This is a genomic window from Paenibacillus pinistramenti (assembly GCF_005869875.1).
GTDB classification, from domain to species: Bacteria; Bacillota; Bacilli; order Paenibacillales; family Paenibacillaceae; genus Fontibacillus; species Fontibacillus pinistramenti.
In genome coordinates, this window is sequence record NZ_VAWG01000001.1 from 57,672 (window position 1) to 519,044 (window position 461,373).

426 protein-coding genes, 4 tRNA genes, 1 other RNA gene, 1 pseudogene, 1 riboswitch and 5 other annotated features (2 of these 438 running past the window's edge) are annotated in these 461,373 nt (G+C 52.2%); of the genes and pseudogenes, 56 read left to right on the plus strand and 376 right to left on the minus strand.

Going from position 1 to position 461,373, the window contains the following annotated elements; all coding sequences use genetic code 11:
* The 40 genes from hisC to FCN15_RS00460 all read right to left on the minus strand — a co-directional run.
* Window positions 1-358: the start of a histidinol-phosphate transaminase gene (gene hisC / locus FCN15_RS00270; protein WP_138492949.1), read on the minus strand. Its footprint begins 740 nt before the window's first position; 358 of the gene's 1,098 nt are visible here — the first part of the coding sequence; it begins with the start codon at window positions 356-358; its stop codon lies beyond the left edge, outside the window.
* 27 nt (window positions 359-385) lie between these two features.
* Window positions 386-1,204, minus strand: a complete 819-nt coding sequence (gene trpA, locus FCN15_RS00275) for a tryptophan synthase subunit alpha (protein ID WP_138492950.1) — start codon at window positions 1,202-1,204, stop codon at window positions 386-388.
* On the minus strand, window positions 1,201-2,430 hold the full coding sequence (gene trpB / locus FCN15_RS00280; protein WP_238996441.1) for a tryptophan synthase subunit beta: 1,230 nt from the start codon (window positions 2,428-2,430) through the stop codon (window positions 1,201-1,203). The genes trpA and trpB overlap by 4 nt, the downstream gene beginning before the upstream one ends.
* On the minus strand, window positions 2,414-3,217 hold the full coding sequence (locus FCN15_RS00285; protein WP_138492951.1) for a phosphoribosylanthranilate isomerase: 804 nt from the start codon (window positions 3,215-3,217) through the stop codon (window positions 2,414-2,416). Before FCN15_RS00285 ends, trpB begins: the two co-directional genes overlap by 17 nt.
* Window positions 3,217-4,029 (minus strand): indole-3-glycerol phosphate synthase TrpC, encoded by an 813-nt coding sequence (trpC, locus tag FCN15_RS00290; RefSeq protein ID WP_138492952.1) that lies wholly within the window; start codon window positions 4,027-4,029, stop codon window positions 3,217-3,219. The genes FCN15_RS00285 and trpC overlap by 1 nt, the downstream gene beginning before the upstream one ends.
* Window positions 4,019-5,059 carry an anthranilate phosphoribosyltransferase gene (gene trpD, locus FCN15_RS00295; protein ID WP_138492953.1) on the minus strand — a complete coding sequence of 347 codons (1,041 nt, stop codon included), beginning with the start codon at window positions 5,057-5,059 and terminating at the stop codon, window positions 4,019-4,021. Before trpD ends, trpC begins: the two co-directional genes overlap by 11 nt.
* A gap of 12 nt (window positions 5,060-5,071) precedes the next feature.
* On the minus strand, window positions 5,072-6,655 hold the full coding sequence (gene trpE / locus FCN15_RS00300) for an anthranilate synthase component I (protein ID WP_238996442.1): 1,584 nt from the start codon (window positions 6,653-6,655) through the stop codon (window positions 5,072-5,074).
* A gap of 417 nt (window positions 6,656-7,072) precedes the next feature.
* Window positions 7,073-7,438: a chorismate mutase gene (gene aroH, locus FCN15_RS00305; RefSeq protein ID WP_138492954.1), complete on the minus strand. Its 366-nt coding sequence runs from the start codon at window positions 7,436-7,438 to the stop codon at window positions 7,073-7,075.
* On the minus strand, window positions 7,431-8,534 hold the full coding sequence (aroB, locus tag FCN15_RS00310) for a 3-dehydroquinate synthase (RefSeq protein ID WP_138492955.1): 1,104 nt from the start codon (window positions 8,532-8,534) through the stop codon (window positions 7,431-7,433). Before aroB ends, aroH begins: the two co-directional genes overlap by 8 nt.
* Window positions 8,534-9,703, minus strand: coding sequence for a chorismate synthase (aroC, locus tag FCN15_RS00315; protein WP_138492956.1), 1,170 nt, complete (start codon window positions 9,701-9,703; stop codon window positions 8,534-8,536). The genes aroB and aroC overlap by 1 nt, the downstream gene beginning before the upstream one ends.
* A gap of 216 nt (window positions 9,704-9,919) precedes the next feature.
* Window positions 9,920-10,729 carry a CheR family methyltransferase gene (locus FCN15_RS00320; RefSeq protein ID WP_138492957.1) on the minus strand — a complete coding sequence of 270 codons (810 nt, stop codon included), beginning with the start codon at window positions 10,727-10,729 and terminating at the stop codon, window positions 9,920-9,922.
* 8 nt (window positions 10,730-10,737) lie between these two features.
* Complete coding sequence (gene ndk / locus FCN15_RS00325) at window positions 10,738-11,181, minus strand: nucleoside-diphosphate kinase (protein WP_138492958.1); 444 nt, start codon at window positions 11,179-11,181, stop codon at window positions 10,738-10,740.
* A gap of 99 nt (window positions 11,182-11,280) precedes the next feature.
* On the minus strand, window positions 11,281-12,255 hold the full coding sequence (locus FCN15_RS00330; RefSeq protein WP_138492959.1) for a polyprenyl synthetase family protein: 975 nt from the start codon (window positions 12,253-12,255) through the stop codon (window positions 11,281-11,283).
* Complete coding sequence (locus tag FCN15_RS00335) at window positions 12,252-13,118, minus strand: menaquinone biosynthetic enzyme MqnA/MqnD family protein (protein WP_138492960.1); 867 nt, start codon at window positions 13,116-13,118, stop codon at window positions 12,252-12,254. The genes FCN15_RS00330 and FCN15_RS00335 overlap by 4 nt, the downstream gene beginning before the upstream one ends.
* On the minus strand, window positions 13,099-13,722 hold the full coding sequence (locus tag FCN15_RS00340; protein ID WP_138492961.1) for a UbiX family flavin prenyltransferase: 624 nt from the start codon (window positions 13,720-13,722) through the stop codon (window positions 13,099-13,101). The genes FCN15_RS00335 and FCN15_RS00340 overlap by 20 nt, the downstream gene beginning before the upstream one ends.
* Complete coding sequence (locus tag FCN15_RS00345) at window positions 13,719-14,594, minus strand: UbiA-like polyprenyltransferase (RefSeq protein ID WP_138492962.1); 876 nt, start codon at window positions 14,592-14,594, stop codon at window positions 13,719-13,721. Before FCN15_RS00345 ends, FCN15_RS00340 begins: the two co-directional genes overlap by 4 nt.
* Window positions 14,587-15,309, minus strand: a complete 723-nt coding sequence (locus tag FCN15_RS00350; protein WP_138492963.1) for a demethylmenaquinone methyltransferase — start codon at window positions 15,307-15,309, stop codon at window positions 14,587-14,589. Before FCN15_RS00350 ends, FCN15_RS00345 begins: the two co-directional genes overlap by 8 nt.
* 10 nt (window positions 15,310-15,319) lie before the next feature.
* Window positions 15,320-16,195, minus strand: a complete 876-nt coding sequence (locus tag FCN15_RS00355; RefSeq protein ID WP_138492964.1) for a heptaprenyl diphosphate synthase component 1 — start codon at window positions 16,193-16,195, stop codon at window positions 15,320-15,322.
* 115 nt (window positions 16,196-16,310) lie between these two features.
* A complete protein-coding gene (locus FCN15_RS00360; RefSeq protein ID WP_138492965.1) occupies window positions 16,311-16,865 on the minus strand; it encodes a hypothetical protein in 555 nt (184 codons plus the stop codon).
* Between the two features lie 96 nt (window positions 16,866-16,961).
* A complete protein-coding gene (gene mtrB / locus FCN15_RS00365) occupies window positions 16,962-17,237 on the minus strand; it encodes a trp RNA-binding attenuation protein MtrB (protein WP_138492966.1) in 276 nt (91 codons plus the stop codon).
* Between the two features lie 124 nt (window positions 17,238-17,361).
* Complete coding sequence (locus tag FCN15_RS00370; protein WP_138492967.1) at window positions 17,362-17,634, minus strand: HU family DNA-binding protein; 273 nt, start codon at window positions 17,632-17,634, stop codon at window positions 17,362-17,364.
* 276 nt (window positions 17,635-17,910) lie between these two features.
* Window positions 17,911-19,389, minus strand: a complete 1,479-nt coding sequence (gene spoIVA, locus FCN15_RS00375) for a stage IV sporulation protein A (protein ID WP_138493401.1) — start codon at window positions 19,387-19,389, stop codon at window positions 17,911-17,913.
* 434 nt (window positions 19,390-19,823) lie between these two features.
* Window positions 19,824-20,174: a 2Fe-2S iron-sulfur cluster-binding protein gene (locus FCN15_RS00380; protein ID WP_138492968.1), complete on the minus strand. Its 351-nt coding sequence runs from the start codon at window positions 20,172-20,174 to the stop codon at window positions 19,824-19,826.
* 12 nt (window positions 20,175-20,186) lie between these two features.
* A complete protein-coding gene (locus FCN15_RS00385; RefSeq protein ID WP_138492969.1) occupies window positions 20,187-20,846 on the minus strand; it encodes a nucleotidyltransferase family protein in 660 nt (219 codons plus the stop codon).
* 148 nt (window positions 20,847-20,994) lie between these two features.
* Window positions 20,995-21,270 carry a stage VI sporulation protein F gene (locus FCN15_RS00390; protein WP_138492970.1) on the minus strand — a complete coding sequence of 92 codons (276 nt, stop codon included), beginning with the start codon at window positions 21,268-21,270 and terminating at the stop codon, window positions 20,995-20,997.
* A gap of 108 nt (window positions 21,271-21,378) precedes the next feature.
* Entirely contained in the window at window positions 21,379-22,416 is a 1,038-nt protein-coding gene (locus FCN15_RS00395; RefSeq protein WP_138492971.1) for an NAD(P)H-dependent glycerol-3-phosphate dehydrogenase, read from the minus strand.
* A 1-nt stretch (window position 22,417) separates the two neighbouring features.
* A complete protein-coding gene (plsY, locus tag FCN15_RS00400; RefSeq protein WP_138492972.1) occupies window positions 22,418-23,032 on the minus strand; it encodes a glycerol-3-phosphate 1-O-acyltransferase PlsY in 615 nt (204 codons plus the stop codon).
* 12 nt (window positions 23,033-23,044) lie between these two features.
* Window positions 23,045-24,370 carry a ribosome biogenesis GTPase Der gene (der, locus tag FCN15_RS00405; RefSeq protein ID WP_138492973.1) on the minus strand — a complete coding sequence of 442 codons (1,326 nt, stop codon included), beginning with the start codon at window positions 24,368-24,370 and terminating at the stop codon, window positions 23,045-23,047.
* 202 nt (window positions 24,371-24,572) lie between these two features.
* Entirely contained in the window at window positions 24,573-25,823 is a 1,251-nt protein-coding gene (gene rpsA / locus FCN15_RS00410; protein WP_138492974.1) for a 30S ribosomal protein S1, read from the minus strand.
* 152 nt (window positions 25,824-25,975) lie between these two features.
* Complete coding sequence (locus FCN15_RS00415; RefSeq protein ID WP_138492975.1) at window positions 25,976-26,557, minus strand: lysophospholipid acyltransferase family protein; 582 nt, start codon at window positions 26,555-26,557, stop codon at window positions 25,976-25,978.
* Window positions 26,554-27,264, minus strand: a complete 711-nt coding sequence (gene cmk, locus FCN15_RS00420; RefSeq protein ID WP_138492976.1) for a (d)CMP kinase — start codon at window positions 27,262-27,264, stop codon at window positions 26,554-26,556. The genes FCN15_RS00415 and cmk overlap by 4 nt, the downstream gene beginning before the upstream one ends.
* A gap of 95 nt (window positions 27,265-27,359) precedes the next feature.
* Window positions 27,360-27,590 carry a hypothetical protein gene (locus tag FCN15_RS00425; protein ID WP_238996443.1) on the minus strand — a complete coding sequence of 77 codons (231 nt, stop codon included), beginning with the start codon at window positions 27,588-27,590 and terminating at the stop codon, window positions 27,360-27,362.
* An 87-nt stretch (window positions 27,591-27,677) separates the two neighbouring features.
* Complete coding sequence (locus FCN15_RS00430; RefSeq protein ID WP_203232059.1) at window positions 27,678-28,331, minus strand: flagellar brake protein; 654 nt, start codon at window positions 28,329-28,331, stop codon at window positions 27,678-27,680.
* Window positions 28,332-28,488: 157 nt separating this feature from the next.
* Window positions 28,489-29,853 (minus strand): germination protein YpeB, encoded by a 1,365-nt coding sequence (gene ypeB / locus FCN15_RS00435; protein ID WP_138492979.1) that lies wholly within the window; start codon window positions 29,851-29,853, stop codon window positions 28,489-28,491.
* Window positions 29,854-29,937: 84 nt separating this feature from the next.
* Window positions 29,938-30,087, minus strand: a complete 150-nt coding sequence (locus FCN15_RS19260) for a hypothetical protein (RefSeq protein ID WP_203232060.1) — start codon at window positions 30,085-30,087, stop codon at window positions 29,938-29,940.
* Between the two features lie 74 nt (window positions 30,088-30,161).
* Entirely contained in the window at window positions 30,162-30,857 is a 696-nt protein-coding gene (prsW, locus tag FCN15_RS00440) for a glutamic-type intramembrane protease PrsW (protein ID WP_138492980.1), read from the minus strand.
* Between the two features lie 99 nt (window positions 30,858-30,956).
* A complete protein-coding gene (locus FCN15_RS00445; RefSeq protein WP_138492981.1) occupies window positions 30,957-31,574 on the minus strand; it encodes a genetic competence negative regulator in 618 nt (205 codons plus the stop codon).
* Between the two features lie 185 nt (window positions 31,575-31,759).
* Window positions 31,760-32,095 carry a hypothetical protein gene (locus FCN15_RS00450; RefSeq protein WP_138492982.1) on the minus strand — a complete coding sequence of 112 codons (336 nt, stop codon included), beginning with the start codon at window positions 32,093-32,095 and terminating at the stop codon, window positions 31,760-31,762.
* A gap of 120 nt (window positions 32,096-32,215) precedes the next feature.
* Window positions 32,216-32,665 (minus strand): hypothetical protein, encoded by a 450-nt coding sequence (locus tag FCN15_RS00455; RefSeq protein WP_138492983.1) that lies wholly within the window; start codon window positions 32,663-32,665, stop codon window positions 32,216-32,218.
* Entirely contained in the window at window positions 32,662-33,240 is a 579-nt protein-coding gene (locus FCN15_RS00460) for a CPBP family intramembrane glutamic endopeptidase (protein ID WP_420819529.1), read from the minus strand. The genes FCN15_RS00455 and FCN15_RS00460 overlap by 4 nt, the downstream gene beginning before the upstream one ends.
* Window positions 33,241-33,464: 224 nt before the next feature.
* Window positions 33,465-33,690, plus strand: a binding site (T-box leader).
* Window positions 33,691-33,974: 284 nt separating this feature from the next.
* Here FCN15_RS00460 and serA point away from each other — a divergent pair.
* The 3 genes from serA (at window position 33,975) to FCN15_RS00475 (ending at window position 38,590) form a co-directional block, all read left to right on the plus strand.
* The gene (gene serA, locus FCN15_RS00465; RefSeq protein ID WP_138492985.1) at window positions 33,975-35,564 is read left to right on the plus strand and encodes a phosphoglycerate dehydrogenase; all 1,590 of its coding nucleotides are present in this window, start codon (window positions 33,975-33,977) and stop codon (window positions 35,562-35,564) included.
* A 175-nt stretch (window positions 35,565-35,739) separates the two neighbouring features.
* A complete protein-coding gene (locus FCN15_RS00470; RefSeq protein ID WP_138492986.1) occupies window positions 35,740-36,036 on the plus strand; it encodes an ArsR/SmtB family transcription factor in 297 nt (98 codons plus the stop codon).
* The gene (locus FCN15_RS00475; RefSeq protein WP_138492987.1) at window positions 36,029-38,590 is read left to right on the plus strand and encodes a DsrE/DsrF/DrsH-like family protein; all 2,562 of its coding nucleotides are present in this window, start codon (window positions 36,029-36,031) and stop codon (window positions 38,588-38,590) included. Before FCN15_RS00470 ends, FCN15_RS00475 begins: the two co-directional genes overlap by 8 nt.
* Before the next feature lie 153 nt (window positions 38,591-38,743).
* On the opposite strand, the gene FCN15_RS00480 is transcribed toward FCN15_RS00475, so the two are convergent.
* The 31 genes from FCN15_RS00480 to FCN15_RS00630 form a co-directional block, all read right to left on the minus strand.
* The gene (locus FCN15_RS00480) at window positions 38,744-40,207 is read right to left on the minus strand and encodes a HAMP domain-containing sensor histidine kinase (protein WP_138492988.1); all 1,464 of its coding nucleotides are present in this window, start codon (window positions 40,205-40,207) and stop codon (window positions 38,744-38,746) included.
* On the minus strand, window positions 40,208-40,924 hold the full coding sequence (locus tag FCN15_RS00485) for a response regulator transcription factor (RefSeq protein WP_138492989.1): 717 nt from the start codon (window positions 40,922-40,924) through the stop codon (window positions 40,208-40,210).
* Between the two features lie 205 nt (window positions 40,925-41,129).
* The gene (locus tag FCN15_RS00490) at window positions 41,130-41,873 is read right to left on the minus strand and encodes a pseudouridine synthase (RefSeq protein WP_138492990.1); all 744 of its coding nucleotides are present in this window, start codon (window positions 41,871-41,873) and stop codon (window positions 41,130-41,132) included.
* A gap of 94 nt (window positions 41,874-41,967) precedes the next feature.
* Complete coding sequence (locus FCN15_RS00495; protein WP_138493402.1) at window positions 41,968-42,456, minus strand: spore maturation protein; 489 nt, start codon at window positions 42,454-42,456, stop codon at window positions 41,968-41,970.
* Window positions 42,457-42,494: 38 nt separating this feature from the next.
* Complete coding sequence (locus tag FCN15_RS00500; protein ID WP_138492991.1) at window positions 42,495-43,145, minus strand: nucleoside recognition domain-containing protein; 651 nt, start codon at window positions 43,143-43,145, stop codon at window positions 42,495-42,497.
* Window positions 43,146-43,198: 53 nt separating this feature from the next.
* The gene (locus FCN15_RS00505; RefSeq protein WP_138492992.1) at window positions 43,199-44,290 is read right to left on the minus strand and encodes a D-alanyl-D-alanine carboxypeptidase family protein; all 1,092 of its coding nucleotides are present in this window, start codon (window positions 44,288-44,290) and stop codon (window positions 43,199-43,201) included.
* 200 nt (window positions 44,291-44,490) lie between these two features.
* Complete coding sequence (ytfJ, locus tag FCN15_RS00510) at window positions 44,491-44,946, minus strand: GerW family sporulation protein (RefSeq protein ID WP_138492993.1); 456 nt, start codon at window positions 44,944-44,946, stop codon at window positions 44,491-44,493.
* A complete protein-coding gene (locus tag FCN15_RS00515) occupies window positions 44,919-45,611 on the minus strand; it encodes a DUF2953 domain-containing protein (protein ID WP_138492994.1) in 693 nt (230 codons plus the stop codon). The genes ytfJ and FCN15_RS00515 overlap by 28 nt, the downstream gene beginning before the upstream one ends.
* A gap of 139 nt (window positions 45,612-45,750) precedes the next feature.
* Window positions 45,751-46,356 carry an SMC-Scp complex subunit ScpB gene (scpB, locus tag FCN15_RS00520; RefSeq protein WP_138492995.1) on the minus strand — a complete coding sequence of 202 codons (606 nt, stop codon included), beginning with the start codon at window positions 46,354-46,356 and terminating at the stop codon, window positions 45,751-45,753.
* Complete coding sequence (locus FCN15_RS00525) at window positions 46,325-47,119, minus strand: segregation and condensation protein A (RefSeq protein WP_138492996.1); 795 nt, start codon at window positions 47,117-47,119, stop codon at window positions 46,325-46,327. The genes scpB and FCN15_RS00525 overlap by 32 nt, the downstream gene beginning before the upstream one ends.
* Window positions 47,120-47,190: 71 nt before the next feature.
* Window positions 47,191-47,658: a 6,7-dimethyl-8-ribityllumazine synthase gene (gene ribH / locus FCN15_RS00530; RefSeq protein WP_138492997.1), complete on the minus strand. Its 468-nt coding sequence runs from the start codon at window positions 47,656-47,658 to the stop codon at window positions 47,191-47,193.
* Between the two features lie 33 nt (window positions 47,659-47,691).
* Window positions 47,692-48,951 (minus strand): bifunctional 3,4-dihydroxy-2-butanone-4-phosphate synthase/GTP cyclohydrolase II, encoded by a 1,260-nt coding sequence (locus tag FCN15_RS00535; protein ID WP_138492998.1) that lies wholly within the window; start codon window positions 48,949-48,951, stop codon window positions 47,692-47,694.
* Window positions 48,952-48,974: 23 nt separating this feature from the next.
* Window positions 48,975-49,643, minus strand: a complete 669-nt coding sequence (ribE, locus tag FCN15_RS00540; protein WP_138492999.1) for a riboflavin synthase — start codon at window positions 49,641-49,643, stop codon at window positions 48,975-48,977.
* A gap of 2 nt (window positions 49,644-49,645) precedes the next feature.
* Complete coding sequence (ribD, locus tag FCN15_RS00545) at window positions 49,646-50,773, minus strand: bifunctional diaminohydroxyphosphoribosylaminopyrimidine deaminase/5-amino-6-(5-phosphoribosylamino)uracil reductase RibD (RefSeq protein ID WP_238996444.1); 1,128 nt, start codon at window positions 50,771-50,773, stop codon at window positions 49,646-49,648.
* Window positions 50,774-51,093: 320 nt separating this feature from the next.
* Window positions 51,094-51,272: riboswitch (FMN riboswitch) on the minus strand.
* Window positions 51,273-51,430: 158 nt separating this feature from the next.
* Entirely contained in the window at window positions 51,431-51,862 is a 432-nt protein-coding gene (locus FCN15_RS00550) for a peptidylprolyl isomerase (protein WP_138493000.1), read from the minus strand.
* 135 nt (window positions 51,863-51,997) lie between these two features.
* Window positions 51,998-53,332 (minus strand): diaminopimelate decarboxylase, encoded by a 1,335-nt coding sequence (gene lysA / locus FCN15_RS00555; protein WP_138493001.1) that lies wholly within the window; start codon window positions 53,330-53,332, stop codon window positions 51,998-52,000.
* 114 nt (window positions 53,333-53,446) lie between these two features.
* On the minus strand, window positions 53,447-55,114 hold the full coding sequence (locus FCN15_RS00560) for a spore germination protein (protein WP_138493002.1): 1,668 nt from the start codon (window positions 55,112-55,114) through the stop codon (window positions 53,447-53,449).
* A 95-nt stretch (window positions 55,115-55,209) separates the two neighbouring features.
* Window positions 55,210-55,641: a stage V sporulation protein AB gene (locus FCN15_RS00565; protein ID WP_138493003.1), complete on the minus strand. Its 432-nt coding sequence runs from the start codon at window positions 55,639-55,641 to the stop codon at window positions 55,210-55,212.
* Entirely contained in the window at window positions 55,641-56,291 is a 651-nt protein-coding gene (locus tag FCN15_RS00570) for a stage V sporulation protein AA (protein ID WP_138493404.1), read from the minus strand. Before FCN15_RS00570 ends, FCN15_RS00565 begins: the two co-directional genes overlap by 1 nt.
* Before the next feature lie 203 nt (window positions 56,292-56,494).
* Complete coding sequence (gene sigF, locus FCN15_RS00575) at window positions 56,495-57,250, minus strand: RNA polymerase sporulation sigma factor SigF (RefSeq protein ID WP_138493004.1); 756 nt, start codon at window positions 57,248-57,250, stop codon at window positions 56,495-56,497.
* Between the two features lie 9 nt (window positions 57,251-57,259).
* Entirely contained in the window at window positions 57,260-57,712 is a 453-nt protein-coding gene (gene spoIIAB, locus FCN15_RS00580; RefSeq protein ID WP_138493005.1) for an anti-sigma F factor, read from the minus strand.
* Window positions 57,709-58,062, minus strand: coding sequence for an anti-sigma F factor antagonist (gene spoIIAA, locus FCN15_RS00585; RefSeq protein ID WP_138493006.1), 354 nt, complete (start codon window positions 58,060-58,062; stop codon window positions 57,709-57,711). The genes spoIIAB and spoIIAA overlap by 4 nt, the downstream gene beginning before the upstream one ends.
* Before the next feature lie 91 nt (window positions 58,063-58,153).
* On the minus strand, window positions 58,154-59,341 hold the full coding sequence (locus tag FCN15_RS00590; protein WP_238996445.1) for a D-alanyl-D-alanine carboxypeptidase family protein: 1,188 nt from the start codon (window positions 59,339-59,341) through the stop codon (window positions 58,154-58,156).
* A gap of 176 nt (window positions 59,342-59,517) precedes the next feature.
* A complete protein-coding gene (locus FCN15_RS00595) occupies window positions 59,518-60,342 on the minus strand; it encodes a purine-nucleoside phosphorylase (RefSeq protein ID WP_138493007.1) in 825 nt (274 codons plus the stop codon).
* 30 nt (window positions 60,343-60,372) lie between these two features.
* Window positions 60,373-61,566 (minus strand): phosphopentomutase, encoded by a 1,194-nt coding sequence (gene deoB, locus FCN15_RS00600; RefSeq protein ID WP_138493008.1) that lies wholly within the window; start codon window positions 61,564-61,566, stop codon window positions 60,373-60,375.
* A 109-nt stretch (window positions 61,567-61,675) separates the two neighbouring features.
* Window positions 61,676-62,590 carry a site-specific tyrosine recombinase gene (locus FCN15_RS00605; RefSeq protein WP_138493009.1) on the minus strand — a complete coding sequence of 305 codons (915 nt, stop codon included), beginning with the start codon at window positions 62,588-62,590 and terminating at the stop codon, window positions 61,676-61,678.
* Window positions 62,591-62,620: 30 nt separating this feature from the next.
* Window positions 62,621-62,854: a DUF4227 family protein gene (locus FCN15_RS00610; RefSeq protein WP_138493010.1), complete on the minus strand. Its 234-nt coding sequence runs from the start codon at window positions 62,852-62,854 to the stop codon at window positions 62,621-62,623.
* Window positions 62,855-63,116: 262 nt separating this feature from the next.
* Window positions 63,117-63,593 (minus strand): ferric iron uptake transcriptional regulator, encoded by a 477-nt coding sequence (fur, locus tag FCN15_RS00615; RefSeq protein ID WP_138493011.1) that lies wholly within the window; start codon window positions 63,591-63,593, stop codon window positions 63,117-63,119.
* A 111-nt stretch (window positions 63,594-63,704) separates the two neighbouring features.
* Window positions 63,705-64,334, minus strand: coding sequence for a stage II sporulation protein M (gene spoIIM, locus FCN15_RS00620; RefSeq protein WP_138493012.1), 630 nt, complete (start codon window positions 64,332-64,334; stop codon window positions 63,705-63,707).
* A 77-nt stretch (window positions 64,335-64,411) separates the two neighbouring features.
* The gene (locus tag FCN15_RS00625; RefSeq protein ID WP_138493013.1) at window positions 64,412-65,602 is read right to left on the minus strand and encodes an endonuclease Q family protein; all 1,191 of its coding nucleotides are present in this window, start codon (window positions 65,600-65,602) and stop codon (window positions 64,412-64,414) included.
* Window positions 65,602-66,165, minus strand: coding sequence for an NUDIX hydrolase (locus FCN15_RS00630; RefSeq protein ID WP_138493014.1), 564 nt, complete (start codon window positions 66,163-66,165; stop codon window positions 65,602-65,604). Before FCN15_RS00630 ends, FCN15_RS00625 begins: the two co-directional genes overlap by 1 nt.
* Window positions 66,166-66,270: 105 nt before the next feature.
* Here FCN15_RS00630 and mciZ point away from each other — a divergent pair, with 105 nt between their 5' ends.
* Window positions 66,271-66,423 (plus strand): Z-ring formation inhibitor MciZ, encoded by a 153-nt coding sequence (gene mciZ, locus FCN15_RS00635; protein ID WP_138493406.1) that lies wholly within the window; start codon window positions 66,271-66,273, stop codon window positions 66,421-66,423.
* Between the two features lie 100 nt (window positions 66,424-66,523).
* On the opposite strand, the gene FCN15_RS00640 is transcribed toward mciZ, so the two are convergent.
* Complete coding sequence (locus FCN15_RS00640) at window positions 66,524-67,657, minus strand: M20/M25/M40 family metallo-hydrolase (protein ID WP_138493015.1); 1,134 nt, start codon at window positions 67,655-67,657, stop codon at window positions 66,524-66,526.
* Between the two features lie 96 nt (window positions 67,658-67,753).
* Between FCN15_RS00640 and prli42 the strand changes: the two genes are divergently transcribed.
* Window positions 67,754-67,852: a stressosome-associated protein Prli42 gene (prli42, locus tag FCN15_RS00645; protein ID WP_138493016.1), complete on the plus strand. Its 99-nt coding sequence runs from the start codon at window positions 67,754-67,756 to the stop codon at window positions 67,850-67,852.
* A 152-nt stretch (window positions 67,853-68,004) separates the two neighbouring features.
* Here prli42 and FCN15_RS00650 read toward each other — a convergent pair whose 3' ends face one another.
* The 5 genes from FCN15_RS00650 to FCN15_RS00670 all read right to left on the minus strand — a co-directional run bounded on the left by FCN15_RS00650 (window position 68,005) and on the right by FCN15_RS00670 (window position 73,398).
* Complete coding sequence (locus tag FCN15_RS00650) at window positions 68,005-69,426, minus strand: dihydrolipoamide acetyltransferase family protein (RefSeq protein WP_138493017.1); 1,422 nt, start codon at window positions 69,424-69,426, stop codon at window positions 68,005-68,007.
* Between the two features lie 163 nt (window positions 69,427-69,589).
* The gene (locus FCN15_RS00655) at window positions 69,590-70,576 is read right to left on the minus strand and encodes an alpha-ketoacid dehydrogenase subunit beta (RefSeq protein ID WP_138493018.1); all 987 of its coding nucleotides are present in this window, start codon (window positions 70,574-70,576) and stop codon (window positions 69,590-69,592) included.
* Window positions 70,577-70,579: 3 nt separating this feature from the next.
* Entirely contained in the window at window positions 70,580-71,602 is a 1,023-nt protein-coding gene (locus FCN15_RS00660) for a thiamine pyrophosphate-dependent dehydrogenase E1 component subunit alpha (RefSeq protein ID WP_138493019.1), read from the minus strand.
* 131 nt (window positions 71,603-71,733) lie between these two features.
* The gene (gene lpdA / locus FCN15_RS00665) at window positions 71,734-73,158 is read right to left on the minus strand and encodes a dihydrolipoyl dehydrogenase (RefSeq protein ID WP_138493020.1); all 1,425 of its coding nucleotides are present in this window, start codon (window positions 73,156-73,158) and stop codon (window positions 71,734-71,736) included.
* Window positions 73,159-73,179: 21 nt separating this feature from the next.
* Window positions 73,180-73,398 (minus strand): hypothetical protein, encoded by a 219-nt coding sequence (locus FCN15_RS00670; protein ID WP_162515254.1) that lies wholly within the window; start codon window positions 73,396-73,398, stop codon window positions 73,180-73,182.
* Between the two features lie 236 nt (window positions 73,399-73,634).
* On the opposite strand from FCN15_RS00670, the gene FCN15_RS19095 reads away from it, so the two are divergent.
* The gene (locus tag FCN15_RS19095; RefSeq protein WP_162515257.1) at window positions 73,635-73,790 is read left to right on the plus strand and encodes a hypothetical protein; all 156 of its coding nucleotides are present in this window, start codon (window positions 73,635-73,637) and stop codon (window positions 73,788-73,790) included.
* A 94-nt stretch (window positions 73,791-73,884) separates the two neighbouring features.
* Here FCN15_RS19095 and FCN15_RS00675 read toward each other — a convergent pair whose 3' ends face one another.
* The 32 genes from FCN15_RS00675 to FCN15_RS00830 form a co-directional block, all read right to left on the minus strand.
* Window positions 73,885-74,361, minus strand: coding sequence for a hypothetical protein (locus tag FCN15_RS00675; RefSeq protein ID WP_138493407.1), 477 nt, complete (start codon window positions 74,359-74,361; stop codon window positions 73,885-73,887).
* A gap of 260 nt (window positions 74,362-74,621) precedes the next feature.
* On the minus strand, window positions 74,622-75,434 hold the full coding sequence (gene spo0A / locus FCN15_RS00680) for a sporulation transcription factor Spo0A (protein WP_138493022.1): 813 nt from the start codon (window positions 75,432-75,434) through the stop codon (window positions 74,622-74,624).
* A gap of 206 nt (window positions 75,435-75,640) precedes the next feature.
* On the minus strand, window positions 75,641-76,966 hold the full coding sequence (gene spoIVB, locus FCN15_RS00685; protein ID WP_138493023.1) for a SpoIVB peptidase: 1,326 nt from the start codon (window positions 76,964-76,966) through the stop codon (window positions 75,641-75,643).
* Window positions 76,967-77,061: 95 nt separating this feature from the next.
* Window positions 77,062-78,804: a DNA repair protein RecN gene (recN, locus tag FCN15_RS00690; protein WP_138493024.1), complete on the minus strand. Its 1,743-nt coding sequence runs from the start codon at window positions 78,802-78,804 to the stop codon at window positions 77,062-77,064.
* Between the two features lie 28 nt (window positions 78,805-78,832).
* Complete coding sequence (ahrC, locus tag FCN15_RS00695) at window positions 78,833-79,282, minus strand: transcriptional regulator AhrC/ArgR (RefSeq protein ID WP_138493025.1); 450 nt, start codon at window positions 79,280-79,282, stop codon at window positions 78,833-78,835.
* A gap of 26 nt (window positions 79,283-79,308) precedes the next feature.
* Window positions 79,309-79,773, minus strand: coding sequence for a hypothetical protein (locus FCN15_RS00700; protein WP_138493026.1), 465 nt, complete (start codon window positions 79,771-79,773; stop codon window positions 79,309-79,311).
* 147 nt (window positions 79,774-79,920) lie between these two features.
* Window positions 79,921-80,775, minus strand: coding sequence for a TlyA family RNA methyltransferase (locus FCN15_RS00705; protein WP_138493027.1), 855 nt, complete (start codon window positions 80,773-80,775; stop codon window positions 79,921-79,923).
* Between the two features lie 46 nt (window positions 80,776-80,821).
* Window positions 80,822-82,729 (minus strand): 1-deoxy-D-xylulose-5-phosphate synthase, encoded by a 1,908-nt coding sequence (gene dxs / locus FCN15_RS00710; protein ID WP_138493028.1) that lies wholly within the window; start codon window positions 82,727-82,729, stop codon window positions 80,822-80,824.
* A gap of 175 nt (window positions 82,730-82,904) precedes the next feature.
* The gene (locus FCN15_RS00715) at window positions 82,905-83,780 is read right to left on the minus strand and encodes a polyprenyl synthetase family protein (protein WP_138493408.1); all 876 of its coding nucleotides are present in this window, start codon (window positions 83,778-83,780) and stop codon (window positions 82,905-82,907) included.
* 23 nt (window positions 83,781-83,803) lie between these two features.
* Window positions 83,804-84,064 carry an exodeoxyribonuclease VII small subunit gene (gene xseB, locus FCN15_RS00720; protein WP_138493029.1) on the minus strand — a complete coding sequence of 87 codons (261 nt, stop codon included), beginning with the start codon at window positions 84,062-84,064 and terminating at the stop codon, window positions 83,804-83,806.
* Window positions 84,030-85,367, minus strand: coding sequence for an exodeoxyribonuclease VII large subunit (gene xseA, locus FCN15_RS00725; RefSeq protein ID WP_420819534.1), 1,338 nt, complete (start codon window positions 85,365-85,367; stop codon window positions 84,030-84,032). The genes xseB and xseA overlap by 35 nt, the downstream gene beginning before the upstream one ends.
* A 95-nt stretch (window positions 85,368-85,462) precedes the next feature.
* Window positions 85,463-86,320: a bifunctional methylenetetrahydrofolate dehydrogenase/methenyltetrahydrofolate cyclohydrolase FolD gene (gene folD / locus FCN15_RS00730; RefSeq protein ID WP_138493031.1), complete on the minus strand. Its 858-nt coding sequence runs from the start codon at window positions 86,318-86,320 to the stop codon at window positions 85,463-85,465.
* An 88-nt stretch (window positions 86,321-86,408) separates the two neighbouring features.
* Window positions 86,409-86,855 carry a transcription antitermination factor NusB gene (nusB, locus tag FCN15_RS00735; RefSeq protein ID WP_138493032.1) on the minus strand — a complete coding sequence of 149 codons (447 nt, stop codon included), beginning with the start codon at window positions 86,853-86,855 and terminating at the stop codon, window positions 86,409-86,411.
* Window positions 86,856-86,992: 137 nt separating this feature from the next.
* Window positions 86,993-87,226: a DUF2273 domain-containing protein gene (locus tag FCN15_RS00740; RefSeq protein ID WP_138493033.1), complete on the minus strand. Its 234-nt coding sequence runs from the start codon at window positions 87,224-87,226 to the stop codon at window positions 86,993-86,995.
* A 15-nt stretch (window positions 87,227-87,241) separates the two neighbouring features.
* Entirely contained in the window at window positions 87,242-87,781 is a 540-nt protein-coding gene (gene amaP / locus FCN15_RS00745) for an alkaline shock response membrane anchor protein AmaP (RefSeq protein ID WP_138493034.1), read from the minus strand.
* Window positions 87,782-87,847: 66 nt separating this feature from the next.
* Window positions 87,848-88,258 (minus strand): Asp23/Gls24 family envelope stress response protein, encoded by a 411-nt coding sequence (locus FCN15_RS00750; protein ID WP_138493035.1) that lies wholly within the window; start codon window positions 88,256-88,258, stop codon window positions 87,848-87,850.
* A gap of 115 nt (window positions 88,259-88,373) precedes the next feature.
* Window positions 88,374-89,717 (minus strand): acetyl-CoA carboxylase biotin carboxylase subunit, encoded by a 1,344-nt coding sequence (gene accC, locus FCN15_RS00755; RefSeq protein WP_138493036.1) that lies wholly within the window; start codon window positions 89,715-89,717, stop codon window positions 88,374-88,376.
* A gap of 36 nt (window positions 89,718-89,753) precedes the next feature.
* The gene (gene accB, locus FCN15_RS00760; RefSeq protein ID WP_138493037.1) at window positions 89,754-90,230 is read right to left on the minus strand and encodes an acetyl-CoA carboxylase biotin carboxyl carrier protein; all 477 of its coding nucleotides are present in this window, start codon (window positions 90,228-90,230) and stop codon (window positions 89,754-89,756) included.
* 269 nt (window positions 90,231-90,499) lie between these two features.
* Complete coding sequence (locus FCN15_RS00765) at window positions 90,500-91,312, minus strand: SpoIIIAH-like family protein (protein WP_138493038.1); 813 nt, start codon at window positions 91,310-91,312, stop codon at window positions 90,500-90,502.
* Window positions 91,313-91,364: 52 nt separating this feature from the next.
* Window positions 91,365-92,003: a stage III sporulation protein AG gene (gene spoIIIAG / locus FCN15_RS00770; RefSeq protein ID WP_138493039.1), complete on the minus strand. Its 639-nt coding sequence runs from the start codon at window positions 92,001-92,003 to the stop codon at window positions 91,365-91,367.
* Between the two features lie 18 nt (window positions 92,004-92,021).
* A complete protein-coding gene (gene spoIIIAF, locus FCN15_RS00775) occupies window positions 92,022-92,897 on the minus strand; it encodes a stage III sporulation protein AF (RefSeq protein WP_138493040.1) in 876 nt (291 codons plus the stop codon).
* 22 nt (window positions 92,898-92,919) lie between these two features.
* Entirely contained in the window at window positions 92,920-94,122 is a 1,203-nt protein-coding gene (gene spoIIIAE, locus FCN15_RS00780; protein ID WP_238996446.1) for a stage III sporulation protein AE, read from the minus strand.
* A gap of 15 nt (window positions 94,123-94,137) precedes the next feature.
* Window positions 94,138-94,527: a stage III sporulation protein AD gene (spoIIIAD, locus tag FCN15_RS00785; protein WP_138493041.1), complete on the minus strand. Its 390-nt coding sequence runs from the start codon at window positions 94,525-94,527 to the stop codon at window positions 94,138-94,140.
* Between the two features lie 10 nt (window positions 94,528-94,537).
* On the minus strand, window positions 94,538-94,741 hold the full coding sequence (gene spoIIIAC, locus FCN15_RS00790; RefSeq protein WP_068696094.1) for a stage III sporulation protein AC: 204 nt from the start codon (window positions 94,739-94,741) through the stop codon (window positions 94,538-94,540).
* Between the two features lie 53 nt (window positions 94,742-94,794).
* A complete protein-coding gene (spoIIIAB, locus tag FCN15_RS00795) occupies window positions 94,795-95,313 on the minus strand; it encodes a stage III sporulation protein SpoIIIAB (RefSeq protein ID WP_138493042.1) in 519 nt (172 codons plus the stop codon).
* Window positions 95,314-95,363: 50 nt separating this feature from the next.
* Window positions 95,364-96,326: a stage III sporulation protein AA gene (gene spoIIIAA, locus FCN15_RS00800; RefSeq protein WP_138493043.1), complete on the minus strand. Its 963-nt coding sequence runs from the start codon at window positions 96,324-96,326 to the stop codon at window positions 95,364-95,366.
* Window positions 96,327-96,442: 116 nt separating this feature from the next.
* Complete coding sequence (locus tag FCN15_RS00805; protein ID WP_138493044.1) at window positions 96,443-96,709, minus strand: YqhV family protein; 267 nt, start codon at window positions 96,707-96,709, stop codon at window positions 96,443-96,445.
* A 236-nt stretch (window positions 96,710-96,945) separates the two neighbouring features.
* Window positions 96,946-98,199: an aspartate kinase gene (locus tag FCN15_RS00810; RefSeq protein WP_138493045.1), complete on the minus strand. Its 1,254-nt coding sequence runs from the start codon at window positions 98,197-98,199 to the stop codon at window positions 96,946-96,948.
* Between the two features lie 219 nt (window positions 98,200-98,418).
* Complete coding sequence (gene efp, locus FCN15_RS00815) at window positions 98,419-98,976, minus strand: elongation factor P (protein ID WP_138493046.1); 558 nt, start codon at window positions 98,974-98,976, stop codon at window positions 98,419-98,421.
* 84 nt (window positions 98,977-99,060) lie between these two features.
* Window positions 99,061-100,134: a M24 family metallopeptidase gene (locus FCN15_RS00820; protein ID WP_138493047.1), complete on the minus strand. Its 1,074-nt coding sequence runs from the start codon at window positions 100,132-100,134 to the stop codon at window positions 99,061-99,063.
* 2 nt (window positions 100,135-100,136) lie between these two features.
* On the minus strand, window positions 100,137-100,589 hold the full coding sequence (gene aroQ, locus FCN15_RS00825; protein ID WP_138493048.1) for a type II 3-dehydroquinate dehydratase: 453 nt from the start codon (window positions 100,587-100,589) through the stop codon (window positions 100,137-100,139).
* 82 nt (window positions 100,590-100,671) lie between these two features.
* A complete protein-coding gene (locus tag FCN15_RS00830) occupies window positions 100,672-101,187 on the minus strand; it encodes a YqhR family membrane protein (protein ID WP_138493049.1) in 516 nt (171 codons plus the stop codon).
* Window positions 101,188-101,403: 216 nt separating this feature from the next.
* Between FCN15_RS00830 and FCN15_RS00835 the strand changes: the two genes are divergently transcribed.
* Both FCN15_RS00835 and FCN15_RS00840 read left to right on the plus strand, forming a co-directional pair.
* Window positions 101,404-102,399 carry a DUF1385 domain-containing protein gene (locus FCN15_RS00835; RefSeq protein ID WP_138493050.1) on the plus strand — a complete coding sequence of 332 codons (996 nt, stop codon included), beginning with the start codon at window positions 101,404-101,406 and terminating at the stop codon, window positions 102,397-102,399.
* 5 nt (window positions 102,400-102,404) lie between these two features.
* Complete coding sequence (locus FCN15_RS00840) at window positions 102,405-102,734, plus strand: hypothetical protein (protein ID WP_138493051.1); 330 nt, start codon at window positions 102,405-102,407, stop codon at window positions 102,732-102,734.
* An 8-nt stretch (window positions 102,735-102,742) separates the two neighbouring features.
* Here the strand turns inward: FCN15_RS00840 and FCN15_RS00845 are convergent, their stop codons facing one another.
* From FCN15_RS00845 to mntR, 3 genes are all read right to left on the minus strand, one after another.
* Window positions 102,743-103,714, minus strand: a complete 972-nt coding sequence (locus FCN15_RS00845; protein ID WP_138493052.1) for a patatin-like phospholipase family protein — start codon at window positions 103,712-103,714, stop codon at window positions 102,743-102,745.
* A gap of 123 nt (window positions 103,715-103,837) precedes the next feature.
* Window positions 103,838-105,457: a family 10 glycosylhydrolase gene (locus FCN15_RS00850; RefSeq protein ID WP_138493053.1), complete on the minus strand. Its 1,620-nt coding sequence runs from the start codon at window positions 105,455-105,457 to the stop codon at window positions 103,838-103,840.
* Between the two features lie 124 nt (window positions 105,458-105,581).
* Complete coding sequence (gene mntR / locus FCN15_RS00855; protein ID WP_138493054.1) at window positions 105,582-106,007, minus strand: transcriptional regulator MntR; 426 nt, start codon at window positions 106,005-106,007, stop codon at window positions 105,582-105,584.
* 228 nt (window positions 106,008-106,235) lie between these two features.
* Between mntR and splB the strand changes: the two genes are divergently transcribed.
* Window positions 106,236-107,306: a spore photoproduct lyase gene (gene splB / locus FCN15_RS00860; RefSeq protein WP_138493055.1), complete on the plus strand. Its 1,071-nt coding sequence runs from the start codon at window positions 106,236-106,238 to the stop codon at window positions 107,304-107,306.
* 25 nt (window positions 107,307-107,331) lie between these two features.
* Here the strand turns inward: splB and FCN15_RS00865 are convergent, their stop codons facing one another.
* The 6 genes from FCN15_RS00865 to FCN15_RS00890 all read right to left on the minus strand — a co-directional run bounded on the left by FCN15_RS00865 (window position 107,332) and on the right by FCN15_RS00890 (window position 114,906).
* Entirely contained in the window at window positions 107,332-108,093 is a 762-nt protein-coding gene (locus FCN15_RS00865) for a cytochrome c biogenesis CcdA family protein (protein ID WP_138493056.1), read from the minus strand.
* 217 nt (window positions 108,094-108,310) lie between these two features.
* Window positions 108,311-109,381, minus strand: coding sequence for a copper amine oxidase N-terminal domain-containing protein (locus tag FCN15_RS00870; protein ID WP_138493057.1), 1,071 nt, complete (start codon window positions 109,379-109,381; stop codon window positions 108,311-108,313).
* Window positions 109,382-109,629: 248 nt separating this feature from the next.
* Complete coding sequence (gene metG, locus FCN15_RS00875) at window positions 109,630-111,657, minus strand: methionine--tRNA ligase (protein ID WP_138493058.1); 2,028 nt, start codon at window positions 111,655-111,657, stop codon at window positions 109,630-109,632.
* Between the two features lie 388 nt (window positions 111,658-112,045).
* Window positions 112,046-112,354 (minus strand): membrane protein insertion efficiency factor YidD, encoded by a 309-nt coding sequence (yidD, locus tag FCN15_RS00880; RefSeq protein ID WP_138493059.1) that lies wholly within the window; start codon window positions 112,352-112,354, stop codon window positions 112,046-112,048.
* Window positions 112,351-112,791: a Fur family transcriptional regulator gene (locus tag FCN15_RS00885; RefSeq protein ID WP_138493060.1), complete on the minus strand. Its 441-nt coding sequence runs from the start codon at window positions 112,789-112,791 to the stop codon at window positions 112,351-112,353. Before FCN15_RS00885 ends, yidD begins: the two co-directional genes overlap by 4 nt.
* Window positions 112,792-113,049: 258 nt before the next feature.
* Window positions 113,050-114,906: a stalk domain-containing protein gene (locus tag FCN15_RS00890; RefSeq protein ID WP_238996447.1), complete on the minus strand. Its 1,857-nt coding sequence runs from the start codon at window positions 114,904-114,906 to the stop codon at window positions 113,050-113,052.
* Between FCN15_RS00890 and FCN15_RS19370 the strand changes: the two genes are divergently transcribed.
* Entirely contained in the window at window positions 114,887-115,291 is a 405-nt protein-coding gene (locus FCN15_RS19370; RefSeq protein ID WP_238996448.1) for a hypothetical protein, read from the plus strand. The genes FCN15_RS00890 and FCN15_RS19370 overlap by 20 nt on opposite strands.
* A gap of 517 nt (window positions 115,292-115,808) precedes the next feature.
* On the opposite strand, the gene nagZ is transcribed toward FCN15_RS19370, so the two are convergent.
* The 9 genes from nagZ to adhE all read right to left on the minus strand — a co-directional run bounded on the left by nagZ (window position 115,809) and on the right by adhE (window position 130,445).
* The gene (gene nagZ, locus FCN15_RS00895; RefSeq protein ID WP_138493062.1) at window positions 115,809-117,473 is read right to left on the minus strand and encodes a beta-N-acetylhexosaminidase; all 1,665 of its coding nucleotides are present in this window, start codon (window positions 117,471-117,473) and stop codon (window positions 115,809-115,811) included.
* Between the two features lie 6 nt (window positions 117,474-117,479).
* Window positions 117,480-119,177, minus strand: a complete 1,698-nt coding sequence (locus FCN15_RS00900) for a response regulator (RefSeq protein WP_162515258.1) — start codon at window positions 119,175-119,177, stop codon at window positions 117,480-117,482.
* Window positions 119,149-120,981 carry a cache domain-containing sensor histidine kinase gene (locus FCN15_RS00905; RefSeq protein WP_138493064.1) on the minus strand — a complete coding sequence of 611 codons (1,833 nt, stop codon included), beginning with the start codon at window positions 120,979-120,981 and terminating at the stop codon, window positions 119,149-119,151. Before FCN15_RS00905 ends, FCN15_RS00900 begins: the two co-directional genes overlap by 29 nt.
* 25 nt (window positions 120,982-121,006) lie before the next feature.
* Complete coding sequence (locus FCN15_RS00910; protein ID WP_138493065.1) at window positions 121,007-121,837, minus strand: carbohydrate ABC transporter permease; 831 nt, start codon at window positions 121,835-121,837, stop codon at window positions 121,007-121,009.
* On the minus strand, window positions 121,837-122,721 hold the full coding sequence (locus tag FCN15_RS00915; protein ID WP_138493066.1) for a carbohydrate ABC transporter permease: 885 nt from the start codon (window positions 122,719-122,721) through the stop codon (window positions 121,837-121,839). The genes FCN15_RS00910 and FCN15_RS00915 overlap by 1 nt, the downstream gene beginning before the upstream one ends.
* A gap of 109 nt (window positions 122,722-122,830) precedes the next feature.
* Entirely contained in the window at window positions 122,831-124,237 is a 1,407-nt protein-coding gene (locus FCN15_RS00920; protein WP_138493067.1) for an extracellular solute-binding protein, read from the minus strand.
* A 189-nt stretch (window positions 124,238-124,426) separates the two neighbouring features.
* Window positions 124,427-125,188 carry a pyruvate formate-lyase-activating protein gene (pflA, locus tag FCN15_RS00925; protein WP_138493068.1) on the minus strand — a complete coding sequence of 254 codons (762 nt, stop codon included), beginning with the start codon at window positions 125,186-125,188 and terminating at the stop codon, window positions 124,427-124,429.
* A 73-nt stretch (window positions 125,189-125,261) separates the two neighbouring features.
* Window positions 125,262-127,523, minus strand: a complete 2,262-nt coding sequence (gene pflB / locus FCN15_RS00930; RefSeq protein ID WP_138493069.1) for a formate C-acetyltransferase — start codon at window positions 127,521-127,523, stop codon at window positions 125,262-125,264.
* A 306-nt stretch (window positions 127,524-127,829) separates the two neighbouring features.
* Window positions 127,830-130,445 carry a bifunctional acetaldehyde-CoA/alcohol dehydrogenase gene (adhE, locus tag FCN15_RS00935; protein ID WP_138493070.1) on the minus strand — a complete coding sequence of 872 codons (2,616 nt, stop codon included), beginning with the start codon at window positions 130,443-130,445 and terminating at the stop codon, window positions 127,830-127,832.
* Between the two features lie 501 nt (window positions 130,446-130,946).
* On the opposite strand from adhE, the gene FCN15_RS00940 reads away from it, so the two are divergent.
* A complete protein-coding gene (locus FCN15_RS00940) occupies window positions 130,947-131,663 on the plus strand; it encodes a Crp/Fnr family transcriptional regulator (RefSeq protein ID WP_138493071.1) in 717 nt (238 codons plus the stop codon).
* 110 nt (window positions 131,664-131,773) lie between these two features.
* Here FCN15_RS00940 and FCN15_RS00945 read toward each other — a convergent pair whose 3' ends face one another.
* Entirely contained in the window at window positions 131,774-134,263 is a 2,490-nt protein-coding gene (locus tag FCN15_RS00945; RefSeq protein WP_138493072.1) for a beta-mannosidase, read from the minus strand.
* Window positions 134,264-134,400: 137 nt separating this feature from the next.
* Here FCN15_RS00945 and FCN15_RS00950 point away from each other — a divergent pair, with 137 nt between their 5' ends.
* Window positions 134,401-135,279 carry a helix-turn-helix domain-containing protein gene (locus FCN15_RS00950; RefSeq protein WP_162515259.1) on the plus strand — a complete coding sequence of 293 codons (879 nt, stop codon included), beginning with the start codon at window positions 134,401-134,403 and terminating at the stop codon, window positions 135,277-135,279.
* Window positions 135,280-135,403: 124 nt separating this feature from the next.
* Here the strand turns inward: FCN15_RS00950 and FCN15_RS00955 are convergent, their stop codons facing one another.
* The 5 genes from FCN15_RS00955 to FCN15_RS00975 form a co-directional block, all read right to left on the minus strand.
* A complete protein-coding gene (locus tag FCN15_RS00955; protein WP_138493074.1) occupies window positions 135,404-135,721 on the minus strand; it encodes a winged helix-turn-helix transcriptional regulator in 318 nt (105 codons plus the stop codon).
* Between the two features lie 187 nt (window positions 135,722-135,908).
* The gene (locus FCN15_RS00960; RefSeq protein WP_138493075.1) at window positions 135,909-136,877 is read right to left on the minus strand and encodes a sugar phosphate isomerase/epimerase family protein; all 969 of its coding nucleotides are present in this window, start codon (window positions 136,875-136,877) and stop codon (window positions 135,909-135,911) included.
* A 48-nt stretch (window positions 136,878-136,925) separates the two neighbouring features.
* Complete coding sequence (locus FCN15_RS00965) at window positions 136,926-138,008, minus strand: Gfo/Idh/MocA family protein (protein WP_138493076.1); 1,083 nt, start codon at window positions 138,006-138,008, stop codon at window positions 136,926-136,928.
* The gene (locus FCN15_RS00970) at window positions 138,001-138,771 is read right to left on the minus strand and encodes a sugar phosphate isomerase/epimerase family protein (protein WP_138493077.1); all 771 of its coding nucleotides are present in this window, start codon (window positions 138,769-138,771) and stop codon (window positions 138,001-138,003) included. The genes FCN15_RS00965 and FCN15_RS00970 overlap by 8 nt, the downstream gene beginning before the upstream one ends.
* Window positions 138,772-138,789: 18 nt before the next feature.
* Complete coding sequence (locus FCN15_RS00975; RefSeq protein ID WP_138493078.1) at window positions 138,790-139,881, minus strand: Gfo/Idh/MocA family protein; 1,092 nt, start codon at window positions 139,879-139,881, stop codon at window positions 138,790-138,792.
* 181 nt (window positions 139,882-140,062) lie between these two features.
* On the opposite strand from FCN15_RS00975, the gene FCN15_RS00980 reads away from it, so the two are divergent.
* Window positions 140,063-140,881, plus strand: coding sequence for an AraC family transcriptional regulator (locus FCN15_RS00980; RefSeq protein WP_138493079.1), 819 nt, complete (start codon window positions 140,063-140,065; stop codon window positions 140,879-140,881).
* A gap of 86 nt (window positions 140,882-140,967) precedes the next feature.
* Here FCN15_RS00980 and FCN15_RS00985 read toward each other — a convergent pair whose 3' ends face one another.
* A complete protein-coding gene (locus FCN15_RS00985; RefSeq protein ID WP_138493080.1) occupies window positions 140,968-141,672 on the minus strand; it encodes a TerC family protein in 705 nt (234 codons plus the stop codon).
* Between the two features lie 457 nt (window positions 141,673-142,129).
* Here FCN15_RS00985 and FCN15_RS00990 point away from each other — a divergent pair, with 457 nt between their 5' ends.
* The 4 genes from FCN15_RS00990 to FCN15_RS01005 all read left to right on the plus strand — a co-directional run bounded on the left by FCN15_RS00990 (window position 142,130) and on the right by FCN15_RS01005 (window position 145,545).
* Complete coding sequence (locus FCN15_RS00990) at window positions 142,130-142,744, plus strand: TVP38/TMEM64 family protein (protein WP_162515260.1); 615 nt, start codon at window positions 142,130-142,132, stop codon at window positions 142,742-142,744.
* A 133-nt stretch (window positions 142,745-142,877) separates the two neighbouring features.
* Window positions 142,878-143,846, plus strand: a complete 969-nt coding sequence (msrA, locus tag FCN15_RS00995; protein ID WP_138493082.1) for a peptide-methionine (S)-S-oxide reductase MsrA — start codon at window positions 142,878-142,880, stop codon at window positions 143,844-143,846.
* Between the two features lie 133 nt (window positions 143,847-143,979).
* On the plus strand, window positions 143,980-144,162 hold the full coding sequence (locus tag FCN15_RS01000; protein ID WP_138493083.1) for a DUF2188 domain-containing protein: 183 nt from the start codon (window positions 143,980-143,982) through the stop codon (window positions 144,160-144,162).
* A 315-nt stretch (window positions 144,163-144,477) separates the two neighbouring features.
* Window positions 144,478-145,545 (plus strand): LacI family DNA-binding transcriptional regulator, encoded by a 1,068-nt coding sequence (locus FCN15_RS01005; protein ID WP_138493410.1) that lies wholly within the window; start codon window positions 144,478-144,480, stop codon window positions 145,543-145,545.
* A 128-nt stretch (window positions 145,546-145,673) separates the two neighbouring features.
* Here the strand turns inward: FCN15_RS01005 and FCN15_RS01010 are convergent, their stop codons facing one another.
* The 15 genes from FCN15_RS01010 to FCN15_RS01080 all read right to left on the minus strand — a co-directional run bounded on the left by FCN15_RS01010 (window position 145,674) and on the right by FCN15_RS01080 (window position 167,370).
* Complete coding sequence (locus FCN15_RS01010) at window positions 145,674-146,525, minus strand: MBL fold metallo-hydrolase (protein WP_138493084.1); 852 nt, start codon at window positions 146,523-146,525, stop codon at window positions 145,674-145,676.
* A 108-nt stretch (window positions 146,526-146,633) separates the two neighbouring features.
* The gene (locus FCN15_RS01015; RefSeq protein ID WP_138493085.1) at window positions 146,634-147,302 is read right to left on the minus strand and encodes a YitT family protein; all 669 of its coding nucleotides are present in this window, start codon (window positions 147,300-147,302) and stop codon (window positions 146,634-146,636) included.
* 364 nt (window positions 147,303-147,666) lie between these two features.
* Window positions 147,667-149,856 (minus strand): alpha-galactosidase, encoded by a 2,190-nt coding sequence (locus FCN15_RS01020; protein WP_138493086.1) that lies wholly within the window; start codon window positions 149,854-149,856, stop codon window positions 147,667-147,669.
* A 232-nt stretch (window positions 149,857-150,088) separates the two neighbouring features.
* Window positions 150,089-151,990, minus strand: a complete 1,902-nt coding sequence (locus FCN15_RS01025; protein WP_138493087.1) for a beta-L-arabinofuranosidase domain-containing protein — start codon at window positions 151,988-151,990, stop codon at window positions 150,089-150,091.
* 16 nt (window positions 151,991-152,006) lie between these two features.
* The gene (locus FCN15_RS01030) at window positions 152,007-153,650 is read right to left on the minus strand and encodes a hypothetical protein (RefSeq protein WP_138493088.1); all 1,644 of its coding nucleotides are present in this window, start codon (window positions 153,648-153,650) and stop codon (window positions 152,007-152,009) included.
* A 31-nt stretch (window positions 153,651-153,681) separates the two neighbouring features.
* A complete protein-coding gene (locus FCN15_RS01035; RefSeq protein WP_162515261.1) occupies window positions 153,682-155,805 on the minus strand; it encodes an ADP-ribosylglycohydrolase family protein in 2,124 nt (707 codons plus the stop codon).
* A gap of 31 nt (window positions 155,806-155,836) precedes the next feature.
* The gene (locus FCN15_RS01040) at window positions 155,837-156,664 is read right to left on the minus strand and encodes a carbohydrate ABC transporter permease (RefSeq protein ID WP_138493090.1); all 828 of its coding nucleotides are present in this window, start codon (window positions 156,662-156,664) and stop codon (window positions 155,837-155,839) included.
* Window positions 156,657-157,547, minus strand: a complete 891-nt coding sequence (locus FCN15_RS01045) for a carbohydrate ABC transporter permease (protein WP_138493091.1) — start codon at window positions 157,545-157,547, stop codon at window positions 156,657-156,659. Before FCN15_RS01045 ends, FCN15_RS01040 begins: the two co-directional genes overlap by 8 nt.
* Window positions 157,548-157,787: 240 nt before the next feature.
* Entirely contained in the window at window positions 157,788-159,596 is a 1,809-nt protein-coding gene (locus FCN15_RS01050; protein WP_138493092.1) for a cache domain-containing sensor histidine kinase, read from the minus strand.
* Between the two features lie 18 nt (window positions 159,597-159,614).
* A complete protein-coding gene (locus FCN15_RS01055; protein ID WP_138493093.1) occupies window positions 159,615-161,195 on the minus strand; it encodes a response regulator in 1,581 nt (526 codons plus the stop codon).
* A gap of 150 nt (window positions 161,196-161,345) precedes the next feature.
* Entirely contained in the window at window positions 161,346-162,761 is a 1,416-nt protein-coding gene (locus FCN15_RS01060) for an ABC transporter substrate-binding protein (RefSeq protein WP_138493094.1), read from the minus strand.
* 379 nt (window positions 162,762-163,140) lie between these two features.
* A complete protein-coding gene (locus FCN15_RS01065) occupies window positions 163,141-164,097 on the minus strand; it encodes an L-lactate dehydrogenase (protein ID WP_138493095.1) in 957 nt (318 codons plus the stop codon).
* A gap of 143 nt (window positions 164,098-164,240) precedes the next feature.
* Window positions 164,241-165,371, minus strand: coding sequence for an alanine dehydrogenase (ald, locus tag FCN15_RS01070; protein WP_138493096.1), 1,131 nt, complete (start codon window positions 165,369-165,371; stop codon window positions 164,241-164,243).
* Between the two features lie 269 nt (window positions 165,372-165,640).
* A complete protein-coding gene (locus FCN15_RS01075; RefSeq protein ID WP_138493097.1) occupies window positions 165,641-166,114 on the minus strand; it encodes a YhjD family protein in 474 nt (157 codons plus the stop codon).
* On the minus strand, window positions 166,111-167,370 hold the full coding sequence (locus tag FCN15_RS01080) for a DNA polymerase IV (protein WP_238996449.1): 1,260 nt from the start codon (window positions 167,368-167,370) through the stop codon (window positions 166,111-166,113). The genes FCN15_RS01075 and FCN15_RS01080 overlap by 4 nt, the downstream gene beginning before the upstream one ends.
* A gap of 219 nt (window positions 167,371-167,589) precedes the next feature.
* Here FCN15_RS01080 and FCN15_RS19265 point away from each other — a divergent pair, with 219 nt between their 5' ends.
* The gene (locus FCN15_RS19265) at window positions 167,590-167,706 is read left to right on the plus strand and encodes a sporulation protein YjcZ (RefSeq protein WP_203232062.1); all 117 of its coding nucleotides are present in this window, start codon (window positions 167,590-167,592) and stop codon (window positions 167,704-167,706) included.
* Window positions 167,707-167,793: 87 nt separating this feature from the next.
* The gene (locus tag FCN15_RS19375; RefSeq protein ID WP_238996450.1) at window positions 167,794-167,901 is read left to right on the plus strand and encodes a YjcZ family sporulation protein; all 108 of its coding nucleotides are present in this window, start codon (window positions 167,794-167,796) and stop codon (window positions 167,899-167,901) included.
* A 128-nt stretch (window positions 167,902-168,029) separates the two neighbouring features.
* On the opposite strand, the gene map is transcribed toward FCN15_RS19375, so the two are convergent.
* The 5 genes from map to FCN15_RS01105 all read right to left on the minus strand — a co-directional run bounded on the left by map (window position 168,030) and on the right by FCN15_RS01105 (window position 174,144).
* Window positions 168,030-168,776, minus strand: a complete 747-nt coding sequence (map, locus tag FCN15_RS01085; protein ID WP_138493099.1) for a type I methionyl aminopeptidase — start codon at window positions 168,774-168,776, stop codon at window positions 168,030-168,032.
* A gap of 197 nt (window positions 168,777-168,973) precedes the next feature.
* A complete protein-coding gene (locus FCN15_RS01090) occupies window positions 168,974-169,261 on the minus strand; it encodes a stage VI sporulation protein F (RefSeq protein WP_138493100.1) in 288 nt (95 codons plus the stop codon).
* A gap of 121 nt (window positions 169,262-169,382) precedes the next feature.
* Window positions 169,383-171,428 (minus strand): ATP-dependent DNA helicase RecG, encoded by a 2,046-nt coding sequence (gene recG / locus FCN15_RS01095; protein WP_138493101.1) that lies wholly within the window; start codon window positions 171,426-171,428, stop codon window positions 169,383-169,385.
* Window positions 171,429-171,431: 3 nt separating this feature from the next.
* Complete coding sequence (locus FCN15_RS01100) at window positions 171,432-172,307, minus strand: DegV family protein (protein WP_138493102.1); 876 nt, start codon at window positions 172,305-172,307, stop codon at window positions 171,432-171,434.
* A gap of 31 nt (window positions 172,308-172,338) precedes the next feature.
* A complete protein-coding gene (locus FCN15_RS01105; protein WP_138493103.1) occupies window positions 172,339-174,144 on the minus strand; it encodes a DAK2 domain-containing protein in 1,806 nt (601 codons plus the stop codon).
* A gap of 442 nt (window positions 174,145-174,586) precedes the next feature.
* On the opposite strand from FCN15_RS01105, the gene rpmB reads away from it, so the two are divergent.
* The gene (gene rpmB / locus FCN15_RS01110) at window positions 174,587-174,775 is read left to right on the plus strand and encodes a 50S ribosomal protein L28 (protein ID WP_068696193.1); all 189 of its coding nucleotides are present in this window, start codon (window positions 174,587-174,589) and stop codon (window positions 174,773-174,775) included.
* A gap of 113 nt (window positions 174,776-174,888) precedes the next feature.
* Here the strand turns inward: rpmB and spoVM are convergent, their stop codons facing one another.
* The 18 genes from spoVM to FCN15_RS01200 form a co-directional block, all read right to left on the minus strand.
* Window positions 174,889-174,969: a stage V sporulation protein SpoVM gene (gene spoVM / locus FCN15_RS01115; RefSeq protein WP_055107596.1), complete on the minus strand. Its 81-nt coding sequence runs from the start codon at window positions 174,967-174,969 to the stop codon at window positions 174,889-174,891.
* A gap of 197 nt (window positions 174,970-175,166) precedes the next feature.
* Complete coding sequence (gene rpe / locus FCN15_RS01120) at window positions 175,167-175,835, minus strand: ribulose-phosphate 3-epimerase (RefSeq protein ID WP_138493104.1); 669 nt, start codon at window positions 175,833-175,835, stop codon at window positions 175,167-175,169.
* 3 nt (window positions 175,836-175,838) lie between these two features.
* Window positions 175,839-176,735, minus strand: coding sequence for a ribosome small subunit-dependent GTPase A (rsgA, locus tag FCN15_RS01125; RefSeq protein ID WP_138493105.1), 897 nt, complete (start codon window positions 176,733-176,735; stop codon window positions 175,839-175,841).
* Window positions 176,736-176,780: 45 nt separating this feature from the next.
* Window positions 176,781-178,973, minus strand: a complete 2,193-nt coding sequence (gene pknB / locus FCN15_RS01130; RefSeq protein WP_138493106.1) for a Stk1 family PASTA domain-containing Ser/Thr kinase — start codon at window positions 178,971-178,973, stop codon at window positions 176,781-176,783.
* Complete coding sequence (locus FCN15_RS01135) at window positions 178,970-179,746, minus strand: Stp1/IreP family PP2C-type Ser/Thr phosphatase (RefSeq protein WP_138493107.1); 777 nt, start codon at window positions 179,744-179,746, stop codon at window positions 178,970-178,972. Before FCN15_RS01135 ends, pknB begins: the two co-directional genes overlap by 4 nt.
* Before the next feature lie 5 nt (window positions 179,747-179,751).
* Entirely contained in the window at window positions 179,752-180,798 is a 1,047-nt protein-coding gene (rlmN, locus tag FCN15_RS01140) for a dual-specificity RNA methyltransferase RlmN (protein ID WP_138493108.1), read from the minus strand.
* Between the two features lie 144 nt (window positions 180,799-180,942).
* Entirely contained in the window at window positions 180,943-182,418 is a 1,476-nt protein-coding gene (rsmB, locus tag FCN15_RS01145; protein ID WP_138493109.1) for a 16S rRNA (cytosine(967)-C(5))-methyltransferase RsmB, read from the minus strand.
* Window positions 182,415-183,347: a methionyl-tRNA formyltransferase gene (gene fmt, locus FCN15_RS01150; RefSeq protein WP_138493110.1), complete on the minus strand. Its 933-nt coding sequence runs from the start codon at window positions 183,345-183,347 to the stop codon at window positions 182,415-182,417. The genes rsmB and fmt overlap by 4 nt, the downstream gene beginning before the upstream one ends.
* A gap of 16 nt (window positions 183,348-183,363) precedes the next feature.
* On the minus strand, window positions 183,364-183,840 hold the full coding sequence (gene def, locus FCN15_RS01155; RefSeq protein ID WP_138493111.1) for a peptide deformylase: 477 nt from the start codon (window positions 183,838-183,840) through the stop codon (window positions 183,364-183,366).
* Between the two features lie 98 nt (window positions 183,841-183,938).
* Window positions 183,939-186,518 (minus strand): primosomal protein N', encoded by a 2,580-nt coding sequence (gene priA / locus FCN15_RS01160; RefSeq protein ID WP_138493112.1) that lies wholly within the window; start codon window positions 186,516-186,518, stop codon window positions 183,939-183,941.
* Window positions 186,518-187,750 (minus strand): bifunctional phosphopantothenoylcysteine decarboxylase/phosphopantothenate--cysteine ligase CoaBC, encoded by a 1,233-nt coding sequence (gene coaBC / locus FCN15_RS01165; protein ID WP_138493113.1) that lies wholly within the window; start codon window positions 187,748-187,750, stop codon window positions 186,518-186,520. Before coaBC ends, priA begins: the two co-directional genes overlap by 1 nt.
* 236 nt (window positions 187,751-187,986) lie before the next feature.
* Window positions 187,987-188,214: a DNA-directed RNA polymerase subunit omega gene (gene rpoZ, locus FCN15_RS01170; RefSeq protein WP_138493114.1), complete on the minus strand. Its 228-nt coding sequence runs from the start codon at window positions 188,212-188,214 to the stop codon at window positions 187,987-187,989.
* 38 nt (window positions 188,215-188,252) lie between these two features.
* Window positions 188,253-188,825 carry a guanylate kinase gene (gmk, locus tag FCN15_RS01175; protein WP_138493115.1) on the minus strand — a complete coding sequence of 191 codons (573 nt, stop codon included), beginning with the start codon at window positions 188,823-188,825 and terminating at the stop codon, window positions 188,253-188,255.
* A gap of 13 nt (window positions 188,826-188,838) precedes the next feature.
* A complete protein-coding gene (remA, locus tag FCN15_RS01180; RefSeq protein WP_005548256.1) occupies window positions 188,839-189,099 on the minus strand; it encodes an extracellular matrix/biofilm regulator RemA in 261 nt (86 codons plus the stop codon).
* A 41-nt stretch (window positions 189,100-189,140) separates the two neighbouring features.
* Window positions 189,141-190,034, minus strand: a complete 894-nt coding sequence (locus FCN15_RS01185; RefSeq protein WP_138493116.1) for a YicC/YloC family endoribonuclease — start codon at window positions 190,032-190,034, stop codon at window positions 189,141-189,143.
* 35 nt (window positions 190,035-190,069) lie between these two features.
* Window positions 190,070-191,965, minus strand: a complete 1,896-nt coding sequence (locus tag FCN15_RS01190) for a bifunctional homocysteine S-methyltransferase/methylenetetrahydrofolate reductase (protein WP_138493117.1) — start codon at window positions 191,963-191,965, stop codon at window positions 190,070-190,072.
* Between the two features lie 175 nt (window positions 191,966-192,140).
* Window positions 192,141-192,977 (minus strand): diaminopimelate epimerase, encoded by an 837-nt coding sequence (gene dapF / locus FCN15_RS01195; RefSeq protein ID WP_138493411.1) that lies wholly within the window; start codon window positions 192,975-192,977, stop codon window positions 192,141-192,143.
* Between the two features lie 112 nt (window positions 192,978-193,089).
* A complete protein-coding gene (locus FCN15_RS01200) occupies window positions 193,090-195,891 on the minus strand; it encodes a calcium-translocating P-type ATPase, SERCA-type (protein WP_138493118.1) in 2,802 nt (933 codons plus the stop codon).
* 174 nt (window positions 195,892-196,065) lie between these two features.
* On the opposite strand from FCN15_RS01200, the gene FCN15_RS01205 reads away from it, so the two are divergent.
* Entirely contained in the window at window positions 196,066-197,823 is a 1,758-nt protein-coding gene (locus tag FCN15_RS01205; RefSeq protein ID WP_138493119.1) for an Rqc2 family fibronectin-binding protein, read from the plus strand.
* 83 nt (window positions 197,824-197,906) lie between these two features.
* On the opposite strand, the gene FCN15_RS01210 is transcribed toward FCN15_RS01205, so the two are convergent.
* From FCN15_RS01210 to FCN15_RS01250, 9 genes are all read right to left on the minus strand, one after another.
* Entirely contained in the window at window positions 197,907-199,640 is a 1,734-nt protein-coding gene (locus FCN15_RS01210; RefSeq protein ID WP_238996451.1) for a bifunctional diguanylate cyclase/phosphodiesterase, read from the minus strand.
* Window positions 199,641-199,642: 2 nt separating this feature from the next.
* Window positions 199,643-200,488, minus strand: coding sequence for a PHP domain-containing protein (locus FCN15_RS01215; protein ID WP_138493120.1), 846 nt, complete (start codon window positions 200,486-200,488; stop codon window positions 199,643-199,645).
* On the minus strand, window positions 200,485-201,399 hold the full coding sequence (locus FCN15_RS01220; RefSeq protein WP_138493121.1) for a selenium metabolism-associated LysR family transcriptional regulator: 915 nt from the start codon (window positions 201,397-201,399) through the stop codon (window positions 200,485-200,487). Before FCN15_RS01220 ends, FCN15_RS01215 begins: the two co-directional genes overlap by 4 nt.
* Before the next feature lie 97 nt (window positions 201,400-201,496).
* Window positions 201,497-201,934, minus strand: coding sequence for a hypothetical protein (locus FCN15_RS01225; protein ID WP_138493413.1), 438 nt, complete (start codon window positions 201,932-201,934; stop codon window positions 201,497-201,499).
* A gap of 178 nt (window positions 201,935-202,112) precedes the next feature.
* Complete coding sequence (locus FCN15_RS01230; RefSeq protein WP_138493122.1) at window positions 202,113-202,376, minus strand: YlbG family protein; 264 nt, start codon at window positions 202,374-202,376, stop codon at window positions 202,113-202,115.
* 42 nt (window positions 202,377-202,418) lie between these two features.
* The gene (locus tag FCN15_RS01235) at window positions 202,419-202,856 is read right to left on the minus strand and encodes a YlbF/YmcA family competence regulator (protein WP_138493123.1); all 438 of its coding nucleotides are present in this window, start codon (window positions 202,854-202,856) and stop codon (window positions 202,419-202,421) included.
* A gap of 104 nt (window positions 202,857-202,960) precedes the next feature.
* Entirely contained in the window at window positions 202,961-205,195 is a 2,235-nt protein-coding gene (locus FCN15_RS01240) for a helicase-associated domain-containing protein (protein ID WP_138493124.1), read from the minus strand.
* A gap of 3 nt (window positions 205,196-205,198) precedes the next feature.
* Entirely contained in the window at window positions 205,199-206,965 is a 1,767-nt protein-coding gene (locus tag FCN15_RS01245; RefSeq protein WP_138493125.1) for a DNA repair helicase XPB, read from the minus strand.
* A 282-nt stretch (window positions 206,966-207,247) separates the two neighbouring features.
* Entirely contained in the window at window positions 207,248-208,435 is a 1,188-nt protein-coding gene (locus FCN15_RS01250; protein WP_138493126.1) for a M20 family metallopeptidase, read from the minus strand.
* A gap of 281 nt (window positions 208,436-208,716) precedes the next feature.
* Here FCN15_RS01250 and FCN15_RS01255 point away from each other — a divergent pair, with 281 nt between their 5' ends.
* Entirely contained in the window at window positions 208,717-208,935 is a 219-nt protein-coding gene (locus FCN15_RS01255) for a hypothetical protein (protein ID WP_138493127.1), read from the plus strand.
* The gene (gene ftsW / locus FCN15_RS01260) at window positions 208,932-210,218 is read left to right on the plus strand and encodes a putative lipid II flippase FtsW (protein ID WP_238996452.1); all 1,287 of its coding nucleotides are present in this window, start codon (window positions 208,932-208,934) and stop codon (window positions 210,216-210,218) included. The genes FCN15_RS01255 and ftsW overlap by 4 nt, the downstream gene beginning before the upstream one ends.
* A 114-nt stretch (window positions 210,219-210,332) precedes the next feature.
* Here the strand turns inward: ftsW and FCN15_RS01265 are convergent, their stop codons facing one another.
* Window positions 210,333-210,695, minus strand: coding sequence for an Asp23/Gls24 family envelope stress response protein (locus FCN15_RS01265; RefSeq protein ID WP_138493128.1), 363 nt, complete (start codon window positions 210,693-210,695; stop codon window positions 210,333-210,335).
* 223 nt (window positions 210,696-210,918) lie between these two features.
* Between FCN15_RS01265 and cax the strand changes: the two genes are divergently transcribed.
* Window positions 210,919-211,989: a calcium/proton exchanger gene (gene cax, locus FCN15_RS01270; RefSeq protein WP_138493129.1), complete on the plus strand. Its 1,071-nt coding sequence runs from the start codon at window positions 210,919-210,921 to the stop codon at window positions 211,987-211,989.
* A gap of 101 nt (window positions 211,990-212,090) precedes the next feature.
* Here the strand turns inward: cax and FCN15_RS01275 are convergent, their stop codons facing one another.
* The 5 genes from FCN15_RS01275 to FCN15_RS01295 all read right to left on the minus strand — a co-directional run bounded on the left by FCN15_RS01275 (window position 212,091) and on the right by FCN15_RS01295 (window position 217,134).
* The gene (locus FCN15_RS01275; RefSeq protein WP_138493130.1) at window positions 212,091-212,402 is read right to left on the minus strand and encodes an Fpa/YlaN family protein; all 312 of its coding nucleotides are present in this window, start codon (window positions 212,400-212,402) and stop codon (window positions 212,091-212,093) included.
* Window positions 212,403-212,588: 186 nt separating this feature from the next.
* Window positions 212,589-212,834, minus strand: coding sequence for an HPr family phosphocarrier protein (locus tag FCN15_RS01280; protein ID WP_138493131.1), 246 nt, complete (start codon window positions 212,832-212,834; stop codon window positions 212,589-212,591).
* A gap of 92 nt (window positions 212,835-212,926) precedes the next feature.
* A complete protein-coding gene (locus tag FCN15_RS01285) occupies window positions 212,927-214,042 on the minus strand; it encodes an aminopeptidase (protein ID WP_138493132.1) in 1,116 nt (371 codons plus the stop codon).
* Between the two features lie 142 nt (window positions 214,043-214,184).
* Window positions 214,185-215,021, minus strand: a complete 837-nt coding sequence (locus FCN15_RS01290; RefSeq protein ID WP_138493133.1) for a hypothetical protein — start codon at window positions 215,019-215,021, stop codon at window positions 214,185-214,187.
* A gap of 97 nt (window positions 215,022-215,118) precedes the next feature.
* Window positions 215,119-217,134 (minus strand): sensor domain-containing diguanylate cyclase, encoded by a 2,016-nt coding sequence (locus FCN15_RS01295; protein WP_138493134.1) that lies wholly within the window; start codon window positions 217,132-217,134, stop codon window positions 215,119-215,121.
* A gap of 444 nt (window positions 217,135-217,578) precedes the next feature.
* Here FCN15_RS01295 and rpsD point away from each other — a divergent pair, with 444 nt between their 5' ends.
* The gene (gene rpsD, locus FCN15_RS01300; RefSeq protein ID WP_138493135.1) at window positions 217,579-218,178 is read left to right on the plus strand and encodes a 30S ribosomal protein S4; all 600 of its coding nucleotides are present in this window, start codon (window positions 217,579-217,581) and stop codon (window positions 218,176-218,178) included.
* A 74-nt stretch (window positions 218,179-218,252) separates the two neighbouring features.
* Here rpsD and tyrS read toward each other — a convergent pair whose 3' ends face one another.
* Window positions 218,253-219,506: a tyrosine--tRNA ligase gene (gene tyrS / locus FCN15_RS01305; RefSeq protein WP_138493136.1), complete on the minus strand. Its 1,254-nt coding sequence runs from the start codon at window positions 219,504-219,506 to the stop codon at window positions 218,253-218,255.
* A 64-nt stretch (window positions 219,507-219,570) separates the two neighbouring features.
* Window positions 219,571-219,824 (minus strand) — a binding site (T-box leader).
* A 156-nt stretch (window positions 219,825-219,980) separates the two neighbouring features.
* Here tyrS and FCN15_RS01310 point away from each other — a divergent pair.
* A complete protein-coding gene (locus FCN15_RS01310; RefSeq protein WP_138493137.1) occupies window positions 219,981-223,082 on the plus strand; it encodes a transglycosylase domain-containing protein in 3,102 nt (1,033 codons plus the stop codon).
* Between the two features lie 102 nt (window positions 223,083-223,184).
* On the opposite strand, the gene acsA is transcribed toward FCN15_RS01310, so the two are convergent.
* On the minus strand, window positions 223,185-224,915 hold the full coding sequence (acsA, locus tag FCN15_RS01315; protein WP_420819530.1) for an acetate--CoA ligase: 1,731 nt from the start codon (window positions 224,913-224,915) through the stop codon (window positions 223,185-223,187).
* Window positions 224,916-225,180: 265 nt separating this feature from the next.
* Between acsA and FCN15_RS01320 the strand changes: the two genes are divergently transcribed.
* Entirely contained in the window at window positions 225,181-225,837 is a 657-nt protein-coding gene (locus FCN15_RS01320) for a GNAT family N-acetyltransferase (protein ID WP_138493138.1), read from the plus strand.
* A 68-nt stretch (window positions 225,838-225,905) separates the two neighbouring features.
* Here FCN15_RS01320 and FCN15_RS01325 read toward each other — a convergent pair whose 3' ends face one another.
* The 13 genes and pseudogenes from FCN15_RS01325 to FCN15_RS01380 form a co-directional block, all read right to left on the minus strand.
* Window positions 225,906-228,746, minus strand: a complete 2,841-nt coding sequence (locus FCN15_RS01325; RefSeq protein ID WP_138493416.1) for a DUF5704 domain-containing protein — start codon at window positions 228,744-228,746, stop codon at window positions 225,906-225,908.
* Between the two features lie 557 nt (window positions 228,747-229,303).
* Window positions 229,304-230,629 carry an S-layer homology domain-containing protein gene (locus tag FCN15_RS01330; RefSeq protein ID WP_138493139.1) on the minus strand — a complete coding sequence of 442 codons (1,326 nt, stop codon included), beginning with the start codon at window positions 230,627-230,629 and terminating at the stop codon, window positions 229,304-229,306.
* 274 nt (window positions 230,630-230,903) lie between these two features.
* Window positions 230,904-231,605, minus strand: a complete 702-nt coding sequence (locus FCN15_RS01335) for a 5'-methylthioadenosine/adenosylhomocysteine nucleosidase (protein WP_138493140.1) — start codon at window positions 231,603-231,605, stop codon at window positions 230,904-230,906.
* 105 nt (window positions 231,606-231,710) lie between these two features.
* Window positions 231,711-232,715 (minus strand): catabolite control protein A, encoded by a 1,005-nt coding sequence (gene ccpA, locus FCN15_RS01340; protein ID WP_138493141.1) that lies wholly within the window; start codon window positions 232,713-232,715, stop codon window positions 231,711-231,713.
* Between the two features lie 108 nt (window positions 232,716-232,823).
* A complete protein-coding gene (ytxJ, locus tag FCN15_RS01345) occupies window positions 232,824-233,168 on the minus strand; it encodes a bacillithiol system redox-active protein YtxJ (RefSeq protein ID WP_138493142.1) in 345 nt (114 codons plus the stop codon).
* A gap of 173 nt (window positions 233,169-233,341) precedes the next feature.
* Window positions 233,342-233,650: a hypothetical protein gene (locus FCN15_RS01350; protein ID WP_238996453.1), complete on the minus strand. Its 309-nt coding sequence runs from the start codon at window positions 233,648-233,650 to the stop codon at window positions 233,342-233,344.
* Window positions 233,651-233,659: 9 nt separating this feature from the next.
* Window positions 233,660-233,782: pseudogene (locus tag FCN15_RS19680) on the minus strand (YgiT-type zinc finger protein); the annotation flags it as partial.
* Window positions 233,783-234,099: 317 nt separating this feature from the next.
* The gene (gene ptsP, locus FCN15_RS01355) at window positions 234,100-235,824 is read right to left on the minus strand and encodes a phosphoenolpyruvate--protein phosphotransferase (RefSeq protein WP_138493418.1); all 1,725 of its coding nucleotides are present in this window, start codon (window positions 235,822-235,824) and stop codon (window positions 234,100-234,102) included.
* Between the two features lie 205 nt (window positions 235,825-236,029).
* On the minus strand, window positions 236,030-236,467 hold the full coding sequence (locus tag FCN15_RS01360) for a CoA-binding protein (protein WP_138493143.1): 438 nt from the start codon (window positions 236,465-236,467) through the stop codon (window positions 236,030-236,032).
* A gap of 59 nt (window positions 236,468-236,526) precedes the next feature.
* On the minus strand, window positions 236,527-237,825 hold the full coding sequence (gene aroA / locus FCN15_RS01365; protein WP_138493144.1) for a 3-phosphoshikimate 1-carboxyvinyltransferase: 1,299 nt from the start codon (window positions 237,823-237,825) through the stop codon (window positions 236,527-236,529).
* A 28-nt stretch (window positions 237,826-237,853) separates the two neighbouring features.
* Entirely contained in the window at window positions 237,854-238,366 is a 513-nt protein-coding gene (locus tag FCN15_RS01370) for a shikimate kinase (RefSeq protein ID WP_138493145.1), read from the minus strand.
* A gap of 141 nt (window positions 238,367-238,507) precedes the next feature.
* Entirely contained in the window at window positions 238,508-239,914 is a 1,407-nt protein-coding gene (gene gndA / locus FCN15_RS01375; protein ID WP_138493146.1) for an NADP-dependent phosphogluconate dehydrogenase, read from the minus strand.
* Between the two features lie 189 nt (window positions 239,915-240,103).
* Window positions 240,104-240,703 carry a hypothetical protein gene (locus FCN15_RS01380; protein WP_138493147.1) on the minus strand — a complete coding sequence of 200 codons (600 nt, stop codon included), beginning with the start codon at window positions 240,701-240,703 and terminating at the stop codon, window positions 240,104-240,106.
* A 276-nt stretch (window positions 240,704-240,979) separates the two neighbouring features.
* On the opposite strand from FCN15_RS01380, the gene FCN15_RS01385 reads away from it, so the two are divergent.
* The gene (locus tag FCN15_RS01385) at window positions 240,980-241,603 is read left to right on the plus strand and encodes a DUF1054 domain-containing protein (RefSeq protein ID WP_138493148.1); all 624 of its coding nucleotides are present in this window, start codon (window positions 240,980-240,982) and stop codon (window positions 241,601-241,603) included.
* A 145-nt stretch (window positions 241,604-241,748) separates the two neighbouring features.
* Here FCN15_RS01385 and FCN15_RS01390 read toward each other — a convergent pair whose 3' ends face one another.
* Window positions 241,749-243,092: an MFS transporter gene (locus FCN15_RS01390; RefSeq protein ID WP_138493149.1), complete on the minus strand. Its 1,344-nt coding sequence runs from the start codon at window positions 243,090-243,092 to the stop codon at window positions 241,749-241,751.
* Window positions 243,093-243,297: 205 nt separating this feature from the next.
* Here FCN15_RS01390 and FCN15_RS01395 point away from each other — a divergent pair, with 205 nt between their 5' ends.
* A complete protein-coding gene (locus tag FCN15_RS01395; protein ID WP_138493150.1) occupies window positions 243,298-244,773 on the plus strand; it encodes an aminotransferase class I/II-fold pyridoxal phosphate-dependent enzyme in 1,476 nt (491 codons plus the stop codon).
* Window positions 244,774-244,853: 80 nt separating this feature from the next.
* Here the strand turns inward: FCN15_RS01395 and FCN15_RS01400 are convergent, their stop codons facing one another.
* The 7 genes from FCN15_RS01400 to FCN15_RS19585 form a co-directional block, all read right to left on the minus strand.
* Entirely contained in the window at window positions 244,854-245,165 is a 312-nt protein-coding gene (locus tag FCN15_RS01400; RefSeq protein ID WP_138493151.1) for a DUF1292 domain-containing protein, read from the minus strand.
* Between the two features lie 111 nt (window positions 245,166-245,276).
* A complete protein-coding gene (locus FCN15_RS01405; protein WP_138493152.1) occupies window positions 245,277-245,834 on the minus strand; it encodes a copper amine oxidase in 558 nt (185 codons plus the stop codon).
* 116 nt (window positions 245,835-245,950) lie between these two features.
* On the minus strand, window positions 245,951-248,011 hold the full coding sequence (locus FCN15_RS01410; protein WP_238996454.1) for an arginine--tRNA ligase: 2,061 nt from the start codon (window positions 248,009-248,011) through the stop codon (window positions 245,951-245,953).
* A gap of 57 nt (window positions 248,012-248,068) precedes the next feature.
* Window positions 248,069-248,372, minus strand: a binding site (T-box leader).
* Window positions 248,373-248,481: 109 nt separating this feature from the next.
* Entirely contained in the window at window positions 248,482-248,718 is a 237-nt protein-coding gene (locus tag FCN15_RS01415) for a DUF3892 domain-containing protein (RefSeq protein ID WP_138493153.1), read from the minus strand.
* A gap of 79 nt (window positions 248,719-248,797) precedes the next feature.
* The gene (locus FCN15_RS01420) at window positions 248,798-249,241 is read right to left on the minus strand and encodes a GNAT family N-acetyltransferase (protein WP_138493154.1); all 444 of its coding nucleotides are present in this window, start codon (window positions 249,239-249,241) and stop codon (window positions 248,798-248,800) included.
* Window positions 249,242-249,331: 90 nt separating this feature from the next.
* Window positions 249,332-249,625, minus strand: a complete 294-nt coding sequence (locus tag FCN15_RS01425) for a hypothetical protein (protein ID WP_138493155.1) — start codon at window positions 249,623-249,625, stop codon at window positions 249,332-249,334.
* 258 nt (window positions 249,626-249,883) lie between these two features.
* Window positions 249,884-250,012 (minus strand): hypothetical protein, encoded by a 129-nt coding sequence (locus FCN15_RS19585; RefSeq protein ID WP_275259468.1) that lies wholly within the window; start codon window positions 250,010-250,012, stop codon window positions 249,884-249,886.
* 157 nt (window positions 250,013-250,169) lie between these two features.
* Between FCN15_RS19585 and FCN15_RS19380 the strand changes: the two genes are divergently transcribed.
* Both FCN15_RS19380 and FCN15_RS19385 read left to right on the plus strand, forming a co-directional pair.
* Window positions 250,170-250,355: an ATP-dependent DNA ligase gene (locus FCN15_RS19380; protein ID WP_238996477.1), complete on the plus strand. Its 186-nt coding sequence runs from the start codon at window positions 250,170-250,172 to the stop codon at window positions 250,353-250,355.
* 256 nt (window positions 250,356-250,611) lie between these two features.
* The gene (locus FCN15_RS19385) at window positions 250,612-250,947 is read left to right on the plus strand and encodes a tyrosine-type recombinase/integrase (RefSeq protein WP_420819535.1); all 336 of its coding nucleotides are present in this window, start codon (window positions 250,612-250,614) and stop codon (window positions 250,945-250,947) included.
* On the opposite strand, the gene FCN15_RS01435 is transcribed toward FCN15_RS19385, so the two are convergent.
* The 3 genes from FCN15_RS01435 to FCN15_RS01445 all read right to left on the minus strand — a co-directional run bounded on the left by FCN15_RS01435 (window position 250,901) and on the right by FCN15_RS01445 (window position 252,466).
* Window positions 250,901-250,972: transfer RNA gene (locus tag FCN15_RS01435), tRNA-Val, on the minus strand. The genes FCN15_RS19385 and FCN15_RS01435 overlap by 47 nt on opposite strands.
* 91 nt (window positions 250,973-251,063) lie before the next feature.
* Entirely contained in the window at window positions 251,064-251,735 is a 672-nt protein-coding gene (locus tag FCN15_RS01440; RefSeq protein WP_162515263.1) for a hypothetical protein, read from the minus strand.
* 302 nt (window positions 251,736-252,037) lie between these two features.
* Window positions 252,038-252,466 carry a CBS domain-containing protein gene (locus FCN15_RS01445; protein ID WP_138493157.1) on the minus strand — a complete coding sequence of 143 codons (429 nt, stop codon included), beginning with the start codon at window positions 252,464-252,466 and terminating at the stop codon, window positions 252,038-252,040.
* A 187-nt stretch (window positions 252,467-252,653) separates the two neighbouring features.
* On the opposite strand from FCN15_RS01445, the gene FCN15_RS01450 reads away from it, so the two are divergent.
* Both FCN15_RS01450 and FCN15_RS01455 read left to right on the plus strand, forming a co-directional pair.
* Window positions 252,654-252,923 carry a hypothetical protein gene (locus tag FCN15_RS01450; protein ID WP_138493158.1) on the plus strand — a complete coding sequence of 90 codons (270 nt, stop codon included), beginning with the start codon at window positions 252,654-252,656 and terminating at the stop codon, window positions 252,921-252,923.
* A gap of 92 nt (window positions 252,924-253,015) precedes the next feature.
* Window positions 253,016-253,363 (plus strand): hypothetical protein, encoded by a 348-nt coding sequence (locus FCN15_RS01455; RefSeq protein WP_138493159.1) that lies wholly within the window; start codon window positions 253,016-253,018, stop codon window positions 253,361-253,363.
* Window positions 253,364-253,390: 27 nt separating this feature from the next.
* On the opposite strand, the gene FCN15_RS01460 is transcribed toward FCN15_RS01455, so the two are convergent.
* On the minus strand, window positions 253,391-253,858 hold the full coding sequence (locus FCN15_RS01460; RefSeq protein ID WP_138493160.1) for a general stress protein: 468 nt from the start codon (window positions 253,856-253,858) through the stop codon (window positions 253,391-253,393).
* Window positions 253,859-254,219: 361 nt separating this feature from the next.
* Here FCN15_RS01460 and FCN15_RS01465 point away from each other — a divergent pair, with 361 nt between their 5' ends.
* Window positions 254,220-254,753, plus strand: coding sequence for a DoxX family protein (locus tag FCN15_RS01465; protein WP_138493161.1), 534 nt, complete (start codon window positions 254,220-254,222; stop codon window positions 254,751-254,753).
* Window positions 254,754-254,940: 187 nt separating this feature from the next.
* Here the strand turns inward: FCN15_RS01465 and FCN15_RS01470 are convergent, their stop codons facing one another.
* Together FCN15_RS01470 and FCN15_RS01475 are read right to left on the minus strand one after the other, a co-directional pair.
* A complete protein-coding gene (locus tag FCN15_RS01470) occupies window positions 254,941-255,519 on the minus strand; it encodes an LOG family protein (RefSeq protein WP_138493420.1) in 579 nt (192 codons plus the stop codon).
* Between the two features lie 82 nt (window positions 255,520-255,601).
* Entirely contained in the window at window positions 255,602-256,630 is a 1,029-nt protein-coding gene (locus FCN15_RS01475) for a LacI family DNA-binding transcriptional regulator (protein ID WP_138493162.1), read from the minus strand.
* A gap of 106 nt (window positions 256,631-256,736) precedes the next feature.
* On the opposite strand from FCN15_RS01475, the gene manA reads away from it, so the two are divergent.
* Window positions 256,737-257,681, plus strand: a complete 945-nt coding sequence (gene manA / locus FCN15_RS01480; protein WP_138493163.1) for a mannose-6-phosphate isomerase, class I — start codon at window positions 256,737-256,739, stop codon at window positions 257,679-257,681.
* A 226-nt stretch (window positions 257,682-257,907) separates the two neighbouring features.
* Here manA and FCN15_RS01485 read toward each other — a convergent pair whose 3' ends face one another.
* The 6 genes from FCN15_RS01485 to rnhA all read right to left on the minus strand — a co-directional run bounded on the left by FCN15_RS01485 (window position 257,908) and on the right by rnhA (window position 263,371).
* Complete coding sequence (locus FCN15_RS01485; protein WP_138493164.1) at window positions 257,908-258,123, minus strand: DUF3006 domain-containing protein; 216 nt, start codon at window positions 258,121-258,123, stop codon at window positions 257,908-257,910.
* A gap of 5 nt (window positions 258,124-258,128) precedes the next feature.
* On the minus strand, window positions 258,129-259,064 hold the full coding sequence (locus FCN15_RS01490) for a ComEC/Rec2 family competence protein (RefSeq protein WP_138493165.1): 936 nt from the start codon (window positions 259,062-259,064) through the stop codon (window positions 258,129-258,131).
* 171 nt (window positions 259,065-259,235) lie between these two features.
* On the minus strand, window positions 259,236-261,377 hold the full coding sequence (locus FCN15_RS01495) for an Ig-like domain-containing protein (protein ID WP_138493166.1): 2,142 nt from the start codon (window positions 261,375-261,377) through the stop codon (window positions 259,236-259,238).
* Between the two features lie 126 nt (window positions 261,378-261,503).
* Complete coding sequence (locus tag FCN15_RS01500) at window positions 261,504-261,932, minus strand: hypothetical protein (protein WP_138493167.1); 429 nt, start codon at window positions 261,930-261,932, stop codon at window positions 261,504-261,506.
* Between the two features lie 24 nt (window positions 261,933-261,956).
* Window positions 261,957-262,619 carry a uracil-DNA glycosylase gene (gene ung, locus FCN15_RS01505; protein WP_138493168.1) on the minus strand — a complete coding sequence of 221 codons (663 nt, stop codon included), beginning with the start codon at window positions 262,617-262,619 and terminating at the stop codon, window positions 261,957-261,959.
* 98 nt (window positions 262,620-262,717) lie between these two features.
* Window positions 262,718-263,371, minus strand: a complete 654-nt coding sequence (gene rnhA / locus FCN15_RS01510) for a ribonuclease H (RefSeq protein ID WP_138493169.1) — start codon at window positions 263,369-263,371, stop codon at window positions 262,718-262,720.
* Window positions 263,372-263,615: 244 nt separating this feature from the next.
* Between rnhA and FCN15_RS01515 the strand changes: the two genes are divergently transcribed.
* A complete protein-coding gene (locus FCN15_RS01515) occupies window positions 263,616-264,161 on the plus strand; it encodes a glutathione peroxidase (protein WP_138493170.1) in 546 nt (181 codons plus the stop codon).
* A 90-nt stretch (window positions 264,162-264,251) separates the two neighbouring features.
* Here FCN15_RS01515 and FCN15_RS01520 read toward each other — a convergent pair.
* Window positions 264,252-264,337: transfer RNA gene (locus tag FCN15_RS01520), tRNA-Leu, on the minus strand.
* 113 nt (window positions 264,338-264,450) lie between these two features.
* Window positions 264,451-264,873, minus strand: a complete 423-nt coding sequence (locus tag FCN15_RS01525; RefSeq protein ID WP_138493171.1) for a ferritin-like domain-containing protein — start codon at window positions 264,871-264,873, stop codon at window positions 264,451-264,453.
* 156 nt (window positions 264,874-265,029) lie between these two features.
* Between FCN15_RS01525 and FCN15_RS01530 the strand changes: the two genes are divergently transcribed.
* Window positions 265,030-265,827: a polysaccharide deacetylase family protein gene (locus tag FCN15_RS01530; RefSeq protein ID WP_203232063.1), complete on the plus strand. Its 798-nt coding sequence runs from the start codon at window positions 265,030-265,032 to the stop codon at window positions 265,825-265,827.
* A 149-nt stretch (window positions 265,828-265,976) separates the two neighbouring features.
* A complete protein-coding gene (locus tag FCN15_RS01535; RefSeq protein ID WP_138493173.1) occupies window positions 265,977-266,162 on the plus strand; it encodes a hypothetical protein in 186 nt (61 codons plus the stop codon).
* Window positions 266,163-266,317: 155 nt separating this feature from the next.
* Here the strand turns inward: FCN15_RS01535 and FCN15_RS01540 are convergent, their stop codons facing one another.
* Complete coding sequence (locus tag FCN15_RS01540) at window positions 266,318-268,135, minus strand: APC family permease (protein WP_138493174.1); 1,818 nt, start codon at window positions 268,133-268,135, stop codon at window positions 266,318-266,320.
* A 348-nt stretch (window positions 268,136-268,483) separates the two neighbouring features.
* Here FCN15_RS01540 and FCN15_RS01545 point away from each other — a divergent pair, with 348 nt between their 5' ends.
* On the plus strand, window positions 268,484-268,645 hold the full coding sequence (locus FCN15_RS01545; RefSeq protein ID WP_138493175.1) for an asparagine synthase: 162 nt from the start codon (window positions 268,484-268,486) through the stop codon (window positions 268,643-268,645).
* A gap of 113 nt (window positions 268,646-268,758) precedes the next feature.
* Here FCN15_RS01545 and msrA (FCN15_RS01550) read toward each other — a convergent pair whose 3' ends face one another.
* The gene (msrA, locus tag FCN15_RS01550; protein WP_138493176.1) at window positions 268,759-269,277 is read right to left on the minus strand and encodes a peptide-methionine (S)-S-oxide reductase MsrA; all 519 of its coding nucleotides are present in this window, start codon (window positions 269,275-269,277) and stop codon (window positions 268,759-268,761) included.
* A 159-nt stretch (window positions 269,278-269,436) separates the two neighbouring features.
* Here msrA (FCN15_RS01550) and FCN15_RS01555 point away from each other — a divergent pair, with 159 nt between their 5' ends.
* Window positions 269,437-269,775, plus strand: a complete 339-nt coding sequence (locus tag FCN15_RS01555) for a L,D-transpeptidase (RefSeq protein ID WP_138493177.1) — start codon at window positions 269,437-269,439, stop codon at window positions 269,773-269,775.
* Between the two features lie 159 nt (window positions 269,776-269,934).
* Here FCN15_RS01555 and FCN15_RS01560 read toward each other — a convergent pair whose 3' ends face one another.
* Both FCN15_RS01560 and FCN15_RS01565 read right to left on the minus strand, forming a co-directional pair.
* Complete coding sequence (locus tag FCN15_RS01560; protein ID WP_162515264.1) at window positions 269,935-271,341, minus strand: HAMP domain-containing sensor histidine kinase; 1,407 nt, start codon at window positions 271,339-271,341, stop codon at window positions 269,935-269,937.
* 158 nt (window positions 271,342-271,499) lie between these two features.
* On the minus strand, window positions 271,500-272,183 hold the full coding sequence (locus tag FCN15_RS01565; protein WP_138493179.1) for a response regulator transcription factor: 684 nt from the start codon (window positions 272,181-272,183) through the stop codon (window positions 271,500-271,502).
* 202 nt (window positions 272,184-272,385) lie between these two features.
* Here FCN15_RS01565 and FCN15_RS01570 point away from each other — a divergent pair, with 202 nt between their 5' ends.
* Window positions 272,386-273,102: a YceI family protein gene (locus tag FCN15_RS01570; RefSeq protein WP_138493180.1), complete on the plus strand. Its 717-nt coding sequence runs from the start codon at window positions 272,386-272,388 to the stop codon at window positions 273,100-273,102.
* Between the two features lie 158 nt (window positions 273,103-273,260).
* Here FCN15_RS01570 and FCN15_RS01575 read toward each other — a convergent pair whose 3' ends face one another.
* Genes FCN15_RS01575 through FCN15_RS01590 form a run of 4 tightly spaced genes read right to left on the minus strand, consistent with a single transcriptional unit; the run spans window position 273,261 to window position 278,171 of the window.
* Window positions 273,261-274,619 (minus strand): extracellular solute-binding protein, encoded by a 1,359-nt coding sequence (locus FCN15_RS01575; RefSeq protein ID WP_138493181.1) that lies wholly within the window; start codon window positions 274,617-274,619, stop codon window positions 273,261-273,263.
* A gap of 31 nt (window positions 274,620-274,650) precedes the next feature.
* On the minus strand, window positions 274,651-275,430 hold the full coding sequence (locus FCN15_RS01580) for a response regulator transcription factor (protein WP_138493182.1): 780 nt from the start codon (window positions 275,428-275,430) through the stop codon (window positions 274,651-274,653).
* Window positions 275,405-277,237, minus strand: a complete 1,833-nt coding sequence (locus FCN15_RS01585) for a cache domain-containing sensor histidine kinase (protein WP_238996455.1) — start codon at window positions 277,235-277,237, stop codon at window positions 275,405-275,407. Before FCN15_RS01585 ends, FCN15_RS01580 begins: the two co-directional genes overlap by 26 nt.
* Before the next feature lie 13 nt (window positions 277,238-277,250).
* A complete protein-coding gene (locus tag FCN15_RS01590) occupies window positions 277,251-278,171 on the minus strand; it encodes a helix-turn-helix domain-containing protein (RefSeq protein WP_238996456.1) in 921 nt (306 codons plus the stop codon).
* A gap of 135 nt (window positions 278,172-278,306) precedes the next feature.
* On the opposite strand from FCN15_RS01590, the gene FCN15_RS01595 reads away from it, so the two are divergent.
* Window positions 278,307-280,484, plus strand: a complete 2,178-nt coding sequence (locus tag FCN15_RS01595) for a glycoside hydrolase family 52 protein (protein WP_138493183.1) — start codon at window positions 278,307-278,309, stop codon at window positions 280,482-280,484.
* Window positions 280,485-280,630: 146 nt separating this feature from the next.
* On the opposite strand, the gene FCN15_RS01600 is transcribed toward FCN15_RS01595, so the two are convergent.
* Window positions 280,631-281,029, minus strand: coding sequence for a VOC family protein (locus FCN15_RS01600; protein ID WP_138493184.1), 399 nt, complete (start codon window positions 281,027-281,029; stop codon window positions 280,631-280,633).
* Window positions 281,030-281,232: 203 nt separating this feature from the next.
* On the opposite strand from FCN15_RS01600, the gene FCN15_RS01605 reads away from it, so the two are divergent.
* Window positions 281,233-282,507 carry an ATP-binding protein gene (locus FCN15_RS01605; RefSeq protein ID WP_138493185.1) on the plus strand — a complete coding sequence of 425 codons (1,275 nt, stop codon included), beginning with the start codon at window positions 281,233-281,235 and terminating at the stop codon, window positions 282,505-282,507.
* A 100-nt stretch (window positions 282,508-282,607) separates the two neighbouring features.
* Here FCN15_RS01605 and FCN15_RS01610 read toward each other — a convergent pair whose 3' ends face one another.
* The 11 genes from FCN15_RS01610 to FCN15_RS01660 form a co-directional block, all read right to left on the minus strand.
* Window positions 282,608-283,444 (minus strand): hypothetical protein, encoded by an 837-nt coding sequence (locus FCN15_RS01610; RefSeq protein ID WP_138493186.1) that lies wholly within the window; start codon window positions 283,442-283,444, stop codon window positions 282,608-282,610.
* A gap of 264 nt (window positions 283,445-283,708) precedes the next feature.
* Window positions 283,709-284,647 (minus strand): cation diffusion facilitator family transporter, encoded by a 939-nt coding sequence (locus tag FCN15_RS01615; protein ID WP_238996457.1) that lies wholly within the window; start codon window positions 284,645-284,647, stop codon window positions 283,709-283,711.
* A gap of 513 nt (window positions 284,648-285,160) precedes the next feature.
* Window positions 285,161-286,858: a methyl-accepting chemotaxis protein gene (locus FCN15_RS01620; protein ID WP_138493188.1), complete on the minus strand. Its 1,698-nt coding sequence runs from the start codon at window positions 286,856-286,858 to the stop codon at window positions 285,161-285,163.
* A gap of 70 nt (window positions 286,859-286,928) precedes the next feature.
* Window positions 286,929-287,513, minus strand: coding sequence for a TetR/AcrR family transcriptional regulator (locus tag FCN15_RS01625; protein ID WP_162515265.1), 585 nt, complete (start codon window positions 287,511-287,513; stop codon window positions 286,929-286,931).
* A gap of 268 nt (window positions 287,514-287,781) precedes the next feature.
* A tRNA-Ile gene (locus tag FCN15_RS01630) sits at window positions 287,782-287,855 on the minus strand.
* An 11-nt stretch (window positions 287,856-287,866) separates the two neighbouring features.
* Window positions 287,867-287,940, minus strand: a tRNA-Met gene (locus FCN15_RS01635).
* Between the two features lie 375 nt (window positions 287,941-288,315).
* Window positions 288,316-289,839, minus strand: coding sequence for an ABC transporter substrate-binding protein (locus FCN15_RS01640; protein ID WP_238996458.1), 1,524 nt, complete (start codon window positions 289,837-289,839; stop codon window positions 288,316-288,318).
* Window positions 289,836-290,729: an ABC transporter ATP-binding protein gene (locus FCN15_RS01645; protein WP_138493190.1), complete on the minus strand. Its 894-nt coding sequence runs from the start codon at window positions 290,727-290,729 to the stop codon at window positions 289,836-289,838. Before FCN15_RS01645 ends, FCN15_RS01640 begins: the two co-directional genes overlap by 4 nt.
* Window positions 290,730-290,732: 3 nt before the next feature.
* The gene (locus FCN15_RS01650; RefSeq protein ID WP_138493191.1) at window positions 290,733-293,672 is read right to left on the minus strand and encodes an ABC transporter permease; all 2,940 of its coding nucleotides are present in this window, start codon (window positions 293,670-293,672) and stop codon (window positions 290,733-290,735) included.
* Window positions 293,672-294,790: an efflux RND transporter periplasmic adaptor subunit gene (locus FCN15_RS01655; RefSeq protein ID WP_138493192.1), complete on the minus strand. Its 1,119-nt coding sequence runs from the start codon at window positions 294,788-294,790 to the stop codon at window positions 293,672-293,674. The genes FCN15_RS01650 and FCN15_RS01655 overlap by 1 nt, the downstream gene beginning before the upstream one ends.
* A complete protein-coding gene (locus FCN15_RS01660) occupies window positions 294,756-295,625 on the minus strand; it encodes an ABC transporter ATP-binding protein (protein WP_238996459.1) in 870 nt (289 codons plus the stop codon). The genes FCN15_RS01655 and FCN15_RS01660 overlap by 35 nt, the downstream gene beginning before the upstream one ends.
* A 296-nt stretch (window positions 295,626-295,921) precedes the next feature.
* Between FCN15_RS01660 and FCN15_RS01665 the strand changes: the two genes are divergently transcribed.
* Window positions 295,922-296,257, plus strand: coding sequence for a GNAT family N-acetyltransferase (locus FCN15_RS01665; protein WP_275259470.1), 336 nt, complete (start codon window positions 295,922-295,924; stop codon window positions 296,255-296,257).
* Between the two features lie 79 nt (window positions 296,258-296,336).
* Here the strand turns inward: FCN15_RS01665 and pyrE are convergent, their stop codons facing one another.
* From pyrE to lspA, 9 genes are all read right to left on the minus strand, one after another.
* Window positions 296,337-296,978, minus strand: a complete 642-nt coding sequence (gene pyrE / locus FCN15_RS01670) for an orotate phosphoribosyltransferase (RefSeq protein ID WP_138493194.1) — start codon at window positions 296,976-296,978, stop codon at window positions 296,337-296,339.
* Window positions 296,971-297,708 carry an orotidine-5'-phosphate decarboxylase gene (gene pyrF, locus FCN15_RS01675; RefSeq protein ID WP_138493195.1) on the minus strand — a complete coding sequence of 246 codons (738 nt, stop codon included), beginning with the start codon at window positions 297,706-297,708 and terminating at the stop codon, window positions 296,971-296,973. Before pyrF ends, pyrE begins: the two co-directional genes overlap by 8 nt.
* A gap of 140 nt (window positions 297,709-297,848) precedes the next feature.
* Window positions 297,849-301,076 (minus strand): carbamoyl-phosphate synthase large subunit, encoded by a 3,228-nt coding sequence (carB, locus tag FCN15_RS01680; RefSeq protein ID WP_138493196.1) that lies wholly within the window; start codon window positions 301,074-301,076, stop codon window positions 297,849-297,851.
* A gap of 4 nt (window positions 301,077-301,080) precedes the next feature.
* A complete protein-coding gene (locus FCN15_RS01685; protein WP_138493197.1) occupies window positions 301,081-302,217 on the minus strand; it encodes a carbamoyl phosphate synthase small subunit in 1,137 nt (378 codons plus the stop codon).
* A 46-nt stretch (window positions 302,218-302,263) separates the two neighbouring features.
* The gene (locus FCN15_RS01690; RefSeq protein WP_138493198.1) at window positions 302,264-303,559 is read right to left on the minus strand and encodes a dihydroorotase; all 1,296 of its coding nucleotides are present in this window, start codon (window positions 303,557-303,559) and stop codon (window positions 302,264-302,266) included.
* 105 nt (window positions 303,560-303,664) lie between these two features.
* Window positions 303,665-304,579, minus strand: a complete 915-nt coding sequence (locus FCN15_RS01695) for an aspartate carbamoyltransferase catalytic subunit (protein WP_138493199.1) — start codon at window positions 304,577-304,579, stop codon at window positions 303,665-303,667.
* Window positions 304,579-305,127, minus strand: a complete 549-nt coding sequence (gene pyrR / locus FCN15_RS01700) for a bifunctional pyr operon transcriptional regulator/uracil phosphoribosyltransferase PyrR (protein WP_138493200.1) — start codon at window positions 305,125-305,127, stop codon at window positions 304,579-304,581. The genes FCN15_RS01695 and pyrR overlap by 1 nt, the downstream gene beginning before the upstream one ends.
* A 533-nt stretch (window positions 305,128-305,660) precedes the next feature.
* A complete protein-coding gene (locus FCN15_RS01705) occupies window positions 305,661-306,644 on the minus strand; it encodes an RluA family pseudouridine synthase (protein ID WP_238996480.1) in 984 nt (327 codons plus the stop codon).
* A complete protein-coding gene (lspA, locus tag FCN15_RS01710; protein ID WP_138493202.1) occupies window positions 306,644-307,141 on the minus strand; it encodes a signal peptidase II in 498 nt (165 codons plus the stop codon). Before lspA ends, FCN15_RS01705 begins: the two co-directional genes overlap by 1 nt.
* A 204-nt stretch (window positions 307,142-307,345) precedes the next feature.
* Between lspA and FCN15_RS01715 the strand changes: the two genes are divergently transcribed.
* The gene (locus FCN15_RS01715) at window positions 307,346-308,083 is read left to right on the plus strand and encodes a TraR/DksA C4-type zinc finger protein (RefSeq protein ID WP_138493203.1); all 738 of its coding nucleotides are present in this window, start codon (window positions 307,346-307,348) and stop codon (window positions 308,081-308,083) included.
* Here the strand turns inward: FCN15_RS01715 and FCN15_RS01720 are convergent.
* The 37 genes from FCN15_RS01720 to FCN15_RS01900 all read right to left on the minus strand — a co-directional run bounded on the left by FCN15_RS01720 (window position 308,080) and on the right by FCN15_RS01900 (window position 350,202).
* Entirely contained in the window at window positions 308,080-308,379 is a 300-nt protein-coding gene (locus FCN15_RS01720; protein WP_138493425.1) for a DUF5665 domain-containing protein, read from the minus strand. The two genes, FCN15_RS01715 and FCN15_RS01720, sit on opposite strands and share 4 nt — an antisense overlap.
* Window positions 308,380-308,602: 223 nt before the next feature.
* Window positions 308,603-311,701, minus strand: coding sequence for an isoleucine--tRNA ligase (gene ileS, locus FCN15_RS01725; protein ID WP_138493426.1), 3,099 nt, complete (start codon window positions 311,699-311,701; stop codon window positions 308,603-308,605).
* 54 nt (window positions 311,702-311,755) lie between these two features.
* Window positions 311,756-312,055 (minus strand) — a binding site (T-box leader).
* Window positions 312,056-312,141: 86 nt separating this feature from the next.
* Window positions 312,142-312,657, minus strand: a complete 516-nt coding sequence (locus FCN15_RS01730; RefSeq protein ID WP_138493204.1) for a DivIVA domain-containing protein — start codon at window positions 312,655-312,657, stop codon at window positions 312,142-312,144.
* A 168-nt stretch (window positions 312,658-312,825) separates the two neighbouring features.
* On the minus strand, window positions 312,826-313,614 hold the full coding sequence (locus tag FCN15_RS01735) for a YlmH family RNA-binding protein (RefSeq protein ID WP_138493205.1): 789 nt from the start codon (window positions 313,612-313,614) through the stop codon (window positions 312,826-312,828).
* Window position 313,615: 1 nt separating this feature from the next.
* Window positions 313,616-313,885 (minus strand): YggT family protein, encoded by a 270-nt coding sequence (locus tag FCN15_RS01740; RefSeq protein WP_420819536.1) that lies wholly within the window; start codon window positions 313,883-313,885, stop codon window positions 313,616-313,618.
* Window positions 313,886-313,887: 2 nt separating this feature from the next.
* Window positions 313,888-314,337: a cell division protein SepF gene (locus FCN15_RS01745; protein WP_138493207.1), complete on the minus strand. Its 450-nt coding sequence runs from the start codon at window positions 314,335-314,337 to the stop codon at window positions 313,888-313,890.
* Complete coding sequence (locus FCN15_RS01750) at window positions 314,338-315,033, minus strand: YggS family pyridoxal phosphate-dependent enzyme (protein WP_138493208.1); 696 nt, start codon at window positions 315,031-315,033, stop codon at window positions 314,338-314,340.
* A gap of 6 nt (window positions 315,034-315,039) precedes the next feature.
* Window positions 315,040-315,891 carry a peptidoglycan editing factor PgeF gene (pgeF, locus tag FCN15_RS01755; protein WP_138493209.1) on the minus strand — a complete coding sequence of 284 codons (852 nt, stop codon included), beginning with the start codon at window positions 315,889-315,891 and terminating at the stop codon, window positions 315,040-315,042.
* Window positions 315,892-315,989: 98 nt separating this feature from the next.
* Entirely contained in the window at window positions 315,990-316,334 is a 345-nt protein-coding gene (locus FCN15_RS01760) for a YlmC/YmxH family sporulation protein (RefSeq protein ID WP_138493210.1), read from the minus strand.
* Between the two features lie 122 nt (window positions 316,335-316,456).
* Window positions 316,457-317,239, minus strand: a complete 783-nt coding sequence (gene sigG / locus FCN15_RS01765) for an RNA polymerase sporulation sigma factor SigG (RefSeq protein ID WP_068696416.1) — start codon at window positions 317,237-317,239, stop codon at window positions 316,457-316,459.
* A gap of 106 nt (window positions 317,240-317,345) precedes the next feature.
* Entirely contained in the window at window positions 317,346-318,068 is a 723-nt protein-coding gene (gene sigE / locus FCN15_RS01770) for an RNA polymerase sporulation sigma factor SigE (RefSeq protein WP_138493211.1), read from the minus strand.
* Window positions 318,069-318,149: 81 nt separating this feature from the next.
* Window positions 318,150-319,115: a sigma-E processing peptidase SpoIIGA gene (gene spoIIGA, locus FCN15_RS01775; protein WP_138493212.1), complete on the minus strand. Its 966-nt coding sequence runs from the start codon at window positions 319,113-319,115 to the stop codon at window positions 318,150-318,152.
* A gap of 347 nt (window positions 319,116-319,462) precedes the next feature.
* The gene (ftsZ, locus tag FCN15_RS01780) at window positions 319,463-320,572 is read right to left on the minus strand and encodes a cell division protein FtsZ (RefSeq protein ID WP_138493213.1); all 1,110 of its coding nucleotides are present in this window, start codon (window positions 320,570-320,572) and stop codon (window positions 319,463-319,465) included.
* Window positions 320,573-320,631: 59 nt separating this feature from the next.
* The gene (gene ftsA / locus FCN15_RS01785) at window positions 320,632-321,894 is read right to left on the minus strand and encodes a cell division protein FtsA (RefSeq protein ID WP_138493214.1); all 1,263 of its coding nucleotides are present in this window, start codon (window positions 321,892-321,894) and stop codon (window positions 320,632-320,634) included.
* A gap of 249 nt (window positions 321,895-322,143) precedes the next feature.
* The gene (locus FCN15_RS01790; RefSeq protein ID WP_138493215.1) at window positions 322,144-322,881 is read right to left on the minus strand and encodes a cell division protein FtsQ/DivIB; all 738 of its coding nucleotides are present in this window, start codon (window positions 322,879-322,881) and stop codon (window positions 322,144-322,146) included.
* A 62-nt stretch (window positions 322,882-322,943) separates the two neighbouring features.
* Window positions 322,944-324,221: a UDP-N-acetylglucosamine 1-carboxyvinyltransferase gene (gene murA, locus FCN15_RS01795; RefSeq protein ID WP_138493216.1), complete on the minus strand. Its 1,278-nt coding sequence runs from the start codon at window positions 324,219-324,221 to the stop codon at window positions 322,944-322,946.
* A 528-nt stretch (window positions 324,222-324,749) separates the two neighbouring features.
* On the minus strand, window positions 324,750-325,862 hold the full coding sequence (gene murG, locus FCN15_RS01800) for an undecaprenyldiphospho-muramoylpentapeptide beta-N-acetylglucosaminyltransferase (protein ID WP_138493217.1): 1,113 nt from the start codon (window positions 325,860-325,862) through the stop codon (window positions 324,750-324,752).
* Between the two features lie 4 nt (window positions 325,863-325,866).
* Window positions 325,867-326,964 (minus strand): stage V sporulation protein E, encoded by a 1,098-nt coding sequence (spoVE, locus tag FCN15_RS01805; protein WP_138493218.1) that lies wholly within the window; start codon window positions 326,962-326,964, stop codon window positions 325,867-325,869.
* Window positions 326,965-327,016: 52 nt separating this feature from the next.
* Window positions 327,017-328,441 carry a UDP-N-acetylmuramoyl-L-alanine--D-glutamate ligase gene (gene murD, locus FCN15_RS01810; protein ID WP_138493219.1) on the minus strand — a complete coding sequence of 475 codons (1,425 nt, stop codon included), beginning with the start codon at window positions 328,439-328,441 and terminating at the stop codon, window positions 327,017-327,019.
* A gap of 3 nt (window positions 328,442-328,444) precedes the next feature.
* Window positions 328,445-329,413 (minus strand): phospho-N-acetylmuramoyl-pentapeptide-transferase, encoded by a 969-nt coding sequence (gene mraY, locus FCN15_RS01815; RefSeq protein WP_138493220.1) that lies wholly within the window; start codon window positions 329,411-329,413, stop codon window positions 328,445-328,447.
* A 16-nt stretch (window positions 329,414-329,429) separates the two neighbouring features.
* Window positions 329,430-330,887, minus strand: a complete 1,458-nt coding sequence (locus FCN15_RS01820; RefSeq protein WP_138493427.1) for a UDP-N-acetylmuramoyl-tripeptide--D-alanyl-D-alanine ligase — start codon at window positions 330,885-330,887, stop codon at window positions 329,430-329,432.
* Window positions 330,887-332,377, minus strand: coding sequence for a UDP-N-acetylmuramoyl-L-alanyl-D-glutamate--2,6-diaminopimelate ligase (locus FCN15_RS01825; protein ID WP_138493221.1), 1,491 nt, complete (start codon window positions 332,375-332,377; stop codon window positions 330,887-330,889). Before FCN15_RS01825 ends, FCN15_RS01820 begins: the two co-directional genes overlap by 1 nt.
* 102 nt (window positions 332,378-332,479) lie before the next feature.
* Window positions 332,480-334,453 carry a stage V sporulation protein D gene (locus FCN15_RS01830; RefSeq protein WP_138493222.1) on the minus strand — a complete coding sequence of 658 codons (1,974 nt, stop codon included), beginning with the start codon at window positions 334,451-334,453 and terminating at the stop codon, window positions 332,480-332,482.
* A gap of 128 nt (window positions 334,454-334,581) precedes the next feature.
* Window positions 334,582-336,825, minus strand: a complete 2,244-nt coding sequence (locus FCN15_RS01835) for a penicillin-binding transpeptidase domain-containing protein (RefSeq protein ID WP_138493223.1) — start codon at window positions 336,823-336,825, stop codon at window positions 334,582-334,584.
* A 42-nt stretch (window positions 336,826-336,867) separates the two neighbouring features.
* Complete coding sequence (locus tag FCN15_RS01840; RefSeq protein WP_138493224.1) at window positions 336,868-337,296, minus strand: hypothetical protein; 429 nt, start codon at window positions 337,294-337,296, stop codon at window positions 336,868-336,870.
* 46 nt (window positions 337,297-337,342) lie between these two features.
* Window positions 337,343-338,305 (minus strand): 16S rRNA (cytosine(1402)-N(4))-methyltransferase RsmH, encoded by a 963-nt coding sequence (gene rsmH / locus FCN15_RS01845; RefSeq protein ID WP_138493225.1) that lies wholly within the window; start codon window positions 338,303-338,305, stop codon window positions 337,343-337,345.
* Between the two features lie 58 nt (window positions 338,306-338,363).
* A complete protein-coding gene (gene mraZ / locus FCN15_RS01850; protein WP_138493226.1) occupies window positions 338,364-338,801 on the minus strand; it encodes a division/cell wall cluster transcriptional repressor MraZ in 438 nt (145 codons plus the stop codon).
* Between the two features lie 233 nt (window positions 338,802-339,034).
* Window positions 339,035-340,300 carry an adenosylhomocysteinase gene (locus FCN15_RS01855; RefSeq protein WP_138493227.1) on the minus strand — a complete coding sequence of 422 codons (1,266 nt, stop codon included), beginning with the start codon at window positions 340,298-340,300 and terminating at the stop codon, window positions 339,035-339,037.
* A 21-nt stretch (window positions 340,301-340,321) separates the two neighbouring features.
* Window positions 340,322-341,947 carry a bacillithiol biosynthesis cysteine-adding enzyme BshC gene (bshC, locus tag FCN15_RS01860; RefSeq protein ID WP_138493228.1) on the minus strand — a complete coding sequence of 542 codons (1,626 nt, stop codon included), beginning with the start codon at window positions 341,945-341,947 and terminating at the stop codon, window positions 340,322-340,324.
* Between the two features lie 149 nt (window positions 341,948-342,096).
* Window positions 342,097-343,038: an ABC transporter ATP-binding protein gene (locus FCN15_RS01865; RefSeq protein ID WP_138493229.1), complete on the minus strand. Its 942-nt coding sequence runs from the start codon at window positions 343,036-343,038 to the stop codon at window positions 342,097-342,099.
* Window positions 343,029-344,024, minus strand: coding sequence for an ABC transporter ATP-binding protein (locus FCN15_RS01870; protein ID WP_138493230.1), 996 nt, complete (start codon window positions 344,022-344,024; stop codon window positions 343,029-343,031). Before FCN15_RS01870 ends, FCN15_RS01865 begins: the two co-directional genes overlap by 10 nt.
* Before the next feature lie 11 nt (window positions 344,025-344,035).
* Complete coding sequence (locus FCN15_RS01875) at window positions 344,036-344,986, minus strand: ABC transporter permease (RefSeq protein WP_138493231.1); 951 nt, start codon at window positions 344,984-344,986, stop codon at window positions 344,036-344,038.
* A 3-nt stretch (window positions 344,987-344,989) separates the two neighbouring features.
* Window positions 344,990-345,922, minus strand: coding sequence for an ABC transporter permease (locus tag FCN15_RS01880; RefSeq protein ID WP_138493232.1), 933 nt, complete (start codon window positions 345,920-345,922; stop codon window positions 344,990-344,992).
* 169 nt (window positions 345,923-346,091) lie between these two features.
* The gene (locus tag FCN15_RS01885; protein ID WP_138493233.1) at window positions 346,092-347,804 is read right to left on the minus strand and encodes a peptide ABC transporter substrate-binding protein; all 1,713 of its coding nucleotides are present in this window, start codon (window positions 347,802-347,804) and stop codon (window positions 346,092-346,094) included.
* Between the two features lie 247 nt (window positions 347,805-348,051).
* Complete coding sequence (locus tag FCN15_RS01890; protein ID WP_138493234.1) at window positions 348,052-348,435, minus strand: DUF3397 domain-containing protein; 384 nt, start codon at window positions 348,433-348,435, stop codon at window positions 348,052-348,054.
* Window positions 348,436-348,455: 20 nt separating this feature from the next.
* A complete protein-coding gene (locus tag FCN15_RS01895; RefSeq protein ID WP_238996460.1) occupies window positions 348,456-349,412 on the minus strand; it encodes a ketopantoate reductase family protein in 957 nt (318 codons plus the stop codon).
* Between the two features lie 139 nt (window positions 349,413-349,551).
* Window positions 349,552-350,202, minus strand: a complete 651-nt coding sequence (locus tag FCN15_RS01900) for an RsfA family transcriptional regulator (protein WP_138493236.1) — start codon at window positions 350,200-350,202, stop codon at window positions 349,552-349,554.
* Window positions 350,203-350,514: 312 nt separating this feature from the next.
* Here FCN15_RS01900 and FCN15_RS01905 point away from each other — a divergent pair, with 312 nt between their 5' ends.
* Entirely contained in the window at window positions 350,515-351,591 is a 1,077-nt protein-coding gene (locus tag FCN15_RS01905) for a murein hydrolase activator EnvC family protein (protein ID WP_138493237.1), read from the plus strand.
* A 68-nt stretch (window positions 351,592-351,659) separates the two neighbouring features.
* Here FCN15_RS01905 and FCN15_RS01910 read toward each other — a convergent pair whose 3' ends face one another.
* Together FCN15_RS01910 and FCN15_RS01915 are read right to left on the minus strand one after the other, a co-directional pair.
* Window positions 351,660-352,937 carry an ABC transporter substrate-binding protein gene (locus FCN15_RS01910; RefSeq protein ID WP_138493238.1) on the minus strand — a complete coding sequence of 426 codons (1,278 nt, stop codon included), beginning with the start codon at window positions 352,935-352,937 and terminating at the stop codon, window positions 351,660-351,662.
* Window positions 352,938-353,048: 111 nt separating this feature from the next.
* Entirely contained in the window at window positions 353,049-354,386 is a 1,338-nt protein-coding gene (locus FCN15_RS01915) for a PhoH family protein (RefSeq protein WP_138493239.1), read from the minus strand.
* A 126-nt stretch (window positions 354,387-354,512) separates the two neighbouring features.
* Between FCN15_RS01915 and FCN15_RS01920 the strand changes: the two genes are divergently transcribed.
* Window positions 354,513-355,172, plus strand: coding sequence for a YhcN/YlaJ family sporulation lipoprotein (locus FCN15_RS01920; protein WP_138493240.1), 660 nt, complete (start codon window positions 354,513-354,515; stop codon window positions 355,170-355,172).
* Between the two features lie 69 nt (window positions 355,173-355,241).
* Here the strand turns inward: FCN15_RS01920 and FCN15_RS01925 are convergent, their stop codons facing one another.
* Entirely contained in the window at window positions 355,242-356,213 is a 972-nt protein-coding gene (locus FCN15_RS01925) for an LCP family protein (RefSeq protein ID WP_338044354.1), read from the minus strand.
* A 1-nt stretch (window position 356,214) separates the two neighbouring features.
* Here FCN15_RS01925 and FCN15_RS19635 point away from each other — a divergent pair, with 1 nt between their 5' ends.
* Window positions 356,215-356,484, plus strand: coding sequence for a hypothetical protein (locus FCN15_RS19635; protein ID WP_338044355.1), 270 nt, complete (start codon window positions 356,215-356,217; stop codon window positions 356,482-356,484).
* Here the strand turns inward: FCN15_RS19635 and typA are convergent.
* The 3 genes from typA to FCN15_RS01940 all read right to left on the minus strand — a co-directional run bounded on the left by typA (window position 356,474) and on the right by FCN15_RS01940 (window position 359,883).
* Window positions 356,474-358,315, minus strand: a complete 1,842-nt coding sequence (gene typA / locus FCN15_RS01930; protein WP_138493242.1) for a translational GTPase TypA — start codon at window positions 358,313-358,315, stop codon at window positions 356,474-356,476. The genes FCN15_RS19635 and typA overlap by 11 nt on opposite strands.
* Before the next feature lie 128 nt (window positions 358,316-358,443).
* A complete protein-coding gene (locus tag FCN15_RS01935) occupies window positions 358,444-358,941 on the minus strand; it encodes a LiaF transmembrane domain-containing protein (RefSeq protein ID WP_138493243.1) in 498 nt (165 codons plus the stop codon).
* 276 nt (window positions 358,942-359,217) lie between these two features.
* The gene (locus FCN15_RS01940; protein ID WP_420819532.1) at window positions 359,218-359,883 is read right to left on the minus strand and encodes a TerC family protein; all 666 of its coding nucleotides are present in this window, start codon (window positions 359,881-359,883) and stop codon (window positions 359,218-359,220) included.
* A gap of 144 nt (window positions 359,884-360,027) precedes the next feature.
* On the opposite strand from FCN15_RS01940, the gene FCN15_RS01945 reads away from it, so the two are divergent.
* Window positions 360,028-360,735 carry a TerC family protein gene (locus tag FCN15_RS01945; RefSeq protein ID WP_138493245.1) on the plus strand — a complete coding sequence of 236 codons (708 nt, stop codon included), beginning with the start codon at window positions 360,028-360,030 and terminating at the stop codon, window positions 360,733-360,735.
* Between the two features lie 147 nt (window positions 360,736-360,882).
* On the opposite strand, the gene thiI is transcribed toward FCN15_RS01945, so the two are convergent.
* The 6 genes from thiI to FCN15_RS01975 form a co-directional block, all read right to left on the minus strand.
* Window positions 360,883-362,169, minus strand: a complete 1,287-nt coding sequence (gene thiI / locus FCN15_RS01950) for a tRNA uracil 4-sulfurtransferase ThiI (protein WP_138493246.1) — start codon at window positions 362,167-362,169, stop codon at window positions 360,883-360,885.
* 6 nt (window positions 362,170-362,175) lie between these two features.
* Window positions 362,176-363,324 carry a cysteine desulfurase family protein gene (locus FCN15_RS01955; RefSeq protein ID WP_138493247.1) on the minus strand — a complete coding sequence of 383 codons (1,149 nt, stop codon included), beginning with the start codon at window positions 363,322-363,324 and terminating at the stop codon, window positions 362,176-362,178.
* Between the two features lie 140 nt (window positions 363,325-363,464).
* The gene (locus tag FCN15_RS01960; RefSeq protein WP_138493248.1) at window positions 363,465-364,280 is read right to left on the minus strand and encodes a lytic transglycosylase domain-containing protein; all 816 of its coding nucleotides are present in this window, start codon (window positions 364,278-364,280) and stop codon (window positions 363,465-363,467) included.
* A gap of 183 nt (window positions 364,281-364,463) precedes the next feature.
* A complete protein-coding gene (locus FCN15_RS01965) occupies window positions 364,464-364,889 on the minus strand; it encodes a DUF5353 domain-containing protein (protein WP_238996461.1) in 426 nt (141 codons plus the stop codon).
* Between the two features lie 54 nt (window positions 364,890-364,943).
* The gene (locus FCN15_RS01970; RefSeq protein ID WP_138493249.1) at window positions 364,944-365,171 is read right to left on the minus strand and encodes a DUF1540 domain-containing protein; all 228 of its coding nucleotides are present in this window, start codon (window positions 365,169-365,171) and stop codon (window positions 364,944-364,946) included.
* 118 nt (window positions 365,172-365,289) lie between these two features.
* On the minus strand, window positions 365,290-365,790 hold the full coding sequence (locus FCN15_RS01975) for a DUF3907 family protein (RefSeq protein WP_138493250.1): 501 nt from the start codon (window positions 365,788-365,790) through the stop codon (window positions 365,290-365,292).
* A gap of 236 nt (window positions 365,791-366,026) precedes the next feature.
* Between FCN15_RS01975 and FCN15_RS01980 the strand changes: the two genes are divergently transcribed.
* Window positions 366,027-368,003, plus strand: a complete 1,977-nt coding sequence (locus FCN15_RS01980; RefSeq protein ID WP_138493251.1) for a S8 family peptidase — start codon at window positions 366,027-366,029, stop codon at window positions 368,001-368,003.
* A gap of 149 nt (window positions 368,004-368,152) precedes the next feature.
* Here the strand turns inward: FCN15_RS01980 and rnpB are convergent.
* The 27 genes from rnpB to FCN15_RS02115 form a co-directional block, all read right to left on the minus strand.
* Window positions 368,153-368,564: RNase P RNA component class A (rnpB, locus tag FCN15_RS01985), an RNA gene on the minus strand.
* A 74-nt stretch (window positions 368,565-368,638) separates the two neighbouring features.
* Window positions 368,639-369,754 carry a Nif3-like dinuclear metal center hexameric protein gene (locus tag FCN15_RS01990; RefSeq protein ID WP_138493252.1) on the minus strand — a complete coding sequence of 372 codons (1,116 nt, stop codon included), beginning with the start codon at window positions 369,752-369,754 and terminating at the stop codon, window positions 368,639-368,641.
* Window positions 369,730-370,488, minus strand: a complete 759-nt coding sequence (locus FCN15_RS01995) for a tRNA (adenine(22)-N(1))-methyltransferase (protein ID WP_138493253.1) — start codon at window positions 370,486-370,488, stop codon at window positions 369,730-369,732. Before FCN15_RS01995 ends, FCN15_RS01990 begins: the two co-directional genes overlap by 25 nt.
* A complete protein-coding gene (locus FCN15_RS02000) occupies window positions 370,485-371,309 on the minus strand; it encodes a hypothetical protein (protein WP_138493254.1) in 825 nt (274 codons plus the stop codon). The genes FCN15_RS01995 and FCN15_RS02000 overlap by 4 nt, the downstream gene beginning before the upstream one ends.
* Before the next feature lie 117 nt (window positions 371,310-371,426).
* Window positions 371,427-372,557 (minus strand): RNA polymerase sigma factor RpoD, encoded by a 1,131-nt coding sequence (gene rpoD, locus FCN15_RS02005; protein ID WP_138493255.1) that lies wholly within the window; start codon window positions 372,555-372,557, stop codon window positions 371,427-371,429.
* Between the two features lie 44 nt (window positions 372,558-372,601).
* On the minus strand, window positions 372,602-374,416 hold the full coding sequence (gene dnaG, locus FCN15_RS02010; RefSeq protein ID WP_138493256.1) for a DNA primase: 1,815 nt from the start codon (window positions 374,414-374,416) through the stop codon (window positions 372,602-372,604).
* Between the two features lie 40 nt (window positions 374,417-374,456).
* On the minus strand, window positions 374,457-374,912 hold the full coding sequence (locus FCN15_RS02015) for a YaiI/YqxD family protein (RefSeq protein WP_138493257.1): 456 nt from the start codon (window positions 374,910-374,912) through the stop codon (window positions 374,457-374,459).
* 33 nt (window positions 374,913-374,945) lie between these two features.
* Window positions 374,946-377,027: a glycine--tRNA ligase subunit beta gene (glyS, locus tag FCN15_RS02020; protein ID WP_138493258.1), complete on the minus strand. Its 2,082-nt coding sequence runs from the start codon at window positions 377,025-377,027 to the stop codon at window positions 374,946-374,948.
* On the minus strand, window positions 377,020-377,904 hold the full coding sequence (glyQ, locus tag FCN15_RS02025) for a glycine--tRNA ligase subunit alpha (RefSeq protein WP_138493259.1): 885 nt from the start codon (window positions 377,902-377,904) through the stop codon (window positions 377,020-377,022). The genes glyS and glyQ overlap by 8 nt, the downstream gene beginning before the upstream one ends.
* A gap of 333 nt (window positions 377,905-378,237) precedes the next feature.
* Window positions 378,238-378,984, minus strand: a complete 747-nt coding sequence (gene recO, locus FCN15_RS02030; RefSeq protein ID WP_138493260.1) for a DNA repair protein RecO — start codon at window positions 378,982-378,984, stop codon at window positions 378,238-378,240.
* Window positions 378,985-379,037: 53 nt separating this feature from the next.
* A complete protein-coding gene (locus FCN15_RS02035) occupies window positions 379,038-379,178 on the minus strand; it encodes a YqzL family protein (protein WP_138493261.1) in 141 nt (46 codons plus the stop codon).
* Window positions 379,179-379,274: 96 nt separating this feature from the next.
* Entirely contained in the window at window positions 379,275-380,174 is a 900-nt protein-coding gene (gene era / locus FCN15_RS02040) for a GTPase Era (protein WP_138493262.1), read from the minus strand.
* 31 nt (window positions 380,175-380,205) lie between these two features.
* Entirely contained in the window at window positions 380,206-380,625 is a 420-nt protein-coding gene (locus tag FCN15_RS02045) for a cytidine deaminase (RefSeq protein ID WP_476703845.1), read from the minus strand.
* Window positions 380,626-380,667: 42 nt separating this feature from the next.
* Window positions 380,668-381,042 carry a diacylglycerol kinase family protein gene (locus FCN15_RS02050; protein ID WP_138493264.1) on the minus strand — a complete coding sequence of 125 codons (375 nt, stop codon included), beginning with the start codon at window positions 381,040-381,042 and terminating at the stop codon, window positions 380,668-380,670.
* On the minus strand, window positions 381,042-381,539 hold the full coding sequence (gene ybeY / locus FCN15_RS02055; RefSeq protein ID WP_138493265.1) for an rRNA maturation RNase YbeY: 498 nt from the start codon (window positions 381,537-381,539) through the stop codon (window positions 381,042-381,044). Before ybeY ends, FCN15_RS02050 begins: the two co-directional genes overlap by 1 nt.
* Complete coding sequence (locus FCN15_RS02060; RefSeq protein ID WP_138493266.1) at window positions 381,511-383,796, minus strand: HD family phosphohydrolase; 2,286 nt, start codon at window positions 383,794-383,796, stop codon at window positions 381,511-381,513. The genes ybeY and FCN15_RS02060 overlap by 29 nt, the downstream gene beginning before the upstream one ends.
* A 206-nt stretch (window positions 383,797-384,002) precedes the next feature.
* Window positions 384,003-384,971: a PhoH family protein gene (locus FCN15_RS02065; RefSeq protein ID WP_138493267.1), complete on the minus strand. Its 969-nt coding sequence runs from the start codon at window positions 384,969-384,971 to the stop codon at window positions 384,003-384,005.
* A gap of 6 nt (window positions 384,972-384,977) precedes the next feature.
* Window positions 384,978-386,159, minus strand: coding sequence for a sporulation protein YqfD (yqfD, locus tag FCN15_RS02070; RefSeq protein WP_138493268.1), 1,182 nt, complete (start codon window positions 386,157-386,159; stop codon window positions 384,978-384,980).
* A complete protein-coding gene (gene yqfC, locus FCN15_RS02075) occupies window positions 386,156-386,449 on the minus strand; it encodes a sporulation protein YqfC (protein ID WP_138493269.1) in 294 nt (97 codons plus the stop codon). The genes yqfD and yqfC overlap by 4 nt, the downstream gene beginning before the upstream one ends.
* Window positions 386,450-386,677: 228 nt before the next feature.
* A complete protein-coding gene (locus FCN15_RS02080; RefSeq protein ID WP_138493270.1) occupies window positions 386,678-387,121 on the minus strand; it encodes a GatB/YqeY domain-containing protein in 444 nt (147 codons plus the stop codon).
* A gap of 15 nt (window positions 387,122-387,136) precedes the next feature.
* Complete coding sequence (gene rpsU, locus FCN15_RS02085) at window positions 387,137-387,310, minus strand: 30S ribosomal protein S21 (protein WP_005547957.1); 174 nt, start codon at window positions 387,308-387,310, stop codon at window positions 387,137-387,139.
* A 350-nt stretch (window positions 387,311-387,660) separates the two neighbouring features.
* Window positions 387,661-388,026 carry a histidine triad nucleotide-binding protein gene (locus FCN15_RS02090; protein WP_138493271.1) on the minus strand — a complete coding sequence of 122 codons (366 nt, stop codon included), beginning with the start codon at window positions 388,024-388,026 and terminating at the stop codon, window positions 387,661-387,663.
* A gap of 294 nt (window positions 388,027-388,320) precedes the next feature.
* Window positions 388,321-391,731, minus strand: a complete 3,411-nt coding sequence (locus FCN15_RS02095; protein ID WP_138493272.1) for an AAA family ATPase — start codon at window positions 391,729-391,731, stop codon at window positions 388,321-388,323.
* Complete coding sequence (locus FCN15_RS02100; RefSeq protein WP_138493273.1) at window positions 391,728-392,915, minus strand: exonuclease SbcCD subunit D; 1,188 nt, start codon at window positions 392,913-392,915, stop codon at window positions 391,728-391,730. The genes FCN15_RS02095 and FCN15_RS02100 overlap by 4 nt, the downstream gene beginning before the upstream one ends.
* A gap of 51 nt (window positions 392,916-392,966) precedes the next feature.
* Window positions 392,967-397,142 (minus strand): UvrD-helicase domain-containing protein, encoded by a 4,176-nt coding sequence (locus FCN15_RS02105; RefSeq protein WP_138493274.1) that lies wholly within the window; start codon window positions 397,140-397,142, stop codon window positions 392,967-392,969.
* On the minus strand, window positions 397,130-400,735 hold the full coding sequence (locus tag FCN15_RS02110) for a PD-(D/E)XK nuclease family protein (RefSeq protein WP_138493275.1): 3,606 nt from the start codon (window positions 400,733-400,735) through the stop codon (window positions 397,130-397,132). The genes FCN15_RS02105 and FCN15_RS02110 overlap by 13 nt, the downstream gene beginning before the upstream one ends.
* A gap of 214 nt (window positions 400,736-400,949) precedes the next feature.
* The gene (locus FCN15_RS02115; RefSeq protein ID WP_138493276.1) at window positions 400,950-402,311 is read right to left on the minus strand and encodes a class I SAM-dependent rRNA methyltransferase; all 1,362 of its coding nucleotides are present in this window, start codon (window positions 402,309-402,311) and stop codon (window positions 400,950-400,952) included.
* Between the two features lie 172 nt (window positions 402,312-402,483).
* Between FCN15_RS02115 and FCN15_RS02120 the strand changes: the two genes are divergently transcribed.
* A complete protein-coding gene (locus FCN15_RS02120; RefSeq protein WP_138493277.1) occupies window positions 402,484-403,461 on the plus strand; it encodes a Na/Pi cotransporter family protein in 978 nt (325 codons plus the stop codon).
* Between the two features lie 8 nt (window positions 403,462-403,469).
* On the opposite strand, the gene FCN15_RS02125 is transcribed toward FCN15_RS02120, so the two are convergent.
* The 7 genes from FCN15_RS02125 to FCN15_RS02155 form a co-directional block, all read right to left on the minus strand.
* A complete protein-coding gene (locus FCN15_RS02125) occupies window positions 403,470-403,901 on the minus strand; it encodes an NUDIX hydrolase (protein WP_138493278.1) in 432 nt (143 codons plus the stop codon).
* A 154-nt stretch (window positions 403,902-404,055) separates the two neighbouring features.
* Window positions 404,056-405,399: a tRNA (N(6)-L-threonylcarbamoyladenosine(37)-C(2))-methylthiotransferase MtaB gene (mtaB, locus tag FCN15_RS02130; protein WP_138493279.1), complete on the minus strand. Its 1,344-nt coding sequence runs from the start codon at window positions 405,397-405,399 to the stop codon at window positions 404,056-404,058.
* A gap of 3 nt (window positions 405,400-405,402) precedes the next feature.
* Window positions 405,403-406,167 (minus strand): RsmE family RNA methyltransferase, encoded by a 765-nt coding sequence (locus FCN15_RS02135; RefSeq protein WP_138493280.1) that lies wholly within the window; start codon window positions 406,165-406,167, stop codon window positions 405,403-405,405.
* A 118-nt stretch (window positions 406,168-406,285) separates the two neighbouring features.
* Window positions 406,286-406,972, minus strand: a complete 687-nt coding sequence (locus FCN15_RS02140; protein ID WP_138493281.1) for a site-2 protease family protein — start codon at window positions 406,970-406,972, stop codon at window positions 406,286-406,288.
* 2 nt (window positions 406,973-406,974) lie between these two features.
* Window positions 406,975-407,898 (minus strand): 50S ribosomal protein L11 methyltransferase, encoded by a 924-nt coding sequence (gene prmA / locus FCN15_RS02145; RefSeq protein ID WP_138493429.1) that lies wholly within the window; start codon window positions 407,896-407,898, stop codon window positions 406,975-406,977.
* A gap of 186 nt (window positions 407,899-408,084) precedes the next feature.
* Window positions 408,085-408,261, minus strand: coding sequence for a YfhD family protein (locus FCN15_RS02150; RefSeq protein ID WP_138493282.1), 177 nt, complete (start codon window positions 408,259-408,261; stop codon window positions 408,085-408,087).
* 56 nt (window positions 408,262-408,317) lie between these two features.
* Window positions 408,318-408,662 carry a hypothetical protein gene (locus tag FCN15_RS02155; RefSeq protein WP_138493283.1) on the minus strand — a complete coding sequence of 115 codons (345 nt, stop codon included), beginning with the start codon at window positions 408,660-408,662 and terminating at the stop codon, window positions 408,318-408,320.
* Window positions 408,663-408,952: 290 nt separating this feature from the next.
* On the opposite strand from FCN15_RS02155, the gene FCN15_RS02160 reads away from it, so the two are divergent.
* Both FCN15_RS02160 and FCN15_RS02165 read left to right on the plus strand, forming a co-directional pair.
* Window positions 408,953-409,390, plus strand: coding sequence for a hypothetical protein (locus FCN15_RS02160; protein ID WP_138493284.1), 438 nt, complete (start codon window positions 408,953-408,955; stop codon window positions 409,388-409,390).
* A 3-nt stretch (window positions 409,391-409,393) separates the two neighbouring features.
* Window positions 409,394-409,672 carry a YxcD family protein gene (locus tag FCN15_RS02165; RefSeq protein ID WP_138493285.1) on the plus strand — a complete coding sequence of 93 codons (279 nt, stop codon included), beginning with the start codon at window positions 409,394-409,396 and terminating at the stop codon, window positions 409,670-409,672.
* A 130-nt stretch (window positions 409,673-409,802) separates the two neighbouring features.
* Here the strand turns inward: FCN15_RS02165 and dnaJ are convergent, their stop codons facing one another.
* The 10 genes from dnaJ to gpr all read right to left on the minus strand — a co-directional run bounded on the left by dnaJ (window position 409,803) and on the right by gpr (window position 422,281).
* On the minus strand, window positions 409,803-410,927 hold the full coding sequence (gene dnaJ, locus FCN15_RS02170; protein WP_138493286.1) for a molecular chaperone DnaJ: 1,125 nt from the start codon (window positions 410,925-410,927) through the stop codon (window positions 409,803-409,805).
* A 134-nt stretch (window positions 410,928-411,061) separates the two neighbouring features.
* Window positions 411,062-412,900, minus strand: coding sequence for a molecular chaperone DnaK (dnaK, locus tag FCN15_RS02175; protein WP_138493287.1), 1,839 nt, complete (start codon window positions 412,898-412,900; stop codon window positions 411,062-411,064).
* Between the two features lie 389 nt (window positions 412,901-413,289).
* Entirely contained in the window at window positions 413,290-413,874 is a 585-nt protein-coding gene (gene grpE / locus FCN15_RS02180) for a nucleotide exchange factor GrpE (RefSeq protein ID WP_138493430.1), read from the minus strand.
* A 91-nt stretch (window positions 413,875-413,965) separates the two neighbouring features.
* On the minus strand, window positions 413,966-414,994 hold the full coding sequence (gene hrcA, locus FCN15_RS02185) for a heat-inducible transcriptional repressor HrcA (RefSeq protein WP_138493288.1): 1,029 nt from the start codon (window positions 414,992-414,994) through the stop codon (window positions 413,966-413,968).
* Window positions 414,995-415,099: 105 nt separating this feature from the next.
* On the minus strand, window positions 415,100-415,567 hold the full coding sequence (locus FCN15_RS02190) for an N-acetyltransferase (protein ID WP_138493289.1): 468 nt from the start codon (window positions 415,565-415,567) through the stop codon (window positions 415,100-415,102).
* 225 nt (window positions 415,568-415,792) lie between these two features.
* Window positions 415,793-417,031, minus strand: coding sequence for a radical SAM family heme chaperone HemW (hemW, locus tag FCN15_RS02195; protein ID WP_138493290.1), 1,239 nt, complete (start codon window positions 417,029-417,031; stop codon window positions 415,793-415,795).
* A gap of 117 nt (window positions 417,032-417,148) precedes the next feature.
* Window positions 417,149-418,966 (minus strand): translation elongation factor 4, encoded by a 1,818-nt coding sequence (gene lepA, locus FCN15_RS02200; protein WP_138493291.1) that lies wholly within the window; start codon window positions 418,964-418,966, stop codon window positions 417,149-417,151.
* 102 nt (window positions 418,967-419,068) lie between these two features.
* Window positions 419,069-419,653 (minus strand): hypothetical protein, encoded by a 585-nt coding sequence (locus FCN15_RS02205; RefSeq protein WP_138493292.1) that lies wholly within the window; start codon window positions 419,651-419,653, stop codon window positions 419,069-419,071.
* A 17-nt stretch (window positions 419,654-419,670) separates the two neighbouring features.
* Complete coding sequence (locus FCN15_RS02210) at window positions 419,671-421,056, minus strand: stage II sporulation protein P (RefSeq protein ID WP_138493293.1); 1,386 nt, start codon at window positions 421,054-421,056, stop codon at window positions 419,671-419,673.
* Window positions 421,057-421,276: 220 nt separating this feature from the next.
* Window positions 421,277-422,281 carry a GPR endopeptidase gene (gene gpr / locus FCN15_RS02215; RefSeq protein ID WP_138493294.1) on the minus strand — a complete coding sequence of 335 codons (1,005 nt, stop codon included), beginning with the start codon at window positions 422,279-422,281 and terminating at the stop codon, window positions 421,277-421,279.
* A 176-nt stretch (window positions 422,282-422,457) separates the two neighbouring features.
* Between gpr and rpsT the strand changes: the two genes are divergently transcribed.
* On the plus strand, window positions 422,458-422,730 hold the full coding sequence (rpsT, locus tag FCN15_RS02220; protein WP_138493295.1) for a 30S ribosomal protein S20: 273 nt from the start codon (window positions 422,458-422,460) through the stop codon (window positions 422,728-422,730).
* A gap of 155 nt (window positions 422,731-422,885) precedes the next feature.
* On the opposite strand, the gene holA is transcribed toward rpsT, so the two are convergent.
* From holA to spoVAC, 24 genes are all read right to left on the minus strand, one after another.
* Complete coding sequence (gene holA, locus FCN15_RS02225) at window positions 422,886-423,905, minus strand: DNA polymerase III subunit delta (protein ID WP_138493296.1); 1,020 nt, start codon at window positions 423,903-423,905, stop codon at window positions 422,886-422,888.
* Window positions 423,906-424,171: 266 nt separating this feature from the next.
* On the minus strand, window positions 424,172-425,470 hold the full coding sequence (locus tag FCN15_RS02230) for a zf-HC2 domain-containing protein (RefSeq protein WP_138493297.1): 1,299 nt from the start codon (window positions 425,468-425,470) through the stop codon (window positions 424,172-424,174).
* Window positions 425,467-426,015, minus strand: a complete 549-nt coding sequence (locus FCN15_RS02235; RefSeq protein ID WP_138493298.1) for an RNA polymerase sigma factor — start codon at window positions 426,013-426,015, stop codon at window positions 425,467-425,469. Before FCN15_RS02235 ends, FCN15_RS02230 begins: the two co-directional genes overlap by 4 nt.
* Window positions 426,016-426,189: 174 nt before the next feature.
* A complete protein-coding gene (locus FCN15_RS02240; protein WP_238996462.1) occupies window positions 426,190-428,904 on the minus strand; it encodes a ComEC/Rec2 family competence protein in 2,715 nt (904 codons plus the stop codon).
* A 240-nt stretch (window positions 428,905-429,144) separates the two neighbouring features.
* Entirely contained in the window at window positions 429,145-429,660 is a 516-nt protein-coding gene (locus tag FCN15_RS02245) for a deoxycytidylate deaminase (RefSeq protein ID WP_275259469.1), read from the minus strand.
* A gap of 20 nt (window positions 429,661-429,680) precedes the next feature.
* On the minus strand, window positions 429,681-430,331 hold the full coding sequence (locus tag FCN15_RS02250) for a ComEA family DNA-binding protein (protein WP_238996463.1): 651 nt from the start codon (window positions 430,329-430,331) through the stop codon (window positions 429,681-429,683).
* 250 nt (window positions 430,332-430,581) lie between these two features.
* Complete coding sequence (gene leuS / locus FCN15_RS02255) at window positions 430,582-433,026, minus strand: leucine--tRNA ligase (RefSeq protein WP_138493299.1); 2,445 nt, start codon at window positions 433,024-433,026, stop codon at window positions 430,582-430,584.
* A gap of 155 nt (window positions 433,027-433,181) precedes the next feature.
* Window positions 433,182-433,452, minus strand: a binding site (T-box leader).
* A 78-nt stretch (window positions 433,453-433,530) separates the two neighbouring features.
* On the minus strand, window positions 433,531-434,412 hold the full coding sequence (locus FCN15_RS02260) for an ROK family protein (RefSeq protein WP_138493300.1): 882 nt from the start codon (window positions 434,410-434,412) through the stop codon (window positions 433,531-433,533).
* 143 nt (window positions 434,413-434,555) lie between these two features.
* Entirely contained in the window at window positions 434,556-435,566 is a 1,011-nt protein-coding gene (gene namA / locus FCN15_RS02265; protein ID WP_138493301.1) for an NADPH dehydrogenase NamA, read from the minus strand.
* Between the two features lie 193 nt (window positions 435,567-435,759).
* A complete protein-coding gene (locus tag FCN15_RS02270; RefSeq protein WP_238996464.1) occupies window positions 435,760-436,584 on the minus strand; it encodes a class I SAM-dependent DNA methyltransferase in 825 nt (274 codons plus the stop codon).
* Window positions 436,585-436,697: 113 nt separating this feature from the next.
* A complete protein-coding gene (locus FCN15_RS02275; RefSeq protein ID WP_138493302.1) occupies window positions 436,698-437,594 on the minus strand; it encodes a CvfB family protein in 897 nt (298 codons plus the stop codon).
* Complete coding sequence (gene rsfS, locus FCN15_RS02280; RefSeq protein ID WP_138493303.1) at window positions 437,591-437,938, minus strand: ribosome silencing factor; 348 nt, start codon at window positions 437,936-437,938, stop codon at window positions 437,591-437,593. The genes FCN15_RS02275 and rsfS overlap by 4 nt, the downstream gene beginning before the upstream one ends.
* A gap of 26 nt (window positions 437,939-437,964) precedes the next feature.
* Window positions 437,965-438,576, minus strand: a complete 612-nt coding sequence (gene yqeK / locus FCN15_RS02285) for a bis(5'-nucleosyl)-tetraphosphatase (symmetrical) YqeK (RefSeq protein ID WP_138493304.1) — start codon at window positions 438,574-438,576, stop codon at window positions 437,965-437,967.
* Window positions 438,560-439,162 carry a nicotinate-nucleotide adenylyltransferase gene (locus FCN15_RS02290; RefSeq protein ID WP_138493305.1) on the minus strand — a complete coding sequence of 201 codons (603 nt, stop codon included), beginning with the start codon at window positions 439,160-439,162 and terminating at the stop codon, window positions 438,560-438,562. The genes yqeK and FCN15_RS02290 overlap by 17 nt, the downstream gene beginning before the upstream one ends.
* 20 nt (window positions 439,163-439,182) lie before the next feature.
* Window positions 439,183-439,476, minus strand: a complete 294-nt coding sequence (gene yhbY, locus FCN15_RS02295; RefSeq protein WP_138493435.1) for a ribosome assembly RNA-binding protein YhbY — start codon at window positions 439,474-439,476, stop codon at window positions 439,183-439,185.
* 41 nt (window positions 439,477-439,517) lie between these two features.
* Window positions 439,518-440,396 (minus strand): shikimate dehydrogenase, encoded by an 879-nt coding sequence (gene aroE / locus FCN15_RS02300; protein ID WP_138493306.1) that lies wholly within the window; start codon window positions 440,394-440,396, stop codon window positions 439,518-439,520.
* A gap of 29 nt (window positions 440,397-440,425) precedes the next feature.
* On the minus strand, window positions 440,426-441,562 hold the full coding sequence (yqeH, locus tag FCN15_RS02305) for a ribosome biogenesis GTPase YqeH (protein ID WP_138493307.1): 1,137 nt from the start codon (window positions 441,560-441,562) through the stop codon (window positions 440,426-440,428).
* Window positions 441,559-442,086, minus strand: coding sequence for a YqeG family HAD IIIA-type phosphatase (locus tag FCN15_RS02310; RefSeq protein WP_138493308.1), 528 nt, complete (start codon window positions 442,084-442,086; stop codon window positions 441,559-441,561). Before FCN15_RS02310 ends, yqeH begins: the two co-directional genes overlap by 4 nt.
* Window positions 442,087-442,392: 306 nt before the next feature.
* Window positions 442,393-444,747, minus strand: coding sequence for a transglutaminase TgpA family protein (locus FCN15_RS02315; protein ID WP_138493309.1), 2,355 nt, complete (start codon window positions 444,745-444,747; stop codon window positions 442,393-442,395).
* Window positions 444,744-446,177, minus strand: coding sequence for a DUF58 domain-containing protein (locus FCN15_RS02320; protein ID WP_162515267.1), 1,434 nt, complete (start codon window positions 446,175-446,177; stop codon window positions 444,744-444,746). The genes FCN15_RS02315 and FCN15_RS02320 overlap by 4 nt, the downstream gene beginning before the upstream one ends.
* Window positions 446,178-446,183: 6 nt before the next feature.
* The gene (locus FCN15_RS02325; protein WP_138493311.1) at window positions 446,184-447,140 is read right to left on the minus strand and encodes an AAA family ATPase; all 957 of its coding nucleotides are present in this window, start codon (window positions 447,138-447,140) and stop codon (window positions 446,184-446,186) included.
* Between the two features lie 287 nt (window positions 447,141-447,427).
* Window positions 447,428-447,778 (minus strand): stage V sporulation protein AE, encoded by a 351-nt coding sequence (gene spoVAE / locus FCN15_RS02330; RefSeq protein ID WP_138493312.1) that lies wholly within the window; start codon window positions 447,776-447,778, stop codon window positions 447,428-447,430.
* A 1-nt stretch (window position 447,779) separates the two neighbouring features.
* On the minus strand, window positions 447,780-448,799 hold the full coding sequence (gene spoVAD, locus FCN15_RS02335; RefSeq protein ID WP_138493313.1) for a stage V sporulation protein AD: 1,020 nt from the start codon (window positions 448,797-448,799) through the stop codon (window positions 447,780-447,782).
* A complete protein-coding gene (spoVAC, locus tag FCN15_RS02340) occupies window positions 448,799-449,272 on the minus strand; it encodes a stage V sporulation protein AC (protein ID WP_138493436.1) in 474 nt (157 codons plus the stop codon). The genes spoVAD and spoVAC overlap by 1 nt, the downstream gene beginning before the upstream one ends.
* A 457-nt stretch (window positions 449,273-449,729) precedes the next feature.
* Here spoVAC and FCN15_RS02345 point away from each other — a divergent pair, with 457 nt between their 5' ends.
* Complete coding sequence (locus FCN15_RS02345; RefSeq protein ID WP_138493314.1) at window positions 449,730-450,803, plus strand: M42 family metallopeptidase; 1,074 nt, start codon at window positions 449,730-449,732, stop codon at window positions 450,801-450,803.
* A gap of 121 nt (window positions 450,804-450,924) precedes the next feature.
* Here the strand turns inward: FCN15_RS02345 and FCN15_RS02350 are convergent, their stop codons facing one another.
* Window positions 450,925-452,958, minus strand: a complete 2,034-nt coding sequence (locus tag FCN15_RS02350; protein WP_138493315.1) for a beta-galactosidase — start codon at window positions 452,956-452,958, stop codon at window positions 450,925-450,927.
* 97 nt (window positions 452,959-453,055) lie between these two features.
* On the opposite strand from FCN15_RS02350, the gene FCN15_RS02355 reads away from it, so the two are divergent.
* Window positions 453,056-453,925 carry a helix-turn-helix transcriptional regulator gene (locus FCN15_RS02355; RefSeq protein ID WP_138493316.1) on the plus strand — a complete coding sequence of 290 codons (870 nt, stop codon included), beginning with the start codon at window positions 453,056-453,058 and terminating at the stop codon, window positions 453,923-453,925.
* 155 nt (window positions 453,926-454,080) lie between these two features.
* On the opposite strand, the gene FCN15_RS02360 is transcribed toward FCN15_RS02355, so the two are convergent.
* The 5 genes from FCN15_RS02360 to FCN15_RS02380 all read right to left on the minus strand — a co-directional run.
* Window positions 454,081-455,424, minus strand: coding sequence for a GH1 family beta-glucosidase (locus tag FCN15_RS02360; RefSeq protein ID WP_138493317.1), 1,344 nt, complete (start codon window positions 455,422-455,424; stop codon window positions 454,081-454,083).
* 98 nt (window positions 455,425-455,522) lie between these two features.
* Window positions 455,523-457,985: a glycoside hydrolase family 95 protein gene (locus FCN15_RS02365; protein WP_138493318.1), complete on the minus strand. Its 2,463-nt coding sequence runs from the start codon at window positions 457,983-457,985 to the stop codon at window positions 455,523-455,525.
* 101 nt (window positions 457,986-458,086) lie between these two features.
* Window positions 458,087-459,805, minus strand: coding sequence for an ABC transporter substrate-binding protein (locus tag FCN15_RS02370; RefSeq protein WP_138493319.1), 1,719 nt, complete (start codon window positions 459,803-459,805; stop codon window positions 458,087-458,089).
* Window positions 459,806-460,038: 233 nt separating this feature from the next.
* Window positions 460,039-460,941 (minus strand): carbohydrate ABC transporter permease, encoded by a 903-nt coding sequence (locus FCN15_RS02375; RefSeq protein ID WP_138493320.1) that lies wholly within the window; start codon window positions 460,939-460,941, stop codon window positions 460,039-460,041.
* A 12-nt stretch (window positions 460,942-460,953) separates the two neighbouring features.
* On the minus strand, window positions 460,954-461,373 hold the final stretch of the coding sequence (locus FCN15_RS02380; RefSeq protein WP_138493437.1) for an ABC transporter permease. The gene runs 624 nt beyond the window's last position; only the last 420 of its 1,044 coding nucleotides appear in the window; its start codon lies beyond the right edge, outside the window; the stop codon is at window positions 460,954-460,956.

Genomic DNA, 461,373 nt, shown 5'->3' on the forward strand with positions numbered 1-461,373 from the left:
TCTTATACACGGAGAACGTCTGATCCGCCATAATGTTCTCGTCTCCAGGCAGCAGAAACGCCCGGGCAATGAGGCAGATCACCTCATCGGAGCCGCAGCCGAATATGAATTGATCCTTGTTCAGACCGAAGTGAGCTGCCAAAGCCTGCGTCAATTCAGCAGCGCTGCCGTCAGGATACAGGCTGATATTGGCAAGCTCCTTCTGAATGGCGTCAAGCACCTTCGGCGAGCTTCCGAACGGGTTCTCGTTGGAGGCCAGCTTAATAACATCCTGCAGGCCTAATTCCTTCTTCACTTCCTCGATCGGTTTGCCTGGCTGATAAACCGGGAGGTTCACGATTTGCGGTTTGGGTTGCATACTGCGTTCCCTGCCTTTCTTAACCAATTAAGTGAGTTTATATCCTTTTAATTGTGACACAAAATTGCAAATTTGCAATAGAGCGTCCTGTTTAGCGGACTCGTTCAGCAGCCGGTCAGCCTGGGTCTCTACCTCGCGGACGATCGCACTGCCGATGACCACTCCATCGCATATTGCGGAGAATCGCTCCACCTGCTCATGGCTGGAAATGCCGAAGCCTACGGCAACAGGAAGCGGGGTCGCCTGTTTGACCGATTGGATAAAGGCTTCAATTCCTTCATGGAAGGAAGAGCGGACTCCCGTTACGCCTAGTGAAGACACGCAGTAGACAAAACCCCGGGCTTTTTCCAAAATTGCTTGAATGCGCCCTTCCGAAGTCGGGGCTACGAGCGGGATAAGGTGAATATTCGCTTTGTCCGCAAGCTCAAGCACTTCCGAGCATTCTTCATAAGGAAGGTCCGGGATAATAAGTCCGCTGATCCCATGTTCCGCTGCTGCAGCCATAAATTTCTCCAAGCCCACTTGCAGGACTGGATTATAGTATGTGAACAGCACAAACGGAATCTGTACACCGCGTCTGCGTGCTTCACCGGCCACCTGGAAGCAGCTCTCTATCGTTACATGATGCAGCAGTGCGCGCTCAGATGCGCGCTGGATGACCGGGCCGTCGGCAAGCGGATCAGAATAAGGAACCCCAAGCTCCAAAATATCCGCTCCCGCCTGCTCCAGTCCGGCGATCAGATCTACAGACGTATCCAAATCCGGGTCCCCTACGGTCAGAAAAGGAATAAAAGCGGCTCGTCCTTCCTGTTTGAGCCTGTTAAAAGCAGCGTCAATCAGATTCATTGCTTCTCGCCTCCTTCTTCATCCAGATATGCCATAATGGACTCGACATCCTTATCTCCGCGGCCGGACAAACAAATGACAATCATCTGATCTTCTGGCAGAGTCGGAGCCAGCTTCACTACGTGCGCAACCGCATGTGCGGATTCAAGCGCCGGGATGATCCCTTCCGTGCGGCTGAGCAGTTGAAGCGCGTCCACCGCTTCTTTGTCCGTAACCGGGACATAATTTGCCCGCTCCAGGTCCTTCAAATAAGCATGCTCAGGGCCAATTCCCGGATAATCCAGACCTGCGGAAATGGAATGCGCCGGCTGAACCTGCCCGTGCTCATCCTGAAGAAGATAACTGAGTGAGCCCTGGAATACGCCCTTGCTGCCAAGCGTCATAGTTGCTGCATGATAAGGGGTATCGGTTCCCTTGCCGGCAGCCTCAACACCAATCAAACCTACGGATTTATCGTTGATAAACGGATAAAACATACCGATTGCATTGCTGCCGCCGCCTACTGCCGCGATAATTTGATCAGGCAGCCGTCCTTCAGCTTCCAGAATCTGCTCCCTCGTCTCATCACCGATCACCCGCTGGAAGTTGCGCACCATCATCGGATAGGGATGAGGGCCGGTAGCCGAACCGAGGATATAGAACGTATCCTTTACATGGCTCACCCAGTAACGCAGGGTTTCGTTGCAGGCGTCCTTCAGTGTTCTTGTACCGGATAATACCGGCACTACTTCGGCTCCAAGCAGCTTCATACGGAAGACATTCAGCTGCTGGCGCTTCATGTCTTCCTCGCCCATGAACACCTTGCACTCCAGCCCCAGAAGAGCTGCCACGGTTGCACTTGCGACGCCGTGCTGGCCTGCGCCTGTTTCCGCGATGACTTTGGTTTTGCCCATCCGTTTGGCGAGCAGGCCTTGTCCAAGGGCGTTGTTAATTTTGTGGGCTCCGGTATGATTCAGATCCTCACGCTTCAAATAAATCTTTGCGCCGCCGAGCTCTTTCGTCAGCCGTTCTGCATAATAAAGCGGAGTCTTTCTGCCGGAATATTGGGTAAGCAAATAGGATAACTCTTCCTGGAAGGAAGGCTCCTCGGAATGTCTCTTATACGCCTCTTCCAGCTCGAGCAGCGCATTCATGAGTGTTTCCGGGACATAACGTCCGCCAAAACTGCCAAAGCGGCCTTTCTCATCGGGCATGTTCACCTGCTGCGTATCACTCTTTATCGTCATAATCCCGCACCCTCTCTACAAATGCTTTAATTAAAGCTGTATCTTTAACGCCATTGCGTTCTACTCCGCTTGATACATCCACACCGTCCGGAAGATAACCGGACACCAGCCGCCCAACATTCTCTTCATTAAGTCCGCCGGCAATCATTAACGGCAGCTGACGGGCCTGCGCCCAGTCCTGGTAAGGCCTAATCAGAGTCCAGTCAAATGCGACACCTGAACCCCCGCCGTAGATGGGGTCATAAGTGTCCAGAAGCACAGCATCCACAGCACCAAGATAGGGCTGGAGCAATTTTTCCGCTTGAGATGTTTGATGTGCCTGATTCGTTTGATGCGCTTGATCTGCCTGATGTGTTTGGTGTCCTTGAGTTGGTTCGCTCGAGTTGTCCGCCTGGTAACCGGATTCGGCAGGTTCGGTGTCATTCCCTTTTTTCATAGATAATACCTTGATGACTTCGACGGAAAATTGTTCCTTCACCCGCCGGCAAAAGTCCGGGGACTCCTGTCCATGCAGCTGCACCACATCCAATTCGGCCTCGCGAAGCACGCTGCCGAGCTCCTCAAGACTGGGGTTAACAAATACACCAACGGCTTTGGGCTGACGCAGCTCTTTATTGAGGGAACCCCACTCTTTCACTGCAGCCAGCATTTGCCGGACCGCTGATGGCTGCACCTGCCTGCGGCTTGCCGCAAATACAAACCCGATCATGTCCACTTGTAAAGGTAAAATAGATTTTATCACTTCAACGCTTTGCAGTCCACAAATTTTTATGGCTGTCTGCGGCATCAGCGCACACCGCCCGGCTTGGTAAGCTGAGCTCCCATCACATCAAGAACCGCCTGCTCGACCGAATCCCGGCGCATAAAAGTTTCACCGATCAGCACGCCTTTTGCTCCGCATTCCGCTAAATAAGCGATATCTTCCGCCCCGGTAATGCCGCTCTCACTAATAAGTGCTGCGCCAGGAGCGACTAGAGGAGCTAGCCTTTCCGTTGTTTGCAGGGTCGTTTCAAACGTTGTCAGGTCGCGGTTGTTCACGCCGATCAGCTTAACTCCTTCCAGCCGGTTGGCGCGTTCCAGCTCCTCCTGGTTATGAACCTCCACAAGCGCATCCAGGCCGAGAGAGCCCGCTAATTGAAAATATTCGCCAAGCTGGCGGTCATCCAGAATAGCTGCGATAAGCAGCACTGCATCCGCTCCCAGCAGCCGGGCTTCATAGATTTGCAGCTCATCAATAATAAAATCCTTGCGCAGCAGCGGGAGGCTCACAGCTTCCCGAATTTGCCGCAAATAGTCCGCACTCCCCTGAAAATACTGCTCATCCGTCAACACGGAGATACAATCCGCGCCCGCCTGCTCATAAGCACGGGCAATGGCGACCGGGTCAAAGTCCGGTCTGATCAGTCCTTTGGATGGAGAGGCCTTCTTCACCTCGGCGATCAGCCCCATATTGCGCTTCCTGCCTGAGATCAGTGCATCGGCAAATCCCCGGGTTTCGGGAAGCTCCGCGATGGCTTTCTCCGCTTCCGTAATTGTCAGGCGGCTCTTCAGCCGCTCAACCTCTTCCCGCTTGGTTACTACAATCCGGTCAAGATACATAACTTAACGCCCCCGTCGTTTCAATTAGCTTCTGCAGCTGATCCGCTGCTTTGCCGCTGTCTACAGCGTCCGCTGCGATAACTACGCCTTCCTTGATGCTGTCCGCAAGCCCGGACAAATAGATGCAGGCTCCTGCATTTGCCAGCACAATATCGCGTGCAGGCCCTTTGCGGCCCTGGAGAATCTCACGGATCATCTGCGCATTCTTAGCCGCATCCCCGCCAAAAATATCTTCAAGCGCGCACCGGCTTAAACCAAGATCCGCGGCTTCAATTTCATACGTTTTTACTTCTCCGTTTTTAAGCTCCGAGATACGGGTGGGCGCGGACAAGCTGATTTCATCCAGCCCCTCTCTGCTGCTCACCACCAGCGCGCGGGCCGAGCCCAGCTCTCTCAGCACCTTGGCGATGGTCTCTGTCATCTTCGTATCGTAGATGCCCAGCAGCTGCCGGTCCGCTCCGGCAGGATTGGTGAGCGGCCCGAGCAGGTTGAATACCGTCCTCATGCCCAATTCTTTGCGGGGAGCTGCGGCATGCTTCATCGAAGGATGATAGACCTGGGCAAACAGGAAGCAGAGGCCCAGCTCTTCAAGGCAGCGGTTCGCCTGCTCCCCCGTCAAATGAATATTGACGCCGAGCGCCTCCAGCACATCCGCGCTGCCTGCCCGGCTTGACGCAGAGCGGTTGCCGTGCTTCGCGATTCTGACCGAAGATGAGGAAGCAATAACAGCTGCCGCCGTTGAGATATTAAATTTCTGAATGCCGGAGCCGCCGGTTCCGCAGGTATCCAGCAGCTGTGAATTCCGGGCGCCGACTCCTGCGGCCTTGCTGCGCATCGCTTCCGCAAAACCGGTAATTTCCTCAACGGTCTCGCCTTTAAAACGCAAGGCCGCCAAGAGACCGCCTATTTGGGCTGAAGTAGCCTGCCCCTCCATGATCGCATTCATGATCTCATTGGCTTCTGTTCTGGTTAAATGCTCCGCTCCGACAACCTTGGACAATCCCGCCTGAATGCTGCTGTATTCATTCATTTTGCTTACCTCCTATCGGACCTGAACCGGATTTTGATATGGATACATATAATCCTGATTGATTTCTGAGTCGGATCTCTTCAGCTTCTCCTGCTCCGGAGGGAACATCAGCTCCGCCATCCGGATGGCTTTGAGCATAGCTTTCGCTTTATTGACCGTTTCTTCATATTCCATCTCCGGAACCGAATCCCATACAATGCCGGCGCCGGCCTGTACGTAGGCTTTGCCGCCTTTGAAGACGATCGTCCGGATCGTAATGCAGGAATCCATGTTGCCGGAGAATCCAAGGTAACCGATCGCTCCCGCATACGTGCCTCTCGCCTCCCGCTCCAGCTCGGCGATAATCTCCATTGCTCTCAGCTTCGGAGCTCCCGATACGGTGCCTGCAGGCAGACAGGACAGGAATGCATCAAAGAAATCTTTATCCTTCCGCATTTGCCCGGACACGTTAGAGACGATGTGCATGACGTGGGAATATTTTTCGATACTCATCAGGGTATCGCACTTCACGGTGCCAAACTCGGACACCCGGCCAAGATCGTTCCGTCCCAGATCCACCAGCATCAGATGCTCTGCCCGCTCCTTCTCATCCGCCAAGAGCTCCGCTTCCAGCTTATCGTCCTCCTCGGGCGTTGCCCCCCTTGGGCGGGTGCCGGCGATCGGACGTGTCTCTACCCGGCCTTCATCGACCTTGACAAGCGCTTCAGGCGAGGTGCCGACGATAATCTCATCATCCAGCTTCAAATAGTACATGTAAGGAGACGGGTTGGTCGTCCGAAGCAGGCGGTAGACATGCATCGGGGACACCTGTGTCTCGATCTCAAATCGCTGTGAAAGTACCACCTGAAAAATATCTCCGGCCCGGATATACTCCTTCGCCCGGTCAACGTTCGCCATATACTCCGCTTTGGTAAGATTGGATTTGATCTCTCCAAGCTCCACATGCTCCGGAACCGGCCGGCGGTTCAAGCCTTCGCCGCTGGCCGGCTTCTCCAGCATTTCCGCTGTTTCATCCAGCCTGCGGCAGGTTTCTTCATAAGCCGTCCGGATTTGCTCATCACTGGCTCCCGGCTCGATATGAACGTTGGCAACTAGCAAAATTCTCTGTTTGACATGATCGAATACAATAACCTGATCGCAAAACATAAACTGGATGTCCTGCATGCCCAAGTCGTCCACAGAATGCGCGGGAAGCTTCTCGTAATATTGAAGCAGATCATATCCGAAAAATCCGATCGCCCCGCCTGTAAACGGCGGCATTTCTTCCAGCCTTGGGCTGCGGTACTGCCGGAGCAGAGCCTTAAGCTCTTCCAGCGGCTTGCCGGAAAGATTCGTTTGGCTGCCGCTGCGCTCAAGCACCATCTGGCCCTTTTTCCCATAAATCATCAAGAAAGGGTCCGTACCGATAAATGAATATCTGGCCCATTTCACTCCGCCCTCAACGCTCTCCAGCAGGAAAGCGCGGTCCTTGGAAGCGAACCGTTGAAACAGGCGGATCGGTGTCTCCAAATCAGCAAGCAGAGGCCTCATAACCGGAATCAGGTTGTAGTCGCCCGCCAGGGTAAGCACCTGTTCTACATTTGGGGTTGTCGTCAAATCAATTCCTCCTTAATGGATGCGGCGGAGGATGAGCGGCAATAAAAAAAGCCTCTACAAAAGTAGAGGCTTGCCATTGATCGCAGATAACGAACGACAATACGACCGGTTATTGAAAGATGCAGCAAACAAACGTTACAGAATAAATACTTCATCACGCTTGTTGTCTCCAGCTTTCGTCCCTGCTCGGAATTATCGGCTATTCTCGGCTCTGCTCAGCTCATCTCAGCTCTACTCTTCTAACTGTTAAGTAAGGTTAAACTCCATTCATTTCCCGTCATACTGCCCCGGAATCGGCTCTCCAATTCCTCTAAGGCAATTCTATTCCCTAACACGTCAAGTCATGTGTTCTGTTTCCTACTGACACTATAACGGATGCACTGCCTTTTGGCAACTCTTTTCAAAAAGGACAATCCGCTACTTGGCCAGGTCAGGTCTCAAAATCCGTGCGTCACGCAAATAGACGTGGTGCATATCGCGCTGCGCTTTCTCCGTATTGACTTGAATCAAAAAACGGATGCAGCGCGGCAGACTGCCTTTGACAGGAATCTCAGTCGCACACATTAAAGGTACAAAATCCCATCCGCCTACTGCCCTTACCGCTCTTGCCGGAAAAGCCGCGTCCAAATCCGTAGTCATCGTAATCCAGACGCTGCCGACCAATTCCGGATCCAGCTGGTTCCGCTCGGTGATCTCCTTTAGCAGCTCCTCAGTTGCCTGCAAAATTTCTCTTTCGTCATTATTCTGAACCGTTGTGGCTCCGCGGATTCCTCTGCTATACATTCCGCTCCACCTCCTTAAGCTGCCCCAGCACATCCCTGACCTCGGCAACCGTCATATCTTTAACGATGCTGACATTGCCGATTGCTTCAGGCAGAATGAATACCATTTGATCTTCTCTGAATTTCTTATCGTGCATCATGGCGCTGATGATCGCCTCCTCGTCCCAGCCAGCCGGGACTGCAGTTGGAAGCTCAAACTTCTCAATCAGCGAACGCGTTCTAGGCAGAATGTCCTCCGGTTTCCCGCGTTTAACCGCCAGCATAGCCGAACCGATCATACCGATTGCTATCGCCTCGCCATGAAGCAGGGTTCCGTAGCCGCCCACCGCTTCCAGCGCATGGCCGATTGTATGACCGAGGTTCAAAATAGCTCTCTGTCCGTTCTCGCGTTCATCACCGGAAACCACCTTGGCTTTGATGGAACAGCCCATTTCCAGCGCATAGCCAAGGGCAGGAAGATCCAATCCCAAAAGTTCCTGTGCATGCTCGCCGCACCAGTCGGCAAATTTCTCGTCCCAGATTAAGCCGTGTTTGATAACTTCCGCCAAACCGGACCGCACATCGCGCGGTGGCAGTGTCAGCAGCGTGTTTAGATCGTATAGGACGAGCGCCGGCTGATGAAAGGCGCCGATCATATTTTTGGCAAGCGGGTGATTAACTGCCACTTTGCCGCCGACGCTGCTGTCATGGGCCAAAATCGTTGTCGGCACCTGCACAAAGGTAACACCGCGCATATAGGTTGCTGCTACAAATCCCGCCAGATCGCCCACTACGCCGCCGCCAAGCGCAACTACCGCAGAACTGCGGTCAAGGCCGGCACGGATTGCAGTTGTCATTACTTCCTCATATATCTGAAGTGATTTGGACTGCTCTCCGCTGCTGACAATATGGGACACCGTTTGATACCCGTTGTCCTGCAGCTGCTTCTCCAAAGAGGCCAAATAAAGAGGCGCAACCTGATCATCCGTCACAATAAGCAGCGGGCTTTTCTTAGAAACGCCGCGTGACGCAAAGAGCTCTCCTGCACGATCAAGCAGCCCCTCCCCGATATAAATCGGGTAAGAGCGGTCGCCTAATTCTACTTGTACCGTTCTCATTAGTAGCGCTCCAATTGCTGCTTGTAGGCTTCATAATTCCGCTCGATTTCGCCCAAGGAGTCGCCGCCGAATTTCTCCAGGAAGGCTTTCGCTACTTCCCAGGCTACGACATTCTCAAGCACAACGCTTGCCGCAGGCACCGCGCACGCATCAGAACGCTCGACCTGCGCTGCAAAAGCTTCTTTCGTGTCAATATCAACGCTCTGCAGCGGCTTGTACAGCGTCGGGATCGGCTTCATCACACCGCGGACCACGATCGGCATTCCGTTGGTCATACCGCCTTCAAAACCGCCAAGACGGTTGCTTGCCCGGTAGTATCCGTTCTCTTTGCTGTACAGGATTTCATCATGCACTTGGGAACCGCGCAGTTCACCCGCTTCAAATCCGATTCCGATTTCAACGCCTTTAAAGGCATTGATAGACATAACTGCCTGAGCAATCCGGCCGTCCAGCTTGCGGTCATATTGGACATGGCTGCCAAGGCCTATAGGCGCTCCTTCAATGATGCACTCTACAACTCCGCCGATCGAGTCGCCTTCCTGTTTGATCTGGTCGATGTAGGCTTCCATCTTCGCTTCCGTGTCCTTGTCGACTACACGTACTGAGGACTCCTCGGTCAGGCGGGCGAGCTCATCCAGCGGCAGATTATTCGGCGGTGCTACAATTTCGCCAATGCGGATAACCTGTCCGGCTACTTTTATGCCAAAATGCTCAAGCAGCTGCCGCGCAACCGCGCCGCAGGCTACACGGATCGCTGTTTCTCTGGCGCTGGAGCGCTCCAGCACGTTCCGCAGATCTTTAAGATCGTATTTCAAGCCCCCGTTCAGATCGGCATGTCCCGGACGCGGACGGTGCACCCGGCGCTTCTCTTCATCCGTGCCTTCAATCGGCTCGATGTTCATGATGTTCTGCCAATGCTTCCAGTCGTTGTTCTCTACAATCAAAGCAACCGGAGCACCTGTCGTATATCCGTGACGCACTCCGCCTGCAATTACAGCAGTATCCTTCTCGATCTGCATGCGGCGGCCGCGGCCGTAGCCTTTTTGCCGGCGGAGCAGCTGAAAGTTCAGAGCTTCAAAATCAAGCTTCAAGTTACTAGGTAATCCTTCAATAATAGCTGTAAGCTGAGGACCGTGCGTTTCCCCCGCTGTCAAATAACGCAAACTCATGGTGCGTTCCCCCTTTAAACTGTTAAACTGTAAAGAGCTAAAATGAATATTCTTGCCCCATTATAATATTTGAGTATACGTTCTGTCACGCAGGGATTCAAATTTGCTCGGAAATTCAGTCAGGCGGCAAGCTTCTAATAAAAGAAACCAGCGCAACACTGCGCTGGTTTCTTCAGCTGTTTATCCCTGACAAGTCTGGTTTGCATGAAACCATTCTTATAATTTGCGGTAGAAAAAGGTTTCCGCGGCTTCGAACCCGTACCGGGCCGGCGAGAAAATCTGCTCCGTGCTGCCAACAAACAGCATGCCGCCAGGCCGCAGCGCCTTCGAGAACTTAAGGTATAAATCGCTCTTGGCTTCTTCAGTGAAATAAATCATCACATTGCGGCAGACAATCAAATCGTGATTGGCCTCAAAGGAATCCAGCAGCAGATTTTGTTTCTTGAACTTGACTGCTTTCTTCAGCTGATCGCTCACCCGGAGCATCGGCGCTTCATTCGTAAAATATCTCGAAGCAACGTCAGGCGGAACGTCCTTGATCGAACGGTCCACATAGAGACCCTCCTGCGCTTTGAGCAGGGCCCCGTCATCAATATCGCTGGCCGTCAGGCTTGACGAAGCCAGAAGTCCCAAATCGGAGAGAATCATGGCAATCGTATAAGGCTCTTCTCCAGTCGAGCAGGCAGCGCTCCATATTTTCAGCCGGTTATTGGTCTTAAGAAGCTCCGGAATGACCGAATCCCGCAGCACTTCCCAGCGGTTCGGATTGCGCCAGAATTCGGAGACGTTAATCGTCATCCGGTCCAAAAATTCATAAAATAACTTCTTGTCCGCAGTCATTGCGGTGTAAAATGCCGAGAACGTCTCAAATCCATTCTTATTACGCAGTGTAGTTAAGCGTCTCTTCATTTGCGCTTCCTTATAAAGAGCCAGGTCGATGCCTGTGCTTTGCTTCACGCTGCGGATAAAGCCTAAATAATCGGGATCATTCTCCTGAACAGCTTCTGGGATGTAGTTATCTTGCATATTCAACCTCAAATCCATTTAGCAGTGGTTTTATCGTAGTTTAAAAGTTCTTGTTCATCAAAGAAATTGGCAATTTCACGAGCAGCGCTTTCAGGGCTGTCCGAGCCGTGAATCAGGTTAAACGGCGTATGTGCGGCAAAATCTCCCCGGATGGTTCCCGGCAGAGCTTCCGTCACCTTCGTCTTGCCCATCAGCATGCGCGAGAGTGTCACAATATCATCGCCTTCCCAAACCATGGCGAACACGGGACCAGAAGTGATAAACTCAACCAGCTCTCCAAAAAATGCTTTTCCTTCATGTTCGGCATAATGCCGTTTTGCCTGCTCCTCGGAAATTAGCATAAACTTTCCGGCAATCAATTTGAACCCTTTGTCTTCCAAGCGGCTGACGATTCGGCCGATTAGACCACGCTGTACTCCGTCAGGCTTGACCATCAAAAACGTCCGTTCCATAAGATTACCTCCCGCGTTGTGACCGCTCTGCGGATTGCAAAGCGCTGAATAATACGATTTCAATCGTATTTTAGCAGAAAAGGAGGAATAAATGAATGATTAATATGTTCTTCTATTCACAAAATGCGCAATATCCTGTAAATTCTTTTTCGCCTTGATTTCTGGAAGCCTTGAAAGTGCATCAAGCGCTTTATGAATAAATCTGTCCGCCAGCTCTTCGGCTGTTCTTACTCCCGAGCTTTGCCGGATCATTTGAATGGCCTCCGCAGCGTCCCTGCGTCCGTCCATTCTGTGGATTTCCCGGATTTCCTTCAGCAGCGGCTCCCTCAGATGCTCTTCCTGAAGCGCATACAGAACCGGCAAAGTGATATTGCCTTGACGCATATCGCTGCCCGGCGGCTTACCGATCTGTTTCTCCGTACCTAACAGGTCAAGCAGATCGTCCCGGATTTGAAAGGCCATACCAACATTATAGCCGTAGCGGTAAAGAAGACGGCTGACTGCGGGCGCAGCCCCAGCGGCTATGGCCCCCAGCTGGCAGCTGATCGCGATCAGCAGCGCTGTTTTGCGGCGGATTCGCAGCAGATAATTGCGGACGGTCTGCTCGGTGTTGAAGAAATCCCGGATCTGCTCCATCTCGCCAACGGACATCTGAACCATGGCTTTAGCTAAAATCCGGTGAATCTGCGGATCCTCCAGCCGCGTAGCCAGCGTTAAAGCTTTACCGTAAATGTAATCTCCTGTATACATCGCGATCCGGTTGTCCCACTGCGACTTAACCGTAGGTTTGCCGCGTCTCATGTCGGCATCGTCGATCACGTCATCATGCACCAGGGAAGCGGAATGAATCAGCTCCAGCGGAACAGCTACATACTGCAGACGCTCCAGGTTATATTCGCCGAATTTACCGCCGAGCAGCACAAATACGGGACGCAGACGCTTTCCCCCGGCCATAAGCAGATGGCTGGACGTTTCGCTCAGCAGCCCCTCTTCACCCTCAACGCTTTTGTATAGCTGCTTTTCGATGAAATCCATATCTTTTTTCATGGGGCCAAACAAATCCAACATTTTCATCGTTTCACCTGTGTCCCTGTAGTTTCATTCCAGAAAGACAGCTGTACCGGATGGTCCAATAGGTTCAGCTCATGGCAGTAGTCAAAATACAGCTGCAGCCCCCGCTGCCTTTCCTCTGTAAAATCATAAGTCAAGTTCTGGAAGTAATGATTCCAATAGGCCTCGGTTCCGCCCAGCTCCCGGCAGGCTTTCAGGACGAGCGGACTGAGATCAGCGGCACTCTGCTGCCGGCTCGCATGAAGGGCCTCTGCGATCTCTCCCAGCCACTTTGCATTGTCTTTGGCAAACGATTGCTGCACGGCCCAGACGGCAAAGGTCATGCCAAAGCCGGTCCAGTCTTTCCAGACTTTCCCCAAGTCCGTTACATAATAACCGTGATCTCTCCAGGACGCTTTAATGGCGTGATCTCCGATCAGCAGCGCAGCGTCGCTTGTGTCCATCATCTTGTCCAGATCAGGCTCACTGTCCCAATAGACAGGACGGCCGCCGTAATATTTTTCCATAATAATCTTCAGCAGGTTAACCGAAGTGGCCGAAGTATTCGTAAGCGCGATAGTGCCGCTTGCTGCAGACTGGAGAGGTTCCTTGGAAAATACCAAAATGGAATTTACAGGACCCTCGGAGCTGACCGACAATCCCGGCAGAAGGGCAAGCCGGCTGCAAGCCAGACCGTATGCAAAAGAAGAAACCGGGGAAAGATCGAGTACCCCTGCGATCAATGCCCGGTTTAGAACCGCCGGAACTTTAGTGACAATTTCAATCGGCCGGCTGAGTCTTTGTTTATCAAAATGGTATGTAACTGGCCAAACGTTAGTGTAATCAATTACACCCATGCGTGTAGGTCTATCTGGTGTCAGACTCATGTTGCTCCCCCCATCTCTTGAACAGCTGGTGTTCAATACGCAGACTGTCCAGCACTTTTCCAACCATAAAATCTACTAGATCATCCAGCGTTGCTGGGCCAAAGTAAAAGGCAGGCATTGCCGGAATCATTTTCACGCCCATACGGGCCAGCTTCAGCATGTTCTCCAGATGGATCGCATGCAGAGGAGTTTCTCTGGGAACCAGAATCAGCTCTCTGCCTTCTTTAAGCATAACGTCTGCAGTACGCGCCAGCAAATTGTCCGAAGAACCGTGAGCGATTGCCGACAGGGACCCCATCGAACACGGAATGACCACCATTCCCTCTGTCCGAAAGGACCCGCTTGCGATGGAGGCTCCGATGTCTCCTACTGCATGGTAGACCAGCCTGCCGGGTAAATGGCCAAAAGCAGCTTGAAGAGCTTTCTCGCGATCCGTCGTCTCCCAGCCAAGCTCCTCCTTGAGGACCCGCCAGCCAGCCTGCGTCACCACAAGGTGAACCTCAATATTCATTTCAAGCAGCACGGTGATGAGCCGCACGCCGTATACCGAACCGCTTGCCCCAGTAATGCCGACAACCAACGGCCGTTTCGATTGTGAACTCATCGGTATACATGCACCGCCAAATCAATAAGTGTAAAGCAGAATACAACAATACTGAGCGCGCCGTTCATTGTAAAAAAAGCGGTCTGCAGCCGGCTCAAATCCTTCGGCGTGACAATATGGTGCTCATAGAACAAAATAATCAGCGCGATCACGATACCGCCGGTGTACCACCATCCCAGATGAGACAAGAGCAGCATGGCAACGAAGCCAATGGCGGTTACAATATGGAACGATTTTGCAATGATCAAAGAGCGACTTACCCCAAAGCGGGAAGGAATAGAATAGAGACCTTCTTTCTTGTCAAACTCAACGTCCTGGCAGGCGTAGATGACGTCAAAGCCCGCTACCCAGAACGCAATGGTAATGAACAGCACCATGGCTGACCAGTCTACCTTACCTGTTACCGCCACCCAGCCGCCAAGAGGGGCCAGCGCGATCGTAAAACCAAGCACGACGTGACAGAGCCAGGTAAAACGTTTGGTGTATGAGTAAAGAACCAGCATGACTACGGCTATAGGAAGAAGCTTTAATGAGAGCGGATTAAGCTCGGAAGCGGCCCAGAAGAGCAGCGCAAAAGACACAACGATGAAGACAAGCACTTCCGAAATACGAAGCAGACCTGCCGGAATAGCTCTGACGGCTGTCCGGGGATTTTTACCGTCGCTCACACGGTCGATCAAGCGGTTAAGGCCCATCGCTGCGCTTCGGGCTCCAAACATGGCCATCAGCACCCAGCCGATCTGTGCCCAGGTCGGAAAGGAATCCTTCATCGCTACTGCGCCCAGCAGTGAGCCCATGAAGGCAAACGGAAGCGCAAATAAGGTATGCTCAAACTTGATCATTTGCAGAAAAATGCCAATCTTTCTAAACATCGAGTTTCTCCTTCACTCCAATATGCAAGGCGGCTATCCCGCCTGTCAGTGGATAGGCCTGAACTTCCTTCAGCCCGGTCTCCCGGAAAATTTCAGCAAGCTCATGCCTGCCGGGGAACTGCACCAGGGAATCAGGCAGCCATTTATACTGCTCATAACGTTTGGCAACAAGTTTGCCAAGGAAAGGAAGAATCTGTTTGAAATATAGATAATAGATCCCTTTAAACGGCTGCCAGGTCGGCTTGGACAGTTCCAGGCACACAACCATTCCGCCAGGCTTAACCACCCTCTTCATTTCACTCAGCACCCGCCGCAGATCCGGGACATTTCGCAGTCCGAATCCAATCGTTGCATAGTCGAAGCGGTTATCCTCAAAGGGAAGTTCCATGGCATTGCCTTGAATGAGGTTAATCTGCCGATCCAGATTCTTCTCTTTCACCTTATGACTGCCGACCGCAAGCATATTAGGGCTGAAATCAAGACCGGTAATGCTTCCTCCGCTTTGTTCAGCCATGCTGATCGTCCAGTCACACGTTCCGCAGCACAGGTCAATGGCTGAATCGCCAGGCTTCATGTCCATTTTGCGCATTGTCAACTTCCTCCACGCTTTGTGCCGGCGGAAGCTTAGAATATCGTTCATCAAATCATATTTGGGAGCAATGCTTTCAAATACGGAATGTACAAACTGCTCCTTGTCCTCGATCTTCTTGGCCATTGGCTACACCTTACCCTTCGTTCCATGCCGTGCGTGGCTTGCTCAGCAGCGCTTTGAAAGGCTCAGCGATCTCCGCCAGTTCTTTGCTGAACCGCTCCCCCGCCATATCCTGCAGCAGCAGCTGAATTTGTTCTACCGATTGGTGCAGCTTGTCCGCCAGCTGCTCGATTACTTTGTACTTCAGCAGCAGGGTGGACCACTCCCGCGCATTCAGCTTGGACCGGCCCAGCACCGCTTTGTCCTCATCGCTGCCGGATTCCAAAATACGCAGGTAGGCAAAGCCTTTATGGCTCATGGGTTCACGTGCCGTCAAAGACATTTCGGCGGCCAGCGCTTCGCACTTGCTGATCTCGGCCAGCAGTGGACGCCAAAAAGGCTGGGCCGACTTGTCCAGCAGCGGGGTAAAGAATGCGAACAGCTGCATTTTAACCAAAGCGGATTCTTTCACGTAATCTTCCGCGCTTAGCAGCAGATCCTTCATCTTCGTGTAAAAACGCGCCTTCAAACGGTTGACTTCGCAAACGGCAGAAGAAAGCAGCGAGATATGCTGGATTTGGCCCGATTTGGCCAGAAGCTGGTAGAACAGGCTGCTGAAATAGTCGCCGGCCAGTACCTTGAGCTGTCTGGAGCGCATGAGCTTCTCTTCTTTGCGGACGGGCTCAGGATCAATCAGATCGTGCGTATCAAGGCCGAGCTGAAGCAAATATACGGCCAGGGCGCATACCTCAAGCAGGCTTTCATTTTCATTATCCGGCTGCTGATGCTTAAGAAAAGTGTATAACAAACGGACGCGCGAATCCGGAAAATCCGCCAGCTCCGTATGAGTGGAGATCATGTCGTAATCGACATATTTTTTTGCCAAGTCAGGAACGCGATACAATTTCATGTTTTCCTCCGAGCCGAACTGTAATGACATTAACGGTTTGCCACAATGTTGAATATTATACCACATTTTAATACCTTGCGCACGATTTAAACCATTCGTTTTTGGGGCATAAGAACTAACTGCTGCCGGAAAAAGCTTTCTTCCACAAAGCCGTTTCTACGATATGAAGCTGCTCTTTAAGCGCTTCCTCCAGCGGGCTCTCACCCTGCGCATCCAGCTGCCCAAGCACCTGCTCCACTTGGCCGGACAGCTCATCCCGGTTCAGTTCGGCGGCCAGCAGCAGATGGCGGTCGCCTGTCCACGGATCCTCTGCCACAAATCTGAGCCTGAGCTGCTCCATATTGCCGCTTCTCAGCAGCGCAAGGCTTCCCAGCTTGGCCATATCCTCATACACCGGTGACACGCCGCCGGCGCTGGTTTGCATTTTCAAATCTACTGCCAGTGTAGTTCCGCTGATTTCGGCTCTGGCAATCCTTAAATTGAGCGGCAGCTCAGATAGCAGGTCAACCAGATTCGAATTTGTCAGCTGCAAAGCCGCTGCTTCCGTAATGCCTGATCCGGCCGCCGGTCGCAGACGAAGCGGCTCAGCAGCCGTGAGAACCTTGGCAGATAACAGGACGACCATCAGCATACTTAAACAAAGAAGAGCAGAAAGCTTCCATCTCAGCAAGAGGCATCCCTTCTTTCTTACCCGCAAAACGGGAGCATCAATAACAGGGTCTACCTCATTTTACAACGAAAAAAAGCAGGCTATGCCTGCAGTTTATTATTCTTCCGTTTCAATTACGCCAAGCTTGGTCATAATGACTGCTTTCCCGCGGACTTTGACTGCCGAGGTATGATCCGTAAACTGTGCAATCAGCACCTCGCCCTTATCCAGCTTCTCCGTATGATGAAAACGGGTATCCTTCCCCCGGGTAAGCCCAATTACCTGAACTCCTTGTTCCTTCGCCTTAACGACGAAATAATCGCCGACCGTGCTGTTTGGGGCGCTTGCGCCGCTTTGGCCGCTTTGGCCGCTGCCTCCAGCTTGCTGTTCCATCACGAGAGTCCTCCCTCCCGGCTGTATTGTTAAATTGCTTATATTCTATAATTATTTGTTGAAAAAAGAAAGGGCCGTGAACTTTAGCCCACGTCCCTTCTTACGGAAAAATATGTAGAATGCTTTATTTAATTCCGTCTTTAAGCGCTTTACCTGGTTTGAAAGCAGGGATTTTGCTAGCAGGGATTTCGATTTCTTCGCCTGTTTGCGGGTTGCGTCCTTTACGGGCGGAACGTTCACGAACCTCGAAGTTTCCGAATCCTACCAGTTGAACCTTATCTCCGTTTTGCAAGGCTTCGGAAATCGCTTCGAAAACAGCGTCAACGGCTTTCGTTACGTCCTTCTTGGAAAGTTCGGTGCTTTCAGCAACTTGGCTAATCAGTTCAGACTTATTCATTCAATTTCACCTCCCCAACAAGGATCATTATTATGCTATCATTTGTTTCCGTTTTGCTCGAAATTATACGCTAATTTTATGCATTGCGCAAATAACAGCTCTTGGATCCCTTGAAAAACGCGGATTTCTCAAGGCTTTTGAAGCCGAGAACAAACTTATAGTAATACAGTCAATCTCTAATTTCAAGTTAAAATTAATAGATTAACCAAACAAAAACCAGCCAAAAGCGTCCAAAACGCTTCCAGCTGGTTGCCTGTTCAGCAGTCGTGAAACTGCTTATAAAATGATCGCGATCAAGCCGCCTGAGCCTTCGTTGATGATCCGGCCGAGCGTTTCCTGAAGCTTATAGCGGGCGTTGTCCGGCATAAGGGCGATTTTTCCCTGGATGCCTTCACGTACAATCGAATGAAGAGACCGGCCGAAAATATCGGACTCCCAGATCTTGATCGGGTCGTTCTCGAAATCCTGCATCAGATAGCGGACAAGCTCCTCACTCTGCTTCTCCGTACCGATAATCGGGGCAAATTCGGATTCTACATCTACCCGGATCATATGGATGGAAGGTGCCGTCGCTTTCAGCCTTACGCCAAATTTGGAGCCTTGGCGGATCAGCTCCGGCTCGTCGAGCGCCATCTCGGCAAGGGTTGGAGCAGCAATCCCGTAGCCGGTTGTCTTCACCATTTCAAGCGCTTCGGCAAAACGGTCATATTCACGCTTGGCATGAGTGAATTCCTGCATCAGCTGCAGCAGATGGTCTTTGCCGCGGATCTCCACACCAACCACTTCTGTCAGGATCCGGTCATAGAGGTCATCAGGCGCGTACAAGTCGATTTCTGCTACGCCCTGACCCATATTCAGGCCGCTTAAGCCGGCACGGTCGATAAAATCATACTCCAGGAAGCTGCCTACCACACGGTCTACATCACGCAGCCTGCGGATATCTTTGACGCTTTCGCGGACAGAGTTCTCGTAGTTGCTGCGCAGCCAGTGGTTCTCATTCAGCACCATCACCCAGCTAGGAAGATTAACGTTCACTTCGTGAACCGGGAATTCATACAGCACTTCACGCAGAACGCCTGTGACGTCCTCCTCTGTCATCGTAGCCGCGCTGAGCGTCAGCACAGGAATATCATATTTGGCAGCAAGCTCGCTGCGCAGCTGCAAGGTCTCCTCACTGCGCGGCTTGGTGGAGTTGATCACAAGCACAAACGGCTTGCCTACTTCCTTCAATTCCTCTACGACGCGCTCTTCAGATTCAACGTAGGAGGAACGCGGGATGTCGGCAACAGTACCGTCCGTTGTAATGACAACCCCCAATGTGGAATGCTCCTGAATGACTTTGCGGGTTCCGATTTCAGCCGCTTCCTGGAACGGAATAGGTTCTTCGAACCAAGGAGTGGAGATCATTCTAGGGCCGTTCTCGTCTTCATAGCCTTTTGCCCCTTCAACAGCATAACCTACGCAATCCACGAGGCGTACATTAACCTCTAACCCTTCATCCACCTTGATCTGTACCGCGTTGTTCGGCACAAATTTCGGTTCAGTAGTCATAATGGTTTTGCCTGCAGCGCTTTGCGGGAGCTCATCTACAGCCCGAACCCGGTCAGCCTCGCTGGCGATATTAGGCAGAACTACCGTTTCCATAAAACGTTTAATAAAAGTTGATTTACCTGTACGGACCGCTCCGACAACCCCCAAGTAAATATCTCCTCCGGTACGTTCGGCAATGTCCTTAAAAATGTCAACTTTCTCCAATACCAATGATATCCCCTCCTCAAATTTCGCCGAAGGATAAATGCCCTGCGAGCCTCCGCCCATGCTGTAGGAACCACTTACCATTCAAGCTGTTGCAGGCGGCAGAGCAGCCTCCCTATTCCGTCGTCCACCGCCGAGCGATCCTAAGCAGCATCGATTACGTAAGCGGCGTGAACTCGTACATGCATTTGGACTAGTACCATCTTATGTACCGGATTTCAAATTATGTCTGAATTCATTTGAACTTTCGGGTACACAATTTAAGAGGACGGCCAGGTGCTCGCTGCGCGCAAAGGAACGGGCAATCCCGCACTGTAATGAATGTTTATGCGAATCTAGCAACCGATATGACAACATCAGCTAAAATTGCTTGAACGAAAAAAAACCGGGAAATTTCCCGGTCCCGGTCTGCTAGTCCTCTTAGTCTAGCTCTACTACCACAGCTTATCCTCTTGATTCTGCGCCTCCAGCTGCTTCCTGATCGCAGCCTTGAGCGGATCTTCAGGCACCGTGACGACGGCATGCCCTTTAATCTTGGCCTGGCAGGCCAGTCGCACCCCTTCCTGCAGCAGCGGCCCCAGCTTGCGTTCCTCTGCCGGCGTACAGGCAGTCAGGGCAGCCTGATGCTCAGGAGAAACTCTCACCTTGCACATGAGGCATCCGGCCATCCCTTTGCAGCGGGTCGGAATAGAAATCCGGTGCTGCAGGGCTGCCTGCAGGACTGTACTTCCGGGACGAGCCTTAAACGTCTTGCCCATCGGCTCAAATGTAATCGCTGTCTCCACCTTATCGTGCTCCTATCGCATGTTGTTCTGCCATCCCCATATAGGGGAAAGCTTATCCATTTCTGTCTGCTGATGCTTCGTCCAGCCGTTTCGCTCAGCCATCTCTTCGAGCAGCGGCAAGTGCAGTTCAGGCCTGCGGTTCATTTGCTCTGCAACAGCTTTATACCGGTCAGGCCGGCTGCGCAGCAGATTAAAAATATATTCATGCGCCAAAGGCATCACCTTCAGCCCAGGCATAATTTCTGCCGCATATAAATCAAGCAGATTCTCAATTTCCACTTTATAGTGTCCAAGGGACGCACGAACCTCAAATCCGCCGACAAGCTCAACGGTATAATCCTCAATCTTATAATGGCTCAGCAAAGAAACATAGATTCCGCTTCTGTCCCATTTTGGTGTATCCACGGCAAACGGCTTCAAGCATTCATGAAGATGAACCGCGGCCTCTTTCTCCGCATAGATGTCAATGTCTCTCGGCGGAGCTGCCAATTCCGCGCCCTGAAGCCATAAGCCTGCGCTTCCGCCTGCAAGCCACTTACAGCCTCCGGAGCTTTGTAGAAGCCCGGTCAGGGCTGCCAGAGCTCGCTCCAAGCCGGGATTGGATTCATAGTTTCTCTCTTCAAGATATTCCTTCAGTCTGTTCCGATTGTCCAGATATCCTAGTGTGTCCAATCTGCAAGATCCTTTCTAATCCCATATTGCCTCATCGTATCACATTTGCCCAATCCACAAAATCAAAAATCTGCCCGGAAACAAAAAAGAACCTGCGGCTGTACGCCGAGGTTCTCGAACCGCTTCCAGGATGCCCTGGAGGTTAAGCTTATTTCTTCATCATCATCTTCATCAAAGCTTCCATGTTATGCGGGTTCATGCCGCTCTTCTTCACGGCGCTGACAATTTCGTTAATGGTGGCTTCAGAAACCGGCACTTTAGCCATGGCCGACACCGACTTAATCAGCTGACGAAGCTGGGCTTCATTCTGCAGTGTCGAAGGTTTAACCGTGCTGGCCAGTTTCTTGACGGCACCTTCCGTAATATTTTTCCCCGCCTTCTTGTTAATCATGTCCAGGGCGTCTTTGGAAACATTTTTGCTCATGCTCATCCCTCCTCCGGCAGTGCTCCCTCCCACTATATGAGGAAGAGGGGGGAAGGGTGAGTCTATGAGCCGCCCGGTTTTGGCTGACAGCCCGGCGTTACACTGTTCTTATGTATGCCACTGCTCCCAGGTTTCCAGAGACATGACCTCCATCTCCGTCTTCTTGTCTCTGCCCATCAAGGCTTCGACCGCTGTGCGGGCATCCAGTCCCTCGAACAAGACTTGATACAGCTGTTTGGCAATCGGCATCTGAACTCCGTATTTCTCCGAGATTTCAGAAGCCGCCTTAGTTGTGCGTACACCTTCGACTACCATGTCCATTTGCTTCAGCACCTGCTCAAGCGACATGCCTTGGCCAAGCATAGAACCGGCACGCCAGTTCCGGCTGTGTTTGCTGGTGGCAGTTACGACCAGGTCGCCGATTCCGGCCAGTCCGGCAAAGGTCAGAGGGTTGGCACCCATTTGGGCGCCGATCCGGGTTATTTCCGCAAGACCGCGCGTCAGCAAAGCCGCTTTCGCATTGTCTCCGTACCCCAAGCCGTCCGACATTCCGGCACCCAAAGCTATGATATTCTTTAAGGCCCCGGCCAGCTCGACGCCAACCATATCCCGGTTTGTATATACACGGAAATAAGAGTTCATGAACAGATCCTGTGCCCGCTCTGCCTCCCCTTCTTCCAATGAAGCGACTACAACGGTGGTCGGGCACTGCTGTACCACTTCCTCCGCATGGCTCGGACCGGATAAGACGACGATGCGCCCTTCCTCACAGCCCAGCTCTTCAGAGATTACCGTCGAGACCCTTTTCAAAGTTTCCGTTTCAAATCCTTTGACGGCGTGAATAATCAGCTGACCCGGGTTCCAATGCTTCTTCAGCTCACTGGAAACCTGACGGACAGCCGAGGACGGCGAAACGATGACGACCGCTTCTGCATCCTTGACGGCTTCGCCCATATCGGTGGTTGCTTTAATAGAAGACGAAAGCGTTACCCCAGGTAAGTAATGATTATGATGATCCCGGTTAATTTCTTCAGCCTGTGATTCATTTCTTGTCCATAGTGACACCTGAATCCCTTTGTCGGCCAAAACGGAGGCCAATGCCGTTCCCCAGCTTCCTGCCACTAATACCGCCGCTTTTGCAAACAAATCAGAATCCCCCTTTAGAGCCCAGTTTGTTCTCTCTCCCCTGAGCAATTTTCACAATATTCGACCGGTGTCTCCAGAATGCAAATATACAGATGAGTACACTCGCCCAGAAGTTGGGCCAGAAATCTGCCCCGTTAGAGCTGAATATCAGCATAAATACAGGTGTGAGCAGGACGAGCAGCAAAGATCCCAAAGAGACGTATCTGGTGATTGCTACAACAATAATTAAGATAATTGCGGCACACAACACTGGAATAAAAGCAAGACAAGCCATAACCCCAACCGTGGTGGCAATACCTTTCCCGCCTTTAAAGCGGAAATAAACCGGCCAGTTATGTCCGATAATCGAAGCAAGTCCGCACAGTGCCGGAACCCACTCACTGCTGCCCCCAAGCCAGCGGCCAAGAAGCACAGCGACAACGCCCTTCAGAATATCGAGAACAAGGACAAGGATCCCCGGACCCTTGCCCAGCACACGAAGTGTATTCGTAGCTCCCGCGTTGCCGCTTCCATGATTCCGGATATCAATGCCCTTTAACCCTTTCGCCATTAGAACACTAAAACTCACAGAGCCCAGCAAATACGAAATGATCACAGCCAAAACAGAAAGAATCACAATAGCTCTCCCCTAATCTTCTTTATCTGATTTACGACGTGTAAAGATGCGGATCGGCGTGCCTTCAAAGTCAAACGCAGCCCGGATCTTATTCTCCAAATAACGTTCATAGGAGAAATGCATCAGTTCCGGATCATTGACAAATACCACCATGGTAGGAGGCTTCACCGCTACTTGAGTCACATAATTAATCCGCATCCTGCGGCCTTTATCGGTCGGAGGAGGATTAATTGCGATCGCATCGGAGACCACATCATTCAGAAGATGGGTGGCTACCCGTCTGGCATGCTGTTCCGCAGCCTGCTGGACGACCGGAAGCAGTTTATGCAGCCGCTGCTTTGTTAATGCAGACAAGAAGACAACTGGGGCATAGGTCATAAACAGAAAATGATCCCTGATCTTCTTCTCAAATTCATTCATGGTCTTGTCATTCTTCTCTACAGCGTCCCACTTGTTGACGACAAATACGGCTGCCTTACCGGCTTCATACGCATATCCGGCAACATGCTTGTCCTGTTCAATAATCCCTTCCTCGCCATTGATGACAACAAGTACAACGTCAGCCCGTTCAATGGCCTTCATAGCCCGCATAACGCTGTATTTTTCGGTGGATTCATAAACCTTGCCGCGTTTACGCATACCTGCCGTATCAATGAGCACATACCGCTGGCCATCTTTCTCAAAAGGGGTGTCGATTGCATCGCGTGTTGTTCCCGCCACATTGCTGACAATAACGCGCTCTTCCCCTAAAATGGCGTTCACCAATGAAGATTTCCCTACGTTCGGACGCCCGATCAGCGCTACCCGGATCACATCTTCGTCATACTCTTCCTCTTTGGGTTCAGGCAAATGATCCGTAATGGCATCCAGCAGATCGCCTATACCGGTGCCATGACTTCCCGATACGCCGATCGGATCACCAAAGCCTAAATTATAGAACTCATAAATATGATCCTGGCGCTCCAAATTATCGACTTTATTAATAGCGAGCAAGATCGGTTTGCCGGAACGGTACAGCAGCTGGCCGACTTCCTCGTCTGACTGCGTTATGCCCGACTTTGCATCACACATAAACACGATGACATCGGCTTCCTCAATCGCCAGTTCTGCCTGGGCACGGATTGACTTCATGATCATATCGTCCCCGTCTATCTCAATACCGCCTGTATCAATAATACTAAACGACTTGCCGTTCCATTCCGAGGTACCGTAAATCCGGTCTCTTGTAATTCCGGGTTTATCCTCTACGATAGCGAGCCTGTCGCCAATAATCCGGTTAAAAATCGTGGATTTCCCCACATTCGGCCGTCCGACGATGGCCACAACTGGTCTTGCCATTCACATTCCTCCTAAAAAAGCCTGTCCTCTGTCTTCTGTCTGGAGTTATCTTTCGTACAATTCTACCCCATCTATCCGTACATCATCATAGCAAAAAATAGAGCGATTGGCGAACAATTCAATCCGCTTCAGCCCATGACATAAAAAACGGCGAACCCTCTGCCGAGTTCGCCGTTCGCTGCCAACTTTCAATGGTCGTTTCTTATTTCAATTTGCTCAGCTTGTCGCCGAAACGCTCGCCAAGCGTAATGCTCAGACCTTGATTGCTGAGGGATACATTTGGATTATTGCCCAAATCTTCAGCCTTCACGCTGTCTCTTCTTTCACGGTTAGGGGAAGAAGTTCTTTCCGGCTTAGCGGATTCCGCTGGAGCCTCTTCCGTTTCTTTAATGCTCAGGCTGACGCGTTTCTCGGAAGGATTCACTTCAAGAATCTTGACTTGAACGTCTTGACCTTCTTTCAGTACTTCATGCGGAGTACCGATATGTTTATGTGAAATTTGAGAAATATGAACGAGACCTTCAACGCCTGGTGCGATTTCAACAAAAGCGCCGAATGGAGCAAGACGTTTTACTTGTCCGGATACGATATCGCCGGATTTAAACTGGTCAGCAGCCGTTTCCCATGGACCTGGAGCAGCAGCTTTGATGCTCAGGCTGATTTTGCCTTTCTCAGGATCGACTTTCAGAACTTTAACTTTCACCTGATCGCCTTCGGAGAGAACGTCAGCCGGTTTATTCACATGGTTCCATGCAATTTCGGAAACGTGAACCAGACCGTCTACACCGCCTACATCTACAAATGCGCCAAAGTCAGTCAGACGCTGAACCGTACCTTCAATAACGGATCCTTCTTGAAGCTCAGCCATCACCTTATGTTTGTTAGCTTCGAACTCTTCTTCAAGAACGTCTTTCTGGGACAGAATCACTTTATTGTTCTCGCGGTCAAGCTCTTTAACTTTAACACGCAGGGTACGCCCTTTGTAATCGCTGAAGTCTTCAACAAAATGACGCTCAACCATAGAAGCAGGAATGAATCCGCGAACGCCTACGTCAGCTACAATTCCGCCTTTGACAACGTCTGCAACGACTACTTCAAACGTCTCGCTGCTATCAAACTTGGCCTGCAGTTCATCCCAAGCATTCTCGCTGTCGATCGCACGTTTGGAGAGAACAAGGCTTTCTTTCTCGTCGTTAATGCTGACAACTTTAGCTTCTACTTCTTGACCGACCTGTACCACTTCGCCGGCGGAGTCCAGGTGTACCGAAGACAGCTCGCGAATAGGGATAATTCCGTCATATTTATATCCAAGACTTACATAAGCCTGATTGTCCTCAACCTTGACAATCGTTCCTTTGACGGTGTCCCCTTTTTTCAAGGATACGATTTGGTCCAGTTCGTCTTGATTTGCAGTTTCCACAACTTCTTGTTGATCTTTGATTTCTTCCGACATTTCAATAACCTCCTCAGTTCGATAAGCCCATTTATTTAAACTCGCTTGTAGGCGTAGTTCAAAACATGATAAATCTGTTATAGCTTGCCAAGTCTTTCATAACTTCATGCATAAGCATGATAGTCAGATTGGCGGTTAAGCCGTAAAGACTTTCAGGCACTGCCTTGTTTAAGCTGCCGGATCGACGACATGATCCTCTCTGTCGCAATGTCAACCGCATCACCAGTAGGATTCTCGCGGAACTCGTCCAAGTCCACCGGCGGCCCGTAAACCACTCTTACTTTTCTAAAAAGTTTATAATTGCCAAGTATCGCTACGGGAATCACCACTGCTCCGCTTCGAAGCGCGAAGTTTGCCGCGCCCTTCTTCACTGCGGCATCTGCCGCTGCATGGCGGGTGCCTTCAGGAAAAATCCCCATAACATGCCCCTCGCGCAGAAGCTTAAGGGATATTTTAATTGATTCCTTGCTTACGCCGCCTCTTTTCACCGGGAAAGCCCCGAGTGCCTTAATGAGCTTGCCGAGCAGTGGTACATTAAACAATTCGGCTTTGGCCATGAAGTGAACCTTGCGCTTCAGCAAAATCCCTACTGACGGGGGATCAAAATTGCTGATATGGTTTGAGCATAACAACACTCCGCCTTCTTGCGGTATGTGCTCCAAACCGACAGCTTCAATCCGGAACAGCAGCTTATAAATGACTTTCGCAATAAATCTGCACAAGCGGTAAATCATTCTACACTTCTCTCCATCCCATGAGCCTTACATAGTCTTACAATAGCCTCAGACACTTCAGTAATTGACATTCGCGTAGTGTCCAGCAGCACGGCATCTTCTGCCTGACGGAGGGGTGAAATTTCCCGTTCCGCATCCAGCCGGTCGCGTTCAGCAATGTCGCGTGTTAGCTTCTCAAGCGATGTGCTTTCTGGATTCTTAAGCTCCTGAAACCTGCGCCGCGCCCGTTCTTCCACTGCAGCTGTCATAAACACCTTCACTTCCGCATCAGGAAGAACTGTTGTGCCGATATCGCGTCCATCCATAACAACGCCTTTGCGCAAAGCCATTTGCCGCTGAAGAGAGACCATTAAGGCCCGCAGCCCCTCGATTTGCGCATATCGCGACACATTCGCATTAATGTCACTGGACCGGATCGACTCCGTGACATCAGCTCCATCAAGAAGCACCTTCTGCCCAAATTCGCCAGGCTGTAATTCAATAACCAGTTTCTGGGCAACTTGAAGCACTTTCTCTTCATCTTCCGGCGGAATGCCAAGCTGCAGCATACGTAATGTTACCGCACGGTACATCGCGCCGGTATCGACGTAGATATAACCCAGTGCACCGGCAACCATACGTGCTACTGTACTTTTGCCTGCCCCCGCGGGTCCGTCGATGGCGATGTTGATTTTGCAGTTGGTGTAACCCTTCGATTGACCTGACAAGGGATATCCTCCTCAAACGCTAAAACTCAAGAAAAAAGCAGGCTTTGCCTGCGACGTGAAAATTATACCACATATAAAATAAGGATGCAAAAAGCTCAGTTTCCGGCTTGATTGTCCTCAGGCAGCCAAAGGGGCTTCAGACGTTCCCCTTCCCACCTTTCAGCTGATGACCATACACTGCGGACAGCAGGTATTCTCAGCAGCCCCTGAGTGAGGCACAGACCCACCAGAAGCAGAATCAGCGCTGTTCGAAAACCTTTCTGCACCTGGTTGCTGAACTGGATAAACAATCGCGTATACTCCTCTTCCTTCGAATCCCGGTTCATCTGAATCCTTCCTTTACATTTAACCTAGGATTAGCATGCCCGGAGTTGCGGGGAATATGTATGCCGCTGGAGCAGATGGCAAAATAATCAGCGGTTTCTGAAATCGAATTGCCGCTCAAAGCAGTAGCGGATAATTTTCTGCCGCTCAAAATCGGTTATACCGATATATTTAAGCATAATCTGCTGCTTGCCTGATTCCATCTTTTTCTGCCGGACAACTTCCGCTTCAAAGTGCGCATGCTCGATCAGACCGTTCTTATACGGGATCAGCAGCCAGCAGTCCAGCTGTTCCTCCTCCGTGACCGGGTGGGATTGATCGGTATAATAAGACACGCCGCCCCCGCCTACATCATCCGTAATGACCAGAAGACGTTCGCCGTTCTTCATCCCTAATGCCAATTCAAGCTCGGCGGGCACTCTGAGAAAATTACGCCGCTGAATCTGTGTGATAGAGTCCGGATTCGGCTTCCGGATTCTTACCTGACGTACTACTTCGTTCGTAAATCCCAGGACATAAGTATTAAAATAGTTCTTCGTTCCCGATTCACTCATGAAATAAACGGAAAGCTCTTCACCAATAAAAAGCCTCTTCAAGCGGTTATGCCCGATCTCCATGGGCACTTCAATCAGAAAGGCATCCTCTTCAATGTCGGATATACGCGATTTGTATTCGGTTCTTCCTTCCTTTTCGTCGCTGGAAGCCACTTGAAGATAAACAAAATCATTAATTTTTGGATACAAATGTCTCACCGCCGCTACTTGTTTCTGAATTTCTACTGAAATTATAGCATGTCCTTCGTTTAAAATTGAGACTTATTTCATAAAAAAGACAACCTCCCTCTATTGAGGAAGGCTGCCGGAGCTGCAAAATACCAAGCTGCTGAATATGAAGCTGCTATTAGGAGAGGGAAGCGCTGGACGGACGGAACTCTTCTACCTTCTCTTCTTCACCTGTAATGCCGTTCAGATAGATCCGGTAAGCGGATCCGTTAATCCGTCCGCCGAACTCATATGCCGCCACACGCTCGCCGGCTTCATTCTCAATAACGGCCTTACGATGATAACTTTCCTTAAATTCAGGGTTCAGATGCTTTCGTGCTGCCGAGAGGGACAGCTTCGCTGCTGGAAGCTTGGCCGCTTTGTTTGTGCTCTTCTCATATACATAGTCGCTGCATTGAAGACCCGTTACCTCACCATTATCCAATGCAACGCGGACTACCGCTTTCTCAGGATAAATCAGGACTCCGTCCTTGGATTTGACAAATGTGAAGCTGCCGACATTGTCGTAAGCATCATAAGTAACCGGAGTCATGTCTTCGAACCCTTTGCTCTTCAGAAATTCACTTGCTTTTTGCCGAGCAACCGAGCTGGAAACGGCACGGGGGCCGACAGTCCGCGAATTGCTGTAAGCGATCATCTCGCCGCCCCTCCGGGTAAAGTCCAAGGATACGACATTCTTGGCATCCTGCCCCGGATTTGCTGCAAAGGCGGTATAAGAAGCCCATTCGGTGCCCGTCCCGTTCTCGGTAACTTTAACATTGGCTGCAGAGGTTCCTAGAAATTTGGCAGCCTTGCTGCGGATTTCGCTTTGGGACACTGTTTTGGCGTCGAGTTTCTTGACGCTTCTCTTGTTATAGACGCTGGCAACAGACGGTCCAAGATCCAGCTCCGGATATTGGGATACGCGTTTGTCCACCGTTTTGAAACCGTCGATAATCGTGTTGTCAGCTGCTGCTTTCTCAGTGGCCAGCGCGGATTCAACATCCATCCAGCGCAGTCGGTTGGTGATGACTTTGTTCTGGACCTGCTGAAGATTTTTCGAAATTTCACCCGTGCTTTTGTAAAGCTCTTTCAAGTTGCTTAATTCTTTGGTGCTCATCGGCTGCTTCGTCAAGTCCCGGGCGGCCACCTGATAAGAGAATTGAGACAAGCGGGACAGCAGCCCTTCCGTCTGGTTAAAAGGAAGCAGCGTCAGCGGGAGCTGATTAATCTCCCCCTGTGCTTCGCTGGTAATCCGCCAAACATTCATCAGCCCTTTACGGTGCATTTGCGTAGAATCCGCACTTACCGCAAGCGTGTTCCCTAGCTCACCATGCAGGCGGTCCACATGATAAGACAGATCATGAAACGCCCGCTGATACTGGTTCTCCGCTTTGAGCAGCACCGAATTTTTATCCCGGTTCTCCTGATATCCCCATACCAGAGCTCCGATCAGCAGTATAGTCATGACAGGAAACAATACGCCGCTTAACCGTCTGTACATAAACTATGCGCTCTCCTTTCTTCAATTACTGCCATTAGTTTGACATGAAGGAAGGAACTTTATGCATGTTTTTCTGCGCAGGGTTTAGACCGGAATTTCCTCGATTTCAAACATGCTGCTGTTGTCGCAAATGCACTGCTTAAACCCTGTTTCCAGCTTTCCTTGATCCTTTCTGGCTCTTAAAATGAAGCGTTCCCCGCATTTCTTGCACGTAATCGTCACTTTGACCCTCATAAAAAAAACACCCTTTCTCGAAAATACCGCTCAGGCGGAACAATCAAGATAAGGGTGCCCAAAAAAGGGATATTTTAGTCTCTGGAGCTGGCCTCCATGGCCCGGAAGGGGGAGCGGCTGTTGGCGCGTGTAATTTTTCCAAGACCCCCATACCACAGGAAAGCCATCAAAGGTACGATATACCAGAGCCAGTATTCCGTAATGTTGTTCAGAACCCAGTCGTAAACGCCATGCCAGAAGACCGGAATCATTAACGAATACAGCAAGTAGCGGCCGGTTCTGCTTCTGCTTCCTTTAGAAAATTTTGCACGTCCCAGGTAATAACCCATAATCACCCCGAACATCGCATGCCCGGAGACCGGGAGCAGTGCCCGGATCAGCAAAGCGCCTACCGAAGCCTGATGCGTTAAGCCGAACAGCACATTCTCAATCGTTGCAAAACCGAGCGATACTGCAGCGGCATATACAATCCCGTCATAAGGCTCATCAAACTCTGTATGGTTGTATATCATGTGATAAAGCACAAACCATTTCACGAGCTCTTCAATACCCGCCGAGATTAGAAAAGCATAAACAAAGGAATTATCTCCGAGCCACAGGGTAAGTCCTCTCTGCAAGATCATGATCGGAAAAACAATCAGAAATCCGAGCAGAAAAATTTTAATAACCATATGCAGAGGCTCAGTATCATATTTGTCCTTAAGATAAAAATAGGTCAGCAGCGCGATCCCGGGAGCAAGCGCAGCCGTACCAATTGAGAACCAAAGCAAAACGGCACACCCTCCTTCCGGTAATCGCCGCAGTGTATGAAATGACGAAAGGCCCGCATCGCCTTGACGAAAGACGCGGACCCTCTAAACCTGCCGATGTCAGGACTGGCGTTTGAAATGAGTTACAATTGTGCGGATTGCATGCTCTTCCATAACGACCTTGCCGTATTCCTCAAGAACAGCCGGAGTAACGGATGTCGCTTCTCCATATTCAGCCAATACCGCGATCAGCAGCTGCTGTTTAGCTTCCTCGACGTCTTCAGGCTCCAGATACAGAACCCATTTCCCTTTATAATTATACAGCCTTCCGGCTCCGGTTAGTGTTTGATTTAAGACGTGAGCAGCTTCGATAAGCACTTCAAAGTCACTGAAGGCATACACGATGGAATCGCTGAGTTCAAGCGTGACTTCCATCTCGTAAACATCGTCAGCCATCTCTTCTTCATTCAGGGAAGCAAGCGGATGACTGCGGTCATATTTACCTCGCGTCACAATGACGACCATCCCTTGCGCGGGGAGTGCGAATACTTCAACGGCAAGTGGACCCGTAGCGTCAAAGCCCAATTCATTATAAGCTTGATCCATCATTTCGGTAAACAGATCCTGGACTTTGGGAATCTCCTGCCACATATCCTCTTTCTGGATGCCGCGTTCGCTAAGGTCATCAAAAGTGAGGAAAATCCGTATCTTATCCTGGCTCAATCGTTCTATCTTCATACAGGATCCTCCTCTCCAATCCGTATTACAACAGATTATGAAGCACTCAGCAATATGTGCTGGAAATGGTTCTATGTAGTTATGTTATCATTTATTTTACTCAATTGCACGCAATAAAATAGCTAAAAAAAAGAATCATTCTTCCGGATGAAACCGGAAAAAATGATTCTAGTCCCTCTGCTTGCTTACAATCCAGGAATGATGGTGTTTGTCTCTTTCATGATCAAATCAACCTCGCGTTTGACATCCGGATTCCCTTTAATAAAGTCCTTGATCGTTCTGAGATTGGACTCCTTCATTTGTGCCCTCTGCTCCGCATTTAAAATACGGTTGTCGCTGCTGCTGTGATTCGTATCTGAGCCGCTGAAAGTTCCATTGCTCTTGTTCTTGGCCAGATTTGCGAAATTAATCATTGAACCTGCATTGGAGGCGGCAGACATCAAGCCTTTTCTTTTTCTGGACGCCCAAACAACACCCGCTGCCCCTAACGCCACACCCAGTAAGAATGATGAAGTTTTCATTGCTATGGCCTCCTTTAAAATTAGGATCAAAAGTATTGTTGCCGCAGGTATTGACTCTCATGCGGCATAAATACAGGAAATCCAATCCCGTTAAATTTGGTCCTTAGCGGCCGTTAAACTTCAGCCGAGCGGTGCTGTTCCCTGCTTCAAACTCCATGGAGACTCATGAAATCCCCACCACAGCAGCCAGATGGTGAGTCCAATAAAAATAACCAAAAGCACGTTAAAATACCATTTCGTCCACTTGATTCTGTGGGATGGGTAAAGCTCCGTCCGCGAAGGATAGACCGTTTCCTCAGCTGATGGCTGACTTTCTTCGGCGCCAGGGCTGCTTATTGCAGGCAGGTTTGGCTGTTTTCTGGCATCCCGTCCTTGTACATTGGGGAAATTATCCGTAAAATGACGCGCTGCTGCCGCTTGGTAAACGGCTGTATTTAACATGATCTCTTCTTCATGCTGCTTCTGAGCCTGTTCGTTAGCCTGACTAGCGCCGCTGCCAAGTTTATGCGGGTTAGCCTTATGCCGTCTTGATTGGCCAAGCCTATCCACTCTGCTTAATTTCTGTTTCATGTCTCCCTCCGAAACCGGATCACCAGACCGGAAATCAAATCAATCAAGAAGTGACAAAGAATCGGAGCCCAGATTGTTCCTGAGGCGATGTAAATATAGCCGAGTCCGTAGCTGCTGGCAAACACCCAGGCGGTTGGAAGCCAGTGCCTTAAATAACGAACATGGATGACGGCGAACAAAATACTGGTCCAATAAGGACCGAGCGAATGCTGTACTGCTCCGCGAAAGAGCATTTCCTCGCATACCGCCACCATGACCGAAATAAGGATAATGTGCCACACAGGCCGTCTGCGGAACAGCATTTCATTAATGCCGCCGTCATCCATCGCATTTTCAGAAATGATCTTGGACAGGACGAAGTCAACGGCAAAAGCCAGCCCCGCAAGACCAAGCCCCCACCAGACAAATTCAGGTTGTTCGGGCACCTTCAGCACCCTAAGCGGGTTCTGCCATTGGAATAACATAATGATCAGACTTAAAGCAAGCGTGAGCCCCTGGGTAAAATATAAATTAATCAATAACAGCCTGTCGTTAAGCTCCTCGGGCTTGATCCTCCGGATTTTAATTCTCTCCATCTTCTTCTTCATAGGTCCATAACCGCATTTCCTCTAAAATTGTCCAAAAATGATGACCTTTGTCTAAATCTTTCCTTCCCAAAAATCATACCCCATCCGCAGGCCGATATTCAAGGCGGCATTGGATGCATCTGCTTAAGACCTTTGTTCTTAAGCTGGAAACAAATACACATTAAGCGTATTGACAGTCTTAACTTACCGTGTTACATTATGAAAAATTAATCGAAAACACGTTGATGGAGAAAGGTCGATTGTAAGCTCCCAGAGAGCCGGTGGTCGCTGTGAACCGGCAGCTTGAAATCTAAACCTAGCCCTCCAGAGTGCTGCGCTGAACTTGCGAGTAGGCCGGCCGGTTGAAATCCGTTACCATTTCTGTCGCAAGACAATTGAGGCCGGATCTGTGAAGACTCGGCGAATAAGGGTGGCACCACGAACAGTCTCGTCCCTTACTGCGGAAGCAGTATGCGGATTGAGGCTTTTTTTAATGCTTTAAGCCTAATTATCGCAAAAAAATGAATCTCGCGCACCCATTTCCTTTGGCGCGGCAATTCAGCGCTTACCTAAAGCGCGCAGCTTAGGCTGTACAAAACTTAAGCAACGCTTCCGAAGCAAGTTTTGTCGACGTGTTTCAGGAAGCTTATGCTATACAAAACTTTAAGCAACGCTTCCGAAGCAAGTTTTGTCGACGTGTTTCAGGAAGCTTATGCTATACAAAACTTTTAGGAGGTCAAATCATGTTCAAAGTGTTAGTGTCGGATCCGATCAGCGATTTGGGAATTCAGCAGCTTGTGGATGCCGAGGATGTGACAGTTGACCGGGTAACCGGTCTGAGTGAAGCTGAGCTTATTGACATTATTCCGCAGTACGACGCCCTGCTGGTTCGCAGCCAGACCAAGGTAACACCCGCTATTATGAAAGCAGGACAGAGCCTTAAGGTGATTGGACGCGCCGGTGTCGGCGTTGACAACATTGACCTGGAGGCCGCAACCCAGTCCGGTATTATCGTCATTAATGCCCCGGACGGCAATACGATTACTACCTGTGAGCATGCTTTTGCAATGATGATGGCTTTGGCCCGGCACATTCCGCAGGCGTATGCCAAAACCGTCACCGGCCAATGGGACCGCAAATTCCTCGGCGTAGAGCTCCGCAACAAAAAACTCGGCGTTCTCGGCATGGGCCGGATCGGCAGCGAGGTAGCCAAACGTGCCAAGGCCTTCGGAATGGACGTGCTGGGTTATGACCCTTTCCTGACTGAAGACCGTGCGGAGAAAATGGGCATTCAGCTGGCTTCGGTAGATGATATCGTACGCAATGCTGATTTTATTACTGTCCATACCCCGCTCACTCCGGAAACGAAGCATATGATTGCTGCGCCTCAGTTCGAAGTGATGAAGAAAGGCATGCGCATCATCAACTGTGCCCGGGGAGGCATCATTGACGAGAAGGCGCTGATTGAAGCGGTTGATCAAGGCATCGTTGCAGGTGCTGCGTTTGACGTCTTTGAACAGGAGCCGCCGCAGCCGGATCATCCTTTCCTGAACAATCCGAAAATTATCGTCACTCCGCACCTTGGCGCATCCACTGTGGAAGCCCAGGAGAACGTGGCAATTGATGTTTCGGAACAAGTGCTGCATATTTTGCGGGATGAACCGTTCAAGAATGCGGTCAACATGCCGCCGGTTCCGGCCAGCGTAATGAACAAGCTTCAGCCTTATTTCGGATTAGGCGAGAAGATCGGCTCCATCGCTGCCCAGCTGAACAATGCTGCCATCCAGGGCATTCAAATCGACTATGCTGGTGATTTATCGGAAGTGGATACTCAGCCGCTTAACCGCTACATCCTGAAAGGCGTGCTGGGCCGTCACTTCGGAAGCGATGTGAACATTGTTAACTCGATGCATTTAGCTAAATCGCGGGACGTCAAAGTTACGGTTTCTTCCGTTTCTGCCCAAAAAGGCTTTATGAATCTGATCACCGTGACGATCCAGACTTCCAACGGAGTCAATACCCAGATCGCAGGCACTCTGCTTAACGGTTATGGGGAGAGAATCGTCCAAATCGACAAATTCCCGGTTGATATCGCTCCGGAAGGCCGCCTGATCGTAATTTCGCACACCGATAAACCGGGCATTATCGGAAATGTAGGCACCCTGCTGGGCCGCAACGATGTTAATATCGCTTCGATGCAGGTCGGACGCCAGGTTGTCGGCGGTGAAGCGATTATGGTGCTTACGGTTGATAAAGAAGTGCCTGAGCACGTGCTGAAGGAGCTTACAGAGCTGCCTGAGCTGAAAACAGCCAAAGAAATTGTACTTGCTTAACGAATGATTCATCAAAATGAATTCGGACTTATTCCTTATCTGTCCCCCACCCTGCTGCAGGGTGGGGCTTTTTTATTTTTTGGTGGACCGCCAATTCAAATGATTGCTTGCTCTTGCTTTCTATATCATTATATCGTAATATTACGTTATATTGATATTTGAGGTGAAGACGTGCATGGATAACAATGTGAAACGATTTGAAGACGAAGCAGAGAAACTGAAAGCTCTGGCGCACCCGGTCAGATTGTGTATCGTTAACGGCCTGCTGTCCAAAAAGCAGTGCAATGTTTCCTATATGCAGGAATGCCTGGGGTTGCCCCAGTCGACGGTTTCACAGCACCTGCAGAAGCTCCGGACTTTAGGAATTATTGAAGCAGAGCGCAGCGGACTGGAGATCAATTATTCGGTTAAAGACGAGAAAATAATCAAGCTGATGCAGCTCTTATTTGAGGAGGAACAAGCACATGAGTAAAAAAGTATTGATCGTCGGCGGCGTAGCCGGCGGTGCTTCTGCGGCTGCCCGGCTGCGGCGGCTGGACGAGGATGCCCATATTGTCATTTTTGAGAGGGAACCTCATATTTCCATCGCCAACTGCGGCCTTCCCTATTATATCGGCGGATCCATTCATGACCGTTCAAAGCTGCTTGTCCAGACTCCTGAAGCCATGCAGCAGCGCTTTAATCTCGATATCCGCACGGAGAGCGAGGTTATGTCTATTGATCCACTGACAAAGACCGTTCGTGTCAGCAGTCAAGAGCGCGGCATTTACGAGGAAAGCTATGATGCGCTTATCCTGTCGCCTGGCGCGAAGCCTGTCCGCCCTAATCTTCCCGGGATAGACAACCCCCTGATCTATTCGCTGCGCAATATCGCGGATACCGACCGGATCAAAGCAAAAGTTCAGCAGGACGGCACCCAATCGGCAGTTGTGATCGGCGGCGGATTTATCGGTGTGGAAATGGCCGAGAATCTGAGAGAGCTCGGGCTGTCTGTTACGCTGATTGAACGAAATCCGCAGATTATGACTCCATTTGATTATGAAATGGCAGCGCCGCTGGCCAAGGAGCTTGAACAGCAGGGCATCCGGCTGCTTCTTTCTGAAACCGTTCAAGCCTTCATAGAGTCCGGCGGGCAGATCGAAACGCTGCTGGAGAGCGGAACCGCGATCAAGAGTGAAATGGTCGTTCTGGCCATTGGCGTTACGCCGGATGTAGACTTTTTAAGAGGCAGCGGCCTTGCACTGGGAGAGCGGGGTCACATTCTGGTAAACAGCAAAATGGAGACTTCCCTGGAACAGGTATACGCCGTCGGCGATGCGGTGGAAGTAACGGATTTCGTAACCGGTGCTAAAGCAGCTTACCCTTTGGCGGGACCCGCCAATAAGCAGGGCAGAATTGCGGCGGACAATATTGCCGGCCTGAACACGGATTATAAAGGCACCCAGGGAACGTCCATCATCAAAGTATTCGGCTTGACTGGGGCTATGACCGGCAGCAGCGAGAAAACGCTCAACCGGCTCGGTTTGCCTTATCACGTATCTTATGTTCATCCAAGCTCGCACGCTTCCTATTACCCGGGCGCTAGCCCTCTTACAATCAAGCTGTTGTTTGACCGCGAGGGAGTTGTGCTTGGCGCCCAGGCCGTAGGTTATGACGGGGTGGATAAAAGGATTGACGATCTGGCCATCCTAATTCGTCTCAGAGGAACGGTAAGAGATCTGAGCGAGCTGGAGCTTGCCTACGCTCCTCCCTACTCGTCTGCCAAAGATCCGGTTAATATGGCGGGATATGCTGCTGAGAATATTTTAGCGGGAAGAACGGATGTATTCGTGCCTGCCGACCTTCATGCCCGCTCATTGGAGAATACCCTTCTCGTCGATGTACGGACGCCGATTGAGCACGGCAATGGACACATTCCGGGCTCTGTGAACATTCCGGTTGACGAGCTTCGGGACAGGCTGCACGAGCTTAACCCCGAGAAAGAAATCTGGGTCTACTGCCAGGTGGGTTTAAGGGGCTATACGGCTTCCAGGATATTGACTCAAAAAGGATTCCGCGTCCGCAATTTGACAGGCGGCTATAAAATTTATCAAATGGCCAATTACCGGCCGGCCGGCACGGAATGGCAGCTGGCTCAGGAGCATGCCGCAGCAGCGGCAACGGCAACAGCAGCGGCAGCACCGGTTCAGGAACAAACGCCTGCGCCTCAATCCGGTAATAGCCAAATTCATCATCTAAACCTCAGCCATAACCCTGAACCTTCCGGTGTTCTTTCGGCCGATATCGAGGTTGACGCCTGCGGGTTGTCCTGTCCGGGACCATTAATCAAGGTTAAGCAATCTATAGATCAGCTTGAGGAGCATCAGGTGATGCGGGTGAGCGCATCCGATCCAGGCTTCTATGAAGACATCCAGGCATGGGCCAATATGTCCGGCAACAGACTGCTTCAAATTCAAAAGAGCAATAAAGGCATTATCGAAGCCTATCTGGAAAAGACACCGGCACAGACACCGGCCTTAACTGCCGGCTCGGCGCCCTCTGCCCCGGTTCAAACTGCGGATGGGACAACGATGGTGGTGTTCAGCGGTGATCTGGACAAGGCCATTGCTTCTTTCATTATTGCCAATGGTGCTGCGGCAAGCGGCAAGAAAGTGACCTTGTTCTTCACCTTCTGGGGGCTTAATGTGCTGAGAAGACCGGATAAGACGAACGTCAGCAAAAATTTCGTCAGCCGGATGTTCGGCCTCATGATGCCGCGGGGCAGCAGCAGGCTGTCTCTATCCCGCATGAACATGTTGGGAATGGGCGCCAAAATGATCCGGAGCGTCATGAAGCACAGCAATATTGCTTCCCTGGAAGAATTAATGGAGACTGCCAAGCAGCAGGGTGTGGAATTGGTGGCCTGCCAGATGTCCATGGACGTCATGGGAATCAAGCAGGAGGAGCTGATACCAGGCGTTAAGATCGGCGGCGTCGGTTATTATCTCGGCAAAGCGGATCAATCCGGGATTAATCTCTTTATATAACTTCTTATAAGTCCAAAATAAAAAAAGTGCTGACCGCAATAGCTCAAGCTTGCTGCGGCCGGCACTTTTTGCTTTGTTCTTCTGTTCCACGTAGAACAAGATTTATCTTCTCTATTCAACAAAAAGCCTGTTAAAGGAGCAGGATGTCTGCTCCTAGCTTTGTTTTTCGACAGGCAGCTGGAGGCGGAAGACCGTTCCGCGGCCCACTTCGCTTTCAGCTGTGATGGTGCCGTGATGGGCAACAACGATATTTTTGACAATGGACAGTCCCAGGCCGGTTCCCGCCGATTCTCCGCGCACCCGCGCTTTGTCCGCTTTATAGAACCGCTCAAAGATATAAGGGAGATCGTCCGCAGCAATTCCGTGCCCTTCATCCGAAACCGTAATCTCGATCCAAGGCTCCTGTCCTTTGCCTTCGGCAGTTCTTTGGGCGGCCATCGACACCCTGCGGTTCTCCGGCGTATGACGGAACGCGTTGTCGAGCAAATTCGTCAGCACCTGTTCCAGCCGGTCTTCATTGGCTTCCCGAAGGATAAGCGGTTCCTGCGGGAGCGAGATCTGAAGTTGAATCGACCGCTCCTTGGCTCGCACTGCAAACTTCCGGTACATCCGCTCCATCAGCTCGTTAAGATCTGTTTCGTGCATTTCCATTTCGGTATGACCTGCTTCCATCCGGGCTAAATCCAGCAGATCGTGCACAAGCCGCCCCATCCGGATCGATTCGTCTTGGATCACCTGAATCAGCTCCCGTTCCTCTTCAGGCGTGGAAGCCATTCCGTCGAGCAGCGCTTCGCTGTATCCCTGCATCATGGACAGCGGGGTGCGGATTTCGTGCGATACATTTGCGACAAAATCCTTGCGCATCTTCTCAAGCTGCGCCTGTTCGGTCACATCCCTGAGCACGGCAACCGCTCCCTGGATATCCCCTTCCGACGTCAAGGGAGTCATATGCACAGACCATACGGTCTGTTTCACATGAATATCCTCCCGCTGATCCTCCTTCTCGCCAAACACTCTTCTAAACATCGGCACAAGCGGCTCCGGCACCGGACTGAGCGAGGCAGGAATCAGATCACCGGCTTCACGGCCCTCTTCCTCCTTGCCGCCATCCCTCTCAAGGCTTCCCCATTGATGAAGCAGCTCTTCTGCAGGCGGGTTCGTCAGAATGACAGCACCGTTGTGATCTATGGTGATCACAGCATCGTTCATGCTCCGCAGCACGCTGGCCAGATGCTCCTTCTCCAGATTCAGGCTGCGGATCGTATTCTCCAGCTCTTCGGCCATATGATTGAATGTGCTGGCCAAATCGCCGATTTCATCGCTTGTGCGCAGCGTCAGCCGGGTATCATAGTGACCCGTACGGATCTGATCGGCAGCCTGGATGAGCCGGCGCATCGGCTGGGTGATTTTTGTAAACAGGAACAGGGCAAAAAAGGTAGTCAGCGCAAACCCGGCGACAGACACCCAGATAAATAAGGTCTTAATCGCACCTGAGTTCGTAAAATTCGTATCAATATAAGGCAGCAAAAAAAGGCCCAGCGTCAGCAGAACGCAAGCTACTAATGCGCTGATCGTCAGCCAGAGCTTACCGACAAGCGACCTCCAGAAGCCGGCCACCTACTTGCCAACCTCCAGCTTGTAGCCGACTCCCCAAACGGTAGTTATCATAAGGGCAGCTTCCGGGGATACTTTATTCAGCTTCTCGCGCAGCCGCTTCACATGGGTATCTACTGTCCGCAAATCGCCAAAAAATTCATAATTCCAGACATCCTTCAGCAGCTCTTCCCGGGAAAATACCTTATCCGGAGACACGGCCAGATAATGCAGCAGCTCATATTCTTTAGGCGTCAGACTGACTTCCTCGCCGCCTGCCGTCACCCTGTGGGCATCATGCTCAATCGTGAGAGTCGGGAACACAATCGTGCTGTTGCTGCCGCTGTCTTGTGACAAATAAGCCGTAGCCGACGAGCGGCGCAAAATGGCTTTTACCCGGAAGATCACTTCGCGGGGGCTGAACGGCTTGACCACATAGTCATCAGCACCAACTTCAAAGCCCTGCACCCGGTTGATCTCCTCGCCTTTGGCTGTCAGCATCAGCACTGGAGTTGCTTTGCTTTGTCTGAGCCGGTTGCATACTTCAATCCCGTCTATGCCAGGCAGCATGACATCCAGAAGCACCAGATCATAATTCTCCTCGAGCGCTTTCTTAAGGGCGGTCTCCCCGTCTTCCGCCTCGTCGATTTCATAGCCTTCCTTCTCTAAATACATTTTCAGCAGACGACGGATTCGCTCCTCGTCATCTACAACTAAAATGCGGTTAACCTGTTCTGCCATCCTAACAGCTCCTTCACTCTGACTGCCCGCTACCAGCAGGCCGCACATTTATCCACTCTTAATGAAATTATTGTACATCCGGGCATCAGCGACAGCCCATTATGTAATTTGACCAGCATAAGCGGCCGCCGTCAGGGTTATGGCCGGGTCATGTCCCCGCGGCGCCGCAGTTCCACAGCTAGCCCCACTCCTATAAAGGTGAGGTTTACCGCTGATTTCTCCTGCTTTCGGTATGAGCGCTTTGACGCAGGCTTTCCACTTCATTCTTGGTGAGATGGCGGTACACGCCGCGCTTCATCGTTCCCAGGAAGAGGTTGCCGAACGAAATCCGCTTGAGACGTGTAACCGGATGTCCAATCGCTTCGAACATTCTGCGGACCTGCCGGTTTCTGCCTTCATGGATGGTAATGGAGATGGTAGCCTGCTTCTGATCCGGGTCTACGTCATGATATTCGACTTCTGCCGGCGCGGTCATCCCGTCCTCCAGCATGATGCCCTTCTTGAGCTTGTCCAGCTCGGTTCCGTGCGGCACCCCTTTCACCGTAGCCAAATAAGTCTTAGGCACATGGTGTTTCGGATGCGTCAGCAGATGGGCAAATTCTCCGTCGTTAGTAAGGAGCAGCAAACCTTCCGTATCATAATCCAGCCGTCCGACTGGATAGACTCTCTCTTTGATTCCTTTAAGGTAATCGGTGACAATCTTTCTCCCTTTCGGATCGCTGGCGCTTGTAATGACCCCTTTAGGTTTATTAAACAGAAGATAGAGCTTCTGCTCAGCCCCGATATTTTTGCCGTTCACTGTAATCGTATCTGTAGCGGGATCCGCTTTCGTGCCGAGCGTTGTAACGGTCTCTCCGTTCACCTGTACCTGCCCGGCCAAAATGAGCTCTTCGCATTTGCGCCGCGATGCCACGCCTGCCTGAGCCAAAATCTTCTGCAATCTTTCCATATTTTCTAGTCACCTCTCATTCATGATACCCAGTTGATAAACAAATCACAATAGAAAAGCCAAAAACGCCCTCACAAAGAGAGCGTCTCAGGGATCAGCCAAAGAGAACAAGACAAACGAAGATGGCTGCAGCAAATCCGACGATATCGGAGAAAAGTCCAACCTTAAGGGCGTAACGGCCGTTGCGGATGCCGACAGCGCCGAAATAAACGGTGAGTACATACAGTGTTGTATCCGTACTCCCTTGAATGGTGGACGCAATCCGGCCGATCATGGAATCGGGGCCGTAGGTTTTGATCAAATCGGTGGTAAAAGCCAGCGATCCCGTGCCGGTCAGCGGTCTCAGAATACCAAGCGGCAGCACCTCCGGCGGAATATGCAGCCACTGCACCAGTGGGGCAGCCAGACCGATCAGGAAATCCATGGCTCCCGATGCCCGAAACACACTGATTGCGACCATCATTCCGACCAGATGTGGAATAATTCCGATGGCTGTGGAGAACCCGTCCTTCGCTCCATCCACAAACGATTCATAAACCGGAATCTTCCGAAAGTAAGCGTAAAGCGGGATAAAAGCAACCATAACCGGAACCGCCCAGGCTGAAAGCTGCTGAATCCAGTTCAAGTTCCCTCACCCCGCCCGGAAGCTGCTGCATTCGTGATGCTTGAGGCTGAAGGAGGAAGTGCAGGCGGATATTTAGACCTTGCCCGGTACCACCGGTCCGCAAATACAGCTGCCAATGTAGCGATTGCGGTTGCCAGCAGCGTGCTGCCGACAATTTCCGCCGGGTTCGCAGAATGATAGGTGCTGCGGATAGCGATCAGCGTAGTGGGTATTAAAGTGATGCTTGCCGTGTTGAGTGCCAGCAATGTACACATGGCGGGGGAAGCGGTGGTCTTGTCCGGATTGAGCCGCTGCAGCTCCTGCATGGCCCGGATGCCCATCGGAGTCGCCGCATTTCCAAGGCCAAGCAGATTGGCGCTCATATTAGACAGGATGTACCCCATGGCCGGATCATTCTTCGGCACATCCGGGAACAAGAACCGGACGACAGGTCCGAGCAGCTTCGATATTTTGTCCACAAGTCCGGATTCCTCGGCCAGCCGCATAATCCCCATCCAGAATACCAGCACGCTGATGAGGCCGAAGCACACCGTCACCCCTGTTTCAGCGCCCTCGAAGGCAGCTTTGGTAACTAAATTGATATCCCCTTTGTAGGCTGCAAATCCAAATCCGATGAGCAGCATACCAAGCCATATTTTATTAACCATGTTTCCCCTCTCCCCTTTGCAGCTGGTACGGTCTGACGCTTCCCCTCTTGTGTCTATTTATTCTCTTGGCGGGCAGCATCCTTATTCATGTCTTGATAAAGCGGGACGGAACCGATGACCTGGTCACCCAGCTTGAGCACCAGCCTTCCCCTGAAGCCGAAAGGATCGGCAGCTTCGTTCAGCTTAACCTCCTGCTCGAGATGAGAAGCTTCAGCTGGATTAAGCGGATATTGGAAGGTAATCCCCGTAAGCAGATTTGCGTCACCGCTTTGAATAAGCTGCTTGCCGGTTACGAGTGTCTTCAGCGGATAGTTTTGAAAGCCGAAATCCAGCATCTTCGCATGATCATTCCAGTCGTCGCCGTCATTAAGCGTTACCGCGGCCAGCTGCTGGCCGTTCCGGGTCGCCGAGCTGACGAGACAGCGCCGGGCAATTTTGGTAAAGCCGGTTTTAACGCCGTCCGCCCCTTCATACATGCGGAGCATTTTATTTTTATTGAGCCAGATATAGTCCCAGGATTCCTCCGGGTTGGGCGCTCTCTTCTCCCTGGTTGCAACAATCTGCCTGAACACCGGATTATGCAGGGCATAAGCGGTCAGCTTGGCCAGGTCGTTGGCCGTTGAATAATGTTCTTTATGATCGAGCCCGTGAGGATTAGCAAAATGGGTGTGCGTCAAACCGATCATTTCCGCTTTCTGATTCATCAGGTACACAAATCCCTGCTCGGAGCCGCCGACATGCTCGGCGATCGCCGTGGCTGCGTCATTGCCTGAGCGGAGCATCAAGCCGTACAGCATATTTTCCAGCGTCATTTTCTCTCCAAGCTTCAAATAAATAGATGACCCTTCCTTGCCGAAGGCGTTTGGACTTACTTTGACCTGCTTGTCCAAACCTCCATTCTCAATGGCTACGATAGCTGTCATGATCTTGGTTAAGCTTGCAATCGGCAGGATTTGATCGCCCTGTTTGCTGTAGAGCAGCCGGCCGGACTCCACGTCGATCAGCGCAGCCGCCTGAGCATGCGTGCCGGGGTGCTGCAGGCGAACCGAACCTGGCTGGTTATCCGCGAATGCCGGATTCTGCAGCGCAAGACAGGCGAGCAGCGTCAAGCCTAAAGAAATTACCTTCCGTCTGATTGGTTTCATAGCGTACTCCTTAGCTGTTAGTCTTGTTGCGGGTTCTACTCCCAAATATATGCTTAATGGGGGGCCGGTTAGACCCGTTTGTCCATCTTTCCCTCGGTTTGCCCGGCTTCCCTCCGAAATGCTTATCTTTCTCTAATGAGAAGAAAAAAACCCTTCCACGATTCGGAAGGGAAATTCATGGCTGCTGCGGATTTGCCCGTTTACACGCGTGACGGGAATGTTGGTGTATCCGGTACGACCATCGGCGTGGAGCTCTGGCTGCTGCCTGAGAACAAGCCCTGCAGCTGGTTGATTACGCCTGGAACCGAATCAATAACCTTTTCGAGAATGTGGGTCTGATTATCAAGCGGCACCACATTTACGCCTTGAGGTCCGACAACCAGGAACGCAATCGGGTTGATCGAAACCCCGCCGCCGCTGCCGCCCCCAAACGGTCTTGATACATCAGCAAGGTCGTGTCCGGCATGGTGTAGCTCATCCGATAAGCGGAAATCGCTGCCCCCTGCCGCAAAACCGAAGCCGACACGGCTGATCGGCAAGATAACATTGCCGTCCTTGGTTTCAACCGGAGCTCCGACAATTGTGTTCACATCAACCATTGCCTTAATGTTCTCCATCGCGGTTCTCATCAGGCCTTGAATAGGATGTTCAGCCATTGTTTAGTTCCTCCTTTCACTTTTAGCACGCGGGTTATAAGAGTCAGTCCAGCATACATAGCATGTCCGAGCCGAATTTGAGCTATGCAGTCAAGTTGACTGGTAAAGTGCGGAGATGCCCCGAAGCTCGGTTTGACCTCCACGGAGGGGGGATTTTTCATTCTAACGCGGAAAGAAAGCCCCCCGACAACAAAGTTCTTGACGCTCCACAGCAGGCCGCTCGCCACCGCCGTGTGATCTGCTTCCTGCATGGAGAAATCCGTCAGCCACTCCAGCTTGATGACATTCAAGTGCTTAAGCGTTGCATCCATCCACTGCTTCAAGCCGTCCGTAGACTGCAGAAGCTGTTTGTAGATTTCGCTCCAGCGGTGTATTTTTTCCGTGCCGATATGCTGTTCATTAGGCGTCTGGCCGCTCATGCCGGGCACATTTGTCTCCCTCTCCGTCTGGACCTTGAAGCCCTTCTTCAAGCTGTCAAATTTGATCTTGGGCACCTCATAGTGAACCTTTACCAAACCAAACAATGCCCGCATGTCCGCATGAATCTGGTCGTCTTCATTTTGCTTCCGGACATGCACGCTGACCGTGATCTTCGAGCGCATTGCAGCAGCGATTAGAAGGATAAGCACTGCTGCCAGCAAACCAATCCATATCCATATCCACATCTTCGTTATTCAACCTCCGTTCCAGCAGATTCCTTATGTATTATGCCGAATTTGCCATTCTGCCATTCCAGACCTTGATTGGAAAAGCATTAAAAAAACTCCCCCGATGGCGGAGGAGTTTCATTCGTTTATTGTTTATTCAGGACTGGTTCATATCGTCAATCGTCAGCTGCTCATTTCGGATACGGTCAAATAAATCGTGGGTTTCGTCTTCCAGGGAATCCACATCCGCAAACTGCTCCGGATCCGGCAGGTCCTTCAGGCTAGCCAGGCCAAAGTAGTCCAGGAACGCTTTGGTGGTCCCGTATAAAATAGGCCGCCCGATGGCTTCGGCCCGTCCCACTTCCTCGATCAGATCTTTGTTCACCAGCGTATGAATGGCCCGTTCGGCCTTCACGCCGCGGATTTCCTCAATTTCAATCCGGGTAATCGGCTGCCGGTAGGCAATGATCGACAGCGTTTCGAGTGCCGCCTGGGACAAAGACGATCTTGACGGCGAATAGGCTAATTTTTCAAAATAAGGAGCATGTTCCTTCAAGGTTGCCATCTGAAAATGCCCGGCAATTTCAAGCAGCTGCAATCCCCGCCCTTCCCGGGACATGTCCATCTTCAGTTCGGCCAGCACTTCTTTAATCATATCGGGGCGCTGTTCCAGCACCTCGCACAGCTGTTTCACAGTCAGCCCTTCCTCACCGGCCAGGAAGAGCATCCCTTCAATAATCGACTTCAACTTCGGAAAATCCATTACCGGCTTGTTCCCCTTTCCATTCCATCACAATGTCATCAAATAAATGATTCTGGTAGCAAATAATCAGCTTCATCTTCATCAGTTCCAGGATAGCCAGAAATGTCACCACAATCTCATGACGGGACATGTCTTCATCCAGCAGCTTGGAAAATAAGACCCGTCCGCCTCTTCCTATCAGCTCCAGAACACTGATTACCTCTTTAATGCGGTCCTTAACGGAGATTTCATCCCGCTGAATCCGGGCCACCGTATTGCGCTTGACCGCTTTGCGGAGCGCCTTCTGAAAGACGCTGATCAGATCCGAGACATGAAGCCCCTGCACCGGGTTCTCGGCCGTCTCAGGCATAAATGGCGTCAAATCCTCCGGCTCCTTGGAGAAAATAAGGCTGCGTTCCCACTCCTTATCGTGGAGCAGCTCGGCAACACCTTTGAACTTGCGGTATTCGATCAGCTTGCGGATCAGCTCTTCTTCCGGGTCCTCTTCATTTGGATCATACAAATCATATTCGTCCTCCCACTCGATAACAGGAGGTTTAGGAAGCAGCTGCTTGCTCTTTATGGATAGCAGGGTTGCTGCCATAACCAGAAATTCGCTTGTAACCTCCAGCTCCAGCTCCTGCATGGAATGCAAGTAGTCCATGTATTGGTCCGTAATTTCACTAATAGAGATTTCGTGAATGTCAATCTCCGCTTTGTCAATCAAGTGAAGCAGCAGATCCAGCGGGCCCTCGAAGGTCTCCAGCTTGTAAAGTACCGTCACTAATGATCCACCACCCGTACAAAAAGAAAATGTAGCGCCCTTCCTGCGAAAGGCACTACATTAAATAAGCACTATTTTAGCTGATTCGTCAAGTTCGCCATTTCAATTGCTGCTACCGCTGCATCCCAGCCTTTGTTGCCGGCTTTCGTGCCGGCCCGCTCGACGGCCTGCTCAATATTTTCCGTAGTCAGCACGCCGAAAATAACGGGAAGGCCTGTTTTCAGACTGATGGCCGACACGCCTTTCGCCACTTCATTGCAGACATAGTCATAGTGGCTGGTGGAGCCGCGGATAACGGTGCCCAGGGTAATCACAGCGTTGTATTTGCCGCTTTCGGCAAGCTTCTGCGCGGCCAGCGGGATTTCGAACGCACCCGGCACCCAAGCCACATCCACCTCTTCATCCTTCACCCCGTGACGCTTCAAGGCATCGAGTGCGCCTCCCAGCAGCTTGCTTGTAATGAACTCATTAAACCGGCCTACAACGATGCCGTATTTCAGTCCGGAAGAGACGAGATTGCCTTCATAAATTTGTCCCATTTTATAAAAAACCTCCTTAAATTGGCAGCTGCTTCAACGCTCAGCGTTTTGATGCTCCTGTTCGTCCTGTTCCAGATCGTCAAGATCATCGAATCTGAGCATATGGCCCAGCTTGGATTGTTTCGTATGCAGGTAAGCGGAATTGTCTGCATTTTCCTTGATCTGGATTGGCACCCGTTCGACCACCTGCAGTCCGTAGCCTTCAAGGCCTTTGATCTTGCGGGGGTTGTTGGTCATCAGCCGGATCTCGGTGACGCCAAGGTCCTTGAGAATTTGGGCCCCGATGCCGTAATCCCGGAGATCCGCCTTGAAACCAAGCTTGAGATTGGCTTCAACCGTGTCCAGCCCTTCCTCCTGCAGCTTGTAAGCCTTCAGTTTATTAATAAGTCCAATTCCGCGCCCTTCCTGGCGCATATACAGCAGAATCCCGCGGCCTTCGGCTTCAATTTGCCGCAGAGCCGCCGCAAACTGCGGTCCGCAGTCGCATCTGTGGGAATGAAAGACATCCCCGGTCAGGCACTCGGAGTGAACCCGGACCAGTACCGGCTGGCCCGGCGTAATATCTCCCTTGACGAGCGCCAAGTGCTCTTTGTTGTCCACCGAGTTGGTGTACGCAATGGCCCGGAATTCACCAAAGTCCGTCGGCATCCGCACCTCAACTTCCTGGTTGACCAGCCTCTCCCGCTCATGCCGGTACGCAATCAGCTCCTGCACACTGATCAGCTTGAGATCATGCTGCAGCGCAAACTGCTTGAGTTCGGGCAGGCGAGCCATTTCGCCATTCTCCTTGATCACCTCGCAGATCACGCCTGCAGGGTATGACCCGCATAGCACTGCGAGGTCAACTGCCGCTTCGGTGTGGCCGGCCCGGCGGAGCACACCGCCTTTTTTGGCGATCAAAGGAAACATATGGCCCGGCTTGCGGAAATCCTCGGGTTTGGCATCCGGATTCATCAGGCCTTTAACGGTCTGCGAACGCTCGAATGCGGAAATGCCGGTTGTCGTATCGATATAATCGACGGACACGGTAAAGTTAGTGCCATGATAATCGGTGTTATGGGTAACCATTGGGCTGAGCTGCAGTTCATCCGCCCGCTCCTGCGTGATTGGCACACAGACAAGCCCTCTTGCCTGGGTAATCATAAAATTAATCACTTCAGGCGTCGCCATCTCGGCCAGGGCAATGAGATCCCCTTCATTTTCGCGGTCCTCATCATCCACCACGATTACCGGTTTGCCTTGCTTGAGATCTGCGAGCGCAGCTTCCACGGAATCCAGCTGAATTCGTTCCATGTCAGCGAGCCTCCTTTCTTTGATTAAACAAATCCGTTCTCTGCCAGCAGCTTCAGGTCTATGCCGCCGGAGCGGCGGCTTGCCGGGGAATTGGAGCCAGCCGGGAAGGAAAGCAGCCGCTCCACATATTTTCCGATAATGTCACATTCCAGATTCACCCTGTCGCCCGGGCGTTTGTTCTTCAGCGCCGTCTGCGCCAGAGTGTGGGGAATAATGGACACAGCAAAGCAATCCGCTTCGAGCTTAGCTGCCGTTAAGCTGATCCCGTCTACGGTGATCGAACCCTGCGCAACTATATATTTCATAAGATCAACCGGTTCCGGCCGTACCGTATAGACGACAGCATTCTGATCGGTTTCTATACTTAAAATAACCGCCGTACCGTCAACATGCCCCTGTACAATATGGCCTCCAAATCTTCCTCCGGCCGGCATGGCTCGCTCCAGATTAAGCGGCTGACCGACTGACAATCCGGAAAGGTTCGTATGCTTGTAAGTTTGAGGCATCACATCGACTGCGAACGAAGAGGAGTCCATGTGCGTCACTGTCAAACAGACCCCGTTCACGGCGATGCTGTCACCAAGCCTCATATCCTCCATCAGCTTTCGGCTCTCAATGCCGAGAACCATAGCCTGGCCGCTGCGGCTTACGGATTTCAGCCTGCCCACTTCCTCAACCAGTCCCGTAAACATTCTTATTCCTCCCAAACCGGCGAGCCAGTAACCAGGATGTCATTCCCGGCAGGCGTCACCTTCACTTTTGTCAGCTTAACTGCGTGCTGAATGCGCTCCGGCCCGGTGAAGCTAAAGCTTTCAAAGCCGCCGCTGCCGATCAGTTTAGGAGCCAGAAACAGCTGGATTTCGTCCGCAAGCCTCTCCGAAAGAAAGGAGCCGCTGACCTTCCCTCCGCCTTCAACCAACACGGAAGAAAGACCGGCTTCGGCTAATTTCTGCAGGCCGGTCCTCAGATCGACCCGCTCCCCGCTTCCGCATGGAATAACCCGAATCTGTTTGTCTTCAAGAGCGCGCAGTTTCGGCTCGTTGGCGTGGTTTTCCGTTGTTAATATCATCGTTTCGGCCCCGTCTGATTCAAGAACTTTGGCACCCAGCGGAATCCGCAGCTTTGAATCAACAATGACTCTGACTGGCGGCAGGCCGGGTACGGGCAGACGTGTGCTTAATGAAGGATTATCCGCAAGGACGGTTTCGATGCCTACCAGAATCGCCGCATGCTGATGCCGCATCGTATGTACCAGGCTGCGGGCTTCCTCCCCAGTGATCCACTTGCTGTCCCCGGTTCTGGAAGCGATTTTGCCATCCAGCGAGCTGGCGGTTTTCAGAGTGACGAAAGGCAGCCCTGTTGTAATAAATTTGATGAATTTCTTGTTCAGCTCACGCGCTTCTTCCTGCATAATCCCGACATCAACCTCAATCCCTGCATCCCTCAGCATCGCAATTCCCCGGCCCGAAACCTGCGGATTTGGATCTTCACAGGCGACAACCACGCGCGACACTCCCGCTTCAATCAGCCTCCTGCTGCATGGCGGCGTTGCCCCATAATGGCTGCAGGGTTCTAAAGTGACATACACCGTGCTGCCTGCGGCGCGGTCTCCGGCCATATTCAGCGCATGAACCTCGGCATGCCCTCCCCCCCGTTTCAGGTGTGCGCCCATCCCCGCAATCGCCCCGTCCCGGACAACAACGGCCCCGACAACCGGATTAATGCCGGTCTGCCCCTGGGTATGTCTGGCCATATCCAGCGCCAGCGCCATGTAAAATTCATCATTCATCGGCTGCAAATTAGACGGGCCGGATCCATTCATATGCCTTGCCTCCCTTCTGAACAATAATCTTCTGTCTTAACATGCGCAAAAAAACGCTAAAAACCCCGGCCAATGGCCGGGGCAGCAGGAGAATTAACAGCGATACCAAAGAAACAACACCAAGCCGAATGCACCGTACAGCAAAAAGTCCACCAGCAGAATCGCAGACTTTGATGCTGATGTAAGGCCGGAGTTTGCCTCTGTCTCTGCAATTAAGACATCAGCAAACAAACCGAACCCAGCACTGTCATCCAAGCTTATTGTTGATCATTTAAGAAGCTTGCAGGAGTAGCTCAAATAAAACGAGCTGCAAGCTTCCGTATCTCCTTCTCCCATCCAGACTATACTGTCGGTCCCGGAATTTCACCGGCTCAGCCGCAAATCTTCGTATGGATCATCCAACAACAGAAATGCGGGTCACGGACTAAGGCTCACCTGCTTGAAACACCAGGCTGCCATCACCGTCGGTCGGGATTTTCACCCTGCCCCGAAGGATTTCATATTCAGTTATGAAGAGCCGACGGCTGCACATCATTTCCAGCCGCTGACTTGTTTGCAATGGTAGCACTATTCACAGAGCAATGCAAGAGCCTGCAGCAAACAGACCTCGAGCATTAGCTCCAGGTCTGTTTGGATTTGGACGATGTCGCCCTGTAATTAAGCTTCGTACACTTCCACGGTTTCCATACGGTCACGGCCCTGGAACGCATCAACATGCTCCATTCCGCTTACAACCTTGCCGAATACCGTATGCTGGCCGTCCAGATGCGGCTGAGGGGCATAGCAGATGTAAAACTGGCTGCCGCCCGTATTCCGTCCCGCATGCGCCATCGCGAGGGAACCGCGCTCATGTTTGTTTGGATTGATTTCACAATTAATGGTATAGCCCGGTCCGCCGGTGCCTGTTCCGTTCGGGCAGCCGCCTTGAGCTACAAAGCCTGGAATAACGCGATGGAAGACAAGTCCGTTGTAAAAGCCGGAGTTTGCGAGCTTCTCAAAATTTGCTACCGTATTTGGAGCGTCTTGATCGAACAGGTCAAGAATGACTTCTCCGCCGTTCGCAAGTGTGATCTTTGCTTGTTTAGCCATTAGTGTTTCAAGCCCCTTCCAAATTATGTTTCAATGTGCAACATGTCCAGTTTACTATGAAAAGAAATAGAGTGCAAAAAAAAGACGGGGATCACCAGGCCCCCGTCTCTTCTGCAATACTTTATGTCCCGGAAATTATCCCTTCAGCGAATGCTGTTTGCCAACCCGCTGTGGAATGACGTCATTGGCAATGAGATCGTTCAGCGATTCCCGTTTGACTACCAGTGCACTTTCGCCTTCATTTACAAAGACGACCGCCGGACGCGGAATCCGGTTATAGTTGCTCGCCATGGAATAATTGTAGGCGCCAGTCGAAGCAACGGCCAGCAGATCCCCCGTTTTGGCCGGAGGAAGCTCCAGATCCCAGATCAGCATGTCTCCGCTTTCGCAGCATTTTCCGGCAATTGATACGGTTTCCGTCGCGGCTTCCCGCCCCCGGTTAGCCAGCATCGCCTCATATTTGGAGTCATACAAAGCCGGACGGGGATTATCCGTCATGCCGCCGTCTACGGAAATGTACTTGCGCACGCCCGGAATATCCTTGCTTGAGCCGACCGTGTACAGCGTTGTTCCGGCATCTCCGACAATGCTGCGGCCCGGTTCAATCCATACCTCCGGGAGCTGGTCATACACGCCGGAGAAATTCCGTTTCACCGCATCCGTAATCGCCTTAACATAAACCGACGCGTGAAGCGGCGTATCTTCCTTCGTATAGCGAATGCCGAACCCGCCGCCAAGGTTGATCACTTTAAAGACAAAGTCAAGCTCCCGTTTGACTTTGACAGCGAAGCCGGAGACGCGCTCTGCGGCTACCTGAAAGCCTTCAACTTCAAAGATCTGCGATCCGATGTGGGAATGCAGGCCAAGCAGCTGAAGGTGCGGCAGGGCGATTGACGTCTTGACGGCTTCATACGCCGTGCCATTGCCAATATCAAACCCGAACTTGGAATCCGTTTGACCGGTTGAAATATATTCATGCGTATGCGCCTCAACTCCCGGCGTCACGCGCAGCAGGATGTTGACCTTCACTCCGTTCTCGGCAGCAAGGGCATTGAGCAGGTGCAGTTCATCGAAATTGTCCGCTACAAAGCAGCCAATGCGGGCGCTGATGGCCATTTGAATTTCAGCGGGAGTCTTGTTATTGCCGTGAAAATGAATGCGTTCAGCAGGAAAACCGGCCTTCAGCGCCGTATAAAGCTCCCCTTCCGATACGACATCAAGGCTCATGCCTTCCTCTTCAACCAGGCGGCACATCGCCATCGTGCAGAAGGCCTTGCTCGCATACGCAACCTGATAAGACAATCCGGATTGCCGGAAAGCGTCCATATATTCCCGGGCCCGCTGCCGGATCAAAGCTTCGTCCATGATGTACAGCGGAGTCCCGTATTGTTCTTTAAGCTCGACTGTATCGCAGCCGCCGATCTCCAAATGACCTTTGGCATTTATTTTGCTGGTACCGTGTAAATACATCCAGGCTGCCTCCGATTTTTCGAATTTTGCTTAAGTATATCAGCTTTCCCGAATTTCGAAAAATGGATTTTTGTGCATTTCATTTACACTTTTAGGCCAGGCCTGGAGCTGTATTTATTCGCTTGAAATCCGGCTGCGGTCCCGCGGTTTGTTGAAGGACGGGCGGGATTTAGCATACATCACCGGCATACGCAGGATAACGGCAGCCATCGCCTTTGCATTAAATGGTATAAACGGCCACAGATATGACGAGTTAAAGGAGCGGCGCAGGGTCAGCAGCACAATAAATGCTGTTACCCCGACTACAAAGCCCGGAATGCCGAATATGGCTACTGCCGCCAGCAGCACAAGCCTTACCAGCCGGTTGGCAAGACCAAGCTCATAGCTTGGCGTTGCAAACATCCCGATCGTCGCAACGGCCATGTACAAGACCACTTCGTTGACGAACAATCCGGTCTTTACCGCAATATCCCCGACCATAATGGCAGCGATCAGACCCATTGCAGAGGCCAGCGGAGTCGGAGTATGAACCGCCGCCATGCGCATCAGATCCACACCGAATTCCACGATCAGAAACTGTGCGATGAGCGGAATCTTAGCCTGATCCTGCGGACCGATAAACGACAGCGCCGCCGGCTTAATCTCGGGGTGGATCACCACAAGCAGCCAGATCGGCAGCAAAAATAAGGAGGCAATAATCCCGAAAAAGCGGATCCACCTTAAATAGGTGCCCATAAAGGCGGTCTGGCGGTTCTCTTCCGCATGCTGGCATAGATCGAAGAAGGTCGTAGGCAGGATCATCACGCTGGGAGACGTGTCCACAAACAGAACGATTCTGCCCTCCAGCAGATGGGAAGCCACCGTATCCGGCCGCTCCGAGTAGCGGACCAGCGGGTAGGGGTTCCAGCCTTTGTGGAGGATCGCTTCTTCAAGCTGCTTGTCCGCCAAAGGAATGCCCTCGATGTCGATGCTGCTTATTTTCTCTTTAAGCTCCTCGATCTGGACTTTGTCCACGATGTCGTCAATATAAGCAATAGCCACATCCGTATCGGTCCGCCGGCCCACCTTCATCACCTCAAATTTCAGCCCCGGGTCTCTAAGCCGCCTGCGGACCAGACTGACATTAGTCAGAAGCGTCTCCGTGAAGCCGTCCCTCGCCCCTCTGACTACCCTTTCCAGCGAAGGCTCTTCAGGACTTCTTGCCGGATACGAACGCGTATCCATGAGCAGGGCGGTATCTTCCCCTTCGATAAACAGGACGCTCATGCCGGTCAAGGCTTTGTTGATGCAGACGCTCAGCTTGTCCGTCTTCTCCACCTGCAGATGCGGAATAAATTCTTCCATAAATGCTTTGACCGCATCACCGGTCATGGATTCAGGCGTTAAATACGTCAGCCTCTTCACGATCTCCAGCAGAATATTATCTTTGTAAAATGCAGTGACGATGAAGAATGAGACTCTCTTCCCGGCAAACGTCATATCACGGAAATCAATATCAAAGGAATCGCCGAGACCTACAACCTGCTCCAGCGTTTTCTTCGTTGTGTTGAGCTTCTTGCTGATATTATCGCTGTTCTGCCAGTAAATGACGGATTCCTTAATGGAATCGGAGGCCTCACTGTCTTTCTTTCTTTGCAGCGCCTCTTTGATCTGTTTGGATCTCCCTCCCTGTCGTCCATGATTGCCGTCTTCGTTCACTCCGGTGTCGAACTCCGGGGTAAATTCGATGGTTCCATAACCATTTTGACGCGAGGAGTCCGTCTCCGAGTAGCGGTCAGTCATTCTTCCCTACCTCCTGTAAAGTGCATAGCGGATACCGCCGCAGCTGATCTTTTTGGTTCTCTATTTGCTGAATTGCTGTTCTTCTTGCTCTCGTGTTATGGATGATAGATAAACCAGTCGTAAAAAGAGCCCGCTATTTTGCCGAACACCATGGCAAGCAGCAGCAGGAACAAATACTTCTGAAGCCCGACCCGTTTCGCCAGGATAGGCAGAACGTTAAGCACCTCGGTCAATGCCGCAGCCAGCATCCCGACAAAGATCCCGTTGAACAGGCCGACCAGCGCTGCCGCCGGCTTCCAGGCGATGTAAAATTTCCAGTTCCAGAAGTCCGCCACCGTACCGAACACAGACCCGGCTACCATGGCCCCTTCATACCAGTGCACCTTGGCATAGGTGCGGGTGAGCTGGCTGAGCCTCGGCACGATGTCAAGAACGACAAACAAGGCAACGACGCCGGCGCCTACGGCTGTTCCTCCCGCCAGCCCCAGGAAAGCCAGGCATACGGCCTGCACGGCCTGGAGGAGCATTATGAGCCATCTCCTTCCCTGGAATCCTTGGACTCTTTGCGGTGGATTTTCTTATACTCTTCCGTAATCACGTAGTGATCCAGATTTTCCTGGTACAGAAACATCTCCACCTCAAGGGGCGTTGGCTCTTCATTCCATTTCTTGCGGAACAGGTGGTTGAAGAACACGATCATCCCAAGCCCGATCCCCAGCGAATAGGTCGTCTGATACAGATAAGGATGGTCATCGTGCTGTCCGGTAATCATCTCCACGATATGTACAATGACCTCGGGCATACTGACATCTGCATGAAAATTCATAATGGTAAGCATGGAACCGAAGAACAGCAGCAGCCATACCAGAATAAAGAACAGGATGGGAGTTTTGCGCTGCTGTCCGATGATCTCCACCAGCGTATGCGGTTCACCGATATATTCGATGGCGAGCTGGGGAAAGGCCCCGCGGATGACCTTAATGATCTGCATCATGTCGATCACAATCCGGTTCCCATCCTGCTTCACAGGCTGCTTGACCATCAGGCTCTTTAACTCCTGCTCCCTTTCTGCCGGAGCAAGCACCTGGGCAATATCGCCCAGCGAGATTCCAGCCCCGTCTTTAAGCTTCACATGCTTCCGCAGCCGGATATAGACAACCTCTGCCCCGCCTTTCATCCCATCCATGCCCATCACCTCTTGCCTGCCTAATTGTCCCTAGTATGCCAAGCGCCGGCTTTCTTTACTCTTCCCCCGGAAAAATAAAGCAGCGCCGTCCAAGCCGGATAACCGGCACGAACGGCGCTTGTCTGATTCGATGTTAAACCTGCGTCCAGCAAGCTGAAGCAGTATTTACAGAGGTAATTCTTATAGGACAAAATTTATTGGGCAATCTGGTCCTTGATATTCTGAAGGATCTTCTTCTCGAGCCGGGATACCTGCACTTGAGATATGCCCAGCCTGCTGGCAACCTCAGACTGCGTCTGATCCCTGTAATATCTGAGATACACGATCAAACGCTCCCTCTCGGTAAGACCGCCCAGCGCTTCATGAAGCGCCAGCTTATCGAACCAGCGCTCCTGGGACTCATCCGCAATCTGGTCGATCAGCGTAATCGGATCGCCTTCATTCTCAAATACGGTCTCATGAATGGACGTCGGCGGCTTGTTCGCCTCCTGGGCAAACACCACGTCCTCCGGCGACACGCCCAGCTCCTGCGCAACCTCCTTAATGGTTGGCAGCCGGCCGAGCGTCTTCGACAGCTCGTCCTTCTTCTTCCGGACCTTGTTGGCCATTTCCTTGAGGGAGCGGCTCACCTTCAGCGTGCCGTCATCCCTCAGGAAGCGCTGGATCTCCCCGATAATCATCGGCACCGCATAGGTGGAGAATTTGACGTCATAGCTCAGGTCGAATTTATCCACGGATTTCAGCAATCCGATACAGCCGATCTGAAACAGGTCCTCCGGCTCGTAGCCGCGGTTCATAAACCGCTGCACGACCGACCAGACCAGGCGGATGTTACAGTTCACCAGCGTATCCCGCGCCAGAGAATCGCCCGACTGGCTGAGGGCGATAAGCCTTTTGACTTCCGAATCGTCCAAATATTCTCTTGGGGTTTGCTTCACATCAGCATCCATGGCATCACCCTAATTATACAAAGCTTTCTTAGATTCAATCCTCTTCTTCATGCGGATCATGGTCCCCTGCCCGATTTCGCTGGTCACGCCGAATTCATCCATAAAGTTCTCCATGATGGTGAACCCCATGCCCGACCGCTCCAGCTCCGGCTTCGAGGTATACAGAGGCTGCTGGGCCAGCTCCAGATCCTCAATGCCCCGCCCTTTATCCTCAATCGTCAGCAGAATGGTATCGTCCTGAATTTCCGCCGTAATCGTCACGATCCCTTCCGGATTGCTGTCATACCCGTGAATAATGCAGTTGGTAACCGCTTCGGAGACGACGGTCTTTAAATCGGTTATTTCGTCCATTGTTGGATCAAGCTGAGACACAAACGCTGCGACGGTCACGCGGGCAAACGATTCGTTCTCGGACTTGGCGGCAAACTGCAGCTTCATGAAATTGCGGCTGTTCTCGCTCATAATGCGACCTCCAGTTCCGTAAGAGCTTCATCTTCAGTGGCGTAGATCGGCATAATTTTAAATAAACCGGACATTTCAAACAGCCGGTAAACGGGCGCATTAACATGGCATACCGCCATTTGGCCGCCCCTTTGCTTAATCAGCTTGTAGCGGCCCAGTATAACGCCGAGACCCGAGCTGTCCATGAACTGAAGCGACTCCAGGCTGAGTACCATATGGCGGCAGCGCCCGCGGGCGATTTCCTCATCAAGCCGGAGACGGACGGAGTCGGCCGCATGGTGATCAAGCTCACCGGTCAGCCGGACGATCAGCGTATCCCTGCGTGTTTCCATTTCCATATTCACCTTCATGTCTGTTCACTCTCCTCCCTGTCATGAACACTCATTTCTACAAGGCGAAAGACCATTCCTGCCGGGCGACAAAACTAGAAGAAAACCCCGATCAATCTACAAAAAACAGTTTGGCCGTCGTCCGTTTAAACAGCTTCCACCAGCCCGCCTTCTCGATATCCGCAGGTGCCTTCAGCTCGAATTCCTTGAGCACCTTATCTCCCTGGTAGACGACCAGCTTGCCGACCGGCTGCCCCGCTCTGACCGGTGCTTTCACCGATTCCGGCACTACAACCTGATGCGTGATGCCTGCTGTGGAGGCTCCCTTTTTGACGAGGATATTGTAGGATTTATCCGCCTGAATCTCCAGCATGGACTGTTCGCCTTTCGTCACTTTAACCCGGCCGATAATCTCCCCGCTCTTGAACAGCGGCTGCATGGCGTACTGGGAGAAAGCATAGTCAAACATCGCTGACACTTCAGCATTCCGGGTCTTGGTGTTCGGCTCGCCCAATACGACTGCAATCAGGCGCAGCCCGTCCCGTTTGGCAGTTGCTGTCAGGCAGAATTTCGCCTCCGACGTATAGCCGGTCTTGAGCCCGTCAGCCCCGCTGTAGAACCGGACCAGCTTGTTGGTATTCACCAGCCAGAACGGCTTCTCGCTGTCCTTGCGGAGGTAATCCTGGTAAGCGCCTGTGTACTTCGTAATATAATCATGCTTGAGCAGCTCCCGGCTCATCACCGCAATGTCATGCGCGGAGGAGTAGTGGTCGGCCGTTGGCAGTCCATTTGGATTGGAAAAATGGGTGTCTGTCAGCCCCAGCTCCTGGGCCTTGTCATTCATCATTTTCACAAAACCGGCTTCCGTGCCCCCTATATGCTCCGCAATAGCCACCGAAGCGTCGTTGCCCGAGGCCATGGCGATGCCCTTCAGCAGCTCGTCAACCGTCATCTGCTCTCCGGGCTCCAGAAAGATCTGCGATCCGCCCATGGATGCCGCGTGTTCGCTGGTGGTCACTTTATCCGTCAGCTTCAGCGTGCCTTTATCCAGCGCTTCTGCCGTCAGCAGCATGGTCATAACTTTGGTGATGCTTGCCGGGGGAAGCTTCTTATGGCTGTCCTTCTCAAAAATAATAGTCCCTGTATCCGCGTCCATCAGAATGGCCGAAGCGGCATTTGAGCCAAGCCCTGCCGTCGCAGGGTCCTGTGACGGAGCTCCGGCCGGGGCGGCGCTGCCCGGTACCGCCAAACCGGCGAACAAGCAGAAGGCGAGCGTAGACATTAGCAACCTTTTCTTCAAGGGTACTCCTCCTTTAAATAGTGGCAACTCTCATTCTTCTAAGCTAGTATTCGCCAAAATGCTGGAAATTATTCGGATAACGGGCTTCGGCCAAGAAAAAAAGCCGCATCCGCTCTACACCTCAATAGCAAGGTGATGAACGGATGCGGCTTTGCTTGTTTGTAATAAATTCTGGCTTACATCTTGGGAATAACAGCAAGGACGAGTCCCAGGAACTTCTCCCGGACCATCTCTGTTGTCTCCATGACTTCGCCGTGTGACAGCGGCTGATCCAGAATACCCGCCGCCATATTGCTGATGCAGGAGATCCCCAGCACCTCAATGCCCGTGTGCCGGGCCACGATCACTTCGGATACTGTGGACATGCCTACTGCATCTACGCCAAGCGTCCGGAGCATCCGGATCTCGGCAGGCGTTTCATAGTTCGGTCCGAGCAGGCCGGCGTATACGCCTTCCTGAAGCGGGTAGCCCTTCTCCGCTGCAGCGCTCTTGGCCAGATCGCGGAGCCTGCGGCTGTACGCTTCGGACATGTCCGGGAACCGCGGCCCGAAGGCAGCCTCATTGCCGCCGATCAGCGGATTCCGGCCGGTCAGGTTCAGATGATCGGAGATCAGCATCAGGTCCCCAGGCTGGTAAGATGTGTTAACGCCCCCTGCTGCGTTGGTGACAAGCAGCTTGGATACGCCAAGCTCCTTCATGACGCGGACCGGGAAAGCCGTGATTTCAGGCGCGTAGCCTTCATACATGTGGAAACGCCCTTTCATCAGGATCACGTCCACCCCGCCGACGGTTCCGATCATCAGCTCGCCTGCATGTCCTTCGACAGTAGAACTGGGGAAGTGCGGAATATTTTCATACTGGATGGTTACTGCATCTTCAATATAATCGGCCAGAACGCCAAGTCCAGAGCCCAGTATGAGCCCAATCTGCGGAATCCGGTCCGTCTGTTTGCGGATAAAGGCGCAGGCTTCCTGCACCATCCCCTGGTTTAAGGTCAACATAATATTTAATCTCTCCTGTTCTCCAAGCAATTATTGCAGTTCTTTCAGGAAGCTTTCCCCAAGCCCGGTTCCCTGAATTCCGAAGTTATCCGCAATGGTCGCCGCCAAGTCCGCGTAGGTAGCGCGTACGCCGATGGTGCCCGATTGTTTCAGAGACGGCCCGTAGATCAATACCGGCACATATTCGCGGGTATGATCCGTTCCCGCATGGACAGGGTCGTTGCCATGGTCCGCCGTAATGACGAGCAGATCCTGCTCTCCCGTTGCGGCCATCAGCTCCGGTAAAGCACGGTCGAACACTTCAAGCGCTCCAGCATAGCCTTTTGGATCGCGGCGGTGGCCGTACAGGGAATCAAAGTCCACAAGATTTGTAAAAATCATCCCCGTAAACGGCTCCGGCAGCAGCTTCAGCGTCTCTTCGATTCCGTGTTCATTGCTCTTCGTCGGGTAGGAGCGGTTAATGCCTTCGCCGGAGAAGATGTCGTTGATCTTACCGACAGAAACCACTTCATAGCCGGCATTCTTGAGGCCGTTCAGAACCGTCGGCTCCGGCGGCTTGACCGCATAATCATGGCGGTTAGGCGTCCGCTTCCAATTGCCAGGCGTCCCCACAAACGGACGGGCAATCACGCGTCCTGCGGAGTGCTCCGGCTCTAAGGTTAAGCGGCGGGCAATCTCGCAGGCCCGGTACAGTTCGTCAAGCGGAATCACTTCCTCATGGGCCGCAATCTGGAACACGCTGTCTGCGGAGGTGTATACAATAAAGGCTCCTGTCTTCATGTGCTCTTCCCCAAGCTCGTCGAGGATTTCCGTGCCGGAGGCCGGCTTGTTCCCAATCGTCTTGCGGCCGGTCTCCTGCTCAAAGCGGGCCATCAGGTCGCGCGGGAAGCCGTCCGGATAAGTCTGGAACGGAGTCTCAATCTTCAGGCCCATCAGCTCCCAGTGTCCAGTCATTGTGTCTTTGCCTGCGGACACCTCGGCCATTTTGCCGTAATAGCCAAGCGGCTTGTCCACCGGCTCAACCGGAGGAATCGGCGCAATATTGCCAAGTCCGAGCTTGGCCAAATTCGGCAGCTGCGTCTCCGGATGGGTGCTCAAAATATGACCGAGCGTATGCGCTCCGGCATCACCGAATTCCGGTGCGTCAGGCAGCTCGCCGATCCCTACGCTGTCCATGACGATGACGCTTATTTTTCTAAAACGGGGTTGATGTTGTTGACTCATTAGGGTGTCACTCCTTCTGGTAGTTGCAAAAATTCATTACTCATAGTTATCTCTTTGTCAAATAGTTATCCCTTGTCAAATAGTAATCCCTTTCAAAGGGGCATAACATTCAGCCATCCGATTCCGACCGGGCGCCAGCTGACCGCGGATGGAACTTGTCATACACGGCTTTGATATTTGTGCCTGTACGGTTCAGATAAGCCTGTGTCGAAGAGATGTCCGCATGGCCCATCAGCTCCTGCACCGTTCTTAGATCCGCTCCGCCGCTCAGCAGGTGAGAAGCAAAGGAGGTTCTGAGCGTATGCGGCGTAATCTCGGCCTGAATGCCGGCCGCCTGACCATATTTCTTGATCGTCTTCCAGAACCCCTGACGGGTGATCCGCCCGCCGAGCCGGTTGGGAAACAGGACGGTTTCCTCCTGTCCCTGCAGCAGGGCAGGCCGGGCCTGTCCCAAATACTGCTCCAGCCACTCCCCTGTGCTCGCCGCAAAGGGAACGATGCGCTCATGGCTGGTCCCTCTTCCGCAGCGGACAAAACGCAGCCGCACGTCGACATCCTCCACATCAAGGCAGATCAGCTCTGATACGCGGATGCCCGTAGCATACAGCAGCTCCAGCATGGCCTTGTCACGCTGTCCAAGCAGCGTGGACGTGTCAGGCATGTCCAGCAAAGCCATGGTCTCGCTCAGCGACAAAGGTACCGGCGGCTTGCGCCTGGTTTTGGGCGACTCCAGATAGAGAAAGGGATCCTGGCGGATGACGGACTCCCGCTGCAGATGCTTAAAGAAGGCACGCAGCGATACGGAAGCACGGGTTACCGTTGAGGGAGCTTTGCCCTGCTCTTTAAGCATAGAGAAATAAAGCGACAAAACGGCTCTCGTCACCTGTTCGGGGTCAACAATTTGTTTCTCATCCAGATAGGCAGCAAACTGCTCCAGATCCCGCCTGTAAGAGGATAAGGTAGCTTCACTTAATCCCTTGCGTTCTTCCAGCTCCCGGATAAAGTCCCTGATCTGCTCCTCCATGTCCTTTCCGCTCCTCCCTGTAAAAGCTCCCTATTCACCAAGCCTGTAAAACAGCTTCAGCCGCTCCAGCATCTCCTCCTGCCCCTCCTGCTGAACCGCTGTGCTGCCAGCTTTGACCGCAGAGCCTTCCGGATACCGGTAAGGATCCGCCGGATATAACCAATGCTCCAATATGCCGAACCATTTGCTGAATACGTAGACCAGCATGACGAAGAGAATGAGAAACCGCAGTAAGCGAAACCATTTTCGAATGGAAATGACCATGACTCTCCCTCTTTCTTACCCTGTTTTGCACCTCTTTGAAAGAGAAGGCTATAGAAAGTATACAAGCGGGAAAGAAAGTTTATGTATGTTGACAGGCCGGCAGGATGACGGAGCGGCTGGTCTATTTTTGCAGTAAGTAATGATTTCGTAGTTAAAAAAGCTCTTGAGTCAAAAAAGCTTCTGATATAAAAAAGCTATTGAGTCAAAAAAGCTCTCCCGGTCTTAACCGTGAGAGCTTATTACCTCAGCTATCCATATAAGATTAAGAAGAAGTGCCTTCGTTGGTCTGATTATCCTGGTCTTTCTTCTTGCAGCGGTGGCAGATGCCGTGAAAATCTAGCCTGTGGTCAAGCACGGTGAAGTTGAATTCACGTTCAAGCTTCTCCTCCAGCGGCGTTAACCAGTCTTCACGAATTTCATCCATTGCTCCGCATTGCACGCATATTAGATGGTGATGGTGATGCTTCGACGTATCTGTGCGAAGATCATAACGGGCAACTCCGTCTCCGAAATTGATCTTCTCCACAACGTGAAGTTCGCTGAGCAGCTCAAGAGTACGGTAAACGGTAGCCAAACCGATTTCCGGCGCCTTGTCCTTAACGAGCATAAATACATCCTCGGCACTCAGATGGTCATCTTCATTCTCCAGCAAAACCCTTACCGTGGCTTCCCTCTGGGGCGTAAGCTTGTATCCGTGGGACTGCAGCTGCTGTTTAATTTTGTCGATCCGAGCTTCCATACTACCCCTCCCCCTCGGAAAAAGCCGAACCTCTGTGCATAATAATCGCTCTTATCATTATAGGGGGATATAAAGCGATAAGTCAAACATTTTGCAAGGGGGCATGGAGGTCTATGCCTGTCCCAGCATAGGGGAAACCCAGCTCATCATGACGGGTGAGACCCAGGTTTCAAAGCAGGCTACCGCGAGCAGAATCAGGGACATGGAGACGATCAGGCCCGTGTAGGACAGAAAGGGTTCGGTCAGCTTCCCCGGTCTGCTCAGCAGCACTCTGCTGCGGATAATGCCGATGGAGAACTTCACGGCCGCTGCGCTGCTGACCAGCAGCACCGGAATGACGATTAAATTATGGGGAGCAACCGAAACCAGGGCGAGCAGCAGGCCTTTCCAGCTGAATTGGCCGACCATGCAGCCTACGGTGAAGCCGATCAGCACTCCTTTTAGAAAATCCAGAATCAGGATGCCGGGCAGGCCAATTACGGATAAGCCAAACAGCCAGATCAGCCCCACCCACTTCAGCTGCAGCACCGCAATCGGCCAGAATGAAGCTTGCCCGTCCACAGCAGCGGGATCAAGACTGATAAAGAAATTGTTCAAGTATTTGGAGATATCCTCCTGCTGGTCAAGCGTCAGCGCATTTACCATGAGAGCGCCGAATACGACGCCCATTAACAGCAATACTGCAACGAAGGCGTACAGCGGCGTCTGGTCTTTTAGTGTTCGCTGGATCATTTGAAACATATGCCTTCTCCTCCCTTTGTACACAATCAGCTATTACAAGACTATGAAAAAGGAAGGCATGCTAGACCTCAGCCTGGTCAATCTGTCGTAATCACTTTCCCGTAAGTGCCGCCGCCCCCTGATTTGAGGCGGATGAGACCGGAGCGGGCTTCCGCGATCATCCGGGCAGGCGCGCTGCCAGCCACTTTCGCCAATTCCTCCTCCGGAACGCGGTGCAGGATATTCATTTCATGGCCAAAAGCAGCGATCAGCGCATCCAGCTTCCGCCGTCCGAGACCCGGAATGAACTCGAGCGGCACCTGGTAGTGGTATGGCGGGCGGTGTTCCGGTATATAAGGCTGCTCCCGGTCGGCAACAGAGCGGATGCGGTCCAGGACGCCGCGGACAATTTTGTGGCTGCCGCAGTAAGGACAGCGGGAGATCGTGTTCTCCGGCTCATCTACAATTTCGCCGCAATTTCCGCAGAACGTCCGGTGGTATTTGCCCAGCCTCGGATTGAGCCCGTAATTAGCCAGCACCTGGCGGCCGTCTTCCCGCCTGATCACCCTGCGAAACTCTTCAAAGGTCGGCTCGCGCATCAGCAGCTGATTATATTCCCGGCCGATCTTGCCCAGGGAATGCGCGTCCGAGTTCGTCAGGAAGGTCAGCCTGTCCAGCTCGCTGATCCACCCAGCCATCTCCGAATCGGCGCTGAGGCCAAGCTCCGCGGCATCAATAAGTGAAAGGTCCAGCACCTCGCTCATCCGGTCAGCCGCACTGCCGTAAATGCTTTTATGCGGTGTAAAGATATGAGCGGGGATGAGGAGTCCGCCTTGCCGGAGCACCTCCTCCTGCAGGGAGCGTGCCGGGGCATGAAGGCGCTGAGTGCTCAGGGTAATATTTTTCATGCGATGGGAGAGCCAAGCAGTAAAAGACTGCATCTCCTCCAGACTCGGCAGGAACACAAGCACATGGGCCGCGCCCTGTCCCGGCTCCCGGATTTCGATTTCACTGCCCAGCAGGATCGTTGTCTCTTTGTAGCGGATTCCGCCCCCTGCCAGCTCCTCCATTTCACCACTGGATAAAGCGGCTCTGATGTCCTCCTGGACACCTGGAACATGGCAGTCGATAATTCCGACCAGCTGGATTCCCTTCCGCTCAGCCGCTTCCCGCGCAATCCCGGCAAATGTCAAATCACGGCTGCCTGAAATCTTGACCGGCTGTCCGCCGCCCGTCCGGCCAATGTGAATATGCATATCCGCATAATAAGGAGTCAGGTTGTCTGTCATCAGCTTTGGTCAGCAGACGCTGCTCCAAACTGCCACAAATACACGGCCAGCAGCGTTTTGGCATCGGAGATCCGGCCTTCTGTGATATATTGGCGGGCTTCCTCCAGGGTCACTTTATAAATTTCAAGGAACTCGTCTTCATCCGGTGACACAGCCCCCTCCTTTAAATCCTCAGCGGCATACAAATGAATGATCTCGTCCGCGAAGCCGGGAGAGGTATAGAAGGAATGCAGCAGGCGGATGCTTCCGCACTTGAAGCCCGTTTCTTCCTCAAGCTCCCGTTTGGCAGCCTCCATCGGATCTTCGCCTTTCTCCAGCTTGCCTGCCGGAATTTCAAGCTCGCAGCGTCCCAGAGCCTGCCGGTACTGATCCACCAGCAGCAGCTTGCCCTCATGAACCGCCAGCACGGCTACAGCTCCCGGATGCTTAACGATTTCACGCTTACCGACAGATCCATCGGGGAGCTCAACGGTGTCCACCTGAACGTTAATGATCTTGCCCTGGAATACAGGCTCAGTAGACAGCCACTTTTCTTTCAAATGTTCGGATGAATTCGGATTCATAAGGTCATCTCCATTCGAGTTTAATTGCAAAGACAAGCACGCATATCCTATCCCTGTCTCTCATATCGTGTTAATACCACATTCAGCCAAGGGGGTATCATATTGATGAGAAGTTATTATGCCAAGGGACAGCTCCGCCTGACCGGAAAAGCGTGGCAGATACGCCATAAGCTCCGGCAGTGGCGCCGGGAAACGGATCAGGATATGCTGCTGGCGGACTGGATTGCCGTCCAGACTCTTGAGCGTCCAGGTTCCTGATCGATGATAAAAATCCTATAAAAGCCCGCTCCTGAACAGGGCGGGCCGCTGCCGCATTATGGACGAGCCATCGCGTCAGATTTAAAAGTTAACATCCTCATTAAGAGGATACTGCTGCAGTTTGTTTAATGATTTCAAGGACAAATAGGGCGGCTTTGCCGATATCCTCCGCTTTGATCTGCTCGGAGGTCGTATGGATGTGCTCGTAGCCGACAGCCAGATTGACGGTCGGAATCCCGTGTCCGTTAAACACGTTCGCGTCACTGCCGCCGCCGGACACAAAGGTACGGCCGGACAGCGAGACAGCCGCTGCCGCTTTCTTCGCCAACTGCACGACATCAGCGCTGTCCTCATGGCGGTAAGCCGGATAAACGATTTTACTTTCGACTTCCCCCCGGGCGCCATAATCACGGCATGCAGATTCTACTGCTTCTTTCATCTCTTCGACCTGCTTCTCGACTTTGGCTTGAACAACACTCCGGGCTTCCGCATAGAGCTTCACATAATCAGGAACGATGTTGGTAGCGCCGCCGCCTTCAAACTTCCCGATATTGGCAGTCGTTTCCTCGTCAATGCGTCCCAGATTCATACGGGAAATCGCCTTGCCTGCCACTTGAATGGCGCTGATCCCGTCCTCCGGATTAACGCCGGCATGAGCCGAGCGCCCGTAGATTTCAATTTCAAGCTTCGCCTGCGCCGGAGCAGCAATGCAGATGGCCCCAACCTCCCCGTTGGAATCCAGTGCGTAACCGAATTTGGCGTCCAGCAGTCCAGGATTCATTGCCCGGGAGCCGACCAGGCCGGACTCTTCGCCAACCGTAATCACAAACTGAACCTGACCGTGCGGGATATTATTCTCCTTAAGCACTTGAATCACTTCAAGAAGGGAGGCAAGCCCTGCCTTATCGTCTGAGCCCAGAATCGTTGTCCCGTCACTGCGAATCCAGCCGTCCTCAGTAATAACCGGTTTAATTCCCCTGCCCGGCATAACCGTATCCATATGGCATGTGAAGAATATCGGATCGGCAGCAGCCGCTCCATTAGCCGGAAGGGTTGCGATAAGATTACCGGCACCGTGGCCTGTTACCCCCTGCGTATCATCCTCTTCCACTTTCAGCCCTAAATCCTCAAACTTCTTCTTCAGCAAATCGGCAATTTGACGTTCCTGCCCTGTTTCGCTGTCCACCTGCACGAGTTCAAGAAACAGCTGAATCAGTCGCTCCTGCTTGATCACTTTACTTTCCCCGCTTTCTTGTTTACGATAAAATCAAGGACAAGTTATGTATTGCCCGAATTGTCTATTATTATAAAACATAAGGAGTACCGCTGCATGCCAAAAAAGACGATGAAAGTGTTTATCTACATCATGCTGATTGCGATCCTCGGTTCGGCGCTGATGGCATTTATCGAGCCGTTTATTTTTAATTAAGCCGTAAGCCGGTAAGCCGGCCCGTTCAAAATGACCGTTCGCCTGAACTTATTCTGAGCAAATTGCGTACAAAAGATAAAAGCGGAGCCTGATCCGTTTATCCGGACCACAGCTCCACTCTTCCTCCACATTTCCGCTGATGAACTCCACTTTTAATAAAGCTTTGTATTCTCAAGCGACATGCTTTCCAAATTGTCTTTCACCCGCTGCATAAAACGTCCGCAGATCACCCCGTCCAAAATACGGTGATCCAGCGACAGACACAGGTTCGCCATAGAGCGGACCGCGATCATGTCGTTAATGACAACCGGCTTCTTCACAATGGATTCAAAGGTCAGAATCGCCGCCTGCGGATAGTTGATAATCGGCTGAGACAAGATGGAACCGAATGAACCCGTATTGTTCACAGTAAAAGTCCCGCCCTGCATATCATCCAGCTTCAGCTTGCCTTCGCGTGTCTTGCGAGCCAGCTCCTCTACCTCGCGGGCAAGGCCGGCAATGTTCTTCTGGTCTGCCTTCTTGATTACCGGCGTCATGACGGAATCCTCTGTGCCTACAGCAAGCGAAATATTGATATCGCGCTTGACGATGATTTTGTCCACTGCCCAGACGGAATTCATGATCGGATAATCCTTGATCGCATTAACGACCGCTTTCAGCAGGAAAGCCAAATAGGTCAGATTGATGCCTTCCTTCCGGAAAAATTCATCCTTTAGCTTGTTGCGGAGCTGGACGAGATTCGTTACATCAACCTCGATCATCATCCAGCCGTGCGGAATTTCCGCCACGCTTTGGCGCATCCGGGTTGCAATGGTGTTACGGACCGGCGTCACGTCGATAAAATATTCGGACTGGCCGCCTTCCACTTCGATTGTTGGAATTTTCGGCGTCTCGGTTAAATGAAGTCCGGAATGCCGTACAGGCTCGGAGGCCGCCTGCTGCAACACACCTGAAGCCGGAATGAACGGCTGCGCCGGGGCAGCAGGCGTCATTGCGTTATTTGCGCCAGCCTGACCCGCAACCGAAGCTGAAGCCTGCACCTGCTGCGATGCACTTCCAGCATTGCCTGCAGCACCCGCGCCTCCGCGCTCAATAAATGCCAGCACATCTTTGCGGGTGATCCGGCCGCCCATTCCGGTTCCCTGAACCTGCCGCAGATCGATGCCGTGCTCTGCAGCAAGCGTCTGTACGGCCGGCGAATAGCGGGCACGCATACTTTGGTCTCCTTCTCCTGCTTGTCCAGCTGCATCTGCTGCGCCTGCTCCTTGGGAAGCTGCAGCAGCCGGGCTGCCCGCTGGTTCAGCTTCTGCCCCGCCAGAAGCGGCGGTTTCGATGACGCAGATCACCTCGCCAACGCTGATCGTTTCTCCTTCAGATGCGCGGAGCTCGCCCATAACTCCTTCAATCGTAGAAGGAATTTCGGCGTTTACTTTATCGGTGATGACTTCACAAATGGGTTCATAAGCCTCAACGGGATCGCCCGGCTTCTTGAGCCATTTGCCGATCGTGGCCGAAACAAGTGATTCAGCCAGCTGGGGCATGGTGACTTCGATAAGCTGTTTAGATGATGGCATGGGTTAACACTCCTGTCTGCAGAACCGGATCTGCCGCCTGGCAGTAATCCGGCCGCCTGCACTGGGTCTAGTTTGGAACTGTTCACTAACACTAACTGAAACTGGCTGTTACCTGACTAACAAATCACAGCCGCCAGAAGGCGGCTGTTACGGCTGTTACCGGTTAATACAAAGCAAGCTCCAGCATCGCTTCTTTCAGTTTGTCCTTGCTGAGCATAAAGAACTTCTCCATCGGCGGACTGATCGGCATTGCCGGAACATCCGGCCCGCACAGACGTTTGATCGGCGCATCAAGCTCAAACAGGCACTCTTCCGCAATCATGGCGGCAACCTCTCCGCCAACACCGCCGGTCTTATTGTCCTCATGTACGATCAGCACTTTGCCTGTCCGGCGAGCTGCCGCAATAATGGCTTCGCGGTCAAGCGGCTGAATGGTGCGCAGATCAAGAATGTGGGAGGTGATGCCTTGTTCAGCCTCGAGCTCCTCTGCGGCCTGCATCGCAAAATGAAGCGGCAGGCTGTACCCGATGACGGTAATGTCATCCCCTTCGCGCAGCAAATTGGCTTTGCCGATCGGCACGATATAATCGTCCTCCGGAACGTCTTCCTTGATCAGCTTGTAGCATTTCTTATTCTCGAAAAAGAGCACCGGATCCTCGTCGCGGATCGCGGCCTTCAGAAGTCCTTTGGCATCATATGCCGAGTACGGAGCCACAATCTTGAGTCCCGGCGTCCCAAAGAAGATGGATTCCGGGCACTGGGAATGGTACAGGCCGCCAAAGATCCCTCCGCCGATCGGGGCGCGGACAACGACCGGACAGCTCCAGTCATTATTGGAGCGATAGCGGATCTTGGCCGCTTCGCTGATAATCTGGTTCGTCGCCGGCAGCATAAAGTCCGAGTACTGCATTTCAGCGATCGGTCTCATGCCGTACATGGCCGCGCCAATGGCGACTCCGGCAATCGCGGATTCTGACAGCGGCGTGTCCATGACGCGGTCTTCGCCGAATTGCTCCTGCAGCCCTTTGGTCGTCGTAAACACGCCGCCCTTGAGACCCACATCCTCGCCGAGCACAAACACACGCTCGTCGCGTTCCATTTCTTCCTTCATCGCCAAACGAATGGCGTCGATATATTCCATTACCGGCATCTCTTATTCCTCCCTTTCATCGGCATACACATGCAGCAGCGTATCTTCCGGTTTCGGGAATGGAGCGCGGTCCGCATAATCAATCGCTTCTTTCAGCTGATCGGAAACTTCCTTCACATAAGCCTCTTCCTGCTCTTCCGACCACAGCCCGCAATCGATCAAATACTGCTTGAATTTTGGAATGCCGTCCTTCTTGCGGTATTCTTCGACCTCTTCCTTCGTGCGGTAAGCCAGATCGTTGTCCGATGTAGAATGCGGAGACAAACGGTACATCATGGCTTCAATGAGGGTCGGCCCCTCTCCGCGGACCGCACGTTCTCTTGCTTCCTTAACGGCGCGGTACACTTCGAGCGCATCGTTGCCGTCAACCCGGATACCGGGGAAGCCGTAGCCAAGGGCGCGGTCGCTCACTTTTCCGGCAAGCTGCTTGTGAATTGGAACAGAAATCGCATATTGATTATTCTCGCACATTATAATGACTGGTAGCTTATGCACCCCGGCAAAATTGGAGCCTTCATGGAAGTCGCCCTGGTTGCTGGAGCCTTCGCCAAATGTTACAAAGGACACGATATCCTTCTTCTGCATTTTGGCAGCAAGAGCGACGCCGACAGCATGCGGAACCTGTGTAGTTACAGGACTTGAGCCCGTCACGATCCGCAGCTTCTTGGAGCCGAAGTGGCCCGGCATCTGCCGCCCTCCGCTGTTCGGGTCCTCCGCTTTCGCGAAGGCGCACAGGAACAATTCTTTAAGCGTCATGCCTACCGACAATACAAATCCGTAATCCCGGTAATAAGGCAGGAAATAGTCCTGTTCACGGTCGAGCGCAAACGCGGAAGCGACCTGTGCAACCTCCTGGCCGATGCCAGAAACGTGGAAATTGATCTTACCTGCGCGCTGCAGCAGCAACATCCGTTCATCGTATTTGCGTGCGAGCAGCATATATTTATACATTTCGACGGCTTTCAGGTCTGAAAGCCCAAGCTGCTCATGTTTAGGTCTTTGCTCCAAAGCTGATTTAGCATTCATTAAGGGAGTTGCCTCCATTTCATTTTGGCTGTCCGATCTTAGCAACCAAGTTTTATAACCTGGTACTAAGACTTGGGTTAACCCTATTATAATCCCATTCTGTACAAAAAGAAAACATTACTTCTTTGTCATTACATTCCCAAGGAAAGCCCATCCACTGCAAGCGCTGCTTCGCCCATAATTTCCGCCAAAGTTGGATGCGCATGTACAGTGTGCGCAATCTCCCAAGGTGAAGCATCCAGCACCTGGGCCAGCGCCGCTTCGCCGATCAGGTCGGTCACATGCGGACCAATCATATGAACGCCAAGCAGATCCCCCGTGCTTTCGTCGGCAATAAGCTTAACAAACCCGTCTTTCTCGCCGTACACCAGAGCTTTGCCGATCGCGGAGAACGGGAATTTGCCTACTTTCAGCTTATAACCCTTGCCCGCGGCTTCCTGCTCGGTCATACCGACAGAAGCAACCTCCGGACGGGTATAGACACAGCGCGGCGTATGCAGGGGATTTGATTTCACCCCGGATGGGGCGCCTGCCAGATGCTCAGCGGCTGTGACTCCTTCGTGGCTGGCAGCATGTGCAAGCTGAAGTCCGCCGATGCAGTCACCAATCGCATAAATATGCGGTTCCGTGGTCTGCATGCTGTCGTTGACGCGGATGAAGCCGTCCTTGAGGGCGATATCTGTATTTTCCAGGCCGATACCCTCAACGTTTGCCTGCCGGCCAATGGAGAGAAGCAGCTTCTCGGCTGACAGCTCCGTTTCCTTGTCTCCGATTACCGCTTGAATCGTTATATTTCCCTCATTTTTATGAAGCGTCTCCGGCTTGATCCGGGCGTTAGTCAGCACTTTGATGCCTCTGCGCTCCAGCAGTCTGTTCAGCTCTTTAGCAATATCCTTGTCTTCATTGGGCAGCAGCTGCGGCGCCGCTTCCACTACAGTAACGCTGACGCCGAAATCATGCAGCATGGAAGCCCACTCCACGCCGATTACGCCGCCGCCGACGATCAGAATCGACGCAGGCAGATCCTTTAATTCAAGTGCTTCGTCGCTGCTTAAAATATGCGTCCCGTCCGGCTCAAGACCCGGAAGCAGCCGCGGACGTGAACCTGTAGCAATAATTAAATTGGCAGGTACAATGGTTTCCATCTCCCCGTCCGCCAGTTCAACAGCCAGCGCGCCGCTTTTAGGTGAAAAAATAGACGGACCGATGATGCGTCCACGGCCCTGAATGACTCTAATTTTGTGCTTCTTCATCAGATACTGAACACCTTTATGAAGCTGCTCTACAATGGCCGTTTTGCGCGCCTGCACTTTCGGAAAGGCTAACTGTACGCCCTCCGTCTCAATTCCGTAGCTTTCGCTTTCTTTCATTTGGGCGAACAGCTCTGCACTCCGCAGCAGGCTCTTGCTTGGAATGCACCCTTTATGGAGGCAGGTCCCCCCAAGCTTGTCCTGTTCAACTACAATAACCTCTTTGCCTAACTGGGCTGCCCGGATCGCTGCTATGTATCCTCCCGTTCCGCCTCCTAAAACTGCAACATCACAAGTAATTGACATGCTTGTCTCCTCCGTTATCTCTTATTCATATAATGCATCCCGCAGTTTGGTAGACATCTTTGGTCCTTTGGCCCGCTGGGCCAAAAGCGCCTTTCTAAGCCTCTGATTCTCAGCTGCCAGGGCCTGAACCTCCTGCTGCAGCTTCAGAATGAGCTGCTTGGCAGCTTCATCCCATTCAGGTTGAACCTCGTACAGCTCCTCACAGGACTTAGTGTTCTTCTCACGGGATGTTGTTGTCAACTCGTTCTCGGATGATTCCATGTGTTCCTGCACCTTCTCCGGTCAATTGATCAGCTTGGAATTTCCAAGCGATCTCACGCTATTTTTATGCCACAACCCTACTGTACAGGCTCTAAGCAACTCTTGCAAATCCCGGGAGATCTGCATTTGCTCTCTGTGCTTTGGAATTATATAATCTGTAAGTGTGTGTTATGAGAAACAGTTAAGCAATTATTTTCAGAGCAGGGAGTCAAACTATGAAATATGATATTATTCTCCGGTTTATCGCGGCCGTCGGCTTTTTTACCTTTGTACCTTTTAGCCAGGACTATCCTTGGGCGATGACCTTATTTACTGCAGCCGGCATCTTCTGCGCAGTTTCAGCAATGTCCAAGATTATTAAACCCCGCTGAAGCAGCCAAACTTTCTTTCATTCAATAAAAAAAACAAACAAAAACGCCTTCTCCGGCTGAACCGGACAAGGCGTTTTGCTGTACCATCAAACCATCAGCTAGTGATTTCTTTAGCACTGGAAGAATCCCGTTCAACAAAATACTTGTTGGTCATATAGTGCGCCTGGCCTTTCGGCGTTTCTATAAGACCTTTCTTCATATCCAGGAATACGATTTCATTGCATTCACTGCAGTACCATTTCGTTCTCTTGAGCGGCGAGTTTGTCAAATAGGAGGCCCCACATTTACATTCTACTTTTATCAATAACTCACTTTTCTTATAGGCACTGGAAAGCTGCTGGTTCAGATTGGAAGCTGACGGAGCCTGCACTGGCATCAGAGTCTCTTGATAGCTGGAATACTTGTTATGTACCTTAAAATCGGCGACCAAACCGGGGTTCAGACCAAAAAACTCCTGTCCGATTTCGGTGACGAATTTATTGTTGTTTTTATAGCACTCCATCCACGTCTTGATCTGCTCTGGCGACAAAGGAACGGTTCCTTTGATACCGCTGTTCAAGGTGTATGTCATGATGTAAAGCGTATCATTCTGCTTGTTCAATTGCTGCTAGCCTCCTTATATCTTAAGATACTGTAGATTATTATGAATTATTCAAAACAAATATACAAACCTTCCAGATCACTGTTTAAAAATAATTTCATATAATGCGTCACGAAAAGTTACAAAAATACCACTTTTTCACGATTTTGTATGGAACCATGAAAAAGTGGTACTAGGCCTCTATCTAATGTTAGCCAGTTTTAAATGCTCGCTCAATGCTCCTTACCCTTTCACGACACTTTATGCTCAATCCTCAGCTTGTCAGCCACCATGGCGATAAACTCAGAATTCGTCGGCTTCGACTTGCTGATGTTGATGGTATAGCCGAACAAATGGCTGATCGAATCGATGTTGCCGCGTGTCCATGCCACTTCTATCGCATGGCGAATGGCACGTTCGACCCGTGAAGGAGTGGTTTTGAATTTCTCGGCGATAGCAGGATACAGCGTTTTGGTAATCGCGCCGAGAATTTCAATATTGTTATAAACCATAGTAATGGCTTCACGCAGATATTGATAACCTTTGATGTGAGCAGGTACACCGATTTCATGAATAATTGAAGTAATGTTCGCATCCAAATTTTTGCCTTTGGCAATCGGCACAACATTGCTGGATTTCACGAACAACGACGATGCCGGCGCATTACCCGTAGTCAAAGACTGAACATTTACCAGCTGCCGGATGCGGCTTGCCAGCACGTCCATGTCAAACGGCTTCAAAATATAATACGAGGCGCCCAGCTGAACAGCGCGCTGTGTAATATTTTCCTGGCCGAAAGCAGTCAGCATAATGACCTTAGGCTGCGGGTTTAAATTCATTTCACGCAATCGTTCGAGTACACCAAGTCCGTCAAGATGAGGCATAATGATGTCCAGAATCAATACATCAGGCAATTTGCCGCCTTGCTCGATTGCCTGGAGAACTTCTTCACCATTGTAAGCAATCCCCGAAACGACCATATCGTCCTGTTCGGCAATGTATTCCGCTAATAAATTTGTGAACTCACGATTATCATCCGCCAACAATACCTCTATCTTCTGCAAGACTTTATTCCTCCTTAGGTTGTGTGAATAGTTCTGTATGTTTTTTCCTCTGGACATATAGTTTCGACACCGATGACGGAATCCCTTCTGTCGAAAATTATTTTTCTTTATTTTTTTTCAGGGCTAGGCTATAATAAATTATTTATTTACATAAATATTCTTTTTTCGTTTGGATTCGACATAAACAAAAAAACAATCTTAAGGGGTCAACCCGCCTTAAGATTGTTCTCTTTGTCCGAAGAGATTGAAATTCCTGCATCCTGCAGCATCCACTCAATAAAACATCCGTAGCCGGATTTAGGATCATTCACAAAGACATGCGTTACCGCACCGATCAATTTACCGTTCTGCATAATCGGGCTTCCGCTCATTCCTTGTACAATGCCGCCGGTCTTACTAATCAGGTTCGGGTCCGTAATGCGGATGACCATTCCCTTTGTTTCCGGAGTATGCTGTTTCGCGACATGAACGATTTCTACTTTAAAACGCTCCACCTGTTGACCATTCACCACGGTCAAAATTTCGGCAGGCCCTTCCTTCACTTCTTCGGCAAAAGCGACCGGAACCGGTTCTCCGTACAAGCTATGGTCTGGATTTTTATCCATTTTCCCGAAGATACCGAAACTGGTGTTTCGTTCGATTGTTCCGAGCTGTTTGCCTTCCTTCACAAAAATCGCCCGCTTCTCGCCCGGTTCGCCGTTCTCGCTTCTGGAAATGGAGGTCACGCTGGATTGGACAACCTGACCGCTGCCAACGACGATCGGAGTTTGGGTATTCATATCAGTAATGACATGGCCTAAAGCTCCATAAACACCCTGCTTGGGGGCATAAAACGTTAATGTTCCTACTCCTGCTGCTGAATCCCGGATATACAGACCTAAGCGCCATACACCGTCTTTGGCGTCATAACCGGGCTTGAGCCTGGTGGTCTTGACTTCGCTTCCCCTCTTAAAGGTAACTTCCAGAGGTTTGTTGCTGCTGCCCGCCTTCTCCACGATTTCAGAAACTTCTTTGGCGTCCTTCAGCTTAATTCCGTTCAAATGGGTAATCAAATCGCCGAGCTTCAAACCGGCTTGTTCGCCGGGCGAAACCTTACCGCTGCTTTCATTAATCTGATGATGGCCAACAACTAAGATCCCGTCTGATTTCACCTTCACACCAATCGTTTGTCCGCCGGGAATCACCTTCAGCTCAGGCACAACTTTCACTTTGACCGTCTTGTATGGCAGCTTCCCGAATAATTTGAGCTTCAGATCGGCTGCTCCGCTCGTTAACGAAACGACTTTAAGGGATTGCCCCGGTCCGATCTTCGTTTGGAGCGAAGAGGAACCATCCATGGCGACAATGCCCGGGCGGTCAACTGAAACTTGAGTCTGAACAGGAAGAACCCCGGAAACCTTGGCGGCTTGACCCTCAAACATACGCAGCTCGCTTGTCATTAAAGGATATTTTGCAGCTGCAGTACTGCCAATCAAACATAAAAAGAATGCAACAAAAAGACCGAGAATCCTTTGCTTTTGGTTACGGTTCAATGGCTGTCACGCTCCCTCTGCTTCTTTCGCCTGACGAAAAGGTGGTCGCCAATCGCGTAACTATAAGATACCCCCGGCCTGATGTTTTATTACTGTTAATCATTAACCTTAACTTTAAAAATACCCTTTTGAGCCTGCGCCAGATTTAGCATTTCTTGAGCATGATGAAGGGTTTTCTCCGTAATTTCAACCCCTCCCAGCATGCGGGCGAGCTCTTTGATGCGCCCTTCCTGATTCAATGGCTCCACTACCGTCATCGTCCGCCCGTCGATAACCGTCTTCTCAATCAGGAATTGGTTATCCGCCATGCAGGCAACCTGAGGCAGGTGCGTAATGGAGAACACTTGACAGGAGGACGACAGTTTATAAAGCTTCTCTGCAATAGACTGAGCCGCACGGCCGCTCACGCCTGTATCGACCTCGTCGAAGATCAGCACTGGAACCTGGTCATGACGGGCGAAAATGCTCTTGAGCGCAAGCATGATCCGCGACAATTCGCCGCCTGAAGCGATCTTGCCAAGAGGGCGAAGCGGTTCGCCCGGGTTAGGAGAAATGAGGAATTCCGCTGTATCCAGGCCATTCTTGCCTAGCCTGATCCGGCTTCCTTTGTATTCAACACCGGAAGCGTCCTCGGACATGCCGAATTCAACCTTTAACGAGGTACGCTGCATCTGCAGATCCTTCAGCTCCCCTTCGATCTGCTTCGCCAGATCGGCTGCACAGCCCTTGCGCGCTTCGCTTAGGGCTTCAGCTTTGGACAGCACCTGTTCGAGTAAGATTTGACGTTTGGCCTCCAGCTGCTCCAAAATTTCATCCTTATTCTCCAGCGTCTCCGTTTCCTTACGGATCTTATCGTAGTAATTTAACACGGCTTCAATGGAGTCACCATATTTGCGGCGCAAGCCGGAGATATCATCCAGCCGGTCTTCGACCTCCCGCAGCCGTTCCGGATTAAACTCCAGGTTGTCTCTGTAATCCCTCAGTCCGAACGCCGCATCCTCCAGCTGATAATATGCGTTACGGAGCTGCTCAACGATCGGGCTTATCGTCTTCGGATCGTACTCGGAAATATCCTCCATCCGAGACAGCGCAGCCGCAATTACGTCGAGCCCTTTGGTTCCGTACAGCTGCTCGTACGCTCCGGCAACAGCATCCATCATTTTCTCGCTATGGGATAGCTTGAGCTTTTCTTCTGTCAGTAATTCGTCCTCGCCGATTTGAAGCTTCGCGGCAGCAATTTCCTCCAGCTGAAAACGATACATGTCAAGCTGCTGGAGCATCTTCTGGCTGGTGCTGCGGAGCTCGTTCCATTCCCGGTTTGTCTTAACAAATTCACTGTAGGTCTCCTGGTAGCTGGACTTTAAAGAAACGATTAATGGGCCGCCGTAAGCATCTAGGAGATCCAAATGACGCTCTGGACGCAGCAAGGTCTGATGCTCATGCTGTCCATGTATATTAATGAGGCGTTCACCAATTTCGCGCAGCATGGTCAAATTCACCAGCTGGCCGTTTATACGTGACGTACTCTTGCCCTGCAGGCTGATGTCCCGCCGGATAATGAGAAGCTCCCCGGGATCTCCGTTCAGCCCAAATTCCTTCATCTTGCCCCATACTGGATGTTCTGCAGGAAGATCAAACGCTGCTTCCATCTCTGCCTTCTCGCAGCCGTACCGGATCAAATCTGCTGATCCCCTGGCACCGGCAATCAGACCTAAAGCATCAATAATAATCGATTTGCCGGCACCGGTCTCCCCTGTAAGCACAAGAAATCCACGGTCAAAGGTAATATCAACAGCTTCAACAACTGCCAAATTGCGGATAGACAAAGAAAAAAGCACGCCAAACCCTCCCAGGTTCCCTAATTTATCAGGAAATATAACTCATTATTTGGTCGACAACAGCAACGCTGTTCTCTTCGGTGCGGCAGATCATAAGAATAGTATCATCGCCGCAGATCGTTCCCATGATTTCGGTCCATTCCATGTTGTCGAGCAGGACACAAACCGAATTTGCCGTGCCGGGCAGGCACTTCATCACAACGAGATTGCCGGTATAGTCAATATGCACAAAGCTGTCGACCAAAGCGCGCTTTAATTTCTGAACCGGATTATAACGCTGGTCGGTTGGCATTGAATATTTATACCTGCCGTCGTCCGTCGGAACCTTGATAAGCAGCAGCTCTTTAATATCCCGGGACACGGTTGCCTGAGTCACCTGAAACCCTGCTTCTCTCAGGGCATCCACAAGCTCGTCCTGGGTTTCGATATCCTGCTGTGTAATAATTTCTCGAATCTTAATATGTCGAAGACCTTTCATCTAACTCCTCCAACTGCCTGAACAGGCTAATACTCTTCTTCGCTGACCAGACGAATTTTACGAATTTCACTCATTTCGCTGTCTATATATAACATTCCTTCACAGTCCGGATAAAGCAGCAAAAAGGGCAGAAAAGCATTCCGCACCCCGCTTCCCGTCCACTCAACAGCTTGTCTGCTGCGGGATTCCTTAACTAGGTAGTATTGCCCATCCCTACATGCCACATAATCAATATAAAGCCGGCTGTAGAGCAGCTCTTCGCTGCACTGAAAAGTCAAAGGAATCTTAAGTTTGCCACTAACCACTTCATATCCGCTCCGCTCGAGCAGCTCAACTGCTGCGGTTCGTTCAAACTGGTCATTGACTTCAAATCCGTGACCTGGTCTAAAAGGGGCGGGACGGCTCAGCCAAGAGGTGACAGACCGCCACAGCAAAATAACGACAAGCAAAGCGATAATCACCATCAGCCATTTGTCCGACCCGGCCCCCATTGTTAATCCCCCGTTCCTGATCGATTGATTCCATTATAAACAAACAAACGTTCGCAAATCAATCCCTTATCTCCCGCAAACAGGCTCAAATGGAACAAAAAGCTTCCGGGGTTCATACCACGGAAGCCTTCGTTCGTTACCTATTGTTTAACGGGCCGGCTCAGACCGAAACGTCTTGGAGGCCTGTTCAACGATTTGCTTCGCCAGAGTCTCCCAAGCTTGTTTGCTGCCGGTTTCTTCTCCTGCTTCTTCAGGTTCCAAGCCGAAATGGGCAAGAAACTCAATATTTCCTTCTCCGCCCGTAATGGGCGAATAAGTTAATCCTTTGACCGTATATCCCGTATCCTCGGCAAACGAAAGAATTTGCAGCACAACTTCTTCGTGTACCTTCGGATCCCGAATCACACCAGACTTTCCGACTTTCTCACGGCCTGCCTCAAACTGCGGTTTAATGAGCGCCACCACATCGGCCGGGCGCTTCAGCAGTGCTTTCAGCGGCGGCAAAATAATCCGCAAGGAAATAAACGATACATCAATGCTTGCAAAATCCGGGTCTGGCCCATTCAAATCCTCAGGGGTCATATACCGGAAATTCGTTCTTTCCTTGACGTTAACCCGTTCGTCGTTTCTAAGGCTCCAATCGAGCTGATTGTAACCGACGTCGATCGCATACACGTAAGAAGCCCCATGCTGAAGCGCACAGTCTGTGAAACCGCCGGTAGACGAGCCAATATCGAGCATCGTCCGGCCATTCAGCGGGATTTCGAATTGTTTGATCGCTTTCTCCAGCTTAAGGCCGCCCCGGCTTACGTAAGGATGTACGGCTCCTTTCACCTTGAGGGCAGCCGTGCGTGGCAGCTTCGTGCCGGCTTTCTCGACCCGCCCGTGCTCGTCATAGACAAGGCCGGCCATGATGGCCGCCTTCGCTTTTTCCCGGCTGTCAAAGAAACCCTGCTCGACGAGCAGCACATCCACACGTTCTTTTGTTCCTGAACCTGACATGTATTTCTCCTGTCTTTATGTTTATTCCTCTGAAGGGTCCAATCACCTAGGAAGGAAAAGTCTTCTTGCCGTATGAAAACGACTGCTCGGATTTGACCTGCTGAACTTTCTGCACAACCGCCTCAACGGTCAGTCCCACCTGTTCACGCTGCTCCTTAATACTGGCATGTTCAATAAACCGGTCCGGGATGCCCATCAGATGGATTTCACAGCCTCTAACCTCATGCTCGGCGTAAAATTCAAGTATGGCGCTGCCCAAGCTGCCAGCCTGGCTGGCTTCCTCAAGAACGATCATAGCACTGTGAGCATTAGCCAATTCAAGCAGCATGGTCTGATCAAGCGGTTTAAGGAAGCGGGCGTTAACGACCGTCACCTTGATCCCCGATGATCTCAGGATATCCGCTGTCTCCTCAGCAATCTGCACCATTGGACCAATAGCAGCAATTGCAATCCCTTCTCCTTCGCGCAGCTTCTCCCAGCTTCCAATCGGAATCGGGATCAGCTTCTCATCCAGCTTGACGCCGGTGCCGTTCACACGGGGATACCGGTAGGCAATCGGACCGTCATTATAATCGAGCGCTGTCTTCATCATATGCCGAAGCTCGTTCTCATCTTTAGGCATCATCAAAACAATATTTGGGATATGACGCATAAAAGCAATATCATATACCCCTTGATGGGTTTCCCCATCGGCGCCCACAAAGCCGGCGCGGTCAATTGCAAACATGACATTGGCATTATGGCGGCAAATATCGTGTACGATCTGGTCGTAAGCCCGCTGCATAAAGGTCGAATACACCGCATAGACGGGCTTCATCCCTTCAAGAGAAAGCGCGGCGCACATGGTGGCTGCATGCTGCTCGGCAATCCCCACATCAATCATCCGGTCAGGAAAACGCTTGGAAAAAGGAACCAAACCAGAACCGCCAGGCATTGCAGGCGTAACGGCAACGATCCGTTTGTCCTGTTCGGCCAGTTCAATCAGCGTCTCGCCAAACACTTCCGTATACATTGGGTTGCCGACAGCCTTCAATACTTGGCCGGACTCAATTTTGTATGGAGAAATCCCGTGCCATTTATGGGAGTCGGCTTCCGCCGGCTGGTAGCCCTTGCCTTTCGTGGTCAGGACATGCACAAAGACTGGACCTTCAACGTTGTCCGCCTGTTTAAACGTTTCCAGAAGCTTGCCGATATCATGGCCGTCTACTGGTCCAAGATAAGTGAAGCCAAGTTCCTCAAACAAAATGCCGGGAACCATCATATATTTAAGGCTGTCCTTTACCTTTTCCGCCGTCTTGGCAAGCTTGCCGCCAATGGCTGGAATTTTGCGCAGAAGGACCTCAATTTCATCTTTCGCTCTTAAGTAGGCGCGATCGGAACGAATCCGCGACAAATAATTGTGCATCGCACCTACATTCGGCGCAATGGACATTTCGTTGTCGTTCAGGATCACCATCAGCTTCTTCTTCTCATGACCGATATGGTTCAGCGCTTCAAAGGCCATTCCGCCGGTAAGTGCTCCATCTCCGATAATGGGGATTACTTTAAAGTGTTCGCCTTTAAGATCCCTGGCCAAAGCCATGCCCATTGCCGCTGATAAAGACGTACTGCTGTGGCCTGCCTCCCAAACGTCATGCTCGCTTTCGTTTCTCTTGACGAATCCGCAGAGACCGTTCAGCTTGCGCAAAGTGTCAAACTGGTCCATCCGGCCAGTCAATATTTTGTGAACATAAGCCTGATGGCCGACATCATAGATCAGCTTATCTTCAGGACTATTGTAGCGGTAGTGAAGCGCCAGCGTCAGCTCCACAATACCCAAATTGGAAGCCAAATGGCCACCCGTGGCCGAAAGCTTCTCAATGAGAAACTGACGGATCTCTTCCGCCAGCGGCGCAAGCGCATCCACGGACAAAGCCTTCAAATCCATTGGGCCGCTGATTTGCGAAAGCAGCATTTGCATTCCCCGCTTTCCATTGATTGAATTACATTCTGTAGTAGTGCTCCCAATTATATCATAAAACACATGACAGCAGAAATAACGGCAATTTTTGCGCCCGGCTCGTCTTAAAACGTTTAATTGCCGCACAATTTGCCGTTATTATTCTGCCAAACATTGCCCTTTGTTCAGGCTAGTGATCTCTCTTCAGCAAAAAATCCGATATTTCCAGCAGCCTGCCCGGATCCGGAATACCGGCATCCGCAATGACTGCTCTTGCTTCAGAAGTCAGCTTCGCCACCTCTTCCCGGGAAGCCTCAAGTCCTAAGAAATAAGGATATGTAACCTTTTGCATTTTCAGATCGCTCTGTGTGCTCTTTCCCAATTTGGATTCGTCCCCGGTCAAATCGAGAATGTCATCCTGAATTTGAAAAGCAAGGCCTACACTGCGGCCAAACCGCTCAAGCGCGAGCAGCTGCGAAGGTGAAGCGGAAGCGATGCGGGCCCCGGCTTTCAGCGCAAACACGATCAAATCGCCGGTCTTGTGCTCGTGAATATACCGGAGACCGTCCAGATCGGTTCTTCCCTGCTCGGCCTCCATATCCGCTGCTTGCCCGCCAACCATGCCGGCAGGTCCGGCATACCGGGCCAGCTCCTCAACGATGGCCAGCGTCTGCTCCGCGGGAACATGATACCGGCTAGACGCCTGCGCAATGCTGTAGAAAGCATGCGTCAGCAGTCCGTCCCCGGCCAGAATAGCGGCAGCTTCCCCGTACACTTTATGATTAGTCGGTTTGCCGCGTCTGAAATCGTCATTGTCCATAGCCGGAAGATCGTCATGAATCAGCGAGTAAGTATGAATCATCTCTACCGCGCAGGCAACCGGCATCGCCGCTTCCCTGCTGCCTCCCAGGCTCTCTGCAGCTGCGATGACAAGAAGCGGACGGAGTCTTTTTCCCCCGGCAGTCAAGGAGTACAGCATGGAATCCTTCAGGACGGCAGGAACCTGCCAATCCTCCGGAAGGAAGCGTTCAAGAGCGTCATTAACCTGCGAGCAGACTTCGTTCATGTAAGCTTCAAAACTCGGACGGGTCAAGCGAAATCACCGTTCCCTGTGCCGTTCTCGCTGTACGGCTTCTTCACCGCAGTCCCGTCAACCTCAACGATCATTTCAATTTTGCGTTCAACCTGCTCCAGCTTTTGTCCGCACAGCTGCGATAATTTCATTCCCTGCTGAAAAAGATCAATGGCTTTCTCAAGAGGTACATCGCCATGCTCAAGCTGAGAGACGATTGCTTCCAGTTCGCTCATGGCTGCTTCAAAGCTGAGTTCCTGATCCTGTTTCTGTTCCATGGTCTTCTCCTTTCGGCTTAAGGCCCCACACCTGACAATCCAGCTCTCCGTCAGTCACTTTGATCTTGATTTGATCGCCTGGCTGGACCTGATTAATCGATTTGACCAGCTGCTGGTCCTTCTCGTCATAGACGAGACTGTAGCCCCGGCTCATTACTTTGAGCGGGCTCAGCGCATCAAGCTGCCGGATCGCACCGCCAAGCGCAGCGGTGCGGTCTTTGAGCAGGGCGGCCATAGACGAATTGAGCCTCCGGCTCAATTCGTCTCCCCGGGCCGCCGCCTGGTTCAGCTGCGATTGCGGATGGAATCGCAGCAGCGTCTCGTGCAGCCGCCCGTAGCGGCCGGCTGCCAGCTGCATCCGGCTGTCCACCGTGCGGGACAGCCGGTGCTGCAGCATGTCCAAGCGCTGGACATGCTGCAGCAGCTGCCGGCGCGGCTGCGTCAGCGCCGGCGATCTTTGCAGGCGAGCGAGGCGTTCCCGCTCGCGCGAAGCCCTGTGCTGCAGGCCCTGCCGCAGCGAACGCTGGAGCTGGCGCAGCAGCTCCTTCAGGTCCGCGATATGCGGCACCGCAAGCTCGGCCGCTGCCGTAGGCGTGGCCGCCCGCAGATCGGCCGCAAAATCGGCGATCGTAAAGTCTGTTTCGTGCCCGACGGCCGAGATGACCGGGATCACCGATTCGAAGATCGCCCTAGCGACCATCTCTTCATTGAAGGCCCACAGCTCTTCCAGCGAACCGCCGCCGCGGCCGACGATAAGCACATCAGCTTCGTTCATCCGGTTCAGTTCGCGGATCGCTTTGACAATGGAAGGAGCGGCTCCCTTTCCCTGCACCAGCACCGGGTACAGGACGATGTTCGCCTGCGGGTATCTCCGCTGCAGGGTAATCATAATGTCCCGCACCGCAGCACCAGTTGGCGAGGTCACAACGCCGATGCTTCTCGGAAATTTGGGAATTTCCTTCTTGATAGACGGATCGAACAGCCCTTCCTGTTCAAGCTTCTTCTTCAGCTGCTCATAGGCCAAGTACAAACTGCCAATTCCGTCCGGCTGCATATGCGTAGCATAGAACTGGTACTGCCCGTCCCGCTCAAACACAGACACATTCCCCCGGGCAATGACCCGGGTGCCTTCCTTAGGGATAAAAGGCAGCCTTTGGTTGTGCGAAGCAAACATAATGCTCTTGATCCGGCTGTCCGCGTCCTTAAGCGTAAAATACATGTGTCCGCTCGAATGATGCGTGAAGTTGGAAATTTCCCCGCGGATCCACACCTCGGACAGCAGCGGGTCGCTTTCCATTTTCATACGGATATATTTGTTAAGTTCCTTGATCGTATAAATGCGCTGTTCCACAGCCAAGCCTCCTTATCCTCAGGCCGCCAGGATGCCGACGTCCGATTTTAGGACAACCCGTTTAGTCTCTTTGCGGCAATCAGCGTATTCTTCATCAGCATCGTAATCGTCATTGGGCCTACACCGCCTGGAACAGGGGTGATCGGTCCGGAAACCTCTTGAGCGCTTGAAAAATCGACGTCGCCGGCCAGCTTGCCGCTGTCCAGCCGGTTCATGCCCACATCAATAACAACTGCACCCGGCTTGATATAAGACGCATCAACGAAATTAGCGCGGCCGATGGCTACCACCAGGATATCCGCCTGTTTGGTCATTTCCTTCATGTTGGCTGTACGGGAATGACACATGGTTACCGTAGCATTTTCCCGCTGCAGCAGCAGAGAAACCGGCTTACCGACAATGTTGCTGCGGCCGATAACTACAGCGTGCTTGCCGCTCATTTCGATGCCTGTCCGTTTGATCAGCTCAATAACGCCGGCCGGTGTGCAAGGGAGCAGACTGTCATCACCGATGACCATGTTCCCTACATTAACCGGATGGAAGCCGTCCACGTCCTTCTCAACCGCAATAGCATCAATGACGGATTTCTCGTTAATATGGGAAGGAAGCGGAAGCTGAACCAAAATGCCGTGAATGGACGCTTGTCCGTTTAATTGGCCAATAAGGCCGAGCAGTTCCTCCTGAGTGGTGGAGGCAGGCAAACGATGAACCTCTGAGTAAAATCCAAGATCGATGCAGGCTTTCTCCTTGTTGCGGACATAAACCTGGGAAGCCGGATCTTCCCCTACAAGCACTACGGCCAGTCCAGGCTGGACTCCGCTTTGTTTAAGCTCTTCTACCTCAATGCGAATCTGGCTGCGAATTTCTTCTGAAACCTGTTTCCCGTTGATAATAGGTGCTGTCATCGTTTCCCCTTCTCCTTTAGCTCTCTGCGTTTTATAGTATTTAACTGGATCAGTACAGCATTAGCGATGCGTACTCCGCATTTAACGTTTAGTGCTTAAGCTGATCCAGATCGTGAATCATTTTCCCCAGCACGCCGTTTACAAACTTGCCCGATTCCTCGGTTCCAAAATGTTTGGACAGTTCAATCGCTTCATTGACGGCAACTTTGGCCGGTACATCTTCACGGAAAATCATCTCATAAGCGGCCAAACGAAGAATCTGACGGTCAACCCGGGATAACCGGCTGATCTGCCAGTTCTTCAGATATTGCTCCAGCATACCGTCGATAGCGGTTTTGTGCTGGGTGACGCCGGCAGCAAGCTCCGTGATCTGCTCTCTTGCCGAATCCGGGTTCTTGATATTGCCCACACCGCTCTCGTCATCCTCGCCGGCTTCCGTCAGCAGCATCATAACCGCTTCTTCTACACTCACTTCATTCATTTCCATTTGATACAAGCTCTGTACGGCAAGCTCTCTTATTAATCTCTTCTTCACTGATCTTCCTCCTGATTGATTCATAGCCAGCTTTGGAACTTTAATAAATGAAAAAACCTGCAGAATGCCTTTCTCCACCGCCGCAAGGGCATTATTCAGCTTCATCTGGTTTACAGGAGAAAAGCATATCGCAGGAATTAACGAAAAGGACGCCATTTATCGTTCAGCCAGTCCCTTATTTCTTTCCATGGTATCAAAGAGCCTTGATCCAGATCCTTGTATTTCCCGGCTGTGTAGCCGACAAACAGGATCAGAGCACAAAACATCATGTTCCAAAAACCGGAATTCAAATAAATGAGAATTAAAAATACAGCAGCTGCAACCCCCAGCAGGCGTCCCCTATAGCTGGTCCACAACTCTCTCCAAAACATCGGGACGTACTCCCCCTATTCCACCCGGCTCTTCATGACCGGGGACTGCACCAGGTTAGCAATGTATACGGAGACATAAGAAACCGGAATCCCGGTAATCTCCTCTACCTGATCATGTACCTGTTTCTGCACTTCTTCCGTCAGCGGAGGAATCGCCGTTTCCCCATCGACAAGCGCCCGCACATTAATTTCAAGCCCTGACTCCGACACCCGGATTCTGGTCTTCACATCACGCACGCCGCGGACACGCGAAGCCGCTTTGTAGGAAAGGTTCTCAATCGTCTCTACCGAAATTTGAATATCACCGAATTCGGTTCTTTGGTCAATAGACGGAAGAGAGGAACGATCCCGGCGGACCGAAACATAGAAGAAGCGGATGCTGAGCAGAAACAGCAGCACAGCTATGACCAGCACAGCCACTAACAGCTGAGCCTCTGTATTACTGTCAATGGAAACCGGAACAGCGTTGGTTATAAGGAGGATAGCAATTACACTGATAATGCCGATACTTAGACTGTAAATGAACAGCAAAATTCTGTCTAAAATCTTTGCCACGAATTGTGCAGCCTCCCTAAATTATAGTAAACCCCTGACATGAACGTCGGGGGTTTATTTGCTCTATTATTTCACCCTATTCGTTAAATCGGCAGGTTCTTCAGCTCTCTCAGCCGCTTTGAAAATGACGTCATGAATATGTACGTTCACTTCCACGACGGACAGGCCGGTCATCTGCTCGATCGAGCGTTTCACGTTGCGCTGTACTTCATTGGCTACTTCCGGAATGCGGTTGCCGTATTCCACAATGACAGATACATCGACAGCTGCTTCACGCTGACCAACTTGGACTTTAACGCCTTTGGACAAATTCTTGCGCCCGAGCAGTTCCGCAATGCCGCCGGCAAAACCGCCGCTCATTCCCGCAACGCCCTTCACTTCAACAGTTGCCAAACCGGCAATAACTTCAATGACTTCCGGTGCAATTTGAATTTCGCCAATATCCGTACGTTCAAATTCAGTCGGCAAAGTACTCATCTTCTTCTCCACCTCTCAATAAGTTTGCGGCAGACCCAGTGTCACAGAGGCAAGCGCACTTATTATACATACTATATCATTTTGCCTGTATTATGACAAACTTGGCCAAATCGTTTTAGACCTCATGTTCTTCCAGAAATTTAATATCAAAGTCACCGCGGACAAACACCGGATGATTCATAAGTTTCTGATGGAACGGGATGGTGGTGTGAATACCTTCAACCGCAAACTCAGCCAGTGCACGTTTCATCTTGGCAACGGCTTCCTCACGAGTAGGCGCCCAAACAATCAGCTTCGCAATCATGGAATCATAATGCGGCGAAATCGTATATCCCGGATAAGCGCCGCTGTCGACGCGTACTCCAGGACCGCCAGGCGGCAGATAGAACTGAATCTTGCCCGGAGACGGAAGGAAGTTACGGGCTGGATCCTCCGCATTGATCCGGCATTCGATCGACCAGCCGTTAAGCACCACATCTTCCTGCGAGAAGGACAATGGATTGCCTTCGGCAACGGAGACCATCTCTTTGATCAGGTCAACGCCGGTTACCATTTCTGTTACGGGATGTTCAACCTGAATACGGGTGTTCATCTCCATAAAGTAGAATTGGCCGTCAGGACTAAGCAGGAACTCCAGCGTCCCCGCCCCGCAGTAGTCTACAGCCAGGGCTGCCCGGACTGCTGCTTCGCCCATTTCGGCACGTTTCTCCGGAGTCAGAATCGGACAAGGCGCCTCTTCGACCAGCTTTTGGCGGCGGCGCTGGACAGAGCAGTCCCGCTCCCCGAGATAAACCGCGTTGCCGTGGCGGTCGGCCATAATCTGAATTTCGACGTGCTTCATGCCTGTCAAATATTTCTCCAAATAAACACCGGCATTGCCAAAGGCCTTTTGCGCCTCCTGCTGTGCGGTCGTAATCTGCTGGATCAAAGAAGCCTCATCTTCTGCCAAGCGGATGCCTTTGCCGCCCCCGCCGGCAGTCGCTTTAATAATAACAGGGTAACCAATTCCCCTCGCGATCATGACAGCCTCTTCAAGATCCTCGATGATGCCGTCAGAACCCGGGATTACCGGCACACCGGCATCCTTCATTGTTTGTTTGGCTACGGATTTATCGCCCATGCGGCTGATCGCATCAGCAGAAGGGCCGATAAAAGTAATATTGCAGGAATCGCAGATTTCTGCGAAGTCAGCATTTTCAGACAAGAAGCCGTAGCCGGGATGAATCGCATCGCATTCAGTCAGCGTTGCAACACTCATAATATTTGTAAAGTTCAAATAGCTGTCCTTGGAAAGAGTAGGACCGATGCAGTAAGCCTCATCTGCAAGACGTACGTGCAGCGAATCTTTATCCGCTTCGGAATAAACGGCTACCGTAGAAATGTTCATTTCCCGGCAGGCACGGATAATCCGCACTGCAATTTCGCCGCGGTTAGCGATTAATACTTTGTGAAATTTCATGGTTTATCCTCCTGGTACCATTTTCTTAAGTGCTGATTATTCCGGTTTCACCAAAAAGAGGGGCTGTCCATATTCCACAAGCTGGCCGTTTTCAACTAAAATATCGACGATTTCGCCTTTCACTTCTGCCTCAAGCTCGTTCATCAGCTTCATCGCTTCGATGATGCAGACCACCGTTTTCTCGGAAACCCGGTCGCCTTTGTTAACAAAGGACCCTGCTTCTGGGGAAGAAGCGCGGTAGAAGGTTCCAACCATCGGCGAAGTAATCGTATGTAAGTCAGCATCTGCCGGTTTACGCTCAGGCGCTTTCGTCTCCTGCACAGCAGTCTGAGGAACAGCCCCTGCTGCTGGAATGGAAGCCATTTGAACCGGAGCGGCTTGAACCTGAACAACTTCAGTCTTGCCCGGCTTGCGGATTGTAAGACGCGAACCTTCATTTTCAAGCTCTAATTCATGTATGGAGGTTTCATCCACCAGTTTGATCAATTCTTTGATTTCGTTTAATTTGAACATTAACAATTCACTCCTTCAGCTTTAATGAAGAACATCCTGTGCCGGCGAATACGGACGATGCCCGCGCACCGCGCGGCTGTCCCCCTGTGGTAAAGAAAGCACGGTCTGCAAGTCAATAATAAGGAACGTAGAACACTGGCTTCCTTTGAAACCGCAAAGCTTTGGTACTTGGTCATGACATAACTTTATGTATTATATCACAATGTGATGAAATAGAAAGAGTCCAAGCATGACACTGGACTCTTTCGGCAGCAGCTGGCTGGACCCGTTTATTTGGCTGTACTCACATACTGCACCTTCACTTGATCTTGAGAAACGCCGAGCTCGCTGATGACCAGATCCACGATAGAAGCCGCATCTTTCGCCTGCAGCTTGTCATTCATGACCACCACCATGTAGCTGTTATCTTCTTCTTTAACAACCGCTGTGCCGTATTTTTGGGAAACCTGTTCTTCAATATCGTTAATTTTGGATTCCTTGTCCTGCAGGGCGTTCAGCTCGTTAGCGGCTTCGGCATTCTCTTCCGGTGTCTTGGTGAGGTCGTTCATCACCTGATAAAGCTCGTCGGCTTTCTTGCCATTGGCTTCTACGCGGTCAAATTGGTACTGGCTGACAATATCGCTGCCTGCCGTTCCTTGAGCTTCGGCCGTTTCCAGCACCTCTTCATCTGTCTTGGCGGTTTGCTTGCCGGAATCTGCGGCTGCCGTGCTGTTGTCCGTTTTGCCCGCTGTGTCATTCGCAGCTTTATCCGTCTGAGTCTGATCGGCAGCAGCCGTTCCGCTTTCATCAGCTTGAGCGGCATCTTCACTGCTTTGGTTTGCGGACGCGGAGGTTTGGTCATCGCCTGCCGCTGCTGTACCGTCCTGCGCTGCGGATTCGTCTGTTACTTCGGATACGATTGTTCCGTCCGATGCGGCAGAAGCACCTTTGCCGCCTTGGGTATCGGTCGCTGTTACCTGCTGGCCTTCATTTGTGCTCGTTGCAGCCGGACCCGAGTCCTCGGTGAACAGATAATAAGCAGACAGGACGACCATCAAGCTGAGCATGGAGACGAGCCAAATTGTTTGTCTTTTCGTTTTCATTGAAATTCCTCCTAAAAGAATTAGTTAGATCATTTCCGGCTTCCATTCTGCCTTACTCAGAAGTTTTCCGCGGAGCAACCGAGATCCGGTAAGCAGGTACGTTCAGGCCTTTTTCCACAGCATCCACGATCATCTGCTTCACAATTTTGTTCTCTGCTCCTTTGGCTACCACCAGCACACCGCGGATCTGCGGCTTGACCTTCTTGGTGATAATCGGCTGCTGGTCGCCTGACATCTCATAGGTGACAATTTCGCCGTCGCGGGTGTATTCGGTAATATGCCGTTTGCCTCCGCTGGCATCCGTCTCATCCGTCGTCTGCTGGCTGTCTTTGACATTCCGCTGAAAAACCGTCTCCTCTGTCGAATCGACAGTGACCAGCACATCGACCGCGCCGACGCCGACAATTTTCTCCAAAATGTCTTTGGTCTTGTTCTCCATTTCTGCCTCGATGCCGTCAAAAGGGTTATCTCCTTGAGCGGAGGAAGAATCCGCGGAGGTACTGACGGTGTCTGCCGGTGGTTCCCGTCCTACGCTGCCTGTATCGATTTTCTTGACGTGGACGAACGAATTAAAAAGCATGATGGCAATGCCGATAAGTCCGATAATAATCAGCAGCCTGAAGGTATGTATTTTTTTGCTGCCGCCTTCGCCCCCTCCAAGCCATTGCTCAAGCTTCTTGAACCAATTCATATCCGGTCCTCACCTCCTTTACGGGCTGGCTTCATTCTGAAGCTGATAAATGCGGATTTTGTTATCCTCAATGTCCCAGCTGCTTTCAAGCAGCGATCTGATCTTCCTGGTCTCTTCAGATTCAGGCGCAGCCGCTGCCGATTCATCCTCTTCTGCCTTCGAGCCGTTAACGGTTCCGTCACTCGGATCATCCGCCGCAGAATTTTGAGTGACTTCAGGGGCTTCCGCTGCGACCGGAGCGGCCTCAATCTCTATCCGGCCAATCCCTACCTGCACCTGCTGTACCTTCGGAACGGTAATTGCTGACGCGGACTGATTCGCATCCGGCTCTTGCCCGGCCTTCTCTTCAGGACTCGCCATAACTGCCTCTGCTTCTGCCGGGTTCAGATACACCTTAACGCCGCTGATCACCGGCCTGTCGTACTGCTGAGTGTCCGCATCCTGCTGATCTGCATTAGTACCGGCTTTGGAACCGGAATTTGTACCGGCTTCAGCCTTTTCCAGTTTCAGCGTGACGGCTACCCGGTCCACATCAAGGCCTGTAGCGGCTTCGATCTGCGTCTTCATCTGCTGCGCGGCTTCATTACCGGTCCATTTGAGCGAATCCTCCAGGCTGGACTGCCTGAGGAGCTCTCCCTGTTTTAGAATTTGCTCCAGTCCGCTTCGGGTGGACCCTTTGGGATTCAGCTGCTCCTCTATGGCCTGCTGAAGCTTCTCTACCGGATTGCCGCTAAACAGCTTGAGGATGGGATTCAGCAGAGTCATCAGCACGAGCAGGCTGAGCACCATTTTCACATAGCGCTCCATTGAACGGTTCGGCAGCAGCATTTCGATAAAGCTGGACAGCAGCACTACAAAAATGATCTGCTTCAGCCACTCGCCTAGCCAAGTCATGTCTTCTTTCCCGCCTTTCAGGTCAGCGCATCATCAGGGTGACGTTCCCCGCCGTGAGCATGATGGTGATCGCCAGAAAGAACATCAGGCCGACCGCCGCCAATACGGCAAACACATACAGCATGCTTTTTCCAATCGTCTCCAGGCAGGCCACAATCGGCGTATCTCCAAGGGGCTGCATGACCGCCGCAGTGAAGTTATAGATCAGCGCAAGCGCAAGGATCTTGATCGCCGGAAAAGCGCACAGGAACAAGATAATGACGACGCCAACAATACCAACGGCATTCTTGACAAGAATGGAGGCAGACAAGACGGTATCGGTAGCCTCGGAAAATACCTTACCGACAACCGGGACAAAGCTGCCTGTCAAGTATTTCGCCGTTTTGAGCGTCACCCCGTCTGCCACGGAGCCCGCGATCCCTTTGACCGAAATTACGCCCAGGAAGACGGTAAGCAGGACGCCGAGCAGCCCCATCGCGACCGTTCTCAGCATATCGGCAAGCCGGGACAGCCTGTATTTCTCGTTCATCGAGCTGACGATATGCAGAACTGCAGAGAAGAAGATCAGCGGAAAGACGACCACATGGACAACCGTACCGACCGTATGAACCATAAAAACGACAAGCGGGTGGGTTACCGATACGGTGACCACATTGCCCAGGGAGGCAAGCAGGGTAAAGAGCAGCGGCACCATGGCCATCATGAAATCAATCATGCCTTCGATTGCTCTGGCCGCATAGTCGATTGCCACATGAAAGCTGTTGATGGCCAGAATGATGAGAACCATATAGCAGATGTAGAAGGCGACTTTGCCTACATTGCCTTTCTCAAAGGCGCTCTGGAGCGTCTCCAGCAGCATGCTGAACACGGTCAGCACGACGATCGTCACCAGAATTTTGGCATTGTAGAGGACCTCGTGCCACATGAAGCGGAACAGCCCGGAGAGCCCTGCAGACAGGCTGAATCCGTCTCCGCCCGGCATAATCATTTCTTTAAAAGAAGGAAGGCTCCCTTCCGGAAAAAATCCTCCATACTCCTTGAGCAGCTGCTGCCAGTACTGTTCAATCTCCTCCGTATCGACCTGGCCGCCTGCGGTAACCTGCTGCTGCCCGTCTGGTGAAGGGTCTTCTCCGGCAGCTGCCGCCGCTGCGGCGGGCGGGTACAGCAGAAGCAGCCACAGCAGGACCAGCAGTATGCCTGGAACCAACCTCATGCCGTATTTCATGATCATTCCCCGTTTCTAGGCTGGCAGCAGCTTAACCACAGTTTCGATAATAATGCCGATAATCGGTACTGCCAGAACGATAATCAGCACTTTTCCCGCCAGCTCGATCTTGGAGGCTATGGAATCTTGTCCGGCATCCCGGACGATTTGGGCACCGAACTCTGCAATGTAAGCAATACCGATAATTTTTAAAATCGTCTTCAGATAGACGTTCTGTACGCCTGATGCTGCCGCAAGCTCTTCCAGCGTCTCCAGCACCGTTCCGATTTTGCCGATGAGAAACAGAAAAATCGTTATGCCGGCGAAAGCCGCGATTAGAAAGGCGAAAATCGGTTTTTGCTCCTTCATCATCAAGGAGAGGATCGCAGCGATCAGGCCAAGGCCGACAATTTGAATCATTTCCATTGCCGCTCACCTACTGGAACAGAAAGATCGTTTTGATTTGCTGAAAGAGGCTGTCCAGCATGCGGACCACCATAAACAGCACGACCACAAAGCCGATCAGCGTTACCCAATGAGCCATATCCTCTTTACCCATCTGCTTCAGCACGGTGTGGATCATCGCGATAATAATTCCGATGCCGGCTATCTGAAAAATGGCGTTGACTTCTATGTTCATGAAAAAGGCACCTCGCTGTTTTGTCCGCAATCCCTGCCGGGAAAGTTACCGTATTAATAGATCAAGATAACAATAAATGCGCCGATCAGCAGTCCGAGGCTTCTGCACATTTTCTCGTAGCGGGCCTGCTCTTCCAGAGCTTGCGCCTCCTCCGCTTCCAGCGCTTTGACCGCCGACTGGATGTGGGTCTTCTGATTGGCACGGTCACTGGTTCCTAAGGTGAATGCCAGCTGGTGCAGCACTTCCCGCTCCTGCGCCTTCATGGAGGTGAATTTCCAGTTCTCCTGCAGCGCGTAGTGCAGGCTGTCCTGGGCTGTCCAGTTCCGCGGGGCTTCCATCGCTTCCGCCGCCTCGTTGTACAGCCGGTTCAGCGGCTCCCGGCTCTGGGCTCCGATCCGTCTGAGCGCCTCGGGAAGAGGAATGAAGCCGTATCCGATCTCCGTATCAAGTCTTTGCAGAGATAAGATCAGGCGCCGGATCTCCTGCGGCCGGACCGCAAATCTTCTCGCCTGAATCCATCCCGCGAGTGTGCCGGCCAAGATGACCATGGCAGCTCCAAGCAGCTTTATCATGGCTTCACCCCCTTCCGGTTGTTCGTGTCAGCTGCCCTGTCAGTGTGGAGCTAGTGCTGCAGCAGCGGTTTGTAGTCTTCGTCGTACACCTTAAAGGCAAAGCCTTGCTCACTTCTCCGCAGGGTTACAAACCTCTGGAACAGCTTCCCGCCCAAAATTCCTTCCAGCAGAGGACTCAAAGGCTTCGCATCCCCTGCCCCATGCGCAGTAGCGATGACCCGAACACCTGCATGAAGCGCCTGTCTCAGCGCCTCGGCATCCTCCTGGCGGCCGATCTCATCCACAACGATGATATCCGGGGACATGGAACGGATCATCATCATGATCCCCTCGGCCTTTGGACATCCGTCCATAATATCCGTCCGGGGACCGACATCAAAGCTGGGCACTCCGCGCCGGCAGCCGGCAATCTCCGAGCGCTCATCGATGATGGCCACCTTCAGGCCCGGCCAGCCTTCCCTTCCAGTCCCAAACTGTCCGCTGCTGACCGCCCTGGCCAGATCCCGGAGCAGTGTTGTTTTGCCCTGCTGCGGGGGAGCCACGATAAGCGTATGCAGCAGGTTCTTCCCCCGGTTGTCCAGCAGATAGGGAAGAACTGGAACTGAAGCGCCTTTCACTTCCCTCGCAATCCGCAGGTTGAACCCGCTGATGTCGCGGATGTGCTCAACTTTTCCCCGGCTTAGGACCGCCCTGCCGGAAAGCCCCATCCGGTGCCCGCCGGGCAGGGTGATGAATCCTTTTCGAAGCTCTTCTTCCATCGTATAAACAGAATGGTTGGTAATGAGATCCAGCAGCCTGTGGCTTTCCTCACGGCCTGTCCGGACGCCTTGTTCCGGATGAACCGTAACCCCGCCGTCCTCTTTCAGGAAGTAAAACTGTCCCCCCGTGTTGATCTCCAGCGGGCGTTCCTCCCGGATCCTCACTTCTTCCAGACCGGACAGCATAAGAGGAGGAAGCTTCAGCAGCAAAGAACGGATGCGCTCCGGGAATACAGACAGCCACTGCTCATTCATAGTCACCCCACCTCCATTCCTGCTTATGTTGTTGCTGAGCCTGGTTCTGTTCCTGGTTCTGTTCTTTGAAGTCTACTTTATTTTATGCTTGTACCTATCTTTTATGACGGAATCTACTATTTCTTTAAAATCCCGATTAAGAGAAAAGATACGCCGCAGACTACCCAGGCCATCTTGCTCCAAGACAGCTTGTCTGCCATACCGGCAAGGCCAATGGTCGTGGTTATGATCAGGATCGCAGGCCCTACAAGGGCCAGCCCGGAATTGACGGCCAGAGCCTTGTCCACTCTCCCCAGTTTAAGCATCAGCAGTGCGGCCAGAATTTCAATGGTTCCCGACAGCAGCCGCAGTGACGCCATACTCAGTACAAATTTATCCAGCATAACTAACCTCCTACTTGTCCGGATGTACTTATCGATATGCTCCCATCCCTGGATTTAGTCCATAGAAATCGTGAAATCCGACCACCAATAAAGACGGCAGGAGAGACGGCAGGCTTCGAAAAAAAGAAAGAAGCTGCCTCGATCTCGATCGTGCGATCGGATCAGGCAGCTTCTGCTATAGGTCCAGCTATTTAAACGTTCAATAGGATGCTCTTAACTTAATAGAAAAGACAGGATTAACGGCGTTCCTGAGGTCCGCCAACAAAGGCCGTTTCGGCTGTATCCAGGCCATAAGCCGTATGCAGCGCACGAACAACCTCGTTCAATTTCTCACGGTCGATGACGCAGGAGGTCTTTATCTCCGAGGTGCTGACCATCTTGATATTGACGCCCTGCTTCGAAATTACGTCAAACATTTGGGCGGCAACACCCGGATGGCTGACCATGCCGGCGCCAACGATGGATACTTTAACAAGATCCTCTTCCGAGGTAGCTTCACGGTAAGGCACCTCGCCGCGAATGCTTGCGATGACATCAAGCGCTTTTTGCCGTTCGGCAAGTGTTACGGTAAAGGAGAAATCCGCTTCACCGTTCTGCCCGCCGTTCTGGACAATGATATCGACATTGACTTGAGACTGGGCAAGCGCGCCGAACACTTTAGCGAGTACGCCAGGCACGTGCTGAACGCCCATAAGCGTAATTCTCGCTACATTTTTATCGTAAGCAATACCGCTGACTACAACACCTTGTTCCATAATGGCCTCCTCTTTAACAACCGTTCCTTCATTTTTATTAAAGCTGGAGCGAACCACCAGCTTGACTTGATGATGTTTGGCATATTCAACCGCTCTCGGGTGCAGGACTGCGGCACCCAGGTTGGCAAGCTCAAGCATCTCGTCATAAGAGATTTCGCTCAGCTTGCGCGCGCAGTTTACAATGCGGGGATCTGTGGAATAAATACCGTCAACATCGGTATAGATTTCGCACACGTCCGCCTTAATCGCAGCTGCGAGAGCAACGGCCGTCGTATCGGAACCGCCTCTGCCCAAAGTCGTAATTTCCTGATCTTCGCTCATTCCCTGGAATCCTGCAACCACAACAATGTTACCTTCGTCCAGAGACTTCAGGACACGCTCCGGATAAATGTCGTTAATGCGTGCATTCCCGTGGACAGGTTCCGTACGGAACCCGGCCTGCCAGCCGGTATAAGATACGGCTTTGCCTCCAAAACTGTGAATGGCAATGGACAACAAAGCGATAGAAATCTGTTCCCCGGTTGTCATCAGCATATCCATTTCTCTTGCCGGAGGATTAGGATTCAGCAGCTTCGCCCGGTCGATCAAATCATCCGTCGTATCTCCCATAGCGGACACTACGACTACACAGCGATGGCCCTCTTCTTGTTTCTCCATAACACGTTTTGCTACGCGCTGCATCCGCTCAATATCCCCAACGGAGCTCCCGCCGAACTTCATGACGTATAATGCCAAAACATTCACTCCCATTTCGCTCTTTAAAAATCTGACTTCCGCTGTAAATTTACCGCTTTAACTCATTATCATAGGAAAGCCGGGCCCGGAAGTCAATCATTTTATTGTTAGTCCAATTTTGCAAAAAAATCCTCCACCAAGCGGTGGAGGAATGGTTCCGCCGCTTTCAGCGGCAAACCCGCAGCCGCCTGTAGGCCAGCTGCGGAGAAGCAGAATGTATTAAGCGCGGGAAATATATTTTCCTTCGCGAGTATCGATCAGAAGCACATCATCTTCGTTAATGAAGAGTGGAACTTGAACATTCAGACCTGTTTCGAGTTTAGCATTTTTCGTAGCACCGGTTGCCGTGTTGCCTTTGATGCCCGGCTCCGTCTCAACAACTTTAAGCTCAACGCTCATTGGCATGTTGACACCCAAAATTTCGCCCTGGTAGCTGACGATTTTCACATTCATGTTCTCTTTCAGGAAGTTGAGTTCCCACTCCAGCTGATCAGATGTCAGCGTGAATTGGTCGTAAGTTTCATTATCCATAAATGTATGTTCTTGAGCGCTGGCATACAGATATTGTACGTCACGGTTCTCGATTTGTGCACGGCCGATATTTTCACCCGCACGGAAAGTACGCTCAACTGTATTGCCGTTGCGGAGGTTTTTCATTTTCGTACGGACAAATGCCGCACCTTTACCTGGTTTAACGTGTTGGAAGTCAATAATGGTAAAGATATCTCCTTCCACTTCTACTGTAAGGCCTGTCTTCAAATCGTTTACTGAAATCACAAAATAACCTCCTCAAAATAGTTGCAGCTAAATAAAATATTACTTATTTTAAAACTCAATACTCTGCTTATAAACAGAGCAGGTTTACAAAATAATCAAGTCCTTGGTGGATTCGGTTAACCGGCGGACGCCCGTTTCCGTAACCACAACATCATCCTCGATCCGCACGCCGCCAAAGCCCGGAATATATATTCCCGGCTCGACCGTAACAACCATGCCTGGCTGAAGCACTGTGTCGCTTACCTTGGACAGATTAGGCGCCTCGTGAACTTCCATGCCCAGTCCATGACCCGTACTGTGGCCGAACTGTTCGCCGTATCCATAACGAGTAATGACATCCCGTGCCAGCGCATCCGCTTCGCGTCCGGTCATGCCCGGCCGAAGCTGCTCAATCGTGTGAAGCTGAGCCTCCAGAACAATATTGTAAATTTCACGCTGTTTGTCGTTTGGCGTGCCTACCATCACTGTTCTCGTAATGTCGGAGCAATACCCCTTATACAATGCGCCGAAATCCATCGTCAGCAGTTCACCTGAGCCCAGAAGCTTGGAGCTGGCTGTACCATGAGGGAGGGCCGAACGTTCTCCTGAAGCAAAAATCGTATCGAAGGAAGCAGCCGAAGCCCCGTTCCTGCGCATAAAGAATTCAAGCTCAAGCGCGCCTTCCAGCTCGGACATGCCCGGTTTAATGACTTCCAGCATATGCATGAAGGTACGGTCGGCCAGATCGGCGGCTTCCTTCATTACAGCAAGCTCTTCGTCATCCTTGAACATGCGGATTTCTTCCACAAGCCCGCTGGCAGGAATCAATTCAACCGGTTTCAATGAGGCTTCATATTTGCCGTACATGGAATAAGACATCAGTTCATTCTCGAATCCGAGGCGTTTCACGTTCGCGGCTTCAAGAAGACCCTTAATAATATCCAGCGTATCCTGACGGTGCTCTTCAACGATCTCAAAGCCGGCAGCCTGCTGGGGAGCCTGAGTCATGTACCGGAAATCGGTAAGCAAATAAGCTTTCTCTGCTGTAATCAGCACATAACCAGCGGAACCGGTAAAGCCCGTCAAATATCGGCGGTTAATCGGACTAGCTATAAACAGTCCGTCCAAATTACGTTCAAGAAGCGCTTCGCGCACCCTGCTTACACGTTTATTAGCCATCATCATTTCTCCTTATGGCCTGCTGATAGATGCCGGTGAAGCGCAGCAAGTCCCCATTCATAACTGGCAGCGCCAAAACCGGCAATCTGACCGACAGCCACTGGCGCGATCACCGAGGTATGGCGGAAGGCTTCGCGCGCATGAATGTTGGACATATGTACTTCGACCACCGGAATATGTACCGTCTGCAGGGCATCCCGCAAACTGTAGCTGTAATGGGTCAATGCTCCCGGATTCAGCAGGATTCCGTCAATGTTCCCAAAGGCCGCATGGATGCGGTCGATCAGGGCTCCTTCGTGATTAGACTGAAAAAAAGAGAGTTCAAGGTCCCACTCCCCTGCCAGTTCTGTCAGTCTGGATTCAATGTCGGCGAGCGTCGAGGAACCGTAAATTCCAGGCTCCCTAATGCCTAGCATGTTTAAATTAGGACCGTTCAGCACCAAAATCCGGTTCATTGCTGCTCTCTCCTTTTCCTTCTAAAACAACCAGAATCCATTTTACCATAGGACAGATAGAGTTGAGAAGTAGCAGTTTCCCTTAGGCCAGCGCGTGTTTAGGCTCCCTGAGGCGGTCGTCCGTATATTCAATTGCAGCCGTATATCCGATAAACAGTCCCCACAGCAGATACAGGCAGAATTCGCTGATCAAGGTCGTCCAGCCCAGATTTCGGAGCGGAAGCGTCAGGGAAAACAAAGGGGACAGCACGAAGAACACGATTGCCCACCACCATATCCCGTAGAGCATGCCGGGCCATGGGCCTCTCAGCTTTCGGAGCAGCAGGGTGTACAGAAATGAAGCTATCATGGAAAACACGATAAAAAACAGCCAGCCTATATAGTAACCCGGCTGGGTCTTTAAGAAGCTGTTCCTGAAGAACGGCTCGGCTAAATACCCCGGCACAACGACTGTAAACCGCATAAAATAGAAGAAACCGTGGACAGCCCCCCAAATAACGCCGGCAAAAAAGCCAAGCTCCAGCGAAAACCAGATAAAATTCGTGTGTGGCTGCTCCTGGACAACCCGGTTATTATTGCCTTGATTTTGTTTAGTCATATTATCCCTTCCCTTCTTTGCCTGCAGCTTCCTGATTTGGATCGCACTTTAGTATGGCCAATAGTATGACCCATTTCGATTAACCTAATCCAATCTGGTATTTAAGCCCGAGATTCGATACAATAAAGAAACCGGATCCCTCTGAAAAATTAAGGAATCCGTGACGATTTAAGTCTTTTTCTTATTTATCTTTATTACAATAGGGAAGGTGAAGTTGTGCCGAAAACAGAGAATCCGGTCATCTATGGCGGCCAAGCCGTTATGGAAGGCGTAATGTTCGGCGGCAAGCACGTTAATGTAACCGCCGTCCGCCGGAAGAGCGGTGAAATAACCTTTCTGGAGGTTCCAAGAGAGGACAAGGGATGGGTGAAATCGCTCCGCAAAATCCCGCTTATCAGAGGTATTGTCAGTATCATGGATTCCAGCGCGAAAGGCTCCAAGCATTTGAATTATTCAGCCGAAGCCATGGCGGATGACAGCATGGAGCCTGAAGAACGCGCCAAACAGAAGGAAAAAGAAGAGTCTTCATGGTCCCTCAGTATGATTGTCGGAGTAACGATCGCGGGAATTCTTTCCTTTATCTTCGGCAAGCTGGTCTTCACCTTGGTACCTGCGGTGCTTGAGGATCTGTTGTTTGAACGGATTGTTAATAACCGCGTTCTGGATACCCTCATTGAAGGCATTATCAAAATTGTGCTGCTGCTCGGTTATCTGTGGATCATTTCGCTGACCCCGGTCGTGAAACGGCTGTTCCAATATCACGGTGCGGAGCATAAAGTTATTACTGCATATGAGAATGGCGAAGAGCTTACTCCGGATAATGTGCAGAAATACAGCCGCCTGCATTACCGCTGCGGCAGCAGTTTTATTATTCTGACGGTGATTGTCGGCATCATCGTATATTCTTTTTTCCATTGGGATAATATTTGGGAAAGAATGTACATCCGTGTTCTGCTTCTTCCTGTGGTTATCGGCTTGTCGTTTGAGCTTCTGAAATTCACGAACTCGGTCCGCGATATCCCGCTGCTGCGCTTTCTCGGCTATCCCGGGCTTTGGCTGCAGCTTCTGACAACAAAAGAACCGACGAATGATCAGGTTGAAGTGTCCATCGCCTCCTTTAACCGGATGCGCGAGCTTGACGCCCAGCTTGAACGCCAAACGGCAAACAGCGTCGTTCCTGAAGGTACATCACTTGATCCCGTGAAAGGGTGATCCACATGAGAAGGCATTCGATTATTTTCTGGACGGTTATGGTACTGGCTGCGGCTGGTCTTGTGAACACGCTGCTCAGCAACTGGATATCGTTTGTCATTCCTGCAGCATTGATAATTCTGGTGTTTGTGCTTTATAAATACCCGCCAAAGCGGTTTCGCAGAGGGCCAAAGATTAAACCTTCTGCGCGTACAGCGGCAAAGATGGCGGCTTCCCAGCGCCGTCCTTCCTCTGCTTCACGTTCTGCCGGCGACGGCAAGCGGAAGCATTATCCTTTTCAAGTTATTGACGGACAGAAAGGGAAGAACGACGGGGATGTGCCGAAGTTTCATTAAGGCCGGTTCTACTGAGGCCGGATTAAAGGCTGGTATTTGAGGAACTGTGTTTCGTAGTGTGTCAGATCCCAATTGTTAAAGAACGTATTGCCTGCGCTTACGCCTGATGCGTAAAGCCGCAGGCTTTCTTCTTTTTCAAGGTTAAATTGGGTGGTTCCAACTCCAAGCGTAGGAATTTTGATGGTGCGGTACCGTTTGGATTGTTCGATATAGCGCTCATCATGAGCCGAAAGCATGGTCTCGACAATCGCCTCCAGCATGGTGAAAGGCCCTTTTATTTTATGGGGCTTGCCTGAGGTTTCGCCGACCATCTGAAAGCCGACGGTGGGGATCTTCTTGACTCCGTCCTGCATCTTCTCCTGGTCAAACAGCCATAAGGGCAGGTTGCTGAGCACACCGCCATCCACGACATGGATAAACTGCTCCGCGAAGGATTTGTTCTTTCTGTATCTATGACCCAAACGCAGCATCACCGGCTCGAAGAAGTATGGAATGCTGCAGCTCATTCTCACAGCTCTGGCGATTTCGAAATCCCCGGGATGAATCCCGAGCTGCGGGAGATCATCCGGGAGAACGAGAATTTTGCCGTTGGTGATATCCGAAGCGACAATCGACAGTTTGCCGGGCTGTAAATCGTTAAACGTCCTTATCCCTTTCTGCAGCAAAGCTGCGCGGACCCAGGCCTCCAGCTCTTCTCCGGAATATAGGCCTTTCTTCAATATCACTCTGAGCGCAGGGCCAATCAGAAGTACATTAAACAATGAGGAACGTTTCAGAAATTGGCTGAAGGAAGTGCCCATGATGATGTCTCTTAATTCATCGGCTGTATACCCTGCTGCAAGCAAAGCCGCCACAATAGAACCTGAAGAAGTACCTGCAACCCTGTGAAATAGAACTCCGTTCTGCTCTGCTGCCTTAATCGCGCCCGCCAGCGAAATGCCCTTCACACCGCCGCCCTGAAACACACCGTTTATAAGCACGCAAAAACAGCCCCCATCCTTATACCAGCTATGCCATTTGGCTATTGCTTATGTATGAGGAACAGAGGCTGTCCTATTCGAATTCCTGTTAAATCAATTAAAAATTGTAATAATTGTATGAGTTCAATTTACACCGTAGTACGCCTTAAGCAAATCAGTCAAGCCGAGCGGGCTCGCCAGAAGACTGCTGGACCGGTAGAAAATGCTGCCCTGAATCTGGCTGAACTGCTCGTTATATTTCAGCTGGTCAATCAGCTCTTGGGCTGACTGCCAGCCTTTCTCGGGCGAGCTGATCTTATAAGGTGCCATCCCGATATACAGGTTCACACCTGTACCGTTTACCTCGTTGGCCCACCAGCTTACCACTTTGTCGTAAGGAGCGGCCGCCGTATCAAAGCTCCAATACACCTGCGGAGCAATATAGTCGATATACCGTCCTAGAATCCAGGTTCTGGCATCCGCATATTCCGTATCGTACGCTGAGCGGCCAGATGTTGCCGAGCCGGTAGGGTCGGTGGACTGGTTGCGCCAGATGCCGGAAGGGCTGATCCCGAACGCAAGCTGCGGCTTGGCACTGTGAACCGCTGAACCAAGATCATGCACAAAGGTATTAATATTGCTGCGGCGCCAGTCCGCCTTGGTCTTGAAGCCTCCGGTATTATAAGCTTTAAACGCCGCACTGTCGTCAAATGGGTTGGAAGTGGTTTCATCCGAAGGATAAAAATAATCATCCAAATGGACGCCGTCGATGTCGTAGTTGTTAACGACCTCCATAATGACGTCTATAATATGCTGCCTTGCATCCGGAATGCCCGGATTAAGGAACAGCTTCCCGCTTTCTTTGACGATCCAGGCTGGATGCTCCCTGGCAACGCTGGCTGCCGCAAGCTTGCTGGTATCCGTTCCGCTGGTTGTCACCCGGAAGGGATTAAACCACGCATGAAACTCCATGCCGCGTTTGTGCGCTTCCTCAATCATAAAGGCAAGCGGGTCGTAACCCGGATCCTTGCCCGGCGTTCCGGTGAGCACCTGCGACCAAGGGACAAGCGAAGAAGGATAAAGCGCATCAGCTGACGGCCTTACCTGCACAAATACAGCATTAATCCCTTCCGCCTGCAGTTTATCCAGCTGGGCAGTGAATTCCTGCTTCTGCTTCGATTCGTTGCCGCGTGAGGCACTGCTTGGCCAATCCAGATTGGATACGGATGCGATCCATGCCCCTCGCAGCGAATTACTTGCTGCTAGTTCATCTGAAGTACCTGAAGAGCCCGAAGAATTTGAAGAACCGCTTGTCCAGCCGGGGGAAGTCAGCGTAATCACCCGGGTCGTTTGATTCCAGTTCACGTTCAAGCCAAGCTCTTCACTGACAAAGCGCAGCGGCACCATAGTCCGGCCGGAGACGGACTGCAGCGCTACATCAAGCGTTGCCGTGCTTCCCCCGACTATTGCCGTCCGGCTTCCCAAGGTCAATACGATCGTTGTTCCGGACTGACTGATGGTAACCTTCTTCTCGGTCCCGTTCCACTGCACGGAAGCCCCGATCCCGTCTGATATGACTCTAAGCGGCACAAGCGTGGTGTTTGACTTGATATAGGGCGCAACCTCGCTTGTTAACAGCATGCCGTCCAGCTTCATCGTGATCGGCGTATCAGACGCTGCCGCTGGCTTATCTGCCATTCCCGTTACCGAAATCATAAGCAGCAGGAGTGACAAAGCCATAAGTGCTTTCTTCCAGAAAATCATCTCCGTTCCTCCCCGTTATCTTTTTACCTATCTCTCTCTGATGTGCTCCTCGTCATCTGCTTCTGCGGCGGTCCGGATTCCGGATTGAAACATTTAAGGCACCTGCCGCAGGACAGATGCCTAATTACGAACCACTGATCATTTCATTATGGAAAGATTGAAGCGCTTCGAGCCGATTCTTGTCCCTGCGGAAAAACTCCACCAAGGTTTCAATACAGGTAATGGAATCCCAGCTCAAATGATGCTCTATGCCTTCAACATCTTTATAAATATTCTCTTCCTGTACGCCGATCATCTCCAGGAATTCCTCCAGCAGAGCATGACGGTCAACAAGCCGTTTGCCTACTTTCTTGCCTTTGCTTGTCAGCACGAGCCCCCGGTATTTCTCGTAAATCAGGTACTCGTCTTTGTCCAGCTTCTGGATCATTTTTGTTACGGACGAAGGATGAACCTCCAGACCTTCCGCGATATCGGAGACTCTGGCGTAGCCTTTCTCGTCAATCAGCTTGTAGATGCGCTCCAAGTAATCTTCCATGCTGGGCGTTGGCATCCTGCTTCCCTCTTTTCTTAAGTTAAACGGCCTCAGGCCGGCACTCACACTATTGTTAATGATACATGTTTCTGCAACTTCTTGGCAAGTCCTGCCGGGGTTTGGACAGGGTTTGCTCATATTTCCACGGTTCGCAGCAAGCCGATTTCATCATACTAACAGAAGGCCGACCTCAGGCCCGGAAGGCCGCCTAGACTTCTCAATCCCTACCAGGAAAGGATGATTCTGATGCCGACTGCCGCTCCGGAACGGCCAGCCAAGCCGGTTAAAGCAACAGCCCCGTTTATCCCCGACTTTGTCTATTTTGAACCTGACGCGCTGGAATATCCGAAAGGCCAAAGAATAATGAAATGGGTAGAGGAACAAGGCATTCCCTACAAACTGACACCCTCTCACAACCGGATCACAGGACTCAAGGGCGATACCGAGCTCGAAAAATATAAAAACGCCAAAAGAACGCTTGTGGTAGGTGTCCGAAAAACATTAAAGTTTGATCAGTCCAAGCCTTCGGCGGAGTATGCAATACCGATTTCGACCGGCTGCATGGGCCACTGCCATTATTGTTATCTGCAAACAACGCTTGGGGCCAAGCCCTATATCCGGGTATACGTAAATACCAATGAAATTTTGTCAGCGGCAAAAGCGTATATTGATGAGCGCAGCCCTGAAATCACCCGGTTTGAGGCTGCCTGTACCTCCGACCCTGTAGGGCTTGAGCACATCACCGGCTCGCTGCAGGAGCTGATCGAATTTATGGCCGGCGAAGAGTTAGGCAGGCTGCGGTTTGTCACCAAATTTCACCATGTCGAGCCGCTGCTGGGCCTGAATCACAACGGGCACACACGCATCCGCTTCAGCGTGAATTCGGACTATGTAATCCGCAGCTTCGAGCCCGCCACTTCGCGGTTTGAGGAACGGATCGAGGCAGCCGCCAAAATCGCCCGGGCCGGCTATCCGCTCGGCTTTATCATCGCTCCAATCATCTGGTATGACGGATGGGAGACCGGGTATGCGGAGCTGCTGCAGAAGCTTGCTGCCGCTCTGCCCAAAGAGGACTTGAAGGATCTGACCTTTGAGATGATCCAGCACCGTTTTACCAAGACAGCCAAGAGAGTCATTGAAGAGCGCTACCCTAAAACCAAGCTGGACCTCGATATGGAGAAGAGGAAGAAGAAATGGGGCCGGTACGGCCAATATAAATATGTATATCCCGATGAGCAGCAAACGGTGCTGCGGGAATTTATTACGGAGCAGATTTTTGAGCATTTTCCGGCGGCCAAAATTGATTATTTTACCTGAACCATCTGTACTCATCAAGAGCTCATCAAAAAATAAGGAAATCAGGCGTGATGCGCTGCAGCCAAATCGTGATGCCTGTCAGCCGCCCGCTGAATAACAGGAGCCCCATCAGCACCATGAGCGTGCCGCCGGCCTTCATGATCCAGCCTGTATGCCGGGTAAGCCTGCTGACGGAACCCACATAGAAGGCAAACAGAAAGAAAGGAACTGCAAACCCTGCCGTATACGCTGTAATCAGCTTGAGCCAAGCGGCAGGTTCACTTGCAGCAAGCGCAACCACCCCGGCCAGAATCGGCCCCACGCAGGGAGACCAGCCGGCAGCAAATCCGATACCAAGCAGGAAAGATCCGAAATACCCGGCAAGCCTCTTCCTCCCCCAGCCCGGCTTCCATTCCATCTGCATCAGCCTTAGGCGTATGACCCCAATCAAGAATAAGCCCATAAGGATCATGACCAGCCCAGATGCCTGCCTCAGCCAGACCTTATATTCGTGAAACAGCTCTCCTACCGCCCCTGCCCCATAACCCAGCGAATAAAAGACAACCGAAAAACCCGCGATAAATATAGACGTGTGCAGCATCACTCTTGCCCGGTTGCTTGATTCGTTCATGCCCTGCTTTAAGGTCTGAAAGGACAGGCCCGTGATATACGAAATAAAGGAAGGATACAGCGGCAGGCAGCACGGCGATACAAAAGACAGCGCCCCCGCCGCAAAGGCAGCCCCAATATGAATATGGTCTAAATGAATATGATCTAAATAAATTTGATCCGTATAAATGGAATCCATCCGCTTGGCTCCTCTCTCAAGCTCTCCCATTTACTATATCTCGCCGGGAGCGGAATCATGTCCAGATCATCAGAAACAGGTCCAGATTATCAGAAACAGGTCCAGATCATCAAAGATTATTCTCCAGCAAAAAAAGACAGATGCTCTGCATGGATTCTTCCAGCAGAACACTGTCTTAAGTTGGATACGATCAAAGCCTTTGCCCAAAGCCATTGATTTATTCTGTTGCGGTTACTGCTCCTGTTTCTGTTGCGGTTGTCTCTGTCGCTGTTTCTGTTGTTTCTGTTGTTTCTGTTGCTGTATCGGAATCAGATGATTCCTCGGTTTCCTCATAAATAATGACACACTGCGTTTCCGGTTCATACTCTACGGCAGCGCCAAGCGCCTCAGACACAAACCGGACAGGAATGAGGGTTGATCCACTTTCAGCAATGGCTTCCGTATCCATCAGGACCGTTTCTCCATTAACGTAAGCTTTCTTGCTGTTCAAATACAGCTTCACGCTAACGCCGTTCCGGGTCAGGATCACGGATTTGTCTTCAGCATTGTAGGTGACTTCCGCACCTAAGGCTTCGGCGATCGTCCGGAAGGATACCAGCGTGTTCCCGCCTCTGAATACCGGTGTGCTCGTGTACTGCTCCCCATTTACAAATAGAACAGCCCCTGACTTCAATCCGGCTTTTTTCATCAGCTGTCCCAGCTTCTTGTAGCCCTTAATATCGCTGATATCGGCAAGAACGACCTCCTGCTGTACATAAACTGCATCGGTAACGCTGCCTGCTTCGTCCAACAGATCGGCAGCCGACTTCAGCGCCTCCGTGGAATCAACGATTTGTTCAAGCTCTGCCTTCATTTCAGGCGTCAATTCTGCACCATATTGAGTGAGCAAAAGGTTCGCCAGAACCGCTCCCGCGGATTCGTCCTGTACATTTTGAACCGCCTTCAATAGTCCTTTGTAGCCATGTCCTTTGTATGTAGCTGATGTTACTGTTTCGGTTTGTTCTTCATTCTCTGATCCATTATCCTCGTGCTTGCCTTTCTTCTGCTTCTCTTCTGTTCCTTCTGTTCCTTCTGTTCCTTCTGTTCCTTTTGTTCCTTCTGCTGCTGCAGCCTTCTCCTGTTTGTCCGATGGATTAACGTCCTGCCGTTTCACAGAAGATTCAGCAGCCTTACTCTTGCTTGATCCTTGTCCTCCTTTTCCCGCATTATCGGGTTTTGACGCTGAAGCACCCCCTGCCAGACTTACAGCCAACAAGCAAGCCAGAATCAATGTCCAAGTTTTCTTCATGTATTTACCTCCTATGATGTGCTGAGGGCTTTAAGGCTTTACCCTAATATATCGGCAGCGGAAGCCTTGTTTATTAGAACGTGAATACTTGAAAAATCAAGCCGGTTCAGGCTTCGCACTCACGCCCCGGATCATCCTTTACTGCTTGAAAAAAAAGAGGCCTCCCAACGTGAATCAGACTTCACGTCGAAAGGCCTTCTTCCCGAATCACCAGTAGAATCAGTAGATTGAGATTCTCCGTCCAGTTCTTACTTCACTACCGCACCGTTTGGCATGCTGTCCGGCACCGTCGCCAGGGTCAGCTGGTCGCCTTGGGAGGCAGCCAGAATCATGCCCTGCGACAGCTCGCCGCGCAGCTTCACCGGCTTCAGGTTGACCACCACAATGACCTTGCGTCCGACAAGCTCCTCGGGGCTGTAGAACTTGGCGATGCCGGATACAACCTGGCGCTGTTCAAAACCGAGATCCAGCTGCAGCTTCAGCAGCTTGTCAGCTTTCTTCACCGGTTCGCAGGCGATGACCTGGCCGACACGCAGCTCTACTTTGGCAAAATCCTCGATTCCGATCTCTTCCTTAAGCTCTACCGCCGCTTCGCCGGTTCCCTCAGCTGCCGCTTCAGGAGCAGCGCCGGCTGCATTATCTTCGGCTGCAGGCACGCCGCCCGTCATAGAACCGGCGATAAAGGCTACCTCCTGCTCGGCATCAAGGCGCGGGAAGATCGGCTCGCCTTGGCCCAGGCGTGTTCCAGCCGGAATCAGGCCGAAGCTCTTCGCGCTTTCCCAGGTCGTCAGCTCGCCCGGCTCAATTCCCAGCTGGCTCCAGATTTTGGACGGAGCCTGCGTCAGGAACGGCTGCAGCAGAATGGCAGCAATCCGCAGCGCTTCCATCAGGTGAACCATGACGGAGCCCAATTGTTCCTGTTTATCTCCATCCTTGGCCATGACCCAAGGCTGAGTTTCATCAATGTATTTGTTCGTGCGGCTGATAAACTGGCCGATCGAGGCAAGCGCAACGGAGAACTCCATGTTCTCCATGACCTCTTCCACCTTCTCAACCGTCTTCTGCGCAGCAACCGTCAAGGCGGCGTCAAACTCGGTAGCGTTCGGGATATAGGCAGGCGAAACGCCGTCAAAATATTTTCCAACCATGGCCACAGTCCGGTTCAGCAGGTTGCCCAGATCGTTGGCGAGGTCAGAATTGACCCGTTCTACAAAGCTTTCAGGCGTAAAACTTCCGTCAGCGCCAAACGGCACCTCGCGCAGCAGATAATAGCGTGTTGCATCCAGGCCGTAGCGGTCGATCAGCGTATTCGGGTCTACGACATTGCCCTTCGATTTGGACATTTTGCCGCCCTTCATCAGCAGCCAGCCGTGGGCGAATACTTTCTTGGGCAGCGGCAGGCCAAGCGCCATCAGCATAATCGGCCAGTAAATCGTGTGGAACCGGACGATCTCCTTGCCTACCAGATGAACGTCCGCCGGCCAGAAGCGGTCATACAGCTCGGCGTTGTCTGTACCGTAGCCAAGCGCGGTAATGTAGTTCGACAAAGCGTCGATCCATACGTACACAACATGCTTCGGATCGCCTTTGACCTTAACTCCCCATTCAAACGTTGTGCGGGAGACAGCCAGGTCCTCTAGGCCAGGCTTGATAAAGTTGTTGATCATTTCGTTCTTGCGGGATTCCGGCTGGATAAAATCCGGATTCTCTTCATAGAACTTCAGCAGCCGGTCGGCATATTTGCTCATCCGGAAGAAATAGGATTCCTCCTTCACCAGCTCAACCGGGTGGCCGCTGTCCGGCGATTTGCCGCCGATGATTTCGCCCTGCTCATTCTTGACTGGATCTACCAGCTGAGTCTCCGTGTAATACGTTTCATCCGGAATGCTGTACCAGCCTTCATATTCGCCTTTGTAGATATCTCCCTGCTGCAGTAGCCGGTCAAAAATATTCTGCACGACCTGCTTGTGCCGCTCATCCGTAGTCCGTATGAAGTCGTCATTGGAAATGTCGAGCTTCTTCCAGAGCTGCTTGATGCCGACAACGATATCGTCCACAAACTGCTGCGGCGTTGTGCCCTTCTCCTGGGCTTTGCGCTCGATCTTCTGTCCATGCTCGTCAGTACCCGTCAAGTAATGAACATCAAACCCGCGCAGCCTCTTGTAGCGCGCCATGGCATCACCGGCAACTGTCGTATAAGCATGGCCAATGTGCAGCTTGTCGCTCGGATAATAGATTGGCGTTGTAATGTAAAAGGTTTTCTTGTCTGCTCCCATCTTTAACACTCCTTCGTTATAGTCATGCGTAAATGACCCCGAGCCTCGCATTCAGGACATAAAGTTCCGTAAACACAAAAAAACTCCCGCCCCGATTCGGGACGAGAGATCACTCACGCGTTACCACCCAATTTCCCTGCTTCTTCACAGAAGGCAGGCTTAGCAGGTTCATACTGCAATGAACCGTTCCGTTAACGCCGGACCGCGCTCTGTCCTTGCCCTGCAGGCTCGAACAAAGATCCTCCCGGACCATCTTCCAGCGGTTCCCCAGACCGGTTCTCAGCTCCCCCGGCTCTCTGCTGCTGCTTCGCCACTGTACTTATCCGTTCATAGGATACTGATATTTATTAGTAGTATTTTCTAATCTTATGAAAAGTAAACGTCTCTGTCAAGCGGACCCGCTCTGCTGGCCGGAGTTGCCGGAGCTGCTGGAACTGCCTGTGCTGCCCTTGCCGAGTGAATCTTTACTTTCCGATTTGGGCGGAACCGGATCCAGCCCCCCCGGATGAAAAGGATGGCATTTGGCAATCCGCTTCGCGGCAAGCCAGCTGCCCTTCAGCGCCCCGTGGACCTCAATCGCTTCCAGGGCATAGGCCGAGCAGGTCGGATAAAACCGGCAGGTCGGCGGCTTGAGCGGCGAAATCCACTTGCGGTAGACATGTATGGGAGCCTGTACAGCCCTTCTTGTAAGCTTCATAGCGGCTGCTCCGTGCTCTTCGAGCTTGCCTGGCAGTCCTTGCAGTATCCGAATACCTCAAACTTATGTTTCACAACCTGAAAATGATCGGGCGCATCCGCCAAAGGCATCGGGCAGAAAGGAATCGGATACGTCTTCTCGCAGCCCAGGCAGATCATATGATGGTGGTGATGCTCGCCGCCGCAGCTTGCGCGGAATTTCAAGCCGTCCTCAAACACAATCTGCTCCAGCACCCCCATCTCCTCCATAATTCTGAGGTTCCGGTACACGGTGTCGAAGCTGAGTCCGGTATACTTCTTACACATAAAATCGTAAACGTCTTTCGGCGTCAAATAGCCGTCGGTATTGACAAACAGCTTGGCAAGCGTCCGGCGCTGGTCGGTAATCCGCAGCCCTTGGCCGGACATCTTGGCTATGATCTCATCTGCTGTAAGCATAGAGGCAGTTCCCCTTCCGTTATTCCTTGTTCCAAACCTTTCATAACGGAGCTTGTCGTTAAACAGGTTTCATTTTTCTACCTTTAATAATGCCCCAAATGAGGCGGCTCGTCAACGAATCCGGCCCTTGAGCGTGTCTGGCCATTCAGCATTTTCAAGGTAAAAAAAAAGAAAACGGCGGCCGGTTACTCACCTAAGCCGCCATCATTCTGCGAACATCTTATCTACTAAAGTTTATTCGGACTTCAAAGACTATTCCTATTTCTCTTCCGGAAGAGGCTGGAACAGCAGATTGACGGACAGGTTGCTGCCCGGTGCTGCCGTAAAGATGAAATCTACGGTTTCTTCCTTATCGCCGGTCCGGTATAGAGGCACATTATCGTTTGGCGCATTCATTACCCCAGAAGACGGAAGATCTACCAGAACGCCGTTGACCATAATGGATCCTACATAGGTGCCTCCGCGCGGGTTAAACGAAATGAGCGTGTGCGGAGCGACTCTTGAGGTTCTGATCTTGTAGAGCACCCCAAAGTTGCCGGCATTGATAGACTGCGTATAGAACGGCGTATCAAAACCAGACTGGAACGGGTCGCTGGAGTTGTCGCCCAGCAGCAGCCGTTTCGGTGTATCGCCCAGCAGTTCGTCATATTGAATAACACGGGTAGAATCGGTATAAGTTCCGCGGTTATGCACGCCGTCACGAGCCAGAATACTCAGCTGCGGAAGCGTCTTAATCGGATCTTTACTTGCATCAATCATAATGACGTCAAACTGGACCGGATAATCGGTATAAATGTCGGACAACAAGGAAATAACTTGACCAGGCTTGATCTTCTGGGCGCTTAGCTCGCTGAAGATGACCTTCTGTTCGTGCGAAGCCAGGGTGATATCCTGTTCGGCAGAACGGGTCTGCATGGAAGAGAAGTAGCGCTGCACAGACGCTTTACCTGTTGCCATTGCATTTGCATTTGGTCCCGCAAAACCGAGCGAATCTATAAACAGATTGGCCGGCGCATCATTCAGGTTGGTAGCAATGACATACATCTTCACGTCCTTGCCAACCGCGTTGCTGTGGTGAATCATAAACCGGGCTTTGCCGACGGTCGTTTCGCGGTACAGAATCCCTTCGCTGTAGTTCGTTTCCGGGCTGTTGCTCCGGATCAGCGTAACCGGCTCGGTGGTGAAGGAATAACTCACTTTATCCCAGCTTGGAATCTGGCTGCCTTCGAACTGATATTTTTGCCCGACCGGTACAAAGAGCTTGTTGAAATCAGATTCCGTATACAGCGTTTCATTCGTAATCGTAATCGTATGCTCGATTGTAGAAGTCAGGCCGTATTTATTCGTTACTTTGAGGCGGATGGTCTGCGTGCCCGGAGTAAAGAAGGCCAGCTTGTTATTTTCCCATTCGCGGGTTGTAATCGAGTTGTCTTCATCGGTGCTTTGATCGGTGTAGGTGATTTTTTCACCCATTTTATAGGTATCCTTATCGGTCGTAAAAGCGGCAACCGGCGGAGTATGCGGCTTCTCCACGTTAATGGTTACAGAGTAAGGATCGCTCCAGTTGCCTGCAGAATCCTGCACGCGGTAGCTGACCACATAAGATCCCGGCTCGGAGAACATATCCTGCCGCCCTGTCCATTCCTCGTTCACGATCGCAAGTCCCGTAGGCGAGGAAGAGGTTGCCTGGTATGTAACCTGGGTTTCTCCCGCAATAATCTCACTCGGAGATACCGTAAACTTCGCAACCGGCTTGGCTGTAACGTCCAAAGTAACCTGCTTCGCTTTAGTATCTAATACATAAGACAGTTTAAGGGCTGCTGTAATCGAAGTAAAAGGCACCATAAAGTTGCTATTCTTGGTCGCGTAGGACTTGCCCCGCATCGTTGTTGTTACACCGTTGACTTTATAAGTATTGCTGTTCAGCTTAAAGCGCATTTCGTCCGTTCCGCGCGTAATCACTGTTTCCTTTGTTTTGCTGTCATAGCGGATGGCCAGACCTACACGGTTAACCAGGGAGCGGATCGCCACATAGGAAACGCCGTTCTTAACAGTCATAGGTTCAGAGGCTTTGTACTGAATGCCGTTCTGGTACATGATGTTGGTATTCAGCATCAGGATCAGTTTGCCGGGCGATGCCGCCGAAGCTGCCTGTGCTGTGGATGTGGCTGTAGCTGTGGCAGCTGACGCACTGCTGACTGCCGCTGCAGCCGCGGTTCCTGCTGCCGCTGAGGAGCTGCTGGAGGATGTGCCGGCGTTTGCAGCCGAATCTGAGGAAGCAGTTGTTCCTGCAGTGCTGCCGGAAGCTGAACTGTCAGCAGCTGGGCTGGCTGAGCTGTCAGGCGTTGAAGCAGCCGTCCCGTCCGACGGGCTTGGCGTAGCGGAAGGATCAGCTGCAGTCCCGGTGCTTGCTGAACTGTTCTGGCCGGCCGAGCTGTCAGTGACCGCCGTCCCCTCTGTACTGGAAGCAGCGTCCGTCTGTGCGGATCCTGCTGAGTGATAGGTTTGGCCTGTACTGCTGTCTGCTACCGTATCTGCTCCTGCGCTTGGAAGAATCATACCGACCTGGGAAGCTGCAAGAAGGATAGATAGTAATAGTCTGCGAAATTTCATTCTCTGCTCCTTTATCTCTGAAATTTAAACTATCTAGACTGAACTAAAGAAAAATGCGCAGGGAAGGGAAAGGATTCCAAAAAAAACGAAAGTGGTCTGAAAGCTTTCCAAAGGAAAGCCGCTTCGGAAGCATAAGCTGTATGTGAGCGTATGCCTACCTTATATCTTCTTAGATAAAGAAATCCGGGAACAACAGAGCTCGTCAGGAACCTTTCCCGTACTTATCCCAAATGGTTGTTCAAAAGTTCAGTCTAAATAAAAAACACAAAAAAAATGCCCCGATCACAAAGGACATTTATTTAAACGCTTAATAACTGAGAAAGTTGCTAAAAGTGCAAAAAAAATGTAAAAACCCGGTAAGCTCATCACTGACAAAGTCGGCTTACCGGGAATTTTGACGAATGCTACAGGGAAGATTGCCCAGTTCCTATTGGGTAATCGCGGCTGATAGACACGGGAAGCTTACCTCCCGGCTGCTCTTTGCCAGCCAGCACTTTCGCAAGCGCGTCCAGCGTATAAGGCCTATTCTCATAAGCGCACAGATACGCATCAACCTCCGGAAAGGCAAGCAGATCATAAGGATTTCTGGACGACACAACTGTTAAAGAGAGCTGCCCCTGCCGCATTAGCTGCATAAGTCCTTTGACCAGCTCAACCTGACCTTCCGGGACCTTCCCTTCTGATGTATAAGTCACAGCAACCGCCTGCTTGTATCCCGAAGCCTGCTCCAGCACCTCCTGCACTTCTGTGCCTGCCGGGTGTGTGCCGACCTTCATTTGGCTGATGTTTGAATAATAAGGCTTCAGCGCGTCTCCCAGTGTATAACGGTATTCCGCAGCTTCATCCACTTCAGTACGGTGTCTAAGCTCAGGCCACACGACGAGCACCGGCTCGGAAGGATCCAGCGGCAAAGGCGGCTGTGCCCCTTCGTTCTTGACAAGCGTAATCGACTTCCGGGCTGCCTGCTCCAGCAGGGATACCGTCCGTTCAGGCGGAAGCAGCGGCCGGCCGGGCTCTGTCAGCTCCTCTTCGGCAGGGTTGCCTGCGGACATTTGCCCGAATCCGGATTTGATCGCCAAAATGCGCTCCAGGGAACGGTCAATGTCAGCTTCGGGCAGACGCCCTGAGCGGACAGCCTCTATAGCCGCCCTGACTGCGGCCTCCTGCTCTGACAGCGTATGGCTGACCAGCACAAGATCCGCGCCTGCTTCCAGCGCCATCACGGCTCCTTCGGCAACGCCAAACTGCTCTGAAATGGCCTTCATTTCGAGACAATCCGTTACGATTATACCTTCAAACTTAAGCTCATCCCGCAGCAGCTCCTTAAGAACCTTCCGGGACAGCGTCGCAGGATTTCCATTCGGCTCAAACGCCGGAAAAACAACATGAGCAGTCATTATCGCTTCTGCTCCCGCCTCAATCAGCCGTTTAAACGGCAGCAGCTCAACCTTATGCAATCTGTCTGAACCGTGAGGCACCGACGCCAGCCCCAGATGCGAGTCAACCGAAGTATCTCCATGTCCGGGAAAATGTTTGGCTGTCGCTATAATCCCGTGCCGCCTAAAGCCGCGCACTGCCGCTTCGCCATGCTCTGCCACCTTAACCGGGTCCTCCGAATACGACCGCACCCCGATTACCGGGTTCAGCGGATTGTTATTCACATCCACGCACGGGGCAAAATTCATATTCATGCCCAGGAGCTTCAGCTCACAGGCAGACAGCTCTGCTACCGCTTCAGTCAGCGCCGGATCGTCTGCTGCGCCCAGCGACATATTGCCGGGAATGCGGCTGATGCCTTCATGATCAAGGCGGGACACCATGCCTCCTTCCTGATCAATCGCAATCAGCAGGGGAGGCGCCCCTGCCCGCCCGGCCATTTGCTGCAGGTCTTTCGACAGCTTCGCAAGCTGGGCCGCAGATTCCACGTTTCTTCTAAAGTAGACCACGCCCCCGATATGATATTCCTCGATAAGAGCTGTAATATGCGCGTCAGGGGTGAGGCTATGGAAGCCGCAGATAAACAGCTGGCCGATCTTTTGCTCCAATGTCATGGTCTTGATGCTGTACATGCCAGTTCACTCCTTCAACTTGCCGTGATGAGCTCCATGAACCGTTGCCCGGTATTCCGAGGGGGTGAGGCCGGCATATTTTTGAAATACCTTGGAAAAATAACGCCGCTCCTGATATCCGAGCCCCTGCCCAATCAGCGTGATGCTCCTGTCGCTGGCCGCAAGCAGCTGTTTGGCTGACTCCATCCGCTGTCTGGTTACGTATTCGACAAACGTTTCTCCATAGTGGTTCTTGAACAGCAGGCAGAAGTAGCTGCAGCTGATTCCCAAATAATCCGCTGCCTCTTCAATGCCGAAATCTTCTCCCAAATGCTTGGCGATGTAATTCCCGGCTTCACGCATCAGCTGTTCGGCGGATTTTCTGGAAGCCGCTGGTCCTTTCGGACGTGCTGCCAAACCGGCCAGCAGGTTCATCAGATCCTTCAACCCGGGCTGCCGGCCAAGCTCCCGCCAAATTTCCGCTTCTTCCTGCTCCTTGAGCAGATGAAGCTCTCGCATCTCCCTCAGAAGATGAACAAGCATATTATGAAGCAGCTGTCCAGCGCCGGGCATCTTGGATTCGTTAAGCTTAGATTCATTAACCTTGGATTCGTTAAGCTTGGATTCGTTGAACTCGTATTCGTCAAGCCTGTCGAGGCAGGCTCTGAGCTCCTCCAGCCCTTTCCGGAGGGCCTGCTCCTCCTCGTTCCGGATCGCCGCTCCCATTCTTTCCAGCCAGCGCCACCAGAACTCCTCCCCTCTATCCAAAGCTTCATGCAGCACGGCTTCAAGCGCCTCCCCGCTGATCAGCCACTCCTCCGCTTCAGAGGATGCAAGCAGGAGCGCACGCTGAAGCCTGTTATAAACAGAAGATAATTCTTTAAGGGCAAACGGGCCCTTATCCTGAATAAACCGGATCTGCATATCTCCGCTCAGGCCCGCCATTTGCTGCAGCCCTTCATAAGCGAGATACAATTGATGCTGATCAAGCTGCTGCTCCGCGTCATAGAAAATAAACCATTCGCCTTCACGCAGCTGCAGCACAGCTGCACCTGCTGAAGCCGGCAGCTGCTCCTTCAGCTTCCGCTTCATCCGGCTGTTGAAACGCTTGCGCTGTTCTTGGCTCCACAAGACCGAGCTTCCGGCATAGCCTTCCAAATCCGCAAACAGCACGGAATACCTCTGCAGGGACAAGAGTTCCTCGTCCTCGTCCCCCTCTTCCTTCTCGCCGGCAGGATGATGACCGGACAGCATTTGGGCCATGAAATGCTCGCTGGCCCAGTTCATAACCGAATTCATCACGCTGCCCAGCCGGTTGTCCCCGCGTTCGCTGCGGATCTGAGCGGCAATCTTCGCAACCGTCTGTTCAAGCAGCTCATAATGAATCGGCTTGCTGATGTAATCCTTAACGCCATAGCGCAGAGCCGTCCGGGCATATTCAAACTCCTGGTAGCCGGTCAGCAGCAGAATTTCCGTCTTCATTCCGCGCCCCCGGATCTCCTTGGCGAGAGTCAGACCGTCCATGACCGGCATCCGAATGTCGCTGAGCAGAATATCAATAGGCTGGTCTTCAGCAATCTTCAGCGCTTCAATTCCGTTGCGGGCCATCCCGGCAATCTCTATTCCAAGGTCTTCCCATTTAAGCACTTTGGACAAATTTTGAAGAATCGGATATTCATCGTCTACGAGCAGCGCTTTAAGCTTCATGCGAATCACCCAATTCATATTTTGGTAAACTGCACTGAATCGCCACACCCATGCCTGGTGACGTACAGACAAACAAGCCATACTCCTTGCCATATTGCAGGCGGAGCCGGTCCGCCACGTTCCGGAGCCCGATGCCTCTGCGCTCTTCGCCCGGATAATAGGCCTGCATCTGCTGCTCATTCCATTCGGAATCCGGGTTCAGGCTGGCGGCCAGCTCGCCTGCTGTCATGCCGGTGCCGTTATCTTCCACGCAAAGCAGGATTCTGTCCCGGTGAGCCCTTCCCGAAATGCGCAGCCTGCCTTTATATGAAATGCCTTCAAATCCGTGCTGGATGCTGTTCTCAACAAGCGGCTGCAGCATCAGCTTCAGCACCTGGCAGTTCAGCAGCTCCTCCGGGATATCAATCTCATAATCAAACAGCTCATCCCACCTGTACTTTTGAATTTCCAGATAGCTGCGGAGATGCTCCAGCTCAAGCCACAGCGGAATCTCCTCCCGGTCCTGGATGCTGATCCGCAGAATGCTGCCAAGCCTGAGCACCATCTCACTGACCTTGCGCCCTTCATTCTGAACAGCCAGCCCGTTGATCAGCTCAAGCGTATTAAACAGGAAATGGGGCTTGATCTGGGCCTGCAGCACCCGCAGCTCGGCCTTGGCCTTCTGCTGCTGCTCTGCTTTCACTTCCTCCAGGAGGCCCCCCAATTTGTCCGTTAAATTGTTGAAGCCCTGCTGCAGGAGCAGCAGCTCATCATTCCCCTTCTCCTCCACACGGGCACTCAGATCTCCATCCTCCACTTTCCGCATAAACCGGACAATGACGCCGATCGTTCCCGTAATCCGGTTCATAAAGAAGACATTGAACAGCAGCGCCGTCAGCACGCAAATACCGATGATTGTCATGAACCAGGCCGCAAAGGTCATCACTTCTTTAGAAAGATAAGTCCAGGAGGTAACCGAAACCAGACTCCACGAATAATCCTTGAGGTGATAAACGGATACCACGGTCTCCTTGCCGTCAAAACGGGCCTTGAAGCTTGTATAGCCGCCGCTTGCGACTGCAATGCTCTTGGCCGTGTAATCGCTGATTCGCTTTCCGTCCAGCTTGTTCTGATAATCATACAGAATGGTGCCTGCGTCGTTGACAAGCAGAAACCGGGTGTCCTCGAGATGGTTGCGGAGCTGCAGATTTTTAAAAATATCCTCGAACTCCCAGTTTTTGATCTGGACGATCAGAATGCCGACATTTTGCAGATAGCGCAGCTCTTTGATCAGCCTGATCTGGGTGAACACCGGCTCCGAGCCGGTCAGCTCCGGATATTCATGGGGAGCGATCCATTTGGACTGTCCTTTCAACTTCAGCACCTCTTGGTAAAGAGGCTCCTGCTTAAATTTTTCGAAAGGCAGCATGGTGAAATTTTCTTTGTTAAAGATTGAAATGGGCTTATCCTGCGCCCCTTCTTTCAAATTGTAGAGAAACGCATAATCAATGGAAGGATGATTGTACAGCAGGGAACGGAAATTGCGCTGGTTCGCATTGAGGCTTAATTGGTCTTTGGCGGTGAGGTTCTGGTTGTCGGGGTTGCCGGAGCTGAGTGCAAGCTGGAATACGCCTTTGGCGATCCCGTCATCAGTCACCTTATCCATCTCTTCAAAGACTCCGGTGATGCTGTAGCTGATCGACTTGAGCGCGTATTCCGCCTGCTCGCTGTATTTTTTCTCAATATAGTGGAAGATGGCAAAGAACGTAATGATACCGACTATAAACAAAGGGATAATTACAAGCGATAGAAAGGCCGTAAACAGTTTAATGCGCAGATTCATCTGCCAAGCCACCTGCCCAAACCCGTTATCCCTTAACGCTGCCGGCCGTGACTCCCTCGATGATCTTCTCCTGCAGCACCGCATAGATCACGATAACCGGCACAACGGAGAACACAATCCCTGCAGACATCTGGGCGTAATTCATCTGGTATTGATCCCGGAACTGCACCATCCCGACCGGAAGCGTTCTCAGATCATCATTGGACAGGAAGTAGTTCGCAAGAAGGAATTCATTCCAGTTACCGAGGAAATTGACGATAAATACGGTCACCATAGCAGGGACGGTTAAAGGTACTATCATTCTAGCAAAGATGCCCCCTGACCTCAATCCGTCCATCACCGCCGCCTCTTCGATTTCACTCGGCAGGGAGCGCATAAACGCCGCCAAAATAATGACCGTAAAAGGGATCGCATTAGCCACATAAGGGATAATCAGCGCCAAGTGGGTATCCAGAATATGCAGCTTTCTGACCAGCGTATAAATCGGCAGCATCAGCGCATTGTTCGGAATGAGCATACCGACCAGAATCAGCCCGAACAGCGCCGCGCCCCAGCGCCCATGCCGCATCCGGGTGACAGCGAAGGCAAACATCGCCCCGAACAGGATGCTCGCGACCGACGACAATATGGAAATGTACAGGCTGTTGAAAAAGTACGTGCTGATCTTGGCTTTCACCCACGCCTCCGCATAGTTATCAAAAGCCAGCTTCTTCGGCAGGCCGAACGGATTCAGCGCTATGGCGTTATTATCCGTTTTGACGGAGGAGAAGATGACAAACAGAAACGGAAACAGGATGACGACCAGATATAGAAGCAGAAAGAGATGCGGCAGTCCTTTTTTCCATGTCCGGGCCATCAGTATTCAATCCTTTCATTACGGCGGGCTACCAGCAGCTGATAGAGGACGGTCACGACAACGGTAAAAATAAAGATGAGCACCGCAATCGTGTTCCCGTAGCCGTATTTGAAGTTGGTGATCGCATATTTGATCATATAGGTGGCCATGACCTCCGTTGAGCCGGCCGGCCCGCCTTTGGTCATCACCAGCACGATGTCCGCCGCTTTCATCGCCCCCGCAATCGACAGCATGATTACGACGGAGATGATCGGCCGGATCAAGGGCAGAACGATCTGTGTTGCTCTTTGAAAGGCTGAAGCCCCGTCGATCGCAGCTGCCTCCTCAAGCTCACCGGGAATGGACAAAATCGCCGCCAGCACCATCACGATGTAGAATCCGGTCCACTGCCACGCGTTCGTGATCAGAATGGACAGCATCGCATACCGTTCGTCGGACAGCCAATAGACCGGCTTGATGCCGAAGGTGCCCAGAATCTGATTCAGCAGGCCGATATCCGGCTCGTAAATAAAGCCCCATAAAATGCCTATGACCGCCGTGGACATGATAGAGGGCAGAAAAACAGTCGTCTTGTAAAGGCCCTTCAGCTTCTTGACGTGGGAGATCAGCAGCGAGAACAGCACGATCAACGGCACTTGGATGAAGATGGAGAAGACGATAAACCAGCCGTTATTTTTGACCGAAACCCAGAAGCGTTTCTGCTCCAGCGCCTTTGAATAATTATCAAGGCCAATCCATTTGACATGGGTGGAAACCCCGTTCCAGCTGGTGAAGCTGTAGTACAGGGAAGAGAAGATCGGATAGATAAAAAACATCACAAACAAGATGAGAGCCGGCAGAGTAAACAGCAGAAAGACGGCAGGACTTCTCAGTGCTTTATTCATAAGGACCTCCAGGCAGGGCAAATTCTTCACACTAAAGCTTCTGAATAGCAAGGAAGCGCCCGCCTGTTCGGCGAGGCGCATCCCGGATTTTCACTAAAGGCTGGCTGCTTTATTCCGATTCCGCATTGGCCTCTTCCTGCACGGCTTGAAGCTCTTTGCCCATCTGTTCCGGAGTCGTCTGCTTGCCGATCAGCTTCTGGATCTGAATGTTGCTGATTTCTGTCGTCACATCACCTTGGACCAGAGAGTCAAACGCCGGGAACGAAGACTGCGAAGCATTCAGCACGTTGACAATTTCCTTCATCAGGTCATCTGTGATGCTCTCTTTCAGGACGTCCTCGCTAAGCTTCATGGAAGGAAGCACCCCGTCCTCCACCAGTCCGCGGATCTGCATTTCTTCGTTGTACATATATTTGATGAACAGTTTGACTGCCTGAAGCTTTCTAGGGTCCTTCTCCACCGCTGCCGAGAAGCCGTAACCGTTGTTGACATCCCGCATCAGCGCCGTTTGGTCGCCCACGCCTCCGTCAACCGGAGGAAGGTTGAAGAAGCCGACCTTGCCGATCATATTGGCACCGGACTGCCCTTCTTTAAACACCGAGGATTTCCACGTGCCGTCATACATCAGAACCGCTTCACCGCTCGTAAACTGGGTCGTATATTCGGCGTACTCAAATCCAAGCTCGCCTTTCTTGAAGTACCCTTTATCCTCCCACTCCTGATACTTGGCAAAAGCCTTCACGACGTTCGGATCAGACCATTTGGCTTCGCCGCTTACAAATTTCTGCGTCACATCCGGGCCTGCGTAGCGCGCCCAAAGGTGGTTAGCAAGCATGAGCGGCACCCACCCGGCTTTGGAGGCAGCTGCCATCGGCACTTTGCCGTCTGCCTTGATCTTGCCCAGAAGGTCTTCGAGCTCTGCCCAGGTTGCCGGCACCTTTAAGCCTTTTTCCTCGAAATACGCCTTGTTATAGAAAAATCCTTCGCCCGAGCCGCCGATCGGCAGGCCGTATACATTGTCTTCATACGTGAACGGCTCCAGGGAAGAGAAGCTGTCGGTCAGCCCCAGCTCTTCCAGGATGGGACTCAGGTTCAGCAGCATGCCCTCCTTGGCGTAAACCTGGGAATCCGGGCTGCCGAACAAGTCGAAAATATCCGGCGGATTGCCCGCGGCCATCTCGCCGCGCAGCTTTTCTTTCCGGTTCACATCGGATTCTACGCCGTCCAGCTTGATGGTAAGCCCCGGTACATCGGCTTCCACCTTCTTGACTACATCGTTCAGGATTGCCAGGCGTTTCTGTTTGTCCGCCCCTACCTGGGTATGTCTCAATGTCAATTCAAAAGGAGAAGTGTCCACCGCAGATTCGCTGGGCTCAGCTGAAGCAGAGTCGTTTGAAGCATTGCTGGGAGCCGCACTGTTCTTCCCATTGTTATTCCCATTGCTGCTTCCGCAGGCGGACAGCAGGGTGGCCGCTGCGATGAACAGCGTCAGTAACAGGACCATGCTTTTCTTCATCTTCCGAATCCCCCCGAATAATGAATTTGTTTCACACCCTTATTATAGAGTCAGGCAATCTGCCCTAGATAGGAGGACATTTTTCTAATGGGGGGATAATATTATCCAATAAACAAAAAAGAAAGCGGTTCAAGCTCACACGAACGGTGAGTTGACCGCTTTAACGTCATTATATATCACACGAATCTATCAGGAGGTTAGACCAGCAACGGTTTTATCAGCCGCTACTTCTTTCATGCCCTGCTCGATCAGCCGGTAGGCGCGGGTTACTTCTTCAGGGGTTGGACTTGGTACACCTTCAAGCGGATAGGTCCATTTCAAGGCTTCCCATTTATAAATCCCCATTTGGTGGTACGGAAGAATTTCAAACTTCTCAACGGCGTTCAGGCCGCCGATAAACCGCCCAAGCCCAAGCAAATCCTCTTCGTCCGTGTTAATTCCGGGAACAAGCACATGGCGGATCCACATCGGACGGTTATGATCGGACAGCCAGTGCGCCATCGCAAGCATCCGGTCGTTCGGTTTGCCGGTCAGCTTAATGTGCTTCTCATTATTGATATGCTTCAAGTCAAGCAGTACGAGGTCGGTTACGTCAAGCAGGTCTTTGATCTTATCCCCGTCATTGTAGCCGTTCGTATCCAGCGTAGTGTGAAGGTTCCAGCGTTCCTTGACGGCACGGAACAGCTCTGCCACAAAATGGGCCTGCAGCGTCGCTTCGCCGCCTGATACTGTTAATCCGCCGCCGGAGGTACGGTAATAGTTAATGTAAGGCTCAATCTCCGCCAGCACTTCCTCCAGCGTCATATCCTTGCCGCCTTCCAGATTCCAGGTGTCCGGATTATGACAGTACTGGCATTTCAGCAGGCAGCCCTGCATAAAGAGTACGAAACGAATGCCGGGGCCGTCGACCGTTCCGAAGGTTTCTAGTGAGTGAATGTGCCCTTTGATCATGTTACGTCATCCTTTCTGCAGGGGCTGCAGGAAATGTTGGAAATGCTTTGCTTCAATTACGGATTTTTGTAAATTACATGCCTTGGTGGAATGTTCTGTTCACAACATCCAGCTGCTGCTCACGAGTCAATTTGATAAAGTTAACCGCATAACCGGATACACGGATGGTCAATTGCGGATAGTTCTCAGGATGTTCCATAGCATCAAGCAGCTGCTGACGGTCAAATACGTTAACGTTCAGGTGATGCGCGCTGCTGCCGAAGTAGCCGTCCATCATCGCTACCAGGTTGTTCTTGCGGATTTCTGGTTCTTTGCCAAGCGCCTTAGGCACGATGGAGAACGTATTGGAAATACCGTCAAGGCTGTGTTCGTAAGGCAGTTTGGCAACAGAGCTCAAGGAAGCGAGCGCACCTTTCTTGTCACGGCCGTGCATTGGGTTAGCCCCTGGAGCAAACGGTTCGCCGGCTTTACGTCCATCAGGTGTTGTACCTGTCTTCTTACCATAAACCACGTTAGAGGTAATAGTCAAAATGGATTGCGTTGGCAGAGCGTCCCGGTACGTTTTTTGTTTGCGGATCATGCCCATGAATGTTTCAACCAGATTAGTCGCAATGCTGTCAACACGGTCATCGTTGTTGCCGTAGCAAGGGAATTCGCCTTCGATTTCAAAGTCAACAGCGATGCCGTTCTCGTTGCGGATCGGTTTAACTTTCGCATATTTGATTGCACTCAGGGAGTCGGCTACAACCGACAAACCGGCAATACCGCAAGCCATTGTACGAAGGATGTCACGGTCATGCAGCGCCATCTCAATCCGTTCGTAAGCGTATCTGTCATGCATGTAGTGAATAACGTTCAAAGTATTTACATAAAGTTTGGACAGCCATTCCATCATAGGGACGAAGCGTTTCATGACTTCTTCGTAATCCAGATATTCGGAAGTAACAGCTGGGTATTCAGGAGCTACTTGAGTGCCGTATCTTTCGTCTTTACCGCCGTTGATCGCGTACAGGAGGCATTTCGCCAGGTTTGCGCGGGCGCCGAAGAACTGCATTTGTTTACCGATGCGCATTGCGGATACGCAGCAGGCAATCCCGTAGTCATCGCCGTAGATCGGACGCATCAGATCGTCGTTCTCATATTGAATGGAGCTGGTTTCAATTGAAACTTTAGCGCAATATTTTTTAAACCCTTCAGGCAGTTTGTCAGACCAAAGTACAGTCAGGTTTGGTTCTGGAGCAGGTCCCAGATTGTAAAGGGTATGCAGGAAGCGGAAGCTGTTCTTCGTTACTTTAGTTGTACCGTTAACGGACATGCCGCCGATGGATTCTGTTACCCAAGTTGGGTCACCGCTGTACAGCTCGTTGTATTCAGGAGTTCTGAGGAACTTAACGATCCGCAGTTTCATTACAAAGTGGTCAACCAGTTCCTGTGCCTGTTCTTCTGTCATAGCACCTTCAGCAAGGTCGCGTTCAATATATGCATCAAGGAAAGAAGATACGCGTCCGAGGGACATTGCCGCACCGTCTTGCTCTTTAACGGCTGCCAGATAGCCGAAGTACAGCCATTGGAAAGCTTCTTTCGCGTTGTTGGCAGGTCTGGAAATATCGAAGCCGTACATTTCGCCCAGCTGCTTCAATTCACCTAAGGCACGGATTTGTTCAGACAATTCTTCGCGAAGACGAATAACGTCAACGTCCATTACGTCTACTTCCATGTCTTTCAGTTCTTCTTGTTTCTGTTTGATCAAGAAATCAACACCGTAAAGCGCTACGCGGCGGTAGTCGCCGATGATGCGGCCGCGGCCGTAAGCATCAGGCAGGCCTGTGATGATACCGGTATGGCGGGCATTTCTCATATCTGCTGTATATGCATCGAATACGCCTTGGTTATGCGTCTTGCGGACATTGGTGTACAAATCAACGATTTCTGGAGGAAGGTCAAAGCCGTATGCTTTACAAGCGGTAATAACCATTCTCACGCCGCCGTTTGGACGGATAGTACGCTGGAAAGGCTCAGAGCCTTGAACCCCAACGATTTGTTCTTTATCTTTATCCAGGAAACCAGGTGCATGGGAAGTAATGGTAGAAGGTGTGTTCACATCCACATCCAGCACGCCGCCGGCTTCTCTTTCTTTCTTGGACAGATCCGAAACGATTTCCCACAATGCTTTCGTGTTCGCTGTAGCACCTTGAAGGAAGGATTCATTGCCCTCATAAGGTTTAATGTTAGTGTCAATGAAGTTGGCTGTGTTAACCTCTTTCATCCATTTGCCAGGTTTAAAACCTCTCCATGCGTTCTGTGCAGCTGTTGTTTCTCTTTCAATCACCGACATTTTTATTCCCTCCATTATTTATGGTTTGGAGTACGAAGGCTTGAAGGTTATCCTCCGCCTCGAGATCCCTAAAATTTGTGATACTTTTCACAACTTAGAATCTGATGAGGCCAGTTCAAGGGTTAACTTCAGCTGTTCCCATCAAGCGCTGCGGGATCTTTTATGGTTTAATCATAGCTTATCCCCCGGAAAAATGATGTGACAAACATCACAGTTGCGGTGATGTTTGTCACTTTTTTTCGCCAGATGATCAGGTCCGGCTTTCCGGAGGTGTCCCGGTTGTACCTTGATCGCTGCTAGTCTCTCTTATTCTTCAAATCTTCCGTAGAAAGCGTCTCTGTATACTTCGGCCAGTTCGGTTACCAGCGGCAGTTTAGGGTTGGCAGTTGTACATTGGTCTTCGAATGCACGGTCAGCCAGGTAGTCAACCTTCGATTCGAAATCTTTAGCATCAAAGCCCAGTGCCTGGAACGTTTCAGGGATGCCCAATTTCTTGTTCAGGTCGCGGATCGCGTTGACCAGGCTCTTCACGCCTTCTTCTGTTGTGCGTGCTGGCAGTCCCAGGATCCGTGCGATTTCAGCATAACGCTGGTCAGCTACGAAATGCGTATATTTAGGCCATGCAGTAAATTTAGTAGGTTTCTTCGCATTGTAGCGGATAACGTGCGGCATCAGGATCGCATTGGTACGGCCGTGTGCAGTGTGGTATTCACCGCCCCATTTGTGCGCCAAGCTGTGGTTGATGCCCAGGAACGCATTGGCGAACGCCATACCGGCAAGAGTCGATGCGTTGTGCATTTTTTCGCGGGCCAGTTTATCGCCGGTAAGAGCCGATTTTTCAAGATATTGGAACACCAGCTGAATCGCTTTGATTGCAAGGCCGTCTGTGTAGTCATTAGCCATTACCGATACATACGCTTCGATTGCGTGAGTCAATACGTCCATGCCTGTATCTGCTACGGCTACTTTTGGCAGGCTGTATACAAATTCTGGGTCGATGATCGCTACGTCTGGAGTCAGCTCATAGTCAGCCAAAGGATATTTCGTATTGCCGCCTTCTTTATTGGTAATAACGGCGAATGGTGTAACCTCCGAACCTGTACCCGAAGTTGTAGGGATCGCAACGAATTTCGCTTTTTGACCCAGGCTAGGGTATTTGTAAGTCCGTTTGCGGATATCCATGAATTTTTGTTTCAGGTTGTGGAAATCCGTATCTGGGTATTCATAGAACAGCCACATGCCTTTCGCAGCATCCATTGGCGAACCGCCGCCCAGAGCGATGATGCAGTCAGGCTGGAATTTTTGCATCATTTCTGTACCGCGTGCTACCGTAGTTGTCGATGGATCCGGTTCAACATCCGAGAACACTTCAATCGCAACAGGAGTTTGACGCTGACGCAGGTAATGCTCTACTTTCTCAACATAGCCCAGTTTGACCATCATAGGGTCAGTTACGATCATTACGCGGCTGATGCCGGTCATTTTAGCCAAGTATTGAGTTGCGCCTCTTTCAAAATAGATCTTGTCAGGTACTTTAAACCACTGCATATTCACGGTACGATGGTTCACCCTTTTCACGTTGATCAGGTTCACTGCTGTTACGTTCGAAGAAGTCGAGTTGCGGCCGTAAGATCCGCAGCCCAGTGTCAGCGACGGCAGGTTGGTGTTGTAAATGTCGCCGATACCGCCTTGGGAAGATGGCTGGTTCACCAGAATCCGGCAGGTTGGCATGCGGTCAGAGAATTTTTGAATAATTTCATCGTTGTTGGAGTGAATGACCGACGAGTGGCCCATACCGCCGAATTGAACAACTTCCAGCGCACGCTCGATGCCTTGTTCAGCTGTTTTCACTTTGTAGCAGGCCAGTACCGGGCTCAATTTCTCAGCGGACAATGGGAACTTAGTTCCAACACCTTCGATTTCAGCGACCAGAATTTTGGTTCCTGCCGGTACTTGAATGCCGCACATTTCAGCGATCTTCACGGCTGGCTGACCAACGATCGACGGGTTAACTGCACATTTATCTGCAATGATGGCTCCGGCTGTCAGCTTAGCAGCTTCTTCTTTATTAACGAAGTAGCAGCCGTTAGCGATCATTTTCTTCTTCACTTGGTCAAAGATTGGCTCTTCGATGATTACCGCTTGTTCGGATGCGCAGATCATGCCGTTGTCAAATGTTTTGGACAGGATCAGGTCATTTACCGCTTGATCCAAATCAGCACTCTTCTCAATGAAGCAAGGTACGTTACCAGGGCCAACGCCGAGAGCAGGCTTGCCGCAGCTGTATGCTGCTTTAACCATTGCGGAACCGCCTGTTGCCAGGATGCAGGCCACATCAGGATGGTTCATCAAAGTGTTTGTACGGTCCATGGAAGGCTGTTCGATCCATTGGATACAATCAGCAGGTGCGCCATGCTTAACGGCTGCGTCCAGCAGGATTTGTGCGGCTTCGCGGCTGCATTCCTGTGCGGATGGGTGGAAGCCGAAGATGATCGGGTTGCGGGTCTTGATTGCGATCAGCGATTTAAAAATCGTTGTTGAAGTCGGGTTGGTTACCGGTGTAATACCCATGATGATGCCGACCGGTTCAGCGATTTTTTGGAAATTCTCATATACGTTGTCTTCAATAACGCCTACTGTTTTATTATTCTTGATGCTGTGCCAGATGTACTCTGTCGCGAACATGTTCTTAATAATCTTATCTTCGTATACCCCGCGTCCTGTTTCTTCAACAGCTTTCTTCGCAAGGTACATGTGTTTATCGAGTCCGGCCAAAGCCATCGCCTGTACAATGTTGTCGATCTGTTCCTGGTCCATGTTCATGAAAGCTTCGGAAGCTTTCTTGGCTTTGTCGATCAATCCCTGAATGTACTCCTGTGCGGTTGGCTGTACGTTTGCAGTCACTTCATTTTTAACGGCCATCTCTCTCATCCTCCTGATAAGTTGGAAATTTGTCTTTGTAAGGCCCAAGCAGCGGGCTGGTCGTTCTTTAACTTTGTAACACTTTGTTACAAAGTGTGCCGTGCTTAATTGCCTTCGTGATCTTCTTTACGGATTCATCATAACACACCGTTCAGGACTTGTATAGTGAATTTTTTCACAAACTTTGTCTATTTTGAAAACTTGCTTTCGCTGTGGTTTCATTTCCTTTCAACTGGCCGAACTCTATGTCATAAGTCCTTGCAGTCCATCAGCTGACGTGAAGCTGGCTTATTATTAAGGCATTTTAAAGCCTAATAATGAAGGAAAAGATATAGGCCAACGTAAAATGCTGCCCAAATCCTCGCTAATTAAGTGAAATTAGTCACAATGTTAAAAATTTCGCCACTTTTAAGCTTTAAAAATGCCCCAAATCGCAGATTATACAGGTTATAATTAATTTAAAAATTCAGAAAAATTTGGAGTATAAAGGGGAAACCAAAAATGAGCGAGCATATGAACAGCGTTGAAGCGCAAGGGAATACAGTTTGTTTTTCGGAACAGAATTTCAATCGACTGCTTGTGATCATGAAAGACAAAAATTACGCCGAAGGTTCCCATCTGTTCTGGGAAGGCGATGTGTCCGATAAGTTATTCTACCTTAAACGCGGCCGTGTCAAAATGACCAAATCGACAGATGAGGGCAAGGAATTAATTTTATATATGTACGGACGGGGCGACCTGATTGGTCAAGCGGACCCGTTCTTCAGCTCCAAACACAGCTTTACCGCGGAAGTGATCGAAGACTGTGAAGTCGGCATCGTGGAAAATAAAGATCTCGAAATCCTGATCTGCCAGCACTGCGATTTCGCAATCGACTTCATGAAATGGATGGGCATCCATCACCGCCTGACCCAGACCAAATTCCGCGACCTGATGATGTACGGCAAACCGGGCGCGCTCTGCTCGACCCTGATCCGCCTGAGCAACACATACGGCGAGCAGCACGGGGATACCATTCTGATTAACAAAAAGATTACCCACACCGATCTCTCCAACATGATCGGCGCAACACGCGAAAGCGTCAACCGCATGCTCAGCGATCTGCGCAAGAAAGACGCCCTTGAATATGAGAATGGCATGATCGTGATCAAGGATCTGGTCATGCTGCAGGACATCTGCCACTGTGAGCTGTGCCCGAATGAAATCTGCCGGATTTAAGCATCCTATAGAACAAGAAACAAGCTCCCCATCAAACCGCCGGGGAGCTTGTCGTTTAATCCTCGTTATTTCGCACGTTATTTCGCGCGTTATTTCAAATTGATTTGCTCTTAACTGTTCTGCTCGTCCAGGTCATAAATGCTGCGGACCTTGATCTGCTGCTGCAGCTCCTCCAGAGAAGCCGGTTTGCTGAGTGAAGATTTGTTCACTCTCACTACCTTATTTACGCCTGCTGAGAGGTCAAAATAGTTGTCGCTGAACACCGCATCAAGCTCCTTGAAGTCCAGCTCGACAGAGCGGGCAAAAGCTTCCGCGCTTACCGTTACAGTGAAATGGTCTGCTTCCTCAGCAATCACCGTTTGAATGGCAGGGTTCGCGAATTCAAAATGCTTCGCTTTGACGAACAGCACCGTACCGGAGCTGACAATCTCGCCGTTCACCACAAACGCGAATTCCAGATAAGCCTCCCTCTTCTTAGCCTCTGTATCCAAGATCTCGGCAAAATCCAGCTGCTCCAGCTCGGCTGAAGCAAATGCCGCAATTTCAGCTTCCCGTTCTGACTGCTGCAGCACTTCCGAATGCGGATTCATCAGCTTCCAGACCAGCTGGCCGCGGACCGCTTCCTTCGTCTCATTGGTCACATGCAGCGAAACTGAAGTGCCCTCTTCGCACGCTGATACCATTACAGGCGCAAAGAACCGTTTGGCTGTATAATGCAGCGCTTTCCAGCGGCCGAAATAATCGATGCTCGACCAGGAGGCAACCGGCCAGCAGTCATTCAGCTGCCAGTAGACTGCGCCCATGCAGCGTCCGCGGTTTCTGCGCCAGTGCTCGACGCCGTAGCGCAGGCCTTCTGCCTGGATCAGCTGGGAAGCATACAGCAGCGAGTCGAAATCTTTTGGATAACGGTAGGTTTCACCGATATAATAAAGGATCTTCTCATTGCCTGTACCGTTCTTCTGGTGTGATTCCATGACATGAGAGAAAATGTTCCGGTCTTTCGGCAGCGTGAAAGTCTCCACCGTTTTGAGGCTCGGGAACGACTGCAGGCCGAATTCAGACATGTACCGCGGAAAAATATTGCGGTAATCGGTAAACGGCTTCTTGCCGTGCCAAACCTCCCAGTAGTGCATGTCCCCGTAATTCTCGTCATTCGGATTATTGAAGCTTCCGGTTGATGACGGTGAAGCCAGCCAGTAGAAGGTATTAGGGTCGATCTGCTTCGCCAGCTCGGGCAGATGAACCTCGTACTGCTTGATGTAATCGGCCTTATGCTTCGGCGAAGCTGTCTTGCTCCAGCCCCAGTCCACCCAGGCGACTTCCTGCTCGTTGTTGCCGCACCATAAGCCCAGGGAGGCATGGTGGCGGATTCTTTTCATATTGTCAATCGTTTCGTGTGTAATATTCTCTTTAAAATCTTCATTAAAGTCGTAGATGCCGCAGGCGTACATGAGATCCTGCCATACAATAAGGCCGTATTCGTCGCACAGATCGAAGAAATCGTCCTCCGGATAATGCGCTCCGCCCCATACCCGGATCGTATTGAAGTTGGCTTCTACGCAGCTCTGGATCAGCTTCTCTGTGCGCTCCCGGCTGCAGCGGGCCAGAATATTATCCTCCGGAATGTAATCGGCTCCCATAGAGAAGATCGAAATTCCGTTGATTTCAAGCTCGAACGATTCGCCCCACTGATCCGGCTCACGCTTGACGGTCAGCGTCCGCAGGCCGATCCGCATCTCCTTGCGGTCCAGCTCGGTGTCCTGATCCTCCAGTACGACTTCCACCTGGTACAGCGGCTGATCGCCAAGATTATTAGGCCACCACAGCTGAGGCTGATTGACCTCAAGCTTGATATGGTGGTCATAGTCTCCATGGCTTGCCTGCTCCGGCACCTGTGCCTCCAGCACCTCGCCGGCAGGAGAAGTCAGCTTCACTGCGATGCTCCGGCTGCCTTCGCGCCAGCAGTCTGTTCTGACCCGGACGTCCAGCGTTACTTTGCCTTCTTCATGAATTTGTGTGATGTAGACGTCCTCAATGCGGGACTTATCGTATCCCCGGATTGAAATATTCCGCCAAATGCCCATGTCCGGCAGCTTTGGACCCCAGTCCCACCCGAACATGGAATGGGCTTTGCGCAGATGGGAAATGCCCGGCACCGCATCCGTCGAGTTGATCAGCGGCAGTTCTTCCTGCTTGCGCAGCACATATTCTACCGGGGAGCGGAATACGGCTCGCAGCGTATTTTTACCATTAGTTAAATAAGGTTTGATATCCACCTCGTAGATCCGGTGCATATTGTTTGATTTCAGAATCTCCGTCTCATTCAGGAAGAGCTCGCAAAGCGTATCCAGCCCCTCGCACAGCAGCACAATACGGTCATGCTCCAGAAGGCCTGCTTCCGCCTCGAACGAACGCTTATATTCGTAATCGTAATTCGAAAGCTCAAGTACCTCGTACTCCTGATCCCGGTAGAACGGGTCCGGCATTTTTCCGGCCTGCAGCAGGTCATTGTACACCGATCCAGGTACGGCCGCATCGAGCCATTCCTCTTGGTCCAGTCTTCTCATTTCCCATTGTCCGTTTAAATCCAGCAGCAGCATCAAATAATCCTCCACTCATGCTCAATCTTGTCTTTACCGGATTTATTGTAGCAAAGAAAAGGCTTTCTTGCTTGTCTTGTGTTCACTTCAACCATGTGCTATTTTAACATCACGATCAGGATTTGGAGGTTGATCTCTTGCTTACATTTACAGAAACGGGCCATATTGATCCGGAACTGCTGGTGAATCCGTTCTGGGTTGAGTCCTTGTCGCAGGTATCGCCCGAGCATACTCATGATTTCTATGAATTCTTTATTCTCAGCGAAGGCTCCTGCCGTCATATCGTCAACGGTTATACGCAGCTGTTGAAGGCGGGCAGCCTTGTTCTAATTAGACCTGCCGATATTCACAGATACGAGCGGGACGGGCAGGGAGACTGCCGTTTCCTTAACGTCGCGTGCCGCTCAAGCCTTGTCCAGGAGGCGTTTGCCTATCTCAATGAGCAGGCGTTTAAGGAAGAATTGCTGCTCGCCTCAGAGCCGCCGGTGGCGCTGCTCTCCCAGCTTGAAACGCTGGAGTTCATCAATCATTTTGAGCGGATTCTGCTGCTGTCTACCTTGGACAAGAGCAAGGCGCGCCTGTACGCCAGAAGCGTGCTGGTGGACATTCTGACCCGGCACTTTCTGCAGCCCGGCAGTGCAGAGCGGCAGACCGAAATCCCGCTTTGGCTGGAGCAGGCTCTATCCAAAATGCAGCTGAAAGAGAATCTGAGCGGCGGCCTGCAGACGTTGTACCGGTTATCGGGCCGGAGCGTCGGCCATGTCAACCGCGCCTTCCGCCAGTATCTTCATCAGACGCCGACCGAATATCTCAACCAGCTCAAGCTGAAGGCCGCAAGAAACCTGCTTCTGAATACCGAGCTGCGGGTTGTGGAGATTGCTTTGGAGTCCGGCTTTGAGAACGTCAGCCATTTCTACCACCAGTTCAAGAAATTTTATAACCAGGCCCCGCTTGATTTCCGGAAAAATGCCCACGCGCACGCCGCTCCCGCAGCTGCCGCTGTTCCCGGGCAATAAACCAAAAGAGACCGCACTCCGTTGTCCGGAAGCGGTCTCTTCTATTTGCCTGTTCTGCCTGCTCTGTCTGGCCTGCTCTATCTGCCTGATTCTATACGGATAAGGAGTCCATTTCTTTCCTGAATTACTGAATCCAGTCTTCGGCCCAGCTCTGAATCTGGTCCATAACCGGGCGAAGCGCTTTGCCCTTCTCCGTAAGCTCGTATTCAATCCGAACCGGCGTTTCCGGATAAACATGGCGCGTCAAAATTCCTTCGCACTCCAAATCCTTCATCCGTTCGGATAACATCTTGTCGCTCATCGACGGAATTAAATTTGAAATATCTTTAAAGCGTTTCGGGCCGTTCATCAGCGTTTGAATAATTAAACCGTTCCACCGTTTCCCCAGAAAAGAAAATGCGGTTTCAAAGCGGGGGCACATGCTGAAATCCTTATCTGCCATGGCTTATCACCTCTTTAATAATCCGGAGCAGATGATTCCGGAATTTGCTTACATTAAGTTAGTACATATCATTTTAACATAGTTTTTACGATTTGAAAACGGGCTATTCACGGAATTCACATTTTTAAATGAAAAAGACAAAAGCAATCCGGAATGAGACATTCGGATTGCTTACGGTCTGAACGGATTACAGCCACCACATATCGGCCGCAGAGTCTTGAATGAGTACCTGCTTCAGGTTTTGGACGGCTTTGGTGAAGCCTTCTTCTACGGACATGAGGCCGTCTTCGTGCTCGATGCTGACCACATAATCATAACCAACGAGCCGCAGCGTGCTGATGATGTCCGCCCAAGTCTTCAGATCGTGTCCGTAGCCGACCGTGCGGAACTGCCAGGCGCGGTCAAGCATCAGGGAGTAGGACTGCATGTCGGTCACACCATGCTTGTTCACATTGACCGGATCAATAATCGTATCTTTGGCATGGAAGTGATGGATCGCATTTTCTCTTCCCAGAATCTTGATCGCTTCAACCGGATCAATGCCCTGCCACCACATATGGCTTGGGTCCAGATTGGCACCGATGACTTCACCTGCAGCCTCGCGCAGCTTTAACAGGGTTCCAGGCGTATGAACGGAGAATCCTCCGTGCAGCTCGATGCCGATTTTGACATGATGGTCTGCCGCAAATTTGCCCCACTCTGTCCAGTAAGGGATGACTTTATTCTCCCACTGCCATTTCAAAATCTCCTGAAAATCATTCGGCCACGGCGCTACCGGCCAGTTTGGATATTTGGCGTCTTCATGATCGCCCGGGCAGCCGGAGAACGTGTTGACCACCGGAACCTCCAGCAGTTCGGCAAGCTTGACGGTTTTGACGAAATCGTCATGATCTGCCTGGGCCAGCGCTTTCTGCGGGTGCAGCGGATTGCCGTGGCAGCTGAGTGCGCTGATGGTAAGTCCCCGGGACTGGATAGCCCGTTTGAATTCGGTCAGCTTTGTTTTATTTTCCAGCAGTTCATCCGGGCTGCAGTGTGCCTGGCCAGGGTTGCCGCCGGTTCCAATCTCCACAGCCTGAATGCCTTTGGATGCTACAAAATCAAGCGCCTCCTCCAATGGGCGTCCGCCGAACAGTACCATAAATATGCCTAATTTCATGATTGTTTCCTCCCTGGAATCCGTGTTATTAGCTCAATCCTTACTCAATCAGTCAAAATAAACGGCTTTGCCGGTTTTGGCGGATTCGTAGATCGCTTCAAGAATTTGCGTGACCACCAAGGCCTGTTCCGGCTTAACGAGCGGCTCTCCGTCTTCGAGAATGGCTTTCACCCAAGCCTGGGCTTCGCGGTCCGCGTCACTCTCTTCTTCACCCGAGAAGAAGGCCACGCCGCCGGAGCTGAGATCGATCTGCGTGTCGTACAGGCGGCTGTTCTTCTCGCCGTTGATGCGCAGGCCATTTTTCATATCGGCTCCGCCCTCGGTACCGCACAGCACCGTCTTCGCTTCGCCGATCTCCACTACATTCAGCGCCCAGCTGGACTCCAGAATGATGGTAGCGCCGTTCTTCATCGTAATATAACCGAAAGCAGAATCCTCTACTTTAAACTGCTCAGGGTCCCAGGAACCGAAGGCATTAGCCGCATTTTCGCGATGGCCGAGCTTGTGGAATACCGAGCCCATGACACTCTTCGGCTCATAGTTATTCATCAGCCATAAGGTCAGGTCAAGCGCATGCGTACCGATGTCGATCAGCGGGCCGCCGCCCTGCTTCTCTTCGTCCAGAAATACGCCCCAGGTCGGAACGGCGCGGCGGCGGATTGCCAGCGCTTTGCCCAGATAGATGTCGCCCAGCTCGCCGCTTTCGCACAATTGTTTCAGGTAGAGGCTGTCGTTGCGGAACCGGTTCTGGTAAGCGATGCTCAGTTTCTTGCCGGTGCGTTCAGCGGCTTCCAGCATGGCCCGGGCCTGCTCCGTCGTTTTGGCCATCGGCTTCTCGCACATGACGTGGCTGCCCGCTTCAAGCGCGGCAACAGTGATTTCGGAGTGGGAATCGTTTGGTGTGCACACATGCACAACATCCGCATCACAGCTTGCCAGCAGCTCGCGGTAATCGGTGAATACCTTCGCGTCCTGCGTGCCGTATTCCTTGGCCGCCTTGCTTGCGCGCTCCTCAATAATGTCGCAGAAAGCGACCAGATTAACTTCCGGCTGTTTAGCCAGGCTTGGCAGATGTTTGCCGTTTGCGATTCCTCCGCAGCCGATGACGGCTACCTTAAGCTGTTTAGACATTCAATTTTCCCCCTTGAGCTTGATAGTTTCTGATCCATTCCATGCTGGTCTCAATACAATTCAGTGCCCCGTTTGCGGTAAAATCCTGCTCAACGACCAGCCATTCAACGCCGGCTTCAATCGCGGCATCTGCGATCCGCTTGATGTCCAGCTCGCCGGTGCCCAGCTCAACCGTTTCGGGAGAGCCGTCCGCATTTTTCTTCACGTCCTTTAAATGAAGCAGCGGCATGCGGCCTTTGTATTTTTCGATATAAGAGACAGCGTCAAATCCGGCGAATTCCACCCAGCAGGAGTCCAGCTCAACCTGAAGGAGCGATTCGGGGATTTCTGCAAAGATAGTATCGAGCACCGTCTCCCCGTCAAGCTTCTGCGTCAGCTCAAAGTCATGATTGTGATACAGCACAGTGACGCCCTGTTCCGCGCAGGCTTCCGCTGCTTTCCTGATATCGCCGATGATGTCGTTCCAGCGGTTACGGTCTTCTTCCGCGACATAAGGAACAATCAGCCTGTTGTTGCCGATATAGGAATTCATTTCGATCTGCTCATCCAGCTCGCTGCGCATCAAATCCAGAGCGGTATGCGCGCCGACAGCGGTCAGGCCCGTTTCCTCAAGAATCGCTTTCACCTGCTCTTTGGATCTGCCGTAGAAGCCGGCAAACTCGACGCCTTGGTAGCCGAGCCCGGCTACTTTGCGCAATGTGCCTTCAAAATCCTGCTCCAGCTGCTCCCGAACCGTGTATAACTGCAATGCTACCTTTGCCATTAAAAAGCACCTCTTTATCTAAATTTGATTGGATAAACCAGCTAACCGGGATCCCAGCTCCGCAGCGCTTTCAAGTGCAATATGCCTGCCTTCCTGCGAGGACCGGCCAAAGGCATGCATCGCCTCCAGCACATGGTAAGCAAGCAGGCCCGACGCCCGCGGCTCCCGGCCTTCAGCTATGGCAGCCGCCATATCCTCAAGCCCCCGGCCTCTTTCATTGACATTGCTTTCAAATACCGCTGGAAGTACGGTCCACTCCTCGCTGCCGGCTCTGCAGAGCTTGACATCGCCGTCAAAATTGTTCGGGTCCGGAAGGCGAAGTGTGCCTTCGGTACCGTAAATTTCGATCCACGGCAGCGAGCTGCCGCCCGGAATGTCAAAGCTTGTGATGAACGTGGCGATCACGCCGCCGGCGAAATCCAGCGTGCCGCTGTAATGCGTCGGTGTCTGCACCAGAATGGGCGACCCCGCATCCGGACCGGAACCCACCTTTCGCTCCGGAATTTGACTGCCTGCCGATGCGCTGATCCGGGCGATGGGCCCAAGCAGCTGTACAAGCGCTGTCAAGTAGTAGGGGCCCATGTCAAACATTGGCCCGCCTCCAGCCGCATAGAAGAATGCCGGGTTGGGATGCCACGACTCAGGGCCGGTGCCCATCATGAAAGCGCTTGCGGCAACAGGCCGCCCAATGACACCGCCGAGCAGCGCCTGGCGGGCTGTTTCGAGGCCTGACCCCATAAAAGTATCCGGGGCAGAGCCGATCATAAGTCCCTTGCGTGCAGCAAGCTCCAGCATCTTCTTCCCGTCTGATAAAGAAACAGCAAGCGGCTTCTCCGTATATACGTGCTTCCCGTGCTCTAAAGCGGCCAGGCTGACCGCCGCGTGCGATGCAGGCACCGTCAGGTTTAAGATGATATCAACGCTGCTCTGCAGCATCTCCTCAACCGTGTATACGTTTTCAATCGAAAACTCGGCTGCCCGCTCCCTCGCCTTCTCCGGCACCAGGTCTGCGCATGCGGTCACGGTGACCGCGGAGCTCTTCTGCAGATAATTCAGATAAGCGTGGCTGATTACGCCGCAGCCGATAACGCCTACTTGCAAAGGGGTCACGGAATCACTCCTCAAGTTATTCAATTTGATTATGATTCTTAAGGTGCCTGCTTGATTGATTGCGCTTCCTTAAGTTAGCTTTATAGTAATATGATTTTGCTTAAAGTAAAATGAAGTATATGATTCAAACATGCACAATCTGGTCATTATTTTATTTTTTAATTAGCAGGAGGGTTCAAGCATGTTCGCCGAGCAGCACCTCAGTATATTGGCGGCGGGATATTCCGTACACCGAAAAGCTTACAAATCCAATGATGTCAACGGCCCCGAGCATTATTTGATCCGGCTGCAGACAGAAGGCAAAGCGAAGACGAGAATCGCCGGCGAGCTTGTCAACGTGGAGATGGGCGATGTGCTTCTGTTCTCACCAAGCGAGCCCTATGAGCTTTATATTGATTCCGTTCCGTTCAGCAGCGGCTCTTCCATTCTCAGCGGAGATTATTACATCTTTATAGACGGCAGCTGGATCAAGGAATGGTGGAACGGCAGGAAGCGGCCGAACAAGATCCGCATGCCGCTGACCGATGCTTTTATCAACCTCTTCCGGCAGATTTCCCTTGAGCAGCAGCGGGTTTCGAAGCTAAAAGATGACATCGCCGCTCATTATATTCAAATTCTGTGCCTGGAAATCGACCGCCAGCTGGAAGAGCAGCCCCGGGATGGACAGCGGTCTTATCTCGCCTACCAGCTCAAACACTTTGTTGAGGAAAATGCTGCCACTGCCTTCCGGCTTGAGGATGCAGCCGCCCATGCAGGCATCAGCGTTTCACGGGCCGTGCATTTGTTTAAGGCGACTTTTGGCCAGAGCATTATCCAGTATGCCACGGATATCCGCCTGAATATGGCCCGGGAGCGGATTATATTCAGCCCGCTTTCGCTGGAGCATGTGGCAGAGAGCTCCGGATTTCCAAGCTATAACTATTTTCACAAGGTATTCCGCTCGAAATTCGGCATGTCGCCTAAGCAGTATCGCCTGGCCAGCCGCGAGAATACGAAATAACGGTCAAGGACAGCGGAAATGAAAATCAAAAATGAAAAAGGAAAAAGGATGAAGCTGCGCCTAGGCGCGCCTCATCCTTTCTTGTCTTATTCAAGTTCCAACCCCGTTAAAGCCTGCTCCGCCTGCTGTCTCTGCCGGCGTTTGGATTTGACCAGCAGCCCGATCCCCGTCACAGCGATGACGACGGCCGCTTCGAATCCGTATTTTACAATTCCGGCTGTAAACCAGTCATGAATCAGAGGCTCTTCAACCAGCATCTTGGCAGCCGTCCAGGCCAGCACCGCCGAGCCGATTGTAATGACAACCGGGAAACGTTCGGTAAGCCTCAAAATGACCGTGCTGCCCCATACCATGATAGGAACCGAAATGGCCAGTCCGATAATGACCATCGTCATATCACCGTGCGCCGCGCCGGCAACCGCCAGCACATTATCCAGCCCCATCATCGTATCGGCAATGATGATCGTGCGGATGGCGGCCCAAAGCTGCGTTCCCGCATGAATGTCATGCTTCTTCTCTTCCACCAGGAGCTTGTAGGCAATCCAGATTAACGCCAGCCCTCCCGCCAGCCGGAGTCCCGGAATATGAAGCAGCTGGACCACCAATACGGTCATTAACGCCCTGACCACGATCGCTCCAACCGTCCCCCATACAATGACTTTCTTCTGATCAGCTTTCGGAACGTTCCTCGCCGCCAGGCCGATGACGATTGCATTGTCGCCCGCCAGCACCAGGTCAATCAGAACGATAGAGAATAAAGCCGTCCAAAATTCAACACTCAGCAAATCCACAAGCATTACCTCCTTATTCGGATGCATGCCGGATCCGCGCTGACCGGGCGGTTTTGCCAGACTGTCCTGGAAAAACATGCCGCGCTGCGCCTTGCCTGTCTTTAGGCTAAGGCCTATTTTTGCGGCTGAAACTACACAAAAAGAGACCTTCACCTGCAGCTACAAAGCAGGCAAAGGTCTCGCTAACAACAATTCGAATTGTTGTCGATAAAGCCGGGGATACTATCCCGTAATGACGACTTTATTGTTTAAAGCTACTCCCCTTTGGGAACCGAGCATATGATTTGTTCCAGTATAGCATCTGGCTGTAAAGAATACTACGTTTATAGCAAAATTTTTTCGGAAAACTGCCAGCTTTATGACAAATCAGGCTCAAGTCCCTGCCGAATCAGCCTGTTGTTTCTTGCCGGCTGTTTATATATCATTTGAATTAAGAACCTGGAAGGGTCGGATAAAGATGAAGAAATGGCTGATACCTCTAATTTATATCGCTATTATGGCTGCTGCTTTTGCTTACAGAGAGCAGATCAGCCTGCTGCTGGATCACCCTCCCTCTCCCCTAATGATGCTCGTGCTCGCAGCGCTGCTGGCCCTGTTCCCGGTCATCCCTTACAAGCTTGTCATTGCGGCGATCGGAATGCTGTACGGACCTTGGGCCGGCGCATTAATTACGGTAACGGGCTCGACCTTGTCCGGAATTATTCTGTACGCAGCCGGCGCTGTCTGGTACCGCAATGATGCGGCCAGCCTTGTGGAGCGTTATCCGGCAATGCGCAGGTTCACTTCTTATGTGGCCAGACATCCGTTTGAATCGGTGCTGTTATACCGCCTGCTCCCGGTTGTCCCGCAATGGGTAATTAATTTGTATGCAGGGATCGCTGCCATTCCTTTCAGACTCTATTTGAGCGCTTCGGTTATCGGCAAGCTGCCGGGTATTTTTGTATACGCCTTTCTTGGCAGTTCACTGTTCTCTCACCCGCTGCTTGCTGCTGAAATTCTGGGCTTCTATCTCTTGTTTGTTGCAGCCGCAGTTTGGGGATATAAGAGGAGAAGCGCCCGGAGAACCGGCTGAGCCCAAGGATTCGTGCAGAAAAAGCGTTCCTCCTTCTATCCCGCTGATTTGGGATTTAGTTTAGAATCTATTATAATAGTTCATATTTGAAGGACTTTTACCAAAACTACAAGACAAAGGCAGGCGAATCGCTATGAATCATATACAAGGCAGCACTGAGCTGGCAACATTTGCAGGCGGCTGTTTCTGGTGCATGGTTACCCCGTTTGAGGAGCTTCCTGGCATCAAAAGCATCGTGTCCGGTTATACCGGGGGCCACACGGAGAACCCGACCTATGAGCAGGTTTGCGCCGGGGGCACCGGCCACTATGAAGCGGTCCAAATTACGTTTGACCCTTCGATTTTTCCTTACCGCAAGCTGCTTGAGCTGTTCTGGCAGCAGATTGATCCGACCGATGCGGGCGGCCAGTTCCATGACCGGGGGCAGTCCTATCAAACCGCTATCTTCTATCATAATGAAGCCCAGCGCGAAGCCGCCGAAGCTTCCAAGCAGGAGCTGGCCGGCAGCGGCCGGTTTGACAAACCGATCGTAACGGAAATTCTGCCGGCCAAACCGTTCTACCCTGCTGAAGATTACCATCAGGATTATCACAAGAAGAATCCGATGCATTACAAACGGTACCGCAAGGGCTCCGGGCGCGAAGATTATATCGAAACCCACTGGTCAAAGCCGGCACTGGACCAGCAGACACTAAAGAGCCAGCTGACGCCGATCCAGTATGAAGTTACGCAGAACAGCGCTACCGAGCGTCCTTTCACCGGCGAGTATTGGGATCATGATGAGGACGGCATTTACGTGGACATTATATCGGGCGAACCGCTCTTCAGCTCTACAGACAAATACGACGCAGGCTGCGGCTGGCCAAGCTTCACCCGTCCGCTCCGTGATTACAGCATCAAAGAAAAGCTGGATACCAGCCACTTCATGGTCCGCACGGAGGTGCGGAGCCGGGAAGCCAACTCCCATCTGGGGCATGTGTTTGATGACGGCCCCGGTCCAAATGGCCTGCGCTACTGCATCAACTCGGCCTCTCTCCGTTTTATTCCGAAAGCGGACATGGAGAAAGAAGGCTACGGAGAATATCTGTCCTTGTTTAAATAATCCCCTTTAGGGTAATCAAATCATTAACCGGATGAAGCTGAGCCTGTCCGCCAGCTCGGTCCGGTTCCCATGCAGGAGAAAATAACGTTAATCGTTGTTATTCTCCTGTGTTGCTTCTAAAGGAGGAATCTTTATGCCCTGGAGTAAAAATGATTATCCGCCCTCTATGAAAAATCTGGCTCCCCGCATCCGCAGCAAAGCGGTCGAAATCGCTAACGCTCTGCTGGAAGAAGGCTATGAGGAAGGCAGAGCCATTGCAATCGGTACCGCCAAAGCGGAGGAGTGGGATAAGCACCATCCTAAAGAGGATAAATAAGTAAAGCTGCAGCACGATCGAAACACCTTGCCGGGAGCCTGGGCCTCCGGCGAATAAATTTGAAATCGATTTCTGTTGCAGGGATTTATTTGGGAGTTAAGCGCTTTTTTTGCTGTAGTGAGCTCGGTCAGTGAAATCGATTTCTTGAGTTCAGCGATGAAAGATGGACTTTTTCCCGGGTAATTGCTTGATTATGAGCAGTCAAATCCCTTTGTTCTGCGGATTTCAAAAGTTATTGTAATCGATTTCAGCTTACATTATAATAGGTCCATATCATTTTATTCACCACATTAAATTTCAAGGTTGAGGGTTATGATGGATACTAAAATTGTCGATGTCGCCGCCAAAGCCGGCGTCTCTCCCGCCACTGTCTCCCGGGTGCTGAACCGCTCCAGCGGCGTAACGGAAAAAACTAGATTAAAGGTCATGCAGGCCATCGAGGATTTGGGCTACCATCCCAACGCCGCCGCCAAGCATCTTCGTTCCCAGAAGACCAAAACGATCGGCGTTATTGCCCAGGACATTAACAGCGCCTATTTTACCGAAATTATTAAAGGAATTGAAAATATGGCCTATGCGCAGAAATACCGGGTCATTATCTGCGATTCCGAGAATCAGAAAGAGAAGGAGCAGGAATATTTGAACCTGCTGCTGGACCGGACAATCGACGGCCTTATTCTCATTGTGCCGCTTATTTCCGATGAGGAAATTATCGAGCTTGCCGATAAAGGCTATTACGTGGCGGTTGTGGGACGGAACGTGCAGCATGAACGTGTTCCCTGTGTTTACACCGATAACGTTAAATTTTCCCGTGAGGTTGTCAACCATCTGGTTCAGCAGGGACACCGGGATATTGTCTTCCTGAATGGATATCCGGATGCCGTAGACAGCTTTGAACGTCTGGAAGGATATTTAAAGGCGCTCAGAGAGCACCTGATTCCGTTCCGCCCAGATTTCGTGGAGAACGGCAATTTCAATGAAGCCGGCGGCTATGAAGCTATGAAACGGCTGTTAGAGAAGGGGCTTCACTTTACAGCGGTCTTCGCCGCCAATGACGACATGGCGCTTGGGGTGTACCGGGCCTGCGAGGAGCTCGGCATCTCTATTCCCCAGCAGCTTGCAGTCATCGGAGTCGATAACAGCCGGATCAGCAAATATGTCAATCCGAAATTAAGCACGGTCAGCCAGCCAAAGTATACGATGGGCGCCATTCTCGTCGAGAAATTCATCGACCAGATGAACGAGAATCATTTTGCGGATGAGCGCGTATTTGTCGTCGATTCCGAGCTGGTCGTGCGCGAGTCGTCGGTTTCCTCTTCCCCTGCTTCCTCCGCCGGGCAGCCTTCCGTTCTTCCGCTTGAACCGTCTGAAGGGCAAAGCTAACGGGCTAAGCGGTGCTGGCTGAGCGGTGCTGCCAAACCGTTCGGGCAAACCCATCAAAAAAATCCCGCCAGGCCAGATTAGATTCCAGGGCTTGGCGGGATTTTACTCTTTTTACGGAATGCCGAATGTTAGACGTTACTGTTCTGAAACGCACGCGGCGATACGTACACGAACCGTTCCGAACGGGCCATAATATGAAACTTCTGCTCTGGGAAATGACGGTACATATAGTCGGCAAAATATCCCGGATTCTCGGCATTGCCGGCAAAGAGATCGTAATGAAGCGGAATGACCGTCTCGAAGCCTGCTTCATGGGCAAATTCGGCCGCTTCCCGGTAGTCCATGTTGCCGACAATTTCCCGGCTTGTCCGGAAATAATCACGCCCATTTATAGGGAGCATCGCCAAGTCGGCGTTGTGCTCACGCACCTTTTCCAGCAAGCCGTCATAAATAATGGTATCTCCCGCATGATACAGGGTTACACCGTTCAGCTCAAGCACATAGCCGACATAGCGGTGGAATCCCTGACCGTCCTGCTCCAGCTGCTCATGAGCGGCAGGAACAGCCCGCAGGCGGACCCCTTCGCACGGAGAAGTCCAGATCCCGGTATCCGCATTTTGCAGGGCCGTGTCCTTCACACCGATATCCAGCAGCTGCTGGCGGCACCAGGCCGGGGCTACCATCTGAACCGAAGGATTATTCCGCACCAGCACCGAAAGCGTGGCCGGATCCAGGTGGTCGATATGCTCATGCGTAATGAGACACAAATCGGCATTGTTAATATGCTCGGGCGCGATCGGCGCAGGATAAGTCCGCTCCTCAAATTCCGATACAAACGGATCGATGTAGACCGTCACTCCGCCTCCTTTGACGATGACGCTTTCCTGCCCCAGAAACCATACGGCCAGACAGCCGTAGGGCACTTCCGTCCCGGTTACCTCCTGGATGAGAGCCTCTCCCTTGCGGTTAATCTTACTCATGCACTGCACTCCTTTAGATGGGGATTCAAACCTGTGAATACAATGAATAAAGGACTCTTTTTATGAAAAAAAGGCCCTCTCCCTTCACAGGAAGAGCGCCCGCAGATCTTAAGCTTTCGCCGTCGTCTTGCCGTCAACCATGTCGACTACATAAGAAATCGAAACCGCAGGTTTGGTCTTCATCTGGTAGCCGACGACCCAGGTGATCATTTTCCCGCCGATTAAAACAGCCAATACCGTGAACAAGGTCTCCTTCAACGGCAGGAACAGCAAGGAGAGCAGCAGCACAGCGGCGTCAAGCACAATAAATACCGTACCGATCTTTAATCCGGTCCATTTAGTAAGGCATAAGGCCAAAATATCATCTCCGCCGCAGGCTCCGCCCCCGCGCAGCACGAGACCGGCTCCAATCCCTGTCAACAGCCCGGAAATAATGGCAACAAGCAGCAGGTTATGGTGCAGATCCAGCTGAAGCGGCGAGAAGCGCTCGCAGGCTTCGTACATAGCTGAGAAAGAAACTGACCCAAGCAGCATATAGCCGATAAAACGGCGGCCTTTCAAGAAGAAAGCAAGGATCATTAATGGAATGTCCAGCAGAATGGTCATCAGGCCTGGAGGCAGGTTAAACAAATATTTGCAGATCAGCGCCACGCCGACAAATCCGCCTTCTGCCAGGTGATTTTGAAAATTAATATGGTAATACGTAAATGCAAGCAAACCCGAACCCGTTAGAATCATTAAAATCTGTCTGATATTGATTGTTTTTGGTCTTCTCATCCGGTATCCCTCTTATCGCAGTTTTGTTGTCCTTTCGGCAACGCCCTGCAAAGAAGGTCCTTCGAGCCTTTGTCCTTCGCATCATCACACGCTTCTTTCGCAGGGTATTAGCCTAATCCGCCATTCCACTACGAAAGGGAGCTAAGTATAAGAGAGATCACAACGTTTCCAAATCGTCCTTTCGGATTTTGTCCTTCGGGAACACATGGTATCCTGATCCTTTCCTTATTATTTGAAGCAACCGCTGAAGCCAGCTCATTTGCTTCCAGTTTTCCTATATTTATTATAACACAGGAAAATTGATGACTAAACAGCTTAACGCCCGGAAAACCGGGCGTCAGCTGTTTTTAAACGTCTTATAGCGTTAAATTTCGCGAAGGATAAACAGGGAGCTCTTGAAATCTCCCTCCAGCGGCGTTAATTGCAGGCCCCGGTACATCAGCTCGTCCCCGCCGTAGACCCTGCCGTCCGCTTCCAGCCGGTAAGCCTTGTTCGGATCAAGCCCTTTCAGCTTGAAGCGGCGGAGCGGCGCATTTGGCGATGCGAGCACCTGGAAGTAAGCGGCAAAGGCTTCCTTCTTGTCCTCTGAAACGAACATCCACGCCGTATGGTTGCCTTCAAAAGGACTGAGCAGCCGGTAAAAGTCGCCGAACTGAATCAGGTCCCGGAGCTGCTTGTACTGCTCAACTTGGAGCTTGACGCTCTCCTTCTCCTCTTCGGTCAGCTTGGTCAAATCCAGCTCATAACCGAAGTTCCCGGACATGGCGACATGGCCGCGGGTCTCAAACGGGGTGATGCGGTGCACCTGATGGTTAGGCACAGCCGATACATGCGCACCCATCGTGCTGGCCGGATAAACGATGCTTGTGCCGTACTGGATCTTCAGCCGTTCCATTGCGTCCGTGTCATCGCTCGTCCACGTCTGCGGCATATAGTAGAGCATGCCTGGATCAAACCGGCCGCCTCCGCCGGAACAGCTCTCGAACAGAATGTGCGGGAAGCTTGAAGTAATCCGCTCCAGCACATCGTACAGGCCGAGCATATAGCGGTGAGCCGTTTCACGCTGGCGCTCAGGCGGCAGCAGGGCGGAGCCGATCTCCGTCATGTTGCGGTTCATGTCCCATTTCACATACGTAATCGGCGCGGAAGCCAGCACGCTGCTGACCGACTCGACAATGTAATCGCACACATCCTTGCGGCTCAGGTCCAGAACCAGCTGTTCTCTGGCGACGGTGCGGCTGCGTCCTTCGACATGCAGGCACCAGTCCGGATGCGCTCTGTACAGATCGCTGTCCGGAGAGACCATTTCCGGCTCAAACCAAAGCCCGAACTGCATGCCCGTTTCCGTAATGTCCCCGCCCAGCTTCTTCAGTCCGTTAGGCAGCTTGCGGCGGTCCTCCTTCCAGTCTCCCAGCGAGGAATCGTCGCGGTCGCGCCGGCCGAACCAGCCGTCATCGAGCACGAACAGCTCAAGCCCCAGCTCCTTGCCTGCCGCAGCGATTTCTTTGATCTTGGCTTCGTTAAAATTAAAATAAGTAGCTTCCCAGTTGTTGATCAGAATCGGACGTGTCTTGTCGCGGTGAACGCCTCTGCACAAACGCGTACGGTAAAGCTTATGATAGGTGCGCGACATGCCGCCGAGTCCCTCCGAGGAACGGACAAGCACCACCTCGGGCGCCTGGAACGCTTGTCCCGGCTCCAGCTGCCAGCTGAAATTAAACGGCTGGATGCCGAGCATCACCCGGCTTGTCGCATACTGATCGACTTCGGCCTGAGCCATAAAGCTGCCGCTGTACACGAGGCTGAAGCCGTACACTTCTCCAACATCCTCGCCGGCCTCCTTCGAGAGCAGCGCAATAAACGGATTCTGCTGATGGCTGCTGGAGCCGCGCTTGCTGTCAATCCGGTGGATCCCTGGCACAAGCGGACGTGTATGCATATGGCGCTCACGCGTCCATGTTCCGGACAGCTGCAGCATGTCATAATCCGCATCGTCGAATTCCACGCTGGCGCTCATCACCCGCTCCAGAACAGCCGGGCTTGTCCCTCTGTTCTCAATGCGCACCGAGCGGGTAATGGCATCCAGATTGCGGAATGCGGTGTATGCCAGCACAACAGCCAGCCCGGTTTGTTCATCCTTCAAATACAGCTCAAGGGTTTGAGCTTCCTCATCGTTCTCCGTATATGTAGCAGGAAGTCCGGCTAATTCCGGCTTGCCCTCCTTGATCGCATGGCCCTCGTAGCGGAAATCACTAATGGCCGATCCGTCCGCGAACCGGATTTCCAGCGCCGGCTCCCGGAAGTCTCCTGTTCCGTAAGAAGGATATTCATGCGGCAGCGTATCAAATGAGAAGGTGCGGTCCTCCCGGATGAAGTTCGGGCTGAACGAGCAGCGCTCTATCGTCAAATAGTCGGTATGGAAGCGCGAAGCATCCAGCTTGGGTCCCCAATATAAATGAGCCGGGTAACCGGACTTCACGATTTGGAAGATATAGCTGGAGTCTTTCGATTGCAGATGAAAAATAGATCTCTCCGAGTCATAATGAACTGTCATGGTCTTCTCTTTCTCCTTTTTTCCATCAAATGTTTAGGCAGCGTTTACAATTTCTAATTCCAGTATATAAGCGTGGAAGTTCGAATGCCAGTTTCTCTTGAAATTCCGTTATTTGTAGAGATTAGCAGCGGTTAATCCGATTCTGCAGATGACCAAAGTCTCGGACCCCTGAGCAGCACAAAGAGCAGCACAAACTCCGGCCAATCCAATCGGCCGGAGCATGTGGCAAATTCTATTCTTTTACAACCGGGAACTCTGCGATTCGAAGCCTTGCACTGCCATAGGGCACAAGCTCGATACGTTCAATCGGCTCCGAAGATGTGATCGGGCTAAGCGGCAGCTCGCCGGCAGAATGTTTGACTTCCTGCCATTGAGGGATACGTCTGCCTCGTCCGACTAACCGCACAGGGGCGTCTTTCGCAAAGAATGGCTGCTTGGTGACCGGACTCGTCTGTACCTCAAATACGCTTTCCGCGTTTAAGTCATTAAGGAGCAGTCCATAGTTCCACACGGCGCCGTCTTCCGGATACAGCTCCCAATCTGCGAACGGAAGGCTGCCGTACCGTTTGAACCAATGTTCACCGATTGGCAGTGCGTATACGAGCGGTCCCCGGGATACACTGATCGCATCATTGCCGCGGCGATCGGTTTCGACTTGCATCGGCAGCAGCAGTATGATGCTGTCGCCGGAATGCCACATACGCTCAATTGCCGCAAATCCGGCTTGAATGTCCAGCGTCTGTACTTCACCATTCACGCTGACAACAGGATCCTTGCACCAGGCTGGAATACGGAGCTTCAGCGGAAATTCAGCGGACTCCGATACTTGGATGGAGAGCTGTATCCCTTCCTCGAACGGATAGGCGGATTTCACCTCAATTGTCGCCGTTACGTTATTCTTGACTGTCGTTGTCACCGTACAAGGAGCATAAGAAACTGCTGCGAGTCCCCCTTCAGGCGTTGCCATCCATAGATGTGCAGCAAGCTTCGGCCATCCCTGGTGCATATTGGCTGTACAGCAGCCGAAGTTCGGCTCAAGGCCGAACATGTTCGCATCGTCGCGGTTCTCCGTCCAATTCCGGTGCTCGTGGGTACACTTGATTTGGTTAACCTGCTGCACGTACTGGCGGCTGGTCCAATCTGGAGAAATCGTTGCCGGCAGCGCATTAAAGGAGACTTTCTCCAGGATGTCAGCAAAATAACCGTCCCCATAGATTCGGACAAGCTGCTCCAGTGTGAACATATATTCCACAACCGCGCACAGCTCGACGCCTTGCGTCGGACTTGTCCCGGCGAGCCATTCATCACCCGAGCATAAGCCGTGAACTTGGCCATGATATTGCATGAGACTTTCGATCCCGCGGTACGGCGCTTCGCGGTGGCGAGCCTCACCTGTCTGCAAATATCGGAGAGCCGGCTCCTTCAAGGCCATCAGCACATTCACCACATGAACGCGGTGATCAAACGTCATCTGATAGCGCCAGTACGGGAAGTTCGAGAAGATTTCCGTCCATCCCAAGGTCTGCTGCTGCGTCTTCTCCGCCAGCTCGAGCAAGAATGCCTCACCCGTCCGGTTGTACAGCCATTGAAGGATGAGCACATTCTCTGCGCCGCGCGCCTCAGCCCAGTCAGTCAGCGGTCTCTCATCGAGATTGGCGGCCTGGTATCGGAAGTACCTCAGAAGAAACGGGATCACCCGCTCGTCGCCTGTCGCTTCATAATGCTGGGTCAATACCTTCGCCATTACCATCCGGCTCCACCAGTCATCATTCGTCTTAGGGCCGAACTGACCATCCTCTCGCTGGCTGCCAAGCGTCCATTCAATCCATCCTAGCGCTTTCGCAATCAGCGCCTCATCCTGCAAGGTATAAGCCAGCGGCAGCAATCCGTCGACATAATAGGGACCGCGTTCCCAGCTCTCGCCGGTACCTCCGAGCCAGCCGCTGTTAGCATTCAAGTCTTCCCAATGATCGGGCAGCCTGCCAGTGAACCCTTGGGCCTGAATGAGAAGCTGGTCCTTCAGCCAGCCTTGCGGACGAATCGCCCCCAAAGGCAGGTTCATGAGCGCAGCTGGCTGCAGCGGCGAGCGGTTCGCGACTGGCGGTGTTGGTTTGCGTTTCATCTCAATTGTCATGAATACGGACACCTCTTTATTTCGGATTCGTTAGAAATTGGGCAGCATAGACTTTCGCGTCTGCAATGATCGATTCGACTTCCTCAGCAGCAGTCGCGATTGTATCGTCCACGATCGTAACCGTCGGAATAATAGACCTGCGAATTGGCGTACGCCGCTGATTCGGGTTATATCCATGCTCATGGACACCAGTGGAACCTTTGCCCGGCGCACCCAAGCAGAGATGGCCGAACGAACGGTTGTACTTTTCGAACAATGGCGCATAAGACTCATCGTGCCAATGCATCACGCCGTCTGTGTGCCCCGACTGCATTAGTGGAGTTCCCAAGCCGGCTGCATCATACCAGCCTTCGCCTGCAATCAGGCAATCCGGCCGGTTCTCGCGAATACGGCGGCACAGTTCGATGAAGCCTTCATAGTAGTGATAATAAGGATCGTTCATCCAGGCAGCGGAGATATCCAGGAAGACGCCGTCAAACCCATAGCGGTCCATTAATTTGCCGATTTGGCCAACAAGCCGATTCTGCCAGCCTGGTGCTCCCGGATTAAGGAACGTGTTCGATGCGTGGTCGTAATGCCGCGACCCGTCCCAGTCGACAGAGCCTGTGATCGGGAAGCCTCCAGCCGTATGCGCACGGGATGGAGCGCCCCACTGCTCGAAATTTTCCAGCCCCGGATTGACGACATTCATCCCGAACATCGGCATCATACGGATCCCCAGCTTGCTTGCGCGGTTCATGAGAGCCTCGAAGCCTGTTTCGCCGCCCATCCGCGGATCCGGACGGAAATCACCGTATTGCCAGTAATACCGTCCTTCCCACCCAGGCAGATAGGCAAGGATTCGCTTCGGTTCGATCCGCTCAGCCAGCCATTCCAGCGTATCGCCGGTTTTCTTGTAATCATTGAAGATATAGCCGTTCCAATGCTGCATATGGATGGCCGCAACCAGCGAGATGTCCCGTGCCCATGCCGGCACGTCGCTCCTTGTTTCCCAAGGCTGCAGATTGAAATTCGCTTCCGTCTCCTTATGATGGAGCGCGCTAATCGCTTCTAATGAATCACATTCGCCAATCTCCCATTCCGGGACGCTTACTTCGTTCTGCATCCGCACGGCATCTTCTTCGAAAATCAGTTCCGCGCTGAGCCCCTTCTCTGTCCGTAAGAAGGTGAACCGTTTGTCGCGCACGCTCGTGTCCAGCGAGCGGTAATAGACGATACGGTCCTCGTCCGTTCGCATGATGACAAGCGGTGTATACAGGCTGCGCCATCCTTCCGGATAATGAAGCAGCAGCCCGGACCCTTCAATCGCTTTGGACGGAGTTTCGCGCAGGTTGATCACCTCGCCGTTCTCCACTCCCTCAAGGAGCAGCTTGACGCTGCGGATCTTCTTACTGCCTGTGCTTGCCTCTACGCGGAAGCGGACACCTCGACCGTCCGCATTCTTGCGGACATGAATGACAGCCCTGCCCTCTGCCTTCTCTTGCCCATTCGCCCAGGTTAATCCGTCTGCAGTAACCGTTAACGAATCTTCGTTCCCGATAACCCGGCAGCGGTCGAAATCCAGTCCATATACATTTTCAAACGTGTGAATATAAAGGGTAAAAGTATAGGAATTAAATTGGAACAATGGATGCTGCTTCTCAAAGCTTACGTCTTGCATCGGCAGATGACCTCCACTAATTTTCAAGTTGTTATTTGAGATACACCGCATGGGGAGCGGCCATGATTTCAATTCGGTCCAGCTGCAGCGCTTCACTGCTTTGCCCGTCCGAGGATAATTCGATCGAATTCCGTCCTTCTTGAAGGACGACAGGAAGCTCGACCCGATTGTCGGAGAATGCGGCTGATCTGCCTGTAGGCGGGAACCATGCGGCTGCAGCCGGATCTCCATTCACTGCCAGATTCATGCTTGTCAATTCACCCGAAGGGTTAGCGTAACGAATGACCAGCCTATATTCGCCAGCTTCCTCACGCTCGATATCCTCGAACGTGATCTTCCCGGATGTCCCTTCAGCCAAATGAATGAATTGTCCGCCTGATGCATCAGTACCGCCGCCTTCGACTACAAAGCCCGTATACTCCGCATCTTCGGCTTCTGCCTGTAAGGCTGCACCGGGTACGATCGGCTCCACGGTCAAATCGTCAAGCGCAGCCGACAGCTCTCCTTTACTTCCCGGCGGGACATGCAGACCAACGATGGCTGTTGATCGGCCTGCTGTGAACGTCAGCGTACGGCTCGCATATTTGCCGGTGCGATTTGATACGGATGCATAGCGGTAAGGACCGCCGTATTCATCGGCGAACAAGCGAGCTTCAAGACCACGATCCGCCGTCAGATAAGCTTTTACCTGGTAGGTCTGGCCCTTCTTCAGCCCATTCAGCTTCACGTAAAGCTTGCCTTCCTGCACCTCTTCATTCACATCGATCCGCCCTTTCCAATCGCCGGACAATGCGGAACCGTTATCCTGTGCATAGATGTGGGAATCGTCAGCCTTTGGATTCCACGCCGTCCAGCCTTCGAGCGAGCCTTGTTCAAAATCCGCATTCGGGATTATGACCACCTCTGCAGGACGAAGGTTCTCCGCTGGTATGCGATATTCGCTGCTCTCCGTGCTCCCCCCATGGAAGACGATCATCCGTTCCGCATTCTTCTGATACAGGGAAGCGATATCCGTCAGCTTCTGCTCATCCGGATAATTCGCGTTCAGATGAGGCGTGAAATCCGGATCATTGACGTAGATGCCCTTACCATCGGCATAGATGGCAAATTTCACTTCCTGCGGCACGCCGTCCATGCCTTTGATAATTCCCATGAGTCCCATCACAAAAGAAGCTGTACAATCGGCGTCATAGCCAGCTAATGAAGCGATCTTGGCGGATTCCGTATAATCGTTGTTCCCGTACAGGATCGCGAGAAGCGCCAGCGCGTTGTTGATGTCCGGAATCACCTGGATATTATCCCAGCCATATACCAGCCGTTTAAACTGACGCAGTTCGCTTTGCGCCCAGCGCCAATCGTCCGGTTTCTCATCATGCAGTGCTTTGACCTTCATGTAGATCTGATAAGGCCAGCTGTTCCTTGGCAATACGGCAGCGGCTTGATCCAATACAGTCCGTGCATCCTGCTCGAAATAGGCCAGCGAATACATCGTGCCCTGCAGCTTGGCCCACAGTACGGCATCGTACTCACCGGTAACGCTGGCGAATTTCTCAGTCAAACCGGCGGCCGTTACCGGCATCCCCGGTGCAGTCATGCCAAGTGTGTCATTCTCGATATAGGCTTCTGTCACCCAATAGAAATCGTTAAACTCCGACTTGCCGGTCAGCGGCGGAAGTAAATTCATCGTTCTCATGCTGGCCATCGCCGCGCCGCCCCCGCCCCAGTCGCTGACGTCGTGCTCCAGCCATTCGGCCTTGATATCCGCGTTCGATACGTTCGGACCATGAACATCCAGGATATGCTGATTGAAAAAATCGATATGATAATCGTCATCAGAGCCGATAACCGCCTGTCCCCGATCTTCGAAAAGCCGGTCATTCTGCGGCTGCTGGATATACGCACTGCTGCCGCTGTAAGGCCCTTCAATCCAGCCGAACCATTCGTCTGGCAGTGGATCTTCCGACACAAATTCATAGCCCGTTAACACGCCGCCTACCTGTCCAATGATGCCTGCCAGCGTCTTGTCATAGTAGACCTCCTTGGAGATCGAGCGAACCTCCTGTCCGCTCCCGTCCCCGGCCGCCAGCCATCCGGCTGCACTGCCGGCCAGAGCAAGAGCGGCCGCGATGATGACAGCTTTCAAACTCTTCCGCATCGTACTGCTCCTCTTCTTGGGGCGCCTAGCCTCACCCCTTGATCCCGGACATTGCAATGCCTTGCACATAATACTTTTGCGTGAGCAGATACAAGATGATAATCGGAACGATCGCGACGGTTGAAGCGGCCATGAGCAGTCCCCAATCGACCGTATAAACGCCTTTGAAGGATGAGATGATGAGCGGCACGGTGAATTTGTTTTCACTGTTCAAGAAAATCAGCGGACCGAAGAAGTTATTCCAGTTGCCGATGAACGTGAACAAGCCTAGAGTAATGACGGCAGGCTTACACAGCGGCATCACGATCTGCCAATAGATGCGCGGATGGCTGGCACCGTCGATTTTAGCCGATTCGAGGTAAGCATTTGGAATACCGCCCATGAACTGCTTGATCATGAATACCCCGTATGCATTAATCATGATCGCCGGCACGATCAGCGGCAGATGCGTATCGATCCAGTTGAATTTACTGAACAGAATATACAGCGGGATCAGGGTTACTTGGCCTGGAATCATCAGTGTCGCAAGGAAGACTGCGAACAGAGCGCCGCTGCCTTTGAATTTGATTTTCGCAAAAGCATAAGCCGCGATGCTGCTGGTCAGAAGCGTGCCGACTGTGACCAGCACCGCAATTTTAGTACTGTTCAGATAAGCCCTTGCCATCGGCATCAGTTCGAATACTTTTGGAAAATATTCCAGCGTGAACGACTTCGGCACCAATTGCGGCGGTACCTGAAAGATCGCGTCACTTGGTTTGATAGACGTCGTAATCATCCAATAGAACGGAAAAATTGTCGTAAGGGCAACTGCAATAAGAAGCAAATGAATAAAGAAATTACCGCGCTTCGTTCTAGTCAATGTAATTCACCCACCGTTTGGACAGTTTGAATTGAATGAAGGTTACGATCAGGACGATTACGAACAGCACCACGGAAACCACAGCGGCTTCGCCCATCCGGAAGTAGCGGAATGCCAGATCGTAGATATACATGACGAGCGTATAGGTCGAAAATGCCGGACCGCCTGCAGTCAGAATGAACGATTCCTGGAACAGATTGAAGACGCCGATCAACATCGTGACAATGATGAAGAAGGTTGTTGGCGACAGCAGCGGGAGCGTGATGTTGAAGAATTGGCGCATTTTTCCGGCACCGTCAATCTCAGCCGCTTCATAGTAATCCTCCGGTATTCCTTTCAAGCCGGCGAGGAAGATCAGGTAATAATAGCCCATCCCCTGCCATGTGCTCATAATGATGATGGCGATCCGCGCCCAGAAGGCTTCAGTCAGCCAGTTCGGACCTGTAATACCTATCGCATCCAGAAAATTGTTGAGCAAGCCGATATCCGGCGCGAATACCCAGTACCAGACAAGGACAATCGCTACAGACGAAGTGACCATCGGCAGGAAGAATGCCGCCTTGTAGATCGATAGACCTTTGATCGCCCGGTTCGTCAGCAGAGCCATTCCCAGTGAGATCGCGGTCGTTACCGGGACAATGCCAAGTACGAAGTACAGCGTATTGCGAAGCGCATAATAGAAGTTCTCTTCATGAAAAATCACATTAAAGTTATCCATCCCAATCCACTTCGGCGAATTGGTGAAGTCCCACTCCGTGAACATTAAGTAGAAGGACATCGCCACCGGAAACAGTACAAAAGCCAGTAATCCGATGATCTGCGGCGAGATGAACAAATACCCCCAGAAGTTCTCACGCTTGTTTAATTTCGATACGCCTTGCATGTCTTCACTCCTTTAAGCTGTGCGTTAGTTAGGTTCTGTTGATTGTGCGCCTATGTCCTTAGCTTAAAGGTTTGAAAGCGCCATCGTAACGAGTGGATATTATGAGGTGGTGCACAATATTACGTTGTTTGGCTGCCTTCCCCTTTTCCCCTCAAATCCTTTTAATTTCTTTTAATTTCACCTTTAACTTCACTGCACAAAAAACAACCGCCCAAGCGGGCAGCTGCTCTCAACATTCCTCTATTCATCGAGCTCTACATAAGGGATAGACATGATAACCGTTGTTCCTTCGCCAAGCTCACTTACAAATTCCAGGCCATATGGCTCACCAAAATGGAGCTTCAAACGTTCATTGATATTGCGAAGTCCCATACCGCCGATATGCAGATTGCCTTTACGCCCGCTCCGCGGAGCTGCTAGTGCAGGACTCACCTTTGCACCAAGCGCATCTAACTGCCCCGCATCCATGCCTTTTCCATTATCGCTGATTTCGATACGAAGCCTATCTTCCTCTTCATAGGTACGGATCATAATACGGCGCTCTGTCATCTCCGGATCGAACGCATGAATGATGCAATTCTCGACTATCGGCTGGATCGTAAATTTCAGAATGGCAAAATCTCGAAGACGCGCTGAAATCTGAGTCTCGATTACCAGCTGCATCTTATAGCGGTACTGCATAATGGTCACGTAACTGCCGACATAATTGAGTTCATCCTGAATTCGAATGAGATCTGTCTGATGACTGGCGCTTATTCGCAGGAGATCGATTAAAGCCCCGGACATCGCCTCAATATCTTTGGGCCGGTTCATTCTCGCGAGCGACTTGATGGAATTGATCGTATTGTACAGAAAATGCGGCGTTATTTGGGCTTGCAATGCCCGTATCTCATGCTCCTTCTTCGCCTTCTGCTCCTGCGTCACATCCTCGATCAATATCGACACGCGCTCGGCCAAATAATTAAAGGCGCGGGCCAGCCGGCCGAATTCGTCTTTCCGGTTCATCTTTACTCGTTCCTGCAGCTGGCCGATCTCAAAACGCTTCATCGCTTTAATGAGCGAGGCTATTGGTCTGTATAAATGAAGGTAGAGCAGTAAAGCAGCAGCAAATGCGAAGCATCCCACGACCATGGTGACCAGCACAATCATACGTGAGATTTGACTGACCCCGTGAACGATATTCGCATAAGGAATCCGGTAAATGATTTTCCAGCCATTCACTTCGGACGTCCGGTAGGAGACGACCCATTCACCTTCGTCCGTCTTCTGCTTGAAGCTGCCGCTCGCCTCCGTCCAGAATTGGTCCGCCCGCAGGTCCGCTTGGATGCTGCTGCCTATCTTCGTCCGGTCCGAATCATAAATGACTTTCTTATTCGCCGTGACGATCTGAATGGATTCCCCTTTAGCCAGCGCATTCGCGTCCAGCTCATCGAACAGCATATCAACATTGACGTTGAATACAGCAATCCCGAGCACCTCATCGCTGAAGGGCTCGACAATGCTTTCCGATACGGTCAGCGATGCTGCCCCGTTCTCATACATGTACTGCCATAATGCTTTTGCATGCGTCTTCACCGTGTTGGTATAGACCGGCAAGTTCGTAAAGTTGTCGGTTTCCGCATCTTTTACAGTCCCTCTTAGAAATGGAAGCCCGTCCCCGCTTGGAATAATCAATACCGCATCGAACAGACCAGGCTTGCTCGTCATAATGCTGTCTAGGCGCGATCCCACTTCGGATACGACCGAGAAGGCCCGGTCCGATTCATAATTGGTACCATTGATGTTTTGCAAGTAATAAGTTGTATTGAAGTTCGTGACCAAATCGCTTAGCAAAAACTCGATTTCATTGAATGAGCGGTCCAGCGCGTTCATCTTCGTGTTATTCAAATTAAGCGCATTCTCCGTTTCCCGTTCGACGGCGAGGCTGGAGGATTTCGTGTTGACCAGATAGCCGACGACGGCCAGCGGAATGATGGAGATTCCGATAATAAAGACGATCAGCTTATATTTCAGACTAACCCAACCGATCGCGAAATTGATTCGCCTCATCACAGCAGTTCCTTTCACTTAGCGGACCGGATTCGCCGATTGTTTGAATTCAGTTGGTTTGAGACCGGTAAGCTGCTTGAAAATCCGGCAAAAATAACGGTAATTGTCGAGTCCGACTTTCCCTGCAATTTCCTTGACCCGGCTGTCAGGCTGCATAATCAGCAGCTTTGCCTTCTCAATCCGGATTTTATTGAGGACATTGATAAAATTGTCACCGGTTTCCTGTTTAAACAGCTTACAAAAATAATTTTTGCTAAGCCCGACATAATTCGATACGTCAGCAAGTGAAATTTCAGAGGCATAATTTCGTTCCATAAAGTTCATGGCGTAGCGAATTTCTACCCTCATGTCGTTCAAGCTGCCAGATTGCATCTGCTCCACATATTGCGTGATCATCATTGTTAACTGAGCCGTCAGGTTGTCTAATGTAGACCGCTCGGAAAGTATGGCCTGTTTGAAAGCGTTAATCTCAATTTGCTCCAAGGCGGATAAACATTTCGTTTTGATAACACGGAACAGCTGGTCGCCCAACCGCTGAAGTATGCTGCGGACGATGGAGGGCTCCAACCTTGCATGTGCCAAATAGCGGTGCAGGAGAGCCAGCTGATCGCGCGCATAATCACCATCCGCAGCCTGAATCGCCTGTATGATCGAAAGCTCATACTGATCGATCATGGTCGAATCTGTTAACGTTGTTTTTGCCGAACCTGCCGTGCTCGTATCCAAGAGTGCTTTGAACCCGTCATAGAACAGATCGGACAGTTTCTCATTCATGAGTTTAAACTGTTTCTGCAGATCCGGCGGCTGCGCGCAGATATCCCCTTTGACCACGATCCCCCGCTGCTCCATCAGGCCTGCTGCCAATTGAAGCGCAATTTCATGCTGGCATTGCTTGATGAGCAGATAGCTTTTCTGCGTGGTGTAGATCAGGAGGAAATATTGATGATCCGTCACTTTTACTGCATCCATGCGTACATCCTGGAGCTGAACTTGCTCTGACGCACGCAGGAGCATTTCCCGGTCGAACTTATCCGCTTGAATGAGAATCGGCAGCCACACGCCCTTTGCCGCCGGGATATTCAATCGCCTCGCTTGTTCGTAGAAGGAATCCGCCTCCATTGTGCCGGTGAGCCAGCTTAGCCAGAATTGTCCTACCAAGGTCTGCTGCCCATACTGCCGCAGCTCCTCTAATTGCGCGTGATGCTCGGACTCCAGTCTCTCAACGACTAAGTCCCTTTTAAACTGCCCGAGCAGCTCCAATAAGACATCAGGATCAAGCTTATATTTGAGCACATAGTCAGAAGCTCCATATTTCATCGCTTCTTTTACGGATTTGAAATCATCGTAGTTGCTCATGACTAGAATCTTGGCATGCCGCTTCGCGTTCTTCACTCGCTTGATTAATTCCATTCCATCCATGACAGGCATATAAATATCAGTCAGAATGATATCCGGATCGTACAGCTCGGTCAGCTGCAGCGCAGCTTTCCCATTATCCGCTTCGCCAATAACATCGAAACCGTGCGCCTGCCAATCAATTAACGTCTGAACGTCCTCCCGAATCAATCCATCATCATCCACGATTAATACTTTATACATGCTGTATCCCCCCAGATTATGTCTATCGAGCTGCCGATGGCCGTTTTTCAACCGTTAGAGCTTGGCAGGAAACAGATACTAACGAATACTTCCTTCCAACTTATAACGGGAGAAAAGACGAGGGAGACCCATCCTCCCTCGCCGTTCTCATTAATTCGCTTTTTGCTCGGTCTTCTCTTTGGTCTCCAATAAGATTTGAGTCGATTTCGTGAGGAACTCGTCCACGGACATTTTGCCAAGGAGCCATGTGTCGAGCTGTGCGTTAATCTTCTGGTCTGCTTCTTCATAGAATGCATTATAAGGGACAGATACGGTGTGATCCAGTGCTTTTGTAAAGGTATCCAAATCTTCCGCCGAAATTTTGTCGCCGAACAAGCTTTGCTTAATTTCATCAAACGTTTCACGGTGAATCGGAAGGCCGCCTACCCCGGTCTTTGCAAGCGCATCCCAAGCTTCTTTGCTGTAGATCGCTTGAAGCGCTTCCCACGATTCCTGCGGGTGCTTCGTGCCTTTCCAGATCAGGAAGTTGTCGATAAATTGGGAAGAGTAAGCTTGGCCTTTGCCTGCCGGAATCGCTGCAATCCCGACATTAAAGTTCTTAATATCGTTCTTCACGCTGCCAATATACCAGGTGCCGTCGATGGCCATGGCGATCCGGCCAGCTTTGAACATATCGAATCCACCCATTATCTTTGTGTCCGTCGGACGAGGTACTGATTTATCTACACGCAGCATATCGTCGAACCACTGATAGACTTCTTTCGTTGCCGGCTCTTGAATTGCAGGTGTCAAATCTTCATTAAAGATGTTCTTGCCCCCGTTAGACAGCGAGAACATACCGCCAGCGTAGCTGAGGAACGGACCGGCGGACAAACCAAACGTTTTCTTCGAACCTTCGCCGCTCGTAAATTGCTTTGCTATATCGCGGACTTGCGAGAACGAAATTGCATTGTTCCAATCATGGGACGGTTCCGCGATTCCCTTTGCCTTGAACATGTCTTTGTTGTAGTACATGAGCATATAGTAGATACCCGACGGAAGACCGTAGTACTTACCGTCTTGGTAACCCGCATTCTTGAACGTGTTCTCAAAGTATTTGCTCATGTCAAGCGATTTCATCATTTCGGTAATATCAAGCGCCTGATCCTTCTTGATGATCTGCGGCATGAACGATTCCGCAATCCGGCCGAGGTCAGGCGACTTGCCTGCTGCGATCTGAGCCGTCACTTTTTGATAGTACTCGGGCCATGTCGAGGTGTTGATCTTCTCAATTTTAATCGTAATATTTTTGCCGTCCGCTTTAAGCTTCTTGTTCGCTGCGTCAATCATCGCCGTCCAGCCCGCAATTTCATTGGCATTCGCCTGCATGGCGAAAGTCAGCGTTACCGGCGCAGACGAGGTGCTGTCTTTGTTCTCGTTGTCTGAGGTCACTTCCTGCTGTGTCTCGCTTGTCTGATTCTCCGCAGAATTTGAATTGCTGCTTCCGCCTCCGCAAGCTGCCATCACAACCATCATGAATGCCATAACGAGCATAAGCAGACCTTTCTTCCCCTGTCTTGGTCTCATTGATATTCCCCTTTCGGACTCTAGCTGTTTGCTTTGCCTCCTAAATGTATCCGATTTCAAAACTCAAAAGTATGACCTGAAATTATGAACGGGTATACAATATTATTCACTTTACAGCATCGCTGAATAAGCCGTCGAGCCCTTAACATACGATATAGCTTCCCCTGCGAGAGAAGCCACGCATAGATCCAGCGATAGATCGTCTTGAAGCAGATCATTTAAGTGCCGCACTTCATATTACAATCTGTCGTTTTTTTAAAAAAGAAAAGCAGCCCTCACGGCTGTCCCCGTAAGAAGCTGCTTCCCTGCTACCTGTTTCCCTGCTTACCTGTTTCCCTGCTTCCATCCCTTATCTCCATATCCCGTGCACGCCGTCTTTTCAGGCCGTTTCCACGAGCTTGGCAATATTTTCTTTGATCACGCTGCAGGATTTCAGAAATTTGCGCTCTTCCTCCTCCGCCAGGTTCAGTTCCAAGACCTCCTGGATACCGCCTTTGCCGACAATCGCCGGCACGCCGATGCAGAGATCGCGCTGACCGTATTCCCCGTCCAGAATGGCGGAGACTGCGATGATTTTGTGCTCATCGTTCAGGATCGAGCGGGTAATATAGGCCAAAGCGTTGCCTATGCCGAACTGGGTGTTGCCCTTGCGGGTAAAAATCTCCCAGCCGGCATCCTTGGTTCTGCGCTCGATAGCCTCCAAATCAACTTCCTTAAAGCGTTCCTTATGCTCGCTGAGGATCTGCAGAATCGGCTTGCCGCCGATGGTCACGTGCGACCAGGCCACAAACTGGGAGTCGCCGTGCTCGCCAAGCGCATAGCCCTGAACGCTGCGCGGGTCGATGGAAAAGACATCGGACAGCAGTGTTTTCAGCCTCGAGGAATCAATGGAGGTTCCCGTTCCGATTACCCGGCTGCGAGGCAGGCCGGACACCTCACGGACAAGGTAGGTGATAATGTCCACCGGATTGGCAGCCACGACGAACACGCCGTCAAAGCCGCCGGCCATAATCCGGTTCACGATATCGCCCGTAATCTTCTTGGATTCTTCCAGAAGCTCGAGCCTGGATTCCATGCCCTGCGGGTTCCGGCCGGCAGTCAGGATGACTACATCCATATCGCCGCATTCCTCCAGCGTGCCTGCGCTGACCTTTGTCCGGGTGGAGGCAAACTCCATGCAGTGGGACAAATCAAGCGCCTGGGCCACCGCCTTGTCATACGTACGGTCAATAATCATAATTTCATCGCAAATGGATTGATTAATCATCGAATAAGCGCAGGCCGACCCGACCATCCCCGCTCCGACAATTGCTACTCTTCTAGTTCCTTTTCCCATCCCGTTATCCTCCTGTTGTATCCGCTGTTCCTAAAGTTCTACTTTATATAGTATAATATTCAGCCCGCAAAAATGTCACAAAACCTGCCATCACACCCGTGACATTTCAGCGAAATATCGGATAACGGGTCAGATGAAGGACGCTAGCATTTTATTGCGCTCAGCACCTCGTCTGCCGGCCTATATTCATAGCCAAGGCTGAGCGCGACGGCTTCGTTCGTGACTTTGCCGGCCGAGACGTTGACGCCTTTGGCCAAAGCCCGGTTTCTCCTTGTGCTCTCTGAAAGTCCCAGGTTGGCAATCTGCAGCGCATAAGGCATCGTCACATTGGTTAGAGCCAGTGTTGACGTGCGTGCCACCGCTCCCGGCATATTGGCTACGGCATAATGAATGACGCCATGCTTGGTATACGTCGGATCGGCATGAGTCGTCACGCGGTCGATCGTCTCCACCGAGCCGCCCTGGTCGATCGCCACGTCCACGATTACGGAGCCTTCCGTCATTTGCTGAACCATATATTCTTTAACCAGTTTTGGTGCGCGCGCTCCCGGAATTAACACAGCCCCGATAACCAGATCCGCTTTCGCTACCGCCTGTTCAATGTTATAGGGGCTGGACATGACTGTCGTCAGACGGCCGCCAAAAATCTCATCCAAATAGCGGAGCCTGCCCGCATTAAGATCAAGAAGTGTTACGCGCGCTCCCATGCCCAGCGCAATCTTGGCCGCATTAGTGCCTACAACCCCGCCGCCCACAATAACAACCTCAGCCGGGGCCACGCCGGGCACACCGCCGAGCAGGATGCCTTTGCCTCCGTAAGGCTTCTCCAGAAACTGTGCTCCAATCTGTACTGCCATCCGGCCGGCTACTTCGCTCATCGGCGTCAGCAGCGGAAGCGAGCCGTCCTCAAGCTGTACCGTTTCATAGGCGGCGGCATGAACTCCGCTGTCCACCAAGGCGCGCGTCAGCTCCGGCTCGGGAGCCAGATGAAGATACGTGAACAGAATCAACCCTTCCCGGAAATAAGCATACTCCTCAGGCAAAGGCTCTTTAACCTTCATAATCATGTCCACACGGGACCAGACCTCGGCTGCCGAATCCGCAACCCGGGCTCCCTTGCTGAGATACTCTTCGTCCGTAAAGCCGCTGCCTGCCCCCGCAGACCGTTCGATCCAGACTTCATGGCCGGCGCGGACGAGCGTATCCACACCTGCCGGAGTAATGGCTACACGATTTTCATTATTTTTGATTTCCTTTGGAATTCCCACACGCATACGCAAGACTTCCTTCCCTAATGGTATGTAAGCTGCGGCCTTGGCGACCTTTTTTCTTGGTTACACCTATATATTACATGAGAATACACTCACTTGGAAGATATTCGGACATGAAAACAGGCCCAAATCATCGAAATAGGCCTCAAAATTGTATTTTACCCAAAAATGATGTTAACTTTCCTGCCCTAAAGCGTTGCTCTATGTATTTAGCCGGGCAGATAAGAGCAGATATGGGCAGATAAGATTCGGGAGAGGATAATCCGCAAAGCCTATTCCCTTGAAGCCAAACGTTCAGCAATTTCCTTGATATATCTCGATAAACGCACGCTGATCTCCGACCTGATGACATCCCGCACGATGCCGAAGCGGTCCTCATAGCCTCTGCAAATAAACCGGTGGTAGACCACCATATCCTCCTGCACATCGCGGATGACCCGGATATTCCGCTTCGACAGCTCGCGCCGCAAACCATACAGATCCTCGCTGATTCGGCTTCTAACCACTTTACCCGCCGTTAAATAAAGCGGTTTGAGCAGATTGGAGCGGTACTCGATATCGTCGATACTCTTCTCCACCATACTCAGCATATAAGGAAGCAGGATCGAATCCCGGATCATAATCATCTCTTCTTCCGTCGGCCGGGCAGCAGGAATCCCCGCTCCATGCCGGTTGTCATACTGCTCCTGATGCTCGGTAAGCAGCATTTTGGATTTCCAGCGCTCGTTGCCGTCCAGTTTGCTCATTTGTAATGCCCTCCAATCTGCCCGGCTCTTTCCCTGGCGACCCCCGACTGCAGCAGAGAGGATGCTCTCACTATAGCATCGCTGCCGTATTTGTCTTTTATACGGTCTGCCGCCTTCTCCAGTTCAAACGCCCTGATCCGGTCATCAAAGAGCGTCAGCTGCATCAGGCTGTCATCCAGCAGCCCGGTAAGCGATACATGCAGATGCGTTACAGGCATTCCTTTCCAATACCGCCGAAAAATCCTCCGCGCCGCTTCCGCAACCTCATGCGAAAGGGCGGTCGGCTCCTGAAGAGTCACCTGCCGGCTGAACGAAGCCCCGCGTTTGCCGTCCGTTTCAGCGGCTCCAACGGTGACTACCTGCCCGATATACCCCCATTTCCTGCAGCGGCGGCACACCTCCACCACCAGCTCCAGCAGCACCACCTCAATATCCTCAAGTCTTCCGTACAGGCTGCTTCTCAGCGTCTTGCCGTGGCTGACCGATTTCAGCCTGCTGCGGATGCTGCTCACCACCGGGCTCGGATCAATGCCTCTGGCCGTCTGCCAGTAATATTCAGCCTGGATGTCGCTTTGTCTGCCCATCTCCTGCTGCATCCGCCGCTTGAAATCCGGCAGCTCCATACGGGCAATGTCGCCGATCGTGTGCAGGCCCATCCGTTTAAAATGACGGGTCATGCGCGAAGCGGTCATAAACAGCTGATGAACAGGCAGCGGCCACAGCTCTTGTTCGATATTAGCGGCGTCCAGTCTAAAGATACCCTCAGGCTGCTTCTTCGCAAAATTATCCGTTGCCATCTTCGCCAGAATTTTGCTCGTTCCGATTCCGCAGCGGGTCCACACACCGGTGGACAACAGCACGCGCGTCTGAATCTGGCGGGCAATCTCTTCCGCAGAGCCAAAATAAGAAACAGAACCGGTCACATCCAGAAACTGCTCATCTATAGAATAAGGCTCCACCTGGTCCGTAAACGATTCAAAAATTTCCGTAATCAGCAGAGAGACCGCAATATACGTCTGCATCCGGGGGCGTATCACCACCAGCTCGGGGCATTTGGCCATCGCCTCCCCTACCCGTTCCGCAGTAGTGACACCGCTTGATTTGGCGATCGGACAAGCCGCTAAAATAATGCCGGACCGCCGCGAAGGATCACCTACCGCTACCGGCTTATCTTTCAAATCCGGCCGTGCCGCCTTCTCGACCGAAGCGTAAAAGGACTGTCCATCTGCCAGCATAATGACACGTTCCTTCTTCACTCTCTCACTCTCCATAAACCCGAATATATGTTCGTATATTATTATATACCGAATGCACGTTCGTTATGCAATGGTTATTTCATCCATTTTGCTTGACGGCCTTTTTTTAGGGCTGTAGGCATTTTGGGCGGTTCATTTGGGTATCTGTCCATAACGAATAAACGTCCAGTTCATACAATGATTTCGAAAGTAACCCATTCCTTAAAGGAGGAAACAACAATGGCATATGCAGCAAGTTGCGGCGGAGCAGGCGGGCCTTGGACTTCCACAGGAGCAATTTTGGTTCTGTTCATTCTCCTTGTCATTATTACTCGCAGCTTCGGGTACGTTTATTAAGCTAAGCTGCAAGCAGGCTGTCCGGCCGGATCTCCCGGCATTCAAACCAACAAACAAATTCAATCAATAAATGAGGAGGCATTTACAATGGGTGGAGTAGCAGGAGCAGGTTATGGTGGAATCGGGACTTCGACAGGCGTGATCTTGGTATTGTTCATTCTTCTCGTTATCATTTCCCGTACATTCTTCCTTTAATATTCCGGTGAATGCAGCATGCAGCAGGATAACGCAAGATAATTTAGGATAAGAGTTAAAAAGAAGAGAGCTCCGGACATCATGCCCGGGGCTCTCTTGGTTAAAGTCATGTTCTAGCGTAAGCATAGTTACTGGGCGGTCAGAATAAGCGGGCCGTCCGCTGTAATGGCCACGGTATGTTCATATTGGGCCGACAGCAGGCCGTCCGCCGTCCGGGCCGTCCATTCATCCTCATCAATCGTAATGTGGAACGTGCCTTCGTTAATCATCGGCTCAATCGTCAGCACCATCCCTTCCTTCAGCCGCAGGCCTTTGCCTGGCTGGCCGACATGCTCGAAGTTCGGATCCTCATGCAGCGATCTTCCGATGCCATGGGCCAGCAGATCCCGTACTACGGAGAAGCCGCTGCTTTCTGCATGGGCTTGAACGGCATGGCATATATCGCCTAGACGATTACCGGGAACCGCCTGCTCAATCCCCAGATACAGGCATTCCTTCGTGACCTCCATCAGCTTCCGGGCATTGTCACTTATATGTCCAACGGCGTAGCACCAGGCCGAATCCCCAAACCATCCATCGTATTCCGCCACGATGTCCATTTTGACAATATCGCCCTCTTTAAGCGGAGTCCGGTTCGGGAATCCATGGGCTACAACATCATTTACAGAAGCGCAGGTTTCAGCAGGAAAGCCGTTATATCCCTTCGTAAACTGCTTTCCCCCGAGCTTGGTAATATGGCGCGCCACAAAATCATTGATTTCCAGCGTCGTAACGCCCGGAGCAATCAGCTTGGCAATCTCCCGGTGGCAGTCTGCTACGATATGGCTCGCCATTCTCATTTGTTCAATTTCGTCCTTTGATTTTAATCGAATCATGCTGCTAATCTCCTTTCTCTCTTCACTCAAACTACACCTATATGTCAGGAAAAGCAAATCCAGCGGCAGGTCCAGCGAACCCGCTAAGTCCGTCAGATCCGGCGAACCCGGCAGGTCAGGCCTGTCCCTCTCTTCCAGATGTCCAAAAAGCAAAAAAAACACCGGAGCCTAAGCCCCGGCGGCAGCACGCTGCAAATTTAGCGGAACATGCCCCACAAACGGATTAAATGGAACGTGTTCTTGGGATCAATCCGCTGCGCAAGCACAAACTGTGTCATCTGCTCTTCCTGCACACTTGTCAACCGTTCATTAAGTATAGCTGAAGCACTCTTTACAAGCCGCCGGACCTTTCCTGGGTCCTGCAAATCGGCTTTTGTTAATGGTTCAACGAGCTTCTTGACCCGGTCTTTCATCATCGGATTTTTCATTTTCAGCTTCACTCTCTGTACAAGCTCCTGGCTGATTCCATACTGCTGATAACCCAAACGCCATGGCACCTCCCGTCAAAACTGTCGTCTTTCCCAGTATATGACGGCAAGCGTGTCCCCATTGCCAACAATTCAGCGATGGACAAAAATCCACAGGCCGATGAGCGGGTTACACGCCTCAGTCAATCAATTCGCCCTGTAAAATCTGTTCCCGCTGCAGGTATGCGCGCAGCGGCTGATACGCCGGCGACGTCCAGAACGCCGGCTCCCGCACCAGCGCGGCGGCGTCGTCCCTCGCCGCCTCCAGCACCGCAAAATCGCTGACCATGTCCGCGATTCGGAACTCCGGCACGCCGCTCTGCTTCGTGCCGAAGAAATCGCCGGGACCGCGCAGCTCCAGGTCCCGCCGGGCCACCTCGAAGCCGTCGTCCGTCTCGGTCATGACGCGCATGCGCTCCTGACCTACCTCCGACTTCGGATCAGCGATGAGCACGCAGTAAGACGCGTGCTCACCGCGGCCGACCCGGCCGCGCAGCTGGTGCAGCTGCGACAGCCCGAACCGGTCGGCATCCATGACGACCATCAGCGTCGCGTTCGGCACGTCGACCCCGACCTCGACAACGGTCGTCGAGACCAGCAGCTGCGTTTCGTTCGCATAGAACAAACGCATCGCCTCCTCCTTCTCCGCGGGTGTCATCCGCCCGTGAAGCAGGCCGACCTTAAATTCCGGAAAAGCCTGCTGCATCGACACAAACAGGTCGATCGCATTCTGTACATCCAGCTTGTCCGATTCCTCGATCAGCGGACAAATCAGATAAGCCTGGCGCCCTTGACTGATCTCCCGGCTGATAAAGCCCAGCACCCGGTCCATCATGCTGTGCTTGACCCAATAGGTCGAGATCGGCTTTCTGCCCTTCGGCCGTTCAGACAGCGTTGATACATCCATATCGCCGAATGCCGTAATGGCGAGCGTACGCGGAATAGGCGTCGCCGTCATCGTCAGCACGTCCGGATTATATCCTTTGCGCCGCAGAATACTGCGCTGGTTGACTCCAAACCGGTGCTGCTCATCCGTCACGACAAGTCCCAGCGACCGGAAGAACACATCCTCCTGGATCAGCGCGTGCGTGCCGACCACAATGTCCGTCAGCCCCATCTGCAGCGAGGCCAGCAGATCCTTGCGCTTGCGACCGGTAATGCTGCCGGTAAGCAGGCCAACCGTAATACCAAACGGCTCAAACAGCTTGGACAAAGAACGCGTATGCTGCTCCGCCAAAATTTCCGTCGGTACCATCAGCGCGCCCTGATACCCCGACTTCACAGTCGCATACAGGCCTAGAGCCGCCACAACCGTTTTCCCGGAGCCTACGTCGCCCTGCAGCAGCCGGTTCATACAGTAAGGCGAGCGCATGTCCTGAAGAATCTCGAGCTCCACCTTCTTCTGGGCATCCGTCAGCTCAAACGGCAGGCTCCGCACGAACTCGCGCATGGCGGCATTATCCACCGTGTGCTGAACCCCATCCTGGCGCTTCTGGTTCATGGCGCGGTATACCTGCAGCTTCAGCTGAAAGAGAAACAGTTCCTCGTATACCATCCGCCGGCGGGCCTGCTGCCCTTCCTCGTTATCCTGCGGCTGATGAATGCGCTGAATCGCCCGGTTGCGCGCCATCAGGCCGTATTTGCCCACCAGCTCCGGCGGCAAAATCTCCGGAATCATCTCGCCGTACTGGCTCAGCGCCTGGCTGATCGTCTTGCGCATCCAGACCTGCGTAATGTTCCCGCCGACCGAATATACCGGCTGCAGAGAACCGCTGCGCACAACTCCGCGATCCGGGAACTCCGAATCCGACACCGTCAGCTGCATCCGCTTCATGTCCCATTTGCCGGTAAGCGTAATTTCACGACCGGCGGTCAGCTGCTCCTTCAGAAAGTGGCGGTTAAACCACGTCGCCGTGAACATCCAGTCGCCGGCCATCATTTTGCAGGTGAGCCGGGACTTTTTGCCATAGCGCTGCAGCACCGGCACTCCGAATACCTTCGCCTCGACGGTAGCCTTCTCCCCGTCCTGAACCTCGCTGAGCGGCCGGAGCCGGTAATCCTCATAACGGAACGGATAATACTCCAGCAGATCATTCACCGTATAGATATTAAAGGCGTGAAGCTCTCCTTCTTTGAGAGCACTCACGCCGCTGACTTGTTTAACCTGAATTTCACTAAGTAACATGACCTAATCCCCCGCAGGCCAGCAAAATACAGCAACCGTCCCGCGCCCCACATGGGCGCCGACAACGGCGCCGATTTCCGTGCGAACCACTTCATGCAGCGTAAAATGATTCCGCAGCTCGGCAAGAATCTCTTCGGCTCCTTCCGGGTTCACCGAATCCGCCAGACCCACATGGATATCCCTGATATCGCCGAAATCATTCCGGAAGAGCTCCATCATGCGGGCGATGGCTTTCTTCCGTCCTCTTGCTTTATCCACAGAATAAATAACGCCGTCTTCACCGACCGAAAGAATCGGCTTAATGTTAAGCAAATTGCCCAGCAGTGCGGTCGCACGGCCAATCCGGCCGCCTTTCTGCAAATATTCAAGCGTATCGACCATAAAATACAAATGCCGAACCTCGCGCAAACGTTCCATTTCATGCAAAATAGCTGCTGCATCCGCTCCCTGGCTGGCAAGGCGCGCAGCAGCCGTAACCTGCAGGCCGAAGCCGTAGCTTGCACATCTGGAATCGACGATATGAACATCGACCGGATGCCCAAGCTCCTCTTCCAGCATTTCTTTCCCCAGAAGCGCAGATTGGTAAGTACCGCTCATGCCGGAGGAGATGTGTATAGAAATGATGGAGCCCCCGGGATTATCCTCCAGCAGTCCGCGAAACACCTCAGCATACTGCGAAGGAGAGGTCTGGGAAGTTGTCGGCAGCTCCTTTGCATTCTCCAGCCTTTCATAGAACTCCGATGCAGTCAGATCCAGGCCCTCGCGGTAAGAGGTTTCACCAAACCGGACAACCATCGGTATGACGTAGATCCCGTAAGCCTCTATGATGGATTTCGGCACATCGGCCGTACTGTCAGTTACGATAACGGGTTTCGTCATCTTTATCCCCCTATCTGCGGTCCCGGCCTGATTACCCTTCCACCGAGAACAAATAATAGTAGATCGGCTGGCCGCCGGCGTGAGCCTCCACTTCGGCATCCGGATAACGCTCCCTGATCCATTCTTTCAGCACCAGCGTATCTTCTTCCTTCGCTTCCTCGCCGGTCAGAATGGTCACGACCTCATCACCGTTCACGATCATTTTGGATAACAGCTCCTGGCAGGCGCCAATCAAATCTTCTTTGGTTGCTACGATTTTGGAATCTGCAATGCCGATGAAATGTCCGGCGCGGATTTCGAGCCCGTCAAACACCGTATCGCGGACCGCGTAGGTCACCTGGCCTGTTTTCACTTCGCTTACCGCTGCATTCATACGCCTTTCGTTCACCTGCACCTCGTCATCCTCCTGGAAAGCGAAGGCCGCTGCCATCCCCTGCGGGATACTCTTGCTCGGGATAACCGTAATGCTGCGTTCCCCTTCAAGCAGCTCGCGCGCCTGCTGCGCCGCCAGCACAATGTTCGAGTTGTTAGGCAGGATAAATACATGCTGTGCCGAAATGGACTGTACGGCATTCACGAAATCCTCGGTGCTCGGGTTCATTGTCTGTCCCCCGGACAACACAATATCCACGCCAAGGCTCCGGAAAATTTCTGCGATCCCGTCTCCCGACGCGACGGCGATGAATCCGTAAGGAGCAACTTCGTCAGCCGGCAAAATAGCCGGGTCCTCCTGCCTTACCGGCTCAGCCGGAATATCCGCAAACAGCTCCGGAGCCGGCGCAATGTCCATACCCGCCGTCAGCAGTTCCCGGTGCTGTTCCCTCATATTCAAAATATGAATCTGCGTAATCTCCCCGTATTGGAGCGCCAGATTCAGCACCTCGCCAGGCGCTTTGGAGTGAACATGCACCTTGATGACCTCATCATCCGCGATGACGATAATGGAATCCCCGTTAACAGCAAGCGCGCTGCGGAACGCATCTTCCGAGAAGCTTGCACGGGAACCCCCGCCCAGCTTGCGGTTGATGAAAAATTCCATGTCATACAAGAATTCAATGTCTTCTGTCTCCAGCTTGGCCTGGGCGGACACCGGAACCTCTGCGGCATTTCTTGGCGCAGAGCTTCTTGGTGAAGGAACGCCCGCTTGTTCAGCCTTAATAACAGCAGACGGCTCTGCAGCCTGTCCTTCAGACCGGCGCTCTCCGGAGGAGTGGCCCGTCAATTCGTTCAAATAATCGGCAAATCCCTGATAAATATAAACAAGACCCTGTCCGCCCGAATCCACTACCCCTACCTGTTTCAGCACAGGCAGCTGTTCCGGCGTCTGGGCCAGCGCTTCCTTCGCTTTAGCCAGAACCGCATTCATCAGTTCCGCTATATCTGTTGTGCGGCGGGAATAATAAACCGCTTGCTTCGCCGCCTCTCTCGCTACCGTTAAGATCGTCCCCTCAACCGGTTTAACAACGGCTTTATAGGCAGTATCCACCCCGCTCTGCAGCGCTGAAGCAAACTGGACTGCATTTAATTCTTCGGATGACGCTGCATAACGACTGAATCCGCGGAACAATTGGGACAAAATAACTCCTGAATTCCCGCGGGCACCCATCAGCAGTCCCTTGGAAAGAATCGCAGCTCTGGTTCCGACACCTCCGGTGTCCTGTTTACGCAGCTCCGTTACCCCGTTTGTCATTGTCAAATTCATATTGGTTCCTGTATCTCCGTCAGGTACCGGAAATACGTTTAGTGAATTGACATGCTCGGCATGTCTGTGCAGCTGCTCCGCGCCGGACAGAACCATCGCGCTGAAATCTGTTCCATTTAGAGAACGCTTACTCAATGAGAATTCCCCTTCCTAGCTTAATACGCCTTATCAGAGTGATACTTAAAGCGGCATGCTTCCTGCAGCCGATCACTCCCGACTCCTAATTATTTTCTATAAAAACCGGCCCTGCCGGAAATTCCTGACGCCAGATCTTTCTTATCGTTTCAATCAAAAAAATCAAATGGTTTGTCAGGTCAAGCGGTCCCCCGGCCAGCAATAACCGGCCGGCCTGACCCAGGCCGCATCCAGAACAAAAATTCCCTGAGCGGCAAGCCGCCTTAGGGATGCCCGGCTTTAAACAACATTGTACTATAAGAACAAAGATAAATAAATAAAAGATGACATCGGACCGTAAATTATGTTTACCGGGCGGTTGACGTAGCTTTTTTTGCTGTGATATTATATTAAAAGTGTTGTGTTTTCAAGATGATTGTCTTGGAATAAGGAGGTGTAATGAATGTCCCGCAAATGTTATGTAACTGGCAAGAAACCAAGCACCGGTAACCACGTTTCCCACGCAAACAACCGTAACCGCCGTTCTTGGGGCGTAAACGTGCAGAAGGTACGGATCCTGGTAGACGGTAAACCAAAGCGTGTTTACGTCAGCACCCGTGCACTTAAATCCGGTAAAGTAACCCGCGTTTAATCACATGCGCATATAAGCAAAAAGCACCTTGTTCAAAGAGGTGCTTTTTTTCATGCCTTTGTGCGGGACGGCGCAGGGAGATCCCTACGCTCGGCTCCGGCAGCTTGGTTTCTTCAATTCTTCTGGAATGTATTCAAAACAGCCTTCACAAAACCTCCCAAAAACTTCGGCAGCTTAAACGTGTAAAATTTCATAATTCACCCTCCCCATCGTTCTCACCATTACCATATGCGGATCAGAGTCCCCGAGTCCCGGTTAGCAAACAAAAAATGGTTACATGAGAAACGCCTGCTCATGTAACCATTTCTATGCGAAACGGACACCGCCTATGCCAAACGCTTCCCGGCAGTGCTCGTCCTTTTCCGATTAATAAAGAATGATTTCGTAAGGATCAGCTCCCAATCACAGCCACGCTTTCACGAATCTCACGGATGGCTTCAGCGCGGTCGCTGCGTCCAAACACAGCGCTGCCCGCCACCAATACATCGGCACCCGCTTCAACGACAATCGGCGCTGTCTCCGCTGTAATGCCTCCGTCTACTTCGATATGAAGGCTGGCTATTCCGCGCTCCTGCTGGAGCTTGCGGATGGCGGCGATTTTGCGAACTGTTGCCGGGATAAAGGCCTGTCCGCCAAAACCCGGGTTCACAGTCATGACCAGCACCATGTCCACATCTTCAAGCACCTGCTCAATCGCCGAAACCGGTGTGCCCGGATTAAGCGCTACACCTGCTTTGACGCCGTGTTCCTTGATTAGATGCAGAACACGGTGAAGATGCACGCAGGCCTCGGCATGCACCGTAATCATGTAGGCTCCGGCTTTGGCAAAGGCCGGAATATAATTTTCCGGATTCTCGATCATCAAATGCACATCCAGCGGTTTCTTCGCAATGGGAGCAATCGCATCCATGACGATTGGACCAAAGGTCAGGTTCGGAACAAAATGGCCGTCCATGACGTCCACATGAATCCAGTCTGCTCCTGCTGCTTCCACTTCCACAATCTCGGCGCCCAGCTTGTCAAAACGGGCGGATAAAATAGATGGTGCAATATAAACCATAAGTCAGTACCTCCGCTTCTTGTCTTTCATTTCCTGGTAGAATTCCACATAGTGCTCATAACGGCTTGCCGCTATGGCGCCTGATTCAACTGCTTCCCGCACTCGGCAGGCCGGCTCGTGCAGATGGCTGCAGCCCCGGAATTTGCACTGCTCCGCATAAGGGGCAAATTCGATAAAGCACGGCGAAAGCTCGTCCACGCCAAGCTCCAGAAAGTCGAGCTGGCTGAAGCCGGGCGTATCCGCGACATAAGCGCCATTTCCGAGCTCGATCAGTTCAACATGCCGGGTGGTATGCCGCCCCCGTCCAAGCCGCATGCTGATTTCGCTCGTTTCAAGCGTAAGGCCAGGAAGCATGGCATTCAGCAGGGAGGACTTGCCGACTCCGGATTGTCCGGCGAAGACGCTGATATGACCGGCCAGCTTCTCCTTAACCAGCTCCATTCCCCTGCCTTCCAGCGAACTGGTGACAAAGACCTCATAGCCGGCACGCTCATAAAGCTGCACGGTACCGGCAATCAGTTCGTCTTCATATCCGTCCATCAAATCGCCTTTAGTAAGGCAGATGAGCGCACGAAGCCCCGCGTGCTCAATATGTACAAGAAATTTATCGAGCAGCTGCAAATTCAGATCAGGCTCCCTTACGGAAAAGAGCAGCACAGCCAGACTGGCATTTGCCACAGGAGGACGGATCAGCTCCGTCTCCCGCGGCAAAAGTTCATCCACTGTGCCTTCCCCGTTTTCAGTAGGCGTAAAGATTACGCGGTCCCCCACAAGCGGGGTCAGGCCTTTTTTCTTAAATATCCCGCGCCCGCGGCACTGTACCGTATCCTCGGATGCTGCCGAATCGGGTTTTACATAATAATAACCGCTCAATGCTTTAACGATTAAACCTTCAGGCATGAGGTTCCTCGCTTTCATGGGACTGCTGTCTGGGCATCATTAATTTCACTTGGTTTTTCCCTTGTGATTTCCGTTGTTGCCGTTATTGCCATTGCCATTGCCATTAGACTTCACGGAGACAAGGCTGTTCCCGCTGCTGCTGGTACTGCTGGAATCATTGCCAGCCATTCCCGTAACATCATTCCCCGTTTCATCCCCGTTTGATTCAGATGGCTGGGGATCTACCGATTCCTGAGGCTCAGCAGCAGCCGGCAGTTCAGGGGTTGGAACCGTACCTTGCTTGGCGTCAATATACGAAACCGCATAAGTATTAAAGAGCTGGCCGTCGCGGTATACGCTGACCGTCGCATCCTTGTTCGGAGCCAAGACCAGGTCCACAGACAAAGTCTGCTCGGTGTTAATCGTCTTCGTGCCCCATTCCTGGTTATCTCCGCGCGCATCACTGAATACGATGCGGATTTTGCTGTTCTTGTCGGACTCAGCCGGTGCTACAGGAACGCCGTAAGAGTAATTAACCGCATCCTCCGGATATCCTGTACTGAAGGTTAAAGTAACCTCCGCGCCAGGCTCAACCGATTCACCAGATTCATACGGCCATTGTTCAATCACTTTGCCCTTCTCCACCGTGAAGCTCGACTCTTCCTTGGTTACCATGGTTAATCCCAGATCGTCCAGCTTGCTCTTGGCCGACTGTTCGTCCAGTCCGGTTAAATCCGGCATCTTCACCAGCTCCTGGCCTTTGCTGACCGTCAGATGAACTGAAGCCGAATCCGGATCAAAATCGCTGCCTGACGCAGGCTCCTGGCTGATAATCTTGCCTTCCTCAACACTGTCGCTGTACTCTTCCGTGCTGGAGATAGCAGTGTCCTTCACTCCAAGCTGAACCAGCTGCTGCTTCGCCTCATCCAGCGTGAGCCCGCTCAAATCAATCATCTTCTCCAGCGGCTTCTCAATGCTGACCGTAAGGTCGATTAAAGCCCCTTCTTTAACCTCGGTGCCTTCCGGCTTGCTCTGCTCATACACAACATCCGGATCGTAATCCTTGTTGTAGGCCTGCTTGACATTGCCGACGGCAAGGCCCAGCTCGGTCAGCTTCACTTTCGCTTCATCCTGGGTCAGGCCGATCAAATTCGGCACCTTCACATCAGGCACTTCCAGCTGGCTTTTGAAATACCAGGCCATGCCTCCAAGTATAAGTATAATAGCCAACACGATAGCAGCCCATATGAACGGCTTCCTGGACGGCTTCTTGGCAACCGGCTCCTTGTCTTTGGACGGTTCCGCCGATGCCGGCGCACTCTCATAGTCACGGCTTCTTCTGCCGGGCACCGCAGCCATCTGCTGAGGCTTAATAGCAGGGATAATGCGCGTGCTCTCTTCATCTTCTAAGCCAAACTCCAGCTTCGGCTCTGTTCTGCGTTCCGGCAGGAGGCATGTCTCCAAATCCAGCAGCATTTCTTTCGCTGAAGAATAGCGTTCGCCCGGATTTTTCCGCATGGATTTGAAAATAATATTCTCGACGCTCTGCGGAATCATCGGATTAACCCGGCGCGGCTCCTCAAAGTCCTCCTGCAGATGCTTCAAGGCCACGCTAATCGGGCTTTCACCCAGAAAGGGAAGCTTGCCAGTCAGCATTTGATAGAGCACAATTCCGAGTGAATACAAGTCCGATTTCTCCCCAGCGGTCACACCCTTGGCGTGTTCCGGCGAGAAATAATGCACAGAACCCACAACCGAGCCGGTCTGGGTAATGGTGGCTGAAGTTACCGCCCGTGCAATCCCGAAGTCGGTTACTTTCACCCGTCCGTTGCGGCCAATCAAGATATTATGAGGTTTAATATCACGGTGAATGATCTGATTGTGATGGGCGTGGTCGAGCGCATCGCAGATTTGCGCGGCAATGCGTACCGCTTCATCCACCTGCAGCGGGGCACGCTCCTTGATAATCTCATTCAGGTTCTGGCCTTCGACATATTCCATGACGATGTAATGAACATCGCCTTCTTCACCTACATCATAAATACTGACAACGTTTGGATGGGACAAGGACGCAGCCGACTGCGCTTCACGCCGAAACCGGCGGATAAACTCCTCATCATTGACAAACTGCTGTCTCAGCACCTTAACCGCAACATGCCGGTTCAGCAGCAAATCCTGGGCTTTATAGACGAGAGCCATGCCGCCTCCGCCGATACGCTCAAGAATCTGGTAGCGGCCCCCGATTTCGTGCCCGATCATAAACTCAACTCCTTTGTGCCGGATCCAGGTGTATCGGGCTGCAATTCCAGCAGGACAACCGTAATATTGTCTTCCCCGCCGGCGTCAAGGGCAAGCGAAACCAGCCGTTCTGCCCGCTCTCTCAAGGAACAGCCCTGCAGGCCGAGCGTCCGGTTAATATCCTGGGCGGGCACATAGCTGCTAAGGCCATCGCTGCAGACCATGAGGATTTCTTCTTCCTCCAGAGTAACCGGATATAAATCCACTTCAACACTGGCGTCCGTTCCGAGCGCCCGCATGATAATATTTCTGCGCGGATGTACGCTTGCTTCTTCCGCACTGATCTGCTTGCTCTTGACCAGTTCATTGACCAGGGTATGATCTTCGGTCAGCTGAACACTTGTCCCATGTTTGAATTTATAAGCCCGGCTGTCGCCGATATGGCCGATTACGCCGCCGGAGGGCCCGAGCAGAACGGCCACAACCGTAGTGCCCATGCTGCGGAGCTCTTCGTGTGCGGAGGCCGTTTCGTAAATGACTTTATTGGCATGCAGAATGGCTTCCTTTAATGCGATCCCGCAGGCATCCGGATTCAGATGCGGAGAAATTTCGAACAAATCCGCCGTAATCGTCTCTACAGCAAGACGGCTGGCTGTATCGCCAGCCTGGTGGCCGCCCATGCCGTCTGCAACAATCCCAAGCGTGTACCCCTGCTCCAGACTGACGACGGAGAAAGAATCTTCGTTAACGGACCGGATATGACCGATATTGGTTACACTCACACTATTGATCAAGGATCTCACCTCGCCTTAGACTCCATATGCTTAGCCCGCAGCTGGCCGCAGGCGGCGGCAATATCATGCCCCTGTTCCCGGCGGATCGTTACATTGATGCCATTGTCCGCCAGGACACGCTGGAATTTGAAGATATCATTGCGGGATGTCCGGACATATTTGCGTTCCGGAACGTGGTTAACCGGAATCAGATTGACATGGCACAGCATGTCTTTAAGCACGGACGCGAGCTCCTCTGCATGCTCCGGCTGGTCGTTGACGCCGCCGATCAAGGCATACTCGAAGGAAATCCGCCGTCCCGTCTTAGCCTGGTAATAACGCAGCGACTCCATCACGTCGTCAAACGGATAGCGGCGGTTAACCGGCATCAGTTTGGAGCGCAGAGCGTCATTTGGCGCGTGGATGGAAATGGCCAGATTAATCTGGGTTCCTTCATCTGCGAACTTGTAAATGCTCGGCACGATGCCGCTGGTCGATACGGTGATGTGCCGTTGGCCGATGTTCAGCCCTTTCTCATGAATCATCAGGCGGAGAAACTTCATCGTATTGTCATAGTTCTCAAACGGTTCTCCGGTGCCCATAATAACAATGCTGCTGACCCGCTCTCCGCGTTCGTCCAGAATTTGCTGGGCCTTGACCACCTGGGCCACGATCTCGCCTGCAGTCAGGTCGCGCTTTAACCCGCCAAGCGTCGAGGCGCAGAAGGTGCAGCCGATCCGGCAGCCGACCTGAGTCGTTACGCAGATGCTGTTGCCGTAGTTGTGCTTCATGATTACCGTTTCGATCGCATGATCGTCATGCAGCCCGAACAGGAACTTCACCGTTCCGTCCTTGGACTCGAATTTGGTGATTTCGTTCAGCGTAACGAACTGAAACTGGTCGTTCAGCTTCTGGCGCAGCGTCTTGGACAAATTGGTCATTTCATCAAAAGAATTAACACGTTTCACATAAATCCATTCAAAAATCTGGCCGCCGCGAAAAGCCGGTTCGCCCTGCTCAACCGCCCACGCCTGCAGCTCCTCTAGGGTAAAATCATATATAAAAGGTTTCATTATTCACTCACCTGTTCTAATTAATGTATGCTGCCGTCTAGGGTGACATGATCAATCATTCTTCCCATTTTAGCATAAATCGGACACACACTAAAGAGGAAATAACCCGCCAGATGGACTGGCGGGTTGTAATAAAAGATCAGCTTAAGCCTGCTTAACCAGTCTGGCGATATAAAAGCCGTCCGATCCCGCATCCTGCGGAAGGATCTGCAGCCCGGCCGATTCTCTGGCTGAAGCTGCGGCCAGCCTCTGGAACAGCTCCGGCGTTTCGTCCGGAGCAAATTCAGGATGCCGGGCCAGAAAAGCTTCAACGGCGCCGGCATTCTCCGTGCGTTCGATGGTGCATGTGCTGTAGACCAGAACACCGCCCGGCTTCAGGAGAACGCACACCGCATCAAGCAGCCGCTGCTGCAGCTGCGCGATTTCGACCAAATCCACCGGGGATTTGGTCCATTTCAAATCCGGCTTGCGCCGGATGACGCCGAGCCCCGAGCAGGGGGCATCGAGCAGAATCCGGTCAAACGAAGCCGGAGGGAATTGACCGGCAAGCTCCAGCGCGTCGCCGGTCCGGGTCTTGACATTGGCCAGGCCGAGCCTGTCCGCCTGCTCCTCGATCAGCTTGGCTTTATGCGCATGCACATCATTGGCAATGACGGTTCCGCGGCCTTCCATGCGCTCGGCAATATGGCAGGACTTGCCGCCCGGAGCGGCGCAGCAGTCCAGCACCGTCATGCCGGGCCGGGCGTCCAGCGCCTCGGCGACGAGCATGGAACTTTCGTCCTGGACGGAAAGCCGGCCTTCCCTGTACCAGCCGGATAGCGCCATGTTCCCGCCGCCGCGAACAATGATGCCGTCCTCCGACAGGGACGACGGCACCGCTTCAAGCCCTTGTCCCGCCATGTCCTTCAGCAGGTCATCCCGGCCGGCTTTCGTCCGGTTGACCCGGACGCTGACAGGCGGCGGCTCATTATCGGCGCGGCAGATCGCCTCCGCCGTCGCGGCGCCGTACTGGCGGATCCAGCCGGCGACCATCCACTCCGGGTGCGATTCTGCAAGAGCGATCCGCTGCACCTCGGGCATATCCTCAGGCAGCTTCAGCGTCTCCTTCTGCCGCAGCACATTGCGCAGCACGCCGTTCACCATGCCGGAGATGCCCTGATGGCCGCGCTTCTTGGCAATATTAACGGCCTCGTTAACCGCCGCATGCGGCGGAATGCGGTCCAGATAATATATCTGGTAGAAGCTTAACCGCAGCAGATTGCGGACCCAGGGCTGCAGCTTGCCCAGCCCCTTGGAGACAAATTTTTCAAGAAAATAATCAATCGTGGACAGCCGGGAAATCGTTCCGTACACAAGCTCGGTCGCAAGCCCCACATCCGGGCCGGATAAGCCGGCCCGCTGGATCGCCCCGTTCAGCAGCAAATTGCTGTAAGCTCCTTCGGTCTCGACTTCCGTCAGCACATACAGAGCCGTTTCCCGCGCTGTCGCTCTGCCGCGGGAGCCTCCTCCGGCGCCCCGGCCTCCCTGAGCTTTAGCGCTGGCTAAGGTTTTGGTCTTGGCTTCGGTTTTGGCCCCGGCTCTGGCGGCAGGCTTACCGCCTCCGTTTCTATCCGCGCTCATGACAATACCTCGCCCTGCTTCATCTGGCCGCCCCGCACAAATTCGGCAGCCGCCATCGCTTTCTTGCCGGCAGGCTGAACCCGGGTCAGCAGAACCGTTCCGCTGCCGGCCTGCACTTCAATGCCTTTGTCCGACAAGCTCAGCACCGTACCCGGAGCTTGTCCCGAGCCGCTTTCCTTAACGGCCGCAAGCTCCCAGATCTTGAAGACATCGCCGTTCCACAGCGTAAATCCGCCGGAGAAAGGCAGCAGCCCGCGCACCCGGTTGCGGATGCTCTCCGCATCAGACGTCCAGTCAATTCTCTCGTCGTCACGCGTAAGGTTCGGCGCATAGGTAGACTCTTCGTCATTCTGCGGAATACGGTCAGCCTTCCCGTCAAGGATCAGCGGAAGCTGCTCCTTCAGCAGCCCCGCACCGGCTGTGCTCAGCTTCTCAAACACCGTACCCGATGTGTCCTCATATTCAATCGGGACCACCACTTTGGCGATCATGTCGCCGGTGTCCAGGCCTTCCGCCATATACATCAGCGTGACGCCGGTTTCCTTCTCGCCATTAATAATGGAGCGCTGGATCGGCGCGCCTCCGCGGTATTTCGGCAGCAGGGAGCCGTGCACGTTCAGGCAGCCGAATTTCGGCAGATCCAGCACGGATTTCGGCAAAATCTGGCCGTAAGCGGCCGTCACGATCAAATCCGGCTCCAAAGCGGCAACTTCGGCTACGGCTTCAGGAGCGCGCAGGCGGACCGGCTGAAGCACGGGGAGGCCGTGGTTTAAAGCGGCTTCTTTTACAGGAGTCGGGGTAAGGATCTTTTTGCGGCCCTGCGGACGGTCCGGCTGAGTAATCACTCCCACCACGCTGTAACCTTCAGCAAGCAGCATCTCAAGAGACGGAACCGCAAACTGCGGCGTCCCCATAAATACAACATTCATCCCATCAGCCTCACTCTCATTCCTCGTCTTCGCGGGGATTTTCATAGACGCGCTCCGCAATGTCCGTATACAGAACACCGTCCAGATGGTCTATTTCATGCTGCAAAGCCCGCGCCAGCAGATCGGAGCCCGTATAGGTCACTTCGTTACCGTTGCGGTCAAGGCCTTTTACGGTTACCGTTTGCGCACGTCTGACATCACCGCGGTAACCCGGGATGCTGAGGCATCCCTCCGGCCCAAACTGTTCGCCCTCTCTGGTTACGATCTCAGGGTTGATCAGCTCGATCAAACCGTTCTCATCGCCGACATCCACCACGATGATCCGCTTCAAAATGCCGACCTGCGGAGCTGCAAGCCCAACGCCTTCTGCATGGTACATCGTATCCGCCATGTCGGTCAGCAGCTTCTGCACGTTAGGCGTGATTTTGGTTACTTCCTTCGCTCTCTTGTGGAGCACTTCATCCGGTTCAAGCACAATAATTCTTAATGCCATATAAATTCCCTTCCTTCACTTCACGGAGTCTTGTGTGTCTAGTATATGATAAGGCCAAAACGGGATGCTCCATACCTTGCATAAGCCCCATGACAGCCTTACATCAGCATCTGCGGGTCCACATCAATGCTTATTTGAAACAGTGAATCCTTGTTGCCGTCCAGCATTCTGGCGGCCGTCTGCCGCACGAGATTCACCGCGTCGATGTCCCCACGATATTTTACCATACATTGAAAACGGTAGCGCTTCTTTAACCTCGGCATAGGAGAAGCGATCGGCCCCAGAATGTCCAGCGCTTCCGCAGACAGGCGGTCCAGGCTGCCGAAGACACCCTTCGCAACCGCATTGCCCCGCAGCTCCGCCGCAAAATTCTCTGCCAGACGGACCAGCACCGGCATGTGCTCATGGGATAACGTAATCAGGATCAGCCGGCAATAGGGCGGGTACCCCAGTCCTCTGCGGTGCTGCAGCTCTTCCCGGACAAAGGACAAATAATCATGCCTGCTCGCATGGACAATCGAATAATGCTCGGGCATATAAGACTGAATGAACACCTCGCCCGGCAGCTGATGCCTGCCCGCCCGCCCGGCAACCTGGGTCAGCAGCTGGAACGTTTTCTCGGCGGCGCGGAAATCAGGCAGATTCAGCGCCGAATCGGCAGCGATAGCCCCTACCAGGGTCACATTTGGAAAATCCAGACCTTTGGCGACCATCTGCGTGCCCAGCAGGACATCGCCTTTTTGCTCGCGGAACGCCTGCAGAAGACGTTCGTGGGAGCCTTTTTCCGTAGTGGTATCCACATCCATGCGAATGACTCTAATCCCTGGAAAAAGCTTCGCAAGCTCCCCCTCCACCCGCTGCGTGCCGGTTCCAAAATAGCGGATATGCTCGCTTCCGCATTCGGGGCAAAGCTTCGGCGCAGGCTCGGCATAACCGCAGTAGTGGCAGCGCAGATTATCGGATTTCTCATGATAGGTAAGCGAAATATCACAATCCGGGCAATTCGCCACATAGCCGCAGCTGCGGCACATCACGAAGGTTGAGAAGCCGCGCCGGTTCAGAAACAGGACGGACTGCTCCTTCCGCTCAAGGCGGTCGGCAATGGCCTGGTGCAGCGGGCGGCTGAACATGGAGCGGTTGCCTTCCTTCAGCTCCTCCCGCATGTCTACAATATGAACCTTGGGAAGACTGCTGCCGAGCGGCCGGTTCTTCATTTCCAGCAGCAGGGGCGCAAATTCCTCATTGGACTGGGATCTCGCCGCATGATAGCTTTCCAGGGAAGGCGTTGCCGAACCGAGAATGACCACGGCCTGGTGCTGCTTCGCTCTTTGAACCGCCACATCCCGTGCATGATATTTGGGCGTCTCCTCCTGCTTATAGGAGGTCTCATGCTCTTCATCCATCACAATGAGGCCCAGCTGTTTAAAAGGGGCAAACACCGCTGAACGCGCACCGATTGCGACCTGGGCTTTGCCCTCGCGGATTTTGCGCCATTCATCATAACGTTCGCCGCCGGACAGCCGGCTGTGCAGAACCGCGACCTTGTTCCCGAAACGCCCTTTAAAGCGTTCCACCATCTGCGGGGTGAGCGAGATTTCCGGAACCAGCACAATCGCCTGCCGGTCCTGGGCAATACACTGCTCGATAGACTGTAAATAAACTTCGGTTTTACCGCTCCCTGTTACCCCATGCAGCAAAAACGTATCATGAACACGGGCCTGCAGCGCCCCGCTTATTTTGCCGAATGCAGCCTGCTGCTCCTCCGTCAGCTCGAGCGGAGAGGTCTTCTTAAATCTCCGGTCCGCATAAGGATCGCGGTAGACCTCAACATCTTCAATGACCGCGTAGCCCTTGTCCGCCAGCTTCTTTACCGTTCCTGCCGTGACCCCGAGGGTTGACAGCAGCTCCTGCTGGGAGATTGGAATGCCGACCTCGAGCAGGAAGGCCAAAACCTCCTTCTGACGGCGCGCCTGGGCGGTAAAAGAAGCCAGAGCGGCTTCGGCCGCCTCGCCGGATACGGCTGCGGCGACGGTCTTGACCGTCTTCCTGCCCATCTGGTCCTTGATCTTCTGGGATTCGGTCAGCAGGCCTTGAGACAGCAGGGACTTTACAATCTCCCCCTGCTCAGGGTACCGGTTACCCAGCTGGGATAACGGAACCGGCCCCTCCTTCTTGACATAATTCCAGATGGCCAAGGCTTCTGCAGGCAGAGCCGCCGTCAGAGCAAACAAAGAAGCCTGCTGCCCCTCCGGATTACGCTGCTCCTGTTCCCCGTCAAAACCAGGCGCCGATCCTTCCGCCCGCTCCTGAACGTCCTCGGGAACACTGACATAACGTTCTGCCTTGCCTTTGAGCGCTGAGGGAATCATCACCTGCAGAGCGGAAATGGCCGTGCAGGCGTATTTGCGGCTCATCCACCCTGCCAGCTCCACCAAATCCGGTGAAAGGGGCGGGAGATGATCGAGCAGCTCCTGAAACGGCTTCAGCCGTGCGGGATCCATATCCGACTGCTCTTCCAAACCTACAACAAAACCTTGCAGGGTTCTGCGGCCAAACGGCACAGCAACCCTGCTCCCGATATCAATCCAACCGGCCATGGCAGGCGGGATGCGGTAATCAAAAGGCCGGTCGGTGTCACGGCTGGGCACGTCCACTATGACCCTGGCAATGGTGTACATCAGCGCTCCACTCCCGGTCCCTCAAGGCGTCCTGCTGCCACTTCCAGAATCCGGCGTGCGGTCTCCAGCTTGGACAGCTGAGGCAGGCGCTCAACCAGGCCTTCATGATCATAAATCTGAACAATATTGGTGTCGGTACCAAAACCGGCGCCTTCGGAGGTTACGTCATTGGCAACGATCAGATCACAGTTCTTCCGGCGGAGCTTGTCCATCGCATAATGCTCCACGTCATTCGTTTCAGCGGCAAAACCGATCAGAAACTGCCCCGTCTTCTTCTGCCCCAGCTGCTCCAAAATATCAATGTTCTTGACCAGTTCAAGGGTCATCGTGTCTCCGCTCTTCTTCATTTTGCGATCTGCCTGAACAGCCGGCCGGTAATCCGCTACGGCTGCTGCTTTAATGACGATATCACTGCTGTCAAAATGGCGCATGACGGCATCGTACATATTCTGCGCGGACTGGACGCGCTCCAGCTCAATACCTTTGCCTGCCGGCGGCTGGCCTGTGGTGCTGCCGGCGATGAGCACGACTTCTGCGCCCAGCTCGCGGGCGGCTTCCGCCAGGGCGAAGCCCATTTTTCCCGAGGAGTCATTGGTGATGTAGCGGACCGGATCGATCCGCTCCACAGTCCCGCCTGCGGTGACAACGACCTTTTTCCCGGCTAAAGCCCCTTTGGATCTGCCGTCCTGCTGCTCGAAAAAGCGCTCCACCACCGCCACAATCTGCTCCGGCTCTTCCAGCCGGCCTTTCCCGACGTATCCGCAGGCGAGCAGTCCGCTGCCCGGCTCTACAAACATAACGCCCCGCTGGGCCAGCTCGTTCATGTTCCGGACAACCGCCGGATGCTGGTACATATGCACGTTCATCGCAGGCGCAGCCATGATTGGCGCTTCAGTCGCCAGAAGGGTTGTGGAGAGCATGTCGTCCGCCAGCCCTGCTGCCATCTTCGCGATTATATTCGCCGTCGCCGGAGCAACCAGAACGAGGTCCGCCCAGTCAGCCAGATTAATATGCGCAATGACGGCCGGATCTTTCTCATCAAAGGTATCAGTAAATACAGGGGCTTTGGACAAGGTCTGCATCGTCAGCTCCGTAATGAATTTGACAGCGGACTCCGTCATAATGACTCTAACCTCCGCTCCCTGCTTCACAAGCTTGCTGCACAAGGACGCGGCTTTAAACGCGGCAATGCCGCCGGTTACGCCGAGTACGATTTTTTTGCCGGTCAACATCTCAATTCCCCCGCTTTCTAGCTAAAATTCCTTCTTCATCATTTCTGATTCTAATTTCTTATTTCATATTTCTCATTTATGGGGATGCAAAGATTCCGCCAATAGCAGGAAAAACGCCGTACCCGTCCTAACCGGAAGCACCGCGTTCCTGATTGATCCTATTGGATAACGACTAAATAGAGTGGCGTCTAAAAAAATAACAACCTTACGGTTGTCATTATCAGCAAAGCTGCAAGTTATTCCTCTTCATTCGCGTGCTCGGCATCATCGCCGCCACGTCTGATTTTGACAAAATCGCCGTAGATTTCTTCAAGGGCAACGCCAACCTGCTTATGGGATTTAGCTCCTTTAAGCTCTGACTTCTCCCCTTCTCTAAGCTGTCTTGCTCTGCGGGAAGCCGCAACAACCAGCGAATATTTACTGTCAACTTTCTCAAGCATTTTATCAATAGATGGATACAGCACTCTCTACACCTCTTCTTCGGGCGGCGCCTTCCGCCCTTTTATTTACGAACTTTACAATGTTCGGCGACAATGATGCTTTCTATCCGCTTGCAGGCCAGATCAATTTGATCGTTAACCACAGCATAATCATAATACTCAAGCAGACCGATTTCATCAACCGCCACCGACATCCGGTGATCAATTGTCGCCTGATTCTCGGTTCCGCGGCCGACAATCCGGTCTTTAAGCTCATCCATGGAAGGAGGAAGCAGGAATACGAATACGCCTTCCGGAAACTTCTCCTTCACCTTCAGCGCACCCTGGACCTCGATCTCAAGGATGATGTCTTTGCCGCTGTTGATCGTCTGCTCCACAAAATCGCGGGGAGTTCCATAATAGTTACTGACATATTGGGCATGCTCCAGAAGCTGATCGTTGGCAATCATCTCCTGAAACTGCTCATGTGTCTTGAAAAAGTAGTTCACACCGTGCTCTTCGCCCGCTCTAGGCTGACGCGTGGTGGCTGAAACCGAATATACAAGCCCCGGCATGCGGCGTCTCAGCTCACTGCATACCGTACCTTTGCCAACTCCGGAAGGACCGGACAAAACAATTAATAAACCTTTAGACATATTACTCTCCATTTTACTCATCATTGTCATCATCTTTGGTGGAAAGACGATGCGCCACCGTCTCAGGCTGAACAGCCGACAAAATGACGTGGTCGCTGTCTGTAATAATTACTGCCCGCGTTCTGCGTCCGTATGTAGCATCAATTAACATATGCCGGTCTCTTGCTTCCTGAATGATCCGTTTGATCGGTGCAGATTCGGGACTTACGATGGAAATGATCCGATTGGCTGATACGATATTACCGAAGCCAATATTAATAAGTTTGATTGCCATGTAAAGGTTGTTCCCCCTAATTTAATGCTGCGAGCTGAAAGCTACTCCAAATTCGCCGCTTGTTCGCGAATCTTCTCAAGCTCGGCTTTCATCTCCACAACAAGGTTAACGATTGCCAGATGATTCGCTTTGGAGCCAATCGTATTCACTTCCCGGTTCATTTCCTGGATAAGGAAGTCCAATTTTCTTCCTGCAGGTTCGCTGCCGGAGAGCAGGTTCCTGCATTGAGCCAAATGGCTGCTAAGCCTTGTCAATTCTTCGTCGATGTTGGATTTGTCTGCAAAAATGGCAACCTCCATGCTGAACCTCTGCTCATCGAAGGAGCCGTCCAGCAGCTCGGCAAGCCGGCTTCTGAGCCGGCTGCGGTATTCCTCCACCACACCCGGTGCTAACCGGACAAGCTCGGCATGAAGCGTCCCAAGCCGTTCAAACCGCTGGGACAAATCTTCCGAGAGATGGGTTCCTTCCTGCAGCCGCATCCTGGAAAGGCCGTCAAGCGCTTGTCCAAGTGCTTGACGAAGAACGGCTCCCCATTCCTCCTGACTGGCGGTGTCCTCCTTCGCCAAGTCGTGGCCGGCAGGGGTCATAACGCCGGGTAAAGTCAAAAGCTGGGCAGCCGTCGGCATGCCCTCTATTCCGAAAGCATCCATTAATTCCTTAGCGGAATATAGATAATCCCGGGCCGCAGAAAGATTGAGCTTCTGTGAAGCGAAGCCCGGATCTTCCCTCTCTTTGCTAATATATACATCAATCCTGCCCCGTTTGATCTGGCTCTGCACCAACCGCCGCAAGGCGTCTTCAAAGCTTGTCCATTCCCTTGGCATGCGGAACGCAATTTCACAGTACCGATGGTTCACAGACTTGACCTCGCATTGAATGACGAAGCCGTCAAAACGCAGGGTGGATTGACCGAATCCGGTCATACTAAATGACATCGGCATCACATCCGTTACACTATTGTAATTGAAAATCAGGAGTGAAACAAGTGGGCCGCGCCCTCTTTCGACTTCTTCTGCACGTATTTCGCCAAGGCCACGCTCATTTCATAGAAGAGAAACGGCGTCATCAGATAGATGCCGTTAAAATGCTGCATCGCTCCATCAAGCAGCTCCTTTGCAATTTCCGTTCCTTCCAGCCGCCCCTGCTCTCCGGACAGGCCGCTCATCCGCGAGCGGATCTGCTCCGGCAGCTCGATGCCGGGAACCTCGTTATGCAGATAATCCGCGTTCTTGCCGCTGGCAAGCGGCATGATGCCGATAAAGATCGGAATGTCCAGATGCGCTGTCGCTTCCTTGATGCGGACAATCAGATCCGGGTCATACACCGGCTGGGTCATAATATAATCCGCGCCGGAAGCAATCTTCTTCTCCAGGCGCTGGACCGCTTTGTCCAAATGCTTGACGTTCGGGTTAAACGCTGCGCCAACAACAAATTTAGCCTTATGCTTCAGGGGCTTGCCGGAAAAAGCGATCCCTTCGTTCAGCTGCTTGATCATCTTGATGATCTGGAACGAAGTCAGGTCGTACACGGAGCTGGCGTCAGGCAGATCGCCAAAGCGCGACGGATCGCCCGTCACCGCCAGCACATGGTTGATGCCGAGGGCATCAAACCCCATCATATGCGACTGGGTTCCGATCAGGTTGCGGTCCCGGCAGGCAATGTGAGCAAGCGTCCGAAGCCCGAAGCGCTCCTGGACGAGATGCCCGAGCGCCATGTTGCTCATCCGGGCAACAGCAAGGGAATTGTCGGCCATCGTGACGGCGTCCACGCCGGCTTCCTTTAAAGCAGCCGCCCCTTCCATAAATTTGGTAATATCCAAATCCCGGGGCGGATCCAGCTCAACAATCAGCGTGTGGCGCTGTTTAACCAGATCTACAAGCGTCGGAGCCGCAGCCCCGTCCGGCCGGACCTCTGTATGCTCCTCTTCTTTGCCGGCCGGCCTGCCGATAAGGGAAAGGGATTCCCGCGCAAGCTTCGGCTCCGGGGACAGCGGACGGGGCTTGTATCCCGCGAGGGACTTGGCCATCGCAGTAATATGCTCCGGTGTCGTTCCGCAGCAGCCGCCGATCAGACGGACACCTGCATCTGCGAAGTCCCTGGCGCGATCCCCGAAATAAGCAGGCGTCGCACGGTATACATACTTGCCATCCACAAAGCTCGCCAAACCTGCGTTAGGATAAACGGACATCGGAATTTCAAGCGGAAGCGGCAGCTGGTTCTGAATAACGCTCATAATGCCCTGCGGGCCGGAGTGGCAGTTGAAGCCGGCCACGTCCACGCCTTCCTGCTTCAGCATGCTGAAAGCGTCGGTTATGGCATAGCCGTCGAGCGTGCGGCCGACCTGATCGACCGCGAACTGGGAGATGACCGGAACGCCGCTGCGTTCCCGGACGCTTTTTACAGCAATCTCCATTTCCTCCAGATCAAAAAAAGTCTCCAGCAGAATCCCGTCCACGCCTTCCTCCAGCAGCGCGTCGATCTGCTCTCCAAAATACCGGGTCAGCTCTTTGGTGGATACGCTGATCCGGCGTCCGCTGCGGATTGAGCCTACTGCCCCGAGCACATACGCGGAAGAGCCTGCCGCTTCTCTGGCGATCCGGACTCCGGCCCGGTTGATTTCGGCGGTTTTGGCTTCGAGCCCGAATCTTGACAATTTATAGGCATTCGCGGAGAACGTGTTGGTTTCAATCACATCAGCTCCCGCGCGGATGTATTCGCTGTGAATATCACGGATTGCATCCGGCGAGATCAAATTTAATTCGTCATAAGATATGCCGACAGGATGACCCAGCTGGGACAGATAAGTCCCCATTGCTCCATCGCCGATCAAAACATTGGTTAACATCGCCTTGCGAAGATCAGTCATAAGCTCTCCCTCTTTCTTCCGGGCTCAAATTTTATTTAATGTAACATAAATTCGATTGAAAAATAAGACTTAAAGTAAAGAAAGACGGCCGTGCAGGGACACCTTCCCTGACACGGCCGCTTTTGATTTGTTCAACCCGGTTCTACTCCACCTCAACCGGCTGTCCAGCCTCTCCTCACAGCTCCAGAACGCCGCGGTACACCGTTTCAGCCGGGCCGGTCATGTAGACGTGATTGTCTTCGGCGCTCCATTCAATGAACAGATCGCCTCCGGCAAGGCCAACCCAGGCGCTCCGCCCCGTAAGTCCGTTCAGCACGGACGAGACCAGCGTCGCGCATGCGCCGGTGCCGCAGGCCAAGGTTGGACCTGCCCCGCGCTCCCAGACGCGCATTTCAATGCGCTCCGGGCCGGATACCGTCGCAAATTCCACATTAGTTTTGCGCGGAAACAGCGGATGCGACTCCAGCTTCGGCCCCCAGGTCCGAAAATCGTAGGATGGGGCGTCCTCCACATAGATCACCGCATGCGGATTTCCCATGGAAACGCCGGTAAACCGGAAGGTCTCGCCATCCACTTCGATCGGACGATCAATGATTTCGGCTCCTTCCAGCGCAGTCGGAATTAACCGCCCTTCAAGGATCGGAGCTCCCATGTCTACTCTTACCGTTTTGACTTTGCCGCCCTCCACGCCAAGGTTCACCGGCTGGACGCCTGCACCAAGCGTTTCAATTGTAATCTCCGTACGGTCCGTATGACCGTGATCATAAACGTATTTGGCTGCGCAGCGGATCGCATTGCCGCACTGCTCCGCCTCGGTGCCGTCCGAATTGATAATCACCATGCGGAAATCGGCACGCTCCGATGGAAGTATAAACACCAGGCCATCGGCGCCGGCGCCGAAGTGCCTGTCGCAGTATTTGACCGCGAGCCCGGACACCTGGTCCGGGAGCTGCTTCAACCCGTAAAAGACGAGGAAGTCGTTGCCCAGTCCGTGCATTTTTGTGAATTCCAGTTTATTGGACTCCAGTTCCGTAAATTCCACCCGTTCCACTCCCCAAAGCATGTACTGTTATCCTCATTGTAACGAATAGTGTATGCTTTGCAAGCCCGGATGGCTATTCACTTTATGCACGAATATTTGTACTATTCACTGCTGCGGGACGGCCGTTTGGCCCTGCCGGACGGCGGCGCTTGCCGGACCAGACGCTGCCGGCGCCCATCAGGAAGGTTGGAATGCCTGCGGCGACAAAGGAAATCGCCCATTCGCGGAAGCCGAGCGGCACCGTTTTGAAGATCGGCTGCAAAGGCTCAATGTACATGACCGCAAGCGTCATAGCCACCGAGGACAATACGGCAAGAACAAGGAATTTGTTCTGCAGAATGTTGCGGTGGAAGATGGAACGGGAACTGCGGCAGTCAAAGACGTGGATCAGCTGGGCCATGACCAGGGTCACGAAAGCGACTGACTGAGCCTTCATCAGCTGCCCCGGATTGTCCGGCGAAATCTCCAGCGTCAGCCAGAAGGCGCCCAAGGTGCAGATGCCGATCAGCAGCCCGCGGCTGAGAATCTTCCAGCCGAGCCGGCGGGCGAAAATATTTTCCCTGGCACCGCGCGGTTTGTGCTCCATCAGATCCTTCTCAGGCTGGTCAACGCCGAGCGCCATCGCCGGAAGACCGTCTGTCACCAGGTTGACCCACAGAATCTGGATCGGCAGGAGGGGCAGCGGCAGCCCGGCCATCATGGCGAAGAACATCGTCAGAATCTCACCGACATTTGAGGCCAGCAGATAGCGGATAAATTTGCGGATATTTTCATAAATGTTGCGGCCTTCCTCAATCGCCGACACGATGGTCGAGAAGTTGTCATCGCTCAGGATCAGCGAGGAGGCTTCTTTGGATACGTCCGTGCCGGTGATGCCCATGGCAATACCGATGTCCGCCGCCTTGATGGCCGGCGCATCGTTAACGCCGTCGCCGGTCATGGCGACAACATGTCCCTTGCGCTGCAAGGACTTGACAATCCGCAGCTTGTGCTCGGGGGATACGCGCGAATATACATAAACATCATCACTCACCTGATCAAGCTCGTCGTCGCTCAGGCCGGACAGCTGCTGCCCGCTCATCACTCTGCCGCCGCGCGGGATGATGCCCAGCTCATGGGCAATGGCTTCAGCCGTCAGGCCGTGGTCGCCGGTAATCATGACCGTCTTGATACCCGCCTTCCGGCACGTGCCGATCGCTTCGCGCGCTTCCCGCCGCGGCGGATCGATCATGCCGGTCAAACCAACGAAGACCAGCTGGGCTTCCGCAGCTTCCTCGTCCTTGGCACTGTCATTCGAGCGAAGCTCGCGGTAGGCCAGACCCAGCACGCGCAGCGCGCCGCGGGCCATCTGTTCATTGGCCGCTGCTACCTTCTGGCGGAGCGTACCGGTCAAAGGAACGGCTTTGCCATCCCAGACGATGGAAGAGCAGCGGTCGAGCAGCATGTCCGGAGCGCCTTTGACGAACAAGAGACGCGCGCCTTGATGCGAGACGACGACAGACATCCGCTTCCGTTTGGCATCAAACGGAAATTCTTTTTCCTTCGAGTAGACAGAAGCCAGCGCAGCCGGGGAATGGCCCATTTTGGAAGCCAGGGCCACCAAAGCGCCTTCCGTAGGATCACCCTTCAGCACCCATCTGGGTTCACGTTCTTCGCCTGCAGAACGTTTCCTGCCATGCTCCTCTTCTTCACTGACTTCGAGAATTTCCGCATTGCTGCACAAAGCGCTGATCTGCAGCAGCCGGCTGAGTCCCTGCTCCTTCCGGAGATCCACCGGACGGCTGTTGTCCCAAATATCGCCATGCGGAGCGTAGCCTTCACCGGTCACTTTAAACTCCCGGCCTTCCGCCCAGACTTTAGTGACCGTCATCTTGTTCTGGGTCAGCGTTCCCGTCTTGTCCGAGCAGATGACGGATGCGCAGCCCAAGGTCTCTACCGAAGGCAGCTTGCGCACGATCGCTTTCCGTTTGATCATCCGCTGCACGCCAAGCGCCAGCGCAATCGTAACAATCGCAGGCAGTCCTTCCGGAATGGCTGCAACCGCCAGGCTGACCCCGGCAAAGAACATATTCCCGGCCGGCTGTCCATGCAGGATACCCGCCAGTACAACGACAATTGTCAGAACCAGGGCAACAACGATCAGGATTTTGCCAAGCTGCTCAAGCCGGCGCTGCAGCGGGGTCTCCTGAGCCTCCGTATTTTGAATCAGATCGGCAATCTTCCCCATCTCCGTGTCCATGCCGGTGCGGATGACGATGCCCCTGCCGCTTCCGCGGGTCACCATGGTGCCCATGAAGCCGATATTTTTCTGGTCGCCCAGCGGAACGTCATCCTCAGGTATGGCCTGCGCAAATTTGGCTACCGGGTGGGACTCGCCTGTTAAAGCAGATTCCTCAACATCGCAGCCTGTGGTTGCGAGCCAGCGGATATCCGCCGGGATGCGGTCTCCGCTTTCCAGCATGACAATGTCCCCCGGGACAATTTCCCTGGCCGGAAGGATGACCTCTTTCCCGCCGCGCAGCACTTTGGCATGGGGAGCCGAGAGCTGCTTCAGCGCCCGCAGCGAGCGTTCTGCCCGAAACTCCTGAATAAAGCCCAAAAATCCATTCAGCACAATGATCGCTACAATGGTAATGGCATCCAGATATTCGCCAAGCAGGCCCGAAATGAGCGTAGCCCCCATCAGCACAAGCATCATGAAGTCCTTGAACTGGTTTAAGAATAAAATAACCGGCGAAACCTTCTTGGCTTCCGCAAGCTCATTCCAGCCGGCCGTCTCCCGCCACTTGTCCGCCTCCTCGGGCGACAGCCCCTGATCCCGCTTGACCTGAAACCATTCCAGCAGCTCTTTTGGTTCAAGGCGGTGCCAACGATTTTGTTCCATGCTCCTTCTTCCCTCCCGTAATTTCTGCGTTCTTGACCGCGTGAAGGCTTTTCCACCTAGGGTAAATGTATTCGGGCTAGTCCGGAAATAGCACAGGCACTTAAGTTTTTGCTCCAAGTATGGCATCATAAGGAAGGAACCTCTACTACGGACACATTAGGAGAATTACTTATTATGGCACTCGACGGTATTGTAACCCGCGCCATCGTGCATGAGCTTCAGGCCTGCATCGGCGCACGGATTAATAAAATTCATCAACCCTCTGATCATGATATTATTATGAATTTAAGAACCCGCGGCGGAAACCAGCGGCTCCTGCTGTCGGCCAACCCGACCTATCCGCGGGTGCATTTTACCGAGGCTTCATTCCTGAATCCCCAGGAAGCGCCGATGTTCTGCATGCTGCTGCGCAAACACTGCGAAGGCGGCATTATTGAACAGGTGAGCCAGGTCGGGATGGAGCGGATCATTCACATCGACCTCAAACAGAGAGACGAACTGGGCGACACGTCGCAGAAGCGGATTGTCATTGAACTGATGGGGCGGCACAGCAACATCATTCTGCTTGATCCGGCCGCCGGCACCCAGCTGGACGGCATTCATCACGTCACCCCTGCGATCAGCGGCTACCGGGTTGTCATGCCCGGCTTCGCCTACACCGAGCCGCCTCGGCAGAACAAGGACAACCCGCTTGATGCGGATAAAGCGGCGTTTATGCAGCATCTGGGCAACGCGGAAGAGCCTGCGGCGCCAGGCTGGATCGTGGAAGCGTACAGCGGATTCAGCCCGCTGATTGCCCAGGAAGTGCTGAGCAGAGCGGCCCGGGCACGTCAGGCTGCGGCACAAGCTCAAGCGGATTTCGGGGAGAGCTTATGGGAAGCTTTTTCAACAATAATGGAGCAGGTCCGAAACGGCAGCTTCACACCGGTGACCGGGGATAACGCCAAAGGAAAAAGCATCTTCTCGGCGGTTGATCTGACGCTGATCCAGCCCGAGACGAAGAAGGTCTTTCCATCAATCAGCCTGTGCATGGAGGACTATTTCGGCGATAAAGCCGAGCGGGATACGGTGAAGCAGAAGGTCAGCGACCTGCTGCGGTTCCTGCAGAACGAGCGGAGCAAGAATATCAAGAAGCTGTCCAACCTGAAGAAGGATCAGGAGGAAGCCGATGATGCGGATAAGTATAGAATCTGGGGCGAGCTGCTGCTCCCGTCGCTCCATTTGCTCACTAAAGGCCAGACGGAAGTGGAGCTCGTCAACTATTACGACGAAGAGCAGGGAATGATCAGCATTCCGCTCGATCCGCTCCTGACGCCTTCCGAAAATGCCCAGCGCTATTTCAAGAAATACAACAAATTCAAGAACAGCCTGGCCGTTATCGAAGAGCAGCTCCAGAAGACCCATGAGGAGATTGCCTATCTTGATGAGCTGCTGCAGCAGCTTTCATTCGCCAGCATGAACGATATCGAGGAAATCCGGGAGGAGCTGACCGCGCAGGGATATCTTCGTGACAGAGGCAGAAAGAACGCCAAGAAGAAAAAGAAAGACAACCGCCCGACGCTGCACGCCTACACCTCATCGGAAGGCATTGAGCTGGTTGTCGGCAAGAACAACCTGCAGAACGAGTACATCACCAACCGGCTCGGCACTCCGAATGACACCTGGCTGCACACAAAGGACATTCCAGGCTCTCACGTGCTGATCCGCGCGCATTCCTTCTCGGACAAAACGCTGGAAGAAGCCGCCCAGCTCGCCGCCTATTTCAGCCAAGCCAAGGAATCCAGCAGCGTTCCGGTAGACTGCACGCTGATCCGTCATGTGCGCAAGCCAAGCGGCGCCAAGCCCGGCTTTGTGATTTACGATCATCAGCGCACCTTGTTTGTCACCCCTGATGAGCAGCTTGTCAAAGCCTTGCCTAATACGATCAAGTAAACTTTTCTGCAAAAAGCATAAGCCGCCGCGGCCGGATTCCCCGGTCAGCGGCGGCTTTATTGTTCAGTGGGGATAAAGCGCGGTCAAATCAGCGCCTGGCCCATGCTTTTTCTAAATAATTGCTCCATCGCCTCACGGTTCAGCGGACGGCTGTAGTAATAGCCCTGAATGAGGTCACAGCCGCTGGCAGCCAGGAACTCCAGCTGAGACTTGGACTCGACTCCTTCCGCCAGGACGGTCAGCCCAAACGATTTGCCGAGCTGGATGATGGAGACCAGGAGCGCACTGTCCTGCTTGGACATCGGCGTATCCTGAACAAAGGACTTATCAATTTTGAGGATGTCTATTGGAAGAGTTTTTAAATAATGAATGGAAGAGTACCCTGTGCCGAAATCGTCGATCGAAATCTTGATGCCCCTGCTTCTGAGCCGCTCCAGCTTCTCCTTAATCACCACAGGGTCGTTCAGCATGGTCTCTGTCACTTCAAGCTCCAGATATTTCGGCTCCAGGCCTGAAGAAACAAGCGCATGCTCTACCATATCTATGAAATGAGGGTGTTTAAACTGCGCTGCCGAAACATTGACCGACACCGGGATCTTCGGATAGCCTTCCTCCTGCCAAGCTTTGGCAAGCCGGCAGCTTTCGCTCAGAATCCATTCTCCCAGCCGGATAATAAATCCGTTCTCTTCGGCAATAGGAATAAAATCCATCGGCGGCACCAGCCCCTGCTCCGGATCGTTCCAGCGCAGCAGCACCTCAGCCCCTGCCAGAGGCATCTCGGGAGAACCCCCGCACTTCGGCTGAAAATATAATTCAAACTCTTCGTTCTCAAGCGCCTTCGGCAGCTTCTTCTCCATTTCGATCCGTTTATTGATCTGATCCAGCAGCGAAAAATGAAACCAGTAAGGCTCCCCTATGTTTTCCTGTTTGCACTTCTTCAAGGCAAGGTCTGCATGATTCAGCAGCTGGAAGCCTTCATTGCCGTGATCCGGATACATACTGATTCCGATGCTGTAGCTTAGACGAATCTCTTCGTTCTTGTAGTAATGAGGTTTATGAAGGGCATCGGCCAGCATCCGGGCAAGCATATGTATATGATAACGTGAGCATTTCTCCGGTTTGAGCAGCACAATAAAATCATCCGCAAAGCTCCGGCATAAAATGCCGTCCTTCCCTGCTGCCTGCTTCATCCGCTCGGCAGCTTCCAGCAGCAGGCTGTCGCCGACCTTATCGCCGTAGCTCTCATTGATGTAGCGGAAACGGTCAATATTCAGCCGGATTACCGCACACGGGATATCTTCCTGAAGCTGCTTCTCCAGCTCCGTTTTGAAATGGCTCATATTGAGAAGACCCGTAAGGGAATCGAAGAAAGCCAGCTGCCGGATTCGTCTGGAGGAATTCTCTTTCTCTTCCACCTCTTTAGTAATATCGAACTGCAGCCCGATAAAATACAACAGCTCGCCGGACTCCCCGAACACCGGGCTGATCGTAAGCTGGTTCCAGAAGGGAGTGCCATCCTTACGGTAATTCTTTAGAGTGACCGTTTCTGCACGGCGTTCTGTCTGTGCAAGCTTGATTTTCTTCAAATCTTCAGCACTCGTATCAGGACCCTGCAGGCAGCGGCAGTTGCGCATCAATACGTCTTCCGCCTCATACCCGGTCATTTCTTTAAAGCCCTGGTTGACGTAGATTACCGGATTATCCGGTAAATTGGGATTGGTAATGATCAAGCCTACGCCCATTCTTTCCATAGCCCGTATAAGCTCCGGCGCGGTGATGATAAACTCCGGTTGATCAAAACGCAAGCTTTCCTCCAAATTTACACCTCCTTCAGCTGACAGACCACCTGCATGGAAACCGTACGCCCGCCCAGGTCGCCATGAAAGGCCGAGCCGTTCCGTACACCATGGTAATCAGAACCACCGGTCGCAATAAGCCCGAAGCGTTCAGCCCATTCCCCATAACGCCGTTCATCCTCAGGCGAGTGGTCGGAATGATAAACCTCAATCCCGCCCGGTCTGCCGGATTCAATGAGTTTTAAGACCAGGTCGTCATTGCCGTATATACCAGGGTGGGCTATGACAGGAACGCCTCCCGCCTCGCGGATCCAGGCAAAAGCCTCCAGGGGCGAAATTCTTGCCGCAGGCGCATAGGCCGGCGCCCCTTCAGCCAAATAGCGGTTGAAAGCATCGCGGATATCCGCTGCATAACCCTTGGCTGCCATGGCGGCAGCAATGTGGGGGCGTCCCAGGCTTTCGCCTTCTTTAAGTTCCCTGCCAAGTTCATTTAAGACATCCTCCATCGTAAGGAGAACACCGAGCTGCTGCAGATTGGCCAGAATCGCTTCATTCCGTCTGCCGCGGGTTTCCCGAAGCCCCTGAAGCCGTTCCAGCAGCAGCGGATCGCGGTGGTTGATAAAATATCCGAGCACGTGTATTTCCGTATCCTCCGCCCGGGTGCTGATCTCCACGCCAGGAACGACAGTAATTCCCAGCTCTTCTCCAGCTGCAAGCGCCTCGTCAATGCCTGCTGCTGTGTCATGGTCGGTGATTGCAACCGCTGACAGCCCTTTTTCCCTGGCAATCCTCACATTATCACCGGGTGAATTCAGGCCGTCGGAAGCCGTCGTATGCGTATGCAGATCCGCCAGCCCCTGTTCATTCATAAATACTCCTCCCTTATTTTGGGCTGTTTAATAAAATTCAGAAAAGTCACTGCTGAAATCGGCAGGATCGTAGACTTCAAATGGATGGAGAAGAATCTGCGCTTGAACGAAGCATCCCGGATCTTGACAATGCGCAGCAAACCCAGGGCAACCTCGTGCTTGACGGAAGAGGGCGACAGCATCGTAATGCCGAATCCCGCTTCCACCGCAGACTTCACCGCTCCCGTACTGCCGAGCTCCATAACGACGTTCAAATCGCCCGGTTTCACGCCTCTGCGCTGCATTTCATCCTCCATAACCTGGCGGGTGCCTGAACCTTTCTCCCTCAGGACAAAAGGATGCTTAATCACGTTCTCCAAGTCAACGCTGTCAGCTTGCGCAAGCTCATGAGCAGCAGGCACGACAAGCTTCAGTTCATCTTCCATAACAGGCTCCATCTGAATATCCGGATGATCCACCGGAGCCTCGACCAGCCCGAAATTAAGCTGATGCTGCAAAATATATTCAACAATTTGCGAGGTATTCATCACCTTCAGCTTGATCTCAATATGAGGGTACTGATGGCCGAAAGGCCCGAGCAGCCGCGGCAGCACATATTCGCCGATAGTCAGGCTTGCGCCAAGCTGCAGCCTTCCCTCCAGCTGATGGGTGAACCGGGACATCGCTTCCTCCGTCTCCCGCATCAGCTCCAGGCTGCGGACGGCAAAGGGCAGCAGGACATGGCCGGCTTCAGTCAATTCAATTCTCTTGGTCGAACGGATAAACAGCTTGCAGCCAAAGTATTCTTCAAGAGACTGCATCTGCATCGTGACCGCAGGCTGAGTCATATGCAGCGACTGCGCGGCCGCAGAGAAGCTGCCCAGATTGGCGACGGTATAAAAAATATGCAGCTGATGGTAGTTAAGCGCCATCCGATCAAATCCTTCCTTCTTTGCCTGATTCACATTCCAGGACAACATATAAAAAGCATGCCCGGACCTTATCGGCGCATGCTGAATCATTCCTTTGCTATTTCCGTTTCCGGCTGTTCTTCAGCAGTCCCGTACGCCGGGTATGCCTCATCCAGGAATAATAGGTCTTTAAATCTCTCAGCTCCATCTTCTCCGATATCCGGCCAAGGAAGGTCACGAGGGTCATCTTATAAAGCGGATGTCCGAGGAGATCCGTTTCTCCGGCCAGCTCGCTGAATTCAGCCACAAACATCAGATCCTGGTCAATCAGGTATACATGCTCCTCATTTCGATGAACCTTGGTGATCCGCTTCTGCTTGAGACAGTCCCAGAGATAAGAAGCAACAGCATCAATCGAAGAGGAAGCCGGGTTGACCCGTTCCCTGTAACGGACCGCAGCGTGATGGGTAACAACGATATCAGCCACTTTGTAATCGCCGAGCATAATATAGAAAGATTCATACGAATTCCAGCGTTGTGCAGCTCTTTCCTTCATCGGTCCCGCCTCGCCTTGAATGATTGTAGATTCCTTATGCTTAATCCCGTTAAAAGGCTGAGTATTAATTCCCATAATAGTATAATATCCCGTTTTGATACGCAAGCACTATAAAAAAAAGGAGAAACAGCTTCCGCAGTTTCTCCTTCTCTCCAGCAAATATGCCTCTTCCAGAATACTAAAGACCGTAAAACTGGGTCTTGTCCGGCACATTCTTATTGTATTCCGTTTTGATTTCGTTGCGGTAAGATCTTTCGATCTTGCGGACATAGGACAGCTTGCGGACATTCTTCATGATATCCTCCGCCCGGTCCGCATTTACATACATGACCGCATAATGCATTCTTCGCGATAGATACAATACATTGCCGTATTTATCCAGATTTCTGGCCGCTTTCAAATCACTGACCCAAATAATATAGCCTTCCCGTTCCGGAAACATGTCCGCCGCTTCCCCGCTTTCTTGTTAAAAATATCCCCGGTCCTAGCCGCAGCCGCAGGAACCGCCGCTTCCGCAGCCGCCTTTCGGATTCGGGTCGTTGCTTGGCACCTTGATCTTCTGCGAGACGGAATAGGCAATGAGCTCTGACATCTCATGGAGTATGTCATCCAATTCCTTCTCGGCAAGCTTGAAGCGTCTTACAGCCTCAAATCCCTCCAGCTCCAGCTCCACTTCAGCTACTTTATCTTTGGCTTCGTGATAATTGGGGTGGAAATGCCCGAAACGCTGTGTCTCCTCAAAGAGCTCTTTCTTGGATGCAAGCTTGCGAACGCAGCTTTGAATTTCAGCGTCGTTATCTACAATCTGCTTCCAATATAAATAATCTGCCGCACAGACAGAATGGTTAATCATGTCGCCCAGCTCATAGGCGTATGTCAGCATTTGGGCCATATCGACCGTTCGCAATTCAGATACGCTCATGAATATTCATCTCTATTCCTGAAAGGATCCACCTTTATAAACAGGTAGTCTTATTTATCATATCATAAACCCATCACCAGCAGAAGATAAAATCAGGCGGCACCCTAGATTCTTTCAGGCAGGGTGATCCGGATCCCCTGGATATCCTCGGCGCTCAGTTCGGTAAATCTGCCCGCAGGGCAGCTGCTGCTGTCCCCTCCCAGCGCTAAATCCGCTGCCGCTCTCCACTGTGCTCCGCCTTTAATCCATTTGGGCAGAGCGGAATAAGTGCCGTCTGCCAAACGAAGCTCGATTCCCGCCTTCCAGTCCATCGCCTGCTGGAACAGCAGCTTCACTGTCGAGGCATGATAAGACTTTAATTCACGCGTCCAGGAGCCGGGAATGCTGTGAAACCCCGGGAACAGCTCTTCATAATCCGGAACGGAAGCTTCATCTGGCTGAGGACTCACCGGCTTTGCCGGCTTCATTGACTTCATTGGCTTTATCGGCTTTACCGGCTTCATCAGCTTTATCAGCCTGCCCGCATAAATCCAAGGATCAGATCCTTCTTCAAGCTCCGCCTCCGGTTCGGGCACATCACCAAACACTCGGGGATAGTCTCCCGTCTCCTCGGCCCCCTCTGCTCCAGCAGGCGCCTTCAGAGGCGCCAGGCCCAGCTTGTCGAGCTCCCGGCTGATTGGGTCAAACTCCTCCTCCCGTACAATGAAATCCTTCGGGCCGATCTGCTGGATAATGCCCGCCGGGAGCTTGGCCGCAGAGATCCGCTCTGCGGCTGCCTCATCCGCGCAGCGAAGCAGCGTCACCCGGGCGAACGAGACCCGGCCCAGCTCGCTTCCCCACTGGCGCAGCGCGAGCCTGACATGATCAGGCAGGCCTGAACGGGCGGCACGCTCAAAGAACACGATAATCTCCTCCGGGGTCCGGCCAGCGTGTAATGCAGCCTCAACCGATTCGCGGGTAAGACGGTAAACGGTCATGACATCCTCGGACACCGGCTCGCAGCAAAGCTCCAGCTCCCATCGAACCGTATAAGGGGTATCAGGAGGAACGAGAATTTCGTAATTAGGCTCGGCATACAAGCAGCCGTCAGGCTGAATTTCATAAGCGTTCCCTGCCTTACAGACCCGGTTCCCTTCTTCAGCCCCTGACAGCAGCAGCATCCCCTGTTCTCCATGATCATCGGCTAATTCGGGTTTGCGGACCCATCTGAACATGAGGGCTGCAGGAACAGAGGAAGCCGGGGAATTCATGAGATTCAGAAATTCCGGGAACTCTGCCAAATCGCCGCAGTCCAGCAAGGCTGCGCCTCCTGCGTACCCCGCGCTCCCCGCTGCGCGTTCCCCTTCATGCTCACTTGAATATCCAAGCTCCATCCAGCCAAATGCGCATAACAGATTTAACCAGGCTGCAAGCCACAGCTGTTCGGCAGGCAGCCCAGTCTGCCCGCCTTGTCCGGCCTGAGGTGACGCATCCGGAGAAATGCCCTTCTTTCTCAGAAGCCTGAATAGGTCATCAACGCTTTGCCACATGCCGGGCTTCCAGGACGGCAGCAGCAGCACGGCAGCTGCATGCTGAAGAAACGGGCGGGGCGGCACATATCTTGTCAGCAGCTCCTTCATGATCAGCCCGTCCATCTGTGCTTCCGGGAGCTTGAGCCAACGGGCTAAAGCCGGCCCGCTGATTTTCCATCCTTTGGGATGCAGCTGAACAAGTCCAAACGACAGGGCCAAATCCAGCAGAACGGCAATGGACGGAGGATAATGCTCCTGCTCCGCGTACTGCAGCTGAAGCCCTGCCACATCCTCGTCCTGAATCGGGATGATTTCCGCTAATCGCTTTAAGGAACGGAGCTGCAGTTTTCCTTTGGAGGTAAGAGAGAGGCCCCCTTTGGCAATAAAAGAGAGGGTTTTGAGCAGAGTCCGGGAAATGCCGTGCCTGCCTTCCTTTAGAAGCCGGACATGCCGGGTCCGGGCCGCCGGGTGTCCGCCGGTTTCCCATTCGGGTTCAAACTGCTGCTGCGAAAGGGAGAGGAATTCGCTCATGGACAGGGCAAAATAGTTCTCGCCCCAGCCCCGGCTGATGGTCTGCACGATACCGGCCCTCCGGAGCAGATGAAGTCCGTACACAAGCTCCGCTCCCGAGCAATAAGCCGTTGCCTTCCCCTCAAGCTGCTCCTGTGAAAAGGGCTGGGCGGCAAACCTGCTGAATATCAGCTGCAGCGTCCGCTCCTGCAGTCCGCTCTTCGGCTTCACGGCCTGCGCCTCTGCATGGCCCGCTGCTGCTGGCTCACCGGCTTCAACGTTCCTTCCGGTTATCCGGCTTGAATGAAATTCGCTCACCACTCATGCCTCCTTTGACTCCGGCAGCAGGTCCGGCCCGCTGCTTCCCGCAGGTACCACGGTATAGTGATATCCCTGTTCCACCAGGAACAGCTGTCTTTTTCCCGCGAATGCTTCCTCTTTGGTCCGGTCTGATACAATACTGTAAAAATAAGCCCGGTTCCCGCCTGTCTTGGGCCGGAGAATACGCCCTAAACGCTGCGCCTCCTCCTGCCTTGAGCCGAAGCTGCCTGAAATCTGAATCGCTACCGCGGCATCGGGCAGATCGACGGCAAAGTTGACGACCTTCGAAACCGCCAGCACATGAATAGCGCCTGTCCGGAAAGCTTCATATAAAACGCTGCGCTGTTCCTGCGAGGCTGCTCCCGAAATCAGCGGAATCTGCAGCTCGGAAGCCAGCTTGGCCAGCTGATCGACATATTGGCCGATAATCAGAATCTGCTGTTCCTGGTGCCGCTTGACAAGCTGGCGCACAACCTGGAGTTTGTCGGGATTTTCCGAGGCCAATCTGAATTGGCTCCTGCTGCCTGCCTGGTCATAAAGCCTGCGGTACTCATCAGATAACGGCACCCGGATTTCGCAGCATGCCGCTTCGGCAATCCAGCCCTGATGCTCAAGGTCCTTCCAGAGAATTTCTTTCTGCTTGGGCCCGATGAGTGAAAAGACATCCTGCTCGCAGCCGTCTTCCCGGACCAAGGTTGCGGTCAGCCCCAGCCTCCGGGTCGCCTGAATATCGGCAGTTGCCCGAAAGACGGGAGCAGGGAGCAGGTGAACCTCATCATAAATGATGAGCCCCCAGTCGCGTCCGTTCAGCAGCGACAGATGCCTGAACCCCTCTTCTTTACGCGTCCGGTGGGTGAGAATCTGGTAGGTGGAGACCGTGACGGGACGAACTTCTTTCTTCTCGCCTGAATATTCACCCACTTGCTCCGGGGAGAGTGTTGTTTTGCTGGTCAGCTCCTGAATCCACTGCCTGACAGAAGTGATGCTGGAGGTCAGAATCAAGGTTTCGCATTGGAGCCGCTGCATGGCCCCGAGCCCGATGACCGTTTTGCCTGCGCCGCACGGCAGCACCTGCACCCCGCTGCCGGCAGGACCGCCGCTGTCAGCGCGGTCAGCATCTGCTAAAGCACCTAATGCGCCCGCAAATGCGTCCACACAGACCTGCTGGTAGCTTCTAAGGCCAAATGGCGTGCCATCAGGCAGCGCAGGGCGAAATTCAAAGGCAAGCGGCGCACCCGCCCGGTAGCCGACTTCGTCAATGACGGGGTAGCCAAGCCTGGTCAGTTCCTGCTTCAGTAGTCCCCGCGAGGCGGACTTGACATAAACAGTCTGCTCATCAGCCCTTACGATGCCTAACTGTTCCATTCCATTTTTCTGCAGGCTCAGCTTTTGAAGAAGCCGTTCAAGAACCTCTTCGTTCCCTGTCTGCACATACAGCTCAAGCTGCCCTTCCTCACGCATGGAGGATTTGAGAGCCAGCTGGCCGTATCTTCCCATCCACAGCGCCACATCCTCTTCAACTTTACCCGGCACCGGCCAGCGGGACAGCTCCCTCAGCTTGCCAATCACCCCCTCAGGTGTCTCGCCCAGTGCGGCCGCATTCCATAATGACAGTGGAGAGATGCGGTAGGTGTGGAAGGCCGAGGGAGTCTTGACCAGCTCCGCAAATTCGCCAAGCAGCTCCCTGGCCCGACCGAACTCCGGATGTGCCGTCTCCAAGAGCACGATGTGATCGTTCTGCACGATGCAAGCGCCTTGTCCTTTCATTTCTTCTTGTCCCTCCTGACTTGGCAAGCCGGCAAATGCGGCGGTGCAGGCCGACCGGCTTGTACAAAGCAAAGAGCCCCGGCCGCAAACGGCGGGGGCTTCCCATTTTTGACACATCTGCCGATCTTCTAAACTGGAACCTACGGCTGGAATCTCCGTCCGGACTCCGGTCAAGCCTGCTGCCCTGATTAGTAGAGTTTCCCAAAAATGCGGCAGTCATGCACAAGCTGCATCCCTAAAGAAATGAAATTTTAACGCTTAAAAATGACGCCGCACACTGAATTATTCTGCGGATGCGGGCTGCGGCCATTCCTGCATATAATTTTCCGCGAGTGCAATCAGAATCCTTGCCGCATGGCCCATCGCCTCTTCATCAAGATCAAACTTGGGGTGATGGTGAGGATATTCCGCGCCTTTCTCCGGATTCCCGGCTCCAACCAGGATAAAGCAGCCCGGCACTCTCTGCAGATAGTAGGCAAAGTCTTCCGCAGGCATAATCGGCTGAGTCAGTTCCGTCTTGATTCCTTCAAGGCCGCCCGCCACTTTGAAAAATCTTGCCGTCTCTTCATTATCATTCACGAGCGGCGGATAACCCGGCACATATTCCAGGCTTGCGCTTGCCCCGTAGCTGCTGGCCGTATGCTCCACCACCGAAGCAATCCGCTCCCGGATCAGCTCTCTGGACGTCTCGTTAAAGCATCGAACCGTACCCGCCAGCCTGCAGCGCTCAGCAATGACGTTCTGCACGGTTCCCGCATGGAACGACCCGATCGTAACTACAGCCGGATCCAGCGGATTCACCGAACGGCTCACAATGCTCTGCAGCTGCATCACCAGAGCCGATCCCGCCACAACGCTGTCGATGGTCTTATGAGGCATGCCGCCGTGGCCTCCGCGCCCGTGTATATCCACAAAAAATTCATCCGTCGAGGCCATCATGGGCCCCGGGGCAGAAGCGGCCGTGCCGACCGGAATCGGCGTCCAGAGATGGACCCCGTAAATGACATCCACCCCATCCAGGGCCCCTTCGTTAATCATAGGCAGAGCCCCGCCCGGACAAACCTCTTCCGCCGGCTGGAACAGCAGCCTGATTTCACCGCGGATAAGGTCTCTTCTCCCGGCAAAATATTCCGCTAACGCGAGCAGCACAGCCGTATGGCCGTCATGACCGCAGGCATGCATGACGCCCGGCACCTCCGACTTGTAGTCCGTATTCTTCTCGTCCTGAATCGGCAGGGCGTCCATATCCGCTCTAAGCGCAACTACGGGTCCCGGCAGGCTGCCTTTGATAATCCCGACTACACCGTTGCCCCCCACCTTCGTTCTCATCTCTACTCCGGCCTTCTGCAGTACGTCCGCTATAAAGGCTGAAGTTTCCTGCTCCTTGAAAGACAGCTCAGGGTGACGATGCAGATAACGCCTGCGCTCGACCATCACCGGATACAATTGTTCTACTTCTCCCCGTCCCATAAGCTTTCTACCTCCGCCTGATTGCCGGACCGTCTTTGCTCCCGGCTTTTCCTCTTATTGTAACAGAAATCAAAAGCAATAGGACAGCCGGCCGCAAACCCGCACCACAAGCGGCCTCCAGCCCTCAAAAAAGCTGCCCTGTTCCGCCTTCTGCACGCTTGCGCAAGCCTGGTAAACATACTATCATGGTAGGTACAACGTATACGCAGAGAACTTATTTCTTCGCATTCTTCGCGATATTCCTATGGCAATTTGCTAGTTTAATAGTTAGGAGGGTGTTCATGCACGTGGATACCGGGGCCGAAATTCAAGGCAGAAACGGCGCTGCCCGTATCAACTCAACCAATCTGCTGCTCGGCTTAAACATAAGTCACACGACCGTAACGGAACATTCCGGGAGCCCGTTCCCGCTCCCTGTCTTCTCTCACCTCAGTCCCTCTTTCCTTGAGAGCGGCCGGATGAATCCGGCGGACTCTGCTGACAGGCGGATAAACGGATGAGCCGGAATAGCGGGAACAAGAAGAAGGAACCTCAGCAGAATATGGCCAGACGGGGAACACCGGACTTTCAGCTGCTCATATTGACCCTGCTGCTGGTCGGATTTGGACTGGTTATGGTATTCAGCTCCAGCTCCAGCATTGCTGTTACTAATGAAAAGTTTAATTATGACTCCATGTTTTTTGTAAAAAAGCAGCTGATGTTCGCTGTTGGCGGCCTATTCTGCATGTTTATCGCCATGAACATTCCGTTCCAGCGCTACAAGAAGCTGTTCGTTCCAGCGTTTATTATCGTCATCTTCGTGCTGCTGCTGATGCCGTTTATCGGATCGCAGCTAAACGGTTCACGAAGCTGGCTTATTCTAGGGCCTATCAGCATTCAGCCAACGGAATTTGCTAAAATTACGATTATCCTGTACCTGTCCGCCCTGATTACCAAAAAAGGCGAGCGGCTCCGGGATCTCCGGACCGGATATATTCCGGTCACGATGATCGTCGGCTTTGTGGCCGGACTGATAATGCTCCAGCCGGACTTCGGCTCCTGCCTGATTCTGGTCGCAACCTCCGGCCTGATTATTTTTGCGGGCGGGGCCAATCTGAAGCATATTATGGCGTCGCTGCTTCTACTGGCTGTAGGGCTCGGCCTGGTTCTAGGTGCTAAAGCCCTTATTGACGGCCTGCACTCTTCCGGGGCTGCCGACTCCATCGCCTCAAACTACAAAACAGGACGTTTCCAGGCCTTTATCGATCCTTTTAAAGATGTCAAGGGTTACGGCTGGAACCTGATTCAGTCGCTGACCGCAATCGGCCACGGCGGCTTAACGGGCACCGGATTCGGCCAAAGCATTCAGAAGCTGCACTATTTGCCGAATCCGTACAACGACTTTATCTTCTCTGTCATCGGGGAAGAATTCGGCTTTATTGGAACCCTGCTGTTCCTCTTGATCTATGTTTATTTCATTTGGCGCGGCCTGCTTGTCTCCCTGCGCTGCCAGGATACATTCGGCATGCTCGTCGGTGTAGGGATTATGGGGCTTATCGCGATCCAGGCCTTCATAAACATCGGCGGTGTCACACGGACCATCCCGATTACAGGCGTAACGCTGCCGTTCATCAGCTACGGAGGCTCCTCCCTCCTCATGATGATGGCGAGTGTGGGCATTGTGCTCAGCATCTCGCGGTCCTCTGCGGCCGTTCAGAAGCGTGAAGTGACCAAATCCGTTGTGGTTCGTGAAGATGAATTAAACGAACGCCGCCGCCGTTACGGCCGATATGAAACCCGCTGAACCTCAAAAAGTCCGGAACCAGAACTCTGGCCGGACTTTTTGCTGTTCCCTCTTAAACGGAATCCTGTGCGCTTCTTGAATTTTACTTCTCTTCGGGCGCTGCTTAGACAAAACTTAAATTTCGTCGTTCTTGAACGCTACGCCTTCGACTTTCACGTTCACTTCAACCACTTTAAGGCCTGTCATGCTTTCGACGGCTTCCCGAACATTTTGCTGAAGCATACGGCAGACCTCATGAATTGGGGTTTCATACAGAACCAGAATGCGCAGATCGACTGCCGCCTCGAGCTGACCGACTTCAACGGTCACACCTTTTTGCACATTTTTGCCGCTGAGCCGTTTGGCCCAGCCTTCAGATAGACCTCCGGACATCGCTGCAATACCAGGCGTTTCAAGGGCAGCCATTCCTGCGATCTTGGCTACCACGTCGTCCGCGATCCGAATTGCGCCCGTTGCGAGCGCCAATTGATCGGTCATGGCTAATCCTCCCTACCCTGCTTGACGACACTTTCTGCAAAAGCATCCGTCAGCAAGCTCATTTATTTACAATTGTAATTGCAACCGCCTTGGAAAGCAAATGTAGACTTGCACTTGATTTTTCGTTTATAATTTTCCTCATCTTGGTTATATTGAATTTGTAATGTTTTGTCGGGGCTACCATTACATTCGGTTCATTTAATTGGAAAAAGAGGTGTCTTTATTGAAGAAATTGTGGTTTCCTGCACTACTGATTATCAGCTTTATCCTGAGCGCTGTCGGACATTACGCCGGATTCCCCTATACGCTGGAGTTTATTATCTCCGCAGTATCGGTCATCTTTGTAGCCGGCTTCCTGGGCAAAGCGACAGAGAGCGTCGCTCATCATGCGGGCCAGCGGCTCGGGGGATTCCTGAACGCCACGTTCGGCAACGCAGCCGAGCTGATTATCGGCATCCTGCTGGTTAAAGAAGGCGAATTTGATATGGTCAAAGCCAGCATCACGGGCTCCATTATCGGCAACCTTCTGCTGGTGCTCGGCCTAAGCGTCCTGGCTGGGGGAATCAAATATAAGATCCAGAATTACAACGTTTCGCTTGCCGGACTTAACGGTTCCCTGATGCTCCTCGCCATCATCGCACTTGGTGTACCGGCTATCTTTCTACATACCCATGCCATTGAATCCAAAGATACGAATGTGCTGAGCCTGATCGTAAGCGGCGTGTTAATTGTATCTTATCTGTTGTGGCTGCTCTTCTCTATGATTACCCACAAGGATTATTTGGCGGATGTATCCGAGGGCGGACCTTTGGATGTAGAGCACGAAGAAGCCGCCTGGTCCAAAGGGCGTTCCATCCTCTACCTGATTATCGCAACCGTTATGGTGGCCTTCGTCAGTGAGTGGCTGGTCGATACCCTGGATCCAATTACCGAAAAATTCGGACTTTCCGCCATCTTCGTCGGTGCGTTTGTCGTAGCCATTGTCGGCAACGCTGCAGAGCATTCAGCAGCTGTTATGCTGGCGCTGAAGAACAAGATCGGCGCAGCAGTCGAAATTGCAGTGGGAAGCAGCCTGCAGATTGCCCTGTTTGTTGCTCCGGTGCTCGTCTTTGTCAGCCAGCTGTTTGCTTCCGGCCCCATGGATATCGTCTTTACGGTCATCGAGCTGGCCGCAATGGGCGTAGCGGTCTTTATCGCCAAATCCATTACCCAGGACGGTTCTACCAACTGGTATGAAGGAATGCTGCTGCTCGCTGTCTATGCCATTTTGGGCGTGTCCTTCTATCTCGTATAACCTGCACCTGCATATGAGGCCTTAACAAACTAACAAAAGAAGGGGCGAATCCTCGTGCTCAGCTAAGCTGCTGAGGAGGTTCGCCCCTTTCTCATTGGCATTTATAACGTTCCGTCTTCGGACTGATTCGCCTTTTGATTCAACGCTTCGTAGAGAAGAGCCAGATTCCGCTCTAATTTACTAAGAATCTGTTTGCCGACTGTCTCGTTCACAAGACCAGCTCTTACCGCGAAATCAACTTCCTTGGAGAATCCGAACATTTGCGTGTCCAGCACTTCCTCATAGAGTGGGCAGTAGCGTGTAGCCAAGTTCTCCATCTGCACTTCAATTAACTTCTCTATTTTATAAGCGTCTTCCTGCAGCAGATTCAACGCTTTTAAATTCAGCTGTTCCTGCAAATCAGATGAAGTCATGTATCTTCTCCCCCTCTCTGTATCAGTGACCCAAGTCCACCTATTTACTTTTAATATTAAGCGATATCTGTTCTCAATACAAGACTGCTCTGAAATAACATCTTTCCGGGATCTGGAAAAGGCTGAGGCGCATGACCGTTCTAAAAAAACACCCCCTCCTGTGCGGAGAGGGTGTTCCAGCTTGCGTTACTCGGAAACCAAAGTTACTTTCAGTCCATGCTTCTCAAACACTTCCGTCATTGCTGCTTTAGCTTCCTCAGCATCCGGTCCGTGTACATGCAGCTCGTAACTACTGCCGCTAACCAAAGTTGTGAAAAGACCCAAAATACTCTTCACATCGATGTATTTATTTTCGGCCTGAAGTACGATGGAAGAAGAAAATTTTGCTGCTGTTTGAGCAATTTCCACAACCGCCTGATTGTTCGTAGCCATTTATAATCCCTCCGAATTCAGCTATGAATTGACGAATTAATCATACAATGAATCCGCTTTCTAGGCAATAGCGATGCCCGGATTAATTCCCTCTACTTGAGATTGTCCGGATTCAACGGTTCAAGCTCCGGCAGAACAAAAATGCCGTCCTTGCGGATCAAAACATCATCGAAATAAATTTCTCCGCCGCCGTACTCCGGCCGCTGGATCAGAACCAAGTCCCAATGAATGGAAGAACGGTTGCCGTTGTCAGCAATTTCATAGGCCTGTCCCGGCGTAAAATGCAGGCTGCCTGCAATCTTCTCATCAAACAAGGTGTCTTTCATCGGGTGAAGAATGTACGGATTGAAACCAATGGCGAATTCGCCGATATAGCGCGCGCCTTCATCCGAGTTTAGAATTTCATTAATCCGTTCATTATTGTTGCTGGCTGCTTTGACGATTTTGCCGTTCTCAAAGTGGAATACCACATTCTCAAACGTCACGCCATTGTACAGCGAAGCGGCGTTATAGCTGATTACCCCGTTAACGGAATCACGAACCGGAGCGGTATAAACTTCTCCGTCCGGGATATTCGCTTGGCCGGAGCATTTAATTGCATCAATTCCTTTAATGGAGAACTGCAGATCGGTTCCCGGACCTGTAATGCGGACCTTATCGGTTCGCTTCATCAATTCGGCAAGGGCATCCTGCGCGCGGTCCATCTTCGCGTAGTCCAGATTGCAGACGTCAAAGTAGAAATCCTCGAATGCTTCTGTACTTGTGTTAGCAAGCTGCGCCATACTTGCATTCGGATAACGCAGCACGACCCATTTGGTGTGCTTGACACGCTGTTCGCTATGTACGGGATGATTGTATAAAGCATTGTACATTTTCATATTTTTCTCCGGCACATCCGCCAGGTCATTCACATTTTCGCCTGCCCGGATGCCGATATACGCCTGCATTTGCTTCATCCGGTTCAGGTCAATAGCCGCCCAGGTTTTGATCTGCTCTTCCGCTGCGTTCATCAGCATTGCGCGCTGGGTCGTCTTGTCCGTCAGCTGCACAAACGGATGACCGCCGGCTTTGGCGACTTCCTCTACAATGGCATTAATCAGGTCGCGTTCACTGCCGATCATTTCGATCAGAACATTTTCCCCCGGCTGAACGTTGACGGAATAACCGACCAGATTTTGGGCAAGCTTTTGCATTCTTGGATCTTTCATAACGCTTAATTCCTCCTTAATTACAGCTGACTGCACGTCTGCTGACAGCAGCAGCAGGTGTAAATCTCCTGTCCCATTGTATCATGCCAAAGGAATAAAATCAGCGCAGGGCACAGCATTCTGTACGTACGGCTTCCGGTCCTCAGCGGTAGTCGGTGAAACGGGCGTCATTCCACAGGGTCTCGCTGTGACGGCTGCCTTTCGGGTCGGTGTAGATCATGCGGGTTTCCGAGGTTAAACGAACCGGTAGATTGGTTCTCTTGTTGATGGTCAAATGGTAAATGGTCTGGACCTTCGCCCCGGCTAAAATCTGCATCAGCTGCTGCCGGCTTGCCTCGATCAGCTGATTTCCCTCCTGCACAGCTTCGGCGTTCTGACGGTGAGGAGAGCCTGCTGTCTTCCCGTTCCAGGTTGTTTGAATGCTGTTCATTTCCGAGATCAGATGGTCTTTGAGCCTGAGCAGCTCCTGCTCGGAGTCCGGTTCAATCCGCAGCACCTGAGTTCCGCGAGCTCCCCCGGTCTCGAGACGGAGATTTTTTCTCATTTGCCGAAGCCCTTCGATCGCCGTCAACGGGTTTACCCGTCCCGCCGCTGCTGCCGTCCAAGCATCCAGCCTGCCCCCCTCCTGCCGGATGACCCAGCTGGTTCCATCCCGAAGCTCCAGTGCGGCCGGCCCATTCTGCTTCTTAAGACCAGCCCCTGAAGAATAGATTCCTCCCCGCACAGGAACAGCCTGGACAGAAAGCCGGGTATGCTGCTCCAAATCAGCTCCATACGTAAACGTCCGGGCATTCTTCGAATTCGCTTCAGGATTCACCTCCGCTTGGCCGCTGATATGAAAAGCATCTACGCCGGCCAGGCCGGCCCAGGTCAAATCAAACCACTGCTGTGCTGTACGCTGCTGCCCGCACCCCGTCAGCAGACCCATGACAAGCCCGGTCAAACCGATCCAGATAAACCGGTGTCTGCTCCTCTTCATGAATCTTCCTCCCCTTTACAGGTATAAGGTTAGGCTGTCCTTTCCGCGCACAGTTATACGGATCTGCAGCTCAAATGAACAACAAAAAAGACGCCCATCAAAGAGCGTCCTTCTCCTCCAGCCAGCTTGCCAAACTTTCAGGTGATCCGTCGCAGTAACCGATCTCTGTCCGGTTCCGCCCTCCGTTCTTTGCCCGGTAGAGCGCCATATCCGCAATAAAGAACAGCAGCTCGACACTGATGCGCTCCCGGTCAAACTGCCAGCTTCCTACCCCGCAGGATACCGTAACCTCCGGCTCCGATTCGGCAATAACCCGCTCCCGGATTCTTTCGGCAACCCTGAAGCATTCGTCAGCAGACATGTATGGAAAATAAATCGCAAGCTCTTCCCCGCCCCAGCGGGCCGCAACATCATCGCTGCGGATTGAGCCTTTGATAATATCGCATACCTGCTTCAAAATCTTATCCCCAACCTGATGGCCGTAACTGTCGTTCACCTGCTTGAACTTATCAATATCGACCACAAGCAGGGCACCGCCTGAATCATTGGCAAGCCGCTTCTTGATGCAGCGGTCTAAATAATGACGGGCGTAGAGCCCTGTTAGCATGTCCCTGTTCGCCATATGCTGTACCGCATCATACAGGGAAGCATTAGCCATGGCGAGCCCGATATGGCTGGCAAGAATTTGCAAGAGCTTATAATTATCGTAGGAAAAGAAATGCGGTTCCCTGTGCGTCAGCAGAATAGCACCGCTAAGCCTGCCTCTGAGCATCAGCGGAACCCCGATCAGGGACCTTGAATCCGTTGATTCCATGATTTTTGAGCTTGCGCCCTGAAAGGTCTCATAATCCGAAATAATGAGCGGTTCCTTCGTGTTGTAGACCAGACCACAGATTCCGTAGCTGGCCGGGAAAGGCTCCCTGTCCAGCACATCAATATTCGTCGACATGATCCGGAATTCATCACCCCGCGGGGTAAGCTCCGAAATGGCACAGAAATCAGCCTTGAAAATTTCAAGCAGCTCTTTAGTGGCGAATTCAAACAGCTCATCGGGCTTCAGGCTTTGACTAAGCTGCCTGGACAGCTCGTTAATCAGCTGAAGCTCCTGAATCAGCAGGTTTGACTGCTCATAGAGCTTGGCATTCTCAAACGCATTGCCTGCGGTATCCGCCAGGATCCCCATCAGCTGCAGATCCATATCTTTGCCCAGTTCGCCGGGGATCGAAAGATAAAACACCCCGTATACCCCCTGCTTTCCGCTCAGCGGCACGGCAATTTCCAGCATTCTTAAGCCGGAATCCGACACCCTTTCCCGGGACAGCATCGTATTCTCGGTATAGGCACGCACACATAGCTCGTCATGCTCATTATCCGTATTAAAACGCAGCGGTTTGACCTGAAGACTGTCACTGCTCTTAAAATCCTGGGTCATCAGCAGCTCCAGATGGGCTCCGGGATAAATAACGCTCATGCTGTCTAATACTTCGTTCAAGACCGCTCCGACATCAATTTTATCGTGAATCCTCTTCACAATTTGCAGCAGGGCTGTCCAGCGGGCCGATTCCCGTTCGTTCTGCCTCTGTAAATTGTAGAGATCTCCCATAAACAATTGATTCAGCTTACGATAGAAGCAGGTGCCAAAATGTCTGGAGGCCTGCATCGCCAACGCTAAATTCTCGGAGTTGGAAGCATCGATGCATACCAGTACAGCATACACCTCTTCGAACTTCCGGGTTCTAACCGGAACAGCCGCAGCGGCGCATCCAGGTTCGATCACCCGTTCAGGTTCTCCGGTCGTCAGCACCATGCCGGCAGCGGCGGCTAAACGGGCGGTCTCTGCCTCCTCCGGCTTTCCTGTCCCGGCAATGATTTTTCCTGTGTAATCAACCAGGTACCAGCCGGCCGATTCTAATCCGTAGACAGGCAGGGCATCCTCTGCCCAATTGGAGAAAGCTTGCTGCAGAAGCTCTTCTATATAAGGGAAGTCATGCCGCGTAATATCCATATCGTCCAGCCAGTCTTCAGCTTGTCCGGCAGGCTGCGTATTCCCTGTATTCAGAAAAGCAATATCAGTGTTATGTCTAGTTCGGTTCTCCTTTAGATATTCAGCCATAGAGAAAGCTCCTTTTTGCCGTTAAACCTTCGGCTTGTGATACCCGCTACCCTGCCAAATCCAAAATTACTTTCCAAAGAGGATATTTTGATACCGTATATTCTACTATTTCTATAACCAATTTGCACTAGGAATCAACCTGAACAGCAACTTTTTTTAGTCCAAAAGACCTATCGACAAAATTCTGCGTTTTATTAAACGTCATGCGCTTGACTTTGCCTGCTGAGTCCTATATCATTTAATGTTGAAAAAGACTGGATAGAGTCTTTGCTTGGGCGTAATGAATTGTGTCACCCTCACGGGCTTTGTTGCTGTCAGGACAGCGGCTGAACTTTCCTGGCAGAAGAGCGGATTATCTTCTATCCCTCCGTTCGTCAATACAAAACCGGCGCAAATAGTGTAGCCCCCTACTAAATTTATTTAATAAAGGAGTCTACTTATACAATGGCACGTTACACTGGTCCTAAATTTAAACTCAGCCGCCGTCTTGGAATTTCCCTGAGCGGTACAGGTAAAGAATTGAAACGCCCTTTCCCTCCGGGACAACATGGTCCTAACCAGCGCAGAAAGATGAGCAACTACGGTATGCAGCTTCAAGAGAAGCAAAAACTGCGTCACATGTACGGTATGGGAGAGAAGCAATTCCGCACTTTGTTCTCCAAAGCGCACAAAATGCCAGGTATTGCCGGCGAGAACTTCATGTTCCTGCTTGAAAGCCGTTTGGACAACCTGGTTTACCGTCTTGGTTTCGCTAACTCCCGTGCAGGTGCCCGCCAGCTGGTATCCCACGGTCACGTGACTGTAAACGGTAAAAAAGTCGACATCGCTTCTTACCAGGTAAACACTGGCGACGTAATCGGCTTGCGTGAAAGAAGCCGTTCCTTGACTTCCATCAAAGAAGCTCTTGAGAACCGCACCCATCTTCCAGCTTACCTGGAATACAACGACAGCGCTGTTGAAGGCAAGTACATCCGTCTTCCTGAACGCGCTGAGTTGTCCCAAGATATTGACGAGAAACAAATCGTCGAATTCTACAACCGTTAAGATTAAGCTTAATAAGCTTAATGAAGAAAGCCCCTCATGCGAGGGGCTTTCTTTTATTTAATATAATCAGCTTTTTATTTAATAATCAGTTTAGCAAATTTGCGTTTGCCGACCTGCACAATATCACCGGTCTTCACGGCTGCTTCGCCGTTCACATCGGTCATTTTCTCCTCGTTGATCTTGAGCGAACCCTGCTGGATGCTGCGTTTCGCTTCCCCGTTGGAAGCTGCAAAGTCAAGCAGCGTAAGCAGTTTGATCAAGCGGATTTGGCCGTTCTCAAGTTCAGCTGAATCGATCTCAACCTCTTGAATGTCATCCGGCAGAGCGCGCTGCTGGAATACGGTCACGAAGTGGTCCTGCGCCGAAGCTGCCGCTTCTTCCCCATGGTACATGCGAACAAGGGTGTAGGCGAGCTTCATTTTTGCATCGCGCGGATGCAGCGTCTCCTCCTTGAGGCCTTGTCTCAGAATATCCAGCTCTTCATTGGTGAGATCGGTTACCAGCTCGTAGTATTTGAGCATCAGCTCGTCCGGTACGGACATCGCTTTGCCGTAAATCTCGTTCGGCTCCTCATCAATCCCGATGTAGTTATTCAGGCTCTTGCTCATCTTCTTCTCGCCGTCAAGCCCCTCGAGCAGCGGGGTCATCATAATGACCTGAGGCTCCTGACCATACTCCTTCTGCAGGGTGCGGCCCATGAGCAGGTTGAATTTCTGGTCAGTTCCGCCAAGCTCAATATCACATTTCAGCGCAACAGAGTCCATGCCCTGCATAAGCGGGTAGAAGAATTCGTGAATGCTGATCGGCTGGCCGCTCGTGTAGCGTTTCGTGAAATCGTCACGTTCCAGCATACGGGCGACGGTTACTTTGGCTGCAAGCTTCACTACATCTTCAAAAGTCATCGGTCCGAGCCATTCGGAGTTAAAGAACACTTGAGTCTTCTCAGCGTCGAGAATCTTAAAGATCTGCTTCTTGTACGTTTCAGCATTGCGCAGCACATCTTCTTTAGTCAGCTGCTTGCGGGTTTCCGATTTGCCTGTCGGGTCGCCGATCATACCGGTAAAATCGCCGATAATCAGCTGCACCTGGTGGCCAAGCTCCTGAAACTGGCGCAGCTTCTGCATCACGACTGTATGGCCGATGTGAATATCCGGCGCTGACGGATCAAGACCCAATTTTACTTTCAGCGGAGTTTTAGCCGCCACCGATTTCATCAGCTTTTGCTTCAATTCCTCCTCAGGAACGGTCTCCACCACTCCCCTGTTCAAAATGACCAGCTGGCGCTCTACCTCTTCACGCTGCGGCAGCGTTAATTCATCCCATTTCATTCTGAATGCCTCCTAAATATCGTATTGGTCCAAAAAAAACGGCGCAAAAAAGCTCCTTCTCATCCCAAGGGACGAGAAGGAGCGCTCGCGTTACCACCCTAATTAAAACCGATGCCCATAACCTGATATAATTCAGGCATCATCGGTTTTCACTTCATTTCCATAACGGTTCCCCGGTACCGGACTACTAGCAGGTTTGCTTTCCCCCGGACAGCTCCAGACTGTAATTCAAAGACGTTTGCTTTACGGTTCGCACCAACCACCGTTTCTCTGAGCAGCAGAATTTCGTCTTTTACTGTTGTCCTTCCCAGCTTTTTCGAATATGCAGCTTTAAGCTTTTTTATAACACAGATCAAATTAGCAAGTCAAGGCCGGGTATTGCCTGCATTACCAGAAACCATCCAATCAGGTCGAATTGAGGATTCAAACCCCGCTTTTTGTGCTATAATGTTGCTTGTCAAAAGGAGGATGCTCATGGCTTTAGATAAGGATAACAGTCCGGAAAAGCAAATCCCCCAGCCCAAAAGAAGACGGGCCGGACGCATTATACTTCGAATTTTGTTGGGATTGTTCATAACAGGCCTGGCCGGTGTGCTGTTTGCCATTGGAACCGCATTCGGTTATGTATCCGCGATCGTCAAAGACGATCCGGTCCGTTCACGCGCGGACATTGAGGCGCAGATCAATTACAACGACATCACAACTTTCGCGTATTTCCGTGATGCCTCGGCGATCGGCCAGCTCCGTTCGGAAGAAGACAGACGGCCCGTGGAGTACAAGGAAATCCCTTCTACCGTAATTGATGCAGTCATTTCCATTGAAGACAATAATTTTTATGAACACAAAGGCGTTGACATCAGCGGAACACTGCGGGCAGTGAAGCAGCGCGTGCTCAAGGAGGATGTCCAAACAGGAGGCAGTACGCTGACCCAGCAGCTGGCAAGACGCGTCTTTCTGAGCCTTGACCGGACAGAGGACCGGAAGTTCAAGGAAATTCTGCTGGCGCTGAGACTGGAGCGGTTCTTGTCCAAGCAGGAGATATTGACTGCCTACCTGAACAAAGTCCCTTATGGCAACGGCTCCAACGGCTATAACCTGTACGGGATCAAAGCCGCTGCAAAAGGCATATTCGGCATCGGAGATCTCACCAAGCTGAACATTGCCGAATGCGCTTACCTGGCCGGCCTGCCGCAGGCTCCAAGCTCTTATTCAGCCTTTAACGGCAAAGGCGAATTTAATGAAACCAACTTCAGCCGCGCAGTCAAAAGGCAGCACCTTGTGCTGCAGCGGATGCTGGAAGAAGGCAAAATAAACCAGACCCAGTACGATGAAGCGCTTCAATTTGATATTAAGTCAGCGCTCGCTCCTACAACCAAGAAGGCTTACGATACTTATCCTTATCTTATGCTGGAGACGGAGCGCCAGGGCGCACAGATTCTGGCCATGCTGAAGGATCCATCACTCGACAAGGAAGCTCTGACAAGCAAAGAGAACGCCCAGCTGCTGGAGGATGCCAGACAACAGCTTCTGACCGGCGGTTACCGCATTTATACGACCATTGACAAGAAAGTCTACAGCGCCATGCACAAAGTGTCCGACAACGCGGATAACTTCTCGCCGGAAAGCACAACCAAAGGCCTGGAACAAGTGGCCGGCATGATGATTGACCACAAGACAGGCGCGATTCTCGGCATGATCGAGGGCCGCGATTTCTACACCGAGCAGATGAACTACGCGACGCAAATGGTTCGTCAGCCTGGTTCCACGATGAAGCCGTTAGCGGCTTATCTGCCTGCTTTAGAAGCAGGTTTGATCCAGCCTGCCAGCGTTATCGACGACTCGCCGATCATTCTGAAGGACTACCAGAAGGGCTACCATATTCCAGTGAACTCCAGCGGCGGATATAAAGGCCTTGTTACCGCCCGGACTGCTCTGAACGAGTCCCGAAACATTCCGGCCCTCAAGCTGTTCAACAATATGGTCGGCATCGACAAGGCCTGGGCGTTTGTCAAAAATCTGGGCATTACAACCCTTGAGGAATCGGATTATCAAGCCACCACGGGCGTGCTCGGCGGATTGGCACATGGCGTTAGCGTCGAAGAGCTGACCAATGCTTATGGAGCAATCGCCGACCAGGGTATTTATAATGATGCTTATATGATTGAAAGAATCGAAGATTCCAAAGGAAATGTCGTCTATCAGCATAAAGCGGAGCCAAGACGGGTATTTTCCGAACAGACCGCGTACCTGATGACGGATATGCTGCGCACTGTCGTTTCGGAGAGCGGCTCAACCGGCCATTCCGTAGCCAGCGACTTTAAGAAATACGGCCAAATTCCGGTCGTGGGCAAAACCGGTACAACACAGGACTATGCGGATGTGTGGTTTGAAGGCTACACCCCGGACGTTACACTTGGCATTTGGGTGGGATATGCTTCACCGTCCAATAAGCTTACCGATGACGGCAAGAAACGCGCACGCAAGATTTGGGCGCTGGTCATGAACCAGGTGACGGATGCCAAACCAGAGCTGTTTAAGACGAGTGAGTTCCCTAAACCGGACGGCATTGTCAAGAAGACCGTATCGGGCTACAGCGGCCTTCTGCCAACTGCGTTAACGAAGCAGGCAGGCAAAACGACCACTGATATTTTTAATGTCAAATACGTACCGACCAAACCTGATGATGTCCTGGTACGGGCAAAATACATCACCTACAACAATGTTAACTACATTCCGCAGGACAGTACGCCTGCCGATATGCTGCAGGAGAAGGTTGTTGTCAAACGGGATCCGCCGATTAAAGAGCTGATTCAGCAGCTTCAAAATGCTTTTGCCAATATGACGGGCGAGCACAAATCGCTGGATTACTACATTCCTAAGGATGCGGGCGAGGATGCGCCTTATGAGGCGGACCCCCGCAAAGATGACGGAAAAGCACCTGCAGCTCCGCAAGGTCTCACAGCGGGATCTGTGACGAGCCAGGCGGCAATATCTTTCAATAAAAACAGTGAGTCCGACCTTGTCGGCTATCGTCTCTACAAATCGGTAAACGGGGGCGCCTTCGAATATTCGAAGTCCCTGCTTCTCGGGGAAAAGACGCAGTTTACCGTATCCATTTCCTCTTCGGCAAGTTACGCATTCTATGTAACGGCAGTAGATGTAGCCGGCAAGGAATCGGCGCCAAGCCCCGCTGTCTCCGTAAATGACGGCTTCCTGCCGGGCTTGCCGGGACTTCCGGGTGATCCGGGTGCTATTGAAGGAGATGCTGCTGCCGGTGAAGCAGATCCCGCCGCTGCGGCGGCTGTGCCCTCTTCGCCGGGCGGGCTGAATGGAGTCATTACAGAGGCCGGCATTGCAATCAGCTGGAATTCCAGCCCTGGAGCAGAGAATGTGACAGGCTATAACGTTTATTTTTCCGATAAGCAGGATGGCAGCTACGCTCTGATCGGTTCAACCGTTCAGCCTCAATTTGATTACGCCACGTCCGGCGGCATCAGCGGTTATGTCCGGATTACGGCGGTAAACAGCATTGGAGAATCAGAGCCATCCGGAGCGATTCATATCCAGAAGAAGTAAGAACAGATGCCGTTGTCCCTAAATAGGGGCGGCGGCAGCCGAAACGAAAAAGCATCCTCTTCCCGCCCTTGGGCGAATAAAGAGGATGCTTTTATGTTTTTGCTAATCTTCAATTGTTGAAAGATCTCCGGCCGGCAGATGAAGCTCCCAGGCCTTGAGCACGCGCCGCATGATTTTTCCTGAACGGGTTTTGGGCAGCTTATCCTTAAATTCGATTTCACGCGGAGCCGCATGCGCCGACAGCCCTTCCTTCACAAACCTGGAGATTTCCGCCTTTAATTCCTCTGTCGGCTCGTAGCCGGTACGCAGGGCAACAAAGGCTTTGATGATTTCGCCGCGTACGGCGTCCGGTTTCCCGATAACCCCTGCTTCCGCAACGGCCGGATGTTCGATCAGCTTGCTCTCCACTTCAAATGGACCGATCCGTTCACCGGAGGAGTTGATCACATCATCAATTCTTCCCTGGAACCAGAAATAGCCGTCTTCATCCTGGTAAGCGGAGTCTCCTGACACATACCAGCCTGGAATGCGCATATACTCTTCGTATTTGACTTCATTGTTCCAGATCGTTCTCATCATGGAAGGCCACGGTGTACGGATTGCCAAATTGCCCATTCGATTCGGAGGAAGCACATTTCCTTGATCGTCAATAATGGCAGCATCGATACCCGGCAGCGGTTTCCCCATGGAACCCGGCTTAATCGCCATGGACGGATAGTTGCAAATGAGCTGGGCTCCGGTTTCGGTCATCCACCAAGTGTCATGAATCCGCTTCTTGTATACGGCAGCGCCCCAGCGAACGACCTCAGGATTCAGCGGTTCCCCCACAGACAGTACATGCCGCAGGCTGGATAAGTCATATTTGCCTGTCAATTCCTCCCCTGCTCCCATCAGCATACGAAATGCAGTCGGCGCGCTGTACCAGACCGTCACTTTATACTTCTCGATGGCTGCGTACCAGGCCGCCGGATCAAAACGTCCCCCCAGCACCAGATTGCAAGCCCCGTTCAGCCAAGGAGCAAAGATGCCGTAGGAGGTTCCCGTTACCCAACCCGGATCCGCCGTACACCAGTAAATATCGTCCTCGCGCAGATCCAGAACCATTTTGCCAGTGTAGTAGTGCTGGATCATGGCGTTGTGAACATGGAATACGCCTTTTGGTTTGCCTGTTGATCCTGATGTATAGTGCAAGATCATTCCGTCTTCGAGATCAACCCATTCGGTAGCTGAATCGGTAGAGGCCGAAATCACTTCCTGCTCAAAATGAAAGACACCCTTGGCTTCCGCTTCTTCCGGTGTATCTCCAACGACAAAAATGGTCCGCAGCTCCGGCAGCTCTTCTCGATTAACCCGCTGCAGCAAAGCTGAAGTGGTAACAAGGACCGAAGCGCCGCTGTCGGCCAGACGGTCTTTGACCGCTGTTTCCATAAAAGCCTCAAAGAGCGGGCCCACAACTGCACCTGCCCTGATTGCTCCCAAAATGCTAATATAAAGCTCCGGAGACCGGGGCATAAATACGAATACGCGATCACCTTTGGCTGTCCCGTGCTTGCGCAGCACATTGGCAAACCGGGCTGACCACGACTTCAAATCAGAGAACGTATAGGTCTCCTCGCGATTAGCATCGCAGTAAATCAAGGCTGTCTTCTCGCCCCGCCCTTCTGCAACATGCCGGTCGATCGCCTCATAAACCATGTTAATGAAGCCGGTCTTATGCCAGGAAAACTGCTGCTCAACCTCTTCCCAGCTAAACGCCTTGCGTGCTGTCTCATAATCTCCCAAATTCGTGTCTGATTCCGTTGCCGGAATCCATTCTCGCTGCATAGCATTCATGGTTTCATCCTCCTCAAATGTTGGCTGCATCAGACAAACATCTATATTGAAAGCGGATACAACAATGCTGGATAAGAAATAAATCTATACGAGAATACGAACTGCAACGAGGGTTAAAAGCAATGCGAGGATAAAGGAACATTTAAACAAAATTGTGAACTTTTTATGTCAACCGCATTATAGCATACCACTCTTGTAAGCGCTATAACTTTTCAAAAATTCGATTTTCTGTTATAAGTGAGTCAAAGGAAGGGGGAGGATGATCATGTTTCATTACAAAATTCATCTCAGCCATTGCCATGCGCTCGGCTCTTCAAAGGAAGGTCCAGCGGGAAGCGGCAGTGCCGTTGTTGAAGGTCCCGTCTCCGCAGAAGAGCTGGGCAGATATGAGATGCATCCCGATCTGGACGCCTTCAGGCCCCCATCCGAACAGTTGGAAGCTTTAATTGAAATTGCCGGGCTGCCAGAAGGCCGGATCATTATCGCAAGGCTCGAACAGACCATTATCGGGTACGTCACCTTTCATTATCCGGATGAGCTTGAACGCTGGTCAGAGGGCCGGATGGAAGACCTGCTGGAGCTTGGAGCGATCGAGGTTGCCGACAGCTTCCGCGGCTTTGGACTAGGTTCAGCCATGCTGAACACCGCTTGCGAGCAGGAACAGCTTGAATCCTATATTGTGTTCACAACCGAGTATTACTGGCACTGGGATTTGAAAAACAGCGGGCTCTCCGTCTGGGACTACCGGCGCATGATGGAGAAGCTGATGCAGACCGTGGACATGGTCTGGTATGCAACCGACGATCCGGAAATTTGCTCCCACCCGGCCAACTGCCTTATGGTCCGGGTTGGCAGAGACGTTCCGTTGTCTTCGAAGGAGCAGTTTGACCATATCCGTTTTCATCAGCGGTTTATGTATTGAATTTAAGAAACGGCCCTGCAGGGATTTCTCCTTGTCAGGGCCGTCTATTCGTTATTGTATTTTCTGCCCTAATGGGTCACGGCCGGGCGGAAATCATCGCGGCTGGACAGGCCAGCCTCATAGAACACGATATCTCCATCTTTAAGCTTAAACAGATGTCCCTCCGCATCTGAAGCCTGCTGCTCGTACCCTTCCATCCGCCACTGGTTCATCAGCGGGGACTGCAGATACTTCAGCCTCGGCTGTCCTCCAGCCACGCTCTGAATATCGAAATTGACGATGATGTAGCCATTTTTCAAAAAGAGCTCTGAATCCTCGGACAGCCCGCCGTTCGTCCTTCCGTACTCCGCCAGGTCCGTCCCCTGCTTCACTACATATACGCCTGCCGGCAGGCTGTATTCGCCATACCATTTCTGGACGGCGGCTAAAGCCCGCTGCGGATTCACCGAGGAAGGAATTCCGCTCTTGGGCCCTACATACGTTCTCAAATCGCTGGTCAGCTCCAGTCCATGGTAAGTCCCTTCATACGCGGAGCGTTTAGCAAACACTTGGATATAGCGAGTAACAAAGGCTTCACGGCTCATGCCGGCAAGCTGATTAAACGTATAATTATGATCATAGCGGTATAAAGCCGTGTCCACCAATTCTGCCTCCGGTATATTACGCATCGGTTCATTCAAAATGACGCCCCGTTCTACCGTGTCCTCTTCCGATCCAATCCGGATAAACCGCTGTTCTCCGCTGTGGTAGTAAAGGTCTACCGGATAACGGGTGCTGCCGTCCGTACTGACAAAATCAAAGGAAGGTGTAATCCGGATACTATCCTGTTCGGTAAACATATTCCCTTTCGTTCTGAGGTCAAACCTGAAGGTGTAGCCGGTCTTGACCGCAATGTTCCGGTAAGCAGAGTCCGGATGACTACCCGGATGGATCGGCAGCTTGTAGGGAGCCGAATTCCCGCGCAAATCTCCGTCTATGCTTCGCATCCCCACCCAATAGGCGGCACTGGAGGTCATCAGCTTGCCGATCTCGGTGCGGAACACTTTTTCCCAATTATAATCCGTAACGTCTGTCACTCGAAAATCATATAACCGGCCGATGACCTCCACATTAAGAGTGTTCATCGCTGCGTGATTTGCCAAATTGAGATTTGCGGCAGTCTGCACGTTGAAGCTTGCTGGAGCATTTTCCGAGATTGAGCGAAACAGAACCGTATAGTTGCCCTCATCTACCCAGGTTGGCATTTGGAACGTGACCTCTTCCATCGCTACCGGAATATCGATCCAGGTATTTGCCTGAATGTACTGGGTCTTAGCGGCATTCCAAACGTCAAACGGAAACTGCACCTGCTTATAGGCCGTGTACTTGGCATAATCCCGGTCCCCGTATCCCGGATAGCTCTGATGCTGCCCGCTGGTCGGCAATATAACCGTGAAGGGCCTGTCCAATATAAGCGCCGCTCTCGAAGCATTTGGCGTAATGCGCTGGTTGTGTGCCTTGTCGTCCGTGATCCCAGGGTACATGACCACTGGAGTATGAACCGTAACATTGTTTATTCCCGATATAGCAAAATTTTTATCTGCCCCTCCATTCACATTCCCCGGCAGGAGATCGTAATAAATGGTTCCTGAGCTGGCCGTGTTGGCCTTATTCAGCAAGGAGCTGCTGATGACATTGTCAGGCTTGTAGAGCACGTCTTTCCCGATCGTTGATGGATTTGGAAGATTGGATGGTGCAGGCCCATCCTTGGTAGTCAGCGTGTTATCCATGATGGTTTGGCTGTTGAATTTAACCAAATCATTTTTTACTTTGGCCTCCGTCGTGTTTGATTCAGCCATCCCTTTTAATGCAGCCGTATCATTCGGAACAGTTGGGGGTGAGTTTAACCCGCCGGTTAATACGGGAGGTGAGTACGATATGGATGCTGTTTGTCCCGCCGTTACATGACTGTTCACTGATTCGCTGTGATTGGACTGAACCGTCGGAGGCGAATATCCCGAAGGGTTCATAGTGACTACTCCACCTGGCAGGGCGTAATTACTCATCGTTGCCCGGTTGATGCTATAGACTTCCAGGTTGTTGATCTGCCAATAAGAATAATTTCGAGTAAAGCTAAACGTGTAAGACTTGGATTGACTATCTCCGGTTTCTTCTGGCTGGCCCGCAACACAAACCCCTTCGTTACAAATATCAGGCCCAGGGATCGTCCACTTTCTAACGTATGTAACATCCACTTGACAGCTATAAGTTATAGTACCGGACATTTTGGCAAAAGCTTGTTTAAAGAGATAGTTATCAGCAAAAGCATTTGTATAAAGCGACTCCGAGGTTGGAATTCCTTTAAGAACATCAAACGGCTCAGTGCCTCTGGTATCGGCTTTAATGACGCCTGCGGCATTGGGGTCCAGATCACTTGCACTTAACGTTGATGCAGTGCTTGGAGGGTTAATGGCAGGGGTGCACTGCCCGCTCCCGCTCGGTTGATCCCCCCCGTCATCTTCGTCCCCGCCGTCCGTGACAGTAAGGGTGGTAGTCGTGGTCAAAGTAAAGGGTTCTTTATGCCAGGTTACAGTAATCGTTGTTGTACCCGTACTTTTTCCCGTAATAAGTCCAGATTGGCTGACTGATGCTACCGAGTCGTTAGAAGAGTCCCACTCTATGGTTCCGCCAGAGCCAGTATTAACGTTATAGTCGGCACCGAAGTCTCCGTCACCGTTTTTTGTTTTGACCGTGGCATCTAGCTGCTTCGTAGAACCTTTGGCGATGGTGCCGCCGGAGGATAGGGTAATTTCTTTGGTTGTTTCGGCTCGGCCCCGCCAGTAAACGTCTGCGTCTGTGAGGTAGGAGGCGCTGTATTTATCACCGGAATTTCTACTATATGTTGTCCAGTTGATATTATCGCCACCTATTTTTAAGTATAATCTGGTTTTAGTGTAATCATAAAAAACGTTATCAGGAACAGTTAAAATAGGAGAACCAGGTTTATAATATTTTGCATCTGTAATATAAAACGGTCTTAAAGAGGAAAGTACAAATAAATCCGTAGAAATAGTATTTTTAGAAAGATCTTTGTATTCATTAAGTTGAGGTTGGTAATAAGAATTGCTTAAATCAAGACATAAATTGACGTCACTTTCAACTGGCAAGTTCGTTGCTGTGTCTCTATTGAGTTCTGTATTACCATTGCATGTTCCATCGACTTGCCATTTAAGAGCATCATCCTGCCAAATGTATGCCCCTACATGCGAGATTTGGCTGGCTTCAATTGGTATAACATATGTCTGACTTTTAGCTGGAGTACCAGGTACTAGATAAGGTGCTGCTTGATCAGGTTTCTCACCTCCAGGCCCACCTTCAGAAAATGCTGTTGGAAGTACAGATAAGGTTAAGCACAAAGATAAGAAAAGCAAACATAATCGCCGAAATTTTTTACGTATTCTTTGCAATATTACTCACCCTTGCCAAATTAATAATTTACTATGTAAAAAATCAAACCAGATTTTGTTCTTATGTAAACAACTGGGTCTAAATCATCATCGAAATGAAGCATACCCTCAGCCCAATAACGAGGAGTTAGCGTAGAAAATGTTTCAGGAAATCCTTTTAACTGTGTATACATAGTAGGTGCAGCATAATCTTGGAATGCCTTTGATCTTGGTGAGCTCGAAAAATCAAAAGTAGGTGAGTTGATAAGATTTCCAGCAGCAGTCATACCAATAGGTTTATTCATACTAAGACTAACATCTACAAATGAGTAATAAGATCCGTGCAAAAGTTTATCACCTTCATCCAAGAAAACCGGATAATATATACTACGCGAAGATCCTTGAACATATGGATTAACAATAATCCAGTTATTCACCTCTACAGAAGCATAACCAGTTTTAGTAACCAAATCTTGATTTCTAATTAGCGAAAAGTCATCTGTTACTCTTTTAGGATCCCATCCAGATTGAGAGATTCCTCGTTCACTCATTTTTGTATAAGACGGAGCAATCACCTTAATATTCGTCCCCGTCAATCCCACCGCCCTCAGCTCCTCCAGCCCCTGAAACTCAGACGGCTGTTTCTTCGCGACTTGCAGGTAACGGGCAATTAAGGTCGCTGCCTCTGCACGCGTTGTTGTGCGGTCCAGTCCAAACGTCTTATCATCTGCAACGCTCATCAAGCCTGTGCCCATTGCAACGGCTACGCTATTTTTTTGGGCGGCGGGGAGTTTTCCGGTGAAGTATTCTTTGGCCGGAACAACTGTATTTGTAACATCAGATAGTGCCGTTTTGTAATCAGGATTCATAGCCCCAAGGCCTTGGGCCAGCCAAACGGCCAGCTCCCCGCGGGTCAAGGGTTCGTTCGCTCTCAGTTTCCCGTTGTATTTGGAAGGGTCAATAAAGCCTTTTTGCACGGCTGCTTCTACGCCTTCCTTGGCCCAAGCCGGAATGTCGCTAAAGTAAGCTTTGTTATCCGGATCAACAACAGGCTGATCGGACAAACGGCCCAGAATGGCTGCCATTTCAGCTTTGGTGATTTGAGCAGCGGGTTTGAAAGTTCCATCAGCGTAACCTTTCAAATAGCCCGAGCTTACAGCAGACATAATTGCCGCGTAGGCCCAATGCGAAGCAGGAACATCCTTAAACTTTACATTTGCAGCCGAAGCGGCGTTTGTTACGGCGGCTGAAAGATTTTTAGAAGAATAACTTACACCGGCACCCGCATCCGCTTTAGGCAAATGGGCAGTATAACCCCCTGAAAGTAGTGTGGCAGCAGCCACTGTTGTTAAAATTGCTTTCTTCATTCCCGTTCCTCCTGGTTCTGATTAATAACTGCGAAGCTTCTTCTTACTTTCCGTTCTGTTTCGTTCGGTTCCGTTTCGTTTCGTTTCGTTCCGTTCTATGTACTTAAAACTACCATTCTACAAACCATTCTCATTCTCCAGCCACAAAAAAAAGAACACCCCGGGCAGCTGACTTGATGCCTGTTTCGGAGGGTGTTCTTCACCTTGGATAATTATGGGTAAACAGTTTGTTCTTGTATTATAACTTGCTTAGAGAGATTTGACTATACTTAAATCACAAAATTTGTCCAAGCATCTCGTTTAAAATAGCCGAAGACCGATTGGCCGCCTGAACCGTAAACTCTGCAAAATTGACATGCGCGGAGCCGTCCGCTTTATCACTCATTGAACGCAGCACCACATACGGTACTTGGTTCATATAGCACACTTGGGCTACAGCCGCCCCCTCCATCTCGACACAGGCCCCCTGCAAAGATTCATACAAATCCTTAACAGCAGACCGGTCTGCAATGAACCGATCTCCTGAGAGAACTCTGCCAATCATATACCGGTGATCTTTGCACACTGTCTCGCAGGCCTGCTTGGCAAGCTTGATAAGCGCCGGATTCGCCGGAAAGTCTGAAACCTCCTGATAGGGAATTACCCCGCGCTCATAGCCCAAAGCTCTCACATCCATATCGTGCTGCTGACAGGAAGAAGAGATGACGATATCTCCGATCTGCAGATTCGGATCTACCGCTCCTGCCACACCTGTGAACAGGACGGAGGTGACCTGATACCGGTCAATCATCAGCTGAGTCGTTACAGCCGCATTTACCTTTCCCACTCCCGACATGCTTACAACAACCGAACGCCCGCGCAGTTTACCCGTTACAAAAGCAATGCCTCCGTGCCTATCGGTTCGCGGATCTTCCATCTGCTGAAGCAGCAGGTCGAGCTCTTCCTTCATCGCTCCCAATATTCCTATATAAGACAAGCTGCTTCCCCCTTTCGAATCATCGTTGCCACTTTATGCTTGCTGCTCACATTTAAAAAAAGCTCCTGTCACAGGAGCTTTCTTCAAATAGAACTATGGAAATATTTACAAATGGCTGACTGACAATCGCAAAATCGTTTCGTGCGGCAAAATAACCCGGCTGTGCTCAACGTTTTCTTTCTTCATCAGCTTAGTAAGCAAACGCATGGCAACAGCCCCAAGATCATACATCGGCTGCGCTACGGTTGTCAGCTGCGGACGTACCATGGAAGCCATCCGGGTATTATCTACACTTATGATCGAGAAATCATCCGGAACTCTAAGGCCTTCATCTTGAATACTGTGAATCGCACCAATTGCCATCTCATCCGTTGCTGCAAAAATGGCCGTCGGGCGCTTCTTCAAACCGATGAAATATTTCATCGCCTCAACGCCGGATTCATAGCGGTAATTGCCGATTCGGACGAGGTCCTCCTGATACTGGATTCCCGCCTTCTCAAGCGCTCTCTTATAGCCTTGGAAACGTGCGAAGCCGTTAGCAGGATCCTGCAGCGTTCCGCTGATCATCGCAATTTCACGGTGTCCATGCCGGACCAGCGTGCTCACCGCATCAAATGCTGCCGCTTCATGATCAATGTCAACCGAAGGAATAAGACCGTTCTCATCGCTTGTCGCACAAAGGACGATCGGAACAGCTGACGTCTGAAAGGCTTGAAGGTGTTCTTCCGTTACTGTGCCGCCCATAAAGAGCAGCCCGTCCACCTGCTTCTCAAGCAGGGTATTAATAACACGGATTTCCTTCTCTTTCCTCTTATCAGCATTACACAAAATAATGTTGTAATGGTACATGTTGGCGATATCCTCAATCCCGCGGGCAATTTCCGCAAAGATCGAATTCGAAATATCCGGGATAACAACACCTACCGTAGTCGTCTTCTTGCTTGCCAGACCACGTGCAACCGCATTCGGACGGTAACCCAAGCGTTCAATTGCTTCATATACTTTCTTCCGAGTCTGCGGTTTCACATTCGGGTTATTGTTGACTACCCGGGAAACCGTGGCCATCGAGACTCCTGCTTCGCGTGCCACATCATAAATGGTAACCGTCACATTCTTCTCTCCATTGCCAATAAATTTTCAATTCGCTCTTATGTTCATTAAGGAGTTTAAGTTGGTTTTATGATACGACAAAAAACACCAATCCGCAATGATAACGCTTCACTTTTGGAGAATTTCCTTCAGCACATTGGCGGTAATACCGGAATGTGATGTATTCCATACCGCTTTTCCGTTCTTAACCAATATGGCCTGCGGCGATTCGTGCTTCACCTGCAGCAATTCCGCAGCATGCAGAGAAACTGGACGATCCTCAATAACAAGAATTAAACCGTACGTAACCTGTTCATTCGGCTGGTCATTCAAATATTTCGAGACTTCCTGATTCGCACGTGCACTGATCGGGCAGCGGGTACTATGCTTAAACAGCAATAGCGGCTGCTCGGAAGAGCGGTTTAAGAGATTCTGAAGCTGTTCGGTAGAAGTGATATTAGTCCATGCAGACATAGGTTTAAACCCCTTTCCGAATAATAGGGTAAAAATCAATAAACGAGCGAACTTTCTGATATTTTAACAAAAAGAAAAGAAAAAAGCCAATTTTCATGAAAATTTTTCAAAAACATAAAAAACTTTTGTAGAACTATACAGAATGAACTCGTCTCCAAGCCGAAAGTAACCCTCTATGTAGCTTCCGCCGGCGTAAATGTCAGCTGTGACAGACGCGACATCAACTGGTCCATCCATTGCTTGTCTTTCTGCTGTTTTGCATATCCGTAAACATCCAGAAGCAAATTAATCCGCTCCTTGCAGCGCTCGGATACCTCCAGCAGATAAGTGTCGGCGTCCGCCTCTTTATATATGGACTCCTGGTAGACTTCGTACATAACATCCGTTAATTCATTATATTCGTCAAAGTACACGCTAACGCGGCCCTCGTCCTTCAATTGAACGAGCAGCTTGCGCAGATCCTGCTTGATCTTGGGAAACACCTCATAGAGCCCGCATTGCTCGCATTCCCATACCGGTACATGTTTAATTTTTATCTGATTGCCGTAAATAACGGTTCTGAATCCCAAACTTTTGATTTGTCCGCAATTGCAAGGGGTGTCCACCGTACCCACCTCATCCTTTGTTGTGTCTAAGCTTGTGTTTTTGATTCAATTAAATAATTGAAAACGGTTTTCGTCAATAGACAATTTATACAAGACGATTCAGTTTTGAGATAATCTGGAATTCGGATTTTTGCATCTGATATCGGGATAATGGAGACTTTGAGCCTGGAACCAAGCCTGGTGGGTATGCGGGGAGTGTTCTGTGCCTTGCCGGCCGGTGCGGGAATAGGTAAAAAGTACATAAGGCTTTCGCGGAGCGTTCGCCGTAATAGAGAAAGGCCTGCCATCCTGAAGGAAGGCAAGCCTTTGGTTTGTTTCAAGAAATTTCAGCTCTCCAGCTGCGCTCGTGATGAGAGTAAATCTTCGATCTCGCCCGCGGTCCGGCAGGCAAAACAATCCCTTCCAATGCCGGCTTCCTCGGCAGCTGCCAGGTTAAGAATGGAATGTTTGATGCGCAGCAGCGACTGAGGCGACATGCTTAAATGATGCACGCCCAAATAGGCCCAAAGCGGAATAGAGCGTTCATCCCCTGCCATTTCTCCGCAGACGCTGACCTGAATGTTATGAAGACGGGCCGCTTCAACCGTCATCTTCAGCATGCGCAGAACTGCCGGATGGTAAGGCCGGTAGAGATGGGCGATTTTTTCATTCATCCGGTCTACAGCCAGTACATATTGAACCAGATCGTTAGTGCCTATACTGAAAAAATCGCATTCAGCCGCCAGCAGATCAGCCGAAGCTGCCGCAGCCGGCACTTCAATCATAATGCCGACCGGAATTTCCCGGTCATAAGGAATGCCTCGGTTATCCAGATCAGCCATTGCTTCCTGCAGAATCAGGTTGGCGCTCCGGATCTCCTCGGCGGAAGTAATCATCGGATACATAATTTTGACACTGCCATGTGTGCTGGCTCTTAAAATGGCTGTCAGCTGTGTTTTGAACAGATCGTGCCGGTCCAGGCTGATCCGGATTGCACGGTAACCCAGAAACGGGTTGTCTTCCTCCGGAAGCGGAAAATATTCCAGCTGCTTGTCGCCGCCGATGTCCAGGGTCCGGATGACGACCGGGTGCTTGCCTGCATGCTCCGCCACCTTCCGGTAAATCTCGAACTGCTCCTCTTCGGTTGGCAGCTCCTGGCGGTCCATATATAGAAACTCCGTCCGAAACAGCCCTACGCCCTCAGCGCCGTGCTTGACTGCAAGCTCAAACTCTTTGTACGAGCTGATATTCGCCGCCAGATGATAATGAACTCCGTCCAGCGTAACCGCATCTTCAGCGGCAAGCAGCTGGAGCTGCTCCTTGCGGCGTCTAAGCTTCTCGGCCACAATCGTATGCTGCTCGATCACTTCGGAGCTGGGATTGACATAAAGACAGCCGCTGCTTCCATTGAGCACAAGCATGTCCCCGGTTTGAATCATAGGGTCAAGCTTATTCTCAAATCCGGATACAAGCGGAATGCCCAGCGCTCTCGCCATAATCGCCGAATGGGACGATTTGCCGCCGACCATCGTGACCATACCAAGCACGTTGCTGGGGTTCAGATGGACCAGCTGCGATGGGGAAAGTTCATGGGCAACTAATATGTAAGGTTCGTTGTTTTTAGGCAGCGTTACTTCAGGTGTGCCTAGCAAATGCTTCAGCAGGCGGTTGCCTACGTCTTTGATGTCCAGTGCGCGTTCTTTCATATATTCGTCATCCAGCAGATCAAACATAGCCACAAAATGGTCGATGGCTTCTTTGACCGCCACTTCAGCCGCTTTGTACTGCCGTTCGATAATGCCGCGGACCTCGCTCATAAAAACCGGATCTTCCAGAATAGCAATATGCGCGTCGAAGATCGTCGATTCTTCCTTGCCCACCATCACTTGAATTTCGTTACGGATCTCTTCAATTTCCTGTTTGGAGGTAATGATGCCTTCATGCAAACGGTCGAACTCTTTACCGAGGTCAATGGTCTCCAATTGCCGGTCTTGAACGTCCATCTCCCATGCAGGCAGCACAAAAGCCCTGCCGATGGCTACGCCTGCAGCAGCGCCAATACCTTGTATCATCATGCACTCAGACCCCTTCAACTGTGCAGTTGTTTCGTATTTTTCTCTTTCTACCCTAGTTATGGTAACTTTCGGTCTGTCAATTGTCAAAGGAAAAAGTATTTGAGATCTGTTCTAGTTTATCCACCCTCTGTCCATATCAGTACAAAAAAAGGAATCCCGGAGGATTCCATATTAAGGCAGTTCTAATTATACCTTTCAGAGGCTACTGCTTGGCTGGCCGGGAAGGCTGAAGAATCGCGTCCTCGACCTTAATGCAGCTGTCCATGATCACGTTTAATCCGGCTCTGCCCGCCATCTCTGCCGCCTGCTCATTGAATATGCCCTGCTGCAGCCACAGGGTGGTAGCCCCGGCCTCCACGGCATCTTTGGCAATATCCGGTGTAAACTCGCTCCGCCGGAAAACGTTGACAATGTCAATCGGCTCCTTGATTTCTTTCAGGGAAGGATAACAGCGTTCCCCGAGGATCTCGCCCTCCACCGAAGGGTTTACCGGAATAATCCGGTATCCGCGCTTCTGCATAGCCTGGGCCACCATATAGGAGGTGCGGTCTGTCTTATCGGATAAACCGACAACGGCAATCGTATCGGCGCCTTCAAGAATCTCTTTCCGTTTGTCTCGTCCCGGATTGGTAAAAGCCATCACACGTCCCGCCTTTCGACTTTCGTATTAAGAGCATCCTAAGCTGCTTGAGGCAGCCTTTAGGATTCTTTTACCCATTCCACGTCTCCGCCAAGCGCTGTGATATGCTCGAAAAACTGCGGATAAGACTTAGCCACATGATGCGCGTCTTTAATGACAATCGGGTTAAGGGCACGCAGGCCAACCACCGTCAATGCCATGATGACCCTGTGATCGAAATGAGCGTCGATCGTCGTACCGCCCTCTACACCGTAGGGCCGGCCGTGCACGATAATCTCATCCCGCTTCTCTTCCACGTCAGCCCCGGCCTTTTTAAGCTCCGTCAGGTAATCCGTGATCCGGTCGCACTCTTTATACCGCAGGTTCTCCACATTGTAAAAGCGGGAGGTTCCCTCTGCAAACACAGCTGCGGCCACCATCGCCAGCACCGCATCCGTCGCCGCGTCCCCGTCGAACTCCACTGCCCGGAGCTGGCGGTTGCCCTGCACCCGCACGCTTCCATTTTCATGACGCAGCGGAGTGTTCATCATCTGCAGCACATCTACAACTGCACGTTCGCCCTGCTTGCTCTTCTCAGCCAGCCGGTGAACCGTTACATCCGAGCGGGTAACCGCAGCAGCTGCCAGAATCGCTGCCGAGCCCGGATAATCGCCTTGAACCACATATGTCTGCGCCTGGTATTTCTGTCTGCCCGGCACTTTAAAGGAGGAGTAGTCCGCAGCGGCTTCCACCTTAATACCGGCTTGCTCCAGCACTTCCAGTGTCTGGCCGATCACGACCTTTGATTTCAAATCGCCGGTCACGGTAATTTCGCTGTCTTCCTCCAGAAGCGGAGTCAGGAACAGCAGAGCGCTGAGATACTGCGAGCTGACTTCGCCTGAAACGGTAATTTTGCCGCCCTTTGGCTGGCCTCCGCGGATCGTGATCGGGAGCCTGCCGTTCTGATGCTCGACCTCTACATTCATCTGCTCCAGGGCCGTAATCAGATCGCTATGCGGACGTTTGCCCAAAGAATCCGGATATGTATTAACAAATGTAATCTCCGGAGATAAGGCCGCGATCGCCATCAGGAAGCGGAGTACTGCCCCGGCATTGCCCACATTCAGCTCTTTAACACTGCTCAGCCTGGAGCCAAAACCAGTGATTACAATCTGCTCGTCATCCTCTTCGAGGACAGCCCCCAAGTCGGCAATACAGCGGCGCATGGCGTCGCTGTCTTCACTGTGTGCCGGATAACGGACAATGCTGGTCCCTTCCGCGAGTGCTGCAACGAGCAGGTATCTTGTCGTATAATTTTTAGATGAGAGCGCCTGAATTTCCCCTTTAAGCTCCGGGGTTGGCCTAACGATAATATCCACGAATAATAAGCCCCTTCCACTAATGTGATTAAACGCGTTGATGCATTAAAATCTGTTCCGCTACTTGTTCGGGCTCCAGTCCATTAGTATCGACTGTGCAATGGGCAAAATCATAAGCGTGTTTACGCTCTTCCAGCAGACGTATAATCCTCTCCTGAGCACCGCCGGCCAGCAGCGGCCGGCCGCTGTCTTCTCCAACCCGCTTCAGAATCGCGGCCGCATCGGCTTTCAGCGCGATTACCCAGCCCTTGTCCCGCATCAGGCTGCAGTTCTCCGGCTTAAGAACCGCACCGCCGCCTGTAGCGAGGACCACCTGCTGATTCTGCAGAATCCGGTCCAGCACGGAGGATTCCAGCGCCCGAAACGCCGCCTCACCCTGCTGCTCAAAAATATCAGCGATCGGACAGCCTGCCTCGTTGACGATTTCGGCGTCAAGATCCACCAGCTTTCTGCCGGTCTTCCGGGCAAGCAGCTCCGCCACCGTTGATTTGCCGGTTCCCATCATGCCGATGAGAATCCAGTTCTCCTGCTCCGGCCGCATAACGCACCTACCTTCTGCTGTTCACTTTTTTCATACCATAATATCACATGTCTCAGAAGCTGGCATCCATTACAAATAGAAAAAAAGCGCCGAACGGCCTTAAAGCCGTCCTGACGCTTCTTTGTGTCAGAGCTGCATGGATTAGAACCAGTGATAGTGGAAGACGCCTTCTTTATCCACTCTCTTGAACGTATGCGCGCCGAAATAGTCACGCTGAGCCTGCAGCAGGTTCGCCGGCAGACGCTCTGTGCGGTAGCTGTCATAGTAAGAAAGGGCGCTGGAGAAGCCTGGAACAGGAATGCCGTTAGCAACTGCTGTGCTTACCACTTTACGCCATGCATCCTGATAGCTTTCGACAACGTTCTTGAAATAGGAATCAAGCAGCAGGTTCTTCAGCTGCGAATCGCGGTCGTAAGCGTCCTTGATATTCTGCAGGAACTGCGAACGGATGATGCAGCCGCCGCGGAAGATCATGGCAATGTTGCCGTATTTCAAATCCCAGCCGTATTCGTCGGAAGCGCTGCGCATTTGAGCGAAGCCTTGGGCATAGGAGACGATTTTACTTGCGAACAAGGCTTTGCGCACATTTTCAATAAACTCGGCTTTGTCGCCGTCAAAAGGCTTGGCAGCAGGACCGCTCAAAATTTTGCTTGCTGCTACGCGCTCATCCTTCATGGCGGACAAGAAGCGGGAGAAGACGGATTCGGTAATCATGGAGAGCGGTACGCCGAGATCGAGGGCGCTTTGGCTTGTCCATTTACCGGTGCCTTTCTGGCCGGCAGCATCGAGGATGACATCCACCATCGGCTTGCCTGTTTCTTCATCGTACTTGGAGAAGATGTCAGCCGTAATTTCAATCAGATAGCTGTCCAGCTCGCCTTTGTTCCACTCTGTGAACGTTTCATGCAAATCCTTGGCGTCCAGGCCAAGCACGTCCTTCAGCAGGTGGTAAGCTTCGCCGATCAGCTGCATATCGCCGTATTCGATACCGTTATGCACCATTTTCACATAGTGGCCGGCACCGTCAGGTCCGATATAAGTACAGCATGGGTCACCGTTCACTTTAGCGGAAATCGCCGTCAAAATCGGTTCAACCAGTTTATACGCGCTTTCCTGTCCGCCCGGCATAATCGCAGGGCCGTGAAGCGCACCTTCTTCACCGCCGGATACGCCTGTGCCGATGAAACGGAAGCCTTTGGCTTCTAGTTCCTTGCTGCGGCGCTGTGTATCAGGGAAAAAGGCATTGCCGCCGTCTATAATAATATCCCCTTCATCCAGGTGAGGGACAAGCTGTTCGATTGTTGCGTCCGTTGCAGGACCCGCTTGAACCATAATCAGAATCTTGCGAGGGGTTTCAAGAGATTCAACAAACTCTTCAATTGAGAAAGTGCCTACCAGATTTTTGCCCTTTGCTTCTTCGAGCAGGTCGTGTGTCTTTTGCGGGGAACGGTTAAACACCGACACGCTGAACCCTTTGCTTTCGATGTTAAGCGCAAGGTTTTTACCCATTACGGCCAGTCCGACAACGCCAATTTGCTGTTTAGACATTTTTTTCTCCATCCTTTGCGGCATGATATAGTTCTAATTTGTCTCCAATAATATCATCTTCAAGCAGCAATATCCACTCAGCGGGCCAGCCTTCATGAAATCAACATAAAACACCCCTGAAAATGAAATTCCGAGGTGTTTAAGCTTGCCATTTTCTGATCTTCTTCCTATTCTCTGAAGGCTGAGGTATTATTTCCACTCCAGCTCCATCAAATTCCGTCTGATGTGCTCAAGCTTCTGCTTTACTGCCTCGGCTTCCTCAGAGTTCTGCTCCTTCAGGGCAGCGTTCAGCTTATCAAGCTCTTCATCCATCTCCACCAGAAGCTGCTCGGTCCGCTGCTCCGACAAACGGGACTGGTACATGACCGACATTTTGGCGGCGCTTGGAACGGGGTCTTTTTGATAAAGCACCTTATGCTCCAGTCCTGAAATTTCAACCTGCCGGATGACTTCGCCGAACAAAATATTCTCAATCAGAATCTGTCTGTCTTTAAAACGTTTGACCACAGCGTGACCCCGCAGGTCCCCGATCAGCTTCTCCAGCCATTCAGCCAGCTTTGCATCTTTAATTACATAGTCTCCAACCAGTTTATAGCCCTGCCCCAGCCGTTCAAAGCGAAGTTTTGTCAGCTTACGTCCGGTTCTCACGGAAATAATGAAGATAGAATCGTTTTCGCTCCAATACAGCGAATATCCGTCCTGGATCAGGTCCCGGATTAACTGCTGCAGGTGCCGGCGCTCGAAACGCAGATCCAGATTGCAGTACTCGACCTCGTAGCTCTTGTTCACGGCACGCCCTCCTCTGGCGTTTTGCACAGCTGCAAAACCTTGGTTTCCACTCTTTTAAACAGAATTTACAATATCTTATACTCCATCCTATGTGAAGGTAACTTGGATTAATGATTATTTTTAACCGGATAAAGGCGCTTGTGACGCAGAATAGGTAAAATCTGCCGGACAATGCCAGGCTCCCCCGGCAGGCCGGGCGGCTTGTCCGCTGCTTGTGTTATAATCAGGGTAACTCGCTAGGATCGAGTTGATCTTATGTCTTCAGGAGGCTAGTTCATGTCATTAGCAGGTTTTACGATCAAGGACTTCGATACGATGGCCGTTCCGGGGCTTGAGCCCCGCATGGAGGCCCTGATCACAAACGTACGTCCCAAGCTGGAGAGCATCGGAAGCGAAATCACACCGTTTCTGTCCGCTCTGACCGGTGATGAAATGTTCGCTCATGTTGCCAAACATGCCAGACGGACCATTAACCCGCCTAACGATACCTGGGTGGCGTGGAGCAGCAGCAAGCGCGGCTACAAGGCGCTGCCTCATTTTCAGGTCGGATTGTTCTCCACGCATCTGTTCATCGTGTATGCCGTCATTTATGAAAGCTCCAACAAAGAAGTGATCGGGCGGTATTTGGAACAGCATGCCGGGGACATCAAATCGCAGGTTCCAGAAGCGTTCTATTGGTCCATGGATCATATGACTCCGGGCGGCAGGCTGAATGCGGAGATTACCGAAGCCGAGCTCGCTGAAATGGGCACCAAGCTGCAAAAGGTGAAGAAATCCGAGCTGCTGTGCGGCCTCAGTCTTCCCCGCGGCTCCGCTCAAGCAGAGAATGGAGAACAGCTGGAAGAGCTGATCCGCAGCACTTTCGAAACGCTGCTTCCTCTTTACCGGGTTTCATTCTGATTGGATTGGCAGAGCTTATAACTGAAGCTGATTTGCTGTCTATTTTATAGAAGGAAAGCAGGTAAGGCTGGCTGCGGTCAGCGGCCGGGAATATTGAAGGCCAGGAATTTTTAACCGGGATTTTTTCAGCCGGGAATGTTTTAAATCAGCGTACGCGGGCCTTGGGCCCGCTTTTTCTTTTTACAGGTGCATGAGCCGGTTTGTGAATTTCTGTTGTCCCTGTTTCGGCGGCAGCCGGAGGCGCCGGCCTTGAGATCCACAGATGAATAAGCAGCAAAGCGCCCATGGATGCCGCACTGACCAGAAAAGGCGCAGACGGACCGTACACATCCCACAGCTTGCCGGAGACAATGGGCCCAGCCACCATGCCGGTGCCTTGAATGGTCAAGAACAGCCCCCATACGGTCCCCTTCTCCCCTTTCGGAAGCTGGCCGGCAATCATCGTATCCCAGGTAGGCAGAATAAACGCATAGCTCAGCCCGGCGCCGATAACCAGAATCCAAACCGCAGCGAGATCCCGGAATAAGGCGAGTCCCAGAATGGATAAACAAGCAAGCGAGAAGCCGATGTTTAAAAATATCCGGGTCCCGTGCTTGTCCACGAGTTTGCCCACCGGGATCAGCCCAAGTACGGTTACCGCGCCGCCTGTGACCAGCAAAACGCTGAACATGCCGGGAGAGAGACCCAGAACGGTCCGGATATAAAGTGTAATAATCGGCGTGAGAAGCCCGACTGCAAACGATTGGAGAAACAGCGCCGGATACAGCAGCCGGCTGACGTGCAGACTGTTCCGGACCATGGAGAACGTGCTGCTGAAATGGCTGATCAGGGTGCGGAGTCTGCTTGCCTTCTGCCCATGCGGCGTTCTTGGCGTTTTCTGGGTTCTCTGTGTTCTTGGTGTTCTCGCTGAACCCGGCAGCAGAAGAGCAAACAGCATGGCTGCGGCAAGGCAGGCAAGCAGAATCCAGAATACAGACGAATACGATTGATGAATAAACAGATTAATAATAACCGGTCCTGCGCCGGTTCCCCCGAGGGTGGACATTTGAATGATACCCATGGCCGTTCCGAAGTTCTGCTTGCCTTCATTCATATCCGAAATGCCTACCAGCACGCTTGGCCACAAGGGGGCCGTACCGATTCCCAGCAGGGTGCATGCTGCAGCAATCACGCCCGCCTGCCTGCCCCAGGCAATTAAGGCAACGGCGCCCAGCGCCAGGGCCAAACCGGCAAGCATCGTGAGCCGAAACCCGATTCGCTCCACGAGCCACCCGGCCGGGCTGCGGAAGAAATTATCCCCGATATACTGCAGGGAGAGCGACCACCCGATCGCAAAGGCCGACAATCCGAGCACACTGCCCATGTAAACAGGCAGAATGGTGACCAGAAGGGCGCTCTTGACGACTTCGATCAGGAACATGATCAGCCACAAGTAAATCAGAGTCGGAGTCAGCACCTGTCTTTCCAAACCTTTGACCTTGAATTTCATGCTCTGTCCATCTCCCGCCTGTGTAAAATAAAAGGCCTGCCTGCTACACAGTGTGCCCTCCGGAAGTGGAATTCTAACCCATCGCCAATAATTAAAAAGCGCTCGGCGCGGGGTGAGCCCTGCAGCTTGTACTTGCATTCCCGACTCTTTTTGTTATACTCAACTTTGTTTATATTTCATATCAGAAAGGCAGTGACGGCCTACCATGGATCACAACCGTACGCCGCTTCTCACCGCATTGAAAGCCCATGCGGCCGGCAATCCCGTACAATTTCATATTCCCGGGCATAAAAAAGGGCTCGGTATGGATCAAGAATTTCGTGAATTTATCGGCGATAACGCCTTGTCAATTGACCTGATTAATATTGCTCCACTGGATGATCTTCATCAGCCTACCGGAGTTATTGAAGAAGCCCAGAAGCTGGCAGCCGACGCGTTTGGCGCTACGCACACCTTTTTCTCCGTACAGGGGACAAGCGGTGCAATTATAACGATGATTATGTCCGTATGTTCTCCCGGCGATAAAATTATTGTGCCGCGGAATATTCATAAATCCGTAATGTCCGCTATTATTTTTGCAGGGGCCAAGCCGGTATTTGTGTCTCCTGCACAGGATCACGAGCTCGGCATTGACCATGGAATCACGACCTCTTCCGTAAGCCGGGCGCTGAAGCGCCATCCGGATGCCAAAGCGGTGCTGGTCATTAATCCGACTTATTTCGGAGTGGTTGCCCATCTGGAGGAAATTGTGGAGCTGGCGCACAGTCATCACATTCCGGTTCTGGTGGATGAAGCCCATGGCGTACACATCCATTTCCATGAAGACCTTCCGGTATCGGCTATGCAGGCCGGAGCGGACATGGCCGCAACCAGCGTGCATAAGCTCGGCGGCTCGATGACCCAAAGCTCGGTGCTCAACATCAACGCGAAAAATGGCCTGATCAACCCGCAGCGCGTGCAGACGATCATCAGCATGCTGACCACAACCTCGACGTCTTATATTTTGCTTGCATCCCTTGATGCGGCGCGCCGCAATCTCATCCTGAACGGCCACGATCTGTTAACCGAAGCCATCGGCCTTGCCGGATATCTGCGCGACGAGATCAATAAAATTGACGGCCTGTACTCGTTCGGCAAAGAGATTCTGGGCAGTGAAGCCGCTTACGGCATGGACCCGACGAAGGTTACCATTCACGTCCGTCATCTGGGAATTACAGGCTATGAAACGGAAAATTGGCTTCGCGAGCATTATAATATTGAAGTCGAACTCTCCGATATGTATAACATTCTGTGTCTCGTCACCACCGGTGATACGCAGGAGACGGTAGACACGCTGCTGAAGGCGCTGCGCGACCTCTCCGAGGCCTATCACCAGAAAGGTGAGGTTAAGGAGCTCATCGTCAAAACACCGGAAATTCCGCAGCTCTCACTCATTCCGCGTGACGCATTCTATGCCGACACCGAAGTGGTACCATTCAGAGAATCGGCTGGCCGGATTATTGCCGAGTTCATCTATGTCTACCCGCCGGGAATTCCGATCCTGCTGCCGGGAGAGGTTATCACCCAGGAAAATATCGACTATATCGTTGACCATGTAGAGGTCGGATTGCCGGTAAAAGGCCCTGAAGACCGCTATATCAATAACGTCAAAGTGATTATTGAGGCAGATCCGATCTTCTAAAGAACCGGATAAGCATGATAAACATGAAAAAGGCTCCCCGAAGGGAGCCTTTTTCATGATCTTTAAGCCGTATGCTTCTATTAAGCCTCGTCCTGGGAAGCCACCAATTCATTGAAGGCTTCTTCCACACGCGCCCATTCCTCTTCATCCTCAATGTTCAGGAGAACCATTTCTTCATCCTGCTCTTCAAGGCGGAGAATAATGCCGTCTGCTTCCGGATTGCTGCGCTCGAGCAGGAGGGCATAAACATTTTCGCCTACATCAAAAGTTTCAACAAGAACCATCTCAACGTCCTTGCCTTCTTCATCTGTTAAAGTCAATACGAACTCTTCGTGTTCGTGGTCGTGATCATGATCGCAATTCTCGCCGTGAACATGATTGTGATCGCTCATGGATTCTACCTACTTTCGGTTGTGTAATAAAACAGCCTTTGGCTACCATCGTATCGTAACACTTTCCGCCAGAGAGGTCAATTTAGACAATTGACGGGGCCCCTCTAGCATTTAGTTGTCGATGGCGGTAACCACTTTCTGCGAAATCAGGGTATAGCTGTCGTCTCCCGCGGCTTTCATGTAGAAGCCGACCGAATATTTTCCGGCCGCATCAAAATCATAGGTAAAGTCCGACGTACGGAACCAGAAGTTGTCTTTCTGATCCTTCCCGATCTCCTGTGATTGAATGGATTTAACCGATCCGTCGGGGGCGGTTATCGCTACTTTAATAGAGCTGATATCCGTCGTCAGACTATCAATCTGGCAGAAGACATTGAATTTGAGCTTCCCTACATTTACATTTCCGAAAGGGGTATCCCCTTTGAACAGAAAAATATGAACATTCGGTTTATTGAGCTTAACCGTCTTGGAATCGTCATTATAGGTAACCAATCCGCCCATTTCCCGGATAGGCACATACGTCTTTCCGTCGATTACATAGGCCCCATCCGATAATTCGCGGCTGTTGAACAGAACTTTAATCTTCTGCGATGTGCCATCTGCGTAAAGTAGCGTACTGCCCACCAGGGAGAATAAAAGCACAAAAGCTGCCGTTCTTTTCCATCCCATGCTGTTATCCCTCCTATCATTCTTCGCTGCTGCTTAATTATACGAGTCCAAGTCAGCGCGAGTTGCGGTGGGCAGAGGGAAAACTTCTCAATATTTTGCGCCTTCCGGCTGAATCGCTACATCCGCTCAGGAGCAGGCAGGCCCAAAGCGTCCAGGACCTCCTTCAAGGTCTCATTAAACCGGGCTGTCAGCCACAATCGGAAGCTTCTTTGTCCGGCGGGCGCTTTAAGAATCGGGCAGGCTCCATAAAAATTATTGAACAGCGAACTTAACTCATAAGCATAGCTGCAGAGCATATGCGGCGCCAGCTCCCGGCAGGCCGCCTGCAGCAGCTCCGGCCACCCGGCAATCTGACGGATAAGCGCATGTTCGGCTGGTTCAAGAGTGTCCGGCCAGAAGTCCGGGACGAGAGCGTAGCGTTCATGCTTTTCTTCAGCTCCATGTGAAGGCGGCTGCGCAGCTCCAGATACTCCCTCTGCTCCGGCTTCCGCCCCCTTGCTCAGCACACTCAGTGACCGCGCATACGTATAGAGCAGGTACACACCGGTATTCCCGGTAATTTCTGTAGCCTGCTGGAGATCAAATATCACCTCTGTCTGCAAATTATACCGCAGTAAATAGTAGCGGATTGCGGCAGCGGCGATGACCCGGCTGGGCAGCCCATCCGGACTTTGGCGGCTGCTGGCGATGACCTGCTCCATTTTATCCAGCAAAACGGAGATTTTCATCCCGATCCCTTGTCTGCCGGACATGGCGTAAGAGCTTTTGCCGTCCGAGGTATCCAGGCCAAGCTCACCAGCCGTCTGGCGGCTGAGAGATACCACGCCATAGCTGACATGAAGCAGGCGTGCAGCCTGCTCGGCATAACCCATCTGCTCAAGCGACTGACGCACCATGGCCTGCGGATACTCCTGCCTGTGGTCGATAACGTTAATTACGGTATCGGCATTTCCGAACGCTTTGTCCTCGCCCTGTTTCCCCGTTGACCATACTCCTTCCGCAAATGTGCTGTAACGGAACTGCCTGCCCAGCAGCCCAAATTTCCATAAATGGTAAGCGATATCTTTGGCCGTATAAGTCAAAATGCCATTTGAGCGGACAAGCACCTTATCTTTTGTAAAGCCGGATCCATACGCATCATCTGTCATTTCCTGCTCTGCAGCTGCATTGCCCGGCTCCACCCCCGATTCCGTTCCCTGCACAAAAGGTGAAGAGTCCTCTCCCTGCTTCAGCACCCAGCAGCCGGCCAGCCGGCCCGATGTTTCCCTTATAAAATTCGGAGTCCCCTTCAGCTGCTCGAAGGCAGCATCCCAGAAGCCTTCCCTCACAATACTGCTCTCCCACACCAGCAGGTCATAACCGATCCCGAAGGCCTGCATCTCCTCCAAGTGTTCACGGACAATTTGCGCAGCTGTGATGTATCCGACCCAAGCCAGGTTCCCCTGTCCTTCTTCCAGCGCATGCAGCACGTTTGTACGCTCTTCAACCAGTTCGGGCTGGTTCTCAAATTGCTTATGAAGCCCCGAATAAACATCCCAGCAGTAATCCCCGAAACGGGCGTACTCCCCTGATACCGGCGTATGCAGCAGGCCAACCACGGTGTCCGCCAGCTGATTCCCCAAATCATCAATGTAATTGTGCACTTCGACTTCCGCGCCGGCTGTCCTCAGCATGCGTACCAAAGTGTCCCCGATGCAGGAGTTGCGCAGATGGCCGATATGTGCGGATTTATTCGGGTTAATCGAGGTATGCTCTACAACGATTTTCCGGCCGGCGGTCTGCAGCTTGGGCTGCCCTTCCTGACCTTCCTGCCCTTCTCGCGTCAGCTTCGCCCATTCGCTCCAGTTAATAAAGACGTTGATGAAACCAGGTGCTGCGATCTCGATTTTGGATACCAGCGGGCTATCCCCGGCGTTCAGTTCGCTGCAAATCTGCTCCGCAATTGCCATTGGCGAACGCTTCAGCACCCTTGCCAGCTGCATGGCAATATTCGTGGAAAAATCCCCATGCTCCAGCCTGGCAGGCTGCTCGATCTGTACCTCGGCCTGGGGACCAGGACTCCCCTTTCTCCCTTCACCGGCCTGCTCCTTCCGTTCATCCTTGGGCGGCTGCTTCTGCAGCTCAAGAACTCTTTGTACCCCTTCTTCGATCATTTCTTTGATCCATTCGCCTAACATGCGTACCAGCTCCCCTTTAATTTTGTTGGCAGGAAAAACAAAAAGCCCCGTCTCTTGTAAAGAGACGAGGACAGGGAACTCGCGGTACCACTCTTGTTGCCGGATTTACTAATGACGATAGCAGCATCCGCCATAGCAGACTCCGCCTTGCAGAATCAACCTTAACGGGCTGCACCGTGACAGACTGCATCTTCCGGCCGCTTGAACAAATAACGGTTTGCTTCCGGGGCCGCCTACCTGTTGCTCTTTCGGCAGCCCGTCTCCCGGGTCCGCTTCGCCGAACACCTCCGTACCGGCTCCCACCCTCCCGGCTCGCTTGCACGTCGGCTGCTTCAGCTACTCTCCCGTTCCACGACTTTTTCCAAATATTTTTAATTATTATAAGAAGGGAGCTGTCAAAAATCAAGGCACCCCCGAAAAATCCGGAAGTGCCCGATTACAAATCTATTCAAGAACGGCTGGTTTTAACCTCAGAAGAAAGGCAGCGCATCCAAATTGTTGGTCGGATCGCCGTCGGCGTCCCCCCGGATATAAAATTCGCCGTCCCTGCCTTTAAAAACATTAACCCCGGCAATCGCGCCAGCCTGCACTTCTTTGAGCGCGTCGTCGTAATTCAGCACACGGCCGCTTGACGTTTTGAAGGCGGTCAGGTCGCCGTCTCCATTTTTCTGCACCGCAATAAAGGTCTCTCTTGTAGGCAATGCCATCATCAACACTCCCTGATGTGGATTTCCTTATGACAGGATGACCTTATTCTAACCGGGATCTGGCAGTTTATGCGGCCGCTTACAGCTTCTTCTCCATCCGGTGGTGCATAATTCCCGCATCATCAAACGGTTCCTTGCTGGTGACGGTATATCCAAGCTTCTCGTAAAAAGGGATCGCATGAAGCTGCCCGTCCAGCACCGCTTTATCAAAACCAAGCTCACGGGCCAGCTCCTCCAGCCCCAGCATGAGCACTTTGCCGATGCCTTGGGAACGGAACGGCTTCCGCACGGCTACGCGCTGCATCTTGGCCGCATTGTCCTTATAATACGTGATCCGGCCGGTCGCCGCGTTCTGCCCGTCCTGCTTGATCAGCAGGTGGTGGACATCATCCGCAATATGATCGAACTCATCAATTTCAAGCTCTACCGGAACTTTCTGCTCCTCAACAAAAACTTCTTTCCTAATCTCCAGACATTCCTGCAATTGTTGTTCTGTCTTAACCGGGATAATTACGGCAGCCATTTGTTCAGAAGCCTCCTATGTACAAAATTCAAGTTGAATTATTATACAAAAAAATACTTGTTCTGTACACCGGATTCACGAGTCAACGCTCTAGGGCTGATTCACAAAAGCAGAGCTGTACACATCTGCTTCGACAGATTTATCGTAGACGTCCTGGATGACCTGTAAACCGGAGGCCTTATTTTCCGCTTCGGAGATGGCCTGCATCTTTAAGGTTGCTTCGCTTGCAGCCAGTGGTTCACAGCCTGAAAGAACGGTTATCAGCATACCGCCGAGCAGAGCAGCTGACGTTATTTTTAGAATAGGGAAAAGTGAACGAGAGGAATGAAGGTGCTCACGAATTGACAAACGGGACGCCCGGGGAACATAAACAGGCCTATTCATGCAATCTCCTCCTTTTTCATCTTATTCCATTGTTTGCCGGAAAAAGGAGGTTTATACGGAAAATTGCAACGTATATACTCAAAATCAGTTAAGTCCAATCATAAATTAACTTTGTTTTTTTACACCAGTGTCGATCATGCATTAGGTACCATATAATGGAACCTTAAGGAGATAGATTGCCATAATCTTGATTCCCCTTCTCATGCTAAATAAATAAAGACCACCCTGGATCTATGCCTCGGTGGTCTTATGCTCATACTATTGCTTCGACTTTTGGGATGTTCCTTTAGGGGGATCTGCATCAGCAAATTCCACATTAAGATTTGGAACACCTAATTTCTTTTTTACTTGCTTGGAGCTGTGCTTCGCATTTTTCTCCTTGTTCACACAATACACCTCCTGTAGGAAGTATTATGCGACGAGAAACTTCGCCCTATGCGTTGTAGTGGTGGCGCATAACAACTCGCCCACAACTTACCGCCTCACTACCGGATAGCCAAACGCTATAATCGGTAAAGAGGTGTTTTTATGTTTATTTGATTCGATGCTACTAGCGACGGCGCCCGGTCCGTTTTCCGATCCGCGCTTTATCTACGAGCCGAAAATCGACGGCCATCGCCTTATATATTCCCAAAAGTCCGGCAACGTCCGACTGTATACCCGACACAATAACGACTGTGCCCGGCAATACCCAGAGCTGCATTTGCATTTCCCAGACGATAAATTTTAGATGGAGCGGTCGCTTGGGTAGATCCTGAAATTGGCATTTCGATTTTTCGAGGATGTTATGAGCCGATTTCAGGCCAAACGGGCCCATAGGATTTCACGCATGACCGTTCAGCAGCCGGCTTTCTTCGCTATATTCGATATATTGATGTTAAAGTGTCAAACCTTCGTGGACTGCTACTGATGGAGCGTAAGGAAATACTATCTGGTCTTTCCCTTCCTTCCGGAAACCTTGCAGAGAGAAAGCTAAAGGTGAGGAAGTGGAGCTACTCCAGAAAATTCGTTTCCACGATCTCCGGCATACTCATGTGGTTATGCTCTTCAAGATGCGAGAGAACAGCAAGCGGATTGCAGAGCGTATGGGCTGGTCCAGTATTAAGATACTCGACCGATATTCCCACATCACACCACACATGCAAAGGGAGACCGTGGACGCCTTCGGGGAAATGTTTTTCTCGGCACCAACTATGTATTTTGGAGGCTTATGTAAGTGCATATTTCTGCCAATAAAAAGAGAAAAACCCTTGATATACAAGGGTTTTTCTCGTATAGGACGGATGGGGATCGAACCCATGACCCCTACCCTGTCAAGGTAGTGCTCTCCCGCTGAGCTACCGTCCTTCAGCGAGATTCATAATATCATACCTTCCTCAAGAAAAGCAAGAAAGAAATTTATTCAGCAAATGCATTACACTTCAACATTAGCGAAGCATTACCCGTAGGCCCTGGTGTCCTGCTTGTTGAGCCGGGTCAGTTCCTCTTCAACAAACTTGACGGATTCCACTACATTCAGCCAGACCGGATCATCCTCAAGCCCCAAGGTGAACACAAGATGCTTGACCTCGAAGTAAAGCCGCTTCACTTCTCCCAGCTTCTCCTCAAGCGTGACTCTGTCCTCTACCTCCAGGTAGAATTCCAAGGCATTAATCCGCTTAATCAGCTTATGAAATTTGAAAGCTCTCTCGCCCTCAGGGAACAGGTTCTCCCGGCTCAGGCGGGGAAAAGGCTTCGGCATATCCGGTTCGCGGTTGGCCTCGTCCGCTTCCCTGTCATATCTGGGGAGAGGATCTGAGGCGGAACCGCCGCCAGCCGGGCTGTATTCATGACTTTCATTTAAAGGAGGATCTACATTCCGTCTTCTTCTCGTTCTGATCACCACGTCTCTGACGTCCTGAAGCAGCCGGATGACCTCGGAGAAGCCGATAATCAGAAAGCCGGGAATCATGGTGGATGCCCAAATAGTCAGGGTGGCGCCGAGATCAAAGCCTGAACGGCTCTCTTCCGCCGCACCGCCCGCTGCAAAACCGCTTACAAAACCAAAGGCAAGAATGATTATGCCGATCCAGAACAATATTTTACTGATGACATTACGGTTTGGCTGCATCATAACTCTGCTCCTTTATCCCCATTTCAGTATTTACCAAACGCTCCGTCCATACATGTATATTCAATCCTGCCCTCCCTGGCTCCATTTATCTAAGCCAAAGCTCCTTCAGCAGAAAAATGGAATTTTCCGCATATTATGAACTTATTATACAAGCAGATGGGAGATGTTGTAAAAGATTTTTAAGCCTGACTACACGGCTTTGACATAAGAAAAGACAGCCCCTCAGGGCTGTCTTAGACTGAATCCGTAACATTCATAACATTCATAACGTTATCATGAACTCTAACGGTACACCGTTATTAGTGGATCTGCTGTGAAATATCGCTCAGCGCTTCGCCGGCATTATCAACAAAGATGTGCTTAACCGCCATATCCCCAATGGAGATAACCCCGATGAGGCGGTCGCCCTCCGTCACCGGCAGACGGCGGACCTGCTGCTCGGCCATCAGCTCGGCAGCGTCATCGACGGACATGTCCGCGGTGGCGGTTTGAAGATTTTTAGTCATAACCACATCAACAGCCGTTGAACCGGAATGCTTATCGGCATAACCGCGGATGACCAGGTCCCGGTCTGTTACCACGCCGATCAGGCGGTCGCTGCCTTCGCTTGCTACTACAGGAATGAAGCCGGTGTCATGCTCCTTCATTTTGACGGCGATTTCGTAAATGTTGTCCTGAGGCGTCACGGTGACCGGACTCTGAGTCATAATTTCTTTGACTTTTTTCATGTAAAGCACCTCCTTCTCAAATAAGATTTCCTTCAAGCGTGGTTTGCATGCACAAGGAGAGCCTGGCCGGCTCCTGATTTGTGAGGCTTTTTTCTTACAAATTGCTTATATCTAGACGAATAAACAAGAATACAAGCTGAGGCGACAGTATAATGCATTAACCCAACAACCAAGGAGTTGATTAGAGATGAACAAAGGATGCTGTCCTCCTGCTGATCCGATTGTGCTGGATCCCGTCGTTGCGGTGCAAAACTTCTATCATCCGCAGCTGGTTCCGGTCATTCAGCCCGTACAAATTGTGCATAAACACCACTGCGTTCCGGTTTATCAGCCATTTGTCACGTATAATATCATTGAAGCAGGACCTTCTGACACAGCCCCGACCGCCGGTACCCGCGCAGCCCGCCCTAATTCCCGCAGCGGCCGCAAATCTAAGAGAAATAAATCCAGAGCCTAATAAAACGCCAGAATCACCAAAAGATTCACTTTAAACTGGGCAGATGCATATTGTGGATTATCAAATAAATGAGCCCTTGGAGGTCGTCAAACATGTCTGCCCAATCCCCTTTTTCCTCCGTGATCCATCAGCTTCATCCAGACACAGCCTCATCCATCAAAGAAGTTCGGGAACAGTTTCACCAGCGCTGCGGGTACTACTTGAACCGTAACCTTCATGTCAAAACGGTGGATGGCAATACTTATGAAGGAATTGTTACAGCCATTGACAGCGGACATCTGTTCTTAAGTGTTCCGGCGCAGACCGCGGACCTGCAGAGCAGAGCCTATTTTCCGCCGCATGCCCCTTATCCGGGCTATCCTCCGTATCCTCCAGCCAATCCTGGCCGGGTCATTCTGCCGCTTGTGCTTTATGAGCTTCTGGTGGTCAGCTTGCTTTGATTTGATTTCATCCCGTCCTAAGCTGATTTAACTTGAAAGGCTGTCATGCTCGTGCATGGCATCCTTTATCGAGACGGCCTTCTCCTCATCACACTGAACCAATACCAGAAAGCGTCCGTCTGCAACCTGTTTGTGATACATCTGCGCATCTTCTTCAGGCACACCAATGCCAATGAGAGGAACAGCCAGAGAATCGCTTGCTGCCCACAGATCCGCTCCGGCAAGAGTTTCCGCTGCAGGACCTAAAGCAGAGGCTTCACCTCTGGCTCCCTCCATTATTTCCGTAAGTCCTCTCAGCACGCCAAAAATCGTATTCCCCGCATTCCCGCTCTCCGGTGCCTTCCATCCCGCATCCTCAGCTATTTGGTTCAATTCATTGTAGTCCTTGACTATGATTAAGATATCCTTTGAATCGACATCTTGTTTCTTCAAATCCTCAATCAGCAGCGACACATCCTGCCTGTTAGCAAATAATCCGGCGACCAGCTTCGTCATTGAAACCCCTCCTCGTTCTCTTTGTTAAGCTGTACATAATCTTGATTGTTGAGCTGTACATTTTCCTCAAGTGCTGTAATTTATGCTTGTTAACCTCTTGATTAACCGCTCACTTGTCCTAATAAACGCTTATGAAGAGATTAAAACAATTTGGAGTCCAAGCCCGTTACCCTCATTAGCTCGAAGATCATTAATAAAAAATTGAAATAAATTTATTGAATGTGATTTAAATCACATATATTGTGAAATAAATCACTTATACTAAAGCCATAAGAGATGATCATCTTACAAAGAAACAACAAAAGAAACAACAAAAGAAACAACAAACCCAAATAGAGAATCTATCAAAGGAGAGATTTATATGTTTAACAATTGGCTGAGAACTAACAAAGTTGCAATGTGGCTGCTGACTGTCGTCAGAGTTTATCTTGGATACCAATGGATCACACACGGCTATGAAAAATTGACTGGCGGCTTTGACGCAGGCGGTTTCCTGCAAGGCGCCATCGCTAAAAGCACCGGCGAAAACCCTGCTGTTCAAGGCTGGTGGGCGGACTTCCTGCAGCAATTCGCTCTTCCTCATGTCGGCCTCTTCAATGTCATTGTACCGCTCGGAGAGTTTCTGGTCGGACTGGGACTGATTCTCGGTACCTTCAGCACCTTCGCAGCACTGATGGCCGTAGTTATGAACAGCGCGTTCTTGTTCTCGGGTACAGTAAGCACTAATGCTCAAATGCTCATTTTGGAAATCTTCCTTGTTGTCGCAGCTGCTAACGCCGGCAAAATCGGTCTTGACCGCTGGGTGATGCCTTTCCTGCGTAACCTCTTTAAACGGGAGGAAAACAAAACCGGCCCTGACGCCCACATTCCAACCCATAGCAAACATGCTGCCTGATCGAAGCTGCACCAATAAACGAATATAAATATAAATACAATTACAAATACAAATAAGAATATAGATAATAGAGTGGAGAAAACCATACAAGCCCCTGTTAAGCGAATGAGCTTAGAGGGGCTTGTTTTTTTGCCTGTATTGGCCTATTACCTGTATTGGCCTATAGGGTTAAGCAGCTTCCGGCTGCCTAACCCTTCCACTCCCAGCCTGCTCCGGATAATCCGGCAGCTTGCAGCTTCATCTTCTCAAGCAGGGCAAGCGGTTCTTCCGCAACATGAATGGAGTCCAGCGTAGCCGGTCCAGTAAAGCCCTCCTTGACGCTGTGTTCTATAAAAGAAATCAGCGGATTGTAATATCCGCCCACATTGAGCAGGCCGACCGGCTTGCTGTGAATGCCGATTTGCGACCAGCACAGCACTTCAAACAATTCTTCAAATGTGCCTACGCCTCCTGGCAATGCAATGAACCCGTCGGCAAGCTCCCCCATTTTGGCCTTACGCGCATGCATGCCATCCACTTCAAACAATTCGGTCAAACTCCGGTGAACGATCTCTTCTTTAAAAAGACCTGTCGGCATTACTCCAATTACTTGGCCGCCGGCAGCAAGCGCTTCGTTTGCCGCACAGCCCATCAGACCATTCCGGGAACCGCCGTACACCAGTTTGATGCCTTCCACGGCCAGGGCCCGGCCCAAACTGACCGCAGCTTCCGTATACTCTGCAGCAATGCCAGGCCGGCTGCCTGCAAATACACAAATGGATCGCATCATGCTCAACTCCCGTCTCTTTATCAAGTGAACTGTTAAAAAGATTATATCTTCATTTTACTATATTCGATGCTGATTTATGTTAACCCTCCAACAAGCGGCATGTCGATTCCCGTACGACCAGGCTTGGCAGGACGCCAAAATAAATCCGCTCGCGGCTGCCCCCCGCTTCTGAGAGGAGCAGCCTGACGGCTGCTTCAGTCATGGCCTGCTTCGCAACCCGCATCGTTGACAGCGGAGGCGCCGCAGCTGCAGCCAGAGGAACATCATCAAATCCTATAACAGAGACTTCATTTGGAACCGCATATTTCCGCTCCCTCAGCAGCTCTGACAGAATCAAAGCAACCCGGTCATTGCTGCAGAAAAAAGCGGTCGGCATGCTGCCCTCGTGCCGGTCCAAAAATGCGGAAATCTCCTCCCGCGTCGATCGATATCCGTCCGAATAGATAAGACAATCCTCCATGTTAGGCTGCAGACCTTGGTCTGACAGCGCTTTCCAATAACCAAACCAGCGATCCTCATGACTTGTCGATAAATTGGACGGGCCTACAAAGCCGATGCGCTGGTGCCCAAGTTCCAGCAAATAAGCGACCGCCGCATGCGCCCCTTCCAGATTGGACGAGGCAGCCACAGCACATGGCAGATCGCGGTAATAGGAGTCGAGCATCACCTGCGGCGTCTTCAGCTCCCATACCATTCTGGCATAAGCTTTATGGATAATCCCGAACAGAATGACTCCTACGTGCTCGATCTCAAAAATCCCCGGCAGGATTCCCTGCTGCTCCATCTGCGCATCAATCCGGGCAATGACAGCGTTGCAGCCCTGTTTGCGGATGCTCGCTTCGAGTCCCCACAGCAAATCATGAAAATAGTGAAAATGTTCGTTATCCTCATAGCTCATTACCCGCTCCGGAACGAGCACCAGGATGTTGGGGCTGGCAGGGGATTTATCCGGCATGCCGTAGCCCAGCTCTTTCGCACGCTGTTTAATTTCTTTGCGCATCTGTTCACTAACGCCTTTCTTTCCTGATAAAGCTAGTGAAACCGCATTTTTAGATATATTCAGCTCATCCGCAATCGTCTGCATCGAAATCTTCTTTGGCCTTGCCACCTTTGCTATCCTCCTAAAACATGCTACACTAAAAATAATGATACTTTACATAAAAGTTTATCGTCAAGTTTTGTAAAGTAAAGTCTGTTTATAAAGGAGAATGGAGATGAACCAACCTATTTTTCTGAATCCCGTATTCCAGGACAGGATCTGGGGCGGCACAAAGCTTAACACTTTGTTTGGCTATGAAATTCCAAGCGACCACACGGGTGAGTGCTGGGCGGTATCGGCCCATCCAAACGGCCAAAGCACAGTTCGTGAAGGTGAATTTGCAGGTCAGAAACTAGGAGATTTATGGGCAAATCATCAAGAGCTGTTCCATTCAGATTCTAAAGTGTTCCCCCTGCTCACCAAGCTGCTGGATGCTTCGGATGATTTATCCGTCCAGGTTCATCCAGACGATACCTACGCGGGCGAACACGAGAACGGCGAGCTCGGCAAGACCGAATGCTGGTATATTGTAGACGCGGAGCCAGGTGCAGAAATCGTATACGGCCATGAAGCAGCCAGCAAAGAGCAGCTTGTCAGCTGGATTCAGGAAGGCAAATGGAACGAGCTCCTGACCCGGATTGCCGTCAAGCCCGGTGACTTCTTCTATGTACCAAGCGGTACGATCCATGCTCTTGGCAAAGGTATTGTGGTGCTGGAAACGCAGCAAAGCTCAGATACCACTTACCGGGTATATGATTATGACCGTAAAGACAGCGCAGGTAATACACGGGAACTGCATCTGGAGAAAGCGATTGATGTAACTACAATTCCTCAGCGCTATGTCCCAACGGAGCACCAGAGCAGCCAGCAGGACGGAACGACGATCACTACCTTCGTTTCTAACGATTTCTTTACGGTTCAAAAATGGGAAGTGAGCGGCCCGTCTGCATTTGAACCGGGCGCTGCCTATAAAATCTTCAGTGCCTTGAACGGAGAAGGCGAGCTCAAAGCCGGCGGCAAGGTCTATCCGGTCCGCAAGGGCGATCACTTCATCCTGCCGGCAGAATTTGGCCCGTATGAATTCACAGGCAGCCTGCAGTTCATCGTGTCCTGGGAATAAACGTTTTACGCGCTTGTACGCAAACTGCGAACCGGCAATTTAATATATTGTCTTATTAGCTCCTAACTAAACAAATAAGGGCAGCTCTTCTGGTTTATCAGAGGGTGCTGCCCTTTTTACTTGTACACGTATAGAGCTGTAATATCCTGCCACAGACTCAGATCAAGCTCGGGATTTGCAGGGCAGCGAGCTGAGCTGAGCTGAAGTAAGCTTACCTCAACTGGCCTTAATCGCCCCACACCTCATCCATTAACTTCTTCATGTCACAGGATCGCTGCGCCGTTGCCTTCTCATCCGGAATCCAGTTATGGCCATTCCAGCGGAGCACATCGCCTTGTTTGGCGTCGGTGCTGACCAGCTTACGATCGACATTGGTGGTCCGGCCATCGATCTCGACGATTGCAAATTGACCTTCAAAGCCTTCGAGGACGGCAAAATCCATATTCATCACCTCTCTGTCTGAATATTGAGCTTCGTTCCATCCGAGTCTACCTCAATCGTTCCCTGGAGATCATTCCGGTAGACTTGAATGCCCTGCTTCTTGAGCCTGTTTAGAATGGTCTGGGTCGGATGGCCATATTTGTTATCTTTGCCGACCTGAATAATCGCATAACGGGGATGAACCGCCTTAAGAAAGGACAAGGAGGTCGAGGATTTGGAGCCATGGTGCCCTACCAGAAGAACGTCAGCACTTAAGTCAGCCCCTGAAGCCAGCATATCCTTCTCGCTGGGAGATTCCGCATCCCCTGTCAGCAGGAAGGACGTGTCCCCGTATCCTATTTTAACCACAGCACTCCTATCATTGCTGTCCTCATAATTCTTAACCGGCGCGACCATCTTGACCGTAATTCCAGCTCCCAGATCCAGCGTTACTCCTGCTTTGGCCGTGTTCACCTTTAATCCCTTTCCCTTAATGGAGGTCAGCAGGGATTCAAAGGTTTTGGTGTTGGAGCTGGCTTTGGGCAGATAAATGCTCCCAATATCCGTCTGATCAATCACTTTATCCAATCCGCCGATATGATCCGCATCCGGGTGGGTTCCGACGACCACATCCAATTTCGTTATGCCATAAGCATGGAGATAATCAAGCATGAGCTGTTCCTTGTCATTGTTGCCGGCATCAATCAGCATAGTTTTGCCCGATGGGGCAATAACCAGCTGGGAAGCTCCCTGCCCGACATCCAGAAAGATCACCCTCAGATTATGCTGTCCTCCACCTTCAGAAGCGGGCAAGGTCTCATCTGCAGCCTGCTGGATGGCAGAGCATGCGGATAACCCAAGCAGCATTGCCGCGAGCAGAAGCAGCAGAAAGGCGGCTTGTCTCGCTTGCCTCCATCCTCTAAGGAGACTGTAAAACGGCCCCCGGTTCTTACGTAAATTCATAGCTGTCATTTCCCCTTATGTATTCTCACACTATAGAACATTTGTTCTTGTTATTGTACTATATTCTTCAACCTCGTTCAACCAGATGATAAGCTTTGCCCGGTCATTAACAAATAAAGATCTGCTTACAAAAAAAAGCCTGCCTCCAAAAGGAAACAGGCCTGAGCTTTGTTATTGTTTGACGGAGACCGAAATGGACACGGTCTTGCCGCCATATGTGGCTTTAATGGTTGCAGAGCCTTTGGCAACCGCGTCAATTTTGCCTGCGGAGACCTTGGCTACTGCCGATTTGCTGGTCGTCCAGGCAGCGCTGCTGGTGACGTTAACCGTTTCGCCTGTATCGTAAAGGGCAGTCAGCGTCACAGACTGGCTTGCTCCCGGAGCAAGCACAAAACGTTTCTCGCTTACGGTCAGCTTGGTCAGCTTATGAACAACACTTACGTTGACCGTATAAGTTTTACCTTGATAGGTTCCCGTAAGTTTTGCGGTTCCGATCGCAACCCCTTTAACCGTTGAGCCGCTTACCGAAGCGACGGTGTTATCTGACGAAACCCAATTCATTTTCGAGGAGAGGCTTACGGATTTGCCGTCAGCGTAATATCCTTTTACCGAGATGCTCTTGGATTTCTTAATGTTCAGTTCAATCGTTTGAGGGTCGATCACCATTGTGACCACCTCTGCTTCAACAGTCACCGGAATCTTGACCGTAGCGTTACGGTAAGTTCCAGTCAGTGTGGCCGAACCCTTGGCCAAGCCTTTGAGCGACTTGTCCTTAATTACGGCATAAGTTCCTGAAAGCGTCCAGGTAACATCGCTCGTTACGTCGGCTTCATCACCGTTCTCCATAACGGCTGTTACGTTTGGCAAGGCACTGGTTTTGCCGATGATTAACTGATAGCTTTCAACATCCGGCATGAGGACCAGCACTTTCTGCTGTACAGTCACATTGATCTCTGCGACCGTTACGCTGCCGATGGTAGCCGTCAGAACTGCGCTGCCGGTATCATCGGATTCAAGCTTGCTGGAGTCCACGGTGAAAATATCTTCATCGCTGGAAGTCCAGGTTACGAGCTTGGTAAAATCTTTCTCCGTCTCATCCAGGAGAGTGCCCGTCACTTCCGGAACATCAGCAGAATCGCCTTGGATAATCTCAATATCAGACGTATCGACATCAAACTTGGTAACTGTTGGATAAACCGTTACGGTAAAGCTTCTGCTTACCCCGAGATAGGTAACTGTTATCGTAGAGGTTCCAGCTGATTTCGGAGTAATAACGCCCCCGCTGACGCTCGCTGCGAGCAGATTGGACGTCTTCCATACGGCTTTGCTTGTCACATCCTCATAAGCTCCACTCGAATCAATCACTTTAGCTGTTACGGATTTGCTGCTGTCATTAAGGAACATCACCGCATTCTTCACAAAGCTGGAATCGCCAAGAATGATGGCTTCGTACGGATTACGGACATAAACGTCTTTCTGTGCTGTGCTGCCCAGATAAGTAGCAGTAATGGTTGCTTTGCCGAGTGTAAGAGGCGTTACCACACCATCCTCCACAGTGGCGACAGAGGTATCCGAGGAGCTCCAGGTTACTTTGCTTGTCACGTCCACCGGATTCTCATCGTCATCCGAATCAGCAGTAAGAACCGTAAGCTGTGATGTGCCCGCCCCTACTACCATTTCAAGATCATCGTCGCTTGAGAATGCCAGCGTTTCGAAAGGCGCTACTACTTCAATCTCCACACTGGTCTTAAGGCCTTTATATGTAGCTGTAATTGTTGCTGTTCCTTCTGAGACTAAAGTCAGGCTGCCTTCATCTACCGTCACAACACTGCTGTCGGATGTAGACCAGACTGCGTCGCTGCTTACGTCGGTACTGTCTGCCAAAGCTTTGATTGCCGCATCTTCAGTTCCCAGTTTGAACTCCGTATCATCGGCTGTATCAAAGGTCAGGGCGCTGTATGCGTATTGGACAGTTACCGTTTTGGTGGCAATAGCATTCTTGTATTTGGCGGTAATGGTTGCCGTCCCTTTGGCCACAGGAGTTAATAACCCGCCGCTCACCGTGACAATTTTCGAATCCGAAGTGGACCAGGTTACATCATTGGTGACGTCCTTGTCAGAAGCATCTTCAATGCTTGCAATAATTCGGAGCTGCTCCGTGTCCTCACCAACGGTAAGCACAATTTCCTTGTCGCTGTCAAAACTGATCGAATTAATATCGCCGGATGTTGCAAAAGCATTGCCCGGAATAATCGCCGACAGCAGCATCACGAGGCAGAGAAAGCACCCCATCCATTTCCTGTTAACTGTCATTTATTGTCTCTCTCCTTTATCAGTCTGGACTTCGGTCCGGTATACAAACCTATGTATTTTATCGACATGAATCTTCATTTTCGTTACCTTTAACCAACCTCTTCCTATAAAAATAGACAAAAAGGCCTAGTTGCCGCGGATGGAACGTACAACGAAACGGTGGTCCTGCTTCTCCAGCCGCTCTCCCGTTCTTAAGGTAACCGAATGCGCATCATGTCCAGAAAGGATGGAACGGTAATGAAGCACCCGGTCCCCCTTCCAGATCATAATCGGTGAACGGAACTGGACCGCGTTATCGAACTGCAGCTCCGAGTTCATCACATAGCCTACCGAGTGCGGTCTAGGCGCCAGCCCTGCCGCAGTCCCTCTCCGGAAGGGTCCCGGATCAGCAGGAATAATCTTCAAAATCTCCTCAAGCGGAATGTAGACCGGCTTCGGTCCAAGGAGCAGCCGCTCTCTGTCGTAATCCCAGGCTTCGATCCTGGCTGAATACGTTCTTTCCTCATTGCGTCGAATTATAGTAACGTAACGTCCCGTCCATTTTGAAAGCTTCAACCTGTATCACTCCCTATCATCCCTTTAAAAGAGCCTCCAGTCGACCGGCGTTCGTCCGTGACTGCTCAAGAAAGCGTTGCATCTGGAGAAAGGCCTGCTGCCGAAAAATCCATGCCTCGCCGAAAGCGGACTCGGATGTGCAGAAGCAATAATCTCATGCCGCCTGGCGTCGATGATTGCCCCTTTCCTGCGGGCATAGTTGCCCCACAGCACAAACACGATCGGGAAAGGCGCTTCATTAAGCTTAGTAATTACTGCATCGGTAAATATCTCCCAACCTTTGCCAAGATGGGAATTCGGCATCCCTTCCCTCACCGTCAATATGGAGTTGAGCAGCAGCACGCCCTGTTCCGCCCAAGGCGTAAGCGTTCCATTCAGGGGAACAGGCACGTTCAAATCAGCCGACATTTCCTTAAAAATATTATGAAGAGACGGCGGAATGCGCACCCCGGGCATAACGGAGAAGCTCAGCCCGTGAGCCTGTCCCAGCTTGTAATAAGGGTCCTGCCCGACAATCACTGCTTTGACCTTATGGTAAGGCGTCAGCTTCAGGGCCTGAAACAATAAAGGGCGGGGCGGAAACACCATATGCTCTCTGTATTCATGGTCCAGCCAAGCCATCAGGTCTTTGAAGTAAGGTTTGCCTGTCTCATCCTGCAAGATCTCGTCCCAATCGTTGCCAAACATCGGTTCATCTCTCCTGTCCCGTATAAGCTCTACAGTTCTTTACCCAAAAACCATTGAGCCTGCCTACAGAACAAGACAATCTCCGAGCAAAATTGAGATTATTTGCGGCCGTAATCCGCTTTGATCTCGCCCCAGTGCTGCGTCTGCCACTTCAGCACCGGAGTAGAGTAGGCGTTCGTGTTCAGCCAGTTCAGCGCCCGGTCGATCAGGGCCCAGATTTCAGCGGTTGAGCTGTCACGGGGGAGCGTCGTAGCGACCCGTTTATTTTTCACCCAATTGATGGCATTTACCGAATCGGAATAGACGATCTTGTCGCTGCCCGTTTTCTTAATAAGCGCCAAAGCATGGACAATCGCCAGAAATTCCCCGATATTATTGGTTCCTTTCGCAACCGGCCCGACTTCAAAGATTACCTTGCCTGTTGCGGTATCTACGCCTTTATATTCAACCGGTCCCGGGTTGCCCCGCGTGCCCACATCCACCGAAATACTGTTGTAGTTGATTTCACCGATTTGTTCGGGCTTTGCGGCTTTACCGCTTCTTCCTGCACGGGAGGTCTGGCTTGCCCCGGCTCCGCTGCCCCAGTTGCCCTTCCAGCCTGCCTTGAATGCCGCTTCTGCTTCAGCCCGGCTTGGATAAGCCTTGAATTTGGCCCCGGTATATCCGCTGGTCTGCTTCTGGCATTCCGCCCAGGACGCGTAAACGCCGGGCACCTTGCCTTCCCAAACTACATAAAACTTCTGCCCTGCCAACACTTTCAGCTCCTTGATGGTCTGTATGATAAAAAAATCCTCTTTCACTCCATTCCACACATGAGCGCAGAAAAAACGTAAAAGAGGATGGTTACGTATAAATAGATTACTTTAAAGCGCATGACGCGTCAATGCCGGTCCCTTAGCCGGGAATTCACCTATAAGAGTTATTCATCTTATATATTAGACCAATAAGCATTCCTGCCTTATGCTATATTAAAAATTCAGCAGGAGGGATGATTGGATGTCTATTTATGATTTTACAGTTCATTCAGCCAGCGGAATACCTGTTAAGTTATCCGATTATAAAGGCAAAGTTCTCCTCATCGTCAACACGGCCAGCAGATGCGGATATTCCAAGCAATTCAAGGGCCTCCAGCTTCTATATGATACTTTTCAAGATCAAGGATTTGAAATACTTGGGTTCCCCTGCAATCAATTTAATGATAAAGAGCCGGGACCGAGTGAAGAAATTCAGGCTTACTGCGAGAAGCAATTTGGAGTAACGTTTCCGCTCTTTGACAAAGTGGAGGTCAGAGGCCCAGCGGCGCATCCCCTCTTCCAATTTCTTATCCGAGAAGAACCTTTTAAAGGCTTTGACACGCAAACAGCTGACGGGCTTTGGATGCGGGACTTTATGCTTGAAAAATATCCGGAGATTTACGCTGGGGACGGAGTGAAATGGAACTTTACCAAATTTCTGATCAGCCGCTCCGGACAGGCTGCTGGCAGATACGAGCCCCCAGTTGCACCCGAAGATTTAAGGGATGTTGTCCAGTCTCTTTTGTAAGTATATTTTGAAAGTATATTTTGTAAGTATAAATAGACAAAAAATCCTGCCGGGACGAATCCCTGCAGGATTTTCTCTAACCATTTAGGATGCCGAGGACCGGGATCGAACCGGTACGGTAGTCACCTACCGCAGGATTTTAAGTCCTGTGCGTCTGCCAATTCCGCCACCCCGGCAGAGGCAAGTACAAAGCGTCAACTTAACAAGCAACCGGTACAGCGACCAGAGAGCTTCGAGTGACGACATTTGTTATCTTACCATGACAATAACAATTGTGCAAGCTTTAAATTTAACGGCGGCTTAAAAAATATAGAAACCAAACGGCGTGATTTTGTTCATCGGCAGCAGCCCGCTTGAACTGTTCTCTAATGAAGGGATTGAGGGTCTTGTCTGCGACCTGGCGGTAGAAATCATTCGTATTTTGCTCGTCTTTAAAGGAGCTGTTTAAGCCTGCCGCATAGTCGGATGGGCATGGCCCTGTCAATTGCGGTCTGGGCTGTCTGCCGGTTAGTGAAATATAGATATGCGAAAAAATGTGAAAATGCTTGATCTCATCTTTTCTGATCTCAAGAATCCGATTCCGCTCTTCTTCCTGATCCGCCAGCTTTGCCAGCTGTTCATAACACACAATAGCATTGTATTCGCCGTTTAAAGTACGTTCCAGGTCTGAAATCAGCCCGTCATTCATCCCGTAATGGTTTGCATAATACATCGTTCCGGCTCCTCCCATTTATTCTCCCCTAAGGACTCCCTAAAGAATTATATGAAGCAATCTGGGCGGATGTGCATGATTCTTTACGGCGGATAAATGAACACAGCATGCATGAATAACCAGCTTCTCCACCATAATAAGAGGGTTACTTTCTTAATGGAAGGAGACTGGAAAGCGGTGAAAATAAAGCATTGGGCTGCAGTTCTAGTTTGTCTGACGCTGTGCGCCGAACAAACTGCTGCTGCCTCGCCTGCCGGGCAAAAAGGACGGGATTATTATGAAGCCCGCGGAGAAATCGTGTGGGAGGTCCCCACCACAGACAAGGTTGTAGCGCTAACCTTTGACGACGGCCCAGACCCGGAGAAGACCCCGGCTATACTGAATTTGCTGAAGCAGTACGATGCCAAAGCAACCTTTTTCGTTGTTGGCAACCGTGTGGAGCAGTACCCGGACATCCTTCTTGAGGAATTCAGAGAGGGTCATGAAATCGGCAACCACACTTATAAGCATACCTATTTCAATATGATAAAAAATGCGCGGACCATGCCTGAGGAGATCAGCAGGACCGAGGATTCGATCTTTGCCCTGACCGGGCAGCGGACAACTCTGTTCCGGCCGCCGGGCGGCTATTACAACAGCCAGCTCATCGACTACACCAAAAGCCACGGCTATCTGGCCGTCCTGTGGTCCTGGCATCAGGACACCCGGGACTGGGCCCGCCCCGGCGTAGGAAGAATTACGGATAAAGTGCTCCGGAATCTCCATAGCGGGGACATTATTTTGATGCATGATCATGTAGAGCACAGCCTTCAAACCGTTGAGGCGCTGAGAATCATCCTGCCTGAGCTTAAGAAACGGGGCTACGAATGTGTGACAGTAACGGAGCTGCTCAAGCACCAGCAGGGCACTGAGCCGGTACGCAATGATCCTAACAGCAAGAAAGCAGGTCCTTAACAAGGAGATTAACGGCAAAAAGGGCTTGCAGCCTGTTTCAAAATACTCCTGCATTGGTTACTACGTTACATATTCCCTTGCCGCTTAGGCAGGACTGGCTCAAGCAGCTGAGCCCGTAACTCAGTCTGATTGCTGAAAGGAGAACAAAGATGGCTTCCAAAGATACAAGCTCCAAACGTGAACCTGGCTTCGATTCGATTCCGGCTCCTGATTCCAGCCGGCCTGCTCCTACTGATGCGCTTGATCAGGTGATTGGAGGAATGATGGATCAAATCCAAGAGGATGCTACGGGTGAGAAGCCCAAGAATCCGTCAGAACAGAAAGATCAGGGGTAATCCGGTTATAACGGAATACCCCTTTTTCTTATGCTGACCTGAAGCCGGCGGTTCCCGGGCTGATGGGCTTTAACGATGTACAGGCTCAACTGTGTACAAATCATGCAAAAAGGCTGCAGGGTAATCCCTGCAGCCTTTCTCATAATCCCATACCATTATTTATCGAGGTGGAACGGCACAGTGGTGATAATAACTTCCTTGTTGCGGATGAAGAATGCGCGCATCATGATGCTGGTCTGGTTGTGCAGCACATTTTCCCACCAGTGCTTGGTAATAAATTGAGGGATCAGGATGGTGACATGGTCTTCTGCCGCCTTCTTCCATTCCACGGTTTGAATGAATTTGTAGAGCGGCCGCATAATGCTCCGGTACCGCGACTTCAAGACAATCAGGCGGATGCCCGGATCCCACTCCTCCCACTTCTGCTCCATCTTGGCAATGGATTCATCATCAAAGCCGATGTAGACGGCCACGACGTTGTTCGAGAGCGTTTTGGCATAACTTACGGTATTCAGCACCACTCTTGTAATTCCTGAGATCGGAATGATAACGGTGTTGCCTTTAGTAATCGGTTTATCAGTGGTCAAATCAATCCGCAGCTGGTCTGCGGTATTGTCATAGTGGGTTCTGATCTTGTAGAACAAATAGACAACAAAAGGCAGAAAGATGAAGGCCATCCAGACCTGATGAAATTTAGTGAAAATAAAGATCAGCGTGATGAACAGGGTTACGAGCATGCCCACCGTATTAATGAACAGCTTGACGACCCAGCCGCGCGGCTTCAGACGTACCCATCTTACCATCATGCCTGCCTGGGAAAGGGTGAACGGAATAAATACACCCACCGCATAAAGCGGAATCAGCGCCTCCGTATTCCCGTGGAACGCAATAACCAGAACCGCCGAAAGTACACTCAGGAACAGAATGCCGTTCGAGAAGCCGAGACGGTCGCCGCGAACCATGAACATGTGCGGCATGAATTTATCTTTAGCCAGCATAAACGCCAGCAGAGGAAATGCGGAATATGCCGTATTGGCCGCAAGGAACAGAATAACAGCCGTTACAGCTTGTATGATATAGTACATGAATCCGCGTCCGAAGGTCGCTTCAGCGATCTGGGAGACAACGGTTGATTTGGTCTCCGGCGCAACGCCGAACCAGTAAGCCAGCAAGGTAATGCCGGAAAACATTGCACCGAGGATGAGTCCCATCATCATCAGTGTTCTGGCTGCATTTTTCGGAGCAGGGTCTCTGAAGTTCGGAATGGCGTTGGAGACCGCCTCCACCCCGGTTAACGCGGAACAGCCGGAACAAAACGCCTTAAGCAGCAGAAACAGGCTTACATTTGAAACGGCCGAGCCGAATTCAGCATGGGCCACAGGCGCGCCTTGAGTAATATATTTAAAAATGCCGCACACGATCAGAACGAAGATGGCCACCACAAACGCATAGATCGGTACGGCCAAAATCGAGGCGGACTCGGTAACTCCCCTAAGATTCAGAATCGTCAGAAATACAATCATAATCAGGGCAATTGTGACCCGGTACTCGTGCAAGGATGGAAACGCCGACGTGATCGCGTCAGTTCCCGCTGAAGAGCTTACGGCTACTGTCAGAATATAATCGACCAGCAGCGAGCCGCCGGCCAGGAGACTGGGCGCTTTACCCAAGTTATCTTTAGCCACGATATAGGCCCCGCCGCCGCTTGGATAGGCGAATATCGTCTGGCGGTAAGAGCTGATCAGAATAACCAGAAGCGCAAGAACCGCGACAGCGATCGGAAGTGAATACCACAGCGCCATAAATCCAGCAGCTATCAGAACGAGCAGGATCTGTTCAGTACCGTAAGCTACGGAAGACAAGGCGTCGGAGGACAAAATGGCGAGCGCCTTCAGCTTACTTAACTTCTCCCCTTCCAGCTCAGCCGACTTCATAGGTCTGCCGATCACAAGCCGCTTAACTTTCTCAAACATGTTAATTCATCATCCTTTACACTTCGAGTGACATTCAAATTTATGAAGCAATTGATATTATTGCCGAATTCATTTTTGTTTTCAACTGTTTTTCATATTGTTTTGCAAATATTTCTTGTTATCCATTAAAGGTATTTTCCGAATTTGAAACTCTACAACAAGTTAGCTTTACTATTCCCGAAATGCTGTTAATTTCCTCATAGACATTCTGAACCAAATAAATCTAATTATAAGCATAAGCACCGGCTTCAATATTATGCACATAAGCCGCGCCTTTCCGGGCAAAGCTACGGAGGTCTTTCAATTACAGACATTCTAAACCAAGCCCAACAAAAGGAGTGTTGTACAATGCGTGAAGGTTTGATTCCAGCCGTTCTGGGAACTGTGGTATCCGCTTCGGCCGCTTCAATGCTCGGCAGCAAATATAAGCTTGCCGCAACAGGTCTGCTTGGCTTTGGTCTTGCCCACATTGTCCTTGGCTGCATCGACTTGGTGGAACACCGGCGATAACGCCTGGAGTCATGCGGGAATCGGGTTGAAAGAACAAAAAGCTGTCCCCAAGTAGCATCCGCTACTGAAGGACAGCTTTATTTGTTAAGGTAAGGCTGCAGCAGGAAGCTGCTTTAATGGGTCCAGTGCTCCTGAATAAACTCGTCACGGCCGGATTTCTCCCGGTCTTCCTTGTAATGCTTGGGATTTTTCCTGTGGTAATCCTGATGGTAATCCTCTGCCTCATAGAAAGGCGCAGCCTCCAGAATTTCAGTTACGACCGGTTTATCGAAACGTCCGCTTGCTGCAAGCGCAGCCTTGGAGGCTTCGGCAAGCTCCTTCTGCTTCTCATTATGGTAGAAGATGGCTGTGCGGTATTGGGAGCCGCGGTCGTGAAACTGGCCTCCGTCATCTGTAGGGTCAATTTGCTGCCAATAGAGCTCCAGCAGCCGTTCATAAGGGAACAATTCGGGATCGAACGTAATTTGAACTACCTCATAATGGCCGGTATCCCCCTTCTTCACCTGCTCATAAGTCGGGTTCTCGACCGTTCCGCCCGAGTAGCCTGATACAATGCCGTGAATGCCCGGCAGCTCGTCAAATGGTGTGACCATGCACCAGAAGCAGCCTCCGGCGAATGTGGCTTTATCCATCTCTCTCATCTCCTCTATGTATTAAGAACACTCCAAAGAACACTTCAAAGAACACTTCAAAGAACATTTCAAAAGATTGTGCATAGACTAATTCCAGCCTGAAATGCAAACCTCATGATACCATATCCCCTATTAAGGGTCTATACAAGGAGAGTCCCCATGCCTAACTACCGGATTATCGTCGATCTTTCGGACCATATGCTTTATCTGCTCGATAACAACATTGTCGCGCGCGGATTCCCTGTAGCCACCGGTGCCATGCTGACGCAGACGCCTTACGGAGATTATACCATTGTCAATAAACAGCCCAATCCCGGCGGACCCTTCGGCGTGCTGTGGATGGGGTTATCCAAACCGCATTACGGCATTCACGGCACCAATAACCCCGCCTCAATTGGAAAATCCGTCTCCCACGGCTGCATCCGCATGTACAATGAAGATGTCCTTCAGCTGTCTAATCTGGTGTCCATCGGCACAAGAGTTTCCATCCGTCCCTAGCCTTATGATACACTGGCTTTAAACCGCAAAAGGAGCCAATCTAATCATGTACATACTTCTCATCGTAATTGTCATCTGGGTCGTTTATATGGTTCTGCAAAAGAGAAAAAGGTAAGCCGCAGGAGATTCGGCACAAGAACAGGTTGTTAAGCAAGCGGCCTAGGCTCTGTTCAGAGTTAAGGCGAACAAACTTCCCTCGTTTGAGGATACCAGAAGCTCCAGCTCTCCGCCGAGCGCCTGAGCGAGCAGCCTGCTGTAGGTCAAGCCGAGTCCCAGTCCTCTGGGACGGGCGCTTCTTCTTTCTCCCCGGTAAAATCTTTCAAAAATATTCGGCTGGTCCTCCTGGCTCACTCCGATTCCGTTATCCTGAACCTCAATCCGCACTTTCTCTCCAGCTCCAGCTACCGCTCCAACTCCAGCTTCTGCTTCTGCTTCTGCTCCTGCGTCCAGAGACACCCTTATAAACAGCGGGCGGTCAGGATGAGCGGCCTGAAAGCTGTTGTTCAATAAATTCACCAGAATCTGTCTAATCCTCAAGCTGTCGCCAATTCCGTACACCTGATCCGAAGGGAGCTCCAGGCTCACGGAGACTGTGCGGTGCTCCTCCATAAGCTCCCATTGCCGGACAACTTCCGTCAGCAGGGCGTTCAGCTCAATCCGGTCGCTGCGGACGCTCACATTCCCGGCTGCAAGCGCATTATATTCGAGCAGGTCTGCCACCATGCGGTCCAGTCTGCCTGTTTCCTGAAGCGCAAGCTCCAGGAACTCCTCCGCTTCCTCCTCGTCCACCACTTTATCCTTCACCGCATGAAGAAGGCCTTTAATGGAAGTGACCGGCGTCTTCAGCTCATGGCTTACTCCCGCCAAGGAGAGCATTCTCCAATCCTCAAGCTGCTTAAGCCGCAGGGCCATTTCCCGGAAAGAGCCGACCAGCTCTGAAATCTCGCGTTCCTGGGTCTTAAGCTGGAGATTCTCGATATTATAGTTCCCGGACCTGATCCGCCCTGCTGCGATGGTGATTTGCTTCAGCGGTTTGGACAAACGGCTGGACAGCAGGTAAATGGTCAGCCAGCCCGATAAGGTGAACGTAATTAACAAAATAACGACAACGACGAGCACCGACCGGCTGGTGGTCAGGGATTTGTCGGATTGAAGCAGCACGACCCGGCCTGCTTCTGCGCTGTCGCTCTTAACGGCAGCGGAGACAGAGGCATATTCCGAATGCCTGGACTTCAGGGCTTGCGGGTCCCATTTTTCCTCCATCTGCTGTTCGGTTATCTTTGGCATACTGTAGACAAGCTTCCCGTCCTGATCCAGAATCAGCAGGCAGAACTCCGGATCAAGCCTGAAGAAGCGCAGCCGGTTCTCCACGAGCTCATCCAATTGCGGCGGAATTTCAAGGCCTGACGGGCCTGAAACCCGGTCGGCCAGATCCTGTACAAACAGGCTTGACGTCTGCAGCCGGTTGTCACGGGCCGTTTCCCGGATCCAGTAGATCGAGACCGAAGCAATAACCGCACAGCCAATGAACAAGATGACGAGATACCTGAGCGACCAATAAGACAATATCGAGACCTGCTTCGGCCGTGATTCCGGCCGCGATTTCTGTCGCGATTTCTGTCGCAATTCCGGCGGCAATCCCGGTCCCGGCTCCGATGCTGACTCAGACTCCGGCTTTGACCTCGGCTCTGACGTCGGCTCCGGGTGTACCTTCAAGTTAGATTTCAGCTGTGTGTGCAAAATGAATACCCGCTTCCCCTTAAAGTCCGGATCTCTCCCTGTTCTCTCGGCCATTCCGCCAGCAGCTTCCGCAGCCTTTTGACGGATAGATCTACCGCTCGGTCGCTCCCTTCATAATCAAAGCCCCATATTTCCTCAATCAGCTGCTCTCTAGTAAATACCCGATTCGGCTTGGAAGTGAGGAACAGGAGCACTTCCAGCTCACGCGGACTTAGCGCAAGCTCCCGGCCATGCAGGCAAATCCGTTTGGCCTGTCTGTCGACCAGCAGAGCCCCGAAATGAAGACAGCCGGAATCCCCATGGTACACGGGCCTTCTTCTCAGCACTGCATTCACCCTTGCCACAACCTCCTCCGGCACGAAGGGCTTGATCATGTAATCATCCGCTCCGCTGTTTAAGCCCTGAAGCCTGTCATCCAGGCGGTCCCTTGCGGTCAGCATAATGACCGGACATGCACTTGCTGCCCGAATGTGCTCCAGAAGCTCGAAGCCGTCCAGCCCGGGAAGCATAATGTCAAGAAGCACAAGATCAAAGGCCTGCTCCTTAAACTCTATCAGCGCTTCCTGGCCGTCCATGCAGCTTACGACATGAAACCCGGCCTTCTTCAAATAGGACGCCAGCACCCGGGAGATCGCTTCCTCATCCTCTACTACCAGCAGCTTCTGCATGTGCAGAACCACCTCCTCCTGCGGGTTATGCCCGGCGGCAATGCCCGATTTAGGTCTATTTTACACATTTGCGGAAAAGGAGCAAGCTTCAAGCACCCGACACACTCCCGACTTATTTCATTGGTAAAATGCGTTTGCAGACCCATCATCCAAGACCCGCAGCTATCAAAAATAGTCTATATATTGGAGGAGACAAGCAGAGATGAACAAAAGAAGCTGGATTATTGTGTCAGGAGCACTGGTCATTGTGCTGGTTGTGTTCGGGTACACTTTTCTGAAATCGTATATGGGCAATAACATCGAGATCAGCAGCGTCATGCCTGCCCAGGCGGCTGAGGCGGATCCGAATGGAGGAACCTCTGAAGCTGGCGCAGACAGCGGGGCGGCGGTAAGTGCGGAAGCTTTGAACGGGGAGTGGACGATCTCTGAGGGGTCCAAGGTCTACTATTCCGTTACCACCTCCCAGGAAACCGTGAATTTTGTAAATGAGAAGGTCAATGGCAGCTGGACTGTCGACCTGGACAACCCGGAAGCGATGAAAGGCAGCGGCAAAATCGATATGACGGCCAACGACTCGGGCAACAGCATGCGGGATGAGCATATCCGGGGCGCTGAATTTTTTGACGCTGCAGCCTATCCGGAAGCCGAATTTACCGCCAAGTCCTTTGATAACCTGACATCCGGCTGGAAGGAAGGAGCCGCCTTGCCCTTTACTTTAACGGGGACACTCAAGGTACGCGGCATTGAGAAAGAGGTTTCTATTGATGCGAAGGTCATGTACAGCGGCGGGAAGCTGCTGCTGTCCGGTACAACTGTGGTTACATTCAGCGATTTTGGCATGAAAAATCCGCATACCGTCGTGCTTGACACCGAAAATGACATTAAAGTGCAGCTTGAGCTCATTCTGACGAAGAACTGACACGCGGGCATCCGCTGTCCATACGCTCCCCAAGAATCACTTATTGCATTGACGATCACTTATTGCATTGACGATCAGCTATTATCAAGACAGGAGCCGGGGGATACCCCGGTATTCCTGTCTGGCTGTTTTTCCCCGGCCGTATAACTGGTCCGACCTCAATTGCTCTTCTGGGCCGCTGCCTGATGCTGCTTCGCAAATTCCTCAGGCGTCACTGCCTCGCCGAACAAGGCTTGGATCATGTTGAGATGGACTTGAGCTGCATCCGGCTTCATCTGGACATCGGCAAACAGCGTAATGTTGCTCGCTTTGTTAAGCTCGCCCAGCAGATCGGCATAAATTTGCGGAAGCTTCATATTAGCCGTATCGACTTTCGTCGCCGGAATTACGCCGGCATCCGTCACCGACTGCTCTCCCCATTTGGCCACAAAATAGGAAACAAACTTCTTCGCCTCTTCCTTCACTTTGGAATTCTCCGCTACGAACAAGCCGGCGCCGGGTCCGCCTACCCAGCTGTTGCTGTCGCCGCTGCCGCCTTCAACAGAAGGGAACTTGAAGAAGCCAACCTTGTCTTTGAATTCCTGCGGAACATCCGGGTTGGTCGTAAAGTTCGGAATTTCCCAGGTGCCGGTCAGAAACATGGCTGCCCTGCCGTCCATAAACTCCGTTTTGCCTTCCTCATTGGACAAGCCGTTAAAGCCTTTGTTAAAAGCATTCATGTCCACCAGGTCCTGTATTTCCGCCGCCGCTTGAATGAGGCCAGCATCTTCAAAGGTTCCGGTTCCGCTGATCGCTTGGGTAAGCGTGCCTCTTCCGGCGATGCGTTCAGCCAGGTACATGTACCACAGGGAGCCCATCCAGCGGTCCTTGTTGCCGAGCGCAACCGGCTCAACCCCTTTCGAGGCCAACATGCGCACCACTTGCTTGAACTGGCTGTAGGTGGCCGGGACCTGCAGATAGTATTTGGCAAAAATCGCTTTGTTATAGTAAATAGGCGTAATGTTCAGCTCAATCGGAAGGGCGTACGTCCTTCCGTTTACCTCGTAGGCCTCTACCGTGCCGGGCACAAACTTGTCCTTCAGCTCCGGTCCGTTCACCACATCGTCAAGGGAAGCAAACAAACCGCTCTTCACATAAGGGTCCATGAACCCGGCCGCCCAGGTAATGCCTACGTCAGGCAGCTCATTAAAGGCGGACAGCACTTTTAATTTATTCTTGTACAGGTCGTTCTCAATGACCTCCTGCTTGATCGTGACATTCGGATGATCCTTCTCGTACTGGTCGATAATTTGGCTTACCAGCTTATACTGCTGGGCTGAGCTGTCCTCCGGCCAAATGTGCATCATTCTCAGCGTCACCGGTTTAGCGTCAGAATCTTCTGCCGAGTAGGGGGAAGAAGATCCATTATTTCCTGAAGACTCCCTATTCGAGCCTGAAGAGCTTCTGCAGCCGGGCAAAACAAGCAGCAGACTCAACACCAGCAGCAGGCTGGACACGGTCAGCTTCCTAACCACCAAGATTACCCCCCGTTATGAAAAATCAGCGGATTTAATAATACTCCGCCATCTCGCTGCGGTAGCGGCTTGGACTGATCTGCTCAAGCTGCTTGAATACCTTGATAAAATATTTATCCGTACTGTACCCGACCTGCTCAGCAATCTGGCCGACAGGCAGCCGGGTTTGGGCCAGAAGCTGCTTGGCGTGCTGTATGCGACGCCGGGTTACATATTCGCTGAACGGGATGCCGGCCTCCTCCTTAAACAGAACGCTGAAATAGCTGGCATTCAGATGAACCTTTGCCGCCATATCCGCCATGGTCAGCTGCTCCTGCAGATGCCCGTCCACATACTCCATCACTTCCCCTACCGGTCCGCCCGGCCGGAATTCCTCTTCCTTGATTGCAAAAAGCTTCGGATCAACCAGCCGGGCAAGCTTCTCCGCCCGGTGCCGCTCTTCCTCCTGCTTAAGCGCCCGCTCCGTCATCTCCAGCAGCTCCTCTTTGTCTATCGGCTTAAGCAGATAGCCTACCGCCCCCAGCCGCAGAGCGGTCTGCACATACTCGAATTCCGCATAGCCTGAAATGACGACCGATGCAGGCCGGTCGGGCCGTCCCTCCAGCAGGCGGATTAAATCCAGGCCGCTGACCTCCGGCATCCGGACATCGGTAATCAGCAGATGTGCCGTATCCCGCTCGAGCCATTCGGCGGCCTCCACCCCGTTTGCCGCGCATTCCACGCGGTAACGTCCATCCGCCCACAGCTCAAGCGTTTTCCGAATCCCGTTCCGGGTTCCGGGTTCATCATCAACGATTAGAATCGTGCGAAGCATGGCTGTCTTCCTCCCTTGTATTCATTGTCTCCGGATATAACGGGATAGAGAAAGAAACAGTGGTCCCTTCGGCAACGGAGCTGCGGATCTGCAGGCCTTCATACGTATGATCGTTTGAGCTGTAATACAGCTTCAGCCGGCGCTGCACATTGACCAGCCCTACCCCTGTGCTGTTGTTGGACACGGACACCCTTGAAGTCCCTGCCTGAATCTCCTCCTGCAGGGCGGATAAATCCTGGACATTCATCCCGCGCCCGTCATCGGCTACTTCAATCCGCACCTTCCCGTCCTCCAGCGAGGCCAGCACTTCGATTCTTCCCTTGCCGATTTTGCTCTCTACGCCGTACTTTACCGCATTCTCCACAATGGGCTGCACCAGCAGCTTGGGAATGGGAACACGCGCCGTGTCCGGCTCCAGGCGGACGCTCCATTCAAGCCTGTCGCCGAGCCGCATGGACATAATTTTGAGGTAACGCTCCACCTGATCGAATTCATCGGCGACGGTCACCCACTCATCTTTGTCCGGGTTGCTGATGATATACCGGAACAGTCTCGACATGGCGACGACGAGGCCGGCGAGTTCCTCTTCCCCTTTTTCGATCAAAGACCAATTAAATGCTTCCAGCGTATTGAACAGGAAATGCGGATTGATCTGCGCCTGCAGCGCTTTCAATTCCGTTCTGCTCTGCAGTGTCTCCTTCTCGTAGACGACCCGGATCAGCCTATTGATGTGATGCACCATTTCGTTATAAGAATGATTCAGCTCTTTAAGCTCCATCGTGGTCGAAGCCGGCTCGGGGTTGGGCATCAGCACGCTTCCGAGACGGGATTTCCGCATGGCGCGGATCAGGTGAATGATCGGACGGGTCAGCATGGTGGACAGGAAGAAGGACAGCACGAGGAAGCCGAGCGCACCCAGTCCTCCGGCCGCAAACAGCGCGGTCCGCAGTACCGAAATCCCCTTCGTCACATATTGGACGGGAGTAAGGATCAGCAGCGTCCAGTTGGCGGCTTCCGAATACTGTTTGACGAGAACATAATCTTCTCCCTGATAGGACACGGTCTGGCTCCGGCTGTTCAGCAGGGGCGTCAGGTCAGTGCCCGAAGCCGCATCGCCAATGCCCAGCAGCTCTCCGCGGTCATTGGCCAGCAGGATGGATTCACCGCTGTCATCCTCCGCCGTTTGTTCATTTAATTGAAAATAGCCCCGCTGAATTCTCGCAATCAAATAGCCGCCCGGCGAGAACCAGCGGTCAAACAGATTGACCCGCCGGATTGCCAGCACGGAGTTATGGTTGGCCGGATCAATGCCGACCCAAACCAGCCGTCCCTTCTGATTGTCGGCTTCCTCGATGTACCTGCCCTCCACCCGGAGGTCCAGCTGGCCTTCACGGATCGGAAACAGCAGCTTGCCGCTGCCGCTGTACAGCTCGAGCGACTCGACGCCCGGCGTATAAGCCTGATAGCTGCCGGCGATCTGCAGCAGCGCCTGCCGTTCATTAAAGGTCGCCTTCTGTCCGTCAGACTCCTCCGTCAGAAGCTGCTGGACGTAAGAGCTGCCGGCGACCTGTGCGGTCAAGCTGTCGATTTGGGTCATCAGGGCATCCAGCCTGCCGCTGGCCTGTACAGCGGTCTGCTTGATGTGTTTCTCTGCGTTATTCTTCAGCAGGGTAGAAACCTTGCCGTAAATAAAGCTCCCCGCAATGCCCAGAATGATCAGCATCGCCAGGAAAAAAGCTACAAAAATCTGGTTACGGAGCGTATTGACAGGCTCCAGTCTCCGCATGATCCGCTTGGTCTTCTCCATCTGTCCAGCCCCTTTAAATATGAACCCTTGCTCTGAACCTTCCCGGCGATTCCCCTGTCCACCGCTTGAATTGACGGCTGAAATGAGCAATATCCGCATAACCCAGCTTCGAGGAGATCTGTTCAATCGACAGCTCCGGCTGCATGAGCAGCAGCTTGGCCTTCTTCAGCTTCAGCCTGGACAAATAGCGGCGCGGCGAAAGCCCGTAGACCTCCTGGAACATCCGCGTGCAGGCCGAAGGGCTGTAGCCGAGCCCGGACATGGCCGAAGCGACCGTTTCCTTGAGCGCGCCTTCCTCAAACAGGGCATCGGCCTGTTCCAGCGCCGTCTGCTCGACGGCCCTTTCCAGGAAAGCGGCTATTTCCTCCGCCACCCGGCTGGAGCGAAGATCGGCGGACCTTGCCGCTTCGGGATGCGTCAATCCCTCGGTCAAAGCCGCGAACAAGCCGAATACAGCGGAAAGCGTATTCATCTTGGCGTGCAGCTTTAGGGGGCCGCCGCCGGTCTCCGCCTCGTTCTCGGCCGCCAGCTCCATCAGCCGGTTCAGGCTGGGCCGCACCGTGCCGGTGAGCAGGCTGTCTGCGGGAAAGAGACGCCGGCTGCCTCTGCACAGCAGCTCCCGGAGTTCTCTTTCGTCAGAATCAAAATGAATGCAGTAATAGGTCATATCGCCTGTACCGCTGTTAAGACTTTCATGAAGATCACCGGGCCGCAGGATAACAAGATCCCCGGGCTGCTGCGTATGCTCCTGGCCATTGACCTTGATGCACTGCCTGCCGTCCAGCAGCAGGTTGATTTCAAACAGCGGATGGCTGTGCAGCGGGTACGTCCAGGCTGCTTCCACCGTGCGCAGATGCGCTGCAAACACCCGGAAGGTGGATTCCACATCCGGCATCATCACTTCCCTGATTCCCATGGTTTGAGCTGCAGACATCCGCCAGCCTCCTTTAGCTACAAAGTTGTCAAATTTGGATAAAAGCCAACCTGATCTGGATATGGAAAGCGCTTAAATTCCTTGTTACTATCAAACATACCATAGATTTGCTCATTTCGAACAGGAGGTATTTTTTTGGATAAGAAACTTCTATTTAACGCCCACCATTCCCCCATGGGGGCTTTTGCCAGCTTTACGTTAGGCTTTCCCGGCCGCAGCGGCGGCTTTGATCTGGAATACGGCCGTCCTCCGGAGCAGAATATTTACATTGGGATTCAGGATGAGGATGCCGGTCATGGCGCGGAACAGGACAGCCCTCGCAAGGGCGGCTACCACGCATTGCCGTTCTATGATGCGGCGGCTGACGAGTCCACCCGTTATACCGGAGGCGGCAGCGAAGCCGGGGATGCCGAGGAAGCTCAAACGGCTGCAGCTCCGCTTGTCCGCCAATTCCCGGCCGAGGCAGTCAGCCGTACCTTTACTCCGGCCATCGACAGCTGGCAGGCAGGCGGCTTGACCTTTACGCTGTATTCGCCATTCGCTTCCGTACCCGATCCGGAGACAGCGGACGAGGATGCCTTGCAGTTCGCGCTGATGCCTGCGGTCCTGGCTGAGATCACGGTAGACAATAGTAAAGGAACCGGGAACCGGCGCGCCTTCTTCGGCTTCCAGGGGACCGATCCCTACACCGCAATCCGGCGGCTGGAGGACACGACGAACGGGGAAATCTGCGGCGTCGGCCAAGGCCGGCATCTGGCGATTGCCGCAGCGCGTGATCCGAGGATCCGGAGCGCGGGCCATTTTACAATTGAAAATATTCTGCAGCCCCTCTCAGAGGACAATCTAAACTTCGGACTGGGTCCGGTCGGAGCGCTCCTTATGGACACGCCGCCGGGCGAAGTAGCCACTTACCGCTTTGCTCTCTGCTTCTACCGCAGCGGCTATGTGACCACGGGCATCGACGCTTCTTATCTGTACAACCGTTATTTTGCGAACATTGAGGAAGTGGCCGGGTATGCCCTGGAGCATTTTGAACGGAAGCTTGCGCTCTGCCAGGACAATAACCGCCTGATCAGCGAAACCGCCCTCTCCGATGATCAGCAATTTATGCTGGCCCATGCCATCCGCAGCTATTACGGAAGCACCGAGCTGCTGGAGCATGAAGGGAAGCCGCTGTGGATTGTGAATGAAGGGGAATACCGGATGATCAACACGTTTGATCTGACGGTAGACCAGCTGTTCTTCGAAATGAAAATGAATCCGTGGACCGTCCGGAACGAGCTCGACTGGTTCGCCGGCCGTTATCAATACGAGGATACCGTCTGCTTCCCGGGTGACCCGGAGTCCTATCCGGGAGGAGTCAGCTTTACACATGATATGGGGGTTGCCAACGCCTTCTCCCGTCCGGGTTATTCCGCTTATGAGCAGCATGCGATAACCGACTGCTTCTCCCATATGACGCAGGAGCAGCTCGTTAACTGGGTGCTGACAGCGGCGGTTTATTACCGCCAGTCCCGCGATGAAGAGTGGCTGCAGGGCAAGCTGGAACTGCTGGAGCAGTGCCTCAACAGTATGGTTAACCGCGATCATCCCGAGGATGACAAGCGTACCGGCCTCATGGGGCTTGACAGCTCCCGTACCCAGGGCGGCGCGGAGATTACTACCTATGACAGCCTGGATGTCTCGCTCGGCCAGGCGCGCAACAATATTTATTTAGGCGGAAAAAGCTGGGCCGCATACGTTGCTCTGGAATCCCTCTTTGAACAATCGGGACGCGTGGACGCTGCCCGCCTCGCCGGCATTCAGGCAGAGCGCTGCGCCTCCACCATCGCTGCCCATCTGACTCCTGACGGTTACATCCCTGCCGTCATTCAGGAAGGCAACGACTCGCGGATTATTCCGGCAATTGAGGGCCTTGTGTTCCCGCTCTACACCGGGGATACGGAGGCTTTGAACCCGGAGGGCCGGTTCGCCTCTTATCTCGGGGCTTTGAAGCAGCATTTCTATACGGTGCTTCAGCCGGACATCTGCCTGTTCCCGGACGGCGGCTGGAAGCTGTCCTCTACCAGCGACAACTCCTGGCTCAGCAAAATCTACCTCTCGCAGTTCATCGCCCGCCAGGTGTTCGGTCTGCGGCAGGATGAAGCGCTGGACCGGGCGGATGCCGCCCATGCCGCCTGGCTGGCCGCCCCTGTCAATGCGATCTGGAGCTGGAGCGACCAGATGGTTGCCGGGGTTGTGCAGGGCAGCCGGTATTACCCGCGCGGCGTAACCGCTATTTTGTGGCTGGATGAGAAGTTCGGGCAAGCATAAGAATCGGAACCATCATAAGAATCCGAACAAGCAAGAAAGCCGGGCTCCGCGCCCGGCTCTTTCTTTTTTACAAGTTAGTTTCCTTATCAATTCATCCGAATGAATTAATTCTGATCAATTACTTCTAATCAATTAATCCTGGTTCATTATCCCTGCTTCGGAAGGTTCAGCTCCCAGGTCAGGCCGCTGCGGTCCTTGACGATCCCGTATTTGGCGCCCCAGAACGTGTTCTCAAGAGGCATCTGGACCTCCCCGCCGTCAGCAAGAGCATTAAAAATCCGGTTCAATTCTTCATCATTCTCCGCTTCGATCGAAAGCCAGATGCTGGTTCCCTGTACAACCGGGCGGAATACGTCAGCAAAATAAAGCACGCAGCTGTCATTCATATGAAGCTCGGCATGAATATATTTGCCTTCCTGTCCCTCAAAGCCTTGAATCCCGTCCGACAGCTGCGCATTGCGGATTTCACCGCCGAAGATCTGCTGATATCGTTCAACAGCCTCCCGGCAGTTCTCGATGTAGATGTGTGGCAACAGTTTTTTCATAACGCTCTCCTTTACCCGGATCTGGGTTAATTTGGCACCTCACACCTACTATAGTATCTCTGGAGGATTCAGGCAAATCTATATTCATAAATTTTTGGTATCGCCATGAAACGACAGCTTTCCGGCTTTGATTCTAGTATTTTAATAGAAACACAGTCCCGGTAAAATATTATCTATTCTGAATAAGGGGTTTGAACAAAGCAATGTTGCTGGAAAAATTATTACTAAACGTTCTTATCGTCTTATCTCCGATTCTTGTCTACTTGGCAATCAGGGACCGTCTTAAACCCTATGCATCACCTTATTTGATCGGCTTGCTGCTTGGAATCGCTTCCTCGCTCTGCCTGATCTTCTCCTTTCAAGCGATGGACTTGTTCTGGGATTTGCGCTATGTCCCGCTTATCATCTCCACTATCTACGGCGGCCCGCTCGCCGGTGCAATCAATTTTATACTGATTCTGCTTACGAGGACCTACCTTGGCGGCGATGCCCTGCTGTTTGGTTATGCCAGCATTGCACTTACCTTTGCAGGTATTTTGTTAAGTTCCCTTCTCATCAAGAAACCATGCGGGCGCGAGCGGGTGAACCACACCGTTATGACCTCACTGGTTCCCTCAGCCATTATGCTCTTGATCCTGGTCATCTATTCTTTATCCAATGACGTCACAAAGCCTGCCGGCTTCCATCCTTTCATCGCCTCATTATTATTTGGTTCTTTGCAAACGCTCGCTACCTGGATTCCCTCCCTGCTCCTGGAATTCAATTTCGCAGGAAGCCTGGTCAAAGAAGAGCACTTCCGGGCCGAGAAGCTCAAAACATTGGGCGAGGTAGCCGCTTCCATTGCACACGAAATCCGCAATCCGCTGACAACCGTGCAGGGGTTTCTCCAGCTTATGAGGGCAAACGGCAGCGATCATAAGAGCAGGGATTATCTGCAGATTGCACTGGACGAGCTTAACCGGGCCGAATCGGTCATTCGAGACTACTTAACCTTCTCCAAACCGAAGCTGTCTGAACTTGAGAGCTTCTGCCTTGCCGATCTGGTTCAGCATATTACAGCCACGCTGACGCCGATTGCCAGCTATAAAGGGGTTTCATTCGACTGCCGGCTGATCAGCTCGATGTACATATACACGGACAGAGGACAGCTGCAGCAGGCGCTGGTCAATGTCGTGAAGAATGCGATTGAAGCTTCCTCCGATAATTCCATTGTCCGCATCATGCTCTCGCTGCACAGAGGCCAGGCTGAATTAAAGATTATCGACAGCGGAAAAGGCATGACCAAAGAAGAAATTGAGCGGATCGGCACCTTATTCTATACGACTAAGGAGAACGGCACCGGGCTCGGAACCTCCGTAGCTGTCAGCATCATCCAGGCGATGAACGGCAAAATTTTGTATGAAAGCCAAAAAGGCAGAGGAACCGTCTGCATCATCTCCCTGCCCTTGGAAGCAAAAGGCGTGACCGGCCTGAATTGAAAAGAACACAAAAGCTCCAAGGGCCCTTGGAGGGCCGCCTGGAGCTTCTGATCATTTTGCTGGCTGTGTCTTGGTTAGAGCTGCCTTAGTTGGAACTGTCTTAGTTGGAGCTGCTGTCTGCTGCAGCTGTCTGATCGGCTGGCTGGTGACGGCCGTCCGTAGGGCCGCCCTTGCCGCTGTGCGTATTATTCACGAAGTCTTCGGCTCTTGTCGCCAGATTGGCTGCCTGATCGTCATACTGCGTCTGGGTAATCTTGCCGTCTGTCAGCTGCTGCTTCAGATTGCTGGTCAGCTGGGCCTCGGTCCAATCAATTACATCCTGCTCATCTACGCCCTGTTCAGACGCGATAGCTGCCAGCGATTTGCCGTCCTGCTGGGCCGTCTTCAAATCATCTTCGCTCAATCCCAGCAGGCTCGCCAGACCGGACTGATCCATCATAGCAAAGCCGCCATGCTGGCCTCCCATGCCTTGTCCGTCTTTGCCCGTGAAGGTGTTGTTGACGAAGTCTTCGGCTCTTGCCGCCAGATCGGCTGCCTGATCGTCATACTGTGTCTGGGTGATTTTGCCGTCTGTCAGCTGCTGCTTCAGATTGCTGGTCAGCTGGGCTTCTACCCAATCAATCACGTCCTGCACGTCTACATCCTGCTCAGACGCGATAGCTGCCAGCGATTTGCCGTCCTGTTGGGCCGTCTTCAGATCATCTTCGCTCAATCCCAGCAGACTCGCCAGACCGGCCTGATCCAGCTTAAAGAACCCGCCGCGCGCTCCGTCTTTGCCTTTACCGAAATCGGAGTTATCATGGGCAGCAGTGGATGCCTGTGTTCCCGAAGTCGTGCTTGCTGCAGCGGCACCAGCTTGTCCAGTCAGGTACGCGCTCCCTCCCAAAGTGATTGTGAATGCCAGTGCGCTGATTGCGATCAATTTTTTTCTTTTCATCGTTTATTCCTCCTGAAATTTTTTTATTTGCTCTGTTAACGTCTTTATAGGTTGCCTTGTGTGTTAGCTGTGCTGTATTTGATGTGTTCCTGCTTACAACTTTATCTTATCCCCCTTTCCTTAAAGGAAGATGATTCCTGACTGAAGAATTGCTGAGTGCTTCCTGAAGGAATACTAAAGATGGGGAGAGCTTTTCCGGCTGACCTAATAATACGAAACATACTACAAAAAAAAGATCCCGGCGCCGCAGCCAGGATCTTTCCTTTATGAATGAATAGTTTGTGCTCCCGCCTCATACCAGGGGTTCAGATGCACCATGACCTCTCTCACCAGCGGGTTCTGCTGCCGGATGGACTGCTTGATCTTCTTGGCGATGTCATGCCCCTCCTGGATGGTCAGCTGGGCCGGAATGCCGACCCGGACGTCTACAATAATGTAATGTCCATGCTCTCTCGCCCGGATCCGGTCAATTCTCTTGACCTCCGGAACCGCCTTGACAAGCTCGAGAATGGGTTCCATTTGAGCGTCGTCAATATTTTTCTCCATCAGCACATCGACCGCGGTCCGGCCCATATGAATGGCAAGTTTCAAGACCAGGAAGGCCACCAGAATTCCAGCCACCGGATCCCCGTACTTCAGAATTTCGATCTCGTAATGATTGCCTATAAGAGCAAGTCCGATGCCGATCACTGCCGCCAGGGAAGCATAAACGTCAGCCAGATGATCATAAGCTGTAGCAACTAGACCGCTGCTGTTGGTCCTTTTCCCAATGTTCATGGTGTACATGTACAGCCACAATTTCCAGACCAGAGAGATAACACCTGCAGCAAGCACCAAAAAGCTGGCCGCATGCGGCGGCTCCATAAGCGCCAATACCGAATGATAGCCCATATACAGTCCCGCCAGCACCAGGACAACCGCAATGATGCCGGCTCCAATCACTTCGGCTTTGCCGTGTCCGTAAGGATGATCCTCATCGGGCGGCCGTTTGGAGATAATCATGGAGATCAGCGCGGCGGCCGTAGCAAACACGTCCCCCGCATTATGTACTCCGTCTGCAATCAATACCTGGCTGCCGAACAGCAGTCCAACTACGAGCTTCAGGATTGTCAGAGCAATATTGCTGACCAGGCTGGTCCATATGGCAAGAGAAGATTGTCTGTCTGCTGCTTCGTTCTCCGAATTCAATTCCCCGTCCCCCAAATTGTAAAGTTGTTACCATTATAACCAGATCGGCTGCCTTAGCCTCCAAAGGTACCGTGCCATTATATAAAACAACTTCCGGGTAAGTCTAGAGAAAAAGAATTGGCCTCGTCACGGTTTATTGCCCTCCTCCAACAGCCTTTGGGACAGTGAACTTTGTTGGTTGGGCGCAAGAAAGACGCCTGAACCTTGCTGGTCAAGGCTGTGCAGGTTTGTACTTCAAGCCGCGGCTCTGCTAAGATAGAGCTATTAGGCTGCATGGTGTATAAAGGAGCGTTGGGGATGAATGGCAATAAATTTGTGATCAGACTGATCATTGCAATTGTCTTATTGATTGCGTTGTTCTTTACCGGTTTTATGCTGCTGTATTTCAATGTTTATAGGAATAGTTAACGGATTTAGAAGCAGTTAATGAATTTGGAAAAAGTAGAAAACCGCTGCTCCGGCAGCGGTTTTTTGATTGGCGATCTTCGTATTTGCTTAACCTTCAATACTCCTTCTGCATGAACGGGTTCAAGAAACACTGAACCGCTCCACTAATCCTTGAAGCTTGTCCGCCAGCGATGAGAGAAAGGCTGATGAAGCTTCAATCTCCTGCATGGCTGCGAGCTGCTGCTGGGAGGAGGCGGACAAGCTTTCCGCCGACTCGGCAGTCTGGTTCGAGACACTGACCACATTCTGGATGGCGTACACCAGTCCATCCGCAATTTCGGTCAGGTGCCGTACCGCTTCAAAAATATCCCGGCTCTGGCCGGCCATGCCGCTGACAGCCTGTTCGATTTCAGTGAACGAGCTTTTCGCAGCAGCGATCATCCGGGTGCCGTGCTGCATTTCCGCGGTGGAACGGTCCATCGTCTTGCCGGCAAGGTCCATTTGGGCGACAATCTGCCCAAGCAGCCCGCCGATCTGGTTCGCGGAGTCGCCCGAGCGTTCCGCCAGCTTGCGGACCGAGTCAGCGACAACTGCAAATCCGCGGCCTTCCTGGCCTGCGCGGGCCGCCTCGATGGCTGCATTCAAGGCGAGCAGATTGGTCTCGGCGGCAATGCTTGCAATGGTGCCTACAATGCTTTCAATTTCCTTGGAGTAGCCGGCGAGCGTGTGAATAATACCCGCTAAGTCATGGGTACTTCCGCGCATCAGTTCGATCTGACTGATCGTTGAATCCATGGATTCCCGGCCGGCACGGGCTCTGTCCGCTCCGCTGACAGCATCGTTCACCGCCTGGTCTGCGCTTGCAGCGATCTCGTTAATGAAGCGGGACATATCCTGAACCGACTGGTAGCTGCTCTCCAAATGACGCAGCTGCACCTGGGCACCATCCGCAAGCTCTACAGTAATGTTGACGCTGTGCTCGCCGGCGCGGTTCGTCTCCTGTGCGCTGGCAGACAGCTGCTGGGAAGAGGAGGCGACCAGCGCAGAGGCGTCGTTGACCTCGGTGATCAGCCGGTTCAAGTTCTGGTTCATCGCATTAAAATCGCGGGATAGCGTCCCGATTTCATCTTTGGTGTTCAGTACCAGAAAATCCTGCTTCAGGTCACCGTTCGCCACTAGGTTAACTGAACGTGACAGCTGGGACAGCGGGCTGACCATCCGCCGGATCAGAATGTAGGCAGCAAGAATGGCAATGACCAGAATTACTGCACCAATAATGAAAGGCTGTACAAGAATTTCCTGAGTCCGCTCTTGAACCAGGGAGCCGTCAAAGTTGATGGCCATGAGGGCAACAATGGGTTTTGTAGGGTCGTGATCCTGATAGATGGGGCCGTAACCGGTTTTGAGAGAGGTTCCGTCGTAGGTGTATACTTTGGAGTAAGTGGAATGCTTCATAGCGGTTATCATTTCTTTGTCTTCATCACTGAAATAAAACGAATCGCCGGCCTTATAGCCGCGGGCCTGCATGTTTTTATCCGCTGCAAGAATTTTGCCGTCAAGCGAGAGGATAAAGGCTTCCTTAAAGATCGGTTTATGCTCGTTAATCCAGCCAATCCTGTCCTGGATGGCCGTTAGGTTAGTGGTGTCTCCCGCTGCCAGCGCAGCGATTTGGTCAGGGTCGATCAAGCCGGTTGTAATGTTGGCGCAGCCGACGAGCTCAATTCCTGCCGCTTCATCCAGCTGATTGTAGGCCGCCCTGTAGCCGAAGAAAGCAATGGAGGAGCCTACCAGCACTAGGACTAGCAGCATCACCCAGGTTAATTTTGTCGCCAATTTCATATTTAGTCTCCTTGCTTCACCGTCTCGTTATTAGAAAAATCTTTAAAATTTGAATCAGCTAGAATTTGAATCAGCCGGCAAGCCCGCTCCAAAATATTTCAAATGCTTGCTCTAAATGCACCTTGGATAACGGGAAGGGCATGATCAGCAAGGAATCAATATATCCGCTGATAAACGAGAAGTAGAACATGATGTACATTTCAACCGGGAAAGGCAGTCCCTTATTTTTCCCGACAGTGGAATGAAACAGCTCCCTATAAAGATGAAGCAGAGGCCGTCCTGATCCTAACCGATTGACATCATAGGCGCCTTCCAGTTCAGGGGGCGAGAAGTAACGGATTCTTTGCCAGAACTTTAATTCCGTTTGATGTGCCGAGAAGAAGGTATAATACCCGATAAAAATATCAAACAGTAATTCTTTCAATTCCGGCAGCTCATAGTCCTTTGTTAATTTGTCCTCCGTCAGCTCCCAATCCATCTTCGAAAGCGTCTCTCTTACCAGCAGAAGAAACAACGATTCTTTACTCTCAAAATGGTTATAGATGGAGGCCGCCTTCATACCCGCCTCTTCCCCGATCTCCCTCATCGTGGTCCCTTCGTACCCTTTGAGCGCAAACAGCTTCAAAGCAGCCTGCTTGATTCTGGCTGTCGACAATCCTTCACCCCCTAACAAACATTTGTTAGTTTTTACCACTATAAAACGACTTCATTTTATTTTCTGTGAAGATAATCATTTAAATTTGTCGATTTCTCTGAATCTCGATTGCTCTTCAAGAACCAAAAAACCTCTCCTTTTGGTCATGGCTGGCGGTATTTCCAGTAACCAGAAAGGAAAGGTTCTTTTATTGTTGTTGTTTCATATTAAAATAAAAAAAGATGTCCCCTTGTCACGTACTGTGACTAAGGAACATCTCTCTCCGCTATGGGCCCTACAGGACTCGAACCTGTGACCAATCGGTTATGAGCCGACCGCTCTAACCAACTGAGCTAAGGGCCCTAATGCAAGTATTGCGGGGGCAGGATTTGAACCTGCGGCCTTCGGGTTATGAGCCCGACGAGCTACCGGGCTGCTCCACCCCGCGCCAATAAACAGCGGCATAGATTAATATACCTGATCTCTTGCTGGCCCGTCAAGTTTTAATTTATGGCAGAAAACGGACGCCGTACCTTCCCTTTTTCGACCGGAATACTTCAACTTCTCTCATCTCCCTGAACCCGTAAACCCACCCGTCATGCTCAAGCCTCCTTGCCAGACAACCGGCCTGAAACCTTGAATTGTACAACCGGTTGAAATAAACCCACTTCATCCGCTCCTCCACCTTTCGCGAGTAAATCCAAGAGGTCTCTCCCCTAAGATTCCCCTTTTTACGTAAATTAACCCTGAGTGTGAAGCTTTGCAGCAAACAGCGAAACAGCCGCCAGAATAGTTCTGGCAGCTGTTTAGGTTATAGCGGATCTTAATCCTTAACGCCTGTTGATGCACCGCTGTCCTGCGGCACATAAGGCGTGCCGTCCTCCTGGAACATCGTCTTCGGATTATTTTTGATGGCCTGCAGCATCGTATTGCCTTTCTGCTGCCATTCTTTCAGTGCTTCGGCCGGCGTCTTCTTGTTGTCTAACACTTCTTTAAAATATTGCTGCCCGATTGAGGTCACGGAAGAAAGGCCCGGCTTCTCTGTGTACAGCTTATCATCCGTATTGCTGGTTGGCGGAACCGGCTTAAGCGCATAGAAAGCCTGAATATTATAGTCCTTGCCGTCTTTAGGTTTGATATACGATTTGCGGGCTACCATTTCATAAGAGCTGCGGGATTTGATCTTTGCCCACTCTTCACTGTTCTGGAATTTAACAAACTCCCAGGCGGTTTCGGCATTAGGAGCGCTGCTGTTGATCGCAAAGGCACTGCTCAGGTAGGAGTTGCCTCCAATGCCCGGCTTCTCCGGATGCGTCGGCATCGTCGCCACGTCCCAGTCCACCGCTTTGAAGTTCTTGATCTTGGAAGCATTGTTATTCGCATCAACCACGTCGTTAACATAGCTGTTATAGCCGATGACCATAGCTACTTTGCCGGACAGGAACATATCCTGCCCCACAGGACTGGAGGACATCTCGCTTGCATCATTGATCATCTGGCTGCCGTCCGGCACAATCTTATCCATGTACAGCTTGCTCATCGTGCTCCACACTTTCTCCCACTGCGGAGTGTCCACCGTCATGGTCTGCGCTTGATCATCAAAGTAGCGGAGCTGGAGAGCGCTTGTGTAATTCTGCATATCCCAGTAAGGATCAGAGCCCATATAGGTATTGAAGGCCATGCCGTATACGCGGTTCTTGCCTTCCCCTTTGCTTACTCGGCGGGCCAGCTCAAATACTTGATCCCAGGTCATGCCGTCCTGCGGCGGCTCTACACCGGCATTTTTGAAAATTTCTTTATTATAGAAGAGTGCGGAGGAAGAAAAAGTTGGCGCCAAGGCGTACAAATTGCCTTCCCCGATATCTTTCAGGCCGTCAATGACGGTTGGCACAAAATCAGAGGTATCAAATTTATCTTCTTGCATCAAGGGATCCAGCTGTTTCAGCATATTCTCCTGCACTAGCTGCTTTAATGTGCTTGTATCGGTAACCACGACATCCACAGGATTGCTGCCGGTCATAATCTTCTTCATGCTCTCCAGGGTATCCGGCTGCTCAATCGGTTCTGTTCCGTCATTGTACCGGTAGATGCTCTGGTCAATGGCCGGCACGATTTCGATATCAACATTCGGATGAGTCAGCTCGAAAGCGTCCGTATACTGCTGGCGGAAGTAGGTGTCGTCATAGCCCCCGTACAGCATCCCGATCCGCAGCACCTTCTGCTCGTTATCCGAAGCTTTAGAGCCGCTGCAGCCGGATAGTACGGAAATAGCCAGCGCAAGCGCCAGTCCCGTGCCGGCCATTCTCCTGACCTTCGATTTCGCGCCTTTTGCTGTGAACATACTCATTTTGAATCCCCCTCTAATGATTTCGGTGCCGTAATGACGATTCTTTCTCCATCAAACTCCATCGAAGCTCTCCCGCTTATGCCGACGGACTCCAGGTATTCTTTGGGGACCTGAAGCCGCCCAGCGCGGTCGACGACTTCGTAAGCCTCATGAACCTCCTGCAGGCCGCCCTCCCGGGAAGAGAAGCCGCCTGCGTTTTCATCCAGACTTGGATTGCGTTTCAGAAATTCCGTGCTGGTCAGCCCGTCCCGGATCGCCACCACACGGTCCACTTTACCGGCCAGAGCCAAGTCATGCGTGACAATGACAATGGTGATGCCAAGCTCCCGGTTTACTCTGCGAAAAATATTCATAATCTGGTCCGAAGTAGCCGTATCCACCGAGCCGGTCGGTTCATCGGCCAGCAGCAGATTCGGGCGGTTCGCAAGGCCGATGGCGATCGCAACGCGCTGCTGCTCACCGCCGGACAGCTGGGTCAGCCGGCTCCGCATGCGGTCCTTCAGGCCGACCCATTCCAGCAGCTGCTTGGCGTAGGCCCGGTCCACCCTGCCGCCAAGCGTCATTGGCAGCTCGACATTTTCCAGTGCCGTCAGATAGGGCAGCAGGTTGCGGGCATTATTTTGCCAGACGAAGCCGACGGTTTTGCGCTTGTATTCAACGAGCTGTTCGTCTTTGATCTTCAGCAGATCCCAGCCGCCCACGTTCACCATTCCGGCAGAAGGGCGGTCAAGCCCGCCCAATATATTCAGCAGAGTGGATTTGCCGCTGCCGCTGTTGCCGATAATCGCCATCATTTCGCCCTGCTCAACCGTCAAATTAAGTCCCTGCAGAGCAACAACTTCGATATCCTCGGATTTAAAAATCTTAACAAGCCCTTCGCATTGAATCATTCCTCAGCGCTCCTCTCCGAGTTTAACCGCCTGATGCACCTTCAGCCTCCGGATCTGCCAGAGAAGCAGCGCCGCTCCAAGCAGCAGCATCACCAGCACGACGGCATAAAGCTGAAGCGTATCTCCCGCATTAAAGACGATCCGGAACGGTGGAACCTGAGAGGTTACATTGTCAGTCGTCTGCAGAAACGGCAAATAGAGCTTGCCGGCCAGCTTGCCGATACCGATCCCCAGCACTATGGACAGTCCCGCGGTCAGGATCTGCTCTGCAAGCAGCATCATCGTCAGCTGCCGGCGCGACAGGCCCATGGCCCGCAGAATGCCGAACTGTACAACCCGGCTGGACAGGTTAAAGATCCAGTAGAGCACATATCCGATCAAGGAGACGATTACGGAGAGCAGAAAGCCCAGGCTTAGAATGCCAAACACTCCGCCGCGGGTCGGAAGCTTGCTCTGGATGGCCAGCTCGCTGCGCACATCCTTAACAGAGGATAACTCGATGCCTTGGCCGGCCAGCACCGGGATCAGCGGGGCGACTTTGGCGCCGGGCTTCATTTTCAGCCAGACTTCATACGGGATCATGGGAACCTGATCATAGATATAATCCAGATTCGCAACGACGAAAGGCGTCTTATCCGGATATTCGGTCGGCCAATAAGGAATGATGCCGTACACTACAAAGTCAACCAGCTTATCCTGCAAGGACAGCGAAATAACGTCTCCAGGCTTTAATTGAAACTTCTTCGCCAGATTGGAGGGAATCAGCGCCGCGCTTTCGTTCATCCCGAGATAATTTAAATAGTAGTAAGGATGGATCGGAAACAGATCATTCCTGAACCAGGCAACTTTGGCAAAATCGACATTGTCGATTCCCATCAGGCTGCCCTGGCCCGCTGATTTGCCGGAGATCACGATGCTCGCTTTGGTCTGCAGCACTCTGGCCGCCGCTTCTACCCCCTCCAAACGGCGGAATACCTCAAACGGGGGCTCGGAGTAGATGATTTTGGCCGGGGCTGACGCCTGGCCGCCAATACCTCCGCCAGCTCCCCCGCCGGCTCCCGGCATACCGCCGCCAGTGCCTGACTGGGCTCCGCCGCTTCCGCCGCCCGAGCCCGAGCCTGAGCCGCTGCCGCTTTGTGAACCCCGCGATACCTCCGGCGTCCCTTCCCATACCGTCTGCATCACCACGTCCGTGCCATACTGATACAGCGTCCGCTCCGTGGAATTCAGGTCGATGGTTCTGGCCGCCGATGCGTTGTAAATGCCCAGCCCAAGGGTAAGCACCAGCAGGATCATGAGCGGATAATACGAGGCCGCAGACCGGGACAGCTGGGTCAGGCTGAGATAATACGGAACGGGCAGCCAGCGCTTGAAGGCCCAGCCCAGCAGCCGGAGAATCCATGGGAAGATGCGCAGGAAGAACAGCCCGCCTGCAAATATCGCCAGTGCCGGTACAAAGAACAGGAACGGCTGAACCTGAAGCTCATCCGTCGTCATCCCGGTTTGGAACGTAAGCATCTGCCGGTCATAGAAGAGATAGTAGCCGTATCCGGCAAGCCCGAGCAGCAGCACATCCACAAACCATCGCTGCCAGGCTGGGCTCCGGTCCTTGCGTGCCTGCTTCCGCTTTGTGCTGACGATCGAGGAACGCGCATAAACAACGGCCGGAATCAGAGTGGACAAGATCGCCAGAAGCACCGCAGCACCGCCAAGGGCAAGCGCGTCCCGGTTAAATCCGACCGGCAGCGATTTGCGGTCCACAAAGGTCAGGAAGCCATCTGCTGAGCCGATTGATTTGGCCATAAACCAGCCCAGGAAAGGCCCGGCGATCATGGCGATCGCGCCGAGAAGGATGCTTTCAAGCAGATAAATAAAAATAATTTGTCTGGTAGATGCACCGCGGCTGCGCAGAACCGCAATGTCACTCTGCTGCCGGTCCAGCGCCTGGCGGGAATTCATCACAATATAATAGAAGACCATGGCAATCATCGGTGCCGCCAGTGTGAATAACAAGGTCTGCAGCTGCAGGCTCTGCCTGCGGAATTCATCCAGCAGATCCCCAAACGAAATATCGACTTTGGTATCCTTCAGCTTCTGGTACAGCTCAATATCCAGCCTTTCCAGCGTACTGGAGAGAGCCGGCAGCTGCCCCGTCTTGATCTCCCGGAGATCAAACGCGTAATACCACTGCGCGCCGTGCAGCGGTACCTGCTTGGCAAGCAGTTTTTCATTAAAGGACTGTTCGCTGATATAAAAGCTGTTCATCATGCCTTGAAGACCTTGAACCCAGTAGGGATCGCTGTCCTTGAGCGGTTTGACTGTGCCGACGATCTTGACTCTGAGCGTTAAATCCAGTCCGCTGTACACCGGATATTCCATAATATCGCCGACATGGAGATCGTTCTGGTACATTCCGTCTTCCAGCATAACCGCTTCAAGGACACCTTCGTCGTTCCCGGCCTCAGTCTGGCCGCTTCCGCTGCCGTCAGCAAACAACCGGCCGCTCGCGACTTCCACATGGTCCTTCAGCCCGGACATCGTCATGATCGACATGGTGCGGGTACGGCTGGCATCCACCTTGGCGGGGTCTTCAGGGGATACCTCCGTACTGCGGATGGAACGGGAGCTGACGTAGACCTGATAAGGGAAGCCGATCATGCCCGGCACATCCTTGCGGATATAATCGTCAACCGCTTTAAATCCGGCCTGATCCGTCTTCGTTCCGCCCGCAGCCTGATAACTCATGAGCAGCGAGCCTGCCGGAAGCCCGGAGCTTTGCTCTTCAAGCGATTTGGCGACCACGCGTTTCAGCGCGCCGTCCGCGTACATCGGGATGCTCACGGTGAAAGAAACGGCAACAATCAGGCCAAGCAGCGTACTGATCGTCATCCATTTCATATTCCACATTTTGCGGAATAAAAATTTGATTAGCGGCATTCCCATCAGCTGCCCACTACTTTCTGCCCGGGTTCAAGCCCCTTCAAAATCTCCACATCCGTCGAGGTCTGCTGACCGACTTCCACATCGACTTCCCGTTTGCTTCCGTCGGCTTCCACCACCTGCACATAAGTCCGGGAACCGATCGAGCGCAGCGCGGATATAGGAATTAAGATGGCATTTTCCTTGCGCTGGGTCACAATCTTGACGCTGAGCGGTGTTCCTCTGTTCAGCCCGGCCGGCATTTTGTCCAGCTGGACAATCAGGTATTTATCCAAAGAATCCTGGGAACCCGGATCTCCGCTCCCGTCTCCTCCTGTTCCGCTTCCTCCGCTTCCATTCGTCCCGTCCGTATCGTTCTCGGGAACCGGCATCACCTTGACTTTCCCTTCGAAAGTGCCTGCTGCATTGATGTCTACAGTTGCTGTCATGCCAACCGCTACCTTCTCCAGGTCTTCCTTTGCAAAAGAAGCCGCAACGACCAGATTGGACGTATCCGCGATGACAGCAACCGGGTCATAGGCCTCGGCAGCGTCGCCCTTGTTGGCATCAACAGACAGAACGCTTCCAGAGAACGGAGCCGTGAGCACGCCTTTGGCAATTTCAGCCTCAAGATCACTCAGCTCGGATCTGGCTTCTTCAAATACAATGGACGCTTCTTCAAATTCGATCGGATCCATCTCGTCTTTCTTCCGCAGCGTCTCCTTCATAGTCACTTCCTGCTTGCGGAATTCGAGCCGCTTCTGCCTAAGCTGCTTCTGCAGATCCTCAACATCCAAAGTGGCAATCACTGCTCCAGCGGCAACCTTATCGCCCGGCTTGATATTGACCTCTTTAATATGTAAGCCGTCAACCGTAAAATAGACCGATTCTTCGCGCTGGCTCTTTAAACTGCCAACAGCGCTTACGGACGTTTCGAGCGTCTCGCTTCGAACGGTGTACTCCGGTTTCTTGGAGATCGTCGGCGGTGTAATGACAGGCAGCGCCTCTTCTTCTTCCTCCTTCGGAAGCAGGCTGCAGCCGGACGCGGTCAGCACCACGAATGCCAAAGCCATCAGGCCTGCCGCATGCCGGATTCGCCTGCCTCTCCTAGATGAATCTGCCGTCCACCATTTCGTAAACATGGTCTGCTACCTCCAAAATCGTAGGATCGTGTGTAGTCATACAAATGGTCATTCCCTCGGATTCGATAATATTCCGGAACACCGCCATCACCTGGGCGCCCATCTGCGAATCCAGATTGGCTGTCGGTTCATCCGCCAGCAGCAGGCGGGGTCTGTGTGCGATTGCTTTGGCAATGGCAACACGCTGCTGCTCGCCGCCGGACAGCTCACCCGGCCTGTGGTCCATTCTTTTTCCAAGTCCGACAAGCTCCAGGCAATACGCCGCTCTGCTCTTCCATTCCGACGCAGGCACGCCGGCCATCCTCAGGGACAGCTCTACGTTCTCTCTGGCGGACAGCAGGGGGAGCAGGGCATACGCCTGAAAAATAAACCCGATCTGCTTTCGCCGCAGCTCGGTCCGTTTGGCGTCGTTCCAGATATGCAGGGGCTGGTTAAGGAACCAGATTTCTCCTTCTGTGGGCTGGTCAAGTCCCCCCAGCATGTTCAGCAGGGTTGTTTTGCCCGAGCCCGAGCGGCCCTTCAGCATGACAAGCTGGTTCTCGGAAATTTCCATGTCGATGCCCTTCAGCACCTGCAGGGTGGAACCTCCCACAGGAAAGGACCTCCGGACATTGCCGACCTTCAGTATAATAGACCTTTCGGGCTCTCTTTCCTTTTCTCTTTCTTTCTCTCTTTCCCTCCATTCTTCCGGCTGCTGCACGAGCTGCCTTGATCCCTCTTGTTCATGTTCTGCTTCATCCTTTGTCCCGGACGCCTCCATCCCCTCCGCAGCCAATTCTGATTGATCTGCCGATAGGACCGCGCCGCCGGACTGCCTCCGAAACCATCGCCTCATGTAAGCACTCCTTGTCTGGCTATGTAATTCTAGTGAATCGGATGTCGTCATTATAAACGAAACGAGTTACCAAAAAGTTACAATCCTTTCCCACTTCACAAACAATTTTGTTATCAGGAACCTCTCAAGCTAGAATGTGTAAATAAGGAGAATTAGAGGACATTTTCAGGCTAAGCCGAAATAGAGAAGGAGGCAGCAAAGTTCATTAGAGAGGAAGATCGATCATAGCTGGTATATATTACGATTCTGACAAAGAGGCAATCAGCGGGGAGGCGCTTCAGGAGTTATTTCTGTCCCTGGAATGGGAGTCCGGCAAATATCCGGATGAGCTTCTGCAGGCCATACGCGGGTCTCATTCGGTTGCTGCGGCATGGGATGGACAGCGGCTTGTCGGTTTAATTAACGCCCTATCGGACGGTGCTTTAACCGCCTATTTCCACTACATGCTCGTGAATCCGGAGTATCAGGGGCAAGGCATCGGCCGGGAGCTGATGAACAGGATGCTTGAGCGGTATCGAGATTATAAAACCAAGGTGCTGATCTCTTATCCGGATGCCGTAGAGTTTTATACAAAAAATGGGTTTCATTCCGAAGACGGAGCCGTTCCGATGTTTATTTCCGAGCTTGTCTGACGGATATAATTGAAAAATCAAGCAAAAAGAGAGACATCCGGCCTTTCGGTCAATGTCTCTCTTCATTTTGCCTAGTCTATTATTTTCCAAAAGAAGCCGGATCCTCGCGCCATGACTTCAGCAGCTCCAGATCCTCCTGCTTGATGCTGCCCAGCTCAACCGCCTTTTCCGTCAATGCCGTGTAGTTGGACAAGGTCTGCAGCGGAATGCCCGCCTCGGCAAAAGCGCTTGTCGCTTTCTCCAGCTGGTAGCTGAAGATCGCCAGCACCGCCAGCGGCTCGGCGCCTGCTTCTTTGACCGCCAGCGCGGCTTTCAGGGAGCTTCCGCCTGTCGAGATCAGGTCCTCAATAACGATGACCTTCTGCCCAGGCTTGATCAGGCCTTCGATCATGTTCTCCTTGCCGTGGCCTTTGGCTTTATCCCGGATATACGCCATTGGCAGGCCAAGCTTCTGCGAAACGAAAGCCGCGTGCGGAATGCCCGCAGTGGCCGTACCGGCAATCACTTCGGTATCCGGATACTGCTCCCGGATGATGGAAGCGAACGATTCTGCAATCAAATCGCGGACCTCAGGGTAAGACATCGTCAGCCGGTTATCGCAATAAATCGGAGACTTGATGCCGGATGTCCATGTAAAAGGCTGATGCGGACGCAAAGCCACCGCTTTAATTTCCAGCAGCGAGCTGGCGATCTGCTTCGCAATTGTTTCCAAATTAGACATATAGATTCATCTCCTCTATGATTTGCAGCGCGGCTTCCCTAGGGTCGGCCGCCGCTGTAATTGGACGTCCGACTACAATGAAGTCCGTCCCCTGCTCCATGGCTTGTCCCGGCGTCAAGATGCGCGACTGGTCGCCGGTCTCGCTGCCGGCCGGCCGGATTCCGGGTGTCACGGTAATGAAACCGGACCCGCAGGCGGCCTTAATTGCTTTCACTTCAAGCGGCGATGCCACAACGCCGTGAAGGCCCGCTTGTTTGGCAAGCGCCGCGTAGTTGAGCACAGCCTGCTCGACGCTTCCCGCGATACCGATTTCGTTGTTCAGTGTCTCCTGATCCGTGCTGGTCAGCTGCGTTACCGCAATAATCAGCGGGATGTTAAGTCCGCCGATTTGCCCAGCCGCGTTGGCAGCGCCTTCGTAGGCGGCCTGCATCATTTTTACGCCGCCTGCAGCATGGACGTTAAACATATCCACCCCGAGGCGGGTGATGCTGTCCGCACCGCCTTTAACCGTATTGGGGATGTCGTGCATTTTTAAATCCAGGAATACGGAGTAGCCTTTATCCTTCAATTCTCTTATAAAATCCGGGCCAGCCGCATAATACAGCTGCATTCCCACTTTCATATAACAAGGGATTCCCTCCAGACGCTGAATGAGCGCCCGGGCTTCTTCCGCTGATTTGAAATCAAGCGCGACCATCAGCCGGTTCGCTGCCTTCATATCCATACCCATGCCTGCTCCCCCTATTCTAAAAAAAGCTTATTTCTCTTCCTTTAAACGCTGCCTGACAGATAAACGCTGCCTGACAGACGTTTTGGCGGAAGAAAACCGGGGCGGCTTTGAAGTGCCCCGGTTTATGGCGGTCAATCGTCTTATTTCACGCTGCCGACCGGCAGGGACGGCATAGCTTGAGAGGAGAAGTTAATGGATTGCAGCATGCTGAGCAGCGCCGCAGCCGTATCCAGGGAGGTCATACAGAACACTCCGTTCTCAACCGCTTCGCGGCGGATGCGGAAGCCGTCTCTTGCAGGCTCTTTGCCTTTTGTCAGCGTATTGATTACAAAGTGTGCCTGGCCGGTGCGGATCATATCCAGAATATTCGGCGTTCCTTCACTCAGCTTGTTGACCGTAGTCACGCGCAGGCCTTGCTCTTCAAGGGCATGAGCCGTACCCCCGGTAGCGATAATTTTATATCCTAGGTTGTAGAAGCCTTTCAGCAGCTCAATCGCTTCAGCTTTGTCTTTATCGGCCACAGTTGCGATAATCGCGCCCGCTGTAGGGATTTTGATGCCTGAACCGATCAAGCCTTTGTACAGCGCTTTGGCAAACTGCGGATCGCGGCCCATTACCTCGCCGGTCGACTTCATTTCAGGTCCGAGAGTGGTATCTACCCGGCGCAGCTTGGCGAAAGAGAACACCGGCACTTTTACAGACACATAGTCCGGCTCCGGCCACAAGCCTTCGGAATACCCTTGGCTTGCAAGCGAAGTACCAAGGATCGCTTTGGTAGCCAAATTCGCCATCGGAATGTTCGTCACCTTGCTCAGGAACGGCACCGTTCTGGAGGAGCGCGGATTCACTTCGATTACGTAAACCTCATTTTTATAGATGACAAACTGGATGTTCACCAGACCTACTGTCTTCAGTTCCTTGGCAATTTTGATTGTAATTTCAACAATCTTGTCTTTCAGGGACGCATCAAGATACTGCGGCGGATACACAGCGATGGAGTCGCCGGAGTGAACGCCGGCCCGCTCCACATGCTCCATGATGCCAGGGATCAGAACCGTTTCTCCGTCACAGATCGCGTCGACTTCAACCTCTTTGCCCATCATGTAGCGGTCAATCAGAACCGGATGATCCGGGTTGATTTGTACGGCCTCTTCCATGTACTCCAGCAGCTCCTCGTCGGAGTAGACGATCTGCATCGCACGTCCGCCAAGCACGTAGGAAGGACGGACCAGCACCGGATATCCAAGCGATTGGGCGGTATCTACGGCCTGATCCACCGAGGTTACCGTGCTGCCCTGCGGCTGGGCAATGTTCAGTCTGGAGAGCAGCGCTTCAAATTTCTTGCGGTCCTCCGCTTCGTCAATGCTTTCCAGGGAGGTACCCAGAATGTTCACGCCAGCTGCCTTCAGCGGCGCCGCAAGGTTGATTGCCGTTTGGCCGCCAAACTGTACGATTACGCCGATCGGCTGCTCCTGCTCGATTACATTCATTACGTCCTCAAAGAACAGCGGCTCGAAGTACAGTCTGTCAGATGTATTGAAGTCCGTCGACACCGTCTCCGGGTTGTTATTGATGATAACGGCCTCATAACCTGCGTTTTGAATCGCCCACACCGCATGTACGGTGGAGTAGTCAAACTCGATGCCCTGGCCGATGCGGATTGGACCGGAGCCAAGCACGACTACCTTTTGCTTCTCCGAATCGGTTACTTCATTCTCTGTTTCATAAGTCGAGTAATAGTAAGGGGTGGTTGCTTCAAACTCGGCAGCGCAGGTATCAACCATCTTGTAGACCGGACGCAGACCGTTATCCAGACGGAAACTGCGCACTTCCTTCTCAGCAGTCAGGCTGCTGAAACCGCCCTGCTTGCGGAGTTCGGCAATCGCACGGTCTGTAAAGCCCATCCGTTTCGCTTCGTACAGGGTTTCGTAGCTCAGCTGCTCTTCACTGCTGATCTTCTCCTCAAAGTTGACGATGCGTTCGATTTTGTCCAGGAACCACCAGTCCACGTTGGTCAGATCATGGATCTGCTGCAGGTCGTATCCGCGGCGGAACGCTTCCGCGATCAGGAACATGCGCTCATCGTCCGGCTTCATCAAACGTGCGTCCAAGGTCTCTTGATCCAGCTTATCTGCGCCTTTCAGGTACAGGCGGTGCGTGCCGATTTCAAGCGAGCGGACCGCTTTATGGATGGATTCCTCAAAAGTACGGCCAATCGCCATTACCTCGCCGGTCGCCTTCATCTGCGTACCGAGCTTGCGGTTGGCATGTGTGAATTTATCAAACGGCCAGCGCGGGATTTTGCTGACGATGTAGTCCAAGGTCGGCTCGAAGCAGGCATAGGTCTGGCCTGTAACCGGGTTGACGATTTCGTCAAGCGTGTAGCCGAGCGCGATCTTTGCCGCCATTTTGGCGATCGGATAACCGGTGGCTTTGGAAGCCAGCGCGGAAGAGCGGCTTACCCGCGGATTTACTTCGATGACATAGTATTGGAAGCTCTGCGGATCAAGGGCGAACTGGACGTTACAGCCGCCTTCGATGTTCAGGGCGCGAATGATTTTCAGGGATGCGGACCGGAGCATCTGGTACTCGCGGTCGGACAGCGTCTGGCTTGGCGCTACGACGATGCTGTCACCGGTATGTACGCCGACCGGATCAAAGTTCTCCATGTTGCAGACTACGATGCAGTTGTCGTTCGCATCGCGCATAACTTCATATTCGACTTCCTTCATTCCCGCGATGGATTTCTCAACCAGACACTGGGTGATTGGGCTGTAGCGCAGGCCGGAGGATACCGTTTCGCGCAGCTCCTCTTCATCGGCGCAGATGCCGCCGCCCGTACCGCCGAGCGTGTAGGCAGGGCGGACAATCAGCGGATAACCGATTTCTCCTGCGAACTCAAGCGCTTCTTCCAGCGTCTGTACGATGGTGCTTTCCGGTACCGGCTGCTCCAGCTCGCGCATCAGTTCGCGGAACAGGTCGCGGTCCTCCGCTTTCTCAATGGAGGTCAGCTGTGTGCCGAGCAGCTTCACATTTTCCCGCTCCAGCACGCCTGCGCGGGCAAGTTCAACTGCCATGTTAAGGCCGGTTTGGCCGCCAAGCGTCGGCAGCAGGCCGTCCGGACGCTCCTGGCGGATAATCTGGGTTACAAAATCAAGGGTGATCGGTTCGATATATACCTTGTCAGCCATGTTGGTATCGGTCATGATTGTAGCCGGATTGCTGTTGATCAGGACTACTTCCACGCCTTCTTCTTTCAGGGCCTGGCAGGCCTGTGTACCAGCGTAATCAAACTCAGCCGCCTGGCCGATGACAATCGGGCCGGAGCCGATGACGAGGATTTTCTTCAAGTCTTTATTAATAGGCATAGGTTTACAGAGCTCCTTTCGCAGCGGCTACCAGTTCAGCCTGACGCGGTTTCTGGGGATGAAGGCGTTTGTGTTCGCGGATCATTTCAAGGAACCGGTCGAACAGATAACTGTTATCATAAGGTCCTGGTGCTGCTTCCGGATGGTACTGTACCGAAAACGCCGGGTACTTCTTATGCTTCAAGCCTTCAATCGTCTTGTCGTTATTGTTGATGTGCGTCACTTCCAGATCGGTTCCGGCAATCGAAGCCTCGGTCACGGTATAGCCGTGGTTCTGGGAAGTGATGAAGCAGCGTCCGGATTCCAGCTCTTTCACCGGATGGTTGCCGCCGCGGTGGCCGAACTTCAGGCTTTCCGTGTCCGCCCCGCAGGCATGCGCGAACAGCTGATGGCCGAGACAGATGCCGAAGATCGGGTATTCGCCGAGCAGCTCAGAGATCATTTTTGCCGCATAAGGAACGTCTTTCGGGTCCCCAGGGCCGTTGGACAGCTGGATGCCGTCCGGGTGCAGCTTGCGGATTTCATCAGCCGTTGTATCATGCGGAACCACAACGACGTCGCAGCCGCGTTTGGCAAGCTCTTTCACGATGCCGCTCTTCGCGCCAAAGTCCACCAGGACAATACGTTCGCCGGAGCCAGGGACGCTGTAAACGCGCTGTGTCGAGGTTTTGGCCACCTGATCGCGCAGCTCGTGGATGCTGGTTTGGCCGATCAATTCCTGCAGCTCTGTAATGGATTTATTGCTGGTTGTAAGAATACCCTTCATTGTGCCGTACTGGCGGATGATTCTGGTCAGCATTCGGGTGTCAATGCCGCTGATGGCCGGAATTCCGTACTCCTTCAGCAGGTCTTCGATGCTGTACTGAGCGCGCCAGTTGCTTGGCACAGGCTCATGACGGCGGACCACAAAACCGTGGATAGATGGAGCCACCGATTCAAAATCATCCCGCGTAATGCCGTAGTTTCCGATCAGCGGATATGTCATCGTAACGATCTGCCCGCAGTAAGACGGGTCTGACAGCACTTCCTGATAGCCTGTAATTCCTGTATTAAAAACAACCTCGCCGGTCTTCTCTACTTCCGCACCAAAAGACGTGCCGGTAAACAATGTGCCGTCTTCCAACAATAATCTTGCCTGCACCTTTGATCCTCTCCCCGATTAAAAAATGTACTTTCGTTTTATGTGTCTAGTTGAGCACGCGTTCTTCGGCCCAAGTGATTTTTCCATCTACAATCGCCGCAGCCGGCCAGCCTTTGAGGCTCCAGCCGCCAAACGGCGTGTTGCGTCCTTTCGTTGCAAAAGTACTCGGATCCACCGTCTTCTCCGTCTCCAGATCCACAATCGTGATATCGGCCGGTGCTCCCACTTCGAGGCGTCCGGTCTTTAGGCCAAATACCCGGGCCGGATCGGCCGTCATGCGCTGTACAAGCATTTGCAGCGTCCACAATCCTGTCTCAACAAACTTGGTATAGAGAAGCGGGAAGGCCGTTTCGAAACCGACGATACCGAAAGGCGCCAGCTGCATGCCCTTGGCTTTCTCCTCCTCGCTGTGCGGGGCGTGGTCCGTTACTACAATGTCGATCGTGCCGTCCTGAAGCGCAGCGATGCAGGCTTCCACGTCGCGGCGCGAGCGGAGCGGCGGATTCATTTTCCAGTTGGCATCCAGCCCCGGAATATCCTCTTCACTCAGCAGCAGATGATGCGGGCATACCTCCGCAGTTACGTTGATGCCGATCTCCTTCGCCTGGCGGATCAGGCGGATGGACTGCTCTGTGCTGACATGGCAGACATGGTAATGAACCCCTGTTGCCTCAGCCAGCAGAATATCGCGCCCGACATGAATCGCTTCCGATTCGTTCGGGATGCCTTTCAGGCCGTGCTTTCTGGCGAATTCGCCTTCTGCTACCGGAGCGCCTTCTACCAGGGAGTTATCCTCACAGTGGGCGATCACCGGCATATTCATGGAGGCCGCCAAAGCCATCGCGTCCTTCATCATCTGCGCACTTTGTACCCCTACGCCGTCATCGGTAAAACCAATGGCTCCCGCTTCTTTCAATGCGGCAAAGTCTGTCAGCTCTCTTCCGAGCTCATTCACCGTAATCGCTGCGTAAGGCAGCACCTTGACGAGCCCGGCTTCTTTCGCTTTGTCAAGAACCAGCTTGACGGTTTCCGGGTCGTCCGTTACCGGACGGGTGTTCGGCATACAGGCGATGGTCGTAAAGCCGCCTTTCGCGGCAGACAGGCTGCCGGTTGCAATCGTTTCTTTATGCTCGAATCCCGGCTCCCGCAGATGGACGTGCATGTCGATGAAGCCCGGTGTGACCAGTTTACCAGCCGCATCTATAACTTCAGCGCCCTCCAGGTTGACTGCCGTTCCTTGATCCAAAATTCCGGAGATGATTCCGTCCTGGGCCGTGATGGTCTTAAGCTCCAGCTCTCCGTCCGCATTTAATACGTTGGCGTTTGTGATGATTAATGGCATAAGGTACCTCCGCTTATCTACTGAAAAATTTTCTATTGGAAAATTTGCTTGATCTTCTATTTGAATGTCCGCTTATCTAAGGGCTGGCAGCCTGCAGCAGGCTGTTTACAGCCGCAGCGCCCGTTCCATAACCGCCATACGAATGGGAACCCCGTTCTGCATCTGCGGGAAAATCCGTGATTTCGGACTTTCCACCAGGGCGTCATCTATTTCCACGTCCCGGTTGACCGGAGCCGGATGCATAATGATCGTATGGCCGGCCAGCTTGGCGGCCCGCTCTTCTGTTAATCCGTACTGCAGCCTGTATGCTTCCGGCGACTTCAGTATGCCGTCCGCGTGGCGCTCCAGCTGAACCCTCAGCATCATGACGACGTCTGCTTTCAGCGCTTCCTCCATGGATACATAAGGAGCATCCTCAGCAAGCTCAGGAGCCTGCATCGAGTCCGGCGCGCAAAACTTCACGCTCGCTCCGAATTTTTGCAGGGCCCACAGATTGGACCGCGCCACCCGGCTGTGCTTGATGTCCCCGATGATCGATACCTGAAGGCCTTTCAGTGAGCCGAATTCCTTCTTCATTGTATAGAGGTCCAGCAGCGCCTGTGTCGGATGTTCATTGTTGCCGTCGCCTGCGTTGACGAGAGGAACGCCGACCTTCTCGGCAAGCTGCGCCAGAACGCCGACCGGCTTTAACCGGATGACACCGGCATGAATCCCCATGGATTCGAGCGTACGGACCGTATCGTAGATCGATTCGCCTTTCTCCACACTGGAGGCAGCTGCCGCAAAGTTCAGAACCTCCGCTCCAAGCCGTTTCTCGGCCATTTCAAAGGAGAAGCGTGTGCGGGTGCTGTTCTCAAAAAACATATTCGCTACGAACCGGTCCTTCAGCACCGGAATCACTTTGTCCGGCTGGGCTTCCCAGTAGGCGGCCCGCTCCAGCAGCGTTTCGATTTCAGTGCGGCTTAAATCCTTTAATCCAAGCAAACTCCGTTCTTTCAGCGCAGCTGATGTAATCGCCATTAGTTGTTCCCCCGCTTCTGCGTAAGTCTGACAAGATCGGCTTCGTCGCGTTCGTTCAGCAAAACCTCTATTTCCTCTTCTCTGGACGTCGGTACATTCTTGCCAACGTAATCCGGCCGGATCGGGAGCTCCCGATGCCCGCGGTCCGCAAGCACGGCCAGCTGAATCGACTCAGGACGGCCGCGGTCCATTATGGCATCCATCGCTGCGCGGATCGTCCGCCCCGTGAACAAGACGTCGTCTACCAAAATAACCTTCTTGCCTTGAACGTCCAGATCCTCGAGCAGAACGCCCGCCGAGTCAGGCTTACTTTCGCTCTGCCGGTCATCCCGGTAAGGCGTTACATCAAGCTCTCCCCATGGCACCGCAATCCCTTCGATCTCCTCCAGGCGTGCTGCCAGCCGCTGGGCCAGATGCACTCCCCGGCTGACGATGCCGACCAGCACACAGCCTTCAATCCCTTTGTTCTTCTCCAAAATTTCATGCGCAATCCTCGTTAACGCCCGGCGGATCGCTGTTTCATCCATAATGATACGTTCTTCGCTCATCCATATCCTCCTCATCGTTTCAGGCTGGGCCTAAACAGCCTTAACTCGATAGCACCTGCCGGGACTCCATGACCGGCCATAAAAAAAACTCCCCGCCCATTCCAGGCAAGGAGTTCTCCAGCCGCAGGTTATGCCTGCGACAGTCAAGGAGGCCGCTGAAAAAGTCCGTAGCTGTGCAGCACACAGCCAGAGGAACTTCTGCAAACCTCGTTTCACGTTACCTTGCCAGCCTCACGGGACTGATTTAAAGGTGCTATTTGATTACCGTGAATTATGACACAGCAGCGAGAACTTGTCAACGCCCTGCCGGACCAAACAGTGAGGATGGATGTATGGATGATGAATAAATGTTTGTATTTTGTTATTAAAGGCTTCAACTTATAAATAATTATACAATATAACCGCATAAATATTCAACAGTTTTTTCGATAAAATTGACTTTGTATGTAAGCAGCCCTTTTCTCCCAATAAAAAAAGCACCGCATTCCGAACATGAAGTTCCGGAAATGCAATGCTTTTCGACTGCCTGATCTTTACCTTCCTCTAAGAACTGCCAGAAGCCCTTCCATATCTTCGGGAATGGGCGCTTTAAACTCCAAATACTCGCCGCTCCGCGGATGAATGAACCCCAGAACAGCTGCGTGCAGGGCCTGTCCGTCCATCTTGAGGCCTTTGCTCCGGCCGTACATCGGGTCTCCAACAAGCGGATGCCCGATAAATTTCATATGGACCCGGATCTGATGGGTGCGTCCGGTCTCAAGCTTTAATTCAAGAAGCGTATAGTCGCCGAAACGTTCCACTACCTGAAAATGAGTAACCGCGCGTTTGCTGTTCCGCTCCGTCACAGCGAACATCTTCCGGTCAGAGGTATCGCGCCCGATCGGCGCGTCCACCGTACCCTGATCATGGCTCAGGTTCCCGTGCACAAGCGCAAAATATTTGCGCGTCACCGAGTGGTCCTTCAGCTGGGCGGCAAGCGATGCGTGCGCCAGGTCATTTTTGGCAGCCATCAGAAGGCCTGAAGTGTCCTTATCAATCCGGTGAACAATTCCGGGGCGGAGCTCGCCGTTAATGCCGGACAAATCCTTGCAGTGATGCATCAAGGCATTGACCAGCGTCCCGGAAGCATGTCCAGGCGCAGGATGAACCACCATTCCCCGCGGTTTATTGACGACAATAACATCCCCGTCTTCGTAATACACATCAAGCGGAATATCCTCAGGAATGATCTCTACCGCGCTCGTCTCGGGAATTTGAAGCAGAACCTCGTCCCCTGCAGACAGCTTGTAATTGGATTTGACCGGGCTGCCGTTTACCGTTACATGACCTGCGTCAATCCAAAGCTGGATCTGGCTCCGCGATACCTGCTCATCCATGCCTTCCACAATATATTTATCAATGCGCTGTTTGGCGTCTTTCTCATCAGCCGTCCACTCATACACGTTAGCCTGATCCTCGGACAGCTGCTCTTTCTCCTTGTCCACTGAAGCTGAATGGCCGGACTGTTCGTTACTCATCATAAATGGTTGTCTCCTTGCACATGATCCGAAGGTTTGTTGTTGTCTCTGCGGCTGTCAAACAAAGTATCCAGAATAATCAGCGCTACGCCGACTACAATACACGAATCCGCAATGTTAAAGATCGGGAACACGTAGCTGCCGAATGTAAACTGCAGAAAATCCACAACTTCAGCATGTACTGAACGATCCAGGAAGTTGCCGATGGCTCCGCCTAAAATTAAGGAAAGGGCTACCGGAAGCAGCTTTTGACCATTCTTCTTCACCCGTTCCATATACCACACAATTCCAATTACAACCGCAATCGTGATGACAATAAAGAACCATCTCTGCCCCTGAAGAATACTGAAAGCAGCGCCCTGATTCCGGTATGACGTAATAACGAAAAAATGTCCGATAACCGGGATTTCCTCCCCGATCTGAAGCTGTTTAGCAATCAGGTATTTGGTGCCCTGGTCCACCAGAAAAGCAATTAAAGCAATTAAATAATACACCACAGTAGGTTGTCACCCCGTTTTGTCTTATGACGTTCCGGTTCCTAAATAGACAGGATTAACCAAAACAAGCTTCCTTATTGTAGCACAGGGCCCAATATACCGTCCATGCACGAAAGGATTTTCCTTCTCTAAAAATAGTCCTTTTGGCGCAATCTATACGTTAGCAAGAACGAATTTTGAACCTATAGGAAGGAGTCCTGTCCAATGGATCACCTGACGCAAACCGAACTGCAAAATCTCGAGGACAAGCTGCTGGAACGCAAGCAGGAGCTGGAACGCGAGCTAGAAGGCAACGATCATTTCGGGATCGAGGCTTCGCTGCGGGACAAAACGGGCGAGCTGTCCACCAACGATAACCATCCCGCCGACGTCGGCACCGAAATGTTCGAGCGCTCCAAGGACTTGTCTCTGCTGGAACACGCTGAAATGAACCTCACCCGCGTTAACGATGCATTAGTCCGGATGCAGGAAGGCTCTTACGGCATCTGCGAAACCTGCGGAGCGCCGATTGATGTCGAACGGCTGAATGCCCTGCCGGAAACGGCCCACTGCCGGGAGCACAGCCCTCAGCAGTCCGTATCTGCAAGACGTCCGGTTGAAGAAGAGTTGTTGTACCCGCCCTTCGGCCGTACCAGCTTCGACGAGCGGGATGATGAAACCGAATTTGACGGTGAAGACGCCTGGCAGATCCTTGAAAGCTATGGAACCTCAACCTCGCCCGCTTTTGCAGAAGAGAACGAAGTGGATGACTACAATGACCTTGAAATTGAGGCCAGCAGCGAGCTGGACGGCTTCACCGAAGAATTTGAAAGCTTTGTTGCCACAGACATCTACGGGGAAAATAAATGCTTCTTCCGCAACGGCGCCTACCGCAAGCATATGAAGGCAACCAAGCATCTGGCTTCCGAGGATTCACTCGGCACCGGGTCCAACGAGTATTAAAGCTGCAGCTGTCTTTGAACGATCCGAACCAGGTCCGCAATATAGTCTCCAATAATCGGCAGATTTAATGCACCGAGCGCCTGGAGCAAATAAATAATCGTCGCCGCAAAAAAAGTCAAACCTATCGCATATCCGACCCCTCGCGCGATTCCGGAAATCAGGTTGAGCATAATCAGCCGGAACGGCTTGTGGAGCAGCTGGGTATAATCGGCGATTCTGGATTTCTCCAGCTCATTAGCCAGCCAAACAGTCAGACTATAGATCCGGTTCACCCGCTCTTCCAGGTTATCAGGCATGTCAGCAGCCGAATGCCCCAAATCAAGCTCATGAGGCTTCTGCAGCGGCCTGCTCTTCGTATTCTGCTCCATACAGGGTATCATCCTTTATCCTTCTCAACAAAGCTTGGAATAAAGCAAACGAGCTGAACAGCGCCGGAGATGAATTCTCCGGGCTGAACAGCCCGTTTGCTATTCTTTGCTTGTATTATAACCCTGTGCAGGGAATCCCATGCAAAAGCGATTATTCGGAAATCGCAACGCCGATCTTTTTGCTGCCCAAATCGATGGATTCCATGTCTGCTGCTTCACCAAAGCTTACGTCAGTTACAAGCACGTTCTCCTTAAGTACGTCCATAAACGCGGTGATGGCCTGCTTCAGTTCCTCGTCAACGTTCAGGGTCAGCGCCACGCGCTTCTCAATCGGCAGATCGAGCTTCTTCCGGGTGTCCTGTACGGCACGGACTACTTCACGAACCCAGCCTTCCTGCTCAAGCTCCGGCGTCAGATCGGTATTCAGCGCAACCGTAATGCCGTAGCCGGAAGCCGATGCGAACCCTTCTTTGGCCTTCTTCTCAATCAGAAGCTCCTCAGAGGTGATCTGCAGTTCTTCTCCTTCAGGAGATACGACGGCAAGCGTGCCTGTCTCTACTACACGGCGGGTATCTTCAGGAGCCATGTTTTTCAGGAAATTTTGAAGGAAACCGACGTTCTTGCCGTACTTCTTGCCGGCCACTTTCAGGTTCAGCTTCAGCGTGTAATCCACAACTCCGCTGTCGCTGTTCTCGATTTCAAGCTTCTTGACGTTGATCTCTTCTTTAATGATCTCCTCGTAAGCAGCTGCATCAAACGGAGTGCTGAGCGACACGACCAAGCCGGACAATGGCTGGCGGGTTTTGAGGCCGGTTTCGTTCCGCACATTGCGGGCGAGCTCGACAATTTGACGGGCCGTTTCCATATCCTGCTCCAGCGTCTTGTCAATCAGCGATTCATCCGCCTCCGGATAGTCGGCCAAGTGCACACTGTCCCCGCCTGTCAGATTCACGAAGATGTCCTCAGACAGCATTGGCGTGTAAGGAGCCATCAGCTTCGCGAGCGTAACCAGTACGCTGGACAGTGTCTGATAAGCAGACAGTTTATCCTCGTTCAAACCTTCGCCCCAGAACCGGTCACGGGAACGTCTGATGTACCAGTTGCTCAGCTCATCCACAAACGCTTCAATCGCTTTGGCCGGGTTGAGGAAATCGTTGACAGCCAGCCCTTTGCCCACGGTGCCAATCAAGGAATTCAAGCGGGACAGGATCCAGCGGTCCAGCTTGTTCACTGATGGACGGAAGGCATGCTCTTCCGGACGGTAGCCGTCAATGTTGGCATACAGCGTCAGGAACGCATGAGTGTTCACAAGAGTATCAATCACTTTGGATTTCGCTTCACCTACGATGCCTTTGGAGAACCGTTTGCTGTTCCATGGCGCACTGTCAGAGAGCAGGGCCCAGCGGAATGCGTCTGTTCCGTATTCATTGATGATATCCCATGGATCAATGACGTTGCCTTTGGATTTGGACATCTTCTGTCCGTTCTCATCCAGCACATGGCCTGTCGCAATAACGGCTTTATACGACGGTTTGCCTGTATACAGCGTAGAGACGGCCAGCAGGCTGTAGAACCAGCCGCGCGTCTGGTCGATCCCTTCGCAGATCATATCGGCCGGGAACTGCTCCCCGAAAGTCTCTTCATTCTCAAACGGATGATGCTGCTGGGCAAACGGCATTGAACCGCTGTCGAACCAGACGTCGATTACCTCGGACGTTCTGTTCATGACGGCGCCTTCCTTAAACGGCGATTTCAGCTGAATCCCGTCCACATAAGGCTTATGCAGCTCGATGTCTTCTGGAACCTCGCCTACCGCGCGCGCTCTCAAATCGGCGATGCTCTTCGGCGCATATTCTTTGCCTGTCGCTTCGCATACCCAAACGTTCAGCGGCGTTCCCCAATAGCGGTTGCGGCTGATGTTCCAGTCTACCAAATCCTCGAGGAACTTGCCGAAACGTCCGTCACGGATATGATCCGGGTACCATTGGACGGTGTTGTTATTGGCAATCAGCTGGTCCTTAACCGCTGTTGTCTTGATAAACCAGCTGTCCATCGCATAATAGAGCAGCGGGGTTTTGCAGCGCCAGCAGAACGGATAGCTGTGCTCGTATTTTTCCTTGCCGTACAGGAGACCTTTCTCGGACAGCGCTTTGACGATGTCGACATCGAGCGTTTCGTCCTTGACGAAGCGGCCCGCAAACTCGCGGATCACATCAGTATAGCGGCCCTGCTGATCAACCACGTTGATAAACTCTACGTCGTTGTCACGGCAGGTCTTGTAGTCGTCCTCGCCATGAGCCGGTGCCATATGAACAATCCCTGTACCGCTGGATTCCGTAACAAATGGAGCTCCAAGGATTTTAAGGCCGTTCTGCGGATGAATGTAATCAAACGGCGCGTCGTAGGCCAGACCAACAAGTTCGGATCCTTTTACGGAAGACAGAACCTCATAATCGCCCTTCAGCACCTCTTCGACGAGATTTTTAGCGACGATGTAGGTTTCATCACCCTGCTTCACGCGCACATACTCCAGCTCCGGGTTCACCGCAAGCGCAGAGTTTGCAGGCAGTGTCCAAGGCGTTGTCGTCCAGGCGAGTACAAATTCGCCGCTGTCCTTCAGCTTGAACTTCGCTGTTGCACTTAAGTCCTTCACGTCTTCGTAGCCCTGCGCCACTTCGTGGGAGCTCAGCGTAGTCTGACAGCTGGGGCAATAAGGGCTGACGCGGTGACCGCGGTACAGCAGGCCTTTTTCATGAATGGTGCCCAGAATGTTCCATACGCTTTCAATGTAGTTGTTGTCCATTGTTACGTACGGGTGATTCAGATCTGTCCAGTAAGCAATCGCTTCGGTCAGCTCGCGCCACTGCTTCTCGTATTCGAAGACACTGGCTTTACATTTCTTAACGAACTCTTCAATGCCGTAGTTCTCAATTTCCTGCTTGCCGGAGATGCCCAGCTGCTTCTCTACTCCAAGCTCTACAGGCAGGCCGTGGGTATCCCAGCCGGCTTTACGGACGACGCGGTAGCCCTTCATCGTCTGGTAGCGGCCGATAAAGTCCTTAATGACGCGGCCAAGCACATGGCCGATATGCGGTTTGCCGTTCGCTGTCGGCGGGCCTTCATAGAACACATAATTCGGACGGCCTTCGCGGTTCTGGATGGTCTTCTGGAACGTACTCTCCTGCTGCCATTTCGCCAGAATCCGCTGCTCGCGGGCCCGGGCTTTCTCTTTAACGTCTACCTTTTGCAATTTCATGACTTCCTCTCATTCAAGATGATGAAACAATAAAAAAAGCCCCCGTCCCAAAGGGACGAGAACTATGCTCGCGTTACCACCCTAATTCCATAATGACGCTGGTTCAACATACCAAGAACACCAAACAACGTCAATATGACTCTTATCTTCCGTATCCAATCAATACGGGGCCGGTGTAACGGTCGGCGTGCCGGTCAGACTTACACTTCCGAACAGCTCTTAGCCTGGAATTTCAGCCTCACATCTCCGGGATGATATACCTTCTGCTTGTCGAACATCGGCTTTCAGCAAGCGCCGACTCTCTGGGGAACAACTTCGCAGCGTACGGATTCCCATCATCAATATTTGCAACTATGGAGTTGACAATGAAATGTAATCTTTATTGTATACCACTGCCGCTAAATGTCAACCTGCACAGTCTTGCTCAACAAATCTTAATAAACTTCTCTAATCTCACGGGCTTCACGGGAATCTCTGTCGTCCTGGGCTCTATCCTCAAGCGACTCCCATCCTTCATGACTTAACAGTTCAAGCTGAGCCTCCACCAGTGTCCGGAACCGGGCACGGTAAATGGAAGCCTGCTTCTTCAGCTCTTCCACTTCCAAAGAAACCCGACGGGATTTGGACAACGATTCGTTGATGATCCGGTCGGCATTCTTCTCCGCTTCCTTAATGATCAGCTGTGCTTCTTTCTTCGCGTTATTCCTTACCTCATCTGCAGCTTCCTGGGCAACGATGATGGTCTTGCTGAGCGTTTCTTCAATGTTTGCAAAATGATCCAGCCTCTCCTGAACGGCAAGCAGCTGGTTCTGCAGCTCCTTATTCTCGCGGATTACGATTTCATAATCTTTAATGACTTGATCAAGGAATTCATTGACCTCATCTTCGTCATAACCGCGAAGTCTTCTCGAGAACTCCTTGTTATGTATGTCCAGCGGTGTTAATGGCATGGGAAGCACCTCCTGATTGATTTGAACCGTGAATATACACACGCCTATTCATTATTATATATCGACAATAAGCGGTTTACGCTAAATACCGTAATTAGCTTTTGTATCCTTTCACAGGTTAGGTAAGTCAATCTATTCGACAGGAAATCCGGAACTCCTGCTGGGAGATCATACAAATTTCCCGATTTTCACCCGGTACCTCCCCTTTTTCGTCATTCCTTCAAGCTCCAGCACCTTAAACCGGCCAAACCCCTGGAGGGAAACGACATCCCCGGCCTTAAGCGGTTTGGAGGGGTCTTCTTCCGTCTTCCAGTTGATCCGGCAGCGTCCAGCTTTGATTGGAATCAGCACTTTGCTGCGGCTGAGCCGGTAAACGTCACCGGCGATTCCATCCAAACGTAAAGAAGCCACCGTAATATCCAGCGGCTCCACAGCCGAAACAGCCTGCTTCAGCTGGTCTAACTCCAAAACGTCGGTCCAAACGGACACCCGGTGAACCTGGCGCAAATGCAAATTAAGAAAATCAGCAATATCTTCGCTCACGATCACATGACAGCCGTCTTCCCGGACATGGAAATCACCGATTTTATCACGCTTGAGCCCTAGTCCTAAAATAGCGCCCATATAATCCCCGTGATCCAGCTCCGAAATCCGCTCATCATCCGAGCCGACACTAATGACCTTCATCTCCACAGATTCGCTTGCCAGATCCCGATAATCAGGAGCGATCAAAGCCCGGCACCGTTCAGCGCCTTCGTATCCCCCATCAAACCGGACCGCAGCATCCGGATGCCGGTTCACAAGGCTGGTCAAAATAAGCACCTGCCTTGGGTCCAGGAAGCCGGTCAGCTTCAGCTCATGATAGTCGCCGGCGTTCACCACCCATTCCCAGGCACGGTCAACAAACGGTTTCTCTTCAGGCAGAAAGTGTACGTAAAGATCGTCTGGTTTAGCCATTTTAGTAGATCACCAGACTCAAAATGTACTTCAGCCCCATAACCGCATACCGCAGCGCAATCAATGCAATAATAGGCGAGATGTCAATCATGCCCATGATCGGCGGTATAAACCGTCTAAATACGGAGAGATAAGGCTCAACAAGCTTGCCCAGCAGCTCTCCAACAAAGCTCTCCCGCACATTCGGAAGCCAGGACATGAGTACATAAATAATAATCAGGAAGTAGTAAATCGAGCTTAAAATATCAATTAAACTAAAGATCAATTCCAAGGTCACCTCATTCTGTTGTAGTCTTGTTCCTCTGCCAAAATCTCTGTGATGGACCCTGTAATTTCAACGGTATCCGGCGTGCACAGAAAGATGTTGTCGCCGATCTTGGAAATACCGCCGTTTAGCGCATATACAGTTCCGCTGAGGAAATCAATGATCCGCATGCCTTGATCTTTGCGGACGCGCTGCAGATTAACAACGACCGTCCGGTGCGAACGAAGATGATCCGCAATTTCCTGAGCTTCATCGTATGAGCGGGGCTCATTCAGAATGACTTTGACATTTTTCTGGGAATGAATGCTGACCACATTGCTCCCCCTTTGATTTCTACGTGGTTCGAAGCTTGGGGTTTCACTTTCCTGCTGCTGCGGTTCAATAACCTGCTCCCGCTCAACAACTTCCTCTTCCTCCTGCAGCCCCAAAAAATTCATGAATCGGTTCATAACGCTCATTTACGACTCCTCCTCTCCTTTCCCTACCAAAAGAGAACCCAGGCGCAGCCATGTAGCGCCCTCCTGCACGGCAATTTCGAAATCGTTGGACATACCCATAGACAATTCTGTCAGCGGCTCACGGGTAACCTGCTGTTCATTCAGCTTGTCCCTCAGCTCGCGAAGGCCTCTAAAGACAGGCCGGGTCTCCTCCGGCTCTGCTTCATAAGGAGCCATGGTCATTAATCCGATGACCTCCAGGTGGCTGAACCGGGACAAAGACCGGATAAACTCAGGCGCCTCCTCAGGTCTGATTCCCGATTTGGAGTCTTCGCCCGAAACGTTAACCTGTACAAAAATCTTAACCGTAATCCCGGCAGCTGAACAACGCTTCTCCAGCTCTTCCGCCAAAGAGATGCGGTCCACAGAATGAATGTATTTAAACTTGTTGATAACGTCTTTAACTTTCCTGGTCTGCAGACTGCCGATAAAATGCCATGTCCCGCGTCCCTCAAGATCTTCCCACTTCGGGCCCGCTGTCTCAAGCCGGTTCTCACCGATTTGATCCAGCCCCGCCTCCAAAACGGCGGCCGTCATCTCTGTGGACACATATTTGGTCACAGCTACAATCTTTATCTCTTCCCTGCTTCTGCCGCTTGCTTCACAGGCCCGCTGAACCCGCTCTTCCACCTGCTTGATCCGTTCTTTCAGTGACAGAAAGGCTCACCTCTCTTTCAGGCCGATAAAGCTGGCCATTCTTCCTGTCTTGCCATTCTCTTTCCTGTGGGAGAAAAAGAGATCCCCATTTGTGCTGGTACACCAATTTGTACATTCGATACGGCTCGGCATAATTCCTGCTTTAATCATAATCATTCGATTTAATTCTTTCAAGTTCAGCAGCCAGCGTCCTTCATTGGCAGAATTCTTAAAAGGCAGAGCCTGTTCCCCGGATACCCACTGTTCAACCAGGGGACGAACCTGGCCCATTACCTTCTCGTCAACCTCGTAGACATCGCCGCCAATTGAAGGCCCTATAGCGGCCAGCAGCTGCTCCGGCCGGGTTCCGTAGGTGTCCGCCATGGTCTCGGCCACGCGGGCCGCAATCTCTGCAATTGTGCCCTTCCATCCCGCATGCGCAAGCCCTACAACCTTGTGCTCGGGGTCATAGAAATAGAGAGGCACGCAATCCGCGTAGAAGGAAGTTAGCAGGATGCCGGGAACATTCGTCACCAAAGCATCGGTCTCCTGAAACGCGCTCTCGCGGTCCAGCCGGCCCCTGCCCCGGTCTTCTGCCGTCACAACGGCGACCCGGCTGCCGTGCGTTTGTTCGCCGCAGGTCAAGGCCTCCGGCTCAAAGCCGAGGGTGCGGGCAAGCCGCAGGCGGTTCTCAAGCACCGCAGACGGATCGTCTCCAACATGCAGCGCCAGATTCAGGCTGCCGTAGGGGGCGGCAGAGACACCGCCGTTCCGGCCGGTGAACCCGGCGGCTAACAGCGGCTCACGCTCCGTCCACCGTGCCAGCTCAAAAATCTGCGGCTGCCCTTCTTTATACATTTTCCCAATAAACGGTTCCATATCCTCACCTCATTGATTACAAACAGCTTGACTGCCGTCCATTACATTGTCATCAGTGTACCATATTTCGTCACTTTCAAGGGCAGAGCATTCAGAGGTCAGTAGCTCCGGCGGTCGCTGCGTCCCTCTTTCAGCTCGCGGTATTCCCGGGCATCACGTTCGGCATAAACTACGTTATCCGACTCGGGAGCGCGGGGAGCGCTCGTCCGGGGCTCTTCCATTTTGACGAGGACGACGTCGGAGCCGATTTTGACAATATTTTTCCAGGGAATAATCAGGTCGCTCCCCCCGCCGAACAGTCCCATAAATTTGCTGTAGCCCGGAACGACGATAGCCTCGATTACCCCTCTGGCCATATCCAGCTCCAGATCACTGATCTGGCCGAGCCTGCGCCCGTCCACCACATTGATGACGTCTTTGGTCTGAAATTCGGAAATTTTCAAGTGAACTCACCCTCGCTCTCCGCATCCTTTGCTCTATTTACTATATGTCCGGTGCCGGCGATATAGGCGGTCTAACCCGAGAATCAACATTAAAAAATAAAAAACGACCCAAAAAGGATCGTTTATGACTTCACATGCTTCTGCATTTGTACAATGGCGGATTTCTCTAGTCTGGATACCTGAGCCTGGGAGATGCCGATCTCATCCGCAACTTCCATCTGCGTCTTACCTTCAAAGAAACGCATCGAAAGGATCATCTTCTCCCGTCTGCCCAGGCGCTGCATTGCTTCACGCAATGCGATTCCTTCAATCCAGGATATATCTTTGTTGCGGTCATCACTGATTTGGTCCATGACGTAAATCGGATCCCCGCCGTCATTATAAATCGGTTCGAATAAAGAAACAGGATCCTGAATGGAATCAAGCGCAAATACAACATCTTCTTTAGGAAGACCGAGCGCTGCGGAAATTTCAAGAACCGTTGGTTCTCTAGAGTTTTGATTGGTCAGGCTGTCCCGCATCTGCAGCGCCTTGTAAGCAATGTCCCTTAAGGAACGGGAGACCCGAATCGGGTTGTTATCGCGCAGATATCTGCGGATCTCACCGATGATCATCGGTACGGCATACGTAGAGAACTTGACGTTTTGGGACAGGTCAAAATTATCTATCGCCTTCATCAGACCGATACATCCGACTTGAAACAGGTCGTCCACGAACTCGCCCCGGTTGTTGAAGCGCTGGATCACGCTCAGCACGAGCCGCAGATTTCCATTGACCAGCTTTTCTCTTGCTGCTCGCACGTGGTCTTGCTGTAAAGATACAAATAGTTCACGCATTTCCGCATTCGTTAGCACTGGCAGCTTCGCGGTATCCACACCGCAAATCTCGACTTTGTTTCGAGCCATCATGTCATACCTCCCAAGGTGAAACATTAATGTTCATTATCTCCTTGGGCTGTCTTTTTATTCCTGAAAAAGTTTCGGAGGAGCTCCCAATGAGCCCCTCCGATCCTTAAACCATCTTATTAAATTCCTTGCGCAGACGCTTGATAATCCGCTTCTCCAGCCTAGAAATATAGGACTGAGAGATGCCGAGCAGATCGGCAACATCCTTCTGCGTCTTCTCTTCTCCGCCCTGAAGGCCGAACCGGAGCTCCATAATCATCCGCTCCCTGTCCGACAGCTTATCCAGCGCTTTGTGAAGCAGCTTGCGGTCGACCTGCTCTTCGATGTTGCGGTAGATGGTATCATTTTCGGTTCCGAGCACATCGGAGAGCAGAAGCTCATTGCCGTCCCAGTCAATATTAAGCGGCTCGTCAAAAGAGACCTCAGTCCGGATCTTATTATTTCTCCGCAGATACATCAAAATTTCATTCTCAATACAGCGTGAAGCGTATGTAGCGAGCTTGATCTTTTTCTCCGGATCGAACGTATTGACCGCCTTGATCAGGCCGATCGCCCCTATAGAAACCAGATCTTCAATGTTGATGCCTGTGTTCTCGAATTTTCTGGCAATATACACAACAAGGCGCAAATTGCGTTCGATCAGCATCGCCCGGATGGCGTTATCCCCGGAAGACAGCTTCTGCAGCAGGTACTCCTCTTCTTCTCTGGTCAAAGGAGGGGGCAGCGCTTCGCTCCCGCCTATATAGTAGATTTCTTCGCTTTTGAGGCCGAACATAAATAATAATCGGTAATACTGCAGCTGCAGCCGAAGTTTTATTTTCACACCCATGTCTGTTTCCTCCCCATGTTGACCATCATGAAGTCAGCTGATGATCTCTTTTGCTTCCAGACTGCCCGGCATAGCTTCAGACTAAGCAGTCTGTCCTGCGGCTTCCTGATTAGAGTTCTGTTCACAGCCCGGCTCGGCCAAAGACGGATGAATGATCGCCCGGTATGCTCCCTCAGCCGATAATTTGCCCCCGTCCAAACCAATTAGAACGCGCCGGGTGATATAGAGCTGACTGCCGATTGTCACTTTAACCTCATCCGGTTTGATCGCGAGCATAAACTGCGAACCCTTGTTGATGCCCCGATAAGGCACCAGACGCAGACGGTCTCTCCATGGAAAAGCCTCCATCTCCCCCAGCTCCAGCAGAAGGTTGTCCGCCCGGCCTTCAGCGAGCTTATCCCTCCAGCCAGACGGGAACACCGCTTCCCATAGCCCGGCTTCCATTACCATGACCGGCAGCCGGCTCAGCGGGTCCGTCAGCTGGTTGCCTGTATCCACCAGACCCTGACAGCTTACGATATGGCCTTCGATAGTTACCTCCACCTCGCCCGTATAAGAAGCCAGCCTCTCCTGCCTTTGCCGGCTGTTCTGCACATTTTTGAACGAAAGAATAACAACAAAGAATACAATCAATGAAAAAAGCGAGCCTACCTTCAGCCTGAAGCTTAAACCGCCGGACTGGGTAAACATAATTCCATTCCACAGCTCGCTTGAGCTCATCAGCAGATAATGAACCCCCAGGATTCCACCTGCGGCAACAAAGTTTACCACGTAAAAGGCACCCAGATTACGCATGTAATTTTGCAGGCTGCGAAAGCCGAAAGCGATCCACAGCATTACGACAGAGAATAGAAATTTGGTCAGAAACGTATACATAAATGACAATTGAGGCAGGAACATCATCAGGCAATACAGCGCCCCTATGACGGCTGATAAAGCTACTCTCCAATACTTCGGTTTTTGCTTGCGCATCCAGGCCGTCACCAGCAGCAGCGCACCATCAATCAGCAAATTGGTCAGGAAGATCAAATCAATATAGACTACCATTTGATAGGCTTCACCTGCCTGTTTCCCCGGCATCCGGAGGACCTGGTATACGGCGCTGTTACAGGTCTGGCCGAGGGATGTGTTTAAGTATAAAGAGATTCCCCCATGAAGTCTGTCAAACATTGAAGGTGGACGCCGGACTTTTTTTGTCGGAAAAATAAACAAAAAATACTGCTCAATTAGACGGCGTGGAGGCGGCGTGAAGGTAGTGAGAAGGTAGTGAGAAGGCAGTTTGAAGACAGCAAGAAGTTGGAGCGGAGCTTCGAAGCCTTATCCGGGTGCATTGGAGCATAAAAAAACCGAACCTCGTAAGGACAAGGCTCGGTCTCTAGTTCATTCTTCAATTCTTAATCGTTATTATTACGGCGATTGCGAAGGAAGGTAGGAATATCCAGCTGATCCGGCGTCGTTTGGTTGCCGAACGGTCTGAGCGTGGAATTCCGGGTATCCGCCGGATCAACAGCTCCTGGCACAGGCTTGCGAGGCGGAATTGCCGCACTGGACTTATGCTCAAATCCTGTAGCAATAACCGTAACTTTAATTTCTTCCTTCAGGTTCTCATCAATGATCGCACCAAAAATCATGTTCACTTCAGGGTCAGAAGCGGAAATGACGATTTCAGCAGCTTCGTTCACCTCATACAGCGACAGATTGGAGCCGCCGGTAATGTTCATGATGACACCGCGGGCGCCTTCGATAGAAGTCTCAAGAAGCGGGCTCATAATGGCTTTGCGTGCCGCTTCGGCTGCACGATTCTCACCCGTTGCAAGGCCGATGCCCATCAGGGCAGAACCGCGTTCGGTCATAATGGTCTTAACGTCAGCAAAGTCAAGGTTGATCAGACCAGGCACTGCGATCAGGTCCGAAATACCCTGCACCGCTTGGCGGAGCACGTTATCCGCTTCACGGAACGCTTCCAGCATTGGGGTCTTCTTATCCACAATTTCAAGCAGCCGGTCATTCGGAATGACGATCAACGTATCGACTTTCTCTTTCAAGCTTTCGATTCCAAGCTCTGCTTGGGAGGAACGCTTGCGCCCTTCGAAAGTAAAAGGACGGGTTACAACGCCAACTGTGAGCGCGCCGCACTCTTTGGCAATTTCTGCGATGACCGGAGCTGCACCTGTTCCGGTTCCGCCGCCCATACCGGCAGTAACGAACACCATGTCAGCGCCTTTAAGCGTATTGGCGATCAGCTCACGGGATTCCTCAGCCGCTTTCTTCCCCACTTCAGGATTGGCACCTGCACCAAGTCCGCGGGTCAGCTTGTCGCCAATCTGCAGCTTGTGTTCGGATTTAGCCAGATGAAGGGCCTGCGCGTCCGTATTCACGGTAATGAATTCAACGCCCTGAACACCGTTCTCGATCATACGGTTCACCGCGTTGCTGCCTCCACCGCCCACACCAATGACTTTAATTTTAGCCAAGCTTTCCATTTCAAAATCAAATTCCAACATTCTCTTCCAATCCCCCTCGTATATGCCTGAATGGCCCGTCCATCGTCAAGACGCTGTCCTTATATAAATTCACTGAAAATATTCTTTAGTCGTTCCATTAATCCCGGCTTACGAGGATTCTCTGGAGATGGGGCAGGCTTGCTCCGGTTAGCCGGTTTCTTTGAACCGCCGCCTCCTGTGTTTGTGCTGCGGACTCTGAGGCTTCGGATCACATTATGCAGAATACCAACCCCGCTGGTGAACCCAGGATCTCTTACGCCGATATAATCCGGAACGGCTATACGAACAGAGGCTGCCAGCTCCTGCTGGGCTACCTGCAGCAATCCCGGCATGGAGACTGTGCCCCCCGTAAGGATATAACCTCCCGGCAGCTCCGTGTAACCAAGACGCTTCACTTCCTGGCGAATCAGCTGAAAAATCTCCTGTACGCGCGGCTCTGCGATAGCAGCCAAATCTTCCTGTGTAAATTCCTTATCTACGTTGCTTCCAATCCGTGTTACCTTGAAGGTAACGTCCGGAGCTGCCGCTTCAATCAGCGCACAGCCGTACTTTAATTTTACTTTCTCTGCTTGATCCGTTAAAGTTCTAAGCCCGTAAGCGATATCGTTTGTAACAAATTCACCGCCGATTGGAAGCGTTGATGTTGCGGCAATTGTGCCGTTCTCAAAAACGGCAATGGTGGTGGCGCCTGCGCCAATATCAACCAAAACAGAGCCCATTGTTTTCTCGTCTTTGGAAAGGGCCAGCTGACCGGCTCCCAAAGAGAGAAGAACCAGATCCTTAATCTTAAGTCCTGCTTTCTCCACACAACGCAAAAGGTTATGTATTGCTGTCTTGGATCCGGTAATGATCGTCGCCTCTACTTCCAGACGAACACCGATCATTCCTCTCGGGTCCTGAATTCCTTCCAGGCCATCTACAATATACTGCTTGGCCACTACATCGATAATCTCCCGCTCCGGCGGAACAGCAATCACTTCTGAAGCTTTCAGAACCCGCTCAATATCTTCTTCACCGATTTCGCGGTCCTCATTAGACACTGCCACGACGCCATGGCTTGTCTGAAGTCCAATGTGATTACCGGAAATGCCGACATAAACTTCGGAGATTTGAATACCTACCATACGTTCTGCATGATCTATAGCATTTTTGATAGATTGCACAGTTTGGTCAATATCGACAATCGCGCCCTTGCGAATGCCTTCCGAGTCGGCAGATCCAACTCCAATAATATTAAAGGTTCCGTTACCTACTTCCCCAATAATAGCCCGAACTTTGGATGTACCGATGTCCAAACTAACAATGATGTCATTGTTGCTCAAGTCCTTGGCACCTCCTATAGCCAGTTATAGTAAAAGTTTATTTGAACATATACTAAACTATAATATTCAACGCAATTGAGCCTTTCCCTCTTTTTTCTACATTTTTTTTAGCCCGATAAGCATGCCAATTTCATCCAAACCCTGGCCTATACTTACGCCGGATTAAATGCAGAAAGAGAGAAGTCTGGCAGACAGTCCATAAAATGTATTCTACCATTGTTTTTTCCTTATGAGTAGTGCCAGTTTCTTTCATTCTTCGCCGGTTGGAGACGCAAACGGAACATAAGTGTCCGCTTCAAGCATCGTAATCAATCCGGGCTCCTGAGTTTCGGTAATATCATTAAGATACTCAGCTTTATCAGGAAGGAGGGAAATCGTCGTCAGCACCTCAAAGCCGGAGCGTGTGTACAGCTTGATCCGGTCTGGAAATGACAGGGTTGGAGACGGGAGAATTTCCGAAAAGTCGGAGGTCAAATCTTTAGGCATCTTGGCGAGCGTGGTGCAGAGCTTAAGCAGGTTCACCTGGTCTTTGTCCCACCCGGACAGCATAGGCTCTTCAAGTGAAGTTCCCTGTTTGACCAGCACCTTGCTGCCGTTGGACAGATAGGCCATCAGTTTGCCGTCCGCAGAAAGCTCGTAAGCAACAGACGGATACTCGTTCACCGTCACTTCAACAACTCCAGGGAAACGCTTGTCCACCGCAGCACTTTGGATAGACGGGATCTTCTGCAGCCGCTTGCTGACCGTTCCGGCGCTTGTCCCGAAGAAGCTTGCGCCAACCTTCAGTCCGCTCTGCTTCAACAGCTCGTCATTCGAGGAATAAACGCTGCCGCGGAACTGGATCTCTGTAATCTTGCTTACAGAGGAACGGAAGAATAAAACGGTGAGCAGAACAATAAATAATACTATAAGCAAAATAGCTACTTTCCTGCTGGTATTCTTCTTCGGTTTAGGATTCTTTAAAGCTGGAATATGTGATTTTGGCATAGTCATCTCCGAAAAGAGCCCATGATCCCCTCCTTGCGGAGGGGATGGCAACAGGCATATAGTCAAGCCGGATCCGGCTGCTTCAGGGGCGTTTCACGGTAAACGCTGGCGCCAAGCGAGCGGAACATTTCCTCAATCCGGTCATATCCCCGGTCAATATGATGAATATGCTCCACTGTCGTTTTGCCGTGGGCCGCGAGGCCCGCAATTACCAGCGCTGCACCGGCACGGAGATCCGTCGCTTCGACAACGGCGCCGTACAGCCTAGGAACGCCCCTAATAATCGCCGTGTGCAGATCAACGGTAATATCCGCTCCCATCCGGACCAGTTCATCCACATGCTTGAAGCGGCCTTCAAACACAGTCTCCTTGATGATACTGGTTCCGTCTGCTAAAGAAAGCAGCACCATAACCTGTGACTGCAGATCGGTCGGAAACGCCGGATACGGCGAAGTCACGATTCGATCAACGGCTTTCGGTCTAGTTAATCCATTAACGATAATTATATCATCGTGTGCCCGGATTTGAATACCGGCGCGCCGCAGCACATGCACAAGTGATACCAGATGCGCTGAATTCGTGTTGCTCAGCGTAATGCTGCCCCGAGTGGCCGCTGCCGCTATTAGTGCGGTTCCGGCAACGATCCGGTCAGGGATGATTTCATACTCGCAGGGATACAGCTTCTTCACGCCCTGAATCGTAATGGTGTCCGTACCTGCACCCGTTACGGAAGCCCCCATCTGATTCAAGAAATTTTGCAGATCCTGAATTTCCGGCTCACGGGCAGCGTTCGTCAGAACAGTTGTGCCCTCTGCAAGTACTGCCGCCATCATAATGTTCTCGGTAGCCCCGACACTTGGAAAATCCAGATGGATCTCCGTTCCAGTCAGTTTGGCCGCAGCACAGCGGATTTGGCCGCCGGACTCCTCAATGACTGCTCCCAGCGCTTCAAGCCCGCTGAGATGCATATCGATTTTTCGTTCTCCGATTGCGCAGCCTCCAGGCTGATAAACAGACACTTCCCCAAATTTGGCAAGCAGAGGCCCCATCAGAAAGATCGAGGATCTCATCTGCCTCATCAAATCTTCAGGCACATGGGCGGAATTGGCTATGGAAGAATTAATAATGACTTCTTCGCCGTTTCTTGCCACATGACATCCCAGCCGGGACAAAATCCCCAGCATGACCTCAATATCCAGCAGGCGCGGAACATTGCGAAGACGTACAGCTCCATCAGCAAGCAAACTGGCGGCCATGATCGGCAGCGCCGCATTCTTCGCTCCATGGATCCGAATGGTTCCTGAGAGGGGTTTCCCGCCTTCAATCACCAATTTGTCCAATGTATCACCTCCGAGTTTACCGCTCACCCTCTGAGAACACTCCAGGCACTCGCACAGGCACACTACCCTTTCTCTGCACTTGTCTCCATGATTTGATCCTTGAGGATGAGAACGTCCTCCGCTTTCGCTTGACCGGTGTTGACGATGAAATGGACATGCACCGGCCCTTTGCGGCCAATTCACCGTTATCCAGTACGGGATCAGCAGACTTAAATACCCGCGACACATCAGACCCTTGGACCCAGCGTCCATATAAGCGGTTTTCGCTAACCGTCCCGGGATGCAGAAAGCAAACTCCATTCCGGTGAGCCCCATTCCTCCTGACGCGCTGCTCAGGCACGAAAGAAGCTCCCCTCCGGCTTACTCGGCTCAGCGAAAATGGAATTGTTTGATGACCGAAACCGCTTTGCGGGAACCGGCTCTGTCCGGGTAGATTGTCGCGATTATAGGATATCTTATGAAAAAGTCCTGTCATGTGTGACAAATGCCCGGGCTGAGCGTGCTTCGAAACGGCATATCCAACGTCTGCTACGCCTTCTGTGCCGCCAGACTGCGGAGCATTTCAACTAAAATGTGAGCAGAATCCGGCTTGCCCAGCTTCCTGGCCGCCTCAGCCATCTCCTGCCTTGCCGGCTCATCCTTCATCAAACGCTGTACCTCGCGGAATAATGATTCACCCGACAGGCCGTTCTCCAAAATGACCGAGGCGGCACCCGCAGCCTCAAGGCTCCGCGCGTTCTTCTCCTGATGGTTATTCGTCACATTCGGCGAAGGAATCAGAATGGATGGAATTCCGAGCGAGGTCACCTCGGCAAGGAAAGAAGCCCCGGAGCGTCCGGCAATCAGCTTCGTTGCGGCAAGCACCTCAGGCATGTTGTGTATGTAGGGCAGGACGTGAAGTCTGGACGGCATCCTGCCGGCTTTTTTCCGGATCTCCTGAACCGTTGCCTCATAGTAGCTTTCTCCCGTTACATAAACAAAATGAACCTTCGGCAGTTTATCCGTAAGCGGAGCCATTTCAATCATCGCTTCGTTAATCGCTTTGGCTCCCCGGCTGCCGCCGGCCACCAGAACGATGTCGGTTCCTGACGAAAGACCGAGAGAGGCATAGCCGCGCCCCTTGTCAGCTTTAAAGACAGTCGTGGCTCGGGGATTCCCGGTGTATTCCACCTTCTTAGCCCCTGGAAAAGCCTTCTCCGTTCCTTCAAAACTCACTGCTACCGTATTTACGTACTTGCTCAGAAACTTGTTCGTAAGTCCCGGCACCGCGTTCTGCTCATGGATCACGGTCGGAATTCCCAGCTTGGCAGCAGCGTATACGACCGGACCGCAGACATAGCCTCCGGTACCGATGACCGCATCCGGCTTGAATTCACGCAGCAGCTGCTTGGCACGGCTCACACCTTTAAGAAATTTCATGACTGTCTTTACATTCTCCATCGACAGCTTGCGGCGGAAGCCGCTGATTTCAATCGCTTCAAACCTAATATTCTCCTGGGGCACAAGCTTGCTTTCCAAGCCTCTTGTCCCGCCGATATATAAAAATTCCGTTCCCGGAACTTCTTCGCTGAATTGTTTCGCTACGGCCAGTGCCGGATAAATATGTCCACCCGTACCGCCTCCGCTCAGCACAATTCGCATAAGATCACCTCGCGTGACGGGATAAATTCAGCAGGATGCCCAGTGCCGTCAGCATCAGCGTCAAAGAAGAACCGCCGTAGCTGATCAGCGGGAGCGTAATGCCTGTTACCGGCATCAACCCGATGACTACCCCGATATTAATAATAACTTGAATGGCTACCATGCCGACAATGCCGACCGCTAGAAAGCTGCCGAATTTGTCATCCACCGTCATGGCTACCCGCATTCCTCTCCAGACAAGAATCAGAAACAGCAGCAGCACAAGCGTGCCGCCTATGAATCCGAGCTCCTCGGACAGGATGGAAAAGATAAAGTCGGTCTGCGGCTCCGGAACATAGCTGTATTTCTGACGGCTCATGCCAAGGCCGAGGCCGGCCAGCCCACCCGGTCCGATGGCGTAGAGCGACTGGATAATCTGATAGCCGGCCCCGAGAGGGTCCGACCAGGGATCCAGAAAGGCCGTAATGCGCTTTAACCGGTATGGTGCAGCAAGCACCAGCCCAACAAAGCCCGCTGCTCCAACTGCAGCAAGACCGCTTAAATGCTTGAATCGGGCGCCGGCCGTGAAAATTATCAGCATTGCCGCTCCCATCATCACCGTGCCTGTCCCCAAATCCGGCTGAAGCATAATCAGCCCGAAGGCGAGCCCGCTTACGCCAAGCGGCGGCAGCAGCCCTTTGACAAACCGGGTAATGTCGTACGTATCCTTGCTCAGCCAATACGATAGGAATAAGATCATGCCCAGCTTCATAAATTCCGAGGGCTGGATGCCGAACGAGCTGATGCCAAGCCAGCTGCGGGCCCCTCCGCGGACCGCGCCAATCCCCGGAATCAGCACGATGACCAGCAGGCCGAAGCAGACCAGCAGACCCAGCTTGGCATATTTGCGGAGCCTCCGATAGTCGAAATTCATCATAAAAAACATAGCTATCAGGCCTAAAGCAGCAAACAGAAGCTGTCTCTTAACAAAATAAAAAGAATCTCCGTGATCATGAAAGCCCAGCACGGATCCGGCGCTGTATACCATGACCATCCCTATCGCCAGCAGGCTCAAAATGCTGATTAAGAGCCAAATGTCCGGCGCTCGGCGCAACTTGCTCATAAGCGGAAGCCACCTCATATGCGAAGTAGGGGCTTGTCAGATACCCCCCTACTTAAAGGTTATGCACCGCCTCTTTAAAAATGCGTCCACGCTCTTCATAGGAGGCAAACATGTCCCAGCTTGCACAGGCCGGAGACAGCAGCACAGTATCTCCTTTCCCAGCCAAGCCCTCGGCCTCTTTAAGCGCGCTTCGCAGTGTATCGGCGGCGTCTTCCTCATTATCGACTACGATAATGGTGGATATCCCCGCCATTTTGGCCACTGCCGCAATTTTCTCTTTGGTCTCGCCGAGAGTGACAACGGCTTTCACCTTGTTCTGCAGGGAAGGCAGCAGCTCCAGATAGTCGGAGCCGCGGTCCAGTCCGCCGGCAATCAGCACGATCGGCCCGCTGAGCGCCCCGATGGCCATCACGGTAGCCTTGGAATTCGTTGCTTTGGAGTTATTGTAATAAACAACTCCCTGCTTCTCTGCGACGTACTCAAGCCGGTGCTCAACCCCGCGAAAATCTCTAAGCGGCGCGGCCAGCTTCGCCGGATCGGCGCCTGCTGCAAGGGCGCAGGCCGCTGCAGCCAGCGCATTCTCGACGTTAAACCGCCCTGGAAGTCCGATTTCAGAAGTATGAATCAGTGTGATGCTCTCTCCATCTTCCGTGCGGTAGACGACCTGTCGGTCCAGACCGTCTTCTTCCTGCCCGGCATAAGGAGGCTCGACATAAAGGCCGCCCTGCGGAAGCCGTTCCGTTATGGAGAACGGCAGCAGCCGTCCCTTCAAGTAAGGCACGAGTCCCCGGCAGACCGGATCGTCCCAGTTCACGACAGCCGTGTCGGTGTCCTGCTGGTTGGCGAACAATTTGGCTTTGGAGGCAATGTAATCCTCCATCGTCTTATGGTAGTCCAGATGGGTCTCCACTACGTTCAGCAGGCAGGCCACACGCGGACGGAAGGCCTGCGTGCCTTTCAGCTGAAAGCTGCTCAGCTCGACGACCATCCAGTCATCTTCAGCGGCTTTCAGGGCCGCCTCGGTTAAAGGAATGCCGATATTGCCGGCTACGATTGGAGATAGGCCAGCTGCCTCCAGCATTTTTCCGGTCCAGGTGGTGGTGGTCGTCTTGCCGTTAGAGCCTGTAATGCCAATCATCGGCGCTTTGCAGAGCCAGAAGGCAATCTCGACCTCTGTCACCACTTCGATTCCAAGCTCAAGGGCAGTCTGCACAGGCGGAGCCGTGTAGGGGATACCAGGATTTTTAATAACCAAAGAGGTCCCCCGGTGAATCAGCCCCTCGGGATGCCCCCCGCATACAACAGAAATTCCCAAAGCCTCCAATTCGGATGCTTCGGGACATTCAGCTCTGTCTTTCTTATCATTTACGACAACATTCGCGCCAAGCTTAAACATGACTTTGGCGACTTCGACTCCGCTTCTGGCAAGGCCGAGTACGACGACATCTTGTCCGCGGTAATTTTCCGGATGTTTCATAACCTACAACCCCTTATTGAGATAAAGTCCGATGCCGGCAAGCACAAGGCCGACCGCCCAGAAGGTCACAACAACCCGCCACTCCGACCAGCCGGACAGCTCGAAATGATGATGGATCGGACTCATTTTGAAGATACGTTTGCCGCGCAGCTTGAAGGAGCCGACCTGCAGCACAACCGAAAGCATTTCGATGACAAAAATACCGCCGATCACGAGGAACAGCAGCTCGCTCTTGGTCACGATCGCAATGGCTGCAATCGCCCCGCCGATGCCGAGGGAGCCTGTATCGCCCATAAATACTTTGGCCGGATGAGCGTTAAACACCAGAAATCCCAGTACAGCTCCAATCATCGCAGCGGCACAGACAGCGGCCGGCAGCGAAGTCGCCTGCATGGCCACCACCGCAAAAGCACCAAAAGCAATGGCGCTTACTCCGGACAGCAGGCCGTCAAGACCATCTGTAAAGTTAACCGCATTGCTGACCGCAAGCATCATAATCACGATGAACGGATAATAGAACCAGCCGGTCCAGTCAAAGGAATAGTCGGTTCCGGGAATGCCGATCGCCGTACTATGGCCGTCACGGATCAGAAGAACACAAACGATGACAGCAAACAGCAGCTGGCCGAACAATTTCTGCTTGGCGGTTAATCCCAGCGAACGTTTGAAGACGATTTTGATATAGTCATCAAGGAAACCGACAAGGCCGAAGCCCAGTGAGGCAATCAGCAGCACATAGAAATCGGTGTCCATTTTGTTGGTGAATTTCAGAAAGGCGATCGTGAAAGCAAGCATAATGATAATGCCGCCCATTGTAGGCGTTCCGGCCTTTTTCAAGTGGCTCTGCGGCCCTTCGCCGCGGATCTGCTGGCCGAATTTCATCCGGCGCAGCAAAGGAATAAACAGCGGTGCGGCAATCACGGCGAGAATAAAGGAAACGCCGATGGTTAAAAGAATGAGTTGAAAGTCCATAATGGCTCCCCTTTCGCTATGATTGTTGTAAGTTAAAATTTTGGATGGCCTGGGCCACTTCCTCGAGCCTGTTCCCCCGCGAAGCTTTGACCAGCACCACATCATCCGGATGAAGAACGGATTCCAGCGCCTCAATCAGCCCGGCCTTGTCTGTAAAGGCCCGCACGCTGTCCGGCTGCAGCTGCTGCGCAGCTCCTTCCGCGATATACGCCCCCAAAGGCCCATAAACGTATATCAAATCTGCTATTTCCCCGGTAATAAACGAACCGACCTCCCGGTGCATCTGCTCCGCATTCTCACCAAGCTCCAGCATATCGCCCAGCACGGCAATTCTTCTGCCGAAGCCGTTCATGGAGCCCAGCACTTCAAGAGCAACCCGCATCGAGGTAGGACTGGCATTATAGGCATCGTTGAGAATGGTGATTCCGCTTGTGCCTTTCAGAAGCTCAATTCTCATCCCGGTAAGCCGGATCTGCTCCAGGCCAAGAGAAATGTCTGCCTCGCTAACCTTGTAATAAGCCGCTGCCGACATGGCGCCCAGAGCGTTGCTTACATTATGTTTGCCCAGCAGAGGAAGCGAGAAAGAAGCCTCTGAACCAAATACGTTAGTGGTAAAAGCTGTTCCGGCGCTTTGCTGCACCATGCTGGTCGGATGCATGTCGTTATGCGGCCCCAGACCAAAGGTCCAGGTTCGCAGCCCTTCCGGTTTCGAAGTCTCCGGCTCATCCAGCACCATAGGGATCAGCGGCTCGTCGCCGTTATAGACAAACAATCCGCCCGGCTTCATCCCCGCCAGAATTTCCGTTTTGGCCCGGGCGATTTCCTCGCGGGAGCCCAAATGCTCCAGGTGGGATTCGCCGATGTTGGTAATGATGGCCAGCTCAGGCTGGGCGATCAAAGAGAGCAGCTCAATCTCCCCTCGGGCACTCATGCCCATTTCCAGCACTGCAAATTCGGTGTCTTCCGGCATTGCTAATATTGTCAGCGGCAGACCGATATGGTTGTTAAAATTCCCCTGTGTCTTATGCACCTTATAGGTGGTAGACAGCAGGGAAGTCATAATATCCTTGGTCGTGGTTTTGCCGTTGCTTCCCGTAATGCCGATGACCCGCGCCCCGACGGCCTGCAGGTAGGCTTTGGACAGCTGCTGAAGCGCAGCCAGCGTATCGTCGACCAGAATAACCGGGCCATTCGCAGGAATGTCGCTGCGCTTTCTGGACCACAGGACAGCTCCGGCCCCCCGCTGCAGGCAGTCCGCAGCATAATCGTGGCCGTCGAATTTTTCACCCGTAAGCGGAATAAAAAGGCATCCCTCTGTCAGCTTGCGGGAGTCTGTCGTAACGCCTTCAATAACTTTCTCTGCTTCAACAACTTTCTCTGCTTCAGCAACTTTCTCTGCTACGGCGGCCCCGCCGCCGGGCATATTTAATTGTCCGCCGCACATGGCGGCAATTTCACTTAAAGTTCTTTTGATCACTTTGTCAAACCCCTTATAGCTTCTTTGGCAACCAGACGGTCGTCGAAATCCAGCACACGGCCGTTGATCAGTTGATAGGTTTCATGGCCTTTTCCCGCAATCAATACTACATCTCCCGGGCTTGCCATTTCAATAGCTTTATGAATCGCTTCGCGCCGGTCTTCCATCAATTCATAGCGGGAATCAGGCGTTTGCTGGTCCTTGAGGCCCGCTTCAATATCTTTGAGGATCGCTTCAGGATCTTCTGTCCGCGGGTTATCTGAAGTAATGACCATATAATCACTGTACTGGGCGGCAATCCTGCCCATCAGCGGACGTTTCGTCTTATCGCGGTCTCCGCCGCAGCCAAAGACCGTTATAATCCGTCCCTCGGCAAATTCCTTGACCGTCTTGAGCACATTTTCCAGACCGTCCGGCGTATGGGCGTAATCGACAATCACGGCATAAGGCTGGCCTTCATTCACGGCTTCCACCCGGCCGTCTACACCCTTGACTGCTTCCAGGCTTGCCTTGATGGTCTCCAAAGAGATCCCTTCCAGCAGTGCTGCTGTAATCGCCGCCAGGGCGTTGTATACATTGAATTTACCCACCATCTGTAAGGTGATATCTGTCTGCCCCGCGAAAGTTTCTACATGAAACTTGGTGCCTGCAGCTGTTACTTGAATTGCGGATGCCCGAACATCCGCTGAGCGTTCTACCCCATATGTAAGAACTTCCGCTGCTGTTAGTTTGGAAAAATAAACGGAAGCTTCATCATCTGCGTTCAATACGGCATATTTCCGGTCCTTCTCCTGCGCAGCATATCCATTGCCCAGACGGGAGAAGAACAGCCCTTTCGCAGCCCGGTACTCCTCCATCGTATGATGATAGTCCAGATGATCCTGGGTCAGATTGGTAAAAATAGCTGTCCGGAACTCCGTTCCTTTTACCCGGCCCTGTTCCAGCGCATGAGACGAGACTTCCATTACACAATAATCGGTTCCGGAGTCAACCATTTCATGCAGATAGCTCTGCAGATCCAGCGCTTCCGGGGTGGTTCCGGACATCGGATAAGCCGCTCCGTTCACCCTGCGCTGAATGGTGCCGATCAGCCCAGTCTTTTTCCCGGCATATTCTAAAATACTTTCGATCAAATAGCTGGTTGTGGTCTTGCCGTTTGTACCGGTAATACCGATCACCTTCAGCTTTTGGCTCGGGAACTGGTAATAAACATTGGCGAGCACGGCCATCGCCAGGCGGGAATCCTTGACCAGGAGCTGCGGCAGACGGCTGCCGGGCAGATGCTTTTCCACAACAAGCGCCGCCGCCCCCTTCGCTTCCGCCTGATCTGCGTAATCATGCCCGTCGACTGTATGGCCAGGCAGACAAATGAACAGATCCCCGGGAGCTACCTTCCGGGAATCGATTTGAATATTTTGGCAGGAGGAGCTCCCGTCACCGATAATTACTGAACCGGCCAGACAGGCCGCAAGATCTTTAAGCTGCATGAATAATACCCCTCCATTTTTTACATTTTCTATTAGTATGATCATTTCTATTAGTATGGTCACCCGGCCGCTGTTTAATTGCTGTCGTTTAATTGCTGATGTCTAATTGCTGCTGCTTTCTTTCTGTTCCTGCTCCTCAATCAGAGTTTCCGCTTCTTTCTCGCTTCCCATATAGATCCGGATCGTAGAGCCCTTCGCTACACGAGAGCCTGCTTTAGGAGCCTGGCTGATGACATAGCTGCCCGCTCCGGATTTGGCAAGCATGAAATTGGAGTTCATGTCCTCATAAATATCTTCGACGGACTGCCCGACCAGATCAGGAACCGTTACGGTCGGTGTCTCGCCATATTTGTATTTCTTGGAGAGTTGATCGGTTCTAGGCTGAATTCCCATATATTCGAGCGAGCTCTTCATAATATTCTTAACGATAGGTGCAGCAACAACGCCGCCGAACTGAATTCCTTCCGGATTATCCACGGCAGTGTAGACAACAATCTGCGGATCGTCTGCCGGGGCAAAACCGATAAACGAGACAATATGCTCATTGGCCGAATAACGCCCGTTGATGACTTTCTGCGCGGTTCCTGTTTTGCCGCCGACACGGTAGCCATCGATAAACGCATTGCCGCCGGTGCCGTTAGCCACCACGCTTTCCAGCGCGGAGCGGATCTGGGAGGAAGTGCTCTCGGAGATCACTTTGCGGACCAGCTCCGGTTCAATCTGCTGCACCGTCTCCCCCGTATCGGGGTTGATCCAGGCTTTGGTAACGTGCGGCTTATAAAGATTACCGCCGTTAATTGCTGCAGAAACAGCGGCCACCTGCTGAATCGGCGTTACGGATACCCCTTGGCCGAAAGCCGTAGTCGCAAGCTCGACCGGCCCGACTTGGGAGGGCTTGAACAAGATCCCGTTCTCCTCGCCGCCGAGATCGATGCCGGTTTTGCTGCCGAAGCCGAAGTTCTTAATATACTTGAACAGCGTATCTTTGCCAAGCTTCTGTCCGAGAGCTACAAACCCGGGGTTGCAGGAATTCTCAACCACCTGCAGGAAGGTCTGGCTGCCGTGGCCCCCTCTTTTCCAGCAGCGCAGCGTAGCGCCTCCTACCTTGACGTAGCCGGGATCAAAGAAACGGTCATTCAGCAGATTGACCTGCTTCTCCTCCAGCGCTGCAGCCAGCGTAATGATCTTGAATGTTGATCCGGGCTCATAGGTCATCCAGATCGGCAGGTTCCGGTTATACACTTCGGAAGAATAGCTCTGGTAATTAGCAGGTTCATAACCCGGCCGGGAAGCCATGGCCAGGATTTCACCGTTCTTGGGATTCATGGCGATGGACCAGGCTCCGTCTGCTTTCAAATCGGTCATTGCTTTGTCCAGCTCACGTTCCATAATACTTTGAATGGATTTGTCAATCGTAAGCTGCATTGTCAGGCCGTCCTTAGGCTCCGTGTACTTCTCGTCCGAGCCCGGCATGAGTCTGCCCGCCGCATCCGACAGGAAGGAAATACTTCCCGGAATGCCTCTCAGCTGCGAGTCATACTTCTTCTCGACTCCAGTGAGTCCCTGATTGTCGATGCCTGTAAAGCCAAGGATATGTGCCGCAAGCCCCCCATAAGGATAATACCTTTTGTTATCTTCGGCAACAACAATGCCCGGCAGCGCCAAATCACGAATCTGCTGCGCCTTTTCCATCGTAATTTTGCGGCCGCCGGGCTTTAGGAACACGGAGGATTGCCTTTTTGAAATCGTGCTGAGTACCTGTTCCTCCGTCATGCCGAGCAAGGGGGCCAGCTTGCGGGCAGTCCCCGGCTTGTCCTTAATCTGGACAGGAATGGCTACGATTGTCGGTGTGGTCACGTTGTAGGCCAGTGCCGTTCCGTTGCGGTCCGTAATCTCTCCGCGTTTGGGTGCAAAGGCAATGTTCCTGCGCCAGTTATCTTCGGCTTTGGCCGACAGTTCCTCGCCTTTCATAAGCTGTACATAACCCAGCCTGACGACAAGCGCAGCGAACATGACAGACAGGATAACCAGCAGCCACAGCAGCCGTTTGCGGATGGTAAGCTTCGAAATCTTCATATCGTGTTTCCCCTTTCTTCCCTGAACGCCTGGTGCTGAAGCAGCTTTGGGGAACATGCCGCAGGCCGCGGCTTGTCAGCTGCCATTTAGTACCAAGCTTATTCAGAAGAAGAAGGGGTTAGAACAAGCTATCCTGGAGGTTCGCTTGAAGAGGCAGACTCATCAGCCGAGTCGTTCTCCGCCGATGTCCCGCCGCTTGCCGCATCGCCTTCCGCTTTCGCTTCTATCTCGGTTTTGGGCGAGTGAAGCTTAAGCTTTACGCTGCGTGAACCGTCTTTATTTGTGGTCTCTGTCTGGCCGTAAACAAACCCTTCGCCTTCGGCTGTAGCTGAGATGCCCATCAATGACAGCACCTCTACGGCATCCCTGAGCGATTCGCCGGTCAGATCCGGAACGGCCATGGTTTTGCTGTCTTCCGTCAGCAGATAAATCCGCTGGCCGGATTCCATCTGTGTGCCCTCTTTCGGAAATTGGGACACAACCTTGCTTCCTTTGCCAAGGATTTCGTAAGCAATGCCGTCCTTGATCAGCTCGCCGGTTGCATCCTTCAGCGCTTTGCCTGTAAAGGAAGGAGCTTTAACGCCGGCCGAAGCTTTGGAATCAGCCGATTCCTTCGTGACGGTAGTCTTCGGCACGCCCATATAAGGCAGCGCTTTGCTCACAATTTCCTTGAAGACCGGCGCAGCGGCCGTACTGCCGCCCAGCTCGGAGTTCTGCGGCTGGTCAATCACCACCAGCACCAGGATTTTTGGATCGTTGACCGGAGCGTACCCGATAAAAGAGACCACGGACTTGGAATAGTCGTATTCCCCGTTCACAACCTTAACCGCAGTCCCCGTCTTACCGGCGACGCGATAGCCGTCAATATAAGCATGACGGCCCGTACCGATCTTCTGGTCGGATACGACCTGCTCCAGATAGCTGCCTACTTCCTTGGCGCTCTCTGCGGAAATGACCTGCCGGACAACCTTCGGCTCGGTCTCCGACGTTTTCCCCGTATTCGGATCCGTAATGGATTTAATGAGATGAGGCTCCAGCAGCTTGCCGCCATTGGCAACCGCGGATACCGCAGCTACCTGCTGGATTGGAGTTACGAGCAGCTGGCCGTGTCCATAGGAGGCGGCAGCGTAGTCGGCCGCATATTTCATGTTAACCAGACCGCTGAGCTCCCCTGGAAGCTCGATGCCCGTCTTTTGGCCGAAGCCGAATTGTTCAATATAATCCTTAAGCTTCTCGGGTCCCAGCTTCTCATAGCCCAGTTTGACGAAAGCGACGTTACTTGAACGTTTGACGCCCTCAAGGAAGGTAATATTGCCCCATCCCGAACGGTTGATGTCGTGAATGGTCTGTCCGGGAACACGGATGCTGCCGGATTGATATGTCTCATTCGGGTTAAACAGGCCTTCCTGCACGGCACCGGCCAGCGTTACAATTTTAAAAGTAGAACCCGGCTCGTATACCGAAGTCAGCGCATGATTCGTGAAGTTCTCCGGCTTGGCGTCCACCCAGTAGGTGTTCGGATTAAAGGTCGGCATATTGGCCATACCCAAAATCTCCATCGTGTTGGGATCCGCCGCAATAACCGTCATGCTGATCGGCTTCAGGCTGTCGTAAGCTTTCTGCATGGCCGATTCAATATAGTACTGGATCGTGCTGTCGATCGTTAATTTGATATTGTCGCCATTCTTGACCGGCGTGTACATTTTGTCGGCTTCCGGAACTTCAATTCCTTTGGGATCGGTTTCGTACTGCAGTTCACCATCCTGGCCTTGAAGCTGTTTGTTAAAATAAGCCTCCAAGCCGGTCACCGGCTTACCGTCACGATTCATATAACCCAGAATATGCGACGCTAGGGTCTTCTGCGGATAATAGCGTTTCGTTTCATTGACAAAAGAAATTCCGGAATCGCTGATATGATGCTCTTCCTTGATCTTCTTCTGCAGCTCTTCAACCTTGTTCTTTACTTCGAGATCTACCTTCCAGCCCTCAAGCCGCACTTCCCGCTGGGCGTACAGCTTTCCTTCATCATCTTTCGCGTTCACCAGGGCCAGAAGCTCATCCTCCGGCTTGCCCAGGATAGAATGCAGTCCTTCGACTACATCCGCCTGAATCTTATACTGGTCAATGATCCGCGGATTTACCGCTACCGTATAAGCCGGAATATCTACGGCCAGCGTTTCTCCGTTCCGGTCTGTGATCGTCCCGCGGGCAGCTTTGATCACTTCTTTCTTGGACCACTCTTTCTCTGCATAATCCTGCCAAAATCCGGCGTTAACCACCTGAATCCAGAACACTCTGGTCATTAAGACAATAAAAAAGAGGGTGGTTAGTCCCCCTATTAACAGTGTCCGCATCTTTATTCTTCTGGTCATCGCACAAACCTTCTTTACTTCTTATTTCTACTTATTTCATCGTTATTTCTGCGCCGTCGCAGGCAGCTCCTCCGACTTGTCATCCGTTACCGTCCCGTCTTCTTCGTTAATCCGTATTCCGTCAGTCTCAGGCGAAACAAAACCAAGCTCCTGCTGAGCTCTTTGGGGAACGAGATTCAGCAGCTTCTGCTTCTCCACCTCAGACTCGGTAATTTGGGTCTGGTAGCTCTTGATGTTGTTCTCAGCCGTATGAATCTGCGTCTTCAGCTCGTAAATGAAAGCATATCTCCAAATCAAAACACCTGCGATGGCTACAAAACAAATCAGGGTGATCATATAAAGCAGCTTCTCACGCATCGGAAGATGCGATTTGCGGGTCACGACCTTGGTAGTTTCCCTGTATTTGGGCGCTCCGTGTACTCTTTCAGGTCTATTCTCTTGAACTGCAAGGTTGCCCCGCGTATAAGCCATATTCATTACCCTCCACAACTTGTTGTTTATTTGATGCTACTAACTCCTACTTCAGCTTCTCCGCAACACGCAGTTTAGCTGACCGTGCCCGCGGATTCTGCTGCAATTCTTCTTCTGACGCTACAATTGGCTTTCTGTTAACCAGCTTAAGTATTCCTTTCTCGCTTGCGCCGCAGGCGCATATCGGCAAGTCAGGCGGACAAACGCACTTACTCACATACTCTAAATAAATCTGCTTGCACAACCGGTCCTCCAGGGAATGAAACGTAATGACCGATGCCCTTCCTCCTGGAGCCAGACAGCGTACTGCCTGATGAAGAGCGTCTTCAAATGCGCCCAGTTCGTCGTTCACCGCAATCCGGAGCGCCTGAAAGCTGCGTTTGGCCGGATGACCGCCTGTCCTTCTTGCCGCAGCAGGAATGCCGGCCTTAATGAGTTCAACCAGCTGGCCTGTTGTTTCTACCGGTGAAGATTCCCGCGCTTCAACAATGACTCTGGCAATTCGTCTGGAAAATTTCTCCTCGCCATATTGAAACAAAATTCTGGCTATTTCCTTCTCCGGCCATTCATTGACGATATCCCGGGCGGTCAGGTCTGTCGAACGATCCATCCGCATATCCAGCGGAGCATCCGAGTTATAGCTGAAGCCGCGTTCGCCTTCGTCAAATTGGGGAGAGGAAACCCCGAGGTCAAACAAAATACCGTCTACCTGCGGCACGCCGTTAACCTGCTTCACTTCCGGAAGTTCCAGCAGCTTCTCTTGCAAATGCCTGAAGTTGCTCTTAACCAGGATCAGCTTGTCCCCGTATTCCGCAAGCCGTTCTTTCGCATTGTCATGCGCCCAGTCATCCTGGTCGAATGCAATGAGTCTTCCTTCAGAACCAAGCTTGGATAAAATGACCGAGCTGTGGCCTCCGCCGCCAAGCGTACAATCGACATAAATGCCGTCCGGCTTAATATGCAGCCCTTCTGTCGCTTCTTCTTTAAGCACTGTGATGTGATGGAACAAAGCTGCAAACCTCCAAATTCAATCCGCTTAAACCTTCCTTAGAAGGTTATATCGGTATTTACAAATCAAAATTGAAATCAACCAGCTTCTCGGCAATTTCGGTGAACGTATCCTCCGATTGATCGAAGTACTGGTGCCAGGTCTCCCGGTTCCAAATCTCTACCCTGTTGGAAACGCCGAGCACGACACAGTCCTTCTCCAGCTTGGCATATTCCCTTAAATTAGCGGGTATATTTACCCTTCCCTGTTTATCCCATTCGCATTCCGTCGCCCCTGAGAAAAAAAACCGGGTAAACGCGCGCGCATCGGACTTCATCAGCGGCAGCGCCTTAAGCTTATTCTCAAGCACTTCCCATTCGGACTGCGGATAAACAAACAGGCAGTGGTCCAAACCGCGGGTAACGACAAAGGAGGTTCCTAAAGAGTCGCGGAATTTAGCCGGGATCGTAATCCGGCCCTTATCATCAATGCTATGTTGGAATTCCCCCATAAACATCGGATTGCTTCACTCCCTACCTCTTTACCCCACTTTGACCCACTTTCCACCACTTGAGATATAACTATTCTGCATCCCTCCCGGTTTTCCTGCTAAATTGATAAAAAAAGTTAATGGTAATTTCATACAATAAAAAACTCCTCATCACGGTGATATTCCGTAAAGAGGAGTCTTCTTAATAGTTCTTCTATAAGATGTCCGCCTATTCAGCGGACCCGCGAGCCGGCTTCCGCTCAGGCCTGCCAGCTGTCCAAATAAGCCTTCTGCTCGTCGCTTAAGACATCGATTTCAATGTTCAGGCTTTCCAGCTTGTAGCGGGCCACCTGCTCATCAATTTCATAAGGAACGTTAACCACGGTTTTGCCGATTTCCTTGTAATGCTCATTGACATATCTCAAGCCCAGGGCCTGCAGCGCAAAGGTCGTATCCATAATTTCTGCAGGGTGTCCGTCCGCCGCAGCCAGATTCACGAGGCGGCCTTCGCCAAGACTGTAGATTTTGCGGCCGTCCTTGAGGCGGTATTCTTCGATATTTTTACGGACTGTACGTACAGATTCGCTCCGCGCTTCCAGATCCGGCTTACTGAATTCCACGTCAAAGTGGCCGGCATTGGCCAGAATTGCCCCATCCTTCATCACGTCATAGTGCTCGCCGTTAATGACATACTTGTTGCCCGTAACGGTAATGAAGAAATCGCCCAGCTTCGCCGCTTCCAGCATCGTCATCACGCGGAAGCCGTCCATATGGGCTTCTACGGCCTTAATCGCATCCACTTCGGTAACAATAACGTTGGCGCCCAAGCCTTTGGCGCGCATCGCCACCCCTTTGCCGCACCAGCCGTAACCGACTACAACGACCGTTTTGCCGGATACAACAAGATTGGTCGTGCGGATAATGCCGTCCCAGGCCGATTGTCCCGTGCCGTACCGGTTATCAAACAGGTATTTACAGTAGGCGTCATTCACCGCGACCATTGGGAATTTCAGCAGATTCTGCTTGTCCAGCGCCTTCAGCCGGATAATGCCGGTCGTTGTTTCTTCCGCACCGCCGCGGATATTCTCCCCAAGCTCCGGGCATTCCGACTGCAGCAGGGTTACCAGGTCGCCGCCGTCGTCGATAATAAGATCCGGCTTGGATTCCAGCGATTTGCGGATCAGCTGCTTATATTCGGCAGGTTCCGGATTATATTTTGCAAATACGGTAACGCCATCCTCGACGAGGGCTGCACAGACATCATCCTGTGTGGACAAGGGATTGCTGCCTGTAATTGTCACCTCGGCGCCTCCCGCCTGCACGACTTTCGCCAAATAAGCGGTTTTCGCCTCGAGATGAAGGCAGATCGTTACCTTCAGGCCTTTAAACGGCTGGTCCTGTTCAAATTGTCTCCGAATCCGGTTAAGCACAGGCATGTGGGCTTCTACCCAATCAATCTTCAGATGGCCCTGCGGCGCCAGTCCGAGATCAGCGATGATGCTGTTCTCCTTAGCATTTGCTGCCATTCCTGCAGCCTCCTTCAGCTCTTATAGTAGAATCAGCTTATGACAGCTGTTCGTTTCATAGGGAATCTCCATCAAGTGATCCATAAATTCGGACCCATAACGATTAAGATAATAGAAGATATTATATACACGCTCCTGAAGCTTATCCTGGGGCATCAAAGACAGATGAATCCGGTCCCAATGCCGAAGTGTTGCATCATGGGCAGCGGCCAGCGCCTCTTTAGCTTTATCCCGCAAATAGTCCATTTGAGACAGGATCCGTTCCTGATTGGAACCGCCGAGTCTGATAAGCCCTTTCTGGATGGTGCCGAGCTCTTCAATTAAAGGTTCATATAAGCGGTTAAATACCTCTTTCACTTCGTCAAACCGCTCATCAATGCGCACATGATCCTGCTGAAGGAGCCAGGCCGCCCTTTTGTCCTCATAAGCATCCCTTACATCTTCATAAGTCAGGCTGTACATGTCCATGTACTTCTGCAGAGTCCCTTCCACAACGGTAAAAGACATCCGCGGCAGCAATATCGGCATCTGCAGGCCCATTACGCGGAACGCCTGCTTGAGCAGCGCCCAGTAGGCGATTTCGCCGTCTCCCAGCACAAATCCGAGCACCGGCAGCAGCGCATCCTGCATTAACGGCCGGGTAAGCACGTTGTTGCTGAAGCGTTCAGGGTGCTGATCCACCTCTTGAAGCAGTTCTTCCCTGGAAAAAGAAACCCGGCCCTTCCGGTCCTGAAACTGCTCGCCGTTCCGGAACAGCAGGAGCCGTTCTCCTTCATGAATGTAAAATAGATTAGCACCATCCTCGGCAACCTCGGCCTGCTCTTCAAGGCCCATTTCCCGGATTTGACGGGCTGCTTCAATATAAGAAGCCGTCAGTTCGTCCCCTTTACGGATGACGGCCTTGAACATTTCTTTCTCCAGCTGGCGCAGCTGCGGATCAGCTGAATCCAGCAGAATAAGGCCATATGGACCAAACAGCCTGCCAAGCAACTTGGCGAAGCTCACAGAAAGAGTCTCGGACACCGATTCACGCAGGTCGGACATCAGCTGCGGCTTGAATTCCGTATCCGGGAGCAGTTCGTTCAGCTCAGCCAAAGCTTTGCTCCACTCCTCTTCCTCTACAGGAGTGTAGCTGACGGAATTGCGATGATCATCGTCCCGGTACATGCGGATTCGCGATACCTTCAAATCTTTCGACAGGACGTATGTATGATTCGCTTCATCCCAGTCGTGGTCCTCTCCCGCAATCCAGAAGACGGGTACGACCGGACGTCCTAATTCGGCTTCCGCCTTTCTCGCAGCCTGGACAACCGTTGCCGCCTTGTAAATGACGAGCAAAGGGCCGGTAAACAGGCCGGACTGCTGGCCGCCGACAATTACCGGAGTTCCTTTCTGCTCGAGCCGTTCCAGCGATTCCGCTACTTTGGGATGCGGATTATACAGTTTATTATATGTCCGGAGAACATCCACGACGTTATGACGGTCAATGCGGCTGCCCTCAGTATGGTCAAGCCAGTTCAATCTTGCCTGCCAGCTGGCCGGCTCTGTCGCATCACTTTGATATAAATGAGCGACACTCGAAAAATCCGCTACAAGCGCGGCTGCCAGAGGCTGCCTTGCAGATAGCGGTTTATCAATTATCTTCATCTCTAAGTCAGTCCTCCTGTTTCCTACTGCATGCAAACTCTTCTTGATTGTAACGGAGCAGCGCGTTTCCGTCAAAGCTATTCAAATTTTTTCATAAAAGAAGAAGACCCGCAGGCTCACCTGCGGGTTTACTTCTATTCAATCCAGAACTATTTACGAGGCATAGCAACGAAATGGCCTTTGGAAACTTCCACAAGCTCGGAATTCTCCAAATCAAAAGCCCCGCCGGAGCCTGCATCATTTTTCCCTGAAATCGGACCGGTAGCATCATCCTGCAGCAGAATCCGCTTCTTGTTAACCTCTACCTCCGGATCCGGAATCGGAATCGCGGACAGCAGCGTTTTCGTGTAAGGATGCTGTGGGTTGGAGTACAGCTCTTCACTCGGAGCAAGCTCTACCACCTTACCCAAATACATAACGGCCACGCGGTCACTGATGTGCTTAACCATGGACAAATCGTGCGCGACGAACAAATAAGTAAGGCCTAATTTGTTCTGAAGCTCTGTCAGCAGGTTCACGACCTGAGCCTGGATAGATACGTCAAGCGCTGAAATCGGCTCATCACAAATGATGAATTTCGGATTAACGGCAAGCGCACGGGCGATCCCGATCCGCTGACGCTGACCGCCGGAGAATTCATGCGGATAACGGGAAGCATGCTCGGATTTCAGACCAACCATATCGAGCAGCTCTTCAACCCGTTTCTTGCGTTCCTGACGGCTGCCGGCAAGACCGTGAATATCCAGCGCTTCGCCAATGATGTCCATGACGGTAAAACGCGGATTCAAGGATGCATAAGGATCCTGGAAAATCATCTGCATATCGCGGCGCATGGCTTTCATTTTACGCGGGGACAGCTTGTAAATGTCCGTTCCTTCAAAGCGAACGCTGCCTGCTGTAGGTTCGTAAAGGCGCAGAATCGTACGACCAGCGGTCGATTTACCGCAGCCGGATTCCCCTACCAGACCAAGAGTCTCCCCTTTTTGAATCGAAAAGCTGATATCATTAACGGCCTTCAGCGTACTGCCTTTGCCAACGTTAAAAAACTTCTTCAAACCGTCCACTTCAATTAAAGGTTGACTCAAGACGATTTCACCTCCTGTGCCATTGGGTGATGCAGCCAGCAGCGGGCCATGTGAGTCTCGCTGAATACAGTCGCATCCGGATCAATTTGTTCGCAGACTTTCATCGCATGCGGACAGCGGGCTGCAAACGGACAGCCGACCGGCGGCTTGATCAGGTCAGGCGGTGTACCCGGAATCGGAATCAAAGGCTCGTCTTTGTTTTGGTCAACACGCGGCAAAGAACGAAGCAAACCTTGCGTATACGGGTGGCTCGGGTTCTTGAAGATTTCCCATTTCGTTCCCGTTTCCACAACTTCACCGGCATACATAACGATTACGCGGTCACACATGCCGGCAACTACGCCGAGGTCATGGGTAATCAAAATGATTGATGTCCCCAATTTTTCCTGCATGTCTTTCATGACATCCAGAATTTGAGCCTGTATCGTAACGTCGAGCGCGGTCGTCGGTTCGTCGGCGATCAGCAGCGCAGGCCGGCAGGCCAGAGCGATCGCGATCATAACCCGTTGACGCATGCCGCCGGAGAATTCGTGGGGATACTGGTTATAACGAGCTTCAGCGTTTTTGATGCCTACCATTTTCAGCATTTCAATGGCTCTTTTTTTAGCTTCCTGACCGGACAGATTTTGGTGTTTAATCAAACCTTCCGTAATTTGGCGGCCTACTTTAATTGTAGGGTTAAGTGAAGTCATTGGATCCTGAAAAATCATCCCGATGTCTTTCCCGCGGATTGCTTCCATCTGTTTGTTCGTTTTATTTAAGAGGTTCTCACCATTAAAAATAATTTCGCCATTTTTAACGAATGATGGCGGTGAAGGAATCAAACGCATGATCGACTGCGCGGTAACACTCTTACCACTTCCGGACTCACCTACGATACCGATCGTTTCACCTTTGCCCAATTCGAAGTTAACACCGCGGACGGCCTGCACCTCTCCGCCTCTTACTTTAAAAGAAACCTGAAGATCTTTAACCTTTAAAATGGGTTCCATAATTTCACCCCCTATTTTTTCAATTTAGGATCAAGCGCGTCACGGAGACCGTCGCCAAAAATATTAAATGCAAGCATCGTTACACTGATCAGGATAGCCGGGAAGAGCATCCGCCAAGGATAGTACATCCAGCCTGTCAATGCGTCGTTAACCATCGAGCCGAGTGAAGCGACCGGAGCCTGTACGCCCAGACCCAAGAAGCTTAGGAATGCTTCCGAGAAAATTGCGTTCGGTACGGACAAAGTCAGCGTAACGATGATCGGACCTACAGCATTCGGCAGCAGGTGACGGAACAGCAGACGGCCGGAGCCGGCACCCATGGAGCGGGAAGCCAATACGAACTCGCGGTTCTTAAGCTGCATAATTTCACCGCGGACAATCCAGGACATATTAATCCAGCCGGTGATCGTCAGGGCCAATATGATCGTTCCCAAACTTGGCTCAAATACGACCAACAGAAGAATCGTTACCAGCAGGTAAGGAATAGCATAGATGATTTCGGAAAACTTGTTCATGATTTCATCAACGCGTCCGCCGAAATAACCCATGATACCGCCGTAAATAACACCAATCAGCAAGTCAATCAAGGCGGCGACAAGACCAACGATCAGGGAAATCCGTGCGCCCATCCATGTACGGACAAACATATCGCGGCCCAGATCGTCCGTTCCGAACCAGTGATCCTTCAAGGATGGAGCCTGGTTAGTAGCGAGCAGATCATTTGTATAATAGTTGTATTTTGAAATCATAGGTCCAACTATTGCGGCAATTACAATCAGTCCAAGGACAATCAATGCCCCCATAGCTACCTTATTCTCCACAAGGCGCTGCCAGGCATCCTTCCAAGCAGAAACGCTCTCGCGCTGAATGACCTCGGCGTTCTTCTCAGAGGCATCCAGCTTCCGGAAATCATCAGGCGTCAATGCCGCGGTTTGTTTTACTGTATTGGAATCTAAAGACATTAATTAGCCCTCCTTCCTTGAACTTAATTTAACGCGTGGATCCACAACAACATACAATAGATCTGAGATGAAACGAGCGAGCATCAGCAGGACGCCATAGAAGATGGTAATCCCCATGATGAGCGGATAGTCCCGGTTGGTGATCGATTCGACAAACTGTTTACCGATCCCGCCAATCCCGAAGACCTGTTCAATAACTACAGAACCTGTAACAATATTTGCGGCCATAGGTCCCATATACGTAATGACCGGCATAATGCCGTTACGGATAACGTGTCTGAACATAATTGTGAACCAGTTCAAGCCTTTTGCCTTAGCAGTCTTGATGTAGTCTGCATGAAGCACCTCGAGCATGCTGGAACGCGTCAAACGGGCAATAAAGGCTATCGGCTGTGCAGACAGCGCAACTACAGGCAGTACATAATCAAGCGGCGTTTCAAAACCCATAACTCTAAAGATATGCAGTTTAAAAGCAAAGAAAAATTGGAGCAGCGCTGCAAGTACAAAGCTTGGTACAGCAATTCCCAATACAGCTAAGACCATCGCAACGTTATCGATCAGCTTGCGGTGGTAAAGGGCTGCCAGCATCCCCAGCAGGACTCCGACAATAATCGACACAATAATAGCGACGACACCCAATTTCAGGGATGCTGAGAAGGTTTTCATAATTAGATCGGTTACATCCTGGTTAACGTGCTTCATCGAAATCCCGAGATCTCCATGCAGAACGTTAACTAGATATTTGCCATACTGTTCATACAACGGCTTGTCAAAACCATATTGCTCAAACAGACGAGCTCGAATTTCGGGCGGAACCTTTTTCTCCGACTGAAACGGGTCACCCGGAATGGCCTTCATCAAGAAGAAAGTGGCCGACACCAGAATGAATAGTGAGACCAGCATATAAAACAATTTATTCACAACATAGCGAAACATGTCCGATTTTGCACCTCCTTTGTCGAATAAAAGCAACTTAAAAAAATTTTACCTAAATACGCCAAGATTGTCTATTGGCAATACATAAAAAAACGGGATATATGTGGATATCCACACATATATCCCATAAGTTATAAAGTTAAAGCAAGTTCTTCACAAAATGAAGCTCTTAGTGCTCAAGGATGTAAGCTCTGGAGTAGTCAACGGAACCGCTGTAGTCCAAAGTTACGCCTTTCAGGTAAGGTTTAACCAATGCCGGATTTGTATAGTAGTAGATCGGCATGATACCCATTTGGTCACCGATCAAGATTTGTTCGGCTTTACGGAAATCTTCCATACGAGCTTTGTTGTCAGAGTTTTTGTAAGCATCAGCAGCAAGAGCATCGTATTCAGCGTTGTTCAACTTGATATCGTTGTTACCGCTCTTCGTTGTCCACATGTCGATAAATGTCATAGGGTCGTTGTAGTCAGGAACCCAGCCGGCACGAGCAATTTGGAAGTCGCCGTTTTGACGGTTTTTGATGAATACGCCCCACTCTTGGTTTTCGATTTGAACATCTACGCCAAGGTTTTTCTTCCACATATCAGTGATTGCCAAGGCAATTTTCTTGTGGTTGTCGTCAGTGTTGTAAGTCAATGTAATTGAAGGGAGAGAAGTAATGCCTTCTTCAGCCATACCTTCTTGCAGCAATTTCTTAGCTTCTTCAACATTTTCAGTGAAGTAATCTTCAGGATATTCTTCACGGAAAGATTTTTCAGCGCCATTGATGCCCGGAGGAATCAAACCAAATGCTGGAACTTGTCCAGCTTTAGTTACATTGTCGACGATAGATTGACGATCAATCGCCATTGCGAATGCTTTACGGATTTTTGCATTATCAAAAGGTTTAGCTTGAGTATTGAACTCGTAGTAGTAAAGACTTGCTACAGGATCAATATGGAATTCGTCTGCAAATTGATCTTTAAGAATTTGAATCTGGTCAGAAGGGATGTTACCGTTCGGTTGACCTGCACGGTCAAGTTCGCCGTTTTGGTAGGACAAAACTTCTGTAGCTGCACTGTTTACAACAGTTGCTTTGATCGTTTGCAGCTTAATGTCTTGGTTATCCCAGTAGTTAGGGTTCTTAGCAAACTCCATGGATTGACCTGTTACAAGACTAGTCAACGTGAAAGGACCGTTAGTAATCATAGTGCTTGGATCAGTAGCCCATTTGTCGTTGTTTGCAACGGACTTGTGAACAGGGAAATAAGTGTAGAAAGAAGTCAAGTTAAGGAAATAAGGAGTTGTGTTCTCCAAAGTTACTTCAAGCGTATAATCGTCAGTCGCTTTTACGCCTACTTGGGAGAAATCCGTAATTTTACCTTCATTGAAAGATTGAGCATTCTTGATGTAATACAGCTGGTAAGCATAAGCAGGAGCAGGTTGAGTGTTAGGATCCAGAACTCGCTGCCAAGCAAATACGAAATCGCCTGCAGTTACAGCATCGCCGTTGCTCCACTTAGCATCTTTACGAAGGTGGAACGTGTAAGTTTTGCCGTCTTCGCTGATATCCCAAGATTCAGCTACACCTGGAACTTCTTTGGAGTTCTCGTCAACACGAACCAAACCTTCATACATCAAGTTCAGAGCTGTGTGCGCCTGGTTGTCCTGCGCCTGCGCCGGGTCAAATGTCGGCACATCAGCTGCGAAGTTAATATGGAGCGTTTGATCGGATGCCAGTTTTTCTTCGCCGGCATTGCTGCTACCTGTGTTACTGCTGCTGTTTGTGCCCTTGTTACCGCTGTTTGCAGCCGAGTTGTTATTATTGGATCCGCATGCGGACAATACAACGCCTACTGCAAGAACAAGCGTCAGAAGGACAAGCCATCTTTGCTTCTTCATGTAACTTAATTCCCCCTACTAATTTTGATGTGGTTTATTTTTCAGATTATACAACCGTCGGTTAAAAAAATCTATTATAAATTTTAGCAAAATACAGAATTGACACAAGTTATCTCACATGAAAGTGCTTTTATTTCCAATTGATATTTAATACCTTACATATTCATGTTAGGTTAATTCCTGTATTTTCCTGAGCCGTTCCTTTAGGAATGGATGCTCTCACTTCCCCTGCGATTGAATCGTATTGTTATATTGCCCATATGTATGGAAATAATCCGATGATAAAGAAAATAACGTAAGCCGCACTTGTCAGCAGAAAGGAAAGCCTCCACACAGCTCTTACAAGCCTCTTGGGATCCACTTTTCCCTTTATACGATTTTGAGCCCCTCCGATCAGACCTGCGCAGACCAGCATAAACAGCAAGATCAAATAAAACCCGAAGCTCGTCCCAAAAATCTGGTTGAACAGAGCCGATACAGATAGAATCAGAAATAAAGTTGTTACATCCATGGCCAGAAGCACCGATCTCTTCTTGTCGCGCTTCCAGGCATAATATCCGATAAAGACCAGCAAAAAAGGAATTATCGGAAGAACCGTTAAAGCCATCATAGGCTGTACGAGAAACCCCATGCTTACACCCCTCCTTTCCTTTATCCGGCCTGCAGCAAACCTTTGACCAGGCGCCAGACCATCTCATGCGCCGGGCAGGAGATTCCTGCTTGAGCCGCCAATTCAACTAAATAGCCATTAATATAATCCACTTCAGTCTCTGCGCCCTTCATGACGTCCGAAAGCATTGAAGAGATGTTGCCTGAGGTTGAGCGGCATACGCTCTTGATGTGTCCAATAAGATCCTCTTCAAAAAGAATGCCTGCCGCCGAATAAACCGCGATCCCTTCCATGATCAGCCTCTCAAGCATCTCCTCCCTTTCAGCCGTCGCCAGGAGTTCACCGTTTGGAATACGCCAAATAGCGGTCAAAGGATTAATGGCCGCGTTCACTAACAATTTCCTATGTATTTCTTTCTCGATCTCTTTCGACACCGATACCTCAAATCCTGCTTGACTCAGAACTGCCGCCAAATTCTCCAACGCAGGGAACTCACAGCCTAGCAGTGCTCCTACCGATGTCCTCCCGGGTTTTGAACGGATAATGTGGTTGGCTTCAGGCCTTTTAGCTCCTTCGGTTGTTACAGCGGCTGACAAATACTCCCGCGGTACTGCTTGAGCGATCCGCTCCAAATGCCCCATTCCGTTCTGCAGGCATACAACCGGCCGTTTCCCTGCGTGGAGGGAGGATAAGCGTGCGAGGAGATCTTCTGTCAGATGGCGCTGCTTAACCGCCAGCAGAATCCAGTCATGACCGGCGTCCGAGGAGCCGGAGCTGCCTTTTTCCTGTTGATACGCTGACTCAGCAAAAGGGGCTGCCATTACCCCGCTTACGGTTTGTTCCGTTCCATCCTGCTGCTGTATCTTGATTCCGCTATGATTAATCAGCTCTGCCTGCTCTGCCGTCCGCGTCCAAAGGCGGACTTCGCTGCCCGCAGCTCTCAGCCGGGCCGCAAAGAGAAGACCAATTGCTCCCGCTCCAACAATATCAATCCCCAATTGGACCTCTCCCTTCGATTTGATTCTTTACCTTTATACCAAAATCTGCCCAAAATCAAAAGAGCCGCTTCAGATGGCGGCTCTTATCCCTGTATGTGTATTTCGTCCGGCCTGCATGAGTAAGCCCGATTACAGCCGGTTACTCAATCCGTTCCAGGTTCCCGTTGGCATCCATTTTGAACTTGGACTTCTCTTCCTCTTCTTCATTCAAGAAGGCCAGCCTGCGGGCGCGGTCCATAATTTGAATCAAAGCTTTGTAATCATCGTTCACAACCCTGTAATCGGTCTGCACTTCGCTCACCTGATTGGATAAACGCTCGTTCTCCTCTCTCAGATAAACGAGCTCCTGCTCCTTCTCCTGAAGCTGCTTCTCCAGATTTCTTAACTGGCGGCCGTTGTCCTGCAGGGAGACCTTCCAGCTTTTAAGAAAACGAATGACTGCGTCAATCGAAAGACTTTCCTCGGTCATATTTTCACTTCTGTAGACATTATTGTCCAGCTCGACTTCAGCCAAGCCTGCAATGGAGACATTTCCCGGGGAATGGGGCTGCTTCTTCAGATAGTTCCTCTTTTGACGCTGTGCTTTGGCGACCTGTATCGCCGATTCGTATCTTTTGCGGACACAGCTGTTCCATCTAAAGCCGCACGCCGCGGCTGTTCTTCCGATCCGTTCACCTACTTCTTCAAACGCAGTTAATTGGGTGCTGCCTTCCCTGATGTGCCTTAAAGTGACCTCAGCTAATATTAAGTCATCTTCGGCACTCCAAGCGTCCTGTCTCACTGCTGTCATGCGATATAAACCCTCCTAACGACATCCTGAATGATCAGTCTATAACAACCGGCTGTTTCCGGCTGTCTGATAATAAAAACTGCTTATTACATCTCTATGCCTCTCTTAAAGTTCATAGAATCTATTTGCTATCTGTATTTCCAAATTTTCATCTATCCATACCTGCCATAGCCGTATGCAAAAGCCTGTCAGCACAAGGGCGGTCAAGCCATCCCCTCTGCCAAGGCAAAATGGGAGGTTTGGTCTTATTCTGGAACAAGTTATCATATAGTTATATGTATCTTTCACTTTGATTTCAGGAGGAGTGCTTTGTTGCGCCAGACTTTAAGATTGCTGGTCACCGCTGCTTGGTTTGCCGCCTCCGTGCTCGCCCCCGGTACCCTGCTTGCAGATCCGAATCCGGACGACACCCATCAGGTTCTGGAGAACAGCTTATCCATTATCGAAATTGACCGTGAAATTGCAAAAATCGAACAGCAGCAGCAGGATCTTGAACATTCTATTGCCGCTAACCAGTCCAGCCTCTCCGCTAAGGAGAAAGAGATCGGCACATCAAGAGAGGCAGCCGGTGAACGCATAAGGGCCTACTATATGGGGGAAAGGGAGGATCTGCTTGCCGCCCTCCTGTCCGTGAAGAGCTTCCGGGATTTCTTAACTGCTTATGACTATATCAGCCTCATCTTTGAACAAGATCAGAAAGTGATCCGCGAGTATAAGCAGGCCTATGCCGCCCTGGAGCAGAACGAGCAGGAGCTGGAGCAGCTGTCGGATCAGCTGAAGCAGACGAAATCAGACCTGCTGGCCCAGCGGGACCGTGTTGAAGCGCTGCAGGAGGACGTCGACCAATCTATTGCAGACAGCGAGGACCCCGAGCAGCTCAAGGAAATGATTGACCAGTTGGGCAGCTACTGGAACAATGTGGGATTGGAAGAGGTCAGAAAATATTTCAAGGCTCTGGATGGAGCCATGAGGGATTTTCCGGATTTCCTTGAGCAAAATGGAGCGAGCCTCGTCACTAACGGCTTGAATTACACCCTTACGATTAAAGAAAAAGAGTTAAATGCTTTTCTCCTATCCAAGAATGAATTATTCAAAAATTTCGCGTTCCATTTCGAGAAGAATCAGGTAACCGCCGAAGGGAAGGAAGGAGAGCTTGAGCTGCGTGTTGAAGGGCACTATTCTGTGGAGAACGAGCCTGAGAATGCCATTATCTTCCACGTTGATAAGCTGGTATTTAACGGTTTTACTCTTCCGGATACAACAGCCCGGGATCTGGAGGAGCAATTCGATCTGGGCTTCTACCCGCAGGAAATGATGCCTTTCATAAAAGCTGAATCGGTCGAACTGAAGGATCAGCAGATGATTGTAAAATTAAAGCTCGCCCTGTGAGGGCGAGCTTTAGCATTTTTCAAGAAATAGACAGACGAATAAGACCGGCCGGCAGATTAACGTCCGATTCAAGGCTGCAAATCACCGGCCAGCTCGCTTTGAAGCTGCTGGGCTGAAGCTGTCCCGCTCAGAAATTCGCTTGCCTGCACCGAGAGCTGTCTGATCAACCCGGGTGTCCGGTCACTGACCGGGGGCAGCCAGTAAGACTGCTTACTGCCGCCGTCCGGAAGCCAGTAGGCAATCTCATTATCCACAGATGCGTCATAAAGCGACTTTAAAGCAGGCAGCAGCCCTTCCTGCTCGTAGGCGTCTTTCTGCTCGGCCGCTTCCGTCATGGCAGTGATCCACTGGCCCGCGGCTTCCGCCTCTTCAGTATCAGAAGCTACAGCAAAGCTCCGGCCGAATAAAGTCATCCGGTCAGCCGCACCGGTATTGTCAGGTGTCTCCGCCTGCAGCCCGGTTCCGCCGGTATGCTGCCTGAACTCGGAGTAGGGCATCAGAGCCATAGCAGCTTGTCCCTGCTCCAGCTGGCTCCAGACGTTCTCCATTTCGCTGTCTCCGTCAAAATTCCTCAGAGCAGGACGGAGCATCTCTAACAGAAGTACAGCATTCTTGTCTTGTTCCGATAACGAGCCGCTTGAATCCTTGAGGGTTAAGGTGCCGCCTAAACGGTGAAACAAGGTGACAAACGCCTTCGGATCATCAAAGCTGACCGCAAGCAAACTGAGCTGCTCTTTCGTTTGGGTCCGAAGCTCCTGAACCGACTTCATCAGCTTGTCCCATTCCTCACGGCTGGCCGGAACCTTCTTCATGCCGAGCTTAAGCAATGTATCGGGATTATAAACAAATACATAAGGGTCCATGTCTTTGGGAACGGCCCAGACATATCCATTCCATTCACTGTATGCCTGAAGCGAGCTGAGCGAATTGCCGGCAGCCGCACCGGTGAAATAATAGTCGATGGGAAGCAAATACCCTTTGACGGCAAACTCCCGGATCCACTCGTTATCAAGCAGCAGGATATCCGGAGCGTCATGAAGCGCCAGCTTCTGCTTGAAGAGGGCGTAAGCATCTTTCCCGTATTCATTGACCAGCTCCACGCTCACCTGGTGGCTTTGCGTAAAGAGTTCATTCCGCTGCTGCAGCAGCTTGAAAGCGCCGGGCTCCATCTGTACAGCTACTGTCAGATGTCCCGGCGTATCCTCCACCTCCCGGTCGGGAAGCGGAGGATTCTCCAGATAGCCGGTATCATCATTGGCAACATAGCTGCGGTCTGCTCCCGGTGACAAACTGATTAAGGCAAGCAATAATATGGCAAAAAGCACCCAATAGTTTCTTCGCTTCACAGCCTTGTCTTCCTCTCATCAATCACCGGATCGCAGTCACCGGCTCAGCGTTTAGCTATATTGTAACAAATTATACGCTGATAAGCTGACAAAAAAATGTAACGGTTACACTTACAGCAAATCGGCGGCAAGCTGCGCCAGCTTGGATCGCTCGCCTTTTTCCAAAGTGATGTGCCCGCTGATCCCCTGCTGCTTGAACCGGTCTACCAGGTAGGACAAACCGTTGCTCGAAGCATCCAGGTAAGGATGATCGATCTGTCCGGGATCTCCCATGAGGATAATTTTACTGCCTTCACCCACTCGGGAAACGATCGTCTTGACTTCATGCCGGGACAGGTTCTGCGCTTCATCCACGATAATAAACTGGGACGGTATCGAGCGGCCCCTGATATAGGTTAAGGCTTCAACCTGAATACTGCCCAGCCCCATCAGAATTTTATCGATATCTCCCGCTTTCTTCGTATCAAACAAATACTCCAGATTATCATAGATAGGCTGCATCCAGGGCCGCAGCTTCTCGTCTTTTTCCCCCGGAAGATAACCGATGTCTTTCCCCATAGGCACAACAGGCCGGGCGATCAGCAGCTTCTTAAACCGGTGCTCATCCTCTACTTTCAGCAGGCCGGCTGCCAGGGCAAGCAGCGTTTTGCCGGTGCCGGCTTTGCCGGTAATCGTGACAAGAGGAATGTCATCGTTCAGCAGCAGCTCGAGCGCCATCCTTTGCTGCGCGTTACGGGCGGCGATGCCCCAAACCGGATCATTGCTCAAGTACAACGGCTCCAGCCGTGTGCCTTCGCTGTTTACCTTCAAGAGGGCGGATTTGCCCGTGCCCATCTCGTCCTTGAGAATCACAAATTCATTCGGATAGAGCGAATAAGACAAGTTGAGGGGTTTGACTGCCAGGAACCGATAGGTGTAGAACTGGTCGATAATCGAAGGATGAACCAAAATTGTGGAATATCCGCAGTACAGATCATCCGGCTCCGCTGTCCGGTCCGACAAATAATCCTGTGCAGGGATGCCTAAAACGTCAGCCTTAATGCGGACCAAAACGTCTTTGCTGACAAGAACAACGGAGCGTTTCTCAGCTTCAGGGAGATCGATTTGTTCATTCAGATAATTTAGGGCAACAGCTAAAATCCGGTTATCGTTCGTAACTTCCACAAACATTTCCTGGACTCTCACATAACTCCGGTGGTTCAGTTCCACCTTCAGCGTGCCCCCGCTTTGCAAAGGAACACCGTCATGCAGCTGGCCAAGCGCCCGCAATCCGTCAAGGAGTCTGGAAACGCCGCGGGCATTCCGGCCAATTTCATCGGCATTTCTCTTCTTGGAGTCGATTTCCTCTAGGACAACCGCCGGTATGACTACCTCATGCTCCTCAAAAGCAAAAATCGCATTGGGATCGTGCAGCAGCACATTCGTGTCCAGAACAAAAATTTTCTTCATTCGCATCCCTCCGGTTTTTGCATCCCACATAGATATACATATTTGAGTTTTGCCCCGGACAGAATAAAAGCAGAAAATTCGATGAAAAAACAATCAAGCGATTCTCACCAAGAAAGGAAGATGAACATGCGCAGCTGGATATGTATCCTCGCAGCCGCGGCCGTAATAACCTCTCTTACCGGATGCGGGGCTAAAAATGGTGCGGGCAGCGCAAGCAATGCCCAGAATCAGACTCAGCGGATGCAGAGCACGGCCGGACAAGGAGCACGGAACCTGAATCAGACGCAAATAAATAACAATACAAACCAGCAGGGGCAGCTTTCGGCTGATCAGCATCTGGAGCAGCTTGCCGTCAAGGTTCCAGGTGTAAAGAGCGCTCATGTAGTAATGATGGGCAATACCGCCATCATCGGCATTGATGTTGACGGCAAGCTGGACCGTTCGCGGGTCGGCACCATCAAATATTCAGTGGCTGAAGCCGTGCATAAGGATCCCCGCGGTGCAAATGCCATCGTGACAGCTGATGCCGATTTATCCCACCGGCTGGCGGAGATGGGCAGCAGCATCCGGGAAGGCAGACCGCTGAAGGGAATGGCTAACGAATTGGCGGATCTTATCGGCCGGATTGTTCCGCAAATGCCCGGCGATGTCAAGAAGAATGAAGATATCCAGCAGATCTCCCCTTCCCAGAATCCGGTTAATAAGCAGAACATTCCAAACGCAAACGGGCAAAATTCCAACCGCAATCTGACGCCGGCAGAGCGCAGCGGCAGCACGGGTAAATAACCGGTTCAGAATTGCTGAGCCAACAGCAAACGCCACTCCTTGGAGGAATGGCGTTTTTGTGCTTTTGAACTATTCATTACTCGATGCCGAAGCTGCAGTGTCGTCAGCAGACTGGACGGTCTTGCCGGCGAGTTCGTCTTGAAGCGCCTGCTTAGCCGCTTCCAGCTCGTCGTCATGCAAATAAACGTAAGGAGACTTCCAGTCACCCGTGATCGGCATGAAGTGGACATCTTCCTTCGAAATATTCCAGTAGGCTGCGATCATGTTCTTGATCTGGCCCTGCTCGAGATCGGTTGTCATGTTGTCGCCGAGCGACTGAATGGCTTTGCTGGCTCCCAGAACGCCGTTCAGCGATTTGGCTTGGTCAATCAGCGCATGAAGGACTTCATTCTGACGGCGGTTGCGGTCAAAATCATCGGAGGCATCGGTCTTAGGCGAGCAGTTCGATTTGCGGTAACGCACATAATCGAGCGCCTGCTTGCCATCCAGATGCTGCTCACCTTGTTTCAGATTGATATCTGTTCCGTCAGCAGTATCCTTGTAGCACATATCCTTGTCCACATTGACGTCTACGCCATCCAGCGCATCCACAACCTCACGGAACCCCTGGAAATTCAGAACCGTTACGTAGTCAATATCCAGATCGAAAAATTTGCTCATCATGGTCTTCATTTCCTCTTCAGCAGACTCGCCGGACTTCTTCTCGGCAGCCAGGAAGTTGGGATAGAAGGCATTGATTTTGTTGGTCTTGTAGCCGTCCATGGAGACTCTCGTATCCCGCGGAAGTGACACAACCGTAGCCGATTTGGTCTGCGGGTTCATCGCAATAACCATGATAACATCACTAAGATGAGTGCCGGTTTCAGGCCGGTAATCCGTACCAAGCAGCAGCATGGACAGCGGCTTGACATTCGCTTCCTGTCCGGATGCTACGGGCTGATCCGTTCCGGCATCATTGATCGTTTTGTTGACGTTGTAAGCCAAGTATCCCGCATATGCGCCTGCCCCGATTACAAGGATAATTAGAACGGCGAGCAGCATTTTGAAGAAACGTTTGACCGGGCTTGATTTCTTTTTCTTTGCGCTTGGTTTGGCAGGAGTTCTTGTGCTGCCCCCGCTTTTCCGCTGGCTTTGCCTTGGAGGGAGGCCTCCGTTTTCTGATGGACTCATTTCTAACACCTTTTTCTTTCGTAATATGGGCAAAGAAAAGCCGGACACCACCGCGTCCGGCTTACTCCTGACGGATTACCGCCGGTTTCCTATAAACGATTTGCAGCTGCAGAAAGTTACATCAAGCAATTTTATGAATTAGCATTCGCCATTTTGCGGTGTTTCTCCGCACGTTCACGCTCGCTCTTGTTCAAAATCTTCTTGCGAAGGCGAACGGATTTAGGCGTAATTTCGCAGTATTCGTCGTCGTTCAGGTATTCCAGCGCCTGCTCAAGAGAGAACAAACGAGGAGTCTTCATCTTCACAGTATCGTCTTTTGTTGCGGAACGGACGTTTGTTAATTGTTTTTCCTTACAGATGTTAACGACGATGTCGTTATCGCGCGTGTGCTCGCCAACGATCATGCCTTCGTAAATCTCGGCGCCCGGTTCTACAAACAGAATACCGCGGTCTTCAATGGACAAAATGCCGTAAAGCGTGGAAACCCCGTTCTCACTGGATACCAGTACGCCTTCATGACGGCCCCCTACCTGACCGGTAACGAGCGGACCGTAGCTGTCAAACGCATGGTTCATTACGCCATAGCCGCGGGTCAAAGTCAGGAAGTGCGTGCTGTAACCAATCAAGCCGCGGGCCGGAATCAGGAATTCCAGACGGACCTGGCCGGTTCCGTTGTTAACCATATTAACCATTTCAGCCTTGCGGTACCCGAGGCTCTCCATTACTGCGCCCATGTTCTCTTCCGGAACATCGATCAGCAGACGTTCGATCGGTTCCATCTTCTGGCCGTCAATTTCCTTAACAATAACTTCAGGCTTGGAGACTTGAAGCTCGTAGCCTTCACGGCGCATATTCTCGATCAGAATGCCGAGGTGCAGTTCACCGCGTCCCGAAACGATAAAGGCGTCAGGGCTGTCTGTTTCATCCACACGAAGGCTGACGTCCGTCTCCAGTTCTTTGAACAAGCGCTCGCGAAGCTTCCGGGATGTTACCCATTTGCCTTCACGGCCTGCAAAAGGACTGTTGTTCACAAGGAACGTCATCTGCAGTGTCGGCTCATCAATCTTAAGGACCGGCAGCGCTTCAGGCTGGTTCGGATCGGCAATCGTCTCTCCGATATTGATATCTTTAATACCCGCGATCGCGATAATGTCACCTGCGCCCGCTTCTTCAATTTCTACACGGCGCAGGCCGGCGAAGCCGAACAATTTCTCAATACGGGCAGACTTTCTGCTGCCGTCACGCTGGATAACCGTAACAGGCTGGCCGGAGCGGATGATTCCGCGGTTCACACGGCCGATGGCAATACGGCCCAGATATTCGTTGTAATCCATCAGAGTCACCAGGAACTGCAGCGGCTCGTCTACTTTTTCAGTAGGGGATGGGATATTTTGAATAATGGTTTCATACAGGGCAAGCATGTTGTCATCCTGCTTCTCAGGGTCAAGACTTGATGTACCGTTAAGGGCAGAGGCATAAACAACAGGGAACTCAAGCTGCTCCTCGCTCGCATCAAGCTCGATGAACAGATCCAGCACCTCGTCGATCACTTCAGCCGGACGTGCTGCCGGGCGGTCGATTTTATTCACAACCACAATTGGGGTCAGGTTGGATTCCAAAGCTTTGCGCAGAACGAACTTCGTCTGCGGCATGCAGCCTTCATAAGCGTCTACGACAAGGAGAACGCCGTCTACCATTTTCATGATACGTTCCACTTCGCCGCCAAAGTCGGCGTGTCCCGGGGTGTCCACAATATTAATCAAATAATCTTTATAATTGATTGCTGTGTTCTTCGCCAGGATCGTGATGCCGCGTTCCCGTTCCAGATCGTTTGAATCCATGGCGCGTTCCTGAACGGCCTCGTGCTCACGGAAAGTCCCTGATTGCTGGAGCAGTTTGTCTACCAAAGTGGTCTTGCCGTGGTCAACGTGGGCAATAATCGCAATATTGCGAATATGGTCTCTTGAATGCATGATTTATCTCCAAATCCCTTCTATATTCTCTATTCATCAAAAGAAGCGCCGGAACACTAGGGCCGACGCTGCACATATCCATTTCATTATACGCAAATTTCAGTAAATTTCAAGACATTACACAAGCATTACCATTTGGAACGGCTTCGTCCGCGGAAAGCAATCAGCCATACGCCGGCCACAATCAGCAGAAATGCCAGCAAATAAATAAAGGAGAAAGTAAACAGCGTTATGCCGAACAGCAGGACGGAAACGGCAAGCAGTGCGGCCGCAGCCGGAAAAATACCCGAGGTGCGCGAGGTGCCCGCCGCAGCATCATAGAAGAACAAGCCAAGTGCAATACCAAATACAAAACCCGGCCATAAATAACGCAGGGTGTCATAACCGAACAGGGTTGCGATCATAAAAATAATGCCGTAAACAATCAAGGCGCCTGCCGGAACCAGCGCAGCTGAAGGCAGCCTGCGGCCTGCGGCCGCCATGTACAGCAAAATGCCCGAAGCCAGCAGGAGCAGCGGCCAGAATTTGCTGCCAATAAAAGTAAACACGCCCCATTTGCCAAGTAAAATGACCAGGCCTGCTGCAAGAATCAGAACGCCTGTCGTCAGCTTGTTGCGATCGGACATTTCAACACGCACCTTTCGAGATTGACATCGGCGGGACAAGTACCTACAATTTACGACAGCCCCTTTACTCATTTATATTAAATGAAATCGGTGCAAAAAACTACCAAGTCAAGCTAATTTCGCCCTAAGTGTCCCCTATCCTGGAGGATAACCTTTTTTGCGGAAAATATAAGCGGTAAGCGTTATTATTTTTACCTTTAACAGCAAAAAGCCCCGCGCAGGCGCGGGACTCATTGGCACATAAGCGCTCAATTAAGCAAGCGCTTTGAAGCCCTTCTAAGCGCTTCGGAAATATTTTCGGCGCATCAGGCCGATGATAACAACTGCTGCGCTGAGAACCGCCGGGAGCCACAAGGCCAGCTCCGGCAGCGCATTTTTCAGAAAGCCGCCTAATTTCTGATCGTGCAGAAGCATTTTTCCGGCCGTATAAGCCAATATTCCTGCACCCGCATACACCAGAACCGGGAACCGGTGCAGAAGATCCGTAATCAGATTGCTTCCCCATACGACAATGGGAATTCCGATGGCAATGCCAATGACAATAATGGCCGCGTCCCCTTGCGCCACAGCAGCTATGGCGAGCACGTTATCGAGGCTCATGATGAAATCGGCAAACAGAATCGTCTGGATCGATTTCCAGAGCGTGGCCGCACTCTCGACACGGGTGTCCTCCTCCTGCTGGGTAAGCAGCTTGAAGGCGATATAAGCCAGCAGAATGCCGCCGCAGGCCTGGATAAAAGGAATTTGCAGCAGCAGCAGAGCGACCCATGTGAGGAGGCAGCGGAGAACGACAGCCCCGGCTGCGCCCCACCAAACGGCTTTTTTACGCTGGGACGGAGGCAGATTTTTACTGGCCATCGCGATAACGACGGCATTATCCCCGCTGAGTACGAGGTTGATCATCAGGATTTGCAGCAGCAGCAGTATCGGTTCCACAAACATTCCCCCCATTATCAGATGTATGAACGGCGGGACAAACGTATACCGGTTGTTTGCGGGCACCCGAATCCGGGTAAAAATTTTGAATCCTTTTGCCGGGTTCGCCCGTATACCCTTTGTTAAGACTCTAGTTTAGGATGTGACTCCATGGATTGGTTAAGCGCCAGTTTTCTTCTAACACTTATTAATATTATCTTTATCGATTTGATTCTTGCCGGCGATAATGCAATCGTGGTCGGAATGGCAGCCAAGAGACTGCCGAGCTCCATTCAGAAAAAGGCGATCTTCTACGGCACTGGCGGCGCCGTGCTGCTCCGGATTGCTGCAACGCTCGTCGTCGTATGGCTCCTGAAGGTTCCATGGCTGCTTGCCATTGGCGGAATTCTGCTCATTTATATTGCTTATAAAGTGCTGGCGGATGATGAAGGCGAAGAGAAGGTTGAAGCGAAGGATTCGCTGTGGGCTGCTGTCAGAACCATTGTTATTGCCGATGCAGCGATGGGTCTGGATAATGTCATCGCCGTAGCAGGCGCTTCCAATCAGCATATGGTGCTCGTTATTATCGGCTTAATGATCAGTGTTCCTATCGTGGTCTGGGGCAGTACCATCTTTATCAAACTGCTGACGCTGTTTCCGTGGATTTCCTATTTGGGAGCCGCTGTTCTCGCTTATACCGCTGCGCACATGATTACTGAAGAGCCGAAGCTTTCGCCGCTTCTTGAGGACAAGCCTGTGCTGCAGTACGGCTTCATTGCTGTTGCAGTTCTGGGGGTTCTGTATGCCGGTTATTTGAGCAAACGCAGAAGCCGCGAGCAGAAGAAAGAAAAGCGCAAATCCCATCCGGCAACAAGGTAGTCAGGAATTTGGATTAGGCCGCAGGTGCCGTAAATGCCGCATATGTTTTCATAAAAATCAAACAGGCCGCCCGTTGGGCGGCCTGTTTGATTTTTCTACAGCCTAGAAGTTTGTGTTGCAGATTATGATTGTGATCCTTCCGCCTGTTCAGAACCAGTCTTCCCGGATCGCCTGTCCATCCAAAGGCAGCTCTAGATCATGTCTCGGAAGCTCCGATGCCTCCTCTGGTCCTCCCTCTTCCTCATACCGGATTTGAGCATGCGGTGTCAGGTTAAGCGTAACCGTGTTCTGCACGGCAAGCTCAATCATCTCGTCTAGCCGCTCCACATGCTGCTCCACCTTCTGCACAATCCGCAGATTGGGATTGGTTGACGGAGATTTCGGAATAAACAGCGTACAGCAGTCCTCATATGGCAAAATAGACAGCTCATAAGTGCCGATCTGCTGGGAGAGTGAAATAATGTCATCCTTGTCCATCATGACCAAAGGACGCAGCAGCGGCAGCTCGGTCGCCCGCCCGATGACATTCATGCTCGGCAGAGTCTGACTGGCCACCTGTCCCAGGCTTTCCCCTGTTACGATGGCAAGTGCTCCGCTGGCTTCCGCCAGCCTTGTGGCAATCCGCAGCATGGCGCGGCGCATAAAGGTGATGATCAAGTTATCCTGTCCAACTCCGGTGAAGGCCGTTTGAATATCGGTGAACGGAACGAGATGAAGCTTGATGGTGCCGCTGTATCCGGACAGGACTTTGGCAAGCTCAATGACCTTCTCTTCTGCTTTGCGGCTTGTGAAGGGATAGCTGTGGAAGTGCACACATTCGATCTCCAGCCCCCGGCGCATGGCCGACCACCCGGCTACAGGACTGTCGATCCCTCCTGACAGCAGCAGCATCGCTTTGCCGTTTGTCCCCAGCGGAAAGCCGCCCGCCCCCGGGATAATCAGGCTGTACAGCAAAGTCCGTTCCTGGCGCACCTCAACCCGGAGCTCCAGCTCCGGATGGTTGACATCCACCTTTAAAGCTGAGAACTGCTGAAGCAGCGGACTGCTGACGAGCTTGTTCATCTCCTGGGAGGAATAAGGGAACTCCTTCCATACCCGCCGGCTGTTTACCTTGAAAGCTGTCTCCTTCTCCAAGGACAGACTGCCAATAAAATCCAGGGCCGCCTGCTGGATTGCCTCCAGCTCGGACGGGGCCGCCGCAACCGGCACAATCGCCGTAATGCCGAAAACCTTTTTTAAAGGCGGAATTAACTCCCCGGCCGGTTCCCCGCAAAGTTCAATATAAATTCTTCCGTAATCTTTCGTAATCCGGGCTTTTGGAAAAGCCTCCAGTACGCTTTTGACATGAGAAAGCACGGCTTTCTCAAACCGGGCGCGATTTCTCCCCTTTAAGGTGATTTCACCCAATCTAAGCATCAATAACTGACAATTCATCGTTTATTATAATCCACCTTTCAATCCGACGAGCCTCTTAACGACGCTTCTGACCGCCTGAATCAAGAAATCAGCATCCTCGGTTGTATGTTCATTCCCCAAGCTGATTCGGATGCCGCTTGCCGCAATTTCGTTCGCTTTCCCCATAGCCAGCAGCACACGGCTGGGTTCAGTCGTTTTGGAAGAACAGGCCGATTTCGTCGATACCTCCATGCCGTGCTCCTCCAGACAGTGCAGCACAACCTCGGGCTTCATCCCGGGGAAGGAGAAGTGAACAATGTGCGGTGCTCCATCCTGAGGAGAATTCAGAACAAGATCCGGCAGGTCAGCTAAACCTTCCAGGATGCGCTGACGGATAAGCCGCAGGCGGCCGCCAAGATCCTCTTGCTGTTCTTTCGCCAGTCTGAGGGCTTTCGCCATGCCGACCAGGGCAGGCACGTTCTCCGTTCCCGAGCGGACTCCGCCTTCCTGCCCTCCTCCCGACAAGAGCGGAAGCAGCTTCACTCCGCTTCTCACATAGAGAAGCCCCGTGCCCTTCGGGCCTCTGATCTTGTGTGCAGACAGGCTGTATAAATCAATACCGCAGTCTTTCAGGTTAAGCGGCAGCTTGCCGAAGCCCTGCACCCCGTCAACATGGAACAAGACTCTGGGATGTATCTGTTTCAACTGGCGGCCGATTTCCTCTACGGGCTGAATACTGCCGGTTTCATTATTGACATGCATAATCGAAGCAAGGATTGTATCCTTCCTTACCGCTTTGATGACGTCCTGAGGATCAACGCTTCCGCCGCTCCGGACCGGCAGGTAAGTAACCTCAAATCCTAACTGCTCTAACTGCCGGAAGGCTTCGTAGACCGAAGGATGCTCCACCATCGTAGTGATCAGGTGCTTTCCCCGCTTCATATATTGAAAGGCTGCGCCTTTTACCGCCAAATTATTGCTTTCCGTCGCTCCGGAAGTAAATACGACCTCACCGGGCAGCACTCCCAGCGCCGCCGCACTGACCTCCCTTGCTCGTTGGACCAGCTTCATTCCCGCTTCCCCGGCAGCATGCAGGGAGGAAGGATTCCCATAATGCGACTGCATCACTTCGGTGACCGTTCGGATTACTTCCGGGTGGGGCGGCGTTGAAGCAGCATGGTCAAAATATTTCATCCGTTTGCCCCTCCATTCTCGAGTCTGTGCAGACCCTTTTTATCATACCTGATATGCCTCATGATATAAACCAAAAAACGGAGTGCGCCCGTCTCTTTAGGACAGCGCCTCCGTTATTCCAGATCATAAAAAAGGGTGAATCAGACGTACTTTGTCATCGCCCGTTCAATTTTTTCAATATAATTGCGGGTTTCTGCGGGCAGCTGATCCAGCTTCTGCGTCAGTTCGTTATCGCTGCTGACTCCTAAAGCATTGACTTTGGATGGACCGGCATTGTAAGCGGCAAGTGCCATTTTGATCTCTCCGCCATAACGTTTAAGCTGGTAGGACAAGTACCGGGCGCCTCCATCAATGTTCTGCGCAGGATCAAAAGGATTGCTGACTCCAAGTCCCCGTGCTGTTCCATCCATCAGCTGCATCAGCCCTTTGGCGCCGGCAGAAGATTCTACATTGGGTTTAAACGAAGATTCCGTATCAATCACAGCCTTGATGAGTGCCTCAGGCACACCGTATTTCTGGCTTGCTTCCGCAATCATGGCATCATAAGGAGTGGAAGCACCTTGAGAACCGGAGCCGGAAGCGGACTCCAGCTCAGCCATTGCAGACGAAGACAACCCGGCAGCCGCAGAAGCCGCAGTCGTATACGTGGAGTCAACCGGATCTGCATAAGCAGCGGTTTGGGTCTGCGCAAGCAGATTATACCAAAGCTGGCTGTTCCCCGAATCCAAGCCGAGGCTGCTGGCCGAAGAGGAAGTATCGAGTGACGTATTCAATAAAGAAGTGGCCAGATCACTGCTGTCAGTGCTGCCGCCTCCATTCATCAGTTGCTCAAGCATTTCGCTGAAGAAGGAATCCGTGCTGTTCTGTGCACCGTCCAGGGACGTTCCTGATAAGTCGATGCTGTTCATCATTTGGTATTCCAGAAGCTGTTTAACCATTCGCGGATCAATTTGCATGATTATTCCCCTGTTCTTACATGTACTGATTCAGCCTGCATCATCAGGCATTCCTTATTCCATTGTACACGCGAAATTGTCTGTTAACCAGTGTTTTTGTCGAAAATAGGAAATAAGGCCGTATCTTCGGATACGGCCTTATGATTTGGCTGAACAAAGGGATGCGGATGCTTATCGGGATGCTTATCGTACAAACGGAATCAGCACAAAGTAGCTTAACGTTGCGATCAAACCTAACGCCATGCCCCAGGCGCCGATTGTACGCTTATCCTGGCTGTACGCATAATACCCCAGTATCGCAGCTACCGGCCCGAGAACAATCGTCCACATGAACAAGGCCAGAACCCCCAGCACGATCGCTGCAACACCCGCAATCTGCCCTGCTTCGGCGCCGGTTCCCGCTGCACTGCTGCCGGCTTCCTCAGACTGGGTCTCCTGCCTGTTTAGCGCACTTGCCTGGATTTTCCGGTCGCGGACAGCAGCAAATTCAGCCGCATACTCCTCATTGGATAACGTCCTGCGCGGATAATCTACGCGGGTACCCTGCTCCCCCGTTTTATCCGGATTCACTTTGGGCTCCGGCTGCCGTTCATCCCTGCCATAATCCATGGCGGCTCACCTCCTGGAATAGATCAGATTTTGCTTCTACATTTACATTTACTTCTATTTTTGCTTGGGCTTAAAGGTGTGACAGCAGGTTGCAGCTGAAGTCTTCGCGTAATCCTGATGCTGGGAATCAAAGCTTTCTCCGGCAAATTCCTCTTTAAAATGAGCGGCGGCATGGTTATCAATATCAATCATTATAAGGTCTGCCTTGCAAATATTTTGCGTCCCCCAATAGGAGCAGTTTGAAACGCTGCATTTTACAATTGGTTTTTCGCCATTTGGCATTTTGATCACCTCGGCATCATTATTGCCTGGATGCGGGAGGCGTATGCCGCTCAAAGTTTGGATAAAAAGTAAAAAAGGATGCCCAAGGGCATCCTTTGTATGTTCTATTCAAGAATCGTTAGCAGCCGCTCTTCTGCATACGGCGCTGGGTCAGATAATCGCTTTCGTAATAAGTCAAATCATCACGAAGCTCTTCGAAATTTATCGTAATGTCATAAATGACCTGGCGTGCCTCCGCTGCAGGCTTCTTCCGGAAACGGATTGCTTCCTGCCCTGTATAAGCGTAGCGCCCATCCTCCGAGTAGCTTTCGCTGTGAGGATAGAAGAAGAGGTTTACGCAGTCATGATAAACATGGTACAGCGCCTTCTCGGCAGCTTCCTTGTCAAAGTTGGAGCGGCGCAGGAGCACCCCCAGCTTCTCATAATTACTCTCCGCAAAAACCAGCAGGTGACGCAGGTCGCTCAGAAATCCTTTGTAATAACGGACCGATTCCTCATCCTGCTCTTCCGCCAACTGGGGCAGCGAATACTGGTTCAGAAATGTCTCAAGTCTTTCAGCAGCGGATTTTAGTTTGTTTCTAGCGGCTTCACATAGATCTCGGGTATTCGCTTCAGGCATACTGTCAGTTCTCCTTCCATTCTGTCAAGGCAAGAAATCATATGTTCAATCATGAACCGATTTACTGGCTTTATTCTAACATAAAATATTTGGCAAAGGTATCCCAACTTGTCCCGGCAAACGCCTATAAACCATTTTTTTGAAAGCAGCCTCCAGAATAAAAAAATGGAACTCATCGAACGCTATAAAAAAACAAAACATTCTCGTCAAATTACCTGTCAAGAAGGCGGTGGCTTATGATAACCATTCGAAAATGGCCCCTACTGGGCTTGTCAGCCGCAGTAGTGACGGCTGTTCTGCTTCCGGGCTGCGGAACCGGCCCCAGCCAGGACTCTACACAGCGCCAGGGCATCCAGCAGCAGTCCAAGCCCGGCAGCGAGCAGCACCTTAAGCAGAATATGCTGCAGCGGGACCTCGCGGCGACCGACAAGCTGACCCGCATTGATGCCGGCCAGCACATGCAGGAGCTTGCTGAACGTTACAGCCGAAACACCGGCGACGCCGGGCGGTACGTTTCACAGCTTCAGAAGACCCACAAACATCTGCTGTCCGTCATCCCGTATGGAAGCTCCGGCGCTGCAGAAGCAAGAAGCAGTACTTTTCGGCCTTCGCCGAATGAGGACAAGGAGCTTCAAACCTATATTGGATTTGCCAAAAAATCATTAAGCCGCGGCAAAAGCTATGAATCGCCTGCTTTCCCTCAGGAAGATCCGCATTATTTTGTAATGGCCGTGCCTGGTGCCGGCAAGCGGAACGGTGTGATCGGGATTTTCAGCACCGGAATTATGAAGAGCGTAGAGAATCACCAGCGCAGAAATTTGCGCCTGATTCCTTATCCGAAAGAGGGCAAATACAACGTCGAATCCGTTCACCCCGATACTTTAAGGGATCTGACCGTGAAGACCGGCAACGATAATGAAAATGCCAGCCACTATTATGAGAACGAAGTGGTCGTTACCTTTAAGACTCCGCCTACAGCCGCTGATTTACAGCGGATTGAGAAGGATATCGACGGATGCAAGCCGTCCCGGATCCTTAAGAATTCGTATATTTTCCATGCTGAAGGCAAATCGATGGAGGAGCTTACCCGTTATTTCCGGAAGAACTGGAAGCCGAAATATGTGGAGCCCCACTATTTGTATTTAACGAATGAGGCAGCCCCTTCGGCTTCAGCTTCAACTTCAACTTCAACTTCAACTTCAACTTCGGCTTCACCAACACCAACAACGTCAACGTCAACGTCACCGGCAACGTCAACGGATGTTCCAAACGACGTGTTATTTTCCGAGTACCAGTGGAACCTCCCGATTACCAAAACCAATCAGGGCTGGAAGCTGTCAACAGGAGCAAATGATGTGATCGTTGCCGTCGTGGACACCGGAGTTGATCTGGACCATCCGGACCTGCAGGGCCGTTTGCTGGAGGGCTACAATGTAGTCAATCCGGATGAGCGTCCGATGGACGATGTGGGCCACGGCACGCATGTCGCCGGCATCATCGCGGCCAATGTCAATAACCATGAAGGAATTGCAGGCATGACCTGGAATACCAAGATCCTGCCAGTTAAAGCTCTGGACAGCAGCGGCTCCGGCACGACCTACTCGGTCGCCCAGGGCATTATTTGGGCAACGGATCATGGAGCCAAAGTCATCAATTTGAGCCTTGGCAACTATGCACAGGCCCAATTTTTGCATGATGCCATCAAATACGCCTATGATCACGATGTGGTCGTTATCGCTGCCACCGGCAATGATAACACGGAACGTCCGGGGTATCCAGCAGCTTATCAGGAGGTATTATCTGTTTCGGCAACGGACTCCAATCAGAAACGGGCCTCCTTCTCCAATTATGGAGACTATATTGACGTTATGGCCCCGGGCGAAAGCATCGCGAGCACTTATCCCGGCAACCAGTATGCGGCTTTATCTGGCACCTCGATGGCCAGCCCGCATGTCGCTGCACTGGCTGCGTTAATCCGATCCGAGAATCCGGGCCTGAAGAATACGGAGGTTATGGATTTGATCCGCAAAAATGTTCAGGATCTCGGAGATCCCGGACGCGATAAGTACTACGGATACGGCCAGATCAACGTCTACTCCGCCCTGCAGGCTGCCGCCGGAACCAGCCAGAGCGAAGCCCCGCTGCAGCTTTGGCCGCAGCAGATGGAAGAGAAGCTGAACCAATTGCTGCAGAAGCTGAATCCAAACAAATAAATATACCAAATAAACCCGATCTTACATCTTATGTGCAAAAAAATAACCCCCTGTTTGACGCCTTTCAGACCAGCTGAAAAGTCAAACAGGGGGTTTCATTTTGGCTAAATTCAAATTCAATTTCGATTAACAATTTAAGCTGTTGCAGTGACGGAAGTTTTCCGTAAGCCGGGTTCTGTACTCTTCGTGGTGATGACGGGAACTACCCTCCCACCTTGAGTGACAATCATCTATCTAGGCTGTTTATTGCTAAACAGCTCCAGCGACCAACCCAGACGCGCCTCGGGCAAAGGCTGCTCTCCTTGCGGAGAAGCTGCGTCCCATTAGGTCTTGCTCCAGATGGGGTTTACCAGGAACGATGTCACCAGCGCTCCTCGGGGTCTCTTACACCTCGGTTCCATCCTTGCCTGTGCCGTACACGTAAGCACGGCCATCGGCGGTCCATTTCTGTGGCACTATCCTTCGGCTCGCGCCGACTGGACGTTATCCAGCATCCTGCCCTGTGGAGCCCGGACTTTCCTCCCGCAGCGCGAAGCTGCCGGCGATTGTCTGTCAAACTTCCAAACAACATCGATTATTATACCGAAATTTAATAGAGAGCACAACCGGGAAAATAGCGGAATTACCGCCATTTCTTAACGGACTGTAAATACCTCCGTATTCACCCCGGACGCCGCTGCCTTGGTATCGCTGCGCATTTCTGACAGCTTGCCCTGAAGCCACTCTGCGACCTTTACTTTCATAATCTTCTCGGCATTATGGCCCGGGTCAATAAAGGCAACCCCCGCCGCCAGGGCATCCTGTGCCGTGTGGTAGTCCACATCGCCGGTCACCAATACGTCCGCCCCGCGGAACTGCGCGCTCCGCCAATATTTGCCCCCGGATCCGCCGATTACGGCCGCTTTGCGGACCGGCTTATCCAGCTCGCCTACAACCCTGACAAAGGGCACATCCAGCTCCTTCTTGACCCGCTCGGCGAACTCGCCCAGCGCAGTCGGCTCCTTCAGCTTGCCTACACGCCCTAATCCAAAGGTCCGGCCTTTGAGATCCATCGGGTAAAGGTCGTAGGCAACCTCTTCATACGGATGATTCTTGAGCATAGCCTGAATAACCTTGCTGCGCAGGCTGTTCGGCACAATCGTTTCGAGCCGGATTTCCTCGGCCCGTTCCATTTTCCCCTGCTGTCCAAGGAATGGATCGCTCCCTTCACCCGGAACAAAGGTGCCGTACCCCTCAATATTAAAGCTGCAGTGGCTGTAATTGCCGATATGCCCTGCCCCTGCGTTAAGTACAGCGTCCAATACTTTCTGATGGTGATCCTTTGGCACAAAGACCACCAGCTTAAACAGCTTATCGGTATGGACATCCTCCAGCGAGTCCGAGCTTTCGATCCCCAGCGCTTCGGCCATCCAGTCATTCATGCCGCCTTCCGTCACATCCAGATTGGTATGGGCGATGTACACGGCGATATCGTGCTTAATCAGCTTCTCATAGAGCCGGCCGGCAGGCGTATCGGTTTGAAGCTGAGCCAGCGGACGGAAAATAATCGCATGATGCGCGATGATCAAATCCGCCCCGATCCGGATTGCTTCTTCCACAACCTCCATATTCACGTCCAGCGCGACCAGAACCTGCTTGATCTCCTTCTGCAGCGTACCCAGCTGGAGGCCGATTTTATCCCCTTCCATAGCGACATGCTTTGGGGCAAGCTGCTCCATAAGCTGAATTACGGTTTGTCCTTTCGCAAACATGCCAGTACCTCCTTCAACTGATTCATTTGCTGATCCAGCTCCGCTTCCTTTTGTCTGGCGCTGTCCTGCCCGGATTTGCCAATCTGCTTGCGGATTTTAGCCAGCTTGTCCAGCTCAGATTCCCATTTTGCGAAAAATACATCCTCCGGATTCCGCGACAGGATCGGCCCCATCAGAATGAGCCATTCCTTGGTTAACCGAAGTCCTCCGGGAATAGGCCGTTCCTTATAAATTTCTCCGTTCGCAGAAGAAGCGTCCTCAAGCCGGTCCGCGACGAGGATTTCGTAAATTTTGCCGTCTTCCTCCAGAATTTCCTCGGCGGTTAGCACCCAGCCCTGCTCAAGCAGCCAGCGGCGGACCATGTCCTCGCCCACATTCGGCTGCAGAATAAGCCTCTGCACACCCTTCAGCTTGTCCAGTCCTTCGCTCAAAATAGCGGCGATTAGCGCGCCTCCCATTCCGGCGATCGTAATTACGCCAACTTCTCCGGCCTTAATAACAGCCAGCCCGTTGCCCTTTCGGACGGAAATCTTTGAGCCCAGCCCCGCCGATGCCACCTGGCGCTTTGCCGCCTCCAGCGGTCCGTCATTCACTTCTCCGGCCACCGCTCCTGCGGCCCGGCCTGTCAACACGGCAGCAGCCGGCAGCAAAGCATGGTCGGAGCCGATATCCGCAAATGTACAGCCTTCCGGCAGGTAATCCGCGATCTTTTGCAATCTTGCTGATAATTTCATGAAGCCACCCACGTTATCCATTTTTTTCTAAACACAAACAATATTATAAAGGCCAAAGCCAGCTTCGCCAAACAGAGCCAGACAAAATAAGCAGGAGTGTCATGTCTTAACAGATAAGCATCGGCCTCGGACATGAACCACGCAGTCGCTCCCGCACCGAAATAAACGCCCGAAACCCCCGGCCATTTAAAATGAGCCAGCCAGCTGAGCCATACCAAAACCACGCAGAGCGGAAGCCACAGCAGCTGCAGCTCTTCCCAGGAAGCCTGCGGATGCCAATAGCGGAACAGCGATGCGTACAGCAGGAAGCCGCACACAAGGCCGCAGTAATGCAGAAACGGCAGGCGGAGGAAAAATCCGGCGGACGTCCAGACAAGCATGCAGGACCCGAGCAGAGCAACCCTCGGCAGCTCCCCATCCCAGCCCTGCAGGCGAAGCATCCATACTCCAAATCCCAGAAGCAGCAGACTCCCCGTCATAGCAGGCAAGTAAGCATTCCTTTTGCTGCGCGGCCTTTGAAGAGAAGCAATCGTATACAGCAGGCAGGTCAGCAGCAGGGACGACGCTATTTGCAATGGCCATGGAAAAAGGCTAAAATAAAACCCGATAAAGAAAACAAATGCAGAAATTCCAAATCCAAGAAACCATGTCCGTAAATTTCCTTGCTGGATGGAAGATAACGATATTAATTTGGGACGGGTTGTGCGCGGTTTATCCATATACAAATTCTCAAGAAAGTCGCAATATTGCTCTGGCAGCAGCCGGCCGTTTCTCCACTGGTCGATTTCCTGCAGAATAATAGCTTTCTTCTCGGCATTCACGGGCTCCACCTCTTCTCACTGCGGGCTAAATGATTTGCGGTTCCAGTAGGATTCTAAAATCCAGCAGGATTCTAAAAAAAAGACCTCGCTGCATCCTGCAGAAGGTCCGGGTATGCTTTATTCGAGAAAATCTTTTAACCGTTTGCTGCGGCTTGGATGCCGAAGCTTGCGCAGTGCTTTGGCTTCGATCTGGCGGATACGCTCCCGGGTTACCCCGAAGACCTTCCCCACTTCCTCCAGCGTCCGTGTCCGGCCGTCATCCAGTCCGAAACGCAGCCGCAGGACGTTCTCTTCACGCTCAGTGAGGGTATCAAGCACGTCTTCAAGCTGCTCTTTCAAAAGTTCGTAAGCTGCGGCATCTGCCGGCGCAAGGGCTTCCTGGTCCTCGATAAAATCCCCCAAATGCGAGTCGTCCTCTTCCCCGATCGGTGTTTCAAGTGAAACCGGCTCTTGAGCAATTTTCATAATCTCTCGAACCTTCTCAACACTCAGCTCCATTTCAGCTGCAATTTCCTCAGGTGCAGGTTCTCTTCCAAGCTCCTGCAGAAGCTGTCTGGATACCCGAATCAGTTTGTTGATCGTCTCAACCATATGCACCGGGATACGGATCGTTCTGGCCTGATCCGCAATAGCGCGCGTAATCGCCTGTCTGATCCACCATGTCGCATAGGTGCTGAATTTAAAGCCTTTTGAATAGTCGAACTTCTCAACCGCTTTGATCAGTCCCATATTCCCTTCCTGAATCAGATCCAGGAACAGCATGCCTCTGCCTACGTAACGTTTGGCTATGCTGACTACCAGTCTGAGGTTGGCTTCCGCCAGACGCCGTTTGGCTTCCTCGTCTCCGTTCTCGATCCGCTGGGCAAGCTCAATCTCCTCATTTGCCGATAAGAGAGGAACCCGGCCGATTTCCTTTAAGTACATCCGTACAGGGTCATTAATCTTGATGCCCGGCGGCAAGCTAAGATCATCATCGAAGTTGAAATCATCCTGATCGTTCTGATCTCCTTCGTCCCCTTGTCTTCTTGCAAGCTCTTCGTCGCTGACGTTGGTCACATCAATGCCATTGTCATTCAACTGTTCGAAGAATTCATCCATCTGCTCCGGATCCTGCTCAAACGGAGAAAGCTTCTCCATAATTTCTTTGTAGGTCAGAGATGAGCGCTTCTTGCCCAGTTCCATGAGCTGATCCTTCACCTGCTCAAGCGTCAATTCCGTTTCTAGTTCAGTATGTTGTTCATTCGTCATATCGGGCTCCCTCCTCCCTAGAAACCGTCGCATCAGCCGTGTGTCTATTGTCTTTCTAGGGCTATAATCTCACTTGCAATCTTGGCTGCAGTCAGAAAGTCACCGGCTCTCTCCGCTGCAATCATTTCTTCTCTCTTGCGTTCAATATCGCTCTTGACGGGCACTTTCCGGATTTCGCGGATACAGTCGTCCAGCTCTTGGGTAGACCATTCCCCCGGCGTGTCCATCATCGCAATGGAGCTTACCGTCTTCTCCAGCCTTTCATCCTGAAGCGAGGACATAAACCGGCTGGCATCCGGGCTTTTTCCTTGGGCGTAATAAGCATACAGATAAGCGGCTATCGCCGCGTGTTCCTTAATGTTAAATTGGTCTCCAAGGCGGTCGCTTACGTAGCTGGCAACCTCTTCATCCTGAAGCATAAACGATAACAAACGCCGTTCCGCCACGTGATAGGCCGGCAGCAATACCGGCGCTTCGGGCTGCCTATTTTTATGCCTACCATTATTCCACCAATTGGCGTTATTATCCCCGTTAGATTCGTTTTTTTGAAGTTCCTGCCGAAATTGGTTGCATTCCTGCTTGAGGCTTTCAAAAGAAACCTGCAGATCGGCGGACAGTTCCTTCAGATAAATTTCACGTTCCGTAGGCGAAGGCAGCGGTGCAATGACTCCCATGGCTTCTTTGATGTAGGCTACCTTTCCCGCTTCTTCTAGCAGTATATGGTTTTTCCTCAAATATATAAGCTTAAATTTCACCGCGGAAACGGCACCTTCGACGATCTGATGCTGAAACCGTTCCCCGCCGTATTTACGGATATATTCATCGGGATCCAGCCCTTCGCCAATCATGCCGATCCGTACCTTGAAGCCCGCCCCTTCCAAAACAGGTATGCTCTTCATAGCGGCCGCCTGACCGGCTTTATCACCGTCATAACAAACCAAAGCTTCATCCGCGAGCGATTTCAAGATGGCTGCATGGCTGTCCGTCAATGCGGTCCCCATTGTAGCAACCGTGTTATGCACACCTGCATCCCATGCGCTGATGACATCACCGAACCCTTCAAAAATGACCACCTGGCTCTTCTTCCGGATTTCATTCTTGGAGCGGTGCAGGTTATACAGCGTCCGGCTTTTGCTGAACAGCCTGCTCTCCGGTGAGTTCAAGTATTTGGGCTGGCCTTCGCCCAGAATACGTCCTGCAAAGGCAATGACTTTGCCGCTGCGGTTATGAATTGGAAAAATGACCCGGTCCCTGAAGCGGTCGACAAAACCGGATCCGTCGTTCTTCGCTGACAGCAATCCGCCTTTCTCCATAGCTGCAAGGTCAAAAGAACGCTTCTCCAAAAATTGCAGCAGCGTATCCCATCTGGCGGGGGCATAGCCAATTTCAAACACATCAATCAGACGGTCATGAATGCCCCGGTTCTTCAAATATTCCATTGCACCTTGGCCATATTCCGTGTTCTTAAGCAGAAAATGATAGAACTTTCCGGACCATTCATTTGCCTGAAGCAGCGCATCCAGCTCGGGATTATGCGGCGCAGCAGAAGCTCCCGCTTCCTGAAAGGGAATATGCGCTTCCTCAGCCATAGTCTTCACGGCCTCCGGAAAAGTCAGGCCTTCGATTTCCATTCTGAACTTAATGGCATTGCCGCCTGCACCGCAGCCGTAGCAGTGAAAGATCTGCCGGTCCGGTGTAACGGTGAACGAAGGGGTCTTCTCAGAATGAAACGGGCAGAGCCCCTTCAAATATTTCCCCTGCTTCGTGAGATGAACATGCTTGCTAACGGTATCCACGATGTCATGGTGTCGCAACACAGCTTCAATGACTTCTTCCGGTATACTTCTTCCGGTACTCATCTTTACCACCTTCATCTCTTGTGCACAATATACTTATTCGCTAAGAACATCCGATCTCCTGCCGGTCCTCTAAAAGTTTTGTCAACTTTTGCTGAAAATGCACCCTGTCTTCTGCAGTAAAAGCCCGGGGACCCTTGGAATGGCGGCCTGCGCGGCGCGCTTTGGCCTGGACATGCCGGCGTTCCAGCAGGTAATCAATATTACCCGGATGATATAATTCTCCCCTTGGAGACAGAACATCGCAGCCCTTGCCAATGGCCAGTGCTGCGAGTCCGTAATCGTGTGTAATGACAATATCGCGCGGGGCGATATGGTTCGCTATAAATAAATCGGCGCTTTGCGCGCTGCGGTCCACCCGGGCGACTTTAACGCCTTCGATCTCTTGAATGAGGTGGTCAAAGGAAGCCACCATAAGAACGGGGACCGAAAATGTTCGGGCCGTCTGTGCGATTTCCTGCTTTACTGGACAAGAATCTCCGTCAACCACGATGTTCATTTTTCGGCCCCCTGCTGCTTGAAAAATAACTTGTTAAGCCCAAACCAGCTTGCTAAAGTCGGCAAATGCCTTTAGGTCTTCGTCAATCGCGGCAAGAAGAGCCAGACGGTTGTTCCGGATCTGCTCGTCGTCCGCCATAACCATAACGCTGTCGAAGAAAGCGGTAATCGGCTCCTTCAGACCGCTCAGCAGATGAAGCGCCTGCTCGGCCTCATTCTGCTCCAGAGCCTGGCGGTAGTCCGCGGAAGCAGACTGCCATGCTTCATAGAGCGCCTGTTCGGAAGCCTCGTTCAGCAGATCAGATCTAACTTTCTCAGCGGATACCGCTTTGGCAGCCAGATTGCTGACCCGGTTGAAGGAATCCACCGTCGATTTGAAATCTTCCTGTCCGTTCACCGCAGCCGCGAGTGCATTGCCTCGTTTCACGACTGAAACCACATTATCATGTCCTGCAGCGATAACCGCATCCACAATATCGTAACGAAGATCGTCTGACAATATCTTCTTCACGCGCAGTCCAAAAAATTCATTCATATCCTGCGAGATTTGCGAAGCCGGACGTTTCAAGCCCCGCAGCGCTTCATGCGCCTCAATGCCCAGCGCAAAAATTTCGCTCAGCTGAATATCGAGCTTATGCTCAAGCACAATCTGCACAATGCCCTGTGCCTGCCGTCTCAATCCGTATGGATCCTGGGAGCCTGTCGGAATAATGCCGATCGAGAAGCAGCCTACAATTGTATCAATCTTGTCCGCAATGCTGACAATGGAGCCAGCCAGGGAAGCCGGCACGTTATCCCCGGCAAAACGCGGCTGATAGTGTTCAAACACGACGTCCGCAGCCGCCTCGGATTCACCTGCTTTGCGGGCATAATCCTGTCCCATTACCCCTTGAAGCTCAGGGAATTCATAGACCATTTGCGTAACGAGATCAAATTTGCAGATTTCTGCTCCGCGGTTTGCCGTTTCCCGAACGCTGCTGTCGACACTCAGCTTGGCTGCCAGATTATCGGCAATGCGGCGGATGCGGCGGACCTTGTCGCCGATCGTTCCGAGCTCTTCGTGGAAGACAATCGTTTCGAGCTTGGAAAGGGCGTCTTTAATCGCCAGCTTCTGATCTTCCTCGTAGAAGAACTTCGCGTCGGACAGACGGGCGCGCAGCACCTTTTCATTCCCTTTGGAAATAACATCCAGAGAGTCGCTGTTGCCGTTGCGGACCGTAACGAAGAACGGAAGGAGCGAGCCCTTGCTGTCCAGCACCGGAAAATAACGCTGATGCTCGCGCATGGAAGTAATGAGCACTTCCTGCGGAATGTTCAGGAACGATTCGTCGAATGTGCCTACAAGCACCGTCGGCGTTTCAACGAGGAACAGCACTTCCTCAAGCAGGTCATCTTTGACCGCAATGTTCCAGCCTTTTTCGGCAGCGAGCTTCTCAATCTGGTCTACGATCAGCTTCTGACGCTCTTCCGTATCGGCGATAACATGCTGCCTGCGGAGAGTATCCAGATAATCGGCTGGTTCAGAAATAACGGCTTCGCTGCCCAGGAACCGGTGCCCTTTGGTTACGTTACCGGATTCTACACCCGCTATAGATACGGGAACAACCTCGGAGCCAAACAGCGCGGCGATCCATTTGATCGGACGCACGAATTTAAAGTCATAGCTTGCCCAGCGCATATTTTTCGGAAAAGTCATTGCCGTCAGAATGCCAAGCAGGCCTTCAGGCAGCACGTCCGACGTATAGACGCCTTTGGTGTTCTTGGTTACGTAAATGTACTCTACGCCCCCAAGCTCGCGGAATGTGAACTGCTCGGGCTCCACGCCCTGGCTGCGGGCAAAACCAAGCGCGGCTTTGCTCCAGTTCCCATTTTCATCGAGAGCGATTTTGCGGGAAGGGCCTTTAACTTCCTCTTCCACATCCTCCTGCTTCTCGGCAACATCCTTAACCAGCACCGTCAAACGGCGCGGAGTCGCATAAGCATGGGCGGTCCCGTGCTGAATGCCGGAAGCGTCCAGCCATTTTACCGTACGCTCCTTCAATTGATCCATGGCTGCCCGGATAAAGCGGGCCGGCGTTTCCTCAAGTCCGATTTCAAACAGCAGATCCTTAGGCATGTTCTACTCCTCCTTTAAGCAGCGGGAATCCAAGCTTCTCGCGTTCTTCCAGATAAGTTGCGGCAACCTGTCTTGCCAGATTGCGGACGCGTGTGATGTACCCCGTTCTCTCGGTTACACTGATGGCGCCGCGGGCGTCAAGCAGGTTGAACGTATGCGAGCATTTCAGGACATAGTCATAAGCCGGGAACACGAGGTGCTCGCTCATGGCGCGGTTCGCTTCCTGCTCGTACATGTTGAACAAAGTGAACAGCATCTTGACATCCGATACTTCAAACGTATATTTGGAGTGCTCAACCTCCGGATGATGGAATACGTCGCCATAGCTGATGCCTTCCACCCACTCCAGATCAAACACATTTTCTTTCTCTTGGATATAAGAAGCCAGACGCTCCATCCCGTAAGTGATTTCCACCGCTACCGGGTTCGTTTCAATTCCGCCCACCTGCTGGAAATAAGTAAACTGCGTAATCTCCATGCCGTCGAGCCAAACCTCCCAGCCCAGACCGGCGCAGCCCAGCGACGGGTTCTCCCAGTTGTCTTCCACGAAACGGATGTCATGCTTGAGCGGATCAACGCCCAGTTCTTTAAGGCTGTCCAGATACAGCTCCTGAATATTGTCAGGGGACGGCTTGATAATGACCTGGAACTGGTGATGCTGATACAAGCGGTTCGGGTTCTCCCCGTAACGGCCGTCGGAAGGACGGCGGGAAGGCTCGACATAAGCCACTTTCCAAGGCTCCGGACCGAGCGAACGCAGGAAAGTCATCGGGTTCATCGTGCCTGCCCCTTTTTCGGTGTCATAAGGTTGTACGAGAATACAGTTCTGCTTAGCCCAAAACTCTTGCAGCGTCAGAATCATCTGCTGAAAATTCATACTAACACTCCTTCTCTCTTATTGTGAAAAAGCCGCTCTTCGGCGGTCAATTCTATACAGACAGCAAAAAGCTCCCGCCTCTACGTCTGTATATCAGACGTAGGGACGAGAGCTGATCCCGCGGTTCCACCCTACTTGATCCGGCAGGCGCCGAATCCACTTTTCACGTTCCATCAGCCGCTCCAGGGACCGCCATTTGAACAAATCAGCCAATCCGGGCTCCCACCATCCCCGGCTCGCTTAAATCGGCTTGCAGATTTGTTCTTCTTCCCGTTCAACACAGCCAATCGGTTAAAGAAATATGATTTATAATAAATGATTTCAAACGCCAAGTCAAATTTGATACTTATCCAGCTGATCCAGAAAGTTACGCGACTTTAACTGAAGCCCCAGCTGCATATCCATCAGTGAGCGCATCACCGTCTTCAGCTCCGCTTTAGTCGAATCCTTTACCGTGATATTGCCCAGCCTCCGCATATCCAGTCTGGCAAACAGACGCAGCAGCTTCAGCACGGAGGCAGAAACCGGCAGAGCGGCCGGGTCGAGATGCCGGCTTCGTCTGCTCAGGACACCCCCAAGCCGCGGACTGAAGAATTCGAGCTCCTGGTCCGTTCCTGACACGACGCACACGTCCATTTCAGGTCCGTATCCCGCAGCCTGCAGAATTTTCATTTCAAACAAATGAATGACGATCGCGGGGTCTTTGCCCTCCTGCAGCGCATCCAGGCAAGCCTTCAGCTGCCCAAACCAGAAAGAGCCTGTCTCCTCCTCCTGCAGAACCCTGTCAAGCAGCTCGCAGGCATATGAGGCGTAGGCGGCCAAAGTAAGATCTTCCCGAAGCGCATGATGGGATTCAATGATTTCACCGCCATTTAGCGTTCCGAGCCCTTTATTTCTGAAAAAAATGTACTGTCCGTAGGTAAAGGGCAGTGTCATGGCGCCGTGGCGGCTTTTGGGCTTCTTGGCTCCCCGCACCATAATGCCCGCTTTGCCGTCCTGTTCGGTCAGCAGGGTAATAATCTTATTTCCTTCCCCATAATCCATGGCACGAATCACAATGCCTTCCACTCTGTATAACATAAGCCCCTCCCGACCTCGGGAGCTTCCCCCATCCGCAAACAAGAGGAGGCTGTTTATGCCTCCTCTTGTTCCAAAGCCAGCTCTTCTGGCTCCTCTCGCTCTTCTTCCGCCGGGGGAGCGCCGATCTCTTTAAAAAGCATATAAGCATCTACATCACCAGTCATCGTAAAATACTTCCACGAAAAGTCTCGCACTCGTATTCACCCTTTCTTCGGACATGACGCCTTGCTTTGTAAGAATAGGATGTACCGAGCCTGACTAACTATTCGCTCAAATAACTGGGAAAACGGCTAGTCCCGGTTAAAGCCGAGATCCCGCAGGATCCGCTCCTGGTTCCGCCAGTCTTTCTTAACTTTTACCCACAATTCCAGGAAAATCTTCGATCCGAGCAGGTGTTCAATATCGTGACGGGCAAGCTTGCCGATTTCCTTCAGCAGCGCCCCCTGCTTGCCGATGATAATCCCTTTCTGGGAGTCGCGTTCCACAAAAATAACAGCCGAAATATGCACGACTCCATTCTCCTGCACCCGCATATCCTCAATCGTAACGGCAATCGAGTGAGGCACTTCTTCCCGGGTCAGATGGAGAATTTTCTCGCGGATCAGCTCTGCGCAGACAAACTGCTCGGGATGGTCCGTCACCTGGTCTTCCGGATAATACTGCGGCCCTTCCGGCAGATATTTGGCAATCTGCTCCAGCAGCGTATTGACGTTGTTCCCCATCATGGCCGAAATCGGCACAATTTCCGCGAAAGGATACAGCTTGCTGTATTCCTCGATCATCGGAAGCAGCTCTTCCGGCGTGATCTTATCGATTTTGTTCAGCACCAGAATAACCGGTGTCTTGACTTCTTTCAGGCGTTCGATAATGAAGCGGTCACCTCCGCCAAAGCCTTCCGAGGCATCAGCCAGGAACAGCACGGCTTCAACCTCGCCAAAGGTATTCAGCGCAGTTGTGTTCATATAATCGCCAAGCTTGGACTGGCGTTTATGGATCCCCGGGGTATCCAGGAAAATAATCTGCATCTCATTTGACGTATAGACGCCATGGATTTTATTGCGTGTAGTCTGCGGCTTGTCAGACATAATAGCGATTTTTTGCCCGATGATTTGGTTCATCAGGGTGGACTTGCCGACATTCGGCCGTCCTACGATGGTTACAAAGCCGGATTTAAATGATGATTTTGCCATAAATTCTCCTTTTCCTTGGACAAGCAGTAAACTAATTACGGGCTTCCTTCAAATGGGAAGGCACAAAGGCGTAGGGCAGCAGCTCCCCGACCGTTGTCTCCCTGAAATCCCCTTTCAGGTTGCCGAGAATGACCGGAAGGTCAAGCCCTCCGAGTTCGGCCAGCACCTGGCGGCACACGCCGCAGGGTACAATAGGATCGTCCGTATCGCCAACGACCGCAATGGCCTTAAAGGTGCCTGGACGGCTGCCGTCCGCAATCGCCCGGAATAAAGCGGTGCGCTCAGCGCAGTTAGTTGGGCTGTAAGCGGCATTTTCCACATTGCAGCCATGATGGACATGACCATGTTCATCCAGCAGAGCAGCTCCTACCCCGAAATTTGAATAAGGCACATAAGCCTTTTGATACGCTTTCATCGCTTCCTGAAGCAGCTCTTTATTATCCATGTTTATTTTAACCTCACCTTTCCGTTTAAAACTTCCGATTTCATCAGTTCAGTGCCAGCCAAAATAGTCGCAGACCGGGGAGTAAAACAGTATCATTCCGATCAGCACCGCAAAAGAAGCAGCGACCAGTACCGCACCGGCGGCCGTGTCCTTTGCAATCTTGGCAAGCGGGTGCCAATCGTCAGTCACCAGGTCTACAACGGTTTCCAGGGCCGTGTTAACGAGCTCCAGCGCGATCACAGACGAAATCGTGAGCAGCAGCAGAACCCAGCTGAGGACTGGCAGCCGAAAGAAGGCCGCCCCGGCTGTTACAGCAATAGCCACCGCCAGGTGCGCTTTCATATTCCGCTGCGTGCGCACAGCATACCAGATCCCGGCAGCGGCATAACGGAAAGTGAACTTCCACCTTGGGCGCGGCTTCATCAGCGCACCAGGCCTGCTTCGGCCAGCACGGCCTCTTGTTTGCCCATCATCTCAGCTTCGCTTGCTTCATCCTGGTGGTCGTAGCCGAGCAAATGAAGGAAGCCGTGTACAAAGAGAAAACCAAGCTCGCGTTCAAAGGAATGCCCATAGTCTTCACTTTGCTCCTGGACACGCTCCAAGGAAATAATGATGTCCCCCAGCATCTCCGGTAAAATGTCGAGGCTTTCCCCCTCTTCGAGCTCATAAATGATCTCAGGCTCTTCGTCAAGGCTTTCGGTCATGGCAAAAGACAATACGTCCGTCGGCCGGTCAATCCCCCTGTATTCCAGGTTCAATTCATGGATCCGCTCATTGTCTACAAAAGTGAGGGCTACATCGCCGTCTTCTACACCTTCTGCAGCGGCCGCTTTTTGGAGCAGCGTTTCAAGCAGCTTGATCCATTCCTCCGAAATTTCAAATTTATCCTGTTCATTGCTCCAATCCAGCTGAATGGCCATCCTTCTCACGCTCTTTCTCAACATTATTCTTGGTGACTTTCACATCCTCCGGGTATTCGATCCGGGAATGGAAAATCCCCATCACCGTCTCCTTAAGGGTCTGCCCGACTATGTCCAGCTCCCGCATGGTTAAATCACATTCTTTGAACTGATGATCATCCAGGCGGCTCTTGATAATCTTCTCGATCATCGTCTCCACCTGATTGACCGTCGGCTTGCGCAGAGACCGGACAGCGGCCTCAACACTGTCGGCAATCCCGACAATAGCCGCTTCTTTCGTCTGGGCATTCGGACCGGGATAACGGAAATCGTCCTCTGTAAAATCAGGCTCAATACCCTGCTCCTCAGCCTGCTGCAACGCCTTGTGATAGAAGAAGTGCAGGAAGGTGGTGCCATGATGCTGCTCCGCGATATCGCGGATCGGCTTGGGCAGCTTATACTCCTTCTGCATTTCAGCGCCATCACGCGCATGAGCAATAATAATAGATTTGCTTAATTTGGGATCAATAAAATCATGCGGATTCTCCATCCCGTTCTGGTTCTCGATAAAGTAGCCCGGCCTTTTCGTCTTTCCGATATCGTGATAGTACGAGCCTACCCGGCACAGCAAGCCGTTGGCCCCGATCGCTTCCGCAGCAGCCTCGGACAAATTGCCGACCATCACGCTGTGATGATAGGTTCCGGGGGTCTCCGTCAGCAGCTTGCGCAGCAGCGGATGGTTCGGATTGCTCAGTTCCACAAGTTTGAGCGCAGACAGAATTCCAAAGGTCACCTCAAAGAAAGGCATCAGGCCAAAAACCATAATGGTAGCCAATAATCCGCTGGCAAAAGCAAATCCAAGCGCATACAGCACATTTGTCTGATTCCACCCCGTTGAGCTGATCATCATGAGGGTTCCGACGAGCAGAGCCCCAAAGAAAGAAACCATCACCCCAGCCTTCAAAATGGATGCCCGCTGGCTGGCGCGCTGGATGCTGAAGATCGAAACGAATGACGTCACAAGCGTAAATAATCCGTAATAGAAATCAAAAATCTGCCCCTGGTGGATATTAAGCACGACACTAGCCACGACAGATAAAATAATCGAACAGATCAAAGCCAGAGGAACATCGAGCAGCAGAGTGACCAGCATAGCCCCAACCGCAACCGGAGCCAGATAACCCATATACGGCCTGCGGTCATTGTGGAGAAGCTGAAGCAAATGCATCGACAAAATGGTGATCAGGAAGATCAGCAGCAGCATTAGAAGCTGCGAATTGTTGTATTTAAACCGGACGCCGGCCTCTGACTGCCTGATATACATATAAAGTCCAGTTCCCAGAAGGAAGGACAGCAAAGCGACGCCAACCTGCGGCCAGTAGTTCACATCGCTCTTGAGCAGGTCATTATCCTTCAGGAGGGTGTACATTTCCTGGGTAATGACCTGGCCTTTGGCTACCAGCACATCACCTTGCTTAATATAGACCGGAGCCGTATTCTCCCGGGCTTTGACTTTAGCTTCCTTGGTAGCGTCTTCATCGTAAAATTTGTTAGCCGTGATGACGTAACGGGCAAGCTCCTGTACTATCTCCCGCGAAATCCGTTTGCTGAGAGAGCTTGAGCTGACCTGCTCGGCTACTTTGGCCCGGATGGTTTGAGCTTCCGTCGCCGGGTCATACATCAGCCTGCTCACAATATCGGAGGCAACCGGCTTCATCTCGGCGATATCCTCCGGTTTGAGCTGGGGAAGCTTCACATAAGTCTCTTCCGAAATGTGATACAGCTGTTCATTGACTCGGGTACGGACCTCGTCCAGGAAGGTAGAGGAATAATTGCCGGAATCCCGGCTGGACATAATGAAATTCTGGATGTGCGACTGAAAAATCTGCGGCAGATCCTGCCTGTATATCGATATTTTATCTTCACGGGAGACTTGATCATCCTGGTTGATCCGGGCAATTTGATCCAGCATCTCCGTTATAATCGTTTCATTCCGGAGGGAAATCTTGGTATACACCGGCTTCTCGGCTTCCGCAGCTTCCTCCTGGGCCTTCAGGGTCGCCTTTGTATTCTGAATCTGCATCGGTGCCAGAATTTCTTTCTCGCTCGGCATATTGACGGTGATATTGTATTTCTCCGGCAGCAGATTAGGGGCAAGGCTCACATACAGCATAATCATCAGTAAAGCGAACAGAGCATAGCGCATTCCTGCGCTATGCTTCCACCCTGCCATCTTTGATTGAATCGAGTTGCGATTGGTATTTTGATTGGAGGTCATTCGAAACAGCCCTCTCTATCCTTGAAATTTGTCCCCGGCATCCATTCCGGTATACCAGAATAGATGGAATGACCGACGATCGGCCCCGGAGCCCCCTTCCGCCGGCTGGCAGTAGGGAGTCTATCTCGCTAGATACATAGACAGACTGTCAGTGTTCGGCTGAGGCGATTTGGCCCCTGCCGTAACCGGCAAGCAGCTTCAGAGCGTCAGGCGTTGTCGGCCGCTGCTTCGTAAGCCACAATGATCTTCTGCACCAGAGAGTGGCGAACAACATCCGATTCGTTAAAATGGACAAATCCGATCTCCTCAATCCGATTCAGGATGGTGCTGGCCTCAATCAGACCGGATTTCTTGCCTCTAGGCAAATCAATCTGCGTCATATCTCCGGTTATGACCATTTTGGAGCCGAAGCCAAGACGCGTCAAGAACATCTTCATCTGCTCCGGCGTCGTATTCTGGGCTTCATCCAGAATAATAAAGGAATCGTCCAGCGTTCTGCCGCGCATATAGGCGAGCGGGGCAATTTCAATGAGTCCCCGTTCAAGCGCCTTCGCTACCTGGTCTGGGCCCATCACGTCATAAAGCGCATCGTAAAGCGGCCGTAAATAAGGGTCCACCTTCTCCTGCAGATCGCCCGGAAGAAAGCCGAGGCTTTCCCCGGCTTCAACGGCCGGACGCGTAAGCACGATTTTCTTAACGGAGCCTTCCTTCAAGGCAGCAATGGCAAGCACGACGGCCAAGTAGGTTTTGCCTGTACCCGCCGGGCCGATTCCAAACACAATGTCCCGTTTCTTGATCATCGTCACATAATGATTTTGACCGATTGTTTTAACACGAATAGGTTTGCCGCGGAAGGTAACCGCAACTTCGCCTTTATATAAATTTAGCAGCTGGTCTGCCCGCATATCGAGCGCGAGATCAATGGAATAAGACACATCACGTTCGGTCAGCACATATCCGCCGCGAATCAGCTCTAGCAGCACTTCAAACAGCTGCTGGGCCACCATCGTATCCCGGTCACTGCCGCGAACCGAGATCTCTGATTCTCGCGAGACGACTTGAACATCGATTTTCTCTTCCACCATTTTCAGGAAAATATCCTGTGGACCAAACAAAGAAAGTCCTTCTGAAGCATTCTTAAGCGGGATTCTGATCACGGTCTGTTGTTCTGCCAAATATACTCATTCTCCTTGATCTTGGACTAAAGGAACCTCTTCAGCAATATTTTGCTCTACCTCAAACAACACTTTCATATAAACTTTACCATTCTCGGTGTTCTCATGCAAAATTTTTTGCTCTTTCACTACGGAGTCGGAGCCATATTTGGCCAAAATATCGCGTTTCGCCTGGTCAATGCCCCCGGCCTTCGCCTGTTCCGGCGTCTGCTCGATCTCGATATCCGCTTTCTCCATGACGTGTTCGCTCATCCAGCCGATAGGCAGCTTCCACTTTCTCCAGGTCAGCGGATCCGTTTCCGTATAGGTTACGCTTTGCTCAAAGCGGTTCTTGCCGTAACCGGTCAATTGAACGGCCGTATTCCCGAAATACAGATACCCCTTCGTCTTCTTGGCCCCGCTGAGCACGCTTTGTTTCTTGACCAGCGGCGCCTCGATATTGTATTCATGCCAGACAAGCCCCCGGACCTCTCCTTTGGAGACGACAGCCTTTCCCGCCTGGTAACCGGATATTAGAATACTGCCTTTTTTAACGCGGTCATTCTTGGCAGCCTGCGGGTAGCCTTTTTCCGCATAGATATAAGTGATTACCGCATCGGATGTGCTGATCAGATTGCTGGGGCTGCTCAGCTTCTGTTCTTTAGGCTTGGTCGCCTCTACCACTTCAATCGTCGCCTTGGTTCCGTGAATGGTTACGCCTACCCACGACGTTCCGTCCAGCTTGCGCGTCAGGCTCTTTGACAGCTTGTCCTGTTCAGGCAACTTGAATTTCCATTGAAAAGGATACAGTCCTTCCTCTTTGGCAGCCTGCCTGATGTCCTCCGCCGGTATCTGAACGTTGCCCTTCACTTCTACGTCCCACACCATGGAAGACATAAAGAGGATCGCCAGCACAAAGAAAATAATTCCTGCGAGGAACCATTTGCGCCGGAGAACCCGCATGGCTGTGAACGGAAGCCCCTTCCGGCGTTTCACATGCACCCGGCAGCTTGTCTGCTTCAGCAGGGGACGAAGTCTGAAGAAATCACCGAGCAGGACACTGACTTCCATCCTCCTCCCCGGCAGGGGTTTGACCTCCCAAACCCCTATTCCGTGTTCCGCGCATTTGTTAATAAGCTCTTCCAAATCACCTCCGCGGACTTCAAGACTAACCCAGCCGCGGAGAAAACCAAAAGCCGGTTCTTTCACGGTTTCTCCCCCATTCCACGATACTTGATTTCTGAAATATCCCCTTCAATCATCACTTCCTGGGGCATAATGGTCTTGATGACCAGATCTTTTCCCGTCACTTCGAGGCCGCCTTCACTGAGAGCCAGGCTTAGCCGCTCCTCCGAAAAATGCAGAACACCCCTGTGATTCTCAATCAGCAGCTGCTTCCCGCCGACAAGCGTTAACCTGGGCAGCTCAAATACGAGATCCCCCGGGAGATCGAGCGCATCAACGGTCCATTTGCGAAATTTGCGGGCAATGCGGCTCATACGAGGCAATCCTCCTTCCCCTATGCTAAAAAATATGCTCCAGCCTCCGGTTTTATGAAAGCAGCCCAAGGACAGCATCCGCCGGGAGACAAAAAAATCCCGTCCATGCCTAAGCACAGACGGGATTGTCTGGGTATTCAAGAACTGACGGAACCCTAAGAACCGGCAGTTCCGGGTTATAAACAGCAAAAAACGCCCTCCATATCGAAGGGCGTTCCGCTAATCGCTTTATTGCAGCAGCTGCTGAACTGCCTGGTTGACAAGCTTGCCTTCTGCCCGTCCTTTGACTTTGGGCATCAGGGCACTCATGACTTTCCCCATATCGGCTTTCGAAGAAGCACCGGTTTCCTGGATGGTCTGCTGTACAATTACTTTAATTTCTTCTTCGGTAAGCTGCTCGGGGAGGTACCGGGCAATAATATCAATCTCTGCATTCAAATTCTCTGCAAGATCATCTCGGCCTGCTTTAATAAAATCCTGGAGGGCATCTTTGCGCTGTTTGATTTCACGACTTAGGATATCAAGCACTTCGTCGTCGTTCAGACTTCTCTTCAGATCTATTTCAAGATTCTTGATCGTAGCACGAACCATACGAATCGTGGTGAGTTTGAACTTCTCCTGATTCCTCATCGCTTGCTTCATATCTTCGTTTAATCGTTCGCTAAGATTCATGAAGTTCAAATCCTCCTAGAACTTTCTCTTACGAGCAGCCTCAGACTTTTTCTTGCGTTTCACGCTTGGCTTTTCATAATGCTTGCGTTTCTTCACCTCAGCCAAGACGCCGTCTTTGGCAATGGAGCGCTTAAAGCGACGAAGTGCAGCATCGATTGTCTCATTTTTGCGAACTTTTGTTTCAGACACCAGTTTTCCCTCCCTCCGACCAGACCGTCCAAGAGCATAACACGGTTCATCAATCTTCATTATAGGTGAAGACACAACTCAGGTCAACTATTCAATAAATAATCCCGGCTGGTAGATTTGAGGAAATCGGCTGTGCACTGATTGAAACACCGCTGAATAACCCCACACAAAGCCATTTTAAGCCGTTTAAAGCCATTTATTTATTGAACAAAGATTAAACAAACTTGAACTCCCCTCAAGTCAAAATGCTGTTCTGCACCGAATTGAAAAGGGATCGCCCAAGCTTCGCCGGCAGCGGCCGTTTCAGGCTCTGCCAGCACTGCAGCTGTATCTTCCTCTATTATACCCGCTTATTCGGCATGAGAGCCTGAAATTCCTGTAAGCGCACCTAGTTTGGCACCGCCCAGCAAATGATAGTGCAGATGAAAAACCGTCTGCCCGCCGTCAGGCCCGCAGTTATTAATCAGTCTATAGCCTGTTTCGGCCAGGCCCAGCTTCCGCGAGGTCTCTTGTGCAACCTGATGAAGCCTTCCGATCAGGGCAAAATCCTCGCCGCCCGCTTCATCCATGGAAGCAATATGCTTCTTGGGAATCATTACCGCATGGACTGGAGCCGCCGGCTGAATATCGTGGAAGACGAGAAATTCATCGTCCTCATAAATTTTGCGGGATGGAATTTCTCCGCTGACAATTTTGCAGAACAAGCAATTCTCCATATTAACAGCCTCCTGAGCATTTATGTATTCGCCATCTTCAGGTCAGGACTTGTCCTTCTGAAGCCTTATCTTCCTTATCATACCGAAACGGGGCAAAAAAAAGAAGCACCCCGCAGCTCCCTATAGGGAGTGCGTGAGACGGACGTATAGGCAGGAGGCGAAATTGTTGAAAATTCCAGCCCATACGTCCGTCCAGGTGGCTTCATGAGTAATGTCGGCTTAACTGTATTATAACAGCGCCTTTAAACTGTATCTGTGATCTGCATCACGGGAAAAATCCGATTCCAGGCTGAATTAAAGCTTCTCAAGCCGGATCCGCGAGCCTTCGCCGGCATGTTCGGCCGGTTCCACAATAAGCTTGCGGGGGAGCCGTTCGCGAAGCTCCGCGACATGGCTGATTACCCCGACCGAAAGATGGTCATGATGCAGATGCTCCAGCGAGGTAATGACCGTATCCAGCAGTTCCGGATCCAGTGTGCCGAAGCCCTCGTCAAGGAAGAAGAACTGCAGCGGATACTGCCCCCGCAGCTGAATCTGCGCCGATAAAGCGAGCGCAAGCGCCAGGGAGGTCAGGAAGGTTTCGCCGCCTGACAAGGTGGATACCGGACGTTTGACCCCGCCGTTGGCGTCGTCGCGGATAACGAAACCGCCGCCGGAATCGGTCTCCAGCGAGTAGCGCTGCTTCGTCAGGAAACGAAGCCGCTGGGAGGCTGCCTGGCTGACCTGCATCAGCTGCTCCTCCGCTACGTATTCAACAAACGCATTGCCCCGGAGGCTGCTCTGGAGCTTGCCGAGCATTCCCGCCTCCTGCTCCAGCCCGCTGCGAATGCCTTCGAGCTCCAGCCAGCGCACATGACGTTTCTCCACATCCTCGAGATCCCGCTGGGCTTTGGCATTCTCCTGGAGTGCCAGCTCGTCCCGGGTTTGGCATTCAGAGAACCGCTGCTCAACTGCAGTCCATTCCTCTTCCGTAAGGGTCCTGCCGCCAAGCCGAGCTTCGAGATCCCGCAGTGTAACCGCAAGCTCCTGCTGCTGTCTGCGGTGATGAAGAACCCATTGTTCCAGTTGTTCCGCTTCCTTGGCGTCCATCATCGCAGCAGCCGCTTCATTCTCCCCAGCAAACGGTGATTCAGCCAGCTCCTTCTGCCAGGTCTTCTCCCGGGCTTCTGCTTCCTTCGCGGCAGCGGCAGCTGCCTGGCGGGCCAATACATCGGCCTTGGCCGTCTCATTCCGGAGCTGCTCCGCCGCTGCAAATCCCTCACGCGCTTCTTTGGCGGATGCCCGAAGCTGCTGCAGTCTGGATTCCGCCGCTTCAAGCAGGCGGCCGGCGGGCTCGCCCTGCGTCAAGCCCTGCAGGCGCACAGCCTTCTCTTCCAGCAGCTGCCGGCTGCCTTCAAGGCGGGTTGCGCATTCAACCAGCTCTTTATCCAGAGCAGCAAGACGCTCAGACAGGGAACGGAGCCTGCCCGTTTTGTCTTCGATATACGGTCCGCTGACTTCGAGGCGGTGCCGGATGTCGTCCGCCTGCACATCTTTGGCGTGCAGGGCGTCGTAGCTGAGCTGCAACTCGTCCGGCGTGACGCCGGGATGAGCTGCAGCCCATTCGGCTGACCGGCGCTGCAGGTCAGCCCCTAGCGCGGAGCAGCGGGCCTCCAGCTGCTCCAGCTGCCCTTTGGCTGCGGCTTCCTCCGCAGCCGCATGCGCGCAGCGCTGGCGCAGCTCGGCGCCGGCGCTGCGCTGGTCGCGGGCCCGGCTCTGCAGCGCAGCGAGCCGGGCTCCGCTTTCGCCGCGCTTGCTCCGCAGCGCGGCGAGCCGCCCCCGGGCGCTCTCCGCGTCCAGCGGAGCGCCCGGGACTGCTGCGGCGGGCTCAAGCGCCGCAGCAGCTTCGCCGGATGCCGCCGCCTGGAGGGCGGCATCGAGGCTTTCCAGGACGGCGCGGACCGATTCCAGGTCGCGCGCCGTCCCGAAATGGAGCTCCCGGCATTCCGGGAGCAGCAGGGCGAGCGCCTGGAGCTCCGCCTCCAGCGCCGCGGTTTCCCCTTCGCCGTGCGAAGCCGGCGAAGGATGGCTCAGCGAGCCGCAGACCGGGCAGCCGCAGCCGTCCTCAAGTCCCTGCGCCAGGCGCACGGACCAGACGTGCAGCTCCTGCTCCTTCAGCCGGCTTCGCAGCGCAGCTTCCCGCTTCTCCAGCGCTTCGCCGCAGGAGAGCAGCTCCTGCTCCTGCTGCTTCAGCTCGGCAGCAAGCTGGGCAGCTTCGCCAAGGAGCGCCTCCCGCTCCGCTTCGCTGTGCTGCAGCTTCACCGTCAGCTGGCCCAGCAGGCCGGCCGACTCTTCGTGCTTCCGGCGCTGCGCGTCCGCCTCGCTCCGGGCCTGCTCCAGCTGCCCGGCAGCTGCGGCAAGCCCTTCCTTGCGCTGCATGCCCTCCTGCAGCAGACGCCGCTCATCCGACTTGACTTCCTTCTCCTTGAGCTGCAACTCCAGCTCCTTGCGGCGCTGGACCGCCTTATTAAGCAGCGCCTCCTCCTTGGCGTATTCCTCTGCTGAACCGCCGCGCTGCTGCTCCAGCTCCTGCTTCTTCGCCTGCTGCTGCGCAAGCTCCGCTCCGAGCTGCTCAACCTCCTGCTGGAGCACTTTCGCCTGTTCCAGCTGCTCCAGCCGGCGCAGCAGGCCCGGCTCTTCCGTCTCCAGCGCCTCAGCCGCCAGCGCAGACTTATGCGCAGCTTCGGCGGCCTGCTGCTCGGCAGCCAAAGCGCGTACTGCAGCGGCCTCCGCTTCCAGCGCACGCGCTCCTGCCAAAGCCGCGGACTCCTTCCACGCCGTCAGCACCGGGTGCAGCCGGCCGGCGGCTTCCGCATGGCGCAGCCGGTTCTCTGCCGCTTCAGCTTCAGGATTCCGCAGCGCCAGCTTCGCCGCTTCTTCATTCTGGCGGCGCTGCTCATGGAGAAGCTCCCGCACCTTGGCCCCTTCCTCCGCATGGCTGCGGGCTTCCTTCAGCTCCTCCCGCGCAGAGGCAGCCGCTTCAGCCGTCTCCTTCAGCCGGTCTTCAGCGGCCTTCACGGATTCCTCGGAGGCCATCCCCAGGCCCTGCTGCTCGGCGAGCAGCTCTTTCAGCCGGCTCTCCGTGTCTTTGATTCTGCGGCTGAGCTTGGCGCTAAGCTGATCGCCGTATTTTTCCAAATGAAACAGCCTCTGCAGCATCTGCCGCCGCTCGCTGCCCTTTAGAGACAGAAACTCGGAGAATTTGCCCTGCGGAAGCACCACAGCACGAGTGAAGTCGTCCATTTTCAGGCCGATTTTATCCTCCACACAGCGGTTGACCTCTGCGAGCTTGTCTGCAACGACCGTTTCACCGTCCGCCTTAATTTCGATAAAACGGCTGATCGTACAGCTTACCGACTGGTCTCCGGTTCTCTTGAACCGGCGCTCGACCCTGTAACGCTGACTGCCTTTGGGGGAAACCAGCTCGAAGGTAAACGCGACAAACAGGCTGTCCTCCGAATGATTCATAATGCCCTGCGTACCGTTAACCGCCCGTTCCACCTTGCCGTACAGCGCCAAAGTCATCGCATCCAGCAGTGTGGATTTGCCGCTTCCGGTAGGCCCGAATATGCCAAATAATCCGGTTTCGCACAGCTGTGTAAAATCAATCTCCTGACTTTCCCGATAGCTCTGCAAACCCGCCAGCTTCAGTAAAATCGGCTTCATTCGACATCCTCCTCCCCGGCGCTGCCGGATTCATCCTCGGCCAGCAGGCTCATAAACAAACGGATCAGCTCTTCCCCCGGCTCTGCTCCGCCGCTTTGACGCTGATAGAATTTGCGGAACAGCTGGTCAACCGGCATCTGTGAACGAACAGCCATGGACTCCTCCAAAGACAGCTGCCCCGGATAAACCGGACGGATATGCACGAGCCCTTCACAGCTCTTGCGGAGCGTGCCGATCTCCCCCATCGTCATTGCTTCCGTAAGCGTCAGCTCCAGATCAATATAAGCGCCGGCATCGCGTCCCTCATCAATCCAGCGGCGAACCTCTTCAAGGCCGCCTCTGCACACCCACTTTACAAGCGGCCTGCCGCTGCGCAAGTGAATCTCCTGAGGAGCAGCAGCCTGTCCAGGCTTCAGATCAAGCAGAACCACGGACTTGGCCTGCCCCGCCTCGGAGAAGCTGTAAGCAAGCGGAGAGCCGCTGTATCTGATAACGCCTTCCCCTTTGACCGTCTGAGCGCGGTGCAGATGGCCCAGCGCAGTATACTGTGCGCCGGTATGAAACGCAGAAGGATCTACCGTATACGCGCCGCCAACTTGGATCGGCCGTTCGCTGTCGCTCTCCAATCCGCCAAGTACATACAAATGGCTCATGGCTAAATTCACAGTGTCCGGGCGGAAGGACGCCGCCAGACTATTCATCAGCTGTCCTACTCTTCCGCTGTAAGCCATCCTCAGCTCGTTCTCATCGCCGTCACCCGCCAGCAGCTCCTGCAGCCTTGCTTCGGAGGGATATGGAAGAGCGGCAATCACGGCTTCCTCGCCGGTTCTGGCTGATCGCACGCTTACAGAGCGGCTCGTCGGAAGACCTACCAAATTAATCCCGCGGCCCGAGACGAGAGGCGAAACCGAAGAAACGCGCTCCGGGTGGTCATGGTTGCCCGCGATAACGGCCAGATGGCGCCCTTCCTCACTCAGCCGCGCAGCCGTCTCGTAGAACAGCTGCTCCGCAGCAGCCGGCGGATTTACGCTGTCATAGACATCTCCTGCCATCAGGATCAAATCCACCTGCTGATCCCTGACGATCTCCACCAGCTCATCCAGGAACTGCTCCTGCTCCGCAAGCCGGCTCCGTCCCTCCAGAGCACGTCCCAAATGCCAGTCTCCGGTATGCAAAATTCGCATTGCTTCTCCTCCTAAATCATCTATCCAGTCTCCTGTCCCGCCGCCAGTGCCTTAAACTTGCACCGCATCGCCGGAATCAACAAAATACAGCCATCTCTCGGCAACCGTTTCTTTAGTGATCTGCTCAACTGCCCTGCTGTACAGCTCCAGCTGAATCCGGTAGCGTTCCTTTAACTCCTCGAGTCCCTGCCCGAACGGCGGAACAAAGTCGCTCTTATAGTCCAGCATCATTAATTTTCCGTCCACTTTAAACAGACAGTCGATGATCCCTTGGACGATTACTCGCTCCCCCTCCATTTTCATGGAGAACTCTGCACCAGAAAGCTCAGTTCCAGAAAGCTCAGTTCCAGAACGCTCAGTTCCAAAGAGCCCTGCTTCAGAAGCTCCTATTCCGGCGGCGCCTGCTGCGGAAAGCTCCGTTTCTGCTGCATATCCCGCCCGGCTTGAGCCCGCTGACCCGAAAGTCTGCGGCTGCGGCTGCACCGGGACAAAATGGGGGTAAGCCTCCGCAGCCGGCATGCCGTAAGTAAACGGCTGCTCCTTCTTCACCCATTCGGCATCCCGCAGCCTCTGTCCCAGCTCACTATTGATAAATGCAGCAATTTTGCCGCGGTCCAGCTCCCGAAGCTGCTCCGGAAGCAAAATGAACTTTTCCTCAAGCGTCCGGAACGTTTCTTCCACAAGCTCGAGCGGGCCTTTGCCGCCATCCTGCAGCCGGAGATGCTGAAAGACCACATGATAAGCGGTTCCCCGCTCCGCTCCCGACATCTTCTTCTGTTCCATAAATCTCGGCCGTCTCACTTGGAGCCGTGATTCGTTGTCGTTCCGCTCATGGGCATTCCCTTCTCCTCCCGAGAAACCCGGCTGCACGCCGGAGCCCCCGGCGCGGTTTGCCTGCAGCTCCAGACCGTCTGCCGCCGGCGATTCCTCAGAGACCAGCCTTGCCTTCAGCTCTGTTACCGTTGTCTTCGCGGCAACGCGGCTGCTGAATCCGTATGGATATTGCCATTCCAGCCTGCTGCTCACTTCTTCAAACAGCGGTTCATGCTCCGCTTCAGCCTGCACCGCCTCAAGAAGTCTGCCGGCCGCCGCCTCGGTTATTGAAGCCGGCTGCAGCAAATCTTCACGGCCGGCTGCCGCGGCAAGGGAAATACTGCGAGAAGGCATAAGCATAAACTGCCAATTCGGACTATCCTCCCGGTAAGGCAGCAGATTATGGCTGCCGGCTGCCGCTGGCAGCCCGGCCAGCTCCCGCAGCGGTCCCGCGGACGGGTGACGGATAAGCGCTGGACCAATCCAGTCCATATAGCTCCGCCCCCGCGCGAGCAAATAATCAGGAAGAAGCTCTTCCGAGCCGCCCAGCGACTGTCCCCAATTGGCCGCCGCTTTCTCCAGGTCTTTGACGGCCGATACGAGAATGAGCTTATCCTTAGGACGCGTCAAGGCCACGTACAAAATCCGCATTTCCTCGGCGATCAGCTCCATCTGGCTTCGTCTGCGGATTGCAAGGTTCGGAAGAGTCGGGTAGCTGACACGGGTTTCGCTGTCGACATATTTAGGGCCGAATCCGAGCTCTTTATGCATGAGAAATGGCGCGTTCAGGTCCTGGCGGTTGAACATTTTGGACAGTCCAGCAACAAAGACAACCGGAAATTCAAGCCCCTTACTCTTGTGAATCGTCATAATGCGGACGGCCTCCTGCTCGCCTCCGCCGGTCGAAGGCGCGCCCAGATCACCGCCGTTCTCTTTGAGCTTGTCAATAAACTTTAGAAACCTGAACAGACCCGGTGTCCCGGAAGTTTGTTCAAACTGCTCTGCCCGGTTATACAGCGCCTGCAAATTGGCCTGTCTCTGCGGGCCTCCCGCCAGACCGCCGACAAAATCCAGGTAAGAGGTTTGCCTGTAGACCGTCCAGATCAGGCTGCTGAGCTGTCCTCCTCTGGCCTGATTCCGCCATCCCTGAAGCAGGATCATAAAGCGGTTCAACCGCCCGTAAAGCCGCGCTGTTCCAGTAGTCACGCCTTCCGTTTCTGCTGCATCTTCCGTGTCTTCTGTCTCTGCCGCTTCGTCCATCCAGGCAAGCAGCGCTTCGTAGAATCCGCCGCTCTTACTGGCTAGCCGGATCTGCGACAGATCCTCTTCATCCAGGCCGACAATCGGCGAGCGAAGAACGGCTGCCAGCGGAATATCCTGATTCGGGTTGTCGATAATCTGAAGCAGGGAGAGCATATTTTCCACCTCAGCAGCCTGAAAATACCCCTGATTCAGCTCTCCCACGGCAGGTATACCTTCAAGCTGAAGCTCCTGAATCATCAGCGGGGCCCAGCCGGAGGTCGAGCGCAGCAGAATGACGATGTCCCCAAGCACAGCCGGCCGGGAGCCCTTCAGGTTCTTGTCATAGACCATCAGCGGCGCGCCGCCTTCCCCGAGCAGGCCGCGGATTCGTGCAGCAATCGCACGCGCCTCCAGGCGGACAGCCTCCACGTCGGCAGCTTCTTCGTTATCCTGGCCGTCTGCCTGCTCATTTTCTGCCTGTTCACCCGATCCTCCAGACGAACCGCCGTCTGAACTGCCGGACGCAAGGTCATCCAGAAGCCCGGCACCGCTCCGGTCAATCAGCATTAATTCCGGTTCATACTGCGGCAGACCTTGTTCTCCAGCGGGAAACAGATTGCCATAAATCAGCTCTGCCCGGTCATCATAGTCAATTTCAGCAACCGTCCTGTTCATGATCTGACGGAACAGCATATTGACCGCCCCGACGACCTCCCGCCGGCTTCTGAAGTTTCGGGCCAGGTCGATTCGCAAGCCTTCGCCGCTGAAATCATCCCCATAGCCCCGGTACTTCTCAAGAAACAAGCCAGGCTCAGCCAGCCGGAACCGGTAGATGCTCTGCTTCACATCGCCTACCATAAAACGGTTGCCGGCACCCGGCCGGGAGATCAGCCGGACAATGGTTTCCTGAACCGTATTCGTATCCTGGTATTCATCGAGCAGCACTTCCTCGAATTGCGCCTGATATTCAAGCGCAGCATCCGAGGGGAGAATCCGGAGCGGCGTCGAGTCCGGGTGAAGCAGAATGCGCAGGCAGTAATGCTCCAGGTCTGAAAAATCCAGCCAGCCCCGCTCCGCCTTGGCCTCCCTGTAACGTTCGCCGAATTCAATAACGAGCTCGGCAAGTCCCGACATCAGCGGCGCCGCAGCGTGCAGTTCTGCAGCAAAAGCTTCCGCCGGTCTGCCAAACAGCTGCTGCTGCAGCTCGACAAGCGACTTCTTCGCTTCCTCCCGCAGAGCTTTGACCCGCTCCTGCACAGCTGGATCGGTCTGATCCTTCTTGACCGGCTTCAGCTTGCCAAACGCTGCAGATTGAAAGGTCTGGAACAGACCGCTCCACGGGCCGTTCAGCACGGCTTCTTGTAATCCGAGCACTACATTCATATCCTCTTCAAGGGATACCGCATAGGGCGCAGGACCGCCTGGAGCCAGCGACAGTGCCTTGCCCTGCGAAAGCAGATTCAGCATGCCGTCAAGCGTCAGCAGCGTATCCTGGATGATGCTTTGAACCCACAGGCTGCTCTCCAGCGACTCTACCGCTGCACCGGCAAAGGAATCAGCCATGCTGCGCAGCCAGTAATCCGGCCAAGGATGACTGCGCGAGAAATCGAACAGGCGCTGCACCAGCCGGAATGCGGCATCGTCGCTGCGTTCGCCGCTGAACCATTCGACCAGCTCGAAGAAGACCTGGCCGTCTTCGCTGCCGTATTTTTCCTCAAACAGCTCCTCAAGGGTCTCCTGGCGGAGCAGCTTGGCTTCATGCTCAGAGGCAATCCGGAAGCCGGGGTCCAGCGGAATCATCGTGTAATACCGCTGAATAACCTCCATACAGAAGGAATGCAGCGTTGTGATGGAAGCCCGGCCAAGCATTGCCAGCTGCCGCTGCAGCCGTTCATCGGGCTCGCCGTTCTCGAGCTTCGCTTCCAAAGCTTCCCGAATCCGGTGACGCATCTCCGCAGCAGCTGCTTTCGTAAAAGTAGCTACCATCAGGCGTTCGATATCTACGGGCTGCACAGGATCGGAAATTTTGCGGATGATCCGCTCAACGAGCACCGCTGTCTTGCCGGAACCCGCCGCCGCAGCAACGAGCATGTTGCCGCCGGACAGCGTGATCGCATTCCACTGGTCATCGCTCCAATAGCTTCCGGCAGGTTTGGGAATTACGGGTTCCATGGCGATTCCTCCTCTAATACGTTCCAGATCTGGTCTTTGCCGGGTTTGCTTAATGGTTTAAACCGGCTTTCGTCTGAGGGCTCCATCTGGCACACCGATTTAAACGAACAAAATGTGCAGGCCGTCTCCTGTCCCAGGCGGTACGGCTCGATGGCGACATCTCCTTCGGTGATCCGGGTTCCGATGCCGCGGATCGTCTTCCGTACAGAAGACAGCAGCACATCCCACTGCTCCGGGGTGGCAACAGCCGAGCTGCTGTAAAATCCGCCATCCCCTTTAACCGCAACCGGCAGTATTTCTGAATGCCCTTTCTCCAGCTGGTTATCCATCATCACTGCAATTTCACGGTCGGCCGTAACCAGACCGCGCAGCTTAAACCGCTTCAGCATTTCCTGGCGCGCCTGATCGGCTGTCAAGGCATTGCTGCTCTGCAGCAGCGGGTTATGCACATGAAAATAAAGCGTTCCAGCCGGTTTGGCCGGGCTGCCCAGCCATTCCTCTGCAGAAGACAGCACGACATCCAGGTAGGTCAGCATCTGAAGCGCCAGTCCGTAATAGACCTCGTGGAGCTTCAGATCAGTCTGGCTGGATTTATAGTCAATCACCCGGAGCAGGATCCCCTGCTCACTTTCCGCCATGTCTACCCGGTCCACCCGGCCGACAACCTCCATAACGCAGCCGTTGTCCAGCTCAAAGACGAGCGGCGGCAGCTCCTTGCCCGGTCCAAAGTCCAGCTCCAGCCCGGCCGGCTCGAAGCTTCCGCGTTTCGCCTGTTCACCGAGAATAAGCGAAGCACGGCCGACGATGTTCTTCAGCTTGCGGGCAATAAAGCCGTAACGCTTGGAGCTGAGCAGGATCTCCCCCTGCAGCTGCGGCGTCAGCTTATCCACAGCGGCTTCTGCTTCACGGACGCATTCTTCCGACGTCAGATCGGCCCAGCTCCTGTTGGTGTTCTTGAATGATAAGGCCATTGCACTAAGAGCCGCATGAAACAGCTGGCCGATATCCGGCGCTTTGAGCCGGTAGAGCTGGCGTTCCCTGAGCTTTAAGCCGTATGAGGCAAAATGGGAAAACGGGCAGGCCGCAAATTTCTCCATCCGCGACACGCTTGTGCGCAGCCGGGTTCCGTACAGCTGGCGGCTGGTTGCCTCAGTCAGCATGGTTGTCCCGTTCCGGTAATCCAGCGACTGAAGCAGATAGTTCAATTTGGTTTGATAAGCAGGCTGGCGGCTGAACCAATGGACGGCCCCTTTCCAAACAGGGGATAACCCGGCTCCCGCCCGCCATTGCCTTAGCTGGCCGACAAGCACGGAGAGCGTCGGCTCCGCACTTGACACATATTCCAGCTGCACCTCTTCGTTAGACGCTGACGCCGGTTCCGCAGGCAGGAATTTCTCCTGCAGGCCGGCAAATTTCAGCTTCAGGTCACGGATGACCTCAGACGGCAGAAGCGCTTTGCCTTCCTCGTCCGCAACCGAATAGGAAATCCAGAGGGACGACTCCGCCGAGGACAGCACCTGATAGATCATAAACCGTTCGTCAAGCAGCTTTCTGGCGAGGCCGGGCTCCAGCACAAGCCCTGTCTGGGCCAGCCGTGTCCGTTCCGCATCCGTCAGGATGCCTTCCTCCTGATAAAGCGCAGGCATTACCCCTTCGTTCGCTCCCAGCACAAAGACGTGTTTGACTTTGGCCGAGCGTGTCCGGTCCATGCTTCCCGCCAGCACTTGATCCAGTGACGGAGGGACCAGGCCCAGCATTAAATTCCGCAGGCCTGTATCCAGCACACCTGCAAACAGCTCTACCCCGAGCTGTTCGTCTCCAAGCATGTCCACGATCTGGTCCAGCAGATCCAGAACGGCTCCCCAGACCGAGCGGTGCTCCATGGCCAGCTGGGGCTGTCCGGCCCCTGCCGCCTCTTCCGCAAGGCGGTCCAGTCTCTGCGCCGCTTCAGCGTCTTCAAGCAGATGGTAGACAGCCGTGCACATATCCCTCGCCGTCTTGCTCCGTTTGAGCCGTTTCTCAAACAGGGCGAGCGGCCCTGCAGCGGCATCCCGGCAGAGGCGGATCCGGTTCATTAATTCCTCTTGTGCGCCGGAAGCGGCGGAATTAGCAGCATTGGCAGAATCGGCAGAAGCTGCGGAAGCACCGGATGCAGCAGAGCCTTCCGTCTCCTCCTGATCCCGGCCGTTTTGCTCTCCTGGCTCTAACGACAGGTTCGGCGTTCCTCTCCATGCTTTTTCACTGTTCCAGCGGCCTCCTTCAATCCCTGAAGCCAAGACGTAATTCTCCAGTGTGTCCATATCTTCCCGGGTCAGACTGCCATCGGAAGGCAGCAGGAAATCCGTCTTCACGCAGCGGAACACATCTTCATATTTCCAGTATTTCCTGACCACATCCAGCGCCCCGCGCACCAATTCAACCAAGGGATGAGTCATCATCCGCTTGCGCCGGTCCAAAAATACAGGCACTCCGTAATCGCTGAATACCGGCTCGATCAGGTCAGCATAATCCTCCAGAGACCGGACGTACAGAGCCATGTCCCGCCAGCGGGCACCTTCATCTCTGGCCAGTCTGATCATCTCCCGGACCGCTGCCTCAACCTCTGTCCGTTTGTTCACAGCGGCTCTGAGGCGCAGGCTTTGTTCCACATCAGCCGGCTGCTCGTGCTCCCTTATCCGCTTCCGTGTTCCATAGATGGACTCAAGCAGCGCCAGCGTCTCCTTTTCCCTAAACCGCGGATAAGGCCGCTCGTCCATCAACCTGGCAGGGCTGACGGTAATTCCGGAGTCTTCCGCCAGTGCGCGAAGCTTCGTATACGTTACGGCCGGCGTATGGAACATATTCAGCTCATGCGGCGCCTGTCCGTCATCATACGGCCTGTCCAGCGTCAGCGCGACATTCATCCGTGCAGCAGCCTCCATAAGCCTTCCTAAAGCCTTGTACTCCTGGGGTGTAAAAGATTGAAAGCCGTCGACCCAGATCTCCGCCCCCTGCAGGAAGGAAGAGGATAATGCGCCTTCGGCCAGCTTGACGACATGATCCTCGGCATCCAGGTATAGACCGGACAGCTCTTTCTCAAATTCGCTGAAGATCAGCTGCAGGTCATGCAGCTTGTTCTTAAGCAGGGGCGCTTCTTTGGCGCCGGCCTCCAGCAAATGAAGGTGCTCTCTCAGCGCAGCCGAGTCCGCACCATACTTTTTCGTTTCCGTATACAGGCTGTTCAGCTTGTCGATCAGGCCCAGCTGGCCGCCTGCACTGCCGTACAGCTTCAGATCCTCCTGCAGCTTTCGCATGATCCGGTAGAGCAGCATCTTCTTGCCTTCTTCACTAATCGGAATAAGCGCGGAACCGCCCGTTTCCTGCATGACCCTTAATGCAAGGCGTCTAAATCCCAGCACCTGCACCCGGACCGCACCTTGCAATCCCGGTAAAGAAGCGATCGCCCGTTCCAGCTGAAAGGTAGACTGCTCAGGAACAAGAATCAGAATCGGCGGCCCCATCATCGGATCCTCCTGCAGCCGGGCTTGAATTTGTTCCAGCATATATTTGGTTTTGCCGCTGCCTGCACGTCCGATAATCAATTGAAGTGACACGGAGCAACCTCCCTCTATATTAAAGCTCCGCTTACCGGAGCCTGTTCATTCGCAATAATTCGATACTATTCGATACTTTCTAGTATAACACAACCCGATAGAATGGAACATGTGTTTGCAAATTTCCTATAGATTGGTAAAAAAGAAAAGCAGACCGGGATCCCCCGGCCTGCTTGCGAAATTCAACTCCATACTTGTCCCTATCAGACTCGCTTTACGCCTTGCTCCGAACTTCAAAGATAGCAAATTTCAAATAATGCCCTTCTTCTACCCCGAGAATTTGCGGATGGTCTTTGCCCGCCGCCCGCCATTCGACAAGGCGGAGAATTTTTCCCGCATCCTCCGCAGCGTCCGCAATCGTGCTCAGGAACAAATCCGGGCGCATGTGGTAAGAGCAGCTTGCCGTGACAAGATAGCCTCCCTCATTAACCAGCTTCATCCCGTGAAGATTGATATCTTTATATCCTCTGCATGCACCCGCTACCGCTTTCTTGGTCTTGGCAAAAGCCGGAGGGTCCAAAATGACCACGTCCCAGGTCCGGCCTGTCCCCTGTGCCAGCGGCACCGACGTGTCTGTTGTCCCTTCAGCGCGGGCTTTCCGCTCTTCCTGGCCCTTGACCTGGCTGCGCAGGTAGTCAAAGGCATCCGCCACTACAAATTCAACGCGGTCCTCAAACCCGTTAAGCTTGACGTTCTCCCGGGCGCTTTCAATGGCATGCTCGGAAATGTCGAGGCAGGTTACTTTTTTAGCCCCGTATTTGCAGGCGTGCAGCGTGAAGCTGCCGGTGTGGGAGAAGCACTCCAGTACCGTAGCCCCGTCCCAGTATGGGAAGGAGACTTCCTTGCCGCTTTTGTTGACCGGAACATTCCGGACTTCGCCATCCTGCCCTTCCTGCTTCTGGAGGGTAATTCCGCTGCGCTCTCCCCAGCCCAGCATCAGCGGGGCGATGGAAGCGCGGTTCTCCCGCTGATCAAAGAAATAACCCGTCTTCTGCCCTTCCTCGATATCGACGGAGATCAGCAGCCCGTTTTCCGTAACCGTCACATGACGCGGGCATTTGCCGTACAAAGGCCCTTTGACCTGCTCCAGCCCTTCAATCTCCCTGACTCCGACATCGCTCCGCTCATAAATGCCCTTCGGCTGCAGCACCTGCACCAAGGCTTCAACAATCTGCTCCCGGTGCTTGTCCATCCCCAATGTGAGCAGCTGGACAACCAATATATCGCCAAACCGGTCTACAATGAGCCCAGGCAGAAAATCGGCTTCCCCGTAAACGAGGCGATAAGCATTTTCCTGTACAAAGCGCGTGCGGTGTCTGAGACAGTCGGCAAAACGTTCCGCAAAAAAGGCGGTGTCCATCGCCTCCACAGGTTTATAAGAAATAATCCGGACCGTAATTTGCGAAGCCGGGTTGTAATAACCCGTTGCCAGGTACCGTCCCTGATGATTCACAACCTCCACAAGACCGCCGGGCAGAACCTCTCCGTCCACACGTTCAATCTCGCTCTTATACACCCAGGGATGCCCCTGTTCCAGCCTCTTCTTGCGGCTGCGCTGCAATACTACAGATGCCATCTGTCTTCACTCCTACTTGTCTTTGATAATATGACTTTAAATAATCGCTTTTAAAAATGACTTTGAAAAAACCGCTCTCCCGGTCCAAAATCGCTGGGCTTGTCATGCAGCCGCGGCTGCAAGCATACATATAACCTCAGCAAAAGCTTGTTCAAGAAAGGAGGCCTGCCCGGTGTTCCGCGAAATCATCATCCCGCTGACGTTTGGACTGGCCCTCTTTATTTTTGGTATGAAAATGATGGAGCTCGCCCTTCAGGCATGGGCCGGACCGGTACTGACGAGACTGCTGAACACGGTATCCGCTACACCGGTAAAAGGAATGCTGTTCAGCACGGTTGTAACCGCCCTGCTGCAAAGCAGCACAGCCGTCACGGTCATGACGATCGGACTCGTCAATGCCGGTCTGCTCACCTACGGGCGCACGCTGGGCATAATCCTCGGAGGCAATATCGGCACCTGCCTGACCACCGAGCTGATCGCCCTTCATCTTTCTTCCCTGGGCCTTCCGCTTCTTCTGCTGTCTATGTGCCTCTGGTTTGCCGCCGTTGTGCTTCATGAGAAGCTCCCTTACCGGCTGAGCAGATACACTTTCCTGCTCCAATCCGGCCAGCACGCCGCATTAGCCTGTGCCGGATTCAGTATCGTCCTGATCGCAATCGCCTGGATGCAGAGCACTGGCGAAGCCCTTCAGGCGTACGGCTTGATCGGCTGGTTCACGGAGCGCGCGGAGAGCAGCCTGCTATGGGGCGTTGCAGCCGGCGCCGTGCTGGCCGCGGTTGTGCACAGCAGCTCCGCCGTCATCGGGCTAGCCATGGGATTAGCTGCGTCTGGAGCACTTCCCGTTCCGCTTGGCATTGCCGTTGTTCTCGGCTCCAATGTCGGAACCTGTGTAACAGCCGTCATCGCCTCCATTGGCGGAACACGGTCAGGCAAATTTGTCGCCTGGTCGCACATCGTACTGAACGTCGGCGGCTGCCTGCTGTTCCTGCCGTTTATCAGCGGGCTGGAAGCTGCAGCGTCATGGATTTCAACGGATGCTTCAAGCATCATCGCCCACAGCCAGACGCTGTTTAACGTCCTCAGCTCTCTGCTCGCTCTTCCTTTATGCTACCTGCCGGTATGGAGAAGGCTGGACCGCAGCGGCTTGTAACCTCGTAATCAGACCTCGATGCCGAGCAGCTTTAAGCCTTTTTCCAGAATAAAATCGTTGTTGTCATAACCGGAGGTCCGCTGCTTCTCCCATGCCTCCTGCGGCTCATACCAGGCCACCCCGCGGATCTCTTCGATCTGCGCCTTCAGCTCGGCCTGATCGCTTTCAACCAGATAGTAATGGACCTCCTTGTCTACCTCGCCGTGTACGGCATGCTCGTATTTATAGGCAATAATGTCGATAGGCTGGATGATCGTCCCCTTAATGCCTGTTTCTTCCCAAATTTCCCTCAGCGCAGTCTCTTCAACGGTTTCGCCGGGCTCCTGCTTCCCTTTTGCAAAAGAAATCTTCCCGTACCGGTCCGTAATCAGCTGAATCTGCAGCTTGCCTCCATCGCGGCGGAACACAACGCCGCCTGCTGAAATTTCCTTGTAGGCCATTTCTCTTTCCCTGCCTTTCTTTCTGATCTAATAATAAGGATTCCATTCCACAGAAGCGGAATGAAATCCTTTAAGATTTTGATGCGGTATCAGGTTTGAATCAGATGCTGAAGCCTGGACAGTCTTACACGGCAGACTACAGCCTGCCAAGAGTTTAGCGTCCCGCCGCTTCCGGCAGCTCATCCAGAATCCGGACCAGCGTGCCTTCGCATTCATTGACGCCGGCTTTGGTGATCTTCACGCGGCACAAACGGCCGGTCAAGTCTTCATGAGCATCAAAGACAACCTGCAAATAATTGTCGCTCATCCCCATCGTGCGATCCGGACCGTATTGTCCCTTTTCGTCACGCTCCGGAATGACATCCAGCACTTCACCAACAAACTTCTCAGCGTAAGCCAGCTGCATTTGCTCGGACAGATCAATCAGCTCATGGACACGGGCATTTTTAACCTCTTCATCCACTTGATCCTCCATACGTGCAGCAGGTGTGCCTGTACGTTTGGAATATGGGAACACGTGCAGCTCGGAGAAACCGATCCGTTTGATCGCCTCAAAACCGTCACGGTAATGCTCGTCCGTTTCGCCAGGGAAACCAACAATAATGTCAGTTGTAATGGCAACGTCCGGCATAAACGCGCGGATTTTGCGGATTTTCTCTTCAAACTCGGCAATCGTATATTTGCGTCTCATCCGCTTAAGCACTTCGTCATTACCTGCTTGAAGCGGAATATGGAAATGACGGCACATTTTCGATGAATTTTTAAGCACTTCAAGCACTCTGTCGTCAATCTGGCTCGCTTCAATCGAACTGATGCGGATGCGCTCCAGCCCTTCTACTTTATCCAAATCCCACAGCAGGTCGGCCAGCTTGTACTCGTCAAGATCATCTCCGTATCCGCCTGTATGAATTCCTGTCAGCACGATTTCCTTATAGCCGGAAGCCACAAGCTGTCTAGCCTGAGCAATAACGCTCTTCGGATCACGGCTACGGGACAATCCTCTGGACCAAGGAATAATACAGAAGGTGCAGAAGTTGTTGCAGCCTTCCTGAATTTTGAGGAACGCGCGTGTATGTCCAGTGAAGTTAGGAACATCCAGCTCCTCGAATTCACGGGTCTTCATAATATTGCGAACCGCATTAATCGGCTGGCGGTCCTTCTGAATTTCATTGACGTAAGTCAGGATTTTGTCGCGATCCTGGGTGCCGATTACGAGGTCAACGCCAGGGATGTCCATAATTTCAGCAGGCGAGGTCTGCGCGTAGCAGCCGGTTACTGCAATAATGGCGTCCGGGTTGCGGCGGACCGCACGGCGGATAATCTGACGGCTCTTCTTGTCGCCGGTGTTGGTAACCGTACACGTATTAATCAGGTACACGTCAGCGGTCTGCTCGAAGTCTACCTGCTCGTATCCTTCATTCTTAAACAGCTGCCAGATGGCTTCTGTATCATAAAAGTTAACTTTACAGCCAAGCGTATAAAAAGCTACTGATGGCATTGGTTAAGCTCCCCCCAATTCTCCGGTTTCATATAATATGCAAGTTAGGGCGGCCATACCGGCCGTTTCCGTTCTTAGAATGCGTCTGCCGAGGCCGACGGATTTGGCCCCCGCCGCTTCAGCGGCCGATACCTCTTCCTCCGTAAATCCGCCCTCAGGGCCAACAATGACAAGCACGCGTCCGGCTGCTTCCCGTCCCAAGGACGAGGCAAACGGCTCTATGATATCTCTTAATTGAGCGCCGGTCTCTTTCTCATAACAAAGACATACAAGATCGTATCCTTGAAAAAGTTCCAGCAGGCCCTTCCACTTCAGGGGCTGGCGAACCTCCGGAATCCGGCTCCGGTGTGCCTGCTCCGCCGCTTCTTTGGCGATTTTGGCCCACCTTGCGGTCCGCTTCCCTTCCTTGCGTTCATCGTATTGAACGATTGTCCGCTCTGACAGAAACGGAATAAACGAAGCGGCGCCGATCTCCGTGCATTTTTGAATGACGGTTTCCATCTTGTCGCCTTTCGGCAGGCTTTGCGCAATATCAACCTTTACGCGCGGCTCACTCGTTTCCGGCATGCTCTCCAGCACCTTCGCCGTAACGCTGTCAGGCTCCAGCGACGCCAGCTCAGCCAGCACCACACGGCCCTGCCCGTCGCTTACAATAATCTTGTCACCCGGCTTACCCCGCATCACTTTTGTAATATGGCGCGCGTCTTCACCTGCGACAAGGACATGATCCTCACCGAACTGCTCCGGCGGGATGAAATAACGCTGCATTCTCATCCATCCTTGATCGAAATTGCCAACCTTCATCATACAACTTTTGAAGCCTGCTGGCTACAGAAGAAATGAAGGCTGGCGGCAGTTTCCAGGGCTTTTTCCCTCTGGTAAACCGTTAGAACATTCCTTGTATCCACATATAAAAATGGTTAAATTCATTGTAAATATCGCTCGCAAGCCCAAACAACGGATCAAGCGTCACTGCCCTCAGCGGAGGCAGAAATACAAAGAGCAGAAAAATGAACGATGCCCACTGCTCATACTGCTGAAGCACCAGCCTGAACCGGCGCGGCACAAGATCCTCCACAATCCGGTATCCGTCAAGCGGCGGAAGAGGCAGCAGATTAAACAGAAACAGCGAAATATTCAAATTGATTAAATAGAAAAAGAAATAATAGGCCGCTTCGTTCCATTTGGACGTTTCATACATGCTGATATAGCCATGGTCAAGCAGAACGTCAAAGATCATCGTCCCCACAAAAGCCACCAGCAGATTGCTGAGCGGGCCGACTGCCGACACAATAACTCCCATAAGCCGGGGCCTGCTGAAATTGTCACGGTTCACCGGTACCGGCCGGGCCCAGCCAAAGCCCAGAATCAGGAGCATAATCGTCCCGAACAGGTCAATATGCGCCGCCGGGTTAAGTGTCACTCTCCCCAGCAGCTTGGCAGTCGGATCTCCAAACTTGTTAGCTGTATAAGCATGGGCAAATTCGTGAACGGTAAACGCAATTAAGATGACCACCAAAATAAACGGCAGATCATGCAGGGGAAATCGGATAATCGAATCCAGAAAATTCATGGTTACCCCTTTCTCGCCACAAAAGCGACCCAATCTTCTTCACGTGCCGTCCGCGTGATCTCGAAGCCTGCCGCCACAAGTCCTTCCTTAACCTCTTGTTCCTTATTCTTATAAATGCCCGAAGCAATATAATACCCGCCCGGCTGCAGAGCCTGGTAGACATCCTCGATAAAGAGCAGGATAATTTCTGCCAGAATGTTGGCAACCACGACACGTACAGGGAGCGTTACGCCCAGCTCGGACGCGTCTTTCCCGCTCTTGAGCACGGCCAGCAGGTCGCTTTCAAAGATCGTGATCTGTTCCTGCAGACCGTTCAGCTGCGCATTCTCATTTGCGCTCGTAACCGCAATCGGATCCAGGTCAAGCGCAAGCACATGCTTCGCTCCAAGCCGGACTGCTCCGATGGCAAGGATGCCCGAGCCGGTACCCACATCAATCACTTCGTCGCCCTCTTGAATGACGGACTCCAGCGTACGCAGGCAAAGCGCGGTGGTCGGGTGGGTTCCGGTTCCGAAGGCCATGCCGGGGTCGAGCTCAATGATTTTCTCGGCAGGTGTCGCCGGCTCATAAGCTTCCCATGTCGGTTTGATGGTCAGGCGGTCCGAAACACGGATCGGTTTAAAATACTTTTTCCAATTATTCGCCCAGTCGTCCTCACTCACATCACGCAATGAAAATTCGGCCGCACCCGGATCAATCTCATATTCGCGAAGCTCTTCAATCCGCTCCTTAATTTCCTTCTGAACGGCCTCCATATCGCTGCCTTCAGGAAAATAACCGCTGATCTTTGCTTCTCCCTCGGGAATATCGTTTGGCGGAATTTCGAACCACTGCCCCAGAGAAGTATCTCTCGGTTTATCGTTATCGACATGCTCTTCGATGGCTACCCCGCCTGCGCCGGATTCGTGCAGAAAGTTGGAGATCATCTCCACCGCTTCCTCTGTCGTATGTATCGTAAGCTCTTTCCAAATCTTCAAAACAGTTTCCTCCTCGGTATTTGCATGCCATCTATTGTACTATAAAAATCGTCAAAAAAGAAAACCGCCCCCCTGCTCCTTTCATAAAAGGTTCAGCAGGCTTGGCGGTTCTTCTTGGTCGATCAGCTCTCCAAATTACAATTTGGAAGTTTTATTGTTCTGCCGGGCATCCGCTCTTTCGCTGCGCTCCAAAGCCTCCCAGTCCTCCTGGTCAGCACGCTCCTCCGAGAACTCCACGTCCAAATTATGGCCTTCCAGGTTTTTGGACAGCGGCTGAGCCGCTCTTCCCCTGCGGTTATCTGATTGGTTCATGATTATGATGCTCCTCCTTTTTGGGACTTGGGACATGCTCTGCCTTTATTAATGAATCAAATCAGCCCTCCGGCTTCTTCTACAATCTTTAATGCCTGATGATGCACACCCTCGTCCACCACTGCCGTCAGCAAAACATCATGCCCGGTAGGGCCGCCCTGGCCGCCGTCACTCATCCCGCTGTTAGACGGATCTGCTTTGGCCATAATATCTGCCGAACGGCTCGTCAGCTCCGGCGTTCCCTGTACAATTCCCATAAGCGCGCTTCCCGGACCGCCGCTGCCGTATCTGCTGAAACGGTCGATGGAGCAGTCGATGACCCGAAGCGCCTGAAGCTTGCGAAGTGCGCCCTCAGCCTCTTCCGGGCTTTTAAAATATGCGAGTATATTCTTCTCCGTCATTTTCCTCACCTGCGCTTTATCAAGTATACTTACATCAAGAAATAGCCGTTCGGGGTTATTGTGCAACCGGAAATGCATTTTATGCCTGACAATCACAAATAGATAAATACGCCTGTTTTTCCACCTGAATACGATCACTGCTCAGGCTCCATTTAACTGCAGCATGTCTGCAGACTCCAGAGCTGCAGTTTTTAATTTTTTATTATTAAAATTGAAACGTTCTGAGTTATTGTCCGTATTACCTGTATAAAACAAATAAAACACAACTTACAGGAGGGCATTAAATCTCGATGTTGAAAAAATTAATGATGGTTGTTATGGCATTCACCCTGCTATTTGCGGTTACCGTCCCCAATATGGCTGACGCAAAAGGACGGGTTGGCGGAAGCTACAGCTCAGGCGTTAAATCCTATTCTAATACCCCTAGTAAATCGACTTCCAGCGGCAGCGTGTCCAGCTCCAGTACAAGCTCTAAGACCGGAACAACCGCTTCCACGACTACTAACCGCGGATTCTTCAGCGGGGGCAGCTTTATGAAAGGCATGATGATTGGCGGCTTGTCCGGCCTTCTGTTCGGCAGCCTGTTCGCCGGTATGGGCGGGTTCGGCAGCCTGCTTGGTTTGGCCGTTAACCTCTTTGCCATTTACCTGGTCATTGTCATCGCCGCATCTCTCTTCCGCCGGTTCAGCCGTCCGCGCAATCACAATCCGAGAGATGGACGTTATTAATTCATGATTTTGACGGAAGATGAAATTATAAACGCAGTTTGTGTCCATACCGCAAGCCGGAAGCAGATTCGCCCCTCTGACGTTCAAGTCGAGCTTGCCTGGGACGAAAATACCGGATTCACAGCTGAAGTATGGGCCGGAGGCCGAAATCAATATCTGGTTGAAGCCAACTTGATTGAAGCAATCCTGCTTTATATGCATGAAGAGTATGGCAGGCGTGTATTTAAGGACGAGGTCAGACTTGAGCTTGAAGATGAGATCATTGCGGTCATTAACGAATAATGCGGGGAAAAAGAACAACGGTCCGTGAGCAGCACAAGCTGCTTGCGGATCGTTGTTTTGTTTAGAAAACAAAAAGGCCAGCGCCGATAAGCGCTGGTCTCTATATTAATCTGCTATACGAATATGCTGCTTAGTCGCCTCTAAAAGCCCGTTTCATCCGGTCGAAGAAAGACTGCTCATGCTCGTGGGTATGCTCCCCGTCATGGGCTGCAAATTGGCGGAGCAGCTCCTTCTGCTCGTCGCTCAGCTTGCTAGGCGTCACAACAACAACCTTGACATGCTGGTCGCCTTGACCGATGCCGCGCAGCTTCGGCACCCCTTTTCCTTTTAAGCGGAAATAGGTTCCTGTCTGCGTTCCGGCAGGGATCTTCAGCTTGACTTTTTCCGTAAGTGTAGGGATTTCGATCTCATCCCCAAGCGCTGCCTGGGCAAAGGTGAGCGGCACCTCGCAGTAGATGTCATCGCCTTCGCGCTCAAAGAAATCGTGGGATTTCACGCGGATGACGATATACAAATCTCCCGCAGGACCGCCGCGGAGACCGCCTTCGCCTTCCCCGGACATACGCAGCTGTGCGCCGTCATCTACGCCGGCTGGGATGCGGACATGAATTTTGCGCTGCTTCTTGACCTGGCCGCTGCCGGAGCAGGTTGAACATTTCTCTTTAATGATTTGGCCTCGTCCGCCGCAGTTCGAGCAGGCACGGCGGTTGACCATTCGGCCAAACGGCGTATTCTGAACGACTTCCTGCTGGCCGCTGCCATGACAGACGGAACAGGTTTCCGGCTTAGTGCCCGGTTTGGCTCCGGAGCCGTGGCAGGTGTCACAGCTTTCGGTACGCGGAATGGTAATATCCCGTTCCACGCCAAAGACGGCTTCCTTAAACTCAATCGTCATTGTATACTGCAGATCATTTCCGCGCTGAGGGGCGTTCGGATCGCGTCTGCCGCCTCCACCGCCGCCAAAGAACATATCAAAAATATCGCCGAAACCGCCAAAGTCACCGCCGGAGAACCCTCCGCCCATGCCCTGGTTCGGATCGACGTGGCCGTATTGATCATATCTTGCGCGTTTTTGACCGTCGCTTAATACATCATAGGCTTCCTTTACTTCCTTGAACTTCGCCTCGGCATCGTCCGCTTTGTTTACGTCCGGATGATATTGGCGCGCCAACTTCCGGTAAGCTTTTTTAATTTCTTCATCCGAAGAGCTCTTTCCAACGCCAAGCACTTCATAATAGTCACGCTTATCAGCCACAGTTCCACCTCCGCCATCATCGCACAAAAGGAAGTCAAAGCGCGGAATGCCTAAGCGCTTTGACCTCCCTACTGTGCTAATCTATTCGTCCGATGCCTGATTGGCCCGGTTCTGTTATGGATTAACCCTAAGTCTTATTTCTTGTCTTCGTCAACGACTTCGTAGTCAGCGTCTACAACATTGTCTTTAGCCGAACCGCCTTGGGAAGCATTTGCTCCTTCAGCACCGCCTTGAGCCGCTTGTGCTTGCTCATACAGCTTCACGGACAGCTGCTGAACGATTTCGGTCAGCTTCTCGGAAGCAGCCTTGATTTCGTCAAGGTTGTCAGAAGCTACAGCTTTGGACAGCTCCTCTTTAGCCGCATTGGCTTTCTCGATTTCTGCTGCGTCGACTTTGTCGCCCAGATCCTTGATCGTTTTGTCCACGCTGTAGATCAGCTGGTCGGCACTGTTCTTCGCTTCAACAAGCTCTTTGCGCTTCTTGTCTTCTTCCGCATGCAGCTCGGCATCCTTCATCATGCGTTCCACTTCATCATCGCTCAAGCCGCTGGAGGAAGTGATCGTGATCTTCTGGCTCTTGCCAGTGCCTTTGTCCGTAGCGGATACGTTAACGATCCCGTTCGCATCGATGTCAAAAGTAACTTCAATTTGAGGCACGCCGCGCGGAGCCAAAGGAATGTCACTCAAAGTGAAACGTCCCAAAGTTTTGTTGCCTGCCGCCATTTCGCGTTCGCCCTGCAGTACGTGGATTTCAACGCTTGGCTGATTATCCGCATAAGTGGAGAACACTTGGGATTTGCTCGTAGGGATCGTAGTATTGCGGTCGATCATCTTCGTAAATACGCCGCCGGCTGTTTCGATACCGAGGGACAATGGAGTTACGTCGAGCAATACTACGTCTTTAACGTCGCCGGTCAATACGCCCGCTTGAACGGCAGCACCAAGGGCAACCACTTCATCCGGGTTAACGCCTTTGTGCGGTTCTTTGCCGGTCAGCTTCTTGATTGCTTCCTGCACAGCAGGGATACGGGTGGAACCGCCGACAAGAACAATCTTATCAATTTCGGAAGCAGACAAACCTGCATCGCTCATTGCTCGGCGAGTAGGACCCAAAGTACGTTCTACCAGTTCCGCGGAAATCTCTTCAAATTTAGCGCGAGTCAGGTTCACTTCCAAGTGCTGAGGCACTCCGTCTACTACTGTGATAAACGGCAGGGAGATCGTTGTAGTCAGCACGCCGGAGAGTTCTTTCTTCGCTTTCTCAGCTGCATCCTTCAAGCGCTGTACAGCCGCTTTATCTTTGCTCAGGTCAATGCCCTGTTCTTTCTTGAATTCATTTACAAGGTAGTCGATGATCACTTGGTCAAAGTCATCACCGCCCAGGTGGTTGTCGCCGCTGGTTGCTTTAACTTCGAAGAAGCCGTCGCCGAGTTCAAGGATAGATACGTCGAACGTACCGCCGCCAAGGTCAAAGACGAGGATCGTTTGATCTTCGGATTTTTCCAGACCATAAGCCAAAGCCGCAGCCGTTGGTTCGTTGACGATACGCAGCACTTCAAGACCGGCAATTTTACCTGCGTCTTTAGTCGCTTGGCGCTGGCTGTCGTTGAAGTAAGCCGGAACAGTGATAACCGCTTGGGTTACCGGCTGGCCGAGATAAGCTTCCGCGTCTGCTTTCAGCTTCTGCAGGATGATGGCGGAAATCTCTTGAGGCGTGTAATCTTTGCCGTCAATCGTTTCTTTATGGTTCGTACCCATATGTCTCTTAATGGAGATGATGGTACGGTCAGGGTTCGTGATCGCTTGGCGTTTTGCCGTTTCACCGACGATCCGCTCGCCGTCTTTCTTGAAGCCGACTACAGATGGAGTCGTGCGCGCACCTTCAGGGTTAGGAATTACAACGGCTTCGCCGCCTTCCATTACCGCTACGCAAGAGTTGGTTGTACCCAGGTCAATACCGATTACTTTACTCATGGAACATGTCCTCCTAAAATTTTTATGAAGCATTGCTTCGTTAGATTGTCTTCGCAATAAAAATTCGCTTCGTAAGCATAAGCTTTTTTTGTTGAGCATTCGCTTCTTGAATAGGCTTCGAAACAAAATTGCTTCGTAAGCATAAGCTTTTTTTGTTGAGCATTCGCTTCTTGAATAGGCTTCGAAACAAAATTACTTCGAAAGCATCAGCTTAATTTTTATGAAGCACCAGCATTTTCGTTGAGCATTCGCTTCTATTGGTTTCGTAAGCATAAGCTTCAAATCTTAACTGAACCTTAAACAACTTCACTTCATCTAAGTATAAAAATCAGTATAAAAATCCCGCTTCGCCTGTACGGAAAAGAACCGGAGGGCTGAACCCCTCAGTCTCAGCCGCTGACCTTCACCATGGCCGGACGAAGCACCTTGTCTTTAAGCAGGTAGCCCTTCTGCAGCTCTTCCACAACCACGCCTTCTTCATACTCGTCGGTTTCAACGGTCATGACCGCTTGGTGATATTCCGGGTTAAACGGCTGGCCGACCGTTTCCATGATGGACAAGCCTTCGTTCTTCAGGACTCCTTCAAACTGCCGGAAAATCATTTCCACACCTTTAACCAAGGACGATTGGTCGTTCTGCTCAGGCAGGCTGGCTGCCAAAGCGCGTTCAAAATTATCAAACACCGGCAGCAGCTCTCCAATCAGCTTGGAAGAAGCATATTTGGCCAGTTCTTCTTTCTCCTTCTGCGTACGTCTGCGGAAATTATCATAGTCCGCCTGAACGCGCAGCAAACGCTGCTGGTGTTCAGCAGCTTCAGCACGCAGGCTCTCCAATTCCGGATTTCCTTCGGCCTCAGCCCCTGCTTCACCGGCTTCTTCGGCATTCACTTCAGGTGCAGCAGCTTCCGCCTGGATTTCTTGCTCATCAGCCGTTACGTTCTGCTCTTGTTCTTTAAATTCAGCTTCGTTGTTCATATTCGCTTCCTCTTCAGATCGATTGATATTCTTCAAAGAAATCTTCACCTCCTTGAAGGGCGACTTCTCCCGGCATACCGCCTGACAGGCGTTAATGCTTAGACAAAATCGCGGTAAGGTTATTGGATAAAATGGTTAAGATTCCGATCACGCGCGAGTAATCCATCCGGGTCGGCCCTAAAATGCCGATCGTCCCGAGCGCTTCCCCTTCCACCGAATACGTTGCCGTAATCAGGCTGCAGTCGGCAAAAGCCTCGTGGGAATTCTCGCTTCCGATTCTAACCTGAATACCGGAGCCGCTCGCTGCGGAGGAAATCATTTTTGCCAGGGTAGGCGTCTCCTCAAGCAAATCCAGAATGGTCTTAACCTTCTCGACGTCTTTAAACTCGGGCTGGGTAAGCATATTGGTCATTCCGCTCAAGAAGAGCCGCTGGTTCTCCAGACTTGTATCAAAGGATTCGTCCAAAATGCCCATCAAGTCCTGATAATGGGAAACATGACGTTCCATTTCAAGGCCGATCTCCTGAAAAATCTGGGACTTCAGCTTATAAATCGGCATGCCTGCCAAACGATGATTCAGCAAATTAACCATCCGCTCAATTTCCGAAACAGAAATACCGGGCGGAATGGACACCGTCTTATTCTCTACCTGGCCGGTGCTTGTTACTACAATAGCTACTGCTTTATTATCATTTAAAGGAAGCAGTCCAAAATGACGAAGCGTGGTATGGAAAACCTCCGGTCCAAGAAGGATCGAAGTGTAATTCGTCATATGAGCCAAAATGGTTCCCGCATGCTGCACCACCTGCTCGACCGCGTTCAGCTTCTCGGCAAAAAAGGCCTTGAGCACTTTCAGTTCGGCCGTATCAAGCGAAGCCATAGGCACCAAATGATCCACGTAATACCGATAACCCTTGTGGGATGGAATCCGGCCCGCAGATGTATGCGGCTGCTCCAGAAAGCCAAGCTCCTCCAAGTCTGACATCTCGTTGCGGATGGTTGCCGGACTGTAGCCGACATCACCGCGTTTCGAAATGCTGCGGGATCCTACCGGTTCTGCAGAACGGATGTAATCATCCACTATGGTTGCTAAAATGAGTCTCTGTCGTTCCGTCAACACAGCAAATCCCTCCCTTTGTTATCTGACGCTTCCGATTTAGCACTCACTTCAATAGAGTGCTAATCACTATTACAAAAATACCAGACCGACATGACGATTGTCAAGTCAGTCCAGCATTTTAAGAACGGCTATTTCGTCGCAGCAGTGCTGCTTCGCGCAGTGGATGCAATCGGTCCAAACCTTCTCCGGAAAGATTTCTTTATTTACAATGTGGAATCCATTTTTCAGGAAAAAGGAAACCTCATAAGTGAGTGCCATTATTTTCGGGATGGATCTTGCTTTGGCCTGTTCAATCAGCTTATTTACGATCATGGACCCTAAGCCCTGGCCCTTGCTGCCTTCCGAAATTCCGAGAGACCTGATCTCCACCAGATCTTCGCCAAGCTGGCACAGCGAACCGCAGCCGACTACCTCACCGTCTACTTCCGCCACCACAAAGTCGTTAATCTGGCGCTCCAGCACTTTGCGTGACCTTGGAAGCATGATGCCCCTCCGCGCATATTCTTCTATCATAAGAAATAAAGGCTCTACATCTTCAATAGTTGCTGTTCTGCATACGGCAACGGCTGGCATCGGCAGCGCACCTCCTCGGATAATAACACGAATAAATATACAATATGACGTATAAAACTTCAAGGGTTTCTTTTTACAAAAATCAGGAATATCCAGCGGTACCCCAAATGGAAAAAAACGGATCCTGCCCTAAGGCAAAACCCGTTATTCTCTCTTATTTCCTCCGGTTTCCCGCCGGTTTGATGATGCCGCCAGCCCGTCCACCTGCACAAATACTCAGGCAAATTAAACTTCAGCTGTCAGATGGCCGATGAAGGCGCCGAATACATCGTTTCCGTATAAAATGCCTTTGTCGCTCAGCTTGTAGCCGTCACCGTCACTGCGTTTGGCAAGCAGTCCCTGCTGCAGCAGACGTTCCAGCGGAGCCCGAAACACGTCTTCGAATTTCCGCCCGAACTGGCTTTCAAAGCGCGAGGTCTGCATGCCGTCCAGCATACGCAGGCCAACCATTGCAAAATCCTCCATGGCTTCTTCCTCCGAAACCGTAAACTGATCCAGCCTTGGCAGCCCTTCTGCCGCGCCTTGGTTGTAAGGCGTTACGCCTTTGATATTCACATGGCGCTGTCTTCCGACGTAACCATGCGCTCCAGCTCCGAGACCGTAATAATCCTCGTTCCGCCAGTAGGTCATATTGTGCCGGCTTTCAAAGCCCGGTTTGGCAAAGTTGCTGATCTCATACTGCTTGTACCCCGCTTCCTTCATGCGCGACATGAGCAGGAGATACATTTGAAGCTCATCCTCTTCGCTCGGGAGCGGAAGCTGATTTTTCTGATACATCGTATGGAAAAGAGTATTCTCCTCCACCTTCAGGCTGTAGATGGAATAATGCGGCAGTCCAAGCTCCAGCGCTTTGGTAATGCTCTCATCCAGCATCTCAACCGTCTGGTTGGGCAGCCCGAACATCAGGTCAATCGACAGATTATCCAGTCCGGCTTTATGCGCGTTGTCCAGGCTGCGGTACACATCATCCGTATTGTGAATGCGGCCGATACCGGACAGCAGCGTATTTTGAAAGGATTGGACGCCAAAGCTGACGCGGTTAACCCCGCCCGCCTTCATCACACCCAGCTTCTCCAGATCAGTCGTGCCTGGATTAGCCTCCATGGTGAACTCGATATCCGAAGCCCAGTTTGGAAAATGCCTGCGGACGGAAGCCAGGAAAAATTCCATCTCCGGCGGTGTCAGCACGGTCGGCGTTCCGCCCCCGACAAAGATCGTATCAATCTGCTGCGGCGGATTCGCCTGAACTGTAAGTTCCATTTCGCGGTCCAGCGCCCTCAAATAATCCATGACCGGCTGATCCTTCAGGACATAAGAATTAAAATCACAGTAGAAGCATTTATTTGTACAAAACGGAATATGGATGTATACAGCTTTAGGCGGGAATGAAATACGGCGATTCCCTCCAGCCTGCTCCGGCGCACCAGACAAGCCTTGGCGTCCTGATCCGGTTTGAAGATTCATGGTTGTCTACCTCCTAGTGAAGCCTGTAAAAAATAGAAGAAACTATAAGTACGCAGCTTATAGTTTCTATAATTTGCTGAGAGGGAGCCGGTGACGGCTCCCCCTGTATGGCTGCTATTAATTATCGTCGATCTTCAGGACGGCCATAAAGGCTTCCTGAGGAACCTCTACGTTGCCGACCTGCTTCATCCGCTTCTTGCCCTCTTTCTGCTTCTCAAGCAGCTTCCGCTTACGGGAAATGTCGCCGCCGTAGCATTTGGCAAGCACGTTCTTGCGCATCGCCTTAACGGTTTCGCGGGCAACCACTTTCGTCCCGATCGAAGCCTGAATCGGCACCTCGAACATCTGGCGCGGGATCAATTCACGCAGCTTCTCGCAGATGATCCGGCCGCGCTGATAACCCTTGTCGCGGTGAACGATAAAGGACAAGGCGTCAACCTGTTCACCGTTCAGCAGGATGTCCATCTTCACCAGATTGGATTGGCGGTAGCCGGAGAGCTCGTAGTCGAACGAAGCGTATCCTTTTGTGCTCGATTTCAGCTGGTCAAAGAAGTCGTACACGATCTCCGACAGCGGAATCTGGTACGTAATGGTAACCCGGGTTGTATCCAGGTATTCCATGTTAACGAATTCGCCGCGTTTGCCTTGGCAAAGCTCCATAACCGTACCTACATAATCGTTCGGAACGATGATCGCCGCTTTAACGTAAGGCTCCTCTACATAATCGATCCGGCCAACCTCCGGGTAGTTAGAAGGGTTGTCAATCTCAATCGTTTCGCCGTTCGTCAGCGTAACCTTGTAAATAACGCTCGGCGCCGTCGTAATGAGAGGAATGTTGAACTCGCGTTCGATCCGCTCCTGGATAACGTCCATATGCAGCAGACCCAGGAAGCCGCAGCGGAAGCCAAAGCCCAGTGCGCTGGAAGTCTCAGGTTCAAAGCTCAGGGAAGCGTCGTTCAGCTGCAGCTTCTCGAGCGCTTCGCGAAGATCATTGTAATCCGAGGTTTCGATCGGATATAATCCGCAGTACACCATCGGATTGATCTTACGGTAACCCGGCAGAGGCTCTGCCGTCGGATTCTTGGCGTCCGTTACGGTATCACCGACACGGGTATCGCCGACATTTTTGATGCCGGCCACGATAAAGCCTACGTCACCGACATTGAGTTCATCCACAATCGTCATGCGCGGTTTGAATGCGCCGACTTCAATGACTTCAAATGTTTTGTCCGTCGCCATCATTTTAATCTTGGAGCCTGCTTTGATCCTGCCGTTCACCACACGGACGTAAACGATAACCCCTTTATACGGGTCATAATGCGAGTCAAAAATCAGCGCCTTCAGCGACTCATCCGGATCTCCCACCGGAGGCGGAACCTGACGCACCACCTGTTCCAGAATTTCCTTGATGCCGATTCCCGCTTTGGCGGAAGCCAGTACCGCTTCGCTTGCATCCAGCCCGATCACGTCTTCGATCTCCTGCTTCACCCGTTCAGGATCGGCACTTGGCAGGTCGATCTTGTTAATGACCGGCAGGATCTCCAGGTTGTTATCCAGCGCCAGATACACATTCGCCAGCGTTTGGGCTTCGATTCCCTGCGCAGCATCTACAACAAGCAGGGCACCTTCGCAGGCCGCCAGGCTTCGGGAGACTTCGTACGTAAAGTCGACGTGTCCCGGTGTATCAATCAGATTCAGCAAATATTCTTCACCGTCATCGGCCTTATAGGTCAGACGGACAGCCTGCAGCTTGATCGTAATCCCACGTTCACGTTCCAGCTCCATCTGGTCCAGCACCTGCTCCTGCATTTCCCGGGACGAAAGTGCACCGGTAAATTCCAGAATCCGGTCGGCCAAGGTAGACTTGCCGTGGTCTATATGTGCAATAATGCTGAAATTTCGAATTTTCTTCTGTCGTTCTCTAATGTCGCTCATGCCTTACCCCCACACAGGTACTTGTAACCATTACTTCATTATATCAGTCAATGGATAGGCCAGCAATGGCAAGTACAAATTTATCGGCTGCACCCGGCAGGGCTAGTCCGTCAGTGAACCGAATAAGGAAACTACCCAGTCGATGCTTTTCTGCGAAGCATTCTGCAGCAGCTGGCCCGTTTTATCAGCAAAACGGTCGATCGAGGTCTGCGGCGCAGCCGAGAGAAGCTGGCCCGGCGACTGATAGAGCGTTGTCCCGGCAGTATTGCCGGAGCCGTCAGCTTCCGGTGAATTAACGGCAATCTGCTGCTGTGTAGAGGAGGCAGGCAGCGAGGAAGAGCCTGTGCCAGGGGTCTGCACGTAATAATAGGTTGTCCCGTCAGGCAGCTTCACATAGGTGCCCTGCTCGTAGACGGCGCCGGCCGTTCTGCCGCCCTGACCTGAAGGCAGAGGGGCGGCGGTCCCCTGGGAAGCAGCAAGCGTGCTGGCGCCGTCCGCTGCGCCGCCTGCCAAACCGGAGACAGAGCCGGTCTGCCCGGCCTGGGCTCCCTGGGTGATTGAAGCCGAATAGCTTCCAAACGAGCTTCCGGACGGATTACCCGTGCCCGATACAAGCTGCATGCCGAGCGCTGCCCCTGCAGCAAGCAGACCGCCATACAGCAGAACTCTTTTTATACCTCGTGCCATTGCCCTTTCCTCCTAACTCATGGATTTGCCGTCTTGTTCGCCGCAGAAGCATTCACTTTCTGGGCTTTCTGTTCCTCGAAATAAACATCCGCAATCGTGTCTGCCAAGATTTTGGAGGTCCGCTCCAGCTCTTCCTTGGTATTGTCTATGCCCCCGACTTCGATTAGAACGCTGTTCGGCGATAAGGACTGGTTGTACTCCCCGTTGCCCTGCGAAGTGGTTTTGCCCCAAATGCCGCGGGATATGCCCGGATACTCCTGCTCAATCCGCTCATAAATCTTGCTCGCAAACGCTTCGTTCTTGCGCCAGTTCGGATTACCGTGCCCGATAATGAAATAAAGCTGCGCATAGCTGACGCCGTCAATCGTTGTTGTCGTTTTGCTGTAGCTCTGGGAATCCCGGTGAATATCGATGAAATAATCCAAATCAGCGTATGCTGCCATTGCCTCTTTAATAGTTGCTCTGGAATATTTGTAGGAATAATTGTAATTGTAGCCCTTCACATTCTTCATATAATCCTCGAAGACATGATCTGCTCCTACTCCCTTTTTCTCCAATTCTGCCGCAATAAAGTCACCGACTACTCCTACATTTTTGGCAGGATTGGAAGTGCTGGGGTTGTCGCTTTCCTTGCCAAGCAGCGGATTGTAGGATTCATAAGGATGCGAATGATAGATCAGCACCGCTTTGGAGAGGGTCCCGCCGGAGGATGCACTGCCTTTGCTGCCGCTTGACTGGCTCCCATTCCCTGTGCCTGTTCCTGTGCCTGTTCCTGTGCCTGTTCCTGCACCAGTACCGTTTCCGGGGTCTGCAGACTGTCCGGATGACTTGTCCGGCGCGGCTTGTGAGCCTCCGTTCGCAGCGCCGCCGGCATTAGGATCCGCAGCAGCATCTCCTGCCTGCCCTTTCCCATTCGTGCCGCCCGCACTGCTGTTATCCGGCTCATCCGCATCTGTCGTCTGGTAATCCTCTGGCGCAGTTGGCGTTATCTTGCCGGTTCCGGCCCGCAGCAGCACTGGATTCCCCGCCGCCAGGCCGGGCACTTCACGGGCCACCAGGCTCTTCGGATCGGAAGGATTGACGTTGGTCAGCAGCTGGAATACAAAACGGCTCATGTTGCCCCCCGACAGCACCTCGCTCTCTTCCGGCTCTTCGTTCTTAAGGTGCGGCACTTCCATGCCGAGCATTTCGGAGAAGAAGCCTCCGGGAAGGGACGAAGCCAGCCCTCTCATCGACGAGACGGGAGAGGTGCTGAACTTTTTTTCCGCCATACCGCCAATCCCCAGCAGCATAAAAAAGACGACCGACAGCAGAGACAGCACGATCAGGGTGCGGCCCATAGCCAATATTTGAATGGTTTTCCGTTTGAGCAGTCCGACGTTCCATGTTTTGAACCCGTTCATTTCTTTGCCTCCTTCAATCCGGTTGATCTGTTCATAAATGGCTCTTACACTTCAAATCTATGAACCGGATGATAGAGGTAGAACCGGTATTCTATTATTTTTTGGAAATAGAGAGAGAAAGAGAAAGAGAAAGAGAAAGATATATAAACGCAGAAAAAGGCCTCCGCCTCCCTTAAAGAGAGCAGGGCCTTCAAGCTTTAACCAGTCTGCCGGATAAGAATTAATGCGTATAGGCAGCTACGTTGTCCCCGTTAACCGCCGGATGCAGGGCCGCATTTAACCCGCTGGCAATCACATTTGCAATGTCCTCAATAAACTCGTCAATTTCCTTGGGAGTCACAACCACGTCATGTCCAAGCGGCTGCAGCACCTCCTTGACCAGCGCCAGACGATCCTGTTCGCCCAAATCAGGCAGCATGCCCATGATTTGTTTGGTTTGAGCGGCTCCGCTCCCTGAAAAATGCTCCTTCATCATATCGATCACACTGCCAACGATGGTCGAAGCGTAACAAACCGTCGGCACCCCGATCGCGATGCAGGGGACGCCTAGAATATCCTTGGTCAACCCGCGCCGCTTGTTGCCGATTCCCGAGCCGGGATGAATGCCGATATCCGCGACCTGAATGGTGGTGTTCACCCGTTCAAGCGACTTTGAAGCAAGGGCGTCGATCGCGATAACAGCATCCGGTTTAGTCCGGTCGACGATGCCTTTAACGACATCGCTGGATTCAATGCCTGTAAGGCCCAGCACACCTGGTGCAACAGCACTTACTTCGCGGTAGCCGTCATTAACCTGATCGGGAGCAAGCTCGAAGTAATGGCGGGTTACCAGAATATTTTCCACGACCAGCGGTCCCAGCGAATCCGGAGTTACGTTCCAGTTGCCAAGCCCGACGACCAGAATCCTGGCTTCCGGGGTTATCCCGATCTTCTGCAGAAATCCGCTGAACTCCTTAACAAAGGTCCTGGCGACCTGCTCCTGCAGCTCTGTATCCTGGTTGCGGAGACCCGGCACCTCAAGCGTAATATAATGCCCCTGAACACGGCCGATCTGCTGGGAGGCGGCTTCATTCGTCACATCAATACGGGTAACCTTAATGCCGTTATGCTCTTCAACTTCTTCGTTCAGCCCCGGGATCGGACCGCCGTAAGAAGCTTCCGCCATCTCCTTGGCTTCAACGGCCAAATCCGTACGCACATTGTATTTTTGCAAATCCAGTTCCATCACTAAACCTCCTGTACCGCTGTTTTGGTATAGTGTGCGGGACAAACGTAAACTTTATACAAAAGATATAGATAGAAGGATTTTTCGGATTTTATTGCAATTTGTCCTGCCTCATGCTAAACTATTTTAAGTTGTGAACCATCTGAGTGATCATGCCTTACAGGAGGTGAAATGCAATGCCAAATATCAAATCCGCTATCAAACGCGTAAAGACTAGCGAGAAACGCCGTGCTCTGAACGCTTCTCAAAAATCCGCGCTCCGCACAGTTGTTAAAACTGCTGACACAGCACTCGTTAACAACGACGTGGAAGCAGCTAAAGCTGCTATCGTAGCTGCTACTAAGAAACTGGATAAAGCCGCAACTAAAGGTTTGATCCACAAAAATGCAGCTGCCCGCAAGAAATCCCGTCTTGCCAAGAAACTGAACGCTCTTACGTCCCAGGCGTAATTGTCCGTTTATATACAGCATAGCTGAGATGATAAAGCCCCCGACGAGCAATCGTTAGGGGCTTTTATCTTTTTCCTGATATTTTATTATGAAGATTTTATTATGAAGATCTTATTCTGAGGGTTATTTCTGAGATTTAATGAGAAAAAGCGCCCTCAGGCGCCCAGACTCAGCAAAAACATTTCAATTCCCAGCACTTTATCAATGCCGCCGCTCTTCATCTTAAAATCCAGCTCAGCAAGCCGGGACAACGACTGCGCCAGCTGGTCGCGGCTGAATTTGCGGGCCTGTTCCCCCGCGATTTTGACCGCATACGGATGCAGCCCCAGCTGGGAAGCAATCTGCTGCTGGGAGTAGCTCTGGCCGCCGAGCTCTTTGATCTGCAGCATGATCCGGAACTGGCGGGCAATGAGCGCAGCAATTTTGATCGGCTCCTCCTTTTGCTTAAGAAGCTCGTAGAAGGTATTCAGCGCCCGGTCCAGCTTCAGATTGGCAATATCCTCAACCATGCCGAATATATTCTGCTCCGTTGTGCGGGCTACCAGTTTGGCAACCGCATCAGCCGTTATTTCCCCGCCTTCTCCGGCAAACAGACAAAGCTTGTTCACTTCTGCCGACAGGGTGGACATCTGAACACCAGCGCTGGAAATCAATGCTTCTGCCGCCTGCTGTCCCATGGAACATTTCCGCTTTCCCGCTTCGCGTATGACCCACTGGACAAGCTCCGACGCCCCCAGAGGCATAAAAGGGATAACCTGGCCTGAGGATTTGATCGCTTTGACTGTTTTCTTCCGTTCGTCGAGCTTCTCCCCGTGAGCAATAAACACAACTACGCTGTACTCGGCCGGATCGGCCAGGTAAGCGAGCAGCCTGTCTACTTGATGTTCGATTTTGCCCCCCTCTTTCGCTGCGGTGAACATGGAGGCGGCCTGCACGATCACCAGCTTGCGTTCCACCAAGAACGGCAGGGTCTCCGCTTCCTCCACAACCAGCTCTACAGGCGTCTCGGCCAGATCCATCTGCACCACTGCCATATCCCGCTGCTCCGGCTCCACCAGGCGTGACGTTATCTTGTCCACAAACTCGCGAATCTGATATTTCTCTGTTCCATAACATAAGTATAAAGGGCTGATCTTGCCCTGAGTGATTTCTTTAACTGCCGTTCTTGCATCCAACTTAAAAATCCTCCTGCTCCAAACGCCTCCAGCGTTCATCCTCAATTCTATGCTTCTACTATTGTAAAATAACTTTTACCGCCAAACAACAAAGGAACCCCAGCTCCTTCACAGGGCTGAAGTTCCTTCGCTCCAGTGCATCTATATAAACAAAGGCTGCACAGGCTCTAGAAACCTGCTGCCCTTGGTCATACGACGTACAGGGGATCATCTCATCAATAGCTGCTAGATAATTCATTCTATTCCGGTCATGATCAAAAGGTTCCTTATTTTTGAACCGCAGCCGCCGCCTGATCCGCATCAACTGCAGAGTCAACCGGCGTACCGTTTTCTACAACCGTATAGGAAAATACGCTGCCGTCCGAAGACCAGGAAGCCGACTCCTCCTGCCATTCTCCTGTCAGGGGATCATCATATATTTTGACCTCGCCGTCTTCTGAAATCAGATAAACATTCAAATGCCCGTTCTCCAGTCTGGCTTCATACTTTCCATTCGGAGAGTCCCAGGCTTGCTCCGTCTCTATGGACTGAATGCTCATAGCAGAATGAGAACTCTTCTTGGCATCCGGCGGCATAGACGGAAGGAAGGACTGAATGGACTGCACACCAATGTCGAGGGCCGCCTCATCATCCGAAGCCTCGGCAGCTGGAGCAGCTGCGGTGTCTTCTGTCTGTGCCGGTTCGGTGGAGTCAGATTCAGCCGCAGATGCATCACTGCCGGAAGCAGAAGCAGAGGCAGAAGCAGAAGCATCAGGCTCCGTCATCAGGCTCAGCGGCTGGTCCGTTCCTTGACCGGCTGGAGTGCTGTCAGGCTGTCCCGCGGAAGTCTTGCGTTCCGGAGAACCGGCTGCTGAACCGGCAGACGATGCCGATGCCGATGTCGCTGTTCCTGGCTCCGGCTCCGGTCCCTGCGTAGGCTGCGGAGCATCCGCAGATTGGCGGTTAGCCGCATTGTCCGGGCCGGCAGTGGACAAATCCGAACTGCCAGCCGTGTCCGCTGTCGATGCAGGTTCAGATGAAGCATCAGCTGCTTTAGAATCCGCTGAAGGCTCAGGGCTGGCTGCATTTGTAGTTACAGAAGAAGAAGCCGTGCTCTGCTCGGCAGGCGGTTCCGCATTCGGTATTTCCTTTGGCTGGAACTGGTAAATACAGAAGCCCAGGATAGCCGCTGCGGCCGCGCCGCCGGCTGTCCGAATCCAGAGCTGTCTCTTCCTTCTTGCAGAAGCCAGGCGAGTGCTTCTTCCCTCTTGGGAAGACTCCTCAGCCGCAGCTGACTTGACCGGCTGCATAACCGCCGCAGCAGGAGTAATTTCATTTCCCGCTTCCGCCTGCTTACGCTGCTGATCCAATTCATCAAGCTGCGGCAATATGGCATCAACCAGACTGTATCTTGGCTTAACATCCGGCAGATTGTCCAATTTACCCGAAATCCGCTTCAGCATATCAAACGTCTCCGCACAATCCGGACAGCTGTCTAAATGCTGAAATAACTGCTTCTGTTCCATTTCGCTCAAATCATGATCCAGATAACGGTTCATCCATTCATTTGCCTCCTGGCATTTCATCCCGACACACCACCTTTCTGATAATCCTGTAGTAGGTTCTGAAGCTGCTGCCTCGCCCTGAATAGGTAAGACTTAACCGTATTTAAAGGCAGTCCCATCGTTTCTGCTATTTCGTTATAAGAAAAATCCTGAAGATAACGGAGCACCACAACCGACCGGTGGTGATCCGGCAGCTGATTGATCGCCTTCTGGATGTCCTGCGCCAAATAACCCGACATGACTTCCTTCTCAACGCTTTCTCTGCCTTGAAATACCATTTCGTGTTCCTCGATGGAAACGGTTGGTTTCGCTCTTCTGAACTTATCAATACAGATGTTAGTAACAATGCGCTGAACCCACGTTTTGAACTGCGCTTTCTCTTCATATGAACCGATCTTTGTATATATCCGGATTAAAGCCTCCTGCGCAGCATCATGTGCATCCTCTTCGTTATTCAGAATATAGTAGGCAGTCCGGTAAACATGCTGTTCGATCTCTCGCAATAGGGTGATTAAAGCGTCGCGATCGCCGGATTGAGCGGCTCGAATGAGTTCCTGCTCTATCACTAAGATCCCCCTTCCTTGCAACCTTACAGACGGCGGTACCGCGTAAATTGTTGCAATAGCCAATATCATTTGTATCCATTTATTTCAGAAAAATAGGGAATCCGCCTCCCACTGTCCTCACTAGAATAGCAGAAAAAAAGAGCTCCGTCATTAGACGAGCCCCCCGAATCTGTCTCACTTTGTCAGTTTATTCCTGTAGTTCATTTTACGGTTATCGACCTTGATTTGAATTTCCCCCAGCTCATCGGTGCGGAGAATATTCGCTCCCGCAGCGTTGAGCCTGTTCACCACATCACTGTTCGGATGCCCGTACAGGTTGTTTGCCCCGACGGAGATCGCAGCGTAAAGCGGCTTCCAATAATACAGCCAATCGTCTGAAGTGGAGGTTTTGCTGCCATGATGCGCGACCTTCAGCACGTCAACTGGTCCTGGGCCAAGCGGCGCTGAGCCAGCGAGTGCGCCGTTTTGCCCCTCAAGACGCTCGAGAACACTGTGCTCTTCTTCAGCGGTCATATCTCCGGTGAACAGCAGGGTCCGGCTGTCCATGTTCATCAGAAAAACTACGGAACGTCCATTCTGCTCCTCGACAAGGGGAATTAAAGGAGGATTTTCGTCTGTATCCGTTCCACCTTCTGCGCCTTCTGCGCCTCTTTCAATCTCTCCCTCTTCCTCAACCGGCCCGATAAAGGTTAATGTCGTCAGCTTGTCCGGCTGAAGCTTCATCCCGTCATGCGCAAAATACACCGGAATCTTCAGCTGCAAAGCGGCCTCCAAAATGCTGCGGGAAACATCCGTATCGGTCATGCTTCCGTTCGCAATGAGCGCTTTGACCGGGATTTGCTCCAGGACAGCCTGAAGACCGCCGGCATGGTCCTGGTCCCAGTGGGTGACGATCACCGCGTCCAGCTGGTGGATACCGCGCTTTTTAAGCAGAGGAACGACAAGCTTGGCTCCTACCTCATAAGGGACCTTCTTGTCACGCCAGGCTTCCCCGGCCTTCCGGAAGGATACCGTCCCGCCCCCGTCCACCAATATGCTGCGTCCCTCTGGAGTCGTGATCAGCATACAGTCCCCCTGGCCGACATCAAGGAATTGCACATACCCGCTTCCCTTCGCATAGACAGGCTGGTACCCCCAATATAAAGCACCTGCCAATACGGCGGCACACAGCAAAGCAGGGTACAGGCTCCGCTTGTCAGCCTCTTTGACCGCACGGACAGCAGACTGGATAGACGCCGTAATAGAAAAGCCAGAATGAGGAGGATGAAGCAGGCCTTTCGGCGCCATATCGGGTGTTAGGGGCAGCGTTTCATCCCCTGGGCCGGCCTCCTGCTCTTTACCGTTCTGAACAACAGCCCCGCTGTATTTCAGCAGCAGATAAAGCGACAGGTAGTAGGCCCCGATCCACCAAAGCGGCGGAGATTTCCAAATGGTCATAAATCCGGTTCTTGCCTCCAGCCAGGCCACGGCATCAAAGGTGAGCAGATTCAGCTCCTTCACCGGGTAAGCCGCCCACCTGCCAAGCGGTTCAGAGAACCAGCTGATCACAAGCGCTGCTGTTCCGGCCGGGAGCGCCAGCAAGCTGACAACGGGCACCAGCAGCAGGTTGGACAGCAGGGATAGCAGCGAAAATTGATTAAAGTAATAGATCGTCAGCGGAAAAGAAATCAATTGCGCCGCCAAAGTAATGGATGCCGCTCCGGCTAAACGTTTGGGGAGAAAGTTCACCAGCGGCTGCACCAGAGGCACAAACAGAATCAATCCTCCCGTTACGGCAAAAGAGAGCTGAAAGCTGACATCCAGCAGGTAATACGGTTCCCAGAGCAGCATCAGCAAAACCGCGGCAGCCAAAATATTCAGTCCATCCTTCAGTCTGCGCTGGCGCAGCAAGTACAGACCGATCACCGCCATCAAACCGGAACGGACAACCGAAGGAGAGAGCCCCGTAAGCAGCATGTAGAAAGGAATGAAGCCAATGACCAGTGTATAAGAGACTTCCCTGGGCACTCTCAGTCTTCGGAACAGCCAAAACAAAACCCCGGCATTTATAGCTACATGACTCCCTGATATAGCCAGAATATGGGTTAATCCGAGTGCGGAGAATCCATTATAAAGATCCTGATCCAGCTCCTCTGTATCCCCGATCAGCAGCCCCTTCATAAATCCGCTGTTCAAACCGCCGAACAGGACACCGATCTGCCGGCCCACCGCCTTCCGCATCTGGTCGTTATAACCGAGCAGCTTCGCTTTGCTGAAGTGGCCTTGGCTTATTTTCACCTCTGATGCCCCCGGAACTTTAAGCAGCCAGTGAATATGCTTGTAGTGCAAATACCGGGAGTAATCAAACCCTCCGAAATTGCGGGCGGCTTCCGGCTTCTCCAGCGTGCCGTAGACTTCAATCCTTTGGCCTCTGGACCAGGCTTCTGCGGTTTGAATGTCCTGTTCCTTCGCAAGCTTCACCTGGACGCGAACCTTCTCTCTGCCCAGCTTAGACCACCCTGACGTGTCTGACGATGCTGACGGTGCTGCCTGCTTAACCTCCATTGTAAAATCCACCCGGTCCCCGTCACGCTCTACGGCCGAAACGATGGTTCCCTGCACCCTGATGATGGACTCATTCAGCTGCTCCTCCTGCATTTTAAGCGCCTTGGGCAGCGCAGTCACATTGAGCGAATCATAGACATGCCAATAGATGAAGGCCGCCGTAAAAATAGCCAGCACCCCCAAGATCCGCTGCTTGGTTCTGCCTGTCTGCAGCCCATAAAGCGGATAAATCAGCCCTAATCCTGCCCACAGCAGCCAGCCTGCTGCACCGCTGTATAAGTGAGCCAGCCCGTACCCCGCACTCCACCAGCAGGCTGCTTCCAGTAAAGGTCTCTGCTTCAGCAAGCCACTCCCTCCCTTCCTTCCTTTAAATGCAGATTGCTTCGATCCTATCAAAAATCTGTCTCTTAAAAGCATTGAGAGCCACGCCTTAAAAAACACAAAAAACCTCCACAACCTTTCGGCCGCAGAGGTTCTTCCCCATACATGTGCTGCATATCCTGTTTATATAAAACTCTTAAACTATAAAAAGGCTCTCGCATCCATATAACCGTCAAACCCGCTCAAGCAAACTGCTCTAACGGCCTACTCGTGGATACTGCCTTCCAGCGTATCCGCAGGCGGATGGTAGCCCTCCAGCTGGCGGAAAGCAATGCCTTTCTGAGCCATCAGCTCTTTGACAAGCTTCGTGTCCTTGGCATAGGGACGATGGAAGACGACCTCCACGATGCCGCTGTTGGCCAGCATTTTCGCACAGGTCCAGCAGGGCTCATCCGTCACATAAACGCTGGAGCCTTCCCGGTCTGCCCGGTCGGTGAACAGCAGCAGATTCTGCTCGGCGTGAATCGTGCGGATACAGCGCTGCTTCCGAACGACCTGTTCCTGTCCGTCCACGATTACGGTCTCCAATTCCTCTGCAATCATGCAGCCCGCCTCGGAGCAGTCAGGCACTCCGGAGGGCGCACCGTTGTAGGCGGTGCCGAGGAGCTTTTTCCCCTGAACCAGCACGGTACCGACATGGCGTCTATTGCAGCGGGAGCGGGTGGAAACCATATAGGCGATGTCCATGAAATAAGTGTCCCAATCTTTGCGAATGTTCACGTTCCAAACTCTCCTACATTTTAAAGTCCGATATAAGGGCGCATTTTCTCAAACATTTTATCCCCGATGCCTTTAACTTCCTTTAGATCATCCAGAGAAGAGAAGGGGCCGTGCTGATTCCGGTAATCGATGATAGCCTGCGCTTTCTTCGCGCCGATACCGGGGATCTCCTCAAGCTCCGCCAGACCGGCATTATTGATCGAAATCGCGCCGGATGAGGAACCGGCTGAGCTGCTGGCAGAGCCATCTGCTGTGCTGGTGGCAGAGCCCTTAGCAGTGGCTGCAGTTCCATTTGCGCCGGCTGCCAGGCTTCCCGTTCCTGCACCCGTTCCGGCTGATGGAAGGGAAGAAGCAGGAGGGGAAGAAACGCCTATATCCGCTGCAGACGGCTGGTTTCCGGATGACTGAGTTCCGGATGTTTGAGTTCCGGATGTTTGACTTCCGGATAACTGGGCTTCTGGTGTTTGGTTACCAGATGTTAAGCTCCCGGATTTGCCGCTGCCACCGCTGCTTTCAACAGCCTGCGCTGGCTGCAGGGCAGAAGCCACGGCCTCGTTCATCGGGGTCCAGCCCTTGATTCCGTCAGAAGGTTTGGTGCCCAGTGCAAGCAGCATGAGCCCCGCACCGCACACCGCAGAAAATACAGCAATCTTTAGCCGTTCCTTTATCATGTTACAACTCCAATCCCGTTCAAATATTCACGCCTGCGCCCTGGTGTCCAAGTCATGATCATCCGCTCAAGATGTCGTCCTGCTGTGATAAAGTTCGGCTCCTGCCGCATATCTATAGAGATTTAATAATAAAGAGACTTAATAAGCAGACTTAAAAAGCTGGCGATCAACCTCAGAAATAGGAATATCCTGAAGATTAATCGCCAAGCGTTAAACCAAGTTGTGCTTATAGAGGACCGTTACCGGTGAATCAGTTAGCTACGATATTAACCAGCTTGCCTGGAACCGCAACAACTTTACGTACGGTCTTGCCTTCTACTGCGGCTGCAACGTTAGGAAGGGCAAGGGCATGCTCCTGCATAGCTGCCTGATCTAGGTCTTTGGAGATCTTGGTGCGTTCCACGATTTTTCCGTTCACCTGAACCACAATTTCCACTTCGGACTCCACCGTCCAGGCTTCGTCGTAAGCCGGCCATTCCGCGTAAGTGATCGACTCGTTATGCCCCAGACGCTGCCACAGCTCTTCCGCAATATGCGGAGCAAGAGGGGAGAGCATCTGCACGAAGCTTTCGGCTGCTGCCCGTGGAATGACGTCTGTTTTGTAGGCGTCGTTAATGAAGATCATCAGCTGGCTGATGACAGTGTTGAAGCGGAGGCCTTCCATATCCTCGGTTACTTTCTTCACTGTCTTATGCCAAGTACGCTTGAAGTCATCACTTCCGCCTTCATCCACGATTTTGCTGCTCAGGCTGCCGTCTTCGGCAACAAACAGGCGCCATACACGGGAGAGAAAGCGGTGCGAACCATCAACGCCGTTCGTGTTCCACGGCTTGGTTGCTTCCAAAGGTCCCATGAACATTTCGTAAATCCGCAGCGTATCTGCGCCGTATTCATTTACAATATCATCCGGATTGATGACATTGCCGCGGGATTTACTCATCTTCTCATTGTTGGTGCCCAGAATCATGCCCTGGTTCACGAGCTTCTGGAACGGTTCTTTCGTGGACACCACGCCGATATCGTACAGCACTTTATGCCAGAAGCGGGCATAGAGCAGGTGAAGCACCGCGTGCTCCACACCGCCGATGTAGAGGTCAACCGGCAGCCATTCCTTTTGCTTCTCAAGCGAGCAGAAAATGTCATCGTTATGCGGATCAATGAACCGCAGGTAATACCAGCAGCTGCCGGCCCATTGAGGCATGGTATTCGTCTCACGGCGTGCAGGCAGCCCGGTCTCAGGGTCGGTTGTGTTCACCCACTCCGTCACGTTGGCCAGCGGCGATTCCCCTGTACCGGACGGTTTGATCTGGTCAATGTCCGGCAGCACCAGCGGAAGCTGATCCTCCGGAACCGGCTTCATTGTGCCGTCTTCCAGATGGATAATCGGAATCGGCTCGCCCCAGTAACGCTGGCGGCTGAACAGCCAGTCGCGCAGACGGTAGGTCACCTTGCCGCGGCCGTGCCCGTTCTCTTCCAGCCATTTAATCATGGTGCGGATGCCTTCTTCTTTGTTCATGCCGTCCAGGAAGCCGGAGTTCACATGCGGGCCTTCGCCGCTGTAAGCTTCCTTGGACAAATCGCCGCCCGCAACGACTTCGATGATCGGCAGGTCAAACTTGACCGCAAATTCGTAGTCACGCTGGTCATGACCCGGAACAGCCATAATGGCACCGGTACCGTAGCCGGCCAATACATAATCCGCGATCCAGACTGGAATCTTCGCGCCGTTAACCGGATTCACAGCATATGCGCCCGTGAACACGCCGGATTTGTCTTTAGCCAGATCGGTACGTTCCAGATCGCTCTTGCGTGCCGCCTGGTCCTGGTAAGCTTTAACTGCCTCGCACTGATCCGGTGTTGCAATCTTCTCCACCAGCTCATGCTCAGGCGCGAGTACCGCATAAGTTGCTCCAAACAGCGTATCCGGACGTGTTGTAAATACGGTGATTTTTTCAGAAGTGCCGTCCACAAGGAACTCAACCTCTGCGCCTTCGGATTTGCCGATCCAGTTGCGCTGCATGTCTTTAATGCTCTCCGACCAATCCAGCTCCTCCAGATCCTCAAGCAGACGTTCTGCATACTCGGTAATCTTCAGCACCCACTGGCGCATCGGTTTGCGGATGACCGGATGGCCGCCGCGTTCACTCTTGCCGTCAATAACTTCTTCATTCGCAAGCACCGTACCAAGCGCAGGACACCAGTTCACCGGCATTTCGGCCACATATGCCAGACCGCGCTTATAGAGCTGGATAAAAATCCACTGCGTCCATTTGTAATACTCCGGATCGGTTGTGCTGATCTCGCGGTCCCAATCATAGGAGAAGCCTAGCGATTTGATCTGACGGCGGAAGTTGTTAATGTTCTTAACCGTAATATCGCGTGGGTGCTCGCCTGTATCGAGAGCGTGCTGCTCCGCTGGAAGACCGAATGCGTCCCAGCCCATTGGATGCAGCACATTGAAGCCTTTCATCCGCTTATAACGGGATACAATATCCGTTGCTGTATACCCTTCCGGGTGGCCGACGTGAAGCCCTGCTCCAGACGGATACGGGAACATGTCGAGCGCATAAAATTTCGGTTTGCCCGGATCTTCCTTGGTTTTAAAAGTTTTGTTCTCATCCCAGTAAGCCTGCCATTTTGGCTCGAGTCCCTGAGGATTGTAAGTGTTCCCGCTGCTGATGTTATTCTCTGCCATTCTAATTTCCTCCTTAAAAATACTCCTTCAGAAGTGCTTCCTTCACAGGTGCGTCCTTCACAAGCCTTGACTTCTCTGTACCTGCGCCGGCAATGTCCAGGTGAACCTCTCCGTAATATAGCAAAAAAACTCCCGCCCTCTAGCGAAGAAGATCCGCTAGGGACGAGAGTCTGGATTCCCGTGGTACCACCCTAGTTAGCTTCCGGCATACTTTGCCTTCGGCTCACTCAAGACCCTTAACGCGGGCGAAACGAAGATGTTCCTAATGCAATCCCGGCAGGCAGCCAGCTGGCCGACATTACCGTGCTTGGTTATTTGCATCCTGACTCCGAGGCGAGTTCACTTTAGGCTGAACGCCGGCTTGCACCTACCGCCGGTTCTCTGAAGAACAGTCCCAAAATTAATAATCCTCTTCACAGTCGTCATCATTATCCAGTTAATCAAAGCTAATTATAACGAAAAAGACTCTGCCGAGTCAATCCGCCCCTGTTGTCCGCCGTCAACTTAAAACCCGCGCTCCAGCGCCATTTGCGAAAGCGCCAAAGCGCCGCAAAGCCCCGCATTGTCGCCAAGCTTCGGGGGTACAATATAATCCGCGATATTGGCATCGCTCAGATTCGGATGCTGCACATAGCCGTTCAGCAGCTCTTTCAATTTCGTGTGAATGAGCGGGAACAGCTGAAGCTGCTTCATCACGCCGCCGCCCATGACGATTTTTTCAGGAGACAGAATGAGAATGTAGTTCATCAAGGCCTGCGCCAGATAATAGGCTTCCATATCCCAAGCCGGGTGATCCGCCGGAAGCTCGCCTGCCGGAACGCCCTGCCGCTGGCCGATTGCCGGACCCGCCGCTACGCCTTCCAGGCAGTCGCCGTGGTACGGGCAGGTGCCTTTAAATGTGTCTTCCGCATGCCGCCGGACATAAATATGCCCCATCTCCGGATGCGAAAGGCCGTGCACCAGCATCCCGCCGATCATCGCGCCGACGCCAATGCCTGTCCCGACCGTAATGTAAATACAGCTGTCGGCCCCTTTTGCGGCTCCCCATAAGGATTCGCCGAGGGCCGCTCCGTTAACGTCCGTATCAAACCCGACCGGTACGTTAAATTCCTTCTTAAGCGCACCTACAATATTGTAATTTGACCAATGCGGCTTGGGTGTTGTCGTAATATAACCGTATGTATCACTGTCAAGAACCGGATCGATCGGGCCAAAAGAGCCTACGCCCAATGCATCGAGTTGTTTATCCTTAAAATAAGCGATCACTTTCCCCATCGTTTCCTCGGGTGTCGTGGTCGGAAAGCTGACGCGGTCCAGAACCTCTCCGTCTTTGGTGCCGATGCCGCAAACAAACTTCGTGCCTCCTGCTTCAATTGCTCCAAGCATGCCTCTCGCTCCAATCTGCTTAAGTGTGAATGCATCTAATGCCGATTGTACCATAATTCAAACAAGGATGAATATGAGAAAAAGAAATGCCGCAGCCATTGCGGCCGCAGCATTTCCCAGGCTGTTTTTCTGCACAAAGAGGTTTACCAGCCCCGTGTATACGGTTTTGGAGCTTCCAGCTCAACGCCCAGTTTGGCGGCCGCAATGCGCGGCCAGTAAGGCTCGCGGAGCAGCTCACGCGCCAGGAAGATCAGATCGGCACGGCCGCTGCGCAAAATTTCCTCGGCCATTTCCGGCTCTGTAATCAGGCCGACCGCACCGGTTGGAATGCCGGCTTCGCGGCGGATATGATCCGCAAACGGCACCTGGTAGCCCGGATAAACCTCCGAAGGGCCTTTCGGCGTGATGGCACCGGAGCTGACATCAATCAGGTCGACGCCAAGCTCTTTCAGCCATTTTGCGTACACCACATAATCGTCAGGCGTTTCGCCTTCCGGATGATATTCGTGTGCCGATACACGAACCAGCAGAGGGCCGTCCCACACCTTCTGCACCTCAGCAACGATCTCCTTAAGGAAGCGGAAGCGGTTCTCCTGGCTGCCCCCGTATTCATCGCTGCGCCGGTTGCTGAGCGGAGAAAGGAACTGGTTGATCAGATAGCCGTGTGCGGCGTGCAGCTCGATCACATCGAAGCCTGCCTCTTTAGCTCTCCGGACACCGTCTGCAAAAGCCTGCACCGTCTCGCCGATCTGCTCCTTCGTCATCTCCTGCGGCGTCTGATAGCGGTCGCTGAACGCGATGGCAGATGGGGCAGCTATCGGACCCTCCAGCTCGGCCTTGCGGCCGGCATGGGCGATTTGGATGCCAATATGGGAGCCCTGGGCATGGACAAGACGAACGACTTCCTTCAGGCCTTCAATATGATCGTCGCTCCAGATTCCGAGATCATACGGGGAAATCCGGCCCTGCGGGGTCACGGCCGTAGCTTCAAGGATAATCAAGCCGACTTGTCCGACGGCACGGGCCGGATAATGAATTTTATGCCAGTCCTGCACTTTACCCGATTCGTCCTCCACAGAGTACATGCACATCGGCGCCATGACAATGCGGTTTTTCAGCGTAATATTTTTAAGTCGGTAAGGTTCAAACAGCAAGAAGCTCCACTCCTTTTTTGTATTATGTAAAAGTTAAGACGATATCCATCATACTGCTTTTTTTCGTATATCGCAATATTCCAATATTCCTTTATAACAAAACAACTGCCGCATAGCTGTAATTTGTCCATTTCAAGGCAAAAAGAAACGGCCTCCTTCACACTGAAGAAGACCGAAGACCGAGAATGATAGATTATTTAATTGCGACAAAAAACAGCCGCTCCGCCGTTTCATCCGCAGCCTGCCATTTGAAATCGGCATAACACTTGATATCCCGGAAGCCCGCACGCTTCAGCTCAGCCATCATCCATTCGGGCTCGTAAGCGCGCTGGACATGGATTTCCTCAAAGCGCTCATATAGAGCGTGCTGCCCGGAAGCTTGGCCGTTCCGTCCGTCCCGACGGGCCTCGGGGTGATCGGGAGTATTTTCCGCGCGTGCAAAAATAGATAAATGATGTTCGATTTCACAGCGCTCTTCGTCAAAATCACAGGTCCAGATGTAGGAGACCGAAGGCTCGTCGAGCACAAACGGCTGCTCCTCGTCGTAACGCCGCAGCGTGTCAGGATGGTGCACGTCGAACAAAAAGCTCCCGCCCTCTTTAAGGCCATGGTAAGTCCGGGCAAATACCTCGGCAACCTCTTCCGGCTCCAGCACATAGTTGATGCAGTCGCAGAAGGAAATCACCGAGTCGACAGGCTCGGGCATCTCCCAGCTTCGCATATCCTGACACAACCACCGGATACTCCCCTCCCGGTACAGCCTGTTTCCCCGGGCAGTAGAATCCATTTTACTCTGGGCCACCGACAGCATATCTTCCGACAGATCGATTCCCGTTACCTGATAGCCGGCGTTAGCGAGCGGGATGGTGATGCTGCCGGTGCCGCAGCCCAGCTCAACGACCGTCCGCGGATTTCCATGGCGCTCCCAGGCGGCTTGTGCAAATTGGACCCAGCTCTGATAAGGCATATCCTGCATCAGTTCATCGTATACATAGGCAAATTTCCGATAAGCCTGCATAACCGTCTTCGACTCCTTTATCATCAAAAAAACAAAGGCCGGTCCGAAACCCTGTATAAAGGTTTCAGCCTGCCTTGCTTAAAAGAGGCGGCAAATCCGCCTATGGGTTCAGCCTATTCCTGCTCTTGTTCCGGTTTAACGAGATAAGTCCAGCTTTCCTTCTGAGTAACCTTTCCGTCCTTCATCAGCTTGCCGAGCGCGCGTTTAAACGCCGATTTGCTGATGCCAAAGCGCTGCTTGATGACTTCAGGAGGGGTTACATCCGAATAAGGCATCGCGCCGCCCTGGCGTTCCATCAGGAAGGCAAGAATTTTATCAGCGTCCTCGCCCTGGCTCACTTCGCGCCGTGCCGTCATGGACAGGTTCACTCTGCCGTCTTCCCGGACATGGGCTACGCGGACCTTAACGGTCTCCCCCAGCCGAAGCAGGCGGGCACGCTCCGTGGAATGGATCATGCCGATCGCTCCAAATCCGAGCACACCGCCCTGGACAACCACAAAGGTTCCCATCTGCAGCGGCTTGTACACAATGGCGTCAAACCATTCATTCTTCCAGGAATCCGGGGCGTGGAAAGCTTTGGCGCTCAGCTCCTGCTCGCCGGCCAGTTTGGCCTTCAGGCGGCCCTGCTTGTCCTGCTCCATAATGACATACACTTGGTCACCGACGCGGGGATGAAGCTCGGGCAGCTCAGGCAGCTCACGGATCGGCAGCAGCAGCTGGCGTCCGAGTCCCATTTCCAGAAAGCAGCCGAGCCGCGGATGCACGTCCGCAACTTCAAGCAGCGCCATTTCTCCAAGCGTGAGATAAGGCTTTTTCATCGTGGCCGCGGGCCGGTCTTCCGTATCGAAGAACAGAAATACATCGACGGTATCCCCGGCTTTGACCGGGTGCGTCAGTTCCGAATAATGCAGCAGGATATCCTGTCCTTCGTCTCCGCGCAGAAAATAACCAAACGGCGAAACCTCACGGTCGACCGGCAGAGATACAATCGTTCCTGCAATCAAGCTCATACGGTCTCCACAACTTTGGCATCGGACCAAAGACGTTCGATATTATAATATTCCCGCTCGTCGCGGTGGAAGATATGCACGATGACATCGCCGAGATCCATCAGCACCCAGCGCGCAGTGTCCGTCCCCTCGATACCTTTAATTGTGCCGCCTGCTTCATGCACCTGCTTGCGGATTTCCGTTGCAATCGCCTGCACCTGCGTATCGGAATTCCCGTGACAGATTACAAAATAATCCGCGATCAGGGAGATGCCTTTCAAATCCAAAGCTACGATGTTCATCGCTTTCTTATCATCAGCGGCTGTAACCGCGAGATTTAACAATTGCTGTGGCGAAACTGCCATTCCGTTTCCTCCTTCTAGTCGTTTAATTATTCAGCGGAAGCAGCCTGTCCGCGCTTGGCGGCAGCAAGCTGCCTTACAAGATCATTCCGGGCCAGCACCGTCATCGGAAAAATAATTTTGCGCTGCTGGAGCAGGAAGGAGATTGTAGAGTCGAAGCCGGCGACCAGCGCTTCTTCAAGACTATTTTTCGCCAAATCCCGAATGATATCCACGCCCGGAAAATCCCGGCCCGGTTCAATATAATCGGCCAGGCAGATGATCTTGTCCATCTTCGTCATGCCGACGCGGCCCGAGGTATGATACCGGATGGCGTCCAGCACCTCCCGGTCTGTAATGCCGTAATCCTTTTCGGCTACGAAAGCGCCGACCTCGGAATGCAGCAGCTGCTTGTCATACTCCAGAAGCTCCTGGTTTAAGCCGGCAGCCGCATTGTCGCGGACCACGCTTTCCTGCCTGTCGATCGGCCAGTATTTGGCCACATCGTGCAGAAGCGCCGCCAGATCAGCCTTGACCGGATCAGCGCCGTAGCGCTCCGCCAGCTCCACAGCCGATGCCATAACGCCTTCCGTATGCTTCCAGCGCTTCTCGGGCATCTGACCGGACACCGCTTTGATCAGTTCATCACGGGTGTATGTCATAAGCTCCGCTCCTTATCATGAGTTCATAGACCGAATCCGGAACCAAATAGCGGATGGACTGGCCTTTCTTCAGCCTGCTCCGGATCAGACTGGACGAAATGTCCACCAGCGGCATTTCCGCCAGGACAACTCCGCTCTGGATAAAGTCAGGCAGCGAATCCAGCTCCAGCATGCTTCCCGGGCGCTGCAGGCCTATAAAGGTAATCATTTCAACCAGCTCATCAATGCCTTCCCATTTCGGCAGATAGTTCACCATGTCGGCGCCGATAATAAAATAAAAATCGATCTCCGGGTGCTCCGCACGCAGCTCTTTAATCGTATCAACGGTATAGGATATTCCGCCTCTGCGCAGCTCGATGTCCAGCGGCAGAAAGGCCGGATTACTCGCTATTGCCGCTTTAACCAGCTCAAGCCGCTGCTCACCGCTGACCCCTGCTTTGGCTTTGTGAGGGGGCAGGTGCGAAGGCATGAACCATACCTCTTCGAGGCCGTATTGATCCCTGGCCGCCTCCGCTGCAAGCAGATGCCCGGTATGAATAGGATCAAAAGCGCCGCCCATGATGCCTACTTTCTTTCTGGCCGTCATTGCCATCAGCTACCTTTCCGTTATTTCGGCAGCTCGATCTGTTTGTATTCCCTGGACTCTTTATAGAGTACAATCGTTCTGCCAATCGTCTGTACCAGCTCTGCTCCTGAGCCTTCCGCAAGCTCCTCGGCAATCTCCTTCGGATCTTCCAGGCAGTTGTTCAGCACGGAGACCTTGATCAGCTCTCTGCGTTCAAGCGCTTCTTCAATATTTTTAATGACGCCTTCGTTAGTGCCGCCCTTCCCTACTTGAAAGATAGGATCCAAATGATGCGCCTGGGCGCGTAGAAAACGTTTCTGTTTACCTGTCAACATGTATTTCATTGCTCCATTCTCATTTTAAAATACTGCCTCTATTATACCCCAAAAGCAGCCAAAACTGCTTGTCTCATCGTTTCAGCCGGAGCCTGGCGCCCCGTCCAGAATTCAAAAGCATAGGCCCCCTGATAGACAAACATGCCCAGTCCGCCGTGAATCCGGCAGTTCCTGGCTTCCGCTTCCTGCAGCAGACGGGTCTTGAGCGGGTTGTAGATCAGATCGCTGACCACGATTCCTTCCGGAATAAGGGACGCATCAAGCGGCGATGCACCGCTGTCCGGAAACATGCCGACCGAAGTCGTGTTGATGATAATATCCGCTTTGGCCGCAGATACTCTCAACGATTCCGAATCCGTTCCGCACGCGGTGATCTTTCCAAGCCCGGCCCACTCCTGGGCCAGCTTGTGTGCATTTTCCAGCGTACGATTGGCAATGATGACTTCAGCCGGCTTCTCTTTAAGAAGCGCATGAACAATGCCGCGCGCTGCTCCGCCTGCGCCAAGCACAAGAACCCTCGACCCGGATAAATCCGGCACGGCTTCTTCTTTAAGAGACCGGATGTAACCGATGCCGTCCGTATTATAGCCGGTAAGAAATCCCCCGTCATTCACGATGGTATTGACCGCCCCTACCGCTTTGGCATCAGCATCAATGGCATCCAGGCAGGCCATCACATTCACTTTGTGCGGCACGGTAACATTTACTCCCCGGAAGCCTAGAGCCCGGATGCCTTCAACAGCAGCCTCCAGATTCTCCCCTTTAACGTGCAGCGGCACATAAGACCCGGCTAGTCCAAACTCCTGCATGGCCGCATTGTGCATGACCGGAGATTTGCTCTGCCGGATCGGATCGCCCATAACGCCTAGCAGAAGCTGTTCGCCTTCCAGCGGGCGGCTTGAACCGTTTTCTTTTCCCATATTCCGATATTCTCCCTCCGGCTTTGCCCTTAGATCAAAGAATCCCGTACCATCACTCTTATGCCTTTCGGAGCATGCACCGCCACTACTGACCCCTGATCGCTGTTGATCTTCACCCAGCCAAGTCCCGAAATAAAGACATCGGACTGGGAGCCCTTGGCAATACGGAACTCATGTCTTGTCCAAGCCGGCAGCTTCTCCAGATTCTCTTTGCTTGGCGGAGAGAGGAGCTCTCCGGCGTGATTCGCAAACAGCTCGTCCGCGCGTTCCAATTTCGTCCGGTGGATCGGCACACCACTGCTGACAAAGCAGGTAAAGGAATGATGATGGCCTGTTCCCTGAATGAAATCAAATCTGGCAAAACCGCCAAGGAACAGCGTTTGGCCCTCATTCAGCTGATAAACCGCCGGTTTGAGCGCTTTTTCAGGCAGCAGAACGCCCAGATCGCGCGTATCCACGATTTCAGTATAGCGGGACGGATACATAATTCCCGGAGTATCCACGATAAACTTGCCGTCGTCGAGCGGAATGTTGACCATATCAAGCGTCGTACCCGGATAGCGGGAAGTCGTCAGCTCCTGCTCGAGATCGCTGTAATCCCGGATCAGGCGGTTGATCAGCGTGGATTTTCCGACATTGGTAGCCCCGACGACATACACGTCCCGGTCGCCGCGGTGCCGTCCGACAGCCTCCAGCAGGCGGTCAAAGCCGTCGCTGCGCTTCGCGCTGCACAGGACAATATCCACCGTTTTAAGCCCGGCATCTTTAGCCTGTTTCTGCACCCAGTTGCGGATTTTGTTCCAGTTCGTGACCTTTGGAAGCAGGTCCGTTTTATTTACCGCAAGCAGCACAGGATTATTGCCGATAAAGCGCTGCAGGCCGCTGATTACACTGCCCTGGAAGTCAAAAAGATCTACAATATGAATCACTAGCGCATTCTTTGTGCCGATCTGGCCAAGCAGACGCAAAAATTCATCCTGATCCGGCGTTACGGACGAGGATTCGTTATAATTCTTGATCCGGAAGCATCTCTGACAGATGACCGGCTCATTCTGCAGAGCCTTCTCCGGCACGTAGCCGGGCTTGACGGTATCTGTAGTCTGCAGAGGAATCCCGCAGCCGCTGCAGCGCGGCTGGGAGGCTGTTTCTCTAGTAGATGTAGTCATTTCTTCTTATCCTCCTCAAGCCAAAGTCCGGCCTTATGAAGCCGCCCCTTGACGTATCGCTCAAGTCTGCGGTTAATCCGCGTTCCAATTCCCTCATCAGCAACCGAAATCGGCAGCACAAGCACAGTAAACAACCCCAGGCGGTTCCCGCCCAATACATCGGTCATCAGCTGATCGCCTATGACGATGGTTTCCTGAGGTCGCAGTTTCATCATATTCATGGCTCGTTTAAACGGGGCATTGGAAGGCTTGCGGGCCTGGTGAACGAATTGGATATTTAAAGGAGTCGCAAACGCAGACACCCTGTTCATGGAGTTATTCGAGACGATAATCAGCTCAAAGCCGCATCTCTTAACCTGTTCAAACCATGCTGCGAGTTTTGGATTCGATAACGGATCCTTGGCTCCGACCAGCGTATTGTCCAAATCCGTAATGATTCCTCTGTAGCCTTTGGCGTACAGATCCTCCAGATCGATGTCAAACACCGTATCCACCCGTAATTTGGGCATAAATTTCTCAAACAATGACGTCACCTCGGTTTCATAGGACAAACTATACCATAATCTTCAATTATAGCAAGTCTGACAGGCTTTAAACAGCACGAAATCAGGCAGGCCGGCCATAAAAAATTCCCTTACAAAGTTCCCTCATTAAATCCCGGAAATCGCCGGCAAATTACTGGGAAATTATTGTGGAAGTACTGGCAAAATACTGGGGAAGTACTGGCAAAGTGCCGGGAGCTTCGCATCCTGAAAAAAAGAAACGGAAGCCGCCCAGCCGCCAAGCGGCCGAACCGGCATCCGTTTATGAGTCTTGCTGCAGTCTCAAGATCAGCCGGATGAATGGGTATCCTTCTGCTCCTTATGACTGTTTCGCTTATTTTGCTTATTATGCCTGCCTCGCTTGTTTTGCTTGTTTTGCTTGTTGCTGCGCAGGAAACTTTTAAGCTCCCGGGATAAACGTACGGTTTCGCGCCAGTCCTCCCCGCCGATCGAATCGGCGCTGTATTTAGCCTGCTCGAACTGCCTGAGCAACGGCTGCAAATGCTCCGCGGCTTGCGGCTGTTCCCGCTCCCAGCGGAGAACGGCTTCCCTTATCGTCTCATGATCGGCCCTGTCATACCCCTGGCGTCTCATCAGGCTCTGCCAGCGCCGCGCCTCGGAGACGACCTTCTCCGCATTGGACAGGCGGTGACCGTGTCTGATCCGCAGCAGGCCGAAGTATAACGCGGTACGATTTCTCCAGACAGTGAAGCCGGCCCAGAGCAGAACGACTGCCGCCAGCCCCCAGCCGATCAGGGAAACGGGAATCGGAGTGCCGGAATCACCGGCAGGCTGCTGCTCAGGCTGAACGTTCTCCTCCTGCTGCTCCGGCTGCTGCTCCTCTTCAGGCTCGTCAGCCTGGGTCTGAGGCACGGAGTTCTCCGGCAAGGAGAAGCCCGGCGTCGCTTCTACCGGAACCCAGCCATAAGTTTCCCCCAAATAGACTTCAGCCCAGGAATGGGCATCAGCATTGGTTACGATATAGGTTTCAAGCGGTTGATCAGGATCCAGCGATTTGGCCGCCGCCTCCGGGGATGAGCTTATCTGGCCCGGCGCGTAGCCTTTAACCCAGCGGGCGGGAATATCCAGCGAACGGGCCATCATGACAAGGGCGGTTGAAAAATAATCGCAGTACCCTTCCTTGATCTCGAAGAGGAAGCTGCCGACGAAATCCTTGGACTGTTTCCGGGTCAGGTCCGGACTATTCGTATAAGTGAAATTAGAACGCAAATAATCTCTTAGAAGCTTGACTTTACCGTACGGCGTACTGCTTGAAACTGTCACCTGCTCCGCCAGCTCTTTGACGCTCTCCGGGAAGGATGACGGCATTTGGAGGTAGGAATTTGCCTCATCTATGTTTGTTCCGTACAGCTCCTCGAAGGTAGCGTTATCCAGTTCATCCTCAGAGATGTCGGGCACTTCAGAAACGACCGTGTACGCTTTCGGATAGCTGCTGCCGGCTTTAGTTCCGCCTGCGAATCCTCCCCAGTTCATCGTTGACCGCTTGTAGTCCCAGATCAGTCTGGGTCTGCGGCTGCTGCTTCCCGCAGCTATAGGAATATCGACTCTTGAGATGGAGTAAGCGCCAAACAGCACCGGGTAATTGTCCTGACTCTGCATCGTAATCTGCTGGGTCACTTCCTTGGTCGCCATGGAACCCAGCTGGGGGTTATCCAAGCTTTCACCATTTCCGACGGACTGCGGTCCTGATGTGTCCCTGGCATCGTCGATCCAGCCGGTTCCCGTATAGTATTCGCGCGTCTCCCCGCGCCAATATGAACGGGAATTGGTCACCACCGTCATGACGGGGCTGTTATCAAATTGAAAGCCTCCGCCCAGCTTGCTGTCATCCCGGCTGTAGCCTGAGGTTGTTCCGGAGGAGCCAATGCCGGTTTGACCGGAACCGCTTCCTGAGGAGCTTCCTCCGTTATTGGAAGAGTCCCCGCCATACCAGCTGTCCTTGATGATCGTATAGGGATCGTCAAGCACGGGGCTGATCTTCGGCATGCTGACCCCGATCCACATAACGGCGGCAAACACGATCGTAATATTCGCCAGGATGCGCAGCGGCCTTCTTCTCAAGGCTGTCCAGCCCTTGGGATGGTTCAGCTCCATACGGCGGAAGTGATGGCTGACCAGCCAGGCCATACCGGCAAATACGGACCAGGCCGTTTCTGTCCACAAGGAATAAGGAGTAAAGGAATCCAGGATGGTAAATGCCACAATATTAAGTCCAAGAAAAAGCAGAATCCGGCTGCGGCGGTCCACCACCCGCACCGCCAGCTCAAACAGAGCCCAGGAGGCGACCGAGAACCATAAATAAGGAGATAACTGCTCGCCGGTGAGCCGGATTTTATCGCTGAGCGCAAGATAAGCGTAAGAGACTCCAAACAGCTTATAAATGCCTAATACGCGGATATGGATGATAATGATCAGACCAAGCTTAACCAGCCAGCGGATCACGGACCCGACAGGCAGAAATTCTGCTGCTGCAGTCGCAATAAGGGTATAAAGAACAAGATGCGAGGTCTGGTTCAGCCAGACAGGCTCTGTGAAGCGGTACCACTCGCAGGCCAGAATAAAAACCCAAACCACCGAAGCCAGATAATACCAGTTCCGTGATAATCTGCGCAGCGTGCTCATAGGCGGGCACCTCCAATCGCCGCCGGCAGCTCTTCAAGCGATCTTACATAAGAGCCTTGGATTCCTGAATAACCCCAAGAGGAATAGGATGGAAAGGCGGCTGCAAGCCCGGGCCCTGACCCGTATCCAGACCCGAATCCAGAGCCGATTCCAGGCCCGATTCCAGCCCCGGATCCAGCTCCAAGCCCAGACCCAGACCCGCGTCCCGGCACTGGCCCAGGCTCTGAGCGGCTCCCTATCTGAATGTGGTAGAAAGGCAGCTGTCGCTGGCGGGCAAAATGAATCAGCTCTGAAGCAGCTTCCATCCGCTTGGAGCTTATATAAACCAAAAGCGAACCGCGCCGGAACTGATGGGCTTGGGATTCCAGATAGGAATGCCCGTCAGCCTCCCCTTCGGGCATGAGATCTACTAAATGATGAAGCATTTCCTGACGATGGTACGGTCCTGGGACCGGGGGAAAAACAGCCGGGCGCGCCCCCAGGGTGCACAGTCCCATGCTGATCCGGTTTCTGGCCCCGTAATCCAGCAGGGAGGCGGCTGTCGAGACGGCAAGCTCAAACTGCTCAAGCTTCGGATAGCTGTCCTTGGCCGCGTCAAGCACCAGCATGGTCTTCGGCATCGCTTCATGCTCGAATTCCTTGGATTTCAAGCTGCCGGTTTTGGCAGTGGCATTCCAGTGGATGCGCGTGATCCGGTCGCCCGGCACGTAATCGCGGACTCCGCTGGTCTGCGTCGTTTCCCTGCGGGAAAGAGCATGATCCTCCGGACCGGCCAGGCGGTGGCCGCGTTCAAAGAGCTGCCATCTCGGAATAAATACAGTTCTGGGTAGAACCTGAAAGCTTCCCGGAATGGAGATCGTCCGTTTATGCTCTACAAGGCCAAAGATATCTTCATAAACGAGCTCTGTAGCGGCGAAGGAATAAGTGCCTCTTTCAAGCGGCGGCGTCTGGTAAGACAGTTCTCCTCCGGAACGGACATTCGGCACAACACTTTCCTCAAATGACCAGGATTCGCCGCTGTGGCGGACCAGCACCTCGCGGACAATCACATACGGGACCGGCAGAAACCGGGGAGGCTCCATGCGAAACTGGATACGGACCTGATTGCCGGCCTGAAGAGGCTCCCGCTCCTCCTTGACGGACAAGGACCTGTATCCCCGGGTTTTGAGCCGGGTGCCAAGCAGGCTGATAAACCAGTACAAGGCGAGCAGCGATACCATGACAAACAGCATGATGGAGGTTTTACCGCCCTGAAACAGCATATAGAACAAGCACGCCGCCCATATTAAAGCAAACAGCTTGACGCCGAAAAATGTACGTTCCCTCTTGTTACGTCTCTTCTGGTTTCGTTCGTTCTGGTTACGTCTCTTCTTGTTTCGTTCGTTCTGGTTACGTTCCCTCTTCCGGAAACTCAGCTTGAAACGGGCCATAGGCATTTATCGCCCCACAGACACAGGAACCTGGATCCGTTCCAATATGGAACGGAGGACCGATCCCGCATGTTGGCTGGACGGCTTGGTATCCGGCCGCAGCAGCATCCGGTGGCCGAGCACATAAGGCGCAAGAATCTTGATATCATCCGGAAGCACAAAATCGCGGCCGTCCAGATAAGCGAAAGCTTTTACCGCAGCCGTAAAGGCCAGTGAAGCGCGGGGACTTGCGCCAAGCAGAACGGCTCCATGCTGTCTGGTGCTCCGGACAATTTCCAGCAGATACCCGGTCACCGTCTCACTGATATGCACATGGCGGACTTCCTCCTGAAGCTGGCCGATCCGGTACATATCCGTAACGGGGGCTAATGTGTCTGCCGGCTGCCCGGCCTGCTGGGACAGGATCATTTTCTTCTCCGTATCGGCATCCGGATAACCCATTGCAATCTTGATCATAAAGCGGTCAAGCTGAGCCTCGGGGAGCATGTAAGTGCCTTCAAAGTCAATCGGATTCTGGGTTGCACACAGCATAAAAGGCTGCGGAAGCGGGTGAGTGACTCCATCGACGGTCACGCTCCGTTCCTCCATTACCTCCAGCAGTGCCGACTGGGTTTTGGTCGTGGCCCGGTTGATCTCATCAGCCAGCAGAATATTCGCCATCACAGGACCGGCCCGGAATACAAATTTCTGTTCATGCGGGTGGTAAATAGAAACCCCTGTAATATCGCTCGGCAGAATATCCGGGTTGCACTGAATCCGGCGGTATTCCCCGTTCATGGATTTGGCCAAAGCCTTAATGAGCTGGGTTTTGCCTGTTCCGGGTACATCTTCAATAAGCACATGACCGCCTGCAAGCAGAGCGGTGAGCAGAAGTTTGATTTCAAACGATTTCCCCAGGATGCAGGATTCCAAATTGGTTCGAACAGCAGATATAACAGCTATTGATTCGGCATTTAAGGGCATATCCTAAGCCTCCTAGAGCATCATCAGATTTAATAAAAGCAAATGCAATAATGACTTATCAATCAAAAAGCGGTTCCTTTCATTATTGTACATGATAAAGCGGCAGGAAGTACATGACATCCGAGGTTTTCAGTTGTCACTTAATGCCATTAAATTACATAAAGCCGCAGCCGAGCCCAAGAAACAGATCTATAAGCAGCAGACATATTACGCGCACAAAAAAACAGGCGGACACCGCAACCGGTACCTGCCTGCCTTGGAAAACAACCCGTTTCTGCTTGCCCTGCTCAGCCCTTCGGCCGGACAACAAGAGCGGCAAGAAACGAAAAGATGATCGCCGAAGAAATCCCGGCGCTTGTGACATCAAAGATCCCCGTAATAACTCCGATCCATCCGTCCCGGTGCAGTTCTGTAACCGCCCCGTGGACCAGGGAATTACCAAAGCTGGTAATGGGAACAGAAGCCCCTGCTCCCGCAAATTTCACTAATGGCTCGTACCAGCCCAGCCCGTCCAGCACCGCGCCGACAACAACAAGCGTACTCATGGTATGAGCCGGAGTCAGCTTGCCTACATCAAACATCAGCTGCCCGACAACGCAGAAGGCGCCGCCGATAAGAAATGCCCACAGAAAGATCATGTTATTGTAAACCCTCCCTCTCAATAGCTACAGCATGAGCGATGCAGGGAATGGACTCTCCCTGCTGATAAGAAAGCGGAGACAGCAGCGCGCCGGTCGCAACCACCAGCACGCGGTTCAGCCTGCCGGCCTTGATCTGCCTCAAAATGTGGCCGTAGGTAACGGTGGCGGAGCAGCCGCAGCCGCTTCCTCCGGCAAATACCTGCGGCTGCTTCTCCCGGTCATAAATCATCAGACCGCAGTCCTTGAAATGGGTCTTCTCCATTTGAAGACCGTCCTGCTTCAGAATATCTTTAACGATAGGCAGGCCGACCGATGCAAGGTCTCCCGTTACGATCAGGTCGTAATCCTCCGGCGACCTGCCGGTATCCCGGAAATGGGTAACGATTGTATCCGCCGCAGCCGGAGCCATGGCCGCCCCCATATTAAACGGATCCGTAACGCCCAGATCCTGAATTCTGCCGATGGTGGCATGGGTCACTCTTGGCCCGCTTCCTTTGGCCGCAACGACGGCGCAGCCCGAGCCGGTAACCGTATACTGGGCTGTCGGCGGCTTCTGCGAGCCGTATTCGGTCGGATAACGAAACTGCTTTTCCACGGTACAGTTGTGGCTGGAGGTTCCGGCAAGCACAAAGCCAGCGTTCCCGCTGTCCACCATCATCGCGGCAATAGCCAGGCTTTCCATCGAGGTCGAGCATGCGCCGAATACGCCGAGGTAAGGGGCAGCAAACGTCCGGGCGGCAAAAGTGGCGCTGATGATCTGGTTCATCAGGTCGCCCCCGACGAAAAAGTGCAGCTGCTCCTTCGTAATGCCCGCATTCATTATGGCCGCAGAGCCGGCATGCTCCAGCAGCCTGCGTTCCGCTTTTTCCCACGTCGTTTCATTGATCTCCAGGTTGTCAAACACGTAATCAAAATCCCCGGCAAGCGGCCCCTTTCCTTCTTCAGGACCGACTACCGCCGCCGCTCCAATGATGGCCGGCTTGGAACGGAATTCCCAGGTCTGCCCGCCGATCAGCATCAGGAATGCCCCCCCTGAATGCCGAAGATGGCATAAATAATCCCAATGACAAAAGCTGCCACAACGCCAAAGACAATTACGGAGCCTGCCAATTTGAACATGTTGGCGCCAACGCCAAGCACCAGGCCTTCGCTGCGGCTCTCCAGCGCGGACGAGCACATGGAGTTGGCAAAACCGGTGACCGGAACAGCAGAGCCCGCTCCCGCCCACTGCGCAATTTTGTCGTATACCCCCATACTCGTCAAAATAATGGAGATGATAATGAGAACGGCAACCGTCGGGTTGGCTGCTTCCCGTTCAGACATGTCAAACACCGCTTTGAAGAACTCCTGGATCGCTTGTCCGATCGTGCAAATGACACCTCCGACCAAGAAGGCACGGGCACAGTTTGAGAATACGCTCCGCGAAGGTTCATGCTTCTTGGCAATCCGCTTGTAGTCTTCTGCATCGAGCGAAACCGAATTCAGCTTGATTCTGGCTCCCGGTCTTGTTTTAGTTGCCACGCCTGATTCCTCCTTGTTGCGAAAAAAGGTTTGTTTAGCCGTTATTATTTGTAACCTGCGCCACCATTATGTTTGTTAAATTTTCCTGTCAGGGAAAATATAAAAAGGCACCCCCGCCTCATGCAGACCTTGATCTGTCATGGATCAGGAACGCCTCTTTTTCAAGCGCCTTGCCCGGTAAAATGCGTCAATCATAACAGCTTCAGAATGATAACAAGCAGCACAAACAATACAAGGATCAGCAGCCATTCCTTCTGTCTCGCATCCAGCTCCAGCATCCCAAGCCCTCCGCTTCCGGTATTCAGCTCCTGCTTACTTTATGCCGGAGAACCGGCTTCGGTGTATGTCCCCGGCCTGTTTTCCAAAATGGACATCCCGTTCTTCTTAGTTCATACTAGAATCATATTGAAAGGAGCGATTTGGCAATATGGAACAGAAGACGCTTGAATTGTTCAAACAGCTGACGGAATTCCCTTCCGTATCGGGTTTTGAGAGAGAGCTGCGCGGATTTGTGAAAGAAAAATTGTCCGCTTACACGGAGGAATTTGTGCAGGACCGGCTGGGAAGCTTGTTCGGTGTACTCCGCGGGGACGAGAACGGCCCTAAAGTCATGGTAGCCGGACATATGGACGAGGTCGGATTTATGGTATCGGGCATCACCGACAAAGGGATGATTACCTTCCAGCCGCTTGGCGGATGGTGGAGCCAGACGATTTTGGCCCAAAGACTTCAGGTGATCACGCCGAACGGTCCTATCAACGGAGTTGTAGGCTCTATTCCTACCCACCTGCTGGACGAAGCCCAGCGCAATAAACCCGTGGACATCAAGTCCATGTACCTGGACGTTGGGGCTGACAGCCGCGAAGAGGCAGAAAGCTTCGGCATCAAAATCGGCATGCAGATTGTGCCGGTCTGTGAATTTACGCCGCTCTCCAATCCGAAGAAAATTATGGCCAAAGCCTGGGACAACCGCTACGGAGTCGGTCTGGCGATTGAGCTGATGGAGAACCTGCATAAGGAAAAATTACCGAACGTGCTGTATGCCGGCGCAACGGTTCAGGAAGAACTGGGGCTGCGCGGCGCCCGTACTGCGGCTAATCTGATTCAGCCTGACGTCTTCTTCGCTCTGGATGCGAGTCCTGCGAACGATATGACAGGTGACCGCCAGGCATTTGGTCGGCTCGGAGACGGGGCGCTGCTCCGCATCTTCGATCCAGGCATGCTGACCCACCGCGGCATGGTGGAATATGTGGAGGATACGGCTTCCACGCACAAGATCAAATATCAATACTTTATTTCCAAGGGCGGCACGGACGCCGGACAGGTGCATCTCAGCGGCATCGGCGTACCGTCGGCCGTCATCGGCATCTGCTCGCGGTACATCCATACATCTTCTTCCATCATCCACACGGATGATTATGCAGCAGCCAAAGAGCTGATCACCAAGCTGGTGCGCGGGCTTGACCGGACTACGCTGAATACGATTCTGGAGCGGTCCTGAGGGAGCGGTTCTGAGGAAGCGGTTCTGAAGCGTTCAATTCCATCTCACAAAAAAGCAAACAGGCAGACCGGCGGATTCCCGCTGGTCTGCCCTTTTATTTTACACCTGCTGCCGCTGCTGTTTAGTCCGCCTGCTGCTCCAGGATCAGAACGCCGCGGCCCGGAACCGCGGCCGAGCCCTCAAGCACCGTATCGCCAAGCAGCTCCTTGTACCGGCTGCCGCCCAGATCAAGCTGGCACGCTTCTGCGTTATGATTCAGCACAAACAGGAAGCTTCTGCCGTCCTTGTACCGTTCGGCCGTTTCCACGCCTTCAGGTGTAGCAAGCAGCGGTTTGATTCCCTGCTCCTGACACAGGTTGGCAAGAAATTCCTTCATAAACCCGGCATCCGGACTGCTGGCTACATAATAAGCCTTGCCTTTGCCAAACGTATTGCGAGTCAGAACCGGCATGCCTTGATAAAAATCTTTGCCGTACTCCGCCAGCACCTCTGCGCCTTCCGAATGGATCAGGTCGCACATCAGGCCGCATTCGTAGCCGCCGCTCAGTCCGCCCCACTCGCCCTTCATGACAATCTCATTATGCTGGTCCGGGAACAAAGCGTCGATCTCCTCCGCCCAGATACCGAGCACCTTGCGAAGTTCTCCCGGATAACCGCCCAGCGTCACAATGTCATTCTCATTCACAATGCCGCTGAAGAAGGTGGTGACAAAGGTGCCGCCCGCTTCCACAAAGCGCTCCACTTTGTCCGCAAAGCCGGATTTCACCATGTACATCACAGGCGCAATGACCAGATCATATTTCGAAAAATCCTCCTCCACCCCGATCATGTCGGTCTGGATGTTCAGGTCAAACAACGCGTGATAGAACTTGTGAACCTCTTTCACATAGTCGAGCGCAACAGTAGGACCGCTTGTCAGGTCGGTTGCCCAGCGGTTCTCCCAGTCATACACGATGCCGACCTTCGCCCGGCTTCTCGAATCAAGAAGCGCGTCTCCAAGCTGCTGGAGCTCACGGCCCAGCTCGGCGCTTTCACGGAATACCCGGGTATGCTCGTGGCCGGCGTGCTCGATTACCGCGCCGTGGTATTTCTCGCAGGCGCCGACAGAGCGTCGGAGCTGGAAGAACATCACCGTGTCCGCGCCGCGCGCTACCGCCTGGTAGCTCCACAGACGCATGACGCCGGGACGCTTCAGCGAGTTGTAAGGCTGCCAGTTCTGCTGGCTCGGCGTCTGCTCCATCAGCATAAACGGCTGGCCGCTCTTCAGCCCGCGCATCAGATCATGCGTCATGGCCGTGAAGCTGACCGGCGTGTCCAGGGAAGGATAGTTGTCCCAAGACACGACATCCATATATTTGGCCCATTCAAAATAATTTAGCTCCGGATAGAAGCCCATCAGGTTCGTTGTGACCGGAATGTCGGGTGTATGCTGCTTGATCGCGTCATATTCGAGTTTGTAGCAGTCCAGAATACTCTCCGACATGAAACGGCGGTAATCCAAAGAGATCCCCTGGAAGTTTGTCAGGTTATGTCCCCATTCCTCGCTCAAATCGCTGGCCGGAACAATTTCTTCCCAATCGTAAAAAGTATGTCCCCAAAAGCGTGTGTTCCACGCTTTGTTCAAAGCATCTAGCGTGCCGTAACGCTCCTTGAGCCACACGCGGAACTCTGCCGCGCAGTTCTCGCAGTAGCACATGCCGCCGTATTCATTGGATACGTGCCAGATCAGCAGCGCAGGGTGATCTTTATAGCGCTCGGCGAGCCTGCCGGCAATGGCCGTGGAGAATCTGCGGTAAGCCGGGCTGTTCGGGCAGGAGTTATGGCGTCCGCCAAACTGACGCTTCAGCCCCTGCTTATCTACGCGGCGCACCTCGGGATACTGCCGGGCCATCCACGCCGGATGGGCGCCCGTGCTTGTAGCGAGGCAGACATAGGTTCCGCTGGCATAAAGGCGGTCCATCTGCTCGTCAAGCCATTCAAAGCTGTATTCATGCTCGCTCGGCTGATTCAGCGCCCAGGAGAAGACGTTGATGGTCGCCACATCAATGCCGGCCAGCTTAAACATTCTTTCGTCTTCTGTCCAGACCTCCGGCTCCCACTGCTCGGGATTGTAATCTCCGCCGTACCAGATTTTTGGCAGTTTGGAATTGATCATTTCAGGCTGCACATCCTTTTGTATATAATTATATTATCATTGTAGTACCGCTTTTATTAGCATTAAATATAAGATAATGGAGGTCCAATATAAGAATATGGAACTCACCGAATTATCCGAATTTTCCGAATTATCTCGGCTGCAGATTCCCCGGAGGTTCGTGTTCACCCCGGCAGTCGGGCAGTCGCTGCCTGTCGCGGTCGAAAGCGCCGGATTTAATCCGGATCAGGAGAAAATCAGCCGGCCGGAAGGCTATCCGCTGTACCACTGGATTCAAACCGCCGCAGGGTCAGGTTCCATCACTCTGGGCAGTGAGACCTTCAGCCTTCCCCCCGGCAGCGGTATGCTGCTGTTCCCGAATGCCGCGCATGCTTACCGCGCAGAAGATGAACCCTGGAGGACGCTTTATCTGACCTTTGGAGGCCCGGCCGCTGCCAAAATTGTTGCCTCGTTTGGCATCCAGGAATCCGCCTTCTTCAGCTGGGAAGAGGAATCCGGTATAAGCGATTTCCTATATGGCATGCTGGAGAGGCTTGAAGCAGGAGAAGACACCTTCGGCCTGGAGGCTTCGGCTGATGCTTACCGTTTTGTGGGTCTGCTCAGCAAATACGGGAGTCTCCACCACAACAAGGCGACTGCTAAAAATCTGGAGAAATTGCAGCCGCTGCTGCACTGGATGGATATTCACTATTGCAGCCCGGAGGTCGGGTTGAACGATTTTGCCGGGGTATTAGGCGTATCCGGCCGGCACCTCAACAGCCTGTTTCGGCAGACCTTCGGCGTTTCCCCGTACGCCTATTTTCTGCAGATTAGGCTGCGCAAAGCGAAAGAGCTGCTTGCCGGAACAAGAGGCAGCACGATTGCAGAGATCGCTGCCGCCTCCGGCTTCCGCGATCCCAGCCATTTTATCGCCACCTTCCGCAAGGCGATCGGCATGACGCCGGACCAGTTCCGGCGCCTGCACTAATACCGGCCGGCGGCCACCGGCACCATCGGCAAGGCCTCGATTTCCGGCCGCCGGCAGGGCGCCGATTTCCCAGCATGGACGGCTGCCCGGCCAAAGGAAAACACCGTTCTTGCCAGCGCATGAACGGTGTTATTTTTCCAAGATGAAAGGCTTGTCTATACTTCGAGCACGCCTGTCTTAACAATATTGCTGTACCAATAATAGCTGTCCTTCGGAATCCGCTCGAAGGTTTCATAATTCACGTAGACCAGGCCGAACCGCATGTTGTAGCCCTCTGCCCATTCAAAATTGTCGAGCAAAGACCAGGCCATATAACCCTTAATATTGACGCCGTCGTTAATGGCACGGTGCAGGGACACAAGATGCTGACGCAGATAATGAGTCCGGCGGTCATCGTGAACGCGGCCTTCCTCCGGTCCGTTGTTGATGCAGGCTCCATTTTCCGTAATATAGATCGGCAGATCGCCGTATTTGTTCTGAATGTATTTCAAGGAGTCATAGAAGCCGACCGGATCCAGCGGCCAGCCGATGTCCGTGCGCTCATATCCCATGTTCATCTCTTCATTTTCCAGCAGGCCAGCATCCGGATTGTAGCGGTCGATGCTGGCGGAATAATAGTTGCCGCCGATAAAGTCGATCGGACGCTGGATCAGCTCCATATCGCCAGGCTGAACCGGTGGCTGAGCTCCATTTTTGGCAAATACGTCAAGCAGATTCTGCGGATAATGACCGAAGAAAATCGGATCCAGGAAGTAGTCAAAGGTCCACATAATCCGGCGCAGGCAGACTTCCTTGTCTTCCGGACGGCTGCTGTAAGGCACGGACCACGTAATATTCGGGGCAATCCCGATTTCACCCTCCAGGTTAAGGCTGCGGAAGAGCTCAACCGTCTTCCCATGCGCAAGCAAGGTATGGTGGGCAACATTTACAGCAAGCTGGAGATCGGTAAATCCCGGTGCGTGCACGCCGATATAGTTGGAGAGGAAGGAGCTGCACCAGGGCTCGTTAAACGTAATCCATTTCTTGATCTTGCCGCCGAATTCGGTAAACATCGTTCTCGCAAACTCCACAAAAGCATCCGCCGTTGCGCGGTTGTCCCAGCCGCCTTCATCCTGAAGCGCCTGCGGGAGATCCCAGTGATACAAGGTGCAGAATGGCTCAATCCCGGCAGCCAGCAGTCCGTCTACCAGGCGGTGATAATAATCCAGTCCTTCCCGGTTAACCTCGCCGCGTCCCTGCGGGTAAATGCGCGGCCAGGCGATGGAGAACCGGTAAGTCGATGCGCCCATCTCCTTCAGGAGCTGGATGTCCTCTTCGTAACGGTGATAGCTGTCGCAGGCGGTATCTCCGGTGTCGCCGTTCTTGACTCTTCCTGGAGTCTTCGAGAACGTATCCCAGATGGACGGCGCGCGTCCGCCTTCATTTGCGGCACCTTCGATTTGATAAGAGGCGGTCGCAGCTCCCCAGCTGAAACCGCTTGGAAATTTATAGGTCGTCATGATATCCTCCCCAGTTAGTTGGCAAACTCATTCAATTATTAGTTCATTCTTTAGTTCATACATTCGTTAGTTCATACATTCGCTAGTTCGTTCGCTCGTTAGTTCGCTGCCGGTACAATATGGTAGGTGCGGCCCGCCTGGACTTCAAAGACGATTTCCGTCACAGCGCCCGTTGCGGAACTATTGCCGGAGACCCCGCGGTCACTGGCGATTGATACGGTAAACTCCGTATTTAGAAGCTCAACCCCGTCCCCTGCCTCAGCAGAAACCTTGACGGTTACGCCTTCCCTGTACCGAAGCCTGCAGACGCCTGAACGGGAAGCCTGAATCTCGGCCTTCGCCAGCTTACCGCCGCTCCACTGCAGATCTACCGTATAGCCGCCGCGGGCTCTAAGCCCAGAAATGCTGCCTTCCTGCCAATCGGCCGGAAGCGCCGGCAGCAGGTGTATCGTACCGCCGTGGCTTTGCAGCAGCATCTCAGCGATTCCGGCGCTGCCGCCAAAATTCCCGTCGATCTGGAACGGCGGATGCTCATCGAACAGGTTAGGATAAGTTGAGCGGGATAACAGCGTTCTTACAAAGCTGTATGCCTTCTCCCCATCCTGCAGACGGGCATGCAGATTGATCAGCCACGCGCAGCTCCAGCCGGTATGGCCTCCGCCCTGCGCTACCCGGCTGTCCAGCGACTTCCGGGCCGCTGCTGCAAGCTCCGGCGTATCTTCCGGCGTAATGGATTCGCCTGGATACAAGCCGTACAAATGAGACACATGACGATGCCCGGGCTCCGATTCGGGAAAATCCACGCTCCACTCCCGCAGCCGGCCGTCAGGTGCAATTCCCGGCAAAGCAAGGCGTCCTGCCGCCTGCCGCACTTCCTCAAGCCAGTCCTCATCAGCTTCTAAGACGGCGGCAGCCTGCTGACAGATTTCAAACAGCTCCGCAATCATACTCATATCCATCGCCGTTCCGGCAGAAACACTGCAGGGCTCCCCGTCCGGGGTGAGGAATTTGTTCTCAGGCGAGGTGGAAGGTGCGGTAGTCAGGCGGCCATCCGGTCCTTCAACCAGCCAGTCCAGCGCAAACAATGCGGCACCTTTAAGTAATGGCAAAGCCGTGGTCCGTAAATAATCCTCATCCGGCTGGAACAGATAATGTTCCCACAGATGCCGGCACAGCCAGATGCCGCTCATCGGCCAAAACGCCCAGCTCGCTTCCCCGTCCGACGGACCTGAAGAACGCCATAAATCCACGTTATGGTGGGCTGTCCAGCCGCGGGCTCCATAATGAATCCGTGCGGTCCGGGCTCCGGTTACGCTCAGATCCTGAATCAGGTCAAATAGCGGCTCATGGCATTCGCTCAAATTGCAGACTTCAGCGTGCCAGTAGTTCATTTCTGTGTTGATGTTTGTCGTATAGTTGCTGTTCCAAGGCGGCTGCACATGCGGATTCCAGATGCCCTGGAGGTTGGCCGGCTGGGTGCCGGGTCTGGAACTGCCCATCAGCAAATAGCGGCCATATTGAAAATAGAGCGCCTCCAGCTGCGGGTCGCTTTCGCCGTTGCGGTAGCGCACAAGCCGCTCATCCGTCGGCAGCTTCTCCCCTTCGGAGGAGGAGCCAAGATCCAGTGATACGCGGCGGAATAATCTGCGGTGGTCCTCCAGATGCCGCTGCTTCAGCTGCTGGATTCCCAGCTGCGCAGCAGCGCGCAGCGTCTCGCTGTTGCGCAGCTCCCAGTCCGGATTAGCGCCGGGCTGCTGCGCAAACCCTGAAAAATTCGTTTCCGCTGCGAGCAGCAGCGTCACCTTGTTCGCTCCGGCGATCTGCAGTACGCCGTCCGGCTGAACAGCCGCCGTACCGGAATCCAGAATCGCCTGAACCCGCACTTCAAAGGCAAGGCCAAGGCCATCCTCGTACAGAACAGACTGCGGATGGTTGCCCAAATAATTATCCGCCACATGGCTCGGAGCTTGACCGGTCATCACCAGGTGGCCGTTTGCCCCATCATGTGTCCGGTACTGCAGCGGTGAATCCAAGGTTACCTTTAGCCCGAATGGCTGAGGCCCTTCAGTCTCCAGATGCACAACCAGCACTTGATCTGCCGCGCTCACAAATACTTCCCGTTTAAATACGGCTCCGCCAATCCGATAGGTGGTCTGGGCAATCCCTGTATCCAGATCAAGGTCCCGCCAGTAATCCTGGATCTCTGGGCCCTCTTCTGCTCCTAAGTGAACCAAATGCAGGTCTCCCACCGGCAGATAAGACTCGGTACGGCGGCCGAGCATTTTCTGATCGATCAGGGATTCCGCCTGCTTGTATTTCCCGCTGAATATAAGTTCCCTGGCCTGCCCCAGATATCTGATGGCTTCATAGTTGGCGTTATCGCGGGGAAAGCCGGACCAAAGCGTATCCTCATTCAAGGAAATTGTCTCGCTCACGGCTCCCCCGTAAACCATGCCGCCAATCCGCCCATTGCCCACCGGAAGGGCTTCTTCCCAGCGGGAAGCCGGCTGCGTATATTGAAGCTTCCATTCCTGAAGCTTCCATTCCTGAATCTTCGTCATAGGGTTTCTCTCCACTCCCAACCATACCTGTATTTACAGCAAAGGCCCGAACCAGATGGCGGGCCTTTTGCTGCAATATTCTGCTGATTTGTTTGTGTCTCTTATTGAACGTCTTTGCCTGTGAAGAGCGATACTCTCTTCTTAACAAGCTCAGTGTACTCGGCTTCCATATCTTTGGCGCCAGCTTTGTCCAGTTCAGCCAGGAATGCATCGTAAACCTTGTCAAAGTCAGCTGGTTTAGCCAATACCGCTTCAGGAATCCGTTTGCGGATGATATCTTGTGTTTTTTGGTAAATCACTTGGTAGTCACCGTCTGTAGGAACAGCCATGTTGTAAAGTGCGCCCCAGTCTTTAACAGGGAGATCTTTTTCAGATGGGAACAGGTCTTTCCAAGTTGTAGCACTGTAAGCTTTCAAAGCGTCTTTCTCAGACTGCGAGTAGCTGGCAACGATTTGGTCTGGGAAGTTCGTTGTGTAGTAGTTGCCAGAAGAGTCTTTCACGCCGTCACCGTAGTGAGGACCAAATACGTTGTACAGGCCAACACCTGTTTCTTTAGCAAAGTTGTTAGCGTCGTTAACTTTTCTGTCTTGAACTTCAGCTGGGATTACGCGTTGACCGTTGGCATCAACAGTGTATTGTTTGCCTTCGACGCCCCAGTTTCTGAGCACTTGACCTTCATCGGAAGCGAGCCAGTCAATGAACTTGATCGCACGAACCGGATCTTTACATGCAGTAGTGATCGCGATACCGTATCCGTCAAGACCAACGGATTGCATTTCATGATCTTGAGTAGAGCTGTCTACTTGTACTGGGAAGTGACCATAAGTGTAGTCGTCCTTGCCAGCTGTTTTCAGAGCGTTCTCAGCATTTTGATATTCCCATTCCTGAGAAATCAGACCAAGTACGCGTCCACTGGAAATCTTCGCTTGATATTGGTCGTCTTTTTGTACAAATGTGTCTTTATCAAGCAGGCCTTCGTTGTACATTTTGTTCAGCCAGCGGAAATATTCTTTCTCTTCTGAACGTTTGTAGTGGAGCATTGCATCATAAGTTTCTGGGTTTACATAGTATTCGCCGTCGTCAGGAGCGCCAGTTGCAATAAACGCTGGGTTTGTTACTGTGATCATGATTTTCCAGTCGTCAGCGTTAAGTGTCAAAGGAATAGTTGGCTGTCCGTCAGTAGTTGGGTGTTTAGCTACGTATTGTTTCAGAACATTTTCGTAGTCATCCAAAGTTTTGATCTGCGGGTAGCCCAGTTCTTTCAGAACGCGGAGCTGTACTTCGAAACCGCCAGTTGCATCAAAGTATTGGTTATCTACACCAACGTTTGTTGGAATTTGATAAATGGATTGATCTTCGTTGCTGTATTTCAAACGGTTCATGCTGTCTTGCATCAGAGCTTTGATGTGAGGAGCATATTTATCGATCAGGTCTGTCAAGTCAATTACGGCGCCCGCATCAACAAGCTTGGAAAGCTCGCCTTTAGAATAAATCAGGTCAGGATACTGGCCGCTGGCTGCCATCAGAGCAATTTTACTCTGGCCGCCGCCGCTGCCTACATCATATTCCGCATCGATCGTAACGCCGGTTTTTGCTGTAATCTCTTTACCCACATCATCCTGCATGTTATTCCAGTTCGGGCTTGTATCCGCACCGAAGAAACTGAAAGTAATCGGTGATGTGTCGTCGGTTGCACTAGCGTTAGAACCATTGGAAGAAGCGTTACTTGCATTGTTATTATTGCCGCCTCCGCAGCCGCTCAGCAGGAGAACGCCAGCCAGAGTCAGTACTGCAAGTGATTTTGGATTTCTCCACTTCATACTACTTTCCCCCTAGAAAATTATATAGTGCCTATATTGTACATCAGGCTTGGCCTGGATATACCAAACTTAAGGTGAAGCGTCAAGAATTTCAAAAGCCTGTGACCGCTTACAAGTAAGGGTTTACATGATAGCTTTAAAAAAATTCTTTAATCTGCTTGCCCCGGAACTTTCATCCGGAGCAAGCAGAATCAAACCATCTACTTCTAATATCGACAATACTCGACAGATTGTTAAGCTTTTACCGCACCGAGCGTCATACCGCCTACAAAATATTTTTGCAGGAACGGATAAACAATCAGGATTGGAAGAGTAACGACAATTGTAATCGCCATTTTAATGGATTCTGGTGACACGTTAGCCATCTGGTTAGCCAGATCGTTGGCGTTTGTCATCGCACTGCCCTGCTGTGTACTGTCAAGAATCTTCATGAGCTCATACTGCAGGGTTGTCAGGCTTGCCTTGTTACCGTTGTACAAGTAAGTGTCAAACCAGGAGTTCCATTGTCCTACCGCCAGGAACAAAGCAATGGTCGCAAGCACCGGCTTACAAAGCGGAAGGATGATCTTGTAATAGATAACGAAGTCATTGGCACCGTCAAGCTTGGCTGATTCCTGCAGCGCATAAGGCAAGCCGTCGATAAAGGAACGGATAACGAATACGTTGAAGGCACTTACCATACCCGGCAGGATATAAACGCTGAATGTACCGAGCAGGTGCAGGTCACGCATCAGAATGTAAACAGGCACCATACCGCCGGAGAAATACATCGTCATCGCAAGGAAGACCGAAACAAATTTGCGGCTTCTGAAGTCAGGACGACTGAGCGTGAAAGCCAGCATTGAAGAACTGAGCAGGCCCAGCAGGGTACCGATCACCGTACGAAGAATTGAGATTTTGAAGCCTTGAATCAAAGAAGTATATCCGAAGATCGTCTTATAATTTTCCCAAGTAAATTCTCTTGGCCAGATGTATATACCGCCCCGAACCGTATCGGTTGAATCGTTAAGCGAAATCGCCAGCACGTTTAGGAACGGATACAGCGTTATCACAAGCACCAAGCCGAGAATGATGTAGTTCACTACGTCAAATGCCCGCTCGCCCTTGGTTGCATTAAATGCTTTGCTGCTTGCCATCTTCTCCACCTCCTACATGATGCTTTCTTTCGCGAATTTTTTGAACAAACCGTTGACGGTAAAGAGCAGGATAATACTGATAACCGAGTTAAACATGGAGATTGCCGTACCATAAGAGAAGTGGGCAATTTTAATACCATAGTTCAAGGCATACAGGTCGAGCACCTGCGAATAGTCTGTGACCAAGCTGTTGCCGAGGAGCATCTGCTTCTCGAAGCCGATACTGAGCAAGTGACCAATGGACATAATGAACAGTACCATGATTGTCGAGCGGATACCCGGAAGGGTAATGTTCCAGATTTGTCTGAAACGTCCAGCCCCGTCCACACGGGAGGCTTCATAAAGCTCTTTATCAATACCGGTGATCGCCGCGAGATAAATAATCGCGTTCCAGCCGGTTTCTTTCCAAACATCTGAAGCGGTTACAATTCC

What these genes read in the sequence shown, in the direction of transcription:
- yqfC (WP_138493269.1), bottom strand. Translation starts at nt 386,449, where the DNA reads ATGAGCCGCATTGCCCGCAAATTTCGCAAATGGACCGTTGATGCGCTC.
- trpA (WP_138492950.1), bottom strand. Translation starts at nt 1,204, where the DNA reads ATGAATCTGATTGACGCTGCTTTTAACAGGCTCAAACAGGAAGGACGA.
- FCN15_RS01050 (WP_138493092.1), bottom strand. Translation starts at nt 159,596, where the DNA reads ATGAGGCGAATCAATTTCGCGATCGGTTGGGTTAGTCTGAAATATAAG.
- FCN15_RS00550 (WP_138493000.1), bottom strand. Translation starts at nt 51,862, where the DNA reads ATGGCTAAACAAGCAAAGATCACACTTGCGAACGGCGGAGAAGTCATT.
- FCN15_RS01870 (WP_138493230.1), bottom strand. Translation starts at nt 344,024, where the DNA reads ATGGAACCCATTTTAAAGGTTAAAGATCTTCAGGTTTCTTTTAAAGTA.
- sigE (WP_138493211.1), bottom strand. Translation starts at nt 318,068, where the DNA reads ATGGGTGTGAAAATAAAACTTCGGCTGCAGCTGCAGTATTACCGATTA.
- FCN15_RS01840 (WP_138493224.1), bottom strand. Translation starts at nt 337,296, where the DNA reads ATGGCTTATACGCGGGGCAACCTTGCAGTTCAAGAGAATAGACCTGAA.
- FCN15_RS02080 (WP_138493270.1), bottom strand. Translation starts at nt 387,121, where the DNA reads ATGAATCTTAGCGAACGATTAAACGAAGATATGAAGCAAGCGATGAGG.
- dxs (WP_138493028.1), bottom strand. Translation starts at nt 82,729, where the DNA reads ATGCTGCTTTCGCAAATCAGCGGCCCAATGGATTTGAAGGCTTTGTCC.
- FCN15_RS02165 (WP_138493285.1), top strand. Translation starts at nt 409,394, where the DNA reads ATGATTTTGACGGAAGATGAAATTATAAACGCAGTTTGTGTCCATACC.
- ndk (WP_138492958.1), bottom strand. Translation starts at nt 11,181, where the DNA reads ATGGAACGGACGTTTTTGATGGTCAAGCCTGACGGAGTACAGCGTGGT.
- spoIIIAE (WP_238996446.1), bottom strand. Translation starts at nt 94,122, where the DNA reads ATGAAATACGGCATGAGGTTGGTTCCAGGCATACTGCTGGTCCTGCTG.
- pflA (WP_138493068.1), bottom strand. Translation starts at nt 125,188, where the DNA reads ATGATCAAAGGGCACATTCACTCACTAGAAACCTTCGGAACGGTCGAC.
- FCN15_RS01920 (WP_138493240.1), top strand. Translation starts at nt 354,513, where the DNA reads ATGCGCAGCTGGATATGTATCCTCGCAGCCGCGGCCGTAATAACCTCT.
- trpC (WP_138492952.1), bottom strand. Translation starts at nt 4,029, where the DNA reads ATGTATCTTGACCGGATTGTAGTAACCAAGCGGGAAGAGGTTGAGCGG.
- FCN15_RS01065 (WP_138493095.1), bottom strand. Translation starts at nt 164,097, where the DNA reads ATGGGAAAAGGAACTAGAAGAGTAGCAATTGTCGGAGCGGGGATGGTC.
- FCN15_RS00610 (WP_138493010.1), bottom strand. Translation starts at nt 62,854, where the DNA reads ATGGTCATTTCCATTCGAAAATGGTTTCGCTTACTGCGGTTTCTCATT.
- ybeY (WP_138493265.1), bottom strand. Translation starts at nt 381,539, where the DNA reads ATGGCCATTCAGCTGGATTGGAGCAATGAACAGGATAAATTTGAAATT.
- FCN15_RS00515 (WP_138492994.1), bottom strand. Translation starts at nt 45,611, where the DNA reads ATGTGGATATGGATATGGATTGGTTTGCTGGCAGCAGTGCTTATCCTT.
- FCN15_RS02250 (WP_238996463.1), bottom strand. Translation starts at nt 430,331, where the DNA reads ATGATAAAGGAACGGCTAAAGATTGCTGTATTTTCTGCGGTGTGCGGT.
- spoIIAB (WP_138493005.1), bottom strand. Translation starts at nt 57,712, where the DNA reads ATGAGCGAGAACAGCCGCAATTTCATGAAGCTGCAGTTTGCCGCCAAG.
- FCN15_RS01620 (WP_138493188.1), bottom strand. Translation starts at nt 286,858, where the DNA reads ATGAAATTGGCGACAAAATTAACCTGGGTGATGCTGCTAGTCCTAGTG.
- aroH (WP_138492954.1), bottom strand. Translation starts at nt 7,438, where the DNA reads ATGTATAGCAGAGGAATCCGCGGAGCCACAACGGTTCAGAATAATGAC.
- aroQ (WP_138493048.1), bottom strand. Translation starts at nt 100,589, where the DNA reads ATGAACCGGATTTTGGTGCTGAACGGTCCTAATTTAAACATGCTAGGC.
- FCN15_RS01495 (WP_138493166.1), bottom strand. Translation starts at nt 261,377, where the DNA reads ATGACAGTTAACAGGAAATGGATGGGGTGCTTTCTCTGCCTCGTGATG.
- fur (WP_138493011.1), bottom strand. Translation starts at nt 63,593, where the DNA reads ATGGAAGCTCGGATCGACAAAATTAAACAGCAGCTGCAGTCCCACGGA.
- FCN15_RS01030 (WP_138493088.1), bottom strand. Translation starts at nt 153,650, where the DNA reads ATGCAAGACGTAAGCTTTGAGAAGCAGCATCCATTGTTCCAATTTAAT.
- leuS (WP_138493299.1), bottom strand. Translation starts at nt 433,026, where the DNA reads ATGGCAGAGAATAACATCAGCAGCGGGAACACTTACAATCCTCAGGGA.
- FCN15_RS01690 (WP_138493198.1), bottom strand. Translation starts at nt 303,559, where the DNA reads ATGCCATTAATCATCACAAACGCCAACGTATTAAATGCGGACGGAGAG.
- FCN15_RS00990 (WP_162515260.1), top strand. Translation starts at nt 142,130, where the DNA reads ATGAAGAAATGGCTGATACCTCTAATTTATATCGCTATTATGGCTGCT.
- FCN15_RS02270 (WP_238996464.1), bottom strand. Translation starts at nt 436,584, where the DNA reads ATGCAGGCTTATCGGAAATTTGCCTATGTATACGATGAACTGATGCAG.
- murG (WP_138493217.1), bottom strand. Translation starts at nt 325,862, where the DNA reads ATGCGAATTGTGCTGAGCGGAGGCGGTACGGGTGGACATATTTATCCG.
- priA (WP_138493112.1), bottom strand. Translation starts at nt 186,518, where the DNA reads ATGTACACCATTGCCAGGGTCATAGTGGACGTGCCCAGCCGTGACACC.
- FCN15_RS02160 (WP_138493284.1), top strand. Translation starts at nt 408,953, where the DNA reads ATGTTGAAAAAATTAATGATGGTTGTTATGGCATTCACCCTGCTATTT.
- FCN15_RS02015 (WP_138493257.1), bottom strand. Translation starts at nt 374,912, where the DNA reads ATGAACATCGTGGTTGACGGAGATTCTTGTCCAGTAAAGCAGGAAATC.
- dnaG (WP_138493256.1), bottom strand. Translation starts at nt 374,416, where the DNA reads ATGAGTACCGGAAGAAGTATACCGGAAGAAGTCATTGAAGCTGTGTTG.
- spoIIIAA (WP_138493043.1), bottom strand. Translation starts at nt 96,326, where the DNA reads ATGAATGAGCAGTGGCTGTCTGTATTCCCGGAGCGCATCCGTTCTTTG.
- rpsA (WP_138492974.1), bottom strand. Translation starts at nt 25,823, where the DNA reads ATGTCGGAAGAAATCAAAGATCAACAAGAAGTTGTGGAAACTGCAAAT.
- FCN15_RS01640 (WP_238996458.1), bottom strand. Translation starts at nt 289,839, where the DNA reads ATGAGTATGTTCACAGCAAAAGGCGCGAAATCGAAGGTCAGGAGAATG.
- FCN15_RS01100 (WP_138493102.1), bottom strand. Translation starts at nt 172,307, where the DNA reads ATGACGAAACCCGTTATCGTAACTGACAGTACGGCCGATGTGCCGAAA.
- FCN15_RS00675 (WP_138493407.1), bottom strand. Translation starts at nt 74,361, where the DNA reads ATGACATACACCTTGAACAGCGGTATCAAAGGAACCGTTCCTTTGTCG.
- FCN15_RS01000 (WP_138493083.1), top strand. Translation starts at nt 143,980, where the DNA reads ATGCCCTGGAGTAAAAATGATTATCCGCCCTCTATGAAAAATCTGGCT.
- FCN15_RS01885 (WP_138493233.1), bottom strand. Translation starts at nt 347,804, where the DNA reads ATGAAGAAGCAAAGATGGCTTGTCCTTCTGACGCTTGTTCTTGCAGTA.
- acsA (WP_420819530.1), bottom strand. Translation starts at nt 224,915, where the DNA reads ATGAATGCTATGCAGCGAGAATGGATTCCGGCAACGGAATCAGACACG.
- FCN15_RS01650 (WP_138493191.1), bottom strand. Translation starts at nt 293,672, where the DNA reads ATGGGAATGCCGCTAATCAAATTTTTATTCCGCAAAATGTGGAATATG.
- FCN15_RS01490 (WP_138493165.1), bottom strand. Translation starts at nt 259,064, where the DNA reads ATGAATTTACGTAAGAACCGGGGGCCGTTTTACAGTCTCCTTAGAGGA.
- FCN15_RS01330 (WP_138493139.1), bottom strand. Translation starts at nt 230,629, where the DNA reads ATGAAGAAAGCAATTTTAACAACAGTGGCTGCTGCCACACTACTTTCA.
- serA (WP_138492985.1), top strand. Translation starts at nt 33,975, where the DNA reads ATGTTCAAAGTGTTAGTGTCGGATCCGATCAGCGATTTGGGAATTCAG.
- FCN15_RS02135 (WP_138493280.1), bottom strand. Translation starts at nt 406,167, where the DNA reads ATGCAGCGTTATTTCATCCCGCCGGAGCAGTTCGGTGAGGATCATGTC.
- FCN15_RS00505 (WP_138492992.1), bottom strand. Translation starts at nt 44,290, where the DNA reads ATGAAACCAATCAGACGGAAGGTAATTTCTTTAGGCTTGACGCTGCTC.
- FCN15_RS01460 (WP_138493160.1), bottom strand. Translation starts at nt 253,858, where the DNA reads ATGACGAAGCTGGTCGCCGGATTATTTGCTAACAGGCAGGATGTGTCG.
- msrA (WP_138493082.1), top strand. Translation starts at nt 142,878, where the DNA reads ATGAATCATATACAAGGCAGCACTGAGCTGGCAACATTTGCAGGCGGC.
- FCN15_RS02060 (WP_138493266.1), bottom strand. Translation starts at nt 383,796, where the DNA reads ATGACCTCCAATCAAAATACCAATCGCAACTCGATTCAATCAAAGATG.
- rpsT (WP_138493295.1), top strand. Translation starts at nt 422,458, where the DNA reads ATGCCAAATATCAAATCCGCTATCAAACGCGTAAAGACTAGCGAGAAA.
- FCN15_RS00805 (WP_138493044.1), bottom strand. Translation starts at nt 96,709, where the DNA reads ATGCTGGATAAATTTGTACTGAGTATGGCGTCACTGCGGCTGCTGTCG.
- trpB (WP_238996441.1), bottom strand. Translation starts at nt 2,430, where the DNA reads ATGACGATAAAGAGTGATACGCAGCAGGTGAACATGCCCGATGAGAAA.
- FCN15_RS01370 (WP_138493145.1), bottom strand. Translation starts at nt 238,366, where the DNA reads ATGCGGCCGGAGCAGGAGAACTGGATTCTCATCGGCATGATGGGAACC.
- spoIIAA (WP_138493006.1), bottom strand. Translation starts at nt 58,062, where the DNA reads ATGAAGGTGAATATGGAAATGGAAACACGCAGGGATACGCTGATCGTC.
- FCN15_RS02315 (WP_138493309.1), bottom strand. Translation starts at nt 444,747, where the DNA reads ATGAGCACGCTGCGCAGATTATCACGGAACTGGTATTATCTGGCTTCG.
- FCN15_RS00500 (WP_138492991.1), bottom strand. Translation starts at nt 43,145, where the DNA reads ATGGTTAATAAAATATGGCTTGGTATGCTGCTCATCGGATTTGGATTT.
- FCN15_RS01250 (WP_138493126.1), bottom strand. Translation starts at nt 208,435, where the DNA reads ATGGGACGGGGAGAAGTAGAACAATTGTATCCGGTGATGGTCGAGCGC.
- FCN15_RS19265 (WP_203232062.1), top strand. Translation starts at nt 167,590, where the DNA reads ATGGCATATGCAGCAAGTTGCGGCGGAGCAGGCGGGCCTTGGACTTCC.
- typA (WP_138493242.1), bottom strand. Translation starts at nt 358,315, where the DNA reads ATGCATTCAAGAGACCATATTCGCAATATTGCGATTATTGCCCACGTT.
- FCN15_RS01390 (WP_138493149.1), bottom strand. Translation starts at nt 243,092, where the DNA reads ATGAAATTCAAGGTCAAAGGTTTGGAAAGACAGGTGCTGACTCCGACT.
- FCN15_RS01730 (WP_138493204.1), bottom strand. Translation starts at nt 312,657, where the DNA reads ATGCCATTAACACCGCTGGACATACATAACAAGGAGTTCTCGAGAAGA.
- FCN15_RS01990 (WP_138493252.1), bottom strand. Translation starts at nt 369,754, where the DNA reads ATGTTTGCGAAAGGACAAACCGTAATTCAGCTTATGGAGCAGCTTGCC.
- FCN15_RS19375 (WP_238996450.1), top strand. Translation starts at nt 167,794, where the DNA reads ATGGGTGGAGTAGCAGGAGCAGGTTATGGTGGAATCGGGACTTCGACA.
- FCN15_RS01275 (WP_138493130.1), bottom strand. Translation starts at nt 212,402, where the DNA reads ATGACTTCATCTGATTTGCAGGAACAGCTGAATTTAAAAGCGTTGAAT.
- FCN15_RS00820 (WP_138493047.1), bottom strand. Translation starts at nt 100,134, where the DNA reads ATGGCTAATAAACGTGTAAGCAGGGTGCGCGAAGCGCTTCTTGAACGT.
- aroB (WP_138492955.1), bottom strand. Translation starts at nt 8,534, where the DNA reads ATGAGAACGGTACAAGTAGAATTAGGCGACCGCTCTTACCCGATTTAT.
- mtaB (WP_138493279.1), bottom strand. Translation starts at nt 405,399, where the DNA reads ATGCCATCAGTAGCTTTTTATACGCTTGGCTGTAAAGTTAACTTTTAT.
- gndA (WP_138493146.1), bottom strand. Translation starts at nt 239,914, where the DNA reads ATGTCTAAACAGCAAATTGGCGTTGTCGGACTGGCCGTAATGGGTAAA.
- FCN15_RS01540 (WP_138493174.1), bottom strand. Translation starts at nt 268,135, where the DNA reads ATGTTTGAGAAAGTTAAGCGGCTTGTGATCGGCAGACCTATGAAGTCG.
- FCN15_RS00650 (WP_138493017.1), bottom strand. Translation starts at nt 69,426, where the DNA reads ATGCCATCATCTAAACAGCTTATCGAAGTCACCATGCCCCAGCTGGCT.
- FCN15_RS01570 (WP_138493180.1), top strand. Translation starts at nt 272,386, where the DNA reads ATGAACAAAAGAAGCTGGATTATTGTGTCAGGAGCACTGGTCATTGTG.
- FCN15_RS19370 (WP_238996448.1), top strand. Translation starts at nt 114,887, where the DNA reads ATGATGTTGGTATTCAGCATCAGGATCAGTTTGCCGGGCGATGCCGCC.
- FCN15_RS01255 (WP_138493127.1), top strand. Translation starts at nt 208,717, where the DNA reads ATGCACGTGGATACCGGGGCCGAAATTCAAGGCAGAAACGGCGCTGCC.
- FCN15_RS00970 (WP_138493077.1), bottom strand. Translation starts at nt 138,771, where the DNA reads ATGGCAAAGGTAGCATTGCAGTTATACACGGTTCGGGAGCAGCTGGAG.
- FCN15_RS02125 (WP_138493278.1), bottom strand. Translation starts at nt 403,901, where the DNA reads ATGGCCTACAAGGAAATTTCAGCAGGCGGCGTTGTGTTCCGCCGCGAT.
- FCN15_RS02260 (WP_138493300.1), bottom strand. Translation starts at nt 434,412, where the DNA reads ATGCTTGGAGCAATTGAAGCAGGAGGCACGAAGTTTGTTTGCGGCATC.
- FCN15_RS00445 (WP_138492981.1), bottom strand. Translation starts at nt 31,574, where the DNA reads ATGAAGATAGAACGATTGAGCCAGGATAAGATACGGATTTTCCTCACT.
- FCN15_RS00850 (WP_138493053.1), bottom strand. Translation starts at nt 105,457, where the DNA reads ATGATTTTCTGGAAGAAAGCACTTATGGCTTTGTCACTCCTGCTGCTT.
- FCN15_RS01915 (WP_138493239.1), bottom strand. Translation starts at nt 354,386, where the DNA reads ATGAAGAAAATTTTTGTTCTGGACACGAATGTGCTGCTGCACGATCCC.
- era (WP_138493262.1), bottom strand. Translation starts at nt 380,174, where the DNA reads ATGGCAAAATCATCATTTAAATCCGGCTTTGTAACCATCGTAGGACGG.
- FCN15_RS02190 (WP_138493289.1), bottom strand. Translation starts at nt 415,567, where the DNA reads ATGCCAGCCGTTGCCGTATGCAGAACAGCAACTATTGAAGATGTAGAG.
- FCN15_RS00390 (WP_138492970.1), bottom strand. Translation starts at nt 21,270, where the DNA reads ATGAGCAAAAATGTTTCCAAAGACGCCCTGGACATGATTAACAAGAAG.
- trpD (WP_138492953.1), bottom strand. Translation starts at nt 5,059, where the DNA reads ATGAATGAATACAGCAGCATTCAGGCGGGATTGTCCAAGGTTGTCGGA.
- FCN15_RS02275 (WP_138493302.1), bottom strand. Translation starts at nt 437,594, where the DNA reads ATGAGCTTGATTGCAGGAACGATTGTATCTCTGCCGGTCGACCGTGAG.
- ftsZ (WP_138493213.1), bottom strand. Translation starts at nt 320,572, where the DNA reads ATGTTGGAATTTGATTTTGAAATGGAAAGCTTGGCTAAAATTAAAGTC.
- FCN15_RS01580 (WP_138493182.1), bottom strand. Translation starts at nt 275,430, where the DNA reads ATGCTTCGCACGATTCTAATCGTTGATGATGAACCCGGAACCCGGAAC.
- FCN15_RS19260 (WP_203232060.1), bottom strand. Translation starts at nt 30,087, where the DNA reads ATGAGGGTCAAAGTGACGATTACGTGCAAGAAATGCGGGGAACGCTTC.
- FCN15_RS01265 (WP_138493128.1), bottom strand. Translation starts at nt 210,695, where the DNA reads ATGACCGATCAATTGGCGCTCGCAACGGGCGCAATTCGGATCGCGGAC.
- FCN15_RS01470 (WP_138493420.1), bottom strand. Translation starts at nt 255,519, where the DNA reads ATGCGATCCATTTGTGTATTTGCAGGCAGCCGGCCTGGCATTGCTGCA.
- FCN15_RS01215 (WP_138493120.1), bottom strand. Translation starts at nt 200,488, where the DNA reads ATGAATGAACAGGGGCTGGCGGATCTGCATACGCATACGACGGCTTCC.
- msrA (WP_138493176.1), bottom strand. Translation starts at nt 269,277, where the DNA reads ATGGATAAAGCCACATTCGCCGGAGGCTGCTTCTGGTGCATGGTCACA.
- FCN15_RS01445 (WP_138493157.1), bottom strand. Translation starts at nt 252,466, where the DNA reads ATGAAAAAAGTCAAAGAAATTATGACTCAGAGTCCGGTCACCGTGACG.
- accB (WP_138493037.1), bottom strand. Translation starts at nt 90,230, where the DNA reads ATGTTCAAATTAAACGAAATCAAAGAATTGATCAAACTGGTGGATGAA.
- FCN15_RS01425 (WP_138493155.1), bottom strand. Translation starts at nt 249,625, where the DNA reads ATGAATAGGCCTGTTTATGTTCCCCGGGCGTCCCGTTTGTCAATTCGT.
- FCN15_RS02325 (WP_138493311.1), bottom strand. Translation starts at nt 447,140, where the DNA reads ATGCCCTTAAATGCCGAATCAATAGCTGTTATATCTGCTGTTCGAACC.
- ung (WP_138493168.1), bottom strand. Translation starts at nt 262,619, where the DNA reads ATGTTTGGCAACGATTGGGACGAGATCTTGCAGGATGAGACAGGCAAA.
- FCN15_RS01660 (WP_238996459.1), bottom strand. Translation starts at nt 295,625, where the DNA reads ATGAGGCGATGGTTTCGGAGGCAGTCCGGCGGCGCGGTCCTATCGGCA.
- FCN15_RS02360 (WP_138493317.1), bottom strand. Translation starts at nt 455,424, where the DNA reads ATGACGACCTATAAATTTCCAAGCGGTTTCAGCTGGGGAGCTGCGACC.
- FCN15_RS01645 (WP_138493190.1), bottom strand. Translation starts at nt 290,729, where the DNA reads ATGATTCAATGCGAAGGGCTTGTTAAGATTTTTAAATCCGAGGATATC.
- FCN15_RS00495 (WP_138493402.1), bottom strand. Translation starts at nt 42,456, where the DNA reads ATGGTTGCTTTTATCCCGCTTTACGCTTACTTTCGGAAGATTCCGGTT.
- FCN15_RS01295 (WP_138493134.1), bottom strand. Translation starts at nt 217,134, where the DNA reads ATGGCTGAATATCTAAAGGAGAACCGAACTAGACATAACACTGATATT.
- FCN15_RS19095 (WP_162515257.1), top strand. Translation starts at nt 73,635, where the DNA reads ATGAAATATGATATTATTCTCCGGTTTATCGCGGCCGTCGGCTTTTTT.
- FCN15_RS00765 (WP_138493038.1), bottom strand. Translation starts at nt 91,312, where the DNA reads ATGAAAACGAAAAGACAAACAATTTGGCTCGTCTCCATGCTCAGCTTG.
- spoIIM (WP_138493012.1), bottom strand. Translation starts at nt 64,334, where the DNA reads ATGTTTCAAATGATCCAGCGAACACTAAAAGACCAGACGCCGCTGTAC.
- FCN15_RS01450 (WP_138493158.1), top strand. Translation starts at nt 252,654, where the DNA reads ATGAACAAAGGATGCTGTCCTCCTGCTGATCCGATTGTGCTGGATCCC.
- FCN15_RS00920 (WP_138493067.1), bottom strand. Translation starts at nt 124,237, where the DNA reads ATGAAGAAAAGCATGGTCCTGTTACTGACGCTGTTCATCGCAGCGGCC.
- FCN15_RS00870 (WP_138493057.1), bottom strand. Translation starts at nt 109,381, where the DNA reads ATGAAGAAAACTTGGACATTGATTCTGGCTTGCTTGTTGGCTGTAAGT.
- FCN15_RS00470 (WP_138492986.1), top strand. Translation starts at nt 35,740, where the DNA reads ATGGATAACAATGTGAAACGATTTGAAGACGAAGCAGAGAAACTGAAA.
- spoIIGA (WP_138493212.1), bottom strand. Translation starts at nt 319,115, where the DNA reads ATGGTAGTCTATATTGATTTGATCTTCCTGACCAATTTGCTGATTGAT.
- FCN15_RS01075 (WP_138493097.1), bottom strand. Translation starts at nt 166,114, where the DNA reads ATGAGCAAACTGGACGGCAACGAGCGCTGGAAATCCAAAATGCTGCTT.
- FCN15_RS02355 (WP_138493316.1), top strand. Translation starts at nt 453,056, where the DNA reads ATGGAACTCACCGAATTATCCGAATTTTCCGAATTATCTCGGCTGCAG.
- FCN15_RS00320 (WP_138492957.1), bottom strand. Translation starts at nt 10,729, where the DNA reads ATGCAAGATAACTACATCCCAGAAGCTGTTCAGGAGAATGATCCCGAT.
- FCN15_RS01515 (WP_138493170.1), top strand. Translation starts at nt 263,616, where the DNA reads ATGTCTATTTATGATTTTACAGTTCATTCAGCCAGCGGAATACCTGTT.
- FCN15_RS00840 (WP_138493051.1), top strand. Translation starts at nt 102,405, where the DNA reads ATGAGAAGGCATTCGATTATTTTCTGGACGGTTATGGTACTGGCTGCG.
- FCN15_RS00660 (WP_138493019.1), bottom strand. Translation starts at nt 71,602, where the DNA reads ATGAATGCTAAATCAGCTTTGGAGCAAAGACCTAAACATGAGCAGCTT.
- FCN15_RS00605 (WP_138493009.1), bottom strand. Translation starts at nt 62,590, where the DNA reads ATGGAGGAGCAGATCAGGGACTTTATCCGGGAGCTGGAAGAACGCAAG.
- FCN15_RS00955 (WP_138493074.1), bottom strand. Translation starts at nt 135,721, where the DNA reads ATGGCAGATAAGGATTTCAGCATGTGCCCCCGCTTTGAAACCGCATTT.
- FCN15_RS00700 (WP_138493026.1), bottom strand. Translation starts at nt 79,773, where the DNA reads ATGGGGGCCGGGTCGGACAAATGGCTGATGGTGATTATCGCTTTGCTT.
- pyrF (WP_138493195.1), bottom strand. Translation starts at nt 297,708, where the DNA reads ATGGGTATGGATATGAAGGCAGCGAACCGGCTGATGGTCGCGCTTGAT.
- FCN15_RS01590 (WP_238996456.1), bottom strand. Translation starts at nt 278,171, where the DNA reads ATGTCTGCAGCTCAAACCATGGGAATCAGGGAAGTGATGATGCCGGAT.
- rsmB (WP_138493109.1), bottom strand. Translation starts at nt 182,418, where the DNA reads ATGAGCGCGGATAGAAACGGAGGCGGTAAGCCTGCCGCCAGAGCCGGG.
- ribH (WP_138492997.1), bottom strand. Translation starts at nt 47,658, where the DNA reads ATGGGACAAATTTATGAAGGCAATCTCGTCTCTTCCGGACTGAAATAC.
- FCN15_RS00890 (WP_238996447.1), bottom strand. Translation starts at nt 114,906, where the DNA reads ATGCTGAATACCAACATCATGTACCAGAACGGCATTCAGTACAAAGCC.
- FCN15_RS02115 (WP_138493276.1), bottom strand. Translation starts at nt 402,311, where the DNA reads ATGGCATCTGTAGTATTGCAGCGCAGCCGCAAGAAGAGGCTGGAACAG.
- FCN15_RS01720 (WP_138493425.1), bottom strand. Translation starts at nt 308,379, where the DNA reads ATGCCTGATAACCTGGAAGAGCGGGTGAACCGGATCTATAGTCTGACT.
- FCN15_RS01655 (WP_138493192.1), bottom strand. Translation starts at nt 294,790, where the DNA reads ATGTTTACGAAATGGTGGACGGCAGATTCATCTAGGAGAGGCAGGCGA.
- rpsD (WP_138493135.1), top strand. Translation starts at nt 217,579, where the DNA reads ATGGCACGTTACACTGGTCCTAAATTTAAACTCAGCCGCCGTCTTGGA.
- FCN15_RS01695 (WP_138493199.1), bottom strand. Translation starts at nt 304,579, where the DNA reads ATGGCGATTACATCAGCTGCGCTGAAAGAACGGAGTTTGCTTGGATTA.
- lepA (WP_138493291.1), bottom strand. Translation starts at nt 418,966, where the DNA reads ATGAGCGACATTAGAGAACGACAGAAGAAAATTCGAAATTTCAGCATT.
- FCN15_RS00535 (WP_138492998.1), bottom strand. Translation starts at nt 48,951, where the DNA reads ATGGAACGAATTCAGCTGGATTCCGTGGAAGCTGCGCTCGCAGATCTC.
- FCN15_RS00355 (WP_138492964.1), bottom strand. Translation starts at nt 16,195, where the DNA reads ATGAAATTGTATCGCGTTCCTGACTTGGCAAAAAAATATGTCGATTAC.
- recO (WP_138493260.1), bottom strand. Translation starts at nt 378,984, where the DNA reads ATGTTATACAGAGTGGAAGGCATTGTGATTCGTGCCATGGATTATGGG.
- murD (WP_138493219.1), bottom strand. Translation starts at nt 328,441, where the DNA reads ATGAAACATCCGGAAAATTACCGCGGACAAGATGTCGTCGTACTCGGC.
- fmt (WP_138493110.1), bottom strand. Translation starts at nt 183,347, where the DNA reads ATGAATGTTGTATTTATGGGGACGCCGCAGTTTGCGGTTCCGTCTCTT.
- gmk (WP_138493115.1), bottom strand. Translation starts at nt 188,825, where the DNA reads ATGTCTAAAGGTTTATTAATTGTTTTGTCCGGTCCTTCCGGAGTTGGC.
- FCN15_RS01565 (WP_138493179.1), bottom strand. Translation starts at nt 272,183, where the DNA reads ATGCAGAAGCTGCTGGTAGTAGAGGATGAGGAAGCGATCTCCCGGGTG.
- ytfJ (WP_138492993.1), bottom strand. Translation starts at nt 44,946, where the DNA reads ATGGCTGAACATCCTATTCAAGGCCTGATGAGAACCGCGATGGAGAAC.
- spoIIIAF (WP_138493040.1), bottom strand. Translation starts at nt 92,897, where the DNA reads ATGACTTGGCTAGGCGAGTGGCTGAAGCAGATCATTTTTGTAGTGCTG.
- FCN15_RS00910 (WP_138493065.1), bottom strand. Translation starts at nt 121,837, where the DNA reads ATGGCCCGGACATGGAAAAAAGGACTGCCGCATCTCTTTCTGCTTCTA.
- FCN15_RS01705 (WP_238996480.1), bottom strand. Translation starts at nt 306,644, where the DNA reads ATGAGTAACGAACAGTCCGGCCATTCAGCTTCAGTGGACAAGGAGAAA.
- FCN15_RS01735 (WP_138493205.1), bottom strand. Translation starts at nt 313,614, where the DNA reads ATGGCTAAACCAGACGATCTTTACGTACACTTTCTGCCTGAAGAGAAA.
- FCN15_RS01535 (WP_138493173.1), top strand. Translation starts at nt 265,977, where the DNA reads ATGGCTTCCAAAGATACAAGCTCCAAACGTGAACCTGGCTTCGATTCG.
- recG (WP_138493101.1), bottom strand. Translation starts at nt 171,428, where the DNA reads ATGTTACTTAGTGAAATTCAGGTTAAACAAGTCAGCGGCGTGAGTGCT.
- pyrE (WP_138493194.1), bottom strand. Translation starts at nt 296,978, where the DNA reads ATGTCTAATTTGGAAACAATTGCGAAGCAGATCGCCAGCTCGCTGCTG.
- FCN15_RS01880 (WP_138493232.1), bottom strand. Translation starts at nt 345,922, where the DNA reads ATGTTTCGCTATGTTGTGAATAAATTGTTTTATATGCTGGTCTCACTA.
- aroE (WP_138493306.1), bottom strand. Translation starts at nt 440,396, where the DNA reads ATGGGAAAAGAAAACGGTTCAAGCCGCCCGCTGGAAGGCGAACAGCTT.
- adhE (WP_138493070.1), bottom strand. Translation starts at nt 130,445, where the DNA reads ATGGCCGTTAAAAATGAAGTGACTGCAAACGTACAGCCAACCGCACAG.
- FCN15_RS00345 (WP_138492962.1), bottom strand. Translation starts at nt 14,594, where the DNA reads ATGTTTAGAAAGATTGGCATTTTTCTGCAAATGATCAAGTTTGAGCAT.
- scpB (WP_138492995.1), bottom strand. Translation starts at nt 46,356, where the DNA reads ATGGATTTTCCGAAGTTGAAGTCGATTATTGAAGGGATGCTCTTCCTG.
- FCN15_RS02205 (WP_138493292.1), bottom strand. Translation starts at nt 419,653, where the DNA reads ATGGCACGAGGTATAAAAAGAGTTCTGCTGTATGGCGGTCTGCTTGCT.
- FCN15_RS00485 (WP_138492989.1), bottom strand. Translation starts at nt 40,924, where the DNA reads ATGGCAGAACAGGTTAACCGCATTTTAGTTGTAGATGACGAGGAGCGA.
- pknB (WP_138493106.1), bottom strand. Translation starts at nt 178,973, where the DNA reads ATGATCGGGCACGAAATCGGGGGCCGCTACCAGATTCTTGAGCGTATC.
- FCN15_RS01405 (WP_138493152.1), bottom strand. Translation starts at nt 245,834, where the DNA reads ATGGGATGGAAAAGAACGGCAGCTTTTGTGCTTTTATTCTCCCTGGTG.
- FCN15_RS01400 (WP_138493151.1), bottom strand. Translation starts at nt 245,165, where the DNA reads ATGAGCGATCACAATCATGTTCACGGCGAGAATTGCGATCATGATCAC.
- carB (WP_138493196.1), bottom strand. Translation starts at nt 301,076, where the DNA reads ATGCCTATTAATAAAGACTTGAAGAAAATCCTCGTCATCGGCTCCGGC.
- FCN15_RS19380 (WP_238996477.1), top strand. Translation starts at nt 250,170, where the DNA reads ATGCTACTAGCGACGGCGCCCGGTCCGTTTTCCGATCCGCGCTTTATC.
- spoVAE (WP_138493312.1), bottom strand. Translation starts at nt 447,778, where the DNA reads ATGATCTTTCTGTGGGCATTTCTTATCGGCGGCGCCTTCTGCGTTGTC.
- FCN15_RS01015 (WP_138493085.1), bottom strand. Translation starts at nt 147,302, where the DNA reads ATGAGAAGACCAAAAACAATCAATATCAGACAGATTTTAATGATTCTA.
- FCN15_RS00450 (WP_138492982.1), bottom strand. Translation starts at nt 32,095, where the DNA reads ATGAAAACTTCATCATTCTTACTGGGTGTGGCGTTAGGGGCAGCGGGT.
- grpE (WP_138493430.1), bottom strand. Translation starts at nt 413,874, where the DNA reads ATGAACAACGAAGCTGAATTTAAAGAACAAGAGCAGAACGTAACGGCT.
- FCN15_RS00475 (WP_138492987.1), top strand. Translation starts at nt 36,029, where the DNA reads ATGAGTAAAAAAGTATTGATCGTCGGCGGCGTAGCCGGCGGTGCTTCT.
- FCN15_RS01220 (WP_138493121.1), bottom strand. Translation starts at nt 201,399, where the DNA reads ATGGCGCTTAACTACCATCAGCTGCATATTTTTTATACCGTCGCCAAT.
- FCN15_RS01055 (WP_138493093.1), bottom strand. Translation starts at nt 161,195, where the DNA reads ATGTATAAAGTATTAATCGTGGATGATGATGGATTGATTCGGGAGGAC.
- FCN15_RS01960 (WP_138493248.1), bottom strand. Translation starts at nt 364,280, where the DNA reads ATGCAAATTGATCCGCGAATGGTTAAACAGCTTCTGGAATACCAAATG.
- FCN15_RS01980 (WP_138493251.1), top strand. Translation starts at nt 366,027, where the DNA reads ATGATAACCATTCGAAAATGGCCCCTACTGGGCTTGTCAGCCGCAGTA.
- yhbY (WP_138493435.1), bottom strand. Translation starts at nt 439,476, where the DNA reads ATGTTGACAGGTAAACAGAAACGTTTTCTACGCGCCCAGGCGCATCAT.
- FCN15_RS01310 (WP_138493137.1), top strand. Translation starts at nt 219,981, where the DNA reads ATGGCTTTAGATAAGGATAACAGTCCGGAAAAGCAAATCCCCCAGCCC.
- FCN15_RS01245 (WP_138493125.1), bottom strand. Translation starts at nt 206,965, where the DNA reads ATGAAAGGACAAGGCGCTTGCATCGTGCAGAACGATCACATCGTGCTC.
- FCN15_RS01835 (WP_138493223.1), bottom strand. Translation starts at nt 336,825, where the DNA reads ATGACCAGAAGAATAAAGATGCGGACACTGTTAATAGGGGGACTAACC.
- sigF (WP_138493004.1), bottom strand. Translation starts at nt 57,250, where the DNA reads ATGGATGCTGATGTGAAGCAAACCCCAAGAGAATATTTGGACGATTCG.
- der (WP_138492973.1), bottom strand. Translation starts at nt 24,370, where the DNA reads ATGGCAAGACCAGTTGTGGCCATCGTCGGACGGCCGAATGTGGGGAAA.
- rpe (WP_138493104.1), bottom strand. Translation starts at nt 175,835, where the DNA reads ATGGTTTATATTGCACCATCTATTTTATCCGCCCGTTTTGACAAGCTG.
- coaBC (WP_138493113.1), bottom strand. Translation starts at nt 187,750, where the DNA reads ATGTTGACCGGCAAAAAAATCGTACTCGGCGTAACCGGCGGCATTGCC.
- FCN15_RS01230 (WP_138493122.1), bottom strand. Translation starts at nt 202,376, where the DNA reads ATGTTTCCGGAACGGGAAGGCTATATTATTTGGGTCAGTGATTTGAAA.
- deoB (WP_138493008.1), bottom strand. Translation starts at nt 61,566, where the DNA reads ATGAGTCAACAACATCAACCCCGTTTTAGAAAAATAAGCGTCATCGTC.
- FCN15_RS01025 (WP_138493087.1), bottom strand. Translation starts at nt 151,990, where the DNA reads ATGACAATTGAGATGAAACGCAAACCAACACCGCCAGTCGCGAACCGC.
- FCN15_RS01970 (WP_138493249.1), bottom strand. Translation starts at nt 365,171, where the DNA reads ATGCCAAATGGCGAAAAACCAATTGTAAAATGCAGCGTTTCAAACTGC.
- FCN15_RS00595 (WP_138493007.1), bottom strand. Translation starts at nt 60,342, where the DNA reads ATGTTGACCTTAAACCAGGGGATGGTGCAGGAAGCCTGCGCCTTTATC.
- dnaK (WP_138493287.1), bottom strand. Translation starts at nt 412,900, where the DNA reads ATGAGTAAAGTAATCGGTATTGACCTGGGTACAACCAACTCTTGCGTA.
- FCN15_RS02050 (WP_138493264.1), bottom strand. Translation starts at nt 381,042, where the DNA reads ATGAAGCCGCGCCCAAGGTGGAAGTTCACTTTCCGTTATGCCGCTGCC.
- FCN15_RS02155 (WP_138493283.1), bottom strand. Translation starts at nt 408,662, where the DNA reads ATGACGGAGAAGAATATACTCGCATATTTTAAAAGCCCGGAAGAGGCT.
- FCN15_RS01485 (WP_138493164.1), bottom strand. Translation starts at nt 258,123, where the DNA reads ATGGATTTTGCCGTCCTCGAAGGCTTTGAAGGTCAATTTGCAATCGTC.
- FCN15_RS02105 (WP_138493274.1), bottom strand. Translation starts at nt 397,142, where the DNA reads ATGGAACCCGTAATTCCCAAACCTGCCGGAAGCTATTGGAGCGATGAC.
- rsfS (WP_138493303.1), bottom strand. Translation starts at nt 437,938, where the DNA reads ATGGCAGTTTCGCCACAGCAATTGTTAAATCTCGCGGTTACAGCCGCT.
- FCN15_RS01945 (WP_138493245.1), top strand. Translation starts at nt 360,028, where the DNA reads ATGGATTGGTTAAGCGCCAGTTTTCTTCTAACACTTATTAATATTATC.
- rlmN (WP_138493108.1), bottom strand. Translation starts at nt 180,798, where the DNA reads ATGAAACCTTTTATATATGATTTTACCCTAGAGGAGCTGCAGGCGTGG.
- FCN15_RS02210 (WP_138493293.1), bottom strand. Translation starts at nt 421,056, where the DNA reads ATGAACGGGTTCAAAACATGGAACGTCGGACTGCTCAAACGGAAAACC.
- FCN15_RS01290 (WP_138493133.1), bottom strand. Translation starts at nt 215,021, where the DNA reads ATGAAGAGGAGCAGACACCGGTTTATCTGGATCGGTTTGACCGGGCTT.
- FCN15_RS01600 (WP_138493184.1), bottom strand. Translation starts at nt 281,029, where the DNA reads ATGAAAAAACTGTTGCCACACATCTACATCGAGAACTGCCGGGAGGCT.
- FCN15_RS01530 (WP_203232063.1), top strand. Translation starts at nt 265,030, where the DNA reads ATGGAAGGAGACTGGAAAGCGGTGAAAATAAAGCATTGGGCTGCAGTT.
- FCN15_RS02230 (WP_138493297.1), bottom strand. Translation starts at nt 425,470, where the DNA reads ATGAAATGCCAGGAGGCAAATGAATGGATGAACCGTTATCTGGATCAT.
- mraZ (WP_138493226.1), bottom strand. Translation starts at nt 338,801, where the DNA reads ATGTTTATGGGGGAATTCCAACATAGCATTGATGATAAGGGCCGGATT.
- def (WP_138493111.1), bottom strand. Translation starts at nt 183,840, where the DNA reads ATGGCATTAAGAATTATTGTGCTTGAACCGGATGAAGTGCTCCACAAG.
- prmA (WP_138493429.1), bottom strand. Translation starts at nt 407,898, where the DNA reads ATGATCTCCAACTTTCTGCACGAATCCGGCGCAGGCGGGGTAGCCATC.
- FCN15_RS00335 (WP_138492960.1), bottom strand. Translation starts at nt 13,118, where the DNA reads ATGAGTCTGACACCAGATAGACCTACACGCATGGGTGTAATTGATTAC.
- FCN15_RS01790 (WP_138493215.1), bottom strand. Translation starts at nt 322,881, where the DNA reads ATGCCAAAATCACATATTCCAGCTTTAAAGAATCCTAAACCGAAGAAG.
- FCN15_RS01205 (WP_138493119.1), top strand. Translation starts at nt 196,066, where the DNA reads ATGGCACTCGACGGTATTGTAACCCGCGCCATCGTGCATGAGCTTCAG.
- FCN15_RS01610 (WP_138493186.1), bottom strand. Translation starts at nt 283,444, where the DNA reads ATGAAAAGAAAAAAATTGATCGCAATCAGCGCACTGGCATTCACAATC.
- pyrR (WP_138493200.1), bottom strand. Translation starts at nt 305,127, where the DNA reads ATGAGCGAAGAACGTATCATTATGGATGAAACAGCGATCCGCCGGGCG.
- FCN15_RS00425 (WP_238996443.1), bottom strand. Translation starts at nt 27,590, where the DNA reads ATGAACCGGGATTCGAAGGAAGAGGAGTATACGCGATTGTTTATCCAG.
- ytxJ (WP_138493142.1), bottom strand. Translation starts at nt 233,168, where the DNA reads ATGTCTGCATGGACTAATATCACTTCTACCGAACAGCTTCAGAATCTC.
- FCN15_RS01410 (WP_238996454.1), bottom strand. Translation starts at nt 248,011, where the DNA reads ATGTTAGGCGAATGGATCAAAGAAATGATCGAAGAAGGGGTACAAAGA.
- FCN15_RS01020 (WP_138493086.1), bottom strand. Translation starts at nt 149,856, where the DNA reads ATGACAGTTCATTATGACTCGGAGAGATCTATTTTTCATCTGCAATCG.
- rpmB (WP_068696193.1), top strand. Translation starts at nt 174,587, where the DNA reads ATGTCCCGCAAATGTTATGTAACTGGCAAGAAACCAAGCACCGGTAAC.
- mraY (WP_138493220.1), bottom strand. Translation starts at nt 329,413, where the DNA reads ATGGACTTTCAACTCATTCTTTTAACCATCGGCGTTTCCTTTATTCTC.
- ribD (WP_238996444.1), bottom strand. Translation starts at nt 50,773, where the DNA reads ATGAATGGATCCGGCCCGTCTAATTTGCAGCCGATGAATGATGAATTT.
- FCN15_RS01900 (WP_138493236.1), bottom strand. Translation starts at nt 350,202, where the DNA reads ATGACAGCAGTGAGACAGGACGCTTGGAGTGCCGAAGATGACTTAATA.
- FCN15_RS01280 (WP_138493131.1), bottom strand. Translation starts at nt 212,834, where the DNA reads ATGGCTACGAACAATCAGGCGGTTGTGGAAATTGCTCAAACAGCAGCA.
- FCN15_RS02290 (WP_138493305.1), bottom strand. Translation starts at nt 439,162, where the DNA reads ATGACGGCCAGAAAGAAAGTAGGCATCATGGGCGGCGCTTTTGATCCT.
- FCN15_RS00625 (WP_138493013.1), bottom strand. Translation starts at nt 65,602, where the DNA reads ATGACAGACAACCTGACTCCTTATTATGCGGATATGCATATTCACATT.
- sigG (WP_068696416.1), bottom strand. Translation starts at nt 317,239, where the DNA reads ATGGCTCGAAACAAAGTCGAGATTTGCGGTGTGGATACCGCGAAGCTG.
- FCN15_RS00900 (WP_162515258.1), bottom strand. Translation starts at nt 119,177, where the DNA reads ATGAATTGGGTGATTCGCATGAAGCTTAAAGCGCTGCTCGTAGACGAT.
- FCN15_RS02375 (WP_138493320.1), bottom strand. Translation starts at nt 460,941, where the DNA reads ATGGCAAGCAGCAAAGCATTTAATGCAACCAAGGGCGAGCGGGCATTT.
- bshC (WP_138493228.1), bottom strand. Translation starts at nt 341,947, where the DNA reads ATGAAGATAATTGATAAACCGCTATCTGCAAGGCAGCCTCTGGCAGCC.
- spoVM (WP_055107596.1), bottom strand. Translation starts at nt 174,969, where the DNA reads ATGAAATTTTACACGTTTAAGCTGCCGAAGTTTTTGGGAGGTTTTGTG.
- xseB (WP_138493029.1), bottom strand. Translation starts at nt 84,064, where the DNA reads ATGGAACAGAAACAGGATCAGGAACTCAGCTTTGAAGCAGCCATGAGC.
- lysA (WP_138493001.1), bottom strand. Translation starts at nt 53,332, where the DNA reads ATGTATTTACACGGTACCAGCAAAATAAATGCCAAAGGTCATTTGGAG.
- FCN15_RS00370 (WP_138492967.1), bottom strand. Translation starts at nt 17,634, where the DNA reads ATGAATAAGTCTGAACTGATTAGCCAAGTTGCTGAAAGCACCGAACTT.
- FCN15_RS00830 (WP_138493049.1), bottom strand. Translation starts at nt 101,187, where the DNA reads ATGACTAAACAAAATCAAGGCAATAATAACCGGGTTGTCCAGGAGCAG.
- FCN15_RS00715 (WP_138493408.1), bottom strand. Translation starts at nt 83,780, where the DNA reads ATGAACGAAGTCTGCTCGCAGGTTAATGACGCTCTTGAACGCTTCCTT.
- FCN15_RS00455 (WP_138492983.1), bottom strand. Translation starts at nt 32,665, where the DNA reads ATGAAACAGAAATTAAGCAGAGTGGATAGGCTTGGCCAATCAAGACGG.
- FCN15_RS02320 (WP_162515267.1), bottom strand. Translation starts at nt 446,177, where the DNA reads ATGGCCCGTTTCAAGCTGAGTTTCCGGAAGAGGGAACGTAACCAGAAC.
- spoVE (WP_138493218.1), bottom strand. Translation starts at nt 326,964, where the DNA reads ATGAGCAAGTTGCGCCGAGCGCCGGACATTTGGCTCTTAATCAGCATT.
- FCN15_RS00750 (WP_138493035.1), bottom strand. Translation starts at nt 88,258, where the DNA reads ATGAGTACTTTGCCGACTGAATTTGAACGTACGGATATTGGCGAAATT.
- FCN15_RS01545 (WP_138493175.1), top strand. Translation starts at nt 268,484, where the DNA reads ATGCGTGAAGGTTTGATTCCAGCCGTTCTGGGAACTGTGGTATCCGCT.
- FCN15_RS01745 (WP_138493207.1), bottom strand. Translation starts at nt 314,337, where the DNA reads ATGAGCGTTATGAACCGATTCATGAATTTTTTGGGGCTGCAGGAGGAA.
- spoIIIAB (WP_138493042.1), bottom strand. Translation starts at nt 95,313, where the DNA reads ATGATAAAGCTGCTTGGAGCTGCCATGGTCATCTTGGCCGGCACACTC.
- FCN15_RS01965 (WP_238996461.1), bottom strand. Translation starts at nt 364,889, where the DNA reads ATGGATTATGGCAGGGATGAACGGCAGCCGGAGCCCAAAGTGAATCCG.
- FCN15_RS00965 (WP_138493076.1), bottom strand. Translation starts at nt 138,008, where the DNA reads ATGTCTAAACAGCTTAAGGTAGCCGTCATCGGCTGCGGAGGAATCGCA.
- ribE (WP_138492999.1), bottom strand. Translation starts at nt 49,643, where the DNA reads ATGTTTACGGGACTGGTTGAGGAAGTGGGCAGGCTGAAATCCGTAAGC.
- FCN15_RS01890 (WP_138493234.1), bottom strand. Translation starts at nt 348,435, where the DNA reads ATGGGGTTTCTCGTACAGCCTATGATGGCTTTAACGGTTCTTCCGATA.
- FCN15_RS01385 (WP_138493148.1), top strand. Translation starts at nt 240,980, where the DNA reads ATGTCATTAGCAGGTTTTACGATCAAGGACTTCGATACGATGGCCGTT.
- thiI (WP_138493246.1), bottom strand. Translation starts at nt 362,169, where the DNA reads ATGAATTGTCAGTTATTGATGCTTAGATTGGGTGAAATCACCTTAAAG.
- pgeF (WP_138493209.1), bottom strand. Translation starts at nt 315,891, where the DNA reads ATGGAACCGTTTATTGGGAAAATGTATAAAGAAGGGCAGCCGCAGATT.
- FCN15_RS02150 (WP_138493282.1), bottom strand. Translation starts at nt 408,261, where the DNA reads ATGAACCAATCAGATAACCGCAGGGGAAGAGCGGCTCAGCCGCTGTCC.
- FCN15_RS01285 (WP_138493132.1), bottom strand. Translation starts at nt 214,042, where the DNA reads ATGAAAGATCCAAGAATGCAAAAGCTTGCCCAAAATCTGGTCGGTTAT.
- FCN15_RS01060 (WP_138493094.1), bottom strand. Translation starts at nt 162,761, where the DNA reads ATGAGACCAAGACAGGGGAAGAAAGGTCTGCTTATGCTCGTTATGGCA.
- FCN15_RS01940 (WP_420819532.1), bottom strand. Translation starts at nt 359,883, where the DNA reads ATGTTTGTGGAACCGATACTGCTGCTGCTGCAAATCCTGATGATCAAC.
- lpdA (WP_138493020.1), bottom strand. Translation starts at nt 73,158, where the DNA reads ATGTCAATTACTTGTGATGTTGCAGTTTTAGGAGGCGGAACGGGAGGA.
- FCN15_RS00655 (WP_138493018.1), bottom strand. Translation starts at nt 70,576, where the DNA reads ATGCCGGTAATGGAATATATCGACGCCATTCGTTTGGCGATGAAGGAA.
- rsgA (WP_138493105.1), bottom strand. Translation starts at nt 176,735, where the DNA reads ATGCCTGAAGGTTTAATCGTTAAAGCATTGAGCGGTTATTATTATGTA.
- yqeK (WP_138493304.1), bottom strand. Translation starts at nt 438,576, where the DNA reads ATGACATACACCCGTGATGAACTGATCAAAGCGGTGTCCGGTCAGATG.
- FCN15_RS01010 (WP_138493084.1), bottom strand. Translation starts at nt 146,525, where the DNA reads ATGAGTAAGATTAACCGCAAGGGAGAGGCTCTCATCCAGGAGGTAACC.
- mtrB (WP_138492966.1), bottom strand. Translation starts at nt 17,237, where the DNA reads ATGGAACAGCAAGCTGGAGGCAGCGGCCAAAGCGGCCAAAGCGGCGCA.
- mntR (WP_138493054.1), bottom strand. Translation starts at nt 106,007, where the DNA reads ATGCCAACGCCCAGCATGGAAGATTACTTGGAGCGCATCTACAAGCTG.
- metG (WP_138493058.1), bottom strand. Translation starts at nt 111,657, where the DNA reads ATGGGAGCAGACAAGAAAACCTTTTACATTACAACGCCAATCTATTAT.
- FCN15_RS01320 (WP_138493138.1), top strand. Translation starts at nt 225,181, where the DNA reads ATGTTTCATTACAAAATTCATCTCAGCCATTGCCATGCGCTCGGCTCT.
- FCN15_RS01360 (WP_138493143.1), bottom strand. Translation starts at nt 236,467, where the DNA reads ATGGCTTTTACCAATCCGGGACGAGACAAACGGAAAGAGATTCTTGAA.
- FCN15_RS00940 (WP_138493071.1), top strand. Translation starts at nt 130,947, where the DNA reads ATGAGCGAGCATATGAACAGCGTTGAAGCGCAAGGGAATACAGTTTGT.
- glyS (WP_138493258.1), bottom strand. Translation starts at nt 377,027, where the DNA reads ATGCCTAAGGATCTGCTGTTTGAAATCGGACTTGAGGAAACGCCGGCC.
- FCN15_RS00945 (WP_138493072.1), bottom strand. Translation starts at nt 134,263, where the DNA reads ATGCTGCTGCTGGATTTAAACGGACAATGGGAAATGAGAAGACTGGAC.
- tyrS (WP_138493136.1), bottom strand. Translation starts at nt 219,506, where the DNA reads ATGAAATGGGATGAATTAACGCTGCCGCAGCGTGAAGAGGTAGAGCGC.
- FCN15_RS01855 (WP_138493227.1), bottom strand. Translation starts at nt 340,300, where the DNA reads ATGGCAGCAAATGCTAAGGAGAACAGCATCATCGCTGATCTCGGACTG.
- ypeB (WP_138492979.1), bottom strand. Translation starts at nt 29,853, where the DNA reads ATGTACAGACGGTTAAGCGGCGTATTGTTTCCTGTCATGACTATACTG.
- FCN15_RS00560 (WP_138493002.1), bottom strand. Translation starts at nt 55,114, where the DNA reads ATGACTGACCGCTACTCGGAGACGGACTCCTCGCGTCAAAATGGTTAT.
- FCN15_RS00460 (WP_420819529.1), bottom strand. Translation starts at nt 33,240, where the DNA reads ATGGAGAGAATTAAAATCCGGAGGATCAAGCCCGAGGAGCTTAACGAC.
- FCN15_RS00490 (WP_138492990.1), bottom strand. Translation starts at nt 41,873, where the DNA reads ATGGAAAGATTGCAGAAGATTTTGGCTCAGGCAGGCGTGGCATCGCGG.
- FCN15_RS02095 (WP_138493272.1), bottom strand. Translation starts at nt 391,731, where the DNA reads ATGAAGCCGATTTTACTGAAGCTGGCGGGTTTGCAGAGCTATCGGGAA.
- FCN15_RS01035 (WP_162515261.1), bottom strand. Translation starts at nt 155,805, where the DNA reads ATGCGGAAGAGTTTGAAAGCTGTCATCATCGCGGCCGCTCTTGCTCTG.
- FCN15_RS02140 (WP_138493281.1), bottom strand. Translation starts at nt 406,972, where the DNA reads ATGAATTTTCTGGATTCGATTATCCGATTTCCCCTGCATGATCTGCCG.
- FCN15_RS02100 (WP_138493273.1), bottom strand. Translation starts at nt 392,915, where the DNA reads ATGCGAATTTTGCATACCGGAGACTGGCATTTGGGACGTGCTCTGGAG.
- FCN15_RS01045 (WP_138493091.1), bottom strand. Translation starts at nt 157,547, where the DNA reads ATGCAAGGCGTATCGAAATTAAACAAGCGTGAGAACTTCTGGGGGTAT.
- FCN15_RS02365 (WP_138493318.1), bottom strand. Translation starts at nt 457,985, where the DNA reads ATGACGAAGATTCAGGAATGGAAGCTTCAGGAATGGAAGCTTCAATAT.
- FCN15_RS01555 (WP_138493177.1), top strand. Translation starts at nt 269,437, where the DNA reads ATGCCTAACTACCGGATTATCGTCGATCTTTCGGACCATATGCTTTAT.
- manA (WP_138493163.1), top strand. Translation starts at nt 256,737, where the DNA reads ATGAACCAACCTATTTTTCTGAATCCCGTATTCCAGGACAGGATCTGG.
- ald (WP_138493096.1), bottom strand. Translation starts at nt 165,371, where the DNA reads ATGCGTGTGGGAATTCCAAAGGAAATCAAAAATAATGAAAATCGTGTA.
- FCN15_RS01875 (WP_138493231.1), bottom strand. Translation starts at nt 344,986, where the DNA reads ATGTCTTTAGATTCCAATACAGTAAAACAAACCGCGGCATTGACGCCT.
- FCN15_RS02370 (WP_138493319.1), bottom strand. Translation starts at nt 459,805, where the DNA reads ATGAAGTGGAGAAATCCAAAATCACTTGCAGTACTGACTCTGGCTGGC.
- spoIIIAC (WP_068696094.1), bottom strand. Translation starts at nt 94,741, where the DNA reads ATGAACATAGAAGTCAACGCCATTTTTCAGATAGCCGGCATCGGAATT.
- FCN15_RS00915 (WP_138493066.1), bottom strand. Translation starts at nt 122,721, where the DNA reads ATGAATAAAGCACTGAGAAGTCCTGCCGTCTTTCTGCTGTTTACTCTG.
- FCN15_RS01830 (WP_138493222.1), bottom strand. Translation starts at nt 334,453, where the DNA reads ATGAAGATTTCGAAGCTTACCATCCGCAAACGGCTGCTGTGGCTGCTG.
- FCN15_RS02350 (WP_138493315.1), bottom strand. Translation starts at nt 452,958, where the DNA reads ATGATCAATTCCAAACTGCCAAAAATCTGGTACGGCGGAGATTACAAT.
- yqeH (WP_138493307.1), bottom strand. Translation starts at nt 441,562, where the DNA reads ATGACTACATCTACTAGAGAAACAGCCTCCCAGCCGCGCTGCAGCGGC.
- mciZ (WP_138493406.1), top strand. Translation starts at nt 66,271, where the DNA reads ATGAGAAGTTATTATGCCAAGGGACAGCTCCGCCTGACCGGAAAAGCG.
- FCN15_RS01715 (WP_138493203.1), top strand. Translation starts at nt 307,346, where the DNA reads ATGGATCACCTGACGCAAACCGAACTGCAAAATCTCGAGGACAAGCTG.
- glyQ (WP_138493259.1), bottom strand. Translation starts at nt 377,904, where the DNA reads ATGAATTTTCAGCAGATGATTCTGACGCTGCAAGAGTTTTGGGCTAAG.
- FCN15_RS01455 (WP_138493159.1), top strand. Translation starts at nt 253,016, where the DNA reads ATGTCTGCCCAATCCCCTTTTTCCTCCGTGATCCATCAGCTTCATCCA.
- FCN15_RS00705 (WP_138493027.1), bottom strand. Translation starts at nt 80,775, where the DNA reads ATGTCAGGTTCAGGAACAAAAGAACGTGTGGATGTGCTGCTCGTCGAG.
- FCN15_RS00570 (WP_138493404.1), bottom strand. Translation starts at nt 56,291, where the DNA reads ATGAAAGGCGGGGCAGAGGTTGTCTATATCCGGCTGCGGAAGCATGTG.
- hemW (WP_138493290.1), bottom strand. Translation starts at nt 417,031, where the DNA reads ATGAATCTTCAAACCGGATCAGGACGCCAAGGCTTGTCTGGTGCGCCG.
- map (WP_138493099.1), bottom strand. Translation starts at nt 168,776, where the DNA reads ATGATTCGATTAAAATCAAAGGACGAAATTGAACAAATGAGAATGGCG.
- FCN15_RS01925 (WP_338044354.1), bottom strand. Translation starts at nt 356,213, where the DNA reads ATGCTGCTCGCCGTTCTAATTATCCTTGTAATCGGGGCAGGCGCATAT.
- FCN15_RS00350 (WP_138492963.1), bottom strand. Translation starts at nt 15,309, where the DNA reads ATGGCCAAGAAGATCGAGGACAAGGAGCAGTTTGTACATTCCGTATTT.
- FCN15_RS01995 (WP_138493253.1), bottom strand. Translation starts at nt 370,488, where the DNA reads ATGAAATTATCAGCAAGATTGCAAAAGATCGCGGATTACCTGCCGGAA.
- spoIIIAG (WP_138493039.1), bottom strand. Translation starts at nt 92,003, where the DNA reads ATGAATTGGTTCAAGAAGCTTGAGCAATGGCTTGGAGGGGGCGAAGGC.
- FCN15_RS01225 (WP_138493413.1), bottom strand. Translation starts at nt 201,934, where the DNA reads ATGAAGGAAAGAGCTGCACAACGCTGGAATTCGTATGAATCTTTCTAT.
- FCN15_RS00885 (WP_138493060.1), bottom strand. Translation starts at nt 112,791, where the DNA reads ATGCTTACAGCAGATGAGATCATAGCCAAGATGTCCGGCCAAGGGCTG.
- FCN15_RS00340 (WP_138492961.1), bottom strand. Translation starts at nt 13,722, where the DNA reads ATGAGTTCACAATCGAAACGGCCGTTGGTTGTCGGCATTACTGGGGCA.
- prli42 (WP_138493016.1), top strand. Translation starts at nt 67,754, where the DNA reads ATGCCAAAAAAGACGATGAAAGTGTTTATCTACATCATGCTGATTGCG.
- nagZ (WP_138493062.1), bottom strand. Translation starts at nt 117,473, where the DNA reads ATGTACAGCATCAAGACCATGACATTGGAGCAAAAGATCGGCCAGCTG.
- pflB (WP_138493069.1), bottom strand. Translation starts at nt 127,523, where the DNA reads ATGTCGGTGATTGAAAGAGAAACAACAGCTGCACAGAACGCATGGAGA.
- FCN15_RS00285 (WP_138492951.1), bottom strand. Translation starts at nt 3,217, where the DNA reads ATGCCGCAGACAGCCATAAAAATTTGTGGACTGCAAAGCGTTGAAGTG.
- ftsW (WP_238996452.1), top strand. Translation starts at nt 208,932, where the DNA reads ATGAGCCGGAATAGCGGGAACAAGAAGAAGGAACCTCAGCAGAATATG.
- accC (WP_138493036.1), bottom strand. Translation starts at nt 89,717, where the DNA reads ATGAAATTTCACAAAGTATTAATCGCTAACCGCGGCGAAATTGCAGTG.
- FCN15_RS01185 (WP_138493116.1), bottom strand. Translation starts at nt 190,034, where the DNA reads ATGTCATTTAGTATGACCGGATTCGGTCAATCCACCCTGCGTTTTGAC.
- FCN15_RS00565 (WP_138493003.1), bottom strand. Translation starts at nt 55,641, where the DNA reads ATGCTCCTCCAGGCCGTGCAGGCCGTATGCCTGGCTTTCCTGGGGCTG.
- FCN15_RS01415 (WP_138493153.1), bottom strand. Translation starts at nt 248,718, where the DNA reads ATGGCATTGCCTACAAGAGAGACCTTTATTGCGGTGCAGAAAAATGGA.
- FCN15_RS01585 (WP_238996455.1), bottom strand. Translation starts at nt 277,237, where the DNA reads ATGGAGAAGACCAAGCGGATCATGCGGAGACTGGAGCCTGTCAATACG.
- FCN15_RS01005 (WP_138493410.1), top strand. Translation starts at nt 144,478, where the DNA reads ATGGATACTAAAATTGTCGATGTCGCCGCCAAAGCCGGCGTCTCTCCC.
- FCN15_RS00415 (WP_138492975.1), bottom strand. Translation starts at nt 26,557, where the DNA reads ATGATTTACCGCTTGTGCAGATTTATTGCGAAAGTCATTTATAAGCTG.
- FCN15_RS00865 (WP_138493056.1), bottom strand. Translation starts at nt 108,093, where the DNA reads ATGGATTCCATTTATACGGATCAAATTTATTTAGATCATATTCATTTA.
- spoIIIAD (WP_138493041.1), bottom strand. Translation starts at nt 94,527, where the DNA reads ATGGAAATGATTCAAATTGTCGGCCTTGGCCTGATCGCTGCGATCCTC.
- FCN15_RS01935 (WP_138493243.1), bottom strand. Translation starts at nt 358,941, where the DNA reads ATGTCCGATCGCAACAAGCTGACGACAGGCGTTCTGATTCTTGCAGCA.
- FCN15_RS02090 (WP_138493271.1), bottom strand. Translation starts at nt 388,026, where the DNA reads ATGGAGAATTGCTTGTTCTGCAAAATTGTCAGCGGAGAAATTCCATCC.
- FCN15_RS01235 (WP_138493123.1), bottom strand. Translation starts at nt 202,856, where the DNA reads ATGAGCGTATCTGAATTGCGAACGGTCGATATGGCCCAAATGCTGACA.
- aroC (WP_138492956.1), bottom strand. Translation starts at nt 9,703, where the DNA reads ATGAGTTTGCGTTATTTGACAGCGGGGGAAACGCACGGTCCTCAGCTT.
- FCN15_RS01395 (WP_138493150.1), top strand. Translation starts at nt 243,298, where the DNA reads ATGGATCACAACCGTACGCCGCTTCTCACCGCATTGAAAGCCCATGCG.
- FCN15_RS01825 (WP_138493221.1), bottom strand. Translation starts at nt 332,377, where the DNA reads ATGCAGCTTAAAGATCTTGCGGCCTGTCTGGCCGGTTCAGTAATTATC.
- yidD (WP_138493059.1), bottom strand. Translation starts at nt 112,354, where the DNA reads ATGAAGCTTACAAGAAGGGCTGTACAGGCTCCCATACATGTCTACCGC.
- remA (WP_005548256.1), bottom strand. Translation starts at nt 189,099, where the DNA reads ATGGCAATCAAACTTATTAATATTGGCTTCGGTAATATCGTATCAGCC.
- ptsP (WP_138493418.1), bottom strand. Translation starts at nt 235,824, where the DNA reads ATGATACAAGGTATTGGCGCTGCTGCAGGCGTAGCCATCGGCAGGGCT.
- folD (WP_138493031.1), bottom strand. Translation starts at nt 86,320, where the DNA reads ATGACAGCACCTATTATCAACGGGAAACAGGTTTCAGAAGAAATTCGC.
- FCN15_RS01440 (WP_162515263.1), bottom strand. Translation starts at nt 251,735, where the DNA reads ATGCAGCCAAACCGTAATGTCATCAGTAAAATATTGTTCTGGATCGGC.
- rpoD (WP_138493255.1), bottom strand. Translation starts at nt 372,557, where the DNA reads ATGACGAATGAACAACATACTGAACTAGAAACGGAATTGACGCTTGAG.
- FCN15_RS01420 (WP_138493154.1), bottom strand. Translation starts at nt 249,241, where the DNA reads ATGGCTGCCGTAATTATCCCGGTTAAGACAGAACAACAATTGCAGGAA.
- FCN15_RS00980 (WP_138493079.1), top strand. Translation starts at nt 140,063, where the DNA reads ATGTTCGCCGAGCAGCACCTCAGTATATTGGCGGCGGGATATTCCGTA.
- FCN15_RS01605 (WP_138493185.1), top strand. Translation starts at nt 281,233, where the DNA reads ATGTTGCTGGAAAAATTATTACTAAACGTTCTTATCGTCTTATCTCCG.
- spoVAD (WP_138493313.1), bottom strand. Translation starts at nt 448,799, where the DNA reads ATGCTGATCGGCGGGCAGACCTGGGAATTCCGTTCCAAGCCGGCCATC.
- FCN15_RS00330 (WP_138492959.1), bottom strand. Translation starts at nt 12,255, where the DNA reads ATGAAAATGTTGGATTTGTTTGGCCCCATGAAAAAAGATATGGATTTC.
- FCN15_RS00960 (WP_138493075.1), bottom strand. Translation starts at nt 136,877, where the DNA reads ATGAAATTAGGCATATTTATGGTACTGTTCGGCGGACGCCCATTGGAG.
- xseA (WP_420819534.1), bottom strand. Translation starts at nt 85,367, where the DNA reads ATGAAAATGGAAAGCGACCCGCTGCTGTCCGAGGTGTGGATCCGCGGG.
- gpr (WP_138493294.1), bottom strand. Translation starts at nt 422,281, where the DNA reads ATGGAACTGGATTTGCAAAAATACAATGTGCGTACGGATTTGGCCGTT.
- ahrC (WP_138493025.1), bottom strand. Translation starts at nt 79,282, where the DNA reads ATGAAAGGTCTTCGACATATTAAGATTCGAGAAATTATTACACAGCAG.
- FCN15_RS00905 (WP_138493064.1), bottom strand. Translation starts at nt 120,981, where the DNA reads ATGAATCTGCGCATTAAACTGTTTACGGCCTTTCTATCGCTTGTAATT.
- FCN15_RS02345 (WP_138493314.1), top strand. Translation starts at nt 449,730, where the DNA reads ATGGAACAGAAGACGCTTGAATTGTTCAAACAGCTGACGGAATTCCCT.
- FCN15_RS01525 (WP_138493171.1), bottom strand. Translation starts at nt 264,873, where the DNA reads ATGTATTATGCAAACCATTACGGGATGAATGACGGGCTGATTTCAGAC.
- FCN15_RS01200 (WP_138493118.1), bottom strand. Translation starts at nt 195,891, where the DNA reads ATGGAACAAAATCGTTGGCACCGCCTTGAACCAAAAGAGCTGCTGGAA.
- FCN15_RS00740 (WP_138493033.1), bottom strand. Translation starts at nt 87,226, where the DNA reads ATGTTTTGGAGAGAGTTGTGGACCAGCTATAGGGGACGCCTGCTGGGG.
- FCN15_RS01190 (WP_138493117.1), bottom strand. Translation starts at nt 191,965, where the DNA reads ATGACTGATCTTCGCAAGGCGATGTTAACCAATGTTTTGATCGGCGAT.
- splB (WP_138493055.1), top strand. Translation starts at nt 106,236, where the DNA reads ATGCCGACTGCCGCTCCGGAACGGCCAGCCAAGCCGGTTAAAGCAACA.
- FCN15_RS00630 (WP_138493014.1), bottom strand. Translation starts at nt 66,165, where the DNA reads ATGAATCCGAATTCATCCGAACATTTGAAAGAAAAGTGGCTGTCTACT.
- FCN15_RS01955 (WP_138493247.1), bottom strand. Translation starts at nt 363,324, where the DNA reads ATGAAATATTTTGACCATGCTGCTTCAACGCCGCCCCACCCGGAAGTA.
- FCN15_RS01975 (WP_138493250.1), bottom strand. Translation starts at nt 365,790, where the DNA reads ATGCCTGAAGCGAATACCCGAGATCTATGTGAAGCCGCTAGAAACAAA.
- FCN15_RS01465 (WP_138493161.1), top strand. Translation starts at nt 254,220, where the DNA reads ATGTTTAACAATTGGCTGAGAACTAACAAAGTTGCAATGTGGCTGCTG.